Origin of the sequence: Paenibacillus sp. FSL R10-2778 (genome assembly GCF_038593035.1) — a bacterium.
GTDB lineage: Bacteria > Bacillota > Bacilli > Paenibacillales > Paenibacillaceae > Paenibacillus_AQ > Paenibacillus_AQ odorifer.
Map to the genome: position 1 here is coordinate 2,249,053 of NZ_CP151956.1, position 461,373 is coordinate 2,710,425.

A 461,373-nucleotide genomic window follows, 5' to 3' on the forward strand; every position below is an offset into this window, starting at 1 on the left:
ATGGCGACGGTAAAATACGCAGAGAAAACCTGGACATTAAGCATGCAGAACTATGGAAAATGGTCCCTTTAATCGAAATGTTGGCATATTGCGTTTAGAAAAGACGTACACATCAAATGAAGCGAGGCGTTAACCTGACTCTGGCTGTTATAGCTGTTTATGGGATAACGTTTTGTTTTATCCATTATTCGAAACCGGTTTCAAATGTGCGAGCGCGCCGCGCAATGAAATCAGTAGGAGGAAAAGACGATGTTACGAAAAGGAAAAATGTTAAGTCTATTTCTGCTGTTCACCCTCTTAATTGCTTGGGTACCTACAGGGAGTTCAAGCGCGGCATCAAGCTGGAATCTGGCATGGAGCGATGAATTTGATGGGAATTCTCTGAACACTAATAATTGGTCGGCGGAAATAGGTACGGGTAGCGGGGGTTGGGGAAACAATGAGCTTCAGTATTATACCAGTCGTCCGCAGAACCTGCAGGTAACGGGTGGGAATTTAGTGATTACTGCACAAAAGGAGTCGTACGGGGGGATGAATTATACCTCTGCACGGATCAAAACACAGGGACTCAAAAGCTTCACCTACGGAAAAATCGAAGCTAGAATCAAATTGCCTTCAGGACAGGGACTCTGGCCAGCATTTTGGATGCTTGGGGCGAATATTGATTCAGTGGGTTGGCCGAAATCTGGGGAAACGGACATTATGGAGCGTGTGAACAATAATGCTTTTGTTAACGGGACGGTACATTGGGATGCCAATGGGCATGCCGAGTACGGTCAGGTGTCTGGTAACCTCGATTTCTCACAGTACCATGTGTACAGCGTGGAATGGGATGCGAATTATATAAGATGGTTTGTAGACGGCAACCCATTTAATGCTTTTTATATTGAGAACGGAACCGGAAATACGGAGGAGTTCCAGAAACCTTTCTTCATCCTGCTAAACCTTGCCGTGGGTGGAAATTGGCCGGGAAGTCCAAATGCTTCAACTGCTTTCCCAGCTCAAATGCTGGTTGATTACGTACGTGTGTATCAGGCTGCGCCTACCTCAAGCATCGTTAGTGGTGGGATTTACACTTTAGCTGACAAGGCTAGTGGCAAGGTTCTGGACGTAGTGGATGTATCCACAGCAAGCGGGGCGAAAATGCAGCAATGGACCAATTACACTGCCAATAATCAGAAATTTAAAGTGGAGAGTACAGGCGACGGTTATTACAAGCTTACGGCAGTGCATAGTGGAAAAGTGTTGGATGTGCCGAACTCATCAACCGCGAGCGGTGTACAGCTGCAGCAATGGGATGACAATGGTACCAACGCTCAGCGATGGAGCATTATTGATGTTGGAGGGGGCTATTATAAGCTTATTTCAAAAGTGAGCGGATTAGCCATGGATGTATCCGGAGCATCAACAGCCGATGGTGCAGCAGTTCAGCAGTGGACGGATAACGGGAGTGATGCTCAGAAATGGTTTTTTACAAAAGTGAACTAAAGAAATGCCGCCCCATATCAAATGGGGCTTTTTCTAATCGGTCTAATCGGTCTAATTTGTTTTAAATCGGCTAAAAGAATAGGGGTTAAGTTCAACTGAACAATTTTTATTTTCTGCTTGTTTCTTTTTCGGGTGAGGTGTGGTTTTAAAGGGCTGCTTTTCCGTTTTCTTCGTCTGATTTTGGCTCTGGTGATTCTCCAAGGGGTTAGCTTTAGGAATTGCTGATATAGGGATGAACCCGCGGAATCTTTATTCCAGCATTTATCATCTCCGGCAAAATGGATGATTTTGTTAGTGAAATCATGGTCCGGAATGTTTGTGTTGAACGAATTAAAACGGATATCAAGGGGGAGGTAATTCCCACCAAAAACTGCATTCAGAACATCCTGATCTGGCATGGTGACATCAGGAAAGGTACGTAGGAAGGTTAGCATTTCTTCGTACCAGTTGGTATTCTGGCGGATATTATGCAAAGAAAATAAAATCACTCCGGAATTAAAATAAAGATCAGGATTTAATCCCTTAGCGCTCACAATATGAGCAACCTCTCTAATTCCCTGGTCCCAAATTGCGGCCAAATACTTGTCATTCAGTTCAACCTGCCATAATTCAGTAATGTCCATATTTACTAATACATCGCAGTCCAGATAGATGATTTTGTCCACGGGTATTAGTGCAGGAAGAAGCAATCGATACATACATGCCTGCGTCCATACATTAATGGAGTTAACATTGGCTAGCACCTGAGTTAGATCATCGGGCATAGTGATTGAATAAAAGCTAAGGGTATGATTATGTTTTGTAGTTAATGCGCTAAGCCTGCGCTTATTAGTTTCACTTAAAGAAACATCATGTAAAATATGAATATGAATTGGGGAACTCGTATGATGAAAAATTGACGCTAGAACGACTCCGGCATGTTCAGCATATTTCCCATCCTTATCTTGAAAAGCCAAGGCGATATCGATCATTTGATTTATCCTCTCTTCACGTTTGTGTACGAATGTACCACAGTATACGTTCGCCTTGATCAGAGGACAGAGACATTAAACCCAGAATATTCACCCAATTTGATGTGAACACCAAAAAACCAAGTGCTGAATCTCAGCAACTTGGTCGGCTAAGGACTTCAATCTTTATTTTCGCAGCTTAATTTGATCTACGTGATGATTGTTGTCCTTATGCATTATAAGATCCGCACGATTTCGAGTGGGCAGAATATTTTGCTGCAAATTAACGTAGTTTATTTCTTTCCAGATCCGCTTTGAGATTTCAATAGATTCCTCTAGAGACAGCTGTGCATATTTTTTGAAATAAGATTGTTCATCTTGGAAGGCAGTATCTCTGAGTTTAATAAACCGATCAATGTACCATGTCTCGATATCGTTCACATCGGCATCCACATAAATAGAAAAATCAAAGAAATCAGATACAAAATAGTTAGGCATATTATGATTATTTGTAATCGCAGTCTGAAGAACATTTAAGCCCTCAACAATTAGAATATCCGGATTCTCAATCGTAATATATTCATCTGGCACAATATCATAAGTTAAGTGAGAGTATACAGGGCTTTGGACCCGCGGCACCCCAGACTTCACATCCGTTAAAAAAGAAATTAAACTACGCGTGTCGTAGCTTTCAGGAAAGCCCTTTTTCGTCATTATACCGCGCTTTTCCAGCTCTGCGTTGGGATGTAGAAACCCATCAGTCGTAACTAAATCCACTTTTGGATGGGAAGGTAATTGTGAGAGGAGTTTTTGTAGGAGTCTGGCCGTAGTGCTTTTACCAACAGCGACACTTCCCGCGATACCTATGATAAATGGACCTTTTTTTAGATCATTGTTTAGAAAGTGATTTATAGACTCATTAAATTTATGAGCAGATAGAAGTTGCAGATTTAGTAAATTGGACAGAGGAAGATAGACTTCGTTAACATCCTCGCTGGAGATTTTTTCATTAATACTTTGGACTTCCATAAGTTCTTCTTCTGATAATTGGATAGCGGTGAAATCGCTTAGTTTTTTCCAATCCTCACGTAAATAAAGTGTATATGCTGAATTATTCACCATTAAATTTTCCACATCCCTGAAGTTTTTAGAGATTTCTTATGCACTTAGGTATTATAACCGTTCATACAGCTTCATTCCATTCATTGTAATCGACATTATTATGGACATTAAGGAGATTGCATTTCAGTAAATGGGAAAATCAATTAAAATATAGAATATTAGGAAAAATGGGGTGGGGCAATGGGAGTTTTTCGAAAGGTTGAATTATTGAAGGATTACACACGCACGGAAACGTTCCAAAAAGAGTCAGAGGGAAGGAAAATAGTTATAAGTATTTATTATCCGGATACAGAGGGTGTATTAAATAAAAACGCATCTGCAATGAAATATATGGAGCTTTTCGGGCCCTGTCAACAACAGGCGAGAGAGCTTCTACAAGATATTGGCATGAACATGGAAATCATAAATACATTATCTACCTCAATCAGCGATCGGACCTTTCAAAGCAAATCCAAACGCTCCTATCCAGTCATCATCTACTCACCTGCATTAGGTTTAGATAGAGATATGTATATTTATAATATAGAAGCGCTGGCCAAGCAAGGTTTCATAGTGGTAACGGTCAGTGCTGCGTACGAAGCTATGTTTACTGTTTGCCCTAGTGGAGAATTTATTAATCAATCCGAAGCTATGAGGCAAATAAAAGCTGCGGATTATACCGATTTACATAACTTAATTTCCATTCGAAAAAAAGATATTCAATACGTTCTGGATCACCTGTCCACGCTTAATTCTATGGATAAAGATGTGAAGGGCTTATTTGATATGAATAAGATTGGTATTATCGGCCATTCCATCGGCGGTGCTACTGCATTAGATTTAACTATGGAAGACGATAGAATTAAAGCTGCTATTTTATTAGATGCAAGCATGCACTTATATATTGAGAATGAAGAGAAGAACAATACTGTGCCGCTTCTTGTATTAAGGCAAAAGGCCTCCACCTTAGAATCCTTAAGTAATATATTACAGGAGAAACTGGCAAATGATTTCATCAAAGGACAAGAGGCGCTTTTTCAGAATTGGAACGGATATAAATCTTTTCTGAAAATACGAAAGGCTACACATATGTCATTTAGCGATCTGCCCCTTTATGAGGAAGGAGAGAATTTAAAACAAAGAACCAGTGAAATTCATACTTGCCTAAATGAGCTTATAAGTAAGTTCCTTTTGGAGCATCTTTTAGATCAGGGGCAAGGTTATTCGGCATTAATTAGTAGGGTTCATAAAGATTTTTGTGAGATCCATGGTAGTGGAGAAGAAATTCTGTGAATTAGCAATAAACTCTCCTTTGTTTATACCGATAAACATATATAAGGGGGGGAATTATGAATGCATTCTGCTCAGTCTAATGAGAAAATATGTAATCATATTGAAAAATACATAGGTGTTATTGATAATGTTTTTAAAGAAATTATTTCAGGTGTTCTGTCGATAGATATTCTAATTCTTGATCCGACGCCTGAGCGGAACTTCTATACTTTAATTACTTCTGGAATGAGCGAATTACCGATGACGGTGCCAGAAGGTGCAGAAGAATATCAATATGCTGAATTAATGATTTGTCTCCCTCCAACCTGGAAGCTGTCGGATGAGGCTTTTAAGGATGAACGGAATTATTGGCCGATTCGAGCCCTGAAAACAATGGCTAGGTTTCCGCATGAATATAATACATGGCTTTATATGGGGCATACGCTTGTGAACGGTAATCCCGCCCAGCCTTATAGTGAGGATACAGGATTTCAAGGGATGTTCGTTTGGGTTCCAGATGTAAAAGATAAAGCCGGTTTCTTTAATTTAGAAATGACCCATGAGAAAGTGGTGCACTTTTATACGTTAATTCCGCTCTATGGGGAGGAGTTAGATTATAAAATCAAGCATAGCGAGGAAGAGTTACTACACAAGTTAAATAAGATTGGGGTTACGGATGTTTTGGATCCTTCCCGTAAAAATAGTTGTAAGAAGTTATGGGGACTCTTTTAAATACAAGAAAAAACGGATGAGAGCCGTTTTTTTATTTTTTGATTCCAAAAGCAATCCAGCGACCATCCACATCTTCGATCACAAATTCCTTGTTATTATAATCGGTGTTTGATAAAGAACGAACAATATGAACACCGGCGGCTTCGAACTCCTTCTCCAACTCTTGTTGCTGCTTCGTAATAAAATAGGCATCGTATCCATAACCGTACAACTCTCGATTGGGAATGACCTTTTGTCCATGGGATTGCGTAAGGATAATCTCTGTATCGTCACGATACAAACAAAGATGTGGTTCTTGTGTATCTAAATAGGGTACAGCTTTAAAACCTAAGTACTGGCTGTAGAAGGCAGCGGTTTGCTCAATATTCAACGTAGGGAAAATACTATGTGATTGTAAGAGCTTTTTGTCCACGAGTGAGGTCATCCTTTCAAAGAAAAAATAGATATCCATATATTACCTTAAGATAGAAGTTTCAACAATACACGGAGTTTCCATTTAGCAGAAGATTATTCACGGTTGACATCATCGCTATTCTATAATAATATACATGCATGAGCATGCATTTATAAATATTTTATATAAGATGAACTTAGAAACTCATGTTCACTGGAAGCATTGATCATACTATACTTAGTTTTTTATAAGAGGAGAGATATCATGAAGGACTTATTCACCCCGTATGAATTGAAGGATTTGAAGCTGAAGAACCGCGTGGTTATGCCTCCAATGTGTCAGTATTCAGTGTCTAACAAAGACGGAATTGCTACGGATTGGCATTATAATCATTACGTAAGCCGCGCTGTTGGCGGAACTGGATTAATTATTATTGAAATGACGGACGTGGAGCCTGATGGCCGGATTACTGATTTTGATCTTGGTATTTGGTCTGATGAGCAAATTCCTGCACTGGCTAGAATCGTTGAAGCTTGTCATTCTTATGGCGCTAAAGTAGGTATTCAAATTGCACACGCCGGACGTAAAGCAGAAGATGCAGCAGTTCCTGTATCCTCCTCTAACGTTCCTTTTGATGCTGACTCCAAAACACCACGTGCCTTAACAACTGGAGAAGTGAAAGCTATGGTTGAGAAATTCCGGTTGGGCGTGAAGCGGGCGATACAAGCGGGATTTGATGTTATCGAGCTTCATGGAGCGCATGGTTACCTTATTCATCAGTTCCATTCCCCTCTAACCAATCAAAGAACAGATGAATATGGCAAGGATTTAACACGGTTTGGTACAGAAGTCATTCGCGCAGCAAAAAGTGAAATGCCGGAAGGAATGCCATTGATTATGCGCATCTCCGCTCAAGAATATGTTGAGGGCGGGTACGGTATCAAAGAAAGCTTGGAATTTAGTAAAGCTTACAAAGAAGCAGGCGCAGATATTTTCCATATCAGTGCAGGTGGTGAAGGTCCTATCGCAGCTGCCGGGAAACCAGGGACGCATGCAGCTTATCAGGTTCCTTTGGCCAGAGAAATCAAATATGGCTTGAATGTTCCGGTTATTGCGGTTGGCAGATTGGATGAGCCTGTACTTGCTAATGCCGTGATTGGGAATGAGGAAGCTGATCTTGTTGCCGTGGGCCGGGGCATGTTGAGAAATCCATACTGGACGCTGGAAGCAGGGGTCGAGCTTCAGAAAGATGCGGGTATTCCCAGACAATATTCTTTCGGGTTTCCAAGAATTAATGGGTAAAGACTAATTTAAATAGTGTGAAGTCTAAACAAAATAATTGTAAAGTGTGGAGGGGCCGGCTTCTTGGAGAAACGGTCTCTCCTCTTTTTTAAAATAAAATAAAGTATAAGTATCGAACCTATACTTTATGTATGGTTGTGGATTGTAGTACTATTATATAGAAGGAAAAAATCATGAAAAGCCATACACCCGGGAGATGAATAATAAAATGGGCGACATTCTTAACAATGAACTTATAACGAGTTGGTTGACGTTAACGCATATAAAAATGAATGTGACGAATGAATTGGAAGCTAATCTACAAGCCAAACATGGCTTATCCTTAAAAGAATTTTATTTGCTGTTATTTTTGTCGGAAGCGCCGGAGAAGAAACTGAAATTGCAGAAACTCGAAGCTATGGTGGGTTTAAGCCAGAGTGCAGTTTCCCGACTGGTTAGTCGGTTTGAGGCCAAAGGCTGTGGCGCTTTAGAAAGAAAAGCGTGTGATGCTGATCGCAGAAGTATCTATACTGCCTTGACTGCCATTGGCGAAGACAAGCTCCTCCGTGCACAAGATACCTTTCAAGAGACCCTGCTTGCAGCTTTTCCAGAAAAAGATGTGAAAGAGCTTTTGGATCAAATGCTTCGCATGAAGCAACAGTCATGAATTCACAATAAAACCTCTGTTTTGGTAAATGGACCGAATCTCCATTTCCCATACAGAGGTTTTTTAGTGTGGGGCGCTATTTACATCCTACCTGTTCATTCTACTGTTGCTGGGAAAGCCGGTAATAATTATAGTCTTCATGTTCAATTGTAATCTCGTCAAGAAGCTCGAAACCACATTTTTGAATGACTCTATTAGATGGGATATTGTGTTTCAGAGCAATGGCGTTTAATACATCGGTAGAGCTATTATCAAACAAATACTTAATTAATCCCTTGGCAGCTTGAGTAGTGTAGCCTTTACCGCGATGATCCTTGGATATGGCATACATAATCTCTCTGTTAGGAACGGACAATTCATCCTTAATTCCTGTACAACACCAACCAATAAACTCACCGGACTCTTTTAAAATAATGCCTAAACGAAGACGAAGCTCTCCGATATCTCCGCCCGCTGAGATCGCTTGAAGAAACTGCTGGTTCTCTTTTATTTCATAGTTTATTAACCAGTCCAACCGTTGTTCTTTAGGAACATTCCAATCTGGCAAGAATTCAATAATTTCAGGCTGTAGAGTAAGCGCATGAAACTCCTCTAAATCCTCCACGCTATACTCCCGCAGAAAAATATCTTTACAATCAATCGTAAATAAATCACTAGAATTGGCCTCTTCATTCACAACCTCGCTCAACTTTCACCACTCCTTTATTAACTAACAGATATTTTACCATGAAACAATTGATTGATTTGGTAATATTTGATTATAAAAAATGTTTTCTTTTATTTCACATAAATATTAATTGGTTAATATATTAATTGACTATAAAATATGTTATTATGTTTCGTATAAACGGCAATGAACTAATATTGTTAGGTTTTTAAGATTTCTACTATAAAGATAACAGGTGATCTTCTATGAAAAATGACAACGGTAACAAATTTATTAATGGTAGTCTAATTGCGCATTATAAGTTTGATAATCCAGAGGATGTAGGTCAAGATTTCTCGGGGAACGGCAATGATGGAACCGCTTCAGGTACGAAGCTGCCGGCTATTAAATCCGTAGCAGGTAGACAAGCTGTTTCGCTTGCTGGGGGAGAACATGGCACATCCTATATTTCATTACCTAACGATCTGCTTAAAGAGGTCAGTGACCATACAGGAATTACGATTTCGACCTGGATGTATGTAAGCAAAGCTTCAAGCTTATGGGAAAGAATTTTTGATTTTGGTAAAGGTGAAACAGGACCTTATCTTTTTGTAACCCGCAATTTGCGGGGCACTTGTTTTGCAGGGGAAGACTTAATTGCAGATCCAGGGAAATCCTTTGCGACTGATGAATGGGTACACGTTTCCTTTGCAGTTACAGGCACAAAAGGTGGAACACTAAGCAGTGCAGGACCTGTGATGTATGTAAATGGTGAAGTAGTTGCGGATGGCATGATCAGCCAAACCTCTAGTGGCACATATGCTAAGCTGCGCACATGGTTTGCTACTTTTGAAGATCAACTGAATTATAGCAATAATACAATCGGGAAATCCCAGTACGCGGCAGATGTTGATTTTGGCGGCTATATTTCGGACTTCCGTGTATATAAAGCAGGCTTAACTCAAGATGAAGTGATTGAAATTATGTGCGAATCTTTGACGGATGAAGATATCGTTAAGCTTGCAAAAGATAAATACTTAACCTTCCCAAGCTCGATTATTACCAAAGATATCGAATTGCCAGCTTCGCTGATGGGCGGGAAAGTTGACGTATCTTGGGTATCCAGCGATACCAAAGTCATTTCTAATGAAGGCGTTGTGAATAAAGGAGTTCAATCTGCTCAAGGCGTAACACTTACAGCACATTTGAAAAAGGGAGCTAGTACAGTAGAAAAGAGCTTCACTGTGTCTGTGCTTCCGGAAGATTTGCCACCTTACACCTTAACGATTGACGGCAATCAGGAGATTTTGGATGTTAGCCAAATTCTATATGGTTTATTCTATGAGGACATTAACAATGCAGCAGACGGTGGGATCTATGCAGAGCTAGTGCAGAATCGCTCCTTCGAATCTTTTGCTTTTGACAGCTATTCGCATGTATGTGGTGTACATGGTGCTTCCACCGGAAGAAATTATACACCTCTTCACGCATGGTCTGGGGATACAGACCAAATGACTGTCCATAATACAGGCGGATTAAACGATTTCTTCGGCATCGATGATAAAGATATGAATGCGCATTATGTGACGGTAGCGGATGGCGCGACGATTAATAATAGAGGTTTTGCCGATTCCAATCAGCACTGCTCGATGTTTATTCAGGAAGATGCCAAGTACAACTTCACGATTTGGGCGAAGGCAGAAGCAGCGGGCACAATTACCTTGCAATTGCTCGACAAAGACGGTAAAGCCATCAGCGATACTGCAGTTGTTGAAGTAAACGGTGACGGCAGCTGGAAGAAGTATGGTGTCGATTCAAAGCTTGTATTAACAGGATCTGAAACTGTGCTTGGTCAGCTGGCTTTAACCTTTAACGGTGAGATCTCCATTGATATGGTTTCCTTAATTCCTGATGACGTTTGGGGCGCTGGTGAAGAGGAACGTTCTGCTACAGCTCATGCTAACTATAAAGGAAATTCAAACTATAGATTGCGAAAAGACTTAGTGAATGCACTCGTTGATCTTCATCCTACCTTCCTGCGTTTCCCTGGGGGTTGTATTTCTGAAGGTTCTCACATTTGGGAGAACGTGTACGATTGGAAAGAGTCCGTCAACGATATCGAATTGCGCAAAGAGAACTATAACGTATGGGGCTACATGATGACCATGGGTCTTGGATATATGGAGTATTTCCAATTAGCCGAGGATTTGAACGCAACACCACTTCCGGTTATGGCCTGCGGCGTACTCTGTCAAGCTCGTTCGGATTATGCGAATCCAGCTGGCGGTGCGTTAAGAGATTATTATGTGAAGAACTTTACGGATCTGATTGATTTTGCGATTAGCATGGATTTTGACAATAATGAGTGGGCTGCATTGCGTAAAAAGATGGGCCATGAAGCAGCGTTTGATCTGCGTTATTTGGGTGTGGGGAATGAAAACTGGGGTACAGAGTTTTTCGCCAACTTCGAATATTTTAAAACAGTGATTGATGAGTATATGGTGAAGAACTATCCTGATCATGAATTGACTATTCTCTCTACCGTGGGTGCACAGGCAGATGATGATGCTTACCAGCAAGGTTGGAAATTCCTAAGCGGAAATTTACAGGGCTCGGAAAAAATCAGCTTTACGGATGGTACATCGAGCATCGAAGAGACTGTTACCTGGTACGAAAAACAAAAGAACTACATGGATACCATTGCGGATGAGCATTACTACCGTTCCAATGAATATTTGTTAGAGAATGCTGATCGTTACAACTACTATTACAGAGCCTATAAGGAAGACGGCAGCTTGGATGAGGCTGAAACTTCAAAGGTTTTTGTGGGCGAATATGCTTCCACAGATAAAAACACATTGGCAGGAGCTGTTGCTGAGGCGGCGATTATGTCCAGCTTCGAGAATAACTCTGATGTGATTAGATTGGCGGCAACGGCACCGTTGTTCAACAAGGTTCTGACAGATGGCACCTATAGATGGACACCGGATTGCATCTGGTTCGATGATGAAACCGTATGGTACACACCGAACTATTATGTTCAGCAGCTGTATGCTAAATACCTGGGAACCAAAGTGGTTGGCACCTCATTTTCGACTTATCGCAACGGGGAGAAGGTAGACCTCATTCCTCATGGAGGAATTGAAGTGGCTGCCGGGAAATCAGCTGTGATCGTGAAACGGGTGAAAGTGACTTCGAATGTAGATGGCAGTGTATGGTTGGATCAAGATTTCACGCAGCCGCTGGATGAAGCTTGGAAAGTGATTCCTGGCTCTGCCGGATATACGATTGATCCTTCCAAAGGTCTGGTATTGAAAGCGCAGAATGGCGGATTGAATGGATTGAATGGATTGAATGGATTGAATGGATTGTATATCCTTAATGACGCGTGGACTAATTATAAAGTAGAGGTTGTAGCTGAAAAAGCTTCTGGCGAAGATGGCTTCTATGTAGGCGCAGGTCTGACAGAAATCTCACCGGAAAATAAAGATGTTATCGAATATGCAATTGGCTATAATGGCGATGCCACAGGAGTCAAGGTGTACAAGCAAGGGATTGAGGCTTATACTCTCGGCGATTATTCCTCTAGTACCGCTGCTGGCAACCTTAGAGCCAGTTGCTATGAAGAGCTTTCGGATCATACGGAATATACCATCACCGTTAATTATGGCGGAGCAGATGGCAAACATTTGATTTGCTCTTATACAGATGGCAAGGTAACAAGCAAAGTACTGGATTATAAGCTTGAGGCTTATAACAGAGAGGTATACAATTCTGTAACTAAAGATGATAAGCATCTTTATGTGAAGCTTGTAAATGCGGATGGTGTAGAAAAAGCAACGAAGCTTGATCTAAAAGGCTTAAAAGTAGCTGCTACGGGTAAACGGATTACCTTAACCGGAGACGCCTCGCTGGTTCACACACCTAATGTGAACAGAAAAAATGATGAGAAGGTTACACCAGTTGAAACGGAAATCGTAATTGATAAAGACACGGCAATTGTGAAGCTAGCTGCCAATTCCGTGAATGTGATTGTTCTGGATCTGATTTAATAGAAAATATGCTGTTCAACACGCGCCGATCTTTTTGTTCGGCGCGTGTTGTTGTTTAACAAGCCTCTAAATCGGTTGATGATTATATAGAGAGAACTGTCCACTTGCTTGATGAATCTCAGAATCTATCTTACACTGGTGAAAGTACATCACCCGACTGACCCTCCAGTCTGCGATCCTTCCAGATGTTTTTTCCACAGCTGCCTTCATTACTCCAGAATACAGTGCATACCCCCTAGCCCCTAAAAAGGAGAACGATAAAATGATGAAATCATTCAAAACGGACTGGAAAGCAAATCTGAAAAATCCTCAAACGATTATGGCCTTGTTTACTTATCGTTATGGAAATTGGGTGTATTATCGAGTGAAGAATGGCATCGTGCGAAAACCTTTGTGGCTTTTGTACCGGATAATGGATGTGCTTTTTGTCCGTATTCTTGCGAATGGCGAGCTTCACGCTCAAGCTCAAATTGGTGACGCGCTTCATTTACCGCATGGTTTAAATGGGATTATCATTAGTCCTAAAGCGGTGCTTGGAAGCCATGCTACTATTTTTCATCAAGTGACTATTGGCGGGAGAAATAACTTAGGAGAGCCAGTGATTGGAGACAGAGCTTTTATTGGAGTAGGCTCCAAGATTCTTGGACCGGTTGTCATTGGTAACGATGTTAATATCGGGGCCATGTCTGTCGTGGTAAAGGATGTGCCGGATAACGCTTCGGCTGTAGGTATTCCTGCTAAAAATATATTGCGGAGTGAACCGAAACCAGAGAATACAAGATAAAGACGTTAGGTTCTAGTACATAGGGTACGCGTGCGCTTTATTTTAATATCTTACAGGGTATAATTAAAGCATCCAAGTAATCTTGTAATAACCTTCTAGAGATCGGAGTAATGAAATGAAATATAGCAATTTAGAAGAGTGTGTTAATGATTTAGAGAAACACGGACATTTAGTTCGTATTCAGGAAGAAGTGGACCCTTATCTAGAGATGGCGGCGATTCACCTAAAGGTTTATGAGGCTGGTGGACCTGCATTATTATTTGAAAATGTAAAAGGCTCGAAGTTTCGGGCCGTATCTAACCTTTTTGGAACGATAGAGCGCAGTAAGTTTATCTTTCGGCGTACTTGGGACTCCACACATAACGTAATTGCCCTTCGCAACGATCCCGTAAAAGCACTCAAAAATCCATTTAAATATGTTGGTACCGGATTATCCGCGAGAAAAGCATTGCCGATTAAAAAGCCAGGGGGTCTGCCAAGCGGTTTTCAGGAAATTAGTATCTCTGATCTTCCGCTAATCACACATTGGCCGGGAGATGGTGGTGCTTTTGTAACTTTGCCGCAGGTGTATTCAGAAGATCCGGACAAGCCGGGCATTATGAATTCCAATCTGGGAATGTACCGTGTGCAGCTGACTGGAAATGAGTATGAATTAAATAAAGAAGTGGGCATTCATTATCAAATTCATCGCGGCATTGGCGTACATCAGGAAAAAGCGAACCGCCAAGGACAACCGCTTAAAGTGAGTTGTTTTATCGGTGGACCACCCGCTCACTCTTTATCGGCGGTTATGCCTTTGCCTGAGGGAATGAGTGAGATGATCGTTGCAGGATTACTTTCAGGACGCCATTTCAGCTATAGCTATGTGGATGGTTATTGTATAAGCAATGATGCGGACTTTGTAATAACAGGTGAAATTCACCCTGGTGAGACGAAGCCGGAGGGGCCTTTTGGCGACCATTTAGGCTATTATAGCTTGGTTCACCCTTTCCCAGTAATGAGAGTACATAAAGTGTACGCCAGAAAAAATGCAATCTTTCCATTTACGGTTGTCGGCCGGCCGCCACAAGAGGATACCGCGTTTGGTGAGTTAATTCACGAGCTGACAGGTGGGGCTATCCGCCAAGAAATTCCGGGCGTCAAAGAAGTTCATGCAGTCGATGCTGCGGGTGTTCATCCCCTGCTGTTCGCCATTGGCAGTGAACGTTATACGCCTTATCAGCAAGTAAAGCAGCCAGCGGAAATTCTGACCATTGCTAACCGGATTTTAGGGACGGGTCAGCTTAGTTTAGCTAAGTTTTTGTTTATTACAGCAGAAGAGAATCAGCCTATCAGCACACATAATATCGAGGATTTCTTGACGTATATCTTAGAGCGGATTAATCTTCATAGAGATATTCATTTCTATACCAATACCACGATTGATACACTTGATTATTCCGGCACAGGATTAAACAGCGGAAGTAAAGTGATCTTCGCAGCAGTAGGGGATAAGAAAAGAGAGCTATGTACAGAGGTGCCAGGCCTGCTGAAAGAATTACAGGGATTTGAACATGCACGAATGGTGATGCCTGGTCTTGTTGCCCTTCAAGGCGCTAAATTCACAAGCTACGCTGAAGCAGCACTGGAAATGAACAAGCTTAGTGAAGCTATTCAGGAGCAAGGGTCACTTCCTTCTTGCCCAATGATTATTTTGTGTGATGATAGCGAGTTTTTGAGTGAAAAGATCGACAATTTCCTATGGGCGACGTTCACCCGCAGTAATCCATCTCATGATATCTATGGAGTGAACAGTTCTACTGAGTATAAACATTGGTCCTGTGATAACGTGATTATTGATGCTCGGGTAAAACCCCATCAAGCCCCGCCACTGATCCCAGACCCAACCGTTCAGAAGCATATCGAACGATTATTTGCGTCAGGTGGCAGTTTAAGCAGAGTCAAGATATAGAGAAACATTCATAGGCCTTCTTGGGAATCCAAGGAGGCCTATTTGCTGTTTGTGAAATGATTTTGCTCATATGAAATAAAAAAGAAATAGGGGTATTATGGGGTGTATGGTATATATTTACTATTAATATTGGGGAAGTGTTGTTCTGATGGAAATTATGGAAACCGAACGTTTATGGATTAGAAGGTTCTCAGCAGAGGATTGGAAAGACCTTCATGAATATTTGTCGCAAGAAAGTGTTGTGAAATATGAGCCCTATTCCGTGTTTAATGCAGATGAATCTCGCACTGAGGCACTCAGACGGTCATCGGACCGTGCTTTTTGGGCAGTCTGTCTTAAATCTACGACAAAAATGATCGGCAACTTATATTTTCAAGCGAGCGAACCAAAGGTTTTTGGCGTTTGGGAATTTGGATATGTTTTTAACCCTGATTTTCAGGGAAGCGGGTATGCTACAGAGGCTTGTAATCAATTGTTAAACTATGGCTTTGATAATCTGAAAATGAGACGTGTGATTGCGAACTGTGATCCCGAAAATACACGCTCATGGAAACTGCTTGAACGATTGAAGCTTCGTCGAGAAGGACATTTTTTGCAGACGGGTTATTTTAAATACGATAGTAATGGAGAGCCAATCTGGCATGATACTTATTCCTATGGATTGCTCAGAAGCGAATGGTTAAGGATGACGGAATAGCAAAACTGTTGTCGTGATCTCAAAAGCGGGTGTCCCCTCACTGATTCTTCTGTCCTAACTTCTTCCCAAATCGTAGGTTTTTATAACTATAGGCGAAGAAATTGAACGGTTTAGTGTATGATAAAATCTGTTTTTTAAATGTTCAGAGTGACACTTAGGTGGTAGTATCGTGTTGGATATGAGTGAAACTGGAATCATCTACCATCCAGCTGCCTGAGCAAAGAGGAGGGGATACGCGCACGAAGTGAACTTATATTTGAAGAACGAATGACAACGAAGCTTATTGTAAGCGTTTACTACAACGGGGCTAGATGCGTACTAAGTTCTTTTAATCATAAGAAAGCGGGTGAAGCACAGAAGATGAAGAGGAATAAGCTTGGAAATAAAATATTTATGGTGTTATTGTCGTGGATCTTCATTTGTTCATCAATACTTCCATCTACAACATTTGGGGTGCAACAGGCCAGTGCAGCTTCAGGTCCAATAACCTTGCAATATGATTTTGGAACAGCAACAAGTCCTGTTATAAGTGGTTATACAGGCGTGCATGAATCTAAGTTATATACGAATGAGCTAGGGTATGGTTTAGATCAGGCGGTTGCTTCAAGGAATCGTTCGGGTGGAGACGATATGACCAACGATTTTGTATTGGGACTGTCCTATTCTTTTTTGGTGGATCTTCCTAATGGGGATTACGATGTGACTGTATACTCAGGAGATTTACTAGCAGGTACAAGTACAACCAAAACTACGATTACTTTGGAAGGTAGCACGGCTGGGTCGATAAGCAGCAAGCAAGCTGTAAATCAAGCTACCTACCGGACGACTGTTCAAGATGGTCAACTGACCGTCGGCATTACGGGTACAGGGGTTGGCGGATATTTAAATGGACTAATTATTCAGCAGATTGTACCAGGTCCATTGAAAGCCCCTGAGGGATTAGTGGTTCATAATATCACTCCCACTGAGGTATCTCTAGGGTGGAGCAGCGTGACAGAAGCAGTCTATTACAATATTTATCGAACGGTTCTTCCTAGTGGAACCCTTCAAGCCATAGGTCAAGCTGCTGCTAACAGCTACGTGGATTCAGATGTAAATGAAGGCAGTGGTTACATTTACAATGTGTCAGCTGTAAATGGAAAGGGTGAGGAATCTGCTTTGAGCGCATCTGTGACCGTAGACAAAATTCCGGGGGGAGAGGTTCCCGCAGCACCAACCGGTCTTTCAATTGTCAGTGTCGGTGTAAGTTCTGTTCAACTGAATTGGAACAGTGTGGCTGGAGCTAGCCGCTATACGATCTTAAGGTCTGATTCAGCAGATGGAACATTCCATGAGATTGGCCAGTCAGAGAAGACGACATTTACGGATGCCTCAGCGGACACCTCAAAACGGCAATATTATGGGGTGAAGGCAGCCAATGACCAAGGCGAATCAGAGCTATCTGACAAGGTGGAAAGCGCCGTGTATACGCCTCCTGGAACTTTGCCAGAAGGAGATGTTTATTCCTTTGATTTTGGTCCGGGTGCTGTGGCTGAAGGTTATCTTAAGGTAGATGCAGGGGTATCTTATTCCTCTGAGGTTAAATATGGATTTACAGATATATCGAAAGTAACTGGGGTAGACCGAGGAACCTCAGATCCTTTGCGATCAGATTTTGTGGTCCCTAAGGATGCAACTTTTAATGTAGATTTACCGAATGGCGATTATACAGTGTCACTTATCGCTGGTGACAGCGCCGGAGAAACAGAGATTGGCATCAAAGTCGAATCCATTCAAAAAGTTCAACAGACGAGCAAAACAGCAGGCCAGTATTTGGAAATGAGCTTTGACATCGCTTTGGTGGATGGACAAATGAACTTGGTGTTCTCTGGCACTAAGCCAAATATCAATGCACTGGTGATTACTAAGCAGCCAGACCGTCCTGCTAATGAATTGCCAACGGTTTATATTGCGGGTGATTCAACCGTGCAGACTTATGATCCTTATTGGATACCACAAGCAGGCTGGGGACAAATGATTCCTGATTTCTTTAGTGAGGAAGTAACGTTTAAGAATCACGCTATCGGAGGCCGCAGCTCTAAGTCATTTATTGTCGAGGGAAGGCTGGATGAAGTACTGCGTAAGATCCAACCGGGTGACTATTTCCTGATCCAGTTTGGTCATAATGACGCAACGATTAGCGTTCCAGACCGATATGCTTCTCCAGCCGATTACAAAGTTTATTTAAAAACATATGTCAATGGAGCTAGGCAAAGAGGAGCAACTCCGATTCTGGTGACCCCCATGGGCCGCAGAGATTATAATGCCGCGAGCGAAAAATTTAATGTGAGCTTTCCAGAATATGTGCAGGCTATGAAAGAAGTAGCAAGTGAACTTGATGTTGATTTGGTCGATCTTAGCGCACTCAGTGTAGCTTATTACAATTCTATCGGTTTTGCAGCTACACGCTCTGTATTCCTTCACCTCGATGCAGGGATATATGGTGCTTTCCCAAATGGCTCGACAGACGATACTCACTTTCAAGAATACGGAGCCATTCAAATGGCCCGTCTGCTGGCCAAAGGAATAGGGGAATTAAATATTCCACTCTCCAGCTTTGTGCAGGACATCAAACAGCCGGAAACGGTGCCTGTGAAGCCTGAAGGTCTTGTAGCTGGGAGTATCAGTAATGCAGGTGCAGTACTGAAATGGAATAAAGTAGAAGGTACAGATATCTATAAAATCTATCGTAAGCTAGCGGCAGAAGCCGAATCTGCTTATACCTTAGCGGGAACTTCAACTGTCCCTTCATTGACATTAAGCGGGTTGGTTGAAGGTCAAAGCTACTCGGTAAGAGTGACTGCAGTGAACGGGCTAGGAGAGTCTGAGCCTTCAGATGAAGTGAAGCTGACTACGAAATCCGCTCAGTATCGTTATGATTTTGGACCTGTTGGTTCACCCGTTGCTGCGGGTTATACGGAAGTGAATGTGAATGTCCTGTATACCCCAGAACGTGGATATGGTTTGACCTCGAGTGCAGGGATGATTGATCGGGATCGGGGAAATGCGACGGACGATCTGCGCAGAGATTTTGTGATTTATTTTGGAGGATCGTATGAATTCAAAGTTGATTTACCCAATGGTTATTACTCTGTTAAGACCTATACAGGAGATTGGATTGGATCTGCCAAGACGAATGTAGCCATTGAAGGCAAAGATTACGGAACAGTCTCCTCAGGTAAGGAAAATATTGCTGAGAAGCTGTATAACCAGATTGCTGTCAAAGACGGGCAGATGAATCTTGTCTTTAGTGGCACAACCGCTCATCTCAATGGGCTGGAGATCACACCGTTATTATTAGCCCCAACGAATCTGAAACTGGGTAGCCTGGATTTAAACAGTGAGCCTATCACTGCTAATCTTTCTTGGGATAGTATGGAGGGTGCGCTGAAATACCGTGTATATCGTCAGGCTACGGTTGCGAATAGTGCAGAGCTGCTGGGCGAAACAACAGAGCCGCTCTACACAGATACCACTGCGGATATTGGTATGGAATATATCTATACGGTAACTTCGGTCGACAGCACGGGACTGGAATCTGTAGGCTCCAATGCGCTAAAAGTGTCTATGATTGACCCCTCCGTAGCAAAAGCAGCCGTACCTAGTGGTCTAGCGGTACAATCTACGAACAAAAATGATGTGACCTTTACTTGGAATGAGGTACCGGATGCACGGATGTTCAACATTTATCGTGCGAAATCCGCAGACAGTGAGTTCATCCTGATCGGCAAATCATTCGAAGCTTCGTACACAGACACGACCGTTCTGACTACCATTCCTTACTATTACAAAGTAGCCTCGGTAAATGCAGGCGGCATCTCTGATCTATCCGCTACGTTGGAAACCTCAGCGGTGACAACATTATACCGGAAGATGGAGGCGCTGGATCGTGCGCCTGTAGCGGTTAAGACAGATGAGGGTGTTTATATCAGCTGGCGGATGTTAGGTCTGGATCCGGAAACGATAGGATTCAATCTGTATCGTGGCGATAAGAAACTTAATGATTCGTTGATTACTCAAAACACGAACTATCTCGATACTAAAGGCACGGAGGATGCCAAATATAGAATCACATCAGTAATCAATGGAGTCGAGAAATCTGCTTCGGAACCATTCAGCGTATGGCAGAAGCAATATCTATCGATCCCTTTGCAAAAGCCAGCAGATGATTACACCAAGGATGGTCAACCGTATACGTATAGTGCGGGAGATGCAAGTGTAGGTGATTTGGACGGTGATGGTGTATATGAAATCATCATGCTGTGGTCACCTTCGAACAGCAAGGATAACTCTCAAGCTGGGTATACTGGACTTGTCTATATGGACGCTTATAAATTAGATGGAACTCGCTTATGGCGGATTAATTTAGGGCCTAATATTCGTGCCGGCGCACACTATTCTCCATTCCTGGTATATGATCTGGATAGTGATGGACGTGCCGAAATTATGATCAAGACGGCAGATGGCACAGTGGACGGTCAAGGAAAAGTCATCGGCAATGCCAGTGCAGACTATCGTAACAGTTCGGGTTATGTGCTGCTGGGCAATGAATATTTAACGGTGTTCGAAGGGGCAACAGGCCGGGCATTGGATACCGTTGATTATGATCCGCCACGTGGAGATGTTGGCGCTTGGGGGGATACCTATGGTAACCGTGTAGACCGCTTTTTGGCAGCTGTAGCTTATTTAGACGGCGAGCAGCCAAGCGTGATTTTTAGCCGCGGTTATTATACTAGAACCGTACTTGCAGCTTACAATTATCGCGAGGGCAAGCTCGAGAAAGTATGGCGTTTCGATTCTAATGATGAAGGATATGGAGACTACGTTGGTCAAGGAAACCACAATCTTTCTGTAGGCGATGTGGACGGCGACGGCAAGGACGAAATAACCTTCGGCGCGATGGCAATCGACGATGACGGATTGCCGCTGTATAATACAAAGCTTGGCCATGGTGATGCAATTCATTTCGGAGACCTTGATCCTACCAGACCCGGGCTGGAAGTCTTTGATGTTCATGAGCATACCGATTCGAAGTATGGGATTGAAATGCGTGATGCAGCTACAGGAGAAATATTATGGGGTGTATTCACGGGGATTGATACTGGACGGGGAATGTCAGCAGATATTGATCCGCGATATGCTGGCGAAGAGGTATGGGCTGCAACGATCACCAATGAGGAGCATATACCTGTTACGGGCCTATACAGTGCGCAAGGGGAACTAATCACTAAAAAACTGCCTTCCTCCACGAATTTTGGTATTTGGTGGGATAGTGATCTTTTACGTGAATTACTGGATGCGAATCGAGTGGATAAGTGGGACTATACCAACCAGACAACGGTTAACTTATTGACGGCTGTAGGTGCTTCTTCAAATAATGGCACCAAGGCGAATCCAAGCTTGCAGGCAGATCTGTTCGGGGATTGGCGTGAAGAAGTGATCTGGCGGGCAACGGACAGTTCTGAACTACGGATCTACACAACAACGGATATGACAGATTATCGTATTCGCACATTGATGCATGATCCGATCTACCGCCTGGCAGTAGCTTGGCAAAATGTAGGCTATAATCAACCTCCGCACCCTGGATTCTTTCTTGGTGAAGGGATGGAACAACCAGCGGCTCCAAAAATTCAATATGTAGGCTCACCGGGAGAAACTGAAGATACTACACCACCTACGATTTCTGGTTTACCTTCTGCTCAAATGAGTGAAACGGATGTATTGAAGGTGCAGGTCGTAGCGGAAGATCCAGAGTCTGGCATTCGCAGTCTGGATATTACCTTTGATGGTAAACCTGTCGTTTATGGAGATGAGATTCCACTCACAGGGCTTGCGGGAGCGCATACGTTCATCGCAACAGCCATTAATAACGCTGGACTTTCGACGACAGAACAAGTGATTGTGTTCGTAAGTGGACCTCAGAAGGCTACAGGTGTTCCGGGGCAATGGGTTCTATCCAATAATAATGGGCAGGATACAGGACTTTTGGACGGGGATTACCAAATCACAATGAATATGTGGTGGGGCAATAATGGTACGGTCTACAAGCTATATGAGAACGGTGCCTTAATCGACACGCAAACCTTACGTGATGATTCCCCAGCTGCACAGACTGCAGTGACTAATATTACCGGAAAAGAAAACGGAACCTACACCTATACGGCTGAGCTGACCAATTCTTTTGGCACAACGGTGTCTGCTGCTCATGTGGTTATCGTGAAGGATGCTGCACCAGCTAAGCCGGTGTTGTCCAATGACAACTGGGATGGCGATGGAGAGTATAAAGTGACTATGAATTTATGGTGGGGGATGAACGGCAAAGAGTATCGCTTGTATGAGAACGGAATACTGATCGATACTCAGACTTTAACAGCGGACACCCCAAACGCACAAACGGCTTCTACTTCTATTACTAACCGTTCTCCAGGCGTCTATGAATACCGGGCTGAGCTGTTGAATGATCAAGGGGTAAATGAGAGTGCGATCATGAAAGTTACGGTAAAATAACTGAATATTTGTTGAAAAAGCGCCTAAGTCGGTAATATCCGGCTAGGCGCTTTTTTTAGATTATCTAAGATTTAAAGGATTCTGCAAGACTAATTCTCCTATCAGCCTCATATGAATCTAAACAACGAATGATAGGGGGGATTGTAAATATGGATTTGACGCATATGATCTCAAAGCTTGTGGTAGTTATACATGTTATAGCATCCATAGTGGGAATTGGACCAGCTTTTGTGCTGCCAATACTGACAAGCTCAGCCAAGACAGGCAGTCAGCTTCGTTTTGTATTTGGTCTTATGAAGAAAATAAACAGATTCCCTAAGACAGGTGGGATCACCCTGATCGTTACAGGTATTTTGTTAATGATCATAGATAAAATGGGCTTGTCGGTGTTGTGGTTAAATCTGTCGTTATTATTTTTTATCGTGATCGAAGTGATTATTATTGGAATGGTTGAGCCCCGATTGAAAAAGCTAACCCAGCTCGTAATGAGCAGCGAAGGGGAAGAAATTCCTGATGGTTATACTACCGCTATGAACAAGATCGCTCCGCTAGAAGCGGCGGTTCATGTACTTACTATCGTCATTATTATATTAATGGTAGTAAAGCCGGTATAAGATCATAACGCCTATTCTCAATGATCTCTTCATAATCGCGGATGAGTCCATCAAAAATATTCTCCCAAGAGCGGCCGAGTGCCAGCTGTCGGCCTTCATGCCCCATAGCAGCTAGCTTTTGGGGATGCTCTACACAAGCACAAATCTCACGAATAAAAGCATCCGGGCAGCGGGGCTCGACAATCATTCCTGTGCGGCCGGGTGTGACCAGATCCTTCGCCCCACCTTCATTTACTGCGAGGACAGGCAGTCCCGAGGCCATAGCCTCAAGGACAACATTACCGAAGGTTTCCGTACTGGAAGGGAAGACGAATAGATCTGCTGAGGCATATAATTGGGCAAGCTCGTCACCATGTTTATAGCCTGTAAACGTGACATTATGCGGCGCCTGTGCCCGCATTTCCGGCAGAAGGGGACCGTCTCCAACGACCAGCCAATGAACCTGAGATTGCATAGATTCGGGCAATTGCTGCATGGCGAGAGCAAGCGTCTGTATATCTTTTTCAGGGGCGATTCTTCCCACATATAGAAGCAGTAACGGTGCGGTAATTCCGTAGCGCTCACGGACCTCATGGCTGCGTTTTTTGGGGGTATACTGCTGGCAGTCGATGCCTCTGGACCATAGCTTCAGGCGATGAAAGCCTTGAGCTTGGAGGGAATCGAGGGTTTCGTAGGATGGTGCAAAGGTGGCATCACAGGAGCGGTGAAACCACTTCATGTATTTCCAATAGAGCGGAGCGATTTTTTTCATCCGGTAATATTCAAGATAGCGGTCAAAATGGGTATGATAGGAGGCGACATGGGGCAGATCATGTTTGCGCGCATAACGAAGGCCGCAGAGACCGATATTGAACGGAGTTGCCATATGAAGCAGATCGGGACGAAAAGCTTTCAGCTCTGATTGGATAGAGGACATATTGGGCAGTGCGAGTCTACATTCAGGGTATAAGAAAAAGGGGATGCTGGTAATGGGACGTATGGGATCGGCATAACTGTCTTCAGGAGCAGATTTTGGTGAGAAAAGCAGATGTTCAATACCGCGCTCTTTCAAATGGGTGGTTAATCGTTGAAGCGTACGTGAAACTCCGTTGGTTTGCGGAAGAAATGTGTCCGTGAATAAAGCAAGACGCATGGAACCCCTCCCAGGTACTCTTGATGCCCTGATCATAACAGGCGATTATTTGATGGAGGTCAAACGGATGTTAAACAGAATATAAAAATCCACTGCACCAGGTAAGATAAAGAGGTGTGCAGTGGATTTATTAGTTTTAATGGGATGAAGCCCTACAAGGATTCGTATATCTGTTGTAAAAAAGTAATGCTTTCTCCTAAATGTGACTCAGGAGTGCTTTCCAGGATTCCTTGAATATGAGGACGTTCATATTTCATATAACGAAGGATCGGCTCAAACTCTAGCCACCCTTGACCTACAGGGACTATTTTTATGGCTCCTTCTTGGACGATAAAGTCTTTTAAATGAATGACAGCAATTCGATTTCCTAGAAGCTTCAAAGCCTCCGTAATAATAGCTTCTTGATGCAAGTAATTTGTAGGCGACATTAGATTTGCGCAATCCAATATGACCTGAAGATTGTTAGAAGGGACTTCATCCAGAAGTCGGCGGGTTAAGGGCGCGGTGTACAGCGGATGATGAAGGCCTGCTTCGATTCCTACCGTCACACCAAAACGTTCGGCCTCCGCCACCATGGCCTTAACTGATGCCACCACCTCTTGGAAGGCTTCTTCTGTAAAATTATCTGTGGTATACCCAAGTCCCACACTTCCGGTTTCCGTACCTACCAGACTAGCGCCGAAATCCCGGGCCAAGCGCAGATGGGTATTAAACGCGGATAACGCTTGCGCCCGTTTGTGAGGATCGGTGTCTACAATATTTACATAGCAGCCCAGAACCGCAATCTGAATACCTGCCTGTCTAAAGGCATTGCCATAATAGCTGGCTGTTCCAGGGCTTATAGCCGTCAGGCTAGGGGCACTATCAGGAAAAGATTTCTTAAGTGCGAACTGGATATGAGTGAAATGATAGGACTTAATCTTCTCAATTAACTCTTGCAATGGAACTTGTGTGAAATCATGTGCTCGAACACCTAGTTGAAGGGGAATGCTCATATGACCGATCGCTCCTATTAGTATTGTTGTTTGTGAGGTGCTAATTTGTCCCAGTCAAAGGTAACACCAGTGCCCGTTACTTCTGGCGCAACTGCCATCCCATTGTCTTTATTAATCACTAGCGGACGTGTAGTGTATTGATCGATAGGGAAGCTATGCATTTCGAGATAACCTGCATTTGGCATAGCTGCTAACAAACTAACGTGCAATTCCTGCATCCCATGTGTGGAAACAGAAAGGTTATAGGCTTGTGTTAAGTGAGCTACCTTTAACCAGCCCGTTATCCCGCCTATATTGGAAGCATCAGGTTGAGGAAAATCAACATGACCATATTGCAGCATGTGATGGAATTCGGTTAATGTGCGCAAGTTCTCTCCGCCTGCAACGGCCATTCCTGTTTCTTCAGCAATCCGTGCATAGCCGGCATAATCCTCCGGAATCGTTGGTTCTTCTAGGAAGAGAATGTCGTATTTCAAAAATTCACGTGCGGCTTTTATCGCTTTTTCCACACTCCAGCTCATATTGGCATCGACCATAAAGGCTACATCCGGGCCGACCAATTGGCGTACCGCAGCCACTCGTTCCACATCTTCAGCTAATGTTTTTTGGCCTAGTTTAATTTTGACAGCCTGGAGGCCCATATCTAAGTATTTTTGATTGTTGCGCAGGAGCTTTTCTAATGGGAAGTTTAAATCAATCGCTCCACCATAACATTTTACCTCATTGCTTGCGCCACCCAGAAGTTTGTAGAGAGGTTCATCTGCTTTCTTTGCACGTAAATCCCATAACGCAATGTCACATGCCGCAATGGCGAAGCTAGCCAAGCCCCCGCGAGCAACATAATGTATTCCCCAGTTCATCTGCTCCCAGATACTTTCCACACAGCTGGCGTCTTTGCCAACTAAGATATGTGTTAATTCATTAGCAATTAGTGAGCAGATCGCTTTGCCGCCAAATCCGCCAGTATAGGTATAACCTACACCTTCACGACCGTCATCCGTTCTAATTTTGACAATGGGAACTTCAAAATGAGTATGCAAGCCATGTTTAGCATCCTCCATGATTTCTGGCAAAGGGATACGATAGTACTCCGTAATAACTTCTTTAATTAGAGACATCTTGGATCACTCCTTATAAAAGTTGTTGTAAGTTTGATAGAGATGAGGCTGTATTTTGTTTAAGAGCTTGAACCACAAGTTTAGCAATTTGCCGGGCACCTTCATCTGAGAAATGAGTATCATCCGTAACCCCATTTGGGTAATTGGGATGTGTTTTCGCTGGCAAATGCATGAATAACTTCTTGGATTCCTCTTCGCCTAATGAACGATAGAGCGCTTGCGAGGCTGCGAAAATATCAAGTAGCGGAGTGTGCGTTTCTTCAGCCACTTGTCTCATTACCTCGGGATAAGCACCTACAGCAAACGGGTCCAGCTCTCCATCGGCGTTAAAGCGGCGGCGACTTACAGAGGTTAACAGAACCGGAGTCCCCCCTAGCTGCCTAGCAGCATCTATATATTGAATGAGATTATGGCGATATTCGGTTTCAGGATCGGTGTAACGTAATGGATCATCTTTTTTCTCATCGTTATGTCCAAATTGAATAAACAGGTAGTCGCCGGGTTGGAAGTCTTTTCTGATAGCATCGAGGCGGCCGTCTGTTATGAACGATTTGGTGCTTCGACCATTAATTGCACGATTCTGGATTTGAATAGAAGTCCGAAAATAACTTTGCAGGTATTCTCCCCAGCCGGTCATAGGTTTTTCTCCAGCGCCTTTAATGGCCGCAGTGGAATCGCCTGCAATAAATAGTTGTTGTCTCATAAGGTCTTCTTCTCCTTTAACGTATTGGCGTTCCCTTAACCAATTCTCAGCAAGGGAAAGCCATTGCTGGCAATGAGGGTGTTCTTTAGCAAGCCCTAAACCATGCCGCCCTTCTTCAAAGATATGTAATTCAAAAGGAATTCCCTGATTAGACAGGGCAGAGGCGAACAACAGACTATTCTCCACGGGAACGCTGGCATCGTTCGCTGTTGTCCAGATAAAGGTTGGAGGTGTGAGTGAATCCACCTGGGCTTCTGAGGAAAAGGAGTCAAGCTCCGCTTGTGATGGGTCGTCTCCAAGAAAATGTAGCCGGCTTCCCTTGTGCGAATGGGGCTCTTGGAAAGTGATTACAGGGTAACCTAATAGAAGAAGGTTTGGTTTCTCTGCTCTAGTGGTAGAAAAGATAGAAGCTAAGTGTCCTCCTGCCGAGAATCCAATCATCCCTACTTTGTCTGAGATCACATTCCAAGCTTTGGGTGCTTCCCTAATCCATTTGAGAGCTTCCTCAACATCATTTAACAAAGAAGAGACGTTGAAATCTCCGACCTGATAATCTAGTACACCTGCATGAATACCTAGACTGTTTAGCCATTGAGCCACAGGTTCTCCTTCATGTTTGGCTAAGTGCTGATAACCTCCACCAGGCAATACCAATATAAAAGGACGGGGGTGATCCGTCTCGAGCGGATAGAGGGTGAGTAGTGAGGTTTCCTGAGAAATCGTATCTTGTTCTACACGGTTAGTATTTAGACGAAAGTTCAACATTGCGTTCAAATTCCTCCCTAAATGGTTATATGCACACGTTAACATATTTTCCGAAAAAAAGAGAGACTCTTTTTTTTTTAGATTCGGCCTTGAACGATTATTTTGTGATTTTTACATAGATTCGTCAAATGTTGGTTTGGATTTAGCGCCTGTATTGTTATCCCGGTACTGTCCAGGGGTCATCCCTTCCTGTTTACGGAAAGATCGAATGAAATTCTGAGAATTGTTGTATCTTAATTTGGCTGCGATATCTTTGATCGGCATATCGGTTTCCTGCAGCCATTTTTTCGCCATTTTAAATCGGTACATCGTTAAATATTCGCTGAAATAGTATTGGGTCTCCTTACGGAAGACACTGCTGATATAGTTGGCGTTGTAATGCAGCCGTGAAGCGCATTCTTCCAAGGTTAGATCCGTATCATATTCATGTTGGATCAGATCAATGATTTTCTCAGAGATGTTTTGGTATTGGGCATTTTGCCTGCTGATAAAAATTTTGATCATCGGGTAGATGACCATGCTCCAGAACCAATCCTCAATCTCAGCCACGGTATGAAGGTCATGTAATTCCTCAAAAATAGAGCCATTAGCATGATAGATCTGATTTAAGCTAATGCCCGATTCCTGCATCATAATGAGCAAGTTATTGAGTAAGCGGGTCAACGGGATTTGATATTCCTGTGGTGAAAGCTCAAGGGCAAAGATAGATTTAAAAAGCAAATGAATCAGTTCCTTGGCTTTATCCGTTTCAGCCAGCTTGATCGCATCCATTAGATCGTTTTCTTTATGCGTAGGGTAGTTCAAGTTCAGATAATGTTTGCCGGAGTTAATGTTCTCATATTGAATAATAACGCCTTTGCCAAGCTTAATGCGATGCTTCAGTGCTTCAAGACCTTCTCTGTAGGCGATGGCTAGTTTATCGAAGGCGTTGAAGGGCAGGCTCAGCCCAATACTCACCTGCACCTTTAGATAATTATTTATTTCTTGCTGCAGCTTCTCCGTTAACGAATACAGTGTCTTATGAAAAGATTGGGTATCGCAATCTGGACTGCCCAATAATACGACTACCGCATGGTCCATGATCACTGGAGCCAGCCGTTGTTCAGGACAGATTAACTCTTCGATCATATTGTGGGCAGCGAACAATAAGAGGCTGAGATCTTTTTTCTCATAGCTGGAATCCTCGGCATAATCAATAGACAACGTAATTACTGCCATGGTTTTCCATTCTTCAAGCTGGGTTTGGTAACCGAATTGCCCTAATTCTTCGAGTAAATCACGTTTCTTAACATTGCCGTGGAAGGCATTGATCAGAAAAAACGTACGAACCTGCTGAAAGTGTTGCCGGACTTCTTTTTCCAGCTGTGATTTGGATTGGAACAAAGAATGAACTTGTTCTCCTATAATCTGAAATTCATTGCGATGTCTCGATTTAATATCCGGTTTGCGTTGGCCCATCTGATTAAGCAGTCTTTCGATAGGGGTGTACATACGCCTGGAGCCGATCCAGGCCAGAAGAATGGAGAATAAGAGCATAAAGGTACACACGATTATCGTAAACATACCAATTTTATTGGACTCCTTCGTCAAGCTTTCCATGGAAGTAACCGATAGATAAACCCAGCCATTTAACTGAGAACGCATGAAAGTGACGGAGTAATTCTTTTTGTTGATCACAGTCTTGAACTGTCCGGATTGTTTAGAAGGATCAGAGATTAAAGGGACTTCCTTAAATCCGCCTTGCTCTTTAGGTTTTCCGATTAAGCTGGTATCCGGATGGAGCAGGAAGCGGCCAGCTTGATCCAGAACGATAATGTCATCGAGTGGCTGCACATCTGAATTAATGAAATCCTGAAGACTGCAGACCGGAATATTAGCTAGGGCAAGACCATATTTTTGCAGCTTATTGGTGGGAAGCTTTTTGATAAGACTGATGCTGTAATTGCAGCCAGTGACGTTAATGCTCTCCTCGCTATAAAATAAGGACGATGGATTCAAAATCCATGAAGTATCGTCAGCTATATTCATTAGATTAGAGAGTTGCGCGTGGTTTTTGTATTCATTCAGACGGTAGACGCCTGAATTTTTGATCATCCAGTTCTGCTGCTGATTGAGCAGGATGACATCCTCAAGTTTCGTATCGAAGGATTGCATATTGCGGATTTCGTTTCTTAAATCATTATATAAAATGAAATCGGTTTCATTTAAAGGGTTATTTAGTGCTTTTTTTAATACACTAGAGTTGATCACTTGGTTTAATGTTTGATTGACAGTTGTTAACTTATGTTCTACATTTGAGGTGATTTGTAATATAAGTTCCATTTTACTGTTGTTTACGTTCTTTTGGATCTCATTAGATGATGTGAAATAGGAAAAAGAACCGATGAATATCACCGGCAACGTGCTAATTACAAAGGCAAAAATCGTTAATTTACTTAAAAAGCTTAATGGTCTCACGGGACTCAGCACCTTTACTTATGTAGAAGTAGACACTTGTTCTTAGTGTATGAAACCTGGTGGAAAATAACAATAATCATCTCGTTCTGCAATAATCATTAACCCTAATTATGACTACAAAATGGAAAATCTTCAAGCTGTAGGGTGAAAATCCTTACAATACCTTAGGAGGCTGTAGAAATGTTTAGACAATTTATGTGTAGAAGGGCAACGTTTTGTTGCTGCTTATTTTTCATGCTTGTTTTCCCTATGTTAAGCGCTTGCAGTGATGGAAAGTCCGCTGGTTCCACACTGCAAGAAGCTCGCCCGAGCATCTCCATCTTGGCACCCCTTCATTTTCCACAGCAGCCTTCAAAAAATATTATGGCTGAGATTGAAAGATTAACAGGGGTGGAGCTTGATATCACGTGGGTGCCTGAGGGTGTTTATACCGATAAAATGAACACAGCGTTGACCACTAATTCCTTGGGAAAAGTCACCTTTGTGAAGTTCTCAGACTATAATCTGGTGAAAAACGCCATCCGTTCTGAAGCATTTTGGGAGATCGGCCCATATCTTCAGGAGTTCCCCAATCTTAAAGCACTGGACCCCGCTATTCTTAAGCAGACAGCTGTTGATGGTAAGATCTACGGCCTGTATACAGAACGCCCTTCCTCCAGACAGGGTGTCATAATACGTAAGGATTGGCTGGACACTCTTCATTTAAGCAATCCACAGACCTTAGATGACCTATATGAAGTAATGAGGCAATTTACATATAACGATCCGGATCAGAATGGCAAACAAGATACCCTTGGATTAGTCGATCGTAATGATCTTGTTTATGGTGTATTTAAGACACTAAGCTCTTATTTTGGCACACCAAATAATTGGAAGCTAGAGAATCATCAATTTGTTCCGGAATTCGTAACAACGGAGTATATGAACACAATGAATTTTATGAAGAAATTATATGATGAAAAAATCATAAATCAGGACTTTGCTCTTACCAGTAAAGAGGTTCAACGCGATAAATTCATTAACGGTATCGCTGGTGTGTTTATTGGCAGCATGACTGATGTGCAGCGGTTGTCAATTGAAGCTCAAGCATACAATCCAAAGGCTGAACTTACGCTGATCAATCGTATCGAGGGGCCTGATGGATATAAAGTGTGGTCTATCCCCAATTACAACGGACTGTATCTCTTTTCCAAAAAGTCCATTGCCACAGAGGAGGAGCTTCGGCAGGTGCTTGGATTTTTTGATCGGACCATGGATAAAGATGTAGCCAATATAATGATGTATGGCTTTGAGGGACGGCATTACAAGCTTGAAGGCGGCAAAATTATCCTTCCCGAGGAAACCTCACAACTGCGGGTACAGGAAGTGAATCCGCTATATGCTTTAATGATCGCGGATATTAGTAATAAAAACATTATGGAAGTGGCTCAGAAGGAGCAATTAACCTCTCTAGCAGATCAGTTGAGTAAAGATAATGAATCTTTTCTGGTTGATGACCCGACAGTTTCTCTGAGCTCATCTACTTTTGATGAGAAGAATATGGAGTTATCTTCAATCATTGTGGATGCTACATATAACTATATATTAGGTAACATTACCGTCGAGGGATTCCAGCAAGAGGTTGAGAAATGGAGAGCTCGTGGAGGCAATCTTATTATTAAGGAATATGCTGAGGCTGAGTTTGGGACAGAAAAGTAAATAGGTTAAAAAGGTTTTAATCCACTGCGGATAATGCGGTGGATTTTTTTTGTGCTGCGATATCCCGATAATCATTTGCTCAGATCCCTTTCAGAACGCGCCGTTATGGGGAAATGATTGTTTTCGTAACCTTGCCGACGATGTAACGTGGAACTCGTAACCAATACAAATTATGGAGGTCAAAATGGTATGAAGAAGAAATCCTTCACCATGTTGTTAACAGCACTGTTAACATTCAGCACATTGTTAGCTGGATGCGGTGGTAACAACAATAACAAAGAAGAAGCAGCAGCCCCAACTACAAGTGCAGAGAACACTACGAAGGTGGAAGAGACTGAAGCACCTAAAGAGGAACCTACAGAAATCAAAATCATGCTTCCATTGAATACATCAGAGACTCCGCCTGATACGATTAAGAATGAACTTGAGAAATTGACCAACACGAAGCTGACTTATCAATTTTTTCCGGCTGATACTTATGAAGAAAAACTGAATTCATCTTTTGCAACGGGTTCATTGCCGCAAGTAACATATTTGAAGAATCAGACAACCTTCATTCAGATGAAAGAAGCGATAAAAGACGGGCAATTCTGGGAAATCGGTCCACTATTAAGCGAATTTCCGAATTTGAGCAAATTGAAACCAGAAATTCTTAATAACACGAAAGTAGATGACAAGCTTTATACCCTATATATCGGGCGTCCACTTGCACGCCAAGGGATCATTTACCGCAAAGACTGGGCAGATAAATTAGGACTTGCTGCACCAGCTAATGTAGATGAATTATTTGAAATGGCTAAAGCCTTCACAGAACAAGATCCAGACGGTAATGGAAAGAAAGATACTACCGGTATTATTGACCGTAATGAGTTGACCTATGGAGCTTTCAAAACTGTTTCGTCTTGGTTCGGAACACCGAATACCTGGGGTGAGAAGGATGGCAAATTAGCGCCTGAATTTACCTTCGATGAATATTTCGACACAATGGATTTTTTCAAAAAAGCTCGTGATGGCGGATACATTAATCAAGATTTCGCTGCCACCAGTAAAACGGATGCAGTAAATATGTTTAAGGCTGGAAAGGGTGGACTCTATATTGGGGGCTCCATGCAAGATATTGATTCCCTCAATAAAGATACTATTAAGAATAACCCTGACGCTGTTTTGGATGCGCATAGTATGGTTGCAAGTCCAGATGGAAAATATGCTCAATGGATGATTCCAGGCTATAACAATGTTGTCTTGTTCCCGAAATCTGCTGTCAAGGATGAGGCAGAGCTGAAGAAGATTCTTGCTTTCTTTGATCAAATGATGACCCCAGAAGTAGCTAATTTGATGTATTGGGGAATTGAAGGTACTCACTATACCGTTGAAGACGGTAAAGCGAAAGCTACTGACGACAAAGAATTGATTGAACGTGAAGTAAAGGGATATAAGGACAGTGTTATCGGCGAAGCTGAAACCAATGGAATGTACGAGAACTATAACACGCTGCCAGGAAGAATTCATGCAGATCAATTGGTTCTTGAGAATGTCAAAGTTGGTGTAGCGGATCCAACAGCTGCTATGGATTCGGCTACCTATACAGAAAAAGGCGTAGAGCTTCAACAGATTATTACAGATGCAACCTATAAATATATTTATGGTCAGATTGACAAGGCTGGATTTGAGAAGGAAGTAGAGAACTGGAAGAGCCGTGGTGGAGATAAGATTATTGAAGAATACAACGCGTTATACAAAAAATAGTAACCCGTACTCGAATAGTTAAGCGACAAATTGTAGCTGAAAAGGTTGTTGATCTTGTTTCAACAACCTTTTCTATTCCTCACTGGGTTCAGAAATATCGTGTTTGAATAAAGAAGGAGAAAGGAAGAATATCATGCAGGAAGTCACCGCACAGCCCAGCTCAGCTCCTCAAATGAATCCTAAGCCTGAAATTTATAAAAGCAGCAGCGAACTGAAAAAGCGGCTGTGGAGAAATAAATGGCTCTACGTCATGCTAACTCCGGGAGTACTGTATTTTTTGATTTTTAAATATCTTCCAATGTACGGATTAATTATCTCATTTCAGGATTACAAACCCTATCAAGGGATCAACGGTAGTGACTGGGTAGGGATGAAGCATTTCAGCAGGTTGTTCACAGAGCCGGATTTCTTAAATATATTAGTGAACACACTTATTCTTTTCGGATTAAATATTCTTATCTATTTCCCGATGCCGATTATTCTTGCCCTGATGTTAAATGAACTTCAAGGCAGCTTTTTCAAAAGAACCTTTCAGACGATCTTCTATTTGCCCCATTTTCTGTCATTGGTTATCATCGTCTCCATTTCTTATGTAATGGTCACGATGGATGGAGGGATTATCAACGAGCTGCTTGTCTATTTTGGCTTTGAACCAATCAATTTCCTGCTTAATCCAGGGTGGTTCAGGCCCATGTATATTATTCAGGTGATTTGGAGAGAAGCAGGTTGGGGAACGATTATTTATCTAGCTTCCATAGCTGCGATTGACCCAGGGCTTTATGAAGCATCGCGTATGGACGGAGCTGGAAGACTTAGACAAGTCTGGCATATCACTCTTCCAGCGATTAGAGGCGTAATTATTACATTATTTATTCTGAAAATTGGTTCCGTTCTTGATCTTGGATTTGAACATGTATATCTGCTACTTAACTCCATGAATCGAGAAGTTGCGGAAATTATCGATACGTATGTATATACTGCTGGTTTGAGACAGGGGCAGTTTAGTTACAGTACAGCTATTGGATTCTTTAAATCGATTGTAGGCTTTGTAATGGTGATGATGGTGAATAAATTATCCAAGAAAATGGGAGAAGAAGGCGTTTATTGATATTTTGTGGGAGGAATCGAAATGGTAGAAGATAAAACAATCAGTGGTAGAATCTTTTCTGCTATAAACTTTACGCTGCTTGCGATCATTGCTTTAATTACTGTGCTTCCCCTTGTTCACGTTGTAGCAGGCTCTTTCACAACGAGTGCAGAACTAGCTTCTAGCAAATTTGTACTGATTCCAAAGGTATGGAGTCTGGAAGCGTACAAGTTCATCTTTTCGACGAATACAATATTTAAAGCCATGGGTGTTTCCATTGGTGTCACGGCAATTGGTTCTATTTTTAGTTTGTTTATAACTTCTTTGATGGCCTACGCTCTTACCAGAAAAGATCTGGATGGTCGTAAAGTGGTTAACTTCATGGTTGTGTTCACCATGCTTTTTCATGGTGGGATGATTCCAACGTTCCTCGTGGTGAAGGAATTAGGACTAATTGACACGTACGCCTCACTGATTCTACCGTCAGCGATTAGTGCCTTTAATATGATCATTTTGAGAAACTTTTTCCAAAATATACCTGAAGGTTTGGAGGAATCGGCCAAAATTGATGGTTGTAATGATTTTGGAATATTATTTCGGATTGTATTGCCACTATCCTTACCTGCGTTAGCGACGATCGGATTGTTCTATGCGGTAACGTATTGGAATACCTACATGAATGCGATTCTGTATTTGAATGATAGTGCGAAATGGCCAATACAGGTTCTGCTCAGACAAATTGTCGTCCTTGCCAGCGGTATGGATCACAGCGCTACACTGGATGCTGCTGTTCCACCGCCAGATCAATCAATTAAAATGGCTGTTATCGTTGTAGCTACCTTACCAATAGTTTGTGTGTATCCGTTCCTGCAAAAGCATTTTGCCAAAGGTGCCATGTTGGGTTCTATGAAGGGCTAGCAAGAAAGAGAGAGACTATACTTAGGGGAGGAGCTTCGAGATGACTGTACAGATACCTACAACGCCGATAGAGTGGGCAAAAAAAGCTTGCGATTCACTAATGGATACTTACAGGGCGGGAGAGCTTCCCCCCGCGCATCGATGGCACTATCATCAGGGTGTATTTCTGTGTGGCATGGAGCTTTTGTGGAATGCTTATCAAGAAGACCGTTATATCAACTATATTCAGGAATATGTAGATGATTTGGTGGATGAATACGGGAACTTTTATTTTGCACGTGATGAGCTGGATGCGGTTCAAGCAGGACAGCTACTATTCACTCTTTATGAACGGACAGGCAAACTAAAGTATCGTATTGCAGCAGAGAAGCTAAGGAATTTACTGCTCACACTAAATAAAACCTCTGAGGGCGGGTATTGGCACAAGGATAAGTACGCCAACCAAATGTGGTTGGATGGACTTTATATGGCAGGCGTATTCTCCTTGAAATATGCTAATGTTTACGATGAACCAAGCTTGCGTGAAACGGTCCTTCATCAGGAAATGTTAATGCGCAAGCATATGAAGGATGAGACAACGGGTTTGTTATACCATGCCTGGGATGAGAGCCGGCGGATGCCTTGGTCGAATCCGGAGACGGGTTGTTCACCGGAGTTCTGGAGCCGATCATTAGGATGGTATGGTCTCGCCTTATCGCAATTTCTGGATCTGTTACCTTCCCATGATTCAGCCCGGACAGAGCTTTCTACTACGCTGAGAGATTTTGTGGATGCACTTATTCGTTACCAAGATCAAAAAAGTGGACTTTGGTATCAAGTCGTAGATAAGGGACATGAGCCAGATAATTGGCTGGAGACTTCAGGGTCATGTTTGTTCGTCTATACGATTGCCAAAGCCGTGAAGCATGGCGTTGTAAGTGATGTGACTATCGCTACAGCTGCCGCTAAAAAAGGATATGAAGGGTTAACCAAAGTAATCCAGTGGGATGAGCATAACCGATTAGTTCTGCCGGACATTTGTATCGGTACCTCAGCTGGAGATTACGAGAGTTACGTGACTCGGCCTAAGGTTAAAAATGATCTGCATGGTGTGGGCGCATTGGTGATGGCTTGTGTTGAAATACAGTCAATGCTTCAAGAGTGAATCGCTCCGTATCCTTACTAAACAATGACTTGATTCTCTGAGATTTCAGAGAATCAAGTCGTATTATTTTATGTGCAAAGAATCCTTAAATCGGCTGAACCTATTTTTAGTTTTTGAGCTCTTAAATTTATAAATATTTTGGGGGTTGGGATGAAGAAATCACAGTGGGCAATTCAAACGGCAGACTCTATTATGGCGCGGACACCGAAGCTTTATGAAGATAAAGGCTACAAAGGAAGCTGGACCTACGATTATGGCGTGGTATTGAACGGTTTTGAATGGCTTTGGAAGCAGACCGGTGATTCGAAGTATCTGCAGTTCATTCAAGATAATATGGACTACTTTATTCAGGAAGATGGCAGTGTCAAGGGCTACCACCTGGAGGAGTATAATATCGATCATATTAACAACGGAAAATTATTATTGACTCTATATAAAGAAACGAAGCAGGAAAAATATAAAAAAGCGGCTGCTTTACTTAGAAAGCAACTTGAGACCCATCCGCGAACCTCGGAAGGTGCTTTTTGGCATAAAAATATATATCCCTATCAGATTTGGTTAGATGGACTTTATATGGGCGCTCCTTTTTATTTAGCCTACTTGCTAGCTTTTGAAGAAGGGCAGGGACTTGAGGATGTAACCAAACAATTTATCTTGTGTGAGAAGCATACGAAAGATCCGGTAACAGGTCTGCTATATCATGCATGGGATGAGCAGCGTATTCAACCTTGGTGCGACCCTGAAACAGGACTTTCGCCTAACTTTTGGGCCCGTTCACTTGGCTGGTATCTCATGGCTTTAGTTGATGTTCTGGCATTGCTGCCTAATGAGCACTCAGATTATCCCGAGCTGGTACGAATACTAAATGATACCTTAACTGCGGTGAAGACATATCAGGATAAGGAATCCGGGGTCTGGTATCAAGTGATGAATCTAGGGGAACGCAAAGGAAATTATCTTGAGGCCTCTGCTTCAAGTATGATCGTGTATGCCATGGCTAAAGGTATCCGATTAGGCGTGTTAAACGCTGGATGGTACGAAACATTAGATCTGGCTCAACAAGGACTTATCTCGGAGTTTGTACTAGAAACCAAAGAAGAATGGGTCAATTTAAATAAGAATTGCCAAGTAGCCGGATTAGGTGGAGTGGACCAACGTGACGGTACTTTCGCTTATTACATTAGCGAGCCTATTGTCACTAACGACCAAAAAGGTGTGGGTGCTTTCCTACAGGCTTGTGTGGAATATGAACAATTAAGAGGCTGGATCTGATATAGAACAGGGGGGATATGAATGTTGATCTACAATATTGAGGATTTTGGAGCGCTTAAGAATAGTAAAAAGTTAGCGACGGAAGCGATAACGCGTGCGATTGAAGCGGCAAATAAAGCCGGTGGAGGAACCGTTTATGTACCGGCTGGGACGTTCTTAACCGGTGCAATTCATATGAAAAGCAATATCGAATTGAATTTAAATCCTGGTGCCATTCTTTCATTCAGTACGAACCCGGAGGATTACCCTGCAGTGGAATGCAGATGGGAAGGGGTGAAGCAGCAGGTTCATTCACCTTGTATTTATGGAAGAGAGTTAGTTAATGTATCGATCACTGGCAGCGGAATGATTAACGGAAATGGTGAACTCTGGTGGGATAAGTTTCGGAACCGCCGGGAAGAGCTTCAGTATCCCCGGCCGACTCTAATCGGCTTGGACAGCTGTCAGCGGGTAACCCTTAAAGATATCGCGCTGGTCAATTCTCCAAGCTGGACCGTTAATCCGATAGGCTGTTACAATGTGACTATTGATAATATTTCCATTCTGAACCCGGCGGACTCTCCGAATACAGATGGCATTAATCCAGAGTCTTGCACCAATGTGCGAATTAGCAATTGCAATATTGATGTCGGTGATGACTGCATTGCGATCAAGGCAGGAACTGAGGATACCAAAGAACGAGTTCCTTGTGAGAATATCACGATCACCAACTGCACTATGGTACATGGACACGGGGGTGTCGTACTCGGTAGTGAAATGAGTGGAGATATTCGTAATGTCACGATTAGTAATTGTGTGTTTAAACAAACCGATCGTGGAATCCGGATGAAATCAAGACGGGGACGCGGGGGAACGATTGAAGATATTCGGATCAGCAATATTGTAATGGAGGACGTTATTTGTCCGTTTACTCTAAATCTATATTATTTCTGTGGACCACGCGGGAAAGAAAAATATGTGTGGGATAAAAATCCTTATCCGATTACAGAGGAAACGCCGTGTTTTAGACGCATTCATTTTGCCAATATTACCGCACGTAATGTTCATGCCGCAGCGGGTTTCTTATACGGGCTTGCTGAGCAGTATGTATCCGAGATTACGTTTACCAATGTGGACATCTCCATGGCGACGAATGCAATTCCCGGCCATCCAGACATGATGACAGGGATCGAAAACATGAATAATCGCGGGTTTTTCCTCGGGAATGCAAGAGATGTTCAATTTCATCAGGTGACGATTGAGAACCATGAAGGGCCTGCTTTTTACATTGAAAATGGAGAAGCTGTAGAGATCATAAATTGTCGATCAAAAAACACGAAGAAGCCGGAAAAATTAGTAGAACAAGCTACAGTATCACCTGAAGCACAGAATGTCTGTCCATAAGAGAAAGTCATCAATTTATTGAAAGGAAAAGAATCCACTATGCTTGTTGTAGGAAAAGAATCTTTTTGCGCTTATCACACGATTCAAGAGGCGGTAGATTCACTAGAGCAGGGGCCATCCGGTCAAGCGGATACGCTTTATATTTTGTCAGGGGTCTATAAAGAGGCAGTGCGGATTTATCGTTCTAATCTTACGATCATAGGGATTGGCTACGTGGAGATTGTTATGAATCGTTACGCGAAAGAGCGTGATGAAGCGGGCGAAGAAATCAATACATTCTCTACACCAACGTTATTTCTGGGCGGGAGCCATCTGGTCTTGGAAAATCTGGTGATTACCAATAATGCAGGGCAGGGTGAAAATATCGGGCAGGCGGTAGCCGTGTATGCTAATTGTGATCAAACCGTATTTAGAAATTGCACCTTAAAAGGGCATCAGGATACGTTATTCACGGGACCTTTGCCACCTGCACCCAAAGAGCGATCTACGTTTGGAGGTATACCACTGAGAGAACACCATGCCCAATATCGGCAGTTGTATCAGCATTGCTATATAGAGGGAACAGTGGACTTTATATTTGGTGGGGCTACAGCATATTTTGACAGATGTGAAATTCGCAGCTTGTGTCATAGTGAGAATCAAGCAGGTTATATCACGGCAGCCTCCACACCCGAGGGACAATCGTATGGTTATATTTTTAAAAATTGCTTTTTAACAGCGGCCCCTGATATTGCTCCGGTGTTTCTGGGCCGTCCTTGGCGTGAGTATGCTAAAACCGTATTTGTAGATTGCCAGTTGGGGGCACATATACATCCACTTGGCTGGGATAACTGGGACAACACCGCTAATGAACAAACCGTTAGTTATCAGGAATATGGCGTGAAGGATGCAATTCCCCTGAGTAAGCAACGTGTGTCTTGGGCAGATTGTTTTGAAGATGGGGACGAGGCGCTGGATAAAGAGTTTGTTTTTGCTGGCACGGATTTTTGGAAATAGATACTTTAATTAACGAGTACACAAGTAAAAAAACGGTAGTCTAGACAGAAGCATAAAGTCTTAGACTGCCGTTTTATTTAAATGTTGTATCACTTTATTTTTAATATGATCTTTCCTTTAGCTCTGCCCGATTCGGAACACTCCATCGCTTTCTGCGCCTCTACAAAAGGAAACACTTGATCAATAACAGGTTTTATTTGTCCGGATTCAATAAGCTCTGAAATGATTTCTAATTGACTGCCACTTGGTTTCATGAACAGAAAGCTGTATTTAACCTTGTACTTTGCCTCTAATTTGCTCAGCTTCCGGGTAATCAAGCGAAAAATATTAGTTTTTATGAACCCCGCGCCATACTCTTTTCCGAAGCGTGCATTAGGCAACCCTGAAACCGATACAATTTGTCCTCCTTGTTTGACTGTTTTAAAAGCTTTTTCTAATGTTTCACCGCCAATAGTATCGAATACTCCATCATAATTTTGTAAAATCTTATCAAATGCTTCGGTTTTATAATTGATAATTTGATCGGCTCCAAGTGACTTGACCAATTCTGCTCCAGCATCGCTTGTAGTAGTAGCCACGTATATCCCCATCGCTTTGGCAAGTTGGATAGCAAAGGTGCCAACACCGCCCGCTCCCGCTTGAATCAATACCTTTTGTCCTGCCGTTAGCTGTAATATATCATGTAATGCTTGATAAGAAGTAAGCCCGACTAATGGGATGGATGCAGCTTCCTCAAAGGAAAGATTGTGAGGTTTGAGCGCTATATCCTCTTCATGTACGGAGATATATTCTGCGAAGGTTCCGATTCTATCTATTCTGGGCCGTCCGTAAATCTCATCACCTATCTTGAATTTCTTAACATTCTTTCCTACTTGGATGACAATCCCTGAAAAATCATTTCCTAAAACTAGGGGCATGTTGTATTTCAACAGCGTACGTACTTTGCCATCCCGCACTTTGAAATCGATAGGATTAATACTTGCTGCGTGGATCTCTGCCAATACATCGTAATCACCCACTGCGGGTGTTGGGATGTCGGCTAGTTGAAGAGGGTAATTCCCGTATTTTTTTATGATCATTGCTTTCATCCTAAAAACTCCAATTCATTAATTATTCATTTTTGCTGATCCAGAAAAATAACTCATCTCAACAGGGGAGATGTTTTTTGATTTCGATTTGTCCTCGCTTTTATCTGAGCAGTCTCGGCGATATTTCCCTTGTTCCAGCTTCATATCAATAAAATCGACAACCTGCTGCAGCGACGAGATTTGGCTGACGATGTTTTCTCGATGGTTTCTTAAATGCTCTACCAGTTCAGGATAATCCGCGGGATCAGCGTCGGCGGAGACCGCCAAAAATGGCTGCATTTCCTGCAAGGGCATGCCTGTTTTTTTGAGGCAGGATAGCAGCAGGATTGTCTCTATGTCTTCCTGCCGGTAAACGCGGTGCCCGTTGTCCTTCCGGTCCGCCCGGGGAAGCAGCGCGATCTTTTCGTAATAGCGGATTGTATCCTCGGATATTCCGGTTTGCACGGCGGTTTCTTTTATCGTAAACGTTTGCTCTGCCTTCATACTGTACCTCCTGGAGATTGCTTTGTGTGTGCATTATACAACTTGGAGCTGACTCCAAGTCAAGACCTTATCTCTGGGACAAAATCTTTTTATTACGCCTTGACTTGGAGTCGACTCCAATTAATAAAATGTGCGTTATAAGAAGAAGATATCCCGAATTCAGGAGGAGATTTACAATGAGCACACAGCAACGTGAAAATATCGCATTGATTACAGGCGCTAACGCCGGGATTGGATTGGAATTAACTCGAAAACTGCTAGCGGAGGATTGGCAGGTGGTTGCTTTGAACCGTTCCGGTTTTCCAGCCGATGATGAGAACATCCAAAAAGCCATCAAAAACGGCTGGCTTCGTATTTATAAAACAACCGATCTCGCGGATTTTCCCAGCTTGAGAGGGACACTGGAAGAGATCAAAGGCAAGGAGCAGCGGATCGATATTTTGTTCAACAATGCCGGCGGGAGCTTCCCTGAACTGAGCTATTCGACACAGGGGCGCGAAAAGCACTATGAGTTGATGACCATTGTGCCGTATATTATTTTAATGGAATTGAAGGATAGCCTACAAAAAGGACCGTTAAAAACGGTGATCAACACCTCATCCTCCGCGCTTAAGTTTACGAAAGAGTTTACGATTGAAATCCTGGAGCGTCCCACCACCTTCCGCAAGCTGCTTGGTCCTTACGCCACCTCAAAGCTGGCATTATCGTTATGGACACAGGCCGCTGCGCCGCAGCTTGCTAACGAGGGCATCATGATTCGCAGTGTTGATCCGGGTAGCAATAACACGCTGCGAAAAGGAAAAAATTCTGGACTGCCTCTAATAGTTAAACCGTTGATGAAGCTGTTTTTCTCTCCGCCTACCCACGGCGCCGACCAATTGTATGAGGGTGCTCTGGGAGAACACCGTGGGGAGACGGGGGTATTTCTTCGGAAAGGTCAGGTTGCGGATTTGAAATTTAAGGATCAAGCCCGGAATGTTTTGGAAAGGATAAATGATATTTACGAAAATGAGTATCTTCGTTGTTAATCAGATCTTTAGTTGTCTCTAATTATTTTTTGTAATTCCTCCAAACGTATGAGATAATAGAGTTTTTCCGTTGATTCTATTTTTCATGGCATGGTAGAGATGCCTGATCAAATATTGGAGGTAGGCTTGTTGGCGAAACAGTATCCTTTTGAATATGATCGGACCAAACCTTTTATGGAGCAAGTAGGGGAATGGGTCGGAGATGTATTCTATGAAATTCTTCCTGAGGCTGGATTTGAAGTACGTGATGAACAGATATATATGGCCTTTCAGGTAGAGCGGGCTTTTGCCGAGAAAAAGACGATTTTTGCTGAGGCAGGGGTCGGAACAGGCAAGACATTAGTGTATTTGTTGTATAGCATTTGTTACGCGCGTTATATGGGCAAACCTGCGATTATTGCATGTGCGGACGAGTCCTTGATTGAGCAGCTTGTGAAACCGGAAGGCGATATCGCCAAGCTTGCGAAGCATCTGAACATGAATATTGATGCCAGACTAGCGAAATCTCCGGATAAATATATGTGTCTGAAAAAGCTGGATCAGGCTCGGAACCATGATGATGAAAGCTTACCACTGGAGAGCTTGTACAGTACATTACCTGATTTTGTACATTCACATGCACCGATGCAGCAATTCCATGCTTATGGAGACCGCAGAGATTACCCTGATCTGAATGACGAACAATGGAACAAGATTAACTGGGATACGTTTCAGGACTGCTTTACTTGCGATATGCGTCACCGCTGCGGGCAGACCTTGTCCCGTGATCATTACCGGAAATCAAGTGATCTGATCATTTGTTCCCACGATTATTACATGGAGCATATTTGGACCTATGAAGCGCGTAAGCGGGAAGGGCAAATCCCTTTGCTTCCGGATCACTGTGCGGTTGTATTCGATGAAGGACATTTATTAGAATCAGCGGCCATGAAGGCGCTTGGCTATAAGATGAAGCATGTCGTCTTTGAAGAATTGATTTCTCGCCTGCTGCAGAATGAAATCCGTGAAACGCTGGCGGTTCTGATTGATGAAGCGATCATGCAAAGTGAGCAAATGTTCAAAGCGATTCGCCGTCAATGCCGAAACATACCGGGATCAGATCGGAAAAGCATTGCGCTGAATGCTTCATTGATTCGTGAGGTACACCGGATGCGGAGTGTAATTGCTGCTATCGAAGAAGAATTAGTATTCGAGAGCGGACTCTACACGATTGATGAATACCAACTGCGAATTGTGGAGGAACGTTTGGAGACCATAGAGATCGCTTTGCGATTGTTTGAGGATTCAGGGGCTCTAATCTGCTGGGCGACAGAAGAAAGCGATGGTCTAACGCTGTCGGTCATGCCACGAAATGTCAAAGAGGTACTTCAAGACAGCCTGTTCACGCAAAAAATGCCAATCGTATTCTCATCGGCTACATTGTCTGTGGATAAATCATTCCAATACTTGAAGGACAGTCTTGGGATACAAGATTTTTTATCCTTCTCTGTAGACTCACCTTATGACTATGAGCACCAGATGAATGTCTATGTGCCAGAGCTTCAGAGTGGGGATTTTGCTGAGAAAATGGAAATTTCCCTGAAGCTTATTCAGCGGACTGAAGGTAGAGCGCTGCTACTGTTCCGTACTCGTGAAGAGCTTCTGCAATTCAAGCAGCTTAACTCATTACGACCGGAAAGCAGTTCATATTCATTTTTATATGAAGGGGATCAAGAAATCAGCTATTTGATTTCGGCGTTCCAACGGGATGAGCATAGCGTGTTATGTGCGGTCACCTTATGGGAGGGGCTGGACATCCCTGGACCTTCATTATCTAATGTGATCATATGGTCGCTGCCGTATCCTCCGCTTGATCCAGTGTTTATGGCAAAACGGGCGGAAACCTCCACTCCCTTTGAAGATGTGGATTTGCCTTACATGCTGTTAAGACTCAAACAAGGGATGGGGCGGCTGATTCGAACCGGTACAGATCAGGGAATTGTAACTGTACTTGCGGAAGAGGAAGGGCAACATCCGGTACACGAATATATAACTTCTGTACTTCCAAAAGGGACTCGACTACAGAAGCTGGAAGCTTAAATATCACTAACGATTATAATTGCTCCTTTGGTGAGGCAGATGCTACGGCATTTATGTTTCACTCGAAGGAGCTTTTTTGTCTAAAATTAAGCATAAGTATTCCTAATCTTACGGATAGGATATTGGTATTTAACTTCCGGGCGGTGTCGTATTATTGTTGAGTCATGGGATGTATTTATACAGCATCATCTAGAGATTCATCAAGGAGTGTATACGACATGGGTCAATCAGAAGGTTTGTATCAACCAGATCACAACAAAAAGGTTGGGTTTGCATTAGGGATAGGGCTAACCTTAGTTATCGCATTATTGGCGAAATTTTTAGCGGGTTTTCCATTCCTATCTATTATGGGGCAATTGGTCATTGCCATCTTAATCGGGATTATTTGGCGAGCTACGATAGGGGTGCCAAATAGCATCACACATGGCACCGATTTTTCCAGTAAAAAACTGCTTCGTCTTGGGATTATCTTGCTCGGTATGCGGCTTAATCTAAAGGATATCGTTGCGGCAGGACCTCGGGTATTTCTTTTGGCAGTCATCGTCATTATATTTGCGATCTCCGTTGTATACGGACTGGCTCGACTGTTCAAAGTAGATAAGCGCCTCAGTATCTTAACTGCCTGCGGAACTGCGATTTGCGGTGCGGCAGCTGTGGTTGCCATCGCTCCACAGATAAAAGCCAAAGATGACGAAACTGCTATTGGTGCAGCTATAGTAGCTATATTAGGCACAATATTTACACTGCTGTACACATTTTTATATCCTTTTCTCGGCTTATCAGATTTAGGTTATGGGGTATTCTCAGGAGCGACTTTACATGAAATTGCTCACGTTATCGCGGCTGCGGATGCTGGTGGAAATGCTGCCGTTGATATGGCGGTCATCGTTAAATTGACCCGGGTGGCTTTACTTGTGCCGGTGGCTATTTTAATTGGGATTTGGTCCAATCGTGAAGAAAGAAAAGTGCAAGGTGGAGCGGCTAAAGCTTCGTGGAAAAGCATTCCAATCCCTTGGTTTATTCTAGGATTTTTAGTTGTCAGTGGTGTGAATTCGTTAGGAATCGTCTCCGCATCAGTAGCCAATGGGATCGTTACGATTGCTTATATGTTAATAGCTATGGCGATGGCAGGGCTTGGATTAAACGTTGATTTGGCGGCATTTAGACGGCTTGGAATGAAGTCTTTTGCAGCGGGACTTATAGGTTCGGTCATGTTATCTTTAGTTGGATTTATGTTAGTTCACTTACTTGCGCTAGCGTAGTTAGCATGTACACCCTGAGTATGAAATGAGTTACTTCATATCCAAACAGCATCCTTCTCTTTATCATTTAGTGTGGTAGGGTATGCATGAAATGAATGGAGGGACTTCAAGTGAAGTATTGCATAGGTGAATTTGCTTCCATTCTCGGGGTAACTGCGGATACGCTGAGATTATACGAGAAACATGATATTGTTAGGCCTACAAAAGATAACAGCAATAATTATAGATATTTTAATGATTTAGATGCAAGGGATCTGTTAATGAGCAGATGGTATCGCAGTATGGAAATTCCATTGCCCGAAGTGGCACTTCTGATGAAGGATTCCTCTATTGAGCAAGTTATGGGATTGATGCAGCAGTCTCAGCAGAGTTTAGAAGAAGAGATTAAGCAAAAGACGATGCTGCTAAACAAGATGAATGAAATTCATAAAGAGCTTAAGGAAATAGAGTCCTCATTATATATATGTAAACTTAAACAACTGCCAGGCATGTACAGGCTTAAGCAAACGGATAAAAATGCATTATTAAAAAATGATATCGTAAAAAGCCTCGTCAACACTTGGATGGATAGGCTTCCTTATGCGTTTTATTCTTTTAAGATTGAGGACGCGGGGGTGTTATCCGGTGATAATAACTTTGACTATAGCTGGGGGCTTACCTTACCCGAGGAGGAAGTGCAGAAATTTGCAATGGATATCGATGAATATGTAGAGTACATTAGCCCGAGTACTTGTATCTCTGCTATCATGTTATCTACGGATGGACATTATATCACGAAGAAATCTTTGCAGTTTATGATAGATTACATCGAAGCAAATGGTTATACCGTAGCGGGTGATGTGGTGGGTAAATTAATGCTTACTGAAAAAATAGAAGGCAATAACCGCTCATATTTGGAAGTGAATATTCCAATTGTATAAGTTTATTTTTATAAACACCTGCTCTAAGAGCGGGTGTTTTTTCTTTTTGGACAAGAATTGGACATTGACCTTGGTGCTGCACCAATGTTTATACTTCGGTATATAGCTTGGCAACGTTCGGTAGATATGTATAGATATTAATGTGAAAAATATCACGTTCTTGGCGAGCTATAAGATATTAGATACTGGGGGAGAAGAGAATGCGCAACAGAAATTTCACCAAGAAAATGCTCATGTTAACTTTTTGTATGGTGCTGATCGTTTCCATGCTGAGCGGATGCAAAGGAAATGGGGAGTCGGCAAATTCGTCATCATCATCTTTTAAAGCCGGTACATTCGCAGGGGAAGCGGAAGGCAAAGAGGGCGTGATTAAAGTAGAAGTCACTATGGATGAGCCAGATAAAATTAAAGATATTAAGATCGTAAGCCAGTCAGAAACGGGTGGGCTAGGCGATAATGCACTTGAAAAAATAAAAGATCAAATTCTGGAAGGACAAACCTTGGCAGTAGATGCTGTTAGTGGTGCGAGTCTTTCCAGTGAAGCAATGCTCGCGGCAGTTGAAGATGCCGTAACCAAAGGTGGAGGAAATCTGGAAGTCCTTAAAGCCGGTGGCGTGCAAAAAGCAGGTGAAGGTAAAACGGAAAAGCTTGAATCAGACGTAGTGGTAGTAGGTGCCGGTGCATCTGGTGTGTCCGCAGCGGTAACCGCTGCTGATAAAGGGGCCAAGGTTATTATTATCGAAAAAACAGGAGTTATCGGGGGAGCAAGTAATCTATCCTGGGCCGGTAAGTTCTATAATTCTTCCGCAGCTACTGACAATAATCTTAAAGTAAATGTGGAAAAAGAAATTGCCGATTGGATTGTCAACAATCACTGGAGAGTTGACGCTGCAGCGATTAGACAATACGTAACGAAATCCGGCGAAACTTATGATTGGTTAGCAGAAAAAGGGTATAAAACCAGCTTCCTAAACTTCTTCGGAGAGCAGCTGCATGTACTGCCAGCTTATGAAACCCGGGAAGAGACCCTTCGGAAAATGTTGGCTGAATCGGTTGAACAAAAGGGTGGACAAGTGATCACCGAAACCACTGCCAAAAAGCTGATTACCAATGAAGCAGGAGAAGTTACAGGTATTGTGGCTGAGAAATCGGACGGGACTACTCTTGAAATCACAGCAAAAAGTGTCGTAATGGCAACAGGTGGTTATGCTGCAAATTCGGAAATGGTTAAAGAAGCTTTTGGTTTTGAAGGGGTTAACGGAGGACTAGGTCAGAATGTTGGGGAAGGTCTGAAAATGGCTTGGGAAGCAGGAGCCAAGGTTCCTGATAACTTCGGTGGACAAATGCTGCACCAAACATTAGCCAGAGCAACACAAGGACTAAAAGCACAATATGAGCCTTTTGAAGCAAGTTATCCGCTGATGTTGACGTATCTGCCTAACTTCATGAATGTCGGTTCTTCCGGAGCACGTTTCAGAGATGAAGCAGCTACATTAACATCGGTCGCAGCAGCTAATACGAGTGCATTTAATGGTGCTTATCATATGGTTATCGTATCAAAATCTCAATTGGCTGCTCTTCAGTCCAAGGGGATGAAAGGTGTTAACGCACCCAGCCTGCCAGGAATGCCACCAGAATTTTATGCCGAATTTGCAGATCAATTCACGTTAGAGAATCCATGGGTAAATGCAGAAAAAGTCTTTGATTCTATGGTAGAAAACGGAGATGGCTTCAAAGGAAATACAATCGAAGAATTAGCAACAAATGCAGGTATGGATGTAGATGTGTTTGTAGAAAATTACAATAGTTATAAAGAAGCTACAAAAACTGGTGTGGATACTGAATTTGGTAAAGCTGCTGATTATTTAGAGCCAATGGGCGAAGAAGGACCGTATTATGCCATCGTCGCTGAAATCAACAACTTGGGTTCTGTAGGTGGCTTGCTGGTAAACACTCAGTTCCAAGTGCTAAATGATAAACGTACACCAGTAAAAGGATTGTTTGCTGTAGGGCTTGAATCGGAAGGCGTATTATTCAACGATACCTATGTGGGCAATGGGGTTGGTATTGGTTATTCCTTTACTTCAGGTCGTCTAGGTGGAGAGAGCGCGGCAAACAGTGCTTTGAAAGCTAATTAACGACAATTTCCCGGAAAATAATTCAATCTTTTTAAAGCCGCAGAGTAGACAGCTCTGCGGCTTTTTTTTGCTGGAGATTAGAGCCAATCTTCTTTTAGCAAAGATTTAAGAAGCTCTACATTTGTTACTCCCAGCTTGGCAGCGATCTGCTGCTCTAATTCAATTTTGGTGATCATCATTCTGTTATTGCATTCTATACCCTTCGGAGTGAGGACAATATTTTTGTCACGCTGATTTCCTTCGACTTCAACGGCTTGGACATAACCACGGGATAACATGCCTTGAATGCTTTTATGCGTGCCCTGTCTTGAAATATGAATTATTCTACTGATTTCTGAGATCGATAACATTTCTCGGGCCTCAAGAACTGCAAGAATGTGGGATTCGGTCTTATTGATTTGATCCGGGTCTTTGTCTGTCACTATTTTACGTAAAGCTAGATGCTTCTCACTGAGTAAATCAATCAGGTTCATTTTTTGCAGCTGCTTATTCATTAGAACACTCCTAAATGATGGCTCGTTTATCCCAGTATAAGTCATTTGCGATTATTGTCAACTTGGTTGACTTGATTTGAGAATTTGTGTTATTGTAATCCAAGTTGACAATATAGAGATAAAAGGAGCTTGAAGATGGGAAGAAACAAAAAAGAAGCATTTTTATTTACGTTCATCATGTGTTTTTTGATGGTACTGGGGATGAGTATTTACAATGTAGCACTAATGGAGGGTTGGTCAGGCACGTTAGTTAAGGGTGTGATCGTCGGCTACTTGCCTGCATTTATAGTTGCACTCATTCTAGATGTATTTGTTGTAGGCAAGGTTGCGAAGGGGATCGCGCATAAGCTGGTTAAAGAGAATGAGCCGATGATCAAAAAAATCATGTTCATATCCTTTTTTATGGTGACCGGAATGGTATTGTTCATGTCCTTCTATGGCGCAGTTCTCCATGTTGGATTTTCTGCTGAACTACCAAGAGCTTATCTGTCTGCCATAGGTAAAAATTTTATTTTTGCACTTCCACTGCAAATCATTTTAGTTGGGCCGCTTACACGATTTATTTTTGTGAAAATTACTCCAGCTGTGTCTGCGTAGGGAATAAATCAATAGAAGCAATATCAATATACAACAAAACGCTCTCCGTCTGCCCGAATAAGCAGAAGAGAGCGTTTTTTTTAGATGAGAAACGTTTATCTATGGCTCGCTCGTTTACGCAAGCGCGTGAACTCTCTTTTTTACAGGTTCGAGTAGATTTAGGGCATACTCATTTCCGCTACCTTTGGGACTATCGTTGCGGATATGCTCCTCCAGACATAATCTGGAATTGTGATCCGCTTGATAATCAGGATGATTATCAAGATATCCCATTAGGGCTTGCCATGAGCCGTAGATATCATCAGTGCTTTCTGTCAGAGCATAGAGGCCGCCGTCGAGCCGCATTTCCTTTAGATGAGCTGGTATCTTCACATTTTCCGGAATTGAGGCACAGAATCCATATCCGTAAGGTTTATTCTCACCACTTGGGTGCGGGTTCGTATTGCCGCCAAACAGCCGTGCAGTGCCTAATAGTTGACTAGCTTCCAGCCATTCATTAACTGGGATCATAGCTTCATCTTCTGGTGAGGTACTAACCGCAACATTGTAGGCAAATCTCATAGCTGGAAGAGTAACGAATCTTACATGAATAGGGGTAGAGTGATTAATAGTTGGCATAGATATAACCTCCTCAGTTTCAGTCATACCATCCGATGGACTGCATGACTTTTCGTTTAGTTCAGATAATAATTGATTTGTAATGGGTTCCTCGAGATGGGCGGATATCCACTGTAAAAAGAGATGGATTTCACCTTCTCTATTTGTTAGTTCTGTTTTTTGATTGTGAATAGAAGCCGCTTGCTGGCTGAGCGCTTCGTACATGGACTGAACGGACATATTTTTAAGCACGGTTCCAATATCCTTGATGCTAATATCCAGCTTTCTTAATAATGAGGTAACCCGAATGGCGAGTATTGCTTTCTCATCATAAATCCGCCAGCCAGAGCTGCTATCCCGCTTACTTTCAAACAATCCTTGAGCTTCCCAGTGACGCAGAGTCCGACTCGTCAGCCCGAATTGCGCAGAAAGCTTATCAATGGTAACAAATCCGCTCATAGACAACTCCCATTTCATAGTTTGATAAGGCGCCTTATGTGGATTATTTTAGCATTTAACGTTACGTCAATTGCAAGGAGAATTAATGATTGGGTATTCGAGATAATTTACATTTCTCATACAAAACATTGTCCAGTATTTAACGTCCAGCTTCTACAATCAAGATATTGGTAGAATGTACCTATTGCAATATGAGGCTTTATACGGAGGATGATATTGTTGAAAGCTAGGTCTATGCATCTAACTATGAAATGGAAGTTGATTTTGAGTTTTTCCGCCGTTGTTCTTTTCTTTTTGGGAGTAGCGTTTTATCAAAACCATAAAATCAGCCAAGTGGAGATTTCTATGGAAACGCAAAAAGCTGAGATGGAAAAACGAATTACCGTGTCTATAATTACGCAACTGCTGCAGGAAATGAATGCGGTAGAATCTTCGTTAGCGGGTTCGAGTGATTTGGAATTCGTCCAACCTTTTAAGGACAAGCAAACAAAGCTGACTAAAGAGTTGGCGACGGTGAATTTTGCGGCAGATTCGCCGGCATTTAAAGAGTTAGAACAATTACATAGTCAGATTGGGGAATATACGGGATATTTTGACGAATTGGTAAAGACCATAGAAGACGAGCAGCTTGATCCCATGAGTGTGCTGGAACAAATCGATGAATTACATACGAAGGCTACAGCGTTGAGTGAAGTCATGCTAGTGACTAATGAAAAGTTGTATACGGCAGCAGCAGAAAATGCAGAAAAAGCACAGGATTATTCTTTTGATCTGCTTAATCTGACCACCTCTATCGTTGCTTACGCAGCTGTGCTAGTGTTTATTTTCACATTAGTGATTGCGGTTATGCTCATACGTTCCTTCCTGAATCCTATTCATAAACTGCAAGTGGCTCTGCGAAAAATTGCCGAAGGAGATTTGCGTCAGCAGATTAATTCACCTTACAACGATGAGTTGGGCAGTTTGAGTCATCATTTTGATCATATGGTGGAGCGGGTCCGGGAAATGCTTCAGCATACCCAGTCAGTAGCCTCTTCGCTGGCAACTTATTCGCATTCTTTTCAAGAATCTTCATCTATAACGGCGCATACGAATCAAGATATCGTAAGCACTATACAGGAAATCTCGGTAGGCGCAGAACAGCAGGCAGGACAATCTGAGCAGAGCGCTGGCCTGATTCAGGAGCTGGAACGTGAAGTGAATGAGATCACGGAGTATACCGAGGTTATGCTGGCTACCAGTCAAACGGCTAATCACAATACTCGCAAAGGATCTGAATCCGTCATCGCCCTCCGGGAGGTGTCTGAGCATTCGCGAGAATCTGTTAATAAAGTATATCTGGCTTTAACCAAACTGAGTGATCAATCAAAGGACATCTCGCGCATCACTAAATCCATAACAGATATTTCTAATCAGACCAATATCCTCTCACTTAACGCAGCAATTGAAGCAGCCCGGGCAGGTGCCTACGGAAAAGGGTTCGCTGTCATCGCTGATGAAGTAAGACAATTATCTGTGCAGACCAAAGAGTCCTCCGTACATATCAGTCAGATTATTAGCGAGCTGCAATCCGGGATGGATGAATTTCAGCAATATATGCTGGTGACCAAAGGAAATCTTGAGGAACAGGATCATAAAGTGGCCGAAACGTTGTCCTCTTTTGTAGCGATTGATCAATCTATTGTGGAGATTAGTAAACAGATTGGGCAAATTCACGACAAAGTGGATATGACTCAGACTATGAACCGTAGACTCGCAGAGTCTGTGCATGCCGTCGCGGCCATCGCCGAGGAAACTGCGGCAGGGGTGCAAGAGGTGAACGCCTCCAGCGTACAGCAGGATCATGCTATCCGTGATATAGCCCGTCAAGCCATTGAGATTAATGAAATTTCGCAGAATTTATTTAAAGAAATCAACATTTTTAAGATTGATTCGGATGGGGACGATGGGGTCAGATATGAAGGTGACAGGGATACAAAGCATGCTGGTAATCCAGAAGCCGGGGACACATTAGGAGACGCATTAGGAGATGATACATTAGGTGCTGGTGATCCTCCAGATGATAGCGGTACTCCAAATGATGGTGGTACACCAAATGTAGACGGTTCTAAAGAGGGGTCTTATCTGACAATCTCTGCTTAGCTCAGCGGGAAATGGCATTCGTAGCGTAAGGTGGAATAGAGAGTAGAGAATAGAGAATAGAGAAGGGAGAAGGGAGAAGGGAGAAGGGAGAAGGGAGAAGGGAGAAGGGAGAAGGGAGAAGGGAGAAGGGAGAAGGGAGAAGGGAGAAGGGAGAAGGGAGAAGAGAGCAGGGAGTAGAGAGTAGTGAGTAGGGAGTAGGGAGTAGGGAGTAGAGTTTATAGAATAGAGTTTAGAGATGAGAGGCTAAAGTTTAGCGTTTAGTGAGGTTCTACCTGCCGTTTTGATTTTAAGTGTATTTTATACAACTAAAAAAGTTTGTATTTAGCTTGATTAGGGTTTAGTTGTATTTAGTGCAGTTATTTCGAGGTGAAATGACGATAATGGTGGTTTAGTGGGGATATAATTGCATGAAATACAACTAAAACCAGATGGGAGTACACATACCTGAAAATAGTTGTATAGAGTGCAATTAACTCAACGCATAATTGTGTTTGGTTACATGAAGAAGCTGGCTCATTCGTGGGAGTGTCCACGAATGAGCCAGCTTTTTATCGTAGTAACATAGTTAGTAATTAGTCCTCGTACGTTTGATTTAGGGAGCTAACTAACTCTGGGAGCCAGTCGCTTAGAGTGAGAAACTTGTATCCCTCCGATTGAGCTTTAGCTGTATCCATAAACCAGGATTGTGTGATCCCGAATGGAGAATTATGCGCATCCGCTGTTTCGCTTTGAATGACGGCTTGTTTTCCGGTCTCTTTTTCAATCAGCGAGATAAGGTCTTTAATACTAACGGTACCGTCTGAGCAAGCGTTGAGAGGACCCGTCACCATCGAGTTGCCGAGCCAATATAGAAAATCAGCAGCTTCGTCCGAACGGATAAAACAGATATTTGCATCTGGATTCGGAATCCCGATGGGCAGTTCGTTACGTACATGTTCAATATGAAAATGGAGTCTTCGTGTATAATCGTCAGTTCCCAGAACAATGGGAAAGCGGACAGCGGCTACCGGGAACGTAGCTTGTTGGATAAGGACAGCTTCCGCGAGTCTTTTCCCCTCCTGATAGGTGAAATCCTTTCGTCCTCCATAACGAATTGGGTACGTTTCAGGATCGAATATCTCTTCTGTCAGCGCTTGCTCACTGAAATCATAGACAGATAAACTTGAAGTCAGTATGTAACGCGTGGTTTTGCCGTCAAAAATACGGCGCGCCTGATCCGCTTCATCAGGTGAAAAACAAATATTATCGTAAACCACATCCCAACTCGTATCACCTAATGCTTGAGCGAAGGCCTCCGGTTGAGACCGATCTACCTGTATCCGGTGAACGAGATCGCCAAAAGGATCGCTTGTTTCCCCGCGCGTTAATATGGTGACTTCGTTCTTAGAATCCTCAAGCAGACGCTCGACCAAACGTTTCCCAAAAAAGCGTGTGCCGCCTAAAATAAGAATCTTCCTCATCAACCTCACTCCTTGATTGCTATTAATGGTTATTAAAACGACTGTTTATTGGTTTATATAAAGCTTCTGACTCATTGTAGATAAGCGGCGGGATCAGCCAGATCAGCAGCAATGTATTGAGTTTTGAGTGATACGAATTGGACTAAAGAGAAAGAGTTAGTTTGATTGTACTTCGTGCAATAGAATTCGTATTAGAGTGGAGAAAATTTGATCCTATTGCACTCTATACAATCAATGGATGAGCAAGTGGCATTAAACTAACTTTTCACCAGAATCTATTGCAGAGAGTGCAGCAGATTCAATTTTTGCGGCCAGGACGGCGGATTCTGTTGCACAATATGCAACGTTTGAAGCTAGTTACCACAAACAGCCCAAATGTTAATTACACATTAAGCGCACTAATCACAATCATATCTGTTCGTTTTTAACGTAATGAGACACTTAGCTGCCCGAAATCCAGCTTAACGAAAAACTACGCCACCATACACATTCCTGGCGTGGTATAGTTCCAGCTGTTTGAACTGAATCCACCAGCTTGGAAGGTCTGGAAGCCTTGTAAGCTTTGGCTCGATACCGCCATTACAGGTTCCTGGCTTTCGTCCGCAAATACAAGCTCGATCAGCTCGGCAATTTCCCCATGTTCATACGCGGCTGCAAGGCGGCTCAAGACGATCTGCATGGCTGTGTCCTGTGGTAAGGAAGGACCATCGGCCTGAAGCAGCTCTTGTCTTACGAGAGGGAGGGCTTGCCGGGCTCGGTGCAGAGCGGCTTTTATTGCCCCTTCTGTGGTATCGAGAATCTCGGCAGCTTCCATTGCAGAGTGTCCCAACACATCTCGAAGCAGGAACACCGCCTGCTGCAGCGGAGATAGATACTCCTGTACTGCTTGAAAAGCAGCTTCAATCTCAAATGAACCATACTCCGCAGAGGCCTCAGTGGGGGACTGATCCAGCTCCAACACTCGTGACAAGGTGGCTTTTCGCCGCATGATATCAATCCATGTGTTTCGGGCAATCCGAAAAAGCAATGCCTCAGGATTTGGGTGATTTGTAGAACGGGTATGATGAGTAGAATTTGTAGGAATCGTAGAATGCATTGCAGATTTTGCAGACGGTGCAGTCTTAGATGGCGTTACAGCCTTTGCAGCCGTAGAAACCATATAGTTCATTTGATTAGTTTGATTAGTTTCAAGTTTTTCATTAGCTCCATTAGCTCCATTAGCTTCATTAGCTCCATTAGCCTCATTAGCTTTATCATTTTCAATGGTTTCTTTATTTTGTTTAACTTCACTCATTGGAGTGTTCCCATTATTTGCGCTCGTTGGGTTTGATGGCTTCATATAACCAAGGGCCTTGACCCATGTATCCTGAGCTAAATCATCGGCATCCCACGGGGATTGTGTCAATGCAAGACAATATCGCTTCAGAGCTATCTGCAAAGACCTGGTGTTACTTTCATCCGGCGCATCTCCGGTGCTAAGCTTCTCAAGGATGATCACTCTGCATAACTCCTTTTCCAGTAAGGTGATTTCGATTACTTCTAATAATAAACGAATGAGCAGGAAATTAAGATACGCAATTTTAAAAAATAAAAATTCTCACGCCTAACGTATCCTATCCCCATACTAATCCGTTTACAGGGTAGATTTCAAAACTCTAAAACAGATGGAGGTCGAATACGGATGGCGTACGTTCCTTATGTAGTCGAACAAACGAATCAAGGTGAAAGATCTTACGATATTTATTCGCGGCTGTTGAAGGACCGGATAGTGTTCGTAGGTGCGGAAATTGAGGATCAGCTGGCTAACAGTATTGTTGCCCAGTTATTGTTTTTATCAGCAGAAGATCCGGATAAAGATATACACATGTATATTAATTGTCCAGGTGGCTCTATCACCGCAGGCTTCAGTATTTATGACACGATGCAGCTTATTAAGCCGCCGGTCAATACCATTTGTACAGGAATGGCGGCTTCCTTTGGTTCTTTGTTGTTATTGGCTGGGGCCAAAGGGAAACGTTATGCCCTGCCGAATAGTGAGATTATGATTCACCAGCCGCATGGTGGGGCGCAGGGGCAAGCTAGTGACATTGCGATCAGTGCCAAACGTATTTTGAAGGCAAGGGAAGTGCTTGTGCAAATTACAGCGGACCGAACTGGGCAGACGGTAGAGAAGGTACTGCAAGATATGGATCGAGATTATTTCATGTCAGCCGATGAGGCGGTTGAATACGGAATTATCGATAAGGTCATCACAAATCTCTAAGACGAAGGAGTGAAGAAGGCTATGCTGGAGGTTTTGCAGGGAAAAGAGGTAACAATCTATTTTGTGGATGGCTCCAACGCTACAAAAGGAGTGCTGGAAACGGTAAGTGAAAAGTTCGTCAAATACCGGACGGATTTTGAAGAGTTTTATATTCCAATCAGCTCGATCTGTTCTATCTCTCTAGATACCAAAACGCGTGAACGAGCCAAAGTAGGGTTCACACAATAACATCAACAACAACATCTGTATAAAAAAGGGTTAGGAGCTCCACAGCTCCTAACCCGTACTTTCCCGAATAGCCAAATAATGAGCCACATTTGCATGATGCGGCACAACGGTCTCCCCTTTAATCAGCTTGATTAAAGTTCGGGTGGCGGTCATCCCAATCTCCGTTCCTGAGTATTCAACCGAGGAAAGCTTAGGTCGAACGATAGAGGCAATGAAGCTGTTATCAAATCCGAACACGGCAACATCAGCTGGCACCCGTAGACCGTTATCGGTTAAATGATTCATGGCTCCAACTGCCATCCAATCTGTAGAGCAAAACACCGCAGTAGGTAACTCCCCGCTATCCATAATTCGGCGCATGGCGTCGCTCCCATCTTCGACGGCCATCGCACTTTCTACTACCCATTCTTTCCTTAAGGTTATGCCTGCATCCATAAGGGCTTGTAGATAGCCTTTATACCGATCCCCGCCCACTGCATTATCTCCCGAGCCACGAATCATAGCGATTTTGCGATGACCTTTTTGAATCAGATAAGTAACAGCTTCATAAGAGGCAGTTATATTGTCCAGATGAACGGAAGGAATCGTATCCACCTGCGATTGTTGCCCGACAAGCACGCAAGGTGTATTTGAGCTGCGGATGATCTCCAAATGTTCATGGTTTGGAATAGAACCCACAAATATATTTCCTTCTGTCCCCATCCGCTGGAACATCTTCAAATAATGTTGTTCACTTTCTGCACTGCCGTCCGTTAATCCGACCATAATGTCGTATCCATACAAATCCGCGAGATCGCGAATGCCAACATTGAAGTCATCCAGTACAGTGTTGCTATTCTGCGGAATGATCACACCGATCAGCTGTGTATTAGCTCTGTCCGTTTCAAGGCCGATGACATTCGAACGGTAGTTGGTTTGTTTAATAGCTTCCAGTACTCGTTTGCGGACATCATCGTTAACTGGTTTGCTGTTATTGATTACCCTGGACACCGTAGAGATCGAAACGTTCGCCAATTGGGCTATATCTTTTATCTTTACCTTCAAGAAGATCACCATAACTTTCCATATGATTCACTTGGTGTTTCAACTCTCGCAAGCATATCACGGATAGCTTCAAGAATCCAAAAGATTGTTGTTGACCTAGGAAATAAAAGGTCCTATAATGATCGCTGTAGGAAAATTATTTCCTTGAAAAAAGCTTGTTTTGCACGATAAAGTTGAATTTTTGCTAAAAAAAATAACTGAATTATTAATTCTAATGAATTTCGGGAAAATATTTTCCTGTGAAGGGTATATGAATACGAAGGAGCTGCATGCATTGAACAGAACATGGTGGAAAGAAGCCACAGCGTATCAAATTTACCCACGGAGCTTTATGGACAGTAATGGTGATGGTGTAGGCGATCTGCAAGGAGTCATTTCTAAACTTGATTATTTGCAGGAGCTTGGCATCAATGTCATTTGGATCTGTCCTATTTATAAATCCCCAAATGATGATAATGGTTATGATATTTCGGATTATCAGGATATTATGGCGGAGTTCGGCAGCATGGCCGACTTTGATCAGCTGCTGCACGAGGTTCATGCACGAGGCATGAAGCTGATTCTGGATCTAGTGATTAATCATACTTCGGACGAACATCCATGGTTTGTTGAAGCACGTTCAAGCAAGGATAATCCGAAGCGGGATTATTATATTTGGAGTGATCCTAAGGACGGGAAGGAGCCGAATAACTGGGAGAGTATTTTCAGCGGTTCAATTTGGGAGCTTGATCCCGCCACAGAGCAATATTTTATGCATGTATTTTCCAAAAGACAGCCAGACCTCAACTGGGAGAATCCAGAGGTGCGCCGTGAATTGTATAGCATGGTCAACTGGTGGCTGGACAAAGGAATCGACGGCTTCCGGGTGGATGCCATTTCACATATTAAAAAAATCACCGGACATCCCGATCTGCCGAATCCACAGAATCTTCCGTATGTTCCGTCTGGCGATGGGCACATGAACCGTGAAGGGATTCACGATTTCTTGCAGGAGCTCAAGCAGGAGACGTTTGACCGATATGACATCATGACGGTTGGCGAAGCGAGTGGTGTAAATGTTGATCAGGCGGAGTCATGGGTGGGTGAAGAGCAAGGCAAATTTAATATGATTTTTCAATTCGAGCATTTAGCTCTTTGGAATAAGAGTGTGACAGGTGGATTGGATGTTCTGCAGCTAAAATCAGCGCTCTCCCGTTGGCAAAAAGGTCTTGAGGGCAGAGGCTGGAACGCATTGTTCATCGAAAATCACGACCAGCCGCGTTCAGTTTCTACTTGGGGAAATGATGGCCAGTATTGGAAAGAGTCAGCTAAATCGTTGGCTACGATGTATTTCCTGATGCAGGGAACACCATTTATTTATCAAGGTCAAGAAATTGGGATGACCAATGTAAGATTTGAATCAATGGATGATTACGATGATGTGGCGATGAAGAACTTGTATCGTTTGGAGACTGAAGCCGGTAAATCACATGAGGAAGTCATGGAGGTAATCTGGAAGAACGGTCGGGACAACTCTAGAACACCAATGCAATGGAGCGACTCTGAAAACGCTGGTTTCAGCAGTGGCAAACCATGGATGAAGGTGAATCCGAATTATACGGAAATCAATGTGGAGCGGGCGAAGCAGGACCCTTATTCCATCTATCATCATTACAAAAGGCTTATCGCTCTTCGGGCTGCTAATCCCGTTACTGTTTACGGGACTTATGATCTCATTTTGCCTGAAGATGAACGTATTTATGCTTATACGCGGACGCTTGGAAATGAAAAACTGCTGGTCATGTCTAACCTGACAGCAGAGGAAGCGCTGTTTGACCTTCCATTTGATTTGGAGTTTGATACTAGTGAATTGCTCTTGCATAACTATGAGGTTGATCCTGCGGAGCCGATTGAGACTGTCGCATTACGGCCTTACGAGTCCCGTGTGTATATGCTGGTTAACGCACCTGTAGAGCAAGAGGGTAGCAGTGAACTTGTACCTGCACAAGAGTTAAGTGAAGCTTCTTTTCCAGAAACCGTTTAATATATTCATTGTAATTCAAAGCGTCCGGTTATCCGGGCGCTTTTTTTGTTGCGGTAGTGTAGGGCTCTTGCACAAAATGAATGCGCTTACTTAGGCGAGTCGTATAAAAATATTATTTTTTCTATTATTTTTGTTCCCAAAATTAATAGAATACTATATTATGTTATGAATACAGATTCATATAAGTGTATATTCATTCAATTTGGGGTGAAAGTAGACAAAATTATAGGAGGTAAAAAATGTCCAAGAGAATACTATCTTTATTACTAGCTTTTACACTTATGATGTCGGGTCTGCTTCCAGCTGCATATGCAGGTGAAGTTGCAACCGAAATTAACCCGCAGGCAGTTGTTGCTCCGGTTTCTACGGAGAACACAGCTGATCCAGCGGTGCTTTCTTCAGAACAAACTACGGTAGCGACTGCTGTCTATGAACAAATAGCGGCGACAGTTTCCACAGAAGTATACAAAGCTTCTATGACGGAAGCTAGAACATTAGAATTGACTTTAGATCTTCCTGATGGGGCATCGCCTCAAGATATCATCTGGAATTTTGGCAGAACGGCGGAAGAGATGAAGCCGCTGGCAGAGTGGAAGAAATGGAATAAAGATGCGAAAGATTATTCAGGTAATCCTTTCGTAACAGTGACCTATGAGCCGATCTCAGGTTCAAAAGTAAAGGCTTTAATTCATTTTGATTTGCTGTACGGAGAGAATCTCTCACTAACGGGTATACGTGCAGAGTACGTCAAACGAGTGGGAATTTATAATCTAATCGGGACATTACCTGCTGGAGATGTGCTGGTAGAGCAGCAAGTCAAACTAAATCCATATGAAACCTATCATACATATGATGAGATTAAACCGGCGATCGATAGGATTACTGCTGACAGCAATAATAAATATGATCGATATGTAGAGTATCAGCAAATTGGGACCTCAACTCAAGGTCGTGCCATTCATTTCTCTATTGTTGCTAAGGATAAGTCCTCAGTAGATCAATATTTGAACGAGACCTTACCGCTTATGATGAATGATCCTGAAGCCCTGCAAAAGAAAATTAACGACGGGGAACTGCAGGATTATAAGGTACCTATCTGGTTGAATAACATTCATGCCGATGAAGCCAATGGTGTCGATGTAATCATTAAGTTTTTGGATACGCTGATGACACAGCAAATTGTCACTTATGATACCACTGATGAGAATGGAAATCCGAAAAAGGTAGTTCTGAACATCGACGAAGCGCTTGACCATGTGATTTTCCTGCTTGATTATGTAGAGAATCCTGACGGTCGCGCGTTAAACACGCGTCAAACTTCAACACTGCTTGATCCAAATCGGGACAACTCTTACCAGACCCAGCCTGAGACACAAGCGGTAACTGCACAAATTGCTAAGTGGACGCCGCTTACCTTTTTGGACATGCATGGATTTGTAAGTGGCTTCTTGATTGAGCCTTGCACACCACCTCATGATCCTAACATTGAATATGATCTTGTAATGCCAAGTATGCTTGTGCAAGCAAATGCCATGGGGAAGGCGGGAATTGCTAATACTAAATATGATTCCTACCATATCCCTTATGAAGAATACGAAAAAACACAACAGGATCCGAACTATAAAGGAACGAATGCAACAGGTTGGGATGATGCTTCACCAGCCTACACAGCTGTATATGCCATGCATCAAGGAGCACTTGGGCATACGATTGAAGTGCCTGAATTGAATGAAGATTCACTGGATGCCTTTTATTATGCGGCTTTGGGGGCAACCGATTATGTGATCAACAACAAGCAGGAACTGTTCCTGAATCAATTGGAAATCTTCAAACGGGGTATCCAAAATGAGAATACTAATGCTGCTGTTAAAGATTATCTAATCAATGCACAGAATGAGTCCATTGGACGTCCAGGGGTAGATGAGAATACGAATTTCTTCCCTGAGTATTACATTCTTCCGGTTGCAAAAGATTTGCAAAAAAATGATCTGGAAACCTACAAAATGGTTCAGTACCTACTGCGTAACAATGTGAAAGTAGAACGGACAACAGCCAGTGTAACTGTAGATTCTGTAGTCTATCCGGCTGGAACCTATGTGGTGAATATGCATCAAGCCAAAAGAGGTTATGCGAATCTTGTCTTGTATGATGGACTAGATGTCTCGGATTTTAATGAGATGTATTCAGATACGGTACAGAATTTCTCGGCTATGCGTGGTTTTGACCGATATATTAGCCGTTCTGTTGGAGCATTCACTGGGAAAACAGAACAGGTTAGCAGTGTAACGATCCCTAGTACGAATCTGGATCAATCTCCGTTCGAGCAAAATTATGTGATTAAAAACAGCAACAATGATGCGATAAAAGCTGTGAATGAGCTGCTAGCCAACCATAAGGCAGTGACACTGCTGGAGAATGGGGGGACGGGTTACGAGAAGGGAAGTTTCCTTGTTTCCAGATCCAACCTTAGAACGGTATCGTCTAAATATCTGCTGGATATTGTGCCGTTTAGTGCTTCAGAGAACAGAACGGGTAAATTGCTTAAGGCTCCTAAGGTAGCTATTGCAGGAGCGACTGCATTTATGCTGAAGGATCTTGGATTTAACGTAACTACGGATACAGTGGCAGCAGATGTTCTAATCAATTCGGGAACGAATCTGATTGCTACAGGTAAACCATTTATCGGTTATGGAAGAACGATGCTGAAAACTGTTAAAGGGCTTAAGGTCCTCCCTGGGCTGGACTATTCAACTCCGGTCAATAAGGATGGCAAAGAAGATGCTCATGAGGGATTGTTTAAGGCTGAGGTCTCTCAGGACAATGTAATTACAGCGCCTTATGCCGATAGCGAATACCTCTACACGGTTTCCGCGGCTTATATTACAAAAGTGCCTGAAGGCGCAGAGATCTTGGCGAAATACGGATCAGGCGCTGACTTTTTCAAAGCAGGCTGGTGGCCGAATAACGAGGCTGCACAAGACCAAGTATTGGCGCTTACTTACAATACAGACAACATTCATGTGACGTTATTTGCGAATGATCTGATGAATAAATATCATCCGCAAAATCAATTCAGATTGCTTGCCAATTCAATCTATGCTGCTGCTCCAGCGGCGACCGAAGAGGATGGTATGGATAACGGGGTGAATGAACAAGAGCCAACAATACCTTCGACACCGTGGCAGCCATCTGTAACATCAACACCTGCACCGACCGTGCAGCCGTCTGCAACACCAACGCCAGCTCCAACTCCAACTGTGCAGCCGTCTGCGACACCAGCCCCAATAGGTTCTAACTTCACGGATCTAGGTAAGGTGGCGTGGGCAGCATCGGCGATTAAAGAGCTGGCGGCAAAAGGGATTCTGCAAGGGGTGAGCGATAATACCTTTGCTCCGCTTAAAGAGGTGACGCGTGCCGAGTTTATTACCATGATCGTGCGAGCTTTTGATCTGCTTGATGTGAAATCATCCGCTGCCTTCAGTGACGTGAAAGCTTCTGACTGGTCTTACGGATACATTGCATCCGGGGTCAAGAACGGATTGATTAACGGTGTAGGCAATGGAAAGTTTGATCCTAACCGTGCGATTACACGCGAGGAAATGGCAATCATTGTATCCAATACACTTAAGAAATTTAAAGGCAAGTCGGTAAGTGATACAAATGCCGCTTTGGCTAACTTTAAAGATCAGGCAACAATCGCTGCTTACGGTAAAGAAGCGGTGGCATTACTAACTCAGGAAGGTATTGTGCAAGGTCTGACTGCGGAGACCTTCGGTCCTAAAAACATTGCCAACCGTGCTCAAGCAGCAGTGATTATCGATAGGATGTTGAAGCTTAATTAAGTTTTAGATTCTTATAAAAAAAACAAAAATGCCCCTCAGCTATTTGGCTGAGGGGCATTCTTTTTATAGTTACTTTGCATCATCCGTAGAGGGTAAATCCGGCAGTTGTTGAATGTAGCTGTTTGACATATTTAGAAGCCGCTGAACGGCGTCAAATTGTTCTTTTGTCGAACCGCCCTCTGTTTCAGAGCCATCGATTAGATTAAAGTTGTCTCCATCGTCGTAATCGACACCAGTTAAATACATGCTTGTGTCATTAATGAAAGAGCCGGTAGGCAAAAAGTGTCTGACAGGCAGCATGTTGGTCTGTTGGTTCATCAGGTCTTCTCCGAAATGGAGCTGGTCTTTCATTGAAATCCCTAACAGGTTAGCTACAGTTGGCATAATGTCGATTTGGCCGCCAGTTTGGCTGTACACGGCAGGTTCACCTACACCAGGGGCATGAACGATGAAAGGAACATTGAACATATCGGTATAACCATATTCGTGGCCGACCATTTCTTCCATTAACGATTTCTCGTTGCCATCAAGGGAGTATAGCGATACACCCTGATGGTCACCGTAAAAGACAATGACGCTATCATCCCATAGACCACTGGACTTTAATTGATCCAGGAATTGTCCCATTGCATAATCTGCGTAATTTTGAGCTAGAATATAGTTGCCAACTAGGGTGCCTTCATACCGTTTAGGCAGTGTCATTTTATTTTTCAACTCTGGCATTTTATAAGGGTGATGAGCACTCATAGAAATGACCATCGCGTAAAAAGGATCATCTTTAGCATCCATTTTGACTAATTCAGGAACAGTCTTGGCATAGAGTACCTCATCTGAAGCACCGAATGCGATATGATCATCATCCCCATAGAACGCTTGATCATAATACTTATCAAAGTCTAGAACTTTGTATAGGGTTTTGCGGTTCCAGAATTCTACGCTATTGGTGTGAAAGGTTGCTGTGTTATATCCATTAGCTTTCATCAACTTAGGCAGGCTCGGAAGCGCCTTATCCATATAATTGGATGAAGTGGCTACCTCGTGGTGGGGAACGTACAACGAAGTATTCACTACAAATTCAGCATCCGAAGTTGTTCCTTGCCCGGCATTAGTATAGAAGTTATTGAAATAATGTTCGCTTTTCAAAAGCTTATTTAGATTGGGTGTTACTTCCTGCCCGTCAATGCTCAGGCCCAGCAAAAAGTTCTGAAAAGATTCCATTTGTACCACGATTAGATTTTTACCTTGAGCTGCCGCCCAGTACTTCGGTGAGACAGGCTCTGTAATCCCTTTGGTCTCGTTAATGGATGGTTGCGTGATTTCTTTGCTGTCGATTATTTCTTCTGTTTCCCTTGTATCGGCAAAAATAGTATAGACCTCGTAATTTAGAATCCCCATACTCTCCGCTTTTTTGTTCTCGTTCATACTGGCATGATTTGGCCAAATATTAAAGACACAGACCGCCAAAGAAACACTGATGATTCCAAACAAAGCGGTCCGGTTCATGCGGCGGTTCATACCTCTTTCTTTCCAGATCGCAATATATTTCGGACGGAACATAAAAAACATGAAAACTACAATATCCACAAAAATGAACAAGTAGTAAGGGTCCAGCAATGAGTATGTGCTTTCTCCCACCTTAGTTACTTTATCTGCTTGTTCCAAGGCATGATAAGTAGCAATTACACCGTAATATTTGTAATACATTAGCACGGCAAAATATATGACTGAAATCAATAGGTTGGCTATCATGTAATACAGAAACTTTCGTTTGGAAGCCATCCATTCTATGAGTCCAAATACGATAAAGAAAAATGGGATCTCTGTCAGCAGCATGCTCCAGTTAGGACCGTCGCTAAAAACTACGAACCAGGCCACTGCGCATTTTAGCAGCAGGACGAAGCTAAAGACTAGGAAGGGTTTGTTTTTTATATCAAAATCTTTTTTCACTCGTTATCATCCTCTCTGATGCAATTACACCAAGGTCCTGCATATACCTGTATTTCATGGAAATCCGTTGCAATATGCCGAAGCTTATTATGCTCTCGAAGTTAACAAGTGTCAAAAGGTGGACGAGAGCCCTAGAGCGAAGCAACAGGCGATTTATGCCGCATAAGCAGGTAAAATCAACGCCAATCCCAAACTACAGGGTCCTATGCGTATAAAATGATTTTAATAATTTCCAGTATCCCGCAACTTTGTATAATATTCCTCAGTCTAAATATAGAGGAGTGATTAGAGAGGCGGGAATCAGATGACTAAGCGGCAGTTTGTAACGATGGTAACGATTTGTTTTTTTGTACTCTTAAACTCTGGATGTAATCAAGGGGAGAACTCCATAGTTGTGGAACCTGCTGCCTCTATAGCTTCAACGTCTGTACCACAGGTAACGCCAACATCTGCTCAAGTAACTATGATTTCCGAAGACTTTTTGCAAACACTGGATTATAAAGTTCAGAGCCATCCGGAGGCATTTGCAGTTGAGGTACCGCAGAACTGGGAGGTTAAGCTGGGGGAGTATCCAGTGGGACTTTACTGGCAATTAGCGAATGAGTTCTCTAAAGATGCAGGATTGGATTTGACACTGCTGAAGGGGACCACGGTAGAGGTGCAGCGGTATTCCTTAGTCGATGGTTTACCTGGTTCTGGCGAACAAAAAGAATTTTCTTATCCCTCCAACCTCGTTTTGCTTGTACAATCAGGGAATACCGTTGGTGCGTGGCTGGAATTTAATATTCAAAGTATCGGCCCGTCGATTAAGAAGCGTAGCTTGACCGACATTACAGGACTTACATTTGAGGAGTGGACGGAGAGAGAAGGTTTGTTTGCTGAGGAAGGTGAGAATGGTGACTTAGCCTCATTAGGCCATTTCGAACTTCTGGATGCTTTCTTTCAGGCTATTCAGGATGGTAATCATACCCGTGCCCGCGCATGTTTGAATCCTAATGCCTTACTCACTGCATTGACGGTTAACCGTCAAACGCATCAACTCTATAACCCGGATTTTGGTGGTGAAAATGCTCTCAGTGAAAGTATTGTTGAGACTAAACCTACCTCTTATAAAGTGATGGATTATGATACTGGCTTAGAAATTAAAGACATCGGTGATCGCACAACGTTAAATATTGTGGTCGATCTGTATATGAAATCACTAAATCCCGTCTTCAATACCCCAGATGGCCGGGAGACTCGCTTCGCAGTGTTGACCAAACACGCTAACGGCTGGAAGATTGGAGGTTTTGGAACGGGACCGTGAGTTGTTGCGTTATCTTTATTTTTAATAAAAGGAGTGATCTCAAGTGTTTAAACAAAGCTTGATGTCAAAAGTGCAGGTAAGTCGGATTTGTAGAGTTGTTGTCGGGACTGTTCTTTGCCTGACTATAGTCTCACCCTTAGTGGCAGCAGCAGATAATGTTGTGAATTCACCTGAAGAAAAGAAATTATTGTCTGGCATCACCCAACTGGACGCTGGTGACAGAAGTGCGTATGCCGTCACTGCGGATGGAACAGCCTGGGCGTGGGGTGGTGGGTACGGCTCTATTGGTAATGGGGCGACCACACCAGCGTATACTCCCGTCAAAATGCATATCGATCATGTAAAGCAAATCTCAGGTGGTTATCGCCATAACTTGATGTTGAAGGACGATGGTACAGTGTGGGCGGTAGGGGGGAACGAGCATGGACAACTTGGCATTGGAACACAGTCTTCTAAGATTCTTGTAGAGCCTGTTCAAGTGCAAGGGCTAACAGATGTGAAAGCTGTTTCTGCGGGGGGCACCTTTAGCTTAGCTCTTCTTAAAGATGGAACGGTCTGGGCGTGGGGAGGCAATGAACAAGGAGAACTCGGTGACGATTCGCGGAAAAACAAGCTAACCCCGGTGCAGGTGAAGGGACTACCCACCGTCCTGTCTATAGCAGCGGGATCGAATAATTCAGTGGCTCTTGGTAACGGCGGAGAGGTATGGGTGTGGGGATCACAGCAACCACTGGGAACTCAGAAGGGCGTAATCTTAAAGCCTACGCTTATTAAAGGAAGCGGAGAATATAGAGCGGTTGATATGGATGGAGCCTATGGACTTTATGGGGCGGCATTGAGATGGGATGGTACAGTATGGATTTGGAATAATTACATAGATCCATATCTGGGAGAAGCTCTAAAGCCTGTTCAGGTTCCAGGACTTACAGACGTCATTTCGCTGACAACAGATTCCGCAGTGAAGGCGGATGGGACCGTGTGGCAGTGGACGGTTGGCGATAAGAACAAGATTAATGTTACACAGTCTAAAGGCATCCAGAATGCAGTTTCCATTACTAAAGGGAGCAGAAATCATTATGTACTCTTAAAAGATGGTCATGTCCTTGCCTGGGGGGCAAATGAATTTGGACAGACGGGTCTGGGGGTCAGAGAGATCGAGGTGAGTACGCCTCAGCTGGTGAAGAAATCTATTCAAGTGTTGTTGAATGGGAATGAAATGGAACTGACTATGCCGCCGTTACTAATCAATAATTCGACATATGTTCCTTTAAGAGGAGTCTTCGAGCAGATGGGAGTTAATGTTCGTTGGGATGTTCCATCGAGAGCTGTGGTTGCTGTGAAGGGATCTACAACGCTGATCTTGAATTCGGTAACTGGACAAACGACTGTTAATGGAAAGATTATCGCAACAGATCAAAAACCGGTCTTCATTAATGATAGCGTTTATGTACCCCTCAGATTGATAAGTGAAATGTTGGGGGCGCAGGTAGAATGGGATGCAGATGCTTATGCCGTTCGAATAAATTCCAATAAATAAGTTGACTAAATATTAGAAGCTTTAGGCTGAACTCTCCTTCAGGGGAGCTCAGCTTTTTTGCGTGGAAGGCAGAAGATTTAGGGGGATATGCAATGACCGTAAACAAAGCGTACGCGATTTTGAAGAATGTGTGCGGGAATCTTTTCGAGGATTCTTTATACGGATGATGATGAATATTGGAAAAATGGGACAACTTATAATTATCCCAATGATCGTTCAATTATGGGCGCGAAACGGATGGGCATAGCAACAACGATTAATATTGGGACAAAAAAGGGTAAGAGTATATTACGGCCTCTTTGTATTTGCTGCAGTGCTGTTGATTGGAATGTGTGGAAACCGAACTTCTTTAGGCGGAGTTGAAAGGGTGGTGAGATTTTTCATTGATTTTAAAATAAATCGTATGAAGTATAACCCTCTTGTGATAGAATAATCTAGTTGCCCTAGTTTTTGAAAATCCACTCTGTTCCAGCAAAACACCTGACCTATAAACGTGGATAATCGAGGAAATATGAGCATTTAAGAGTATTAACAAGATTTCTTAGAGATTTTACACAAAACACATCATTTTTTGTCGATTTTTATTGATTTATTCAAAAATATTATGTATAATCAGCCTTGTTGATTTTGCAAATGGAATTTTAGGAGGTTTTTATTTTGGGAAAAGCGTTAATTATTGGCGCTGGCGGCGTAGCAAGTGTTGTTGTTCATAAATGCTGCCAGAACCCGGATGTATTTGAAGAGATCTGCATTGCTAGCAGAACTGTCGCGAAATGTGACGCTCTGAAAGATAAATTAGCCGGAGGCCGCACGAAGATTTCTACTGCTCAGCTCGATGCAGATAACACGGACGAAGTCATTGAACTGATCAAGAGCTTTGAGCCGGATGTCGTTATTAATGTCGCTCTCCCATATCAGGACCTGACGATCATGGATGCGTGCCTGGCAACAGGAGTGCACTATGTGGATACTGCCAATTATGAACCACAAGATACAGCGAAATTCGAATATTCCTGGCAGTGGGCTTACAAAGAAAGATTTGAGAAAGCTGGCCTTACCGCTTTGCTCGGCAGTGGATTTGACCCAGGAGTAACTGGCGTATTCACGGCTTACGCGCAAAAGCACTATTTTGATGAGATCCATACCATTGATATTGTAGACGCCAACGCTGGCGATCATGGATATCCATTCGCTACAAACTTTAATCCTGAAATCAATATTCGTGAAATTACAGCTAATGGCCGTTATTTCGAGAATGGCGAGTGGATTGAAACTGCACCACTTTCTGAGAAGAAAGTTTATGATCTTCCGGAAATTGGACCTAAAGATATTTATCTTTTGTACCATGAAGAGCTGGAATCCTTGGCTGTTAACATCAAGGGCGTGAAGAAGATCCGTTTCTGGATGACTTTCTCGCAGAACTACCTGACTCACTTGAAAGTGCTTGAAAATGTGGGTATGACTTCTATCGAGCCTATCATGTACGAAGGTAAAGAGATCGTTCCTTTGCAATTCTTGAAGGCAATGCTGCCTGACCCAGCTTCCCTGGGACCAAGAACAAAAGGTAAAACTAACATTGGATGTATCATCCAAGGTACTAAAGACGGTAAGCCAAAAACTTATTATGTATACAACGTTTGCGATCATGAAGAATGTTATGCAGAGGTTGGCTCCCAAGCCATTTCCTATACTACAGGCGTTCCTGCAATGATCGGAGCAATGTTAATTATAAAAGGAATCTGGAAGAAACCAGGCGTGTACAACGTAGAAGAGTTCGATCCAGATCCATTCATGGAAGCTTTGAATAAACATGGTCTGCCTTGGCAAGAAGATTTCTCGCCAACGCTGCTAGACTAAGGCGCGATTGATGGATATTGATATCAGCGTTGTCCCGTCACCATGTTACCTTGTAGATGAAAGATTGCTTACCCGCAATCTTGAGATTATGAATTCTGTACAAGAACGTACAGGAGCTAAGATTTTGCTCGCGCAAAAAGGCTTTTCTATGCACTCCTTGTATCCGCTAGTTGGCAAGTACTTGCATGGCGTAACTTCCAGCTCCTTATTCGAAGCCAGACTTGGCTATGAAAAAATGGGCAAAGAGGTTCATGTCTACGCACCAGCTTATGTGGACAGTGAATTCGATGAGCTTCTTGAATACTCCGATCACATTGTGTTCAATTCTTTTGACCAGTGGAATCGATTCAAGGATCGTGTGAAAAATGCACCGAAGCACATCAGCTGCGGCATTCGAGTGAATCCGGAGTATTCCGAGATCGAAGTTCCGCTGTATGATCCATGCTACAATTATTCCAGAATGGGAGTAACTCTCCCTAACTTTAGACCTGAAGAGCTTGAGGGGATTGATGGATTACACTTCCATACCATGTGCGAACAAAATTCTGACACACTGGAGCGTACGCTCAAGGTAGTCGAAGAGAAGTTCGGACCTTATCTCAAAGGGATGAAATGGCTTAATTTTGGTGGCGGTCATCATATTACACGTCCCGATTATGATCTGGAGACCCTTGTCCGCTGCATTTTGCATATGAAAGAGACTTACGGTGTGGAAATCTATCTGGAGCCAGGTGAGGCCGTTGCGCTTAATACTGGATATTTGGTAGCTACCGTTCTGGATGTTATGCATAACGGAATGGACATTGCGATTCTCGATACTTCGGCTGAATGCCACATGCCAGATGTACTGGCTATGCCATACCGTCCGAACATTATCGATGCTGGACAACCTGGGGAATATCCTTATACGTACAGATTAGGTGGAATGACTTGCCTAGCCGGAGATGTGATTGGAGATTATTCCTTCAAGGAGCCTTTGAAATACGGCGATAGACTCGTATTCCTAGATATGGCGCATTATTCTATGGTGAAGAACCATATGTTTAACGGCGTGAATCTGCCAGCTATCGTCAGCTACAATGACGAAGAAGGAATTAAAGTAATCAAACAGTTTGCTTTCGAAGATTTCAGCGGACGTTTATCTTAATAGAATGATCTAAAAAGGTGTCCCTTCAGGGACACCTTTTTTGCTATGGTTCCAGTCCTTTGAATGCGCGATTACATCTAGGAAAAGAGAAGTGATGCTAAGGACCGTATAGCAGCTATTGGTATTTATTAGCTTATTTAGCTAAGGTTATGGACAGGATAGCTCTTATTGGCCGGATAGTGACTATTATTAGTGCGCATTTGGTAGAATTGCTGCAACTGAGTCCGATTGTATGCTGATACAGCCGATTTTTCGGAAATAGAGTCTCCTCGGTCCGATTCATGTTCGTGGGGATGGGGGGGAAGATAGATATCGAACCGTTTTTTCATAGGGATTCTTCTCTTGTTATTGGGTTTATCTTACAGTTGGATACTTGTATTACTGGAAAAGTTTCTTCATAATTAGCCGCTCACAAGTAAGGTCTCATGTGATACAATAATTTAGTCTGTTTTTAAAAATAGTTATTGAAGGGTCCGTATCTGAGGAGGAAGTCAGCATCAATGAAACATGCACCGTTTATTGCAGTGGAAGGCCCGATCGGGGCTGGAAAAACAACATTAGCTTCGATGCTTGCAGAGGAATTAAACTTACCGATTATTAAGGAGATTGTTGATGAAAATCCGTTTCTGGCTAAATTTTATCAGAACATGGATGACTGGAGCTTTCAACTGGAGATGTTTTTTCTCTGTAATCGGTACAAGCAGCTTGAAGATACAGTAACTCAATACATAGATAAAGGTAAACCGGTGATCTCGGATTATCATATTTATAAGAACCTTATCTTTGGGGAACGAACGCTGAAGGGAACGAAACGAGAAAAGTATCGAGAAATCTATCATGTGCTGACGGATGACCTGCCGAAGCCAAATATTATTCTCTATATAAAAGCGGATCTCGATACCTTGTTAAAAAGAATTGCCAAACGCGGACGCCCTTTTGAAGGGGATATGGATACTGCGTATTTGCAGCAATTGATAGAAGATTATGATGATGCGATGGCCTCTCTAGCGATTCAAGAGCCGTCTACCGTTATTATTACCATAGATGGAAATGCAGTCGATTTCGTGGAGAACCCAGAACACTTCGTCGAAATTGCCTCTCACCTAAAGGAGCTAATGAAATGAATCCATATAACATCCCAGATAACGCCATAATTACCGTGGCAGGAACCGTGGGGGTGGGGAAATCCACTTTAACAGGTGCTTTGGCTAAAAGGTTGAATTTTCAAACCTCGCTGGAGCAAGTTGATCATAATCCTTATCTTGAAAAATTCTATCATGATTTTGAGAGATGGAGTTTTCATCTACAGATTTATTTCCTAGCCGAACGTTTTAAAGAACAGAAGAAAATGTTCGAAATGGGCGGTGGTTTTGTTCAAGATCGCTCGATTTATGAGGACACTGGTATTTTTGCTAAAATGCATGCGGATCAAGGCACGATGTCTAAGACAGACTATGAAACCTATACAAGCTTGTATGAAGCTATGGTTATGACACCCTATTTCCCGCACCCTGATGTACTGATTTATATTGAAGGCAGTCTTCCTTCTATTTTAGCGCGAATTAATGAACGTGGCCGTGAAATGGAAATTCAAACGGACGTGTCCTACTGGGAGCATATGCATGGCAGATATTCGAAATGGATCAATGAGTTTACAGCTTGCCCAGTGCTCCGACTGAACATTGATGATTATGACGTGAATGATTCGGCATCAATGGCGGATATTCTTACGAAGGTAGGCAACACCATTCGTAAGCCTGTTGATACAATATAATAGTTGATGATTAGCAGCTCCCGTGGTTTGGGGGTTGTTTTTTTATATGCTCATAAAAAAAGACCCAAATCTATGATTTGGGCTAATAGGGAAGTGTCAGTTGTCCTAATCATAAAATACGAAAAGTAAATTAAAATGGTGTGGACATTGTAATGTGCTTAAGGGCCACCTCCTATTTTATTAGCCTTTTTTTATAAAAATAGGTTCCAGTCTAATAGAAACTAGTTATTGGTCCATGTCTAAAATTAATAAGATGCGTACACTGAACTATCTTTATAGGGAGGTGTACGCATTGAGTTGTCCAGACGATAAAAAGTGTCATAAGAAAAAAGTCGCCACTGTATTTCCTTCGAAAAGAAAAAGAAAAGAACATCGCCGAAAGGTTATTAAGAAGATTGTAAAAGTAACCTGTCCTCCACCAGAAGTGAATGTTACTACTCCCACAGTCGTTGGTGCTACAGGACCGCAAGGGCCACAAGGAGCACAAGGACTCCAAGGAATACAAGGGGCCCAAGGCATTCCCGGAGCTCAAGGAGTACGAGGACTCCAAGGAGCTGAAGGACCTCAAGGACCTGCAGGCGGCCCTCCGGGACCCCAAGGACCTCAAGGTGAACCCGGGCCAGCGGGAGCGATTGGTCCTCAGGGTGTAGCGGGCCCCGTTGGTCCTCAGGGTGCGCAAGGCGTTCCGGGTGCCCAAGGAGTTGTAGGTCCTCAGGGATCGCAAGGTTTACCGGGTCCTGCAGGAGCTATAGGACCACAAGGTTTTGTAGGAGCAACCGGAGCGCCGGGAGCACCGGGAGCACCGGGAGCACCGGGAGCACCGGGAGCGCCGGGAGCGCCGGGAGTAGCTGGAGCAACAGGAGCACCGGGAGCGGCCGGAGCACCGGGAGCAGCAGGAGCACCGGGAGCAGCAGGAGCAACGGGAGCAACCGGGGCACCGGGAGCAGCAGGAGCACCGGGAGCAGCAGGAGCCGCGGGAGCAACCGGAGCACCGGGAGCAGCAGGAGCAACGGGCGCAACCGGGGCAACAGGGGCAACAGGAGGCGTATTAGGTTTTGCTGATTTTTTTGCCCTAATGCCTCCTGATAATGCAGCAACTGTAGCACCGGGCACAGACGTAAGTTTTCCTCAAAACGGACCTACTAGCGGGACGACAATTGCACGAACAGGTCCTAGTTCGTTTAATTTAGCGGCAATAGGGACTTATCAGGTTTTGTTTCAGGTTAGTGTAACCGAAGCGGGACAACTCATCTTGACTCTTAATGGTGCGGATCTTGCCTATACTGTTGTTGGACGTGCAACAGGTACATCGCAAATCGTAGAAATGGCTATAGTGCAAACAACGGTCATTAACACCATCCTGACCGTTCGCAATCCTGCTGGTAACTCTACTGCACTTACTATTACTCCTCTCGCTGGAGGAACAAGATCTGTTTCAGCACATCTCGTTATTACACAATTAGCGTAACAAGGTGTATTTCGTATAGATAAGTTGGTCACCTTAATATTAGTGATTTTACTTATGATTATTGTAAAGAGGAGGACGAACGAAGGTCTTCCTCTTTACTCAGAGTATTTACTGGCTTTCAAAAAAGCAGCAATCGAACAAGTTCATTTTTTAATCAAGGTGATGCTAACATTCTATTGTTTTTCTATCGCCTAACGACTTGAAATTAATCATCTATTTATGTGAATTCTTTTGATTCTATCTTAAGATGCTATATCGGTTTCCTCATGATACAATAAAAGATAAGTTTATAAGGATGAGGTGACTTTAGTTGAAGTATGATTTCGATCGCGTAATTGACCGCCGTAATACTAGCTCTTACAAATGGGACCAATCCGAGAAGTTATTCGGTGAGAAGGATATTATGCCGCTTTGGGTGGCAGACATGGATTTTGAAAGTCCTCCCGCAGTGAAGGAAGCCATTCTGCGCCGCGCAGAACAAGGAGTTTACGGTTATAGTGTACCTAGTGATACTTATAAAGAAGCCATCACGTCATGGTTTAAAAGACGGCATGATTGGCAGATCAAACCGGAGTGGATTTCAGATTCTCCCGGAATTGTAACTTCCTTAAGTCTCTCTGTTGAACTGTTTACTGAGCCTGGGGACGAGGTTATTTTACAATCGCCAGTTTATTATCCCTTCTATGATGTCATTCAGATGAATGACCGGAAGGTTGCCAAAAATCCGCTTATCGTCCGTAATGGGCGCTTTGAGATGGATTATGAGCAGTTAGAAGGGCTGATGTTGGGGGGCGCGAAGCTGCTGCTGTTATGCAGTCCGCATAATCCAGGCGGTAGAGTATGGGAAAGAGAAGAGCTGTTGAAGCTCGGTGAACTGTGCTTGCGTCACGGAGTGACAGTAATCTCTGATGAGATCCATTGTGATTTGGCGCTTCCAGGGTATGAGCATATTCCTTTTGCATCCTTGTCTGAGGAAATTGCCAATATTACGTTAACTACACTTGCCGCGACCAAAACCTTCAATCTTCCGGGACTTCAATCCTCTTTTATCGTGTCCTCGAATCCGGAATTGAAACGTAAATTCGATCAAAAAATGAAAGCCTTGAGCTTACATATGGCTAGTTTCTTTGCGCAAGGAGCGGTACAAGCCGCTTACAATGACGGAGAAGAATGGCTGGATGAGCTGTTACAATATGTATCAGATAATGTGGATTATACGGTCAGCTATTTGGCGGAGCATTTACCACAGGTTCATGTGATGCAGCCGCAAGGAACCTACCTGCTCTGGGTGGATTGCCGCGAACTGAACTTGGAAATAGACGGTCTGAAGCAGCTGATGTACAAAGAAGCTAAAGTTGCGTTTAATGAAGGTTCTGTTTTCGGAACAGAAGGCAAAGGCCATCTGCGGATTAATCTGGCTTGTCCGAGATCCACGTTAGTTGAGGCATTGGAACGCTTTTGTAAGGCAGCCGCAGCTTATACAACGAAATAAACGGTGATTACTGAAGCTTGATGATTCCGCTAATGGGATCGTTAAGCTTCTTTATTTTGCAATAGGGTAAAAAGAATAATAAAATGGAGTCCATTACGACATGCAGGAGGACTGCAAATGAAATGGGTAGCTCAGCTTCCGTATTATAAGATACAACGGGAAATTAGGGATGGAGAACAACGAAGTGTTGCTTCCAATCGGCTAATGTATCTGTATCAAGATAGAATTGTAACTCGTCATCGGGAATTCCCGCTAAAAGATATTTTCGATATGTCTTATCGCTCAATGGGGGATATGGGTGGTATGTTCTATCTCCACACGAGTAAGGGCGTGTATGCTTATTTGATAGAGTGTGATCCTGAGCGGTTTATTGATGCTTTTAAAGAACAGGAATTGAATAAAAATTGAGCGATCCTCGTTGGCCGTGATATGATAGTTTTTATGAAAAAACATAATGGGAGAGAACATAAATGAGCAAAACACGAATTATTATTGATGCAGATACAGGTATTGACGATGCACTGGCGATTCTATATGCCTTACGTGCTCCAAACGTAATTGTAGAAGGAATTACAACCGTTTTTGGAAATATTGAGGTCGAAAAGGCGGCGGACAATTCACTGCGGCTAATTGAGCTTGCTAAGCCCGGTTATGAGATTCCTGTAGCGATCGGAGCATCCAAGGCACTTGTTCGTGAACACTCAGGCTACGCCACTCATGTGCATGGTGAGAACGGTATTGGCAATGTGGAAATTGCTCCATCCAGCCAGCGTCCCATTAGCGAAACTGCATCTGAGTTTATTGTTCGGATGGCTAATGAGAATCCCGGAGAGATTGTATTAGTCACACTGGCACATTTAACCAACCTTTCAATGGCGCTTGATATAGACCCTGGTATTAAGAATACTTTGAAAAAAGTAGTGGTGATGGGCGGTACGATCTTCAATCCCGGCAATAGAACACCGGTTGCGGAAGCGAATATTGCTGGGGATCCGGAAGCTGCTGATCATGTATTTACATCTGGGCTTCCTGTTATGATGGTGGGTCTAGACGTTACGCTTAAGACGCGGATTACACAAGAGCATATCGATTTATTAAACCGTTTTGGACGTGAAGAAAATAAAGCGATCATTTCGTTTATGGAACAATCGCTTACTCATTATTTTAATTTCTATCGTGAAGCGAACTTTTTGATCAACAGCGCACCGCTGCATGATCCACTCGCACTTATGGTTGCGCTGCAACCAGATCTAGTAACCTACAAAGAGATGAATGTTCGTGTGGAGCATAAAGGTGAGTTTACATCGGGAATGGTCGTAGCGGACTTGCGGGCTCAGCCAAAAGTGGGTAAACCCATACAAGTTGCAGTGGATGTAGATGTTGAACGAGCAGTGGGAACCTTTTTGAGCGTGTTTATGTAATTTTGCCGACCTCTTCTAATATGACAAATAATTTCGAAGCTCAAAGATGACAATCTATTAATTTTACAATTGGATAATCTTTGGTAAAATGGTAGAGGACATATAAGAGTTTACAAGATTAGACTGCATATCATAGAAGAGGGAGACTTAACATTCATGAATAAGCGAATCGGTAAATTAGTATTATGTATGGCTATTTCGCTAGGAGGCACCACGGCGTTATTCCAAAATACCACACAGGCAGCCACAGCTGGTGGAGTTAGTATTGTGCTGGATGGTTATCCACTACCCTTTCCAGTAGAACCTGTTGTGATGAGCGGAACAACGATGGTGCCATTCCGAGCTATATCTGAAGCTTTGGGAATTAATGTCGAGTGGAATCAAGCGCAGAAGAAAATTACGGCTACCAAAACAGATACTGCAGGGATCAAAGTCGTAACCCTGACCCTTGGCAGCAAAAATGCAGGTGTTAACGGCGCGGTTGTGAAGTTAGGAGTTGCTCCGCAAACGATCCGGGATACAACGATGATTCCCCTTAGCTTCTTTGGCCAGCAGTTTGGTGCGGGTGTAGCTTGGAATCAATCCACGAAGACCGTATCTATTACTTCGCCGAAGACTGAGCTGTACACTCTTGGTTTCTATGCGCTGAGTTCTTATAGTGAGATTTCCTTACTTCCTAATTTTGATGCTGTGGCCTTCGGTTGGAGTGGGATTGATAAAAGCGGGCAATTCACCACAACGGGGACTGATTTCAAATGGCCTCAGGCGGCTGGTGACGTAACACCAGAATCAATTGTCACGAATGCAGCGGCAGGTGGAACAGCTCCTTATCTGATGGTCTTCTCTGGAGATACCGCATCAGAATTAACTAAGAACCTGGAAGATAAGCAGCTTCAAGAACAGACGATTACTGGAATCGTAGATCTTGCAACGCAAAAAGGATTCCAAGGCATTACCCTGGATCTGGAGGGCCTAGGTCTAACAGGTGATAAGGCGAAGGTGCAAGCGGATTACAATGCTTTTGTGAAAAACCTATCACAAAAAGCACATGCAGCAGGACTTAAACTTACCGTTATTCTTCATCCATTAAATAGTTCTTATAAAGGTTATGATTACAAAACTTTAGGAACACTTGCAGATGATTTGGTCATTATGGCGTACGATTATTTACAAGAGAAAAAAGTTCCAGAGCCGATGAGTTTAGTTGATGAAGGCATCCGGCTTGCGCTTCAGCAAGTGAGTAAGGATAAGCTGATCCTCGGGATCTCTGTGTATAGCGAAAACGAATCTTCAGTGAATTCGAAGGTAGGACTTGCTAAACGTTATGGCCTTAAAGGAATTGCAATCTGGCGTTTAGGTCTGATCGGACAGCCTGTCTGGAACGAGATGGGGAAGTCAGTAGAGTAAGCAGCAACGATCAAAAAGAGTGGTACCGCGAAGGTTAAACCTATCGCCTCTTTGGAGGCGATAGGTTTTTTCTGTTCTCTATAGAATAAATACTATTGAAGGTGGGTGTTTTATCTACCTAAGGTTTTTTTATGGGCAGAATGCAACTGTTTAGAGAGAATATCAGACGAGAGTGTTGAACAATTGGACTGCTATGCCGCTGCTTGCGAGTATCTTTTAATACCAAAGTATGAAGAACGTTATTTAGATACAGAGGTTACACTCAACGATATAACTATGCACATGCAAAATCTCAAGAAAAAATGGATAAATGGATGGCGTGGATAATTAGCCTCCGTAACTGGCAGCCGATTGCTGTCTTCATAAGCGTTTAACGCCAATCTTTCGAGTGTTGGAGGTGAACACAACTGAGGGCATAAAGAGACCAAAAATACGAAACCAGTCCGAAGTTCGGAGCAGGTGTTGTGTTTTATCGTTCATTAAGCAGTAGCACAGAAAAATTGTAAGTTCTTTATTGGCCTCTGCATCTGCAGAGGGCTTTTCTATTGATCGGATCAATTCCATTAATCGCAATACTCAAGTCATTTAACTAACGAATCATATTCATGAGGAACAAACATATCACCAAATTTCTTTCTCATCATTATTTGAGTTTGTAATGCTTGTTCATAATTAGAACCCGTAGCAATGAAAGCCAAATTCTTCTCTTTAACATCTATCCAGTTAGTAGATGGCCAAATATTGATGTTTTCAAATTTATCATCAAACCACATTAGAGCGTATTGATTTATTTCGTATGGTGCGGAGGAGTCTAGATAAAATAGAGTACTCATATTTATGCCTTTATTTCTTTTAGTGATATATACAGTGACCTCTTGATCTTTTGTGAAGTCATAGGCATCTATTGAGACATTTCCAACAAATTTCTTTTGACCAAATATTGGTTTATATAGTGTCCCATTAACCTTAATTATGGTACTTTTAGCTGAAGCAGAGTTGTTAAGGGTGAACACGACGGCAGTACGTTCTACGTTAACCTTTTTCGGGAAATTGTAGTTATATAAAAACAAAGCAACACCTATTAGCACTAAAAATAGTACAACTGAAATTAAGGTTATAGGTTTCTTTAATCTCATAATTCCCCTCCAAATTAAAATAGTTGAGATTTACGTCAAAAACGCTTTGACGCAAATCTCAACTTCAAATAATTGAAATCTATTACAATAAATAACCCATACCCATAGGCATAGCAGGGGTAATAGTTTGAACGGTTTTACCATCAATCCCGGTAAGAGTAATTTTTGTTATGAAAGAAGTTGCAGTAGGCCCGCTGAGATAATAATTTATTGCGGCAGAAGAATCTCTATGATACAGGGCAGTATAACTAAATTGTTTCGATGATCCCTGATTTATTGTTGCATTTGTTGTGGCACCAGTTGTTGAAGCATAGCTAAACGTAGGAATAGAATATGCACTAGCGCCGCTAACTGTACTAGTAATTAATGCTAAACTTTGATAAGAATCAGACTTGCTAGCTTCTTTTATAAACATAAAATCTACTGATTCGTACCAGTTCCAAGTATAACTCGCCGAAATATTTTTGACTGTAGTTGTTTTACTAAAGTTAGAATCAGAAATAAAGTTCTTTACCGCGTCATATATAGTTATGGTAGCACCTACATAACTATTAAATGAACCAAGAGTAGTTGTCGCAGCTGACACCAAAAGATTGGAAACCCCCGCTTGCAACGAATTTGAGTTTGAAAGAAACGTTACTCCCGTATTTTTGAGTGCAGAATTTTGAGCATTAGATTCTGCCGTTACATGTTGAACTTCATATGTAACCCCATTTTTGACCCAGTTAGACCGGAAACTAGACCAAACAATGTTTGTGCTCGCCGGTAAATCAACAAATGGTTGTATTTGTGAGCTGTCTGTTCCTAAGGATTTTTTTTGTGCTATTACAACTTGTGCTTCCTCTGGAGTTAAAAAATCTACCCCCAAAGATTCTAGTTCCTTCCCTAGCTTTTCATATTCTATTTCGTAGCCAGCCTTATGTTCTCCCAGTAGATCCGCTCTTTCTTGATAAATCTTACTAATCTGTGCTTCGACATCGTTGTTGTTGCTACTTGAAGCGCTTACAACACCTGTTGATCCAAGAAGTAAAGAACTAATCAGTACTAATGAGGCAATTTTTCGGAATATCATCATAATCCTCCTTTTTTACCAAAAATACTATATTTTGGCTCTTTATTAGTATATAAGATCTTATGAAAATCTGTCAATGATTAACATAATCGAATGAAGGAGAGATTCAGGAATGCGCTTCGAGAGTACCGTTCTTTCTTCATATAGAAGCTCCTTTAATTTAAAATGGTCTATATAATCCAGAGTGAAAGTAATGTAAAATTACCAATTGATACGGTAATAACAAAGGAAACTGGAGAAAAATCCGGTTGGAAGAACGGATATTTCCGTAGTCACGATCGTTAGCTGTTATAGCTGGCAATTCGAATGTTATAAAACTCACATTAACCTAAGCCATAAACCTATATAATCTCTAAGGTTGAACTTTTGAACTAAATTCATTATTTTTCAGGAGGACTTTAGAGTATGAGATATAAAGCATTAGAGCTCGACAAACCGCTTACTTATGAGCTGGAAGGGTTAGAAATAGGGGTAACTTCGAACTGTAATTTCCGCTGCGATTATTGCTGTGCATATAATAGAAATGATGGACAAAGCATCAAAGCAAAAGAGGTCATCCGCATTCTGGACGAACTTCCAGGCCTTAAAAGAGTACGCTTATCAGGTGGAGAAGTGACGCTGAAATTCGATGACTGTGTGGAAATTGTAACCTACTGCGCATCCAGAGGGATTCAGACACAGTTAAATTCCAACGGCAGTCTTTTAAATGCTGAACGAATTGGCCAATTGGTCTCCGCAGGATTAACGACTATACATATTTCCTTCAATTTTACTACTGCGGAAGCTTTCTCAAAATATTATAATATTCATCCAAGCATCTATGAAAAAATAAGAGAAAATATTACCCTATTCGCTGCAACAAGTGTGGATACCGTACTGGAGACGCTGCTGTTCAGTGAAACCCAGGATAATATGAAGGAGATCAGCGATCATGTCTACGCAATGGGCGTGCGCACACATGAAATTCAGAACAGTATTATCATGGATCATACGGGTTGGAAGTCTATAGCTGCACGGGAACAATTAAAGAATGCAGTGAGCGAGCTGATCGCACGGAAGAAAGAAGATACGATTCTGTATTTCACCTGTATGGACCGCTTTATGGACGCCCTTGGGTTCGAAGAGCAGCCGGGTGTGTATTTTCCTCACTGTATTGAGGGGAAGAAGCAGCTTCATCTGCATGGAAATGGCGACATTTTGATTTCAGAGCTTTGCCATCCGGTGATTATCGGCAACATTTATCAAGGAACTTCACTAAAAGATTTATACAATAATATGCCAGCGCCATTGGCACAGTTTTTGGATAAGCAACCCTGCCCAGCACTGGATGCATTGTTTCCACAAGGCATAGAAGTTTAACACTCTATATAGATTAATTCGAGGGACCAATTTAAGAATTGGTTCCTATTTTTTTATGGTAGACTTAATAAAAAACAAAGATAAGGGATGTATGAGCTTCATACATAAGGTGTACTGCCAAGTGTTTGCTAATATAAGAAATGGACTCATCAAATCTAATGTTGTTCTAGAAAAGATTATGCCGTTATTAACACCCACGGCCATCGTGGTCGGCGTACTTAACGAAAGCAGACTGCTGCCGTTCACAGGTCTCGTGCCCTGGATTTTTGCTGTAATGACGCTGATCGGTAGCTTGAAGTCCAACCTAAAGGATCTGTTGGGGGTACTTCTGAAACCTCAGAAGCTGATTATTCTAATGGTAATTTTACATATTGTAATGCCGCTGATCGGCTGGCTTGCAGCCATGGCTTTTTTTCCGGGAGATCCATATACAGTAACTGGTTATGTATTGTTGTTCGCGATTCCTACAGGTGTTGTAAGTGTGGTATGGGTGTCGATGTACGGAGGGAATATTGCGCTGACATTGGCGCTTATTCTGATTGATACGCTCTTGTCGCCCATTGTTGTCCCGGGTACCTTATATTTGCTGATGGGAGCGAGTGTTGAAATTCAGCTAGGCGATATGATGAAAGGGCTGCTATGGATGGTAGTCATTCCTTCTGTAGTTGGGATGCTGCTGAATCAATGGACAAAAGGGAAAGTAAATACGGTATGTGGTCCGCCGCTTGCTCCGTTTGTTAAAGTCGGATTGTTTGTAGTTGTTTCTATTAATGGGGCCAGCATTGCCCGTTATCTGAAACATCCGGATGGCAAATTAGCGATCATTATTGGAGTGACCTTCATAACCGTTGTGCTTGGCTATGTGATCGGAGCTTTGGTGTCACGCCGTTTCCGCTTTAGTTATGAAGATTCCGTTGCGGTGCAGTTTAATTCGGGTATGCGGAATTTAAGTGCAGGAGCTGTATTAGCGGTGAAATATTTTCCTCCTGCTGTCGCGCTTCCAGTAATTTCGGGGATGTTATTCCAACAAATACTCGCTGCGATGTCTGGTCTATTTTTACGTAGTAGAACTAAACGACTGTTAAGTGAGGGTGCATTAATGCAAGCGAATACGGTCTCTCAGCTAGAACCACCTAGTTCTTCTAGGACAGATGACAGGCCTTGTTAACCATCTTGTGAAGGATATATGACCTAAAAGCTGTGATATTTTATTCATTTACATGAAAATTTTCGACATTTTATGATATATTTCTTATTTTTGCGCGATTTATATTCACTATTCAACTTTGCCACCCGATAGTAATTGTATTATTTACAATTTCATTGTTCGCAAATGAACAAGCAGTCGGAAGGATGAAAAGAATATGAAGATTCGCCTAAAGTTATCACTTGTTATGATAGGTGTGACCCTTTTATGTATTTCTGTAATGGGGATATTTACGTATTTGAAATCAACTCAGGCGATTGTGAATCTTACTGAGAATTCTATGAAGCAGGTCAATACGAACAAAGCTCAGACTATATCAGCCATGATAGCAAAAGAGCGGAGAAGCACAGAGCTTATTGCGAGCCGTTCGGAAATTGTTGATCTACTGCTGCAAGCTGGGAATGGTGGAGTTAACAAAGGAGATAAGCTTCAGAATGAGGTGAACGCCAGTCTACAAAGCATTGTGGAGGAAGCAGGAAACCTTGAGCACATTCTAGTCAGTGATATGAAAGGTATTAGTGTGGCTGACAGTGATACTAAGCTTATAGGGACAGATTTTAGTGAAAGAGATTATACGAAAAGAGTAATGGAGACGGCTGAGCCTGTGATCAGTGAAACGCTGAAATCAAAATCTACAGGAGCTTATGTAGTGGCTTTTGTACAGCCCGTAAAGAGTAATGGAAAGATGATTGGATTTATTGCATCAGCTGTTTCCGCAGATAGTATCATTAAGTATTTGGCCGATACCAAAGTGGTAAACACGACGAGCTCTTACGCTTATTTACTGGATGAGAACGGCAATAAATTATATTATCCGGATAAAACACAAATTGGTCAGCCTATTGAGAATACGCAGATCGCAGCTGTTATGGAGCGTGTGAAATCTGGTGAGAAGGTAGCGGATGGCCTGCTCAATAATACATATAATGGTGTGGAAAAAAAATCAACCTATACAGTTTTATCTGAGACGCACTGGTTGCTTGTATTAACCGCAGACCTCGATGAAATCGTGAAACCTGTCACTGATATGAGAAATTTCAACTTATTTCTTGGTGTGGGAAGTTTGATTATTGCCTTGCTGATTGCTCTTTATTTTGCTAAAAAAATCTCTTCTCCGATTGTTAAACTAACGGACATGATTAATAAAACGGCAGAATTGAATTTGACGCATGACTCAGAGTATGAGTATTTGACTAAAAACAAAGATGAGACAGGGACGATCGCCAAAGCGATGTTCAGCACCCGGGCTACACTTCGTGAGATGGCTGGAAGTTTAATTACGATCTCGTCCAAAGTGCTTGAAAATGCAGAAACGCTGGAGAAGCTGTCTATAGATGTGCGGGAAAATGCCCACGATAATTCAGCGACTACGCAGCAGCTATCGGCAGGTATGGAAGAGACCGCAGCCTCCACAGAGGAAATGACAGCAGCAATTACTGAAATTGATAACAATGTATCCGGGATCACCAATAATGTGAAGGAAGGCGCTGCCGTTTCTAGACAAATTAGTGAGCGGGCGCTGACTCTTCAGGATGAGGCAACAGAATCTACGACGAATGCTAAACAAATTTATGAATCCGTGCGAATCGATATGGAAAAAGCGATTGAGCAGTCGAGCGCGATTGCAGAGATTAATGTACTGACGGATACGATTCTATCCATTGCCAGTCAGACCAATCTGCTGGCCCTGAATGCAGCTATAGAAGCGGCAAGAGCGGGGGAGGCAGGTAAAGGTTTTGCGGTTGTAGCTGGTGAGATTCGGAAGTTGGCTGAGAAGTCGTCTAAGATTGCGGCCGGAATTCAAGGTGTGGTAACAGGTGTATATTCCTCTGTTGAATCCATGAAGGAGAATTCTGAGGCATTACTTTCTTTTATTGACCAGAATGTCCTAGCAGATTATGAACGATTAACTGAGGTAAGTCAGCAATACAACAGTGATGCTGCTACTGTAAATACGCTGTTAAAACAATTCGAGAGCGCAGCCGATCATTTGAGTATGGCCATATCGAGTATTAATATTGCCGTTAATGAGGTAGCTGCTACAGTAAACGAAGGAGCTATAGGGATTCAGGATATCGCGGTGAAAACGGCGGATATCGTGGAAAAAACATTCCTAGAGGTTACTATGGCCGATGAAAATACTCAAAGTGCCAAAGAGCTTCAGGGGTTAGTAGATAAGTTTAAGATCTAGGGGTTTGAAATGAATTAAGGGAATCCTTATCTCTTTTTCATAAAATATTAAGCTTGCAGGGTTATAGTACATGTATAACCTCCCTTATATATAGACTTTACCCCGCCGGTCGCCGGCGGGGTCTTTTTTTATGCGGATCTTTTTAGAAGAATATAAGGCAACAGTTTATCCAGTAATAAGGTAGATGGCTTCATCTAATGGAACTATAACTTCTGTTTGTTCCTTCATATCCTTCAGACGCACCTTATCCGCACTGGATTCACTCTCGCCGATCAGAATAACGTAACGTATTTTTTGTGATGAGGCTGTGGCGAGTTGCTTTTTAAGTTTTCTTTTACCGGATACCAGACTGGTCCGGATAGAACAGGCACGGAGCTCGGCGGCTGCAATTAAAGCCTGTGGGAGCGTCTCGCCAACCGGAATGACCATAACCTCTGCTGTCTTGCGCTCTTGGATAGGACGTTCTGCAAGGAGCGCCATGATAGACTCCATACCAAAAGATAAGCCAACCGTCGGATATTGAATATCCTCTCTGCCCACTAGCTGTCCGATGATAGCGTCATATCTGCCTCCACCACCCAAGCTTGAGGTAAAGGAACCGGATGCATCAAAGATCTCGTAGACGGTTCCAGTGTAGAAAGAAAGCCCGCGGGATAAGAAGGGATCGAAACGGCAAGTCTGCTGCAGCTGAATGTCTTGGAGCAGCTTTTGCAGGACAAGAACCTCCATTGCTCCCGGTTGTCCGGTAAGACTATATTTTTCGCATAACTGCTCAAAGCTTGGATTGTCCATTTCAATAAGCTCTAGAATAGCAGCGATGGTTGCAGATTCGATTTCCTTGCTGATCAATTCATTTTTCACGCCGACGAGGTTGATTTTTTCTAATTTATCCAAGGTTAGCATAACGGACAGTTGGTCCTCGGCAGGTACACCAATCGATTCCAGGATCTCACCGAGAAAACGTCTGTTGTTCCATTTTAGGATGATCGGGATGTCCAGCTTGCGAAAAGCTTCTGTGGCCAGCTGCATCAATTCAGCTTCCGCCTCAGGTCCTGAAATACCAACAACATCAACATCGCATTGCAGAAATTCACGCAGGCGCCCACGTTTCACGGGACCATCACGGAATACTTTTCCGATCTCATAACGCTTGAAGGGAAACACTATTCCAGGATTTAAGGCGATCACTTTGGCAAAAGGGATGGTCAGATCATATCGTAAGCCCAGCTTGCGGTTTCCTTGATCGGTGAGTTGGTACATCTCCTTGAGAATTTCATCCCCACCTGCATATTTCGAGGTTAATAACTCCAGTTCATTTAATAATGTGGTGTCCATGGATTCAAAATCATAGAGTTCGAACAAATCCTGCAGCGTATTTTGAATGTTCTTTCTGAGCGCCTGCTCTTTTCCGAAGTAATCATAAGTTCCTTTAATGTTTTGCATCGTTAGTAGCTCCTTTGAATTGGCATAGTTTAGAAATAAAAAAACGCGCAGGACCTCATGGTCCTGCGCGTGATCTATGCCGCAGGGAGGCCAACGCGAGTAGCGTTAGCCTCCCTGAGAATTTCAGGGTTGCTAACGCTGTTTGTGATAATAATGAAGTTGATTCAGCATGATTGTTATGGTGTTCATCAGAATCAATTCCCTTCGACATTTTGATTACTGCCGATTATAGCGGATCATTTGGAGCCGTGCAAGTAAGAATTTGTTATAACAAAGATTTTTAGTAGGCGAATGGACAGGCAATCAGCTATAATAGGGCTTCGATATTTCATAGGTGAGGGGAGCTTGTTGACGATGAATCAACCTTTAATAATAGCCCGGGCGGAAGAATTTGTGAAAGAACAACTAGGACAAGATACTACGGGGCATGACTGGTGGCACACCCATCGGGTCCGCAGCACGGCATGTGAAATTGCTGAGATCGAGCGTGCGGATGTTTTTATCTGTACGATGGCAGCCTTGCTGCATGATGTTGCAGACGAGAAGCTTAATCCGTCAAAAGAAGCAGGTCTGCTTAAAGTCCACACTTGGCTTACGGCAAACCTTACAGAGGAGGAGCAAATTCGTCATATCATGCTGATCGTTGAAACGATGTCTTTTAGTGGTGGTGGAGGAGAACCTATGCAGACTCTGGAAGGTCAAGTGGTGCAGGATGCAGATCGACTAGATGCACTTGGCGCGATTGGCATTGCCAGAACCTTTATTTTCTCAGGCGCAAAGGGACGTCCGGCTTATGATCCGGAAGTTTCTCCACGCGAGGAGTCGCTGCAGAAGGAATACAGGGATTATAGCAAAGGGACGGCTGTGAATCATTTTTATGAGAAGCTGTTGAAACTAAAATTCTTAATGAATACGGCTTATGGACGCAAGTTAGCGGAAGAACGGCATGATTTCATGTTGAATTTTCTGGACCAGTTCTATAAGGAATGGAATCAAGGACGCCAATAACTGTTATAATGATAAGTATGCACAAGATGGAAGGATCGCGGAGTCTCCGCTTTAACCAGAACAATCGGCATAGAAGAGGTTGAATGAATGAGTGAATTGCAATTTAGAGATTATGAATTAAACGAAGAGATAGTTAAAGCACTGGATGTTCTGAAATTTATGACACCTACGGAGGTTCAGAGCAAGGTAATTCCTGTGGCTTTGCAGCAAAAGGATCTGATTGTGAAATCGCAAACAGGCAGTGGCAAGACGGGAGCTTATGGTATTCCGCTTTGCGATCTGGTGGATTGGGTGGAGAATAAGCCGCAGGCTTTGATTCTTACGCCAACTCGGGAGCTTGCGATGCAGGTGAAAGAGGATATTACGAACATCGGACGTTTTAAACGGATTAAAGCAGTTGCTCTCTTCGGCAAGCAGCCCTTTGCCCCTCAAAAGATAGAGCTTACGCAAAAAACACATGTTGTCGTAGGTACGCCTGGACGCGTATTTGACCATATTGAAAGAGGCACACTTCCGCTAAATCGAATCAAATATTTGATCATCGATGAAGCTGACGAAATGCTGAGCATGGGCTTTATTGAGCAGATCGAGAAGATCATTAAGCAGCTGCCCAAAGAGCGAGTAACGATGTTATTCTCAGCTACCTTACCCGAAGTCATTAAGAATTTGTGCCTAAAATATATGAGCGATCCAACAGATATCGAGATTCAGGCAAGTGGAATTACGACGGCTACGATTGAACATGCATTGATTGAAGTGAGACAAGCTGCCAAATTCTCTTTGCTAAGCGATATCATTACGGTGGAGAATCCGGATAGCTGTATTATTTTTTGCCGTACGCAAGAGCAGGTGAATGCTGTATTCAGAGGACTGGCGGATCTGGAATATCCTTGTGATAAGATCCACGGGGGTATGGAGCAGGATGAGCGCTTTGAGGTCATGAATGCTTTTAAAAGAGGGCAATTCCGCTATTTAATCGCTACCGATGTGGCGGCTAGAGGGATTGATATCGAGAATATCACCCATGTGATTAATTACGATATTCCACTGGAAAAAGAAAGCTACGTGCATCGTACGGGCAGAACCGCGCGTGCAGGCAAGACAGGTAAAGCGATCACTTTTGTCACTCCGAATGAGCAGAAGTGGGTAACTGAAATCGAAAGCTATATTGGCTTCAGCATTCCGCATATGAAAGCTCCTTCGGACGACGCAGTGGCCTACGCAAAGGAAGCGTTCGAGCAGAAGATCAATAAGCAGCCTGTCCGCAAGAAGGACAAAAGCGAAAGCTTAAACAAAGAGATTATGAAGCTATACTTCAACGGCGGCAAGAAAAAGAAGCTAAGAGCCGTGGATTTTGTCGGCACAATAGCAAAGCTTGAAGGTATGTCCGCCGAAGATATCGGGATTATCTCGATTCAGGACAATGTGACCTACGTGGATATTTTGAACGGTAAAGGCGCAATGGTGCTGCAAGCGATGAGAGAGACCACCGTGAAGGGCAAGCAGCTGAAGGTTCATATTGCTAAAAAATAAATCAAGGATGACAGCTTATTGCTAAGCTCCTTGCAAATATGCCGCTACTGATGCGGTTTATATGAAGAGGGAGTCGTGTTCACCACACGGCTCTCTTTTTATTTGTTGTTGTATCTCAGTATCTCCATTTTTTCATTGTAAAATTATAGAAAATAGAATATAACTTGTGAGAGGTGATAGATTGAAAGGTGAATTAAGAAGCACAAGGATGAAAGTACTCCTACAAGTCACCATTGTTGTTTTCTTGCATTTAATTATTATCTACCTTTTGGGAATGAAAACGGGGAAGTTGGAAGTAGAAGTAGTAAAACAAATGTTTATAATGTATGCAGCCCCAATAATTCTCCTGAATGTGTCTTGCAAGATAGCTTTAAAGACGGAAAAGCTTAGGTACAACATTTCTTGGTTAGTTATTAGTATTGTTCCTAGCATGAGAATTCTATTTTATTTAAAAGAATTACAAGGAAAAGAGTCAAGTGGTTCAGGGGTTGTTGGTTTAAGTTTTTTTGATATTAAGCCTGACTTTGATCAGATAAGTCTTATCTATTTTTTTCCTATAATATATTTAGGTATTCAACTAGTTTTGATTTTTTTACTACTGATCATGATAGTAACGAAAGAAAAATCAATAGCTGACTAGCATAATGTTCTTGTACATACCAGGAATGCCGAAATGAACGGTAAAAATCCCGTACAATGCGCTGATCCTGCTGGAAACGTCCAAATGAACGGTAAAAATCCCGTACAATGCGTTGAACCAGCTGGAAATGCCGAATTGTACGGTAAAAATCCCGTACAATGCGCTGAACCAGCTGGAAATGCCGAATTGTACGGTAGAAATCCCGTACAATGCGCTGATCCAGCTGGAAATGCCGAATTGTACGGTAAAAATCCCGTACAATGCGCTGAACCAGCTGGAAATGCCGAATTGTACGGTAGAAATCCCGTACAATGCGTTGATCCCGCTGGAAACGCCGAAATGTACGGTAAAATTTCCGTACATTCAGTCAGCATGTTATGTAACCCAAGAGACAACACCATAATGGTGTCGTCTCTTGGGTTTTTTCGGCGCTAAATGGAGCTGATAACGCAGATCCGTTCAGCTTAAGTAAAATAAGATCGAAAATAATTTATTTTCATTCCATAAATGGAAACAAATGTGATATTATGGCGATATAGAGCCCATACTTCACGGATGACCTGCCTAGCTTGGTTCCTCCTGAGGATAGGCTCTGATTTTTTTTATGAGAAAGGTGGTGTGGCCCGAGCGGTATCGGGGAACAGGAAGAAACGAAGCCATAAGGTTCGAACCTAATTCAGAAGGGAGAATCGAAGCGATGAAAAAAAGAACTTTTTTGAAAGCGCTTAATTTTGTTTTGGTTTTATGTTTGCTTGTACCTGTGTATTGGGCTGCACCCGCACATGCGGAGAACACGCTTATTCAGCAAAGCGATTTTGAAGATGGCACTGTTCAGGGCTGGAGTGGACGTGGGGAAGTTGAGGTGCTTACAGCCAAAACAGATGCGGCACGCAGCGGCACATATGGCCTGGAGGTAAGCGGCCGAACAAAAACGTGGCATGGACCTTCACTGGATGTGACTAGCCAGCTGGAAGTGGGACAAACTTATGTGTTTATTGGATGGGTGAAGCTGCCTGCCGGATCATCTAACGCGAATATCTATATGTCATTGCAGCGGACATTACCTTCTACCATTCATTATGACAATTTGACCTTTGGTGCAGTGACAGCGAACGGTTGGGTGAAGCTGCAGGCGCAGTACAAGCTATTGGAGCCGGCAGATCAGCTTTCTATTTATTTTGAAGTGCCGGGTAGCGCGACAACTTCTTTTTATTTGGATGATTTTCGATTGGAAAAGCTACCGGATCTCGGTCCAATTGTCATCGAAGATGCGATTCCTTCGCTAAAGGATGTGTTTGCAAACAAATTTCTGATCGGCTCGGCGTTTACGAATAGTGAGCTGCTGACAGCTCCGGATCGGCAATTGTTAGCCAAGCATTTTGATAGTGTAACGCCAGGAAATGTTCTGAAATGGGACAGCACGGAGCCGCAGGAAGGTGTGTTTAATTTCGCTGAAGCTGATACGGCAGTAGCTTTTGCCACCGCAAATGGACAGCAGGTACGTGGGCATACCCTGGTTTGGCATTCGCAGACACCGGATTGGGTATTCCGTGACGCCAGTGGTAATTTGGTCTCCAAAACGGTGTTATATGAACGGATGAAGAGTCATATTAAGACTGTTATGGAACGTTATAAAGGTGAAATCTATGCTTGGGATGTCGTTAATGAAGTGATTGATACTTCGCAATCGGATGGCATGCGCCGCAGCCTGTGGTACCAGATCGCGGGTGAAGAGTATATTGAGAAGGCATTCCAGTTCGCTCATGAAGCTGATCCTAACGCAAAACTGTTCATTAATGACTACAATACGCATGAGCCAGCCAAAAGCCAAGCACTATACAATCTAATCGTACGACTTCAGGCTAAAGGGGTTCCTATTGACGGAGTAGGGCATCAAACACATATCAGCTTGTATTATCCTTCGCTCTCTGAAATCGAGAATTCGATTATCAAATTCAAGGCTTTAGGGCTGGAAACTCATATTACTGAGCTGGATATTAGTGTGTATTCTGATAATTCTCAAGCTTATGAGACCTTCCCTGATAATTTGAAGCAGCGCCAAGCGGCTTTATACAAATCATTATTTGAAATCTTCCTGCGGCACACGGATACGGTCACGAATGTCACTCTCTGGGGGAAGGATGACAGTAATACTTGGCTGCGTACCTATCCGGTAGCCCGTAACAATTGGCCTTTATTGTTCGATGAGCGCCTTCAGTCCAAGCCAGCTTATTGGTCTGTATTGGAGACAGTGGCAGCTCCCGTAGTTCCAGCAGCTCCTGCTAACTTGAATGCAGCTGCAGGCAATGGGCTCGTGAATCTTAGCTGGAGCACCTCGGCGGGCGCGACTTCCTATACGGTGAAACGGTCACTTACGAGTGGTGGCCCTTATACCACTCTGACTACGGCTACCGGGACGAGCTATAGCGATGCGGCGGTTAGCAACGGAACGACTTATTATTATGTTGTGAATGCTGTCAATAGTGCGGGTACGAGCAGCAATTCTGTACAAGCGATGGCTACACCGCAAGGATCGGGGCCTGTCGAACCGGTCACCGGGCTTGCAGTGGCGTATCGGACAGCGGATACTAACCCAAATGACAACCAGATGAAGCCCTATTTTAATATTAAAAATAACGGCACAACTGCAGTCGATCTTAGCGAGCTGAGCATCCGTTACTGGTATACGATCGATGGAGACAAGCCGCAATCCTTTTTCTGTGATTATGCCCAGATCGGCAACAGCAAGGTAGCAGGCAGCTTTGTAAAGCTGGACACGCCCCGAACGGGAGCAGATTACTATTTGGAAGTGAAATTCAACGCAGGTGCGGGCATGCTTGTCGCTGGAGGAACTTCCGGGGATATTCAGACCCGGATACACAAGACAGATTGGAGCAATTTTAACGAGGCCAATGATTATTCGTTTAATTCACTTCAGACCGCTTATGCGGCTTGGAACAAGGTGACCCTTTATCGGAACGGAGTGCTGGTATGGGGAACAGAGCCGCAATAGCGAAAGTAGGAGAACTGAGCTTTAATTGTGCCGTTTTTAATTTTTAGGGAAAACCTCCCTGAAAATAGCTAATTTTTGCTGGTTACTTAGCTTTTCAGGGAAATCCTCCCTAAATATCGCCTGAATTCCACTATTATGAGCAAATTGGGGTGAATTTGCGGGAGGTTTTCCCTGATTGCAAGGATTAGAGCAATAAACCAAAGAAAATCAGGGAGGAATTCCTTAATCAAGCATCACGTTTGCTGCAAATAGAGGAGTTACGCGAAAAAGCAAGCCTAGTCGCCAAAAACATGGTGACTAGGCTTGCTTCATTTTTGCCCAGCTGTGGCAAAATACTTTTTAAAAGTTATATTGCGCCTGATGCAGACGGCTATAAATTCCACCAGCATGGACTAGTTCTTCATGTCTGCCTTGTTCAGCGATTCCTTCTTCATTCACGACCATAATCCGGTCGGCATTTTTGATCGTCGTCAAACGGTGAGCGATGACGAGTGTGGTTCTGCCTACGGACAGATCAGCCAGGGATTGCTGAATTGCGGCTTCGGTCTCTGTGTCCAGCGCGGAAGTAGCTTCATCCAGAATCAGAATCGGCGGATTCTTGAGGAACATGCGAGCGATAGCCAGGCGCTGCTTTTGTCCACCGGACAGCTTCACACCGCGCTCCCCGATGACTGTCTCCATTCCATCTGGCAGATTCTGAATGAGCTCCTCCAGATGAGCACGTCGCGCAGCTTCCCAGATTTCAGGTAGCTTTGCATCCAGTTTCCCATAGGCGATATTCTCGCGAATTGTCCCGGAGAACAGGAAAACATCCTGCTGCACGATCCCGATTTGTTTGCGCAGCGATTCCAGCTTCATGTCACGGATATCGATGCCATCAATCGTGATGGCCCCGGCTGTGACATCATAGAAGCGCGGAAGCAGGCTGCAGATTGTTGTTTTGCCTGCGCCGGACGGCCCAACAAAGGCAATGGTTTCGCCAGCCTTTACGTTAAGGCTTATATTTTGCAGAACCGGACGATTCTCTTCGTATCCAAAAGATACATCCTGGAATGTAATATCACCGCGCAAAGCGTTGATCTCCACGGCATCCGGTTTGTCACTGATGTCAGGTTCCGTGTCAATGATCTCCAGATAACGTCTGAAGCCGGCAATTCCTTTAGGATAACTTTCGATCACGGCATTGATTTTCTCGATAGGGCGGAAGAAGATATTCGACAACAAGATAAACGCCACAAATTCACCGATTTGCAGCTCGCCATTGATAAAGAACCATGCGCCGCAGATCATCACCAGGATAGTAATGAGGCGGGTCATCATATAGCTGACGGACAAGCTTCTAGCCATGATTTTATAAGCCATAAGTTTTGTTTTGCGGAACATTTGATTATCTACTGCGAATAGCTCTTGTTCATGCTGCTCATTGGCAAAAGATTGCACGACCCGAATCCCGCCGACATTATCTTCGATACGGGCATTGAAACTGCCTACATTTCCAAATAGCTGGCGATAAGTTGAAGTCATATTGCGGCCGAAGTAGATGATTACCCAAGCCATAATTGGAACGATAATAAAAGTAATAATCGCCAGCTTCAGATTAATATCAGCCATTAGGAGAAAGGCTCCGACAAGGGTCATGATTGCAATAAATACATCCTCAGGACCGTGATGCGCCACTTCGCCGATATCATTTAAGTCATTGGTGATTCTTCCGATTAGATGGCCTGTTTTATTATTATCAAAGAATCGGAACGAGAGTTTCTGAATATGGTCAAACATTTTTTTGCGCATATCAGTTTCGATATTTATGCCCAGCATATGACCCCAGTAGGTGACAATATACTGCATCACCGTATTTAAGGCGTAAATCGCCAGCAGCGCAACACAAGCGATAAGAATAAGCGGCCAATCTTGACCAGGAAGCAAATCATCAATAAATTTATTGACGGCTACCGGAAAAGCCAGTTCTAGCAGTCCCGCAAAAACAGCGCAGGAGAAATCCAATATAAATAGTTTTCTATACGGACGATAGTAGGAAAAAAACCTTCGAAGCATTCTGTTCACTCTTTTCTGTGGTTTAAATATGAGTTCAAATGAAATTGATTCTCAACTACCCGATGATATGGATACTAAAGATGGTCAGCGGTTTTGTCAATAATTCGGGTATAAAATTACTTAAGGGTTGTAACTTCTAATAGAATAGTAGATGATGGTTCATAGTGTTTAAAATATTTCAAATCCTTGACAAGCTCTGTGCTTGGCCGGGGTTATTTGTTTGTAATTTAGGAGGATACACGATGAAAGCTTCACAAAGCGAAGGACACATTCAGAATAATAGCTTAATGGACAGCAAATATGATCGCTGGCTGCTTGTGCTGGGAATTATTTTTATCGCTGCAGCGCTGCGGGCTCCATTTACTTCTGTGGGTCCATTAATACAATTGATTCAGGATGACCTCGGCTTATCCAATACTCTAGCAGGAGCTATTACTACTTTACCATTATTGGCTTTTGCCATCTTGTCCCCGTTTGCTCCAAAGCTGGCCCGCCGTTTTGGTTTAGCTAATGTGTTATTAGTTGCCATGGTCATGCTGGCTATGGGAATTCTAATTCGCTCGGGATCTGGAGCAGGTCTGTTGTTCACAGGTACTGCTATACTTGGATTATCCATTGCCGTGTGTAATGTACTGCTTCCAGGTCTTATTAAGGGGAAGTTTCCTCACAAAATCGGGTTAATGACAGGTATCTATACAGTTTCTATGAATTTATGCGCAGCCATTGCCTCAGGAATTAGTGTACCGCTGGCAACAAATGCTGGATTCGGTTGGAGAGGGACCTTGGCCATCTGGTTTATGATCGCAGCTCTAGCAACAGTGTTCTGGATTCCGCAAATGCGAAAGCTTAATCAAGGAACCGGCTCTAAGAGTGCAGCCTCTAGCAAAAATATGTGGCGTTCATCTCTTGCTTGGAAAGTCACGATCTTTATGGGTTTACAGTCACTGCTTTATTACGTCTTTATTGCCTGGTTTTCGGTTCTCCTCGGTGAACGGGGAATGTCGTCGAGTAATGCGGGTTGGTTTCTCTCGCTCATGCAATTGGCACAGCTACCCTTTACTTTCTTCGTACCGCTGTGGGCAGGCCGGATGAAGAACCAACGTATTCTAGTTATAATCACTGCTGTTCTTTATTTCATCGCATTAGGTGGCATCTGGCAAGGCAGCGGCGCTTTAATGGCTGTCTGGGCGGTATGCTTTGGTATTGCCGGAGGATTTGCCTTCGGTCTTGCGATGATGTTCTTCAGTCTAAGAACAAGAAGCACGCAAGAAGCGGCGGAGCTGTCAGGAATGGCCCAATCTGTGGGTTATGTACTGGCAGCAATGGGACCGGCATTATTCGGCTGGCTGCATGATGTAACGAACAGCTGGACGGTGCCATTGATTTTACTGCTGGGTGCAAGTGTGCTGTTGATGGTTGTGGGACTTGGCGCTGGCAGTGATCGGTACGTTGGAGATAGAAAATAGGATCCCGTGTAAAAAGAGTGTGCTAGCGCGTGTTAAGCGCCAGTGCACTCTTTTTTTGACTATTGAACATGAGAAGTATTTCTTATCTATTCTAGCTTCGTTTGTAAGCAACAATCCGGATTCTGCGATAATCCATTACCCAGCGGCCGTCCTGATATAGCTTGGATTTCAATTTCTGTTCCATAGAAGAGAGAACTTCTGCGCGTTCGGTGGGTGTGAGCACACTTAAGATTCCATCGGCAAAAGTATTCAGCCACCGCTGAAATCCTTGCTCCAAGCCTTCCAGTGGTGTTGGCCGGTCAAAACAAAGGGCGAGGTCCACGGTCAGTCCGTGCTTCTCTAGTAGAGTTGCATACTCGCCAACGCTTGGGAAGTACCAGGGCAAATGCAGCTTATGACTACAGCCAATGGCTGCAAAAGCTTGTGGAAGGCCAGCGACGATGGAAGCAATATTGCCCAGTCCACCGAACTCGGCCACGAAACGGCCGCCTACCCGCAGGCTGGCAACAATGGACGCCGCCGCTCCGTTTGCGTCTGTTAGCCAGTGAAGGGCAGCGTTGCTGAACACAGCATCGACTGGCTGTTCTGCGACATAAGTTTGCCCATCAGCTAAGACAAAGCTTAGATGGGGATGTTTGTCACGGGCTGTCTGAATCATTTCGGCAGAGGCATCAATACCTGTCACAGTGGCACCCCTAGCAGCAATGGCTGCCGCCAAATCCCCGGTTCCACAGCCCCAATCGATAATCTGTTCGCCTGGCTGTGGGTGAAGCAGCTCAATCAATGATTCTCCAAACTGAGACACAAAGGCCATATCAGTATCATAGGTTTGGGTATTCCACTGCTGGTTCATAAGTATTCATCCTTTCTATTGATCGATTATTCCGACATCTCCGTCATAGCGCCTTACTTTATCTATGTTGTACCATAGGAGGCTTTATAATAGAAATATATAAACTGAATAATATTGATTGGTTGTGCCTATGAGTTTATATGAAGCCTATTTCAAAAACACAAAAACCTTGCGTTTTAAGTGCAGAGGGAGTATAGTATTATGTACAGGCGGTTTTGGTCGCCAGTTACATAATATGCGGTCATGGCGGAATTGGCAGACGCGCTGGCTTCAGGTGCCAGTGGTAGCAATATCGTGGAGGTTCGAGTCCTCTTGACCGCATCCTATCAACAAAAACAGGTTTCTGATTTACCTATTCAGGTAGATTGGAAACCTGTTTTTTTTATGTTGTTCGCGGCCACGCTTCGTTCCTATCGGCGCATGAAGTGAAGGTAACCGGCGAAAATAGTTACCGTATTTCAGCAAAAAATATCATTGTGGCAACAGGCTCGAGGATTTCCAAGGTGAATATCCCAGGAGTTGATCTGCCATTTGTAATGAACAGTACTGAAGCGCTCGCCTGCGAAGAGTTACCAAAGGTAATAACTATCATCGGTGGCGGGGTTATCGGCATGGAATTCGCCTTCATTTACCGTAACCTAGGAGTTGAAGTTCATGTTGTAGAATTTATGGACCGTCTGCTAACGATGCTGGACAGTGATATTTCGGTAGAAATTATGTGTTTAGCTCAGCGGGCTGGGATTCATATTCATACCAACTCCAAAGTTTCCAAAATCCAACGTGCGGATGATGGTCAGGCGATTGTAACCTATGAGAATAGTGAGGGTGAGCATCTGCTAGTTAGTGAAAAAGTATTGGTCGCTATTGGACGCGAGCCTAACCTAGAGGGTCTGGATATCGAAAAAGCAGGTATTCAACTAAATGAACGTGGTAAAGGTATTGCCGTTGATAAACAAATGCGTACGAATGTAGAAAATGTGTATGCGATTGGCGATGTAACTAACATTATTCAGCTTGCTCATGTTGCTTCACATCAGGGCATTACGGCTGTAAACACCTTACTCGGTGAATCCCAAGATATGCATTATTCCGCGGTACCGAATGTAATTTTCACCTCTCCAGAGATTGCCAGCGTCGGGCTGTTGGAAGATGAATGTAAGGAGAATGGGCTGGACTATCGTGTGAGTAAGGTATCTTTTGCAAGTAACGGAAAAGCATTGACAATGAATGAACCGGAAGGTTTTATCAAATTAATCAAAGATAATGGCTCCGGACAGATTGTGGGAGGGTCTATCATTGGTCCCGATGCGTCTTCTCTGATTAGTAGTCTTACACTTGCGATTGCCAATGGGCTTACGGAACAACAGATTACACAGACAATCTTTGCCCATCCAACTACTGGGGAAGTAATTCATGAAGCTGCATTCGGTTTAGGAATTGGAGCGTTGCATCAAGGATAAGTTGTTCTAAGTATCTCGGGAGATGGATCCTGCTGCAGCCTAAATAAATGAACTATGTGATCACTTGAAAAGTATGTTCAGCTTCCTTAATATATTTTGCTATAATAAATTAGAAAAGAGTTGATTATTTTAAGATAAAACAGTTGGGATTGGTTGGTGTAAACATTGTTTAATTTAGATGACTGTATGGCCTTTATTGCAAACCGTAGTGCAAAAATATTCGCGGAAGCCTTGGAAAAGGAATTTCGGCCGTATAATATGACCCGGAGCCAATGGATTGCGATGTATTACATCTATACCAGTGAATCCATAACCCAGAGAGAATTAGCAGATAAAATGTCTATAAAAGAGCCCAGCGTAGTCAGGCTGCTTCAAAAATTGGAATCTGAGGGTTTCTTGCATCGCTCTGGCACCCATGCGGATAAGCGAGTCAAGCAGTTGGAATTGTCAGATAAGGGAGTACAGATCTATCTCGATTTACTGCCAGTTGCCGAAAAGTTTAAAGATGATACGATCACCAATATTTCTGAACAGGATCTTCAAACGTTTAAAAATGTACTAGGTGTCATGGTTGAAAATGCCTCAAAAGAGAGACCATAAAAACTATGCAGAACAAAATAAAGAATAGGTCAGGTTGGGTATGTTCTTTTTTTACATATCTTATCTGGCCTATTTTTTTGTATAGACTTTTGTAGTTTTAGAATCTGTGCGAACAGTGTCTGCTAACGGACCGTATGGCCGCTATTATTGATTTTTGGCACATTTTACAGAGGTTTCGGACTGCATAGCGCTTATTGCTAAGGAATCGTGTGAAAAGCGAGTGTTTGGAGACGAATAGCTGCATCTGAGTCCGAACGTAAGCTGAAACACGCTATTTTTCGGAAATAGCGGCATCTCAGTCCGATACTTCATAATGAGAAAGGAATAGGTGCCACGGTGGGAGTATCTAGCTGCTGAGTAGCCCCCCCAACAAATCCGTCCTAGCTAAGTGCTAGGCGTTTTTTTGTTGCGCTCATAATCGCTGCGATGAAAAAAATGGGTGTTTTTGTATTGACAATTATATCGGCTTCCGCAATAATGGTATTACGGAAGCCGATATATCGACAACAGTAATAGAATGGGGATGAAATGATGCCTGAAAGCACAGAAAGAGGCGCATTAACTGAAGCTGTATTTTATATCTTATTGTCTCTATATACAGCAATGCACGGATACGCAATTATGCAGAATGTGAAGGACTTAAGTAACGGTCGGGTTGATCTGGGCGCGGGCACTTTATACGGAGCACTTAACACTTTACTGGAAAAAGGCTGGATAAAAGCAGTGGAAGGGGAGCAAGGTTCTCGTAGAAAAGAATACGAAATTACCGGCTTAGGAAAGTCAGTGATTCAGGGAGAGATCATCCGTCTGGAAGAATTGATAGCCAATGGTAAGAGAATAGCTGGAGGTGAGTCCAAATGAAACATGTGGTTCGCAAGCTGATTTGGGATTATGAGAAGGAAGAAAAGTGGCTTAATGAAATGTCTGCGAAGGGGATGGCTCTATCAGAATTATCTTGGTGCAAATATGTGTTTACAGAGACCCCCAATAATGAGTACACGTATAGAATTGAGCTTTTAGATAACTTGCCGGATCATCCGGATAGCATCAAATATATCAAGTTTTTAGAGGAAAACGGTATAGATTGTGTGAGTACTTACATGCGCTGGGTTTACCTTAGAAAGAAGTCAGTGGAAGGTCCGTTTGATATTTACACAGATCTGGAATCCAGAATAAAACACTATAAGCGAATCAACAGGTTATGGAAATCTGTAATGTGGTTAGAGTTGATTTTAGGCCTATTTAATGTGATGATTGGTGTAATAAATTATTCTTTTTCATCACAGAATCTCAGTATGGTAAACGTAATAATGGGCGGTATGTTGATTTTTTTAGGTCTTGTTTTTTTAATTATTGGTGCACCTATCCGTAAGAAAATTAAGAAGCTTCAGCTGGAAAATTTGATAATAGAATAGGACTTTAGAGTTGTAACATGCACACACGGCAAGTTTCCTTTTCAGAGGGAGACTTGCTGTTTATTTTTTGCGGAGTTTTACTGCGAAATTTACCAGTCTATCATTTAGGACTCAACTATCAAGCTTATTTACCGAAAAAAAGGTATACTGAAATTATTACAAGTTTGTTAATATAGTCCCCCATTTTCAAAAGAGGAGGCTTACAGGTGTCTGATTTTCTTTTTAAACAGCTATACTTACGGTCTTCTATCGGGATTGCGGTAGTCTCTCCGAAGGACGGGACGTTATTACAATCGAATCCTGCGCTATGCCAAATGTTTGGTTATGCAGAAGAAGATCTTTTGAATATAAATTATCTGGATCTTGTGTATCCGGAAGATAAAACTAATAACGATCATTCCGTTATCCTGAACGATTTGCTAGCTGAGCCTGGGACTGCATTGGAGAAAGAACGGCGGTTCTTGCGTAAGGATGGAGAAATCATCTGGGTAGCCCAACATATATTTTTAATCTATCAGGAGAATTCCAGTGAACCCTATGTCCTGATTTCTGAGTTAACAGATATCACTGACCGAAAACTTGCTGAACAAAAGATTCATGAAGATGAGCAGTTATATAATTTGATTACGAAAAATACACCGGATATGATTTCTTTTGGCGATCCTGACGGGACACTGCACTACGTATCTCCCTCAGTGGAGCTGCTGTTAGGTTATTCTGCACAAGAAATGATAGGTACTAAAAGACCCGAGTATTATCACGTAGATGATGCTCTAGAGATGATTGAACAAGGTAAGATATATTCCGATACGGACGTATTTACTCGTAGAGCCCGTCATAAAGATGGACATTATTTGTGGATCGAGAGTTCTTCCCAAGTGGTACGTGATGAGCAGGGGAACGTTAAACAGATATTAACCATTGGTCGCGATATTACTCAGCGCAAGAAATACGAGGATATGCTGGCTAAAGCGCAACACCTTGCGAAGATGGGGTCCTGGGAATGGGACATGACAAAATCACGGCTGACGGTTTCCAGAGAAATGCGTAATATTTTTGGCTTTTTGGAAGATGAGAGCAATCATTCTTATTTTGATTACAGACGTGTTTTTGCTTGCATTGATCCTGACGATTTCATCAGACTTGAACGGTTAGTACATCAATCCATGGAGAATGGGACTAATGGCGAAGTAACGGTCCGTATTCATAGTGCGGATGGAGAGCTGAAATATCTGGATGCGCACTGGGAAGTGATTACGGATGAAGAAGGAAGACTGCTGCAGATCAGCGGGATAGCCCAGGATGTCACCGAACGTCAACGAATGGAAGAACAACTGCGGGAAAGTGAGCAGAACTATCGTCTGATCTCAGAAAATTCTATGGACTTCATTTCACGTAATGCAGCGGACGGGAGCTTTACCTATCTGTATGCCTCACCCATCTGCCAGACTATGTTTGGCTATGCACCAGAAGAAATGTGCGGAACTAGAGGGATTGATTACATACATCCGGAGGACAGAATCAAATTAACTTCATATCTCAGCAATTGTATGGAGGGGAAGAAGCTTGAGCCTGTTATTCTCCGGTTTATTTGCAAAGACGGAACCTGTATTTGGACAGAAACGACACTGCGGTATATTTACTCTGAGACCTGCGGGAATCAAGAGCTTGTCTGTGTAACCCGCGATATTGGGGAACGTACGCGTCATTTTGAAGAAATACAGAAATTAAGTAACGAATATGCGCTGATCTTGAATTCGGTCTCTGAGGGCATATTTGGGATGAACCTTGAAGGCAACACGATGTTCATTAATCCAGCAGCCATTACTATGTTGGGTTTCGATCCTACTGAGTGGGGAAACAGCAAATTTCATGCGATTCACCAAACCTGGCTGGATAACGAGTCTTTTACAGGAATTCAGAAGACGCTGCTTCCTTCGCGCTCCAATAATCTCACTATTGAAGATAGGGAGGGTGTGTTTTGGAGGCAGGATGGTTCAAGCTTTTTAGTCAGATATCGAATGACCCCACTGTTTGATGGTGGTGAACGGATTGGGGCGGTTGTCGTCTTTCGTGATATCACGGAGGAGAAGGAGATTGTGCGGGCGAAGGAGTCTGCCGAGGAAGCGGACCGGGCAAAATCGGAGTTCCTAGCGATCATGAGCCATGAGCTGCGTACGCCTATGAACGGTATTATTGGGATGGCTGATCTTTTATCGGGGACGGAGCTGGATGAAGAGCAAAGCTACTACACACAGATCATTAACAAAAGCGGAGAGGCATTGCTTCATATTCTGAATGAAGTGCTGGATTTCAGCAAAATTGAAGCAGGCATGATGACGCTTGAACTGCAAATGGTGGATTTACATGAAGTGATACAGAACGTTTGTGAACTGTTTTATCCGAAGGTTAAGGAAAAAGGGCTTTTACTTACTAGCGAGTTATCTCCTGAGCTTCCAGCCGTCATCATGACTGATGGGGCGAGATTGCGTCAAATTCTCGTAAATCTGGTTGGGAACGCAGTGAAATTTACGGAGACAGGTGAAATCAGTATCTCTGTTATGCTAGAAGCCTCAGAGGCATCCGGAAATCTTATCGTGAAATTTGTCGTAAAAGATACTGGGTTGGGGATTCCAGTTTCCAGCCAAGGTCTATTATTTCAATCCTTCTCGCAATTGCATCCGTCGATCAATCGTAAATATGGCGGTACAGGGCTTGGACTTGCCATTAGTAAAAAGCTGGCCGAGCTTCTTGGCGGATCTATCGGTGTAAATAGCTGTGAGGATGAAGGCTCGGAGTTTTATTTTACAGTGGAGGTCTCTCTACCCAAAGAGGAATGGGATCAGAAATTGACCGTCAACGCCTCAACAGATTTGGTCAGAAATGATAAATCCACTGTTAAAGAGTTAACTACCGGTGAATATGGACCGATGTCCATTCTTATTGCTGAAGATCATCCTGTGAATCAGCAGCTTATGCAGGCGTATCTGAAAAAGAGGGGATATGTTCCTGACATCGCCTTAAATGGTGAGGAAGCAGTTCGGGCTGTGCTTTCCAATCATTATGATCTGGTATTTATGGATATTCAGATGCCTATTATGGATGGAATAGAAGCAACGGGAATCATACGTGAGAAGCTAGGGCTGAATCCAATCATCATTGCGGCTACAGCCTTTGCCAGAGATGAAGATAAGATGATGTGTCTTAGTGCTGGAATGCAGGATTTCATTTCTAAACCCATCTCGATAAAAGAGCTCGACCGGGTATTAAGAGAGTGGTCTGCCCAAATTCGTTTAGGTGAGCATCATTGACAAATAGGGTTATGATTAATATATTGATATTAATCGTAATCATTACGTATATTATTTGTCATGAAAGGATTCTTATCTTGCTAACAATGAAGCGCGGGGATATTTTAATTATTGTGATAGCCTTGTTAGCTGCGGGCTTGATTTATGGCATGAAGTGGTGGGACAGCAGCAATGAGCAGTATCAGCAAGGGGATTTGAAAGCTATAATTACGGTGGACGGTAAAGAATACAAAACCGTTTCTTTGACTAAAGAAGAACAAATTATAGATATTCAAACGAAATTCGGCCACAATACGCTAAAGGTGTTTGATTATGGAATCCAAATGACCTATTCTGATGCTCCCTTAAGAATTGCTTTGGAAATGGGGTTCATCTCAAGACCCAAACAGCAAATTATCTGTATTCCAGCTCGTATTATGGTAGAAGTATTTAATCCTAATAAGTCTGAGAATGATGAGGATGAGCTAGATGCGATTATTTAGTAATCTTAGTTGAGCCTTCTAGCTCCTTCCATGCGGTGATAGAGTCAGGACTGGTGTAGATGTAAGGTGTTACGGGTTGTTTGATAGGTGTAATAGACTCTGCACTAATTTGCATAATTTCTTGACCTTTATAGGGAACAACTTGAAGCTTGCCCCGAACCTCTATCCAGGTATCGGTAGGCAGGCTTTTTAGCTTGCCGGAATCCACTAATATCCCAAAAGGTGTAGCATCGGCAGTACAGCATTGGACCAGAAATCTACCTATGGCAAAAGAATTCTCTGAATGTTCACCTTGATCACGATATAAAAAGCCGGAAATAGTAATTTCTTTGCCTGCAAATTGTTGTTTGTACAGCTCAAGCGCACCTAAAGTTTCGGAGAAAATCGCCGAATAAACTGGGACCACAGGTTGTGCATAAAGGATCTTGGCCAGCTCAGTAAGCTCTTCATGGTAAGGATCAATGGACTCGAATCTCGCGGAATTTTTAGCTTCAGTGGGCAAGGAGGATAGGGAGATTCCTTTTTTAGCAGCAGCCATACTTCCCAATGCGCGATCAGGAAGAAGAAATCCGAGCAGCAGTGGAAAAAGGAATAATCCATATAGCGCTGTACTTTTGAAAAAAGAATGTGGGAGCCGATGCTCGCAGTCACAGAGAACACTACCTTTGCCAAATAAAGCCTGTATGGTCAGACTGAGCGCCATAAGTGTCAGCGGGATTGGGCATAATTGAACCCAGCGTGCCAGTTTAGGAGCTACATAATAATGCAAAGCGTCCTGCTGTACCAGATGCCCGATATAGAGGGAGAAAGCGAGCAGAATGACCGCCCTTAACAAATAGTGAAACCGGATGCTACGAGAGTCATTCATGCTCTATCCTCCTACCCATGTTGTAAGCAACAGCTTACCACCTCTATGAATTACAGCCACAAGGACATGAATACCGCCCCAACAAACACGCTTGCGAAGATCAGAAAGAACAAATAAAGAGCGAATTTGGTCTTAAACAGTGAGAGCAACATCAATGAATTTTTGAAATCCAGCATGGGTCCGAATACCATAAAAGCGAGCAGAGCCCCAGATGGAAAAGAATGTACGAAGGTGGAAGCTACAAAGGCATCTGAGGTAGAGCAGAGCGAGAGCACAAATGCCAGTCCCATCATGAAGAAATATGACCCCAGCGGTTTAGCTCCGATCGCGGCCAGACTGTCTTGAACCATAAATGTCTGAATACCAGCGGTTAACAAGCAGCCGATAATTAAATATTTCCCCATCTCAAAAAACTCATCTGAGGTATGGACGAAAACAGCGGCTATTTTTCCCCCGCGAGAATTATTGTGATGAGCTTCCCCCGTTTCACGCTGAACATTTAGGCGGATGGGAGATTTTTTGACCGTTGCGTAGATTATCAAGCCTATGAGACAGGCTACAACAAACGCCAGACCCATACGGGCATAGGCCAGCTCCGAGTGGCTGCGAAATGCTGTCATGGTCGCCCCATAGACGACAGGATTTAGGATCGGTCCGGACAAAATAAACACGATAGCCACGTAAACAGGCATACCTTTATGGATAAGCCGGCGGACGAGCGGGATCATTCCACATTCGCAGACCGGAAAAATAATTCCGAGCAGACATGCGAACAGAATAGCCGGAAGAGGTCGCCGCGGAATCCACCGGGAAATCATTTCATCCGGGATAAAGACGCGAAGCAGTGAAGATAACAATGCTCCTGCTAATACAAACGGCAAGGCTTCCAGCAATATGCCGATAAAAGCGGTTTTGAAGGTGTCGATGTACGCATTATCCAACAGTTCCAGATGATTCGGCAGCCATACAAAACCAATGATAATCAGAAAAGAGATCGGGAGGAGCAACGGCAGTATTTTTAATGGTGAAAAGGTAGTCAAAACTCGAATAAGGCGGACCACCGATCTGCCAGCTGTTCTTCATCTATATTCATCCCGATGAACACCACATATGGCATACCAGGATAACGAGAGGCTTCCCAGGTAGTACGCATCCCCGCATATTGAACAAGCTGAACCGGCTCCTGTTCGGACAAAAGAATATGCCCCTTGGCACGTAACAGGTTGTCACCCCATTCTTGAAAGAAGGCCTCTAGGCGTTCTTTAGAAGGCATTGTTGTCCTTACCTGCGGAATGGTTAACGTGATGGCTGTTACCTGCGAGAAAGAAGCATGCTGCTCCTCATGCAGCTCTTTTACAGCGGTTCCCCCATGCTCTGAATGCATTTGTTTCAGTGATGCTCCTTTGAAGGTTTGAGGCGCTCGCTGCGGAGCCGGAGCTATGATTTTACGTGGGATAATTCCTGACAATATCGGAGACAGGTTGATTTCACTGTAATGGGTGTACACAATTTCAGCCTCCGTATTTTGTTTACGAACTCCCTTTTCAATTCGCCATAAGGTTTCCGGTTCTACGAGATCACTTTTATTAACGACAATAAGATCAGCTGTGGAAAGCTGCTTACGCAGGGTCCGAACGAGCTGTTTGTCAGAGGAGAGTCTGCTGTTATATTCCAGAGCATTTTCCGCATCTAACAGAGTGATGGTATAGTGCAGCTCCACCAGATCCTGTAGAGGAGTTTCCTGCAACGTTTTGGCGATTTCTTCAGGATCGGCGACGCCGCTCAACTCCATATAAATGGCATCTGGACGTCCTCTCAGCAGCACCATCAGGCTATCTGCCAAATCCTCTTTACGGCTACAACATACGCATCCGTCCAGCAGTTTAGTTACAGCTGTACCGGTATGCTCCTGCAAAATATACCCGTCCACATCTCGTTTGCCCAGTTCATTCATTACTACTCCTGGATTCAGCCCTCTTACCTTGCTCTCTTTCAGCAGGGACAACAGCAGAGTTGTCTTCCCGCTCCCCAGAAACCCGCTCAAAATAATTACTGGTATCTTCATGATCTCCACTCCTGCCTGATTCTCTAGGAATTACAAGAATCATATTTTTTATAATTCCATCTATACGTAATTTGTCCACCAGAAAGACCACAAAATTAAGAGAGTTGAAATTTTTACAAGATCATAGTTGACAGATTGTGAATAAACCGTGTACGATGTGTTAATCGTAATTATTACGATTTAATCAAAAGGAGATGGAAACGATGAGAGTAATCATAACTCTGGCATGTACGGAGACAGGAGATCGCAACTATACCACTACCAAGAATAAACGAAATCATCCAGGGCGTATGGAAATGAAAAAATATTGTCCACGCCTTAAGAGAGTAACCTTACATCGCGAAACCCGTTAAGGGCGGATGTTTTTAATCTTGATTTTATAAACGATAGGAGTGATATAGTTGAAAAAGCTCCCTGTTACCGTGCTCAGTGGATATTTGGGCTCTGGGAAAACAACATTGTTGAATCATATTCTGCACAACCGTGACGGTCTTAAAGTAGCTGTTATTGTAAATGACATGAGTGAAGTGAATGTGGATGCGAATCTGGTGAAGTCCGGAAATACGCTTTCCAGGACTGAAGAGAAATTGGTTGAGATGTCCAATGGTTGCATCTGTTGTACACTTCGTGATGATTTGATTGTCGAAGTACAAAAACTGGCTGCGGAAGGGCGATTTGATTACATCCTGATTGAATCCTCAGGCATTAGCGAACCTGTGCCAGTAGCACAGACCTTTACCTATGCCAATCCCGAGTTGGATATTGATCTGACTTCGCTTGCTCAATTAGACACGATGGTGACTGTTGTGGATGCTGGGCGTTTCTGGCATGACTTCTCCTCAGGTGATAGTCTGATGGACCGCAACCAAACGGCTGGAGAAGGGGATTTCCGCGATATTGTGGATCTGCTTATTGATCAGATCGAAACTTGTGATGTCTTGCTGCTTAATAAGTGCGATCTGTTGAAAGAAGATGAACTCAATAAGCTTGAAGCTGTGCTGCGTAAGCTTCAGCCGTCTGCTAAGCTGATCCGTACAATTAACGGTGTAGTAGATCCAAAGGAAATTCTAAATACCGGATTGTTTGATTTTGAGAAAACAAGCTTATCCTCTGGTTGGATCGCGGAGCTGAATAAAGAGACCCATACCCCTGAGACGGAGGAATACGGGATTTCTTCTTTCGTCTATCGCCGGAGAACACCGTTCCACCCGCAAAGATTAAGTTTTTTCTTTAGCAACTGGCCGGAAGAGGTCGTTCGGGCAAAAGGGGTGGCATGGGTAGCGGCAAAAGGTGATCTTGCAGCTACTGTAAGTCAGGCAGGACCTTCCATTCAGTTCGGACCTGCTGGTTACTGGTTGGCTACAATGCCTAAGGATCAGCAGCTGGAGGTGCTGGAAAGCGAACCTGAGCTGCGGGCAAAATGGGACGAGCAGTGGGGCGATAGAATAAATGAAATCGTATTTATCGGTGTAAATATAGATCAGGCACAACTCGAAGCCAGATTGGACAGATGTCTGCTGACAGCGGAGGAGCTGAAGCAGGATTGGACAAAGTTCAACAATCCACTTCCGTGGCCTATTGAAGAACTCCTTGCGGCTGCTGAGGAATAGATACTTAGTAAATTAACGTTGGAAATCCGGAATCCAGAAGGTGGGATTCCGGATTTTTGTTGTATTCGAAAAAGGACTAATAGTTATTATTACGATTAATTTTCAGTTTTGGGTTTACAAATCGTAATGATTACGATATTATCAAATTTGTTAAATCGTAAAACTTACGATTTAATCTGGTTGGACATAATATCAGTCAGAAGGGAGGCGAGGCATGATGATCCTATCATCCATGCGGAATGTAGTGTTCGGGTATGGGGATGAACCTGTTCTTGATGATATCTCATTAGATATTCATACCGGACAGTTTATTGGTATAACGGGACCCAATGGTGCTGCTAAAACCACCCTGCTGAAGCTAATGCTCGGCCTGCTTCGTCCATGGAGTGGAACGGTTCAGTTGAATAAAGAGTTATCAGATAACGGAAAGATGGTTATCGGCTACGTTCCACAGCAGGTAGCTTCTTTTAACGCAGGGTTCCCAAGTAAGGTGATCGAACTGGTTCGCTCGGGTTGTTATCCAAGGCTTGGATTATTTAGACGCTTTACACCTGAGCAGGACGAGATCGTCGAGCGAAGTTTAAAGCAGGTGGAGATGTGGCATTTGCGAGACCGGAAGATAGGAGAACTGTCAGGCGGCCAGAAGCAGCGGATTTGCATCGCTCGAGCATTGGCACAACAGCCGCAGATATTGGTTCTTGACGAACCAACTACGGGAATGGATCTGGACAGTCGTATTGGGTTCTATAAGCTGATGCGCCATGATGTCAGTGAACACGGCCGGACCGTAATCATGGTGACGCATGGCCTGGAAGAGACCAGCTCCTATCTGGATACGTTGATCAGCCTGGAACGAAAGGAGAATGAGGGTTGGCAATGTTTAGTTACGAATTCATGCAACGTGCATTTTGGGCCGGTGGATTAATTGGCATTATCGGTCCGCTACTCGGGGTATATCTCATGCTTCGCCGTCAGGTCCTAATGGCGGATACCCTCTCTCATGTTTCGCTTGCAGGAGTAGCACTAGGCTCAATACTACAGCTTAATCCGGCACTAAGTGGCTTCATGGTAGCGATTCTCGGTGGTATTGTCATCGAACAGCTTCGACGGTCTTATCGTACATATAGCGAGCTTCCGGTAGCGATTATTATGACCTCTGGATTAGCATTGGCAGTTGTACTTATGAGCTTAAAGCAGAATTTAAGTAAAAGCTTCAGTTCCTATCTGTTTGGTTCCATCGTTGCGGTCAGCGATACTCAACTAAAGATTATCGCTGTGGTTGCTGTAATCGGTCTGATCTATTTTATTGTGTTACGCAGATCCTTATATAATCTGACCTTTGATGAAGAGACCGCTAGTATCAGTGGAGTTCATGTGGGCTGGTTATCATTTTCGTTTGCTGTACTAACTGGAATGACAGTCGCTGCTGCGATGCCAGTTGTTGGAGTGCTGTTAGTCTCAGCGCTTATTGTTTTGCCAGCTTCGATTGCTTTGCGTATAGCGTCTGGTTTTACGACAGCTATATTGATCTCAATCGGCGTAGGATTACTCGGCGTTTTTAGTGGCCTAAGTGCCTCGTATTACATCAATACACCGCCTGGTGGGACGATTGCTCTTATACTGCTATCGTTCTTATTAATCGCAATTTTGGTACAGAAGCTGATCCGACTAAGAAATCGTCGGCGAATTCATAAAACTATTTCCAGTAAAGGAGTTACACCTCTCAATGAAATTTAGAATCCATCATTTAGCCATTTTGTCCCTGTCCGCGTTACTTATTGCCGCCGGTTGCGGTAATAATGCTGTTAATTCTTCTACTACTACGAATGCTTCTGGAGCCGCAGAAGCTACAGCCCTTCCGGAGTCATCTAAATTAAATATTAAAGTCAGTTTCTATCCTATTTACGAGTTTACCAAAAATGTGGCAGGAGATCTGGCGGACGTGGAAGCACTCATACCAGCAGGAATCGAACCCCATGATTGGGAACCGACAGCAAAAGATATGGCAGAAATCTCAGATGCGGATATGCTGATCTATAATGGCGCAGGAATGGAAGGTTGGGTAGATCAGGTGCTGGAAAGTGTATCTGGCACTCCGTTAATTACTGTAGAAGCGAGCAAGGGTCTGGACATCATGGAAGGCACGGAAGAGGAAGAGGAAGAGGCTGACCACCACCATGAAGAAGGGGAGCATGTTCATGAAGAAGGAGAACATGCTCATGAAGAAGGGGAGCATGCTCATGAAGAGCATTCGCATGAAGAGCATTCGCATGATCACGGTGGATTAGATCCGCATGTGTGGCTCAATCCTACATTAGCCATTCAAGAAGTGCGTAACATTGAAGCAGCTTTAGCTGCTGCCGCACCTGAACATGCCGAGGATTTTAAGACAAATGCAGATGCTTATGTAGCTAAGCTGGAGCAACTGGATCAAGAATTTAAGGACGGTCTTAAGGATACTAAACGCAAGGATTTTATTACTCAGCATGCGGCTTTTGGATACCTTGCCAAGCAGTATGGATTAACTCAGGTCCCGATTGCCGGACTATCTCCGGAGCAGGAGCCTTCTGCCGCAAATATGAGTAAGATTGTGGAGTTTGCGAAAGAGCATAAAGTGAAGACGATTTTCTTCGAGACACTTGTATCCTCCAGTGTGGCAGACACAATAGCAAAAGAGATTGGTGCCAAAGCAGCCGTTCTAAACCCAATTGAAGGATTAACAGAGGAAGATCGCAGTCAAAACCTGGATTATTTAGGAATCATGCGTCAGAACCTGGAAGCCTTGAAGAGTGCATTGAACGAGTAGATTTAAAGGATGGAAGGAGAACGAACATGGCCAAGAAATCTAAAGTTGTGAAAGAATTGAAGAGACAAGCACTAGTCGCCAAATACGCTGTTAAAAGAAAAGAACTAAAGGAACAGGGGGACTATATGGCTTTGCAAAAGCTGCCACGTGATTCCTCCGCAACTCGTCAAAAAAATAGATGCCAAGTGTCGGGCAGACCTCGAGGCTATTTGCGGAAATTTAATGTTTCCCGAATTGTATTCCGCGAATTGGCGCATAAAGGTCAGATTCCGGGCATTACCAAGTCGAGTTGGTAAATGAGAACGGCTAATTCTCCGTAGTTTAGAGGATTGGCCGTTTTTGCTGTTCATCCATCATGGGCTTTAGAAAATTCGGCTATGCTTAGAATAGGAAAATGATTTATCATAGAAGGAATATATTTCTATTTAAGATGGAGGTGATGCAAATGAGCTATACCGATACTTTTATTCGTGTAGCAGAAGACTGTCCTGAGGAAATAGGAGTTCCTCCGATGTCTTGCCGAACGCTCCCGCCTGCACATGTGATTCAATATGAACTGTTAATCAATGAGCCCTACAAATACAATCATGAAGAACTTCTGTACGAGGTTCATGTGCGCCATAAACAAATTCCACAGGAAGAACGTTTGGCCCGTAAGGAAGAAATATGGAACGAACTATTTTCCAAAAATCATCCTTGTCTAAGGGCTTCACTGTTGCCGAAGCGTTTTGGTTGGGGTGTTCATTATAACGGTGAGGGGAAAATAGCTCTCTATGGCAAAGAGTCTCCCGAATATGACTATTTCACCTGCCAAGGGGAGGGAGCTGTGAAATTACTGCCTGCGATGCGTAACAAACGTGCTTCAAAAGGAGCGGATTAAGCTGTATAAATTCATAGAAGAAATCACACTTAATACTTGGCCGGCGGAGCAAAGTGTTCTCCTGCAGGGCTGGATTCTACGTTCGGCAGCTGGTTATACAAAAAGGGCCAATTCGGTCAATCCATTATACGGTGCTGACAGCTCTCAGGTTGAACTCACAGAACAAATCAAGCTTGCGGAACGGTATTATGAGCATGCTGGACTACAGTCCGTGTTCAAAATAACTCCCTACATCCAGCCGCCAAAGCTTGATGAGATTCTTGCAGAGCGTGGCTATACAATTGCCGAGCCTTCATCTGTAAGGCTTCTTGATCTGGGGGACTTAGCGAGCCCTGATCTGCGTTATACGGTACAGATACAGGAAAGCTTGACTGAAGAGTGGCTGCACACCTTCAGTGAGCTTACCGGCTTGTCTGAAAAGAACCGGGAAACCTTAACTAGAATGTTGTCTGCATCACATTTGCAGCAGGGTTATGTCCTGTTGTTTAATCATGGTGTTCCTGTCACTTGCGGTCTTGGTGTGATTCAGAACGGGTACTTGGGTCTGTATGATATTGTCACTTCCCCTGCTCATCGTAGAAAGGGAATGGCGGAACAACTGCTGCTAGCGTTGCTTAATTGGGGTAGAGCAAAGGGAGCAACGACTTCCTTTCTGCAAGTTGTGCAAGCGAATACGGGGGCTTCAGCCTTGTATGACAAGCTGGGTTTTAAGGAGATCTATCAGTATTGGTATAGAGTGAAAAACTAGCTGAGGAGGGGATGCGGTGAGAAAATTAGGATTGAATCTCCTGATCATTATTGTGTACTGTTTTCCATTTGTCTATTTCGCGATGGATAAAGATTTCAATAATGGTTCAATGGTTGGTTATTTAATGATGATCGTCATAACATCACTAATAGCTTTTTTGGGAAAATGGTCTAATAATATAATGGCTATAGTCATTGGGAATATCGCTTCTGCATTTGTCTCTTATTATTTTATTAGCAACTTGTCAGGGGAAGGCGGTTGGGACGGGACGTTTTTCAAACCACTTGGACCTACAGGATCGTTTATATTTTTTAGTATGCTAAACCTGATCCCTCAGTTCCTTGCGATGAAATTAGCGAATAAATTTAAAAAGAAGGTCTAATCTATGTCCGAATACTGGAGTCTAAGATTTGCTCAGGAAGGAATGATCTGGGGGAGTGAACCTAGTCCTACAGCTCAGGCAGCAAGGGATATATTCCGGCAACATAACGTGAAATCAGTTTTAGTCCCGGGTGCGGGATACGGAAGAAATACGAAGGTGTTCTCAGATGAGTTTAAGACCTTAGGCATTGAGTTGAGCGAGGACGCGTTAAAGATGGCGGCAGAATGGGATCCCAAGAGCCATTTTATCTCAGGTTCCGTATTAGATCCTATTTCTGAAGTACAGGTTGATGCTGTCTACTGCTATGACGTATTGCATTTATTTCTCGAAGAGGATCGCCGCAGGCTCGTAGCTAATTGTCTGGAACAGCTGCGGCCGGATGGCTTGCTCTATTTTACCAGTTTTTCCGATGAGGATGCGAACAACGGCTGTGGAACACTTTTGGAACCGGGAACCTACGAATACAAAGAGGGAAAATACGCCCATTTTTTTAGTGAAGAAGATTTAAGACAACATTTTGCAGGTACGAAAATAATTACGACCGGCTCATGTGTGGAGACTTTATGTGGGCCGCTTGGAAAAAAACATCAATACATACTGAGATATATCGTCGCACGTAAATCTGCACTAAGCAAGTAATTTAGGGAGGAACTCCCTATAATTTCGTTGAATATCCGTAGAATCGGCTATATCAAATGAATTATAGGGACTTTTTCCCTAGACCTCTGTGCGCTGATCAGGAGTACCTTTTTTACACAAATTTACCTTGACCCGGTAGCGCCATTTCTTTGAAATTTTTGCACAAATGAGCAAGCTGAGTAGACAGCTCCTCACCTTCCATGGGTACTCCATGTCCCGAAAGAACAAGATGTGGATTCAGCAAGGCAAGGGTACGGACCGATTTCTCAGCAGCTTCCCAGTCTGTCGTGAAATAAGAGGGTGGGCCATGCACCACCTGATGCTGCGTAGCCACTGCAAATACGGATTCCTGTTTGACCGTAAGGAATGTATCACCTGCGATCAGCACTCTATCCTCAGGCCTGAACAGGGAGATATGTCCGGGACTATGTCCAGGGGTATGGATCCATTCCCAGCCCTTCGCACCAGGGACAGTCCTGTCTTCCGGCAAGGGATGAACGGCTGAACCAAGGTCAATGCCATGATGTGAAAACAATGGCGATATCATGCTCATAAGCCCGCCGCCTACGGCTGGATCGGCTGGAGGGTAGTCTTCTTTACCTGTCAGAAAAGGTAGTTCTAGCGGATGAGCATATACAGGCACATTCCATTCCTCAACAAGCCTTTTTACACCCCCAATATGGTCGAAATGCCCATGCGTCAGGATAATTGCCACCGGAGGTTTATCATAATGCTCCGTAGCAAAATCAATAATATTGCCTGTATATGAGCTAAGACCAGTATCTACAAGAACCCAATCCGAAGAGGGCTGGCCAATTAATGCGACATTTACAAACATAGTGCGAAGTCCAATGACACCAGGGGCCACTTTCCAAGTATCGGTATAGCCCTTTGACAGAATTCCGTTAAGTTTCATCTTGCGCCTCCTGACCCGTTCTTTAGTACTACACAATATATTTACACACAGTAGTATGACCTCTTTTTAAGAAAAAAAGGTATGGCAAATAACCCTTCTCATGATTTCTTGAAGAAGGGCTGTGTTAGACGTGTTTTGTGAGAGGATTGTATTAGAGCGTTCCGCAGTCTGCAAATAGAATATGGCGTGGAATCCGAAAGAAAGCTTCGGCTTTTTCCTGCAGAGCAGGGGTCGGCAGATGGCTGTTGTGGAGCCATTTTCGAAATGTTCCAGGATGGACGCCTATCCAGATACTTACATCCGTTACTGAGAAATCGTAAACCATACAAAGTCCGGTCAGGATAACATTGCTGCGCGGTGAACTGGTAATACTTCTTTTCATAAAACGTGAAGGTGTAGGCTGACATACAATGGGGCTTTGACGAATCAATGCTTCATTGAACAGAATGTGGGGTGGGTACCCCAATAGGCGGCAGGTCTTGTCAATGTTATTGTTGGAAGGGATACGACCTTCGTATACCCAAGCGCTTACACTGCGTGAGGATATACCAAGCTCTTCTGCGAGTCGTGACAGCTTGATATCCTTAGCCATCAATACAGCAAGCAGCACACGGTTTCTAATCTGGCTGCGCTTTGGACGGCGAAATCTTTTGACTCGAACGCCTTGTCCAAGGTATTTGCGATTGATCAGAGACCACGCCTGGATATTATGAGTTTCTTGTTGGTTATTAGGCATAATTCCTCCGATTTTTTAAAAATATACTACAACACTTTCTGGTATATCGGCAATGGTTAATGCTGCTATTTCTGACAACACCGTTTAAGTTTCTTTCAGAACAGCTACGCTTATGATATATTTTTAATATCTAATTACAATATTACATTAGGGAGCGATATAGAATGATCAAACATATTGTGTTTTTCAAATTAAAAGATCGGTCCGAAGAAAGCGTAGCGGCAACGGTAGCAGTACTGCGTAATATGGAAGGCAAGATCCCGCAGCTCCTCTCCATCGAGGTGGGTGCTGACATCATTCATTCCGATCGTTCCTTTGATATTGCTCTAGTCACAGAAGTGGCTTCTCTAGAGGATTTACAGGCGTATCAGGTTCATCCGGCGCATAAAGAAGTTATTGCTCACATTAATGAAGTCAAAGAGCTCTCGATTGCTGTAGATTACGAAATTTAAGCTGCTGCTTGAATATAGTATCATCATTTTATACCGGAAGCGGTGACAGGAATGCGTGAGCTTGAGTATCCAATGGAAGCGTTAACTTATTTAGTCGTTTTTCTCGGAGCATGTTTCGTAATGTTCTTCTGGCTGAAACGCCGTGGCAAACGCGGTAAGTAGAGATTAGGACGGTTCTCTAACAATTATAGACATGGGGGTATTGCTGTGTATTATGTCAACCGCAATCAAATCGAAACCATTCTTGCTCAAATCCCTGATATTACCGCTGGTCTTCGGACTGTAGCAGCTTCCTGGGATGGTACAACATTAACCGGACTAATACAGGAACGCTGCCTCCATCTGGCAATAGAGGTTGTAACAGACGTTGGTAGCTGTCTCATTGACGGGTTTATTATGCGTGATGCTGGAAGTTATGAGGATATAATTTCTATTATTCATGAAGAGAAAGTGCTAGGTCAAAGTGTGATTTATGAGAGATTGATAGAATTAGTTGCTCTGCGTAAGCCACTCGTTCAGGATTATTATGCTTGGGAGAGAGGAGATCTGCATCCACTTACCCCCATTCTTTCGGAAGTACTTGAGCAGTTTGCCGTTGAGGTACGGAAATATTTGGACCAGGAGCTTGGAGCCAGTGTACCGCTATAATAGCATAGGATAGAATCACATAGAATAGGCGATAGCCGTGAAAGAGAGGGGTTCCTTTATGATGAAGATGGGGCAGGAAAACGGATCGACAAGACAAATGATTATGACGCTCCTGAAGACGAAAGGAACACTGACCATCGGCGCGCTGGCAGAAGAATTGGGAATTACAGAGATGGGTGTCCGTCGTCATGTGCTTCAGCTGGAGCAAGAAGGGCTTGCAAAGACAAAAGTGGTCCGGCAAGCGATGGGGCGGCCTTTACATATGTACTCATTAACGGAGAGAGCCGAAGAATATTTCCCAAAAAGTTATCACAACTTGGCTTTGGAGCTTTTGCGTGAATTGGATTACGGCAGTGGACTGGATGCTGTTAATACATTATTTGAAGGACGCCGCCGCCGAATGCTCGCTCAGTATGCTCCGATGATGGAACGGCGGAATTTGGAAGAACGCGTCGCCGAGTTATCTTCCATCCAAAATGCCGGTGGATATATGGCAGAATGGAACCGCGAAGAGGATGGCTCATATGTCATAAGGGAGTACAATTGCCCGATTCGCCAAGTGGCTACCCAGTATCGTAAGGCATGCCAATGTGAGCATAGTCTTTTCGAAGAACTGCTGGATGCTAAGGTCACACGTAATGAATGTATGGCAGAGGGCGGCCATTGCTGCCGCTACGCTATCGTACCCAAAAATGTTACAGACAAAACTTCTGAAAAGTTATAATAATTAGTCACAAGACAATCCCCTGCTGCTTATGATATAGCAGATATAGGCATTAGCCCGGTAGAGCGGGGAGCAATGAATTTAAAGGAGAGATGAAACGATGAAAAAGGACACCAAAGGCTTATTATGGGGCGCTTTAGTCGGCAGTGTGGTTGGATCGGTAACAGCATTGCTGTTCGCACCTAAACCAGGTAAAGAGCTGCGCAAGGATATTGCTGAAGGAACTGCCGCTGGTATTGAGAAGGTTCAAGAAATTGCCGTTCAAGCCGGAGACAAGAGCATTGAGATTTATGACAAAGCAAAAGATTCGATTGGGCATGTAGTGCATGAAGTTCGGGAATGGAGCAAATCATGTGCGAATGCTGTTGATGAAGAAGAAAAAATCACAGTAACTGTAAGCGGTATTGCTACAGAAGAAGCTGTAGAAGCAGTTGACGCTGTAGAAGCAGTTGAAGAGGCTGCTGCCACTTTGGAAGTGGAAACTGAGTGGGCTGAGGACACTATAAGTGAAGATGTAAGCGAAGAAGTTAGCCTTGAAGAAGTCGTTCAAGATGACAAGGTTGATAAAGAAATCCTATAATGGGACCGTGGTTTAAATCCTCTGTTTCAGTGGTAAAAGAGTACTCATTCTCTTATAATAGAGCCGCTTCTTCGCATTGGGCGGAGGGTGGCTTTTTTAATTAGTTTGCACCCGCTTGTTAAATGATGGAAGAAGACTAGTCTTGAACTAAGAGGGCAAAAGGAGTAATATCTGCAATTGGGGCTGAAAGCCAGGTACATTTTGTTTTCACCTTACATAAGCTACACAAAACAAGTAGAAGGAAGCGGTGTGTTCGTGCAGCAAGCTATAGCAATATTAGACTCAGGTGTGGGAGGGTTAACAGTTGTCAAAGAAGTGATGAGGCAACTCCCGCGGGAGAAGATCATCTATTTCGGAGATACTGCCCGAGCTCCGTACGGACCCCGTTCGACCGAGGAAGTACAACTGTTTACTGAACAAATTGTAGATTATTTGATCCAGTTTAATCCTAAAATGATCGTTATCGCTTGTAATACCGCAACAGCTGCGGCACTCGATTATATCTCAGCGAAGGTCTCCATCCCTGTAATTGGGGTGATTCATCCCGGAGCCCGCGCAGCAATTAGCGCAACCAAAAGCGGACATGTCGGCGTGATCGGTACGGTAGGAACCATCAACAGCGGAGCTTATACTAACGCATTAAAGCAGTTGTCCCCTTTTGTTGAGGTTGTAAGTCAAGCCTGTCCAGCGCTTGTCCCACTTGTCGAGCAAGGCAAGTTCCGCTCAGAGAAAAGTTACGATATCGTAGAAGAGGCACTAGAAGGCATTAAAGACACTAACATCGATACTTTAATTTTAGGATGCACTCATTATCCATTTCTTGTAGAACCCATTGGTGAGACTATGGGATCAGGAGTCAAGCTGATCAGTTCTGCAGATGAGACCGCTCGTGAGATCAGCACAATTTTATATGACAAAGGCAAGCTGTCCATCGGCGATGAAAGTCCAATTCATCAGTTCTTCTGCAGCGGTGATGCTGAGATGTTTCAAAGCATCGCGCGAGACTGGCTTGGAGAACAAATTAGACGTACTCCAGTAGTGTGGCAAGTATCCACGTTATAAGCAGGAGCAATGTTGAATTGAATAGGGACAAACTCCATGGGAGTGTAAAAAGAAAAACAGACTGGGAAAGCACATTTCCCAGTCTGTTTTTTTGAAATATAAGCATTTATACGCTGCGGATCTGTAATATCCTTATTTTCATGAGAAATGGTTGCCATCTATAAAGGGCGATGACGTTGTTTTTTCTTGTGATTCAATTCTCCTTCATGCCGGGTAGTGGCGCTTGCATACAATAGAGTTAAGTGCTGTATGCCGCTGTTTTTGTATTGCTGTATCAGCAATTTAAGGCCGAGAGGATGAGACCTAATGCGACAATATATTGCAAACAGGGGAGATACCGTAAGCCGAATTGCCGCTCTACATGGATTAACTCCTGAGCATGTTATTCAAGGTAATCCATGGGTTGGGAGGCAGTCTTATTTATACCCAGGCCAGGTTTTATTTCTGCCATCTTCGCCGCGTAAAAGGTATGCTGTGCAGGAAGGGGACACTCCAGAACGGATAACCTCATTATTTAATGTGAATTTAGAGGATTTGGAAAAGCTTAATCCTGGTGTGACCTCAGGGCGCTGCTGTACACCTGGAAAAATACTTGTCATTCCACCCCCGATTCCAGACCGCGTGGTATTTCTGCGCGGGGAGTACGGTCCGGCTGATGTTGAGAGTGACATTGACAGCTTGCTTGTCCAATACCCCTTTATACAAGCAGCCACAATAGGCACGAGCGTACTCGGCAAGCCACTCCATGTACTCAAGATCGGGAACGGCACTCGTCATCTGCATGTTAACGCCGCTTTGCATGCCAATGAATGGCTGACTTCGCCATGCTTGATGTCCTTCATAGAGGAGTATGCAGCAGCTTATGCTGAAGGCTTGGAATGGAATGGACATAACCCTGAGGTTTGGTTCCAAAACTGGACATTATGGGTCGTGCCTATGGCTAATCCAGATGGTGTGGAGCTGGTTCAGGAAGGGGTTTTGCCTGACCATCCGTTTTATGATGACCTCATGAGATGGAATGGTGGACGAAGCAGCTTCCGGCATTGGAAAGCTAACATCCGCGGTGTGGATCTTGGGGATCAATTTCCCGCTCATTGGGAAGAGGAGCGGGAACGTCGGGGAGTAAGGCAGCCCTCACCGCGGGATTACAGCGGCCCTGAGCCGTTGAGTGAGCCTGAAGCAGCTGCTCTGGCAGCCCTGGCTGAGGAAGCGCCTGGCGAAGCTGCAGTGTCTCTGCATAGCCAAGGAGGAGAGATTTATTGGAACTACCGGGGGTATGAGCCTCCCGAGAGCCGTGAATTAGCCGCACAGCTGGCAGTTGCGAGCAGCTACCGGGCAGTGGAGCTGACGGGAAGTGATGCCGGATATAAGGATTGGTTTATTCAGACCTTCCGCAAACCTGGATTTACTGTGGAGCTTGGGATTGGCAAAAATCCGCTGCCACTAGCAGATTTTGAAGATATGGCCCTGGAAACAGGACTTATATTAGCAACGCTCCTTTCCAATGTGAAATAATTATGAAACATTTGCAGTAAACTTGCGTAAAATAAACCATAGGGTATGGCCGCTGTCGTCACTACACGTTATCCGCGGCTGTATCCTTTTTACTTGGGAGGAGGGTCACCATGAAACTGAAAAAAATACTGTCACTAAAACAATGGTCCCATATCTTCAGTAGCTCTTGGCAATACATCCGCTCCCCTAAAGTAGCAATGGGGGACAAGCTGTTATTTACAATTCCAGTACTGCTCTATTGGGTCTTGCCGGACTTCATGCCATTTATTCCGATCGATGATATTGGAGTGACCATGCTGCTAATGGGCTGGTTCGTGTCACGAATGAGCCGGAAATATCCTACCCTTCAGCAGGGTGAATAAGATAGCACCGCACATTTTCGACAAGAACTTCAGAGCTAATTAGCCAATATAGTTGCTTTTAGATGTCATTTACCTTTAAAATAAGTAATTGAGTATTTAATTTTCGGACTAGGAGATGGAATATAGATGAAGGTCAAAATTACCCGCAATGCGGCTAAAGTGATAAAGAAACAAATGGAGCTTGAAGGAAACAGTGAGTTGAAGCTGCGCGTAGCAATTACACATGCACACGGTGATCATGCTCACTACGGACTGGACTTGGACACGCCTAAAGAGAACGATGTTGTAGTATCGACAGATAAAGAAATCGATGTTATTCTTGATCCGAGCCAACCACTCCTTGATGGCGTGGTCGTTGATTATTTGTATCTTCCACAAGAAGGTTTTGTCATTACGAATCCCTCTAAAGGTAATCACGGCGATCACTAAACATTCGCCTGTAAATTTCGAACACAAAGAAGGGTTGCTCCATGGCTAACGAAATACAAGTGTGCGATGAATGTAATTTCATGAAGTTGAAAAGTATTATCCCTAAGCTGCAAAAAATGGCACCTGATGCCGAGATCAAGGTCGGCTGCAAGTCGTACTGCGGTCCATGTGGCAAACGGGCTTTTGTTTATGTGAATGGTCGTTATGTGAGTGCTCCAACGGAGGATGAAGTGTTGAAGAAAGCGGAAGCTTTTATCAAACAGCCCTCCGTTCAGAAATAATACTGAGTTCTTATCAACTAAGATAATAGGGTCGATCCCTCTTTATTCTCAGAATAAGTAAAAGTAAACAGAGCAGCGATTCTCCTGTTAATTTGGAGGATCGCTGCTCTGCGTTTTCTGGCCATTGACGGCTTACTTCAATCGTGTCCATCATCCCATCATTTCTCCGTCTCATCATCTCATCGTCCCACCATCTCACCGTCTCATCGAGCCCACCATCCCATCATTCCACCATCCCACAGGCGTTACGGACTCAGATGACGTTATTTGCCTGTTTTTAGCCTTTAAAGCAAGATTTCGGACCCCAGTGACGCTATTCCCTAAAAAGAGGCTCATATCGGCGTTTTCTAGGCTAATAGCTGCTCTGGAGTCCGTTAGCATTCCAAATCTCGGATAATGCTGCGTTTAGGGTCAGCTGTGTCCGTTAGTGAGATACTTTACGTATTTAAGTCGGAAAACCAAACGTGCTTCCAACAACGATCAAGTGGTAAATGTCCAACATAGAGAGGATATCGCAGCAGCCGTTTTCGATAGTTTTTTTGGATAGTCTCTTCGTTTACCCGGATGTAAGCTTAAGGTGCAGATTGTGTGTTCTTGAGCTTCTTGATTCCATCATATTTCATGATATCGTCGGAGATCTGTAGCCGGAGCTTACTGGTCTCATACCCGATGCTGCACTCCCCTACGTCAACGGCTTCGCGGCTTTCGAGACTATAACAGGTTCCGCTGGCAAATTGCCCATTTTCGCTGGGGAGATAAGACAGCTTTGCATCGGCATAGGCGCCGGATCGCAGCGTTACAAGACGCTCATGCCCGCTAAACAGATTATTACCCATGAGATAATAAGGATCACGTGAGATCCCCAGCAAATGGAGCAAGGAAGGTGTAAGATCCAATTGACCAGCTGGAGCTGAATCAAGGACAGAGGCGTTAGAGCCTGGCAGATGAATGAGCAAGGGAACCTGATGCAATATTTGCTGCATATCGAGTGCGTTAAGGCTTTTGCCGAGAAATTGTTCGTAATAAGAGGTCTCCTGGATCGAATTATCATGATCTCCATAGAAAGCAACAATGGTATTATCCCACAGCCCACGCTGCTTCATCTCTTTGACCATTTCCCCTAAAGCTTCATCCGTATAGTGAATAGCCTGCAAATAATCTCCGAAGATCGTGCCCTTGAACTCTCCAGTATCAAGCCCTTGTTTATCTGCAGGGAGAGAATAAGGATGATGGCTGGATAGTGTAGTCAAAAATGAATAAAAAGGCTGCTGTATCGTTTCTGAAGTGTTCATAATATCGAGGGATTGCCGCAAAAAGGATTTGTCACCCAGAGACCAGCCTAGAGGTTCGTCTATTGTATAGTCTTTTTTGTTATAAAAATGGTCATAACCCATCGCGTTATACATAATCTGCCGATTCCAGAAGCTGCCTTCATACGCATGAAAAGCATTGGTACTGTAGCCCTTTGATTTCAAAATAGCAGGTAGCGTGTCAAACTGATGATCCGGGTAACGGACAAATACCGAGCCGGAGACCAGCGGGTACTGGGAAGCGTTGGACGTGAAATCCGCATCGGAAGTTCGGCCTTGTGAGGTCTGATGGTAGTAGTTGCTGAAATAGGTGTTTTCTTTGATTAGAGCGTTCAGATTAGGCGTGATCTCCTGGCCGGATATTGAGCGTCCAACTACAAAGTTCATAAAAGCTTCAGCTTGAATAACAACGATGTTGCTTCCGCTGTATTTTCCAAAGCTGTCATTATTGGCATTTTGCTCAGTGTTTTGTTTATTGAACCAGAGCTGCATTGAGGTGGCTTCTTCTTGCGAAAGCTCGGGCTGCGGACCTAGATGATCTTTAGCATATAAGTAAATATCATAACCGTGAAAACCGATTAGTCCGGTTACGTTATACATCGCCAGACTCCACCAGTTGCCAGTGAATAGATCTTTAGCCCAGGTAGTAGCGTAGGTGTGTATAGGTCCAAAGGTTAGCACGCAACCTAGCGCCAGAGCAACGATGCCATTCACGCTTCTTTTCAGCGTTCTTCTCAGGCGTGAAGAGCGGCGGGAATAACCGGTTTGAGAATAAGAGTGAAATTGCCCAGAACGGCGAGGGGCGGCATTAGACAAGTATGTATGGGTTTTCCGGTGGTAGAACCCTATTCCGATTCCATAGGCAATAAGCAGAAGCCAGTCAGCGAACAAATAAAGATCGGAAGGACGCAGTAGAGCGAAGATACTTCCACCAAGAGCATCCATCTGTCCAGCCTGAAACAATACGGGTACCGTGATAAAATCCTGAAAATAACGATAGTAGACGATATCCGAATAAATAAGCAGTGTCAGAAGCAAGTTTATACTTAACAACGCTATCGTCTGTCCCCGGCGGGGAAGCCACAGGGTCCAAAAAGACAATAACATGACTGAACCTACAGCAATCCATTTGTCCTGCCGGTTCATATCTATATTGGGAGCATGCAGCCCACTATGCAGAAATAATAACTTGGCCAGCATGATGCCAAGAAAAAGGAGATAACCGATATATCGGGAGCGAATCACAGCAACTACTGTACTTGTTACGGTTGTGCTGCTCCGATTTGATGGAAAGCCAGACATTATAAAACCTCCTAACACAGAAAATAAATAAAACCAGAATAAACAACGTTGTTGTCTTTTTTAGATGATAAACGTTTCTCGTAGAAATATATGAGCGTAAAGTTATAGGCGCTAAACTAAAACAGTCTTATACTCGGAGAAAAACGGACATCCTCCTCATACGAGGTAGATGTCCGTTCTGCATTCAAAACAATGGTGATCCTAATTATTTCGGATTTCTAGGTGGAAGTGGACCCAAGTATTGATAATATTGACACTCGATACGTCCGTTATACAGTTTGCGGCGTTTGTCTGCCTTACGACCGTAAAATTGTTCGAATTCCTTGTAAGGGCTGATCGCAAAAAATGACCATGTTGGCAGATATATCATCATTTCACCAAACTGGCGGGTCAGCTTTTCCACTTCTTTGTCATTACTGATTCGTTCCCCATAGGGAGGGTTGGTAATGATACAACCATATTCTCCTTCAGGTCTTGCTTTGGCGGCAGCCATCACTTTGAAGGTGATTTCTCCGGACAGTCCAGCACTCTTGGCGGCAGCTTCAGCAATTTCGATCGCTTCTGGATCAATGTCCGTACCTGTTAATTGCAAAGGATAATCGTCGCGCACCGCATCGAAAGCTTCTTCGCGCGCCTCTTCCCAAAGATGTTTGGGGATGACTGGCCAATGTTCAGATGGAAATGAGCGGCGTAGTCCTGGAGCAATATTCCAAGCGATCATGGCAGCTTCAATTAACAGTGTTCCCGAACCACAACATGGATCGAACAGGGGCCGATGGCCATTCCAGCGGCTAAGCTGGATTAGTGCAGCAGCCATTGTTTCCTTCAGTGGAGCCTCTGTTGCATGTCTGCGGTAACCCCGTTTGTGAAGCGCGGGTCCTGTGGTATCTAATGTGATCAAAGCGATGTCATTTAATAAAATCACTTCGATCACATATCGAGGACCGTTCTCCGGGAACCAGTCTGTATGATACGAAAGCTTCAGCTTCTCAACAATAGCTTTTTTGACAATCCCTTGGCAAGCGGGTACACTCGTTAGTTGTGATTTATGGGACCGTCCTTCAACCGGGAATTCTCCATTCTCTGGAATCCAATCTTCCCAAGGCAAGGCTTTAACCCCTTCGAATAACTCGTCAAAGGTTTTAGCAGGGAATTGGCCCATTTTAACCAATACGCGGTCAGATGTACGCAGCCACAAGTTACAGCGACAGATATCGATGTAATCACCGCTGAATAATACTCGTCCGTTCTCGACCTTGGTCTCATAACCCAGTTCGTTTAATTCGCGCGCTACCACAGCTTCTAAACCCATAGGGGCAGTAGCGATTAATTGTAATTTGCTCAAATACTCTCAACTCCGTTTAACTTGTAGATAAATACAAAAAGCCAGTACAATAAGAAGAGACGACATTGTCGTCCTTTAAAGCATCCATACAAGTATAGGGGAATGTGGGACACTTCACAATGCCCGGCATTCCATAAATCATAAAATGTTCCCCGTCATCCCTTACTATGAGCAAACGGGGGATCCTCAAAGGAGAATCTTTATGCTTACGCAAGAAGAATACAGTGAACAACTTTATACAGAGGACGAAATTCTGCTTCGAGTAAAAGAAGCAATCGTTCAAGCAGGCATGCCGCCGGTGTCTGTCGAGCCGGGGTACGGAAGACTGCTCACCATGCTAGTTAGACTGTCTCGCTCAAAGCGTATTTTGGAAATTGGCGCACTTGGCGGTTACAGCGGAATTTGCTTGTCCCGCGGTTTCTCTGAAAGTGGCACACTGACTTCGCTAGAGCTGAGAGCCGACTATGCCGAGCTTGCCCGCCGTAATTTAGAGCTGGCAGGCTTCGGGGATACTACGGAGTATAGAATAGGACCCGCAATGGACAGCCTGAAGGCACTGGAAGCAGAGGGCGCTAGGTTCGATTTCTTTTTCATTGACGCAGATAAGTTGAACTACACTAACTACTTGGAATATGCCATCAAGCTGGCCAATCCAGGAGCGATCATTGCGGGTGATAATATTTTTCTCCGTGGACGTACCTTAAATACAGATAGAAATGGTCCTGCCATCCTGGCTGTGCGCCACTTCAATGAGATGATCGCCACGGATGAACGTCTTATCAGTACATGTCTGCCTGCCTATGATGGACTGGCACTAGCGATGGTCAAATAGCTGATTAGCGAAATAACCGCGGTGTTGTTACTTTGTACAGCTTCAATCGAACCCAAATCGTATTAACCAGCAGCAAGCAGCCGGATATAATGAAAAGCCCCTCAATTCCGATGTAACCTGATAGAAAGCCGCCCAAGATAGCTCCCAGCATATTGCCTAGTGCCAATGTACTGCTGTTGAAGCCGAATGCGCGGCTTTCTTTTCCGTCAGGGGTATAGGAGCGGATAAGCGCATTAACGCTGGGCAACAGTCCGCCCATGAAGACTCCCATGAGGAAACGGACAATTATCAGCTGCCAGACGCTAGTTACGAATGCCTGCGGAATTAGGAAGAGTGAAGCGCCAATTAACGCATAGGTCAGAATACGATGTGCGCCGACTTTGTCACTTAGCTTCCCAAGCAAGGGCGAAGCCAGCATATTGGAGATCCCTGTAACCGCACTGACCATCCCGGCCAAGAAGGCTATATTCTCAGCGGGTCCATTTAATTTTTCTACATAAAGTGGCAACAAGGCCATAGGACTAATCATTGCAAATTGCAGCAGAAAGGTTACACCGAATAGAGCTGGAAGCTGAGGGATTTTGATTAATTCCTTCAAGCCTGCGAGTACAGAAACCTGTGGCTCTTGTGCGGCTTCGGCGCGGTCGAATTTTTCTTTAACAAGAAATAATGCCAGCAGAGAGGCGATAAAGAGCAAGGCTCCAACGACATAAAAAATCGGCCGAAATCCGATTAAATCGGCAAGTAAGCCACCAATCAGTGGCCCTAGAATTGTCCCTGCAACAGATCCTGATTGCATCAATCCCATGGAGAAGCCCATACGTTCTTTGGGGGTAGTACCTGACACCAGTGCGATGGAGGCGGGATTGAAGCCAGAGATTGTACCGTTTAAGAGACGGAGCAGGAGCAGCTGTAAAGGGGATTGTGCGAAGCCCATTAATACCATGACAATAGCCATGCCAAAGCTGGAACGCAGCAACATGATTTTACGTCCATATTTGTCTGCAAGCTTGCCCCATAATGGCTGGAATATGAAAGAGGTTAAGAAGTTTGCGGCAAAAATAAGTCCCGCCCAGATTCCAATTTCATGTTCACCCTGGACACCAAGATCCTTCGCAAGGTACAAGGTCAGGAAGGGTGTAATCATTGTCATTCCAGCATTCACCAAAAATTGCCCGAACCAAAGCACTAAGAGGTTGACCTTCCAGGTCTCCCATTTCTTCATAGTGCTTTCACATCCTTTCAAAGAATTTCAGAGAATATATGATTCACGGAAAAAATGCCATTTTATCAGTATATCATTTTTTGCAGCTTCATGTGTGCAACACATGTCATAGTAATGTCATAGGATTGTCATTCCAAACTCTTCGTATTAGTTGTTACAAGCTTTTAAAAAGGGCATAATAGTAGATATGCCGATTAAAAAAATCTAATAAAATATAATGGAGATCTTATCATGACCTACAATGACACTTTTATCCGCGCCTGCAGAAAGCAGGACACGGAGCACGTTCCCGTATGGTACATGCGGCAGGCCGGCCGTTATGATCCCGAGTACCGTAAAATTAAGGAAAAGTATTCGTTGCTTGAAATCTGCAAGCAGCCTGAGCTGGCGGCAGAAGTAACCATGATGCCCGTTCGCAAGCTGGGTGTGGATGCGGCCATTTTGTATTCCGACATTATGAATCCAGTTGCTTCAATCGGAGTGAAATTCGATATCGTTAAGGATATCGGTCCAGTGATTGAGAATCCGATCCGTAGTGCAGCTGATGTGGAGAGACTAAAACCCATTGATGTGGAGGGTGATCTGAGCCACATTTTGGAAACGATTGCTATTCTGGATAAGGAACTGGACGTTCCTTTGATCACTTTTGCAGGCGCGCCGTTTACAATTGCCAGCTATTTGATCGAAGGTAGACCTTCCAAAGGATATATCCGTACGAAAGAGCTAATGTACAGTGAACCCCGTGTCTGGGAAATGCTGATGGACAAGCTGGGCGATATGATTATCACTTACCTCCGAAGTCATGTGCGGAGTGGAGGAAAAGCCTTCCAATTGTTCGACAGTTGGGTTGGTGCGCTTGCTCCACGCGATTTTGAAACGTACGTGCTGCCGACGGTTTCTCGTATTTTTTCCGAATTATCTGATCTTGATGTACCTAAAATATACTTTCCTGGCGTAAGCTCTGGAGAATTGCTGCCAAGCCTAACGAAGCTTCAAGCAGACGTAATCGGGCTGGATTGGCGAGTTAGCTTGACTGAAGGCCGACGCAGAATAGGCAATAAATTTGCGATTCAAGGAAATCTTGATCCATATTTGCTTACAGCTCCGATGGACCTCTTGAAAGAACGCGCGAAAGCACTGATCGATGAAGGTGTGCTTGAGCCAGGTTATATCTTCAATCTGGGCCATGGATTATTCCCGGAGGCCTCATTAGACAAACTTAGAGAATTGACGGAGTATATTCACGCTTATTCTCAGGAAGTATTACAAGAAACGGCTAAGCAGCGTTCGTAAAAATATAAGAATTTATATGTTCCACGCTATTAAATTGTAAAGGGGACGGAATCCGTGACAGTAAAAATAGGTGTTCTCGTCATGTCGTATGGCACTCCTAAGAGCCTAGAAGATGTTAAAGCTTATTACACGCATATTAGACGGGGGAATCCGCCAACAGCGGAGCAGCTTAAAGAGTTAACCGACCGTTATGAAGCAATCGTCGGGGGGGTATTCCCACTGCGGGAGAATACAGACCGGCAAGTAGAAGCTTTACAAGCAGCATTAAATGCGGATAAAGCGGGAGCAGATGTTGAATTTGTCTGCTATCAAGGCTTGAAGCATGCCAGTCCCTTTATTGAGGACGGCGTGGAGGCTATGGCGAAGGATGGCATTACTCAAGCAGTGGGTATTGTTTTGGCGCCACACTATTCCAGTATGAGTGTAGGGAGCTACATCAAGCGTGCGCAGGAAAAGGCTGATGCATGCAAGATTGACATGGGTTTTGTAGAGAGTTACCATATGCATCCTGAATTGATCGATGTGTTAAGCCAAAGAGTGTCGGCGAAGCTGGATCAATATATTGAAGCAGGCGCGACCAGTGATGAGATTCGCGTATTATTCAGCGCTCATAGTCTTCCAGAACGTATTCTGGCTATGGGTGATCCATATCGGGATCAGCTGCTGGAAACTTCGCAGGCAATTGCAGCTCAAGCAGGCGTAACCAACTGGCAGTTTACTTGGCAAAGTGCTGGCCGCACAGCTGAACCGTGGCTTGGTCCAGATATTCTGGACACGCTGCAACAGCTTAGTAAAGAACAGGTGGAATACGTATTGGTGGCCCCTATCGGATTCGTATCCGATCATTTAGAGGTACTGTACGATCTCGATATTGAGGCAACAGCCGTAGCTGCAGAGCTTGATATGCGTCTTATGCGGATTGACTCACTGAATAGTGATCCCGCATATATGTCTGTATTGAGCGATGTAATTCGTAAACGACTGGAGCAGATGAAGGCCGCTCAATCATGATTGGCCCCACAAGAAAAATTGTTATCATAGGCGGAGGGCTGAGCGGACTCAGCGCCGCCTTTTATATTCGTAAATTTTATAAAGAAGCGGGTATTAAGCCTGATATTGTCTTGCTTGAGAAAGAGAAAAACCTCGGTGGAAAGATTGAAACCTTACATCGCGATGGTTTTGTGATTGAAAAGGGACCGGATTCATTTCTGGCGGAAAGGGCGGAGATGTGCGAGCTGGCTAAGGAATTGGAATTGGATCACGAGCTGGTATCCACTAACCCTCTTGCTAAGAAGCGATATATCTTGCAGCGGGACAAGCTTAATCCTCTGCCAACCGGTCTTGTACTCGGTATCCCTACCGAACTGAAACCTTTTTTATCAAGTGGGTTAGTTTCGATTGGGGGCAAAATACGTGCGATGATGGATTTTATTCTTCCTCCGCGGCGTAATGATGAAGACGAATCGCTTGGTGAGCTTATTGAGCGCCGTCTAGGGTCTGAAGTGCTGGAGAACTTAACCGAGCCGCTCCTCTCTGGCATGTACGCCGGAGATATACAAAAAATTAGCCTGCATGCTACTTTTCCGCAATTTGGACAATTAGAACAACAGTATGGCAGCCTTATTCGTGGAATGCGCACAGGGCGAAAGAATAAAAAGGCACAGAAAGGTACTACACAGAGTACCTTCTTGACGTTCCGCAAAGGGCTGCAAAGTCTCGTGCATAGTCTGATTTATGAGCTGCATGATGTAGAACAACGGACGGAATCTAACGTAGTTTCTATTCAGGCTGTTGGGAGTCCTTCTATTTATGAGGTAGAGCTGGAGAATGGCGAACGGTTGCTTGCGGATGATGTATATATCACTACGCCTAATTTTACGGCTGCTGACTTACTTCGTCCCCATATGGAGGTTACGGCGCTGGAAGCGGTGGATTATGTTTCAGTAGCGAATCTAGTCATGGCTTTTAACAAAAAGGATATTGTTAACGAATATGATGGATCAGGTTTTTTTGTGCCTCGTAAAGAAGGGCGGAATATTACTGCCTGCACATGGACATCTACGAAATGGCCGCATACGGCTCCTGATGATAAGGTGCTTTTGCGCTGTTATGTGGGTCGTTCTGGTGATGAACAGAATGTTCAGCTGCCTGATGAGGCTTTGACGGAGCTTGTGCTTAAAGATTTGCGAGAGATCATGGGCATTACTGCGAATCCAATATTTACGGAAATCACCCGCTTAGAGCATTCCATGCCGCAGTATCCTATAGGACATCTTGATAATATTACCGAATTCCGCAAAGAATTAGCGGCTTCGCTTCCTGGTGTGTATGTCATTGGCGCCGGATTTAATGGCATAGCAATGCCGGATTGCATCAAGCAGTCCAAGCTTATTGCGGAAAGCGTTGCTAAACAGCTAATGAATGAAATGTGAGTACGATGACTAAATAAAACAGTGAAGCGAAGCATGAGGCGCTTCACTGTTTTTCTTTAGTTAGTAAAATTTTCTATTTTTATCGACTCTCTTATTTGTAGGGTGCTGTGATAGATATGCTATAATAAAAACAATTTGAGAGTAGAGGAGATCACAGAAACCATGTATCCGCCGCGATCGCGTTCTAGACAAAAGAACAAACATAAGAGCAAACGCAAGCGCAGAACGGCCTGGGCTTGGATCAATGCAGGTCTTCTTTTGATGATTACCGTGTTATTGACTTATAGCTTTACGAATGACCCTGACAAGAAAAGCGCCTCACCGCCTCCGGTAGCAGAAGCGACAGCTACGCCTATACCAGAGAGTAGTGATCAGCCTCAGACAGCACCTCCGGTGGTTGCAGTTGCAACGCCTGAAGCTACAGAGACGCCAAGCCCTTCTCCTACGGCAACTCCAGAGCCAACGCCTACACCGCAGAAGGAGCCCGAAGAGATCATTGAAACACAAGCTCCTGAAGCGACAGCGACCCCTGCGAAGGATGAGGACAGCTCGGAAGCAGCAAATAATGATGTAGTGTCTGGTCTGCCGTCAGATGATAACGCGTCTGGTAAGACGGTAACTTTGAATTTTGGTGGAGATGTTATATTTTCCGGGAAAGCTGGAGAACTGCTGGAGAAGAAAGGTTATGATTATTCGTATGCCGCATTGGAGGGTCTGTTCAAGAAAGATGATCTTACGATCTTGAATCTGGAAACTCCAGTGACCACAGGTGGCGTAAGTGCCACTAATAAGCAATTTGTATTCAAAGGATCACCACTCGCTCTGGATGCGCTTAAGACAGCGGGTGTGGACGCAGTAAATATGGCGAATAATCACACGCTTGATCAAGGAGAGCAAGGCTTGCGGGATACCCTTAACCACCTTGCTGAAAGAGGAATTCCTTATGTGGGTGCGGGGCTTAACAGTAAAGAAGCATATTCGGCGCAATATTTTGAACGTAAGGGCATTAAGATCGCTTTGCTGGGATTCACCCGGGTGATTCCTGCGTCGGATTGGATGGCAGGGAAAAATAAGCCGGGACTTGCCTCCGTATACGATAGTGCAGAAGGACTGAAGGCTATTGCTGCCGCCAAAAAGAAAGCCGATTTGGTGGTCGTAGTGGTCCATTGGGGTAAAGAACGGGTAGAACAATATGATAAAACGCAACAGTCGCTGGGCCATAGCTTTATCGATGCAGGAGCCGATCTTGTCATTGGCGGCCATCCACATGTGCTGCAAGGCGTGGAGCCATACAAGGGCAAATGGATTGCCTACAGCACCGGGAATTTTATTTTTACGAGATCTACAGTGCCTGCCACTTGGGAAACTGCGGTTTTTCAGGCGGAATGTAGTGTAAAAGGTCAATGCTCCTTAAAGCTGAAGCCTATGAAAGCCGAGCTAGCACAGCCTGTGCCGATGAACGAAGTGGATGGAAAGCTTTTGTTAAAAAGAGTAGAAGCTCTATCCGCAGGACGGGTAAAGATCGGTAGCGACGGTAAAGTCACTCAAGTTACCAAATAGGGTTCCTGGGAGGTCCTTATGATGAACAATTTGTGTGTAGCCCATCGAGGGTTTTCCGGTAAAGCTCCAGAGAATACATTGGCAGCCATTCGGATGGCGATTGCCATGCCCTATGTGCACTGGATGGAAATTGATGTCCAGCTCTCCAAAGACGGCGTTCCTGTTGTCATTCATGATTATACGTTAGACCGGACGACCAATGGTCATGGCAAGGTGAAGAACATGGACTGGGAATATATCCGGCGTCTGGATGCGGGGAGCTGGAAAGGGCGTTCTTTTCAGGGCGAGCGGGTGCCTTCTTTGGAAGAGGTGCTGTCACTAGCCTCCGGAAGATTGCATCTGAATATTGAACTGAAAACAGTGGGAGATATGTATCCTGGCATTGAGAAGACGGTGACGGATCTTATTTCTGCAAAAGGTATGCGGGACGACGTGATCTTGACCTCTTTTGATACTGGAGCATTAAAAAAAGTCAAGGAAATTGATCCCCGTTTTCGCACCGGATTGATCTTTGATTCCAGATTTGGCAATCCTGCACGCAGGCTGCATGAACTGGATTGCTCTTTACTTTCGATTAGCTTCTCGCGGCTGAATCCTAGACTGGCTAAGCTTTTGTCCGAGCGTGGGGTGGAAATTATGGCTTGGACTGTGAACAAAGCGAAAGAGATGCGTCGCTTAGCCGACATGCATTCTGATATAATGATCTGTACAAACCGCCCGGATATATGGGGCGACACCTTTCTGAAGGTATAAATAATCCAATTCGATGGGAAAGAGAGCTGACTGTTTATGTGCGCTGCTGTTAATAATCTATATTGTGTTGGACGCAACTACAAGCTACACGCGGAGGAATTGGGTAACAATGTGCCCGTGGAGCCGCTCATCTTCATGAAGCCCTCACATGCGGCTGTTTCCCTCGATAAAGCAGTAATTAAGCTGCCAAAGGATGCGGGTCAGATTCATTATGAAGGTGAACTTGTACTGCGTATTGCACGTGATTATACACCAGGCATGAGCGTGGAGGATCTGGTAGATGTAATGGCACTGGGACTGGATTTCACGCTGCGTGATGTGCATAATGATCTACAGAAGAAAGGTTTGCCGTGGACGCCAGCTAAAGGCTTTAAAAATGCCGCACCACTCACCCCTTACATAGCGTTTCCAGATAAGGAAGAGCTGGAGGGAACTGATTTTACAGTGGTGAAAAATGGGGTGGAAGTACAACGCGGCAATGTTAAAAACATGATTTTTTCACTTCAAAAAATTGTTGATTTTATCGCCGAGCGCTACGGGCTAGGGAAAGACGATGTGATATTTACAGGTACTCCGGCAGGCGTGGGTCCTACTGTAGCTGGCGACGCTTTCGAGCTGTACTGGGGCGACAAGCTGATGGGGACTTGCCTGATCGGTTAATAGATCTGTTGGAGATGAATCTATGCAGTGGGTTATTGGCGCTTTAGGCGCTTTGATTGTTGCGGGAGCGGCATATTGGAAGCAGTCTTTAAGTCTCTCTGGCATGATTGCCGCGGTAGTGATGGGCACTATTTATTTTGGTGCCGGAAATGCTTTTTGGTTTGGGATATTGCTGATTTTCTTCATCACTTCAAGCCTGCTGTCCAAACTTCATCATGATAATAAAGCAGAATTAGAGCTGACGTATGCTAAGACGGGCCGCCGCGATGCCGGGCAGGTCTTTGCTAACGGTGGACTTGGCATGGTTCTGGTTTTTCTGAATGCGATCTTCCCGAATGAGCTATGGGGGTTCCTATTTATTGGTGTAATGGCTACAGTAACCTCGGATACATGGGCTACGGAGATCGGAACACTGAGCAAGAAACCGCCTCGTTCTGTCCTTACGGGTAAAGTTCTTCCTGCCGGAGCTTCGGGCGGTGTATCCAGCTTGGGTACGCTGGCGGCAGCAGCAGGAGGCGCACTCATCGGTGCGTCAGCTTGGCTGCTGCGTATGATATCCGGCATGCCGGATCACTCTTTCGTGCTGCTTACCCTAGCAGGACTTGCCGGAGGATTAGTCGGCGCCTTTGCCGACTCTATCCTTGGTGCAACCGTGCAGCAGATGAACCGCTGTACCGTATGCGGCCGCGAAGTGGAAGGCTCACAGCATTGTGGGGCTCCAGCTGTACACGCAAGAGGCTGGAAGTGGATGAGCAATGACGCAGTCAATGCCATCAGCTCTATCCTAGGAGGTGCGGCAGCCTTACTGCTGAGCATGATCATTTAGCATTTGAATTTAAGCTTTGAACGGCACAGTTTGGGGAGGGACCGATGAGTAGCGCATCCAATCAAAAACATACTGCTATTCTGGATGCCGCATACGAGCTCTTCGGTTCAGGTGGATTTTACGAAACGAAGATGTCGGAAGTGGCGGAGCAAGCCGGGATAGCAAAGGGCACCGTTTATTTATACTTCAAGAGCAAGGAAGATTTATTCATGGCAGTGACGCGCCGCGATTGTGAGGGGTTTCTCCTGCAATTACAGGAAAGGCTGAAGGCTAGTGATACTTTGGCCAGTAAACTGTCGATCATTGCTAAACATCACTTGAATTATTATTATGAACGCAAGCGGCATACGAAGCTCTTTTTCCGTGCTCCTAACAATAATCCTGAATTAGTGGCGTATATGACTCAATTTATGGAGCAATACATGCAAGATGTGGTCAAGGTATTATTAGAAGGTGGAGCATCCGAGCCTGAGCTTATGGCACAGTCCTACATAGGGATGCTGGATCGTTTGAAGATGGATATTTTATTTGATCCGTCTTTTACGGAGGAGGACGCGTATAAACGCGCTGATTTCGCTGCTGGTCTTTTTATTAGAGGGGCCATGATCACCTGAATTTTGGATAGGATGATAGACCGGATAAATAGCATTGGTTAGATGCGGGCCGGTTTTATGAAAATATAAGGCAAGCGAGGAAATAGCATGAATATTATGACCGTGGAACATCTTTCCAAGAGTTATGGCGAGAAAGTACTCTTTAGCGACGCTTCATTTGGTATGGACGATCGGGATAAAATTGGCTTGATCGGTGTGAATGGAACGGGTAAATCAACCTTTTTACGGATTATTGCCGGTCTGGATACTCCGGATGGTGGACAAATTGCCATCGGGAATAATGTAAGAGTACAATATTTGGCGCAGAATCCTCCTTATGATCCTATGAATACAGTTTTGCAGCAAGTGTTCGCCGGGGATGATCCAGACCTTGCTACCATGCGTGAGTATATGGAGACTATGTCCCAGCTTGAACAGCAGCCTGGTAATGCTGAACTGGAAGGAAAACTAGTAAAGATTGGGCAGGCGATCGACGCTGCGGGAACATGGCATTTGGAGAGTGAAGCCAAAAGCGTGCTTACCAAGCTAGGCATCTTAAAGTTTGATGCGTTAATGGACACACTTTCTGGTGGACAACGTAAACGTGTGGCTCTGGCAGCTGCACTGATTACCCCCTCTGAACTGCTGATTCTTGATGAGCCTACCAATCATATTGATACGGATTCCGTGGCTTGGTTGGAGCAATATTTGCAGAAACGGCGCGGCGCTCTTTTGATGGTGACGCATGATCGTTACTTCCTGGAGCGTGTGGCTAGTGTCATGCTAGAGCTGGATGGTGGCCAGCTTTATCGTTATGAAGCTAACTATTCACGGTTTCTAGAGCTTAAAGCCGATCGAGAAGAACGAGAAGCCTCTGCCGAACAGAAGCGTAAGAATCTGTTGCGTACAGAGCTGGCTTGGATTCGTCGCGGTGCCAAAGCCCGTTCAACAAAACAGAAGGCAAGAATCGACCGCTTCGAGAAGCTGAAAGAGAGTACGGGAAGCAGCTCGAACGGTTCATTGGATATCTCTGTGGCTTCTACACGTTTAGGTCGCAAGATCATTGAAATTAATGACCTGTCGAAAGCGTTGGATGGTCGTCAGCTAATCAAAGATCTCAGCTATATCGCTGTACCCCAGGATAGAGTGGGCATCGTCGGCCCGAACGGCAGCGGCAAATCAACACTCTTAAATATGATTGCAGGTCAGCTGCAACCCGATAAAGGTGAAGTTCAGCTTGGCGCTACGGTTAAGCTTGGTTACTTTACACAAGAGCATCAGGATATGGATGACAGTATGCGTGCCATTGAATACGTGAAGGAAGAAGCAGAAGTGATACGGACAGCAGACGGCAGTGTGATTACGGCTGGTCAAATGCTGGAACGCTTCTTGTTCCCTCCTGCGATGCAATGGACACCGATCTCCAAGCTGTCCGGGGGCGAAAAAAGACGCTTGTATCTGCTTCGTGTATTGATGGGAGCTCCTAACGTATTGCTTTTGGATGAACCTACGAACGATTTGGATATCGGCACATTGGCTGTTTTGGAAGATTATCTGGATGAATTTCCGGGTGTCGTCTTTACCGTATCCCATGACCGTTATTTCTTGGACCGTACGATAGATAAGCTGATTGCTTTTGAAAATGGCGATATCCGGATTCACGTTGGCGATTATACGGAATATGAAGAATGGCTGGCCAAAAATGTACCGTCACGCATTGGAGAACCGAACAAAGAAGGAAGCTCAAAGCAAAAAGAGGCCGCGGACACTGCCAGCAACCCTGCAGCTTCAACGGCTCCCAAAACAAAACTCAAATTCAGCTTCAAGGAACAGCGTGAATATGAGGGCATTGATGAGCAAATTGAGCTTGCAGAGCAACGTTTGACGGATATTAGTGTACAGATGGAGGCGGCTTTTGCTGACTCTGGAAGGCTGCAGGAGCTAGTAGAGGAGCAACGCCTAGCCGAAGCAGAGCTGGAGCGTCTTATGGAACGCTGGACCTATCTGAACGAGCTTGCGGAGAAAATCGCTGGTAAGGCTTAAACCCGTTGGATGGCTTTGAATGAAAATAGGGGAGGGCTCTGTGTGGAAGATAAACTTAAAGCTGCTGTAGCCCTACGCAACGCTGGTAAAGCGGAAGAAGCCAAAATGATGCTGTTTGAGCTATATGAGCAGAATGCTGGGGACGCTGAACTTTTATATCAATTGGCCTGGACGCATGATGTGCTGGGTTTGGAGCGGGTGGCAGTACCCTTTTATGAGAAAAGCTTGGCGTTAGGATTACCTTCTGAGCAGAGAGTTGGCGCTCTATTGGGACTGGGCAGCACCTACCGGACACTCGGAGAATACGAGAAGTCAAAAGGTCTTCTGATGCAGGCTGTTCAGGAGTACCCGGAGAATAAGGAATTTCCGGCGTTCCTAGCCATGACCTTGCACAATCTTGGAGAGCATAGTCAAGCGATGGAGCTGCTGCTTAAGCTGTTGGCAGAAACCTCTGCGGATGAAGGGATAAGAAGTTACAGTAAGGCCATTTCTTATTATTCAGATAAGCTGGAGCAAGTCTGGGATTGAGGCCGGCTTTTAAATCACAGTGATTCTTACAAATCACTACCCGGACACAGCTGACCTTAAACGCAGCATTATAACCCATTTGGAATGTTAACGGACACCACAGTCGCTATTGACACTAAAAGCACCCAATACGTTCCTTTTTTGCGTGAATAACGTCGCTTGGGTCCGAAAGAATGCTCCAAAGGCTAATAATTTGCGAATAACGCCTTCTGGGTCCGTAAGCACCAGCCGAAAGTGATGACCACCGGAAATTCCGGCAGTGTCTGTTGAAGAACAAGTGAACCACCAATAAACAAAAAAAAGAGTAGGGTCCTCCACTAATTGGAGAATTCTACTCTTTTATTTTTCTACTTATTTATTTCGTTCCGTCCACAGCAATCATTTGTACTACAGACCGAGAATCGCCGGGTACAATGATTTCCTTCGCATTCATCTGGGAAGAGCCATCTCCGTCCAAGAAGATGCCCTCCGGACCCTTAGCAGGAACTGTCTGGAGGATCGCTGAGCGGAACTCTGCCGCTGTTGAGAGCGTTGGGGTAACAATCAGCCAGAGCTTTCCTGTGTTGTCATACACCATGCCTGAGCGCAGGCGTTTCTCATCAGCGTAAGGAAGATGCTCTTCAGCTACTGCCGCTTCCCATAAGTCTTCGTGCCCCAGATTCATACTAATGCCACCTTGCGCAAAATAATGCTGGCGATCAGTAATCTTCAATTCTTCTCCAGAAGAGACAACCTGTACGGAGAAGCTACTTGTGGCACCATCCCAGACAAGGGTTCCACGTGCATATTTAGCATTGAACCAGCCAGACCCATAACCTTTCTGAGCTCCGTTGACTGGAGTATCATTCATGATAGCCATGGATAAAAGCGCATCTTGATAGAAAAAACCACCGTTAATCCCATATGCATTAACTTGCCGTAAAGGGACACCCGCGGCCTTGAGCTTAATATCTTCAGGTGAAAGTGACATCATATAGAGCTGAACGTTATCTGTACTCACTGTTTCCAAAAAGCTATAGGCGTGAGGAAGACCTTTAAAGGGATCTTCCTTGTGATTTCTAAATACTAGAAACAACGATAGCGCTAACCCCACTATCAATAACATCAGAAGTGAGACGATAAGTCCCTGTCTGCGCCTCCAGAGCTGGTTCAGCTTGCCAGAGCTACCCTCAGTTTGTCCCCACATAAGCAGCAAGAAGCTTAGCAGTGTTCACTACAGCTTGCTTATGCGTACGTTCCATGGAGTGGGAGGCATGTACACCTGGGCCAATCAATGCTGCACGGATATTGTTTCCGCCTCTGAGCGCTGCGGAAGCATCGGAGCCGTACATAGGATAAATATCAACGGCATAAGGAATTGCGAGTGCTTCTGCCAGTTCAATCAAACGGCCTGTCATAACATAATCGTAAGGGCCGGAAGAGTCTTTTGCACAGATGGATACATCGGTTTCTTTACAGCTGAGATCATCACCCATGGCGCCCATATCGACGGCAATCATTTCATTGATTTCACCAGGAATCCAAGCTGTACCATGTCCCACTTCCTCGTAGTTAGAGATGAGGAAAGAAAGGTTGTGGAGAGGTTTCCAGCCTTCACGTTTAATACTTTCCAGCAATCCGAGAAGGGCAGCCACGCTTGCTTTGTCATCTAAATGACGGGATTTAATGTAGCCGCTAGGCGTAATCACTGCACGTGCATCGAAAGAAATGAAATCTCCGACGGAAATGCCAAGCTTGAGTACGTCTTCTTTAGAAGATACCAGCTCATCAATACGTACTTCCATGTTCTCCTCTGATCGTTTAAAGTCACGGGCGTCTGGATATACGTGAACAGATGGATGACTGGTTAAGATGGTTCCTGTATAAGTTTTGCCGCTACGGGTATGGATCGTGCAGTATTCATTCTCAATGCTGTGCATGGCGAAGCCACCTACAGAGGTCAGACGCAGTGTACCATTAGCTTTAATCGAGCGGACCATGGCACCAAGTGTATCCACGTGAGCGCTGATGCCAATAGTACGAGAGGGATCTAAGCCAGGGACGTTAAGAATTACGCCGCCTTTTTCATTCCAGCTTAAAGGTACGTTCAGCGCAGCTGCTTCTTCAGCAACTAGTGTCATTACCTGTGCGGTGAAACCGCTTGGGCTGGGGGTGTCGAGTAATTTTTTTAGGATGGAAAGTATGTAGTCTTCATTAGGTTGAATGGTAATCATTAGTTAAGCCCTCCTGTTAAGCCATCATTGTCTGTGTTAAAAGAATCCAGTGAAGTGTCGGCATCACGAAGCTTGGTAAGCTCAGCAGTTAAGCTTTTAATTTGCTTTTGTAGTTTGTATTGACGAAAAATGCCGTAAGAGCCCACGATGATTCCGCCAATTAACGCGCAGCCAAGAATAACGAGTATAAGTGGTATATTAACCACATCAAAACCGAAATTGACTTGAACGGGATCAACGTTAATGACTGCGAATATGGCGGTTAGCAGCGCGAAGATTAGACCCGCAATTAGTGACCATTGAATTCTCATTGAATTCTTCCTCCTCAGGGGGATATAACAATATAAAATCCCCTGCCCAGATAGGGCAAGGGATTAATGTAATACTAAGCTCTCTGCCTTATTTGGTCAACTGTTCCATTTGCTCGATAACACTTTCGAACACACTCATCGCTTCGCGAATCGGCTCAGGAGACGACATGTCAACGCCTGCTTTTGACAAAATATTGATGGAGTAATCACTGCCACCGCTCTTCAGGAAGCCGAGGTAACGATCTACCGCCGGTTTACCTTCTTCAAGGATTTGTTTGGCAAAGCTAGTCGCTGCCGAGAAGCCTGTTGCATATTTGTAAACATAGAAGCTGTTATAGAAATGCGGAATTCGTGCCCATTCCATCTCGATATCCTGATCCACAACCATTTCTTTGCCGTAGTATTTGACATTCAGGTCGTAGTAGATACTTGAAAGATCTTGAGGGGTAAGCGAATCGCCCTCTTCAACACGCTGATGAATGATCTTTTCGAATTCTGCGAACATTGTTTGCCGGAAAATCGTTGTCCGGAACTGATCGGCATAGTAGGTGAGCAGATACATTTTTTCCTTAGGATCTGTAGACTTTTTGAGTAGATAATCCATAAGCAAAGCTTCATTGGTAGTCGAAGCAACCTCTGCAAGGAAAATAGTATACTGTGCATCCCGATAGTTCAGAGCGTTGTCTGAAAAATAAGAGTGTAGAGCATGACCCATCTCATGTGCCAGAGTAAACATACTGTTCAGATTATCGTTATGGTTCAGCAGGACGTATGGGTGTGTGCCATAAGGGCCCCAGCTGTATGCTCCAGAGCGTTTATTCTCGTTCTCATAGACATCAATCCAGCCATTGTCGTAGCCTTTTTGCAGCACATTCAGATAATCTTCACCCAGCGGTTTGAGGCCTTCTTTGGTAATTTTCTTCGCTTCTTCGTACGTGATATCCAGCTTATATTCATCTACTAGTGGTGCAAATAGGTCATACATATGTAACTCATCCACACCAAGCAGCTTTTGACGCAACTTCATGTAACGGTGCATTAAAGGAAGACTTTCATGAATCGTATCAATCAGGTTGGTGTATACCTCTTTTGGAATGTTATCACCGTAGAGAGACATTTCCATTACAGATGGATACTTGCGGACGTGTGAGAAAAAGACGTTTTTGTTCACATTGGCGCTAAGCGTTGCTGCGATGGTGTTTTTTTGCTTACGATAGGTGTCATAGACTGCTTTAAAAGCATTTCTGCGAACCTCGCGATCGGAGCTTTCCAAGAACTTGATATAGTTGCCGTGAGTCAGCTCGACCTCTTTGCCATCTTCATCTTTAATCTTAGGGAATTTCAGATCTGCGTTGTTCAGCATACTAAAAATATTCTGAGGCGCTTGTGCTAGGTTTCCAACTTGGGCAAGCAGAGCTTCCTCAGCCTTGGACAATACATGCGCTTTCTCACGTTTCATCTCTTTTAAAGTGAAGGTGTAAGCGGACAGTTCAGGATCAGCAATAAATTGATCCAGCTTCTCAATAGGCAGTGCCAAGATTTCTGGGGTTACAAAAGAAAAGGCTTCGCCTGCTTCGATCCCAAGCTTCTTCGCTTTGGAGGACAAAGCTTGATATTCAGGATTAGCAGTGTCTTCATCCTGACGCATATGAGCATAGACAAAGAGTCGCTCAGTGGAGACGGACAGCTTGTCATCCAGCTCAAAACATTGTTTCACAGCTTCTGCGGAATCAAGTTTACCTTGGAAATCAGCAGCTTTTTTGATCAGTGATTTAGCTTCAGCATATTCTGCATCCCAATCCTTCTGAGAGGCAAATATATCTTCAAGCTTCCAACGATTCTCAGCAGGTACTTCACTTCTCTTCAATAATTGTTCCATAGAAACCCTCCTAGAATGATGAGATGTAGTAGGCATAATCTCCCTCGGCAATACTGTGGATGATATTTCACCCGGTAGCAAGCTGAGCACAAGTAGAAGAGGGATGGACTTGAGTGTAATAGGCATGACGTCCTCCTCTTTGAAAAGTAGAGTCAGCTTATTATGTCCTGCTAAGTCCTGATTATTAATATTTAGTCTTCTTTATATGGTAGTTATGCCAACAAGCTATAAATAACAAAGATGAAAGCAAACAGAATCATTACGACCGCAGCCATGGCCATGCCCCGCTTTAGTTTCGGCGGGACACGATCCTTGGTCATAATTAATACTGCGCCTAGACAGAGGACTAGGACAACATAAATCGTGAGATTTTCGTTATTCATTTCCTGTTATACCTGTTTGAAAGCTGCAATGATGTTTTTGTACTCTTCTTCATTGTCTTTATAAGATTCTTTGTTGAAGCGGTTATTCACCCATTGCATCATCGCTGGACGACTCAGGAAGGTATGTGTTTCTTCTCCCCATTGATCGGAAATTTCGCGGAGTACAATGTAGCGGCCTTGAACTTCTACCGTCATCATATTCCATTTGTCTGTTTTGTATATTTCATGTTTTTTGATCATTATCATTACCACCCTGGCGATTTTTGGCTTTTGGCTCAATGATAACGCACTGGAGAAGGGAAAAGCAAATTAAATCATATATTAAGGGTTGGGTTTGATTGATTTGAACAGAAGATTGCAGTATACTATAGTTATACGCCATATATGGCGGTTATTTTTAGGAGGTTGTTCAATTGAAAGGTACAGTAAAATGGTTTAACGCAGAAAAAGGTTATGGTTTTCTTCAAGTAGAAGGCGGCGAAGATGTATTCGTACACTTCTCAGCAATTCAAGGTGAAGGATTCAAGACTTTGGACGAAGGTCAAGAAGTAGAATTCGACATCACTGATGGTAGTCGCGGACCGCAAGCTGAAAACGTAGTAAAATTATAAGAAACAGCAGGACAGCTAAGCTGTCTGCTACAAATATATAATTTACTTGGCAAGCCCTTGCAAGAGTGGTTACCAACTTACAGAACACAGTTCTTTCGGGAACTGTGTTTTTTTACGCCCGCTATAGAAGTTATCCAAAATGAAAAAGGTCGTTGCACTCCAGTGAAGGGGAGTGCAACGACCTTTTTGTATTATGGAATAACAGCAACCCTAATTACAGGGAGGCTTTTTTGTTCTTTTTTCTGAAATAATTGATCGGCTCCAGATTAGATTTCAATAAATGCTGTCCCAGAAACCCTGCAAAAGCAAGTAAGCTGAAACCCGTAGCCACTATATAAAAAATATAACGCCCCGCCTCTTGATAAATAATGCCGCCAAAGGTACCGCTAAGCAGCCCAGAGGCACTTGACCAAACGACGGTGAAAATGGCAAGACCTGTTGCCCGCAGGCGATCCGGGATAATCCGGGTGATATAACGGACAGATGTTACATAAAAAACACCAAATGATATACTGTGCATGGCTTGAATGGCAATCATTGAGCCTGGATGATCCGCCAGGGACATCAAAAGAAAACGCAGAGCATACATCAGACTCCCCAAGGCCAGCAAGGGCAATTCTTTGAATTTGTCGCCGTATCTGCTGAGGATAAATAATACAGGGATTTCACTAAGAGCTGACGCGAGCAATGCCCAGCCAATGATTTCCTCACCTGCGCCTAGTTGTTTTAGACTGATCGTCAGAAAGGCTTCGTTCATTCTATGGCCTAACGCGAGTACAAACACACAGCCGAAGAACCACAGCACCTCTTTTTGCAACAATATATCTTTAAGTCCATTTTTGCTATTATCAGCTTCAGCTGTGTCCTTATCTTGATTCGTTGTTTCTATAACAGCAGGTCTTTTAACATCCTTAAGACCTAGGGTAATTAAAAGTGCAGCAATAATGATGATGATACATAGGGTCAAGCTCCAAGTAGAGCCCAATGCTCTTAATGCATAGCCAACGGTTAGAGCAAAGAAAGAATAGCCTAAGGAGCCAAAAACGCGAATGGTAATGAAGTTCCGTCCGTGTCTTTCGGCAACTTTGATAGCCATTGTATCGGCAAGCGGAAAAACTGGGTAATAGAAGAAGTAGAAGAAGGACAAAATAAGCATGACAGATGAAAATTCGGCCGCTCTGGCTAATAGAAGACCAGTTACTAATTGACCCGCAAGTAGTATGAACATGATCTTTCGAACGGTGCCTAACTTATCGCTTATCATACTCCAGAATAGATTGGATAGGATGGAGATAAGGGGACCGAGGGAATACAAGTAGCCTATCTGAGAACTGCTAAACCCTAAATGTGTGTAGAATAAAGGAAAGTAGGATACTACAAGGACGCTGGTACCATATATGGTAAAAAGAAAGGAACGCAGCCAGTTTTGATCACTGTAAAGGCTGCCGGTCCGTTTTGAAAACATGGATTGCACTCCTCCGAAATTGAAATATGCCTAGTATAGCATAAAGCAATGGGGAGATGTTTTTAAAAACTGCTGTATTTCTGAATCTTTCATGATTTTACGAAAGTGATTTTGTTGTTTGTACAAATACGCCTGATCATATTATAATAAGTGGTGATTTGGATAAGGAGACAACAATGTGGAGGCACTGTCATTGAGTGAATTAGAGCAAGGCCGTTACCTTAGCCCGCGTGGTCCACTGGGACTTATGAACAGGGTCTATAAGTACGTGCTGCCGGAAGTGAGAGAATGTCTCCATTTCTGGCGCCAAGATGCGAACGGGATTCCCGATCCCGAGCTCCGGAAGCAAGCACTTGCCAGCATTGAAACTAAAGAGTTTCATTGCATAGGCGGTGGTATTTATGCCGCCGGCAATTTATCGATGAAACATATACTGATTCCGCTAATTGTTGCTTATCAAACTATCAGTGATTATCTGGACAACTTATGTGATCGCAGTACTTCGCTTGATCCTGCAGATTTCAGGCTGCTGCATCAATCTATGCTGGATGCTATTGATCCAAATGCTGAGCCAGGTAATTATTATGCGCTTCGAAGTGAACAGAATGACGGCGGATATTTGTACAGGCTGGTTCGTAAATGCCAAGAAATGATTTCTTTGTTGCCAGGTTATTCCGCTGCTGCAGCGGAGATTCGAGAACTGGCTGTGCTCTATACAGATTTACAAGTGTATAAGCACATCCGCCCGGAACTCAGGGAAACAGCCCTGAAGGAGTGGTGGGAGGAACAGGGCAGTCGAGCGCCGCATCTGCAATGGAATGAGTTTTCGGCTGCAACGGGATCAACGCTAGGTGTATTTATGTTATTTCTATCCGCATGTGATCCGAAGCTGAACCAAGCTTCTGCGGCTTCGATTCGAGCCGCGTATTTTCCGCATGTATGTGGTCTGCACATTATGTTGGATTATCTGATTGATCAGGAAGAGGACCGAGCAGGCGGTGATCTTAATTTCTGCAATTATTATGATGACACGGATACCATGCTGAGTCGGATCGCTGCAATGGTTGAGTGGGCCCGTAAGGATGTTCGTAATCTTCCAGAGTCTTCGATGCATCGTATGGTGATTGAGGGATTGCTGGCACTTTATTTATCTGATCCGAAAGTTAGCGAACAGCGGGAAGTTCGCTCTGTATCTAAAAGCCTGATGAAAGGCAGTCCGCTTACAAGACTGTTCTTCTTCGCTAACAGCCGTTGGATACGCAAACGCTTTTTGTAACCATGTCGCGAAGTTATTTTTATAAGAAGTATCAGACTTCGCACAATTTTAAGGAGGAACAACAGAATGTCTAAAATTCAAAAAATCGCAGTATTGACTAGTGGTGGAGATTCACAGGGAATGAACGCCGCTGTTCGTGCGGTTGTAAGAAGCGCACTTTATTTCGGTATTGAGGTATTTGGGGTGCAACGTGGTTATCAAGGTCTGCTGAATCGCGATATTTTCCCAATGGATCTTCGCAGTGTAGGGGATATTATTCAACGTGGCGGTACTGTTCTGCAGTCTGCAAGATGTCTGGAGTTCACGAAACCGGAAGGCCAACAAAAAGGCGCGGATATCCTTAATGAACTGGGTATCGATGGTCTAGTAGTTATCGGTGGAGATGGTTCTTATAAAGGAGCTAACAAATTAAGTAAACTCGGTATCAAGACTATGGCTTTGCCAGGTACGATTGATAACGATATCTCCTTCACAGACTACACTATCGGTTTTGATACAGCGGTTGGCGTTGTTGTAGACGCTATTAACAAGTTGCGTGACACTATGTCCTCCCATGAACGTTCTTCCATTGTAGAGGTTATGGGACGCCACTGTGGCGATATCGCGCTGCATGCTGGACTGGCTTCCGGAGCAGAAACAATTCTTGTGCCGGAAATGCCGTATGATTTGAATGAAGTTGCTGACCGGATGCGCGATAACTTTATCAGAGGTAAACGTCACAGTATCGTAATTGTTGCCGAAGGCGTTGGCAAAGGTGAAGATGTGGCTCAAGCTCTGAAAGACCGTCATGCTTCTCTGGACGCACGTGTTACTGTACTCGGACATATCCAACGTGGTGGAACACCAACTCCTGGAGACCGGAATTTGGCTAGCCGTCTTGGCGATTTTGCCGTACGTAAGCTAATCGAAGGTGAATCCGACAAGGCTTGTGGTATCATCAAAGGTGAATTAACCCTTACGGATATTGATCTCGTTGTGAATACGAAAAAGGGCTTTGACCTGGAGCTGTACGAGCTGGCTTCCCGTCTTTCCCAATAATTAGCGACCCTATATATAAAAAGGAACAGCTGCGAGATGCGCACTGTTCCTTTTTTGTGTAATATGGATCGTTAACTCTGTGGTTGTTCCTGTGTGTATTGTGCGGCATAACGCCGTTGAACTTTGATAAGCCGAGACAATAGCAGGGTCGCACCGATGGCAAGACCGGTAATAAGACCAATCCAGTAGCCGAATGCTCCTAGATCTGTATAAGTTGCAAGTACATAACCTGTAGGTAAGCCAATTACCCAATAGGCAATAAAACAAATGATAAAGGCTGGGTTAACATCCTTATATCCGCGAAGCGCCCCTTGAGTAGGTGTAGCAATTGCATCTGAGATTTGAAAAAAGATTGCATAGATCAGGAAATGCTGAATCAACGAGATGACATCGGGTTCATCTGAATATAGACCAGCTACATGATTTCCGGCAAACAAGAGTAATAAAGCTGTGGCCAGCGAAAGGATTGCCGCCAGCCCGATACCCATTATGGCATATTGGCGTGCATCCTTTTGTCTGCCAGCCCCGGTCTCGAAGCCGACGAGGATGGTAAGGCTGATGCAAATACTGAGCGGAATCATATAGAGTGTTGTTGCAAAATTGATTGCTGCCTGATGCGCGGCAATTGTTACGGTGTCAAATCGGCTCATTAACAAGGTTACAGCGGAAAAGACAGCCGTTTCGAAAAAAATCGAGAAACCGATGGGTACTCCGATTTTGAGCAAATCTTTAATGCTGTTTAACGATATGAAGTAGAAATTACGGAATAATCTGAGATTTACAAATGCCTGAGAACGATATATGAACAGTAGAGCAACGGCAAATATAACCCAATAGGTAATGGCTGAAGCTACGCCTGCACCAACACCCCCGAGACGAGGAAATCCGAAGTTCCCGAAGATGAGCAAATAGTTCAAACCTACATTTACAGGCAAAGCTATTAGTGTAATACACATGGATACGCGTGTTTGTCCTAAAGCGTCTATACAGCTACGAAGTACCGTATATCCAAACAGGGGGATAATTCCGAACGAAATAGCACTGAGGAAGCGGAAAGCAACATCTCTTACACCAGGCTCCAAGTTCATAAAATTAAGAATAGGTGACAAGGCAAAGCTGCCAATAAGCAAGACGATGACCGAAACAATCAGTGACAGCCAAATACCTTGTGTGACTTGAAAGGCAACATCCTTATCCTTTTTGCTCCCGATGAGCTGTGAAACAATAGGTGTGATCCCCATAAGAATACCGCTGAGACCGGTTTGGATTGGAATCCAAAGACTAGTTCCTATCGCAACTCCTGCCAGATCGACGGTTCCGAATTTACCGGACATATTAGTATCAAAGAAGGTGATCGCGGATAAAGCTATTTGTGTAACAAGGATTGGGAATAAAATATGAAAAAATTGTCCTGCCTTTTGTTTTAAAGAGGTGGTCTGTATCATAATTCTGTGCCTCATTCTTTATGATTTTTCAAGGAATAGGTTACATAGTTCAATAAGTTTCCGTTAAAAGACCCGGCAGACGCCGGGTCTTTAGCATACGTATATCAGATCAGCTATAAATAATAAGGGCTGTATTCATTGTTTTTCGTAATCAACATCGGCTGTATAGCGATTATTGGCGTTCCAGAGAAGGAACTCATCCACATTCTCATCTTTTAAAGCGCGGATTTGATCTTCCACCTGTTTTTTACCATATTTCACATAATGACCACTTCCGAGCCAGCTTGCTGTAAAGTCTTGAATCCAAGGCCGAATAACGGGTTTGTAGCTGCCCAGTGGATCAAGCTTCTTATGTGTATCAACCATGGAACCTTTGATTGTAGCGTAAGGATCTAAGTCGGGCTCTTTCACGCCGAACCATCCCGTTGAATAGTGGCTTGGATAAACCATTGGACTGATAACATCCACATTCTTGGATATTTTAACAAAGTCTTGGCCGATACCCTCAGCAGGGGCAGATGCGGCATATCCAAAAATATCTACGGACACACGGACACCAAGTGGAGCTAGCTCTGCTTTGGCATATTTAACAAAATTAGATACAATTTCTACGCGTGAATCACTGGTTTTAGTGTATTTAAGGGTTTCAGCACGTTTTTCGAATCCTTCCGGAAAACGAACATAGTCGAACTGAATTTCTTTGAAGCCGAGCTTGACAGCTTCCTTGGCGATATCCACATTGTATTTCCAAACATCTTCATTATAAGGATTAACAAAGCTGTCGCCGCCTTTATTCTTCCATACAGTGCCATCAGAATTAACAAAAGACATCTGCGGGTTCTTCTTGGCAAGAATGGAATCTTTAAAAACAACAATCCGGGCGATAGGATAAACATCATGTTTCTTCAAACGTTCCATTAACTTGCTGATATCTCCAATAAAAGGCTGAGGGTTACCAAGCTTCTGAAGGTCGGCATTATCGGTCTTATACGTGATATAACCCGCATCGTCCTTAATGTCTATAACCATTGAGTTAAGTTCGGTTTGGTCAAGCAATGTAAGCAGCTTTTCCATTCGTTCCCCACCAGCACTGTAGGCGGTAACATAAATGCCTTTTACTTTGGGTGCGTCTGGCTGTGGATCGGTGTGTAACATACTTTCTGAGTTTGTTGCTTCAGGTGAAGCGCTTGGAGCTGGAGTTGCTACATTCGAATTGTTGTTTTGTTGTGCAATGATGGGGGGATTCATGGCGGACTTCAAAGCGATCGCCACTTCAGCGTCATGTTGGTTCTGTTGTACGCCTACGCTTCCCAAGGCCATCATCAGTAGAGCCCAGGTGATGTTCATTCGTTTTTCTCTCCCTTTATGTACTTTCCCCTAAATTATATAGGAACGGTTGCTCCCAAAAAGAACAGTGTTGTAACAATATTAGCTCAGATTGGGAATGAAAAACCGCCTTTGTTGTTTATAAACGAGATGTATGGATTCGAAACGGTATGAAAAAAGTAAATGCCGCCTTAAATCGGCAACAGGGCCGAACCCAAGGCGGCAACTATCAAGACTTCTCTTGCGGCTTGCTCATTGAAGATACGCAGAATTCTGATGTTCACAGATGCTGTAATGGATAATATCCATGGCATCTGCAGGTTCCAGAATACTTAGCCCGTCTCGCAGAACGATTACTGAATTTAATTCGTCCTGTTTGAGAAACGGCATCATATCAGGATACCACCTCATGACGATTGCTGACAGTTTTACCGTTTCCATTTCCACAAAAATCACCCTTTCCCTTTTCGATAGTTCTGAATTGATTCAGTGTTCATCGGAAAACGAAGTGCTTTGGAAAAAAGAGGGGTAAATCTCAATCTTTATGAAATTGTTAGGGTTCTGCGTGTGTATAATATATCATAATTCTGAGTTTGGTGCATTTTCCAATACTAGGAATTTTTATTTCCTCATTTTGTCTTTCCGGAAGGAACCCATAACACCCACTGTTTCAACAATATTTACAAAAGCTTGCGGATCTGTCGTGCGGATGATACGTTGCAGCTCTGCAAGTTCGTAGCGGGTTGTTACCGTCATTAGCATGTCCTTTTCAACGTGAGAATAAGCGCCTTCTGTTTTAATCTTTGTGACACCTCGTTGAAGGCCTATTAGATGTTGCAGTAATTCATCTGTACGGTTTGTTACAATATATACGGTTACCTTTAAGTGGCTGATATGAATCATATCCAACACTTTACCTGTTACATATATAGATACCATTGATGAAAGTGCTAAATTCCAGTTCTTGTCAAGATAAGCGGCCGCCAGGATAACTAGTCCATTTAAACTTACAACTACATTACCGACCGGGAAATCACGGTATTTAGTGATAATTGAACCCAAGATGTCAAAACCTCCGGAAGAACCTCCTGCACGAAAGGAGATACCGCAGCCAATCCCAACGAGAACTCCGCCAAATACAGAGGACAGCAGCATATCTGTAGCCACCAGATGCTCAGGAATCACCGTTAAGAACCAGGTTGTAAACACAACGGACAACATGCTCATAATAATAAATCTCCGGCCTAACTGGAACCAGCCAGCAGCCAGCAGAGGAATATTAAAGAGCAAGTATAGGAGGCTTATGTTTAATGGAGTGAAATAACCCACTAACATGGAAAGCCCAGATACACCACCACTTAGTAAACGGTGTGGAATTAAGAATAGATTAAATCCACTGGCGATCAGTGCTGCCCCTAAAAAAACAACCAAACAATTCAAAATCTGTCTTAACAAGTAAATCCACCCTTATATATATATTTAAAAAAATAAAACATGAAAGCAATGAAAAGAAAGGAACCCACTGGTATTCTCACATGTGTTTGTGATATAATGTATAGGATATTCTTGAGTAGAACGTTACAATGGTATTTTTGCATTGCATCGGATGTAAAGCTACAGTTGCTCAGGTACAACAAGGTACCTGATGATTAGGGAGGCTTTTCGTCCCAAAAGCGCTATATCATGCAGAAAATAGAGCATGATTGGACAGCCTATAAATGTGTTTACCGCTACTTAAGAATACAGACAAGCATGTGGAATGTCCACTGTATAGAAGGAGCATGAATAATTTGAAAACATTCGCAGAATTTGGCTTGGAGCCAAAAGTGCTACAAGCAATCACAGAGTTAGGATTTGAGGAGGCAACACCGATACAGGAACAGTCGATCCCATTAGCATTGACTGGGTCGGATCTGATCGGTCAAGCTCAGACTGGTACAGGTAAGACTGCTGCTTTTGGTATCCCCCTCATTTCGAAGATTAACCGTGAAGACGAAAAAATCTTGGCCCTTATTATGGCACCAACTCGTGAGTTGGCCATCCAAGTGTCAGAAGAAATTGGCAAGCTAAGCCGTTTCAAAGGTCTTCGCTCGTTGGCGATTTATGGCGGACAGGATATTGGACGTCAAATCCGTGGATTGAAAAAGAAACCACAAATCATTATTGGTACACCTGGTCGTTTGCTCGATCACATCAACCGTAAAACGATCCGTTTGGATGATGTTCAAACCGTTGTATTGGATGAAGCAGATGAAATGCTGGATATGGGCTTTATGGAAGATATTCAGACTATCTTGAAGCTCGTTCCTGTAGAACGTCAAACCATGTTGTTCTCTGCTACAATGCCACCAAACATTCAACGCCTAGCTCAACAATTTCTTAACAACCCGCAACATGTCTCCGTTATTCCGAAACAAATCAGTGCCCCACTGATTGATCAGGCTTATGTGGAAGTGCCTGAGCGTCAAAAGTTTGAAGCTCTTAGTCGTTTGATTGATATGGAATCACCTGAATTAGCTATCGTATTCGGACGTACTAAGCGCCGGGTTGATGAGCTTGCTGAAGCTTTGCAAAAACGCGGATATTCTGCTGATGGATTGCATGGTGACTTGTCACAGAACCAACGTGATGCTGTAATGCGTAAATTCCGTGATGGCAGCATTGACGTGCTGGTAGCTACTGACGTAGCGGCACGTGGTCTGGACGTATCCGGCGTAACTCACGTAATTAACTTTGACTTGCCACAAGATCCTGAAAGCTATGTACACCGTATTGGTCGTACAGGACGCGCAGGTAAAGAAGGTACGGCTTGGTCATTTGTTACTCCACGCGAAATTGATCACCTGCATTTGATCGAACGTGTTACTCGTCACCGGATTACTCGTAAACCTTTGCCAACAATGGCTGAAGCTATTGAAGGTAAACAACGCGTTACTGCTGAGCGTTTGCTTGAAGTGGTAGAAAGCGGAGAGTTGAACGAGTACAAAGGAATTTCTATTCAATTGCTTGAGCAATATGATTCCGTACAATTGTTGTCCGCAGCTATGAAGCTTCTCACTGGCGACAAGAAGGATTCTGCAATTGAATTGACTCCTGAAGATCCAATTCGTGCTAAACGTCGTGGTGGCAAAAACGATATCCGCAGTGGCCGTAAACCTAATGGTGGTTATGGCGGAAACCGTGGTACTTCCGGTGGCAGCGGTAGCGGTGGCGGATACCGTGGTAACCGTGATAATAACGGTGGCGGTAGTCGTGGTGGCTATAGCAGCGGTGGCAGCAACTACGGTAGCGGCAGTGGCGGCTATGGCGGTGGCTATAAAGGCAACCGTGATGGCGCACCAGCTCGTGACGGTGGTGCAAACCGCAGCGCAGAGCGTAAACCATACACTCGTCCAAGCAGCACGAGCACTCGTCCTGCAAAACGTGAAGATTTCGATAATTAATACTTCGTCAAGATACCAAAGAAGACGAGATGCCGCATTGCGGTTCTCGTCTTCTTTTTGCTGAAATATAAGGATGTTTGGTGAATAGTTGTGTCCTTAGTAGGGCGCGAATTTGTTTTGTGAGATATTAGTATCCGAATGTACGAGTGATGATAACGAGCAAGATAAACAATACGAGGATCGTGCCTGTAGAAGTCCAACCGCCGAAGCCAACAGGTGTAGACATGAGATAACCTCCTTTAGAATGTGGGGATTTTGGTATTTCTTATGGTTACAATCCTAATATATGGACTATAAAGGCTTTACGTATAGACGATAGTCTATAATTCAGAAAGTTGGGCTATGGAAATGAGGAGGTCAAATGAGGTATAGTTAAGATATGTAGTATGTAAGAGACAGAGGAGGAAGGGAATTGGAGTTTAAAGGAGCAATGGGCGGCTTATACCGCGTCACAGAATGGATTTCACGTATCGCAGGAAGTAATATCTTATGGGCACTATGTTCCGCCCCGTTTTTGTTTTTTGGTGTTTTAAAGATGATTATGTTAGGGACAGGCGCAGGTGGAGCGAACGAGCAAATTACATTGAACTGGGCAATGGGGATTCTAGCGCCCTTTACGGTGTTTCCAGCTTCAGCCGCTTTATTTACTGTAGTACGTAAGTGGGTAATGGGGAATACGGATGTAGGAACTTTTCGTACATTTTTTCAGGGGTATAAAGAGAACTATGTAAAAAGCATGCTCGGAGGAGTTATCTATACATTGATGTTCGTTGTTATGTACGTTGATGTAACAGTTTACATGACACAAATGCCTAACTTCAGAATTGTTGGTATTTTGATGTTGGTGCTGATGATACTTTTGTCGGTATCCATGTTTAACTTCTTTTCCATTGTGGTTCACTACCAAATGGGCTTCAAGCAAGTGATGACCAATTCTATATTGCTGACTATAGCACGCCCAATTCGTGTGTTCTCTACATTGATTGCAGCCGCGGTTCTTGTTTATATCGGTCTTAGATATCCGGCTCTGTATTTCATTTGTATTCCAACGTTGATTGCAATGGCGGCCTTCTTTAACTTCTACGCTACTTATAATAAGCTACAGCTGCAAGTAGAAAAGAAGAAACTGAAAGAGCAGGAAGAAGCAGAAGCAGCAGCATTGAACAATCGGGCGGATGAATACGACGACGATGACGATGACGATGACTACGAGGATGAAATTGATGAAAAGGACACCAAACGCATTTAACAAAATGCTGAATTAAGCGTTGGATATTTCCAGGTAATTAATTCCTGTGTAAAAATAAAGCGCATACAGGTTTACTTTTTCGTTAAAACGCAATATAATAATAACAAATCCTGCGATGTACGTTACGGTTACTCGTTGTTTTGAACCAATGATAATGTCTTGGGAGATCTACACGAAGCGCAGCTGAACCGCCCTGTCTATATGACTTGGGGAATTCAAAAACGTTTTCTGCGATCACCCACCTGCTCTAGCAGGTTCAGAAGACACTGTAGCCGGACGGCATAAGCGGGTTTTCTCTTGTTTAAGCCAAGGCGCCCTGTTTCCCGTGAATAATGGGAGCGGGCGCTTTTTTGTATGTCTGGAATAAAGGGAAAGTGAGTTATACCCTTTTGTTCCTGAGACAAGAGTGTTACACTTAGAATAATGAACTTGGGATTTGTAGAGGGGGAAGAATTTTGTCGTTAAAAAGAACCTTGGTTGGCTTATTCCGCAGTCATGATGGAACAAGCGACCGCGCCAAAGATCCGACATTAAAAACGCGTTATTACAATCTAACTAAAGACAAAGCATGGGAAGAAGTTTCATCAACTTTAAAGAAAGTTCCTGGATTTAAGGTGCTTCACGAAGTGGAGTCTGTAGGTGAGATTACTCTTGAGAAAAGAACGGCATTTGGCCGTACGCTGGACATTACGGTATCGGTGCTAAATACGACGCCTGTTCGTTGTGGTGTAGATATGTATTCTGCATCTAGAGGTTCACTTGGTGATCTCGGGGCGAATTACCGTGTAATTCAACGCTTGTATGCATCTTTGGACAAAAAATTAGGAAAATACAAAGCAGACTGATTTTTAGAGGCCCGTCAAACCCTTCTTGCTTAGGGGTAGTATGAATGCGTTTACGTAAACGGTGAGCTGCTCAGTGTGTTATCGATAAATCTTTCTATTACAAAAAAAGCGGGAGAAGGATGGACCTTCTGCCGCTTTTTTAACAGAGATAATTAAGTATTGTTGGAATAACCGCTACTGATTAAAGAATTAGAGCAGCTTCTTCACAGCAGCAATAGCGTCTTCATAGTTAGGGTGCTCGGTCATTTCACTCAAATATTCAACATATACGATCTTGTCGTTCTTATCCAGAACAAAGATGGAGCGCATATCTAAGCGGAATTCTTTAATCAGCACACCATAGGCTTGTCCGAATGAGGTTGCTTTGTGATCGGATAGAGTAATAACTCGATCGATGCCGGCAGCACCGCACCAACGAGCTTGGGCAAACGGCAGGTCCGTGCTTACAGTTAGAATTACCACATCGTCACCAAGCTCTGCGGCTTCACTGTTGAACCGGCGGGTCTGTGCGTCACATACCCCGGTATCAAGAGAAGGGACAACACTGATTAGCTTGATTTTACCGGCATAATCACTTAGAGACACGTCTTCCAGAAGATTCTTGCTCAGAACAAAATCGGGTGCAGGATCACCAGCTGTTAGCTTAGGTCCTACGAGAGTGATGGGGTTGCCTTTAAAAGTAGCTACGCCTGTTTTTTCTTGCGTCATATCCTTGTTTTCCTCCTCGAATTATAATATTGGATTCTTACTGCCACAATAAATTATAATCTTAATAGCAGGAAGATGTCCAACCGGACAAGATATATATGTAAAGGGATGGGTGTTATGATATTTATTCGATACGAAAATTGGAAAAGTTATGTCCGGTATTATCCGGTAACCTGTCTGCTCATATTGGCCAATGTGATCATGTTTATCCTGACGGTAATTAACGGAGGATCAACAAATATTCAAACGCTTATTGATTTTGGTGCTATAGTTGATGTGAGTCCGTACAAAGAGGAACTGTGGCGCTATCTGGCCGCTATTTTTTTACATAATGGGTTTTCCCATCTGTTCTTTAATTGCTTCGCTCTCCTGGTGTTTGCACCGCCTCTGGAGCGATTGCTGGGCTGGTGGCGTTATGCGCTGCTCTATGTGGCGGGAGGCTTTCTGGCAAATCTGCTTACAATTGCGATTAGTGCCCGCTCAGTAGTAGAGGTTGGTACGGTTTCGGTTGGTGCTTCTGGAGCAATCTACGCCATTTATGGTGCATTTTTATACATTGCCGTTATTCAACGGGCGATGATGGATGAGGGCTCGCGTAAGACTTTATACGGATTGCTAATGATCGGGATCATTATGTCGTTTGCTACACCGAATGTGAATTGGGTTGCACATCTCGGAGGTTTGGTTTCTGGCTTTTTCGTATATGGGCTAATTATTCGTATATTCAAAAAAAGCCTAAGACAGGGGCGATGATGGAGTGGAGCTAAGACAGCTGCAATATTTTTTAAAGGTAGCTCAAAAAGAACACGTAACAAGAGCGGCAGAAGAGCTTCATGTAGCGCAGTCTGCGGTAAGTCGTCAGATTCATCAGCTGGAGCAAGAGCTTGGGGTTGATCTATTCATGCAAAAAGGGCGCAATCTGCAGCTTACCCCTGTTGGGCAGCTCTTTTGCAAAAAGGTTGAGAGTATCCTTAAGGAGTTGGAGCATTCAGTAAATGAGGTGCATGAATTTCTGGATCCCGAGCGTGGTGAGATTCGGATTGGATTCCCGCATAGCCTTGGCACACATCTAATCCCGACTATCGTTGCAGATTTTCGTAAGTATTATCCTCATGTCAAATTTCGTTTTAAACAAGGATCTTACCCTTCTTTGATAAAAGACGTATTGTCTGGAGAAGTGGATTTAACTTTCATTTCGCCTTTTCCGGAGAATGATGAGCATGTTTCGGGGGATATTGTAATGACTGAAGAGTTGTTTGCGATTCTTCCTCAGAATCACCGGTTGGCAGGAGAATCTGAAATTCGGTTGGAACAGCTGCAAAAAGAGAAGTTTGTTCTATTCAGCCAAGGCTATTCGTTAAGACCTATCGTTTGGCAAGCTTGCTTGCAGGCGGGATTCCAACCGCAGATTGCTTTTGAAGGCGGAGAGACCGATACCATTCGTGGTTTGGTGGCCGCAGGGATGGGTGTGAGCCTGCTTCCGGAGATGGCGTTCTATCAGACGAATCCGCTTCAACCAGCCCAGGTGAAGGTTGTGGAGCCTGCGGTGACGAGAACGGTTGGCTTGATCTACCGTACAGATAGTAAATTACCGCTGGTGGCACGTTCCTTTCGGACTTTTTTAATCTCCTACTTTAAAGCTAGGCAAAATAATACCCCGGTCGGCTCTTAGCCTTCCGGGGTTTTTGTTGTTTAGAGGTATGCGATATTAGTCGCGGTTGCCTAAAAAGACGGTGATCAAGCGAAGCAATTCAAGCAAGGATACTAGAGCGGCAGCAACATAAGTTAATGCAGCGGCGTTGAGAACCTTTGCTACTCCGCGTTCTTCTTCGTTGCGGATGAAACCTTGTTCTACCATGACCTGACGAGCCCGGTTACTGGCGTTGAATTCTACAGGCAGCGTTACGAGCTGGAATGCAACAGCTGCTGAGAAGAAAATGATACCCAAGCCTATAAGATTAAAGTAACCGAAGATGAAACCTGCCATCAGCATGAAAGGCGCGATGCCTGATGCGAAATTAACTACCGGGAACATCCGGTGACGAAGTGTCAACATAGGATAACTTACTTTATGCTGAATCGCGTGGCCTACTTCGTGACAAGCGACAGAAATTGCAGAGATGGAACTTTCATAATACACAGGCTCTGATAAGCGTACAACTCTGTGGATGGGGTCATAATGGTCTGAGAGTGTGCCTCTTACAGGTTCAATCGGAACATCGTGTAAGCCATTAGCATCGAGCATACGTCTCGCGGCTTCATATCCAGTCAGGCCGTTCGAATTAGCTACCTTTGACCACTTGCTAAAGGTTCCTTTGACTCTAAACTGTGCCCACAATGAGAAAAGAAAAGCAATAATTACTAATAGGTACATAAACATAGATGCATTCCTCCACTGTATTGTAAATATGGTATTTACATTGGCGGTCCTTGCGTAAGCAATAGCCGGATCGCTTCCATGCAGGCTAATCCCTGAGGGAGCAGATTTGAAAGTACGCGACTGGCCTGTCCTGGCTTCAAACCACTAATAAGAGGTTCAAGGGCTTTTACTTCCCGTTCTAGCCGCTGCATTTGCTGCTCTAACTCAACTAATTTATCAGAGACGTCAGTTTCTGGTGTTGCCTCGTTCCATTTGCCTAGCATAGATTTGATTTCTTCCAATGAATACTTGTCATGCTTTAATTGAGTAATACGTTCTAAAGCAGCCAAGGTTTCATGGCTGTATAGCCGATAATTTTTGGTGCTTCTAGATTCCGGGGAGATTAATCCCAGTTTCGTGTAATAATCAATAGTTCGTTCACTAATGTGAGCAGCCTTAGCTAATTCTCCAATTCGATACAAAATCATATCCCCATTTAATCTCGCCTCACTAATTGAATACGACTGCCGATAAGTGGCGGTCATCTCCTAAATTGATGGTTTCTTATGCTATCTGTAATGATAACAAACTGGAAACCATACAGTCAAACGTCATACTTTCATAAAGTATATGCAGTAAAGAAGGGTTAATTCATGAACGGTGATCTGTAGTTTCTATACAATACACTCAAACTCATAGGGATATCAAATTTGAAGAATGATTGGGTTGAAAACTATAAGTTACCCCAATACATAACATTAAATGTTATGTATTTTGTGATTTTGATAAAAGAAGCGTTCAATTATCAGGTAATATAAATGAGGTTGTGCGCGTAGTTATTTTAATGAAAATGCAGCTAGAATCAGGTCTTTAGGACCTCTAGTCCATTAGTACTGTGAAAATTTCGTGTGCTCAAATAAAATAAAATAAAAACATTCCCAAAATAGTCTTGTCAATTTACCTGACTTCTGATTATAATGACATTAAGAGTTTCACGCTTTGTTAGAAAATATAACATTGGGGAGTGGGGTAAAAATGAAAAAGAAATGGTTGATGATGTTACTGGCCATGATTACACTGATGATTTATCCGGTAAGTGCTTTTGCAGCGGACGGTCCGACGAACGTAGACTTACAAGTCGGATTGGACACAGCGTTTACCTTCCTGGCATTCATTTTAGTATTCTTTATGCAAGCAGGGTTTGCAATGCTCGAAGCGGGTTCGGTTCGGATGAAGAATGCAGGGCACGTAGCAGGTAAGACAGTACTTACCCTGGCTATCGCAAGTCTTTGCTTCTGGGCTATCGGCTTTGGACTTGGTTTCGGTAACGGCAATGGCTTCTTCGGTACTACAGGCTTCTTGTACGGAGGAGATTCAACCGCAGCTTCTTTTGAATCACTTGCATTTTCTGATGTTACTTTAAATGTTAAATTCTTATTCCAAATGGCCTTTGCAGCAGTTTCCTTGGCTATCGTATCTGGTGGTATGGCAGAACGTGCGAAGCTAAGTGTGTATATCATTTTCGGAATTTTGTTCTCCGTCGTAATTTATCCAGTTGTAGCACACTGGGTATGGGGCGGTGGCTGGTTGGCTGAGCTGGGTATGCAAGATTATGCAGGTTCCACGGTTGTCCATCTTACAGGTGCAACGGCAGCAGTGGTAGCAACCATATTGCTTAAGCCTCGGCTTGGTAAGTTTAATAAAGAAGGTAAACCCGTGATCATTCCAGGTCATAACCAAGTATTTACTGTACTCGGTGTTATTATCCTCTGGTTTGGTTGGTTCGGATTCAATCCAGGTAGTGCTTTGTCCCCAATGGGCGGTTTCTTCGGTCACGTAGCCCTAACAACGAACATCGCAGCAGCAGCAGGTGGTTTGGCAGCATTGATTGCTTCTTGGTTGTACTTTGGTAAATCTGATATTCCAGCAATGCTGAATGGTGTTCTGGCTGCATTAGTTGCAATCACAGGAGCGTGTGCTTTCGTTGATCCATGGGCAGCAATCATTATTGGTTTTGTAGCTGGCGCTTTTACATTCATGACTTCCCAATGGCTGGAACGTGCAGGGCTTGATGATCCAATCTATGCTTTCTCGGTGCATGGTATTGCGGGGATGTGGGGTGCAGTTTCAACGGGACTGTTCGCTGTACCTGAGCTTATCACTAAAGGCGGCTTGGTAGGTGAAGCTGGGTTGTTCTACGGTGGCGGTTTCCATCAACTAGGCGTTCAAGTGCTTGGTGTGGTTGGAACATTTGTTTTCGTAGCCGTTCTTTCTTTCATCATCTTGTATGTAATGAAGGTAACTATCGGACTTCGTGTTACAGAAGAAGAAGAATTGATGGGCCTGGATATCAGTGAACATGGTACTTACGGATACCCTGAGCAAATGAAATTGATCGCAGATTCGGAATCCAAAACCCTTAAACAATAACATTTCAACTCGGACAGGGAGGCGGACCGTGTGGCATCGATGGAGTTAACAGATGAGTATAATGAAGAAAGCTTTAGGACCATCGTATTGGCCGGTTCGTCAGAGGAGCTTAGGGAGAGGCGTGTTGCCTGTCAAAAAGTACTTCTCGAACAGTTGAATGTTATTCCTATAGAGGAATGGATGTTCCGTGTGAATACTATGCATGATCTTATTGCCCAAACCGCAGTACTCATATGTGAGGCGCAGATGAAAGAGGCGGGCTATGGCCCGCCTCCCTGTGCTTATTCCTTTATTGTGTTTGGCAGCAGTGGGAGGCAGGAGGCAACGCTTTGGAGCGATCAGGATAATGGCCTGATAGTCGAAGGAGAGCCTGATGGGGAAAAAAATCGCTATTTCGAATTTTTCGGAACTTTGTTATCCGATATGCTTGAAGAAGTAGGATATGAGAAATGTGCGGGGAAGGTAATGTGCTCCCAAGTCATGTGGCGTAAGACATTATCTGAATGGATAGAGCAGCTTGATAGCTGGAGAACTCAGTTGGAATGGGAGCCGATCCGGTATCTTATTATCTCTTCTGATATGCGTCATGTCGCAGGAAGCGTGAAGTTATCAGCGAAGTGGCAAGAAGCTTTCTATGAAGGCTTTGCGGAAAATGAGCAGCTGTCTAATGCTGTTCTTCGCAATACAGTACGCCACAAAGCGACTTTGAATTTACTGGGACAGGTGTTAACAGAACGGTTTGGTGATTATGCAGGCGGATTTGATGTTAAGTATGGGGTCTATATTCCGTTAGTGAACATTGTTAGACGGTTGTCATTACTACATGGCATTAGAGCTGGCTCGACATTAGAGCGGATTGAAGCGCTTGATAGGCTTGGGAAATATCAACATTTAGAGGATATCCGCAGAGCTTTCTTATTAGCAATGCGGTTGCGAGTGAACACGCCATATAGTGTTCAGGATGGATTGTTAATCAGCAGTGATTATGTAGCTGAGAGTGAATTGAAGAATAAGCAGCTGCTGTCTGAGCTGCGTGAAAGCCTGCTGCTTGTCAGACGCCTTCATCGGGCGCTGCAGCGTCAGCTCCGCTCAGCGGAAAGGTGGCGGTCATGAGGGAGCCGAACAAAAGCGGAGGATTCTGGAGTAATCTAAGACAAGGTGGAATGCCCTCGGCAATTGCTTCGATGAGAGGTGGAGAAACTGCACAACAGACTGCGCAGCAAATGGCCTTTATTAGATCTTTGATGCGAGAGAAACGGCGGCCTGAGGTGCTGCATACCCCATTGTCTGAATTAGAGACAGTGATCTTTGATCTAGAGACTACAGGCTTTTCCCATCAGCATGGGGATGAGATTATGTCTTTCGGAGCCGTCAAGGTCATTGGAGAGCAGATTAAAGAAGAGGAATGCTTTTATACACTGGTGAACTGTCAGACGGCTATTCCGGAGGATATTACAAGGCTGACTGGGATTACGGAAGAAATGACACAATCCGCTCCCTCCTTAATGGATGGCCTTCATAATTTTATGTCCTTTGTAGGTCAGAATGTGCTGGTGGCACATGCAAGCTCACATGATAAGGCTTTTCTTAATGCTGCTTTATGGAAAACCTCTAAAGTTCAGCTAACACACCGTGTGCTGGACACGATGATGTTAGCGCGATGGCTTGAGCCACAGCGAAGTAATTATTCGCTGGATGAGCTGCTATATGTGCATGAAATTCCGATTCATGGCCGTCATCATGCATTGGAAGACGCAAAGATGACAGCACAGCTGTGGGTGATCTACCTGCGGGAAATTTCGGAGCGCGGCCAAGTGGATACCTTGGGTGATCTTTATGCTTATTTAAGTAGAACGTGAAGCGGGGCTTGAGATAAACCGCGGAACAAATTACCGCCGCGGTCATCAGGCAAACGCTCAATATAAAATCCGTTCAGAATGGGATTGCCGCTATCTTTGGTGTTGGGAGAACCTATAAGATAAAGCGCAAACTCAGCTCCTAGTGCTGTTAGTCCTTTATAATCGGCAACTGAAGGGATAGGTGCTGAATGTGGGTGGGAATGAAATAGACCGATGATAGTTGGTTCATTGTACAGTACATTAATCCACTCTTCAGGGTGGGGAGTAAAAGTGTGCAGCGGGTCTGGCGCTACGTTGCGCAAGGGTACGTAAGTATCTATGAGCATGCCACCCGCTGCGGCAGCACCCAGCAGGACTCCGCATGCTTCATGCGGATAACAGGACAGCAGGTGCTTCCCCAGTGCTTGCTGTACGGAATATTTCAGTCTAATAGGCTGGACATTTCCCTGGAATGCTGCCATTTGTTCACCCCTCTCTCTTCATTAGGGTTTCGTCGCAGACGAAACCCTCTTTTTTATTATAAAAGTATATATTATTGTGTAAAAAATGGATGGTTTGAAATTTAACCTATTGAGGGTACAATAGTAGAAAACTATTCCAATCGTAAAGGAACAGATGACTATGAAAGCAAGTAATAAATTAAATATAACAGTATTACTCATAGTTGTATGTGTTGCTGTGTTTGCGGTGTGGTATAATCGTGAGCCAAAAGCAGAAGCTGTGCTTGCGCAGCAAAATGAGCTGCCGATGAAGAGTGGACCTAAGGCTGGACTGCGTGCACCTTCGTTTTCACTTCAGGGAACAGATGGGACTACCTATGTAGTTGATGGCCCCAGAGATAAAGCGGTAATCCTTAATTTCTGGGCTTCATGGTGTTATCCCTGCCAGCAGGAAGCTCCTGAACTTAATACCATGGCCACTAAGTATAAGGATGTTCTAGATATTTACGGTATTAATGTGAGCAGTCAGGATTATAAACCCAATGCTGAACGTTTTATCAAGAAATACGGTCTTGTGTTTCCGGTTATGTTTGATGTAAAAGATGAGGTGTACAGCAAATATAATGGAGCTGTTTTTCCCACCAATGTGCTTATTGATAAGAATGGAGTGATCTCTGAGATTATTTTAGGTATTCTTAGCCCTGAAGAGTTGGAGGAGAAAATAATCAAGCTTACCGAATCATGAAGCAGGCTGTCCCATGTGGAGACAGATCTGCTTTTTTCTCCAAACAGCAAAAATCTATAGATCAGCGATTCTTCTTTTTGGAGGATCGCTGATCTGCGTTTTTGGTCAGCCGCGATTTGCTTTAGTTGACCCCAAGCATTAATTTCACTATACAGTGGAGCAGAAATGGCTGGAACCCCGAAGTAAGCCTCGTTAGAACAATTGGGAAATTTCTCCCTATTATTTCGAGATCTCGGGTCATTCAACGAATAATTTAGGAAAATATCCCTCTAATCTAGCTGTTTTGGTGGGAAATAATGAAATCACCCTGATTTTTAGGGAGGAATTCCCTGTTTCTGTTCATTTATAGCGAATATCGGCTATTTTCAGGGAGTTTTTCCCTAATTATTCTACCGCACCCGCACCCGAACTCACACCCCGCGCATCCCGCACCGCACACTGCCCACCGGCCATAGTCTATGGGCTAAAGTAATAGTCCGTTATATAGCCTATTTAATAAAAAAGAAGCTGCCCTAAAAGTAGAATTCTACTTTTGGGAAGCTTCTTTTTTGTCTTACAAAATTCTATAAGTGATCAATTAATGATTGACCAGGCCTCTAGGTTCACTGCTGGTCGTCTTCTCATTCTCCAAAGAGAGCTCATTGAGAAGCGCGTAGCGCATACTGTCAACAAGTGCCTCCCAGCTGGCTTCAATTACGTTACTGGAGACACCAACCGTACTCCAGGTGTCTGTGAAGTTCTTGGATTCAATCAATACCCTTACCTTCGCTGCAGTCTGATCCTGTTCATCTATTACACGGACTTTATAGTCGGATAGATGCATTTCCTTTAATTGTGGGAAATAGGTCTGTAATGCTTTACGAAGCGCGTTATCGAGTGCGTTGACTGGACCGTTACCTTCAGCAGCGGTATAAAGATTCTCACTGCCAACTTTCAGCTTCACGAACGCTTCAGATACTACTGGATGTTCTGCGGTTTTCTCAACTAACATCTTGAAGGATTCAAAGGTAAAGGTTTCATTCATCTCGCCGGTAGCTTCCCGAAGGAGTAGCTCCAGTGAGGCATCGGCACCTTCAAACTGATAGCCTTGATGTTCCATCGTTTTGATTTTCTCGATCACCCGGCGAGCCTGCTCGCTGCTTGGATCCAGATTTAAACCCATGTCCTGCGCTTTGGAAAGTACATTGCTCTGTCCGGCAAGTTCGGAGACCAGCACACGCTGCTTGTTCCCGACAAGCTCAGGAGCGATATGCTCATAGGTCCGTGAATCACGCATGATGGCGGAGACATGGATTCCACCTTTGTGTGCGAAAGCTGCATTTCCGACATAAGGCTGATTTACCGGCAGATTAACATTGGCAACTTCACTAATGTAGCGGGCAGTGTTGGTAAGCTGTGACAATGAATCGCCTGGAATACAGTGATAACCCATTTTGATCTGTAGTGTAGGAATAATAGAACATAGGTTGGCGTTGCCACACCGTTCACCGTAACCATTAATGGTACCTTGTACTTGCCGTGCTCCAGCTCCGATGGCGCTAAGTGCATTGGCAACCGCTAGCTCACAGTCATTGTGAGTGTGAATTCCGAGATTGGCTCCGGGCAATTGTTGATTTAGAGCGGTAACAATCTCATGAATTTCGTAAGGTAAGGTCCCACCGTTGGTATCGCACATTACAAGCCAATCTGCTCCGGCTTCCCGGGCTTTGGACAGAACAGCTGCTGCATATTCAGGATTATTCTTGTATCCGTCGAAGAAATGCTCGGCATCAAAAATCACTTCAAGGCCTTGGCGTTTCAAGTAGGATATGGAGTCGCCGATCATGGCGAGATTCTCCTCAAGCGTAGTCTGTAATGCAGTGTGTACATGGAAATCCCAAGATTTTCCGACGAGTGTAGCAGCAGGAACCCCTGCGTCAATCATACGTTTTAAATTGTCATCGTTTTCGGCCAAGGAATTCTTCCGCCGAGTGCTGCCGAACGCTGTAATTTTGGCGTTCAGATGAAGCTCCTTGACTCTTTTGAAAAATTCAATGTCTTTATTGTTGCTTCCCGGGATGCCACCTTCAATATAGTGCACACCCAGATCATCGAGTTTCTTGGCAATCTTCAGCTTGTCGTCAGCCGACAGACTGATGCCTTCACCTTGGGTGCCGTCGCGTAATGTAGTATCGAAGATGGAGATGGACTTAGACATGAGAGTCCTCCTTATAGGGAAATGAATTTATATATTATAGCATTTTTACGCGGGAATGTAACAAAGAACTTTACAGCCTCTTAAGTTGACCTAACCGCAGCGGAGAGTTATTCTAAATTGGACAATAGAAAACCTGAGGATAAGAAGGTAGATATTGTGCAGAATGTTGATCAGTATTATCCAACGAGTGGCAGGGTTATCCTGCATGTTGATATGAATGCTTTTTACTGCTCTGTGCATGAGGCAGAGGACCCTGACCAATATAGAGGCAAAGCTACTGCGGTTGCGGGTAGTGTTGAATTGCGGAAAGGGATCATAGTGACTTGTTCCTACGTCGCCCGCAGAATGGGGATTTCGACGGGAATGCAGGTTCAGAAGGCGCTTCGTATTTGTCCATCGCTTATCGTTATTAAACCGGACTTCCATTTATACCGCAAATATTCTAATGCTTTTATGCAGATTGCATATAGCTATACTCCGTTACTGGAAGCAGTGTCCATCGATGAATGTTACCTTGATATAACTGGCTCCAGACAATTCGGTACACCCATGGAAATAGCGGAGACGATTCAGCGCCGTATAATGGAAGAATTGGGCTTGCCATGCTCAGTGGGGATCGCTCCCAATAAGCTGCTTGCGAAGATGGCTTCCGATTTAAAAAAGCCAAACGGTATTTCAGTGCTGCGGCTGCGGGATGTGCCTAAGATTTTATGGGACAAGCCTTGTAACGAAATGTTCGGCATTGGTGGAAAAACAGCAGAAAAGCTCCGCAAACTGGGCATTTACAGTATTGGTCAATTAGCAGCGGCTGATGAAAATATGCTGGTTGAGAATTTCGGAGTTATGGGCTCATGGCTAAAGCGTGCTGGCAACGGTATTGATCATGGGATCGTTAATCCTGAGCGGGAGCAGAGTAAGTCGATTGGACACACCACAACATTGCCGCGGGATGTCATAGGTCTTGCTGAGGTACGACCGATTTTGTTGAATTTAAGTGATCAGGTAGCCCGGCGCTTGCGTAAGCAAGGACTTGTTGCCTCAGGGGTGCAGCTGACCATTCGGACACCCGATATGAAGACCATAACCCGTTCGCGTCAGCTAGAGGCTCCTTCGGAGAGTGGGGAGGATATCTACAAGTCCGTCTGCGATCTATATGTTCGTCATTGGAATGGGGAGAAGCCTGTGCGGCTGCTGGGTGTGACCCTGCAGGGCTTGATTGCTAAAGAGGATTCTGCCATTCAGCTTGATTTGTTCGATTACGAACGTCAGCCTAAGAAAGAGTCTCTTAACAAGACTATGGACATGCTACGTAATAAATTCGGTGAAAATGCAGTGTTGACCGCCGGGATGTTAAGCGATTCTCACTCTGCAAGGCTCCGCAATCATAAAGAACGTGGCACTTCGTTGCAAAAGGATAATCTTCTATCTGTCGAGTCTGATAAAGAGTAACAAGAACATTCTATGACATGTCAAAATAGATGCCGTAGAATGCGTCAGAAATGCAAACGTATTGAAAATCGATTGAAATTGTATTCTTTTTATATTAATATGAGAAAATATAAGACGCTGGTACAACAGCGCTGTATTGTTCAACGGGAGGCAGAGATAAAATGGCTAAGTACACTTGGGTCGAAAAAGACACTTGTATCGCTTGCGGTGCATGTGGCGCAACGGCTCCTGATATTTTTGATTACGATGACGAAGGTTTGGCAGAAGTTATTTATGAAAATGACGGAAACCACGGCATCACAGCGATTCCGGATGATTTGTTTGATGATCTCCAGGATTCTTGTGATGGATGCCCAACCGACTCTATTAAAATTGCGGATGAGCCTTTTAACAAAGAGGGCTAATTAGCCGGGATTTTGTAACTTCTAGCACAACATAAAGACATCTCTCGCGAACTTTTGTTCAGCTAGGGATGTCTTTTTTGCGATGTCTGACCGATATTAATGTAGGAAGGAATTATAAAATTTCGGAGGTTCCGATGAAAAATTCTCAGCACCTCAAAGCATATGTACAGATGCATCCAGACAATAAGATGGCATGGTACTTGCTGGGTAAGGAATACTATAAGAACGGTCAACAGGGGAAAGCTAACTATTGCTTCAATCAGGCTGGAGAAGTATATGAAGCTTTCGAGCATAGTAAGGTGCCTGCGGAAACGCTACGGGAATATGAGGAAGGGCTGCTTCAGGCAAGCCGCCAGCGGGACCGAAGGCAGCAAAGATTCCGCTACATTATGCTTGGGCTGATGCTTCTATTACTGGTTATGGTGCCATCGGCTGTGGCTCCGGGTCTAGATATTGCGGGAGATCAGGATACGGTCCAAGACACGGTTACTTCTGAAGTTAAAGATCCGCTTGATCAAAAAGATGTTGAGAAGGAACCCGTTCTAGAGGCACGAAAAATGATGTATACAGCGCAAGAGAGTGGAGCTTCGGCTTCGTCAGGGAAGCTGATGGCAACTATGCTAATGCGCGAGGAACCGTTTCAAGCTGCTATTTTGGGCATGGAGCGGGAAGGGAAGTGGCTGCTGTGGAAAGAGAAGCTTCCGCTTAATTCCACACTGCAGAAGAATGGGAACGGACGGTTGGTATACCAATCCTATGATCCAGCGGCATGTGCATGCGAACCGCCAGAGCAAGGGGAACTTGCGGTGGATGCAGCTAAGTGGCAGGGGGATCAAGAGGAGCTAGCTACATTATGGAGTGCAATGAGGTCTTATCAGAATCATAAAGGCAAGCTTCCGGCTTCTTTGGCGGAATTGACCAGACCTTTTCCGGAAAATTGGATTGGCGGGACGACACCAGTTATGAAACGTGAGTTCAAATCTCTTAAGGAAATAGCAACTGCTAAGGCACTGGGTACACCGGAAGTTGCGGGTGAGCCTCCAAGCTCAACTGCTGAGGCGGGAATGGGCATACCGACGGCGTTAAGCGAGAGTGGAAGTAGTGGAAAGGGCGTTCCTTTTTTTGACCAGCCGCTTAGAGTGATTGTGGATAAACAAAAACACCGCTTGGCAGTAGTCAGCGGCTCTGTTATTCTACGAAATTATGAGGTAGGGCTTGGGGGAGACAAGACTCCGGAAGGCAATTTCATCATTACAGATAAAGTGGTCAATCCAAACGGTCATGATAATGGGGAGTTCGGAAGCCGCGGACTACAACTTTCAGATAGTAATTATGCTATTCATGGCACCAATGAGCCAGAAAGTGTCGGCAAGGATGAATCCCTTGGCTGTGTTCGGATGAGTCGAGAAGATGTGGAAGAACTATTCGCTATGATTCCAAAAGGAACAAAAGTGGTGATTAGTAAAGGGGTTCTGCCTGACAAGCAGCTGCTGCCGGCGAAACGCTTCAACCCTGCTGCTCCGTATGATCAGACCAACCCCCACAAAGTATACCACTGGCTGAATTAGTTCCCGGCAACTATAAACAGAACGATGATGAGAAGAATTAGTAAAGTTAAACTTACGCCGATCCACATTAGCGCTTTACGATTAACTTCTTCTTTCTTTTGCTGCAAAGTTGGTGGTTTACGTTTAGTTGACATCCAGCATACCTTCTTTCTCTCTTAATCGCTGATTACCCCTATATTGTAATGCGTTTACAAGAAAATTACTATACTTTGGGTTAAGCTCTCTGCACACTTACAGGGTAAAATGCTTTTCTTTTGTTCAAGAAAAGGCTAAAATTAAGAAGAAACCTACAGAATCGGGTAGACACGTGGATTAGTGAAGTACCCCTTAAGGAGCGAGAACGGTGTTGTATCGTAATTTTGGTAAACCAATTTTCTTTAAGCTGGACCCTGAGAAGGCTCACCATCTCGTCATAGGTGGATTGGATAAATCATCATCAGTTCCAGGGGGAAGCGCGGCATTGCGTTTGATGTATGGCGTTCCTGAAACGGCAGATTTAGCAGTTGATCTGTTTGGAATACATTTTCCGACTCCAGTTGGACTGGCAGCAGGCTTGGATAAGAATGCCGAGGCCGTTTCTGGATTCTCTTCGATCGGATTCGGATTTATGGAAGTGGGGACGGTTACCCCTAAGGGACAACCGGGAAATGATAGCCCGCGTTTGTTCCGTCTTCCCTCTGATGAAGCTCTGATCAATCGTATGGGCTTTAATAACGAAGGGGCTGACGCTATGGCAGAGCGTCTAAAAAAATTAAAAAATCGCAGAGTTCCAATAGCAGTAAATATTGGACGGAATAAAATAACTAGTAATGAAGCGGCTCATGAAGATTATCGTCAGTGTATCCGTACGCTTTATCCGTACGGTGATTTTTTTGTGGTCAATATCAGCTCACCAAATACACCGGGGCTGCGCAGTCTCCAGCATGGCAGCGAATTAGCGTTCCTGCTGGCACAAGTAAAGGAAGAAATGGAGATTCAGCGTAAAGCCACAGGCCTGAATAAGAGCTTGTTGGTTAAGATTGCTCCAGATGTAAGTGACTCTGAGTTGGAGTATATGGTTCAATCACTGACAGAAGCTGGTATGGATGGTATTATTGCTACGAATACTACATTGAACCGGGATGGACTTAGTCATGAAAAGGCTAATGAGACAGGTGGATTAAGCGGTAAGCCACTTCGTGACCGGTCAACGGAAATCATTCGTAGGATTTATCGCCAGACTGAAGGGAAGATGCCGATCATAGGTTCAGGGGGCATATTCACCAGTCAGGATGCGTATGACAAGATAAGAGCAGGCGCAAGTCTGGTCGAAATTTATACAGCACTCATCTACGAAGGACCGGAGGTTAACCGCAGGCTGCATGCCGGATTACGGCAGCTCTTACGGCGGGACGGATTCAGTCATATCTCTGAAGCAGTGGGTGCTGATCATCACTGATTGAAGGAGTCGAAAGGACAGGAGGACGAAGGCGATGGACGGCAGGGACTGGGGAACTTTTTTGCTTCCATATGAACAGACTGTGGAAGAATTGAAAGTTAAATTCAAAACAATGCGTTCGGAGTTGAAGAAAAGAGAGGAATACACGCCGATTGAATTCGTAACTGGTCGTGTAAAGCGGCTGTCAAGCATTTTGGAGAAGGCTAAGCGCCTGAATGTGAAGATGGAGGATCTGGAGACAGGCATTGAAGATATAGCCGGGATCCGGATTATGTGCCAGTTTGTGGAGGATATCCGCAGAGTGGCCGAATATATCCGGGCTCGTAAGGATCTTGAAGTCCTGTATGAGAAGGATTACATCACCAATTATAAAGAGAGCGGGTATCGCAGCTTTCATATGATTATTAAATATCCTGTGCAGACAGCTCTGGGACAAAAAATAGTGCTCGCAGAGATCCAAATTCGTACACTAGCTATGAATTTCTGGGCAACCATAGAGCACTCTCTGAATTATAAATATCGGGAAAGCTTGCCGGATGAAATGCGAGTGCGCCTGAAAACCGCAGCTGAAGCAGCCTCCATCTTGGACAGCGAAATGTCCAGTATTCGTGATGAAATCCTGGAAGCGCAAAAGACCTTCGAGGAAAACTCGAATATGACGACTCAAATTCTCAAATCTATTCATCAATTGTATTTCTATCATTTGGTGAATGAGGCTATAGATACTCAGGCTCGATTTAACGAAATATGGCAGGCTCAGGACATGGAAGCGATGAAGGAGCTTCTGGATCATGTACGGGGACTTCTCTCCGCAGCTAAAAAGGATAGTTTGCCGGATGGCTTATGATCCGTTGTACTTGGCGTATCTAGTGTACTTTAATCGTGACCGGGATTATTTCGAATGTCACGAGGTGCTCGAAGAGCTATGGCTTGCCAAGCAACGCGACCCATTGTACAAAGCACTTCTCCAAGTAGCTGTTGGGTTGTACCATTGCCGTAATAATAATATGCGTGGTGCAACGATTATGCTAAGCGGGGCTGCTGCCAAGCTGGAAGAATATTCAGCAGTGACACTCGGCATTAATTTGGCTAAGCTAGTGGTGGAAGTGAAGGATTATGTTCGCCGCATGGAGTCGTGTGAGCAGCAGCCATTTTCTTATTATGATCTGACTATAGAAATCATTGATCAAGGTCTAGCGGATGAAGTGAACTCTGCGGCTGAGGTGATCACACCGAATAATCCTCAACGACGAGGTCCTCAAAGACCGACCTCTTCTCATCGTAAATAATGATCCTCTATAAATGAGTATTGCCAAAGGAACACCCGTAAGGGTGTTCCTTGAATCTTTAAACACCTAAATTTTAGCAGTACTATCAGGAGGACGGCATCATGGCGGCACAACTGCCCAGTTCTTTCAGCGAGCGTATGATGGACTTGCTGGGAACGGATTATAATCAATTTGCGGATTCGTACAAGGAGACCCCTAACGGAGGCGTTCGTGTTAATACCTTGAAAATTTCAGTGGAGAAATTGCAAGCTCTTTCCACTTTAGAGCTGGAACCCATTCCGTGGTGTCCAACCGGATTCTATACAGAGGATGGGGCCAGACCAGGTAAACATCCACATTATCACGCGGGATTGTATTACATTCAAGAGCCAAGCGCTATGGCACCTGTGGAACTGCTTGATGTACAGCCAGGAGATCGTGTCCTTGATTTATGCGCTGCACCTGGGGGCAAATCCACACAGATTTCTGCCAAGCTCTCAGGAGAAGGCTTGTTGGTTACCAATGATCTTCATCCAGAACGCACGAAAGCCTTAGCCAAAAATCTAGAGCTATATGGGGTGCGCAACGGTATCGTACTAAACGAAAGTCCAGATCATATTGCAGCGGCATTCCCGCTTTATTTTGACAAAATCTTGATTGATGCTCCTTGCTCAGGTGAAGGGATGTTCCGTAAAGATGAAGACATGGTGAAGCAGTGGGATTCAGGTACACCTGCCAAATATGCTGCCATGCAGCGGGATATTTTACGTTCTGCTGCAACAGCGTTGGCACCGGGAGGTACACTTGTCTATTCAACCTGTACATTTGCTACAGAAGAAAATGAAGAAATTATATCGGAGTTTATTTCTGAACATCCACAGTTTTCGGTGATTACAGTTGGAGGCACTGGCTCATTTGCTCCTGGTTTTGGAGAACTATCAGGGACAGCAAGACTATGGCCGCATAAAGTAAAAGGTGAAGGACATTTCATGGCTGTGCTGCAGCATGTGGGGCCAAAGGTATCTGCAGAGGAACGTGATCAAGCCGAAGTTAAGTTGAGTGCAGTTACACGGAATACGAATAAAAAAGGCACTGCTCATATTAAATCCGCAAACAAACCAGAAGCCAGACGAGGGAAAGAAGGTAAGTTCTCTAATAAATCTGCTGCTGGCGCTGAACGTGGCCGTCAAGGTTCAGGAGAAGAGCAAGCCTTGGCTGCATATGGAGATTTTATAAAAGACCAGCTTGGCTGGGAGCCAAAAGGGTATCCGATTTTCTTCGGTGATCATCTGTACATCTCCCCACTACCTAAGGAAAGATTAAATGGATTAAAGGCGATTCGTCCAGGATGGTATGTAGGACATGTCCGTAACGGCAGATTTATCCCAGGACATCCAATGGCTACCGCGTTACACCCTGAAGAGAGCTGCCGAAGTGTCTCACTTTCCAGTACGAGTAATGAAGCTATTTCCTATCTTAAAGGAGAGACATTGTTGATTAGTCAAGAACGTCTCTCTATTAAAATAGGAACTACCCAAAAAGGATACGTACTGGTCTGCATAGATGGTTATAGTGCAGGCTGGGGGAAGTGGCAGGACGGTGTGCTCAAGAATGAATATCCCGCAGGCTGGAGGTGGATGTAAGAATGAGCCTATCAGGGAAAACTGCAAAAAAGCAGCGTTTAGATAAAGTATTGTCCCATATGGGGGTAGGATCACGCAGCGATATTCGTAAACAAGCCAAGCAAGGTTTAATTACCGTGAATGGTGCAGTCGTCAAGGATAGTGGATTTCATGTAGACCCGTATCACGATAAAATTGTGGTTGGCGGCGAGCTTGTTACCTATCGTGAATTTATTTATCTTATGATGAATAAGCCACCGGGAGTCCTGTCGGCAACAGAGGACAAGCGGGATCGGACCGTTCTGGATCTTTTAAAGCAGGAATATGTACAGTTTGAACCTTTTCCTGTAGGAAGGTTAGATAAGGACACAGTAGGGCTGCTTCTGCTCACCAATGATGGAAAGCTTGCTCACGAGCTACTATCGCCACGCAAGCATGTCCCTAAGACGTATGAAGCTACAGTTGAGGGAGACGTAGATGCAGACGATGTAGCGGCTTTTGCGGCAGGTGTCGAGCTGGAAGATGGATATGTTACTTTACCTGCACAGCTAACTATATTGGGAAGAGAACGCGGCAGTAAAGTAATCTCACATATTTCGCTGATCATCACAGAAGGAAAGTTTCACCAGGTGAAGCGAATGTTCCAAGCTGTCGGCAAAAAAGTCACTTTTCTGAAACGAGTATCTATGGGAGAATTGAAGCTGGACGAAAGCCTGCCACTGGGAGCTAGTCGTGAACTTACGCTAGAGGAACTGGCACTCTTAAGTACAGAAGCATTAGAACAATAATATAGAGAAAAAATGGTATGTAAATTGAATTTGGAAACTTGGGATAAGGGAATGGAGTGGCGGAGGGGAAATTTGGAACTGTAAAAGCGATAGCGGCCGCCTTTGTTTCCGGATTTCAACCACTAGTAAACGGTATAAATCAAGAAATCTGGAAACAACAGCGACTGAAACTTAACTCAAATAGCCAGGTTCAATATATATAGAAAAAGAAAGACAAGGATGGTGGGAGTATGAGATACAAACTGATTGCACTAGATGTAGATGGTACACTGTTGAATGATGATCACCACTTGAGCACTGAGAATAAAGAAGCCATTGCTGAGGTTACGCGTCTTGGCGGGCAGATCGTGTTATGTACCGGCCGCAGTCCGCAGAACTCGATTCCTTTTATGGAGGAAATGGGGCTGTCTGGTTATGTGCTGGGTCATAATGGAGCTGCTACGGTTCGTGTGAAAGATCGGGAAGTGCTGCATCAATACGGTATGGATGCTCGTGGTCTTGACCCTTATATTGATTATTGTAGAAAGCATGATATTCATTATGATGTGAATACGGCTTTTGATATGTATGTAGATAATGTAGAAAACCTGACCAAAGAAGCCAATTATATGTATGAACACTTCCGTATCGTGCCGGCTACACTGCCAGCATGGGAAGATTTCCGTGAACCGGTTGTTAAGTTTACTGTATTTACACAACCAGAAATCCTTGACGAAGCTGAACGTGAATGGCGTACTTGGACCCATGAGTACAATATTTTGCGCAGTGGTGAATTTTTCGTTGACTTGATGCATCCGGAAGCCTCCAAGGGCAACGCCTTAAAGAATCTGGCTGTGAAGCTGGGAATTCCGCAAGAGGAAGTTCTTTCGATCGGTAATTATTTTAATGATATTTCTATGCTTACATACGCGGGTATGGGCGTTGCGATGGATAATTCTCCGGTTGAGGTCAAAGCGGCAGCGAATGCTGTCACGGGGTCTAACAACGAGCATGGTGTGCGAGATGCGCTGGTTAAATATTGTTTATCTTAATAATGGAAAGCATAAAGCGGACTTGAGTCCGTTCTATGCTTTTTTTGTTGTGAAGGAAATAAAAGAGATACCTAAACAGAAATGATTTTATCCATAAATAACCCGCCCTTAGGATTAACTAGAAAGGGCGGGACATAGATTAACTTCCTGCATTAAAGTTTAATTTCCTCGTTCCGGCTAGGATCGCTATATTTATAGATACCAGGGTTCAGTTCGATTTTTTCGTCGAAAGGGATATCTTTGTAGCTATCAATATTAGTTCCTGTAGATATCATGCCCTTAGGTGTAATTTCAGGCACCACTTCTTTGCCATTAATCCGTAACGTAGTTTGGTTAACGCTTTTGAAGCCAGAAGATTTGGATGTTGATTCGACAATCAAATTTTCGCCCTCAGTATAGTAAGTGAATTCAATTTTTAACCCATCGACATCAAGTGAAGTGAACTGCTTTTCTTCTTTAGGTTTGTTTATAGTGATCCAATTCTTAGTAGTATCACGTTTCTCAATGACAGCATCCTTTAATATAAGTTTCATTGGAACATCGGACCAGTCGTTATACCATTCCGGAGATTCGAATTGAAATAAATGCTGGTAGCTTTCGGAATGATCTCCTTTCAAATTCCAACCCCCAGTGATTGTTTGATCACCTATAACCAACTGAGCGGTATTATAGTGGACAATTCCTTTTTTAAGCGAATCATTTTCATCTATTAGAATTTGGATATCCAAAGGGGTAACCACTAGCTGATCTAAGGTTATGCCGGTCTTTTCTTGAAATTCAGGACTGTTATACAGTTTCTTAGTGTAAATCGCCTCACTTGCTTTTTGTCCATCTGCTTTAAAATCGAACTTCCACGTACCTGAAAATCGTTTCGCTTCTTCAATGTAACTAAAATGAAGACTAGCTTCCTTCCAATCTGATTCAGTTATATTGAAAACCTGTTCAATAAATAAATCCGATCCTTCGTTAGGCATGATGGTTGGAATTGCTTCATTCTTTTGACCACCAGTACTAACTACCAAATGTGGATTACCCCGTCCTAAGTCAGATGGTGATGCAGCGACTTTGTAACGGATAATGGTTTGATTGGAAACATATCGAACGGATTCGATTTGAATGCTTGGATATTGCTTAACTCCAGTATTGATAGTATCCCCTGCTTGATGATTAGATTGTAAGGGAATATTCCGATCACTGTAAAAAATGAGATTCCGTGCTTCAAACCTGTAGTCCTTTTTATCATCCTTTAATGTATCAGGTGTCTCATATACTCCAATGAGTTTCTGGCTTTCAGGATCGTATTCTAAATAACCGTATACCTTTGCCTTGGCACCGGATTCACTAGTCATGATGTTTTCCTCTGTAGCAAATCCAGTATATTTGGATAGATCAGATTTAGTATCAAGTGATAACAGCATTTTCATTTTTTCTCCATCAGTTACAACACCGTTCAAATTCATTGTTACTCCTGAACTGGAAGTTTGAAGATTATACTGTTGACCGATGCCGTTATTTAATGCATTGCTCACACTTCGACCACCAATTTTATCCCAATTAATCGTCATACTAGCGAATACAGGAATGGCTACAAGTAAGAGGCAAGAGAAGACAATACTGATAGGAATAACCTTTTTATTAGACCTAGGAGTATTCTGGGAGGCATGCAGATTTCTTTGACGTGTATAAGCTTCTTGTTCTATGGCAGTCCACATCAAATCATAATCCGGTCGGGGAATATGTTTATCTTTTTCAATAAAGAGACTCATTACTATTCAGCTCCTTTAGTTGGGTTCCACCCATTCTATTTAGTATTTTAAGTCCCTTGTTCAGTCTGGATTTTACAGTTCCTTCGGGTATGCTCATAACTTTAGAGATCTCGGGTACAGTCAATTCGTTTATAAAACGAAGGACTACTACCATTCTGATTTTGTCAGGAAGCTGACTGTATAACCCTTGTAATTCTTTTTTAGTTTCCTGTCGATCCAAACGTTTTTCTACAGGGTTTGATTCCTCAAACCTGGATAGTAAATAATTACGTACTTCTTTCATCCACCCCGTCTTACGCCTTTTGATCACACTGTTGCACTCATTCGAAGCAATTCGTAAAATCCAAGCTTTCAAGTTTCTTACCTTCGACTTATCCGCTAAGATAACTTTTACAAATACCTCTTGGGAAATATCCTCCGCATCTGCCTGATTTTTCATTAAGTAGTAACAAAAATAATATACTTGTTCTTTATAGAGCTCGAAAATTTCCCGGTCACTCATTTTGCTGCACCCCCTGTCTTTACTGTTCTCATTAATAAGACTTATAAGCGTATGTAATCGTTCATTTTTCATTTTGATTGTAGTATTTCTTCTGAGTATCATAGCGAATTCGAATGGAAGATAAGTCGTTTACAGGTAATTATAACCATGATAAAATTAGCGGTGGGACATGCGTCCGTAATCTATTAAAACTAATTGAATGTCCGCGTTAAAGGTAAAATCATCGAAAGATGATGACACAAAGCCATGGGTCTAAAACCTTTCGACAGAAGGAAATGATCGCCAGGCCGCCATAGGGATGTCTTATGAAGCATAAAGGATAGCTCTAAGAATATGTAGTCTATTTTGAGCTCTTTTATTATTTCGACCTATACGGCGTTACATTATCGCAAGGGGCCGAAAGGGGAAGTACATGAACAGTTTTTTCAAAACAATAGGTACTAGTTTGGCAGTAGGTGCTTTATTGCTGTCCGGAACGATCGGATGGATGTCTAATCCAGGAGTAGTGTCAGCAGCTACCTCAACAGTAGTAACCGCGGATCAGATGATCAGCAAAGTAACGGCAGCCTCCAAAGCAATAAAGAATTTCCATCTGGATGTGACCAAAAAACAGGATATTCAAAGCGGCGGGGTGCGTATCAGCAACACCAACACTCTGAAGCTGGATATCAACCGTCTGCCGAATTTTGCCGCAGCAGGCACTGTCGCTAGTAGTCTTTTAGAAACATCGTACAGTCTATATGCCAATGACAAGGAGTTTTACTATCTTGTAGACGGAAGTGAACTGATCGATGAATCTGAAGATGAAGGTTACGACGATGACGGGGAGCCAATCGATCCTGATGCACAATATTGGCTTGGACTGGAGAAAACGGAATGGGATGCCTTTTACTCTAAAGGCCAATACGATCCTGTTTCCATGCTTGATTCGGTCAAAAGTTATAAAAAATCCATGAAAGTCAGCACTGCTGGCGCACAAACAGTCTTACAATTCACGGTAACCGATCCGACAGCAGCTAAGGGGATAATCAAACTCTATGACCAGGAGAACCTCTGGGATGGAGAGACAGTTCAACCCAAAAGCGTAACGTGGAAATTATTCGTCAATACTAAGACCTGGCAAACGGAAAAGCTGACAGTCGATCTGAGTTATGTGCTGGTAAGTGATGGAGCCAAAGATACATACACCACGAAAATCGAAGCTAAATATTCCAAAAATAATAAAGGTGCAGCCATTGTAAAACCGGCCGAACTAGAATAATAAGGACGATTCATAACGAGCGAAAAGCGCTGTTCAGCGGAACAGCGCTTTTTGTTGTATCCAACAGCAGTTCTTTATTAGTTGACAAGAATAAATCATTGCTGTAATTTATATGTATGCGCATGTATATAATAATTTATCTAAATATAATTTAATGAAAGTTGGGAAAAAGATGATAGCACTAGACACAGCATTAACTTTTCGCAGAGGGCTGACATTAAAAAACCGAGTGGTTATGGCTCCAATGACCACTCGAATGAGCTTTTATGACGGTGTAGTAACACAAGATGAATTGAAATACTATTCGCTAAGAACGGGCGAAGTAGGTGCGGTCATCACTGCGGCAGCAAATGTACAAGAGGGTGGAAAAGGATGGGAAGGTGAACTTAGTGTTTCCTCCGATGAATTTATTCCTAGCCTCAGCCGATTAGCATCTACTATTAAACGAAATGGAACAAAGGCTATTTTACAGCTATTCCATGCAGGAAGAATGACAGATTCAAAAATATTGCGTGGCGTACAACCCGTCTCCTCCAGCGCCATTGCTGCCGAACGCCCGAATGCAGAAATTCCAAGAGCATTAACAGAAGATGAAATTTTCGGTGTAATTGAGGATTTTAAAAAAGCGACTCAACGTGCTATTCAAGCTGGATTTGACGGGGTAGAAATTCATGGAGCAAACACATATTTAATCCAACAATTCTTCTCTCCACACTCCAACCGTCGTGAAGATCAATGGGGCGGAAGCTTAGAAAAAAGATTTAATTTCATTAACCAATTAGTGGATGCAGTTATTGCTGTTGTTGACAATTCAAAGGTTAAGGATTTTATTGTCGGTTATCGTTTTTCTCCAGAAGAATATGAAGAGCCTGGAATTAAAATCACCGATACCTTTTATCTCATTGATAAATTAGCTGATAAAAAGCTGGATTATCTGCATATTTCATTAGGGGACTTCAAGAAAGTATCTGCATCAGAAGATTTTAAAGAAAAATCAATCCTGCAATATGTGCATGAGAAAATCAAAGGCCGTATACCTTTAATTGGGGTAGGAGATATCCGTACCAAACAGGACGCAGAGGACACGTTGACAAATGCTGAATTAGTAGCAGTAGGACGCTCTCTTATCATTGATCCTCATTGGACAAGTAAAGTACTGGAGGGTAAAGAAGATCTCATCAGAAGAGTACTTGCTGATCAAGATAGAGAAGAACTTGTAGTAGAGAATGGTATTCTAGAATTCCTTAAATTAATGATGCCTGATCGTTTACGCTAAACCCAAACACAGTTTTGAGGTCTAAATCTATAACGTTCCGCGGTAAATTCCGCGGAACGTTATTTTTCTGTAACGACTCTATTCCCTCTTTAAGATTGTTGTCGTATGTTTCAACATTCGATTCATGAGATTTCGCCGTTCTGTTTTTATGTCGGTGTCGCTTCTCTTTAATGCGTCGCGGATGGGGATGATCTCTGTAATTTTCCTGCCGCTTTTTATTCTTCGATCTACACAAGTCGGGATGTAACCTACGTTAGTTATACTCGTGTGTCCTTTTTCATCCTTCTTTATTTTAAGCGTAAGAATGATACCGCTTTGTGTATAAGGAATATTCATTAGTTTAGTCGAAACAAAATTCCCCAATGAGTAAATAACGAATTGTTTTTTTCCACGAAGCGCTAACGGTTGAAGAACATGTGGGTGAGACCCCAGTATGATGTCGGCGCCATTTTTAAAGAAGAGATTGACCAGCTCTTTTTGCCTCTTGTTTGGAGTGTAACGATATTCGCTTCCGAAATGCAGATAAAGCAAGACTAGATCGACTTTCTTTTTTAAATCTCGAATCTCCCGAATAATCTTGGGCGTAGATATCCGGTTAACCAGCCATGGCTTACTCACTGGTACAGGAATTCGGTTGGTTCCTGCTGTGTAGGAGAGGATGCCAATCGTAATTCCTTTGACGTTTTTAATAAGCGTTCTCTTGGATTCTTCTAATGATTTAGCTGTTCCCGTGTGGTCGATTCCATTACGGTCCAGAACTCGTAACGTCCGAACCAGACCCGGGGCACCATAATCCATGCAATGATTGTTGGCCGTTACTAATACGTCGAATCCGGCTTCCTTAAGTGCAGGGGCCAGTTCGTCTGGACATTTGAATATCGGACCGCCTGATCGGGGACTTTTCCGGCATTCGGGGCCGCTTCCAGCAAAGGTGGTTTCGAGATTGCCAATCGTCAAATCAGCCTGTTTCAGATAAGGAGCTACTTTTGCAAACAGGGGGTTGAACGAATAGGTTCCGTCAGGCTGTTTAGCATCCGAAATAATATAACGTTTGACCATTAGATCTCCCACAGCAGCTATTTGTATTTCAGTCATGGATATCCACCTTTTTATTATTTTCATTAGGATATGGCATAAAGTTGTTATGGGTTATTCTTTCTTTAAGGCAAAGTGCAAACATTTGTGTGGCTTTTTATTTAAAATGTGACTCAACGCATAATCACTTTATTTAGATCGTCTAAATTTAAGGTATTCATTTTTTTCAAACTTTTATAATTTGATTCAAATCCTCTTTTTTGTTTGGCAGCCATAATAAAATAAGGTTGTTGATAAACATTATCAATCAAACATTGGAGGTTAAAGAAATGAGTACACAATTCAAAAAAATCGCCGAGGATACTTACTGGATAGGCAAAATCGATAACCGCCAGGTTCCATTTCACCGCCTGATTCTGGCAAAAGGAACTACCTATAATTCTTATTTATTAAAAACAGGTAAGCCAACTGTCATTGATACCGTAGATATGGAATTCGGACGTGAATATGCCGAGTGTCTGGGTGAAATGATTGATCTTCTAGATATCCATTACATTGTAATTAATCATACAGAGCCTGATCACTCTGGTGGACTGGCAGCTCTCGCTGCCAAGGCTGCAAATGCCACGATCGTATGCACCGAGATTGCTGTTCCCGAATTGCAGGAAATGTACAAGCTTCATAGCCGGAACTTCCTGGTGGTTAAAGACGGAGATAAGCTGGATATTGGCGGGAAAACGCTGCTGTTTAAAGAAACACCGTATCTCCATACCGCAGAAACGATGATCACCTATTGTATCGAAGATCAAATCTTATTTCCTTGTGATATTTTCAGCACGCATGTTGCGGTGGAGAATCTATTCAGCGATGAAGCCGGGTTTGATATTACGGAAGATTTCGAGGGCTATTACGCAGCAATTATTCATCCTCACAGAAGATATGTAAGAACCCTGCTAGAGGCTGTTAAGGATCTTGAGATCCGGATGATCGCTCCTTCCCATGGATTTGTGATCCGGAAGGACATACGTAAATATATCGGGATGTACGCCACATTGAGCCGTGAAACAACGCAAGGAAAAAAGGCAACCATCGTATATACCACCATCAAAAACAGTACCAAGAAGATGGCCAAAATCATACAGGATTGCTTGCAGGAAAATAATATAGAGACAGAGGTCTGGGATGCAGATAAAAGTAGTGCCACTGATATTCTGAACAGTATAACGTCAGCGGACGCGGTCTTTATTGGCAGCTCCACTAAATACGCGGACATGATTGGGAACCTGGAGAACATTCTGAAAGAATTGCACAATATGAATCTGGAAGGTAAACTTGCTGCAGCCTTTGGCTCCTACGGCTGGAGTGGTGAAGCCATTGAAGTCATTCAGGATTATCTGAATGGAACAAACATGACGGTGCAAAGCACATCTGAGGTTATTAAAACCACGGGGATGACACATGTAGAGTTCCCTGTACGAATCAGATTTTCCCCGAAAGAGCCTGAGAAAGTTCAAAAAATTAAAAATGCGGCTGAATTTGTTTCGGATTTGCTGCTGAGTTCATTTTAGGGAGGAGGAACATAGGATGACAAAACATTACGTTATTGTTGGCGGAGGAGTAGCCGCCGTCCATGCCGCCAAAGCCATCCGTGATCAAGACGCAGAATCGGAAATTTCGATCCTCGGGGAGGAAAGTCTACTGCCCTATAACCGGATTAAGCTGACCAAAGGGCTGTTTACCGACCTGCACAGTGAGAAGGTGCTGATTAAAAAGGAAAAATGGTACCGCGATAACCGTATCTCCGTAAAAACCTCGACCCGAATCCGTTCTGTCCACCCGGACCGGCAAATAGTTGTGACAGAAGATGGGCAGAGTGTTTCTTATCATAAGCTTTTATTGTGTATGGGAGCGAAGAATCGTGCACTCTCCCTTGAGGGCTTCGCCCTGAACAATGTTCATACCCTCCGGGATATGAACGACGCGGACAGATTGAAAGAAAACCTGCAGGATGGCAGCTATGTAGCCGTAATCGGTGGGGGAGTGCAGGGAATCGAAACCGCTTGGGCGCTGCATGAAGCTGGATATCAGGTAACGGTGATCGAAGCTTTTCACCGGTTGATGGGCAGACAGCTTGATGAGAAATCCTCACAGCTCCTTAAAGAGAACCTTGAACAAGCAGGTGTGAAGGTTATTCTTCGAGCTGATGTAGCGTCTATAACAGGAACTGAGTATGTTACCGGAATTACGCTGCACGACCAATCTCATTTTTCCTGTGACCATGTAGTCTACTCTATTGGTATTGTACCGAATACGGAACTGGTAAGTGGCTCGAATATTCAAGTCCGGCAGGGCATTATCGTAAATGAACAAATGCAAACAAATGATCCGCATGTGTATGCAGCCGGAGATGTGGCTGAAATTAACGGGCATGTGGAAGGACTGTGGGGCGGAGCGATTGAGCAGGGCCGGATTGCCGGCAGTAATATGGTTGCCAATCTGACTGCGTATCGTAGAGCTGTTCCGGTTACCTTGTTTACCGCCTTTGGTATCTCTTTATTTTCGATAGGCAACGTGGATGAACAGTATTGCGATACGGCGGTAAGCGGAGATGACAATGGGGCGTATACGCGTATCTATGTGAAAGATAACACAATGATCGGTGCGATATCCTGGCAAGGTGCAGCTGCTTCTCTTGGGTATAAAACCGCTGTAGAGTTTGGCATCTCCCTTGAGGGGATCGATGTTAACGGGAGTAGCATCGAGGAGATTATGGCTGAAGTACAAACCAGGTTGAACTAAACTATTAACTTTTTAGGAGATGATAAAGATGAAAAAATACATTTGTCTACCCTGTGGTTATATCTATGATCCGGCATTAGGCGATCCCGATGAGGATGTTGTTGCAGGCACTGCATTTGAAGATTTGCCTGAAGATTGGGTCTGTCCGGTATGCGGTGAAGATACCAGTCATTTTGCGCCGGTTGAAGATAAAAAAACTTCTGTATCCTAAAGGAAAGTAGGAGTTGTACAAAAAAATGAACAACAGGGGGGACAGTTATGAAGGAGTATTCTTGCCAATACGCTGCTGAACCTTGTACCCGCAAGGTGCCTATTTTTGCTGCGTTAAGCGATGACGATCTCTCCCGGATCAGCGCTATGATCAAGCATCGTAAGTTTACTAAAGGTCAACCTTTAATTCTGGAAGGGGCGCCGTCAGATACGCTGTACATTATTCAGCGAGGGCATGTTAAATTATCCAAAACAACTCCTGAGGGCAAGGAACAAATTTTGCACATCTTGACGAATGGAGACTTTTTCGGAGAACTGAGCATTTTTAACAGCGATGAGCTGAGTAACTTCAGTACTTATGCTCTGAAAGACACTAACATTTGCATGCTGACTCGAACGGATATGGAGCAGCTGATGAGGGATAATCCGGATATTTCGCTCAGACTACTGAAGAGTGTGACCAAAAGACTAGCCCATACGGAAAATCTGGCGCAAAGCCTGGCGACCAAAGATCCCGAAATACGAATTGCTTATATGATCATGGAACTCAGCGACAAATATGGTAAGCAGCGTGGCACTCATATTCATATTGACCTTCCGTTGTCTCGTGAAGAGCTGGCCAGTTATGTTGGGGTCACCCGCGAAACTATTAGCAGAAAATTCTCAAGGTTTGAAGATTCAGGTCTTATTGAGCTAATCGGAAACAAGCAAATGCTCATTATAGATCCAGCCGGTTTGGAGAGTTATATGGGGTATTAAGAGGATTACGGTGTATTGACCGATCTGTATGACACCGTGGGTGCAGAACATACGCTATATGGGGCCAGACTCCGATACTTGTCGTTCCCAAAGGATTTCAGTATGATGAATACTATATAAACTTGTCCCTATGGGCTCGATTAATCGGAAGATGGCGAGGAAACCCAATGCAGAAAAGGAATAGCAGAAAATTTTTCCGTATCAGGCTAGAGGAAATGATTCAAACCTTGCGACATGAAATTCATTCGGGAAGTATAGCGATCGGCAGTTATCTTCCTTCAGAAAGCGACTTAGAGGTGCGCTTCGGACTTAGCAACGCTTCTGTGCGCAACGGGCTTAAGGTGCTGGTGGATGAAGGCTTAATTGAGAAAATTCCGCGTGTTGGCAATCGGGTAATTCCTCCGGTAGAGGAAGGCAGAACGACGATCAAGTTCGGATATGTGAACACCATCCCCAAGCTTGTAGAGATGCAAGAGCTACTGAATGAGTTCGGCAAACGCTATCCGCATATCGACGTTCAGCCGCTCGAGTTGTCTTCAGGAAACTACTCGACATCTTTGAAGGAATATTTGCAGTCGGAAATCATGGATGTCGTACTGATGAATAATAACAATTATCAGGATTTTTTGGAGCAAGGCTGTACGGAGCTGCTGGAGCCGATGGAGGAACAGCCGGACACGTATCGTTTTCTTACCGACCCGTTCCGGTATGGTGACCGTAATCGCGTTCGCCCCTTCATTTATTCTCCAGTCGTGCTTTGTTATAATAAACAGCACTTTAAGGAAGCCGGCGTATCACCACCAGACAGTAGCTGGACCTGGGACGATTTGTTCGCTAATGGTCGAAAGGTAGCTGAAGGTCATGACTGGTATGGTTTTTATTTTTATTTGCCTTCTCGTAACCGGTGGCCGTTGTTCCTGCTTCAGAGCGGTACGACGTTTGCGGCAGAGCAGGATGACGAAGGCAAATTCCGGTTCAGTGGCTCAAAGCTACTCGACAGTTTAGGAACCATTCGTAAGCTGATAGGCATGAAAGATGTATTTCCAGCCGTATTGTCCGAGAGCGATGCGGATGCGGAAGCCTTGTTCTTGCAAGGTAAAGTGTCCATGATTATGACGACCTATTACTTCTTGAATCAATTGCGTCAATCCGATTTGGCATTCGATATTGCTCCATTGCCGCGGCTGCAAAATGCTGATACGCTGCTGATTATAAATGGACTGGCGGTTAACAGCAAATCACAGAACAAGGATGCATCCATGCTGCTCGTTGATTTTCTCACCTCACACGAGGCGCAACTGATCATTAGGCGCAAGACGCTGAATATTGCAGCCAACCGTTTGGTGATGGATTGGGAAGGTGAGGAAGTGGGTTATCGTCCGGCCCGTTTTCAGCTTTATCGTGAGATCTTCCCTACCTATCGTCTGGTTACAGAGCTGGGTTTAAGCAACCTCCAGTTGAAAGAGATTCAACGTGATATCATGATGTTTGTTTCAGGTCTACTGGACAACGACGAGTTATGCCGCAGACTTGAGGAAATATTGAATGCGGTAAATCAGGAGACTCAGCACTCTTGAGGACTGAAAGTTTATGTGAAAATCCCGGCACAGGTTCAATTCTGAATCTGTGCTTTTTGTTATGTTGAAGTATTTGTTTGTTGCACAAGAATTGACTCATATATGACTCATAATAAACATAAAAACTTGTTGACTATGCTTTTGTTGTTATTATATGATGCAATAGAAGTCAGATATGAGTTAACGCGAACTCGATTTTATTAAGGTGGTGTAGCTGCAAAGATGGAAAAGGAAGGCGTTTATTTTCACAATGTTTCGGAGCTGGTTCATAAACCCTATCAATCTGGATTGCATCTCCAGCGTTTTCCGCAGCATGTGCGCAATGGCTTGTCAGAGAAAGGAAGAACCAAAGCTATACAATCGAACGGCTGTGAATTGCGGTTTGTCACCGAATCCAAGCATGTTAGGGTCACTGTCGGATCGAATGATAGTAACGGCCGCGTTGTGGTATGCAGAGGGGATTTTTTTCATTCTCAGCATTTTCTGCAGGCGGGTACGGTAACCACTCTGCACTTGGAGGAGCCGGAACGTTTTACAGAGGTATCAAGTAAGCGGCTGAATCAGTCTGGATTTTCCTCTAACGTATGGCGTTTGCATTTTGATCGTTTCGGAGCTGTTTTCTACGATGTGGATGCTTTTGGTTGTGAAGTACGTGCGCCTAGACCGGAAGAGGTACCGAAGCTTACGATGCTCGCCTATGGATCTTCCATCAGCCAGAGCGCGGGATCCACGCATCATTTCAATGGTTACTTACAGCAGACAGGGCGCAGACTTGGTGTGGATGTGCTAAATCTTGCGCTTAGCGGATCTTGTTATTGCGAGGACGTAGTTGCCGATCATCTGGCTGAACGTGAGGATTGGGATTTTCTGTTTCTGGAACTTGGTGTCAATATGCGTGCTGTAGTGTCTCCCGAGGAATTCAAGCGTAGAGTGTCTTACATGCTGGACCGGGTTATCAAAAATCATCCTGACAAACCTGTGTTCGTTACTACGATTTATCCGAATCGTGCAACGTATTTTCTTGATACAGGCCATCTTCTTTATGTCCAAGAGACGGTTTTTAACGAAGTGCTGCTTCGTTACTGTGAGAGCAATAAACATCCACAACTACATCTGCTGGATGGCGCATCAGTCATGCGCGATCTAACCTCGCTGACCTCCGATCTTATTCATCCTTCCGATTATGGACACACGCTAATGAGCGAGCATTTAGCCAAGCTGTTGCGGCCCATGATCGAACCCCTCCGAACTTCTAGTCATTCTACCGAAGTGTCCCCAATTTTATAATAGGGAGTTGATGGAAATGAAGCGTTGGATGCTTACCATGTTGGGAGTTTCATTATTAGCCGTCTCTATGAATGGATGTTCCTCTTCTAATAAGGGGGGAGAAGAGCAAGCGGGGGAGAGTCCAGAAAAAACCACTGCCTTCTCCATATCGTTCCGGAGCGGAAACATTTCGTATGCAGACAATCATCCGAATATCAATGATGACAAATGGGTCAAAAAGCTGGAGGAACTTACAAATACAGATCTTAACATCCGTTTGATGCAGCAGAAAAATTTTGATTCGCAAATGATTCAAATGTTCGCGATCAACGACATTCCGGATGTCGTGCAAGCAAGCTCTGGGCTGACGAACCCTCAGTTGGCAGGTTCCGTGGAGGCCGGAGTATTCATGCCCCTAAATGAATTGCTTGAGCAGTATGGGCAGGATCTTCTCAAGAAAGTCCCGAAGGAGGCATGGGAGAAGGAGACCGATGCGAAAGGTAATATCTATGCGATTCCGGAATGGCTGTCCAATCCGTCACGCCGGGCAACTTGGATTCGTGCGGATCTTTTGGAACAAACAGGGCTGCCAGAGCCTAAAACAGTAGATGACTTCCTGAATGTCATGCGTGCTTTTAAGAAGCTGGGTGTGGAGAATCCTTATATGGGCCGGGAGGACTTTGTATATTCGGATATGTTCTTCGGATCTTACGATACCTTTGCTAATTTCTTTATGAAACAAGGGGATCAAATTGTCCCGAAATTTATGAATATCGAAAATATGCAAAAGACGATCCAAACGTACAAGACAATGTTCGACGAAGGACTGATCAACAAGGAATTCGTCACAATTAATCCCACGAAATTTAAGAACGATATTCTTGCAGGCAAGGCGGGCATCTGGAACATGAATGCGAACCTGTTGATCCAATGGGATCAGCAGCTAAGAGAACAGGTGCCTACTGGTAAAATGAAGCTGATCGCCTCGCCCACAGGGCCAGACGGTAAGGGGGGACTTCGTCTTGTCGGTACGGTGCCGCGAGCGTATTTAATTAACAAGAATGCGAAAGACCCTGCCGGGATCGTCAAGTTTTTCAACTGGATGGTTAGTGACGAAGCGGAGAAGTTTTTTACCTTCGGAATTGAAGGGGAAAACTACACTGTAGAGAACGGAAATATTAACTATAACAGACCGAAAACAGCTGATGAAGTTGATGAAGAAACGTTCCGTCAAATCCTGCTGTGGTTCGTACAGGATACTACCTACAATAAAGGTGCGCTTAGTCTCACACCCGAAGGAAAAGATTTGATGAAGCTCTACGACACAGTACTTGCGAATGAGGGACGCGACGGGATTCAATTTGAACCGCAAGTAAAAGGCTATCAGAAAAACCCGGACATCACCCCAGGTGGAGATAAATTGCCACCAGTTATATTGACGCATGTGATCAATATGGTATACGGAAAAAAGCCGATTTCCGACTATCCGAAGGTGGTGGAGGAATGGCTGCAGAAAGGGGGAAGTGACGTCGTCAAGGAAGCAACAGAACGTTATAACAATAACGACGGTGTGATTTTGTCCCGACATTAATAAGCTGCATCTCACAAGAGGTTTGAACTCCATAATGCTTGTGATTACCTATACCATGTCAGGGAGGAATTTATTTGAGAAACGGACTAAATAGGAAAGCTTTTCGAGTGGGCATTAGAGTACTGTTGTCTTTGGCTTTGTTATATTCGCCTTTGAAAATGCAAGCGCTTACCGAAGTTTATGCAGACGGAATAACGGATGACTATGTTACGCTCTACGAGGAAAACTTCGATGACCCTGACAATTTTGGATCTACCGGTGGTATTGCCATTCCGGGGCCTTGGCTGCAGGAAGGCGAAGGAAACAGTATGGCTAAAACTTCGGTTTCGTCCACGGCCCCGTCCGTACCGAATCTGGTGAAAATCGATGGCAAGGATGCATTGGCGCTGCCAGTGAATTCGACGGGGTACCACAATCTTCAATTGAGTTATTATACACGGGCATCCTCCTACATCGGAGGAAGCGTCATCGTAGAATGGTCAAGTGACGGAGGGATAAATTGGACAACGTTGGAGGAATTTAAGCTGCCCCCAGGAACGCTGGAACAAAAGAACAGTGAGCCGAACCAACTCAAAGTCCAAAACTTGGGCAGCGGAGCTGACAACAACCCGAACGTCAAAATCCGGGTTCGTGTGGGGGAGCTTATGAGCGCGAATATGTATATCGATAGTGTCGCCCTCAAAGCTCAAACGATTCCCGGAATACCACCCGCAGAGACACCGGTGCCAATCCCTACACCGGCTGAACCTAAGCCGTTTGTGGTTCCTGAAGGCGTTAAGCTGTATGAAGATGTGCTGATTGGGAATGCTGGAACGCGGCCGATTTATACTTCGATTGCCGTACCCAAGATCCTGCCTCAAGCACCCGTGCCAGTGATGGTATACATTCATGGCGGAGGTTGGAATCACGGAGACCGGAAGCAAGCCCTTGCCAGTATCTGCAACTATGTAACCAAGCGAGGATATATCGGAGTATCGCTGGATTACCGCTTAACCCCGGAAGCGCCATTCCCGGCGCAAATTCAGGATGTGAAGCTTGCTATTCGTTACTTGCGCGCGCATGCGGCAGAATACCATCTGGACCCGAGCCGGATCGGTGTATGGGGTTCGTCGTCAGGGGGGCATCTGGCCTCACTGCTTGGTACGACTGGGAACATTAAGTCAGGCGAGACAATCACATTGGATACAGGACATACCGTAAATGTTCCGGATTTGGCTGGGAATGGCGGTTGGCAGCAATATTCTGATCAAGTGCAAGCCGTTGTCGATCTCTACGGTCCAGCGGATTTTACAACAAACTTCGCTAATAGCTATAAATCAGTGAAAGCGCTTTTAGGCGGGAACGACGCGTTCTCTGTGCCAGACCAGGCAAGGTTGGCCATGCCTGGCACTTATGCGTCACCGGACGATCCGCCTTTTTTCATCCGCCATGGGGATGTGGATGCAACGATCCCATACACGGACAGCATTACGTTCTCCAATCAATTGAAGGATGCAGGCGTGAAAGTGGTCGATGTAAAAATTGTACCTAAACAAGGTCACGGTTTTATAGGTGAAGCGGCTGAGCAAGCAAGCGCCGAGGCTTGGGCTTTTATGGATCAATATGTAAAGAATCGAATGGCAACAACACCTGATGATGAGGTTGTATACCGCGATCTAGCCAGTCTGGCACCGAGCGACGATGCAGTTATCGACAGCAGCAAGCCCACTGTAAACTTCAATAGCGCGACGGGCAGCAGCAATGGATTGTTCAGTATTTCTTCTGGCGCCGAGAACAAGAAATATGTGTATTTTAAATTTGATGTCTCTTTATATAGCAATCCTGCAAACAGGTACATTTTTAATGTTGCTGCCAAAAAGGGTTCATCCAATGCGGACCTCGAACTTTCGTTATTCGGCCTAAAGGATACAAATTGGACTGAATCGGAGCTGACTTGGAGCAATGCGCCTGTCACGGATCTGACCATTGCTTCGTTAAGTGGGAAATTTACCGTAACGGCAGACAAATCAGGAGCTCCACAGGTTTACAGCATCGATGTGTCCGAGTTTGTCAGAGAAAGATTGTCCGCATCGGGCGGTAATATCGCTTTTCTGCTTGGTGATGCGGCAAGCACTGGAATTTCCCTCAATGTCTATTCGAAAGAAGCTAATGGCAACAGCAACCCCCGTCCACAGCTTGTTGTTCAAGAAGCGGTTACACCTTCAAGCGACCATGAGAAACCTTCCTGGCCGGATGGAAGTTTTCTGAAAGCAGTCAATATAGGTACAGAGTTCATTCAACTTTCATGGCCGGCCGCCAGCGATAATCAAGGTATCGGCTCCTATCGCGTATACCGGGATAACACCCTGTTATCCAATGTTACCGGTGCAACGTACACAGCCGTTGGGCTTAGCCCTAGCACGGCGTACAGCTTTAAGGTTGAAGCGGTGGATCAGTCGGGCAATACATCCGTACCGCTTTCTTTTACGCGGTCAACGCTTACAGAACCCATCATTCCTTACGCGATTGCAAACGTGACAGCCAGCGACAGCGATGGCAATATCGCAACGAATACCATCGATAATAACTTGTTCACCCGTTGGTCCGCCGCAGGTAACAGCCCGTGGGTCCAATACGATTTAGGCGAACGGAAGCAGATCAGTTATTTAGGTATTGCCGTTTATAAAGGTGACACGCGTACGGCTCAATTGAGTATCGAAACTTCAAATGACGGTTTGGCTTGGACTACCATATGGACTGGTGCAAGCATGTACAGAACCATAGAGATGCAACCTTTTGATCTTCCTGACACAGAAGCCAGATATGTGCGGATCGTGGGTCTTGGAAATTCTGATGGCAGCGCGTTTACAAGTTTATCGGAGGTAAACATCTATGCGCCGTTCGCAAATGGCGATACACCTGTAGCCAGCATCCCGAACTACACGCCTAATCCCCCCCGGGAACCGATCCCATTCACAGCTCCCGGATTAACCGAACCTGAGGGTACGGTGCATCCGGTTCATTCCTCACCTACTACCACTGGGCGCATCTTGAACGTGCTGGACTATAATGCTGATCTCGCCGATAACGACACAGATGACGGTATTGCTATTCAAGCTGCCATAAACAGTGCTGAGCCCGGCGATGAGGTCTATTTGCCGTCTGGGGTTTATAATTTGAACTCAACATTGGATACTCTTATCAATTTGAAGCTCAAGTCAGGAGTAAACCTTCGCGGTGAGGATCAATCAACAACCATCCTCATGACATCTCTCAATAAGGTAAAAAACAGCGCCCTGATGAAAGTATCCGGACAGCATGATCTGTCCATATCTAATCTCACATTGACTTCTACCTGGAACGGTGTCTACACGACGGACCATAAAGTGAACAACCCGGACGCCGGTGGTCCCGACAGCATGATTATCATCGCAAATTTTGGTGAGGTTCCGTCATACAACATCACGGTTGATGGGGTTACTGTAGAGAAGTATTCACGTATGGGTGTGCGTATCGACAACAGCCGTGATATTGTCGTACGCCGCAGCACGTTCCGAAATGCGACAGATGTAGGTCCGGGCGGTGCTGGCTATGGTGTGTCGATTCAAGGCATGGCCAAACAGGATCGCAACGGGTATGAGAACGACACGGTTTGGAATGTTGTGGAGGACTCCCATTTCGAAGGCCCTTATTTGCGGCATGGGGCGCTGATCCAATTTGTTGCCCATAACAATGTCCTGCGAAACAATCAGTTTATGAATACAAAGCTGGATGCCATCGATCTGCACGGAGAACTCGAATATTTGAACGAGATATACGGCAATGTGATTATTGACATTCCCTACGGCGCGGCGATCGGACTGGGAAACACCGGGGGTACAGCACCCAGCAATCACAGTAAGTCAGGACCGCGTAACTATATCCATGACAATACGATTCGTAATACAAGAGAAGGAATCAATGTAACTATGGGCACCCCGGATACAGTCATTGAGCGAAATGTGATTGAGAATACAACGCATATAGAGAACGCCAAGGGCATTCAGATTTTGAACGGGCCAGGTACTATCATTAAGGAGAATATCATTCGCAACAACACCGCGTCGAATTATTGGGCTGTATCCCTTGAGCATGATCCCGGCGACAGCAAAGCAAATGATATCGGAGCGGGCGACCCGCAGGACGTTCAATTGATCGCAAATTCGCTGATTGGCAATACGAACGGTATTCGACTTCTTGCTGGAAAAGGGATCATCCTGCAGGGGAATCTTATTAACAGTATAAGTTGCAATTATTTCAAAAATGATCATGTAGTAGTAGAGGGTTGGCCGTCACCGATTATACCCTAAAGAAAACACAAGCTCACTCATAGAAACTCCATATTGCAAGCGCTTTATTGTAGGTAGAATGAGGTTAGATTCATTCACTATTTAAGGAAATGGAGGAAAGCCGATGCCACATATTGAGATTAGGATGTACGAAGGCCGAACGAGTGAGCAGAAGGAGGAGATAGTCACCGTATTCACGCGGGAGTTATCCCGAATTATTGAACGGGAGGAACGATTTATTACCGTCGAATTTCAAGAAATTCCCCTGGATGAGAATGCTCCGGCGAACCTGCTGAAAACAGGACCTATAGGAAACGGTTATGAAAGCTAAGGTAACTGGGGTTGACCTTATTAACTACAAAGCCGACACGAAAAGGTCCTTGCTTTTAAACATGTGGAAATTCAGAGCACTCTATGTGATTGCGATTCCCGGGATCTTGTATTTTATTATTTTCAAGTACTTGCCGTTGGCTGGTTCAGTTATTGCGTTTCAGAACTACAATATTTTTAAAGGCTTTACAGGCAGTGAATGGGTGGGACTTGAGCACTTTAGGACGATGTTCCAATACCAGGATTTCGGAAGAATCTTGAGCAATACAATTCTGCTAGGCTTGTATGATCTTATATTCGCCTTTCCGGCTCCAATATTGCTTGCGCTTCTGCTGAATGAAATTCGGCTTGTGTTTTACAAACGGTTTTTGCAAACGGTGGTTTATATGCCCCATTTCCTATCTTGGGTAATTGTCAGCGGTATCGCCTTGGGTATCCTCTCCCCAGGAACAGGGATTGTGAATCAGGCTTTACAAGCTTTCGGCTTTGAACCGATTTATTTTCTTGGTGAAAATTCATACATTCGCACGATTTTGATCAGTTCCGGTATCTGGAGGGATTCCGGGTACGGTACGATCATTTATCTGGCCGCGTTGGCAGGAATAAACCCAGATCTTTATGAGGCTGCTGAAGTAGACGGAGCCGGGCGCTGGAAACAAACCTTAGCCATTACACTGCCGTCTCTTATACCGACGATTATGATTTTGTTCCTTCTCCATATCGGGAGATTTCTTGATCTTGGCTTCGAGCGGGTATGGGTATTCCTGAACGCGCTTAATACCGGGAACGGGGAGATTCTGGACACTTATATCTATAAGGCGGGGCTGCTGTCTCAGCAATACAGCTATACAACAGCAGTGGGGCTATTCAAGTCGGTAGTTGGACTCATTCTGGTGCTCATCGGCAACATTTTGAGCAAAAAAACAACCGGTGAATCGCTGTATTAATCGCTCTTTATGGAGGTAGGGATGATGAGAGTACGCTATACTCGCGGCCAGAATCTATTTAATGTGTTCAATCTTTTGTTTCTGACCGCTCTCGCTTTGGCTATGTTTCTGCCGTTTCTGAATGTGATTGCCCAGTCCTTTAGCAGCTCTGAAGCAATTATTAATGGCAGGGTAGGCTTGCTGCCAAAGGAATTTACCGCGATCAATTATCAGTACGTTTTCAGCGATCATTCCATTTGGCGGGCGTTCGGTGTTTCCGTCTATATTACGGTACTGGGCACCGCCATTAATCTGATTGCGACAGCTTCTCTCGCTTATCCGGTGTCGCGGCCGGAATTCGTAGGACGTAAATACATCGTGATGATGGTATTGTTCACTATGGTATTCAGTGCCCCTCTTATTCCAAACTTTATCCTGATCAAAAATTTGGGGCTTATGAACTCCTTATGGGCACTTATGATTCCGGGGGCTATCAGCGCATTTAACTTTTTCGTGATGAGAAGCTTCTTTATGCAGCTGCCTCAGGAGCTGATAGATTCCTCCAGAATCGATGGGTGTGGCGAGCTGCGGATCATAGTCAATATGGTACTGCCGTTGTCCAAACCGGTAATGGCCTCATTGGGGATTTTTTACGCCGTCGGGCACTGGAATACGTACATGAGCGCTCTGTATTATATCAACAAGCCGTCATTATGGCCTCTGCAGGTGATGTTGAAGAAGCTCTTCGAGACGGACGATATCAGTATTGATCCGGCTTCCTCAGTTTATAGCTCTTTGGCCCACACCTCACCTGAGGGCATCAAAATGGCTGTTATCATTGTCGCTACTATTCCGATTATCATGATTTATCCGTTTCTTCAACGCCATTTCGTTAAAGGAATGATGGTCGGATCCGTCAAATCCTGATCTATCATAGTGTGGTAGAATAGGAACGCGTTAAGCGAGACGAATCGGAAGGTGGTATCCATGGATGAGATGTGTATTAATCGTAGACGACGAGCCCATGATTCGAAAGGGACTTTCTATCATGATCCAGCAATGCGGCGAGCATCCGTATAACATTAAGCTGGCCCAGAATGGCGAGGAGGCCATCCAGCTCATTATGGAGGAGCAGCCGGATTTTCTTTTTACAGATATCCGTATGCCCAAGGTAGACGGACTGGAGCTGTGCCGGCGGCTGTCGGAGATGGAGACGGATATTCAGACTGTTGTCATCTCGGGTTATGGGGATTTTGAATACGCCCGCCAATGCGTGTCCTATGGAGTGAAAGAATATCTCCTGAAACCCGTGAGCAAAGGGAACCTTCAAAATGTGATCGCCAAACTGGAAGCGCATAGAGAGAAGTTAGAGAGTTTTGTCTCTGTCGCTAAGCTCGATGAATGGGTCGTGCGTATGGATGATGCCATCTGGACCTTGGATAAAGAAAGGCTGTACCTTGTACTGAAGGAATGGGAAACTGACTTCCTCCAGCGTAAGATGAGCCGGATTCAGCAAAAAGAGCTTCTGGAAGAGGGCTATGCTTTACTCGTGAAGAAGCTGCTTGTCAATTCAGTTACACCCGGTAAAAGCGTGTTAGACTTGTCCGCAGCAGCTGGACCTGAGCAGTTATTTCACTGCTTCGCAGAAGCGTCAGCAGCTATATTGGAAGAGCTTCGTAGAAAGCGCAAGGGTAAAGCGAAGGATCCGATAGAGGAAGCTAAAGCATTTATTGAAAAGCATCTCGCCCAGGAAGTATCGCTGGAAGAAGTGGCGGAAGTGCTTGGGCTAAATGCCTCTTATTTCAGCCAGATGTTTAAGCACTCAACAGGAGAGACCTTTGTACATTACCGCATAAAACGCAGGATGGAGAAGGCCAAAAGATTACTTGCCGATGCAAGCTATCGGATCACCGATATTTCCTATGAAGTCGGGTATGCAGACCATCCTCATTTTACGAAGACGTTCAAAAAGTTCACCGGGCTGGCTCCTTCTGAGTACCGCAACCAGCTGGGGATCGATTGATGAGAAAGAGTCTGTCGAACAAGCTGTTTGCCTCCTTTCTGACCGTCATTCTTCTATCCTTGTCCATGGTTGGATTTATCTCTTATTTTCAGGCTTCGGCTGAGCTGGATAAGTCTTCTGAGAAGTCCATTGCTCAAGTCATCAGAAGTGCGTCTTATCAAACGGATCTGTATTTGCAAAATTATGAAAAGGCTAGCGATTCCATCCTGTCCTACAATCAAGTCAAGGAGTTCTTGGATATGGACCCGGAGGATAGCTTCTCCTACTATCAATATACGAATGACATTCAGAAGTATTTGTTTCGTTCTTTGTTTATTCTGTATCCCCAGATTAATCTGATGTACGTCATCGGTGAACACGGCAAGGCCATTAGCGATGATAACTCCTATCAGGCACATAGCCTGCAGTTTCATCCTCAGGAACGCTACCGTTTCTTAAGCGAACATACGCCGGAGAGCGGCCGCATCACCATTCTCAACACGAATGTGATGAATGAAGGGGATAAGAACATTATTACGATGGTCCGCCGAATCAGAGGGGTCTCTTCCTATCGTCCCAAAGGTATAGTCGCCATTGAATTTAAGGCTGAGGATCTGGCCCGTATATGGGAACCTCTTGATCTGGGACAGGGCGGGTCCTATTTTATCATGGACGAATTCGGCAAGCTCCTTTACCGGGCGGAAGGGAATAATAATCACCCTGGTTTATCTGCTGAGCACATTCAGAACGTATTTCAACACCCAAATGACTCTGTGGTGGAAAAAGTAGACGGGAAAGAGTATTTGTTCGTGTCGAGAAAATCCGAATATTCCAAATGGCAGCTTGTAGTATCCATACCCGTTGGTGAGCTGCGCAAGCCTATTTCTACCATTCGTACGACCACGCTGGTGGTGGGAGTTCTCACGCTTGTCGGCACACTGCTCCTTGCAGCCTGGTTCGGACGATCCATCACGAAGCCCATCCTGATTCTTAAGGAGGGCATGAGGGAGACGGAAAAAGGCAAGTGGCGCAGGCTTGAGATGAACGGCCGTCAGGATGAACTGGGGGGATTGATGCGCAGCTACAATCTCATGGTGACCCGGCTGTCCGAAATGATTGAGCGGGTATACGAAGCGGAGCTTACCACCCAGAAGGAGGCTCTGGAGCGTCATCAAGCTGAATTCCAGGCACTCCAGCTGCAGATTAATCCGCACTATCTATATAACACATTAGAGACTATCAAATGTTATGCGGTCGTTCAGGATTCGGACGAAATCACAGAAATAGTGGAGGCCATGGCATTCATGCTTCGCTACTCCATCCAAACTAATCTGGAGGAAATTACGATTGCCAATGAGCTTAATCATGTACTGAGCTACATGACGATTCTCAAGCACCGGATCGGCAGGGAGTTCGAAATTGACGTAGTGATTCCGCCGACGCTGCTACTGGCTAAGATGGTCAGGCTTACACTTCAGCCCTTGATCGAAAACATTTTTCAGCATGCGTTTCCCGAGGGAATTGAAGACAAGCACTATATTAGAATCGACGCCAGAAAAGAGGGAGATCGTTTTCTAGTTCTTGTAGAGGATAACGGCGCAGGGATGTCCCGCGAACGGCTTGATAAGCTTCGTGAGAAGCTGAATCTGAATCAGCTGGCGGATACGGAAGGAGACTCCCTCTATCATAGAGGTGGAATCGGGCTCATGAACGTGCACCGGAGAATTCAAATGGTGTTCGGTGAACAATACGGATTAAGTGTCGAAAGCGTGGAGAATGAGGGAACCCGGTTGATCTTATCCATGCCTGCGGAGTGAGGAAAAAGATGTTTTCAGAAATAATTACTATTAGGAGGAAATAGGCAATGAAAATTGATTTGACTGGTAAAATTGCGCTTGTTACAGGGTCTAATGCAGGGATAGGCCGACAAATCTTGGAGACTTTGGCTGCTTCCGGCGCCAAAGTGGCGGTAAACTATTTGTTCGGTTCTGCGGAGGAGACGGTGGACGCGATCCGTCAGGCCGGAGGAGAAGCTTATGCTTTTCAGGCAGACGCAACAAGTCCTGGTCAACTGGACAATATGGTGAAGGAAATAGAGGAGCATTTCGGCGGAACCATCGATATTCTCGTCAACAATGCAGGCGGCATGATCAATCGGGTTCCCAATACTGAAATGAACGAAGAGCATTACAACAAGGTGATGGACGTCAATTTTAAATCATGCGTGTTTGCCTGCAAAGCCGTATCCGCAGGGATGATTGCCAAGAAAAGCGGTAAAATCATCAATGTATCTTCCCTTGCGGCCCATGACGGCGGCGGACCGGGGGCTTCCATTTATGCAGCGGGCAAAGCTGCGGTATGGTCTTATACCAAGGGACTTGCCAAAGAGCTGAGTCCTTACGGGATTAATGTAAACGCTATCTCTCCCGGATTTATCGGTCAGACCGCTTTCCATGCTACCTTTACTGCGGATGCGGCAAGACAGGCAACGATTGCGAAGATTCCGCTGGGCCGGGAAGGTGCTCCACAGGATGTGAGCAATGTGGCACTCTTCCTTGCTTCAGAGCTGTCGGATTATCTGACAGGCGAAATTATTGAAATTAACGGAGGCTTGTTCATGCGATGATGAACCTTAAGGAGAAAGCAGATACTTTTTCCTGGGTTGGTCTTGAGGTGGATAAATTGAAAATGGAGCTGGATCCCTTCCGGAGAGAAGAGATTCTGCTCCCGACAGAACCTGGTGGCTGGTGGCACCAATATGTATGTCCCCAGCATCATACTGAGCTAATCTTCGATGTTATGGAGCAAGATGCGGTTGTCTTTTCTTGCCCGAAGGGCTGCAAGCTGGAAGGTGAACCCTACCGGGGAGCATGGCTGGTATACCGGCATCAGGCAATGGCGCGATACGCCCTGCAATCTGCCGTGGTATTCGCCGCAGACGGAGAAGAATTCTACAGCAGCTTAGCCCGGAAGATTCTTGTCGGTTATGCGGAGCAGTTTCCTTTGTATCCGGTTCATCCCGATGCTCAACCCTGGATGCTTAGTGGCCGTGCTTTTCATCAGGCGCTGACAGAGGCTATCTGGTCCACTACGCTTATTCGGGCCTATCTGCTGCTTGTGGATCATGGAGTAACGTTCACTGGGGAGGAAGAGGTAAAGCTGCAAGTGTTCTTCACGATGCTGGAGGAGAGTATGGAGCAATACCGCCACATCCTCATTTACGAGAAGAAGAATGCAGAGAACAACTATACCGCATGGCTGAATGCCAGTCTGGCTTGTGTATATGCCGCTAAAGGTACCAGAGAAAAGCTTGCTTCTTTGCTGGAGGGAGAAGGCGGATTCTATCATCATCTGTCCATTGGCGTGAAGCCAGATGGTTTTGAATTTGAAGGCAGCACGTACTACCATATTTTTGTATTGCGGGCTTATCTCATAGCAGCCGAGATGTACGGGCGCTTCGGGGTTGACCTCTATGATGCCAAAGGAGAACAGGGACAATCCATCCGTGGCATGTTTCAGTTGCTGGCAGAGCTTAGCGGCGATAACGGGGAGCTTCCAGCCGTGCATGATGGTCCTTATGCGCGCGTTCCTTTCGCCCGAGAAATTGCTGAAGTATTTGAAATAGGTATTGCGGTTTACAAAGACCCGAGTCTCCAGCCAATACTGGCGAATGCTTATAGATATCTATACGGGCAGGAATTAAGGACTGGTCTGGAGGCAGTGCTGTATGGAGCAGGTGAGAGTAAGGAACTTCAGACCAGTTACAGGGTGAGAGACTCTGTCCTACTGCCGGATTCCGGATTCGCCGTGCTCCGCCATCCGGGCAATCCGCTGTCCGTGCTGGCGGATTTCGGAGAGCATGGCGGATCACATGGACATTTCGACAAGCTTCATATCACGATTATGCACCGATGGGGAGAGGTTGCTCCCGAGCTGGGTATGGTTCCTTATGGATCTGTTTTGCGCAAGGAATGGTATTCCGAAACTGCGAGCCATAACACGGTCACCATCGGAGGTCGTTCCCAAGCTCCACATACCGGAAGCTGCTGTCAATTTCGCCAGGAAGGCAACGCTACGTACTTATGGATTCGTTCAGACGGCGCCTATGAAGGAGCTGTTCTAGAGCGGCATCTTGTATTGGCCGACGGTTGGCTGCTGGATTGGTTTCATGTTGAGCAAGTAACGGAGCGGAGTCAGGAAGTAGACTTATGGTTTCATCCGACGGGACATTTGCTGTTACCGTTCGACCCTCACCGTGTCCAGAAGGATTCTCCGGCAGTCCTTGGACTGAAAGCGGGTTATGGCTCAGTAGAAGTACTGTCCGCAATGAAAAATGAGACGGACTGTCCGTTAAATACGGAGTGGAATATCCGTTATGATGGAGTGAGCACCTGCAGGGAGTATGAAGTATCCACGAGTACTCTACTGGCGCCCGGCTCCACTATGTATGAAATCCGCACACCGGGTAATGCCGAAGACCCGAGTAGATTGCTACGAGGCATTATGCTTCGGCACAAAGGCCCGTCGGTTGATTTTATTACGGTTTATCGGGACGGTCACGAACCTGCTGTACTGAAGCTAGTGAGTCAGGTGGGCGAACCGCCCCAAATCCAAATAGCAACAACTGGGCAAGCAGTGGTGTATTGCCTTGACCCTAAAGCGGGACTGATTCAGGAAAAGTCCCGGAATACGGAGGAGTAGAGATGTTAGAACCTTTATTTCAACCTACCAGCGGCGTACTCGACCTGTCGTATGGGCCAGATGAACATATAGATGTTGGAGAGAATCCTCCGCGGTTTACTTGGATGCCTGCTTGTCTGGAAGAGAGCATGTATGAGCTGCAGATCTCCTCAAAAGCTGAATTTGAGTCTGAAGATACGTTGACCTACAGTAGAATTCCCTATAATTTGTTTACCCCGGATAAGCCGTTGGCGCCCGGCTCGTATTATTGGCGATACAGTCTTATCGGGGAGAATGATATCCGTTCCGAGTGGAGTAAAGTAAGAGCTTTTGTGGTGGAGGATGAATTGCCGCTAACGCCACTGCCTTCCCGTACAGAACGATATTCAGCTGCATCCGCCAACCATCCGCGGCTTTGGCTTCAAGCGGAACAGCTACCGTCTTACCGGGAAGTTGTCCGCCAAGACCCGATTTCAACTGGCTGGGAAGACTTCCTGAAGCATTCCGTTCTACCCTGGACAAAGCGCGAGCTTATTCCCGAGCCTGCACCGTATCCAGATAATAAGCGTGTCGCCACACTTTGGCGGCAGATGTATATGGACTGCCAGGAAGTCTTCTATGCTATCCGGCATCTTGCTATAGCTGGAGTTGTGTTGGAGGACGAGGCGCTTATCGCCAAAGCTAAAGAGTGGCTGCTTCATGCTGCAAGCTGGAACACAGATGGTACCACCAGCCGGGATTACAACGATGAATGCTCCTTTCGCATAGCCGGAGCGTTGGCATGGGGCTATGATTGGCTTCACGGCTCTCTGACGGAAGAAGAACGCCTTAAGGTAAGGCAGGCGCTACTGCGAAGAACCGGGCAGATCGCATTCCATGTCATCGAACGCTCCCGCATCCATCAAGTTCCTTATGACAGCCATGCGATCCGCTCTTTATCCTCTGTTCTCGTACCCTGTTGTATTTCCATGTTGGGTGAGGAGGAGAAGGCGCAGGAATGGCTTGATTATACGCTGGAGTACTTCTCCGCCATGTATACCCCATGGGGTGGCAAAGACGGCGGGTGGGCCGAAGGTCCGATGTATTGGACCACTCAGATGGCATTCGTTACGGAGGCGCTCAATCTAATTCGCAAATACATGGCAATCAATTTCTATGACCGTCCTTTCTTTCGCAAAACAGGTGACTTCCCGCTCTATTGCTTCAGTCCGGATACCATGAGGGCCAGCTTCGGCGATCAATCGTCACTGGGAGATCCGGTCAATCTCAAAACGGGCTTCAATATCCGTCAATTCGCGGGTTTAACCGGGAATGGCCAGTACCAATGGTATTTTGAGCAAACTAAGGAACTGAACCCTGACACCCAGATGATCTTCTATAACTACGGCTGGTGGGATTTCCGGTTCGATGAGATGGTTTATCGCACAGATTATCCGCAGATTTCTTCAGAGCCACCGGTGGCTGCAGAACCTTTGAAGTGGTTTCAGGATGTGGGATGGGTGGCCATGCATCATCGGATGGAGGATCCGCAGGAACATATCATGCTGTTGACCAAGAGCAGCCGTTACGGCTCTGTGAGCCATAGCCATGGGGATCAAAACGCCTTCCTGCTGCATGCCTTCGGCGAGCCCTTGGCTATTGAAAGCGGCTATTACGTTGCATTCAACAGTACGATGCATATGCAGTGGCGCAGGCAGACCCGCTCCAAGAACGCAATTCTTATTGACGGCAAAGGCCAATATGCTGGCACGGACAAGTCGAAGAACATGGCAGCCTACGGCAAGGTGTTGAAGGCGTATAGTACGCCCGGAATCAACTACACGCAAATGGATGCCACCGAAGCCTACCGCGAGAATGTACCCTATATCAAGCGGTATGTGCGGGAAATATTTTTCTTTGATAGCGCTTACTTCGTTATCACAGACAGTGTCGAGCTGGAACGTCCGGGAAAATTGGATTGGCTGTTTCATACGCTGTATCCCATGAAGCTGAAGGATCAATCTTTTAAAGTACATGGTAAAAAAGCTCAGTTGGAGGGCAGATTTGTCTATAGTTCCTCGGGAGAAATGACACTTAGCCAAAGCAATCAATTTACAGATGTAGATCCGAAAGAATGGGAAGGGCTGCCCGAGCATTGGCATTTGACTGCCTCTACTCAAGAGGCTGTAAGCCATCGGATCGTCACTCTTCTGATTCCCCAAAAAGCAGGAAGCCGGGATTACGTATCGTACTTTATGGACGATCAGGACCATGGGGTTCATGTCTACTTTACGAATCAGGGAATTACCCACCGGGTTGAGATCCCAAAAGCTTATTAGTCTTAAGATATCTTCATTTTACGTATACACCCCATTGTACAAGGAGAGGGTTATATTATGAAAAAATGGATTGGCATCTGTCTGGCTATCGTAATGGGTGCTACCGTTATTGCAGGTTGCTCGAGCAAGGACAAAGAAGAGACTGCCGGAGGCGCATCAAATACGCCGCAGAAAACTGAATTCTCGATCTCGATGCGGACGCTGGCTTTTAACTATGTTGAGAAATCACCCGACTTGAATAAGGACAAATGGGTGAAAAAGCTGGAGGAGATGACAAACACAGACTTGGATATTGTGTTGGTTCCTCATAAAGAGTTCGAGCAGAAAATGGTGCAGATGTTCGCTACTAATGATATACCGGATGTCGTTCAAGGTTCGGGCGGCGTAAATGGCAAGGAGATGGCTGGTTCTGTTGAAGCTGGTGTGTTCATGCCCTTGGATGATCTGCTGCAGCAAAACGGCCAGAACCTTTTGAAAGTAATCCCAAAGGAAGCTTGGGAGAACGTCACCTATCAAGGAAAAATTTATGCAATACCGGAGTTTCTGTCCAATCCCTCCCGCCGGGCGACTTGGATTCGCAAGGACCTGCTGGATCAAACCGGCTTGCAGGTTCCAAAAACGGTCGATGAGTACTTGACTGTGTTGCGTGCCTTCAAAAAGCTGGGGATAGAGAACCCGTACATGGGCCGTCAAGACTTCAAATATGCGGATGCTTTCTTTGGCGCTTATGATGTTTTTCCGTATCTGACTATGTTCGAGGAAGTAAACGGCCAGGTTCAGCCGAAGTTTATGGATAGCGAAAATATGATGAAGGCGTTACAAACCTACAACACCATGTATACAGAGGGTTTGATCAACAAGGAATTTGCCACCATTAACCCGACCAACTACAAAAATGCGATTCTCTCAGGCAAAGCGGGCATGTGGACGATGAATGCCAACGAGCTTCTGCAGTGGGAGCAGCAACTGAAGGCTACGACGCCATCCGCCAAGCTGGAGATTATCCCTTCGCCAGTGGGACCTGATGGAAAAGGAGGCTCCTACTTGTACGGCTCCGCCACGCGCACCTATTTTATTAAGGAAGGTACGAAGAATGCTGCGGATATTGTGAAATTTTTTGACTGGATGCTGAGCGAAGAGGCAGAAACCTTCTTTACCTTTGGGATTAAGGACGAAACCTATAAGGAAGAGAACGGCAAAATCGTATACACTTCTCCTGCGGATTCCGCCGCTATAGATGAGGAGCGCTACCGCCAGTCATTCCTCTGGATGGTGCAGGATACTACTTATAATAAGGGTGTCCTTAACATGACAGAAGAAGGCAGAAGCTTGATCAATGTATACGATACTATTCTGGCTAACGAAGGCCGTGACGGAATTCAGTTCGACCCGCGGCTAGATGCCTTGGTGAAGAATCCAGACATTGCACCTAACTCGGACACGGCTCCTCCGGTACTGCTGACGCACATGGTAAAGATGGTATATGGCAAGGAACCTATCAGCGACTGGCCGAAGGTTGTGGAAGAGTGGCTTTCTAAGGGCGGCAACGATGTCATCAAGGAAGCTACGGAAAAATATAATAACAAAGCTGGCGTCACCATGCCTCGCAGATAAACTTATTCTCCAGGGGAGTTGGAATTCAATTAAGGGCTGCCGAGAGGTAGCCTTTTTAGTTAGGGCCAGTTTACTTTAATGTAATATCCAAAGTATGGATTATATGGTAAGTTAAATGGAGACATTCTAATTCTAATGAACTATATAAAAAGAAATGGAGTGATTTCATGAAGATGCGGAATTCAAAAATTTTATATTATCTTGTCTGGATCATAGTGGGGGCGCTCTTATTACATTATGGAAACTCGCTAATTAGCCATTACACTGAAGAGGCACAAAAGAACTATCAATTAGAAAATACTGTATGGATCACGGCTATTGTTCCGTTTGTCTATGGGATCTATCTGGCGTTATTAGAAGGATTACCTAAAGCTTTTGTTGTTAATTGGCTTCTGTTGTTTATTGTGTTTCTTCCAAGTTTTCTTCTGCTTATGTATCCAACTTTAGTAATGTATTTTAACATTTCGAATATGGAGATATTCAAATTCGCAACCATACATGATGGAATAGTATTTGGTCTAGTTAGTGGAATGGCACTAGTTAAATCTCTAACGACAAACCGTTAACGAGATTACAGCATTGCTGTTACAGAATTATTGGAGCAGTATAAAATAGTTATATGTAAAATCACCCTTTCAATTATTTGGGTTTTATTGCAAGATATTTATGCATCATGTATTTTTTGAATAATAAGGGGGAGTGCGAATAATGTTATCATCCACAGAGCTTAGCAAGCTGAACGAAGTGAATTACAGGGAGGACCGTTTAGAGGTAGTTAATCATTTTTATGAGGATCTCTGTGATAAAAAAGTAGTCGATGGTTATATTTATTCTCTTAGTCGTTACGGGAAAATCTTTGCTAGTGCTGCCGGAGGTCGTTTCAGTTACGAAGAAGAAAGCACCCAGGAAATGAAAACGGATACAATTTTTCGTGTTGCTTCAATTACGAAGCTATTTACGGCGACAGCGATTTGGCAGCTTGCGGATGATGGTAAGATTTTTATGGGGCAGCCTGTGAGTTCTATTCTTCCAGAGTTTGATGCCGATCCTTTTAAGCCGATTACCATTGCACATTTACTGACTCATACCTCTGGCATCGCTCCCGATCCTGGCACTATAAGTGATACTTACTATAAAAGTGCATGGTGGTATATTTTTGAATCAGAGCTTGGAAAAGAAAACTGGATTAAAGCCGGTCTATCTAAAGGGATTCATTTTCCGGTAGGGACTCAATGGATGTATTCATCGTTTGGATACGCGATCTTGGGTGCAATTATCGAGAAAATAACGGGTGTTTTTGCAGAAAAATACATAATGGACCACATTGTAAAACCGTTAGGCATGAAAGATACCTTCTTTGATATACCAGCAGAAAAAGCTGGTAGGATCGCCATTCGTTCGGAAAGGGCTAAGGAATATCTTCAGAAGCTGCAAAACGGGGAAATTACGGATGCGGGACAAAGGTCTGAGGAAGAAATCAACGTTCCCGAAACTGGTGGTGGGTTATATTCCACAGTTGCTGATCTGCAAAAGTTCGGAATTATGCTGCTTAATCAAGGGCAATACGAAGGGAGTCATATCTTAAGCCGTATGGCGGTACAAAGAATGACCAAGCGGTTTAATTCTGAGAAAATCCCAAACTATGCATGGGGAGATGCAGGAGTGGATCGACCATACGGACTGGGACCAGACCTTCGCTATAATGTGAGTACTTCTTACTCTGAAGGCACTTTTTTTCACGAAGGGGCTGGGGCGTGTGCCTTATTCGTTGACCCGGTTGAAAAGCTGATTGCCGTTTGGTATCTTCCTTTTCACAAAGGGGTATGGGACGGTAGAGCGGTATTTGGCACTCACAATGTGATCTGGTCCGGACTCGAATAAGAAAAAGACTTTTTTTATGTGATATCTATAGATAGGCAGGATGTGACTTATGTTTGAGATGATAAAGCACCGCTTTCGCATTATGAGGGCGGTTGCTTTTGTTACTTATAAGGAATGGAGTGCGTACAGGACGCATTCGATGGTTTCTATTTTTGTAGGCCCAGTGTACTTTTTAGTGCAGTATTATATATGGAGCGCTGTTTATAGCGGGGAATCTTATATCAACGGGATGTCACTCTCCCAAATGCTTTCCTATTTTTGTGCTACGATGTTGATCAACTATTTGACGATGGATTTTGCCGATTGGAATTTACAAATGCTTATTCGCACCGGGAAATTCATTACGTTTTCGTTAAGACCGCTAAATCATATGTTCTTTGCTTTGTCTCAGAAGGCAGGGCATAGGGTACTTGGGCTTTTATTTGAATTTTTACCCTGCTTTATGATCTTTTTCTTTATTTTTCATATTGATGTCTTACCCGCAAATTTACTATACGCGATTCTTTCGATAGCTATGGCGTTTATGATGAATTTTTTCATTCATTATAGTATTGGAATGGTCGCCTTTTGGATGGTGCAATCCTCTAGTATTCGTAATTTTTTTAATCTTTGCGAAGGGATATTTTCAGGATCGCTGATTCCATTAGTATTTTTCCCAAAATCCTTACAAATGGCGTCCTTTTTCTTACCCTTTCAATATACGGCCTTTCTTCCTGCAATGGTCTATACAGGTAGCTATACTTTAGCGGATATAACCTTACCTATTCCTCAAGTGTTATTGCTGCAGCTCATAGCGGTAATTATTGCCGGAGTTGTCTGCCGGGTGCTGTATGCGGTGTCGCTTAAGCATTTTACGGGGGTGGGCGCATGAAACGTATGTATCAAATATATAAAACCTGCATGAAGGCGAATATTGCTTCTGCTATCACTTATCGTGTTAATTTTATTCTTAATAGTCTTATCATGCTCATAGGGAATGTGCTGTTTCCTCTAGTAACGGTATTCATTTATAATTCGAATGCTTCATTTGCAGGTTGGACCTTTAAAGAGGCGCTGTTGATTCAATCCGTTTTTATTCTGTCTACGGCTTGTGCCGGGATTTTTTTTAACGGAATTATGTGGAATACGATGTCTCATGTTGTAGAAGGGACTTTGGAAGTGGTATTAATTAAACCGACCTCGAGCCTTTTTCTGCTGTTGGCCAGATCTTTTGAGTTCGAAAGTATCGGGCTTTTAGGCGGAGGAGTAATCATGTTCGTATACGCACTTAGCGGAATCGATGGGATGACCATCGGCTCTTGGTTATTGTTCCTGTTGTTGTTTGGCGCAGGGCTGCTTGTTATGTTCGGCGTGGCGCTTATTGTGGCAGCGATTTCCTTCAAATGGGTAGCGAATTCCCGCTTGCCGGAGATGTTTGAGAGCATTAAGTCTTTTGGACGTTATCCAGGGACGATTTTTCCTAAAGCAGTCGTAGCCGTGAGTTCTTTTCTGTTTCCGGTTTCCATGATTGCTTACTTTCCAGCATCTACACTGATTGGCCGATGGGAACCCTATTTTTTTATAGCGATTATCCCTTGTGTGTTATTTGCTGCCTTCGGAATTTGGCTCTATACATACATGCTTCGCAGTTACAAAAGCGCCGGAGGATAAAAGATTAGTTTAGCTCTAAGAAGGAGAATTTCACTTGGACATTATTACCGTCAAGAACTTAACCAAGCAATATGAAACCTATCACCGTGGACAAGATGCAAAAAGTGTATTTAAAAGTCTGTTTCACCGTGAAAAATCGATCATTACCTCTGTAGAAGATCTTTCGTTCAGTGTTGGAAAAGGAGAAATCATTGGCATTCTGGGTCCAAACGGTGCGGGGAAATCTACGACTATTAAAATGCTGACAGGCGTCCTTTATCCTACCTCGGGCGAAATAAATGTTCTAGGGTACAACCCTCATAAGCAGAAAAATCAATATGTAAAACAAATAGGGGTATTGTTCGGACAGAAATCGCAGTTAATATGGGACATACCCCCTTTGGATAGCTTTTATATGAACAAGGAAATCTATGATATTCCTACGAACGACTTTCGTACAAGACTAGACCGATTTGTAAACATGTTTGAGATTGGCGATATTATCACTAAACCCACACGCACCCTTTCCCTGGGAGAACGAATGAAATGCGAGTTTATTATGGCGATGCTTCATTCACCACCTGTGGTTTTTTTGGATGAGCCGACGATCGGGCTGGATGTGATAGCTAAACAAAGAATCAGAGAATTCATTAAGCAAATGAATCAGGAAGGCACCACATTTATTCTGACAACACATGACTTGGAAGATGTAGAGCGTTTGGTTCAAAGAGTACTTATAATTCATCAAGGGAAAAAAGTATATGACGACAAGTTTTCTGAACTTCGACTGCATCTGGGCGCCAAAAAAGTAGTTAGGCTTTCAGCCGCCACAACTATTGGAGATATTGATCTGCCTGGGACTCTGATATCGGAAAGAATATCGGATTACGAAGTGGAGCTGCTGATCGATACCGAGCAATGTAAAATGGGCGAGTTTCTGCATATTCTTAGCGAAAAGGTAGAGATCCTTGATATATCTATTAAGGAGATTCCCATTGAAAAAATCATCAGCTCCATTTATGAGATGGATACGGGAGAGCATATTCAAGCTTGAGAACGGATCATCTGCAGATTTAGATCGAGCATGGACCATAACTTTTCAGTGATCTCTTTTGCAGAGCAAGGATTACTATGAGTAAACCACCATTCAATTACTCCGACAGTCGCCGAACTCAAAAATTGCACAGATATATCTTTACTCAGCTCATCCAGGTTAAAATTGTTTTCTAAAAATTGTACCTTAATCTGCTCATTTATCATTTCTTGTAATTGGTTTCTAAAGGAGAGTAAAGCTTTGTTTCTTAATAAAGTCTTATAAAAGAGAGCATTCTCCTCCAATTGTTCCAGCGTGCGGAGCAATGACGCCTTCGAGGGATTAGGTTCGGTTTCATCCTCCACTGCGGAGCAGCTTTCGATTAGTTGCCGGAGCTGAGCCTCCAGACATTTATCCATCAGATCGTATTTATCCGCATAATGGGAATAAATCGTTCCGCGGTTTACATCAGCGCGCTCTGCGATTTCGTTGATCGTTATTTTTTCAAAATCTTTTTCAGCCATCAGTTGAATTAATGCATTCATGATGGCTGTTTGGTTTTTTTTAATTCTTCTGTCCATGGTAAGACTCCCTTTTTATTAAACAATGTATTGTATTCTGTTGAAAAATCAACAAAATCGATCAAACTAACGATTGAACCCTACCGGAGATGTGATAATCTGATTTTATCGAACAGTTGATCAAAATTCAACAAATGTCTAAAAAGGGATAGAGGAGTTAAATATGAGAGTTTTAGTTTTTGGAGCGGGAGTATTAGGCAGCTATCTTGCACATGTTCTAGTGCGTGGGGGAAATGATGTCACCATGCTTGCCAGAGGAAAGCGAGCAGAGCAATTGACGAAAGACGGACTTGTGCTTCGCCATTATTTTCAAATTAAAAACACTGTGGATACAGTAAAGGTCATCTCTACGCTTCGATCCGATGATCTCTATGATCTTATTTTTGTTGTTATGAAATATAATGATTTTCCATCTGTGTTACCTATTCTAGCTGAGAATCAGAGTCAGAATATAATTCTTGTGGGGAACAATGGCGATGCTCCTGGCATGCAAAAGGATCTACAGGAAATGATCAATGTGAGGAAAAATATACTCTTCGGATTTCAGCTTAGTGCAGGAATTCGGGAAACGAGCGGTCGCGTTATCAAAATACACGCAGGAGGGCAAATGGTACTTGGCAGTTTAGACGGTGAGATTCCAATAAAGCCTGTACTGGATGATGCGTTTAAAAATGTTAAGTATAAGCTAACTTATCATGAGGATATGGATGCTTGGCTCAAAAGTCATATCGTGCCTATAGTGGCTTTGAACTCCCTTAGTTATCTGCATGACGGGGATTTGAAAAAGGTATCCAAAGATAAGAAGCTATTAAAACAAGCCATTTCAGTAATGGATGAGGGGTTTCAAATCATGGAGCAATTAGGTTATACTGTCACTCCAGCAGGGCAAGTTAACTTTGTTCGAAAGCACAAGCAGGCTGTATATTATGGTCTGACAATAATTCATAAATTACCGTTTATGAAATTAGTGGACGGTTCTTTCAGCGAAATAGCAGCTTTGTTTGATTCTTTTGATATTTTGAAGCAACAAGCAAACATCGCAACGTCCAATTGGGATCAACTTAAAAAACAAGCGTTTTCGAAGTTTAATGCAAATGTATAACAATCTTGTTCAGGAGGTATACAATCGATGGCTATATATTTTATAAGGCATGGAATAGATGAAGATGGCTTTCGTGGGGGTTGGAGTCAACGTGGACTTGTAGTAGAGGGATATAGACAAGCCGAACGTCTTGGATATTATCTTAAGGAAAATCAATCTAACTTTAACATAACCCGTATTCTTTGTAGTGATTTGCAACGTGCGTTAGATACAGCAAATGAGATCGCCAGAGAGCTTAATTTGCCTTTTGAAAGCAGCCAGTATTGGAGAGAAACGAACAATGGTGTAATCGCTGGAATGCCCCATGAAATCGCAAATGAACGATACCCGGGTCTTTATTTCTCGGCTTTAAGAATGGATGAAAGATTTCCAGGAGGAGAAAGTCCTCAGGAATTTTTTACGCGAATAAGTTCAAGTTTCTCAAAACTATGTAATGAACTGGAGAGTACTGATCCAAATGAAAATGTAATTATGGTCACTCATGGTGGCGTAATTAATGTTATATACCATATTTTAAAAGGGCTAACGTGGACGAATAAGAATGCTCATTTCCCGACTTCATATACTAGTATTCATAAAATAGAGTATCAAGCAGATAAGTGGGCAGTTACAGCAGAAAATCTAACGGAACATATATCAAGGGATCAGGCTGCTGGTAAGGCCAATTGATTGGGAGGTACAAATATGGGTTTATTGAATGCGCTGATTGAGCAAGCCAAGAATCCTAGAGGGTTCGTAGGAAATATCATGATCAAAATCATGAATCAGGCACATACCAGCATCACAACATGGGGGCTTAGAAAAATAGAAATTAAGAGTGGCGCTCCTATCCTGGACATAGGCTGTGGTGGCGGTCAAACTATACATACGTTAGCAAAACAAAATAAACAACATGAAATTTACGGCATAGATTACTCACAACAAGCTGTAGAGACATCTATTCAAAAAAACAAGAAGGCTGTTGCCGCTGGTAGGGTGAGGATTAGTCAGGGAGATGTGTCGGCGTTACCGTACAACGATGGATTTTTTGGGACGATCACAGCGATTCAGACGCATTATTTCTGGCCGGACCTCGAACAAGATATAAGTGAAGCATTTAGGGTGCTGATAGCAGGCGGTACATTTGTTATTATTTCTGAGATCTATAAAATCAATTATCATATGAAGCAATTCACTAAGAACGAAGAGATGGAGCAGTTATTACGGAAATCGGGCTTTCAGACGGTAAATATTCACGAGAATAACAAATGGAGATGTTATGTCGGAAAGAAATAAAGCGGCCGCACCGCCCCAAAAAAGGACGACACAGCCGCTTCGTTTCACCAGCTAATTAAGCCGGGAAGGTTTTAAACAAACAACGAACGGGAAATGATGACCAGCAAGATGAAAAGTACCAAAATCGCTCCGGTCGAAGTGAAAGCTCCTCCTTGAAATTCACCCATGATTTATTCCTCCTCAACTTATGTCTTCTTCTCAATTGCTGTGACTGGTGTCGCAGCTTTCTGAGATAATGACATCATATGCCGAAGAGGGCCTGTTGCACTGGTCTATGGCCTATTGCTCGTCAATATGGGCTTTTAGGATACGTAATCCTTTAGGGAGATGATTTTTAAGCTGGCCTAAACTCGCCTTGCCCCAACTAATTGGCAAACCATCTAAAGTTACAAGTGTCCATCCATGTAATTCGCTGGGGACAGGCAGGCTTTCACCGCGGAGCCAAGCATGTATTTCCGGGCCCTCACTGCTGAGATCAAAGCTTCGTGATGCTTGTAGGGGCTGAAGTGCCATAGCTAATGCATGAGCAGGTTCAATCCGATTTTTCTTCAAATGGGCAATATGTAGTCCAGCTCGTGGAATACGCAGTCCGTCCAGCAGCCCGGTATGGAGGTTGCCATTAAAGGACTCTGGCAGCAAATAAAGAGATTCGCCGAAGAGCAGGGGTACACCTTGGCATGAAAGACCAGGCAGTTCTACCGCAGCCCAGTCTTGAAAAAGCTGGTAGGCATCACGTATAGAAGAATTAGTTTTTGGGTTGTTTTTGCTTCGGCGTTTTTTGGCGTTGCGGTTGGCATCGTCATTCACGGATACAGTGTCAATTTGCTTACGCAGGAGTGCAACAAAGTGACCTTCGCCCTTTTCTAAATGCGGCCAAAGGCGTTTGCAGGTGAGTAGTTCCATATCGGGGTAACTAGCCGTCAATCGAGCAATGGTTTCTTCATTCTCTTGACGGTTAAAGGTGCAGGTAGAGTAAGCTAAAGTACCCCCTGGTTTAAGCATAATGTAGGCGTCTTGCAGGATATCCCATTGTCTCGCTGCGCACATAACTACATGAGCAGGAGACCATTCTTGAATGGCTTTTGGATCTTTTCGGAACATGCCTTCTCCAGAACAAGGAGCATCCAGCATAATTCGGTCAAAAGCTTGCGGGAAACGCGCAGATAGCTGTTCTGGTGTTGCACAGGTTACGAGGGTATTCTTAATGCCCAGACGTTCAACGTTCTCTGCTAGAATTTTTGCGCGTTCCGGATGGATTTCATTAGAGATTAAGAGGCCTTGTCCCTGCATTAAACCAGCGATATGCGTAGTTTTACCTCCAGGGGCTGCTGCAAGATCGAGGACGGTTTCACCGGGTTCAGGTGCCAGCAGTTCAGCTGCGGACATTGCGGAAGGCTCCTGAATATAATATAGTCCAGCGGCATGGTAAGGATGTCTGCCTGGTCGAGCGGGCTCATCATAATAAAACCCGCCCTGGCACCATGGGATAGGTTTCAAATTAAATTGTGGGACTGTACGGTCCACCGCAACTTGGCCTATGGCTGAGGTGCTTTTTAGCGGATTAAAGCGCAGTCCTTGAGTTCGTGGCGCTGAATAACTTTCTAGAAAAGCATCTGCCTCTTGCCCCAGCATTTCTTTAATAGATGCGGTGTAAGAGGCAGGCAGCTGTTCTTCCTTCATAGATCATTCTCCTTTTTCTTAGTTGCTGTTTCATGTTTATACCGATAAAATCAAGGTATGGGGAACGTAATCGTACCTGAAATTCTACATATATTCAACTATATCATAATTGCCAAGTCTTACAGTACACAGGGCAATTGTAAAGGGGATGTACCATATGAATTTGCTGCAAGCGCTCTTCTTCCCGCCGGAGCAACCCGGTGGTGTATCATCTATGATCCCTTATCTTCAGGAAAGATTCCGTTCAAGCCGTTGGGAGATGGATTTGTTTTGGCTGCCTAAGCGGATTCGCAATAAGGGGCATGAGGAAGTAATATTCGAGACGTTTGATTGGACGCAGTATGGAGAAAGTCCGATCGTTCAGAAATATATTCAGACCTATCGTGATTATTTATGGTGGACAAAACTGCGGATGAGTAAGCCTTATGATCTTATTCATTCTCATCATCCGATTGCTGGCTTAGCGATGAAAAAAGTGTTCCCTGATACTCCGTTAATTCATACCCTGCATTCCAGTTACGAGCGGGAATTGATTCTAAATGGAGCGATTTCCGAGGATGGCTTGGAGCATCGTTTTCTAGTCTCACTTTATCGTGAACTTGAGCATGTTAGTGATCGATTAATGACGGTGTCGCGATCTTTTGCAGAGTATGTGGCCCCTTATATTATTGATCCTTCTAATATAGGTGTTATACCGAATGGTTTTGATGAAAAAAGATTTAAGCCTGTTCCGCATGATAACGCTATTCCGCAGCTAGTGACCGTGACACGTCTGGTTCCGGCCAAAGGAATAGATATATTACTCAACGCTTGCGCGGAGCTTAAAAATCGCGGCCATGAGTATGTACTGCATATTATTGGCGACGGTCCTTCACGTGCAGATCTGGAAAAGATGGCCCAACATTTAGGGATCTATAATGAAACGATCTTTTACGGATATACGCTGCACCCTGAAGAATTCATGCCATTCTTTGATATTTTCGTATTGCCCTCTCGGGCGGAGGCGTTCGGTTCAGTGTTTGCGGAAGCGGCACTTAGCTGCCTGGCTTTAGTGGGGACAAATGTGGGCGGAATACCGGAGCAGATTGAAGATGGTGTGAATGGTTTATTGGTCAGTCCTGACGATGAGATTGCTCTTGCTGACGCATTAGAGAAGGTGATATCTGATCCGGCTTATCGTTATGAGCTTTCACGTTCCGCATGGGATAAAGCCAAAAGCCTATATTCGTTGACACGAGTTGCTAATGAACTTAAAAAAACCTATTTACAGTATCCTTCAGGAACGAAAGGGTGAGCACCTATGATTCCATTTCGCTTTCTGCATACTGCTGATTTACATCTGGATAGCCGTTTTGCCGGGCTGGCGCATATTTCGCCAGCCATTCGTGCTTATTTACGTGAGTCTACCTTTGCCGCCCTCGGGCGGCTTGTCCGCGTTGCGATCCAAGAGAATGTTGATTTTATTGTCATTAGTGGAGATGTGTATGATGTTTCAGATGCATCATTACAGGGACAGCTGCGATTTCAGGAAGCGCTCAAAGAACTCGGTGAGCACGGGATTCACGTGTTCCTGATTCATGGCAACCACGATCCGCTTGACGGACTGCGTCTGACAACGGAAATGCCAAAGCATGTTACCGTATTTGGCGGAGAGAAGCCAGATCACGCTACAGCTTGCCGCCGTATAGATGGCCAAGAAGTTGCCATCGTTAGTGGAATCTCTTATCCAACGGCGAAAGTGACGAACAACACAGCTGTAACCTTTTCTCGTAAACCTGGCAGCCGCCTGTTTCATATTGCGATGCTGCATGGCAATGTAGACGGTGATTTGCTGCATGAGACCTATTCTCCTTGCAGTCGCAGGGACCTTATCGAACGGGGGTTTGATTATTGGGCGCTTGGACATATTCATAAACGTAGTGTACTGCATGAGAAGCCTGTGATTGTATATCCAGGCAATATACAAGGGCGCAGCATTAAGGAAACCGGAGCTAAAGGTTGTTATATTGTGGATGTAGATGAGGCTGGAAGATCCACTCTGCAATTTCATGAACTGGATTTCGTCCGCTGGCAGGTTAGAGACTTATCTATAGAAGGATTAAGCAATGAAGCAGAATGGATACAGAAAGTGGAGCAGGTTATTGAAGACATCCGCGCGGAGCTCCCGGAGCTCATGTCGGTGGTCAGATTTCGTCTGATTGGGCGAGGGGACGTACATAAAGTATTGGCTGAAAAAGGGGCAGCAGAGGATTTGCTGTCTGAACTCCAGCGCCGTGAGGCGATTAGGGCTGAGCGTAAAGATTACAAAGGGCTTGTCTGGACGGAAGGGTTCGCTATAGAGTCCGGTTTAGCTATTGATCGCCAACGCTTATTGGAAGAGGATAGTTTTCTTGGAGAAATGCTGCGCATTGCAGAGCATACGGAACATTCCCCGGAAGCGCTCGAAGAACTATTAAATAGTGCGCTTAAACCGCTATTGGAGAATCAGGAGCTGCGAAAGCTGTTGTCTATGACTAGTCAAGAAGAGAAGTTGAGCTGGCTACGTGGTTCAGCAGAGCAGGGAATCACGATGCTTGGCGGGATGGATGATACTGTTGAAGCGGCGGAAAGTCTTTCGTATCAACAAGCCGGAGGGCAAAACGATGAGAATTGAACATTTGCATATCAATGGCTTCGGGCGTCTTCACAATCGAGAGATTCATTTAACGCAGGGAGTGACCGTACTTTATGGGCGTAATGAAGCAGGAAAAAGTACGACACTGCAATTCATACGCTCTATGCTGTTTGGAATTCCAAGCCGTGGAAATCCCTTGGAAAGGTATGAACCTATGCAAGGCGGATTGCATGGGGGAACCTTGAAGATACGTGACAGTAATGATGGTTTGTGGACCATTCGCCGTTTTGCTTCAGGTGCTGAGGGATCAGGAAGAAATGAAAAGCTGAACATTACAGTAAATCATCCAAATGAAACGACTCAAGAGCTGGGACAAGCTGAAATGGAACGACATTTACTTGGGGGGATCTCTAGGAGTATGTTCCAGCAATTGTTCGCAGTTTCACTGGACGAGCTGCAGGAGCTTGCTGCCCTTCAATCTGAGGAGATGAGCAGCTTTCTTTTTCATGCAGGTATGGGCGGTGGCGGTGCAATCATGCGTGCGGAACGCCGTTTGGTGCAGGAAGCTGAGAAGCTGTACAAACCTCGTGGCAAGCTGCAAGAAGCAGCAAAAGTTGTGCAAGCCATAGAAAAGCTTGAGCGACAAATGGTTGAGAGCCGTTCTTATCTTCCGCGATATAACGATAATATAGTAGCATTGAGGGTAACGGAGTCGGAGCTAGATGAATTGGAGCAACAGCGCAAGCTCACTGGAGAGCAGCTAGTGATGTTTCGAAAAGCACAGGAAGTCCGTGAGCTGTGGTTAAAGTGGAGCGAGGCTCAGCTAGAGCTGCAAGGATTGCCATTGATTTCAGCCTTTCCTGAAGAAGGAGCAACTCGCTTTCAGGCGTTTGAAGGAGAAATTCGGAATGCACAGGGATCAGTAGTACGTTATGAACGTCTTCTAAGCGAGCTTACTATTGAACTGGCAAAGAACCCTCCAGATGAAGTATTAGCAGCGCAGGGGCCTGTTTTAGAGCGGCTGGACCGGCATCGGAGCAGTTACGAGAACCGTAGAACGGAAAGACAGCGGCTTGAGGGAGAATTAACGGCGCTGAATGAGCATTTGCGGCGAATTCTGCGCGGCATTGATGTGAGCTGGGGCCCTGCAGAGCTGACTTCGTTCTCTGGGACAGCGGCGGATCGTGAAGCTGCACGGAAGTTTGCGGCGGCGTTCGCTAGTTATGACCGCCGCATGGAGGCGGAGGGTGCAACGCGGCAGTCGTTGCGCTCCCGTTTGGCCGCTGCCTCAGCGTCGCTCCAAGCAGCAGAACGGGCGCTGGCGCGTGAGCACGCTACCGGCGCGGAAGCTTTTGCGCAGCTGGCTCCGCGCAGCGCCCGTGAAGTGCTGCAGCTGTGGGACGAGCTGCAGCAGGCGGCCGAACGCTGGCGCGAAGCGCAGCTCAGCGAAGGGCCAGCGCGCGGCGCCGGAAGTGACGGCCTTGGCGCGAAGCGCATGGCCGCGCTCTACCGGCGCCTGCTGTGGGCTGGGGCAGCACTAACCGTGCTGCTGCCCGCAGCGCTGTGGCTGACCGGTGCTCCGCCGGCCAGCGCCGTGCTTGCGATCGGCCTGCTGGGCGCGGCCGATCTGGCCCTTTGGGCCGGCTTGCGCGGAGCGCGCCGGCCGGAAGCGTCCCCGCCAGAGCATGGCGGGGACGTCAGCGCAGCCGCAGCCGAGATGCTGCGGCTGCGGGGGCAGCTGCTCTCCGGGGCGGAGCCGGAGAGCGTTGTGCCGGGGCGGCGGACGGCCGCCCCGGGGTCCAGCCCTGACGCAGGCGGGCTGGAGGCCTCCATGAGGGAGCTTCGCAGGCTCATGGAGGCTTGGTCAGCTTGGCGGCAGCGCATCGAACGCTATGCCGCCGAGCGTGATGCCTGCCGCACGGAGCTGGAGACGCTGGCAGGCCAAGAGAAGCTGCTCGCTGAAGAAATGCACCGGGCGGAGGCGGCATTCACGGAAACTGCTGAGCAATATGAAGAATGGCTTCGCCAACGCAGGTTGCCTGAAGGATTATCTCCTGAAGGGCTGCCGGATATTTTTGCTATGGTTGAACAAGGGAATGAGCTGCTGCGCCAAGAGAATAAACTCTCCTTACGATTGAAGGAGCTGGAAGCAGAATGTAACGTGTTTGAGGAGGAGCTGCTCGCTCTTATTTATGAGTCGGGTGCTGATCTTGGCGACGAGTCTGGTGTAGCGGCAGCTGGCTTTGAAATAGATCCGCAAGAGGGGAAACGAGTATCTGCATTAACCTTACTAAGCTGGCTGGAACTGCGAAAAAGAGCATGGGATGATCTGAAAAAGGACTTGATTCGCCGGGAAACTATGCAGTCAAGATTGCAGGATGTGGATGAAGAACTCAAGGAGAGCCACAGGATATTAGGTGAGCTGAGAGAACAGCGTGAGCTTCTGATACAGGAAGGCGGGGCGACTGGTGGAGAGGATTTCTTACGCAGGTCAGCAGCTGTGCAGCGGCGCAGTGATCTGAATAAATCGATTCGCCAGTGGGAGCTTGCTATGTTCGGTGGTTGGGAGGAAGAACGGGTTACTGCTCTGCTGGAATTATTAAATCATCATGATGCGGAAGCATTGCAGCTGGAGCGGTCATTGGCTGAAGAGTTAATGGAACGGCAGGAAGAGGGTTGGAACAGCCTGCTGGAGCAACGAGGTAAGCTGCTTCAGGAAAGGGAGTATTTGAAGGAGCGCTGCGTGGAGGATTCTGTTATTCAGCAACTGGAAGAGCAGAGAGCAGCCTTGCGGATCGTGGCTGATAAATACGCAGTGGCAGCGATAACTGCCGAACTAATCGGGCGAACTCGCCGTGTGTATGAGCAGGAGAAGCAGCCACAGGTATTACTGCTTGCCTCAGATTATTTCTCCAAGCTGACAGAAGGGGAATATAAAAGGGTTGTTATGACACTAGGGCATAAAGAGCTGAAAGCTGAACACAAGAATGGGAGATTACTAGACAGCGGACTGCTCAGCCGAGGGACGGCAGAACAGCTGTATCTTGCCATCCGGCTGGCATTGGCAGAGACCATGTCACGGCAAATATCGCTGCCGCTGTTATTCGATGATCTCTTCGTTAACTTTGATGAGTCTCGTCTTCATGCTGCACTTGGACTTCTTGGAGAACTGTCGATCTCCCGCCAGATTGTGATGATGACCTGTCACAAGCATGTGGCGGAAGCGGCAGCACGTATGATTCCTACAGCAGCGGTTATTTCCGTGTAGTTCGGGTGATTGGTTTTACGGATACGATACTGTTCCCCTTCTCCTTTGAGTTCGATGAAGTATTACTACCTGGTGGAGAGGACCATGGTGTTCGTAGCAGTTTGACAGCCCAGACCAGTGATAAACCTCCGAAGATTGGGTAGAACACGGAGAGCAGTGAACTAAAGCCGAACTGGCTCAGTAAATAGCAGATCAACATCAGTAGTGGTGTAATCAATGCGGTTGATAGGGGAAGCCGTTGCTTAAGCTGTACAGCTACTCCATAAATATCGGCGACAAAAGTGCTGAAGATCTCCAAAAAGATCAGCAGCAGATATATAGTTTGCACTACAGTACCCAACCGGACGGCGATGCTGCCCATCGGAATTTCAAACTTGAGAATCCCTGGCATCTGTGAGCTCATTGCGAAATGTGCGGCAATCAACATAAAACCAATCCCGGTACCCCCAATAATACCGCCCCATACAAGGGATTTTTCTTCCTCTGTGTGACGAGCCATAGGGACTAAAACAGCTTGTGCCATCCCTAAATTAAAGGCGGTGTAGAGCAGCGGTGACATCCATGCCCCAAAGAGAGAGCGATCGTTATCAAGGAACAGGAACCGTCCAGCTCCCGGAATTTGAAAAGTATTAAAAATAATGATAAGTGACAGAGTAAGCATTAAAGGAACTACAATACTGTTCATTTGCAGAATACCGGAAATTCCTCGTTTTAGCAGAAAGTATGAACCAAGCAATGTGATAATTAGTCCAGTCTGATAATGAAGTCCGAGATGCTCCTGAAAAATAGCGCCGGCCCCTGCAAGCATAATACTGTTCACTCCGATCAGGACGACCATCGTGAACAAACTGATGGTGCTTCCGACCTGTTCCCCGAAGAGGTGACGGTTAAAGTCCTCATAGGATTCCGCTTCTATTCGCCGAGCAATGACCATCATTTTTGTACCCAGCCATATGAACAATATAGTTGAGAGCAGGATGGTCAGGACTGCCCAGTGCCCGTAACGTGTGAAGAATTTTAATATTTCCTGCCCGGTGGCGAATCCGGCTCCTACAATGGTGCCAATATAAGTGAAAGCGATCTGTAATGTTCGGACATGTGATTTCATGGCTCCCCTCCTAATAGTTTTACGAAGCTAAAGAAAAATCATAATGAGTGCTATGCAGGATAACCTTGTGTACTCTGTATAGTACAGGTTATGATGAGGATCAGTAGGACATGACTTCCGTCGTAATTGCTTTATGATCAGTGATTAATTTGTACGGAATGTCTGCGATTATAAAGGGTATTGGAGGTTCAAAGTCATGGAAGTGTTGAAACAGCGGATTTTGGAAGAAGGTGTCGTCGTTTCGGATGAGGTGCTGAAGCTGGATGCACTGCTAAATCATCAGGTTGATCCACAGCTTACGATGGAAATGGGACGGGAGTTTGCCGGGAGGTTTGCGGACTCAGGAATTACACGTATTGTGACCGTAGAATCCTCGGGCATTGCCGTGGCATTTGCCACCGCGTATGAATTAAAGGTGCCGCTAGTTTTTGCACGCCGCAAAAAAACACTGTTAGCTGATCCGGATGCGCTTTGCGAAAGAGTTCCGTCTTTTACAAAAGGTATTGTTACAGATATTATGCTGTCTCGCCAGTTCATCTCTCCAGAGGATAAAATCCTCTTTATTGATGATATTATTGCCAATGGTGATGCAGCGCGTGGATTGATTAAGATCATTCAACGTTCTGGCGCTGAGCTAGTTGGTCTTGGTGTTGTAGTAGAAAAAAGCTTTCAGGCAGGGGCTCGGACGATCAGAGAGCAAGGCATTCGTCTGGAGTCACTCGTAAGAATTACCTCTCTAAATGGAGGCACCATCGAATTTGGGGAATAGCCTAATTGGTAATAAGAACAGGCCTATTTTTTAAACAACTGCTTTTCACCCTATGGATTTTCCTTTATAATAAAAATTAGACATAGGGAGGAGGCGTCACAATGGGGAAAGAACCGGTGACTGAACAATTTTTTATTGATAAATTAACCGAGGCCAAGGATCATTTCGAGCGTGCGCTGGATTGCAAACACACGGAATTCGACGATCTGTATCCCTATATGATTGAACATCCTCAGTTTTTTTGGTACAAACGCTATGTAGCCTGGTCAGAGCTTCTGACAATCAAAGGTTTGTGCGAAGAGTTATCCTTCCCGTGGAGGGAGAAATTCACAACTAACCAAGTGGAGTATCTGGAGCAACGTGTGATGTCCGCTAAAGTTCTTGACTTCTGGTTTGAGAAGAATGAAGCGCTGATATAAGAATGCTTTAGTAGACATGCAAGTCGTTAATTGCCTACATGAGACCCAGATGATTTATCATTTGGGTCTTTTTTCTGAGACTAAATAGGACAAGCTATGACAGGAGGGATTAATGATGATTAGCGATGAGCAATTGGATGCCTACCGGATTTCCGGTGAGAAAATTCGTGTAGTGCGTGATGGCTTGGAAAGTAACGATGTAAAAGGGATAGTTCTTGCTTGGGATGATTCTCAGGTGATGATACGTCGTCAGAATAGACGAGTAGTGAAGCTGGATCGCAATTATATATTCCAGCCATTTAGTGAACCAAGACAAGATCCGGATAATATATAATCTTCACAGTAATAATTTTCGCAGTAATCATCTTCATAATACAAAACAGCTCCTCGCCCTACTGGGCGGGAGCTGTTTCTGTAATATCATTTGGGATTATATAGTTAGAGCTAGTTCAGACGCATTCTCTTCTCTGGAGAGTATGGAGAGTTCTGTGGACAGTCCAAGATACGCGCGCATGCGCAGCATCATTTCTCTACGGAAGCCTGGCCATAATATATTCATCTCTCCTTGAAATCCTCTGCAGGAATATAAGGCTTCGACTCCTCGCTGATCTTGGCGAACGGTAGTAATCTTCAAATCATGGGAGCTCAGCTCGCGCGTAACCTCTTGAAGCATTAGTGACGTCTTCTTAGTGGCACCAGATACGAGCTCCATATATAGCTGAGGGGTCTTAAACAGGCCGCTTCTACTGATTACACGGCAGTCACGTTCGAAAACTTTATGAATAAACGTTAGCAGCAAATAGCTTCTGACCAGGGACAGTTCTTCTTTAGTTACTTCTTCATCAATAATGGATGTGTTTAGCTTTGTAGTCGCCATTATAAATCACCTCATTTATATTATGCGAACTTTTGTTCTCATTATACCTTATATTCGGCAACAAAAGCAATAATTATCCATAAATTAATGAATGATAAGAAAACGACGAAAATATATTGACGTTGAATTCTCAGCGTGGTATGATCTATCTTGTGACCGCAATAAGCGAGTCATTATAATACGCGGTCATGGCGGAATTGGCAGACGCGCTGGCTTCAGGTGCCAGTGGTAGCAATATCGTGGAGGTTCGAGTCCTCTTGACCGCATAGCTAAAAGGATTATAGAACTGCTCTAGTAGCAGGTTTATAATCCTTTTTTTATGTTTTTCAGCAGACGGTAGTGCGAAAGAGGGAGGTATCCTTAAGAACCATCACCTGAGGCTAACGGACCCAGATGAAGCTATTTGCTCATTTATCGCCTTTTGAGCGTAGTATCGGACCCCAGTGCAGCTATTGCATGGAAAAAGGATCACAATTGGCGTTTTTTATGCCAATAGCGACTGTAGGGTCCGATAGGAATTCAAATGTGCTTTAAAGCTGGGAATAAGGTCAATGGGGTCCGACAAGAATTCAAAGTGCTCTAATGCTACAAATAAGGTCAGTTGGCCCGATAGAATCCAAATGTACTCTAAAGCTGCGAACAAGGTTAGTTAGTCCGATAGGAATCCAAGTTTGCTCTAAAGCCACGAATAAGATTAGCTGGGTCCGATAGAAAACCAAATGTGCTCTAAGCCACGAATAAGGTCAGCGGGTCCGATAGAATCCAAATGTGCTCTAAGCTGCGAATAAGGTCCGCGGAGTCCGATAGCGTCTTTCCACGCGCAGATTGGGGAAATACTAATTAGTGTTTTGCTTCTACGTTACTGCCCTGTGTAGTCATCATCATCACCTGATGCTAACGGACCCGGATGAAGCTATTTGCTCATTTATCACCTTTTGAGCGTAGTATCGGACCCCAGTGCAGCTATTGCATGGAAAAAGGATCACAATTGGCGTTTTTTATGCCAATAGCGACTGTGGGGTCCGATAGGAATCCAAATGTGCTCTAAAGCCACGAATAAGATCAGCTGGGTCCGATAGAAAACCAAATGTGCTCTAAAGCCACGAATAAGATCAGCGGAGTCCTATAGCGTCTTTCCACGCGCAGATTGGGGAAAGACTAATTAGTGTTTTGCTTCTACGTTACTCGCCCCGCGGAGTCATCATCATCACCTGAGGCTAAAGGACTCAGATGAAGCTATTTGCGCATTTATCACCTTTTGAGTGTAGCATCGGACCCCAGTGCAGCTATTACATGGAAAAAGGAACGAATAAGGCATTTTTTATGCCAATAGCGACTGTGGGGTCCGATAGGAATCCAAATGTGCTCTAAAGCCACAAATAAGATCAGCTGGGTCCGATAGCACCATCGCACGCGCAACTATGCTCGAATCCAATAAAGTTTGTTGTCTAGATCAAAGTCTAAGACACGAAAGAAAACAGGTGCACCCGGCTTGGCTTTTGGGACACACCTGTTTTTTTACAGGATAATGAATTACACTGTTGCTCTACGCAGCATCAAAAACGATAAAAGAGCGTACACAACTGTCAAAGGCATGGACCACAAAGCAAGTTCAAATGCGGTATATCCAGCAAACCAGTTGAAGAGGTCTACCCACCACTGATTATAGGTCATTAATAATACACCGAGACTGCACAGGATAAACATAGCCCCTGAGAAAATGAACAAACCGCTTCGGCCAAATCTCCGGAAGATACTGGATATCATTAGCCCCAGAAAAAACATATTAAGAAAGAGCACAAAATACATCCACAGCTGTTCTATGGCATTACCATCATTTAAAAAGGGCAAATGAAAATAATGTAGTTCCAAACCCCAGCCACCCGTGAGCTTGCTTTCAATGATTGCGAGCAGGTAGAGGAGAATTGAGTAGGTGGCGCTAGTTATAATAGCCATTAAGGAAGTGCCTATGAAATAATCCGTTCTGCGTTGGCTTAAGCCCAGAGCAAAAGGGAAGGTCTGCACCAAAATGAGTATACCGGTGATTAACATATAAATGAAGATGGAGACGAGACCGCCGGTATAGATTGGTTCTTGGATGAAAGAAGCGACGATGACATTTACCAAGAAGCTGGATAACAAGATTACCCAAGGCATATACAACCATAACCACTTATCTCTGAAATGCATTTTTATCATGCCTGCCGTAGGATTCATTACACGGTCACATCCTTTCCTAGAGATTTTTTATTTGTGAGATGAACGATTAATTGCTGTAAAGATACAGGTGAGATTTCTAAGCCTAACTTTTCAGCATGTACTTGATCTTTCGGGTTGAAACCGATAATGGTGGCCGTAAGCAATCCGCCAAAAGACTCGCGGGAAATGACTTGTTTGCCGGCGATAAAATCTTCGATCTTCGCTGTCGCGCCGATTACCGTAACAGCTTGCCCGCGAAGGGCTTCAGCATCTTCGTTAATAATTAGCTTGCCGTTGTCGATGACGATAACATGCTCTAAAAGCTGACTTACCTCATCGATCAAATGGGTGGACAAAACAACTGTGCGTGGATTTTCAGCATAATCTTCAATTAGGCGATCGTAAAACAGGCTTCTAGCTACAGCATCAAGTCCTAAATAGGGTTCGTCAAAAATGGTAAGCGGAGCACGGCTGGCTAGACCTACTACAATTCCTACAGCCGAGAGCATACCTCGGGATAGCTTTTTTATTCTTCTTTTTAATGGCAGATTGAAATCCTTGATTAAAGAGTGAGCATATTCCCGATCAAAGTTTGGAAAAAATAATTCGGATACCTCCAGTACATCGATGATTCGGTACGTGTCCGGATACCTTTGGCTTTCCTTAATGAAGCAAATCTGCCTGAGAACCCGGTTATTCTCGTACGGATGTTCACCAAATACGTTCAGGACACCACTTGTGGGGAAAAGCTGAGCTGTGATCATATGCATTATTGTGGTTTTTCCTGCACCGTTTCTGCCGAGAAGCCCGTATATCTTGTTTTTCTCCAAAGAAAAACTGAGTTCATGGATGGCAGTGACATTTCCGTATGACTTAGTCAATCCTTTGATTTCAACAACTTCATTCATGACTTGTTGTCTCCCCTCTGAATCATAATTGTTAATTGATCCAACGTAATTCCTAATTTTTCAGCTTCACGGATCATGGTTACTACATACTGTTCATAAAATTGTTCTTTTCTCTTCTCCATCAATACTGCACGCGCTCCAGAAGCTACAAACATACCGATTCCTCGTTTTTTGTACAATATCCCTTGATCCACAAGCAAATTCACACCTTTCGCAGCCGTAGCCGGATTGATCTGGTAGAAAACAGCAAACTGATTTGTCGAAGGAACTTGTGACTCCTCCAGCAGTGTTTCTTCGATGATGTCATTTTCTATTCGTTCGGCGATCTGCATAAAAATCGGTCGTGTATCATCCATTAAGTTTCCCATGTATTCACCGCCAACTTCATTGGTTAGTTAGTTATGTAATTAACCATATATGCAACGAAGTTAATTGTCAATATTTTTAATTATTTTGGGCTGTATCCACATAAATAAAGGCTGCCCAGAATGCTCTGGATAGCCTTTTATTTGCATTACATAAATGCTATGATTTTGTCCTTGGTAAAAAAGAAGGGGGAGTTCAGCTATGAATGATTATGGTCCGGATCTGTTCAAAGATACTGCAAGCTATTACACCAGATATCGCCCGCTATATCCGTCCTCACTGATTCGATATCTGGTGGATAAATTCTCACTTCATGGAGAAGGCCGGTTGCTGGACTTAGGCTGTGGTACTGGGCAGTTAGCGCTAAGGTTCACGGATTGGTTCGAAGAAATCATTGGCGTAGATACTGAACTAGAGATGCTAGATGAAGCAAAGCTGTTATCACAGTACAACAGGGTTGAGAATGTTAGCTGGCAACAGGGGAGAGCGGAAGAACTATCCAATGACTGGGGTTCCTTTCGTCTCATCATGATGGCTAAGGCGTTTCACTGGATGGACCGAGAATCCATACTTGAAGTTCTCTATCATAGTTTAGATGATAACGGTGGTATTGCTGTAATTGATACTTTTAATGAACAACAAGAACCGTTACCATGGCAACAAAAGGTAGAGGAAGTAGTGAAACGCTGGTTGGGTGACGAAAGAATAGCCGGAAAAAGTACATATAAACATCCCCAAGAAAGACATGAGGATGTTGTAAAGCGATCCAGTTTTAAAGACGTTAAAAGACAGGTATTACCGAGTTATTCCATCACTTGGACTGTTGATTCGATACTAGGAAATTTGTATTCTACGTCTTATGCTTCTAAGCGATTATTTAGAGATAACTTAGAACGTTTTGAAGATGATATGAAATCAGCTTTATTAGAAATAGAACCTACAGGTGTATTTACAGAGGACTTGTCGGTTTCCGTCATTACTGCCTTTAAAAAAGAAGCGGATTTACGATAAAAACCGCGCATTGATCTCACCGCATCCTGCTGTGTTAGGACTTAGTTTAAGGCGATACGTGTTCTTTTTTAGTATGGATTTTACTTGCTTAGGCGTAAGAGAAGGGTTCTTCTGGAGTAATTGCGCGATCACACCCGAGACGATAGGTGTTGAGACACTGGTACCGGACAGCACAAAGTAATCTTTAGCTATCCGCAAATAAGGAAGCTCGCGATCCAGCTTGGATCGTGGAGCACGAAGGGAGATGATCGTCTCGCCTGGAGCAACGAGATCTGGTTTCTTCCTTCCTCCCGGTGCGGGTCCGCGACTGGAGAACCAAGTGATTCGGTCGTCCGCTTGTGTGAGCGTGCGACGGTCATCCACTGCACCGACAGTAATTGCTGAAGGACTAATCCCTGGAGATTCGATCGTACTGCGTCCCGGGCCGCTGTTTCCAGCAGCTATTACAACGTTAAGTCCGGCTTTAATTGCTTTTTCTACAGCTTGGCAGAGTGGATCATCTGAACAAGGAAGATTCACCTTACCCCCGAATGACATCGAAAGAATACGAAGATTAAGTCTTCTCCGATTCGCAATACACCATTCAATTCCTTTAATGATTGTGGAGTCATATCCATCGCCATTTTTATCTAGTACTTTGACACCTACTATCCCTGCCTCTGGAGCAGGGCTTTTGTATTTTCCTTTACTCATCCATCCGTTGCCTGCTGCATCCCCTGCGATATGAGTTCCATGGCCGTTATCGTCATAGGGCTGTTTTCTATGATTGATAAAATCTTTAAAAGCAACTATACGGTTAACAGGGCGAAACAGGTCAGGGTGCCGATACACCCCTGTATCAAGAATAGCAATGTTGATGCCTTTTCCGGTAAGCCCCTTTTTCTTTTGGGCGGTTGTAGAACCAATGGATGGTGTCGCTATATTAAGGGATGTTTTTTTGACTTGATCCAAATAAATTTTTTCGATTCCATCCCAGCGGCACATCCGGTTCAGGCAGTTCTTTGAAACTTTGGATGATATCGAATTGAGCAGGTGAAGATGATATCTGATCGGAAGGTCGTGGGATTTTAAATGCTTTTGTAAAGACTGTAGCTGGGCTGTAGTTATTTTTTGTTTGAATTTAATGATAACTGGAATGGTATTCGCTTTATGCCCTGGAAGATAGGAACGTTGAACTCTTTTTCTCAAGGAATGGTGCATTTTCGAATGATATTGCTCTAGCCATTTTTGACCGTTCATTAGTAATGAATCACCTCTTGAAGGTATTATATGCACTGCAGAGCTAGTGGACACGAAACTATGAAACTAGGGTTTAACATATTTTCAGATTTGTAGGTGAAAGAGAGGTCAAACCTTACGATTCTTGCATTTACTAACGTATCCTAAAAAGAAAGTGGTGAAGTAAATGGCAATTATTAAAAAAACAGTTAACAAGAAAGCAGTTATGGCTAGCAAAGTTCTCGCGGCTAAAAAAGCGAAAGCAGCTCCTACAAGAAAGAAACGTAGAATTAGACAGACTCTGGATAGATTTATTGTTGTTGCTATTGGTACAAATGCAACGGGTACACCTAAAGATACTACGGGGTGGACAGCTTCATTGAGAGCTGGAACTACAACGGTTACTGCTGATTTTGACGAATTTGGTGTAGTTAGATTTCCAACAATTAGCACCTTAACATCGGTACCTTATCTTCTCACTTTAAGAGATGAGAGTGGAGCTACTATAAGAAGTTTTAACGTTCCCGCAGACCGCGAATTTTTTGTGGCTAGATTCTAGTTTGGACAAGCCAGGTCAAGTAAACAGCATGCGTCGATTTTATATCGATGCGTGCTGTTTTTTTATTTTTCTAACTTTGATTCAAGTGAGTGATTTGTTACAGACAAACAGAATGGGGGGATGCCATACTTTCAGCATCATAATTTTGGGAATATAGTACAAAAATGGACAATATATAAGGCGGTGAGAGGTTTCGTGAAAGAAAAAGGGAATATATCAGGTATTCAATATTTTTTATTAGGAATGCTTGTATTTTTAATGTTAGGAATGGATATGTTCATCATGGGATTAGATCAATGGTTATGGGGGGATTTGTTTAATATAGACGACTTTTTTGTCAGCCCTTGGTACGTACTAGTTGTTCATTGGAGCATAGTTACCCTATTGTGGGCAGTAGGAGCTATGATATTTCTACTTTGGTTCAGGAAGAGGAAGTTGATTGAACAGGTTATATCTTTTCATTGGAGCTCTAAGGTCATTCCTTTGTTATTTGTAGCTTTTTTATCAAGTTTTTTGTTCGCAGTGCTAGAATTTTGGATTAATGGGGAGAGCATTCCACAGATTTATAGAGAATATGAAAACTTCAAGTTAGAACATGGTTTTATGGGCATATGGGTTGCCTTGGTTCAAAACATATATTACATTGTGGAAGCTGTACTAGTTGTACTATTGGTTGCGCTAATGCAGCGTGCAGGAGAAGTATGGTTTAAGAATCCTTCTCTTCCTTATGGGGGAATAGGTTTAATGCTGACTTGGGGATTAGGTCATTTGACGCATGGTCTGCAAAGCGGCTTGTATATTACTGCTTTTTCTTTGGTATTTGGCTGGCTGTTTGTGAAAGCAGGCAAGCAGTGGTGGCCAAGTTTTCTGTTTATCTGGCTTGTATTTGTTTTATAATATTTAGTTTAACGGGGGGGACACCATTGTACAATTCAGAGAAGAGAACAATTACTACGGAAAGATTGATTTTAAGACCTTTTGCATTGTCTGATGCACAGCGTGTCAGTGAGCTCTGCAATAATTATAATGTTTACAAAAGTACATTAACTCTACCTCATCCATACCCTATTGATTGTGCATTATCATGGATTGAAACACATGAAGTTGAGTTCAATAATGATAATTCATATGAATTCGCTATTACTGATAAAAATACAAACGAACTGTATGGTGCTATAGGTTTGAGAAATAACCGGACACACAGAAATGGCGAGCTTGGATATTGGATAGGCGAGGAACACTGGGGTAATGGATATGCTACAGAAGCAACAAAAGCGGTCATTAATTTTGCTTTTACAGAAAAACATTATCACAAAGTGTACGCCAGATTCTTTGCTTCAAATCCTGGTTCGGGACGAGTTATGCAAAAATCTGGCATGCTGAAAGAAGGCGTTTTGTTACAGCATATTTATAAAGAGAATGAGTTTGTAGACCTTATTCATTATGGGATATTAAATACGGGAGTTACTAACTAACGCTTGGATTTCATACACCACTATTTGAAGTCACGCCCATAGGGCGTGGCTTTTTTATTAGAAATGCTAGTTGGCTTCAACGGACAATAATGAAATTCCTTCTTATTTAAAATTAAAATAAAATTCTTGACACTTCTCATTGATAACGATTATCATAGGAATCGATGAGTGAAAATGAAAATCATTATCACTACATGAAATGTATAAATATACATATTTGGAGGGATAGATTTTGAAAAAAATATTAGTGCTACTGGTTATTGCAGCGCTTACGGCAATGACTGCATGTTCGTCTACAAATACAGCGGACAATCCAAAAAATGAAGCGGTAACGAATACAACCTCTAATGAATCGAAAGAAGCAAATGCAGCAAAAACAACAGAAGTAGCAAATACAGCGGAAGCTGCCGGCAAGGTGTACAGTCTGGAGAATGATGGTGTGGATGAAGCGTTGTTCAACGAAGCGTTAAGCCAATTCCCAGCCAAAGTACCGGAGCGTATTGTAACAACTTCTGTACCGTTAACAGAAATGCTTTATTTGCTCGGCATAACACCGGTAGGTGTACCAACTTCAACGAATCCAATCCCTGCTGATTTCGAAACAATTGATCGTATTGGATCACCCATGGCGCCGGATCTGGAGGTAGTAACCAAACTCGAACCGGACTTGCTGCTGGGAGCGGAATCTCTTCGCAGCACATTGGACAAATCGCTAGAAGGAATCGACCTACAAAAAGCATATTTGAGAACAGAATCATTCGAGGATCTAAAGCTTAGTCTCAAAGTATTAGGCACTTATTTTAATAAAAAAGATGAAATGAATGCTGCTTTAACTAAGATTTTGAACAAAGAAAATGAGCTGAGTCAATTAGCCGAAGGCAAAGAACTGCCAAGCGTGCTGCTAGTAATCGGAACCGCAGATTCTTTTATGGTTATGAGTGAGAAATCTTATTTAGGTAGCTTGGTTAAAAAGCTTGGTGCTGATAACATCGCAACTTCTGTATTGCAAGTTACTGACACTTACTCACCTATCAATATGGAGAACATTGTAGCCGCTGATCCAGACATCATTCTCGTACTCGCTTCAGGCGATCACGGAGCGACTGAGGATAAGTTCAAAAAAGAAATAGAGAAAAATGAAACTTGGACAAAGCTTTCGGCTTATGCAAATAACAAAATCAACATTCTAGATTACAGCGTATTCGGTGTCACTTCTATTATTAACGCGGAGACAGCCTTAACCGAAATTGCAAAATACTTCTATGAATAATTAAAGGAGACAGCAAGTGATAAATACATCTCGTAGCAGAATTATTGTTATTGTAACGTTAGCACTTGCGCTCGTTGCCGCTATAATTGCGATTGGACTAGGCTCAGTATACATTCCTATACCAGACATCCTAAGCACGATCTTTGGTTCAGCGGCAAAAGCGGTGAATGCGACCATTATATGGGATATTCGTTTGCCGCGTGTATTACTGGCGATGATCATTGGGGCAAATATCGCGGTTTCGGGTGCTCTTCTGCAAGCCGTGATGGGCAACCCACTTGCTGATCCAGGATTGACCGGTGTAACGAGTGGAGCGGCTGCATGTGTGCTTGTCATTATGCTTGCAGCTCCACAATATACGGAGTTCATTCCAATTGCGGCTTTTGTGGGTGGACTAATTGCTGCAGGGATTGTATATGCATTAGCGTGGAGAAGAACCGGTATTTCGCCCATCACTATTATTTTATCAGGAGTTGCTGTGAATGCTCTTTGCGGGGGATTAATAGGACTCCTGACCATCATGTACAGCGACAGACTTCCGGCAGCGGTCCAATGGTTAAACGGCAGTCTGGCTGCTAAAGGGAACAATGCCTTGATGATGGTTTTCCCGTATGCCATAGCAGGCTGGATATTATCCTTTTTCGCGATCCGCAAGGCGAATATTATACGTTTAGGGGATCAGGTAGCTTCGAATTTAGGTGAAAATGTGGACCGAATTCGTATTCTACTTTCCTTGCTGGCAGTATTTCTAGCGGCTATCTCTGTAGCGGCTATTGGGATGATTGGCTTTGTAGGGCTTGTTGTGCCACATATGGCTCGATTGTTGGTGGGTTCAGACTATAAATTTCTTTTGCCGATGAGTATGGGACTTGGTGCATTGGTATTGTTGATAGCAGATACAGGTGGACGTACCCTATTTGCACCTTTAGATATTCCTGCGGGTATCCTTATGGCGGTGATCGGTGGACCTTATTTTCTATACCTGATGAGAAAGAAGGCGTTCTAACATGTTTACTGTCGATTCTATTTCGATTCGGTATGAGCAGAAAAACATTATTAACAACTTCTCTTTTTCCGTAAAAAAGGGTGAAATCGTCTCGATTATAGGACCAAACGGCTCAGGTAAATCTACATTGCTTAAGGCGGTATCACGGCTAATTCCATATCATACGGGTGCAGTCACACTCGAGGGTACGGATCTAAAGTCTATGACTGCCAAACAAGTCGCTCGAAAAATGTGTATGCTGAGCCAGAAGAACCAAGCACCTAATGATATGACTGTGATCGATCTCGTCTCCTATGGTAGGTATCCACATAAAAAATGGTTCGAAAAATTAAATCATGAGGATATGGACATTGTCGACTGGGCACTGGAGAAGACACATTTAAAGGATTATAAGGATCGAGCCGTTTCCTCGTTATCCGGTGGTGAATCACAGCGTGCTTGGATTGCTATGGCCTTGGCGCAGCGTCCTTTGGTTATGTTGCTTGACGAACCGACCACTTACTTGGATATTTCGCATCAGCATGAAGTTCTTGAGTTAGTACGTGAGCTAAATCAAGACATGGGAATGACTGTCGTGATGGTGTTGCATGACCTCAATCAAGCCTCTACCTATAGTGATAGTATTGTTGTGGTGCAGGCGGGTGAAAAAGCGATGTATGGGACACCAAATGAAGTTATGACCACCGGAATGATCCGGGATATATACCGAATGGATGCCGAAGTTCAATATGTTCCTACAGAGACGAAACCTCGTATTCATTTGCTAAGTACCGTTCGCTAGATTCGTGGCTAGATTACATAACCTATTAATGGAGGGATTTTATAATGAAGAAGCCTGTAGATGTTGAAAAAAATAAAGAAAACTATTTGCAATTTATTGCGAATCGTAAAAATCTGATTTTGAGCTTGATTGATGACGAAGGAAAACCTTTTATCAGCTATGCTCCTTTTGTTAAGCATGAAGGCAAGCTGTATATCTACATTAGTAAGATCGCCGAGCATTACAGATATATGGAAAATAACGATTTTGTAGATGCGCTTCTAATTGCAGATGAGTCTGCGACGAATAATAAATTTGCAACGGAACGTGTGCGGTGGAATTGCACATCAAGCAATATCGGGAATGACGGGCATGAGGAGATCTTTGAATTGTTTAATGCTGATCATGGGGCGGCAATGGTGAATTTGCTGCGTGGATTGGATTTTTCATTGTTTGAATTGACCCCTCTCCAAGGGCGGTATGTTGTTGGTTTTGGCTTGGCCTTTGACATCGACGTTGATGCGAACCTGTTCAACCATGTGGTGATCGACAAGAAAAAAGACGAAGAAGCCACTGTACAAGGGAGCCAATAATCTATGACTTTCACTTCAGTGTTGCCAATCTGGCAAGCGGTGCAAACGCGATTTCATAAAATGGTGAAGGCTTTGCCGGAAGAAGATCTTAACCTTAAGCTAGGGAACTCTACGATTGGGGGATTAATTCAGCATAATGCAGAAGTTGAGTTTATGTTCGCAGAGTCGTTTTTTGGAAGACCTAATCCTCAAAGCGACAAGGCGGCATATTCTACATTGAATGAACTCGTTGATCTGCTGACTGTTTCCAATGAGAATCTAACTGCTGCGATGCAGGAGCTTCCGGAAGAAGCATGGCATGTGAGTGTGGAGTCGGCTTTTGGCACATCTACACCGCTTGAAGCGATAGGCAGACTTATGTATCATACAGGCATTCATGCCGGACAGATTTCGCTTATTAAGAAAAATGCAGTTCGAAGTGAAGTATAGTGAATTGGGAAATGATTGATGAGAAAACGGCAGAAATGTCGTTTTTTTTGTGCGTAAATAAGGAGTTTTTAAAAAGGAGTTTGGGTAGTTGTTGACGTTCTTTTGATGTCCCTTTGATGTCCTTTTGATGTCCTCTGCAGCCTCTGTTTGGTATAATATAGGGAATTCTAAGGGGGCACTGATTATGACAGAGTACTTGCGAGGCCAAATTGCCAAAATGGCGAATGTGAATATGGAGACGTTAAGGTATTATGAAGAGCTCGGATTAATTAGCACTCCCTTACGTTCGGAAGCTGGTTATCGTCTTTATTCGGATGAGGTGCTTAGCCGACTTGTTTTTATACATAATGCTAAATTGTGTGGTTTCACTTTAAAGGAAATTAAGAAGGCACTCACTAAATCTGAAAGCAGCGGCATTAGTATAGCTGATTTTGTAACTGTTGTGGATAAGAAAATGGATCGAGTTCGTGGCGAAATTGCAAAACAGGAAATAAAACTAACAGCCCTCGCAGATTTGAGGAAAAATTTGTTAGCCACAGATAAACATCCAGGCGTACAGTCCACGCTCGAAATCCTAAAAATGGATTCTTAACTTGACCTTGTAGTCTCCTACAGACTTTACAATCTGAGTTGAAAAGAATTGTAGGAGGGATTTACGAGATGGAAAAGACAAGTACAGAGCAGCTTGCAGCGATCAAAGATTATTTGCGACAAAGCAACCGATTGGATAGCAAGTCTATCGGTCAAATACGGCAGGAGATGGATGCGACGGCTGCGAACATGCCCAGTCCTACGGATGTTATCGTCGAGCGGGTCATGATTGGACCCTTAACCGGAGAGTGGATTATTCCTGTGAATTCTGCTCTACTCGCTGATGAAGTGATCCTTTATTTCCACGGTGGGGGTTTTATTTCGGGGACTTGTGAATTTTATCGGGATCTGGTTACACGAATTGCAAAATCTAGTGGCACGAAGATCCTGATCATTGAATATCGCTTGGCACCAGAGTTTACTTATCCGGCTGCTAATGAAGATTGTATAGACGCTTATCTGTGGCTGCTCGCGAATGGATATTCTGCCGGGAATGTCGTGCTTGGAGGGGATTCTGTTGGAGCCAGCCTTGCGCTGATGACGTTGATTACTATACGGGATGCGGGTGGGGAATTGCCGGCGGGTGCTTTTTTAATCTCGCCGCATACAGATCTCGTCCATTTGGATGGTGAATCGTATCTGAGTCGAGCGGAGTTTGATCCAACAGGCAGCTTAGACGGAAATAAACGAATAATTGATGTTTATCTAGGTGCTCGGATAGAACTAGCTCCTATATTATCTCCCTTAAGGTTGGATTTGCAGGGATTACCTGATTTACTTGTTCAAGTAGGCGACCACGAGGTATTGTTAAGTGATGCAACGAGGTTGGCTGAACGAGCACAAGCTGCGGATGTTCATGTAGAACTGGAAATATGGGAGAACATGTGGAGTGTCTTTCACTTTTTAGCTTATATGCTGCCAGAGGCGCAGCAAGCGATTGCGAATGTCGGTAAGTTTGTTAGGATGAGGTTAGATCGGATTGAGCAAAAAAGCAGCTGATATTACCCGCCTTCTTGAGAGATCAAGGAGGTTTTTTGGTGAAATCGTTAGGTTGGCAGAAGGCGGATTGCTAGATGTTGGGCTTCTTCATCGTAACGGACCGTATTGCAGCTATTTGCTCAATTTAGCGTGTTTGGCTAACTTTTCGGACTGCATAGCTCTTATTAGCACATTAGAATGCCGAAAAGGTGGGGATTTGGGTGAATAGCCGCATTGGAGTCCGATAGCATGGCGAATTACGGTGATTTCTGAAAATAAGGGCTCCTCAGTCCGAATTCATGTAGTACGGGGGCTACGGAAAATAAGATACTAAACTGGGACCTAAGTTTAATAATTGGGTGCGAGTATATACTGATAATGATTTAACGAATGACAAAGTGGTAATATTGTCAGTTCGTTTTTGAACATAATATGCTATGATAATTACCACCAGAGATAGAGCGAGGGGAATACATATGTCGAATGATCTTCCATTATCAAAAGAAAACATTTTGGACGCGGCTGAACAAGTGCTCCGGCGTTTTGGCCCGGACAAGACTTCTGTTGTAGATGTAGCGAAGGTGCTTAAAGTAAGTCATGGTACGTTGTATAGACATTTTTCCAGTAAATCTGCTTTGCGAGAAGCCGTAACCGAAAGATGGTTGCAGTATAATATTTCAGAGCCTTTAAAGAATATTTCAGAGCATTTTGATGGGAATGCCAAAGAGCAGCTCCGATTATGGATGGATACGTTGATTCGTAGTAAACGCACCTATGCTGTGGATGATGCCGAAATGTTTGCTATGTACGCAGCTGTAACTTTAGAAGCGGTGGATATGATTACCCTACACGTAGATCAATTAATTGGGCAAATCGCAGGCATTATTGAACAAGGCATACAATCCAAAGAGTATAGAGTGGTTGAACCAGTGGTAACGGCTAGAGCAATTTTTAATGCTACTTCGCGGTATCATCATCCAGCACATGCTATAGAGTGGCAGTCGGCTACGATTGATCAGGATTTCGCCTCCGTTTGGGATTTGATCCTTTCCGGAATTTGTTTGTAACATCTACTTAAAACCTTCTGATATTCAGGAGGTTTTTTTGTGTCTTAAAGAGGTATAAATCCCGTAGATTAGGCTGAATTGAGCGACTTGCAGCAGATAAACGGTATAAATCCCGTAGTTTAGTCTGAATTGTGCGAGTTGCAGCAAATGAACGGTATAAATCCCGTAGATCAGGCTGAGTGGAGCGACTTGCAGCAAATGAACGGTATAAATCCCGTAGATTTGATTGAATTGAGCGACTAGCAGCAGATGAACGGTATAAATCCAGTTGATTAGTCTGAATTGAGCAACTAGGGGCGAATGAACGGTATAAATCCCGTAGTTTAGTCTGAATTGTGCGAGTTGCAGCAAATGAACGGTATAAATCCCGTAGATCAGGCTGAGTGGAGCGACTTGCAGCAAATGAACGGTATAAATCCCGTAGATTTGATTGAATTGAGCGACTAGCAGCAGATAAACGGTATAAATCCCGTAGATTAGGCTGAATTGAGCGACTTGCGGCGAATGAACGGTATAAATCCCGTAGATATGATTGAATTGTGAGCGACTAGCGGCGAATGAACGGTATAAATCCCGTAGATTAGTCTGAATTGAGCAACTAGGGGCGAATGAACGGTATAAATCCCGTAATTAGGCTGAATCGAGTAACTGTTGTGAAATATGTGAAAAAATAAATTCAAATGACAAATATTAAAAAATGTCACTTGTAATTTGTAATTGATCGATTTATAATCAGACCAACAAGAAGGACAAAGTGATAGGAGGAGTAATTATGAATCAGAATTTAGCTGGAAAAGTAGCATTAGTAACAGGTGCATCGAGAGGCATGGGCCGGGAGATTGCGGAGAACTTGGCACAACAGGGTACGAAGGTGGTCGTTAACTATTCGAGTAACCCCGGCAAAGCCGAGGAAGTCGTAACCGGTATTAAACAAAAGGGTGGAGAGGCCGTCGCTATTCGGGCAGACATCAGCCAGGTGGCAGAACTTGAACAATTATTCCAAACCACACTAGAAGCCTATGGACAACTCGACATTCTCGTCAACAACGCCGGGATTATGATTACGAAGCCGATACTAAATATGACGGAAGAAGATTTCGACAAGCAGTTTGCGATAAATGTAAAAGGCACCTTTTTTGCTTGCCAGCAAGCAGCTAAATATATGAATGATAACGGACGGATTATCAATTTTTCAACTTCCGTTACGGGTCAAATGTTCCCGACCTACAGCGTCTATGCAGGAACTAAGGGAGCAGTGGAACAAATCACTCGTCAGCTGGCCAAAGAATTTGGACGAAAAGGAATCACTATCAATGCTGTTTCACCTGGACCTGTGAATACGGAGTTATTTACCGTAGGGAAATCAGCGGAAGAGATTGCGACCGTGGGGAATATGAATTCCTTTGGACGTTTAGGTGAGCCTGAGGATATCTCAAGCATTGTGTTGTTCTTAGCCAGTAAAGAATCACAGTGGGTTACAGGGCAAACGATCCGTGTGAATGGTGGATTCATTTAAGCTGGTGGTTAAAGGGATCTTTTTAATAGCTGAATGTGGTTAATCCTTCTAATATGAATGTAAATAAAAGGAGGAGTGAACCATGACGCAGATCATCTGCTCACCGACTAAATATATACAAGGACATGGTGAAATTCGTAAGCTGGGAGATTATTGTTTGCAGCTTGGAGCGACAAGAGCTTATGCCATTATTGATCCTTATATTTTCTCTGTGTACAAAAATGAGATCACATACAGTTTTGAAATGAACGAAATGCCACTAGTGATGTGTGAATTCAAGGGCGAGTGTAGCCGTAATCAGGTTAATGAGATAGTTGCAGCACTTGGCTTGAAGGATGCGGAAGTCATTATAGGAATTGGTGGTGGCAAGACTTTAGATACGGCAAAAGCAGTAAGCCACATGAGTAACCTCCCGGTAGTTATTGTACCCACAGTGGCTTCAACGGATGCACCTTGCAGTGCTTTATCAGTGTTGTATACGGATGAGGGAGACTTTGACTGTTATCTTCCACTAAAAAGAAATCCCGATCTGGTTATCGTAGACGTCGATATCATTGCTAAAGCTCCTGCAAGATTGCTTGTTGCCGGAATGGGTGATGCTTTGTCCACTTTTTACGAAGCAAGAGCTTGTCGAGAATCTGGGGCTATTACACACGCAGGTGGGACTAGCACAATTGCAGCCCTTTCATTAGCTCGTGCCTGTCTGGATACCCTTCTTGCAGAGGGTGAAACGGCATTAAAAGATATTAAGCAAGGCATCACCTCTCCTGCGGTGGAACATATCATTGAAGCCAATATTTACTTGAGTGGCATTGGGTTTGAAAGTGGAGGACTTGCTGCGGCGCATGCGATTCATAATGGATTGACGCTGCATGAGGAATGCAGGAATACTCTTCATGGTGAAAAGGTTGCTTTTGCTACGATCGTTCAGCTTGTACTGGAGAAAGCACCATATGAAGAGATTGATCAGGTGATTGGTTTCTGCAAAAAAATCGGTCTTCCCGTTACTCTCAACGATCTTGGAATTACTAGTAAGGATATTGATCCATTGGTGATGGTGGCGGAAGCTAGCTGTTCTGAGGATAGCCCCGTCTGGAATATGCCCTTTGAAGTTCAAGCTGTGGATGTGCTGGAAGCAATTCTTGCCGCAGACGCGCGGGGACAATAGAAAAAGCCCTATTGTAAATTATTGCGAACCCTCCCCGTACATATTTAACCTTCGTGAACCAAACAATGAGAACAATTGTTTAAGACGAAGGAGGCGTTCCTCTTGATGAAGGACAGTCGAAAGTTTAATCGTTATTTACTAATTTGGATTGCTGTTGCTGCTTTAATGGTTACTTTAATCGCTCCCATGGCACCGTCTGTTTCAGCTGCCGAGTCCAGAGACAACCCTACAAACACACCAAGTGAAGAGAAGACATCTCAACGTAATAAGGTCGTAATTATTATTGACGATTTCGGCAATGGCATGAAGGGGACGGATGAAATGTTTTCGTTGCCAATAAAGCTTACTGTGGCGGTTATGCCCTTTTTGCCTACATCTGTGAAGGATGCCACACGCGCGCATGAACGCGGAGATGATGTTCTGGTCCATTTGCCGATGGAGCCCCGCCAAGGGAATCCTAAATGGCTTGGACCCGGAGCTATACTGGCTAAGATGTCTGATGAGGAAGTGCGTCAAAAGGTGGAGGCAGCGCTCGATAATGTGCCCTATGCTATCGGTATAAACAACCACATGGGCTCTAAAATTACTGGGGACGAACGGATTATGGGTGTGATCTTATCCGTATGCAAAGAGCGGGGATTGTTTTTTGTGGACAGTAAAACCAACTACCGTTCTGTTGCTGGCAATATGGCTTATCGAATGGGGCTGCCGCGCGTAGAGAACCATATCTTTTTGGATGATACACACACAGCTAATCATGTGCTGAAACAAATGGGTCTAGTAAATAATCTGGCGAAGGATCAACGATTCTGCGTAACCATTGGTCATGTTGGTGTATATGGAAAAGAAACCGCCGCAGGCATCCGCAGCGGTGTGGAGCAAATAAAAGATGATGTTGAATTTATAGGCATTTCTGATCTCGTTAAAAACGAAATGAAATGGAACTCGAATCCTACACTTCCATAAGATAAGCTACTATGCCGCCAGCAATTGCTTCAGCAATTTCTTGTTGCCCTTTAGGGGTGCACAGCTTTTCGCGATCTGTCGGACTGCTTACAAAACCCGCCTCAACAATTACGGTTGTGGCGGTTATTTTGTTGAGTAAATAAAAAGGTTTACCTGGTCTTGTCTCAGCCTGGATATTATAGAGACTGTTTAATTGTTGCTGAATGGTCTGGGCAAGAATAAAGCTGCGGCCTTCTTGGCGATATAATACAAGTGGTCCATGCTTGGATGGTGAAGTTGCCCAGTTAACATGGATGCTGACCACTACAGTAGCTGGTAATGTCTCAGCCAGCTCTTTACGCTGAGCGAGGTCGCGCAGATGCCGGGATTTACTGCGCAGCCAGCGGTTCTCATCGCTTGGGGCGTAATCTCCATTACGATTTAAGGCAACGTCAAATCCATCGCTGCGCAGCAGCAGAAATAATCGGCGTGAGATATCTAATGTAATATCCTTCTCAAGAATGTTGCCGTAGGAAGTTCCTCCGTCGATCCCCCCATGTCCTGCATCAATTAAGATCATCCGGTGGCCGTGGCTTAAGAGATGCTGACGTTCATCATTCACTACGGGTTTGGATGGAGTTGCAGTAGCATATGCACTCCCCATAAACAGCATTAGAAGTCCAACTGTGGTTAAAGTAATACGCAAGCCGCATATTGCAGCTGCTGTCTTGGAATAAGCTTTATTTCTCCCAATGTTCAAATGAACTCCTCCTTGCATGTGAATAACCTCGTGCCCTAGATTCTTTGTTATATTGTGCTTTAATAGGTAAACCTATTCGAACAATTCGAGACAAGAGTTTAGATATATGCTCGGTGGTGCACACTAAGAGCATGGAACGACGCTGGCTATCTTAATTCACTTACAATGTAGGAGGTGTTACAAATGGCTTCCGGCGGCGATGAGCTTGTAAAGTATATCACTGAGAAGGTAGTTGTTTATATCGAGGATCCGCGTGCCATTCATGCTCGTAGAGCGGCTACAAAGCAGCCGTGGTCACAGAAATGGTTCGGTATGCTTCCGCTTGGTTGGTCGATCTGGCGAAGCAAATGGAGCCACAGTGACAAGGATTGAATTTCACAAATAACAAATAACAAATAACCTTCCAGTGCCTTGTTGAGGGTGGCAGCGGAAGGTTATTTGTTATGTTTAGTTATAGATATTTCTGTCGGGCAGCTTGTGCAGTGTTCCTATAGCCTGCAAGGCAGTGAGTGGCAAATACCGTCTTCCTTCTGGCCCTGATGCTGCGTAAACGGTAGGCATGTTGTTTATTGCTTTTGTTTTATTCGAAGCAGGCAACCAGTTTTGATAACCTGTAATCATAAAAGGTGCCCCTACGATATCATTTCGGCCAGCGGCTTGATAAGCAATACTTTCCTTGGGACGAATCAGTGTGGCGATATTGTCACCGCCTACAGCAAGCAGTTTTGGGGAGGTCAACCACATGATATCTTTATAAGGATCATCTGTTCCCCCGCTTTGATAGGCCGAAAGCGGAGACAAATCAGTAGTTAGGTTAGTGATTACATCCGTTTCTGTCTGCTGTCCTTTAAGCACTTCTTCCGCTTTACTTAGCGTCCACGGTAAAACTTGCGGCACGGAAGCATTGATAAATATTGTCTTATTGTCAATGACGATTTTCCATACGGGTAGAAGTGGTGCATATAAGGCTGTGAGTTTTATTTTTCCTGTATAAGATGAAGGTATAAGTCCTTCCTGCACCAAAAATTGGCGCAGTTCTAATAAACTATAGGGGAGTCCGTAAGTGCCAGCTCCATATTCGCTAAGCATATAACCACCTTGATCCGTAGCGGAAATGATCATGTAGCCGATCCGCTGTTCACCTTTCATAACGTTGACAAGCCAGCTATGAGTACCTGGACCCAGAGGATAATATTCTATTCCTGCGTCCTTCCAGGCTGTAAATGGAGCTTCTGCTGCGAGCTTGTTCAGTGTACTCTTGGCAAATTCTTGGACCGTACCGGGTGAAGGTAAGATATCCATCTGCAGTACAGGTATCAAATCCTGTGTGACTGAATCAACTACACTTACTCTGGAAGCGGCAAGCGCAGAAGAGGAACCGGAGCTCGTTGCGATGAGTCCGATGCATAGAAGCAGGAGGAAGCAGCTTTGACCTGCAAGAAGCAGCCTCCGCCGTACACTTATTTTCATGGCGTCGTTCACCTTTCTTTGTTATGAAATATCAGAAAGTAAAAAGCTTCCTTTTTATTGTAGAGGACAAGCTATAAAAAGGCTGTTGCTTGCTGTCGCGCCGGAAGGCGGAAGTTCTCTTGTTTTTTTGCCTGCTTTTAGCGAGTAGGGTCGCATTCTATAGGCTCCGCAGATGAAACAGTCCATAGGTCACCGCAGAAACTGCGATTTGCGGCTCATATTGCCAAATGGTCTCTTGTCGACGCCGATTATACTGCTCTTGAGTCGCTAGGCGTTTTTCTTCGTCAGGCTCCTTCAGCAGCTCTCCATAATAGACATCAATGATGTCCAGTTCAACCCTTAGCCGCTCACGTGCCTGTTCTGCCCAAGTGTAGTCCAGTTCGGCTAACTGAGCGGTAAGATGAGTTTCCAATAAGTCGGTAGCAGCTGCTACTGTCATTTCATAAGGCTGGATATGCACATTTTCCGGCAAGCGTGGCATCATCTCTTTTGTGGAAACTTTTGCATTAAAGTCATCAATGATGGTTCCCTTTGTTAGGGAGATGCCAAGATAATGGAGTTCTTCACGTTTCAAATCGCAGCTCATCTCCACTTTATAGCAGACACTAAGCCATGGCTCGTAAGCGGCAGAGAACAGCGTGTTTCGCTGCCTGCTGCCCGGGTCCTCAAATAAGTAAAGGCATTTCCCTTCGTCCCGAGCGGCGTTCCAAATCTGTTGCAATCGCTTGCTTCCGTAAATAATATCCTCTCTGCGGATCATTCCTGGCCCAATTCGTGGGAGTGCCGGCACAATTCCGAAGTAGCGGGCTAGGATACTTTCCTCCGGGTCAGTAGATGGAGCATTCACTGTTTCTGAGCCCGGGGAGGCGGATTCGAGTAAGTCAGCGCTGGCCTCTGCATCGTTTGTTCCGCCTGTAGTTAGGCTTCCGGTGACAACTTGATTCAAAATGCCAGCACTACGATTTGCAATAGGGGGAACCTCTACTGCAGCTTGACTGTCGTATTTTTCCGGATCAAAAACAAAGGTGAAAGAAAGGGTCTCAGGATCTACACCTGTGCGCTCCACGAATCCCCAATAATACGGCCGGTCGGTGAGCATTTTGTCAGCTCTAGGTGATAATTTCACAGTTACGTGAAGGGGCGAAGCCTCAATGATGGAGCATTCAGTGGCATCAAGATAGTCCATCACATGCTTGCGTACTTCCTGTGCGGTGAGGGTCATGTCGCAGTCCCACTTTCTTTTTTAATACCCTGTGTCAATTCACTGAGGGATTCACCAATATGGTCCAGCTCATGCCGCAATTCTTCGTCGGAGCGGGATTCGAGCATGATTTTGTATAAACTTTTCTCCAGCGATTCCTTCTTTTCAAAACGTTCCAGGATTACATCCAGCCCGCCAATCACCATTTCAAACATATTGATTTTTTCATGCAGCAGATGCAGGATATGTTCTTCAATCGTGCCTTGCGTAGACAAGTTGTAGATCACTACGTCATTTTCTTGCCCTAACCGATGGACACGGCCGATACGTTGCTCCACGCGCATGGGATTCCAGGGCAGATCAAAGTTGATCATATGGTGGCAAAATTGCAGGTTAATTCCTTCACCACCGGCTTCCGTTGCAATCATAACTTGGGCCCGGCCGCGGAAAAGATCCATCATCCAATCTTTTTTTCCACGGTTCATTCCGCCGGAATAAGAGACACACATCAGCCCATGTTCACGGAAATACTGTAGTAAATACTCTTGAGTTGCTCGATATTCCGTGAAAACGATGACCTTTTCATTCATTTCTTGAATGAGGGCTAAGGTTGTTTCAGCTTTAGTGTTTGTTTTAACGGTACGGAGGGTCTGTAGCAGCTCCATCATCCGGTCTCTTTTTGGGGAATCCGCAGGCAGCTTTTTGATCAAATTAACTAAAGTGATAAAGACGGCATCCCGGCTGCTGCACACCTCACGTTGAAGGGTTACCAGAGAAAGCATGCTGCTAAGATTGCCGCCGGATTCCTGATACTGGTCTTTGACAAAGGAAGTAACACTGTTATACAAATCTTTCTCTTCTTGGGAGAGAACTAAGGGAATATTACGGACTTTTCGTTTCGTGAAATTAACTGGACCTTCACCACGGCGATTGCGGATCATGACCTTCGAAAGCTCGTCCCGCAGTTGACCTTCATTTTTGGGCTGGCGTTTATCAACCACGAAATTCGAGGCAAAATCGCCCTGATTTCCAAGTTGCCCCGGCTTCAGTATAGTGATCAGATTAAAGAGTTCGCCCAGATCATTCTGAACGGGAGTCGCGGTGAGCAGCAGGCAATATTTTTTGCGTAATTGCTGTACAAATAGATAATTGGTCGATTTTTTATTCTTCAGCTTGTGAGCCTCATCAATGATCAACATATCGTATTCATTTTCCAGCAAGATTTCCTTATGAGGATCTCGTTTGGCGGTATCCATCGATGCGACGACTATGGCGTTGCCCCAAGAATAGGCTTTTTTCTGAGCGACAGCAGTGATGCCGAATTTCGCATTCAGCTCACGAACCCATTGCAATACTAGAGAAGCAGGTACGAGAATAAGCACTTTGGAGACAAGACCGCGTACGAGATATTCTTTGAGCACCAGTCCTGCTTCAATGGTCTTGCCCAGTCCAACCTCATCTGCAAGAATCGCGCGGCCTGACATTTCGAACAGAACCTTATGCGCTGTATCCAGCTGATGGGGAAGAGGGGACAAGCCGGATAAATGCTTCATACATTGCAGCTCATCGAAGCTCGTTACTAGACCTGTTTCCTCTCCTTGTACGGCAAGCTTAGATAAACGGTAGTCTCCCCATGGGCCGCCCTTTTCCAATTTGAGCTCCAGATCTTGCAACCAATTCCGGTCAAAAGAAAGAGGAACAGGCAGTATCGGCGCGGGTGTTCCCCCTTGCTGGGGTAGAGAATTACGGAATAATTGCGTCATAATGCAGCCTCCTCAAGCTCGGATTTATATCACCATTCGTAAGAGTAGTATGCTCGTAAACGAGAGAATTCATAACCTCCTATTTTTCACGATAGCCTTTAAAAAAGAGAGCAAGAGCGAGAAAAAGCAGCAACGTTTGCGATAATTCGGCAACTTGACTCTATTTTCGAATAAGACCTTCGATACAATATGTGGTATAGTTTAAAAGCTGACGCACACAATATATTGTGACAAAAGCTTGAAAATGTATTTTTTATAGAGTGCTTAGCTGGTATTTGTTATTGACAAGATGAGCTTCCTACATACACCTGTTAAGCAGTGGAGGATGGTAAGGGAGTTTTTGTTGTGGGCCCATACCTTGGACCGGAAACTAATATCTACTACACATGCGGGAGGTTTTTTTATTGAGTAAAGTGGAACGTAAGCAACGCCTTGAAGGGCTAAGTGAAAAAATATTTTTGGATCGTTATGCTTGGAAGGATGCAGACAGCAACAATGCTAAAGTAGGCGATGTTGTATTGGTGCTGACCAAAGATGATCCGAAGTTTCCAACTAAGGAAGTCGGAGAAATTGTGGAGCGCAGTGGTCGAATCGTAACTGTAAAGACGCGCAGTGGCGAACTTGTGAAATCGGATGTTGAAAAGTTGACCCTTAATATAGAAAAAACTCCTGAGGAAATGTGGGACCGTCTATCCACAGCGATGGCTTCTGTAGAGAAGACACCTGAGCTTCAAGCAGAATGGGCGGGCAAATTCCGTTCAATCCTGGATGATTGGAAGCTTGTGCCGGGTGGACGTATTGCGGCTGGTGCAGGTGCTAGTGAAGAATTAACATTGTTCAACTGTTATGTAATCCCTTCTCCAAAAGACAGCCGTGGCGGCATCATGCAGACATTGTCTGAAATGACGGAGATTATGGCCCGTGGTGGCGGTGTAGGCATTAACCTGTCTTCATTGCGTCCTCGTCGTGCGATTGTTAGAGGGGTTAATGGTTCATCCAGTGGTTCCGTTTCTTGGGGCGGTTTGTTTAGTTATACTACGGGGCTTATTGAGCAAGGCGGCAGCCGTCGTGGTGCGCTCATGCTGATGATTAATGACTGGCATCCCGATGTTGAGGACTTCATTACTGTGAAGCAAACGATGGGCCAAGTCACTAATGCTAACCTTTCGGTATGTGTGAGCAATGGTTTTATGAAGGCTGTAAAAGAAGATCTGGACTGGGATCTCGTATTCCCGGATACAACCGATCCTGAATATAACGAAATATGGGATGGCGATCTCGACAAGTGGAAAGCTGCCGGCAAAAACGTTATCCATTATCGCACCGTAAAAGCGCGTGACGTGTGGCGTACGATCATTGAATCGGCATGGAAATCCGCTGAGCCAGGCGTCGTGTTCATGGAATACTATAACCAGATGTCTAACAGCTGGTATTTCAACCCGATTATTTGTACAAATCCTTGTGGAGAGCAAGGCCTGCCAGGCTGGGGAGTCTGCAATCTGTCTGCGGTGAACCTGTCCAAGTTCTACGATGAGAAAAATCATGATGTAGATTGGGAAGATCTTGCGACTACAACCCGTTATTCAGTCCGTTTTCTGGACAATGTAATTGATAAAACACCTTATCATTTCCCGGAAAATGAAGCGAATCAGAAAAAGGAACGCCGCGTGGGTCTCGGAACCATGGGATTGGCGGAGCTGATGATTAAATTGAACATCCGTTACGGCAGCCCGGAATCGTTGGAGTTTCTGGACAAGCTATACGGCTTTATGGCTCGTGAAGCCTACCTTGCTTCGGCAGAAATTGCTGGAGAGAAGGGTTCCTTCCTAGCTTTTGATACTGAGAAATATCTAATGAGCGGCTTTATGAAAAATATAGTCGAAGCGTATCCAGAGGTTGGCGAAGCGATTCGTGAACATGGTATGCGTAACGTTACAGTTATTACACAAGCACCTACAGGTAGTACAGGTACAATGGTAGGTACTTCTACGGGAATTGAGCCTTATTTTGCCTTCAAATATTTCCGTCAAAGTCGTCTTGGCTATGATGAACAGTTTGTTCCAATCGCTCAAGAGTGGCTGGAGGCTCATCCGGGTGAAGAGCTGCCTGACTACTTTGTAACTTCGATGGATCTGTCAGCTAAAGATCATATTCGTGCGCAAGCAGCGATCCAACGCTGGGTAGATAGCTCTATTTCCAAAACAGCGAACTGCCCGTCTGACTTTACGGTTGAGGAGACGGCTGAGCTATATGAAATGGCCTTTGATCTAGGTTGTAAGGGTGTTACGATCTACCGCGATGGAAGTCGTGACGTTCAAGTTCTGGAAACCACGAAGAAGGAAGACAAAAAAGAAGCCGCTCCGGTTGCGGCAGAAGAAGCTACAACTACTGTAGAAGCGAGTACAAGTGTTGTAGCAGCAAGTCCAGCGCCTCAAGTGACTACAAAAGAGGCGGATAAACAATACAAAAAACGTCCGCAGGTTCTGCGCGGCGCTACCTATAAAATCAACACACCATTTGGGATGGCATATATTACGATCAATGACCTTGATGGAATACCGGCTGAAATCTTCCTGAATGTAGGTAAAGCAGGTTCTGACGTATTTGCTATGGCAGAAGCATTAGGCCGCGTCTGCTCCTTGTTCCTCCGTTACGGAGATCATGGTGAGAAAGTGGAGCTGTTGATTAAACATCTGAAAGGCATTGGCGGATCAGGTGCTATCGGCTTCGGCGCGAACCGTGTTGAATCCATTGCTGACGCTGTAGCTAAGGCACTGGAATCACATGTGCTGAACAATGCTCATGATGATCATGTACCTGCTCCGATTGCGGCAACTTTGGAGCTGGAGGATTTCAATGAAGCATTAAATGCGGAGTTGAAATCGAGCGTTCCGTCAGCTACGGAAGATGGACATGGTGGTCATCATGGACATAACCATGCCACGGCTTCCCGTGACCTTTGCCCATCCTGCGGCAGCGCCTCGCTGATTAATATTGAGGGCTGTAAGACTTGTGGCAATTGCGGGTATAGTCGTTGCGGGTAAACTAGAACTGTGACTAGCATAGCTACTAAAAGCAAGCGATCATCGAGAGGAAGTGTTAACCTTTTATCTCAATGGATCGCTTGTTTTTTTTATTATTGATGATGTTCATTGAGAGGTTTTAACTAAATGAGTTTTAGATACTATAGAACTACATACAGACTATGATAAAGAATTTATTGAATTTAGGGTAAGAAATGCTTTGGAAATGATAAAGGTAGCATTTAAAGAAAAAGATAAGGTTGGAATTGCGATTTGGTAAGTAACAACGTATTTACGCGGTGTGTCTGCTCTGTGAACTCTGTGTTCTGACTAAGCTTTTTAACACAAAACACGCGTACTTGTCTAACACAGGTACGCGTGTTTTTGTTATTCCACTACGAGAGGAATTATTTTTACATATCTAAATTCTTGAATGCATAAGGCAATAAATCCTTTAAACTCAGCTCTAAGATCTCTTTTTTCTCATTGGTTAAATAGACAGGCATGTCGGGCAAACAGAATTCCGATAATACTTGTCTGCAGATACTGCATGGCGGCAGAAAATCCATTGTGTCACCTGCTACAGCTATAGCCTGAAAATCACCTTTAGTATAGCCCTTTGTAATAGCCGTGAAGATTGCTGTTCTCTCTGCACAATTAGTAGCGCCAAAAGATACATTTTCTACGTTTACTCCATTAATAACATTTCCATCTTTAAGCAATAAGGCTGCTCCAACTGGAAATTTAGAATAAGGGGCATAAGCAGCTTTCTTTGTGTTACGTGCGCTTTCCATTAATTCTTCTTTATTCATAATACTCACCCTTTTTAAATAAGAATGAACCTTTCGGTCCCCTTATCGCCAACTTTAAGGTTGGCAGGACTTCTAATATTATAGTCACACCAAACGGTTGTCAACATGTACTACTCGATAAGCATCATTAGGGAATCATAGCTTTAAAATATAACTAGATATAGTAAATAGAAGTTACACATATTAAGCCTGCCATGGTAACCTTATCTTAAAAGCGACGAGTAGAGGGGTTTTATAATTTGGGAGCGGCAGAGAATACATTTAAACAAAAAATATTGAGCAAAAAACCGGGTATTATAACATATGGGATGACACCACCGAAGGCAAGCCACGCACCAGAAAAGGTCTCGGAAATCGCCCGGAAACAGGTTGAGAGACTTAAAAACCTTGATTTAGATGCGTTAATTCTGTACGACGTTCAGGAAGAAGTAGACAGAGTGGATCATGAAAGACCTTATCCCTATTTACCAACGATTGATCCGGCTGTCTATGGTGATAAATATCTAAGACAGGTGGAGGTCCCGAAAATAATTTACCGGTGCGTCGGTAATGATACTAGAGCTCAGTTCGAGGATTGGGTTAAAGCTGACGAAAATGAAGATAGATTTTCCGTGTATGTGGGCGCTTCGTCAAGTAAACAAGAGGTGAAATTGAATTTACCAGAGGCTTATAAGCTAAGTAAACAGCTAAATAACAATTTAACTTTTGGCGGAGTTGTCATTCCGGAAAGACATATAAAAAAGAATGATGAGCATATACGGGTTGTCGAAAAGACCAACAATGGGTGCAACTTTTTTATTACACAGGCAACTTATAATGTAGAGGCATCAAAGAATTTATTGTCTGATTTATATTATTACTATACAAATAACGGTTTTGAGATGGTTCCTATTTTATTTAATCTTGCACCATGCGGTACCGCGAAAACATTACAATTTATGAAGTGGTTAGGGATCAGTATCCCGGGATGGTTAGAAAACGAGTTGAAATACTCGAATGATATTTTGGATAAATCAATCCAGCTATCGCAAAAAATCTTTGAAGAATTACTAGATTTCGGGCTGGAGAAGGGAATTCCTATTGGTTGCAGTATTGAAAGTGTTTCAACAAGTAAGTTGGAGATTGAAGCGTCCGTACAGCTTGTTAAAGATGTGAAGGCTATTTTGGATAAGAAGCTGCCGAGTCATGAATCCAACATAACGCAATCAATCATGTAACATATTGCAAAGAACTAGGAAGTAGCGGATGGATTTTGCTAAGCCACCCTACTGCTCAGGATTACCTTATAATGTTGGGCTATAAGCTGCTTCCGGTACACGATCGGAGGCAGCTTTTTTAGCTATATGCTTACAGATTCGCGAGTTTAATGATAGGTATCTTTTATAAATTGAATAAAACGTGCTGTTGCGGTACTAAATAGATTGTTCTTTTTCCAAGCTAATACATGACCTGTCGTACGTTCAGGTTCAAATGGAACAAAACAAGTTTGCTCGCTTTCTCGGATGGTATATGAACCACTCACACAAATGGCATACCCAAGCTTTTGTTCTACCAGCAGCATGGCATTTGTCAGCAGATTGTGTGAGGCAAAGATACATAAGCTGCCATTTTCAACTCCAAGCCAGCTCGTAATTTCATTTTGTACAAGAGTACGGCGGGGGAGGATTAGAGGTAAAGAAAGAATATCCTCAATTCCAATAGAGATTTTCTGGGCTAGAGGGTCATCCCGTCGCATCAGAATTCCCCACTTTTCCTGATAAGGCAGACGAATGTAGTCATATTTGGCGGCTTCAATGGGTTCCAATAATATACCTATATCAATATTTCCCCGGTCTAGCTTTTCTCGAATATCATCACCATCCGCACTATATATTTCATATTGTACTTTCGGATGCCGATTGGAGAACTCTTCTAGTAACTTTGGTAATGCCCTGGATACAGAGGATTCAACACAACCTATCGAAACTACTCCGCCAACTAGCTCTTTTTGCTCTGCCAGATCCCGTTCTGTTTTATCCAATAGCGCAACAATTTCTTTTGCCCGCTGCTGAAAGAGAAGTCCACTATCTGTTAATGTAATCTGTCTTTTTCCCCGAATAAACAAGCCGGTTCCCAATTCTTCTTCTAGATCCATAAGCTGTCTACTTAATGTTGGCTGGGTAATGTGGAGAATTTCTGCTGCTTTTGTTATATTACCAACCTTAGCCACGGTTAAAAAATATCTGAGAACACGCACATCCATTATTTTTAACATCCTTTCAAATTACAGCTGATATATTAGCATTGTCATATATATATGCATTTTAGGCATGGTACGTAATCCAACATAGGTATTAGATATTTATCGCTTTTGAATTTACCATAGATTTAATACCAATACAAAACGGAGCTAATCCTATGAGTAAACTGGAAAGTGCGATTACGAAACCAAGATTATTTTCAGACAAAGAACTAATGAAATTATTCCTGCCATTAATTATTGAACAATTATTAGAAGCATTGGTAGGGTTGGTGAATTCTATCATGGTAGCTTCTGTTGGAGAATCAGCAGTATCGGGTGTATCTTTAGTTGAAATGGTCATGTTACTGTTGATTAGCTTATTTGCAGCATTAGCTACTGGAGGAACGGTAATTGTCGGTCAATATCTTGGAAAAAAGCAAGCGCATCAGGCTAGAGAAGCAGCGAATCAATTAGTTTGGTTTACGGGTGCAGCTGGGTTAGTGATTATGATATTGATTTATTTGCTGAAGGGTTTTATTTTAAATGGGCTTTTTGGAACGATTACAGAAGAGGTATATGGGCATGCCAATACTTATTTATTAATTGTTGGGGCTTCCGTTCCTTTCTTGGCTCTATATAATGCAGGTGCAGCCGTATTCAGAACGATGGGAAACTCCAAGCTGCCTATGCAAATTATGTTGGTTGTGAATCTTGTGAATATAGCAGGGAATGCGCTATTGGTTTATGGTTTTGACATGGGGACAGCCGGCATCGCGATTCCAACTTTAATTTCCAGAACGGGCGCTGCTATTTGTATTCTTGTGTTAATCTCTAACCCTAAGAATCTCCTCTATCTGAAAAAGACCTTGCGGCATAAATTTGATACTAAGATGATCAAACAGATTATGAGAATTGGTGTCCCTTATGGGCTGGAAAATGGCATGTTTTATATTGGAAGGTTATTGATATTGAGTTTGGTGTCCACATTTGGAACGGCGGCAATAGCAGCAAATTCAGTAGGAAGTACTATTGCTTCCTTGCAGGCATTACCTGGGATGGCGATTGGTTTAGGGTTGTCTGTTGTTATTTCTCGATGTGTGGGGGCTGGGGATTATGCTCAAGCTAGATATTATACGAGAAGGATTATTGGTTTTATTTATATAGCACAGGTAGTCAGTTCTATTGTGAGTTTAGCTTTATTTCCAAGCATATTGAGCATCTATCATTTTTCAGCAGAAGCGGAACTCTGGGCAACAAAGATTGTGTGGAGTCATGCGATCGTTATGATGTTGATCTGGCCTTTTGGAAATACGCTGCCCACGGTTTTTCGAGCTGCTGGAGACGCCAAATTTCCTTTGGTCATCAGTATGATTACTATGATTTGTTGTAGAATTATGTTTGCTTATATATTGGTATATTGGCTGCATATGGATATGTTTGCAACGTGGATCGCAGTTTATTGCGACTGGCTGATCAAAGGGGTTCTGTTTATTTGGCGGTACGTTAGAGGGAAATGGACAAAATTCCATGCGATACAATAAGGATAACCCCGATGTAGATTACATCGGGGTTATCATCTCTCTAGGTCAACTCACTAAGCATTATAGCCGAAGCCAAGTATAGTAAAAGACTTGTCCTGATCTTCCGGCACCATTCTGATTTCTACCTGATGCTCCCCGCTAACCTCATTTTGATAAAGAATTACCGGATTGCAATGTGTCCAGTTATTCTCATGTGGATCAGCGGTGACTACAAGACAACCATCGACGTAAATGTTCGCCTTGCCGAATTCGCTGCTGCCAGAATCCTTGTATACGAGGATAAGATTTTTGCTTGTTATCGTCAGCTTGAAGCTGTGTTCCCCAGAAGACGCTGAATGCATCCAATTATGAGGGAATTCCGGAGTTCCAAAAGGATTGGCATCCATTTCTACCCGCTGCAAATCGGTATCGATCCTCGAAAATCCGCCCACCTCGATCCTGCCTGCGTCAATATGGCTTTTGCGGTCCAGCAGAAGGGTTCCCGCAAAATCATTCCCGATGACCGGATGTTGATCCAATAGGAGATCATCTTCGTCCATTAGCGTTTTGTGGGTTTCGGAGAATAAATAAGCCAGACAATCAGCCATCACCCGGTGACCATCATTAGTAGGATGATAGATATCATAGAAAAATTGCCGTTTTGAGAGGATGTTCCCCTCATTTTTGCTTAGGCGGAACTGCCCGGATACCGCATCTTTTACACTAACCATAGGAAGATTATAACGCCGGCCAATGGGGGAGAGCCGTTCCTGCAGGTTCCAGTCATTCATAAACACGCTGAACAGGAGAACTACAGCCGGTCTATTATCGGCGGAAAGTATTTTTAGGCATAAGCTTTCAAAACAGTTGCCTTTCGTTTCATCACCTTCGTCGTTTACCGCAAATTCTACCACCACGATATCAGGTGTTACAGAACCTTCCCGGAGAATATCCCTTTCATAACGGATGACCCCAAGCTCGGATGGTGTTCCACCTACCCCAGCCTTCACAAAATGGATGTTCTCGCCACCATTCGTACCGAATAATTCCTTAAATCTCAGATACGATTGGTAGGCATAACATTCTGTATGGATCGGTTTAGCGCCTGCTCCCTGAGTAATGGAACCCCCAATATAAGCAATCGTGACATCCTCACCTTTTATAGCCTTATGGATGGCCGTTTTTAATCTTTTATTATTGCCCGGATGAAGCAAGGATTGGGTAATGATCTCCCGGTATTCGTTAGAATCAAACGCTACAGGCGGTTCAATGATTAGCTCTGGTACAGAATAACCGTCATGCAAATAAAAAATTATACTCGCGATGGCCAGTTCGCCTTCATGTTTAAATTCAAAAGCGAATTTGCCGAGCACTGCATCCTCTTCAGACCATTCCAAATCCTCTAATTTCAAGAGGACTTCTGAACCGTCGGAGGGACAGGGCACACGTATGCTGCTGCCTGTTTCGTATTTGCTGGTTTTGCCCCAGTTCTGCAATAGAAAAGAGATGGGCTCGTTCTGCTCATGATCCCTTCTCACAGACACTCCGATACTATGGACTAATTTGCGGAATCCAACGCAGTTTCCTAGCAGCTCCAGTATTGTCTCATCAGTGACGCCGCCAATATATCTGGCTTTGTCGATTAGATAGTTACCTTCCAGATAAACTTCCTGTGAAGGTGGACCTTCGGCCCGGGCTGTCGCCTCAATCGCTGTTTCGTAGAGCACAAAAAAACCGTTCCTGCGTTCAGCCGGGTCCTTGGGCGCCTTTGGACCTTCAATCTTGCCACCTGTAATGACCCCGTTATTGTTTTTCATATTGATCATCCTCGCTTTTTGTATAAGCTTTTCTTGTTATGGATGCGTTTGCAAAAAACATGCTTTTGTTAGAAGGAATACCTGTTAACAGTAACACCAAATATCCAGATCGTTCAACCGATAAACAAAGTTTCATTTAATAATTACAAAAAGTTGCTAGTTTACACATGGATGTTGAAATCGCTTACTTATATAATGTGCCTAGTCATACGAAAATAGGATGCTTAAGGGGAGAATTATCATGCCTACGAAGGAATTGCACCTTGTGAAGCAGGGCAGTGCTGCCAAGATTTACGTGGACCCCAAGGGGAAAGATTATGAGGGATTACGCCGGGTGGCACAGTCTTTTGCAGCAGATGTTAAACAGGTAACAGAGGTAGAACCTGAGATATATACACAATTGAACAAATTGGATGGAACAGTCATAATCGCTGGATCGATAGGCAGCAATGATTTTATCGATGATTTAATCGCGGAGGGAACCGTTGATGTATCGGCCATCCAAAATAAAAGAGAATGTTATAAAATTCAGGTGGTTGAACAACCCACAGCGGGAGTGGACAAGGCGCTCGTCATTGTAGGAAGTGATAAACGAGGGACGATTTACGGGTTGTATTCGCTCTCCGAAAAGATTGGAGTTAGTCCTTGGGTGTACTGGGCGGATATTGTGCCGGAGAAGAAGCCGGCATTGTCCATTCCTGATAACCAGCTTCATGTGATCTCCAAGGAGCCTTCGGTTAAATATAGAGGTATTTTTTTGAATGACGACTGGCCGTCTTTAGGTTCTTGGGTAACTCAAAGATTTGGTGACTTTAATGAAGATTTCTATGACAAGGTATTTGAACTCATTCTTCGCTTGAAGGGGAATTATTTATGGCCGGCGATGTGGAGCGCCGAATTTAGCCTGAATGGTAAAAGCAGCCCGATTGCCAACGCCAAGCATGCACAAGAATACGGAATTATTATGGGGACCTCCCATCATGAACCCTTATTCCGGGCAGGCAGTGAATGGCAGAAGGTATACAGCCAATACGGAACAAGTAACCTATGGGATTTCGCCCGTAATAAACAGGCGATTACAGATTTCTGGGAAGACGGAATCAAGCGCAATCAGGACTTTGATAACTTGATTACTCTAGGCATGCGGGGGGAAAGTGACTCTGCGCTGGAGGGCTCCGACCAGGAGAATATTGATCTGCTGAAGGACATTATACTTACGCAAAAAGAACTATTGAAGAAATACAATCTTGAACATGCGCCGCAAATTTTGGCCGTTTATAAGGAAGTTGAGAAGTACTGGTATGGCACTGCCGGGGTGGAAGGGTTGAAGGACTGGGATGTTCTGAATGACGTTACGATCCTGCTTGCTGACGATAACTTTGGCAATCTCCGCAAAATCCCGACGAAAAACGAACGTAACCGCAGCGCAGGATGGGGGATGTATTATCATTTTGACTACCATGGTGGTCCGCATTCCTATGAATGGTTAAATACGACCCCGCTTGAAAAAGTCTGGGAGCAAATGTGTATGGCATTTGACTATGGCATCCGTGAGGTATGGATTGTGAACGTCGGAGATTTGAAGCCTATGGAATTGCCCATTTCCTACTTTCTGGATTTGGCCTACGATTTTGAGGCTTGGGGGACAGGTGCAATCAATCGGACTGTGGAATACACCAACCGTTGGGTAGAGCAGCAATTCGGATATGCGCTGGAACAAGAGACATGTCTGGGAATCGCACAATTGTTAGGGGATTATACCCGGATGAACGGTCGGCGCAAGCCTGAAATTATTTATCCGTCCACCTTCAGTCCTATCCATTACAATGAGGCGCACAGAGTTCTGGAGCAAGCGGTGATGATCGAGAAGGCTGCCGGCAAATACGATGAGCTAATCCCGGAACAACTAAAGGATGCTTACTTCCAGCTCGTATATTTCCCTGCTGTTGCCTCGGCCAATGTGGTCAAAATGCAAATTTATGCTGGACTGAACCATCTATACGCTGAACGAAATAGTATGTTGGCAAATACTTACGCTGCTCTGACCCGCGAAACCATCGAACGGGATAAGTATCTGGAGCTGGTTTATAATAGCGGAATTTCGGATGGAAAATGGCAGGGAATGATGAGTTCCCCTCATGTAGGGTATATACATTGGAATGCAGAAGGGTGGAAATATCCGGATGTAAACACCTTGACGCCCGCCAGAGGTTCTTTAATGATTGTCGATGTGGAAGGAACGGAACAAGCGTATATTTCCGGCACAGCTAATCTTCCGGTATTTACAAATCTCCAAAAAGAAAACTATCGCATCACAATCAGTAACGGTGGAGAAGCGGGTTTTGAATATCAGGTGCGGAGCAGCGTAGATTGGATCAAGCTTGAGAAAATACGCGGCTGGATTGAGGCAGGGGAGACGCTTCAGGTTTCCGTAGATTGGGAGAAGGTCAAAGAAGAATCGACGGGCGAAATTACGATCTCCGGTGCCGGGAATATAGTTAAGGTGAAGGCAGCCGTGGATTGGATAGACCTTCCGGATGTGCCACCGATGACATTCATCGAGACCCATAATATCGTGTCCATTGAAGCGGAGCATACCATAACTCGTGTTTCGAAATCAGGGGTGGTATGGAAGACCATTGACAGCTATGGACGTTCTTTATCCTCGGTTAAAATGTTTCCGGATGCTGTATCTTTTGAACAACCGGAGGATGCACCTTGTCTGGAATATCGGATTCTAGTGCAGCAGGACACCGATTATAGCTTAACCGCGTATATTGCGCCGACAAACAATCTGTCACAAACTAGCGGGTTAAAATATGCGATAGGTTTCGATGATCAGGGACCCGTGATTAAGGATGCTTTACCAACGAACTTTGAAGGCGGCAATCATGATAATGAACCATGGTGCCGCGCGGTTATGGACAATATTCATGCTGTGACCACCTGCCATGCTTTAACGAAGGGTCTTCATACCCTCCGCTTTTACGGATTGGATGCGGGTCTGGTTCTGCAAAAGCTTGTATTGTCCGCTGCCCAGCTTCCTTATTCCTATTTAGGGCCGGAGGAGAGCTTTTATACTAGCGGGACGGCGTCCATTCTTAGTTAGGTTGAATTAAAAGGGCGAACAACTAGGTTGTTGCTTCGAATCCTCCGTTATTTCAGGGCAGATGACGGAGGATAACCTTTTATATTTTTGAAAACGTTGCTGAAGTAGGCGACATCTTGATAACCACAGTGCGCTGCCACTTCGGACACATTAAAACCACCTGCCGATAGAATCATCTCAGCATTGTTCACGCGCACCTTGTTTATAAATTCTTTATAGGTGGAGCCAGTGTTCTGCTTAAACAGCTTACCAAGATATACGGGATTTAGGGCAACCCAATCTGCCAGCTCCTTGATCGTAACTTCCTCCGAATAATGATCCATGATATAGGTCATCACTTTTTGGATTCTTAGATCTATCAGAGGTGTTTCTTGATGGTGGGCGATACTTAATAAGCGGTACACAATCAGTTGAAAGATGGCCCGGGCCTTCATTTTGTAGAAAGGTTGTTTGCCCATCCAGATATGTGAGAATTCTTTAATATCCTCTAGAATCTCTTTAGTTCTCCAATTCCTAGTTACAGTCTCAAAAGGGAGCTGCACATGATTGTCCTCACCCTCCCAGAAGAAATTGAAGGCAAAAGAACGCATGGGTGCCTCCTTGAAAGTCTGAGCTTCCCGAATGCTGCCAGAAGGGGCATAGAGCATATCCCCGGCTTCAACCGTGAATTTCTCTCCATTAATAAAATAGTCAGATTTTCCTTCTACGATGAAGGTAAGATCATGGAAATCAATTTTACTCCTCGTAATCTCCCAATCCGGGAAGGATCGGCGATCAACGAACAAAAAAACACGGGGAACAAGATTTTCGTATTTGGTAATGTCCATTTCTACCACCCCTCTTTACTTATAAATAGATCCGCGCTAATGCCGATTGGTATATTATACAAAAATGAAACCGATTTAGAAATGGGATTGTAAATTGACTTTGCGCAATCAGAAGAATACAATAGTTTTATGACTATCGAACAATATTCCTTAAAAGATGATGATAAGCGAGTGAAGATTTTAAAGCATTAGCAGAAGTGAAACGAATTGAAATGATTCGTTATCTTCATCTCCATAAGGAGAACAATACATGTAGGTCCATTGGTGAATCTATGGGAATGGACAAATCCAATGTGTCGTACCATCTGAAGATTTTGTATGAAGCTGATTTAGTAAGTGTCACACGTATGGGGCAGAATAAGATTAGCCAGCTTCGAGAGGATACGTTTAGCGAATTATTACCGGGTTTCTTGGACAGTTTATAATATGTCCGGAAACCTATAATTTTTTCTTGATAGTTTGATAGTTTTATAACTATTTGATAATCATGTACAGGGTTTGGTTAATAGTTATAGGTAGCAGCAAAAATAAATATTAATGGAGTAGTGATCTATGAATCAGTTGAAAAATAAACAGGTCCTGTTAATTTCACGTCCTGTAGGCATGCCAACCCAGCAAAATTTCGAGTTCAAAGATATTCCTGTAGTTGAAGCAAAAGAAGGACAAGTTGTTGTACGTACGTTGTATTTGTCAGTGGATCCTTATATGCGCGGAAGAATGAATGATTCTAAATCGTATATTCCTCCGTATCAGCTTAATGAAGTCATCGCTGGAGGACTTGTGGGAGAGATCGTAGAATCCAAATCGGAGTTATTCAAAGCTGGAGATAAAGTCATCGGTATGCTGGGCTGGCAGTTATATAATACTGTAGATGCTAAAGCAGTAACCAAAATCGATGATTCGATTGCACCTGTATCGGCTTACTTAAGTGTTCTAGGTTTAACAGGGCTCACTGCATATTTCGGTTTACTTGATATCGGGCAGCCGAAAGAAGGAGAGACTGTCGTAGTGTCTGGAGCAGCGGGTTCAGTGGGGATGTTTGTTGGACAGATTGCCAAAATCAAGGGCGCTCGTGTCGTTGGGATCGCAGGTAGCGATGATAAATGCGACTATTTGAAAAAAGAACTTGGCTTTGATGCAACCATTAATTATAAAACAACGGAAAATTTAGACCAGGCTTTGGAAGAAGCATGTCCAAATGGTGTTGATGTTTATTTTGACAACGTGGGTGGATCGATTTCAGATGCTGTGATGAGCTTGCTTAATGATTATGCACGTATTCCCCTATGTGGCGCTATTTCTTCCTATAATAGTACAGATGGAGATATGGGTCCACGTATTCAGAGCAGATTGATCAAAACCCGCTCCCTTATCAAAGGATTCGTTCTTAGTGATTACGCAGCCCGCCAGTCAGAAGGCCTTCAAGAGCTTGGAAAATGGCTAACAGAAGGTAAATTAAAATATGAAGAAACAGTTGTTGAAGGATTCGATAATGTGGTTGAAGCATTCCTGCAATTGTTCCAAGGTGCGAACCTCGGGAAGATGCTTGTTAAGGTGAGCGACTCCGAATTCTAAAACAACACAAACAGCTCTGGTAGAGATTTTTATATATCAGGGCTGTTTGTATTATTACCAATCAAATCCGTTCAGACCATACCCTGTTTGGACTTCATGCATTTAAGATTGTATGTGCGGCCATAGGCTTTTGCATATTTGACGATTCGCTCAATCATGCTGGTGTCATTCAGTTTGGTAAACGGGCACGGATCGGGGGCAGTATTTACTTCCAAGATCCATGGTTTAAGGCGTCGATCCAAAGCAATATCCACACCGATTTCCTGCAGGCCGGGATAGGCTGTGCTCAGCTGTCTGGCGGAGTTCACTCCGATTTGTTGCATGGACCGGATCAACGCGCTACTATTCTCTACGTTTGTGTAGGATTCTAATAATGCCTCTACCGGATAAATCGTTCCCCCTTGGCTCCCATTCGTAACCACTTTGCGAGGATGAGCTACGCGACCCGCAATGCCTGTAGCTTCCCACCCACCCTTAAGATTTCTTTGCACCATAACCCGGATATCAAATGGCCTTCCCTCATAAACCAAAAGCCAAATCCCTTTTTGCACCAAATAGGACTTTCCTTGGGTCTCGCTAGAGATTGCCCGATAAGCCATCTCGTAATCAGAAAATGTATGTTTATGCGTACCGGACTGATAGCTGTAGGCTGGTCGTTTTTTGGAGGAATGATCTTGCGATCTTTCAATCCGGATTACACCCTGTCCCAAAGATCCACAGCAGGGCTTAATGTACACCATTTTATGTTTTTGCAACATCTCATAGAGTACGTTTTTATTCATTTTTTTCGTTACCGGGATGTACTTCCTTAGCTCTTGTTTTCTAAGCAGTACCCTTGTTTTCGTCAGCTTATTGGATATCCGCCGTATTGGCTCCTTCATTTTGTTCCTCCGTTCTATATATCTATAGGCTATATTACGGGAATACGCAGTTTTTGCTTGGGCAACCACAGAATAATAGAACACATGCAAAGAATTCTACATATGAATATTGGAGGCATTTATTAAACTTGGGCTGCAGCATGCGGTCAACGGGAGGCGGCTATGATGCTGCTCGGGAAATTGCAGAATAAGGTGCAAGAAGTAATGGACGAATACCCTTGGTACAAGGGGCTGATCGATGGGGAGAAAACGAATTATAACCTGCAGAACTTACCTCTTATGTCTTCGAAAATACTTGAAACCTTCTATTATAACCAACCCATCGATCCTTCTTGGACTATTTATAGGACGTCTGGTACAAGCTCAGGCCGTAGAAAAGCAATCCTTTACTCTGAGGAAGATGACAAACACTATGTGGATATTAAAACGAAGCTATTCGGCGAGCTTATTGCGGGAAGCGGATGTAACAGAGCGTTGGCGGATATGGGCACTGGACATGCAGCAAACACTGCGCTGACCATTTTTGAAAGGTTAGGATTGGAGAAAAGTTCAATACCCTTTGAACTGCCAATCGAACAGCATATTGAACAGCTTAAAGCTTTTAAACCTGACTTGCTCTATACGATGCCGTCCATCCTTGACCATATCGTATATGCTGCCGGAAACCCGCGTGAATTCGGAATTCGCAAGATTATTTTGGTAGGGGAAATTGCTCCGCCTGAGTGGCAGCGGAATATGGCTGGCTTGTTTGGTATTGATCCTAGAGATATCATCGATACTTACGGCTCCATTGAAATCGGTACGATCGCTTATTACTCCCATGATCACGGCAGGTACATTTTTGCCGACGGAATTTTTGCGGAAGGAATCGGGGTTCAGGAGTTAGACGAAGAAGTAAGGCCGCTTCGGAACAATGAAAGTATTCTGGTGCTTACCTCAACTGTCCGCAAGATGCTGCCAGCCCTTCGTTTTGTTACTTATGACGTCGTAAGGGATTTTAGGCCTGTGATGATAGACGGGGTTGAACAACAAAGCTTTGAGTCCATTGTAAAAAGAGTGGGTCAAGAACTGAAGCACGGTGAGAAGATCAGCCTGTACGATATTGAGCAGGTCGTATACCGTCATATTGAAGATGCAATCATTCGGGTCAAGGTAAAAAACAATGCGCTCTCTATTTATATCAAGAGTAAATCTGTGAAGCCCTCTATTATTCCGGTAATTAAAGAGGAAATCAGGGAGTGTGTTCCGGAAATCGGGATGATGATTCGCAACCATCTGCTTGATGATATTGAGATCATTATAGTAGCTAAAGGGGAGTCGCTGGCCAACGGGCAGGTCAAGAACAAGAAGTTGTATTATCAGAAGGACAAAGCTAAGGTGGACATAAATATCCAAGGCGGTATCTTGTCGACTATCGGAAAAACGCCATTAATCAAGCTGAATAATTTGTTCCAGAACAGTGAGTTCGAAGTCTACGCAAAAATGGAACTGCTAAATCCGGGAGGAAGTGCGAAAGACCGTCCAGCTCTGCGGATGATCCATGAGGCATGGAAGGAAGGGAAAATCGGGCCGGGAACTACTATTATTGAGTCAAGTTCGGGAAATATGGCGATTAGCTTGGCGATGATTTGCCAATATTTAGGGCTGCGGTTTATTAGCGTGGTTGATCCAAGAACTACCACAACAAATCTGCAGATTCTGAAAACATTAACTGCAAAAATTGACTTTGTTAGCGATCCCGACCTCGAGACCGGTGAATATCTGCCTGCTAGACTGAATCGAGTGCAGCGACTCTTGGAGGAAATACCGGGCAGCTACTGGCCGAATCAATATGCAAACGCAAATAACTATTTGTCCCACTACCATACGACCATGAAAGAAATCGTGACTGAGCTTGGCGAAGTAGATTATTTGTTTTGCAGCGTAAGTACATGCGGCACGATTCGAGGTCTCGCGGAATATGTAAGGGATCATGGTCTGAAGACTAAGATTGTTGCCGTCGATGCGGAGGGAAGTACTATTTTTGGTGGCAACAAAGAGAAACGGCGGTTCCCGGGACTGGGTGCTGGCATCGTACCCCCTTTCTGCAGAACGGATTTAATCGACCGTATCGTGCATGTCTCAGACTTGGATATCGTAAAAGGATGCCGAGCACTCGCTCAGAATGAATCGATTCTGGCCGGTGCATCCTCAGGGGCTAACCTTGCCGCTGTTAGGCGTATGGAGCAAGAATTGGCTCCAGGATCTGTCTGTGCGGTGATCCTGCATGACAAAGGGGAGCGTTACCTCGATACGGTATACTCTGACCCATGGATTCAGAATGAATTTGGGCAGGAGTTCTCGGCTGACGGTGGAGATGTCCTTGCTTAACGAACGGCAAAAGGAGGTTGTGGAATGCTGTATTTAAACGATCGGGACATCCGGGAGGTGGGACTTGATTGGCCTTCTCTCGTGGAATCGATAGAAACTACGGTGCGCATACTTGATTCTGGAGATTATGCGCAGCCCGTAAAACCTTATCTAAGGTATAAAAATCCTCAAAATCGTATTATTGCAATGCCCGCATACGTAGGGGGGAATGTGAACGCAGCAGGGATCAAATGGATTTCCAGCTTCCCGGATAATATCCAGGTTGGTCTTCCCCGCGCGCATAGCATCATTGTCTTGAATGATCCCATTACGGGCGAGCCTATATCCGTCCTAAGCTCTCCGCTCCCCAGCATCGTAAGGACAGCTTCCATCAGTGGACTGATGATTGGCTACTTTTTGCAGGCACGTTCACTTGAACGGATTCATCTTGGCATTATCGGCTGGGGACCAATCGGGCAATATCATTTTCAAATGGTTATGGCATTGTACGGAGATCGAGTTGAACGTGTCCGCATCTTTGATATAAGGGAAGTAGATTTGTCAGACATCTCATCTATATATAAGGATAGGATAGAAGTGGAGGAGACGTGGGCGGACGTTTATCGAAAGTCCAATATCTTTATCACCTGTACCGTATCCAATCATAGATATATCGATATGCTTCCGGCGGAAGGTAGTCTTCTACTGAATATTTCACTGCGTGATTATAAGCCTGAGGCATTAGCTTCGGTGAAGGCCATAATCGTCGACGACTGGGATGAGGTGTGCCGCGAGAATACTGACATACAGCAGCTCCATCTGAAACATGGGTTAACTCGTGCCGATACCCGAATGATTACCGATGTCGTCTCGCGCCATTGCCTGAATGAACTCAGAGCAGATGAGCCGATTTTCTTTTGTCCGATGGGGATGGCGGTTTTTGATATCGCAACAGCGGTATACTTCGTGAAGAAGGCTAGAGAAAAAGGGATCGGGACTGAGCTACAGTAAGGTGGTAGGCATACGTTCGCTATGGGATTTTTTATAGATTTTTCTGATGTAACTAGACTATGATCCGTCACTTTTAAGGGTGGATTGCTGTCTAGTTTTTTTATTGTCTTGTTAACGTTCCATTCATAATACTCTGATAATCTCTATAAGTGTTAGGCGGATGATCATCCACCCCAATAAATGATGACTCGGAGGATAATAATGTTGACACCTATGAAAAAAAGGCTGATCGCTGGTCTGACCCTATTAGCTGTGATTAGTGCCGGCTTTGGCGCAAGCTTGGTATTTCCCGGGAAACAGGCCTCGGCTGAGAACCAAACGGGTCAAACCGCGCTGCCGGCAGCGCAAATTGAAGCATTTGCCAATCTCGATGATACCGCGGGACTGACTAGCTTCGTTGATGGAATTATGGAAAAAGATATGAACCGGCTGCAAATTCCGGGAGCGGTTATCTCCATTGTAAAAGACGGCAAGATTATTTTAGCCAAAGGTTATGGCAGTTCCAATCTGGAAGAAGCGGCACCGGTTAATCCGACAACCAGCATGTTTCGAATCGCTTCAACAACAAAGCTGTTCACCTGGACAGCGGTGATGCAAATGGTCGAACAAGGTAAGATAGATCTGGACACTGATATTAACACCTACCTGAAATCAGTGAAGATCCCTGCTACTTATCCTGAGCCGACCACGATGCGCCATTTGATGACACATACAGCGGGGTTTGAAGAGGGTGGAGTGGGTTATCAAATCACTACCGACCCTGCCAAATTGCCGGGATCAATCTCGGAAACACTCAATAAGCATATGCTGGCACGGGTAAGACCCCCCGGAGAGATGAGTTCTTATTCGAACTTCGGGGCTACCCTCGCGGGTCTGATTGTGGAGGAAGTCAGCGGTGTTCCTTACAATGACTATATACAAAAGTATATTTTCGATCCGCTCGACATGAAATATTCGACGGTGGTAGAGCCTTTGCCGGAGTCATTCATACCCAATCAAGTTGTAGGGTACACGAGTGAGAACGGCAGCTTTATTCCTGGCACACCTACCTTCGAGGGCGGCTTTCGTCCTGCCGGCTCGGGTACAGTATCAGCAGTAGACATGGCGCACTTTATGATTGCCCATCTGCAGAACGGGAAATATGGTGACCAGCAGATTCTTAGAACGGAGACTGCAGAACTAATGCATTCAACGGCGTACCAATTCGATAAACGTATGCCGGGAGTAGATCTGGGGTTCTCTGAGAAACGCATCAATGGTCTTAGACTAATCACTCATGGTGGTTCCGACCCCATGTTTAATACAGAGTTTTATCTTGTGCCTGCCAAGCATGTAGGTATCTTTGTTTCCTATAACGGCGGTCAGGGCGGTGATTCCGCGGCAGGCCTAGTCCATGCCTTTTTTGAGCGCTATTATCCCGATCCTGAAGCGAAGCAGCCTGAATTCTCCATTTCTGCAGAATCTGTTCAGAAATATGCGGGAACCTATCAATTCACACGCCGTAACCACAGTGATATTGATAAATTTTTCAATTTTTTTGCCCAGCTAAATGTTAAGGTAAAGGATAATAAGCTATCTTTGGGAAGTGGTAGTGAACAACAGTTGTATAGAGAAATCGGTCCGAATCTGTTCCAGCTCGAGGGAGGCACCGAACAAATTGGCTTCCGCACAAATGATACCGGTAAGGTTACACATATGCTCTTAGGTATGGCACCGGAAATGCCACTGGAGCGTACGCCACTCTTGAATCAGAATAAGTTTTGGCTTATCGTACTTGGCGGCTCGGGGTTGATTTTCATCACTGCATTGCTTGGACTAATCTTCTCCAGACGCAAGATCAAGGTGATGACGCCTCCGGAAAAGTGGGCCATCCGCTTATCTGCGGGAACTGCTGGGTGGGCGCTGCTATCTTTCGTTACGATATTTATGGTGGTTATGTCCATGGATACGATGCAGAAGTTCAGCGGTATCAGTCTTTCGCTTTCTCTCAGTTTAGTTATGCCAATCCTTTTGGTTGGACTGACTTTAGCTTTGCTAATCTCGGCTATACTGGTTTGGAAGAATAAATACTGGACAGCTTTCAAGCGTGTGCATTATACACTAGTGGCACTTTCGGCTGTAGTGATGACTCTGTTTTTCTACTATTGGAACCTGTTGGGTTGGCAGTTCGGATAACTTCGTTTCTTGTCAAGAATATATCATATATAATGTAAGCTTAAGAGAGGAGGACAATCGTGGCTACTATACTTATTGCTGATGATGATGATAACATCCGAAAGCTAATGTCTTTGTTTTTGCGAAAAGAAGGTTTTGACCTCAAAGAAGCCAGGGATGGCACCAAAGCGCTGTCCATTATAGAGAACTCGCGAGTCGATCTCGTCATCCTAGATATTATGATGCCAGGATTGGATGGTTGGGATCTGTGCAGAGAAATCAGGCGCTCTGATGCCAACATTCCCCTCCTCATGGTGACGGCTAAAGGAGAATCTGCACATAAAGTGAAAGGTTTTCAACTCGGCACGGATGACTATTTGACCAAACCGTTTGATCCGCTTGAACTGGTGATGCGAGTAAAAGCTTTGCTTAAACGCTCGCTGGTTGTTTCTTCCCAGTCTGTGCAGTTGGGCAATGTGGTGCTTAACCGCCGCACTTTCCAGGTTACGCGTGATGAAGAACCGGTAACGATTCCTTTGAAGGAATTTGAGCTACTGTTTCTGCTGGCTAGTCACCCTAGGCAAATCTTCACAAGAGAACAGTTGATTTCTCAAATCTGGGGATTGAACTATGAAGGAGACGGCCGGACTGTAGATGTGCATATAAGCCGGTTGAGGGAGAAATTCTGCGGTAACGACGAGCAATTTCAAATCGAAACGGCCCGCGGCCTAGGATACCGGCTGATCCCTGCGCTATGATCAAGACATTGTATGTACGCGTCGTTCTCACGTTTTTAGGCATCATTATCTTTAGTCTGATCTGTTCCTTTTTCATTGGTTTGTATGTCTTTCAGAAACAAATAAGTAACGAGGGACAGAATGAAATGATCACAGTGGGGAAGGAGATCATTCACCGTTATGATGACGCCAAGCCTGAGGATACAGACGAGTTCTTGAATAGTATGGTTAAGGTATCTGCATACCCTATCCACTTGTATAATCATTCCGTGGAATATACCTTTTATGGGCTCAAGGATAGTCCGGCCGTCACTATCACCCCCGAGGCTGTGAAACAAGTGCTGCAAGGAAAACTCTATCGTTCCTCCGCAAAAGATAAGGATACCTTTATCGGGATGCCCTTTATGTTTAACGGGGAGTGGCAAGCAATGTTCTTGCAGTATTCTGCCGAGAACGAAAATATCGTCAATCGGATGCTGCTCTTTGTGCTTTTACTCGTGCTTTTACTGGGTAGTCTATGCATTCTTATTGCCGCCAGATATTTGGTGGAGCCGATCAAAGCTTTGACGAATGCGACAAGAAGGCTGGCCAAGGGTGATTTCGAGGTAGAGCTTAAAGTAAACCGAGTAGACGAAATAGGGGAACTGACACAAAGCTATGTGGAGATGGCCGGGGAGCTGAAGCAGCTGGAACAGATGAGGCAGGATTTCGTATCCAACGTTTCTCATGAAATTCAGACACCGCTTACGTCTATTTCCGGCTTTGCCAAGGCATTGCAGAACAATGATCTAATCGTGGAAGAGGAACGTTCTGAATATCTTGATATCATCATTGCAGAGAGTGAACGTCTGTCGAGGTTAAGTGATAATTTGCTGAAGCTCGCTTCCCTGGATTCTGAACATCATCCTTTTAATGCAGGTTCCTTCAATCTTGACGAGCAGATTAGAACCATCGTTGTGACCTGTGAGCCACAATGGTCAGCCAAAGGCATCGTTATCGATCTTGAGCTGCCGGAAGCTGTCAAAATTAAGGGTGATGAAGATCAGCTGAAGCAAGTATGGATGAATTTGCTGAGCAACAGCATCAAGTTCACACCTGAAGGCGGGAACATCCGCATTAGTATAGATGACAGTGCAGCAGATGTATCGGTCACCATCAGTGATAACGGGATCGGGATTTCCCCGGAAGAGTTCAACGCCGTATTCCAAAGATTTTATAAAATAGACAAGTCACGGAATGGAAACAACAATGGCAATGGCTTGGGACTTGCAATCGTTAAAAAAATTGTCTCCCTGCATCAGGGAAACATAGAAGTGGACGGTGCGGTTGGAGCGGGAACGACGATTATCGTCAGGTTGCCCCATAAGTGAAATTAAGGGTTTGTCTGATTCTTGGATTGCCGTACGCCAAACATAATGAAATCCTTGAATTGCCGGTCCATAACCCGATCTTCCTCCGTAACCACACCCCCCCGCTGATGAGTAATAATGACGGCTTTTTGTAAATACATGAAATACAGGTGGGTGGACTTGTGCAGAATGTCCAGCCACTTATTTTTTTCCTCCGGAGCGACTGATATGGACTCAAGGAGAATTAACCGTGAATACCAGCCTTCCATAGCCTGCTTAAAGTCAGGAAGTTCCGCGGGATTTTTGGAAAGCGTGCTGTAGTAAACTCCAAAAATGGCATCATAGTAGATCAGGGCTTCCTGCTGATCTCTTAATGCCAGATATTTATCGAGAATGTTCTCCAATGACTGTACAGGGTGTTCAAAATCAAAATCAAACAGCAGCTGTCCAAACATCCGCTCCAGATTAAGGACATAGATTTGAGCGGCTAACTCTTCCTTGTCTTTATAATGATGATACAAAGTACGCCGGGAGATGCCGGCTTGTTCCGCAATCTGTGCCATATCCGTGCGCTCAATACCTTGAGCACAGAATAAGCTAAGCGCTGTATCCTTAATGATCTCCCTTGTCATTTGCATTTGCTTTTCCCGCAAATTCATTGATTTTCTCTCCTGTCTTGTTGCAACTCTTCCGCTGCTTCTAGCACTATTTCTGAGCTGGCTTCGAATTCATTAGGAATTTGCTGCCCACTGAATAGGGGTTCTGCCGGTTGATCGCATCACCTAACCAATTCAGAAGCTTCACACCATCCTGTTCAGCCTGAAAGAAGGTCTCTCTGGTGGCAAAAGTGTGCGGAGTTGTACCCGTCTTAGCGTTCAGTCCATAGTCGGTGAGATAGTAATAATAATTAGGTAAAGTGGCTGCCAAAGAAGAAACAGATTGCCGCATTTCCTGTGACCACTCATTAATGATGCTTTGATCTCTTGGCCCCTTGTAATCGTTGATGTTGTTCTGAAAGTGGATTAGAATCTCGTCAAATACCGAGTAGGATTGCAATATTATCGCATTCGCAGGAAGTAGATGGCCGTTCGCTTTAAAAGCTGCCCCGATGATATCCGCTTCAGGGGCATATCCGAAGTTCTTCACGAAGTCTGCCTGCCATTCCTGCTTCACAACATTTGGCCACTTGTCTGATTTCAAGAAGGAACTGTCTGAATATTGGAAAATCTCGGAGTTCTTGTAATGAGAGGCGATCTCGGGAGCCCAAAAAGCGGACCCGAAGCCACCAGCACTTTCGCCAGCAATCAGTAGTTTGCCGGGTTTATCCACGTTGGCATATATCCAATCGAGGCTGCTTCGCACATTATTGCTGCCGTTATAACGCATAGTAAAGGGGCTGCCGTCATCTTTTTTATATTCAACTGTGCGGTTGCCGATATGGAAGTCACCGGTTGAATAGGGAAGGTAGACCACATTCCAGCCATGAAAAGGATTGGCAGGGTTATCCGTATCCATCATGCCTCTCAGCAATGTCAACATATAGAAGGGGATGTTCTGGAAATAGTTTCCTGTATCTCCACCTTTAATAAAGTTCATAAGCTTGATGGGGTGTGCGGCACTTTGGGCATCCCAGCTGGCTCCGCCACCGGAAAAAAAGATGATCCAGTTATTATTTTCACCCTTTTTATTCCACAAAAAATACTCTGATCCATCACTTGATATGACATTTCCATCTAGCGTGACTTTATTCCACTTGTAAGGCTTCGCTTCCGCAATTACGGGGGTGGTAGTCGCCGGTCTTTTGATTACAAAAGCGCTGATTGCAAACATGGCAATCAAAACAAGGCTGAATAATCCAATACCTGTGAATATTGTGATTTTCCTCATTTTCCTCATTTTTCTCATATCCATCTCTCCCTTACTCGGAGTATACGTCAAGATCACTCATTACACAAGGTGTATACCTAAAATCATAAAACAATCGTGAGAAAATATATAAAGAGGTGTCCTCGCAGCCTTTGATCCATGGCTACAGGGACACCTCGATTGTGTATGTTACTTTATTAATTTTGCTGCTTCGATTTCAAATGTTTTTAGTTCGTAAGGTTCAAGTATAAAAGTAATGACAGGTTCAGTGTGGACTTCCCCTTCAGGACGCTCCATTAGATTACACTCTTGCCACGAAATAATATTCAAGTCGCTAGTCATATCAATTTGCTGGCGGCTTCCGGAATAGTCGTGCACACGTACGATTAATTTTTGACCATCCTCAGACTTCTTGATCGCAGAAACCATAACCTTTTGAGTAGAAAGGCGAATAAGCGACTTGGTTGCTACTTCTGCTTGACCCATGGTGCTCCGTAGAGGGTTGTTGACGGACCAAGCTTGACGGACGGTGTCACCCTGTAGCCAATCCCCAGTATGAGGCAGGATAGAATAGGTGAAAGTATGTTCGCCTTGATCCGCTTCAGGGTCAGGGTGCGTTGCCGATTTGATTAAGGATAGACGCATCACATTATCCTTGATGTCATAACCGTATTTGCAGTCGTTCAGCAAGCTAACGCCATAACCACGATCTGATAAATCTGCCCACTGATGCCCCACAGTCTCGAATCTAGCGTAATCCCAGCTAGTGTTCCAATGTGTTGGACGCGTAACATTACCGAACTGGATATCATAAGTGGCTTCGGTAGCTCGTATCGCAACAGGGAAAGCTACTTTCATTAGCTGTTGTCGCTCATGCCAGTCTACCTTTGTCACGAAATCGATACGACGATGGTGTGCATGTAAGATCATTTGCTGCTTAATCGTGGAATCCATATAACTCCATGTGAATTGTACAACACATCGCAGTGAACCCTTTTCTATGACTTCAATGCTGCGGCAGTCGGTGACTTCACGTTTCTTTTGCTGATAGTAGATGTCAATGTCCCAAGCTTCATGGGCTAGGGGTTTATCTTCAAACACTTGGAACACGTTACCGTGACTTCCGTTTGCTAATACTTGTCTTTGTTCATTTATATCATAGATGGATACTAATTGACCTTGTTCGTTCCACTCAATTTCGAAGTGAGGCGTTGAGATTCCTGATTCATTTAGCTTGAATGGAGCGCTTAGTGACTTAGAATTCACATCTTCTACGAAGGAGATCGTTGTGTATCCAAGAGAAGGAATGTTAGATACTTCAACGATCCAGCGGTCACCTTCACGCTGAGCTTGTAGTTGTTTTCCTTCTGAGCTTATCCAATGTCCTGTTTCCATCCCGGCTTCAACAGTAATTTCTACGAGTTCTGTCAGCTCCCAAGCAGCATTGTTCCAGATCGTATATTTACCGGCTTCATTTCCGCTCACAAGTGCCTTACTGGATTGCTCCCAGACAGACTGACCTATTGCTTCTGCTTGTGTATACTCAATTGTACTGTCTTCATACACTTCACGAATCGAAGAGCCCGGAATAATATCATGGAATTGGTTGCGCAAAATAATTCTCCAGCCCTCGTCTAAATCGGTCTGACGATAGTTAGACCAGTCACCTGTCATCACACTTTGCAGTGTATTTAGCCATTCCGCCTCACGGTATAGCAGTTCAAGCTTACGGTTCATCCGCTTATTGTAGGCTTGGCTTGTGTAGGTGCCGCGGTGATATTCTAAGTAAAGCTCGCCATCCCATACATGGACATAACGATCTGTATTTGCAACAGTTTCTTGCAGGGTACGGAAGTAGTCTCCCGCTGTTCCTGTTTCAATCTTCGGCAGACCGGGAAGATCGTTTAACCGACGGCGCATCTCTAGCATTTCACGGTTCACACCCCCGCCACCATCGCCATATCCGTAAGAAAGTAACAGATTGCGATTTACTTCTTTATCCCGGTAAGTATCCCAAATTCCTTTTACAGTCTTAGGAATAATCCGGCCATTATAAGTGTAGAACCAAGAATCTTCTTCGGACCAAGGCTCTGGTGTTGTAATAAAGTGTGTTAACACCTCTGTGCCATCAATCCCACGCCATTGAAAGGTATCATGGGGCATCCGGTTATATTGATTCCAGCTAATTTTTGTGGTCATGAAGGTATTAATTCCTGATTTTTTTAGAATTTGTGGCAAGGACCAGCTGTAGCCAAATACGTCTGGCAGCCATAAATAGTCACATTCAACCCCAAATTCATTACGTAAGAAGCGAGTTCCATAGAGTAATTGACGGACTAGAGACTCCCCTGAGGTCAAGTTGCAATCTGCCTCAAGCCACATACCTCCGCCAGCTTCCCAGCGTCCTTCAGCCACACGTTCACGAATATTTTCATAGATTTCTGGATAGTCATTTTTGATATATTCATAGAGTTGCGGCTGAGTCTGTAAAAAGGTATAGTCCGGGAACATTTCCATCAGACGTAGTACGGTTGAGAAGGAACGCGCACATTTCTCACGGGTGTGTTTCAATTGCCACAACCAAGCTACATCAATATGGGTATGGCCAATACAGGTAACTGTGACGGGTGAGGACTTCTCCATTTTGTTAATTTCATCACGCAAATAATTGCGGGCTTCCCCGATCGAAGCGTAGAAGTTGTCTGAACCTGGACGAGACCAGTCGATCAGAAGAAAGGAGCGGTCTACTGCACTCATAAGTTGTGTATATTCTGGTGTTTTGGCATCGAGTACGTTCAGCGTCTCAACTACAGCAAGCGCGGTAAAATAGAAATCATCCGTTGGTTCATCCAGCCAACAAATTTCAGCCATGCGAATCCCATGTGTCTGATCCTTTTTTGGGCCGCCACCTTCGAGTCCCGACCATAACCGGAAGGTCAGTGGAAGCTGAGTGCCTGCCGTTTCATTTGGCAAGAACACTTCGGTATGATTGGAATCCACACCTTGATAGGGTTTGCCGTTGAAAAAGAATAAGGATTCAAATCCGGAGTTATTTCCAGCACCCGTCTCGCCAAAATCAAATCGACCCAGTACTCTACGGCCTGCCCAAGTAGCGGGTACTTCTATATTTGTCGTTAGCCATAAATACAAATCGCGGCCTTTCCAAGTATCTCCAACTCGTAGCTTAGACCATTCTCCATCCACGGGCGGTTCGGCTGCAATTTCACCTTGTTCGTCAATCATAGAGTTGAAAAAAGGAATGTGTATACGATCCCGGTAACGATATTCGGAAATTTCGTTTAGTTGGGAGTTGAGTTTGCGTTTGGTTAGAAACATGAGTAATAGCCCCTCCAATATGTTGATGGGGGACGAGGAAATTAAGATCTATTTGGGTTATTATAGGTTTGTTTGGGGGGTAGAAATCAACTATAGACGATTTTGTGTGAGTTGTAAACTCTTGGTGGAGAGAAAAGTTGGAGCGCTAGAATATATAAATTAAAAAATGCATGCGCTTCCATTGCAGAAAAAGAAGTGTGATGTTAAGCTTCTAATCCTAAAGGTGATATTCAGAAAGAAGGTGGCTTTGTTGAATGTAAAGAAATTTTATCAAAACCATTTGCAGAAAAAACTGTTCAATAAAATTTTAGCTATATACTCTTCGATCATCATAATTACGTTAATTGCCTCATCCATTACCGTATATAAATACTATGAACAGACGATCACTCGCCAACATGTAGATGCCAATCGGGAGGTGCTGGATTATGTAAGTTTGTATATGAATCAGCAGTACGAAAGCATCCAGGTAGCCATCCAGCAAATTTATAGCGATGCCTCTGTTAGTGAGGATTTGTCCTACTTTTTGCAAAATGATTATGGGGATTATCTTAAATACCGTTTAGATCAATATGCAGACATAGGGAGCTCCGTTCCTCATACGTTCGATACTTATTTCAAAACCTATTTGAATCAGAAAAACGGGATTTATGACGTTATTTTATACAGTACAGAGAAAGAATTTTATTATTTATATAAAAATAATACCCGGCAATTCTACTTGAGCGACATGGACGGTTCTAAGCAAAAGTTATCCTTACCGAAGAATGGCTGGGTCTCGCATGAAACCAAATTAGTGCTTAAGGAAATAAGAGAAGACAATAACAATTTGTATACAATGACTAGGGAAATTAAAGATCCGATTACACTGAAAACGATCGGGATGCTCATAGTAGATTTTGACGCAGAACTTATTTCAAAATGGCTTGGCACAAAAGTTGCAGAAAATAATGGTCAATTGTTGGTCTTAACCCCAAGCGGTGACGTTATATATGATTCATTGGGAAGGTATATGGGACAGCGATATCCACATCTCGATGCGCTTCATGCGGATGGTTGGACAACACTGGATGGGATCTCCAAGGTTAACTTAAATACAACGAATAGCTCAGGTCTTATTATGGCAGGGATCATTCAGAAGTCACAGGTCAACAACGAAATGAAAACGGTTCGAACTTGGATTATCGGGATTACCACAGCGCTTATTATTACTGCAATGTCTTTTACATACGGAATTATTTTACGTTTTTCTAAAAAAGTGAAGATCATTATCAAATCTATGAAGCGCTTACAGGAAGGTGATTTAAGCACACGTATTCACCTAAATCGAGAAGATGAATTGCAGCTAATTGCCAACAACTTTAACTATATGTGTGAAAGGTTAGAACTCTATATTAATAAAGTGTACATTTCGGAGCTTACGCAGAAAAATGCAGAGCTAGTTGCACTTCAATCGCAGATTAATCCACACTTTTTATATAACACACTTGAGGCGATTAGGATGCGGGCAATTACGCAAGGAGCGAAGGATGTAGGTCAGATGATTTACATTTTATCGACATTATTTCGAACGATGATTAAGAAAAGCATGGTCGTTACAATATCTGATGAGATTGAATACTGCAATTTGTATCTGGAGCTGTTTCAGATTAGACATAAAGATAGGCTCCAAATCATATCACAAATAAGTCCAGTTGCCATGAATTGTTCTATCGTTAAATTGCTCATCCAACCGGTCATTGAAAATTATATTGTTCACGGATTTAGACCTGACCGTTTTGGCAATCTCATCCGTATTGAAGTTACTGAATCTGGCGGGGAAATTCTAATTGCTATAAGTGATAATGGGAATGGAATTACTGCCAGCAAGCTGACAGAGCTACAGCAAATGCTTCAAGTCAGTATGAGAATGGATGAACCTCCTTCTTCGGTAGGCCTATGTAATGTGAATGAACGAATTAAACTTTATTATGGGACTGAATATGGTTTAACGATCGCTAGTGAAGTAAATAAAGGAACAATAGTCATCATGAATATACCAGTAGTAAGGGAGAGTACTAATAATGCACAATATACTTATCGTGGATGATGAACCTCTTATTCTTGAAGGATTACGTTCAGTGATTGAATGGGAAAAATATGGATTGAGAATCGCGGGACAAGCGTCTAATGGGGAAGAAGCTTTAGAATTTCTACGCAATCATAATGAAGGGATCGACATATTAATTACTGATATTACGATGCCAAAACTTACGGGACTTGAACTGATTCAGCAAATAAAGGTTTTTGATTCAAAAATGAGGTTTATAATCTTGAGCGGGTATGAGCAATTTGAGTATTTAAAAGCTGGAATGAGTCTAGGCATTGAAAATTATATTCTCAAACCCATTAATATACATGAGTTGGAATCAACCATTGAACAAATTGTTGAAGTGCTGAATCAAGAGGATGTTGAACAATTTCATGCTAAAGAGGATTGGCAAGTTCTACGCAATAATATTCTAAACCGCTGGGTAACTGGCAATATAGGCCGGCAGGAGCTACAGCACCGTTCAAAAGTCTTAAATATCTCACTGGACTGTTCATTTTTTACGGTGGCTGCGATTCGGCTTATCACCGAACAGGATGACGATGAGGGCCAGGATAAACTCCATAGGAATCAGCTTATGGATGAATGTTATCGTATCGCTGTGAAGTCATTAGAGCAACTTGGAACCGTTATTGTATTTATAGATATGGAAGGTGATCTTGTTCTTATTATTGCTGAGCGGGCTGAAGCTGAGAACAAAGAAGAGCTTTATTGTGTACTGGAGCAAGTGCAATGTGAGATTATGCATGAGTTAGAAAAGTCTGTCTGGATAACGATAGGAAGTAAGGAGCATGCTTTTCAGGAAGTCCCAAATAGTTATAAAAAGGCGAAGAGTTTATATGTTGATCATCTTATGCTACCGGGTTACCCGATTATAGATGTGGAACAACTATCAAAGATGGTTCTGCATGAGGAGAAGCTCGAAATTGATTATGAGGAATTCACCAAATTATTATTATCTGGAGACCGGGAGGCTACGAACCAATTTATCGCAGAAACGTTCGAAAAGCTGTTTGGCTGTGGCATGATTACCCGCATTGATAATTACAACGTAGCGATTGAGTTAATGTTGATTGCTAAGAAAATGGAGAAAAACTCTAATTTTAGTGCCGTGTTTAATCCATTGCTGCGCATACATACTATTGAGCAATTGGTGCACCATGTGCAGGAAAGTGTGAAAGAAACACTGGACCAATTATCATTAGTAAATGATGAGCTCAGTCCGAATATGAGATATATGGTTGATCAAGTAAGCAAACACTATAGAGAAGAGCTATCCCTGAAAACGCTCAGTCAGCGAATGGAAATGCATCCTAATTATTTGGGCCAGCTATTTCAGAAGGAAATGGGCCGTAGTTTCTCTGATTATGTTAATCAATTTCGAATTGAAAAGGCAAGACAATTGCTGCTTCAAACTACGTTACTAACCAACGAAATTGCAGCTGAAGTAGGATATCCGGATCCAGCATATTTCTATCGCCAATTTAAAAAATCAGTAGGTGTATCGCCGACAGAGCTTCGGAATATGTACAAAAAAGCAAAATCCTAAAATAAAGGAAATGTTCCTGAGTATCACGTTCAAGTACGGGCTTCATGGACGTTGATAACGAGAATGTTTCCTTTTTTTTGCTCAAATTTAAGGGGAAATAGACTTTTTAAATGTCCCTTCTGCTGTGGATCTTTAATTTTTACATCTGATTCTGGAGTTTTTCAACTTTATGAAACCGCTCTTATAGCGCAGAATTAAGGGTAGTTAAAGGGGCGAGGGAAAAAGATCGAAGGGATATATAGGGGTTGTTTGGGGATAGAGAGAAGGGGGATGTGGAATAATGCCTGCATTTTTCAAAAGTTTAATTAAGGATAAAGTACTCTGGTTTATGGTATTACCAGGGACATTATGGTTCCTGATCTTTTGCTACTTACCGATGTTTGGAACAGTAATTGCATTCAAGGATTTCAAGATTCATCGGGATGGATTCTTTGCAAGCGTTTTAAACAGTAAGTGGGTTGGCCTTGAAAATTTCAACTTTTTGTTCTCGACGGAGGACGCCTATATCATTACAAGAAATACGATTCTTTATAACTTGGCGTTGATCTCTCTCGGTTTAGTTCTTGCGGTGGGTATTGCGATCACCTTAAATGAACTTGTGAACAAACGGATGGCTAAAGTTTATCAAACGGCGATGTTTATGCCTTACTTCCTTTCTTGGGTCATTATTAGTTTCTTTACCTTCAGCTTTCTGAGTGTAGATAAAGGAATATTGAATCAAGTGGTTGTTTACTTCGGAGGCGATCCTATTTCCTGGTATGGGGATACTCGCTTTTGGCCATATATCCTAATTTTCATGGGGATTTGGAAATCAATTGGTTATTCAAGTGTTGTTTACTTAGCGGCTATAGCGGGTATCGACAAGTCCTACTATGAAGCAGCTATGATTGATGGGGCCAGCAAATGGCAGCAGATTAAGTTTATTACACTTCCTTTGCTTAAACCTTTAATGGTAACGCTAACGATTTTAGCGATTGGTGGTATTTTTAGATCGGACTTCGGTTTATTCTATCAAATCCCTCGGGATTCAGGTGTTCTATACTCCGTAACGAATGTTATCGATACTTATATTTATCGCAGCATGAGTACGACAGGTAATCTAGGGATGAGTACAGCAGCGGGTCTATATCAATCGATTGTTGGATTTATCATGGTGCTTGTAACGAATTCTATTGTGAAAAAGATCAGCAAAGAGAATGCGATATTCTAGAAAGGAGTTAGTGACGTTATGGCAGTATTCAAACGTAAGCCAAAAGAAATTGACAACAACGCCATTACTCCTTTATGGAATGTGGTACTCAATATTATAATTGGCATCTTCGCTTTTACTTGTGTGTTTCCGTTCTTGTTTGTCATAGCCATTTCTTTTACAGATGAGAAAGTACTTGCTCTAAATGGGTTTAGCTTGTTACCCGAAAAATATAGTTTAGCAGCTTATCAGTTTGTTTTTAACACAGGTGATCAATTGCTTCGTTCCTTTGGAGTTACTTTGATGGTTACTGTACTAGGTACGCTCATTAGTTTATTTTTAATAACAACTTATGCGTATGTTCTCTCTCGAAGATCATTTCGCTATCGTAATTATTTCAGCTTCTTCGCCTTCTTCACGATGTTATTCTCAGGCGGAATGGTTCCCAACTATATCGTGGCTACGCAGTTTTTACATTTGTACAACACGATATGGGCTTTGATATTGCCCATCGCGATGAATGCATTCTTTATTCTAGTAATGCGGACCTTCTTCCAGACTAGCGTACCTGATGCACTCATTGAGGCTGCCAAAATTGATGGGTCTGGTGAGTTTCGGACCTTCCTGCAAATTGTACTTCCAATCTCTTTACCGGGGATTGCAACGATTGGATTGTTCTGTACGCTGGGCTATTGGAATGATTGGTTTAATGCCCTGCTGTATATAGATGATGCGAGTCTTGTTCCACTCCAAGCGATGCTGATGCGAATTCAGAATAATATGGAGTTTGTCATTCAGAACAGTATGCAGATGGGATCAAGCTTTGAGATTGCTGCAACCTTGCCAACAGAAACCGTTCGTATGGCGATGGTTGTACTGGCGACCTTGCCTATAGCACTAGCGTATCCGTTCTTCCAAAAGTATTTTGTACAAGGCTTAACCGTGGGCTCTTTAAAGGAGTAACACTACTAAGATGTATTTATTCGAATCGCTAGGACAGGAATCGATATAAATAAAGCGTTCATTAATCTAAAGGGGGAAAATAGAAATGAAAATGAAAAAAGGCTTAACACTCGCTCTTGCAGGGACAATGCTTTTTTCTGGCCTTCTAGCTGGATGTGGTTCGAATAATAATACAAATGCTGCTAAAGAAACAAACAATTCAGCGGCAGCAGGGAATTCAGCAGGGAACACATCAGAATTAAAGCCATATGAGTTGAAGATGTATTTAATTGGTGGACCTCAAAAGGATTTGGATCTTGTCTTAAAAGAAGTTAATAAATATACCCAAGAAAAAATTAACGCGACGTTGAACATTACGATGTTCGATTGGGGCGATTACGATAAGAAGATGCAAGTCATCACCGCTTCTGGTGAGCCTTATGATATTGCCTTTACCTCTTCTTGGACAAATGATTTCCGCCGTAACGCAGCTAATGGTACTTTCCTGGGTCTGAATGATCTGTTAGATAAGTATGGTAAGGAAACGAAAGAAGTTTTGGACCCTCGTTTCTTAGAAGGAACTAAGATTAAAGGTGAGATCTATGGTGTTCCTGTAAATAAGGAGCTTGGACAGCAATGGGTATGGCGCTTCAATAAGAAATATGTTGATAAATACAACATGGACATTTCCAATATCCGTACATTGGATGATCTAGAGCCACTTCTTAAAACGATTAAAGAGAACGAGCCGGCTGATATTACACCGCTAGCTGTTCCTAAAGGCTTTAAACCATTTATGCCATTTGACTATGTACTAGGTGATGAGCTACCTATCGGGGTCTATATGGATTCCACAGATGGCAAGGTTGTTAATATTCTGGAGACACCTGAACTTGCAACATCGTTAGATACGATGCGTAGACTTTACACAGCAGGTTACTTACGCCCAGACGTTGCAACACTTGAAGGTATTGATAACATTAAGACCGGTAAATGGTTTGCCGATCGCGAAATTACACAGCCTTATGCAGAAAAAGGTTGGTCTCGTTCAGCAGGTTATGAAATTGTAACTTCGCCTATGCATGAGCCTTATGTATATACACAGTCCGCCGCAGGTTCGATGCACGCGATTTCCGTAACCTCAGGTGATCCTGAGCGCGCGATGATGTTCTTGAATCTTTTGAATACAGATAAGTACTTACGCAATTTGCTCAACTATGGTATTGAAGGAACACATTATAAGAAAATCTCTGACAATGTCATTGAAGATCTGCCAGCTATGCAAGATAGCTATGCAATGCCAGGCTTCACACTTGGGAACATGTTACTGACTTATCTGCATGCTGATGACCCTGCTGATAAATGGGATGCTTTCAAGAAGTTTAATGATTCTTCAAAAGAAGCCCCTACCTTCGGTTTTGCATTTGATCCTACACCTGTAAAAACAGAAGTAGCGGCTATCAACAACGTAACTAAAGAATTTATGCCAGCGCTATACACAGGTTCTGTTGATCCTAAAACATATCTGCCAAAAGCAGCGAAGAAATATAAAGAAGCTGGACTTGATAAAGTCATTGCAGAAGTTCAAAAGCAACTTGATGAGTGGAACCAGACAAAGAAATAAGCTATGAACGTAACACGCCTAAGATTAATCACTAAAGGTAACACAAATAGGATTAGTGGAGACGGGCAGCTATGCTGCCCGTCTCTCTATCTATCCCCATTTATTATGAAGGAGTGAGAATATGGAACAATTCCGACTTCCCACCATCTCTATGCCGAAGCTGCCGCTTCCTCAAGCGGTTCAAGAAGTATTGAACGAAGCAGAGGAGAAGTTAGCTCATCGGCCAAAGCTGTTGCAGCTTTTTAAGAACTGTTTTCCCAATACGCTTGAGACAACGACTAAGCTTATGGATGATGGGACAACGTTTGTAATTACAGGAGATATCCCAGCTTCTTGGTTGCGAGACTCTGTGGAGCAGGTTATGCACTACGTGCCCTTTGCTAAAAAAGATCCCGATCTTCAGCGGATTATTGGCGGGTTAATTAAACGTCATATCGAGTATATTCATATCGATCCGTACGCCAATGCGTTTAATGAGACAGCGAATGATTGGCATTGGAGCACTAGCGATATTACGGAAATGTCCCCCTGGGTGTGGGAGCGTAAATTCGAGATCGATTCTCTTTGTTTTTCCATGCGTCTGGCTTATGCCTATTGGAAAGAAACCGGAAAGGCTGATATATTCGACGCCGGATTTAAGGCAGCAATGTTCAAAATATTCAACCTGTTCAAAACTGAACAACGCCATAGTGAATTATCTCCATACCGCTTTACGCGTAACAATGGGATTCCTGAAGATACACTGCGTAATAACGGTCTAGGTATGCCTGTTAATTACACGGGTATGGTCTGGTCCGGATTCCGCTCGAGTGATGATGCATGCCACTTTCATTACAACATCCCGGGGAATATGTTCGCTGTTGTTGCATTACGTCATATGCAGGAATTCGCTGAATGGGTATTCCGTGATCTTGAATTTCTGGAACAGCTTAAAGCATTAGAAGCTGAGATTGATCACGGAATTCAATTGTATGGTATTTATCGTCATCCGAAATTCGGTCCAATCTACGCCTACGAGACCGATGGTTATGGCAACTACTGCTTGATGGATGATGCGGGAACACCAGGACTCCTGTCGATTCCTTATCTCGGCTATGTTACCGCAGAGGATGAAATTTATCAGAATACGAGACGATTTGCTCTGAGCAAGGAGAATCCTTTTTATTTTGAAGGAACCGCAGCGAAGGGAATCGGTAGTCCGCATACTCCCAAAGACTACATCTGGCATATGGCATTATCGATGCAAGGTTTGACGGCTTCAACTAAGGAAGAAAAGCTGGAGATGCTTGCGATGTTAGAAGCTACAGATGCGGATACTGGCTTTATGCATGAGGGATTCCATGTTGATGATCCGAATACGTTCACTAGAAAATGGTTCGCCTGGTCCAATAGCCTGTTCTCCCAACTTGTCTATAAAACGATGAAGGAAGGACTACTATGACCAGCTCGAGCAGACCTGTAATCATATTCTATGATTCTGATTTTCCAATTTCCAGTCCCATTCCTAGCGATGCGATTACATCCATGAGTGAGTTCGGATCTATTGTAAATGAGAATCAGCTTGCACAAACGCTGCACGAAACGAAAGGCGGCTGTTTCATCAATCTGCATGCACCCTATTTCCCGAAAGCGGCCTGGATAGCCATTCTTGAATACCTGCAAAGAGGTGGCGGGTTGATTAGCATTGGAGGCGCACCCTTCAAACAACCTGTTCGTTGGGAAAATAGCCGATGGCATGTCGAAGCGGAGCAGACTTCCTATCATCAGGAGCTGTATATTCATGAGGCACTTCGTGTTGAATGCTCACGCAACCATTCATTGCTTGCCTTGGATGTCATTCCTCTGCTTAAGGGTCAAGAATCTCTTTTTCTAACGAGTGCAGACACATGGAACCTCGTGCCACATACGACAAAGACGAGTGATTTACCACATCAAATGGGCTCGGCAGGTCCGATGAGCACACGGATTTACCCGCTCTTAAAGGGAATTACGTCCGAGGGTCGAGAAACCGCTGCCCCAGTGGTTCTTTGGGAGAATACGATTGGTTTATATGCAGGTTCACGCTGGCTGTTCGTAAATACACCTGCAACAGCTTCTTTTTGGGAGCAAAAAGGTCCTTCCGCGATATCCAATTGGGCGCGTTTCTGCAGCAAGGGTGTTACGGAAATGTGGGTTAAGCCCAATTACGCGTCTTATGAATCAGGAGAACGTGCTTCCCTAACCCTTCAGATTCAGCAGCTTGAAAGAGTGAGACCTTCTATGCGAAATGAAGATACATGGAATTTCACAATTTATGTAGAGCATGAATCAGATACCTCTTTGAAGTGGTCTCAGAGTTTGGAAATGAAGGCGAATGCTGAACTAAACATGGTGCGTCTGCCCATTCCTCTGGAGATAAGTAGGGGCCTCTACCATATTGTCTGTGAAGCAGAAGCCAGTGATGGTGAGGTTCGTATTCTGCGCCAAGGGTTCTGGGGTCATGCTCCTGAGCTGCTGGCAGCAGGCCATCCGGTAACGAGCGGCAGAGATTATTTTATAAAAGATGGGCGTCCGCTACCAGTGGTCGGCATGACTTATATGGCGAGTGATGTGGCGCGGAAATTTCTTTTTCTGCCGAACGCCGGAGTTTGGGATCGTGATATGGGCCAGATGCGGAAGGCCGGGATTAACTGGATCCGTACAGGGATCTGGACAGCTTATCGCAATGTGATGCAAGACGATGGACATGTCTCGGAAGAAGTATTGCGGGCGATCGACGCCTTCATCATGACGGCGAAAAAGCATGATCTTCAGGTGACTTTCACGTTTTTCTCCTTCACACCGGAAACGTGGGGAGGGGTGAATCCTTATCTGGACCCACAAAGTGTGGAAGCTCAGAAGCGGTTCATTCGGTCTATTGTATCTCGTCATAAAGATTCTTCGAATGTAGACTGGGATCTTATTAATGAACCGTCGATGTTTGATCCGGACCGTATTTTCTCGGACGGCCCGAGTTCATGCCATGATCGCTTTGAGCGACAAGCTTTTAGGGAATGGCTACAAGAAAGACATGGTGTAATCGAAGTGTTGCAGGAACGCTGGAATATGACGCCCGCACAGCTTCCGGACTTTGCTTCGGCAGGGCTGCCTGAAGCAAAAGAGATGAACTTCGACGTACAAGATATGCACAGTGCTAAGAGGGGGACACGCTGGTTGGATTATTGTTTGTTCTCTATGGAAATGCATAACCGTTGGGTGAAGCAATTATACGATACCATTAAGGAGCAATGTCCAGCTCAGATGGTTACGGTTGGCCAGGATGAGGGACTAGGAGCGCAGCGTCCTTCGCCGTTTTTCTATGAGGAAGCGGTAGATTACACTACTGTGCACTCCTGGTGGTTTAACGACTATTTGATATGGGATGGCATTTTTGCCAAAACCCCCAATAAGCCAAACCTAATTCAGGAGACTGGCGTCATGTATGTAGAAACTCCAGATGGCCGAGCCAAACGTTCAGAACAAGAGCTGCGGAATTTGCTGGAACGTAAGTATGCTTACGCTTTTGGAACGGCAGGTGCGGGAGCTATTCACTGGATCTGGAATACGAATTTCTATATGGATAATGCGAATGAGTCCCATATCGGAGCGCTGAGAGCGGATGGAACCGAGAAGCCTGAGGCAGACGTATCTTATGATTTCGGGAAGTTTATAGAAGGTATCCGTGATATATTTGGTAATCGGAAATTGGAAGAGATTGCGGTGGTGTTCCCTTATTCGAATGATTTCTCTAATCGAAAGTTGGCTTTTGCGTCTACAACAGAGCTTACCCGCATTCTGTCTTATGAGCTCAAGATGTCTTTTCGGGGGGCTTCTGAATACCACCTAGATGATTTGGAGAAGAACCCTGCGAAGCTGATTATACTGCCAAGCGCGCATAACTTCGCTGATGCAGCGATGGAACGGTTGTTACATATCGTTGAAGAGACAGGAGCGGTATTGCTTGCCACTGGACCGTTAGGCATTGATGCCTACTGGCGTTCTTCGGATCGGTTGAGTGATATTCTTGGCAAACGTGAATTGCGTAATGTGCGCCGCGAAGAAGTGCTTATGCTTCAAGGTCAAGTACTGCCTGTCTCTTTCGGCCACCGCCGGATAGCTGAGGTGACGAAGGAAACGATCATTCAAAAAAATGGTGGAAGTTCTACTATAGACACTGTCGTGAACCTTCCGCTGGGCAAGGGTCGACTCCTATGGAGTCCACTGCCAGTTGAATTGAGTGAGCGTAGGGATACTACGGCTGCACTTTACCGCTACGCGGTTAATGCTGCTTTTGTGGAACGTGATTTTGAATGGATTAGTGGTGGGGACTTAGCGGGTATCTACGGACGAAAACTGAGCTTTGCTACGGGTGCACTTTTTACCTTCGTGTCGGAATATGCCCAAGATGCAAAGATCGAGGTGAAGGATTCAGCCACTGGCCGAACTTATTCGTTCGTGTTGGAACAGGAACGTTCTGTTCTCTTTGCTACGGATAGTAAAGGAGATTTGCTTGGTGTTTATCGCCCGCAGGAAGTCGAGATTCATGTCAATTATCCACATCTTCTACATTAAGCATCTTGGTAGATAGAACGCATTGCATATAAGGAGGTCTTCACTTTGGAAAGTTCAAAACAATCTATTAGCCCTCAGACAGCCCATATCATTTCCCATACACACTGGGACCGGGAATGGTATCTTCCCTATGAGAAGCATCATGTACGCTTAGTGAAACTGGTTGATGAATTACTGAACCGGTTGGATGAGGATAACGAATTTAAGAGTTTCTATCTGGATGGACAGACGATTATTCTGGAAGATTATCTTCAGGTACGTCCAGAAAATCAAGAGCGGCTACAGAAATATATTACGGAAGGTCGCCTTCTAATAGGACCTTGGTATATTTTGCAGGATGCGTTCCTTACTAGTGGGGAGGCCAATGTTCGTAATATGCAGATTGGCCATCAGGATTCGAAGCGTTACGGGGAACCCTCCAAAATCGGTTATTTTCCGGACACCTTTGGTCTAGTCGGCCAGACTCCACAATTAATGCTGCAATCCGGCATCAATAATGCCTTTTTTGGAAGAGGTGTGAAGCCCACTGGATTCAATAATACGGTGTCGGATGGAGGTTACGAATCCTCATTCTCGGAGCTGATTTGGGAGGGCCCTGATGGATCAAAAGTGCTCGGCATCCTATTTGCCAATTGGTATTCTAACGGAAACGAAGTGCCTGTAAATGAAGCAGAAGCCAAAGTGTTCTGGGAGAAAAAGCTGGCAGATGCGCGGAAGTTTGCCTCTACAGGTGAGCTGCTGTTCATGAATGGTTGTGATCATCAGCCGGCTCAACTGGATTTGCCAGAGGCTATCGAAACTGCGAAGCGGTTGTATCCAGATATGGAGTTCATTCATTCGAACTTTCCTGATTACCTTAAGGCCGTAGAGGGTGTAATGGATCGCAGCAATCTGTCGACTGTAAAGGGCGAACTGCGGAGCCAGCATACCGATGGATGGGGTACGTTAGTGAATACCGCGTCTGCTCGTGTCTATTTGAAACAGAGGAATCAGGAAGGGCAAATCTTGCTTGAAAAGTTGGCCGAGCCACTTGCTTCGTTCGCACATTTACTGGGCAAAGAGTACCCCCATCATATGTTCACCTATGCATGGAAGACATTAATGCAGAATCATCCGCATGATAGTATTTGTGGATGCAGCGTGGATGAGGTACACCGTGAGATGGTCACCCGTTTTGACAAAAGCCGTCATGTGGCAGAGACCATTGTTGAGGATAGTAAACGAGTGATTGCAGAAGCTGTGGATACGTCCGGGTTTACCACATATGGTGAAGACGTGCTTCCATTAGTAGCGATGAATATGACGGGTTGGAGTCGCACGGGTACTGTGAGCGTAGAACTTGATGTGGCGCGTCTATATTTGCGAGAAGGATTCTCTCTGGAAGAAACGGCTAGCCGTATGACTGGAATTGACTTGCACGGTCGTGTGTTAGTAGACGATCAAGGGAATAACATTGCCTCCCAGCTGGAGGACTTGGGTCTTCAGTTTGGTTATGATTTGCCAGATGATAAGTTCCGTCAGCCGTATATGTGCCGCCGGGTAAGACTTACCTTTGAAGCCGTAGAAGTTCCTGCGCTAGGTCTTCGATCATATGCTTGGGTTCGCCGAGCAGATGCAAAACTGCCAATAGCCGCTGAATCTTTGTTATATGGAGATCGGGTGCTGGAAAATGACGTTATCAAGGTAGTCATTAATGATGATGGTTCGTTTATGCTAAGTGACAAAACTAGTGGAGTGACCTATAACGATCTTGGCGTATATGAAAACACCGGGGATATCGGCAATGAATATATGTACAAACAGCCAGAGGCCGAACAAGCTTTGACGACTAAAGGACTGAAGGCTAACATTTGTGTACTGGAAAATACATCGTTTCGCGCCGCTATAGAAATTAACCATAACTGGGAGATTCCAGCCTCGGCAGATGATAAGCTGGATGAGGAGCAGCGTGCACTGGTTTACTATCCGGAGCGCAAAGCTCAGCGCAGTAGTGACACAGTCATTCTGGAACTTCGTACTGTAATCACCTTGGAGCGGGGCGGAAAGGGATTGCATATCGAAACGACAATAGATAACCAGGCCAAAGATCACCGGATTCGTATACTGTTTCCAACAGATTTGAACGCTGCCACGCATCGTGTAGATTCGATGTTCGAGGTTGCTGAGCGGAATATTGAACCAGCCACAGAATGGAAGAATCCGAGTAACACGCAACATCAGCAAGCCTTTGTTGATATTAGTGATGGGAAAGCGGGTCTAACCGTCGCTAATTTTGGATTAAATGAATATGAAGTGCTGCGAGATGGGCGTAACACTATTGCGATTACGCTGCTACGTTCTGTTGGCGAACTTGGTGACTGGGGGCTATTCCCAACTCCAGAAGCGCAGTGTCTGGGAGAGCAAGTTGTTCGTATGGAGCTTATCCCGCACACAGGTGAGGGTATAACTTCTGGTGCTTATGCTGAAGCTTACCAATTCCAGGTTCCGTGGATTGTATGTCAGACAGATGTACATGCAGGTGTGGTTGCGCCGGTGTATACTCCATTCGATTGGGAGAGTAAGGAACTCGCATTTTCTTCACTAAAAATGAACGAGCAGACTGGAGATATACTGATGCGTTGGTACAACATGAGTCAGCAGAACACCAACCTGGCCTTCCATTCGTCTATTCCACAGCAGTATTTCTATAAAACGACGATTCTAGAAGAGGAGAGCCACCCAGTTTCTAGGGATGAGAAAGGTAGCTTTGACTTACTGATCGGTCCATGCGAAATTGTAACGATTGGTATTAGAAAATAAATGAAAAAGGACGGTGTCCAGAGAGTCGTATGACTTTTGGATATCGTCCTTTTTTGTATAAATACGTATCTTAGGAAGAAGATTTGCCGCGCGCAGTGGATCCAAGATGATCAATCTGCTCTTCCAGAACTGCACTTGCTTGGCCTAAAAACTGCGAAATAAGGGCGAGCTCTTCATCCGTATAAGAAGCTGCGAGCTTAACCATGGCGGTATGGAGCGGTTGGTACGTATTAATGACATCATCTTTATTCTCATATAATGGCACAATAATCACTTTACGGCGGTCATTCGGGTCATTTTGTCTGCGGACATAGCCATTTTTTTCGAGCCGGTCTATTAATGCCGTAACACTGCCTGTGGTCAGACCGGTTAATTTAGACAGTTCTCCAGCAGTGATAGGACCTTTCTCCCGTAGAATATCTATAGATAAGAAATCATTATTGTATAACCCAAGTGAGGCGGCTACATTTTGTTGGTACAATACCGTTCGGTTTCCCAAACTGCGCATAAGCAAGGTGAATTGTTCCTGCTCTGGTGTAGGTTGTTCGTGGCTTGACAAAAGATAACGCTCCTTTTAAAATAATTATATCTTGATAGTCAAGATATTAGATTATAAAGTTATTCGAAAATTTTGTGATTTATCAAATACATTCTATCGAAATTAGAAATGTTTTGCAAAATAATTGCAATCCAACAGCTTTGGGGAACCATATGGATAGAAGATATAACTACGAACCAGTAGGTTGAGTTGAGAGGGGAATAGATGTGAAAGAGACTATTGTTATTAAAGGTGCAAGAGAGAATAATCTGAAAAATGTCTCGCTCACGATTCCTAAGTATAAGCTAGTTGTCCTGACAGGACCTTCGGGATCAGGGAAATCGACGTTAGCTATGGATACACTTCAGCGGGAATGCCAAAGACAGTATTTGGATTCCATGGGCATGACGTCAGATACGATCAGCAAACCAAAGGTGGAGTCTATTATTGGACTGTCTCCGTCCATTAGTGTTGGACAACATGTCACCAATCGTAATCCCCGCTCGACAGTTGGGACAGTCACCGACATCTATACGTTTGTCCGGTTTATCTTTTCCAGATTAGGCGAGCGGGTTTGCCCTTCCTGTAGTGGCAGCATTCCACCTTCTTTTGAAGCGAGGGGATTGCTGATCGAGGAAGACGAGGAAATGCATGGTCAAACGATGGGTTGTCCGCATTGCGGAGCTGAGCTTGAGAAGCTGGGCATGTCCCACTTTTCTTTTAATAAGCCGGAGGGAGCTTGTGAAGCCTGCGGTGGTGTTGGATCTGTGGCAACTATAAATGAAGCGGCGGTGTTTAATCCAGCGCTTAGTATGCGTGAGGGTGGGGTGGCCTCGCTGAATGGTGTTCATCGTGATATACAGATGCGTATATTAGTGGCTGCTGGCAAGCATTTTGGCTTTGAGTTTGATCCGGATCAGCCCTTAAAAGATTACGGCGAAATTCAGCGCGACTTGTTATATTACGGAGTGGAAAGTGAGGCGTTTAAGCGCCATTTTCCCAATGTTAAGCCGATTCAAGGCACCAAATTTGAAGGCGTCATTCCTGGTTTGTGGAGGCGATACAAGGAGAAGGAAGGAGAAGCTGGTACACAGGAAAAAGACGGCGGATTTTTTCATGAGCAGCAATGCCCAGAATGCCTTGGCGCTCGCCTAAAAAAAGAAGTTCGTCTCGTTCGGGTAGCTGGCGCATCGATTACGGAGGTATCGGATTGGCCATTAAGCGATGTTTACGAGTGGACTAAAGGCTTGGAGGCGGCTTTGCCAACCGAGGGACTTCATCTGCTTGAACCCATCCTTCACGATATGCCTACCCGACTAAAACGGATTATCGATGTTGGTCTTGGTTATCTTTCCATGAACCGTCAGACGGTCTCCCTCTCTGGTGGAGAGGCACAGCGGCTGCGCCTTGCCTCATTGCTGGGGTCAGGTCTGACTGGAGTGTTATACATTCTAGATGAACCGACGACCGGGCTTCATCCGCGGGATACTGTTGGCCTCATTCGTGTGCTTCAGGAGCTGCGCGATTTGGGTAATACGGTGCTCGTTATCGAGCATGATATTGAGATGATGCGCGCTGCCGATCATATTATTGATATGGGTCCGGGTGCTGGTCTGGACGGAGGGCAAGTTGTTGGCGAGGGCAGCATTGAGGATTTGATGGCAAGCGAGACTTCTGTTACGGGAGCCTATCTTAGAGAAGAGCGTAATAAGACTGCTGCATACGTTCGCCGGAAAGGTGACGGAAAACAAATCACCATCCGACAGGCACAGTACCGGAATATTGATATCCCGGAGGTTTCATTTCCTCTAGATTGTCTAGTTTCTGTAACTGGGGTTTCGGGTTCAGGCAAGTCGACACTAGTCTTTGATATTCTTGCGCAAGGCAGTGCGAAAGAACATGAGCAAATAGGCTGTGCGGAGATTGCGGGCTTAGATCAGGTTGGAAATATAGTGATCTTTGACCAATCGCCCATGGGTAGAATGTTGCGTTCTAATGTAGCGACATATACAGATGTATTCACACATCTGCGCCAGCTGTTTGCTGCATTGCCGGAGGCGAAAAAAAGAAAACTGACTTCCAAGCATTTTTCCTTCAACACACCGGGTGGACGCTGCGAAACCTGTCAGGGTCTTGGGGTGCTGACTGTAGACATGAATTTCTTACCCGATCTGGAGGTTAAATGCCACGCATGCAAGGGGAGAAGATTTACGGATGAGGTTCTCCAGATGAAATATGATGGATATTCCATCTCGGATCTGCTGGACATGTCCGTACAGGAAAGCTTGCCGATTCTTAAGTCGGAAGCCAAAATGGCGGGGATTATCGAGACATTGTGTGAGGTGGGTCTCGGTTACCTTAAATGGGGACAATCTGTCAAAACCTTATCCGGTGGTGAAGGGCAACGGATTAGACTGGCTAAAGAGCTGAGCAAACCTTCCAAAAACCATACGCTATATCTGCTTGACGAACCAACAACAGGCCTTCATCCGTCAGACATCAAGCAGCTCCATACCTTATTGAGCAAATTGGTTGATACGGGAAATACTGTCGTAGTTGTGGAGCACAGCTTAGAGCTGATTCGGGAGTCCGACTGGGTGATTGACATTGGCCCTGAAGGTGGCGTTGTGGGCGGTAAGCTTGTAGCTGAAGGTACACCGGAGCAGGTTGCTGAAGTGCGGGAATCCTACACAGGGATGTTCCTGAAACGGATTCTGGCTGAAGGGCTGTAACTTAATAAAAGAGGTGCCCAAAGCCATGAAAATGGCTGGGGCACCTCTCTTTTTTTGAACTTAAAGCAAACCTCTGCTCTCAACTCTAAACTTCGTCTGAACGTCTGAACCAATCTCATTCGCGCGTACTTAGCACTTTCGGAATAAGAGATGAATTATACGTACGTAGCACATTAGGATTAACAGATGAATTTACACGTATGTAGCACTGTAGGATTAGCAGATGATCAAGAGTCGATGGTGTTTGATCCGCAGATGATTAGGATACGGTAGCATCAGACAGCGAAAGACTATGCTTCGGCGGTTTCGGACTCAGCAGACCAGCGAATGACCATACTTCGGCGTATCGGACTCAGCAGACCAGCGAATGATCATTCTTCGGCGTATCGGACTCAGCAGACGTTATAAGCAGGAAAATCCGCCAATTGGAGTATTATCGGACCGCATAGCTCCTAATGGCGGATAAATCACCGTATAAGAGCCTGATTCTAAGAAATAGCTGCGCTGGAGTCCGATGAGTTGCTGAAAAGGCGATAAATTAGTAAATAGCGTCATTGGAGTCCGAAAGCCTCAGCAGGAGATCATGGTAGCAGTAGCAGTAGCAGTAGTAGTAGTAGTAGTAGTAGTAGTAGTAGTAGTAGTAGTAGTAGTAGTAGCGGTAGACCCAGCGAAAGACTATGCTTCGGCGGTATCGGACTCAGGAGTCCAGCGAAAGACTATGCTTCAGCGGTATCGGACTCAGCAGACCTTATAAGCAGGAAAATCCGCCATTTGGAGTATTATCGGACCGCATAGCTCCTATTGGCCAAAAAAACGCCTTATAAGAGCCAGTTTCTAAGGAATAGCTGCACTGGGGTCCGATGGATTGCTGAAAAGGCGATAAATTAGTAAATAGCGTCATTGGAGTCCGAAAGCCTCAGTAGGAGATCATGGTAGCAGTAGCAGTAGATCCAGCAAATGATCATACTTCGGTGGTATCGGATTCAGCAGATCAGCGAATGATCATTCTTCGGCGTATTGGACTCAGAAGTAGAGCGAATGATCATACTTCGGCGGTATCGGACTCAGCGGACCTTAAATGCAGGAAAATCCGCCATTTGGAGTATTATCGGACCGCATAGCTCCTAATGGCGGAAAAATCACCGTATAAGAGCCCATTTCTAAGGAATAGCTGCGCTGGAGTCCGATGAGTTGCAGAAAAGGCGATAAATTAGTAAATAGCGTCATTGGAGTCCGAAAGCCTCAGCAGGAGATCATGCATCTAGCGCAGCTTAATAATCTAGCAGACGTCCATTATCATGCCATTGCCCGTACATTTTATTTTCTTTAGTGTTTGCTATGAATTTGTCTAATTTAATCTTAAATAAATCTGGCTGATGTTTATTGCTTTGGATCGTGTCGATCCGAACTCTTTTATAAAGGGCTGGAAAGGCTGTGAAATTCTCATATACTTGACTGTCCTCTTTTAGCCTTTGCTCTATAATCTTATCTACTATAAAAGAATCAGGGTTCATATCAGGAAGTACCCGTTTTCCTTCAGCACTCATTAACCCCAGCTTTTCGAGGCGGCGGACACGCTCTTTATTCAATTCAGTCCAAGAGCTTCTTTTGCTTCGGGGAGAGAGTCTTTGCGCCAGCTCCGTTTCCGAAATTTTCTTTTTCACTCCATCGATCCATCCAAAACACAAACATTCCTCAACTACGTCCAAATATAGCAACGTTTCTGGGTTTGACGTCATACTAACGAGAACCCAACAAGATTTTTCAGTCTTAGAATTCTCCTGCAGCCAAACTCTTAAATCTTCTCTCGTTTTTACTGTAATTAGATTTTTAATCTCCATAATTAAAATACAATTTCCTTTCTAGGTATGGAGTGGAGCGTCTTGCCCATCCGAGATTAAATTGCTTTTGCAGGAACCTGATACCAAAAAAGAGCATAGTCATTCATGGTGGAAGCATGGCCTAACTGCCGTAACATAGTAGATACATTGCCTCTATGATAAGTCCCGTGATTGGCGACTTGCAACACAATTTCTGATAGGCGTGTTTGGCGGATTCCGGCGAATGGATTGTCAAGCAGAATGGTTTGCTCCAAATCGGATTGATTGTGTAACCATGCTTTGTATTGTTCCGATAGCTGGGCAAAGATATTTACGTATTCATCCACAGAATCTAGAATGCTCAAATTTAGCGGGATACTTTGTTGAAAAGCCTCTGGCATGGCAGTGCCTGTTAATACAAGATACCACATCGTATCAACCGCATAGATATGGCTAAGGGCATGAGCGATGGTGGGAAATGAGCTGTTCACTTCTTGACTTAGCACAGAAGGCGGGAGTTCCTTGATTCTCCCCAGGATAGTTTGGTTTGCCCATGTGTGGTATTTAAACATTTCTACTGGATAATTTGTCATTCGTACATTCTCCTTTTGAATGGTCATGGATTTGTTTTTTGTTACTGTAGTTAATATAAAAGAAGAAGTATGACATCAGACTGTCATACTTCTTCATAAAGTTTGAGTGTGTTTTGAAGCTGCTCTTTTAAAATACCTCGCAATGCAGGGGGTTCGAGGACTTCGGCGCCGCTGCCAAAACTCAGCAGAATGGACCAAAGCCAACGTGCTTCCAATGGCTTATACACAGGAATTCGCATCGTCATGCTTTTATCGGAATGAAATTCCTTGTCGACTTGATGAAACTGATCCAAAGCTTCTGCCAAAGCCTCAGGGCCTACCCGGATCACTATTTCCTCCACCTGATCTGCCCTGTTTGAACAGCCAGCCTCTTTGGGTACCTCATGTTGCGAATGAAAGGTATCCTGCGTCAGGAACAAATTCAGCATCCGGGAAAGTCGGAACTCCCTATAGTCCTGCCGAGCCCGGCAATAACCATAGATGTACCAGTTGCTATATTTAAAATGAAGCTTTACTGGTTCCATTTCACGGGTTGTACGTTCATTTTTTACACTGATGTAATCAAAACGGACAACATTTCGTTCCGATATAGCCGCACGTAAAAGAGGAAGTGCGTCAGGATCCGTACGCCGGGTTTCAAGATCCACCGCGAGACTAGAGGTCTGTGGCTCCGTTCCAATCGTTTGCAGCCGTTCAATGGTTCCTTGCGTATGCTCATCTTCAAACACGGAAGAAAGACTGTTAAGTACAGTAATCAGAGAAGTGACATCATACGAACGGAGCAGGCTTTTATCCATTTTATATCCGTCCATGATGCCATATCCACCTTTAGTACCCTGATACGATACGACCGGGATGCCAGCGGCACAAATCACATCGATATCTCTATAGATCGTTCGCTGGGAAACCTGAAACTCTTCAGCCAGCTTGGAGGCAGATAAAACTTCGTGGTTCAATAGTTTGTAGATCATAGAAATCAATCGTTCCAATTTCATGTGTGCATTCCCACCCATTAGTCCATTTCGTGTTACAGCGTGATTATATCATAGAATTTTTCGGGCAAATTTTGGGCGGGAGGAGCTTTGTTGTTGGCGATGAAGAAATATCCTATGACAGAGTCGATTAAATCTATTTACAGATTAAATCCGCAGGCTCGCCTGATAAATCATTAACAGAAATAATAGCATCGTTTTTTTTCACAGGTGGTGTCCAATATTGCTCATTCCCAGGCAGGTCATCGAACCATTCGGCGTCCTTTGGACAATCTAGAATCATAAATTTTCCGTATTCCTGATCTCTGGATTGATGGTATTTGAGATAGGCTTTTCCGTTATCAATGGCGAGAATTTCTATTTTTCCTGAGGTGTGGCTCATGGATAAGCGTACTCTTTTGCCAAGTCCTGAGGTTCTGGCTTTGGCTTCTTCTACAATTTGATAGACTTGCTCGAGCGGTAATACGAAATCCCGGTTTCCGGCTACGGGCCGGTTCACAAAGAAGTAGTAGGGTGTAACGCCAGCCCATGAAAGCCGGTCCAGTAGTTCCCCTAAAATAACGGGATCATCGTTGATGCCTTTGAGGATGGGGGTCTGATTTACGACAATTGCCCCTGCGTTGTGGAGAGCTTTAAATGCTTTTTTGGCTTCAGGTGTGATTTCACGAGGATGATTGATGTGCGCCATAACATAGATTCGTTTGTCTTCGGTAGAGTAAGTACGAATCAGCTCCAGCAGCTCTTCGTCTTCAGAGATCCGCATCGGATTAAATACGGGAATTTTGGAACCCAGTCTAATGATCTTAACATGCTCAATGCTTCTTAGATTTTCAATAATGGATCTTAGCTTCGGTGTGGAGAGAATTAAACTGTCCCCGCCCGTAAGAAGTACGTTGTTAATCTCCGGATTATTTGCGATATACTCCAAGCCCGGAGAGACATCAGCCATCGCCTCTTTCACGTCATTTCGGAACAGACGCTTACGGAAACAGTAGCGGCAATAAGCCCCGCAGACCTCGGATACAATCAGTAGTGCAGTGGTTCTATACTTGTGCTGACAACCAGGTACCACATAATTCGTGTCCTCATCGGAGGCGTCCCAGCGCCCATACTCCAGCAGTTCACCTTCGTTAGGAATAACCAGCTTACGGATGGGATCATTTGGATCATCCCAGTTAATCAAAGACAGATAGTAGTCATTTACACGAAAAACAAATTTGTCCGTAATTTCTTTCAGATTCTCTTTTTCCAGCTCAGACAACATAGCTATTTTGTTAATATCCGTGAAGTACTTTACCTTTTGCACGTACATCTCTCCTTTGTCTCGTAGTGTGAGAAATGAGGGAGCCTTAGTGTCAAAGGCCAATCTACTGCCAGCAGGGTCCAAAAAAGCACAAAAAGAGACCCTTAGCAAGGGTCTCTGGTTATGTAAATAACATGAAAAGCAGACCCATCCACTGCTGACGAGGTTAGCTGACGGACTCGGGTAAGATGGTACCCTACATTCTAATGCTCAATGATTCGCCCCAATTAACTGGTTCCCCCGCTTTTCAACTGTAAAAGTTGGAAATTAAGCGTAGATAAAGTATACCCTATCAAGTTTTGAAAAGTCAAAAGAGAATCCTAGATTCACTTTCAATTGCTAGCGCTACTTCCGCCGAGTAGTTTAGGCAACAGCGTTAGCAGCTTCTCCCGGGTTAACGCATCACTAGAGTTCCATTTGCTTCCGTCGAGCAGATAAACATGTCCCTGACGTACTGCCGGGAGATTGTTCCAAAGTGAACTGTCTAGTAGCCGTTCCATCGCAGCTCGCGAGTCTTTGCGTTCCGGAATGAACATGAAGATATGATCTCCGGCGTAGGCAGGCAGTCGCGTTGGATCAACTTCGGCGAACCCTAACTCTTCGTCCAATATGGCCTGGATCTCTTCGGTCGGTTGTAAACCACATGGGGCATAAAGCGCAGTGGAGAATCCGGACATTCCCATAGCATACAGATGATCTCCATGATCATAGACCAAAGCAGAGGCGGTTTCTCCAACTTGGAGGGTTGTCGTGTAAAGCTGCTGCCACATGGCAGCGTTTTTGATTGTGAATGACTCCAGCCATGCTTCGGCTTCGCGCTGTTTACCTAGCCAACTGCCTAATGTCCGCATTCGGTTGTCGAGAGGCGCAAATGAATCAAAGGTGAGTGTCGGAGCGATACCAGAAACTGCTCTGTAGGCTCTTTCATCACTATTTGCCAAAATGATCAAATCTGGGTTTAGGGAAGCGGTCAACTGCGGGTCCAGTGGAAACCCGACGTTGGCGAGCTTCTTAAGCCGATGTTTATAGACGCTGTTCCGGGCGAATACTTCATCTCCACCGATAGGCTTTACGCCTAACGCGAGAAGGTCGCCAAGTGTTTCGCCATGATAGACAATACGTTTCGCTCGCTCTGGAATCTCCACCTCATGACCCGTCCAATCCTTGACGGTAAGCTTACGACCTTTCTGATGTGCATATTGTCCGGGTGTAACTCCGGTTTTTTGCCGAAAGCGGCGGCTGAAATAGTATTCGTCCGAGAAGCCGACCAGTCTGGCGATTTCCCGCAGTGGTTCAGTCGATTCCTGCAGGAATCGTTTGGAATGATTAATGCGCAGATCCGTCAGGTATTCAAGCGGCTTTTTACCCGTAAGCTGCTGAAAGATCGGTGTATATTGCCAGATTGATATTCCCGCCAGTTCAGCTAACTGCTTCACGGTGATACTCTCTGTATAATGCTCCTGAATGAATGTTATGGTCTTTTCTACGGATTCCGTAGGACTTGGCAGGTGTTTGGAAGGGTAATTATGCTCAAAAAGTAGCAGCAGCAATTCTTGGAATTTTAATTGTCGCTTGAATTGTTGTACATCATCGGTGTTATTCCTGTTCATGAGCAGGTCTTCGACTAGTCTGATTACCTTGGTGAACGGGTGCACAATTAACTCCCGTCTGCCGGAAAGCAGCTCTCCAGAATATCGTTTAGGAAGCTTGGTTGTATAAATTGCTGTAAAGGTGATGAGGTAATAATACAACGTCAGCTCCTGGTTGTCCGTACTATAGGAGATTCCAGGAGATAGTAGATAACATTTATCCGTACTTAGTATCACGCTTTGATCATCGAGGTTCAATTGTCCGTTCCCTCCAGTAAATATGAGAAGGGTATAGTCCTGGGTTGTACGCGTTATAGAGCTTGAATCGGCAGCTTGAATCATCAGTTCGGCCTCGTTTAGCTGAAATAGCAGAGAGTGGAGTGGGGGGCAGGACGATGATGTATGCAGCATGGGTTCAGCCTCCGTTCATTTTGTGAGAATGATTATCAATGAATTCATTGTATATAAAAAAAAGAAGCATATCAACAGCTGTTGACATGCTTCTTGCAGTTTTTTATCAGCCTTGTGTTAAACTCTTCATCACAGAAGGTTATTTCATATTCAATAGCTGTGGAATTTCGCCAAGCAGCCATTCTCTTGTTGTCGCATCACTTGAAGTCTTCATGATGTCTTGTGTATAGACATATCCGTTCTTGACGGCAGGAAGGCTCTTCCAGATAGGGCTCTTTAATAGATTCTCTGTGGATTGTTTTGCTTCTTCTGCCACTGGAGTCAAGAGGAATATCCGGTCTCCGGCATATTCTTTCAGGACTTCCATGGATACTTCCTGGAACCCTTTACCTTCATCAAGGATCGTCTGAATAGCTGGAGTTGCCTTGAAGCCATTCTCCCCATAGAGTACCTGGGAAAGTCCGGTTGCTGCCATTATAAACAGTCTGTCTCCTGGATAATAAGTGAAGACCGCAGCCGTTTCGCCCTCTTTCATGCCTGCGGATTTCAATTGCTTCCACATGTTCTCTTCAGCGGTTTTATACTGCGCAAGCCATGCTTCTGCTTCAGCCGTTTTACCAACAATTCCACCAATGTCCAGCATACGTTCCTGGAGTGGGGCAAAGGTATCAAATATTATAGTGGGTGCAATTTTGGAGAGCTGTTCAAAATCAGCTTCATCTGTGCCCGCATAGATGATCAGGTCAGGCTGAAGCTCCAATGTTTTTTCCAGATTGATAGGGAAGCCTACATCCTCCACACCTTGTAATTGATCTTCAAAAACCTGGCCTTCACCCATAGAAAGAGGATAACCTACCGCCTGCACACCAAGTGCGAGCAAATCGCCATAAGTTTCTCCAGAATAGATAATTCGCTGCGGATTCACCGGAATCTCTACAGTATGCCCTATGTAATCTGTATAGGAGCGGGTAGTCGCTGCTGCTTCATCTGTACTGCTATCTGAGGGTTCTGCTGAAGGTACCGCGGTTGCAGCGGAAGAGTTCCCGGTTGCGTTCACCGTACTATTGGCAGAGGATTGTTCCTTTGAGTTTCCGCACGCCAGTAGCAATGTACTCAGCAAAAATAGTACACATACCACAGCGAAGGACTGTCGTACCTTGTTCATATCTTATTGCCTCCCTATTATGTGTAACGACCACCAATAATGATAATCATTCTCGATTAAAATATATCATAAATTAAAGCCTCTTTTTACTCAATGGACAAAAAATAACCCCGTAATTTGATTTGTACAATCAAGTAAAAAGGATGTGTTTAAAATTATTTTGAATTATTTTTAGCTGCTTGGAAAAATACTCTAAATAACAGCAATCGAGAGAAAGAGAGGGAGCTTGTCTTCATAATAAACTTGGCAAAGGAATCCCTTGAAGCACATAGGATTGTGGTGTTTTTTTGAATCTGATTACTGTTATGTATTAAGATGTTCAGGTGATGCAAAAATCCAGGTTTGTCCACATTGATTGTAATCGTTATCATTACGTGGCATGTTATCTACCGTGCTTGACGTCAATAGAAGGGCTTTGTTATGGTTTTTATAGTCAAACGCAAGCCGAAATAGCTTTTTGTAGAATATGCAGAAGGTTTTGCGTAAGATATTCTAACCAAACATAATACGAGGGAGATGGTTGATTGTGATCAAAGGAATTATTTTTGATTTTGACGGAACGATTATCGACACGGAGACTGCTTGGTACACCGCATTTAACGAGGCTTATGCAGAATATGGAGTGGATCTGACGCTTGAACAATATTCCACCTGCATCGGCACGAGCTTGAACAGTTTTAATCCTTATGAATATTTAATGACTGATCTTAAGCTAGCGATTGACAAAGAAGAGTTCAGTAAGGCTGTTAAACAGAGACACAGCAAACTTATGGAGCTTGAAACAATACGACCAGGCATTCAGCATTATCTTGATTCCGCCAAAGCAGCTGGACTGCGCATAGGGCTGGCCTCAAGTTCTTCACTGGAATGGGTGGAAAAATATCTGAATCAATTGGGTATTCGCGAGTATTTCGAATGTGTTCGGACTGCCGACCATGTGGCAAAAGTGAAACCAGATCCGGAGCTATATAACCAAACGTTAGCTTGTCTTGGAATCACAGCTGATGAGGCGGTTGCTATCGAGGATTCACCGAATGGATCTAAGGCAGCGGCAGCAGCTGGCATCCGTTGCATTGTGACGCCTAACGAAATTACTAATTTTCTTGAATTCGATAAGCAGCACCATAAAATTGATAATCTAAGTCTTCTTGAATTTGATCATGTAGTTACTCAACGTTGCTTCGTATAGAGAAACCGAGAAACTAAGTTCAAATTAAAGGGGGATACCAAATTGAGAGCCGTACATTTTGGAGCAGGCAATATTGGCAGAGGTTTTATTGGGCCTATGTTGTCGGACTCCGGTTACAATGTTTGTTTCATCGGAAGAAATAAGAGTAAAATTGCCCAATTGCAAAAACGTGGGCAATATCCTGTCACCCTAGCTAACAAGAACAGGGACAGCTTTATCGTTGATAATGTTACAGCAATCAATCTGAATGATACTGAGGACGTTACTAGAGCTATAGCAGAAGCTGAAATTGTGACAACTGCCGTCGGAATATCCGCTTTAAAAGATATTGCTGAGACCATTGCGCAGGGCATCGAACGAAGGCTTGAAAATAGCAGAAATCTCAACCCTCTTCATATCATTGCCTGTGAGAATGGGATTGGAAGCAGTCAGAAGTTGAAAAAATCAGTTTATCGGCATATGAAGCAATCCTTCAAGGAACTTGCTGACCGCAATGTCGCTTTTCCCAATGCGATGGTGGACCGGATTGTACCTATGCAGAAAAATACAGATTCACTTGAAATCCTCGTTGAACCCTTCAGTGAGTGGGTTATTCCCCGCAGTGGAATGATTGGTAATTACAATGAAATTAAAGGCGTCCATTATGTGGATTCGCTGGCGCCATACCTCGAACGGAAGCTATATACTGTGAATACAGGTCATTGCAGTGCAGCCTATTTTGGATACCTGGAAGGTTATACTAGCATTCAAGAAGCGATGTCTGATCCCGAAATCAGAGTTCGTGTTCACGGGGTGCTTAAGGAAACAGGGGCCTTATTGGTGCATTTATATGGCTTCAAGCCCATAGAACATGACCGGTATATAGAAAAGATGATGGAACGATTCACTAACCCCAACTTTAACGATAAAATTACACGTGTCGCCCGCTCCCCGCTTCGCAAGCTTTCACCTAATGATCGGCTCGTAAAACCGGCAATGCTTGCTCATGAACTTGGTTTTGAGACTTCACATTTAGTCTCAGCTATTGCTTCTGCACTTTATTTTGATCATGAAAAAGATCCAGAAGCCTTACAGCTTCAAGCGGACATCCGAAACCACGGGCTAAGTGAAGTCATTGCTGCACAACTAAAAATCCCCACGGAGCATCCGCTTCATGGTCGCATTATTTTGGAGTCCAACAAATTACGCGCGAGATATCCTCATAGGACTAGAATGAAGACAATAAGCGTCAGGGTACCCTACTTTTAATATAAAACGATGGTTATAAACCTATAAAAGAGTGTTCTCTGCTGGATGGGCAAGAACACTCTTTTTATAGGTTACGAAGTTCTGTAAGTGTCCCTAATCCAATTCAATCCGCAGAACAACCGGAGTCTCACTGCGAACCGAGGTCGTTTTTATAACCAAGGCTTCATCGGTTCTTTCCCATGCAGGTTGTTCCTCAAAACCTAAGATTTTGATCTGTTTAATCATCCCATGGAAGTGAGCAGAGTTTTCTTTAAGGGATTTGATTTGCACTATACCGTTGTTTGGATAGACAAGAACACTAGCGTAAAGATAACTGCCTTTTACCGTAAAGCGGATATCTTCATTAGTGAAAATTTTCGTGATCCCATCTGTAAACTGACCTTCAACGATCTCTGTAGGGCCTTCCCCGAAGGTGCGCCAGTAGGTCGTATCATAGATTGCTTCACCATTCACCTTTAGCCATTCTCCGATGCCAAGCAGAATCTCCTGATCCTGAGCTGGAATGCTGCCGTCCGCTTTAGGGCCTATATTCAGCAGCAAGTTGCCGTTTTTGCTTACGATATCTACTAAATCTCTGATAATTTCTACGGCAGATTTATAATCATTTTCCGGTGTATAACACCATGAATTTTTAGCTACTGCCGTATCCGTTTGCCAGAAATAAGGTTTAAGCCCGGAGAAATGACCTCTCTCAATATCTGGGATCGCTGAGCCAAACATGAAGGCATCATGCTTATAATTGATTGCAACCGGAGTTCCCCATTCCTCTCCCTTATTGTAATAGTAAGCGGCGAACTTTTTGAGATAGGGTTTGAAGGCAGCTGTATGAATCCACCAGTCAAAGTAAAAGATTTTCGGCTGATAATTGTCTACCAGCTCGCAGCAGCGAATCAACCAATCCTCCAGAAATTCTTGATTAGGTGGGGAGCCGAATAAATCGTGATGATCGGGTTCGGGCATAGATGGCCAATAGAAATCTCCACATACAAGCGGTTCATGGATATCGGAATCAAATTCCTTGCCATGAGACAGGAAGAACCAGTGCTCAGCTCTATGGGAAGATACACAAAACTCTAATCCCTGCTGCTCAAAAGCGTCTTTCATTTCCCCGACTAAATCCCGCTTAGGACCCATCTCATATGTGTTATAGTGAGAATAAGCGCTCTTATACATTTGAAAGCCGTCATGGTGCTCTGCAACAGGCATCACGTATTTGGCACCAGATAATTTGAAGAGATTGGCCCATTCCTCAGCATTGAAATGCTCAGCCTTGAACAAGGGGATGAAGTCTTTATAACCAAAGGTTTTATGCTCGCCATAGGTAGCAAGATGATGTTCATATTCCCGCGAACCCTGGATATACATATTTCGGGGATACCACTCATTGGCGAAAGCCGGAATAGAATAAAGGCCCCAATGAATGAAAATACCAAACTTAGCGTTCTCATACCACGTAGGCACTTGAAATTGACTTAGTGAATCCCAATCGGCTTTGAATCTTCCAGTTGCGATCGTATCTTCGATTACTTTTAAATATTTGCTTTTATCCACCATTTTGCAATCATCCTTTCAAACGTTTATTTCTTCTTCATTCTAGTGATTAGATGTGGGAATCAAAATGTAGGACATTAACTTTTAGATGTACAAAACTAACCTGATAAGGCGGAGTAAGGGATGGATAACCATGTTTTGCTTACAAATTATTTATCCAATTTAAAGGTTGATTTAATTATGGCTGATTACAATCTTTGTGGCCGTGACTGGAAAGATCTTGACTACACACCTGACTATAGTAAATTTTATTTTATTTGCGATGGGGAGGGTTGGTTAAAGATTGGAGATCGAGAATATTATCCGAAGCCTGGTCAGCTTTTTTTGATGCCTGAGGGAGTTAAGCAATCTTATTCTTGCATAAGTGATCAACCCTTTGAGAAGTATTGGTGCCATTTCAGCGCAAAAGTCGGAGACATTAATCTATTCAAAATGTTAGAGTTAAGTCATGTATGCAGAGAAGTAGATCCTCATGTAATCCAAAAGATTTTCAGCAGCCTAACGAGTCATATGAAATCTGATGCGGTGTATGCTCATTTATTAGCCAAAAGTAAGTTAATGGAGTTATTCTCTTATTTTATTATGAACATAGATGTAGATGATATCACCTTTAAGAATCTGAGCTCGATCGAAAAATTAACGAAAGTATTAACGTACATAGACGCTCATATCGAGCGAAATATCACCATACACGAGCTTGCCGAGATTGCGTACATGCATCCCAACTATTTTATCCGGCTATTTAAACAGCAAATCGGAGTTCCACCCATTCAGTATATCACCCGAAAAAAGATAACTAAGGCCAAGGAGCTATTGAGGGGGACGCAAAGTTCTGTCGGTGAGATTGCCCATGATCTTGGTTTTAGCGATCTCTATTATTTCTCCAAACAGTTCAAAAAAAATGTAGGTTTAAGCCCTTCGGAATTCAGACAAGGAACAGTAGCTGTGAAATAAATAGAAGAAGGCCGTCCTGTGTGGTAGAAACCAACCAGAGACGGCCTTTTTTATAAGTGGAAGAGATTAGAGCAGTGAGACAGTGAAACGGAAGATGTACGGGCGATTAGCCGGCAGAGTGAACTCTTCGTGAGTTGGTGCGCCCCAGCTGTCGTCCCCGCCAACACCCATTTGCTTGTAGTTAACTCTTAGTACGCTTTTGTTCGAAACTGGCAATTTATAGACGTGGTCATGGGCTTCCAGTTCTTCAGGCTTCCAAGGCAGGGCATTAACTTCGATAGGCGTTGCACTTTCAAAATAGAACCCTGATCCATCGTTGCCCTCTGTAATTGAAGCGAATCTGACATCAGTCTTGTTGCCGCACTCTTGAGGTTTGAGATAAGGTGTGAATTGATCACTGACCTTACCAGTGTAACGTCCAAGTGGGGCACCGCTTTGTCTATCCCAATAGTTCTCATGAGGTCCGCGGCCGTACCATGACAGGGTATCAAGACTTCCATCTAGAACGAACATCATTCCGAACTCAGGGATTTCTGGCAGAACGCTGCTGCCCGGACTCAATTCTTGCGTGATCTCTAAAGTCCCGTCAGCACGAATCACATACTGGACCCGAAGCGTGGAATCCGGACTTGTAGCCAGAAGGTAGCTGGCAGAGACGAAACAGAGAGAGCCTTCGGTTCTAAATGTAAAGCTGATTAAGTGTTGTTTATGCGATGCCTGCTTCCATACTGCACACCGCTGTGGCAATTTATTACCACAATCATTATCAGTGACTGCTCTCCAGAAGTTAGCTCTTACAGGTTCAAGCAGACGTTCTTTGCCTGAGGAACGATAAGAGTTCAGAGCACCCGTAGTGGTACTAAAGCTCAGTTCGAAATTATCACCTTGTACATTCAAAACATTCTCAAGCTCGCTGACACGCAGTGGTTCTGCGATTGTCTTTGAGGTATTGGTTACAAAACGGGGTGACAGAATGAACTGTTCCCAAGCGATTTCGTGATTGGCTTCTGCCCATATAGTTGCTGAAGGCTGAATAAAGGAAAGATTCAGAACTGCTTCATGATTGCCACGCAGTGAATCCAGCTCGTAAGGAACTTTGCATGAAATGTTCTCACCTGGTGCACATGAGATCTTCAGCAAGCCTTCTTGCGCAGTTACTCCGTCTAAACGAACCTCCCATTTGAGATCATATTCCTTTAAGTTGGTAAATAAGAAGGAATTGCGAATCTGGAAGAGTCCTTCTAGGATATTTTCAGCCGTTACTTTAATATTCTGATAACATTTTTTGACCTCAAAGAGCTTAGGAGTAACCGTACGATCAGCAAAAAGCAATCCGTTGCCACTAAAGTTGCCGTCATGAGGCGATTCACCAAAGTCCCCGCCATAAGCGAGATATTCAATTCCTTCGGAGGTGTGGGTCCGAATGGCTTGATCTACCCAATCCCAAATGAATGCACCTTGAACAATATCATATTTGTCGAACAAGTCACAGTATAAGTGCAGCCCACCGCATGAATTGCCCATGGCATGACTGTATTCGCAGAGGATATAAGGCTTCTTCGGATTATTAAGCGCATATTTTTCAACATCCTGCGGTTTAATGTACATAGTAGATTCTATGTCACTTGCTGCTTCCGATTCTCTACAGTGAAAGATTCCCTCATAATGAACCGGCCGCGAAGGATCGATTTCTCTCAGGTAGTCGTGCATAGCGATAAAATTGTCGCCTCCGAAAGATTCATTGCCGAGAGACCAAATGATGACTGAAGGGTGGTTTTTATCCCTTTGCATCATGGAGTTACAGCGGTCAATGACATTGGCCCGCCATTCCGGTTTGCTTCCAGGGACATTCCCGTCATTCAACCCTTCTTGGCTGTATGCCCAGGTGCCGTGAGTTTCCAGATTAGTTTCGTCAATCACATATAATCCGTATTCATCACATAACTCGTACCAGACAGACTGATTCGGGTAATGGGAGGTTCGAACAGCATTAATATTATGTGTTTTCATTAATTGGATGTCGCGCAGCATATCTTCTTTGGCTAAAGCACGACCTGTGTCGCAAGAGAATTCGTGGCGATTGACACCTTTGAGTACGATTCTTTTGCCATTGATCTTCATAAGTCCGTCATTAATCTCGAACTTGCGGAATCCAACCTTACAGCTGACCGTTTCTTGTGTATGCCCGTTGCCGTCATTTATAGACAGAACTAAGGTATAAAGATAAGGGGTTTCAGCACTCCATTTAAAAGGCTGCTCAACCGGGGCAGAAAGCTTGAGTTGTTGAACGCCTTCTTGCTCAAAGGAACCCGTAGCGGAGATAGGAGTCTCCCAAACAGGCTGGCCCTCTTTATTGTAAAGCTGCATTTGCAGTGTATATGGGCTTTGCTCGTTAAAGTAATTTTCCACCTTGATATCTACATTTAAATCCGCATGTACGAAGTTTTCATCCAGATCTGTGTGGACGAAATAATCAGCAATATGAACGGAAGGAGCCGAATAAAGATAGACTTCCCGAAAAATACCGCTCAGGCGCCAGAAATCCTGATCCTCTAGCCAGCTGGCATCACACCAACGATAAACCTCGACAGCTAGTTTGTTGTCCCCTGCCACTAAATATGGGGTGATATCGAATTCTGATGGAGTAAATGTATCTTCACAGTACCCGACAAGTTCACCGTTTACCCAGACGTAGAAAGCGGATTCAACACCCTGAAAGCTTAGGTACACCGGTTGACCGTTCCAAGACTCAGGTACAGTAAAGGTTCGTAGATAAGAGCCTACTGGATTATATTTTGTTGGGGCAAAGGGGGCTTTAAGCTCTGGCTCGGATTCCGCCCAAGGATACCGGAGATTTGTATATTGTGGGTAGTCGTAACCTTGGAACTGCCAGTGGGACGGTACAGGAATTGTATCCCAAGTACTGCAATCAAAATCGGTTTTATAGAAATCCACAATTCGTTGATCCGGTGTTTCGGAAAAAGCGAATTTCCAAAGCCCATTGAGGGTTTGGTAGAAAGGTGAGGTTTCTTTATCGTTAGTTAGCGCTTGGGATAAGCTACGGTAAGGGATCATGGAGGCATGTGCATCCAATCGATTCAATTCAAAAGTCTCTGGGTTGTTATTCCATTCCGGATAACCGTTAGCAGGTGGCTGGTAGACAAACTTTGCTCGCATGAGTTGATCTCCTTTATAATCATTGTAATGTTATTATATTCATATTATAAGTTGAAGTAATGTTAGGATAAATAAAAGAATTTTAGTCCCAGATAACAAAATATGAAACGAGGACTTTTTATGGAGAGCAAAATTATTTTTTGCCAAACAGAAGATGTAATCATGCTGCCGCTTTATGCTACAACCCTTGGATTTTGGGAGCATCAGCCAGAAACTATACGTCCTGCAGGTTTTCCAGACTATCAAATACATCAGATTCACGAAGGTAGGGGAGAGCTTATCATTCATGAGAACCGATATCTCGTGGGTCCAGGAGATGTGTTCTTTTTGTTCCCGGACATTCCTCATTCGTATGCCCCTATCAGTGGGAAGGAATGGAAGGTATCATGGGTCTCGTTCAATGGCAGAGAGGTTGGTCAAATGCTGCTCTATGCGGGCATCCGCGAGTCTGGTCCTGCTAGATTAAAAGAAGATCAATGGCTCAATCCTCTAAAGCAAATCCTTATGCTGCCAGATAGCAATGAGCTGGAGACTAATTTGGCACGATCTAAACATCTTTATGCATTGCTTCTGGATTTAAAAAGAAAGCTAGTATCGCCTCTGAATGAGGCACATGAATTGGAGCGAATTAAGCCGGTGCTGCGTTATATTGAGAGCAATCTGCATAGGACGCTTCCTTTAAAGGAGCTGGCGGAGATTATTTCTGTATCGCCACAGTATTTATGCAGACTTTTTCAAAAAACAATTCATGATCGACCTGTAACCTATATCAATAAGCAACGTATCAATTTGAGTAAACAGCTTATGTTTAATGGACGCGATAAAAAAATGTATGAAATTGCCCAGCTAGTGGGTTTTGATAATGCTAGTTACTTTTGTTTGGTGTTTAAAAGATTGACAGGGATGAGTCCTGAGCAATTTAAGCAGCTGCATGGTTTGGATTAGATAAACGCTTACTTGTTACCGTCTAGCACAACATGATATAGTTTACTTGAGTTCCTGCGATGTTTTTTTTGCGGCTTAGCCCATACTTTTACTGCCACAAGAATTCAATACATAGAACCAAATTAACGATCTGAAATGACGAAAAGCATCAGGAAGGAGACATCATTTTGAATGAGAAGCTAAAGCAAGCCTATGAGCGTTTGAACTTGCCTGAAGACGTTACCCGGGAGGAATTGAACAAAAGGTTAGATATGCATTTGAAACGCCGTCGATCGAATTCGACTGAAGATGAGGTTGCAGCTTATGAAGAGGAATTCCGCGCTTACAAAACCATCCTAGATGGCTTGGATCAGAAGGAGATTCAGGAAGCAGAGGACAAGCGGCTGGAGAAGTGGGGAGCCATGTCCGGCGTAGCACGTAAATCGGAGAATTTCTTTCGACTCTACAAAACGCACACTATTATTTCTATTATCGTGCTGCTGGTAGTTATCTTTGGGGGGAAAGCGCTCTATGATCAATGGCAGGAAAGAAAATATGAAGCTACGCTCCCACCGGTAGATGTTCGAATCATGTTCCTAGGCAACTATGAATCTCAGGACTCGTCAGGTAAGAATGAAGAGCTAAAACAAGAAATTATCAAACGTTACCCGGCTTGGAAGAGAGTGGAGGCAGAAATCGTTTATCTACCCTCAACAGGTGGGACGGACGGTGGAGCCTTGGATATGAGCTATATGCAGCGGGCTATGGCGATGCTGGCAGCCGATCATCCGGATATCCTGATTATGGATGATGCTACTTTTGAATGGATTGGCCAGCAGTCGGGACTGCAAAATCTGGAGTCGTTTATTAAATCCGCAGGACTTCCTCTTGATGATAACCGTCTGAAACGTATGACTAACCCGGAGAGTGGTCAAGAGCTGATTACTGGCATAGATATCACAGATACGGATTTTGCTACAGAACTCCCTATCCATTCAAACCAGATGATCGTCGGAACGTTAGGACAAGATGACAGTAAGACTAAATCAACTGATTTTGTTGAGTTTTTACTTAAACAGATCACTAATCAATAAATTAATAGGGCCGATGTTGTATGGATGTTCATACGACATCGGCTTTTTTATGATCTGTAGAGCTTACGGTACGCGATGGGTGTCTGGCCGACTATTTTTTTGAATATAGCGTTAAAGGAGTCGATGTCACGGTAACCAACTAGCTCGGCAATCATATTAATTTTATGTCCAGAAGTACGCAGCAATTCACAGCTTTTATGCATTCGCAGATTCTTCAAGTAGGTCCCAAAGGACTGGCCAGTATGCTTGTGGAACATGCGCTGAAGATGCCTGCTGCTCCACTGTGAAATACGGGCTAATTCGGCAAGTGTAATCTTTTCCGACAGATTATGCTCTAGGTATTGAATGACTTGCGTGAAGTCTGCCATATCCATCGTAGATTTGTCATCTTCTCCGTATTTTTGCCTGTACACTGCTATGATTAATTGACTTAAGAGGGTGTAAAGCATTGTTTTGGAGCCCATACCGGATACCGACATTTCATGATATAAATTCAGCATTAAGCGCTCAATAGAGCCATCTCGATCTGAGACGGAAAAGTAAGATGAGCTGCTACTCCCAAGAGTGGCTAGGTGCTCCCGGATAGATGGCTCTTGAAGGACGATATTTAATTGCTCCACCATTTGCATATCAAAAAGGCAGTTATAGACGATCAGGCGATTCCCTAAAGTATCAGAAGATGCTGGACGGAACACATGGGGGGCACCTACAGGAATCACGAACAGCATTCCTTTTCTAACGGGAAAGATCTCATTTTCAAGGTGATGAAAACCTCTTCCTTCAGCTACATAGCAATACTCAATAAATTCATGAGCATGAAAAGGGGCATGGAAGTTCTCTGAATAGCGGTTAACGAGCAGATGCAGATCGTTTTGAAAAAAGATTTCATTTTTGAACAACTCGGTGGTTCGTTGCATATTGAATTGCCCCTTCCAGATTCATGGCATGATTGCAGGGATATGATGTCCTTTTTACCGGGTGATGAAAGTGGTAACCCAGCTATAATTATAGGGCAAAGACTAATTTGTCGCTATAGAAGGAGGTTTTATCTATATGTTCGCAATCACTAAGCTTCGTTGTGAGTACAAAGAAAATCCGCTGGGAATTGATGTGATCAGACCCAGAATCAGTTGGCAGTTAGTTTCAGATGACAGGGACTGCATGCAGTCTGCTTATCAAATTCAAGTGGCGGAGAATATGCTTTTTCAAGGCAAGCTATGGGATACAGAGGCAGTAAAGTCTTCTCAATCGATCCATGTTGAGCTTGAAGGTCTGCTGCTGGAAGCTCGCACGCGTTATTATTATCGGGTTCGGGCATGGAATCAGAATGCAATAGACTCGGGTTGGTCTGAGGTTGCTTTTTTTGAAACCGGACTATTAGATGCAGGGAATTGGCAGGCGGAGTGGATCAGCGCTCCTACAGCCTCTTTTTCACAAGATTCTGAGATTTGCCCACAGCTTCGTACATTCGTGGATGTAAAAGGTCCAGTGGAAAGTGCAAGGATTTATGCTACTGCTTTGGGCTTGTATGAACTGCAGCTGAACGGAAGTCGGGTGGGAGATCATTATTTTACTCCAGGCTGGACCAGTTACAGTAAGCGGCTGCAATATCAAACTTATGATGTCACAAAGCTTCTGCATGAAGGTGCGAATGCGTTAGGCGCACTGTTGGGCAATGGCTGGTACAGAGGGTATTTGGGCTGGGATAATCGAAAGGAGATTTATGGATCAAAGACTTCACTTCTGCTGGAGCTTCATATCCGGTACGCAGACGGTTCAAATGAGCTTATTAGCTCAGATCAGAATTGGCAGGCTGCAAAAAGCGCAATTATGATGTCTGAAATTTATAAGGGTGAAACCTATGATGCTCGGCTGGAGTTGGATATCACTGATCCTTCATCAGAAGGTTGGCATCCAGTGGACATTATTAATTATTCCAAAGCGATCATCGTTGCCCAGGAAAATGTGCCAGTGACACAAGTTGAAACCTTGAAGCCGATTGCACTGCTGACTACCCCGCAGGGAGATAGAGTGCTGGACATGGGCCAGAACATGGTAGGGTGGTTAAAATTTAATGTAAAAGGTCAATCTGGTCAGATGGTAGAACTTCAGCATGCTGAAATATTAGACCGGGACGGAAATTTCTACACGGAGAATATGCGTAAAGCGAAACAGTGCATCCGCTATACTCTGAAAGGCGGGGAGCAAGAGACGTATGAACCACACTTCACTTTCCAAGGTTTTCGGTATGTGAAGCTTAGTGGGTTCTCAGCAGATCTTCAACTAGAGGATTTCACAGGAATTGTGGTGCACTCCAATATGGAACGTACGGGTGATTTTCAGTGCTCAGATCCACTTGTGAATCAACTGCATCACAATATCCTGTGGGGGCAAAAAGGGAATTTCCTCGATGTGCCCACTGATTGTCCACAGCGTGATGAGCGGCTCGGCTGGACGGGGGATGCTCAGATGTTTGTCCGAACAGCCTCCTATTTGATGAATACGGCACCTTTCTTTACGAAATGGTTACGGGATTTGAAGGCAGACCAAACCCCTGAGGGCGGCATTCCGTTTTTTATTCCAGAGCTGAGAGCAGCGCCTCCTGGCGACGGAGATACTAACCATTCTTCTGCAGCCTGGGGGGATGCAGCTACGATCTGTCCATGGACAATCTATGAAATGTACGGCGACAAAAGGCTGCTTGCAGAGCAATACGAGAGCATGAAGCAATGGATTTCATATATCTATGCACAGGGAAGTAACCCTTATCTGTGGAATACTGGCTTTCATTTCGGCGATTGGCTAGCGCTTGATTCCAAGCCAGACAGCTATGTGGGAGCTACAGATCGGGATTATGTCGCCACCGCTTTTTATGCCTATTCCGTTTCTCTTACTTTAAAAGCGGCAATAGCCTTAGAAAAATCGGAGGACGTGGACTATTATAGTGAGTTGCACGCCAATATTATAAAAGCATTCAGTGATGAGTTCATAACACCTGCGGGAAGGTTGTCCGTCTCTACCCAGACTGCACAGATATTAGCCCTACGTTTCGATCTTATAGAAGGGGGCGCCAAAGAACGTGCAATTCAGAAGCTCACTGAGCTGATTGCTGAAGCTAAGGATCATCTGACTACTGGATTCGTGGGCACACCATATCTGAATCCTGTGCTCAGCGAGATTGGAAATAATGAACTCGCGTATAAGCTTCTTTTTCAAAAGGATTATCCATCCTGGCTGTATCAGGTGACGAAAGGTGCGACTACGATTTGGGAACATTGGGATGGGATTAAGGATGACGGCAGCTTCTGGAGTGCAGATATGAATTCCTTCAATCATTATGCCTATGGCGCAATAGGTGAATGGTTGTATCGTTACGTTGCAGGAATCGGAACAGATGAGTTGGAGCCTGGTTTCAAAATCGTTCATATCAAGCCACAGCCAGGCCCCGGTCTGGATTACGCAGAAGCTAGTCTTGAAACCATGTACGGAAAAGTGGAGTCAGCGTGGCGGCGATCAGAGGATAATGGAATGATGATTCACGTTACGATTCCTGCCAATACCAACGGTATTGTCGTTCTGCCTGGAGCCAATCAACTAGGGTTATTAGAAAATGAAGTTCCTGTGGAGCAGTCCAGAGGCGTGCACAGCATCAGCTTGGTCGATAACGGAGTGAGACTTCAATTAGGTTCGGGCAGCTATCAATTTACGTATTCTTTATAACCTTTACTAGGGCTTCCTAGTGTGAACTGACATCGAGGGATATTCGGTGTCAGTTTTTCGTTTTTGAATTGACGAATATAGAGAGGAGTTATTATAATGATTTATATTGATATGAACTAAGTAACATAAATATAAATCAAATTGGAATTCACAAGGAGGAAGACAAAAGAATGAAGACAGAAGGAAAATTGAAGATACATACGCAGAAGCGGGGGGCGGAGTTAGGCGATCTATTCGGTATTTTCTTCGAGGATTTGAATCATGCGGCCGATGGTGGGCTTTACGCTGAGCTAGTTCAGAACCGATCTTTTGAATTCGACCCGATTGACCGGGCAGATTATCATGCGCTGATGGCTTGGGAGCCTGTAGAACGTGGAGATGGAAAGGTAAATATCTCTGTAGAAGACAGCAAGCCCTTAAATGATCGTAACCAACATTATGTTGCCATCGATATTGTGGCTGAAGGTGACGGCGTTGGCCTGATGAATCTAGGCTTTAACAGTGGTATTCCGGTAAAAGAAGGCGAGAATTATAACTTCTCGGTGTATGCCCGCCGGGAGACAAGCTTTGATGTGCCGCTTACCGTAAACATCGAAAGCACAGATGGCATCATTCTTGGTGAAGTGGAAATACCCGTAAGCAGCTCCGAATGGACCCGATATGAAGCCGTTATTACAGCTAATAGCACGGACACAAGCAGTCGTCTTGTAATCGTTACCAAAGGTAACGGGAAGGTATATCTGGATATGGTTTCCCTGTTTCCTGAGAAGACCTTTAAGAATAGACCCGGAGGCATGCGTGAAGATATTTCGCTGCTGCTCGCTGATTTAAAACCTAAATTTATGCGGTTCCCAGGAGGATGTCTGGTGCATGACGGTTCCTTGGATCCAGATGACAGAGACTCCATGTACAGATGGAAGAATACGATTGGAAATGTTGCACAAAGACCGGCAAGACGCAATAACTGGTCATATAATCAGACGCTTGGGTTAGGTTATTATGAATATTTTCAGTTCTGTGAGGATATTGGAGCTAAGCCGATCCCCGTTCTTCCGGGCGGCTACGACCCGCATCATAAACGGATGGTACCGCTGGATGAATTAACGCCTTGGATTGAGGATGCTTTGGATTTAATTGAATTCGCCAAGGGGGATTCTTCCACGAAGTGGGGAGGCATTCGTGCAGAACTGGGTCACCCTGAGCCTTTTGGGCTGGAGTATGTCGGCATTGGGAATGAAGAGGTAGGTGCACCCTTTTTCGAGAGATATCCTTACTTTCATCAAGCCATCAAAGCAAAATATCCGGAAATCAAGGTCATTAATTCTAGCGGTCCGTTCTCTGCCGGCCAGGAATATGAACGGGGCTGGACGTCGGCAAAAGAGAATAAGTCTGACCTCGTAGACGAGCATTATTACTGTACACCTGAATGGTTCCTGGCTAATCATCATCGTTATGATGACTTCAAAGCCGATGAGCCAAAGGTATTCCTCGGTGAATATGCTTCATGGGGCAATACCTATTACAATGCATTGGTGGAAGCAGCATTTATGACAGGTCTGCAAAATAATGCGCATGCCGTTGGCTTAGCTTGTTATGCTCCAATGCTCTGCAATGTGGATTATATTAACTGGAAGCCGGATATGATCTGGTTCAATAATCATGAAGTGTACGGAACGGCAAACTATTATGTGCAAAAGCTATTTATGAACCATCAGGGAGATCATTTGCTGAAGATGGAAGCAGATGGCTTCACGGCACCGAAGGAAAGCAGAAAGGAAGCGATCACTGGAGCCGTCAGTTTCGGTGTGGATGCCTCTGCTGCTCGTTTCTCCGAGATCACCTTAGTCAACAATCTTACGGGAGAAGTGAAGACGTATTCTGACTTATCAGAGGAAGTTTCAAATCTGCCTGACCCTGCTCAGAACAAAACGGCTAATCGGACACTAGAGCTTGGTGAGACAGAGTGGGAAAACTATACTTTGCATTTTAAGGCTACACGAACTGCAGGAAATAAAGGGTTTATCTTTTATTTTGGTAAAGCGGATGATCAGAATCATTTGTACTGGGAGCTAGGTGGCTGGCAGAATCAGGATTCGATTGTGGCCTCAATTATCAACGGAAGAAATTCTGTTCTGACGCATGCTATGTTTACGGTTGAAACAGATGTAGAATACGATCTTAAGCTAGAAGTAGTGGGCAGACAGATCCGTACCTTTATTAACGGAGAACTGGTGAATGAGACAGAAGATAAACTTCCGGTCATCGAACCGCTGTATTACACGGCAAGTGTGGAAGATTTAACGGGGGATATTATCCTCAAGACAGTAAACGTACAAGAGAACAGTGTTTCTGCTGAGGTTCTACTGGAATCTTTGGCAAAAGAAGCACTGACCATCGAAGTCTATGAAATGTCGGGACACCCGCTTGAGGACGAAAATAACTTCGAGAATAAGCAGCAGGTCTCTCCGAAACAAACCAGCTTTAAGACAGAAGGAAGCAGCTTTAGTTATGAGTTTCCGAAGCAATCCGTGACAATTTTCAGAATAAAATAACGAAGAAGCCCCCATGAATCTATGGCTTATTAAAGATTCATGGGGGCATTTCTATGACTATTACAAGTTAACTTAGCCGTTCACCCGCAGACGAATCACATTCCAGGAAGCTTTTGCGAGAAGGGCCTTTACATGTCCACTCTCAACAACGGCTTTGCCTTGGCTAGGCATCACGTTATGTGGATTGGATTTGGTGTTTACAGCTTTAATATCTTCATGTTCCAGTACAATATGCTCAATGATGTTTACGGAACTGAAGCTACGCAGATCCACGTCGAGCTCTAGTCCTTCGGATAAATGGCGGTTTACAGCGAAGACGGTTACTTCATTCAGCTCCTCGTTGTATACACTAATGGCTTCCAAGTAAGGCACATCAGTGAAATCTTTGGAATCGTATTTAGGGCTGGAAATCAGCGGGTGAAGTACGGTTCCACGACCATAAAGGGAAGCATGCAGGTACGGATAATAAGTAGTCTGCAGCCAAAGCGGTCCGCCATTTTCAGTCATAATTGGGGCGATTACATTGATCAGCTGCGCTAAGCAGGCCATTTTCACACGATCAGCATGCTTCAATAATGAAATAAGACAGCAGCCCACAACAAGTGCATCTTCAAGTGTGTACACATCTTCGAATTCTGGCGGTGCGATCTGCCAATGTTGTTCGGCACGGCTGCTGCCTTGTGATTTCCATACATTCCATTCATCGAGCGACAGATTAATTTTCTTTTTGCTCTTTTTCTTCGCTTGAACATAATCACAGGTGGCAGCCACACTGCTGATGAAATGATCCAAATCCATGGAGCGGGCTAGGAAATTTGGCGTATCGTCATTGTTGTTATTGTAGTACGTATGCAGTGATAAATAATCTACATTATCATAAGAAAGATCAAGCACGGTAGCTTCCCACTCGGCAAAAGTGTCCATGCCGCTGCCGGAGCTGCCACAAGCCACAAGCTCAAGCGTTGGATCGACCCAGCGCATAGCTTTTGCAGTTTCGTTCGCTAACCGGCCATATTCGACCGCGGTTTTAGCTCCAATCTGCCACGGACCATCCATTTCATTTCCGAGGCACCAGGTCTTAAAAGCGTGAGGCTCTTTATACCCATGAGAGATCCGCAGGTCACTGTAGTAGGAGCCGGAAGGATGATTGCAGTACTCTACTAGATTTCTAGCTGCATCGATACCGCGTGTTCCAAGGTTAACTGCCATCATAACTTCGCTGCCTACGAGCTTAGCCCAATCTGCAAATTCGTTGGTACCCACTTGATTGGTTTCTGTGGTCCACCAAGCTAGTTCAAGAGATTGCTTGCGTTCATGCTTGGGTCCAACCCCATCTTCCCAATTGTAACCGGATACAAAGTTTCCTCCAGGATAACGGATGATAGGAACGTTTAGGGCACGAATAGCTTCGATGGCATCGTTCCGAAAACCATTCTGATCCGCAGTAGGGTGACCCGGGTCATAAATGCCACCGTAAACTGCTCTTCCTAAATGTTCGATAAATGAGCCGTAGATCCGCGGGTCTACTTCAGCTAGTCTGAAATCTTTGTCAATAATCATTGTCGATTTAATCGGCATGAGTGTACAGCTCCCTCTAGTTGAATTAATGTTTTCACTAATTAAGTAATTGTTTTATGATTACATGATACTGATTTTAGCTTATAATAAGCAATGAATTAATTTAGGATTCGTTAAAATACTAATTCAATAAGCATAGGAGACGTTGAAATGTACTTAACCACAGATTCTGAATCCTTGCAGGTGTATGAAGCGCTGGCAAGTGAAGTTAGGCTGCGAATTATTGAAATTCTGGACCGCAGAGAGATGCACATCAAAGAGCTGGCAGCGGAGCTCTATCTTAGTAGTGCAATTGTCAGTACTCATGTAGCAAAGCTGCAAAAAGCAGGCCTGATCAGTTCTAAAATGAGACGAGTAAATGGAGGGACCTATAAATATTGTTCTTTGTCTGCGAATTATCTGCAGATTAAATTATCGGGCTCCCGCGGAGTTGCCAGAAAGGTGGTTGAAGTGTCTATCCCTGTAGGGCAATATACCGATATCCAGGCTTTACCTACCTGCGGGATTGCTACTACTGAGAAGCTGATCGGCTATTATGATGATCCACGTTATTTTCTGGACCCGGAACGGGTGAATGCCGGCATTGTATGGTTTGCGAAAGGTTCTATCGAGTACAAGATTCCAAATTATCTATTTCAAGATCAAGTGGTGCAGGAGATTGAGATTTCGCTGGAAATAGGTTCCGAAGCTCCACATGTAAATGAGAAGTGGCCGTCGGATATTGGCTTTATGATGAATGGACAGGATTTAGGAAAATGGACCAGTCCGGGCGACTTTGGCCTCACTAGAGGACGATTAAATCCCATTTGGTGGCGTTCGGATGTTAACCAATATGGTTTGCTGAAGGTTCTGCGGATTAATGCAGGTGGAACCTTTGTGGATGGGCAGCAAATCTCAGATATTACCTTGGAGGATGTACGAGTAGAGCAGGATCAGTGGACCTTTCGTTTAACGGCAGAGAATAGCGGACGGAGAAGAGGCGGACTAACCATATATGGCCGTGGATTTGGGAATTACGAGCAAGACATTATGTTTAGAGTGTATTATGAATGATTTCGAGTTTGCAGAAGAGGTGTTTTATAAGATTCTGTAGAAAATTTAAGCTTGTGTACCAATTATTACCTCTGATAAAATAAAAATAAAAAATATATTGTAATGAAAACGTTTTTATGTTAATTTAAATCTATAAAAACGTTTTTATTCGTAAAGGAAGATTGAATCATTATGGAAAAGGTAACGATCAAAGATGTTGCCAGAGAGGCTGGAGTCTCCATTTCTACGGTTTCCAACGCGCTAAATGACGTAGATGTATTGAACCCGGAGACGAAATCACATGTTCTTAAGGTTGCGAAGCGATTAAATTATGTTCCTAACCTGAACGGTAAGCTCCTTAGGAATGGGAAAACCAAAATGCTGGGTTTTTTCACAACAAGTGTGTCGGGTCCATACTTCTATAAGCTTGTTGAGTCCATGTCGCGTGAATGTGACCGGCTAGGTTACGGGCTGAATGTATTTGTTACCAAGGACAAACAAGTGATTATGAGCAATATTCTAGGCCGGCGAGTGGATGGTGTCATTATTTACGAGGAGCTGAGAATAGACGAAGAAGAAATTGCCGCAATGGTGAAAGACAAGATCAAGGCTGTATTTCTGGATCGGCCGCTTAAGAACGACACGATGGGAAGCGTGATATTTGATTCTTTTGAAGCGGGGTTTGAAGCGACCAAATATTTAATCAGTCTAGGGCATAAAAAGATTGCTTACATATCTGGTGTGGATGAGATGTACGACAGTGTTCAGCGGAGAGAAGGATACTTAGCTGCTTTGCGTCAGTATCAGCTACCCACGCATGAAGAGTATATTATACAAGGATATTTTGAAGAAGAAAGCACCTACAACGCTATAAAATCTTTTCTTCACTATAGTCCTGATAAAATACCTGATGCCTTCTTAGCAGGGAACGACTTGAGTGCGATTGGATGTATTCAAGCTTTGAAATCGCATGGATACGAAGTTCCGATAGATGTTAGTGTTATGGGGTTTGATGATATTGATATTGCGCAATATTTCTCACCGCCTTTAACTACTGTAAGAAATCAAATTGCTAGACAGGGTATTTTGGCTATTAATCACCTCGTTCGTATGATTCAGAAGAAGGAACAGGGCGAGATGATGAAATTGGCGGGTGAATTAGTTGTAAGAGGTTCTAGTCAAGTAAAGATTGGTCGGTAAGAACACATATATGTAATGGGTTCAAGATTTCACCCGATCATTTTTTATAATTTTGTTGTTTTGGGAGGGTTTTTTTTTCAAAAAAATAAAAACGTTTTTATTGTTTGGGGATCATGATTTGGAGGGGAGAAGAAAAAGTGGATAAATTAGCCGTAGTGCCAACAAACGGAAAGAATCCAATGAGCGGGAAAAAGCCTATGGGGCAGAGGGTCAAAGAATTTGTAATTGATTACAAGAGACAATGGGAAATTCAATCCATGGTCATCCCGGGAATTATTTTTATGATTATCTTTTGTTTTATTCCGATTTACGGATTGACGATTGCTTTTAAAAGTTACACCGTAATTGATACGCTCGATTCTGCACCTTGGGTAGGGCTCGATAATTTCAGAATTATTTTATCTGATAAATATTTTTGGGACGCTGTAGTCAATACATTAGGGATCAGCTTTCTGAAATTAGCCATAGGGTTTGTTATTCCTATTATTTTATCCGTTATGATTTACGAATTAAGTGGTGGACGCTTTAAAAAGATAGTGCAAACCATCTCTTATTTACCACACTTTTTGTCCTGGATCGTTCTCGGCGGGATGCTGATTGCCTGGTTTTCCTCATCCGGTATGTTTAATGAGATTATGCTCAGTTTGGGACTGATTTCGAAACCGGTAAATATTTTGCTTGATGCGAATAAATACTGGTGGATTGCAACGTTATCCGATATTTGGAAAGAGGCTGGTTGGGGAACGATTCTCTACTTAGCCATTATGTCGAAAATTGATCCTACTTATTATGAGGCTGCCAAAATAGATGGCGCAAGCCGTATGAGACAAATTTGGAATATCACGCTTCCTAACATGAAACCGATTATCAGTTTAAATCTGATTCTCACTGTAAGCGGTTTATTAGGATCAAATCTGGACCAAACCCTGGTATTGATGAATTCTCAGAACCGCGTTAAGGCGGAGGTCATTAATTCTTATGTGTATCGTATGGGTATGACGCAAGGTGACTTCTCTTATGCTACTGCTGTTGGTTTAGGTGTCTCCATCGTTTCAGTCATCCTACTGATTAGCGCCAACAAAGTATCCAGTAAATTAAATGATAATCAATCAGTTCTGTAGAAGGAGGCATTTCTGTGAATCGTACGGTGGCTAAAGAAGATCTCGATAGTCGAATCTTTAATACCTTAAATATTATTTTGCTCTGTATTTGTACAATCATTATTGTCGTTCCTTTATGGAATGTAGTCATATCCTCTTTAAGTTCGGGCAAGGCGCTTGCGGAAGGCGGATTCATATTTTGGTCTCCAGAGTTCTCTTTGGAAAATTATCGTGCTGTATTTCAAGATGAGACCATCGGTTTAGCATTCGTAGTATCGCTTGCCAAAACATTCATTGGTGTCATTACCCACGTATTCTTTTGTGCCATGATCGGTTATGGCTTGAGTAAGAAATACATACGTGGACGTAAGCTGTATGTTGCCATGGGTGTAATCACTATGTTTTTCTCTGGTGGAATGATCCCTACGTATTTATTGATTAAATCATTAGGCCTCTTAAACAGCTTCTGGGTTTATATTATCCCGGCCTTGTTCAGTTATTATGATGTAGTTATTCTAATGAACTTCTTCAGAAATGTACCGGATTCACTTGAAGAGTCAGCCAAAATTGATGGTGCAGGTGACTGGCGCATTTTCCTGAAAATCTTTATCCCTCTTTCCATGCCGGCTATGGCCACCATTGCGTTATTTAACGGGGTTGGGCAGTGGAACGACTTTATGACTACCAAGTTATATATTACCGATCAATCGCTCTACCCGCTGCAGATGAAGCTCTATGAAATCATTGTTCAGTCGCAAACACAATCCATGCAAAATGTTGGTGGATCTGCGATTATCGAAACTACGACTAAAGGGGTTCAACTAGCAACAATTGTCATTACAACTTTGCCGATTGTTGTGATGTATCCAATATTACAGAGGTACTTTATCTCAGGCATGATGATGGGGGCGGTGAAGGAATAGTAAGTAAATCTCCAAGTAGTGAATGCTTACAAAACATTTTAGGGGGAAACAAAAGATGAACAAAGCATTTGGGAAAAAAGGACTCAAACTTTGTACGGCACTTATGGCTGTTGTATTAGTATTTACAGGTTGTGGATCGAAAGGTAATTCTGACAGCTCCAGTAAAGAGTTAAGCTCCATTGAAGGCCGTTATACTATAGATCCGGAAACACCGGCATGGAAGCTGGATACAAAAAAAGAGACAACAGATCTGACTTGGTACGTGAATGCAGACTGGTGGAATACTGATTTCGGAAAAGACCTTGTCACCAAGAAAATTAAAGAGGATTTAAACATCAACATTAAATTCATTACAGGCGATGACACTAAGCTGAATACGATTTTTGCCGGCGGTGAAATGCCAGACCTGTTGACTATTTTTGATTCCAACTCTCCAGTCGTACAAAAAGCTGCTACCTGGGCATTGCCTTTAAATGATCTGGCAGATAAATATGATCCGTATTTCAATAAAGTTGCAGAAAAAGATACGATGAACTGGTTCCAGTTAGCTGATGGCAAGACCTATGGATACCCTAACTATTCCAATACGCAAAACGATTATGATAGCGGTAACATCCCTGCTAAAACAGCCTTTGTCATCCGTAAGGATGTTTACGAAGCCATTGGAAAACCAAGCTTTGGAACTCCTGAGGAATTCAAGAGCGTTATGCAACAAATCAAAAAACAATTCCCGGACATGATTCCTTTTGGTTTTAACTCCATTGGTTCAGGCACTGGTTCTTTGGGAGATGTATTGGAGGATTTCATCGGAGTGCCGATGGAAACTGAAAATGGCGAGTTCTACAACCGTAACCTAGATGAGGATTACTTGACTTGGTTGAAAACGTTAAATGAAGTCTACAGAAATGGTGATATCAGTGATGACAGCTTTGCTGATGACGGTACTGCCTTTGAAGAAAAAGTGAAATCCGGTAAATATGCAACAATACTTTTGGATGGAACCCCTCAACAAAGTGGTAACCTGCAAATCTTCATGACAGAAAATCCAGGCAAGGAATATATCGCTATTGATGGCCCACAAAGTACTGTTGGACATGAACCAACGTTGAATCAATCCGGAATTACAGGTTGGATGATTAGCTATGTTACTAAAAAGGCTAAGGATCCTGCAAAAGCGATTCAAATTTACACTTATTTGCTCAGCGACGAAGGACAAAAGCTCATGAACTACGGTATTGAAGGAGAGACCTATAAAGTTAACGACAGCGGTAAAATTGAATTCTTGCCTGAAATCAAAGACCTGCAATTAAATAATGCCGATAAATTCAAAAAAGATTACCGGATGGGCGAATTTATGTTCTTTGGACATGACCGTGATAAAGCGCTGAGTAATGACGCATTCGCAGATTCCATTAAACAAATGCAAGAGTGGGGCAAAGGAAAGCTAAAACCACACTTTATTCTTGAAAATATTAACCCGGCTCAAGGAACGCCTGAAGCTCGCAGTCTTACTGCAATTGATACTACTTGGAACACTACGCTTGTAAGTATGATCCGCGCTAAAGACGATGCTACATTCGACAGCACCTTAGCTGCTTACAAAACATTTTTGAATGATAACAACTGGGATAAGATTGTAGAAGTTCGTTCTGAAAAAATGAAAAACAACAAAGAAAAATTAGGTCTTAAATAAGTTAGATAATAGAATGTGGCCCCTTCACTGGGGCCTCTTCATAGAAAGATGGAGGGAAACAACATGCCAGAGCTTAAAATTTATCAATCCACCGGGGAGAATACATTATTTGTAGAGCAAAGTCTGCAACAATTAACTCCAATTGCTGACGCAGAGGCGACCACTACTGTAACTATTGACGAGAATCAAACCTTTCAGGAAATGGATGGCTTTGGAGCATCCTTTACGGATTCATCCGCTTATTTGATTAATCAAGTCCTGGACAACGAACAGAAAAAGGAAGTCATGAGCAAGCTTTTTGACGCACAAGATGGAATTGGTTTGTCCGTATTAAGAAATCCAATGGGGGCATCGGATTATGCTAGAGATATTTATAGCTATGACGATAGACCTGCACTGGAAACGGATACGGAATTAACCCACTTCTCTATCGCACATGATGAAGCAGACATTATCCCTTTGTTGCAACAAGCTCTGGAAATTAACCCTGAGATCAAACTGATGGCTTCTCCATGGAGTGCACCAGGTTGGATGAAGACTAGCGGATCGATGATTGCTGGAGAACTTAAACAAGAATATTATCAGGCTTATGCCGATTATTTTGTTCGATATATTCAAGCTTTTGAAGGGCACGGATTGCCAACTTATGCTGTAACACCACAGAACGAGCCTTTATTTGAACCCAAACACTACCCTAGTATGTTAATGTTGCCTGAGGCGCAAAAAGATTTCATTAAAAACTACCTGAAGCCTAGCTTTGTTAAGCATAACATCGCTACAAAAATTCTCTGCTACGACCACAACTGGGATCGTCCAGATTATCCGTTAACCGTGCTCGATTATGCAAAAGATGAAGTAGATGGTGTAGCTTGGCACTGGTATGGTGGCAATGCGTCAGCGCAATCAGAGGTTCTGAAAGCTTTTGCTGATAAAGAAGTGCATTTTACAGAAGGTTCTGGTGGAGAATGGATTCCTCCGTTTGAACAAGCCTTCTCCAATGTAATGAGAACAGGGATTGATATTCTTAGAAATCATAGTAAATCCTTTGTGTTATGGAATATGGCCTTAGATGAAAAGAACGGCCCAACCGTACCGGGTTTTGGCAAAAGTACTTGTCGTGGTGTTGTGACAGTCAACCAAGAGACCAAGGAGCTTACGTATACGCTCGACTATTATGCGCTGGCCCATTTCAGTAAATTTATTCGTCCGAAGGCTGTGCGTATTGACGCCTCCACCAATCAAGAAGTGATTCGTTCCGTAGCTTTTAAGAATACAGATAACTCTATTGCAGTTGTTCTGTTCAACGATAGTGAAAAGGCTGAGAATGTGGCTTTGAACTTGCCGGGAGCGGATGAATTATCTTTCCGTTTGGCATCAAAAAGTGCTTTATCCATTCTGATAAAATAATTAGAGGACGTAGCTCAGAAGCACTCGAATCTTGATTCGGGTGCTTTTTTTATGAAAATAATCGTATAAAAAATCAATGTTCGGTAAGCATAGTTTTGAATTTACGGATTTTCAATAATAGTAAATAAAAATGGCAGTCCAAAGCTGAAGTTCAGCGTCTGGACTGCCATTTATTTTTTGTGTAATTGGATTGCGAGTTCTAACGTTCTAAACGGTAACCACCGTGAAATACAGGACCCACATATTCATTAAACGCAAATCCATTACGAATGGCTGCGGAGACAAAATCTTTAGCTTTTGCAACAGCTTCATGAACCGTTAAGCCATTAGCTAGACCGCCTGTAATTGCTGCGGCAAAAGTACATCCAGCTCCATGATTGTGAGCGGGTTCGATTTTGGCTGTTTGGAATACAGTGTACTCAGAACCGTCGAAGAAGATATCAATCGCTTGATCGCCGCCGAGTGCTTTGCCGCCTTTAACCACGACATTACGTGCACCGAGCTTATGAATCAGACGGGCAGCTTCTTTCATTTCCTCAAGGGTAGTAAGTTTGCCAAGACCTGAAAGAACACCTGCTTCAAACAAGTTTGGGGTGACCACAGTTGCTAGTGGTAGCAATAAGTCACGAATAGCCTCAGCGCTGTCAGGGTTCAAGACTTCATCTTCACCCTTGCACACCATAACTGGATCAATAACTACATTAGTCTGAAGATTTTCTTTGATCGCTTGCTCTGCAACGCGCACAATTTCAACACTTCCAAGCATACCTGTCTTCATGGCATTAACCGGGCCACCAGCGAAAATAGTTTTTAACTGCTCAGCAACAATGGAGGCATCAATTGGATAAACATTATGGTGCCAGCCGTTGTCCGGGTCCATAGTAACGATAGTGGTCAAGGCACTAAAGCCGTAGGTACCATACTCTTCAAATGTTTTTAGATCCGCTTGGATGCCTGCGCCACCACTGGAGTCGCTGCCTGCAATAGTTAGAGTTTTAATAATTTGAGTCATGGTTACGTCCCCTTTATATATGTCTGAATTTATAAACAACGCATTGCATTGATTATAACAAAAAATAGCACCTACGTCTTTCTAAAAGCAAGAGCAAGGTTGAAAATACCTTCCTCTAAAAATTCCCACCCTTAGTCCAGCTTCTCTGCGTTTGGGTCAGCAATGAAGAGCGGTCCATGATTATCTGTAAAGAACTTCATGAGGGTCTCCACTACTTCCTGCTGTGGGGATGTTTGAGCTTGATGTATTCCGATACTGCGGAATAAATAACCCCATTCTCCCTTATCGTAATAGGCAGCACCCTCATCCTGATAACCATTCGCGTCTGCTTGAAGCGTATATCTGACCGTTCTTGCTTCAGCTCCGGCAGTACCTAAAATATGCTGTTCGCTAAACTTAAGTGGATTATTAATGGTAAATCCCAGCGCGTCAGCCCATTCGGCTTTTTCCGGGAAATAGGCTCCGATTGCAGTGATGGCACAGCCTGTGCAAGTCCAAGCCGTATCTGAATAGTTCATGTTTTGTTCCGGATGGTTCGGATCCTGAAAGGTAACTCCATAAGAACCGTTAGCGCCGACAACCGCGGTAGCCTGCCATCCGGCAGGAGCGAGTAGAAGATAACCTCCACCGATATCAGGACGGTAGACCAGCGTTGCTTCTACTTGGTTTTTCATGTCTTGAGATAAAGAAAAGGTCATTTCAGGTATGGGGGGGATTTCTGTATTTACATATTCGTCACCACTATCAATATTTAGCTGCGCGAGCGTAGTGTGCAGTGGAATGATGACCTGCCCATTATCGGGATCACTGCTAGGAAATTCGAGCATTTCTTGTGTGGAGCTGGGTTTGTTATCTGCTTCATTATTAGTTTGTGCGTTGGTGGATGTGGGTGGTGTGGTAGGTGTACCCCAGTCGAGCCCTTTATATCCAATCAGCAGCACTAGTACAATTACGACGCACAATATTGAAGTTAAGATCCAGCCGTTTCTAACACCTCTTCGTTTGGATTTCATATATGTTGTACCTCCTTTGATCTTACTTATATAGACCTAAGAATGGAGTGGAAAGTTTCTTACATAACCTTTATATTTCTGAAGTTCTTCATGATCGGGCGGGATAGAGAGGGAGTCCGTTTCTTAAACCCTGCATATCAATATAGAAAGAATTTCAAACAAAGCGTGTAGGAGGGCGAGTATGGTTACGATTAGTTTATGTATGATAGTACGAAATGAAGAAAAAAGCTTGCATAGATGTTTGTCTACCATTGCAAGTCTCGTAGATGAAATTGTTATCGTGGATACAGGCTCGACGGATAAAACGAAAGAGATTGCGTTGTCCTTCGGAGCTGTAATTTATGATTTTGAATGGATTGATAATTTTAGTGCCGCACGTAATTTTGCCTTTAGCAAAGCTACTCAGGAGTACATTTTGTGGCTTGATGCGGATGATTATATAAAGGAAGAGGATCAGATTCTTTTTAAAAAACTAAAAGAAATCCTGCCAGGACATATTCACAGTGTGAACATGCAATATAATCTGGCTTTTGACGAAGCGGGAAATGTCACAGCTAGTTTACGCCGCAACAGGCTGGTTCGGCGCAGCTGCAACTTTCAATGGATCGGGCCTGTTCATGAGTATTTAGAGGTAAGTGGTCCTTCTTTTAGTAGTGATGTCTGCATCACACATGAGAAAGATAAGGAATACACAGATCGTAATTTACGGATTTATCAAAAACGTGTTGCACTGGGTGAAGTATTTTCGCCGAGAGACCAGTATTATTATGCGAATGAATTAAGGGATCATGCTATTAATGAAGAGGCTTGCAAATACTATGAGATTTTCTTAGCGGGTGGGCAGGGCTGGATTGAAGATAATTTCCAGGCTTGCCTAAAGCTTGCCGAATGCCGGGAACGGCTGGGGGATAAAGACGGTGCATTTGAAGCGTTATGTAAAACCTTGCAGTATGATAAACCACGGTCAGAGTTCTGTTGCCGACTGGGGGCACTTCTGCTGGAAAAAGGCCAGTTGCATCCAGCCGCATACTGGTATGAGCTAGCGATTCAGCTACCGCGGGATAACGATTCGATGGGGATGAAGAATGGAATCTTTTATACCTGGCTGCCGCATCTTCAACTGGCACTTTGTTATGATCGTCTCGGCCAATACGAGAAGGCGAATCATCACAATGAAACGGCGTTGAGTTTTTATCCATCCCATCCTAGTATGTTATACAATCGCACCTATTTCAAAAATCTGCTTGGCGATAAATATGTAGCGCTCCAGGTTTAATTTAGTAAAAGAGATGCCCCAGCCGTTCTGATTATGACTGCTGGGGCATTAATGCGTTTTTTGGAGCTTGCAAGATTACTGGCAGTGGGGAACCTTCCCGTGATCCCCGGCAAGCTTCGCTGATTGGGTCCAGATTTCCGCGTAGGAAGTAGTTATCGGACCCAGCTGACCTTAAAAGCTGCTATATGGCACATTTGGAATTCTAACGGACCGCATAGTCGCTATTGACCTGAAACACACTCGATTTGGAGCAATATCTCAGGAATAGTTGCACTGGAGTCCGAAACTGTGCTCAAAAGGCGATAAATGAGCAAATAGCGTCATCTGAGTCCGGAAGCATCAGAAGGGAGAGAGTGAAGCGGATAGTTACTGGCGGAGTTGTGCTGTTCCCTTGATCCCCGTCAAGCTTCGCTGATTAGCTCCAAATTTCCGCGTACGAAGTAGCTATCGGACTCAGCCGACCTTAAACGCTGCTATATGGCACATTTGGAATTCTAACGGACCGCATAGTCGCTATTGACCAGAAACACACTCGATTTGGAGCAATATCTCAGGAATAGCTGCACTGGAGTCCGAAACTGTGCTCAAAAGGCGATAAATGAGCAAATAGCGTCATCTGGGTCCGAAAGCACCTGGGGCGAATGGTTACTGGATGTAAGAGTAAGGTCAGGGGTGTAAGATTCCCGGTAGCGAAGGAGTAAAGGCATTGCGGATGATTACTGTGTGTAAGAGTAAGCTCGGCGTAAATGACTCCGGCAGTGTAGGAGTACAGGCGTGGCGTATGATTACTGGGCGCAAGAGTAAGCTCGTAGGTGGATCATTATCAGCAGCGTAGGAGTAAAGGTAGACAGTAATTAATATTCAGAAGATATCCCAAAGAGGGTAACCCAGCATCCATGAACTAGATGCCGGGTTACCCTCTTTTAGTAAGCTGGATTGTATTGTTGTTCCTTTTTATAATCGTTTGGAGGGAGACCTACTTCTTGTTTGAAAAGCTTGGAGAAATAGGAGTAGTTGCTATAGCCGACTTTGTTCGCGACGGTATATACAGACATATTTGTGGTTTCTAATAGATGTTTCGCAGCAGCGATTCGGACGTGGATGACGTAGCTTCCTAATGAAACCCCAGTTTCTCGTTTGAATATCCTCGCCAGGTAATCAGGATTGAGATAAACAATTTCAGCCAAATCATTTCGGGTCAGATCATCGCCGTAATGTGAATGAATGTATTGTTTGATTTCTTCTGCGACGGACTTAGGCTGGGCAGCAAAGTCACGATATTTCATGGCTGTAGTGACAAGGTATTTAAGATATTCTTCCATATCCTCGATTGAATCCAAAGAGTGCATAGATAATTTATCATTAGTTTTGCCAGAGTATAATTTGTGCGATCGTATCCCTTTCAGATTGAGAAATGAATAGACTAGCTGAACTACATCTAAACGGAACAAGCTAAGGACAGAGGTCTCAAGTGTTCTATTGTTAAGCATGACCTTTAAATATTGTGTAACTTCTTCAAGAAAAGCAGTGAATTTATTCTGGTTCAGCAGCTCTTCCAAATAGGCAAGATCCGGTGGTGTATAGCCCGGTTTATTTTGCTGCAGATAAGCCTCCACCAAAAAGGTCTGATTTCTGCATCTCGTAATTTCTTCATCCATAGTCAGGGATTGTTTTAGAACATTCCCTACATTACTCAGTTTATCGTATAAGCCAATATTGCAGCAGACATCACATTTTAAATAAGGATTCGCCTTTTGAATAAAAGAAGAACATAATGCTTCAAGCCGTTGCGTGTCTGGTGCCTGGTTCCATTTTAAAATGGCGATCCAGTTATAATCTCTATATTCCAGAATGCTTTCGATGGTAAAACAAGGGTGCTGAAACAATTCGTACAATACATTTAGCAGGGCAAAATCAAACAGATCCTTTTCTTCTTTTCCCATGCTGCCATTGTAAGGGAATAAGTTAAATATCAAAGGCTGTAGAGTATCGCTCATTTGATAGGAGAGGTTTTGTTCTTCAATGGCATGTGTGATGTCTGCCAACTTAATCGGAAATGATGTACTGCCACTGACTAGCTTCCGCCAAAAATGCTCAAGAATCTTCGCCTGATTTTTTTGCCAAAAGTAACCGCCCTGAATGGCTTTTTCGTTTTTTTGCTGCTCTTTTGCTTGGGTGACCGCCTTTTGGATGATCAACATCAGCTTGTCAAATTCAATGGGTTTGAGGAAATATTCAAAGCTCTGCAATTCGATTGCTTTCTGCGCATAGTTGAAATCTGCATAATTGGTAAGAAGAATAGTCTGAATACTATAATTTCCCTCGCGAATCCATGCCAGTAATTCCAGTCCGCTGCCCTGCGGCATTTCAATATCTGAAATCAGAATTTGAACAGAATGCTTTTCTATTATTTCACGTGCTTGAGCGACATTATTAGCCGTATAAACGGTATCAATGTGGAGTGATTCCCAATCTATTTTCTTTTGCAATGCGGCAATAACATAAAAGTCATCATCAACAAGCAGTACATTCATAGTTTGCTCTCCATTCATTTAGATTTATCAGGAAGTTTCGGAAGATATAAGATTACACTAGCGCCGCCGCCCTCCAAATTGGAGAAGGTGACGGTTGCTCTTTTTAAATATAGGTACTCTAGTCTTTTAAGCGTATTCATAATGCCGATTTGCGTACCTTTACTTTGATCCAAGGGCTCTCCAAGATTAAGTTTCTCTAACACCTGAGGTGGAAAACCGGGACCGGTATCGGTGAGCTGGATAACGAGTATTTCTTCTTCCTGCTCCATCTGTAATCGTTGTACTGTAAGTCTGATCTCGGCTTCATGTTCGCGTGAAATCGCATATTTAATTGAATTTTCGATAAAGGTTTGCAGCACTAACGGTGGAATTTCCACACTGCCTGCCTGATCCTCTTGTTCGATGTAATAAATAAATGCGTCCTGATAACGTTGCTTTTGAATCTCCAAGTAGGTTCGGACATGCTCGATTTCATCCTCTAACCGGACAAAATTCTCGCCATTCTGAAAAATGTAACGGAAATACTTAGAGGTAGACAACGTCATATTTTCAATTTCTTTATACATATGAATTTGCGCCATGCTATAGATGCTAGTCAGACAGTTTAAGAAAAAGTGTGGTTTAATCTGTAGCTTCATATAGTCCAGCTGTATTCTTTGTTTCTCCAGTTCCTGCTCGTACATAGCGATTTTAAAGGTTTTGATTTGTTCAACCAAGCCTTTAAACTGAGTGTTTGCCTGTTCCAGCTCTATAATCTCACTGCTTTTGAAATCTGCGGGTTGCCCAGACTCATTAATGAAAGCAAGGTTATCGGAGAAGCTTTGAATCGGACCTAACACTCTTTTTTTGAAAAAGAGCAGAACAATGCATAACGTGGAGGTCACAATGAAGAACAATAACATAATAAGCAGCTGGGCAATCATGATTTTTTCGAATATGCCATATTTAATGACCATTTTGGTGCTGAAGGTGGTGTCTGAGAATGCGCTGTTGATGGTTGTACGCGATTGGAAAAGATTAGCGAATCCCCCATTTTCCGTTATTAACGTACCGCTATTGGAGATCGGACTGGTTAAAGGCTGTTCATTCTCATCTACTAGAGAAACATAACCATTGGCGCCAAGATTAATTTGGCGTAGCGGCCGGATCAGATTATCTGCGGAGATCAGTCCAATTAAATAACGATTGTAATAGGGCACGATATTAATTACATAATAATGGTTGTTCACAAGAATAGGCGTCCATTTGGAATAAAACTTCTCATACATCTCCTTATCATCAATATAAGAAATAATCTTCTTTTTCAGCTCCCTGTAATCCGTATAGGTTACGCTGATCGGTGCACAATTCAAAAAATAGGTCTCATTTTTCAAATAGTAGAAGAAGTTATACTCATGCCCGTAGTTTTTTTGCAGCTCGGTAAAGCGTTTGAACAGATTATCATTTGCTTTTAAGAACTCGATACTGTTGACCCCGTAAGTATTCATCGTTAGTAAGCTCTCATCGTTCCCAAGCGTCCAGCCCATATAGTGATTAATGTAGGCAAAATCATGATTAATACGATTGATGTAAAGTGCCGCAGTATCCTGCAAATTTCGAGTGGACTGCTGCTTAACGATGGAAATGGAAGCGATGCTGATTCCTAAATCCAGAATAAGGACTGTGAATGAAACCAACATCATGACTTTTATATAATGGCGAATGGGGTAGGTTTTGTGTTTCGCTGTTTTTTTGATCATAAAGTCATTATAAAACCTCTGCGTGAAAAAAACATAAGAACTCGCTATCGATTCCCCTCAAAGTCCGGATAGCACATACAGAAGTCGGGATACTGTTATTAAATCTCCCCAAGTAGAGCATTTAGCTTTTGTATTTTTTGTAAGCGAATTCAAAGGTCTGGATAACCGTCTTAATGTGTCCGGAATACGAAAAAATAAGAAGTTATTATAAAGCTATTCAGATGCATTTTGATAAATTGAAATGGGGGATTAAGAGATGAGTCAACACAGTAAGAAAAAAACTGCAAAGAAATGGACTGTGGGTCTGCTGGCGGCTGCGATGGTATTTGGAATTGCTGGCTGCGGCGGTAACAACGGGAATAATGCAGCGACAAATGAAACGAGCAGCTATAACAAAGAAGGTCTGCCGATTGTGAATGAGCCTGTGACACTTAAAGTGCTGACTGTCCGTTGGGGGAGTATGGGGGACACCTTTACGCAAAACCAATGGCTGAAGGATCTGGAGAAAAATACGAATGTCAAAATCGATTGGCAAGTAATGTCCTCCAATGACTGGGGTGAGCAGAAGTCCATTATGCTGGCAAGTGGCACGCTTCCGGATATCGTTTTGGGAGATCAAACCTTTGGGGATGCCGATATCGTAAATAATCTGAGCTTTTTCCGGCCGCTTGATGATTATATTGAGCAAAATATGCCTAATCTCAAAGCAGCTATGGAAGAAACCCCAGAAATGAAAAAAATCAGCACATTTCCTGACGGGAAAATCTACTCCCTGCCAACAAGACTTCCTGCACGTCCAAAAAGCTCACGTCAGCCTGTGATTAACAAGACCTGGCTGGACAAATTGGGCTTGAAGGTGCCTGAAACGATTGATGAGCTTTATAACGTGCTCAAAGCTTTTAAAGAACAAGATCCGAATGGGAATGGAAAACAAGATGAGATTCCTTTTATTGAAATTGGTAATGACTTGATTAGTCCTTTCGGAATTGCCGATTTGAATAACAATAATATGATCATCAAGGACGGAAAAGCGATATATTTTCCTGTTTCAGAAGAGTTCAAAGAAGGTCTCAAATGGGAAAATAAATTGTATGCGGAAGGCTTGCTAGATAAAGAGGTATTCACTCAGGACGACACGATGAGATCGGCTAAGTTCCAGAATCCGGATGCTCCAATTGTAGGCTTTACGTACCAGTGGACTCCAGACGCCGTGTTTGGAAAATGGAGCGATCAATATGTGACGATTCCACCGATTGCCGGACCAGATGGTAAACGTTATACGATCGGGAATCCGATTGGGATGAATCTTAACCGTAATGAGCTGCTGATCACTACATCCTGCAAATATCCTGAGGTTGCTGCACGTTGGGCAGATCAGTTCTACACTGACGAAGCGAGCATTCAGAATTTCTGGGGTGCGATTGGAACGGTTATTAAGAAAAACGATGATAGCACTTATACGTTGATGGATCCACCAGCTGGAACCAGCGCAGATGCTTGGTATTGGGATCAATCGCTACGTGATTTTGGACCGAAATATGTGAGCCCATCCTTTGAATCGAAAATTGTCCTGAACCCTGAAAGTGGAGATGGACTGAAGCTGCAGCTGGATAAGCTGGGCAGTGAATATGTAACCACACCTTTCCCTAACGTAATGTACACTTCTGAGGAGTTCGAGGAGCTGCCAACCTTGACTACGGATATCGACAGCTATGTGAATACTATGCGGGCGCAATTTATTAGCAAAGGCGGAATTGACGAGGGCTGGGATGCTTATGTGAGCAAGCTTAATAAAATGGGACTTGAAAAGTTAGTTAAGATTCGCACGGATGCTTACAGCCGTTATATGAACGTGAAATAACCTATTCGTCTTTCGAAAAAGGTGCTGCCCTGCAGGATAGCTGTGGGGTAGCATTCTCTATTTTAAATAAGGAGGGGATGTCATGAAATCTGGTCCACTTCATTTCGGGCGGAAATTCGGACAAATCAAACAAAATTGGGGTCTCTATCTATTGCTTTTTCCTGCTGTAGTTCTGACGTTATTATTCGCGTACAAGCCAATGTACGGGGTGCTGATTGCTTTCAAGGATTATAGCCCGGCGTTGGGAATTGGAGGCAGCCCTTGGGCTGGATTCAAGTACTTCGAGAAATTTTTTCATTCCTATCAATTTTCATCAACGATTAAAAACACATTGATCATCAGTGTGTACAGTCTGATTACCTTTCCGATTCCAATTATACTGGCGCTGATGGTTAACCAGATGAGACCTAACCGGTTCAGACGTTTTTTCCAGACGGTGTCCTATATGCCGCACTTTATCTCCACAGTAGTAATGGTGGGTTTAATGATGATTTTGTTCTCACCTAGCACCGGACTGCTGGGCAATATATATAGTCTTTTTGGAAAAGAGGCTCCTGATCTGATTGGCTCTGCTGGATTATTCAGCAGTGTATATGTTTGGTCGGATGTGTGGCAGCATGTCGGCTGGGACAGCATTATCTTTATCGCTGCGCTCTCCGCAGTTGATCCTAGCTTGTACGAGGCGGCAACCGTAGACGGAGCAAGCCGGATGCATAAAATTCGTTATATTGATATTCCGATGCTGATGCCAACAGCGATAACCTTGCTTATTTTGCGGGTCGGTGGATTGCTTGGGGTTGGGTTTGAAAAAGTGTACTTAATGCAAAATGACTTGAACATCACTTCGAGCGAAATTCTTTCTACTTATGTCTACAAAATTGGCTTGCTCAGCAGTCAATACAGCTTTTCCTCGGCGATCAACCTGTTCAACACCGTTATTAATTTTATTTTATTGATCATGGTCAATCAGATTTCTAAAAAACTAAGCGAAAATAGCTTGTGGTAGAAGGGAGGAGTATTGAAATGGGAGGTTTAGAGACAGTTACTAAAGGGAATATGGGGAAAATAAAGAAGAATCGTTCTTCGGATACTATAATGGAAATAGTGATGTATGTTATATCAGCAATTTTTCTAGTTATCTTAATTTATCCGCTATATTTTATCGTCATTGCTTCGTTCAGTGATCCTTCCGCGGTGGCGGGGGGGCAGGTTTGGTTATTTCCTAAAGGGTTCACCTTCGATGGTTACAAAGAGCTGCTGCGTCATGAAAATATTTGGATCGGTTACTGGAATACCATCATGTATACGGTGGTAGGGACGGCAATCGGTTTAATTGTAAATATTTCTGCGGCCTATGCGTTGTCCAGAAAGGATCTTGTGGGGCGAAAATATCTTTCCCTGTTTTTCATCTTTACGATGTTTTTTAATGGGGGGTTAATTCCGACTTTTCTAACGATCCGTGATTTCCATCTGTACGACACATTTCTGGTGATGGTACTGCCTTTCTCCGTTGGGGTGTTTAACATTATCGTTGCCCGCACCTTTTTTCAGTCGAGTATTCCGGGAGATTTATGGGAAGCTGCACAGATCGATGGTTGTGGAAATCTTCGATATTTTGTACAGATCGTTTTGCCACTATCGAAGGCGATTATTGCCGTGCTGGGTCTATGGATCGCCGTTGGTTACTGGAATTCATATTTTAATGCCTTGATCTATTTGAAAAATCCTAATATGTATCCCTTGCAGCTGATTCTGCGAAATATTCTGATCACCAATCAGATGCAATCGGGGATGGGAACCGGGGAAGCTGCGCAAATCGCACTACGACTCGCCAATATGATGCGGTATTCTGTTATTATCGTGGCAACGGTTCCGATTATGTGTGTGTACCCCTTTGTACAAAAATACTTTAACCAAGGGGTAATGATCGGCGCAGTGAAGGAATAGTACATTCGGCTATTCTACTAACATTCATTCGTAAGGAGCAAGAACGTTATGAAAAAGCAACAAAAAAACAGGATATATAGAACAATCACCGTCATTCTTTTAGTGACAACGTTGCTTGCTAGCCTTACTGCCTGTAAAGGGAGCAATGGGGTTAATTCTGTTGAACCTGAGCCGGGCGGATTTAACAAAGAAGGATTGCCGATAGTGGATAAGCCTGTGACGCTGAAAGTACTCACTGTCCGGTGGGTAAGCATGGGAGATTCTTTTACCGAGAATCAATGGCTCAAGGATTTGGAGAAGAACACGAATGTCAAAATCGAGTGGCAGGTGATGTCCTCCAATGATTGGAGTGAACGGAAGTCTATTATGCTGGCCAGCGGCACACTTCCAGATATCATTTTAGGGAGTCAGACCTTTGGAGATGCGGATATCGTCAATAATTTAAGCTTATTTCGGCCGCTAGATGATTATATTGAGCAAAACATGCCTAATCTCAAAGCAGCTATGGAAGAAACACCGGAAATGAAAAAAATCAGCACCTTTCCTGACGGGAAAATCTACTCGCTGCCTGCAAGATTACCCTCACGTCCTAAAAGCTCACGTCAGCCTGTGATTAATAAAACCTGGCTGGACAAATTGGGTTTGAAGGTACCGGATACGATAGACGATCTTTATAACGTGCTAAAAGCATTCAAAGAACAAGATCCGAATGGAAACGGAAAACAGGATGAGATTCCTTTTATCGAATTAAGTAATGATCTAATCAGTCCTTTCGGAATTGCAGATTTGAATAATAACTTCATGGTGGTCAAGGACGGAAATGCGGTTTATTACCCGATTTCAGAGGAGTACAAAGAAGGGCTCAAATGGGAGAGCAAATTGTTTAAAGACGGATTACTTGATAAAGAAGTATTCACTCAAGACGAAACGATGAGATCGGCAAAGTTTCTAAATCCGGATGCCCCAATCGTAGGCTTCTCTTATCAGTGGACGCCAGACGCTATGTTTGGCAAATGGAGTGATCAATATGTGACCATTCCGCCAATTGCTGGACCAGACGGGAAGCGCTACACCGTTGGGAACCCGTATGGGATGAATCTGGAACGCAATGAGCTGTTGATCACCACATCCTGCAAGTATCCAGAAATTGCTGCACGCTGGGCGGATCAGTTCTATACCAATGAAGCCAGCATTCAGAATTTCTGGGGTGCCATTGGAACGGTGATTAAGAAAAATGACAACGGTACGTATACATTGATGGACCCTCCAACCGGCACCAGTGCGGATGCTTGGTATTGGGAACAGTCACTCCGGGATTTTGGGCCGAAATATGTAAGCCCAGCTTTTGAAAAGACCATCTTTCTAAATCCTAAAACCGGAGATGGACTGAAGCTACAACTCGATAAGCTGGGAAGTGACTATACAACACCACCTTTCCCCAACGTAATGTACACTGCAGAAGAGTTTCAGGAGCTGCCGACCTTGACCACCGATATTGATAGTTACGTCAATACAATGCGTGCTCAATTTATAATCTCAGGTGTTATTGACGAGCAGTGGGATGACTATGTGAAGCAGCTACGGGGGATGGGCCTCGAAAAGATGGTGAAAATTCGGACAGATGCTTTCAGCCGTTATATGGGCGTTGAATAACAAGAAATGAGGTTTTTACTTGATGGGAAATATAATGAAAGAGCCAACCCCTTTGGCGGCCCAATTAAAGCTGCATTCTGAACCAGGCAGTAATGCTGACGCGATTATTCAGGGGGAGTGCTATCGGTTCACTGTCTTAACTCCGGAGCTTATCCGGATGGAATATAGTGAGGAAGGTTTTTTCGAAGATCGGGCGTCGCAGACCGTTGTGAATCGCAATTTCCCGGTTCCAGAGTTCCGCGTAATGGATCTGGGGAATAAACTTGAGTTGATTACGGAGCGCCTGCATTTAACTTATGACAAGCAGCCTTTCTCCCGGCATGGTCTCAGTGTTCGGGTGAGAAACGAAGCGGGTCACCTAATGAGTGTCTGGAATTATGGAGATACAGTCCAAGATTTGGGAGGAACAGCACGTACACTGGATAATGCAGATGGTGCCATTCCGCTGGAGTACGGACTACTTTCACGTGCGGGGTATACGTTAGTTGATGATAGCACCTCCCTAGTACTGGAAGAGGATGGACGGGTCGAGCTACGGGCGTTGGCTGGCCTCGATGTTTATTTTTTTGGATACGGTCATGATTATTTGCACTGCTTGAAGGATTTCTATCACCTTTGCGGTCGTACGCCCCTATTGCCACGTTATGCCCTTGGCAACTGGTGGAGCCGTTATTACCGATATTCAGAAGAAGAATACAAAGCGTTAATGGAGCGGTTTGAGCTCGAGCGAATTCCGTTTTCCGTCGCTGTTATAGATATGGATTGGCATCTCGTCGATATTGATCCGCAGTATGGCAGTGGCTGGACGGGTTATACCTGGAACCGGGAACTGTTTCCGGAGCCTCAAAGATTTTTGGCATGGCTGCATGAAAAAGGTCTTCGAGTAACGCTCAACGTACATCCAGCAGACGGTGTACGGGCGTTTGAAGATCCTTATCTGGCCATTGCTGCGGAGATGGGGATGGACCCGGAAAAAGGGGATGCTGTGGAATTTGATATTACGGACCCGGATTTTTTACAGGCATACTTTAAGTTTCTGCATCATCCGCTAGAGGATGAAGGTGTGGACTTCTGGTGGATTGATTGGCAGCAGGGTGGAGTGACTAAAGTACCGGGACTAGATCCGCTTTGGATGCTGAACCATTATCACTATCTGGATAGCGGCCGGCGAGGCAACCGGCAGATTACTTTTTCCCGTTATGCAGGTCTTGGCAGCCATCGTTATCCTGTGGGCTTCTCTGGAGATACCATTGTCACTTGGGAGTCGCTGGATTTCCAGCCATACTTCACAGCCAACGCCGCCAACGTGGGATATGGTTGGTGGAGCCATGATATCGGGGGCCATATGAATGGTTATTTAGACGATGAGTTGGCAATGCGCTGGGTGCAATTCGGTGTTTTTTCACCTATTCTGCGGTTACATAGTTCTGCTAGTGCCTTTAACAGCAAGGAGCCATGGCGATTCAATAAGATTGCGGAAGATGTGATGAAGGATTGCCTGCGCTTGCGGCATAGTTTACTTCCCTATCTGTACACCATGAATCGCTATGCCAGCCGCGATAGTCTTCCGTTAATCCGACCGATGTATTATCATCATGCGTTGTCGAATGAAGCCTATGAAGTGCCCAATGAATATTATTTCGGAACGGAACTTATTGCCTGTCCGATTACACAGCCGGTCAACCCAAAGGTAGGCGTTGCCGAATTTAAGGCTTGGTTACCTGAAGGGATTTGGATAGATTTTTTTAACGGAAGAGTGTACGACGGTGGCAGAAAGCTTTCTCTTTATCGCAATCTTGAGAATATCCCTGTATTAGCTAAAGCGGGTGCTATTGTGCCCATGGCAGATCTGACGCAATTTACCTCTTCAGTGGATAATCCGAAGCATATGGAGGTCCGTGTATTTGCGGGAGGAAGGGGTCATTTTCATCTCTGGGAGGATGAGGGCGATACTGCGGAGGATCAGGATGATCAATGGTGTGATACAGAAATGATCCTGGAAATGGGGGATAGAGCCAGCTTCAAGATTCTCTCTGCTAAGGGAAATACAAAGGTTGTGCCTGAGCGGAGATCGTGGAAGCTGTCCTTTGTTGGTTTTGCTGATACGAAGGTACAGGTATTCGCTGGCGGCACAGAAATCGAAGCAAACATGGACTATGATGAGGCTACACATACGCTTACGATCATGATTTCGGATCAAGCGGTAGAGCATTCATTGGAGGTAACGTTCACAGATGCCCGGATTGTGGTGAATTCCGTAGATGATGAGGTGTTCAGCCTTCTGAACCGTGCGCAAATTCTATTCCAATTGAAAGAGCAAATTTACCATGTAGTCAAAGCAGCAGTAACGCCGATGGCAGCCCTGGCTTCTCTTGCCTCGTTGGATCTTGAACATACACTGTATGGAGCGTTATGCGAAATACTGTCGGCAAGACTTTAAGCACTATTTCATTTAATTTAATAAAAAAGGAGGTTCTCTCTGTGCGCTGGCATAAAGAGAACCTCTTTATTATTAGGAAAGAACCGCTGCTACTTAATTAGCAGGGTTTGAATGGCATGAGCCGGAATCATGTTCTCAGCCAGTTCGTCATGGAAGCGCAGGGTGAATGGAAGCTCTTGCTCTGTGCGGTTCATAACGATAACAGCAATAGTGCCATCAGGGTTGCGGAAAGCTGTTGTTTCAAGCTTATCTGTATATTTGGAGAAACCAATGCGTTTAGCACCCGGACGAATATATTTACTGAAGTGCCCGATGTAATAGAAAGAGCTCTCAAAAGTAATTTCATCGTTTTTGGTATCTCCGATAATTGGAGCGTCACAGTAATTTCCTACATGATTAGGTCCACCTTGCTCATCCAAGACAATGTTCCAGTCTGTCCAGCTCGACATCCAGTTGTTCAGATTGCCAATGATATCATGTCCGTAACGTTCACCGGTATTCCATGAGCCGAGATGAACGCCACCTTCTTGGCAGCCTTCGCTGAAGAACAGCTTTTTATCTGGGAAACGATCATGTACAGCAGAGAGGGCTTCGAAGTGATCACCGGAATACCAATGGAAGCAGATTCCCCATATGTATTTGGACGCTGCTTGATCTTCAAAAGCAACCTTAGCACGGTCATATACCCGTTCTTTGTTATGATCCCAGATCATAACTTTTACATGGCCCAAGCCCGCTTGTTCCAGAGCAGGTCCCAAGTAGTCACGCACAAAATCCTTTTCTTCTTCAGCGGTATACAGGCAGGAATCCCATCTTTGTACAGCTTTGGCTTCATTCTGAACACTGACAGCCCAGATATCAATTCCTTCTGCAGCGTACGCCTCAATATATTTAACGAACATGTTAGCCCAAGCCTCACGATATTCAGGCTTAAGAGCTCCGCCTCCGTTCATTTGCCCGTTTGTCTTCATGAACGCTGGAGGACTCCATGGGGAAGAGAACAGACGAAAATCTTCACCTACTGCTGCGGCAGCATTTTTTATGAGGGGGATAATTGATTCGTGATCTCTGGAAATATCGAATGAACGTAGCTCCGCATCGCCTTCCTTTACATAAGCATAGTTGCCCAGTGAGAAGTCGCAGCTTTGGATGTGTGAGCGGCAAAGGGTGTATCCGATGCCGTGCTCAGGATGAAAATAAGCGTCAATGATTTCTTTTTGTTTAGCTTCACTAAGTTTAGCGATAGTAACGGCAGAGGACTCCGTAAGGGCTCCACCAAAGCCTTCAATTTCTTGATACTCCAGATCATCATAGATATTGATTAGCTCTGATTCGACTCCTGACGTATCGGGAAGGAAAATCAGAGGGTCCTTTTCTGTTAAACGATCCGTGGTTTCTTTAGCGGTTTGAATGACGCGAATAGTTTTACTCATAATGGTTGATAACCTCCTACATATGAATTCTGTCTTTATTATAGAAGGAGATTCACTGCACTTTGAAGAAACTATATGGCTAAGAACCTCAACAATCTGGTCATTGATTACTATGGAAAGAGGAGAAAATGCGATGGAAACAAACAGCATTCAAATTAGTTTGTGTGGATTTATCCGCCATACTCAGCCTTTTCGGCAACTATATCGCAGTGGGTTGGATACCTATATCATCAGGCTGCAAGCCGAAGGGGAATGTGAAGTCCTCATTGATGGAGAAATGACTACCGTAGTACCTGGGGATCTACTATTATTTAAGCCCTATGATATATATGATCTGAGAATCGGTGAAAAGAAAAGTCCTCTGGGACATAGTGTGGACTATTTTGTAATGTGTACAGGGGAATGGGTGGACCACTGGTGGAACGTGCGTGAGCGACCCAAAAAGGTAAGAATTGCGGATGATGGTAAGCTGCAAAGTATATGGCAACAGCTTGATCTGGAGAATAGAAGACTAGACGGGGGTAGCCCTGAAATACTTGAAGCGCTATTTAAAGCTTTATGTTTGCTGTTAGATCGGGCTATGGAAGAGGCACCTGCATCATCTTCGGCTTCACTTCTACACGGACTTAAGATGAAGAGTTATGTGGAGGAGCATGCTACTTCAGAGATCAGACTAAAGGACGTAGCCGCTCATGCTGGAATTAGTGTGACAAGGGCAGTGCATGTATTCAAAATCCAATTCGGTTATTCTATTATGCAATATGCGGGGCAAATCCGGCTTGCGATGGCACTGAGATTAATGGACAATACCAATTACACCTTAGAGCGTATAGCAGAGGAGACGGGGTTTGGAAGTTATACCTATTTTCACAGGGTGTTTCGGGAGCGTTATGGTGTCTCGCCAGGTATTTATCGAAAGAGAGAGTAGAAGGTTTAGCAGTAAAAAGAAGCTGCCCCATAAATCACAGAATAGGGCTTAGGGGCAACTCCTCGATTAGACGTTAATTATAGTAAGGCCAGCCAGCTGAATCCCATTCGAGATCACTGATTAACAATTTGGGTGCACCATTCTCGGCGACACTGTAAGCATGGCGGACGATAACGTTGGTTCCGTATATATCCTGTCCACCAGGACCCGCCCAAAAACTGTTGCCGCTATCGATGACCGTAGCCCCGCCATTTTTCATATCAGTACCGTCCTTTGCATAGAAAGGACCCAGTACGCTGGTTGAGCGTCCCACTGCAATTTTATAGGTGCTGTTTACGCCTGAGCAGCATTGGCCAATGGATACGAATAGATAATAATATCCGGTATTTGGATTGTAAACCATGCTGGAGCCTTCAATCCCCCCGGATTTAGTGGCAATGCGATAGGAGTTGCCCGTTGGCTTCATGGTTGTTTTGTTGATGGAGGTAATGTAAATCCCGTTGCTCCAGGAACCGAAGGTCATCCATAGGTTTCCGTTAGCATCTGCCGTAATGTTAGGATCAATGGCGTTATAATTGGAGGCGTCATTTGACGAGATAACGACACCTTGGTCCGTCCATTTTCCCCCGGAGATCGATTTAGTAGTTACTAAACCAATAGCAGACACTCTTGAGCCGAATGTGGAGATAGAATAATAGAGGTAATAGGTACCGTTATAGTAGAAAATTTCTGGAGCCCATACATCTAGCCCTTCTTGATTGGGAACATAAGAGCTCCACCAGGAGGGTTTCGAGTTATAAATCGGGAGGGAGCGAATATAGTTCGTTCCATCGTTTGAAAACATCACTTGGAGACCTGATCCCGTGCTGAATACCCAATGTGTGTTTCCCTCTTTGATATATGAAGGGTCGTGTACGTTGGTATCTCCAGTCAGATTCCAGGTTGCTGCATAAGCTTGCGATCCTGCTGAAAAAACAGTTGTAAAAAGCATTAAAAAAGACAACAATAACAACCGATAACCTTGCCTACCTTTTTTCGCCATATTCCTTCTCCTTTTAGTTTAGATTTCCCTAAAGTGTTTCATTATTTTGCGATTGATAACGCTTACATAATATCTTGTATTATTTCTCTAGTCAATGATTCTTTTGGATCAATAAAAAAGCAAATCTCGGCCATCGGAGACTTGCTTTTTTATATTTTTATAATAAATCTGTGATCGCTTGTTCAAATAATCTGACACTATTTTCCCAAGTCCATTTGCGCGAATATCTTTCCCCCTGCTCCGCTAATTTAGTTCTTAAGTTGGGATCACGTATTAAGCGGATGACATCTTCACCGAGCCGGTTCTCATATCGATAAGAGAGCAAACAGTTTTTCTTGTGATGGGCGTATTCCATATTCCCGCCCGAATATACACAGACTAACGCTGCTCCACAACGCATGGCCTCAAGTCCCGGTAAAGAGCCTGTATCAAAAATACTTGAGCTAACAAAAATATCCGCACCGTTATAGTGATAGCAGAGCTCCTCATCATTTGCTGGCGTAAAGAACCGATATTTTCCAGTAGCTTTCATTCTTTGGAGAATTTCTGAGGTGTTGAACTCGTCAGGCGGACTGATGAAGTTAATATTTACATCGGGATATTGGCTTTTTACGTAATCCAGCTGTTCTATAAGATAATCTTGCTCACGGTGCCAGGAGAAACCTCGTTCTGTTTTTCTTAATATAGCTGTTATGTTTAAAGGCTCTTGAAGACTGTGACGGATATTCATATTTTTAAAAGAGGAGCTAATGCCAATGGGTACGATACTGCCGGTGATACCATGATTTAAACGGATCAGTTCCTGCTGCCAACGTGATAAAACGATTAGATGCTCAGTGATGTGATAGGAGGGGAAGGAGCGTCCGTTATCCGGTAAAAAAGGTGGCTCATAACATAAAGATAAACGTACATGAACCCCTTTTCCTTGTTGGCTTGCTGCTTGGGCGATGGGGACAGTTGTAAAATAATTAGAAACAATGACGTCTCCGGGAGGAAAGTCATGCTCGTGAATATTCATATGTGAGGAGCGGATTACGTTTGCGCGCACATCATAAGAAATAGCGCCATCCACAGGCAAAAGGAGATTGACCTGATGACCCAAGTCTGTCAGCCCATTGGTGAGCTCTACTAGCATACGTTGTGCTCCGCCATGAGATAAGGTCAGAATAGGGAATGTGAATTGCATTGATAATCCCGTCCCTTCCAAGTTAGAGCTATAATATGAAAAAATATGATTCAATCGTTCCTTTTTTTATTTTATTCAGCTCCTATAGAAAAGTACCATTTATCAAGCTTATAAACAAAAGGAGAAGGAAGAGGGGTTAGTATGAGTGAAATCATTATCGAATGTATGAGAAGGCTCAATCAATCCTTGGGGTATGTGGAGCAAGCTGTAAATAAGCTAACGACCGAAGAGATCTGGTTTCGTCCAAAGTCAAAAATGAATGCCATTGGTAACCTATGCCTGCATATTGCGGGCAGCGAATATCAGCATCTGGTCAGCGGAATCGGCAATAAGCCAATAGAAAGAGATAGACCTAATGAATTTTTGACCAGAGGCGGTTATTCATCACAGGAATTATTGCAGTATATGCTAAAGGTCAGGGAAGAAAGCCGTTCGGTGGTGGGCAATTTGACGAAGGCTGATCTAGAACGGGAGGTCACCATTAGTTTCCCTGAGGGGGCTGGAATGGAGAATTATACTTGGAGTATTCAAAAGATTATGATCGGAGCGGCAGAGCATTATTCCTATCATACAGGTCAAATCGTATATGCCTCTAAATTGCTGCAGAAAGAGGATGATCATCTGCTCAATAACTGGAAGCATTATTTTTGAGCATAGATAAAGCTGGGGATAGATGCGCAGCTGCTGCTAACACCTATCCTCAGAAATGGATTTTTATTATGTTATAGGTGCAAGCTTCTTCAGTAAAGCAACGGTTTCATTAACCTCCAGATCCTTGATATCTTCTAATGACACATCGATCATTGGCTTATATTCTTGGAGTTTGCGCAGGAAAGCCTCGGTATGGAATACTCCGCTGCCTGCTTTTCCGTGGTATGCTTTTTCACCATCTTGATAGATATCTTTTAAATGCGCCAGAATGATACGGTCGCCGAATAATCTGAAGGAATCATCGACAATTTGATCCTGCAAATGCGCAGCCGTGCCAATAAAATTACAAGGGTCCAATACAACACCTATACAGCTTGATGGGACTTCATCTAAGATGCGGCGCATCTTGTCTGGTGTAGAAAGTGTATGTGTGCAGACCCCTTCTAGTCCTAGAAAAACGCCCCATTTTTCAGCTTCCTCTGCAAGTTCTTCTACAGTTGCCCTTAACGTATCCCAGCCGATAGCTTCGTAATGGATCGGATCTTGTGCTTGAAAAGTAGTCAGCGCACCTGTTTCTGTTGCCACCATAGGTGCGCCGAATTGGCGTGCATAACGAAGATGCTCTTTAAAACGATTGATCTCAGCTCTCCGGATGACAGGATCCGGATGAACAGGGTTGATGTAACAGCCCAAAACACCGATACGTATTCCTGCTTTGTCAAATTGTTCGCCAATATAGCTGGCAAGACCTGGACTTAGTTTACCGGTAGAAGTGTCGATGTCCTGAATGGCTTTGGATAATGCAAGCTGAACAAAATCGATATCATAATTCTGAAGGGTTGCAGTTAACGACTTGAGCGGCAAGCAGCCAAATGTGTGGGCCAGAGTTCCGTATCTGATGAGTAACCTCTCCTTTAATAGAGTAAGTATGAGTAATAACCTTCATAATAGTAACGCTTTCATAAGGATGCAAGTGATTTATCATTATCGCGGGTCAGGAAATTGATGATTTCAGTGTTGACTCTATCCGGTTGCTCATGATTAATGCCGTGTCCCGCACGGGGGATCACTTGGTAATGAAACTTTCCATCCTCTAAAATATCTATGAAATCCTTTGATTGTTTTAACGCGTGTTCTCCTACTAAAAAATAGAGCTTATCTCTGACGGCAACTGCGGCGTTTTTATCGTATTTTTGAAGCTTATGAACAAACATAGCTTGCTGATTATGAGCTCGCATTAAAAGGATTAGATGAGCAGCTACTTCTGGGTGATTGTCAAATAAAGGGGAGTCAGGCGCACTTAACTTCTTCAGCACTTTCAGTAAATTGCGATCCGTGGGAATCAGAATCTCTGGGAACATCATCATTAGCGTTTGCAGCATGGCTTTGATGGGTGTGGTGACCATTCCGCCTTCCAAACAAATCACACGGTTCACTTTGTCCGGTTGCTTGGTTGCATAATTAAAAGCAATATAGGCGCCATTTGACACCCCTGCAATATTAAAGATGTCAATGCTCAGATGTTTGGCTATTTCATTAATCCATTCCACCTGCTCAAACTTTTGTTTATTAAAGTGCGCATTAGGAATGCTTTTTCCGGGTCCGCCCAGAGTATCAATAGCAACGCAGTAAAAATGCCGCGATAATTCCTCGATGTTAAGGAGCCACATGACCACCGAGTTATCACCAACGCCATGAAACAGAAATAAAGGGGGATTACTCTTTTGCCCGGTAAGGATACAATGCGTCAGCCCATATGTGGTTGGGAGATCGAGCTCTTCAAGAGGAATAGGCCACTGATCAACTAGCTGTTGGTAGGATTGCCACACTCGTTCTTGCGCCTTGGCATTCTTAAAGCTATTTACCATCACAAACCTCCTTAGTGAAAATACAACATCTGTATCTTATTCCAATAAGTATACTACGAGAGTGGGGAAGGAGGAGCGCGCAATAGGAACATTCCTGTGAAAAGAAGGGTTCAGACCAGATAAGTGTATTTCATACAACTAAATTGCTACTTTACTCTCACTACGGTGAAATAGATGTACTTCGTACAACTATTTCTCTCGTATTTAGCTGATTCAGCTAAATTGGGCGAATTTAATTGCACAAAGTACACTTAACACATTAGGCGTGAGCATTGAAGTTCATTTTAGTTGTAGAATGTGCAATTAAATAATGCATGCCGGTCTCTTTTGCGGTAAATTTTGATAGGGAAGTTATTAATAACGTTCTAGGTGGGGATGATTATGCTCGTTGAGCTAAAGGAAGCTAGTGTTTCAGATGGACGCGATATTTTTGAGCTGATTGTGGAGATAGGTCCGGGGGAGAATGGATTCGTCAATAACGGATTTGATCTGGCTTACAGTCAATTTCCTGATTTCATCCGGGATCGGATAGCACTTTCACAAGGTGATAATCTTCCGCCACAGTATGTAGCACAAACCAACTACTGGTTACTGATTGACACTTATCCTGTTGGTGTCGGAAAACTAAGACATTCCTTAAATGATCAATTGAGGAAGTCCGGTGGACACATCGGTTATAGTATCAGACCCAGTGAAAGAGGAAAGGGTTATGGTACGATTTTTTTGGCAGAGCTGTTAAATAAAGCTGCGGACATGGGGATTGATAAGGTCATGCTGACTTGTGAGCCGGACAATATATCTTCGAGAAAGGTTATTGAAGCGAACAAAGGAATACTACATGGCATTGAGAATGAAAAATGTAACTACTGGATCACCCTTTAAGCTGGTGTGAAAAATAGGGGAGGAGTTGCCAAGAGGCAGCTCTTTTTTGTTATTCGCGATGTTATTGTAGTTCATCCAATGGAGATTCGTCTAAAATGTGAAAAAAAATTAAAATTTTGATGAAAGCGCTCTATTCAAACACAAACAAATAGTTTAAAATCAAAACAAACAAAAATAAACAAAAAAACAAACATTCAAAAACGGAGGTATTCACAAATGGTACAAAACTTATGGGATTCATCTCAGAAAACGAAATTAAACGGGGGATTGGATGCACTAGTGTTCCGCTCTAATCTGCTGGGCGAAGATCGCAGAGTCTGTAACTTTGGCGGAGGGAATACCTCCAGCAAAACGATAGAATTGGATTTTCGCGGGCGTGAGGTAGAAGTAATGTGGGTAAAGGGCAGCGGCTCTGACCTTGCTACGATGAAAGCAGGCAACTTTACCGGACTAAGGCTTCAGGATATTGCCCCGTTATTTGAACGTGATGAAATGCCAGATGAAGAGATGGTAGCTTATCTCGCAAATTGTATGATTGATCCTAAACATCCGCGTGCTTCTATCGAAACGTTACTGCATGCATTTTTACCTTTCAAGCATGTGGATCATACGCATCCAGATGCCATTATCAGTTTATGCTGCGCTCATAACGGTAAGAAAATTGCCCGTGAGATTTATGGGGATCGTTTCGTATGGGTGCCATACATCCGTCCAGGCTTCACTTTATCCAAAATGATTGCCGAAGGTGTGCTCGCAAACCCTAAAGCTGAATTAGTGCTGATGGAGAAACACGGTCTCGTGACTTGGGGGGATACACCTGAATCTTGTTATGCCAAAACAATCTCCATAATTAACGAAGCGGAAAGTTATATTGAAGAAAGAATTGAAGATCAGAACCTATTTGGCGGCCGCAAATCGGAAGCACTTCCGGAAGCAGAGCGGCGGGATGTAGCGGCGGCAGTGATGCCACTGATCAGAGGCGCGGTCAGCGATGAGCGTAAAATGATTTTGACCTTCGACGATGCGGAGGATGTGCTGCGTTTTGTAGGAGGGGCTGACTCGGAGAAGTTATCCGGTGTAGGCGCAGCTTGTCCAGATCATTTGGTACATACCAAAATGAAGCCGCTTTTTGTTGCGTGGGAGCCAAATACCAATGATATCGATGGCTTGAAGGCGAAGCTGAGCGAAGCGATTAGCGCTTATAAGGAGCAGTACAAAGCGTACTTCGACCGTAATAAACATGAAGGCGATGTAATGTTCGAGGCTGCGCCACGTGTGATCCTGATCCCTGGCGTGGGCATGATCAACACAGGTAAAAGCTGGAGCAATTCTAAGATCAGCGGAGCCTTGTATCACCGGGCGATTGCTGTTATGCGCGGAGCTACTGCGCTGGGAGATTTCGTCTCTCTTAGTGAGAATGAATCGTACAATGTGGAATATTGGCCCTTGGAATTATATAAATTATCCTTGGCTCCGGCAGAAGCGGAGTTCTCCCGTAAAGTTGCCTTTATTACAGGTGGTGCCGGGGGAATTGGGAGTGAGACGGCTCGTCGTTTAGTATCAGAAGGAGCGCATGTTGTATTGGCAGATCTCAATCTGGAGGGGGCACAAAAAGTAGCGGAAGAGATTAATGCTAAGTATGGTGAAAATCGTGCATTCGCCGTTAAAATGGACGTAACTCAGGAAGAGCAGGTAACTGCAGCTTATGCGGAGACAGCCCTTTTTTATGGCGGGGTCGATATTATTGTTAATAATGCTGGGCTTGCAACCTCCAGTCCGTTTGATGAGACTTCATTGAAAGAGTGGAATTTGAATATTTCTGTGCTGGGCACAGGATATTTTCTCGTTGCACGCGAAGCTTTTAAAGTGATGAAGGAGCAAAAAATCGGAGGCAGCATGGTATTCATCGGCTCCAAAAATTCTATTTTTGCAGGTAAAAGCGTCTCGGCTTACAGTTCTGCCAAGGCGCTCGAAGCCCATCTGGCCCGCTGCATAGCAGCTGAAGGTGGAGAGTTTGGCATCCGTGCCAATACGATTCTGCCCGATGCAATTCTACAAGGATCAGCCATCTGGAATTCGAACTGGCGTAATGAACGGGCGGCTGCTTACGGGATTGAGCCGGATCAATTAGAGGAGCATTACCGTAAACGCACGACGCTGCTAGTTAATATTTATCCACGTGATATTGCCGAAGGCGTTGCTTTTTTTGCTTCTTCCAAGTCAGAGAAAACTACGGGTTGTATGCTGACAATCGACGGTGGAGTGCCAGCAGCTTTTACTAGATAAGAAGTAGCTTGAATATAGATAGGGATAACGGAGGGAAATCATGCTGATTGCAGACAGATATGAACGAATCGTAGAACTAGTGAATGAACGCGGCAGCATCCGTGTCTCAGAATTGAGTACATTATGCCAAGTGACGGAAGAAACCATTCGCCGCGATCTGGATCGATTGGAAAAAGCGGGGCGGCTACTGCGTTCGCATGGCGGAGCAGTTAGCCTGCGTGACCGGCAACCGGAGACTCCTTATGCCGAACGAGAAATCATGAATGCAGCGGAGAAACAGCGGATTGCCCGTGAGGCGGTAATGATGATTAAGCCGGGCGATCGGATTTTACTGGATGCCAGTACAACGGCTTGGTATATGGCTTCGCATTTGCCGGATATGCCGCTCACTGTGTTGACCAATTCTACTAGAGTGGCAGCAGAGTTAAGCGGGAAGGAGCGGATCGAGGTCTTTTCTACAGGCGGGCAACTGAGCCGCAGATCAATGTCCTATGTGGGTCATTTAGCAGAACGTTCGCTTGAATTGTATCACGTGGATAAAATGTTTTTTTCCTGCAAAGGATTTCATCTCGAACGTGGCGCTAGTGAATCAAATGAGCTGCAAGCTATGGTGAAACGAAAGATGATTTCTATAGCGGAGCAAGTGATCTTATTATGCGATTCCAGTAAATTCGGAATTCAAGCGTTCACACATTTTGCGGCTCCTAGTGATGTGGATGTTCTAATAACGGATTACAGCCCTGTTGAAGAACAAATGAAGCAGTTGCAGAAGCTGAACATCGCAATAACGACGGTGTAGTAAATAGTTGTGCAGGAGGTGAAGGCATGAAGGTATCGATGTTTATAACTTGCGTCAGCGATGCCGTGTTCCCGAAGGTCGGGGAAGCCATGGCTCGTCTGCTGGCCAGATATGGCGTACAGCTGGAGTTCCCGGAGGTGCAGACCTGCTGCGGACAGCCTGCGTACAACAGTGGATATTGGAATGAAGCGCGGCAAGCTGCACTTACGATTCTGCAGGCCTTCGATGACAGTGATTTTGTCATTGCACCTTCCGGATCCTGTACGGGGATGCTTCATCATTACCCTAAGCTGTTTCAGGATGATCCGGTTAATCTGGTCAAGGCGCAGAATTTGCAACGTAAATCCTATGAATTCAGCCAGTTTATGGTGCAGGTGCTTGGCGTAACTGATCTAGGAGCAGTGTTTCCGCATAAGGTTACCTATCATCCTTCCTGTCATGGCACAAGGATTCTAGGGATTCGCGACGAACCTATGCAGCTTATGCAAAATGTGAAGGCGATGGAGCTGGTACCACTGCCTTTTGCTGAGGACTGCTGTGGGTTTGGTGGAACCTTTGCCGTGAAAATGTCTGATATCTCCGGGGCGATGGTCACTGAGAAATCAGATCATGTGCTGGAGACGGAAGCAGAAATCCTAACGGGTCTGGATATGGGTTGTCTGATGAATATTGCCGGGAATCTGCGTTACCGCCGCGAACCCGTTCGAGTTATGCATTTAGCAGAACTGCTATATGAGGGGGTGACTGATAAATGAGCCAAGCCACCACCAATTCCACGGCGAGTTCAGAGAATGGAAAGCCAGCAACAGTAAAAGAGCGTGCAGACTTGGCACTGAATAATGACTTTTTACGCAAGGCTGTTCGTTTTACCACGGAGAGACTGCGTGATGGAAAACAAAAAGCGGCTAACGATCATGGCCACTGGGAAGAGTGGCGTGAACGTGGGCGGCAAATCCGTCTACACACGATCGCCCATCTTGATTACTATTTGAACCTTTTTGCAGACAAGGCAAGAGCAAACGGCACACATATTCATTTTGCAGCAACGGGTGAAGAGGCTGTGAAGATTGCCCTTGAAATCGCGCAGCGAAAACAGGCAGCTTCTGTGGTCAAATCCAAATCAATGGTTACTGAGGAGCTGCATTTAAATAAGGCGCTGGAATCCATTGGTGTGGAGACCATAGAGACGGATCTGGGGGAGTATATTATCCAGCTTGCCGGGGAAACCCCGTCACATATCATTATTCCGGCGATTCATAAGAACCGCTACCAGATTGCCGAGCTGTTGTCCAAAGAGGCAGGGGAGGAGCTTTTGCCTGAAACTACTATCCTTGCTGGATTTGTACGGCGAAAGCTGAGAGAGAAGTTCCTTGATGCGGATATCGGAATGACTGGCTGTAACTTTGCTATTGCAGAGACGGGTTCGATGGTGCTGTTCGAGAATGAAGGCAACGCCCGTATGGTCACCACTTTACCGAAAACACAAATTACCCTGATGGGGATGGAGCGGATTATTCCTTCGTGGAGTGATCTTGAAGTGATGGCTACATTGTTGCCTCGTTCGGCAACAGGGCAGAAGTTAACGGTATATATGTCGGGTATTTCTGGTCCCCGCAGAACCAACGATGGTGATGGGCCGGAAGAGCAGCATATTATTATTCTTGATAATGGCCGATCTGAGCAGCTAGGCGATCCTGAGTTTCAGGAGCTGCTGAATTGCATCCGCTGTGGAGCTTGTCTGAATGCTTGTCCTGTCTACCGTCATATTGGCGGTCATGCATATGGGGGAACGTATAGCGGACCTATAGGAGCGGTGTTGACCCCGGCGCTGAATAAAAATGTAGATCAATGGGATGACATCGCCTCAGCCTCTAGCCTGTGCGGAGCATGTTATGAAGCCTGTCCGGTCAAAATTCCTCTGCATGATATGCTCATCTATTTACGGCGGCGGAAGGTTGAACGTGGTTATGGGGATAAGGCAGAAGGTCTCGGCATGAAGGGTTTTGGGGCGATTATGGCGAAGTCACAGCGATTTAGTAATGTGATGAAGGTAGGTAGAATCGGGCAAAAGCTGCTCGTGCGAGACGGAGGAATTCCGTCGAAACTGGGGCCGCTGAAAGGCTGGAACAATTATCGGATCGCCCCGAAGCTGGCAGATCAATCCTTCCGTGAGAGCTGGAAGGGGCTGCAACAGGAGCTAGACAAGAACAGTCGCGAAATGGACCCGGCGATACAGAAGCGAATGGAAGATTTACTAGCGAAGCGGAAGCGGGAAGAGCTGGAAGGAGAGGCCGGGCATGACTGAAGAGACGCACAGTAACTGGTTGGAACGTATGGAGCAGGATTCACGTGAAAAGCAGCAGGGATTCATGAATGATATCGCTCGCCGCCTGAAGCGGCCGAGAATTACTGAAGCTCCCGCACACCCTTTTCGCGGCGCACCGCAGTACTGGCAGCAATTCAAGTGGAGTCCGGAGGAAAGGATTGAACAATTTACGGCGAATTTTCAAAGCGCCGGTGGCCATGTATTTCGTGTGCAGGATATGGATGAAGCCAAGGCTTTTATCGTCAGCAAAGCGGATGAGATGCTCGCACGGTATATTCTCCGGCAAAATGTCACCGAGCTAGCAGCACTTCGACTAGAGGAGGAACTCACAGATACACGGGTGTCTGTCTGGAATACGGATGATCAGGAGGCATGGAAAGCTAGGGCAGCCGAGGCTGATATTGGAATTGTGATTGCGGATTATGCAGTTGCCTATACAGGCTCCATTACTGTGCTGTCCTCTGAGGATAAAGGCCGTTCAGTCAGCTTATTGCCTACCGCATTAATTGCCATCGTTCCATTGGAGCGGCTGAAGACTCGTCTCGGTGAGGTGCTTATTGATTTTGATGAAGCTGGGCCGTCGGGGCTGCCGGCGGGCATTCATTTTATCTCCGGACCTAGCCGTTCAGCGGATATTGAGAATGATCTGACGATAGGCGTGCATGGTCCAGGAATCGTATTCGCTTTGCTAGTAGGCTGATAGGAGATAAGGAGTGTTGTATAGGGATGAATACACAAGCTCATAATCAAATGCAGAAGCATATTGCTGTTGATATCGGAGCCTCTAGTGGGAGAGTGGTCTGTGGAACCTTGCAGCAGCCGGGAGGAACCCTGTCTATAGAAGAAATTCATCGCTTCAGTAATGGATTCGCTGAACAAAATGGTAATCTTTATTGGGATATAGATTATTTAGTTGCTGAAATCGTCAAAGGCTTACAGCACGCCAAGGTTAGAGGGATCGAGCGCTGCACCGTGGGCATCGATACTTGGGGTGTCGATTATGTACTTCTCGATCAGGAGGGAGCGCGGATCCATGAGGTTTTTTCTTATCGTGACTCCCGAACGGATGGAGCGATAGAGAGGCTGCATCGTAACATCTCAACTGAAAGCGTTTACGGAAAAGTGGGGATACAATATCTCCCGATTAATACGTTGTATCAGCTGTTTGTGCATGATCAGGCGGAGCTGGAAGCTGCACATTCCATCCTCCTGGTTCCTGATTATCTTTATTATCGGCTTACGGGTCGCAAGATTAGTGAAGTGACGATAGGTTCCACCTCTGGGATGCTGAATCTTCACACTCGTGATTACGATGAGGATCTTCTGTCGGTGCTTGGTCTTTCAAAAGAGCAATTCCCTCCCTTAACAGAACCTGGGGAACCCGTTGGGAGGTTGACGGAAGACTTGGCGGCTCGCGGCGATCTTCCAGATTGCAAGTTCATAGCAGTAGCCTCTCATGATACAGCATCAGCTGTACTAGGGGTTCCGGCAAACAGCGAGAAATGGGGATTTCTCAGTAGTGGTACTTGGTCACTCATCGGGGTGGAACGGAGTTCAGCCATCACTAGTCCAGAGGCTATGTTACGCAACTATACGAATGAATGGGGAGCCTACGGATCATTCCGGTTTCTTAAAAACATTATGGGCATGTGGTTGATTCAAAAGGTTCGTGAGGAGTACGGCGGACAATACAGCTTCGGCGAGCTGGTAGAGCTGGCAGCACAAGAAATCCCTTTTAGATCGATCATTTATTGCAATGATGAACGGTTCATGAATCCACAGAGCATGATTGACGAGATCCGCAGCTATTGTGTGGAAGCAGGACAGTTGGTCCCTCAAACACCTGGGGAAATGGCTCGATGTGTATTTGATAGTCTTGCTTTATCATATTATTTCTACATTCAGGATCTCCAGCAATTGACGGGTGACAACTTAGAGAGGTTGCATATCGTTGGCGGAGGTGCGAATAACGGCCTGTTGTGTCAGATTACGGCAGATCTGTTGGAGATGGAAATTCACGCCGGACCAACGGAATCTACGGCATTAGGCAATCTGGTGGTGCAGATGATCAGCACGGGTGCTGTAACTGATCTTCAAGAGGCGAGAGAAATTATAAGTCGTTCATTCCAAGTAACATCTTATATACCGAAGGGGATGGACCCCACGACCAAAAAAGCGGCTTTGGCACAGTTCGCCCGGCTGCAGGTCGTTAATTAGTAGCTTCGTTTTGCGGAACGCGAGCTAAGAAGAGGCAAAAATGCCTCATCTAAAACACACTAAGTTAAAAATCAGGAGGCTCAAACATGGAGCAGAGTAAAGAGAGCTTACAGAGCATTCAGAACAGCTACAATGAAGCGAAAAAGCTTTACGCACAGCATGGGATCGAAGTAGATAAGGTGTTGGAGCAGCTAGCGGAAATTAAGATTTCTTTGCATTGTTGGCAAGGTGATGATGTGAAGGGTTTTTTGAATAAGGAAAAAGAACTGAGCGGCGGGATCGCAGTCACCGGAAGTTACCCGGGGCGGGCCGGGAATCCGGAGGAGCTGCGCCGGGATTTGGAACAGGCTCTAGCACTCATCCCAGGGCAACATAAAATAAATTTACATGCTATTTATGCGGATACAGAAGAGACTGTAGATCTCGACGCGTTAGAGCCTAAGCATTTTGAGCGCTGGGTGAGCTGGGCCAAAGAGCAGGGACTCGGATTGGATTTCAATCCTACCTGTTTTTCTCATGAAAAAGCAAATGATGGCTTCACATTGAGTCACCCAGATCCTGAGATCCGCAACTTCTGGATCGCTCATTGCAAGGCCTCACGTCGAATCGCCGAGTCCTTTGGTCAAGCATTAGGTCAGCCTTGTGTCACTAATTTTTGGGTTCCAGATGGTTATAAAGATACGCCGATCGACCGCTTGTCACCAAGGGTACGGCTTCAGCAGTCACTCGATGAAATCTTCAGCGAGGAAATCGATCAGCAATATAACATTGATGCTGTAGAAAGTAAGCTGTTTGGTATTGGTTCGGAAAGTTACGTGGTTGGCTCACATGAATTCTATATGGGTTATGCGCTAAGCCGGGGTAAGGCGGTGTGCTTCGATGCTGGGCATTTCCATCCAACCGAGACGATTTCGAATAAGCTGTCTTCCTGGCTGCTGTTTGGGGATCAATTACTGCTGCATGTTAGCCGTCCAGTACGCTGGGATAGTGATCATGTGGTAACTATGGACGATGAGCTGCTCGAGATTGCCCGTGAACTGGTTCGTGGTCAGTTTCTGGACAGAACGCATATTGGATTAGATTTTTTTGACGGAAGCATCAATCATGTTGCTGCTTGGGTGATCGGAACACGAAATACATTAAAAGCTTTGCTTCGTGCTATGCTGGAGCCAATCGAGCAATTGAAGCAAATTGAGCTGGATGGAGATTACACTTCAAGACTTGCCTTGGTCGAGGAATTTAAATCGTATCCGTTTGGAGCCATTTGGGATTATTATTGTGCGAAGAATGGCGTACCGGTCCGGGAAAGCTGGCTAAATGAAGTGAAACAGTATGAGGCTGAGGTTTTATCGAAAAGATAGAGGTAGAAGTAGAAGCAGAACGAGCTTTAACAATATAAGTAGATAAAAGATAGGCGGTTACCGGCAGGTAGCCGCCTTTTTATGTTTATGAATCGTACATGATTTGAATTCAGCTCTGATCTCTGCTATGTTTTATCCAAAAGAGAGCGAGGCGCAAACTATGAAACAATATGGACCGAACCCGAATACGCTCTATCCCAATGAACAAATTAAAAGTATCTGCTATATAAAAAATGCGATTACAAGAGACAATATCATTGTTGGCGATTATACCTATTATGATGATATAAACGGTGCAGAGAAGTTTGAGGAACGTGTGACTCATCATTATGATTTTATTGGCGATAAGCTTATTATTGGAAAATTCTGCGCGATTGCCAAAGGCATTGAATTTGTCATGAATGGCGCCAACCACCGGATGAATTCGGTTTCGACCTATCCGTTTAACATCATGGCCCATGGCTGGGAACAGGCGGTCCCGGATTTAAAAGATCTGCCGCTAAAAGGTGATACAGTCATCGGAAACGACGTTTGGATTGGACAAAATGTTACGGTTATGCCAGGTGTGCATATTGGAAACGGAGCAGTTATCGCAGCCAATTCTACAGTTGTAAAGGATATCCCGGCGTATAGTGTAGCTGGAGGAAATCCCTGCAAAGTGATTAGACAACGTTTTGATGATGAAATGATCGAATATCTTGAAGCGCTGAAGTGGTGGGATTGGGATGCTGAGCGAATCTTTAAGAATCTTGAAGTGTTATGCAGCAGCGATTTAACGAAAATCAAAGCGATCAATTAATCGTAAGTAGGTTCAGGATACGGACTTTAGTTTATCTTAAAGATATAAACCTCAATTGAGGGAATACTTTAGGTATAGGTATGTACGTCATATGAACCTTTCGGAGGGAACCGGCAATGAAGAAAGATAAGGTCAAGAATAGCATGGAGCTCACTGCAGAGGAATTTCCATATAGCAAAGAAAATGAGGAAATGGTAACGAAAAATTTTTGGACGAAAACTAAAAAGTTTGCAGGCAAAATTCCATTTACTAAAGATGCTATCGCGATGTATTATTGTGCCGTCGACGCTAAAACACCTTTATGGGCGAAAGGAATTGCTTTCGGTGCATTGGCTTATTTTATTTCTCCTATAGATGCTATACCCGATGCGATTCTAGGCCTTGGATTTACAGATGATGCAGCGATTATCGCAGCAGGCATTAAAGCGATATCCGGTCAGGTAACCAACGAACATAAGGAAAAAGCTGCAGCGTTTTTTAATGGGGAAAAATAAAAGGTGCAGCATTGAGCTACACCGTAATATCTGTACCTTCAGGACAGCTTTCTGCGGAAAGCTGTTTTGTTTTGTACACCTCGCCCCAATCTTTCATGAGTTTAATAATAGGAATCAGTGTCTTGCCGAATTCAGTTAAAGAGTATTCGACTTTTGGGGGAACCTGATGGTAGACCTCACGGTGTACAACCCCATCCTCTTCCAACTCTCTTAGTTGCAGGGTCAGCATACGTTGGGTAATACCCGGGCAGATCCGGCGGAATTCGTTAAAACGTTTCGTGCCATCAATCAAGTGATAGATGAGAATTCCTTTCCATTTGCCTCCTATAACGTCCAGTGTAAATTCCACAGGGCAAGCTTCTTTGTTGCTTTCCGGGAAATTTCCGAAGCCACCTTTTCGGTCACGCATAGCTGTTCAACTCCCATGGTATCATTTTGTATACTACATAACATTATTGTGCGTACTTTTAAAGAAGTGATATATACACTAATATTAAGCATGTGATCGGCAAACAGTCAAATGCTCGTCGATGCTAACCAAGTAAAGGGAGTGTTACTCATGGATACTTTATCGTTAAACAAGAATGAAATCCTGTCTGCATATCAGTTCAGACATGCAACTAAAGAATTCGATAGCCATAAAAAAATTAGTGAATCGGACTTTCAATTTATTCTGGAAACTGGACGATTGTCACCAAGTTCATTCGGATTCGAGCCTTGGCGTTTTGTGGTAGTACAAAGTCCGGAAGTACGTGAAAAATTACGTCCTTATGCCTGGGGCGCACAAAAGCAATTGGCAACCGCAAGCCATTTTGTGCTTATTCTCTCACGTCTTCCTAAAGATATGGCTGCTGACTCCGATTATATTAAAGGGATCATGGAGAATGTGCAGGAGTTGCCTCCGCAAGGAATGGAAGGAAAACGTAAAGTTTTTGATAAGTTCTTGAAGGTTGATTTCGGACTGATGGAGAATGAGCGGGCAATGTTCGAATGGAGCTGCCGGCAGACTTATCTGGCGCTTGGGAATATGCTGACTTCAGCTGCGTTAATCGGGATCGACTCCTGCCCAATGGAAGGTTTTGATAAAGCTAAGGTTGAGCAGATTCTGGAAGAAGAAGGGATTTTGGACGCTGAGCATTTTGGAATCTCCTGTATGGCAGCTTTCGGATATCGCCTGAACGAACCACGTGGTAAGACGCGTCAAGGTGCAGAGCAAGTGATTCAGTGGGTTTAACGAAATTGAATCTTAATCTTTGAGCCTGTAAAGTCTCTGTATTCTGGGGATTTTGCAGGTTTTTTTGCGATATTTCTTATAAGATTCAAAAAGTAATTGAAAGTTTCATGAAAACTCTGATACCCTTATGAAGGTGACTCCATATTAGCGCTATCGCTTTAACTTAATAATGAAGGGATCCTGCATCATGAAAATCATTCGCATTATTATCCAAGTGTTCCTGCTATATTTGTTCTACTTGGCTGGGGACTATCTGCAAAAGCAACTGCATCTCCCCGTTTCCGGGAGTATCGTAGGATTACTGTTACTTTTTGTTCTATTGCTATTCAGGGTCGTGCCTGTGAAGTGGATTGAAGAGGGTGCTACAACGATATTAGCTTACCTTCCGTTATTTTTTATTCCAGCGACAGCTGGGATCGTGAATCATATGGATATCTTTAGTGGTAGAGGTTTACTATTAATCCTAATCCTTATCGTTAGCAGTGTTCTCACGATTGCCGCAGCTGCACATTCTAGCCAATGGCTTACTAGCGTAAACAACAAGCTGAAAGCGGGATGGAGCGGCAAGAGACTAAGCGAAAAGGGGAAGGAAATATAATGTTTTTTATCGCAACAGGTATTGTACTGCTTAACGTAGCTATTTATTTGATGATGTCAGTAGTATATAGACGATTTCGTATTCCTGTACTTATTCCCGCGCTTACAGCAACAGTGATTGTTGTAACTTTACTACTATATTTTCATATTCCGTATGATACATATATGATAGGCGGCAAATGGATTAATCAGCTGCTCGGTCCTGCTGTAGTATCGTTAGCCTACCCATTATATAAACAACGTAATGTGTTGATTGAGAATCTCCCGGCAATTCTGGGCGGAGCCATTGTAGGTCTGCTTATAGGGATGTTTAGTGGACTGCTTTTGGCGGCAGGTCTAGGCTTCTCTAAATTATATGTTTTATCTTTATTACCTAAATCGATCACTACACCTGTAGCGATACAGATCTCGAACAGCTTAGGTGGGGACTCTTCTTTAACCTCTGTATTTGTTATGATTGCTGGATTTACAGGTGCGATTGGCGGACCTTTTATCATCAAACTGTTTAGAATTCGTAGTGAGGTTGGAATCGGAATTGGTCTAGGAACCGCTTCACATGCTCTAGGAACAGCAAAGGCCTTGGAATATGGTGAACAATCCGTTTCGATGAGCTCGGTTGCGATGACTGTTTGCGCCGTAGTTGGCTCTTGTATCGGCCCACTTGTAGCGTGGATGATGTACCCTTAAATTATTCTTTTAATTGGACTATGTTTGCAAAACACTCCATCGGGTAACTATAACTAAGGAACAAAAAAAGCAAAGCACCTGAGGAGGATTTCACATGTCCGATCACACACAAGATGAAGCGGAAATCCGCAACAAGGAAAATAAAGAAGGCGATTCATTAGCTGAAATTAAGAAGATGGAGAACGGTGTAGACATCGAGCCAGAGGCAGATGAGTGGGTAGCCAAACCCGCTGAATCCTCACACCCAGATCCGCTTCCCGATAATTTGGAGTAAATGATTCGGAAGACAGGCTGTCCTTTAGGGGACAGTCTGTTTTTGTTGATGATATACTTAAGTATTGTATAATAAATAAAAGTACAACCTCATCAGAGTGTTTTCTCCAAGTTCGTCTTAGCTTTTCGCAAATTTCACAGATCTTTGCCAACAGGGAGGAAATGGAATGCGTAGTCGGAATGAGAACAGCCGTTACCGGCAAAAACGTGGTGAGGCTCTAGCAGGAAACTTTGAGAAAAAGTACGGTTCAAACTTTGGCGTACGCAGTGAGCTTAAGATGGATGCACTGAAGAAACCAAACGACGATCAGTTGCTGACGACACCTCATGAAGAAGAGCATAAATAATTAGAAGGTAACAAGTGGGAGACTTTTACTCCTGGAATTCTGGAATAGAGGCATAACCTTTTGGGTTATGTCTTTTTTTGTGCGCATATTTCCAGAACGATCAAGACATAATAGGGCCGGATGGACAACTAAGAAAATAATGACAACGGGAGGCGAGATTAGGTCATGATTATTCCTATATTTTCGTTAAGTGGAGATATAGCAGTTACTGTGGTGGGCCAATACTTTTTTTATTTTATGGTCTATTCCTTTTTAGGTTGGGTATTGGAAGGGACCTATAATCTATACAGTAATGGAAGCTTTCGCAAAGAAGGATTTCTAAAAGGTCCATTTAAGCCGATGTACGGCTTTGCTCCACTATTGCTATTGATTGCTCGAGATTTGACGCTGCCACTTCCGCTTTTCCTATTTCTTGCGCTAATCATTCCTTCTGCTGTAGAATTTATAAGCGGTTGGCTGTTAAAAACGGTATTCCATAAGCAATGGTGGGATTACTCAGGAATGTCTTATCAACTGCAAGGGCATGTTTGCCTGCGTTTTTCTCTATATTGGTGGGGGCTTTCAGTAGCTAGTGTCTATGTAATTCAGCCGCTTATGGAGCTTTTATATTCGGGTGTTCAGCCTATTTGGAAATTCGTGCTTCCGATCGTGGGGTTCTACTTTATGGCGGATTTATTATGGACCTGCTGGAGCCGGTATCGGATGGAGAAAACCCCTCAATATCAGAAATAATGGTTTTCTATATGTGTACTACGAGTCTTCTTTTGTGTATCAAGCACAAACATTTCGTGGACAGGCATTTCGATATTGCATATCCGTTTCTAGTCATAAATAATATAGCAATATATTAAATACTAGACGGACTGGTGGCGATAACGATGACAGGGAAGATTCTAGTGAGCGCATGTCTGTTAGGGCATAAAGTACGTTATGATAATGGCGATGTTCCGTGTCTCGATGCCCGATTCCTAAAGTGGTATGAGGAAGGGCGTTTTGTCCATATTTGTCCAGAGGTAGTGGGAGGTTTGCCAACCCCTCGTCCTGACGCACAGCGGCAAGGGGATCGGGTAGTGACGGGGGCAGGCGTCGATGTTACGGAGCCATTTATGAAGGGGGCTCAAGCCACACTAAAGCTGGCTAGGGAACATCAGGTTGCATTAGCTATTTTAAAACAAGACAGTCCTTCATGCGGAAGCCTGTATATTTATGATGGAACCTTTAAAGATACGAAAGCACCGGGAGAGGGCACCACTACGGAGCTGTTGAGGAAAAATGGGTTTAAAGTATTTGGCGAAGATCAGCTGGATGAAGTCGAGCAGGAACTCGCACGTATGGACGGGCAGGGCATTCTTTAAGTAATAAATAGGCTGCAGGATACATAGTGTGTATAAGGGGAACGAAGCAGTGTCCTTGGGAGAGGAAATGCCGTCCGATGAGCCATCCTTCATTTGGGATAGGAGGCGGACGCAGATGAGTATTGATCAGCTCATTGCTTTGCTCGTTCTTGTCATTATGATCGTACAGCTTGCTGGCACAAAAGGTAAACACTAAGACTCACCTCATTGTAACTGCTTCCGGAGCTCAGCATTTTTTGAGTTCGGAAGCTTTTTTTTGTCCACGGCTATGCATATTGTGAAATCTAAAGGATTCCTTCATAGTGATGTCTAATATACATATAGTGGGTTTTTGGGAAGTCCAAGGAAAGAATTTAGGGGGAACTATGAAATTTAGAACATGGATAATCATTGTGCAGTTATTTATGATTGCTGTGCTTGTAGGCGTATTGGCGGCCGATCTAGGTGAGACAGGCTCAGATGAGTCTAAACATGATGATATTTTAATACATTTTGATCAAAAAGATTTAAACAGGATGAAAGAAACCGTTCAAAGGTTTAGTGAAGGTAAAGGGGATAACCTGATGTTGATTGAGCCAACCACGGATAGTGGACGGTTAATTCATGATTTCTATTCTAATGGTAAAGAGCTTCATTGGGTAAAGGATGATACAAGAGATGCATGGAGTAGTAGTCCTGGGAAGATCGAATATGTATGCCAAACGATTGAACTAATAGAGACAGGTGAGCGGTTTAATGTCGAGTTATCTCAATGTAATGTTCAGCCAGACGGTGAGAAAATAAACGTGATCAGCTTTTTAAAAGAAAGATTATAAACCCATTTACGGAGAGGATGGATGATCAATATGCCGATGTCTGAGTACTATCAAGGGATTCGTGGGAAAGTGGGCTCAGAATTATTAATGATGCCTTCCGTAGCTGCAGTAGTAAGAAATAAAGAGGATGAGATTCTGTTCATCCGCAAGCCAGGAGAATCTTTGTGGGGATTGCCTGCGGGAGCGATTGAGCCAGGGGAGCGTCCCGGAAGAACCTTACGCAGAGAGGTATATGAAGAGACAGGGTTGATGGTTCATCCTACGTCGATTTTAGGTGTTTTTGGTGGAGCGAAATATAGATACGAATATAGTAATGGCGATCAGGTAGAATATACGGTTATTGTATTTGAGTGCTCTATTATCAGAGGAACGCTTAGAGCTATAGATGGGGAGATCGAAGAATTTAAATTTTTCAAAGAGAACGAGCTGCCAGAGATTGCAATTCTTTATCCTAGAGAGATTTTTATAAAAGACCGAGAGAAGACTGCAACGATATTTGAGTGACTGAGAGGAGTGCCTCATGAAGACATACATTTATATGGTTAGACATGCAGTGTCACCTTTTGTATTAGGGAACGAGCGGGAACGGGGATTATCCGAAAAAGGACACGCAGACGCTTATAGAATCAAAGAGCTTTTGGCGGAGGAGAAAATTACATATTTTGTATCCAGCCCATATAGACGAGCCGTAGAGACAATTAAATATTTGGCAGAAGCTTCGAACCAAGAGATTGAACTGTATGAAGAACTCAGAGAACGAGCAATCGGAAGTGTCGAGATTGAAATCAGTGAAGATGATTTTCTTCAGGGCATTCGGACATCGTTCAACGACAAGCAATATAAAATGCCGGATGGAGAGAGTACCCAGGAAGCACAAGAGCGTGCAATTCCTGTTATCAAGCAATTAATTCAACAGCATAAAGGCGGAAAAATCGCATTAGGTACGCACGGGAATATCATGACCATTATCCTGAATTACTTCGATAAGAAGTATGGATATGAGTTCTTTGAACAGACGTCCAAGCCGGATATTTATAAGCTGGAATTTGAAGAATTGGAGTTTACCCATGTGGAGCGGCTGTGGGACTCCGAAGTGCTTAACAAATGAAATATTTTATAAAGCTGAATGCACTAAGCGTACTTTATGCCTTTATGTTGTTTGTTGTAATAGAGCTGCCATTGAATATTTATCGAATCAGCAGAATTTCCGGCTTGGAGCTGGGAAAAGTAGATACCTTGCTGTTTATCTTCAAGCTTGTTTTATTTTTATTATCTTCTATAGTATTTATTTGGCTTACAAAAAAATATTTGAGCGGAAAAAAATCCATGTATTTCACTACGATCCTATGGTTTCCCTATTTGATTCTGTTCATTAGTTTATTCGCAACCTGGTTCCCAATTACAGAACCTGCAGATAAACCTGCACCGGTAACAGGACTGATCATAATAGGGGCCGTGTTTATTTATCCGTTTTATATCGCAATGATTAGTATTATCGCAAGCATCAATTTTAAGTCAGAAGCTGGATAGAGGTTGGAAATGAGGATCAATGATCTGAAAGAAAGACTTTTTTATATTTGTATCTGCCTCGTTGTTATTGTATTGGGGTTAAGCACTAGAGTATTCACGGATCAGCTGCCTTTGTTTGTATCTAGACATTTCGGAGATGCGCTTTGGGGCAGTATGGTTTATTTTATGTTTCGGGTTCTACTGGTAAATCAAAAGCTAAGGCTCGCCTTTGTATGGAGTTTGGTGTTTAGCTTCGGCATAGAATTTAGCCAGCTGTATCAAGCGGAGTGGATCAACAGCATCCGTTCTACAGTATTGGGTGGTCTAATTCTCGGAAAAGGATTCCTGTGGATCGACCTTGTTAGATATTTAGTGGGCATTGCCCTTTGTTATGGATTGGATCAATACTTTCACCAAAAGGTGCACCGAAATAATAAATAGTGTTTATTGGAGAGGAACCTTTAAATGGTAAATAGTTTGATTGTGGTATGCTTGCTTACGATGATTATTCACACGGCAGAAACCTTATCGTATTCGGTACGATACGCCGGAGTGAAGCTGAACAAGATAGCCATTGCGTTATCTCTCACAGGCATTATTGTTCTCGTCTCAAGAACTGCAAATATGATCCAAGCTCCACTGACGGCTAAATTCGTAGATTATGCCAAAATACATTCAGATTTTCCACTTCTTAATTACTTGAGAATTATATTATTGGCTTCTTCATTAGGGACTTTAATTGCCATTGCTGTGTTCCCTACCTTTGTAGGCTTGTTTGGGAGAATCATCTCTAAGCTTGAAATCGAAGGTTCTATCCCAAAACTGCTTACCAGTGTGACGATCGGGCAACTAAAGAACACCAGAAAATACATAAGAAAACCAAAAGTGAATCTATATAACTTCAGATACCTGGGGATTCCTAAACGTTTTATTGTGATGAATGTTTTTGTGACAGCCTTTTACACCGTAGGTGTCATATCATCTTTGTACGCTGCTCATCTAATGCCTCAATATAGCACGACTGCTTCTCAAGCTTCCGGACTGATTAACGGTATGGCGACTATTCTGCTGACCATATTTATCGACCCACAGCTTGGTCTTATTACCCATAAGGCTACTGAAAATGTAGAATACCGTGATCAGCTAGGAAAAATATATGTGGTATTGATGGGTTCACGATTTGTAGGCACTATATTTGCTCAGCTCCTAATTGTGCCTGCAGCCCAATTAATTAGTATGTTAGTGAAGCTGATTTGAGCCGGTGGGGGCGAATCATAATCATTAGGGAAGTTTAGATTCTGCTGCTCGTAGTGCTAGCGAAGTCTTCTGTTCCCAGCTGTAAATATTCTGCTGCATGGAATGAATTCGTTTCATTTGCTCATAGGATGATTTCAATTCTGTGGCGGCTCTAACTGCATCTCCTTGCTTAACAGCTGCTTTATATTGTTTGTCAGCTTCCGCGCGTACTTTCTGCGTGGCAGCGAGATTCTTACTCTCGGCAGTTATTTGTTTCTTTAAAGCAGTGATGGGTGCCAACGCATCTTTGACGGGTTTAAGCTTAGCAGCGGTTTGCTTGCGAGCGGCTGCCAAAGCGGTTGTCTTTGTCTTAATTTCGGCTCGGGCGAGGGTTACAGCAGCCTTTAGTTTATTACGCTTCAGATCCAGCAATGTGACTGTTTTCAAGTCTTTAGCTTTCTTGGCTGCGGTAGACTGTTTACTGAGTGTGCTGTATTGTTCCAGAAGGGGAGCATGTTTCTTCTGAACTGAGCTGGCTTCTGAAGATAAGCGGCTTAACAGTGCTTGATCTGTTGACTGTATGACGGTACGAATAGATTTCAGAGCGTCATTATTCTGTTTGCGTAACTTCTGAATTTTTGAGTTATCTGTCTTGAGGGTGGCTTGAAGCGCGGTATAATTATCATGAAGACTGTTAATGTCATCCAGCGCGGAATCCCAGCCAGTAGCAGCAGACACAAGTGTGAGGTTACAGGTTAAGAAAGCTGCTACCAGCACTAATTGAGCCACCCATTTTAAATCCCTAATTCTGAAAATGTTCGTTCTACATCTGACGGTGTTTTTTGGCTTAAACATTCCTCTCAGCTCCTTAATGAATTAGTTAATATACGCAAAAAAGCACCTCCAAGATAGGCATTGACGCCTGTCTTGCGAGGTGCTTCTCCCGCACAGAAATATAAAAGATGCTCTTACTATAACTTGAAATTAATGGATAGTCAATGAACAATAGAACATTTGTTTGCTTGTTTTTATAATTGTGAAATACAAAGGGGAGTAAATATGAGTTCACATCTAGAGTATGGGCACGATCGAGTGGCTCTGATTACCGGAACCTCCAGTGGATTTGGACTGCTGACAGCGCTCAAATTAGCTGGACAGGGGTTTAAGGTGATAGCAACCATGCGTGATTTAAGCCGTAAAGGCGAGCTGGTGCAGCAGGCAGAGCAGGCAGGAATTTTAAAGCAGCTTCATTTAATGACCATGGATGTAACTGACAGCGATTCTATAGAGACAGCAATATCTTCAGTACACGAAACATTTGAAAGAATTGATGTTCTAGTCAATAATGCAGGTTTTGCCATTGGCGGTTTCATAGAAGAAATATCTATGGAGGAATGGCGGCGGCAAATGGAGACGAACTTTTTTGGATTAGTGGCTGTGACAACAGCTGTGCTGCCCATTATGCGAGAACAGCAGAGCGGCACGATTATTAATGTGGGAAGTGTAAGTGGATTATCCGGATTTCCAGGTTATGCGCCTTATGCAGCTTCTAAATTTGCTGTTGAAGGCTTCAGCGAAAGCCTGCGTCATGAAATGTCCCCTTATGGAATAAGGGTGGTATTAATTGAACCGGGCTCCTTCCGTACACCGATATGGGGAAAAGGCATGGAGCAAATTCGACGTAAGGAGGATTCTCCGTATAAAGCGCGTCTTGACGCTGTGCTACGATATTCCAAACATACTGCTGAGACAGCGCCTGACCCTAGTCAAGTGGCTAATCTTATCGGTCGTATTACCGAAATGAAAACACCACGGCTACGTTATCCTATCGGCAAAGGTACGCGAATCTTAATTTTAGGCAAAACGCTGCTTCCATGGAAGTGGCTGGAGAGAATTATTGCGAAAGAATTGAGGTGATAGGATGGAGTCATCCATAAATTTAACAATCATTAAACTAATAGGTTATGTGTCCAGTTTGATGACCGTTTTTTTATGGTTAATTTTTATATTCATCAATCCTTATGCTGAGATTACGAATCGCTCCACTCTTGTGATTAGTATAATCATGTTGTTATTACCGGCGGGGTTATTAGCAATAGGTGTCTTTTTAAACAGAAGTCGGCTAATGCTGCTTGCATTTATCTGGAGTTTTCCCTACAGTTTATATATGTTATTAACACCCGGAATCTTTAGGTTGTTCGGGATTACGAGCCTAATGTATTTACTTTGTTTTGTGTTATTTAGAATGAACAAGATTAGATATTGAACAAGGATAGAGGTGTGCCGATGCTAGAATCGTCCGGAATCCATATCTGCTTCAACGCAGATGGCCGTGAAATAGAAATCCTCGATGTTACTCCATTTGGCAAAGATAAATTTCGAATTGAAGAGACACCGATTTTTAATCCGGCTGTTACAATGGGAGATATTATACAGGTGAAGGAAGAAAATGGAGTCTATTATTACCAAGAGACTGTTCAGAAATCTCCTTTTAAAAGATACGCTTGGCTGCTTAGTAAAGAAGCTGTTGATTCAACGGCCATTGCAGCTTTTAAACATAGAATTATAGAGAATGAAGGCAAATGTGAGTTGATCTTTGGCGGTTTGTTCGTCATTCATATTCCTAAGAATACTTCAATTGATGTTGATGGGGAAATGAATCGAATTATTGAGCGGTTCGAGATTTAAATACTAAGAAAAAAATGCTGCGTCATGAAATGCAAGGAAACTTGCACATGATGACCGCAGCATGGAGAATAGAAGAAACGCTTTTTATTTTATTTCTTCCATAAACGTCTTGAAATTTTCAGCGATTTCTTTTGATTTGGTATGGTGCAGATAATGTCCTGCATCAAGTTTTACCAATTTTCCTTGTACGGAATTTTTGACTTGCTCTTCATGCAATGATATCCAATCTTTTAAGAGAGTATCATCCCCTTGAACAAAGAGCAAAAGGGGGAGATCCTTTGGAAAAGTTGAATTTAGAGCCCCTTTATAATTAGAAGACATATTTTCCACTTCATTTAAGTTAGTGTAATTATAAGTGTTTCTAAGCGTAAGCAATCTCAATTGTTCTTTAGTTTCATCATCAAACGGCAATTCAGCATAGGGATTTCCACTTGATTTAAATAACAATCTGCCCAAGCCTGATTTTCTAAGTAGTTTTAATTTTCCTGTTGGTACTTTAACACCTATTCTGTCTTCCGTTGCAATACTGTTATCAATCCCGACAAATGCACTCACTTCGTTTGGATATTTGTTCACATAATTCAAACTGTACATACCGGAAATAGAGTGTGCCATTAGAATATAACGGTCAATATTAAGCTGCTTTACAGCTTCATGAATTTCACTCACAATGTTTTCTGTGGTTCGCTCTTTTTCAGTTCTATCACTTAATCCATAACCGAAAGGCTCAATCACAACAACTTTGTAAAATGGTGATAGTTCATCTATTAGCAGCTTAAAATCAAGTCCCGGTGCCACCGTTCCATAACCAGGTAAGAGCACAACAGTCTCTTCACCTTTTCCTTGAATCAAAACATTCATATTTTTACCATCGACGCTTACAGACTGACCATAGGGTTTTATTTTAGCTTGGTCCGATTTATTGAGGAAAATATTAGCGACAAAAACAGTCACTAGAAAAAGTACTATTGCAGTAGCTAAAGCCCCTAAGGAAATAAGTATAATTTTCAGCGGTTTATTCATCCTTTTTTTTATAACCTCTTCTTCTGGTTTCAATCGCATCTTCTCCTGTTCTAATCGCTTTATTCTAGCTACCTTCATGAGTTGCTAAAGAAAGCTTACCCGATGAAGATGAACTATACATGACGACAATATGAACTGAATATGAACCAGCTAAAAAAGTTTGACTCTATAATATGAATGTGAGGTGAGCAATGATGTTGAAATTTATGAAGCAATGGTTGCCGAGTATTGTGATCGCAGTGGTTATTTCTTTGTTTGTTAGAACCTATGTTGCTGAAGCCATGAGAGTTCCAACGGGCTCTATGATCCCAACGATTCAAATCAATGATCGCTTAATTGTTGAGAAAATGTTATGGATGACCACACTGGAGCATGGAGATATTGTTGTATTTACGCCACCTGTAGCTGGTGATGAGAATAAAAGATATGTAAAAAGGCTAATGGGGCTGCCTGGAGATACCTTGGAAATTAAAGATGGCGCACTTTACCGAAACGGAGCGAAGGTTAACGAACCTTACCTCAATGAACAGATGGATTACACTTTTGGACCGGTTACGGTACCCGCCGATCATTATTTTTTTCTCGGAGATAACCGGAATATAAGCTATGATGCTCATCTGTGGGATACTCCATTTGTGTCGAAGGATAAGTTGATTGGGAAAGTAATCGCTGAATTTAGCAATCCCTTCTAGGTAGTGTGTAAGACGGATAAATGTAAGGCTTAATCTCTAAAAAAAGATTTAGGGGTGCTGAAGTCGCGGGGGTCTTTTGAACTAACCGAGTGCTTTAATGAGTCTTTAACCATATTGTTACTTTGGAAGAATTTAGCTATCCTTAAGGTAAAATATACCTACATATAGTAAGGGGTGCTGAATTTTGAAAGCTCATGTCACAGATCTCAAACATGGCGATTGTCTAATCACAGATACATTCAATAGTGTTGGCCTACACGTGCTTCCGAAGGGGACAGTGGTCTACGGAGAAGAAATCACCATCCTGATGAGGCATCAGATTGATTATGTCGATATTGAACCACGCATGATGATGCTGGATAATGAAGAAATGAATGTGGCACAAGGGATAGATGGTAATTTTGATCAAGCCATCCAAAACTATGAATCTATATTTCTGGAAGCACTCAGCAAGGGTAGCTTTACGCAGTCGGATGTTGATAATACGCTGCAGCCATTGCTGGAGAAATTGGATGAACAAAAGGATGTCGTTTCTTTATTATTGCTGCTGGAACGTGATGATATCAGTACATACAATCATTCATTGCAGGTCGGACTGTTATCGTTTTACATAGCGACTTGGTTAGGTCATACAAAAGCCGAAAGATTTGAGATTAGTAGAGCCGGTTATTTGCACGATATCGGAAAAAGCCAGATTGCTCCACATATCTTAAATAAGACGGATAACTTAACTCCCGAAGAATCAGAAGAACTAAAACGTCATACTACGTATGGATACGACATTATCCTTAAATCGATGAATGACGAAAAGACCGCACTAGTGGCGCTTCAGCATCATGAATTCGAGGATGGTACAGGTTATCCTAACAATCTCCGTAAACAGGACTTGCATCCGTATACGCAGATTGTTGCTGTTGCAAATACTTATGTAGGCATGACCTTAGGAAGAGCGAATCAACCAAAACAAGGCCTGATTAACGTTCTGCGCAAGGTACATGAGCTTGGATTTGGCAAGCTGAATGGAAATGCGGTACAAGCTCTGATCGGACATTTATTGCCGAATTTTGTGGGTAAGAGCGTTCAGCTTAGCAATGGTGAGCAAGGTACGATTATTATGAATAATCCGTTGGATATTTTCAAACCTCTGGTAAAAATAAATGAGACTACGTTCAGAGACTTATCTAAAGAGCGTAATTTGACTGTTGAAGAGGTATTTATTTAACGAATATTTTTGTGGCGATAAATAGGAGGCTATCTCCCTGATCCGTAAAATCAGGGGATAGCTTTTTTGTGTTATAATCGAAATTGGGTTAAAAACCCTTCAATATGGAATAGGAGAGTGCTTATCGTGATTATCAAATTCATTCGTTTACGTTAATTTGAGGTGCAATTCAATGATGACATCATCCATTTTTTTGAAAATGTATTGAGTCTTATTTAACTGTGCATTCATTGATAAAATTCGAATGAAATGAGGAATGAACAATGAGCGAAAAAATAGTAAAAGTAAACGGAATTGATATATGTTCGGATAGTTTTGGAAATCCTAGCAATCCTGCGATATTGCTGATTATGGGTGCCACCTGTTCTATGGTTTATTGGGATGAAGAGTTCTGTCAGCGATTAGCAGATACCGGACGTTACGTTATTCGTTATGATAACCGGGATGTCGGACGTTCCGTTGTTTATGAGCCTGGGAGTTCCAATTATACCGTGATGGACATGGCAAATGATGCTGCTGGGTTACTAGACGCCTATAATATAGAACAGGCAAATATCGTTGGAATGTCCTTAGGCGGAATGATTGCGCAAGTCCTTGCTGCACGTCATCCGCAAAAAGTTCTAACCTTAACCTTGATCGCATCAAGTTTTTTCGAATCTGACGATAATGATCGGAACTTGCCTCCTATGGATGAGCGGATCCTCGCATTCCATGCAGATGGAGCAACACTGGATTGGTCTAATGAGGAAGAGGTAGCCAATTATTTGGTTTCAGGTTCCGGCATACTCTGTGGTTCAAAACATAAATTCGATGAGAAAAGAGCGTATAAACAAGTAAGGCTGGAAATAAAACGTGCCAACAACTTGCTTAGCATGTTTAATCATTCTCTTCTTACAGGGGATGACGGCTACGAGGGCAAGGCAAAAAATATCATGGTTCCTACCTTGGTTATCCACGGCACAGAAGACACGGTGCTTCCTATAGAGCATGGCTTGGCGCTTGCGGCGGAAATTCCTAATGCGTCGCTTCTAACCCTGGAAGGAACGGGCCACGAAGTCCACCCGGATGATTGGGAAACAATAATCAAAGCCATTTCGAATCATACTTTAGGCGGTAAAGCTTAACAGGGCTTAAAGAGTAAAATAAACAAGGGCTACAATTCGGTCTTGCCGATTGTAGTCCTATTTTTTCTAGGATTACTTCGTCCCTAGGAATTAAATCGCTTCACTAATTTTTCTTTATGTGCAGTAAAAGCCTCTTCTAAAGTGATGCCATATAAGTCAGCTAACAATGCGATATTTCCGAGAACATCCCCGATTTCCTCAATCAAGTCGTTTTTCAGTTGCTCTGGAGTACGAGTCGATTCATCCGGTCGATCTCTGCCGATTTCATAGGAGCGTACAGCTCGTGCGACTTCACCTGTCTCTTCCATTAAGAATCCGACTCTTATAAAAGGACCATAAGTAGTCCAGCCTCGTTCTCCATAAAAATGATTAATCCATTTCTGCACATCGTTAATTTCCATATTATGTAGCACTCCTTAATCTTTCACATGATTTATACTCCAACATATAGTATATTAGATAGCGGACATTATCAATATATAGTTTGGAGATGAGATTTTGAAATCAATATGTGTTTTCGCAGGATCGAATTTAGGGGTGCATGAGGATTATAAAGCTAAAGCTGTTGAACTTGGTAACTACATGGCTATGCATAATTATCGTTTAATTTACGGTGGTTCAAAAATCGGATTAATGGGTGAGGTCGCTAATGCTGTTTTGAATGGTGGAGGCGAGGTAATCGGGGTAATGCCTAGAGGATTATTTAATGGGGAAATGGTACATAGAGAGTTAACGCAGTTGATAGAGGTAGAGGATATGCATGGCCGTAAAGCAAAAATGGGAGAGCTGGCAGATGGCTTTATTGCTTTACCTGGAGGGTTTGGAACGTATGAGGAGCTCTTTGAGGTTTTGTGCTGGTCACAAATTGGCATACACAAGAAGCCGGTAGGGGTTCTAAATATCAGGAATTATTTTGATCCTCTGATGAATCTGATACATAACAGTATCCAAGAAGGCTTCTCTAATTCTTCGCATCTAAGTCTGCTAAACGTATCCAACGAGCCGTTGGAACTCTTGACTCTTTTGAAGGAGTATGTTCCGCAAACGCTTGAGCAAAAGTGGAAACAGCTCAACTGAATAATGAAACTTTCAGTTTAATGATCGGGTACTCGGTCGGGTACACTGTGTTCCCGGACGTAAATCAACCGAAATCAGGCATTAGTTTCTGCATGACCTTTACCGCTCGGACTCAGCTGACCTTATTTCTCCATTTCGAACGTTTTAGGCGAGCTATCGGACTATATTGCAGCTATTTACTCATAACCACACCGATTCTGCACTGTTACATGGTGATAAGAGCTATACGGTCCGATACTTCTGTGAAAATGTCCAAAAAGCGCAAATAGCTGCAATACGGTCCGTAACATATTGAGGGGCTTTAGCTAGTTTGGTTATTTGGGTTACTTTAGTTGCTTGGGCATCATGGGTTTGGTTCTTAGGTTTATCTCCGTTTGAGCAGGGTTTCGGACTCCAGTGACGTTATTTCTTATGAAGAGGTTCATATTTTGTGTTTTTTTTCCAATAGCGATTATGGAGTCCGATAGCATCCCGATTATGGGATTATACTGTGTATAAGGTCAACTGGGTCCTATAGCGACTTCGCAAGTGGATTCGCGGCGCAAAAGGTACGTAATCAAACGAAGTGTGAGGTTTGGATTATGGCTACATTACCGCTGAATTTGAAATTCACTAGTGGATTGGCTATGATAAATATAGAGAAACGCTACAAGAGGAGAAATGAGATAATGACCCCCGAGAATCAAATCGAACAATTTAAGAAGCTTAAGCACGATATCACTCGTTTCATGTTAATTTATAAATTTGCATTGGATGAGATGGAAACGAAGATTGAGATCCTAAAACAGGAGTTTCAGTCTCTGCATGATTACAGCCCCATTGAACATACCAAATCGCGTATTAAGTCTCCAGAAAGTATCATGAACAAGATGCTGCGCAAAAATGGTGAATTATCGCTGGATTCAGTGAAAAATTGTATTAAAGACATCGCTGGTCTGCGGATCACCTGTTCTTTTATCTCTGATATCTATCATGTTAGTGAGATGCTTCAGAAGCAGGATGATCTAACGGTCCTTGAGGTAAAGGATTATATTAAGAACCCTAAACCTAACGGATATCAGAGTCTTCACTTGCTGATTCAAGTCCCTGTTTTTATGTCCGATCGCCAGGAGCTTGTCTGTGTAGAAGTTCAAATTCGTACCATTGCTATGGATTTCTGGGCAAGCCTCGAACATAAAATCTTTTATAAATATAATAAATCAGTACCTGAGAGTATGACTCGTGAACTGAAAAATGCGGCGGATGCCGCTCATGCCCTTGATCTGCAAATGGAGCGTCTGCACCGGGATATAAAGGAAATTAAAGACGATGATGAAGATGATCTTAGCTCCTTCGAGGAAGAGCTTCGCCGTATAGTGGTTCATAATAAGCAGTTCACACTTCCAGCTAACTTTATTAAACTGCTTGACGACAAATAAGCTGTTTTGTCCGCCTAGAGTTATCCGTTTCCTTTCGGGTGACTCTAGGTTTTTTTCTTGTATACATCATTGCCATAGATAACTAGAATAGAGTATTCTCAACTAGAAGAGAATGGTTACTTCAGCTTCATCATTTTTACATAAAAGGAGAATGAAGATGAGCGAGCGTACACTTCGCACCATTACTGTGAATCAAATCGGATATCCGCTGGATGGACAAAAGATCGCAGTATTTACAGGTACTGAGCATGATTTTCAGGTAGTTGATGTTGATAGTGGGACTATTGTGTTCAAAGGTAGTTCAGATGCTGGAAGATTTGATAAAGCCAGTGGAGTAACTTTGCACACAGGTGATTTCTCGGAGGTCAATACTGAGGGAAGATATCGGATTGAGCAGGGCGAGGGTCTAGCTTCGGCATCCTTTTCAATCTCAGATCAGCCTTATCATGAGCTTCAACAGGGCTTGCTGAAAGCTTTTTATTATTATCGCTGTGGTGTTGAGTTGACTGAAGAATATGCTGGAGATTGGAAGCACAAGGCGTGCCATACCGCAAAAGGGATTGTATATGGGCAACCGGATCTTCAACTAGACTGTTCGGGTGGCTGGCATGATGCAGGTGATTATGGAAAATATAGCGGTCCCGGAGCGAAAGCTATCGCGGATATGCTGCTTGCCTATGAATTATATCCCTCGGATTTTGTAAGCGCTATCCCATTGCCTGAAAGTGATGGATCTACGCCAGATGTGCTGCTGGAATGCAAGGTGGAGCTCGATTGGTTGTTTAAAATGCAAGATTCCGCAACAGGTGGTGTATACCATAAATTGACTACGTTAAGCTTTCCTGGTCTGGATGTTATGCCTGAGGACGATACAGCAGACCTGTACTTCTCACCAATATCTGCTACTGCAACTGGGGATTTTGCTGGTGTTATGGCTATGGCTGCAAGAGTGTACAAGCCTTTTGATGCTGCTTATGCGCGGAAATGTCTGGATGCTGCGGGGGCAGCATGGGAATGGCTTGTACAGCATCCAGATGTACCCGGTTTTACGAATCCGCCTGAGATTAGCACTGGAGAATACGGGGATGGAGTCGATAAGGACGAGCAGTATTGGGCAGCGGCGGAGCTGTATCGTACGACAGGGAAAGAGGAATATCATCAAGCTGTTCTGCAGCTAGTGCAGCTGACTTTTCCAAAATACAGTTTAGGCTGGGGTGATATGGGGGGCTATGGCACTATTGCTTATCTGTTAAATGGTGAGGAGCAAGCAGACCGTGCTTTATATGCCTCGTTAAAAGAAGGGCTTGTTGCTGAGGCACAACGATTAGCGGAACAGAGTCGTGAGGAGGGCTATAGGATCTCCTTAAAAGAGGAGGACTATATCTGGGGCAGCAATATGCTAGTAATGAACAATGCAATGCTGCTGCTTGCGGCTGAATATTTTAGTGGAGACTCCAGTTTTGCGGACTGTGCCTTAGATCATCTACATTATCTGATGGGGCGTAACGTTCTGGATATCAGCTATGTTACCGGGTTTGGGGATCATGCCGTGATGAATCCGCATCATCGCCCTTCTGTAGGTGACCATGTGGCTGATCCGGTGCCGGGATTGGTGTCAGGGGGGCCAGATCGTGGGCTGCATGATGAATATGTAGTTGAGCATTTACAAGGAAAACCAGCTGCGCAGTGCTTTGTCGATCATGAGCTTAGCTATTCTACGAATGAAGTGACGATCTATTGGAATTCACCTGCGGTGTTTGTTGTGGCCCGGTTTAATCAATAAAAAGCAATAGTTCGAATAGGGAAAGACGTCCTGAAACTGGATGTCTTTCTCTTTTTTATAGCTGAAATGCTATAATACTAGACGGTATGCTATTTTAGCGGATGGTATTAGGAGGTAGGGGATTGAGTAGTATTTTTGAGATTCAGAGACTTGCAAAACTTAACTGGAAAAGTAACGACCAAACTTCGAAATATCTTTTCTCGGAGATCTCCGCAGACATAGCTGAATCGGACCGCATCGCATTGATTGGTGCCTCTGGCCAAGGGAAAAGTACACTCCTTAGAATCTTAGCTCTCTTGGATGCTCCGAATGAGGGAGATATGTTGGTAAAGGGGACTTCATATAAAAGTATGGATGCGAGATTATGGAGGATGAAAATAGGGTTTGTAGCACAACAAGCGGTCATGCTGTCTGGCAGTGTGGAGGATAATTTAAGAACTGTCAGCAGACTGCATGACAAACCTTATGATCTTAAACTAGCGCAGCGACTAATTGGGCAATTGGGGCTGGAGCATTTGGATTTAAGCAAAAAAGCGGCAGATTGTTCGGGTGGTGAAAAGCAGCGGATTTCTTTAATTCGATCCTTGCTGCTCCGACCTACGGTATTATTGCTCGATGAAATCACCGCTTCGCTCGATGTCAACAGCACTCAAATGGTTGAAAAGCTACTAGAGGATTGGCATAAGGAAGAAGGCACTTCGATGATTTGGGTCACTCATGATCTTAAGCAGGCGAGCAGAATAAGCACAACTACATGGTTTATGGGAAAAGGCAGGTTGGAACAGCATGTGAGCGAGTCTTTTTTTGCTGAATCTGCGGAAGAATTGGCTAAAAGGTTCGTTCGGCCTTCGGAAGGAGCGTCGTTGTTATGAGTTATACAGCACTAAGTTTCACGCTTCTGTTTGTATTAGGGACAATGTTGGTCTCCGTGTGGCAAAAGCTCGGACTGGAAAAAGATATCATTGTAGGCACAGTGCGGTCGGCCATTCAATTGCTTGCGGTGGGGTATGTGCTGCAATTTATTTTTAAATCGGATCAGGTCATTTATGTAATTGTGATAATACTCTTTATGATCAGTGTAGCCGCATGGAATGCAGCCAAAAGAGGCAAAGGCTTGCGCGGATTAGTCTGGAGAATTGGACTGGCGATTGCTACTATGGAACTGCTCATGATGGGCATTCTGCTCAGCTTACATATCATTGAGGCTACGCCACAATATATCATTCCGATTAGCGGCATGACCATTGGCAGTGCTATGGTGGTTTCAGGGTTGTTCATTAACCATATCAAGCATGAAATTCAGCAGAGCAAAGGGGAGATTGAAACGTTGTTGTCTCTTGGCGCAACGATCCCACAGGCGATCCAGGAAGTTAGAAAAAGATCTGTAAAATTCAGCATGATTCCTACCATCGACGGTATGAAGACGGTTGGGCTTGTTCAACTCCCTGGAATGATGACCGGAATGATCATCGCGGGCGCTGATCCTGTAGTAGCTGTTCGTTATCAGATATTAATTGTGTTCTCGTTCACTGCCTCTGCTGCCATAACGAGTATGCTGCTCAGTGTACTGAGCTACCGACTCTTTTTCACGCCGGATCTAAGGCTCAAGCAAATAGTGGAGCAAGGCTAAGCCTATTTCTCACAAGCGATTCCGTCTTTGTCACGGTCGCTTTTTTTATTGGCATTATAGAGTTCTTTCGATACGTAGGGTTTGTATTTCGTTTTGCCGCCTTTGTTCTTGGTTGAGCTGGAAATGGCAACTCCACCTTTGTAATCTTTGTTTAGCTCCGTGCAGTTTTTGTAGGTTTTGACCTTGGATTCAGCGCTTGCTGTATTCAGGGTAGCGACGGATAGAGTGAGTAGCAGACCTGCTACTAGACAAATGTTTAAGATTTTTTTCATGGGAACACTCCTATAAAAATCTAATGGAATTAATGATTGTGTAGTATCGTTGTATTTTATATTACCAGTTTAATTCATTGAGGTATACATTATTGGTGGATTTGGAAACTGTGTACATATTTATGAGTGAAGTGGGGGAATAATTAGATTCAATTCACATGTAGTGAACAGGCTACGAATGAGGTGATTCTAATTAGCAAAATGAAAATGGCGACTGCCCTAATTGCGGGATTGTTGCTTCTGCCGGGAATGGCTATGGGTGCATCAGCCCCCGTTACTATGACTCACGTTAATGGAGAACTGCTATCGGCTATGCCCAAGCCAGCTCCGGAGTCTAGGCGCATTATATTACCTTCTGCAATTCAAGCGTCAGAGCTATACGGGTTCGGATTACAGCATCGGAATGCCTCGATTCAGTATTCGATCTTCTCTAAAGATTTCAAAAAGATTATGTATCCGCGGTTTGTTGAACTAAACTGGGTGACGGGTGTCTCAAGTCCTTGGATCACGAACTACGAGGTCACTAAAGAAACGATAATTAACAAGAATTCAGAGGTCATAGAAATGCGTCTGGATACTGCGACTTCAAGTGGAGCAGCACCTTCTATACTTTTGACAATTTCACTTGTGCAAGAGAAGAATAGCTGGGTGATTACCGGAGTGACATCGGACCCCGAGCTGCCGCGTGGCGGATTGCCTAGGAAGTAGGTTGGTTATGGATAGGAAAAAGAGCAAACGTAGTAGGGGGTTCCCATACGCTTGCTCTTTTTTTAATTCGAAAGCACAATCGTTTAGTCCACGTGGTCTGTTTCTCCAAATGATCAGTGACAATGTTCAACCCAGGGTGGCAATGCCAACTCAGCGTCATAAATCATCAGCTTACGTTGGTGATTACTTAAGAGCACAGATCGTTACGGACCGTATTGCAGCTATTTTTGCTGCACTGCACGATCGTTACGGACCGTATTGCAGCTATTTTTGCTGCACTACACAATCGTTACGGACCGTATTGCAGCTATTTTTGCTGCACTACACGATCGTTACGGACCGTATTGCAGCTATTTTGGCATTATGGTCGTTCTGGCGAGAGTTTCGGACTGTATGGCTCTTATTCCCCTAAAATCACGCATTATAGGAGTACATTTGGGCGAATAGCTGCATCTGAGTCCGATAGCATGGCTAAATCGCTGAAATTATGAAAATAAGAGCTCCTCGGTCCGATCATCGCCAAACTCTAGTGTATTTAAAGTCGCAATGTTCAGCTCAGAGTGACAATGCCAGCTCAAAGTGGCAAGGCTAACTCAGCGTGACAATGCCAGATCAAAGTAGCAAGGTTATCTCAGAGTGACAGTGCAGCTCAAAGTGGCAAGGTTAACTCAGCGTCACAAATCATCAGAGACAATGTTCAGCCCAGGGTGACAATGCCAGCTCGCGTCGCAAATCATCAGCCTACGTTGCTGATCACTTAAGAGACAGCGCTTCAGACATCGTTACGGACCGTATTGCAGCTATTTTGGCATTATGGTCGTTCTGGCGAGAGTTTCGGACTGTATGGCTCTTATTCCCCTAAAATCACGCATTATAGGAGTACATTTGGGCGAATAGCTGCATCTGAGTCCGATAGCATGGCTAAATCGCTGAAATTATGAAAATAAGAGCTCCTCGGTCCGATCATCGCCAAACTCTAGTGTATTTAAAGTCGCAATGTTCAGCTCAGAGTGACAATGCCAGCTCAAAGTGGCAAGGCTAACTCAGCGTGGTAATGTTCAGCTCAGAGTGGCAAGGCCAGCTCAAAGTCGCAATGTCCAGCTCAGAGTGACAATGCCAACTCAGAGTCACATAGCTCAGCCCAGCGTCACCAGTCTAGCTTGCTCACAAAGCGCAGCTCGAGCCGCCAGCTCAGCTCACATCGCATAGCCCAACTCACATCGCATAGCCCGGCCCAGCGTCATCAGCTCAGCTCACATCGCATAGCCCAACTCACATTACACAGCTCAGCACCAAAAACCCCAGCTCAAGCCACAACAGCTACCTAGATTATCCAGCTGTTAAGCGACTAATCTCTTCCCGCCTTCACCATTAATTCCGCCAGCATTTTGGGTTCGGTTCGAACGGTGGTCATGTGATCTCCTTTGCCCTCGATGAAGCGGAAGATGCCTAAATGACTGGATTGTGTAGGGTGGAATCCGTATGGACCTTGCGGTATAGCGGTGTCCTCCGTTAGATAAAGGTAACTTTTAGGGATCTGGAGACTGTAAAATTTCTTGAGATCAAGCTTTTCGAAAAGTGGACTTGCTGGCTCAGGAGGAGCTTGTTTGTTAAAAGCTTGCGCTTCCGCAAGACTGGCGGTGTTGACGAATGTATCCCGGAAAAGAGGGAAAGGGAGCGTTATGGTGTTATTGCCGGAAGTATCTCTCAGCTGTTCAAAGTACTTCAGCGAATCAGCTGGAAATTGGTCCGCCACACTTTGCCCATCCAGCGGTAAGAAGGCGTCGAAGAATACCAGACGTTTGATTCGATCCGGTACTTCCTGAGAGACGGTTTGGATCACCGAACCACCAAAGCTATGTCCGAGCAGAATGATATCCTTTAAGTCTTTTTGCTTGATATAGTCGACAACAGACTGTGTGATTTGCGCATGCGTTACATTATTGTTTTTGTCCCCGCCATGTCCGGCATATTCCGGAGTATAGACGGTGTGTCCTAAGCTGCGAAGTGCGGCGGCCGTTTGATCCCAAAAACCAGCAGTAGCCCAAGACCCATGAACTAGAACGAATGTAAGAGGCGCTTGTTTCGCTGCTGTTTTGTTATTGGCGGCCTCAACTGTGGAGCTAAGATTCATAGGCTGGAAACCCATAATTGTAAAGACAGTGATACATAACGCTAACACTATTTTTGTGCGAATCGATTTCATACTGTGCCTCCTATGTGGGGTGAGAGTGTAATACTTAGAGGATGCCCCGTTTAGAAAAGAAAGATGAATTTTTATCAGGAGTAGTGAATCTCCGCACCTAGGCATAGGCAAACGCATATCTTGTGTTTAGGGAAAGCAAAAATTTATAGCAACAGAAAGGTAGGAAAAAAAGTGACTTCATACATGGACTATACGTCCCCCAATACAGAGTTTACTTTTGATGTGAACACTAATACACTTTTTAAAAAAGATGCCAACAACTTCATTAACTTGCTGTCGGTTAAACAATTGAATACGCTCGAGAACATATCACTGCTGGATATTTTTCTTAGCAAATCAAATGTGGTTGAACCTCATTATCATCAAAATGCTGCAGAGCTTGTGTATTGTATCTGCGGTTCAGCGGTAGTGTCTTTAATCAATCCGTTCACAAATGAACTTCTGCATTTTCCGATTTGTCCGGGTCAAGTGGCAAATGTGCCGCAAGGCTGGTGGCATTATGAGATAGCTACTGTCGATAATACACATCTGCTCGCGATTTTTGACGCACCTATTCCTGAGGTTATCTTAGGTTCGGATATTCTTAGCAAAACCCCGGCAAATGTATTAGCCCATACTTACTGCTTAAATGAAGCTAAGGTAAAAGAAGCTTTAGCTCCAATCAAGCCTGGAACCTTCATCGGCCCTCCTGCTGACTGCTGCGAAGAAGATAAAGTAATGGGCAGCAGCAATATGGCCCCTAACATGGCTCCAAATATGCAAGCCAATGTTAAACCAAATATGCATCCTAATATGCAGCCAAATATGAATCCTTACGCTCATATGCAGGCGCAACCCATCCCGATATCTTCACAAATGCCTCCAGCTACACAAGCCTTTAATTATCAGCCTTACCCGATGCAAGGGTACTACACGCAGGGTTATGATCAGCATTATCGCCAACAACCCTATGTACAGCAGCAGCCGCATTACCAATATCCGAATAACCAAGAGTAAACTAAACAAACCTCCCGGAACTCTAGATTCCGGGAGGTTTCGTAATTAAACCTAGGATAAACGGACAAGTACTCTTCCTCTAAGGTTTCCTTGTAGAATATCTTCCAATGCTTGCGGTAGCTCGTTTAACGTGACTTCACGATCCACGAGGTTCTCCAGCAGACTTGGCTTCAGATCGCTCGCCATCCGTTTCCAAGCCTGCTGGCGAAGGTCTGCAGGACATTCCACAGAATCTATACCGAGAAGGTTAACACCCCGAAGAATAAACGGAAGTACTGTAGTTGGAACTGAAGTGCCTCCGGTTAAGCCACTTGCAGCTACAGAACCTCTGTAGGTGATTTTACTCAGAACTGCGGCAAGGGTGTCACCACCCACCGAATCTACTGCGCCTTGCCATAATTGTTTGTCCAAGGGTTTGCTGGCGCCGCCAATGACCTCTTCACGTGAGATTACGTCTTCGGCTCCTATACCTCTAAGGTAATCGGCAGCTTCGGCGTTACCTGTGCTTGCCACTACGCTATACCCTTTTGCGCCAAGCATGGCAATAGCAGATCCACCTACACCGCCGGTAGCGCCTGTTACAAGTACTTTGCCTTTGTCCGGGGAAACGTCATGATCTTCCAGGGCTAGTATGGACAAGGCGGCTGTCAGTCCTGCAGTACCGTAGATCATAGCTTCTTTAAGCGTCAGGCCTTCTGGAAGGGGAGTGATCCAACCTGCGGGAATACGAGCGTATTCGCTAAAGCCACCAAAGTGTGATACGCCAACACCATATCCTGTCGCAATGACTTGCTGCCCTTTATGAAACCGCTCGTCTGTGGAAGATACCACAATACCGGATAAATCTATCCCTGGAATAAAGGGATATGTTCTTAGAATTTTACCGTTTGGAATACTGGCTAAACCGTCTTTATAGTTTACACTGGAGTATGCAACCTTAATTACAACCTCTCCAGCTGGCAGATCCTCTAGGGTAACCGGTTTAACAGCTACGGAGAAGGATGATTCTGTTTTGTCGACAACTAACGCTTGAAATGATTCTGTCATAAGTGTGAGCTCCTTCAACTACGTTATAGGTAAGACATGTATATAATATTTATTCTGCCCGGTCAACTTGTGATTGTCTATGATATAGCGCAATTGTTTATTAAGGTTCCGTTAAATCGCGTGATAGAGGAAAAATTTAAGGGTTACAGTCTTAGTGGGTATCACATTAGTCTCACTTGGTTTTAATGGATATTCTTTTTATAACAAGCCACCAAAAGAGACTAACCCAACTACCAAGGAGCTAGTTCAAACTATGGGTGTGATTTCAATCCAATCTAACTCTGAGAGCGGAGTGCAGGGTGAGAGTGTGGAGGAACTGAAAAAAATTATTTATAAGTTACCGCAAGTGGAGAAAAAATTAGCTTTTATAAAGGGCGTTATCACAGAAGGGAATACGGTTTATCTGGATCTGGATGAGGTGGAATGGTTCGGTGGAGCGGCGGCAGAAATTGCAGCTAAAGAAGATGGTGTAATAGAACCCGAATCATTGCCTAATGGATTCTATATCCGAAATGCAAGCGAAGAAATCAAGCGGTTTAAGCTGGAGACTGATGTAACTATAGCTGAACTAAACGGGGCGAGACATCAGCAAGGGGACTATACGAGTTTTATTAGCGAAGAGCTAATGGATAGATTATTCCATCTGACATTTGTAGAAGGTAAGGTTGTTTTGCTAGAAGAGCAGTACAGACCTTAGTGAAGGAGAACAACTAGAAAGGGCCAGTGGAGAAAAGAAATCGGCAGGATGCTCTACAACATGCAGAAAAGGTAATGAAGAGTAGAAGAGCTTACGGTTTGTTTATGCTTACATACACTTAAGATTATGATGAATTTTATTTTTATGGGAAAAATGGCTCTGTGCCCGTAGCTGTCATACCTGATGTATTTGGGTCGGGTGCGGATGGGGATACTGTAAGAAGAAAAATTTTTCGTTGATCTAGTTAATAGGCGGAAGATATGTTTAAATGGGAAAGTATAGTATTTTTTAAATAATAGGATTGAAGAAAGAGAGGCTAATTCATGTCGATTGCGACTACAATGATTATCAGGCTCGAAATTCGGAAATCGGTTGCATCTTTTGGCGATGTTGCTTCAGGAATTGCCGCAGCTGGCGGAGATATTGTTGCTATTGACGTGATACGTGCAGGGAAGGATGTCACTACCCGAGATATAACAGTGAATGTGCAAGACGCAGCTAATGGAGATATTATCTCAATATTATCGAAGATGCCGGGAATTAAAATAATCAACGTGTCGGATCGGACATTTCTGGCTCATCTTGGCGGAAAAATCGAAATCACACCTAAAATGCCGATTAAAAATCGGGAAGATTTATCCTTAGTGTATACGCCGGGTGTAGCCCGGGTATGTACGGCGATTGCCGAAGATCCCAGAAAAGCTTATTCTCTGACGATGAAAAGAAATACAGTTGCAGTCGTTTCGGACGGCACTGCTGTGCTTGGACTAGGGGATATCGGGCCGGAAGCCGCTATGCCTGTCATGGAAGGTAAGGCGATGCTGTTTAAGCAATTGGCGAACATTGATGCTTTTCCGCTGTGCTTAAATACCAAAGATCCGGATGAAATTATCAATATCGTAAAAGCAGTTTCTCCTGGCTTTGGAGGGATAAACTTAGAGGATATAAGTTCACCACGCTGCTTTGAAATCGAACGCCGGCTTGCGGAAGAACTGGACATTCCGGTATTTCATGATGATCAGCATGGAACATCCGTGGTGGCTTTTGCAGGACTTTTGAATGCGCTTAAAGTTGTAAATAAATCTATTGAAAATGCACGGATTGTTGTTGTGGGTATTGGGGCGGCTGGGGTGTCCATATGTAATCTGCTGCTGGCAGCGGGTGCGCGTTATATTTATGCGGTTGATCGTGAAGGCGTTCTCAGAAAAGATCTCCAGTATGATAATCCGGAATGGCAGAAGCTTGCTGCCGCAACCAATCCTGAGGGAATTGAGGGTGGAATAACGGAGGTTATACGAGGGGCAGATGTCTTTATTGGGGTGTCCCGTGGGGGAATTCTAACCGTGGATCATCTCAAAAGCATGGCCAGTGATAACATCGTTTTTGCGATGGCTAATCCTACACCGGAGATTGAACCGGATTTGGCAGAACCTTTTGTTCGCGTTCTAGCGACAGGCAGAAGTGATTATCCGAACCAGATCAACAATGTGTTATGTTTTCCGGGTATTTTCCGTGGCGCACTTGATTGCCGGGCTAGAACTGTGAATCTGGAAATGAAGCTGGCTGCGGCAAAAGCCATTGCATCAGTCGTTCATCCGGATGAACTCAATGAGCAATATATCATCCCGAGTATTTTTAACGAAAAAGTAGTTGAGCAGGTGCGCCTGGCAGTAATCCAAGCGGCTATATCCACGGATGCAGCACGCCGGATTCCTAAAGACGTAGCAGCTATAACGGAATAAGATTTATACGATAAATGGACTGCTTTGCTTACTTAGAGAGCAGTCTATTTGTTTTTATACTTGGAGGAAAATTGCCCGAATTGCAACTTTAAATCCACTTAAAGGTGAGGGAAGGTATGAGAAGAATTCATATTATGGGAGCCTCAGGCGTAGGAACGAGTACATTAGGTTACGAATTAGCTAAAGTGTTGCCACATGTCCAGTTAGACAGTGACGACTATTTTTGGGAGCATAAATTCACTAAGCAGCGTGAGGTCAATGCGCGATTAGCGAAACTTACAAGCGATTTGACCCATAAGGAGCCTTGGATTTTAAGCGGTGCGGTATGTGGCTGGGGAGATGGCCTTCGACCATTATTCGATTTGGTTATTTTTCTAGGACTTCCACCGGAAATTCGTTTAGATAGATTAAGAGCCAGAGAGTACGAGAGATATGGTGATCATATTTTGCCTGGAGGAAGTAAATACGAAGCATATCAGACCTTTATGGAGTGGGCGGCATTATATGATGTTGCTGGAGTTGAAGTCAGGAGCAAAGTGCTGCATGAGGAATGGATGTCCGCACTGGAATGTCCTATTTTACGAATAGAGGAAGATTTATCGGTTGGAGAGCGCGTTGAGATCGTGCTGAGATATTTACAAATGGTATAGGAGGAACTTTTGGTCGGCGGAATTTATTCAACAGGATACAGAAGAATTCAGCAATAATGTTGAGGGAGTCAAAGGTGAGTTGAAGTCCGTACATTCTGGGATTGGTGCGTTTGAGCGAGAGGATTCTATCATCAAAGTGGTAGTAGAGTGGGATGGACAGAAAGACGAATTCGAGTTGAAGGAAGTTTGGAATTATGGGCATTACTCTTTATGAAGGTATTAATACAGCAGTTGGTCCAAAGAGGTTATAATGGAAAGCGAATATCTCATCCACGGAATGGCGGACTGTATGTGTATGAGCAGGGCTGTTAATTTAAAAGAAAGCAGGATGAACAATCATGGTTGTTATTAAAGAAATAGAAATGGAATCTCTTCCTGAACTGGGGAATTTATATCAAGAGCTGATGAATAAACCGTCTGACCTTAATAGGCTTGAAGAAGTATTTAAAGGGGTCAAGGCGGATAACCGCTACATCCTGTTGGGTGCTTTTGTAGAAGGAGAGTTACTAGGGTCTTTGATGGGGATCGTGTGTCAGGACTTAGTGGGGGACTGCAAACCGTTTATGGTGATTGAGAATGTGGTGGTTTCAGCGCGGGCACGCCGTCAAGGCGTTGGCAAAAAACTTATGAACGCCATTGAACAAGCGGCCCGGGAAAGAGACTGCTATTATATCATTTTAGTCTCCGGTGAGCAGCGGAAGGAAGCGCATGTGTTCTATGAATCGTTAGGTTATAGAGATGAAAAGGTGGAGGGATACCGAAAACATTTAAGCTCCCATTAAAAAGTACACAACTTTCTAGGAGGTTTTTAACCTGCAAACATTTTTTCAATATAACTGGATGGTCCGTGAACAATGGTATGAGTGGTGTGGAGATATTTCTGAGGAGGAGTTGCTCGCAACACGTATAGGTGGTGTAGGCAGTATTCTTAAGACGCTTTTTCACATTGTTGATGTGGAGTGGAGCTGGATTCAAGTATTGCAAGGAAAGCCGGATTTCCAAGAGGATTTTGAGCGGTACAAGACTTTGCAGCAAGTACGAGAATTGGATGCAAAATTCCACACAGAGGTGGAACCCTTTGTAACGGCTTGGCATGAGGGGCTGGAGCAGAGGATTTTTGAGGATCATCTTCCGGATGGCAGGATCGTGACTGATGCCTGGGGTGAGGTAATGCGCCATGTGATTGCTCATGAGATTCATCATGTCGGGCAATTATCGGTCTGGGCTAGAGAGATCGGAAAACCGCCGGTTTCAGCTAATCTGATTGGCAAAGGGCTGATAAACAGCCTACCTGGCAAAGCATAGACAAGCTATTCAGCGTATATTCAGATTCATATTTTACAATCTCCTTGAACTGCGAAAACATAAATCTGTACTTCAAGGAGGATTACACATGGTGAAGAAGAAAAATTTGCTGAGAAAGTTCATGGCAGCTACACTAAGTCTTGCTATCGTCTCAACGGCGTTTGGTGTTGCTGGAAACACGCCCGTAGTTAGTGCGGCGGATGCAGGTGTAACGAAAGCGTATGAATCCCTGTTCGCGGGTGACAGAATCATTGATGTTAAAGTAACGATTGATGATGCGGATTGGAAAAGTATATTAGCAAGTCCCCTCGAAAAAGAATACAAAAAAGTTAAGGTTGAAGTTGACGGGAATGTTGTTGAAAATGTTGGATTTTCTACTAAAGGGAATCTGACGTTAAAATCGGTAGCCAGTATGACAGACTCGGATAGATACAGCTTCCGGCTGAAATTTGATAAATATGATAAGAAGCAAACGTTACTTGGTCTTGATAAAATGGTACTGAACAACAATTACTCAGACCCTTCGTATATTCGTGAATATTTACATTACGAAGCGCTTCGTTCTGTAGGTGTGGATGCACCTTTGACTGTGTTCACCAACCTGTATATCAACGGAGAATTATATGGTTTTTATGTAGGTGTGGAAGCGATAGATGATAGCTATCTAGAACGTACCTATGGAGAAAATTATGACGATGGTGTTCTGTATGATACAGAAGAAAAAAGTTATCTGCAGTACAAAGAAGGCAGTGACTACGAAACAATAACTTATGATACAGGTAAGGAAGATGATAAAGCTTCGTTGAAGAACTTCATCAAGGTGCTGAATGAGATGCCTGCCGGTGAGAAGGGTTCTATTGAAAGTGTGCTAGATGTGGATTCGGCACTGAAGTATATTGCCGCTAATGCTGTATTGGGTAATTATGACAGCTATAACGGGGATAAAGGTCATAATTATATGTTGTACGGGGATGCATCCGGTAAATTTAGTGTACTTCCATGGGATATGAACATGTCCTTTAACGGGTATTCTGGTGGCGGAGGCGGCAGAACAGGTACAACAGACACAACAGCTGCTGCGGGCACAACTTCTACATCGGCAACAACCCTTGCAGCCAATACCAACGCAGTAACTGCATCAATTGATAATCCAACGCTTGGGATAAGTTTAGATCAGGTCCCAATGATTGCTAATCTGTTGGAAGTGCCTGAATATAAGACTAAATACCTGAAATATGTATCTGAGCTGGTTGATTATTTGGAAGGAATTCAGAGCAGAATTACTGAATTGGCTACCTTGATCAAACCTTACGTTCAAGCAGACCCAACCAAATTTTATACCATGGAACAATTTGAAAGTAATGTTACTTACTCAGCAACAGGTGAAATGGGTGGTAGTGGAGGAATGACTCCGCCAGCTGGGATGGAAGGCATGACTCCTCCTGAAGGGATGGAGAGTATGACACCACCGGATGGAACGACACCGCCAGCACGTCCTGATAATACAGCGACTGCGACTGATGGCAATCCTACACCTCCAACAGGTAACGCTGGAGGCGGTGGACAAGGTATGGGCACAATGGCTGCAGGTTCGATTATGACCTTTGCGCTGAACAGACTCGCTAATCTGCAAGGCCAGCTAGGACTTAACGTCACACCTCTTCCCTCTGTAACTACAACACCATCAACAACGAATCCGAACACGACGGGCACTAAGGGAATATCCGTACTTTTAAACGGAACAGCGGTCAGCTTTGCAGATCAGCTTCCTGTGAATAAGGATGGCCGGGTGCTGGTGCCAGTGAATGCAATCTTTAATGCTCTGGGTGCTACAGTAACCATGGATCAAACGACTAAGAAAATCACCGCAGTAAAAGACAATACAACGATCGTAATGGCCATTGGCAGCAAGACTGCTTACATCAATGGCAAAGCACTCACACTCGACGTTCCTCCGCAAATTATCGGAAACCGGACACTGGTTCCGGTAAGATTTATTTCCGAGGGATTGAACATGGATGTGAAGTGGGATGCAGGGACTTCTACAGTTACAGCTACGACTAAAACAGCAGCTTTATAATTAGCTTTATCGCAAATGCGGAAATCCGGGGCAAGCTCTGGATTTCCGCATTTTTTACTTCAAGCAGATCAATTCGTGCTGCTAGAGAGCAGTGGCGGAAACCAGACATGACGAAGATCAACCCAACCCTGGCTATTGAAGCTAACTCCACGGACAGAAGGGAGATAAGCAGTCTGAGTAGGTTTTTCATACAAAATATGTAGGTGGTGCTCTTCAATCAGACGGTTCTCGATGATACTGAAACTTTCCGCTCGGGCCACCGGATTAGGTTCGCGCGCGATGGTATATAACCAGCCTTCAATATCCGCTCTAGTATGCGGTTCAATATGCTTAGAGAGTGTGAGGTATAGATCAAACAAACGAAGTTGTTCATCCTCGTCACGGAATAATGAGAAAACAATCAGGTCTGATTCCAGCCGAATCGGACCTTTAAATTCCTCTGGAGACACGGAAATGACATTGCATTTATAACCTTGTTGCTCTAGTCTAGTGGCAATAAAATCAGCATCGCCAGCATATTGTGGAATCGTAGAGATTTGCAACGTGATTTCTTGATCTATTATCGCTTCTTGCTCGATGGACGCTGAATCGTCTTTTAAACAGGAGACTATTTTTGCCCGAAGCAGGGGATCGCTTAGCGGTCCCTTTTTTTGCGTATTGCAGGTGACGAATTTCCGAATGGAAGACTCCGAATGAATTCGGCTCCAGGTCGAAGAACTGGCGGATGAGGGATTCTGAATCACGTGAAAAGCAGAACCCGTATCAGAGGATGACGTTTCGGTATCCCACGGGACATAAAGGATTTCAACCCGATCTAAATGAGCCCGTCCTTGAAAATAATAAGGAAAAACCTCCAGCACACAAGTGTCCTCGGTCATATCCACAACCTTAAAGGGACCAGTCCCCACGGGTCTACGGCCAAAGCTCTGCTCATCCATTCCTTCTAAATCACGCGGTACAATTGCGGCTCTGCTCGTACACAAAAATGGCAGAAATAGTTCATTAGGCTGCTTAAGCGTAATTTGAACGGTAGATGGATTTAATGCGGTGACCCGCTGGATTTCTTTGAAAATATAGCTATAGAGTGTCCGTTTAGAGGTTTGCATCAACCGTCCCAGGGAATAGACTACATCCTTGGCTGTCAGCACTTTTCCATGATGGAATAACACCTCTTTGCGTAGAAAAAAAGTCCAGAGCGTCCGGCTCTCATCGACTTCCCAGGCGTGAGCCAGACAGGGAACAATTTTGTCCCGTTCACCACTTCGTTTCACTAACCCGTCGAAAACATGGCTGGAAACAAATGACTCTGCCAGCAGATTCATATAGAGCGGATCGAAGGTATGGAGCTGCTGGGTAATAGGCAGCCGGAGAGTATCAATTTGTTTGTCACTACGAATTTCAGAATGATGCCCAAAATAGGTCAGCAGCCAACCCTGCAGTGTATCCTGCAGTGAGGTGGAGCTGGCATGGGTTTTGATGCCTTCTATAGCGTTGTGGACATCTTTGCGGCTAATCGCCTGCATCATGGATTGAAGGGCTATTTCTTCGGAGGGAACAAGAAATTGCAGCAAAGAGCGGCTTCCCCGTCCACGCTTAGGCGTCCATTTGATCCATTCCTGCAACATCATTTTATTCACAATATGCATGGCATTGCGGTGTGTACAGCCGAAAATCAATGCCAACTCATCCATCGTCACTGAGATTTCTGTGGCTCCCCCAAAATGAGATTGCAGCTTTAAAAATTGGCTATGCAGCTTCATTGTTTTGGTTCCTTTCGGAAAATAGGAAATTATAAATAAATTATTTCTCTTTTTTTTCTTATTTTATCACGTAAAATAAGGATGAGAAAGTAAGAAAATGGGGGTAATTACCATGACCGAGGAAATGGAAACGGAAACGGGACTTAGGCTTAATCGATCGCTTGCTGCTTTGCTTGCCGCGTTCTTACTGGCAATAGTTCATCAGTATTTATTTTATGGAAAGCTGGCGGGCCTATCGTATCCAATCTTTGTATGTCTGTTCTATGCGTTCATGCTTTATTATGCCAAGGCTAAAATCCGCAAGCTTAACAAATTCAGTTACTTCTGGTTTGGAGCGATTTTTCTACTTTCATTAACCTATTTATTCTTTCATAATTTTTTCTTCTTTGGGCTGAACCTGCTGGTGATCCCGGTGTTGATTTTATTACATATGACTTATTTGCTTAGTGATAAACGGCCGGCTTGGAGCCGGCTTGGATTAGTGGGGAACACGCTGGAGCATGTGCTTCCACAGAATTTCCGCCATTGGAGCACTGTGTTTACGATCATTAAAAGGTCTGGCGGCAGTAAAATGAAGGACGAGCGTAAGCAGGTCATGGGGAAAGTGCTGATAGGACTTGCGATCTCTTTTCCAATATTGCTGGTTGTGGTGACTCTGCTGTCCTCAGCGGACGGAGTGTTTCATCATGTACTGCTGGCGCTGCCGAATGTGCTGGATCGGATTTCATTTGGGGAAGGTTTTGTGCGGGTGCTGTGGATTATCCTGCTGGGCATGGGCTTGTTCGGCTTAGTGTGGGGGTATGTGGATTCGAAAATCTATGACTGGAATATGCAGCCTAAGGAATATGGTCCAGTGCTGGCGCCTGTAAGCTTTAAAATGGATCCGATAATTATGACGACGATTCTTATAGCCATTAACACGGTATATGTATTGTTTGTTTTCGTACAGTTTTCTTACTTGTTTGGAGCATGGGAAGGGATTTTACCAGAGGGCAGCTCATATGCTGATTACGCACGTAGTGGATTTTTTGAGCTGATTATGGTGGCTGCGATTAATTTCGTGATTTTGCTGCTGGCTTTGGTATCGGAAGGAAAAAGAAGTGGGGGGCTGCAAAAATTCATTAATGTCCTGCTCTACATTCTGGTTGGTTGCTCGACAGTTATGTTATATTCCGCCTATACCCGTCTGACTCTATATGAAGAGGTGTACGGCTATACCACGACTCGGTTTTTAGTGCATGCATTTATGATATTTATGGGCTTATTGTTGGTGGTTGCAGCCTTACGGATAGCTGTTCAGCGTGTGCCATTGGCGAAATGTTATATTGTGCTGGGCTTGATCTCCTACGTCGTCATGAACTATATCGGGATGGATGTTATTATCGCTAATAAAAATATGGATCGCTATGCGGCAAGTGGTAAATTGGACGCCAATTATTTGGTCCGTTTATCTCCGGAGGTCATCCCTTCTCTGATAAAGTTTAGTGAACAGGAAGATGGGATGCTGGATGATTTTTTAAAGAATGAATGGAGAGAACTCAATAAGCGTGAGCAGGCATGGCAGTCGTTTAATTTCCCGCAATATCTGGCGCAGCGTGAGCTGGCTGAATATTTTGCACAGTAAAGGTAAGAAGAAGGTGTGAGGTCAGTGAGGAAGAAGCCATTTAAAAGAGGCTGGTCATTTATCATTATTTTTATTACGGTAGGTTTAAGTTACGGGATCTATCATATCTACTTATACAATGCGCCCAAACAAAATCATTACTCGCGTGTTTCCAGCACCCATCTTGAACAGGAAAGTCTGGGCGGCATTCAGCTGCTTCAAAGCCTTGATTCAATCGCTAGGGAACCTAAGCCAAATAATGATATAGAGCGGTATCAGTATTATGATCTGGGTCACGAGACAACAATAGCCACAGCACGTGGTGATGATAAGATCATTCTAATCAGCGTCTATTCCGATCATACGATGAGTACGGCAAGAGATATTCATATTGGAGCTTCAGCAGACGAAGTGATCAAGGCTTATGGCACTTCTTATTATAAAAGAGGGGAGCAAGGGGCTGAGATTATCGGATACGTGGATAAAATCAACCATCGGAGTATTGAATTTTGGCTGCAGGATCAGAAGGTAGATATGATTCGTTATTGTGTGGATTCTGTTGTAATGTAAAGTGTCATAGGAAAACCTTATTAAAAAGGACATATGTCCTTTTTTTGTGGGGTATTCTAAATTACACTGGAGCAAACAATAGAGGGGGCACTACATGCAGACGATAAATGACCGTGAGGCTGTCCGTGCCTTGGCAGTGAAGAACGGTCTGGACGGAATATTTAGCCCGCTGGTAACGCATAAAATGGAGTTGAGACGTTACGCGGATGAAGAAAAGCTGTGTCTGGTTGGCGATCAATTGGATGGGATGTTCATATTGGTTGAGGGCAAGCTCAAAATTCAGACCTTGCTGCCAAATGGCAAATCTATGCTGGTGCGGTTTACAAATCCGATATCTGTGATTGGGGATGTAGAGCTCCTTCACCGGTTCCCTGTTAAGAACCAAGTGGAGTCTGTGGGTGAGAGCTTGATTCTTTTTGCAGGGAGAAGACTACTCCTGAGAGAGCTTGAGGAAAATACAGCGTTGTTACGTTTTCTCGTCGGAGAACTTAGTCACAAATTGCATACGCTCGGTCAAGCCTCCGCACTTAACCTGTTGTATCCTGTGGAGAATCGATTTGCCAGTTATTTAATGTCTTTGTTCGCAGATAAAAATGGTGACCGGCGGGTGGAGGAGATTCGGACCTCAAGTCTTATTGAGACAGCAGAATTGCTTGGCACAAGCTATCGGCATCTTAATCGAATCGTACGGCGTTTTATTGATGAAGGAATCATTACACGAAATCGTGGACGCTTAAGTGTACTGGATGAATCGAAGCTGGCAGAGCTGGCTAACGGAAATTTATACGAATAAAAAGATCTCAAGAGACTATTAGTTCCTGCCTCGGCCGGAAATAGGGGTCTTTTTGTTTTTTTAAGCAAACATTCAGTTCAAATTCAGAGAGGCTTAAGGGAGAGCTAGTAGGATAAAAGTACCAAATAGATCTACATACATATAGAGATGAGGAAAACCGATGGTGAAAAGTATCCGTGGGAAAATAGTCTTAGGATTTACTGCTGTGATTATAGTCTTTCTAGTGGCGATAGCCGGAAACACATTGTTTCAGGGGAAGGTTACCCAATTGACAGATCAGGTTAATCGTAACTGGGACAAGCTGTCACTTGTTCAAGGCTTAACGGATAAGATTCGTACCGCAGATGAGCTGGGTGCTCGTTATGTGATGAGCAACACAGATGATGAGCGGAATTCATATCTGGCGCAGTATGAAGAAATGCTCCCATTGATTGAAAATGCTATTACAGAGCTGGAGAATGCCCGGTTAAGTGAAGCTGAGTTAAAGGGTGTAACTGAGCTGAAGAGCAAATGGAATGATTATTTGATCGTTCTGAAGGAAGCTTTTGCCTTAGCTAAGGAAGGAAATTTCCCGGAAGCACAGAAGAAATTCACGGACCTGTCATTAGACGCTATGATTGAATCTCAGATTGTGTTTCAGAACATGCTCATGGAGGAAATAGAGAATGGACAAAGCCTGGCAAATTCGCATCGTAATAACGCTTTGATTACTAGCTTTGGTGTGACCGGATTGTCGGTAGTGCTCGCGGTGGTCCTTGCGCTGCTAATTTCTGGACGGATTATTAAACCGCTTCGTGATGTGAACACTCAGTTGAAGGAAATTGCAGATGGGGATGCCGATCTTACGCGCAAGTTAAGTGTTCGTTCTAAAGATGAGATTGGTGAACTGGCGTTTAACTTTAATAAAATGACAGATAATCTGGGCACGATGATTGAACAGGTGAAGTTATCAGCAAATAGTCTCGCGAGTTCCTCTACAAAGCTTAGGTCAGATAGTGGAGTGACGGCAGGCGCCACAGAACGAATATCGGATATTATGGGTGAAGTCGCTTCTGGAACAGCCAGACAGATGAATGATTTGCAGACCAATACAATTACAATCTCAGAAATATCACTAGGAATCGGTCAAATTGCTGCCAGTGTCCAGGACATCTCGGAAGCCTCCCATCGCTCTGCGGCATTTGCCATTACAGGAGATGAATCCCTTCAGGCCGCTGGGCAGCAAATGGAATCGATTAATCACTCCATACAATCTTTATCACAGCAGGTCCAAGGTTTTGTGAATCGATCTCAGGAGATTGGCAGTATTGTAGGAGTCATAAAAGGAATCGCTTCGCAGACGAATATGCTGGCCCTAAATGCGACGATTGAGGCAGCTCGTGCTGGTGAGCAAGGTAGAGGTTTTGCTGTGGTTGCCGATCAGGTCCGTAAGCTGGCAGAGCAGTCCGCGGAATCCGCCAATCAAATTGCAGAAATGGCGACTGGGATCCAAAGTGAAGCAGATGATGCCATGAAGGTGATGATGAGCAGCATGCGTGAAGTAAAGGGAGGTACGGAGATTATCGAGGAAGCGGGACGTTCCTTCGGTGAGATTCGATTATCTATAGATTCACTTGCTGAACAGGTTCAGGAAGTATCTGGAGCCGTGGAGGAGATTACGGCGGCTGCGGATGAGATTGTAGAGTCAATTCGTAACGTTACGCAAATCTCGGAAACAACCGCTGCGAGTACTCAGCATGTGTCAGCAGCCTCACAAGAGCAAATGGCTTCGGTCGAACAAATTGCATCCTCTGCAAGTGAATTAAGTACAATGGCGCATGGACTGCAAGGGTTGGTAGCTAGATTTAATGTATAACATGAAGCGTCGGAGAGTTAAGGGGCAATATAGTCCCCTTGGCCTCTCCGGGGCTTTTTTTGTTGAACGTAATATCCCACATACAAAGCATAGAAATCGCCATCGACGGCCATCTACCTATAACTTATATTATTAGCGTTATTAGTTAGCTTGTATCCGTAATCCATCATTTCAAATGTAGGAGGCGAATGTCTATAAAACTACTGTTTTGAAAGCGCATCCTTTCTGCTGTGTAGCTCCACAAAATTTTGGAAGGTGGTTATTCAATGATAGCAGCTTCTAAAAGATTTACCGGGAAGACGGCAGTACTTTATTGTTTGATTGTTATATTATTTGTAGGTCAGTTAGGATTATATCCCTCGGTGAGTTTAGCCGCGGGGAATTTAGCCCAAGGGAAGACTATTACTTCAAGCTCCTTCGGTGATGTATACGTAGCAGCCAATGCTAATGACGGCAGCCAAGGAACGTATTGGGAGAGCGCAAGCGGTGTTTTTCCGCAATGGGTTAAAGTGGATTTAGGGGCAGCAAGCAGCGTGAATCAGGTTGTGCTAAAGCTGCCTACGAATTGGGAAACAAGAACTCAAACGTTAGCGGTGCAAGGGAGTACAGATGATGCAGCTTACAATAACTTAGTAGATTCCGCCAATTATACATTTAATCCAACGAGTGATTCCAATACAGTGACCATCAGCTTTACAGCTGCGAATGTCAGATATGTTAAACTGAATTTCACATCCAATACAGTCTGGCCAGCAGCACAGTTAGCGGAATTTGAGGTTCATGGTAATACAACTACAACTCCATCCTCAGGATATGAAGCGGAGAATGCCGCATTATCCGGTGGTGCCAAGGTTAACACGGATCATACAGGTTATACAGGTACAGGATTTATTGATGGTTACCTAAATCAAGGTGCTGCGACTACATTTAGCGTTAATGTGGCTTCTGCTGGTAACTATGATGCTACATTAAGATTTTCAAATGCATCAGGCAGTACAAAAACCATTAGTGTTTATGTGAATGGAACTAAAATTAAACAAACCTCACTTGCGAATCTGGCCAATTGGAATACTTGGTCAACAAAGATTGAGACGCTGGCTCTGAATGCTGGGGCTAACACGATTACTTATAAGTACGATGCAGGAGACACTGGAAATGTGAATCTAGATAATTTGAACGTCACTCCAGCTTCTGCGACAACACCTACGCCAACGCCGACGGCAACTCCGACACCAACAGCAACACCTACCCCAACTCCAACGGTAACACCGACAGTAACACCTACGCCAACACCGACAGTATCACCTACACCAACGCCAACGGTAACACCGACCCCGACACCAACAGTTACATCAACGCCTGGGGCGGGTTCCAATCTGGCTTTGAACAAAAGCATCAACGCTTCCTCTTCCGTCTTTACCTTTGTTCCTACAAATGCGAATGACGGTGATGTAACTACTTACTGGGAAGGAGCAGGAGGAAGTTATCCCAATACATTATCTGTAAACCTGGGTAGTAATGCCGATATTACATCCATTGTCCTCAAACTGAATCCATCATCGGCCTGGTCCACACGTACTCAGACTGTTCAAGTGCTTGGGCATACTCAGAATACAACAGCCTTTACTAGTCTTGTGCCAGCAACCGTGTATACTTTTAATCCGGCAACTGGCAATACGGTCACTATTCCGGTAACGGCCACGGCTAGTGAAGTACAGTTGAAGATTACCACCAATACTGGTTCAACCGCTGGACAAATCGCTGAATTCCAAGTGATGGGTGCACCAGCTGCTAATCCGGATTTGGCGATAACCGGTCTTACATGGTCACCTTCAGCTCCAGTAGAGACCAATGCCATTACTTTAAATGCAACGGTAAAAAACCTTGGAACGTTAGCTTCCATAGCGACTAATGTGAATTTCTACTTGGGCAGCACACTTGTAGGCACTAGCCCAGTGGGGGCATTAGCGGCTGGCGCATCTACGAACGTCACTTTAAATATGGGCGCAAAGGATGCTGCTACCTATACTTTAACTGCAAAGGTTGACGAGAATAATACGGTTATTGAATTGAACGAAGGCAATAACAGCTTCACTAGCCCAAATTCTCTTATTATAGCTCCCGTATCCAGTTCTGATCTAGTAGCTTCCCCTGTTAGCTGGACACCAAGCAATCCAGCAGGCGGCAATGTGGTCAGCTTCTCGGTGGCAATCAAGAATCAAGGGACAGCAGCATCCGCAGGGGGTGCGCATAACATAACCTTGAAGGTTCTGGATGCTACTACGAATGCTGTACTCCAAACCTTAACTGGAACCTATAACGGCGTGATTGGCAGTGGAGTAACAGCGCCTCCTGTTAGTCTTGGCACTTGGACAGCAGCTAATGGCAAATATACTGTGAAGACGGAAATTGCCGTAGACACTAATGAGCTGCCAGTTAAACAGGCCAATAATATTCAAACACAGTCTCTTTTTGTAGGTCGTGGAGCCAATATGCCTTACGACATGTATGAGGCTGAGGAGGGTGTGATTGGTGGCGGGGCTGTGAAGCTTACTGCTAATCGGACCATTGGAGATCTTGCGGGTGAGGCTTCAGGCAGAAGAGCAGTCACACTGAATACTACAGGCAGTTATGTAGAATTCACTACTAAGGCTGACACTAATACACTGGTCACCCGCTTCTCCATTCCAGATTCGGCGAGTGGAGACGGTACGAATGCTACACTGAACATCTATGTGAACGGAGTTTATACCAAGGCGATTAATCTGACCTCTAAATATGCATGGCTGTACGGTTCAGAGATAAGTCCCGGCAATTCACCAAGCGCGGGTTCTCCGCGGCATATTTATGATGAAGCTAACATTATGTTCGACAGCACGATTCCGAAAGGTAGTACGATTCGACTGCAAAAGGATGTGGCAAATACCTCGCAGTATGCCATTGATTTCATCAGTCTGGAGCAGGTATCACCGATTACCAATCCAGATCCGGCCAAATATACGGTCCCAGCCGGCTTTACACATCAGGATGTGCAAAATGCGCTAGATAAAGTACGCATGGATACGACCGGAAATCTCGTAGGTGTGTATTTACCAGCCGGTAACTATCAGACCTCCAGTAAATTTCAGGTCTATGGAAAAGCAGTGAAGATCATTGGTGCGGGCCCATGGTATACGAGATTTTACGCTCCAACGAATCAGGAGAATACGGATATCGGTTTCCGGGCAAGCGATACCGCTAACGGCTCTACTTTTGCGAATTTTGCTTACTTTGGGAACTACACATCACGTATTGATGGCCCGGGTAAAGTATTTGATTTCTCCAATGTGGCAAATATTACGATCGATAACATCTGGACCGAACATCAGGTGTGTATGTATTGGGGAGCTAATACGGATTACATGGTGATCAAAAACTCCCGTATCCGCAACACCTTCGCTGACGGCATCAATATGACGAATGGCAGCACGAATAATCTCGTGTCCAATATTGAGGCACGGGCAACAGGGGATGATAGCTTTGCATTGTTTTCGGCTATTGATTCCGGTGGTGCAGATATGAAGGATAATATTTATGAGAATCTCACTTCAATCTTGACCTGGCGGGCAGCAGGTGTAGCCGTCTATGGCGGATATGCCAATACCTTCCGCAACATTTATATTGCTGACACGCTTTGCTATTCTGGAATTACGATCAGCTCACTTGACTTCGGGTATCCAATGAACGGCTTTGGCGCTTCACCGACAACGAATTTTGAGAATATTTCCATTGTTCGTGCAGGTGGACATTTCTGGGGGGCACAGACCTTCCCGGCAATCTGGGTATTCTCAGCCTCTAAGGTATTCCAAGGCATTCGTGTCAGTGATGTGGATATCATTGATCCAACCTATCATGGCATCATGTTCCAGACCAACTATGTCGGCTCCACGCCGCAATTCCCAGTGACAGATACCCTCTTCACGAATGTCACAATTTCCGGTGCGCAAAAGAGTGGAGATGCTTTTGACAGCAAATCCGGAGTGGGTATCTGGGTAAATGAAGCGGCTGAGGCTGGGCAAGGTCCTGCCAGAGGGTCAGCCACCTTTAACAATCTGAAGATTACCAACACGGTAACGAATATTAAAAATAATACGTCTACTTTTACGATTAACGTTAATCCTTAAAAATAAATGCTGCCAGTACTGAACAGCCGTCTCCCGCTTTCGTGGGGGGCGGTTGTTTTCAGGTTGCAGAAAGTAAGGTTCTGAATCGACAGGAGGTGCTGCTCACGTTACAATAATGGAAGGTACAGAAATGAAGGAGGCTCTAAAATGACATCCTTAGTGGTTAACAATATAACAGAGCTGATTGGGAATACACCGGTTGTAAGATTAAATCGGCTGACTAGCCCCCAAGATGCAGAACTATACGTGAAGCTGGAGCTTTTTAATCCAAGTGGCAGTGTAAAAGACCGGGCAGCTTATAATCTAATCCTGCAAGCCGAGCTAGCAGGTTTGCTGAAGCCGGGCGGAACGATTATTGAGCCGACTAGTGGAAATACAGGGATAGGCTTAGCGATGAATGCCGCGGCAAAAGGGTATAAAGCGATTCTTGTCATGCCTGATAATATGACCAAGGAACGAATCAATATTCTAAAGGCTTATGGTGCGGATGTTGTGCTGACGCCCGCAGCAGAACGGATGCCGGGAGCTATAGCAAAAGCGATTGAGCTGGGAAAAGAAGTGGAGAACAGTTTTATTCCACAGCAATTCGAGAACAAAGCCAACCCGGATATTCACCGGACAACGACCGCTCTGGAAATCCTGGAGCAAATGGAAGGTAAGCTGGATGTGTTTGTTGCTTCATCAGGAACTGGGGGCACGATAACTGGAACCGGTGAGGTTTTGCGTGAGCATCTACCTGATATCCGGGTTCTTGTGGTTGAGCCGCAAGGCTCGCCCGTATTATCTGGAGGAAAGCCAGGACCACATAAGCTGGTAGGAACGAGTCCGGGCTTTGTGCCCTCCATTTTGAATACGCAGGTCTACGATGACATCGTTCAGGTCGCGGATGAGGCTGCCTTGGAGACGGTAAGAACGCTGGCTGCAAAAGAAGGAATTCTGCTGGGTCCATCCGGTGGTGCCACTGTATGGGCGGCGTTGCAGGAAGCGCGTCGTCTTGGGGCTGGCAAACGCGTGCTTTGCATTGCACCTGACACAGGGGAACGATATCTTAGTATGGGAATATTTTAGTTTCGTCTGGAGGAATGGGAATGAATAAGCTCAGTGTGAGTTTCCTTATTGTTCTACTGCTGGCGGGCTGCTCAGGCTCTAACAATCCAAACCCTTCTCCAAGTGCAGAGCCAACACCAACGGCAAGTATGCAGCAGCCAGCAGCTTATCTGGAAGCTGGAAAGCTGAAGGCGAATTTTGGTTTTGCAGATGAGTCTGGCAAGAGCATCTTAGTCACCGGGCAGGAAAAAGGGCTGGATGCGCAAATGCAACAATTGAATGAGGCAATCGGCGATCATGGACAAGTGCTAAAAGTGAAATTGAATAAATGGCAGGAGGGTACGGAGAACAGTAATGGCCGGGAGATGGCTCACAATTTTGTGAATCTGCCAGGGTATCTTTATACGGTTGAAGCGGGGAATGCGACCCCTGATGAGACCTATTACCTGACGGATCAGGCAGAGTTTAATGCGAATGCGCTAATCTCTGTTAAGCCTACGGAGGTTAAGCAAGCCTCGCTAAATGTTGCAGAAAGTGTGCGGCAGAATATTGTTTCTGCGAAAAATCGTGAAGTAGAGCACATTTGGAAACTTGCTGACCTGTCTGGTGATCGGCAGCTGTATCTCGTTCAATTCATTAGGCAGGATCAGGAGATGTTATTTAGTCTCGTGCTGGAAGATAAGGCCGGGCTTACCTTTATGGATTATCCGGCTGTCATTCAAGGCGATGAATTTTCCGTCTGGAGAGTGGATGATGGCGGGGAAGTGATACCTGAGATGTTCTCTATTCTTTTTGCGGCGGAAACTGCTGAAGGTCCATTACTCGGTATGGAGTGGTGGGGAGCGGAAGGCGTAAACACATTTTTCCTGAAAAAAGAGGGAAATGTTTTTAAAGAAATGGACATTCAATACGGACGCTACACATCACCACTATAACTGGGATGCAGATACATCGAAGGATGTATCTTTTTTTTTGCTACAATATAAGAAAGTATAAATTTTCACTATATATTGCTTATAATATTATGAAGGATAGCATTATTTTTTTAAAATACTTAAATTTGTAACAATAAGAACTTTAAATAGCCCGATCGAGTCATGTAGCAGAATTGTGACGGTGATATTGTTAATCATAAGATGTACGGGAGGGGACAGCAACGTATAACCGAATCAAGTATATGATCCTGTTACTGCCAACGCTAATGGTAGGGATCTGGGAGGTCGTGCGCCATCAGTTTCTAATGCCTTATATCTCGATGGATCTGGGGAATTATTTGACACCTGTCCTCGTATTTTTGTTCACTCTTGTATTGCTCGTCCCTTTGTTTTCGCTGATGGAGCGGAATCAGCGGGAGCTGGAGCAGGAACGTGCGCTCAAAGAGGCAATGAAAGCCCGGGAAGGGCTAGCTAAGGAACTGCATGATGGAATGGCGCAATCTTTATTTCTTTTATCTGTCAAAATAGATCGTTTGGAAGCAAGCCGCAGGAATGGGGAAGTCAGCGAAGAAAATGTGGATCAGATCAAAAAGACCGTCCACGAGGTGAACCGTTATGTTCGACAGGCGATCGCCAATCTGAAGGTACCAGTGTCTGAGCAGCACTCTTTTTCATTGGAACAGTCGGTTAAAGATCAGCTTGCTCAAATGGCTAACGAGATTATGATTGAGGTTTCCTTGGATTGGAGTCTACAGGATGAAGCCCTCTCTCCTTCGGAAAAAGCAGAGCTGCTATCTTGTATCCGAGAGGCTATTATTAATGTGCGTAAGCATACAAGAGCGGCGAAGGTTTCTATCACAGGTGCAGGCACTGAGAAAAACTGGAGCGTGGCGATTGTCGACAATGGCGAAGGATTTCAGCATGATCCCTTTGAGGTGAACGGAAGTTACGGCCTTCAGATCATGAAGGAACGTGTCGAAGGAATGGGATGGAAGCTTCAGGTGAGCTCCGGCAATACGGGGACAAATGTGGAAATTACGAAAGGAGGGGGAAGTTTATGAGCCGGTACCGGGTTTTGGTTGTGGATGATCATGCGCATGCGCGTGAGGCGATGTGTGAGATTTTGTCCATGGATGATAGTTTTGAGGTCATTGGTGTAGTGGAGAGTGGTCCTGAGGCGATCGCGTTCACGGCCCAGTGGATGCCTGATCTTATTCTTATCGACATTCAGATGCCGGAGATGGACGGGCTGGAGACTACTCGCCGGATCAAGCAGGAATATCCCTATGTCAAAATCGTTATCGTTACGGTATCGGACGAAATTTCCCACCTCCTCGAAGCATTGAAGCAAGGCGCACAAGGGTACTTACTCAAGAATCTGGCACCTTCCACCTGGATTGAATATTTGCAAGCCATTGTGAATGAAGAAGCACCGCTAAGCCGGGAGCTGGCTTTTCAAATCTTGAAAGAATTTACCGTTCCTTCAGTAACGGACGAAGGAGAGTCATTGACGGCAAGGGAGAAGGAGATTTTAAGCTGTGTGTCTTCCGGATCGACGAATAAAGAGATTGCCATAAGCCTGTCGATTTCGGAGCATACCGTAAAAAACCATCTGAAAAACATCCTTCAGAAGCTTCAACTCCAAAATCGTACGCAGCTAACGCGTTATGCTCTGGAGCAGGGGCTTGCTTCACGTAAACGTGATTTTCCGCGGTAAATATGAGGATAGAGATGAAAGTGAAAAATGATAAAATTACTTAAAGAAAGAGGCACTCTAACTATGAACAGATTATCTCGCAAAATAATGACACTCTTCGCACCAGCCGCTGCAACACTTCTGTTGTTCGCAGCCGTGGCTAGCGCGCACGTAACCGTAGCACCAGCACAATCCAGTACCGGAGCATGGGAGACTTACACACTTAAAGTTCCTTCAGAAAAAGATGTGGCGACTGTACAAGTCGATCTACGAATCCCGGCGGGTGCCGAGTTCAAGCAATATGAGGCTACACCGGGCTGGGATGTTACCATTGAGGGGAACAAAGTTAGCTGGATAGCTAATGGAGAAGGAATTAAAGCAGGGCAATTCCAACGTTTCTATTTCACAGCAAAGAATCCTGATACTGCAGGCGACATTGCTTGGGATGCTTATCAGCATTATACCGATGGCAGCTTGGTGCAGTGGTCTGGTGAGGCAGGAACAGAAAGTCCGCATTCTATTACTTCGATTGTGCAAGCCTCCGGTGGGGATGAACATTCTCATGGTTCCAGTGACAATGGCATGAGCATGGAAGAACATAATGCCATCATGGAAAGCGAGAACAACTCCACCAGTGTCAACCCAATGGTCTATATCGCATTAGGGATCTCTTTACTAGCCTTTTTAATAGCAACCATAAGTATATTGCGCGGGCGAAAAGAGTAAGCGGGAACTAGTTGTGATACAAGAATATAGTGTTCATGCAAGAAGCCTCCGTCGTTTATTGGCGGAGGCTTCTTGCATGAATTAATTGGTGATGAGGATACTTTTTACTTATCTACAGCCGTTTGCGTTTGTAAAAGGTTACGAAAGCAGCGGTTAGTATTAGGAGAAGGATGGCGACGCCAGTTGTGATGGCTTCACTCGTGCTGCCTTTTTGCTGCATAGTACCAGCACCACCAAAGTCGCCACCGCCCATACCACCAGGCATACCGCCACCAAAGCCACCGCCGCCCATGCCGCCACCACCAGGACCATTTCCGCCGCCTTCAGGGAAAGCGGGTCCGCCCATAGCACCAGGCTCACCACCCGCGCCGCCGTCAAATCCACCTTGAGCAGCTTGGCCATTAGTGTTGGCCTGTCCCTCTTGAGCAGCTTGGCCGTTAGTGTTGGCCTGTCCACCCTGAGCAGTTTGCCCTGTTTGTGTAGTCTGCCCACCCGCAGCTGCTTGTGAGTTACTGCCAGGCCCCTCGCCGCCATTAGGGATAGCCGGTCCGCCCATGGCACCAGGTTCACCACCTGCACCGCCTTGGGCAGTCTGTCCACCCGTAGCCGCTTGCCCTTCGGTATTTGGTGCAGCTGCATTTGCGCCAGCATTACCAGTAGCGCCAACCGCACCTGTGGCCTGCCCAGCACCCGCAGCGCCTTGAGCTGCGCCATTTTTAGCGCCGCCACCAAAGCCACCGCCGCCCATGCCACCACCACTTCCTGATCCGTCACCGGAGGAAGGAATGGTACCGTCGAGTTGCTGCTGGATACTTGTGGCCATGTTCGACATGAAGGTCTCAACAGCCTTTATCCCATTTTCATACTGTTCGAAAGTGTAGAAGGCGGATGGATCCGCTTTGACATAGCTGGAAATCATCGTGTTCAGCTCATCCATCCGAGCCTGGAACGTATCGTCCGCTAGATAGCCAGTAATCATCTCACTAACAATCTCATGATATTTCGTTTTGTATTCATCATTAGCGAGCAGTTTCGCAATCAGTGGTCGTTCTGCCAACGCACCTTGGGTAGGCTCGTCAATTAACACATCTGCGCTTCCCATGCCGCCAAAAGCCATATTGTAATCCCACGGCAGAATCGAGAAGACCCCATCGTCTTCATATAAGTAATAATTCTGCTTATTTCCACCTAAATAACTGTCCATATTACCCGTGACCGCATTTAGAGCGATATACTTCAGCGATTCCTCTACGTCGATGTATTTTTCATAATCGGTGCCGTTGTTTAGCTCATTCAGCATGTCGACAAGAATATCATCGTTGGACTTATCGGATTTCATTTCTAGTCCAGTATAGAGGGATGGATCATCGCCCAGCCAAGTCAAATCACTGCCCTGACCGGTCATTACACCTTTATAAAGTGCACCATAAGTGTTGCCGAAATTGCGTTCCAGATAAGCATCACTGATCTGTTCTACTGCAAGATAGAAACCCTTCAGTTCATCATTTACATACACATTGACGAAGGAATATTTCGGCGTCGGGAGACCGACACTTTCAGCGAGCTCATAGGTCAGAAATTCACGCATATAAGAAGCATCGCTGTAATTATTATTCAGGTTGATCTTAGTAATGCCGAATAAATTCTGATTAACATACTCATCAAAAGAAATTTTGAAGCTGTAGCGGTCAGAGTCTGTCATCTGTACTACGCTTCTGAGACTGAGATTTCCTTTGGTCCGTACAGCTACATTATCGTATTTCATACCGTTGTACTCGACGGAAGCCATTTTATATTCTTCAGCACTGGCATTATCCAGCATATCCTGAAAATCGTCCGGGTCCAAGGTGATTTTGACATCCACGACCTTATCTTTTGGAAAGACCTGCTCGTCTAGCTTTTTCTCATCGCTCGAAATGACCTTGTCCTGAGCATCAGACGTTGGATTATTTATTGCAGACGGACTTGCATTCTGACACCCGGCTACGGCGATGACCAGCAGCAGGCAGCAAAAACTCAGCAGGATTGACTTACCTCTGGTTTTCATCTGGGGCACCGCCTTTCATCTCGTTGTAATTAAGATACATAGTCACCGCTATAGCTGATCAAGAGTGCATTTTTGACCCCTTTTAGGTCTGAGACTGTGTTGACAAAGCCGCCTACTTTATCATCCAGACGAAGCTCCAGCGTCAATTCAATATTGTTTGCGGAGACTGTTTTTTGCTTCACATTGTAGCGTTTTACGGATTTGGTGATATGGCTGTGTACTTCACGTTCACTTTCATCACTGTCGCAGTTAATGACCAGTAAGTATGGCGTTTCGATAGAAGAGTGTTTGATGAACAGGAACAAAATGAGGCCGATAATGATCGAACCGATAATAGCCAAGGTGAAAAATCCTGCTCCAGTTACAATCCCTGCTACAGCTGCCCAGAACAAGAAGATCAGATCAGTTGGATCTTTGATTGGTGTTCTGAAACGTACGATGGACAATGCGCCGACCATACCGAGGGACAGCACAAGGTTAGAGTTAATCGCGATAATGACAGTAGCTGTAATCATGGTCATGCCCATGAGTGAGACGTTAAAGCTTTTGGAATATAAAACGCCGCTAAAGACACGTTTGTAGAGCAGGTAAATGAAGTATCCGATCAGAAAAGCTACGCCCAAGGTAATCAGCATCTTGGAGATACTAATATCAGATACAAAATTGTCGATCACCGAGTTTTTAATAATGTCTGAAAAATTATTTGTAGTATCTGTAGTCGTTGTTGTAGCTGCTAGCGGTGCTAGTGATGCATTCATAATCAATAATCCTCCCAAGTGTTAGTTTTTAAGAATTTGCGGCAGATCACGTATTTCGAAGCGGACTGCCTATTCAGTCCCTCCAGCTGCAACGCGATTTTAATGTACTCCGGAATATACTCATCGAATTTCACTTCGAAAATTATGAAGTTCTCATCAATCGCCCGAATCGGATGCAAATCCTTATCGAAAATATCCGTAGAGTGCAGGCCCGTACGTAGTTCTTTATCGAACGTTATTCGCACATTTCCGTTGTGGCAAACATAAGGCTCGCGAACATAATCCACGATGACCTTGGGTCGCAGCAGGTTATGGCGCATCTGATCGTATAACTCCATGAACAGCGGACTGTCCGGGACGTTCAGCACTTCGTAGTTGCCCGCCATAATCTCGTCGTACATTTGCCGGGTTAGTGGTTCTTTGATTTTGGCGATATAATCGTCCATTTTAATTTTTTTCTCAAAGTGAATGATGTTGTCTTGAATGTTGTAAATGCGAATCCGGTATTTGGCCCGCTCTCGGAGACCGCCGAGCTTGTCTGCAAGTGCCGTGTTGTTGATATCGTCAAAATACAAACTCCGAATGTGGTATTCTCCACTCTCATTAGCGTGTTGATCTTTATCAATCAAGCTTTGCAATCGCTGGCGCAATATAAGGTATTGATGATAGTTAATGAAAAATTTAAGTTCATGCCGGAATTGAAGCTTCTTATTCATTTTCACACCTCGTTTCTCTCTCTATCTCTGGCTAACCTTCCTGCTTGACTAATTCTAGGAGACAGACCTTATGCTTAACTTAAAATAGACTGAATGTTTGCTGAATGTTTTACACTGCGTTAACAAAAGTCTGTATAAAGATTCGTGTGCAAATTTGACTTCTGACTTTGCAGGGGGCTATCTTATTTAGAAGGCTAGAGAGAAATTTTCATAAGGAGGTACCGTGATGAGAGACTATAAATTTGCCATAATCCTAGGAGTGCTTGTGATTGTGGTTATTTTAGTGGCTTATGGGTTGGAACGATCGAAAAGCGGAAGTAATGCAAATTCACCAGCACCGTATGATCTCGTGACTACCTTTAAGGGAGATGCGAGCACAAGCCGCGCGTTTACTTGGTATACAAGTGATTCGAGTGCAGCAGGCATTCTGGAGATTGTAAAGGGACAAGTGTCCTCTTTTGCAAATACGGATGTACAAAGGGTAAATGCGAAAAGTAGTTCCATCAAAACAGACAATGGCACCAAAGGTGTTCATAAAGTGGAAGCTACGGGTCTTGAACCCGGGACGTTATATACTTATAGAGTGGGTAGTGGCGTTGAAGGAGAATGGAGTCCGGCAGCGGAATTTACAACGGAAGAAGATGGACTGGACAGTGTGTCTTTTATCAACGTAACGGATTCTCAAGGGGAAACGGCAGAGGATTTTAAGCTGTGGGGAAATACGCTGAACAAGGCTTTTCAGACATTTCCTGAAGCTGAATTTATTGTGCATAACGGCGATTTGACGGAGAATCCAGAGGATTCGGCAGGCTGGGATGATTTTTTTGGCAATGTGCAGGGCTGGATTTCGGGGATTCCGTTAATGCCGGTAACAGGCAATCATGATGAGGTGGATGAGGATGCAACATATTATACTTCACACTTCAACCTGCCGGATAATGGGGCAAAGGGTTCAATTGCAGGCACCTCGTATTCCTTCGATTATGGACCTGTGCATGTAACGGTACTGAATACAGAGAGCAATCTAAAAAAGCAAACGGAGTGGCTAAAGGAAGATCTGAAGAACACAGACAAGAAGTGGAAAATCGTTGCGATGCACCGTCCGGCTTACGGGGGGAACTCCTATAAGAAAGTTGAAGATTGGACGGATATTTTTGATACGTATGAGGTTGATTTAGTGCTGCAGGGTCATAATCATGAATACTCCAGATCCTACCCGTTACGTGGCGGGAAAATAGTTTCAGAAGGTGAGATTTCCAAAGGTGCTAAACGAGGGACAGTCTATGTGGTGACCAACGCTTCTGGAGGGAAATTTAACGAGAAAAAAGAAGATCAGTTCTATCATGCGGTGCATTTTCAGAACAATAAGCAAATGTTTGCGGGCATTAACGTTACCGGGGATACATTAACCTATCAGGCCTATGATGTGGATGGAAAGCTGCTGGATGAGTTTGTGTTGACACATTGAGCTAAGGGAATTGGATAATATTATTTAAATACCTTCTCTGCTGTAAAGGCGGGGGAGGTGTTTTTTTGATTTGTATTAAAACACTAAATTCAGCGCAACAACTGTGCATTTTAAGCCGTTTTTTCACATGTCTACCTTTTCCGTCATATAAGCTGTTAACTTTATAATGATAAAATAGATTTAGTTATATTTGGATTTCATTTGAAGTGAAGGGGAAGTAATATGTTTATCAGAAAAATGGTTTTTATCGGTATCATTTGTATGTTAGGTTTGACAGGTTGTGCAACGAACACTAAATCAGGTGCTGAAGGAGAGGGAGATAAGCGTGCAGAGGAGCTGCTCAGCATGTCTCGGAGTGAACTGGCTAAGCAGGAGAGCTATACTATAGAAATGGAGAAACAAGAAGAAACATCCAGCAAATCGGAAAAAAGTGAAGATAAACATTGGTCGAGCGCTGTTTCATTTCATGTCGACTATGTTAGAAATCCTTATACCGTATATCTAAAATCGGAGACTGCGGAAGGAAAGGAACGAGAAGAATACATATCGGATACTGAATATCATACAAAGGTAATGGATGATTTATTTATTAAGCAGGACGATTATATTCCAGCGAAAGAAAAACAAATCGCACAAAGATTTATTGACCCGTATGATTATATAGACATGTACCGGATAGATTCTCAGGGGATCGTTGTTTCTGAGGAGGAACAAGAATACATACTTTCGATAGAGATATCGTCTCATGATGCGAGTAAGGAAACGATGAAATTGATGAAGCAGAATTTGACAGACAAGATTAAACTAAGATATACGCTGGATAAAACTACACTTTTGCCGCATAAAGTGGAGGCAGAAATATTCACTTCATTGAAATCAGAAAACTTAAATTCAGAATCAGTGCTCACGTTGCAAACAACTATCAGCAATTTTAATGGTATAAAAGAGATTGTTATGCCTGTAGATACTAGTGAAGAATAGTTATATCAGAAGCCTCTGGGATTTATTCCGGAGGTTTTCTTTATCAGCAGAATTATTTTTAATCAAAATTTAGTGAAATTGTATCCTGAAGTGTGAAAATGGTACGATTTTTAGAGACAATCTTCTGCAAAATATAACCATTTTCTCTCGATAATGAAAAACCTTACCATTATAATGAAAGCGTTATCAGAAAATGGAGTCTAAGTTCTGAAGGTATGGATTAAGGGGGAGGGAGGAGCAGGGATATAGAGTAAGAAGAAGGCATAAACAAACCAATTATATCGTAGGAGGCGTAAAACGTGATTCGTAACCGTATCCGGAAAACAGGACTTTTGGTCCTGCTTGGCGCGATGGTAGGCTCTTTATTCTCTGCATTCCCAGCTACTACCCATGCTGCCTCAAGTGAACCTTACACCTGGAAAAGCGTTGTAACCGGAGCTGGCGGGGGCTTTGTACCCGGAATTATTTTTAATCAAACTGAACCGAATCTGATTTATGCCAGAACAGATATTGGCGGGGCCTATCGCTGGAATCAAGCTACATCTAGCTGGACATCAATTAGTGACTCGGTAGGCTGGGTGGATTGGAACAAGAATGGTGTTGATGCTCTGGCTACAGACCCAATTGATCCTAATAAAGTCTACATGGCAACGGGTACGTATACTAATCATTGGGATAATAATGGCCAGATTATGCGCTCTAATGACCGGGGGAACACCTGGCAAACTACTCCACTGCCTTTTAAAGTAGGTGGCAATATGCCTGGCCGTTCCGCTGGTGAACGTCTAGTCATCGACCCCAATAAGAACAACATTCTCTATTTTGGAGCTAGAAGTGGTAATGGTCTCTGGAAGAGTATTGATTCGGGTGTAACTTGGTCAAAGGTAACCTCTTTTCCAAACGTAGGAACGTATATTCAGAATCCGACACTTGATTATGGGAATGATCTTGTCGGATTGTCTTGGATCACTTTCGATAAGAGCACAGGTACACTTGGCAACGCTACTCAAACGATATATGTCGGTGTGGCCGATATGGCTAGCAGCGTATATCGGAGTACAGATGGTGGAGTAACCTGGACAGCTCTGGCTGGACAACCTACGGGGTTCTTGCCACATCACGGCGAGCTGTCATCCACAGGTGATCTCTATATTACTTATAGTAATGGTGTAGGTCCCTATGATGGCAGTAAGGGTGAAGTTTGGAAATACAACAAAACTAGTGGGGCTTGGACCAATATCAGTCCTACGACCGGTGAAGATAACTGGTATGGCTTTGGTGGATTGGCGCTGGATGCTCAGCACCCTAACACATTGATGGTATCCAGCTTAAACGCTTGGTGGCCTGATGAAGTTATTTTCCGCAGTACCAATGGTGGGGCTACTTGGAGTCGCATTTGGGATTGGGGCAATTATCCAGAACGGACTTATAAGTTCAGCATGGACATCACCGCTGCTCCATGGCTCGATCATGGAACTACTTCAACATCCCTGGATCCTTCACCGAAGCTAGGCTGGATGATGGGTGATTTGGAAATTGATCCATTTAACTCGAATCGAATGATGTACGGCACTGGAGCAACAATTTATGGCTCGAACAATTTGACCTCATGGGATACCGGAGGCAAGGTAAATATCTCTGTCATGGCAAAAGGTGTGGAGGAAACTGCAGTGCTGGGGCTAATTAGCCCGCCAACGGGAACCTCCCATTTGATCACTGCACTTGGTGACGTTTCCGGTTTCCGTCATGAGGATTTGTCGGTAGCGCCGACTAAATTCCAGACCAGTCCTTCATGGGCAACGACGATGAGTATTGACTATGCTGAACTGAGTCCGTCCTATATGGTGCGGGTAGGCAGTGCAGATAAAGAAAAAACGCCAAGTATGAAGTCCATTGGTATCTCTAACGATGGTGGAGTGAATTGGTACATGCCAAACTCCGAGCCTTCCAATGGAACCAAAACAACGGTGGGCCATGGACAAGTAGCTGTCTCTGCAAGTGGTAATTCCATTCTGTGGAGCACCTCAGATATCGGGGTGTATTATTCCAAAACCTCAGGCAATTCTTGGACAGCAAGTGCAGGATTACCGGCAGGCGCGAAGATAGCGTCTGATCGCGTGAATCCTAACAAATACTATGGATTTTATGCAGGAACCTTCTATGTAAGTGTGGATGGTGGAGCTACATTTACTGCCACCGCAGCTTCGGGCTTCCCGACCAATAATGTGGCTGGATTACAGCCGAATGAAGCCCAAATCAGTATGAAGGCAGTTCCAGGTATTGAAGGTGACATCTGGTTCGCCGGAGGGAATACGGTTGAGAATAAATATGGTCTATGGCACTCCACTAATTCAGGTGCGAGCTTCACGAAGTTAACGAATGTAGAAGAAGCTGATCTTATTGGATATGGGAAGGCTGCTCCGGGCCAAACTTATATGGCATTGTACACCGTAGCTAAGATTGATGGTGTACGGGGCGTATTCCGTTCCGATGATGTTGGCGCAACCTGGGTTCGTATTAATGACGATGCTCACCAATACGCTAAGATCAATATGGCGATTACTGGGGATCCAAGAATCTATGGACGTGTATATCTCGGTACGAATGGCCGAGGCACCTTGTATGCTGATCCTGTAACTCCACCAGCTACAGGCTCGACCATTACGCCAATAACTGCAAGCTTTGATAAGAAGACAGCGAATCAGGCAGACGTTGCAGTAACTATGACGTTGAACGGAAATACGCTGAGTGCGATCAAGAACGGAACGGCAACCCTCGTAGCAGGAACGGATTATACGGTAAGTGGATCAACAGTGACGATTAAAAAAGCGTATTTAGCGACGCAAGCGGTAGGAACGACAACGCTGACGTTCAGCTTTAGCGCTGGAGCTACACAATCCTTGGCGGTAGCGGTAACGGATACTACAACACCAGTATCCAACTCCACGATAACGCCAACAAGCGCGGGATTTGATAAGAAAACAGCGAATCAGGCGGACGTTGCAGTAACTATGACGTTGAACGGAAATACGCTGAGTGCGATCAAGAACGGAACGGCAACCCTCGTAGCAGGAACGGATTATACGGTAAGTGGATCAACAGTGACGATTAAAAAAGCGTATTTAGCGACGCAAGCGGTAGGAACGACAACGCTGACGTTCAGCTTTAGCGCTGGAGCTACACAATCCTTGGCGGTAGCGGTAACGGATACTACAACACCAGTATCCAACTCCACGATAACGCCAACAAGCGCGGGATTTGATAAGAAAACAGCGAATCAGGCGGACGTCGCAGTAACTATGACGTTGAACGGAAATACGCTGAGTGCGATCAAGAACGGAACGGCAACCCTCGTAGCAGGAACGGATTATACGGTAAGTGGATCAACAGTGACGATTAAAAAAGCGTATTTAGCGACGCAAGCGGTAGGAACGACAACGCTGACCTTTGAGTTTAGTGCCGGAGCGGCACAATCCTTGGTTGTCACCATCTCAGATACGTCAGTAGCTCCTACAGCAGCACTGAAAGTGCAGATGTATAACGGTACAGTGACTGCTTCCGGAAATACGCTAAATCCAAAGTTTAAGCTGGTGAACACAAGTACAAGTGCCGTTGCACTTTCTGATGTGAAATTAAGATATTATTACACAATTGACGGTGAGAAGGCACAAAGCTTCTTCTGCGATTGGTCACAGGCTGGAAGCGCGAATGTAACGGGCACGTTTGTGAAGCTGCCAACGGCTAAAGCGGATGCGGATTATTATCTGGAGCTTGGATTCTCGAGTGCAGCAGGTTCACTTGCTGCGGGTGCAAGCATCGATATCCAAGTGCGAGTAGCTAAAGAGGATTGGTCAAATTACACTCAAACCGGAGATTACTCCTTTAATGCGGTTGATACCAATTTTGTAGACTGGACAAAAGCGCCCGCCTACATCTCAGGTAATCTGATCTGGGGTAGTGAACCTAACTAAGAATCTTCACCAATAGTTATGCTGAAGAGGCTGTCCTAAAAGTAGAGAATTCTACTTTTGAGGCAGCTTCTTACTTTAACCCTTCGGCTATAGGTGGCATGTACGCTATGTGCTACGTTCTATAAGTCATGTGATATGTGATATGTCGGATGCATTTATGGTTCCTATAGTGTTGGCTATATAGTAATTAGGGAAAACCTCCCTGAAAATAGCCGATATTTGCTTTAAATCAACGAAATCAGGGAATTATTCCCTGAAAATCAGGCGAAGTCGTTAGTTTCCAGCAAATTAGCCAATAATTAGGGAGAAATTCCCCAATTATGCTATCAACGCTTCACTTCCTCCTGTACGGTACGCAAAAACCAGCTAATGATATTTAAAAGTAGTTCTGACATACCATTTGCTGTTTTGGCTGTTACAATGTTTGTCCGCTATCTATGGTAATGATCTGTCCAGTCATTGCTTCCTGTTCTAGCGCAGCGCAGACGAACTGGGCGATATTCTCGGCGGTTGAAATATGCTGAAGCAGCAGATTAGGGGCTAGTTTATGCATTTGTTCTTCTCGTCCAGACCACCATCTAGTAGCAACGGCTCCCGGTGCTACACAGTTAACTCTAATATGGGGAGCCAGCGCGTGTGCCAGCGATTTGGTAAGACCGTGGACAGCCGCTTTGGAGACGGCATAAGGAAGGGATGAGCCTAAGCCTGTCTGTCCAGCGATGCTGCCGAGATTGAGGATGGCTCCTGAATTTTTTTGGTTCATATACGGTGCGACCGCTCTGGCGCAGAAAAACATTCCTTTCACATTTACATCATATAACTCATCCCATACTTCCTCTGTTGCCTTTTCCAGATCTCCGAGAGCAATATGTTTAGTTATACTGGCGTTATTCACTAGCAGATCTATTGTCCCGAAATGCTGAATAATCGAATCGGCCATACTTCGCACTTCCTGATCTTTAGACACATTCGCTTGTATTGCTATAGCCTGCCCTCCTTGATTCAGAATCGTCTTTACGGTTTCATTGGCTTCATCCTCAGATCTAGAATAGTTCACTACGACGTGGGCTCCGCGTTTGGATAACTCCAAGCTTACAGCTTTGCCAATTCCAGTCCCTCCACCGGTTACTAATGCGACTTTATTGTTGAGATCCACCCTCAATCACTCCTTATGTTGGCGTATGTTGTTGTTATAAAGTATTCTATAGAGAAAAGTGGATTTCGTATAATTGAATATAATGAAGGTTTGGTTCAATTAATTTGAATTGAATAGGGGAGGGCACTAGGATGGATCTGAAAACAATAAAAACCTTTCAAACGATCGTAACTTCCGGAAGCTTTAATCGCGCAGCAGAAGAATTGAACTATGCCCAATCTACAGTTACGATGCAGATGCAAAGGCTTGAAACTGATCTGGGATGTCAATTGCTTGAGCGGGGGAAGCAAATCAGCTTAACAGAAGCAGGCAGATTGTTTTATGATGAGAGCTTACATATCGTTAAAGATATGGAACGACTAGAGAGCCGTTTGGCTGATTTAAAAATAGGGGAAGCTGGCAACGTGCGATTAGGGGTAACGGACCCGACGGCGAGCTATCGTTTGCCGCAGCTTTTAAGTAGGTTTATGGTGCAATTTCCTAAAGTGAAAGTCTCCGTGGATATTGCGGGAACCGCCGCACTTAGTGAACTACTCCTGCGTGGTGAAATTGATTTGGCAGTGTGTTCGGCACCAGAGCTCGGTAAGGAGCTGTATTTTGAACCCTTATTTGCGGAGGAATTCTTGTTACTTTTGCCAGAAGAGCATCCGCTAGCATCCAAGGAACGTATCACCCCAGAGGATCTACAGAGTCATCGCTTACTGATTACGGCAGCGAATTGTCCTTATCGTAAAAAATTAGAAAGTGTGCTGCAGGAATCAGGCGGGCCGCCACTAGATACAATGGAGATTGGGAGCATGACAGCGCTGAAATATTTTGTGGGAAGTGGTTTAGGCGTGGCACTTGTTCCTGAGATTGTGCTGAATCCAGCCCCAGCAGGAACTATAGTACGGAAGCTGGAGGGGAAGGTTATTGATATGACCTGTGGGATCCTATGTAAACTTTCAGATTATCCGCTTAAGCAAGCGAGCTCCAGATTGAATCATTTTTTAAAACAGGAACTAACCGTGACAAGGATATTTTGAATTTTAAACGAATTGTTAAGAAATAGAAAAAATAGAAAGGGCGGTGTTTGATGTTTTTTAGGAGGAAATTCAGTTTCTGGCTTTCGATTATAAGTATCATCATCTGTCTGAGTGACTATCTGGGGGTGGGGATCGCGAATATTATTCTTGTACGTTTGAACCCTATTATAGATACACTGATCTTTACAGAACCTTTTGAAAGCTTCATGGTTGATGTAAATAATCCGAGATGGGGAACCAATAGTGCGTTAATCAGCGTCAGATTCCCAACTTATATTATTCATTTTGGAACGTTTTTGATTTTGGGTATTCTAATGGATTACCTTATTCGTATATTAAAACAGAAGTAGAAGTGTAGATGAGCCTAGAAGAGGAAAGGTGAGCTGAGATGAGCGGAGCAAAGGGAAAACTAGATTTGGAGAGAATTGTTTTTATTGGCAGAACCTATGAGGAATATATACGTATGTTTGATTTGCTGGAATCAGATCTTATCGGCCAGAGCATTCTGGATTGTCCTGCGGGTGCTTGCTCTTTTACAGCAATAGCGAATCAGTTGGGTGGTGAAGTAACGGATGCTGATATTGCTTACTATTACTCTGAAGTTGAGCTGGCAGACAAAGGGGCTCAAGATATTGCGCATGCGATGTCCGGAATGGAAAAAGTACAGGATAATTTCGTTTGGAACTACTTTAAATCAATCGAGGGACTGACCGAAGCGAGGAACGCAGCGTTAACCGCCAGCACTAAGGATCGAAGACAAACCCCGCAGCGATATGTTCCTGTGATACTTCCGGATCTGCCATTTGCGGATGAAGCATTTGATCTGACATTATCTGCTCACTTTCTATTTATTTACAGCGATCGGCTGGACTATGAATTTCATCTGGAGACTGTTAAGGAACTCATGCGGGTAACGAGAGGCGAGCTTCGAATCTTTCCACTAGTCGACCTCTCTTGTAAAAGGTATAAGCATTTAGACCGCCTTATTGATGATTTGGTGAGGCAAGGATTTACTGCAGAGGAACTAGAGGTTCCTTATGAATTTCAAAAAGGTGCAAAGCAGATGTTGAAGATTAGAAGAGCAGAATTGTTCCTCTGAAATATAAAAAAACGAGGGTGCCTCAAGCCATGATGACTTTGGGAGCACCCTCGTTTTTTGTATAAATATCTATAAAGCTTACGCTACAGTTTCTTTCCGTTCTGCTACAAAACAAGCTATGCCTAATACCAGACCAAGGCCCACTAGAACCGCACCGACCCAAGGAAGCGAAGTGATCGCTAGATGAGAAATAACCCAACCGCCAATAAAGGCACCCGCTGCGTTACCGAGATTCCCGGCGGAGTGGCTGGTCGTTGAAGCAAGTGCAGGGGCTGCCTGAGCCAGACTCATAATCCGTATTTGCAGACCTGGCATGACCGCAAAGGACACCATACCCCAGAAAAATATTGTGATTACCGCAGCTATTGGGCTATGCATCGTGAAGGAAAAGATCGTTAGAATCATACTGACTGCAAAATAAAGTCCCACGATAGAAGGCATCAGCTTCCAATCCGCAAGCTTTCCGCCAACGATGTTCCCGATGGTCACCCCACAGCCGAATAAGACTAGAATCCAAGTCACACTATGTTCAGCAAAACCGGTCACTTCTTCAAGCAGTGGAGTAATATATGTGAACACGGTGAACAAGCTGGCGTTCCCTAATGCTCCGATCAATAAGAATAGCAGCAGCTTTGGATTAGCCAGCGCAGCAATCTGCTGGATAACACTCGCTGGTTTCTCTTGTTTAAGCTTTGGAATAAAAATGAGGATGCCGATCAGCGCGGCGACTCCCATGACAGCAATCGCTGCAAATGAGGCCCGCCAGCCCATACTTTGTCCAATAAATGTTCCTAGAGGAACTCCGACAATATTGGCTATCGTTAAACCTGCCATCATAATAGATACGGCTCCGGCCCGCTTATTGGGTTGTACAAGATTGGATGCAATGACTGCGCCAACCCCAAAAAAAGTACCATGAGTTAAAGCTGTAATTATACGAGCTACCATGAGAACGGTATAGTTTGGTGCAAACACAGAGATTCCGTTGCCCAGTATAAAAAGAATCATGAGAAGACATAACAGTTTCTTTTGCGGAATGCGCTGCGTGAGAATGGTCAGGATGGGTGCGCCAACGGCCACTCCAAGTGCGTACATTGTAATGAGTTGGCCAGCAGTCGAAATACTAACCTGTAAATCGTTGGCCACATTTGGTAAAATACCCATAATAACAAACTCAGTCATACCAATTGCAAAAGCGCCTACCGTAAGAGAGAGTATAGAGATGGGAAAGGGCTCTTTCCCTGCTCGTTCTTTGCGTGATTGTGCCTTGTTGAGGTTTGGAATTGCGTTCATGATGCCGATGTTCAACCTTTCTTCTGCCTGTAATGAAGCTCCACCTTGGTTAAGATGATAGATCCGACATGTAAGTATTGCTTTTCTATTATTTAGTTTTCTGAAAATATTTTCAAGATAAATATTTTTTCAGATAGTTTTCATTTTTATAGATCATTGAAGGGATGGTTATTTATGAATGATGAAGGCCAAGTCCAAGTGCTTGAATTGCCGGAAATGAAGCGAGAATTTAATAGCAGTTTGCAGAGTAATGATCGTGGATTGGTTATAGAAATCTATCAATTTGCGAACCCTTTCTGGCCCGATGAGACTGAATTGTTCCTTCCTTTGCGATGAGAAAAAATTATAAGCAGGCAGCTTTAATAGCGCTTCAGAACTTTGACCTGGATTGGACGCAGATTCGTTTTAACCAGCTATCGGATACCTGTACCTTTGTTATCGAAACTAATAAAGAGGGAACTTTTTTACTGCGCCTTCATTCGGGGAGATCTAAAGAGGAAATTAACTCCGAAATCGCGTGGCTGGAGCTTTTGAAGAGCAAAATTGATGTCCCCCTGCCAAAAGGTGTTCATGATCGCACGGGTGCTGTAACGTTCAGAGTGGAACAGGGAAATGGAGAAGGTGTTTATGCCTCTTTAATGCGCTGGGTTGAAGGGGAACGTGCGAATGAAAATCTTACCGAAGAACAAATTTACAAAGAAGGCGTTCTATTAGCCAAGCTACATAAGGCGGCACAGGAGCTGGAGTTACCCCCTGGCTTTAATCGTCCTGTTTGGGATGAACATAGCTTTCGAAAAGCAATGCTTCGTTTAAAGCTGCATTATCATTGTTTTCTTACGGATGATGAGTTTGTGCTGTATCAGTCGGCAGCTGAGAAATTATTCAACTGGTTAAGCAAGCAGCATAAAAATAAGAACAGAAGGTCTTATGGCGTTATTCATGGAGATTTACATCAAGGCAACATCATATTTAAAGAGGGTGAGCCTCGGCCGATTGATTTTGGGAGATGTGGTTGGGGGTATTATCTTTATGACGTAGCACATACCCTTCTTGGACTGTATCCATTGCAAAGAGAAGGGGTCATTAAGGGGTACGAAAGTATCGCCAAGCTTGATGGGGAGTGGGTTCAGACTTTAGAGAATTTTACGGTCATGGTTATGATCGAAAATTATTGCCATCACGCATCCGATCCGAGGGAAACCGAGGGTCTAAAAGCAGAACAGCCGTATGCGTTAGCGATCTTGAGAAATTATCTTAAGGGAGAACCCTTTCTTTTTAACAGGGTTGAGATTTAACGTATAGAAACAGGGTCTCTTTGGGGAATTTATATAAAGTTCCCTAAGGAGGCTATTGTGATGAAAAAAAGCTGGATTGCTCCCCTTCTTGTCGCAGTGATGCTCGTTCTGACGCCACAACCTTGCTCCGCAAATAGGTTAATTCAACCTCAGTCTGTAACACCTTCCAGGTCTGATTCGGGACTTCAACTGCCAGATCAAGATTCTCTCGAACTTAAGTTTCAAGACATGCTAATGTTATTTCTTTTACCCCATATTGAGAAAAAGATTGCAGATATTTATTCGCCGCTTTTGCGAGAATCGCCAATGGTTTATCCTTACTTTGTGGATGTGACTGAGGTGAAGCGGACCAATGGTTTCCGTGGGTTTGATTTCTTGATTACACTTAACGTATATCCTACAGTTGGTCCACATATTTCAGTTGGAGAAGATACCATGACTTTTAGGATCTCTCCTGGTCCTAAGGTGAAGCTTGAATCGTTCAAGCATCTAAAAGACCCCAAAAAGTCAGACTTCCCACCAAATTATCAGAACATCCTGAGATAGTGTAGTTTCAGTAAGGCGCGTGGGTGGAAGAGTAGATATTAATATGTGCCGAACGTTGAGTTATGAGGCGAGCTATTTTTACATGAGTAGGGAGTTCTGAGGTAATGGTGATGGGAGTTGTAGGGAAAGGAGTCTTTGGGAGAGGGTTTATGAGAGGGGATGAAGGTTGGGTTAGTGGCGTGATGAGGGTGAGTGAGAGGTGAGGAAGGTTGGGCTAGTGGCATGATGAGGTGAGTGAGAGGGTATGAAGGTTGGGTTAGTGGCATGATGAGGGTGAGTGAGAGGGGAGGAAGGTTGGGTTAGTGGCATGATGAGGGAGAGTGAGAGGGGAGGAAGATTTGGCTAGTGGCGGGATGAGGTGAGGGAGAGGGGAGGAAGATTGGGTTAGTGGCATGATGAGGGTGTTTGCGTGTGCGTCTATGCTTGTGTCCGCGAGCGGGCAAACGGGATAGTTGCAGTTTATACACTTATTTGCAGGAGATAAGAAGCTTAGTCACTTTTAGTTGCATTTGGTGCAGTTAAAAGAAGTCTTTTCACACTTATTTGTTAATATCGTTGAATTTAGTTGCAGAGAATACACTTATTTCGCTCGGGCAGCACAATGTATTGTTTATAGTTGTATAAAGTGCAATTAACTCATACATTCCCAAACGATTTTAAGCAAAATAAAAAATCCATGGGTTAACGTTGCAATACCCAACTCATACCCAACTCATGCCCACCGCACCGCACCGCACCGCACCGCACCGCACACTCCGATCTTTGGGGTGTTTTTTTGTGTTTAGAATTGTGGTGGATTAATGGCGATTATGGTATTATGAAATTAGTAGATATATTGATTTAAGTTACTAAATTCAAATATGGAGGTGTGAGGGATTGGGTGATCATAAATTCGAGGGCGAACAAAAGGGGAGCAGTATTAGCGGAGTTAAAGATAAAGTCACTAGCGATAGCTCAAGTAACAACGAGGATAAAGTCAAAGTAGGTGTAGCCACTAAAGACGGGCAGTTGGGGTTTCTTTTTACAAGGGGAGGTCTTCGGGAAGGTGCAGGTAGAAAAAGCACTGGTGTAACCAAAAAGGTATCTTTGACATTATCTGAGGACATTTGGCAGGAGATAGAGCAGGCTTGCGCGGATCAGAACACATCTCGCTCCCAAGTATTTCGGAACATCATTGAGGCGCATTTTGTAAAGGAATCTAAGGAGAGTTAGGTGAAGTCTTTGCTAATCCATGTATCAAAAGATTCACTTACTACCGCATTACAGGCAGCATTAAAAGCCATATCCGCGAATAGTTCCTCACGTGTTCTATCAGGAATACTTATTCAAGCGCAAACTCAGGGTTTGATATTAACAGCCAGCAATATAAGGATGACCATTGAATATAAGCTCCCTGTGAAAATGGATTCGGTGGTTGTGCACAACACAGGTGAGATCGTCGTTCCGGCGCGTTATTTTTATGAGATCATTCGTAAGCTTGATCCTGGACTAATTAGGCTGGAAATCGAAGAGTCATTGATTTTAAATATTCAATCAGGGAGCACTCAATTTCGTTTATGTGGAACGGATGTGGCAGAGTTTCCAAGAATCCAATACATAGACCATCCATACATTCAAAGGATAAGCATGAAGAACACTCTCCTGAAGCAAATATTTAAAAGAGTGGTTTTTGCGGTCTCTTCATCGGAAACCAGACCTGTGCTCACAGGAGTTTTGCTTCAAATAGATAAGCAAAATATTCGTGTAGTCGCCACTGATGGCATCCGCTTCGCCCAGCATGTTGTTGAAAGCGTAGAAGATTACGGAGCAATTCCTTTAGATGTTGTAATCCCGGGCAGCACCCTGGAGGATCTTTTAAAAATATTAAACGATGATGCAGACAGCAGCACCGATTTAGAAATAGGCCCCAAGCAAATCAGATTTATTTCTAATGGATTGAGGGTTCAGTCTGCTCTTTTAGAAGGAACTTATCCCTCTGTCAATAATTTAATCCCAAAAGCGTACCTCTCCGAAGTGATTGTTAAGAAAGACCGTTTGTTACATGTGGTTGAACGTATTTCTATATTGGCTGGCGAGAGTGTTATGCTCAGCGTACTTCCTTCTAACACGTTAAGTTTAGTGTCCAAGACTGCAGAAATTGGGGATGTAAAAGAAGAGATTCCTTTAGAGTATCTGGAAGGTGATCATTTTCGAGTAGCCTTTAACGGAAAATATTTCAGGGACATCCTTCGGGCGATCGATAGTGAGACGCTTAGAATCAGGTTCGCGGGAAAAGAAAGGCCGCTGGTGATCCTGCCTGTGGACGCATCTTCGTCCACACTTTTTTTAATTACTCCTGTGAGGACGCATGATTGAGGATTTGTTAATGTACAGTATTTGAGTAGTTATGGGTGAATAGCTGCCTGAGTCCGAACAGTTGCTGAAAAGAACGCCACCTGCCAAATTTGATCCTAGACGTGCTGCCCATTGCTTAAACTAGCTGTCTTGTGCTCAACCTATCTACTCATTGCGGTATTAGCTATCTATAGCTCAACCTATCTACACCGTGCGGAATTAGCTACCTATGGCTCAACCTATCTACTCCGTGCACGAAATTAGTTACCTATTACTCAACCTAGCCGTCTACGTCCCAAACTTAGCCGCCTACATCTCGAAACCAACTACCTTTTGCTCGATTGAGATCGTAGCGGACCGTATTGCAGCTATTTCAGCATATGGGTTCATTTTGCGAAAGTTTCGGACTGTATAGCTCTTATTGCCCATGATTTGTGCAGAAAAGGAGTGCATCTGAGCGAATAGCTGCAACTGAGTCCGATAGTGTGGCAAAATGAGCGGAATTATGGAAATAAGAGCAACTGAGTCCGAATTAGCCAAAACCCATCTCAACTTCACAGCTTTCCCAGACGGGAATGAGGTATATTTGATCTGGGAGGGGATGGAATGCATAATGCAAAGACGGCCATATTTTATTTCTCAGGTACGGGCAATACGGAGATTATTGCTAAGCAATTTGCTGAAAGGCTGAGAAGTAAAGGGCAAGACGTAGATTTGTTTAGAGTGGAAGATATTTTTAAAGGCACTCGTTCTGTAGAATATGAAGCCTATGATCTTATAGGTATTGGTCATCCGGTTCTAGGCTTTGGCGCCTCCGGTTTTGTTGAACGTTTTGCAGAACAGCTGCCTGATTGTAATGGAACCCCGGCATTTGTATTCAAAACGGCATCCTCTCCACACTATATCAATAACGGTGCTTCGAATACGGTGCTTCGTTCTTTGCGTGGGAAGGGATATAATCCCTTTCACAATTCGATTTTGGCGATGCCATGTAATTTTTATATTAAATATGATGACAGGTTGAATAAGCAGTTGTATCAAGCTGCACAGCGTAAGGTGGAATTGTTTGCAGAGGAAATCGTAAAGCGGACACCGCGAAATCTGCCGATTCACCCTGTGTTGGAGCGGGTTCTGAGAACAGTATATTATTGTGAGGAACACCAAGGGGGAAAATACTTCGCCAAAGGATTGCGTACAACGGACGCTTGCACACTATGCTTAAAATGTGTCAGAAACTGTCCAACATCCAATATTAGTAGCGGCGTAGAAGGAATTGTTTTCAATCAAAATTGTTTATTATGTATGCGTTGTGTTTATTCTTGTCCTCAGAAGGCAATCCAAGCGACACGACTTAAGGCTAGCGTAGTAGATCCCTATACTGGAGGTCCGAAGCTTCATAAACTAATGAAGGATTCTGCGAATGATGGACGGTTTGTTACTCCCAAATCCAAGGGCTACTACAAGCATTTTATTAAGTATTTGGAGGAATGACATATGAATCTGTTTCGGATGGGATCGAAGCCACTGGGGATTGAGCGGATCACCACATTTTTGGAGGATAATTATGTGAGTATCGGCTACCCCGGAATAGGGGATCTGGAGAATCTAAGCACAGAGGAACTTCGTGATCGATTGATTGGCACATACCAATATAGTGAGTTGGAGCTTACGCAACATCTGCAAGCCCTTCAGCTATTTGTACATACGATGCAAGATGGAGATTATGTGCTGGTGGCCGATGGAGATTGGGTACATCTCGGGGACCTCGGAGATTATTTTTACAACGAGTTTACTGATAATGTTGACGAGGGTACATGCCATCGGCGTGGTGTGACGTGGTTGAAAAGTGTGCCGATTTCTGAACTAAACACAGGCGTGCGGGAGTTATTTAACCAAAGTGCACCGGTTGTACAATATAAGGGTCCCAAACCAAGTGCTCGCTTGGATCTGTGGATTACAGGTGTTTCTGCTAATGAACAAGAAATGAATAGTCCGCTGGAATTGGATGAGGAGACACTCTCTAAGGCGCTTAATATTTTGAAAGATGCTTTGATTTGTGATGACTCCGAACGACGGGAAAGAGCAGCGATAGCCATTTTACAATATGCGAAGTAGAGCCCCTCTTGTATATCGGGCGTACGGTTCATTATCTTCATGATGAGTTCCAATTAAAAAACGTTCCACCCGCTACTTGCCTCGGATGGAACGTTTTGCTGTATCTATAATCAGATGAATTCAACGAATTCGTTGACTGGCTTACGGTAGCCGCGGGGTCTGATTTTATGTTTTTTGTCTTTGCCGATCGTGATCAGCATAACAGGTACCATATGATCCGGCAGATTTAAGGTGGATTGGATAGCATCAGCATCGAAGCCGATCATCGGGCAGGTATCCCAGCCTTTATCTTTGGCGATCAGCATAAAGTGCATGGCAGAGAGAGAGGCATTACGTATTGCTTCATCTCTTTGAAAAGCATCCTTATCAATGTAAGCATTGTTAATCATCTCTATTTGCTCATCATATTCCTCTTGTGACATCGCTCCTAAAGCTTTAAGCCCGCCATAGATTTCTGGAGCCTGCTGATAAGCATGCTTATCTCCTAGCACTACAATAACTGCTGAAGCAGTATGGATTTTATATTGGCCGTAAGCTGCTTCGCGAATTTCTTCTTTTAAGCTCTCGTTAGATATCACTTTGTAATTTGTATGCTGTAGATTATAGGCCGATGGTGCCAATCTGGCATAAGAGAACATTTCCTCTAATTCATTCTGAGGGATGATAACCCCTTCCACAAAATTCATAGCGGATCTGCGTGACTGAATCAAGTCTGTAAAAGCGCTCATAAGTATTCCTCCGTTGTGTATGTATTCGGTTGTAAAATATCAATACCTGATATTTGTAAATGAACTAACTAAATGTTACTAACTCAAAATAACACAGCCTAAAAAATTCGTCAATGATAAAATTTATTGAAGTTAATCTTGAATACCCTGTTGTCAAAAAATAGGACATAAATTAGGATATTAGGATATGTAGAAACACAGTGGATGAAAGGGTGGATAAATTGATTAATAGTAGAGAACAATTGATGATAGATTTGCAAAGAATCGAAGAGAATGACTACGAGCTTAGAAGTGGAGAGGACATAAAGGATTATGTGAAGTTGATGCTTGAGCATATAGGAGATCCCGAGCCTGTACTGCGTGATGAATTGATTTATTCCACATTCTACAAATGGATTAATGAGAAACATTGGTTTAATGATGCGGAGCTTCGTGAACTGCTGTGGATACTTCTTGACGAGCAGCATCTTTTTTATCACATTGGGAATAAAGAAGATCTGACGGTGTATACAAGAACATTTTCTGTATTGGTTGTTGCTCTTATTCTCCAGCGGCATAGGGAAATGGCTATATTGGATAGCTCTGAATTTATAAAGGTGAAGCAGGGTTTGATTCGTTATTATGAGGAAGAACGGGACTTAAAAGGTTATATGGAAAAAGAAGGCTGGGCACACGCAGCAGCCCATGGCGCAGACGCCTTGGATGAGCTGGTTTTATGCTCGGAGAGTGATGCCGAGGTGCGGGAAGAGGTTCTGACAGTTATTCAAAAGATGCTTTATAACGATCAATACATATTCAGGGAGGAAGAAGATGAACGGATTGCTACTATTATAGTTACAATCATCGATCATCATTTACTTCCACAGCAGTCTATAACCGATTGGATTCTCAACTTGGCGCAATGTGGCAGTTGGCCTAGAAGCCACAGCCAGTACGTTAATCGAATAAATACAAAGAACTTCCTGCGTTCTCTTTATTTCAGGTTACTTCTAACAGAGAAGAATATGGACATTGTGGAGGTTTTATTGAAAACTGAGAAGAATTTGAATGAATTTGTACATTAATTCACTCAAACGGTTTTAATTAACACTAGTAATTTAAATAATTTATTATAATGTAATAAAAATCACAAATTTTTATGGAAATTCAAAAACTTTGTGACATTTATAACTTGATAAGTGCTATAATAGAAATATGGCGTTAAAAGTTCTTATGTTTTTCATTACTATTAAGCAGCAAAGCTTATTGCAGAGGAGATTTGGATATGTCAGAATCAATCACTCAAACACAACCTGAACAAGAATCACCAAAAGTAGCTGTTAGCAAGGAACAAATGGATGTTCTAGAACAGCTCTTGAAACCAGAAGTTCAGGAATCATTAACAGTCTTGGTGGAACAGCTGCCAAAATTAACTGAGCTTGTTGGCGTGCTTACAAAGTCCTATGACTTTGTGCAAACTGTCGCAGCGGATGATGTCTTGAAAAGTGATACGGTAAGTGCAATTAAAGAACTTGCTGAACCTGTAGTGCATTCCGCGAAGAATATGGCAGCTACAGTGATCGAAGCAAAAGATCGTGCGAATGAAAGTAACGAAGTTATTGGTCTTTTTGGTCTTATGAAGTTGTTGAAAGATCCGCAAGCGCAAAAGCTTTTCCGTTTCGTAAATGCATACCTTCAAGTTGCTGGAGAACGCAGTAAGCAGAAATAATCATTTTCATATCTTATACGTAAGGGACGGAGGAAACATCATGTCTAAACATATTGTCATTCTAGGAGCAGGTTATGGTGGTCTACTAAGCGCCTTAACCGTACGCAAATATCTCAAAAAAGATGAAGCTAAAATTACTGTAGTTAATCAGTATCCTACCCACCAAATCATTACAGAATTGCATCGTCTTGCAGCAGGTAGTGTTGCAGAGGGTGCTGTAGCTATGCCTCTAACTAAGCTTTTCGCAGGGAAAGATATTGACCTGAAAATCGCGAAGGTTAATTCATTTTCTGTGGAGAACAAACAAATTGTTCTTTCTGATGGTGTGACACTTACTTATGATGCGCTTGTTGTAGGTCTTGGCAGCACTACAGCTTATTTTGGCATTCCAGGGCTTGAACAATACAGTATGGTATTGAAATCAGCTGCAGATGCTAACAAAATTCATCAACATATTGAAGATCGTATTCGTGAATATGCGAAATCGAAAAATGAAGCAGATGCAAACATCCTGATCGGTGGCGGCGGCTTAACAGGTGTTGAGCTTGTTGGTGAAATCGCGGATGTATTGCCTACACTTACTAAAAAATATGGCGTTGATCCTAAAGAAATTAAGCTTATGCTCGTTGAAGCAGGTCCTAAAATCCTTCCAGTATTGCCAGATGCATTAATCGAACGTGCTGTAGCAAGCTTGGAAAAACGTGGTGTTCAATTCCTGACAGGTCTTCCTGTTACGAATGTAGAAGGCAATGCGATTGACTTGAAAGACGGTCAAAAAATTATTGCTAACACATTTGTATGGACTGGTGGCGTACAAGGAAATCCACTCATCGGCGAATCGGGTCTTGAAGTTAACCGAGGTCGTGCAACGGTGAATGAATTCTTGCAATCCACTTCCCACAAAGATGTATTCGTTGCTGGTGACAGCGCGGTGGTCTTTGCAGAAGATGGACGTCCTTACCCTCCAACTGCGCAAATTGCTTGGCAAATGGGTGAATTGATCGGATACAATCTGTATGCCTTCTTGAAAAATAAATCGTTTGAAAGCTTTAGCCCAATCAACTCTGGTACACTTGCTAGCTTAGGCCGTAAAGACGGTGTTGCCATCGTTGGTGCAAGTTCTACTCCGTTAAAAGGCTTGCCTGCAACTCTAATGAAGGAAGCAAGTAATATCCGTTACTTGTCCCACATTAAAGGATTGTTCAGCCTAGCTTACTAATATAGTTTAACCCTAAACCCTGCTCAAATCTGAGCGGGGTTTTTGTTATTGTTTTTTTAGTGAAATGTTTGCATTATTGATGTTTCACAGTAGGCTGTATTCATTGTATTTGATATAATAGATTGGGTTATATTAACAGAGGTAGTTAGAGGAGGATTTCATTTATGATATTCCAACAAAACGATGTCATTCTGTTTCAAGGGGACAGCATAACAGACTGGGGGCGTAATCATGAAGACGCTTCATCACTTGGAGTAGGTTATGCAATGATGGTCGCCGCTCGACTGGGGCATTTATATCCAGAGAAGAATCTTACTTTTTTTAACCGTGGTATTGGTGGCAACCGTATTGTTGATTTACAGGGACGGTGGGATAAGGATTGCCTGGATTTGAAGCCGACGTGGGTGTCCATTTATATTGGAATTAACGACACTTGGCGGCGTTTTGATTCTGGTGAAGAAACCACTCCCGAGCAGTTTGAAGCTTCATATCGGGACCTGATCGAACGCACTCGGAAATCTTTGGATGCTAAATTAGTGCTTATAGAGCCTTTTGTTTTGCCTGTACCGGAAGATCGTAGAACTTGGCGTCAGGATCTTGATCCTAAGATTCATATTGTCCGCGAGCTGGCACGTGAATATGGGGCGCCGCTGGTTCCGCTAGATGGACTTTTTGCAGCGGCTTCCGTAAAAGCAGAACCGGCTTACTGGGCATATGATGGAGTACATCCTACTCCTGCAGGTCATGCACTTATTGCGGATGCTTGGCTCAAAACGATGGGAGCAATCTAATCAATTGCCATTTTAAGACTAGAACCACGCTTTAATAAGCAGGTTGTAGTCTTTTTTTAATCGCGTGTTCATAAAGTCGTTTTTATATATTTATAGACACTGTTATAATTGGAATATGCTTATGTATTGGAGGCGATTCGCATTAGGCGGTTAATATGGATAGCACCTTTGTTATTGGTCGTAGTGTTAAGCGGATGTAAAAGTGATTTGGGCTTCATCAATGCCAGATGGATCGAAGGCGTGTCGTTGACACCCGTGGCAACGAGTGATCAGAAACAAGCGGATCGTCCTTTGCACTCAGAGAGCTTAACGCTAAAGGATTCTGTTTTGATCAAGACACTTGCGGAGGCTATGAACAAGAGTAAGAAATTTTCTGATGATCTGGATTGGGGTCCGGAATTTGAAATGAAGCTTGTTTATGGGGACGGCTATTCGGAAGATTATTACATAGCGCTTGGAGATCAACTTGGACATGAAGGGATGTTTACTACAGCAGAGAACAGCAGTCAGGGCTACACAATTCCTGTAAAAAACTCTGACCAGTTAAGAAAGCTCATTTATGGAACAATCGATACGGAGAACATTGAACAGGCAGACCCTGTGGAGACTTCTGTCGAGGTAACAGGTCCAGTAACCCTATCACATAATGAACTGTCTCCGGTCACAGGGAGAGCGGGATTTTTAAATCTGCAACTGCTAGAGGGGACATATAGCGAAGATTGGACTACACCGAGTCCGTTAGCTGGAAGAAACTGGAGTGGCCGATTTAGGCTAGTAGTGACTGACGAGCATGGAAAAACACTGAGTAGCTATCCGTTAAATGATCAATTTGCCCAGACCTTTAATGATTTTTTCCAGCTTCAGTTTGAGGATTATAATGGAGATGGTGATCCCGATTTTACGATCGGACAATATGGAACGAGTAACGGTTATTTCTACAAGCTTTTTACACTCAGAAGAAATAACGTGATAGAAGAACTGCCTATTAAACCTGAAAATCAGCTGTTTATCAGCAGTCCTGAGCGGTATTCCATAAAGCTGGATAAAGTTGATGAGCATAGCTTCAAGAGAAGTTACTACGATAACGCAGCAGGCAAACAAGTGGAAGATACTTTTCAGTGGGTAGGGAGTGCATTTCAGAGGCTCGACAAATGATTAATTCATGAAGTGAGAGGAATGTGTGTTGGATGACAAGTGATACGGTACAAGATTTAGAAGGGTTAAAAGCTATTGGAAAAGTGGTGGGCCACACCATCGCCGAGATGAAAAAGAAAGTAACCCCTGGGATGACGACTGCGGAGTTAGATCTTATTGGAGCTGAGATTCTGGAAAGCTTCGGAGCATCCTCAGCCCCGAAGATAACTTATAATTTCCCGGGCAGCACCTGCATCAGTGTGAACGAAGAGGTTGCTCATGGTATTCCGGGTCCGAGAGTGATTAATGCTGGCGATTTGATCAACATTGATGTCTCTGCTGAGCTGAATGGGTATTATGGGGATGCTGGCGTTTCTTTTCAATTGCCGCCCTATAACGATGATATTCTGCGTTTATGCCGGAGTACAGAGGAAACCATGATGAGTGTGATCAATCATCTGCGGGCAGGAATGAAGGTTAACGAGATCGGCAGAATGATGGAACTTGAAGCTCGCAAACGCGGTTATAGAGTGGTGCGTAATCTGTGCAGCCATGGAATTGGCAAATCACTGCATGAGAAGCCTTTTGAAATTCTACCCTTCTATAATCCAAGAGTGACCACGGTGCTAAAGGAAGGACAAGTAATTACAATAGAGCCCTTCCTCTCGACTGGAGCGGACTATGTGGAGCAGCAATCGGATGGCTGGACGCTAAGTGTTGTAGATAACGGTCGGGTAGCGCAGTTTGAACATACGATTATCGTGACTAAAGGTGAGCCTATTATTCTGACTAAGGCATAAAGAGTAGTGTGCGAACAGACCTTATTATTTATAGGTTGTGCCCCGCATACGCGATGCAAGGAATCGTTCGAATCTGAAGATAACTATCGGAGGGACCAGAGATGGCTGAGCAAAAGATGATTGAAGTGCCGTTTCAGCAATGGATAAACGATAAGGAGCTGTGGGTACAGCTTAGTGATTTGATGATGCAGGAGAGTAAACTCCCAGGACCACGAGTGAATTTGGAGCTCTCAGACCATTTTGCCAAACAATTCGCTCATCCTAATCTAACAGATACAGGCTGGAAGCTGCTCGTCTCTTGGACTGACATTACTGAAGCTGAAGCTGGGGTGAATGATCCCCGTGAGTTTCTGCCGTTTTGTGCAGTTAGGGCGTTGGGTGCTTATTACAGTTACGCTGGAGAAGAACAGCAAGTAGTGATTCAAAACAGCTTTAAGACAGCTATGAATGATTCGCGATGGAGGGTGCGTGAAGCGTCTGCTATGGCGCTGCAAATTATAGGGGAGGATGATTTCACCCTGCTCAGGCAGCTAATTGACATGTGGGAGAAAGGTGCGAACAGGCTTGAACAGCGGGCTTTTGTAGCAGCATTAGCGCATCCTCCTCTTTTAAAAAAGAAAGAAAATACGCTATATTGTCTTCAGTTGGCTGCCCGAATCATGGAGAGTATAGATGGTGGGGGAGCGCAACATGAGGACGCTGAGCATTTTCGCGTATTATCTAAGGGACTTGAATACAGCTTGAGTGTATTTGTGGCGAATGAGCCTGAAGAAGGCTTTGTTATGCTGGAGAGATTTGCAAAGAGCCGAGATGCCCGAATCCTTAAGATTGTGAAGAGTAATCTTGGCAAATCGCGTCTGAGTAAAAAATATGCTGCCCAGGTGGCTGAGATCCTAAAGGAATTCGATAAGATAAGATAGGAAAAGACACTTAGGATACGAGTGCCATTTGGCAGTTGTATTTAATCATTTTTTTTGTTTTTACTTATATTAGAATTAACAATTAAAGAAACAAAGAGAATTAATATAATCAAAGAAAACCACTCTATGGATTGTTCGAATATTAAACTGTACATTATATTAATAAATTCAAAGACAGCTATTATTATTATAAATATGTCCCAACGATCTTTTTTCATTAAAATGCACCAACCTATCTATATTTAATCATTTCAAAAGTATTACTCTATTTACTGTAAAAGTAAATAGAGTTCTTGAATTCTTGATGTTGGATTCAATAATATGTGTCATATTGAGGAATAATCTATATGGAGGATATTGATAGATTATAAGTTGTTCTTATCCTCAAAAGTTTGACAAATGCATGAAATGTAACTATTATAGTTGCATCTGAAGGATGTTTTGCAGCAAGGCAGAAGGAGAGATTTCCATGAATATTAGCACCCGATTTGCGGTAGCCATTCATATATTAACGTTGATTGAGAGCAATAAAGAAGGCAAAAGCACATCGGAGTGGATAGCTGGTAGCGTAAACACAAACCCTGTAGTTATCCGTCGGCTTACGAGTATGCTGCAAAAAGCAGGACTAGTAAATGCCCGCCCCGGAGTCGCAGGCGCCTCGCTTACACGTAGCGCATCCGAGATTACGCTGCTGCAGATTTATAAGGCAGTTAATGCGGTGGAAGAGGACTCGTTGTTTTCTGTCCATGAGCATCCTAATCCCGATTGTCCTGTTGGTAAGAATATAGCCAGTGCAATTGTACCTGTGTTCTCACTCGCCCAAAAAGCAATGGAGAATGTCCTCCAGGAGGTTACATTGGAACAGATTGCGAATGAAATGCCTGAACTTTGATTCCTCCATATCACAGCTTAGAAGGAAGGCCAGAACATGTGAAAACGTGATTCTGGTCTTTTTTTTGCTTAATTAGGTTTATGGGCAAAGAAGGGAAGTAAGAGCGAATATAGAATCTGTATTTAGAAGCCGGATTAAAGATAATATGCATACATACATTGAGGGAGAGCTAAAGAATGTTAAAGAAATTACTGCCTATACTACTAATTATAGTAATGATTACCGGCTGTAATGAATCAAGGGATACCACTAAATACGAGGATGCGAATTTTGGAATCACCTTCAACTATCCGGATCATTGGGTTGTAACTGAGCAGCATGGAGCGCCATTATGGTTAATAGTCTCCACGACTGAGTTTAAAGCTGCTGAGGGACTTAAAGGTCCGGGAGTAATGCTCTTTGGATTTAAGCCTAAGGACATGGAGCTTGTCAACAAATGGCTCGAGGATGGCCGAACGGATTACAACAACGGGGCGGATCTGACAAAAAGTAAAACTAATTTAGGCGGGTTAGAGTTCATAAAGTACGAAACTGAAGTATTCGAAGAGGAAGGGAGTAAAGGGAAATTTATTTATTACGTTATTGAGAAACCGGAAATGTCATTTATGGTGCAGTTCCCTTATAGTGTGGATGAAGTACATAAAGAAGATATGAAGAGGATAGAGGATATTTTACAATCCATAAAGTTTACAAAAGATTAAGTGTGACTAGAACGAGGTAGCTGAAATGGTGAAATGTACGGTATAAATGCCGTTAAAATGTGCTGAAGTGACTGGAATGATGAAATGTACGGTATAAATGCCGTTGAAATGTGCTGAAGTGGCTGAAATGGTGAAATGTACGGTATAAATACCGTTGAAATGTGCTGAAGTGGCTGAAATCATCCAAAGTAGCAAAAAGAGAAGCAAAAATGCCCTATAAACGAGCAACAGTCGATGGATGAGCGAAAAGAAAGGCAAAAATGCCCTATAAACGAGCAACAGTCGATGGATGAGCGAAAAGAAAGGTAAAAATGCCCTATAAATGAGCAACAGCCGCTGATGCAGTACAATTAGTTTTAGGATAAGTAACTTTTTTAAAGATCAATATATACGGAGGTTCTACAGTGGAGCAAATTGCAATAATCTCAGACATTCATGGAAATATACCGGCCCTTACGGCCGTTTTAGATGACATCCAGCAGCGGGGAATCAGCAGGGTGTTTTGTTTAGGCGATATTGTTGGAAAAGGACCGAACTCAGATCTTGCACTTGATATCATAAAAAAGAATTGTGAAATCAGTGTTATGGGGAACTGGGATGATTTAATGAATCAGGATGTTGATTTTGAGATGGCTCGGTGGTGCCGCGGGTTGATAGGTCAAGAGCGCCTAGCTTATTTAAGCACGTTGCCGTTTTCGATTGAGTTTATGATGAGTGGTAAATTTGTACGGTTATTTCATGCTTCGCCACGAAGCCTGTATGAACGTGTTCAACCTTGGGATGATTATGAAAAGCGATTATCTTTGTTTGGTTATTCTGATCTCTGCCAGGAGAAACGACAAGCGGATATCGTAGGTTACGGGGATATTCATAATGCTTTTATTCAACATTTAGAAGGCAAGACTTTATTTAACGTAGGCAGTGTGGGGAATCCGCTTGATCTAACCCAGGCATCTTATGTGATTATGGAGGGAGAATACATGGGAGTGTCAGCGGCTCCTTTGAATATGCAATTTGTAAGAGTGCCTTATGACATCGAGTTAGCCGTTCAACAGGCCGTTGAGGCAGATATGCCAGCTGCAGAGCCCTATATTCGTGAGCTTAGAACCGCGCAGTACAGGGGAAGTGTCCGGGGGTAATAAAGGAAGGGGTAATACAGGATACAAAAAGTCAAACTGCAATCCTAATCCAACCCTGATCCAAGCCATCAAAAAGTAATGGAGGGAACAAATTGAAGCTTAGTCACGTATTTGAGCAATTCCCTACTTTGGAATCCGAGCAATTATTACTGAAAAAGATTGAAGTCAGCAACCTTAATGAGGTATTTGGGATATATAGCAATGATCAAGTGTTTGAGTACTGTGGAATTATTCCGAAACATAATAAAGATACAGTCAAGAATATGATCGGTCATTTCGAACGTGATTTTACCAAAGGGGTAAGAGTGAAATGGGGGATTTTCCTCAAAAATAACCCTTACATACTGCTAGGTATCATCGAAGTTATGGATTTTAATCAAAAGGTGGATATGGTGACGATCGGTTACTTTTTGGCGGAACCTTATTGGGGAAAAGGGATTGCAGCTCAGGCCATTCAGTTAGTGGTGAAATATTTATTTGAGACTGCAGAAGTCAATCGAATTCAAGCTGAGGTTATGCCCTTTAATGAACGATCGAAGCGGGTGCTTTTGAAAAATGGCTTTACGAAAGAAGGCACGTTAAGGCAGGCGCATGTATGGTCAGGTAAAGGGCTGGTGGATCTGGAGATCTACAGCATTTTGGCAGAGGAATATTTTGCAAGCATCGGTAAGCCAAGAGTGAGCAATAGGATGTAATCCTAGTGAAAGAAGGGGAAATCATGGGCACTATCGTAGTGATTGGCGGGGGAGAGTTAATCGAGCTTGAAACGCTGGAAATTGATCGTAAAGTTGTGCAGCTAACTCAAAAGGCTAAGCCGAAGGCGTTATTTATTCCAACAGCCAGTAGTGATGCGCCGGGATATTGTGATACTTTTAGCAAAGTATATGGCGATATACTTGGATGTGAAACAAGTCACTTATTGCTTGTGAGCCAAACTTACACTCATGATGAGATTACAGATTTAATTACAGCTGCTGATTTGATTTATGTTGGTGGAGGCAATACCCGAAAGATGCTGGAGATTTGGAAAAATACAGGGGTAGATACGCTTTTGAAAGAAGCTTATTCCTCTGGAACCGTATTGGCCGGGCTTAGCGCAGGTTCCATCTGTTGGTTTGAATATGGGCATAGTGACTCTGAGGCGTTCGACGATCAGGGGGAATGGCAGTATATCAAGCTTGAAGCCATGGGGATTCTGCCGGGCATTCATTGTCCGCATTATAATGAGGATATTCGGGTTGAAGATTTTACACGCATGGTTAAAGGTGGAGGTTTGCCTGGAATCGCGGTGGATAACAATTGTGCAATCATCTATAAAGATAAGGAATATAAAGTGATGTCGACCAGAGAAGAAGCTAAAGCCTACCGTGTGATTGACTCCGAGCAAGGTGTTGTCGTAACGGAAATAGAAGAACATCCAAGCTACAGACCTCTTTATGAACTGTATAGTGCGTTATGATTATTTTTGAAAAGCAAGAGATCAGACTGAGAACACTTGAGCTAAACGATGCCGCATTACTTGTAAAATGGCTCTCAGACCCCGTTGTACTGGAGTTCTATGAAGGTCGTGATCGCCCGCATGATTTGGAGCTGGTGAAGGAGCATTTTTACGACGAGCAAGCCGAAGTTACGCAGTGTATTGTGCAATACAAGGAGCGGGATATAGGTTATCTCCAGTTCTATCTTATAGATGATGAAGAATTAGAGGTGTACGGCTACGTGGGATTCGAAGGTCAAATCTTTGGGATGGACCAGTTTATTGGCGAGCCTGATTTATGGAATCAAGGAATGGGTTCGCGACTCATTAAAGAAACGGTTAATTATCTTATCGAAGCAAAACAGGCGGATAAAATTGTCATGGACCCGCAAGCCTGGAATAAAAGAGCCCTTAGAGTATACGAGAAGATTGGCTTTGTGAAGAAGAAATACCTTGAACAGCACGAACAACATGAAGGAGAGCTAAGAGATTGTTGGTTGATTGAATACACGAAGCAGGCGAGACAATAAATATCTTTTTAACAATCGGATAAGGAAGGTGCACTTATTAAACTACTGTTTGTCTGCAGCCAGAATCGCTGGCGGAGTCTAACTGCGGAGAAGATCTTTCAAGGAATTGATGGTCATGAAGTGAGATCAGCAGGGACTGAAGATCATGCCAGAATTAAAATTTCTGAAGGGCATTTGGGTTGGGCGGATGTGATTTTTGTGATGGAGAAGAAACATGTTCGAAGAATTCAAGATAAATTTAGAGACTGTGTAAGGGGCAAAAAAATAATTTGCCTGAACATAGCTGATGACTATAAGTATATGGATGAAGATTTGATCGGCCTTTTGGAATCCAGTGTATCCGAATATTTACTGGAATGGAGCAACAAAAATGAGAATTAGAGCAGAAACTGTGGCAGACTATAATGGAGTATTTCATGTGAATGTTAAGGCTTTTAGTGATCGGGAAGATGAAACAATTCGCGGTACCGGAGAATGTCTTTATGGTCTGTGAGCTGAAGGAAGGCGTACTGCAGAGGATTAAGGGAGAGTTGAAATACCCGGAAACCTTTTTTTGAATTACTTATTATATGTTCCTGTGAATCATGTTTGGCTGTGAACCAGTCGACATGATTTTTTTATAGGTAATTGACAAACATATAGAAGGTAACTATACTAAAGATAGTTAATTTGTAACTAAAACAGTTACAGCATGATTGGGAGGAATTTATAATGACGACTAAAACAATACTTCAACCAGACACTCAGATCGGTCTGGTGCAGATTAGAGTAAGCAATTTGGAGCGTTCGCTCACCTTTTATCAGAATGTTGTGGGGTTAAGCGTTTTGCGGCAGACTGGCCGCGAAGTTGAAATGACCGCTGACGGTCAGAATGTGTTATTGATTTTGCGGGAGATTGAAAATGCGCGGGTGATCCGCCCTAATTCTGTGGCTGGGTTGTATCATTTCGCTATCCTTGTTCCAGATCGTCCTAGCCTTGGATTGGTTGTGCGCAATTTGATCTCTTCGGGGATTGAAGTGGGGCAGGGGGATCATCTGGTCAGTGAAGCGTTGTATATTCAGGATCCAGATAATAATGGGATTGAAATCTATCGAGATCGTCCTAAGAGTGAATGGAAATATAATGCGGAAGGGCATGTAATGATGTCCACTGATCCAGTGGATGTAGATGGACTATTGGCAGCTTCTGAAGGTTTATCATGGAACGGGCTGCCAGCGGGAACAGTGATTGGGCATGTACACTTTCATGTGGGGAATTTAAATAAGGCGAAAGCCTTCTACGTCGATTTGCTTGGTTTTGAACTAACAGCTAATTATGGAAGTGCTGCTATGTTTATCTCTGCTGGTGGCTATCATCACCATATCGGGCTGAATGTTTGGGCTGGACAGGGCGCACCTGCGGCTCCAGCTGATACTGTGGGGATTGATTATTTTACCTTAATTCTTACGAATGAAGAGGAACGCAACGCTGTGGTGGAGCGAGTACGGCAGGCTGGTTACGCAGTTACAGAAGTGAATGGAGATCCTACATTCCAAGATCCTTGGAACATTGGAATCAGACTTGTTTTAGAGAGATAATTATATATCCATTTTCGTCCATTTATTTTATAATATTGGAAATAGGTGGGCGGAAGGGTGAAGTTTGTTGGAAGCATTCAAAATGGCGTATATCATTCTTTGTCATAAGAATCCGGAGCAGATCAATTTGCTAATTGATAGTTTAACTAACGAGTCCGTAGAGTTTTTCCTGCATGTCGATCAGAAAAGTAATATTGAAGCTGACATTATTCATCGTAACGATATTCATTTTGTGGAAAAGCCTATTGATGTGCAGTGGGGGCATTACAGCCAGATTGAATGCATTTTGAAGTGCTTTTTGCTGATCAAAGAACATGGGGATTTCAATTATATTCACATTCTAAGCGGTCAGGATCTGCCTCTGGCTTCGAATGAAGTGATTCTAGATTTCTTTAAGGGGAATGAAGGTAAGGAATTTGTGAAGTATTTGCAGCTGCCTAATGCTGCGGAAACTTGGGGATGTTACGAGCGGGTCTCAGTTTATTATCCTAGATTCCTCATCTCAAGGACCCGGCGTATGACAGCGATCCGAATGAGGTACATTAAACTAATTATGAGCGTTCCGTTTCTGCAAAGAAGATTAAGCGCTCTGCCGAACGGTTTATATAAAGGCTCAAACTGGATGTCTATTACAGGTGGATGTATGGAATACATCTTGGATTTTACAAAAAGCTCTCCGGAATACGTCAGATTTTTTAGGAACACTTTATGTGGAGATGAAATCTTTTTCCATACGATAATTTTGAATAGTGTTTATAAGATGCATGTGCTGAATGAAATTAAGCGGTATACAGATTGGGAAACAGGACCGGATTATCCTAGAACGCTAACGATTGAAGACTATGATCGGATCACTCAACGGGGCACGGAATGCTTTTGGGGGAGAAAATTTGATCTCGATATCGATAGAACCATCGTTCAGGAGCTCCTTGATATAAATATTAAAGCGAAAACATCGTAAACTCAGGAGGACAATCATATGAAAATCGCAGTTGTTGGAGCAAGTGGAAAAGCTGGAAGCCGAATTACGCAGGAAGCGTTGGATAGAGGTCATGAAGTTACAGCGATTGTGCGGGATGCATCTAAAGTAACAAATAGTAAAGCGAATGTCATTGAAAAGGATGTATTTGCACTTACCGTTGAAGATTTGCAGGGGTTCGATGTGGTTGTGAATGCTTTTGGTGCGCCGTTTGGACAAGAACATCTGCATGTGGATGCCGGGAATGTGCTTATTGAAGCGTTGAAGGCTTCGCCCGATACAAGATTAATTGTAGTTGGGGGTGCAGGAAGTCTTTATGTAGATGAAGCCAAAACGCTTAAAGTAGTGGATACGAATGACTTTCCTGACTTTATTAAGCCAACAGCGACGAATCAAGCCAAGAATCTGGAGATTCTGCAAGGGACAGATGCACTCTCTTGGACCTTTGTTAGCCCATCTGCTAATTTTGCCATCGGCACAAGAACGGGTTCTTATGTAAAAGGTAAGGATAATCTTCTGGTGAACTCCAAAGGCGAGAGTTATGTCAGCTACGAAGATTATGCCGTTGCTATTGTCGATGAAATCGAACAGCCGCAGCATATTCGTGAACGGTTTACGGTGGGTTCAGAGTCTTAAGTGATAATGAAAAATAACGATTATATATGAAAAAAGAAGGCAGAGCCGGATTTTAGGCTCTGTCTTCTTTTGTATCATTACAGCTTTCCTTTTCCTTCTGCTAGTTCAGCAATACGTCTGTTTGCATCTCCGCGGTAGAGTCCGCCATGATAACAAATGACCGTATCGATCTCATACTCAGAGAACTTGTTCAGAGAGGCCAAAGCCAGCTCCATGTCAGGGGTGGCGGAAGGAGTGGGACCCTGTAGCTCGCCATTCTGAACGGTCAAGGCATCGGCGGCAATAAGTGTACGGCTATCATGATGGTAAAGACTGAGATGCCCTGGGCTGTGGCCTGGGGTATGGATCACCGTAATTCCACCGGCAAAAGGTAACTTTTCTCCATCCACAAGCGTTTGATCCACTTTTCCTTTAGGAGGATGGGCTAATACAGAGAGGAAGGTACGCTGCCATTCCTCAGGTACATGAGCTGGGATCATAGCCGCTGCCGCCGCTAAAGCTTCAGGAGTGTGCTTAAGGAGCATTCGCTCTCCTTGAATATAAGGCTGCTCAATTTCATGAGCCAGAACTGTAAGCTCTAGATCTTCATCAGCCAATAGGGCAGGGAGGCAACCGATATGGTCTAAATCCTGATGCGTGATAATAAGGATACGGAGCTTCTCCCAAGGCACATGTGCTTCTTTTAGAGCCTCTTTGAAAGTAGAGAGTAGACCCGGGAATCCGGTATCGACGAGTACGGCGGTATGTTCATCCCAGAGTAGCGTGGGGTAAATCGTGTCTTTTCCACCCATAACCTGCGCTGTAATCTCGAGCATTTCTATTCCTTGAGCAATGTACATTATATCCCTCCGTGATTGATAATAAGAGCGACGCCGTGAGGCTAATGCATATATTACTCAAAACTGAAAATAAAAACAATAGATAAGTATTTAATTATAACACAAATAAATATTTATGTCAATATGTATCTGATGGAATTTTTGTGGAATTTGTAGGGGATTTTAATGTTAAGAATCTTTTGCTAGATTTTGCCCTTGCCTAAAGCTTTGCGATATAATAATCAAATATAAAAAAGGGAGTTGATGTGGTTTGGAGACATTTCTGGTTGTACTCGTCCTACTTGGGCTTATCGCAATATCCAACATCATAAACCGATTCATTCCCTTCGTGCCGATACCCTTAATACAAATTGGCTTGGGTGTAGTGGTCGTACTATTGCCTTTGGGAATACATATGTCACTGGAGCCAGAGTTGTTTTTCGTGTTATTTATTGCTCCGCTTTTGTTCAATGACGGAAAGCGAACACCGAGAAATGAGTTATGGAACCTGCGGGCTCCAATCTTAATGCTGGCACTAGGCTTGGTATTTGCTACAGTGCTTATCGCTGGATATTCCATTAACTGGATGATCCCCACCATTCCACTCACAGCTGCTTTTGCGCTGGCAGCGATCTTATCGCCGACAGATGCTGTGGCGGTAAGCGCAATCGCTGGGAGAGTACATCTTCCCAAGAGTATTCATCGTATTCTAGAGGGCGAATCATTGATGAATGATGCCTCTGGCCTTGTTGCGTTTAACTTCGCTATTGCAGCAGCTGTTACAGGCATATTTTCTTTGCCGAAAGCCTCCATTAGCTTTGTGATTATCGCTTTAGGTGGGCTAATTGTCGGAGCAATACTCGCGTTCCTCCTGATTCGGTTCAGTGTATTTATCCGCAGACTGGGGATGGAGGACATCACAGTACATGTGCTGCTGCAAATCCTGACTCCTTTCATTGTGTATCTGATTAGTGAAGAAATAGGGGTATCCGGCATTTTAGCTGTGGTTGCAGCAGGGATAATTCATGCGGTCGAGAAGGATCGTGCAGTTTCGCCACAGTATAAGCTACAGCTGGTATCCGCCAGTACATGGTCTGTGCTGCTCTACATCTTGAATGGCTTGGTCTTCCTTATTCTCGGATTGTCGATTCCAGATGTTATTGAAGTGATCTACCGGGATACAGCGGTGGACAATCTTATGGTGATTGGTTATGTATTAGCGATAACGTTACTGCTTTTTGTGCTGCGTTTTATATGGGTATATGTATTTTCCCTGGCTGGCGCCGGCCTGCAAAAAATGGAAAAATCGTCTATTAAGTCCATGCTAATCCTGACTATTTCAGGAGTGCGAGGCGCGGTTACTTTAGCCGGTGCCTTTTCGATTCCTTTTGTGTTAGGAGATGGCTCACCTTTTCCTGAACGTGATCTAATTATCTTTATCGCTGCGGGTGTGATTCTGATGTCGCTGCTGATCGCTAGTATCTTTTTACCAATTCTCGCAGGTAAAGAAGAGCCGGTTGCCGAACCAGGGGACACTGAGGTTGAACAGGCGGCCAAATCTAAGGTCGTTGCTGCCGGGATAACGCTGCTTCAAAGTATGATGACGGAGGAGAGCAAGGATTCCGCACAGCCAGCTTTGAGTGAATTCAGAGAAAAGGTTTATAGTCTGAACCGCGAGGATCAAGCGAACGATCCGGCATTTGAGGAACTCCGTCGGCTTGGGGTTGAAGCAAGGATAGTGGGCTTGCATGCTGAACGCAAAGAGCTGACCCGATTGCTTACTAACAATGAGATTCCTGCCTCAGTGGCTCAGAAAATGGAAGAATTCTTGGATCATAGTGAAGTTTTCTTAGCCAGAAGTCTCAACTCTCAAATTAGATTATCCCTTACAGAGATTAGAAGGCTATTTGCGGGGATGTTCTCAGGACAAAACGAACGGGAAGCTAGCCAACAAATGCTGCAACAGGCTGAATGTGCAAGAAAAGCTAAGATTTCTATGTCCCGCGCAGCAATAGCTGCTGTTAATGCAAGTATGAATGAGAACAACCGAAAAGCAGTAGAGAAGGTTGCATGCAGTTATGAGCAACTAATCGCACGCTTCGAGCAGGGTCAAGGCTGGACAAAGGATGGTCTTGTTGATGATCAAAAGCTTGAATTGAAACTGAAAGCTATTCAGGAGCAACGGGATAAGGTGCAGCAAATGTATCAGGATGGAACCATTAACCGCAAGCTAGCCGGTAAATTACGCAAGTTCGTCGATCATTTGGAAACATCCATTTGGGAGGATTAGCTGTGTTGAACAAAGTAGTGGGAGAAAGTTTGTTATTCACTGAAATTCGCGAAGAGCATCTGTCGGATGTACTCGATATTTATAACTATTATGTGCTGAACACTACGGTTTCTTTTCATACCGAGCCTTTAAGTTTGGACGAAATGCGGCAATCAGTGATGAATGATGATCCGCGGTTCAAATCATACGTTATATTATCCTGGGATAATGTTATTCAGGGCTATGTTCTGATTGCTAGACATAAGAGTAAGCCGGCTTATGATAGCTCTGGGGAGATCAGTGTGTATTTGAAACCTGCTTGTGTGGGTAAAAGAATAGGACAGCATGCCTTACGCTTTATTGAAAAGAGAGCTGCCGAACTGGATTTCCATGTGTTAGTAGCTACCGTTTGCGCAGAGAATGAACGCAGTCGCCAGCTTTTCTCAAAGAATGGATATGAACAATGTGCCTACTTCAAGGAGATTGGCTGTAAATTTGGTCGAAGACTGGATATCGCCAGCTATCAGAAAATCTTAGGGGGAACTTAAAGATGAAACTTGCGGAAGCATTAGTGAACCGAAGTGATCTTACCCGTAAAATCGCGCAGCTAAAGCAGCGGCTCGATCGGGTCGTTAAGGTGCAGGAGGGGGAAGATCCGGCAGAGCAGCCGGAGGCTCTTTTGCATGAGCTAGAAATAGCTGTTAACGAGCAGACGATTTTGATTCGAGCGATTAATCGAACGAATTCATCTGTTGCCTTCAATGAGAATTGGAGTATTGCCGATGCCCTAGCCGAACGGGATAAAATGCTTCAGCTGCGGAAGCTGTTTAGCGATTTGCTTGAGCAAGCTTCGATCACTCAGGATCGGTACAGCCGCTCTGAGGTTCGCTTCCAGAGAACGGTGGATGTCGCTCAGATTCAGAAGCGGATTGATGAACTGTCTAAGTCTTATCGCGAGTTGGATTTTAAAATTCAGGAGAAAAACTGGACGGTAGCCTTAAGCACACCATAAAAAGCTTTATCACAGCAGAAGGTAACTGATCTTTATAAAGGCGAGCGCAACCCGCCAACAGGGAAAGTTGGACAAATTGACAGATGCCGGGCCATATCTGACCAATCATAACTTAGCCCCGTACTGTAACAACTGTAAAGAGTACCTATTAATGTAACTACCAAGCGCTGATTTATGTAAGAACGGTGAGGGTGGGGACGGGGATATTTTTGCTGTGGTTAGGCTTTTACATAACATGAACTGGCTCTATTAGGATAGGTATATTCGTCATAGATAATGTGAAATAATGTCGAATAAAGTTGAAAAAAGATGAATGAAATTTGCATTATCGGCCTGTTTTGCCTATCTTATCGCTCGTTATCTTGTATAATTTACGAATACGCACGAGGACTTCCTAAACCGCTGGTCTATTCGTAAGTTGATTGTACAGGATGAGAGAGTGATTCATTGGCCGAGAAGGTTTAGTGGCCCTTGTCTCTTCAAACATTCTACTATTCCTTTCATGAAAGAGAGAAGTGACAAGTGACCATGAAATCAATTGCCTGGGTAACCGACAGTACATGTACAATCGATCCTGAATTCGCCAAGAACAACCATGTGTATATTGTTCCTTTACGTCTGATTATTAACAACGAGTGTTATAAAGAAAATATAGATATTACGATCGATGAGTTCTATGAGAAAATGCGTCAGCATGATCAAGTAGGCAGCTCACAGCCGCCAATCGGTGAGTTTATCGAGTTATACGAACGGTTGAAGGAAGAATATGATGAGATTATCGCGGTGCATCTTTCGACAGGGCTTAGCGGAACATACAATGCTTCCATGCAAGGTGCTGAAATAGCGGAAGCTAATGTTATTGGAATTGATTCCAAGGTTGGCGCTTATCCGATTCGGGAAATGATTACGCGAGGTATTCATTGGCACAAGATGGGCTTTACTGGCCTAGAGATTAAAGAAAAGATAGAGAATATCATTCAAAATATGTCCTTCTACTTAATTCCTGCAAGCTTGTCCCAGCTTCACCGTAGTGGGCGTGTTTCTGGTACACAGGTAATTCTTAGTCAATTACTACGGATAAATTTGCTGCTGCGTTTTGACGAGGGCAAGGTCATTGTTGTGGAAAAAATCCGCACGATGAAGAAGACGAAGCAGGCGCTGTTAGATATCTTTAAACAGGATGCTGGACTTGTTAGCGATGTGTGCATCATGCATTCCAATAATTTAGAAATGGCGCTGAAGCTAGAAGAAGACATCAAAGAGATGGCGCCTGATTTACGTACGGAGATTATGACTTACATTCCTGCCGTGGCTGTTCATGCGGGTGAAGGTACCGTGGGACTTTCTTGGATTAAAAATAACCGGATCAATAGTATTTATTCGGAGGTTGAACCTGTAGCAGTACTTGTGTAGATAGGATAGTAAACAAAGAAATCGCTTCTTGGAAGAGGGACGGATGATCCTCATTATACCAAGAGACGATTTCTTTTTTTTGAATCTATGAGATGACGTTGTAAGAAGGTTATGCTTTGCTTGCACGACGGCGGAACATTTGTCCGATAACTTCACTCAGCACCAGTCCAGCCGCAATTGCGCCAGAGAGCATTAATGCCCGAACAGCGATTTCTACAGCCAGATTATAGTTTTCTTCCACAAATCTACGCATAGCATCGTAAGCAAGACCACCCGGAACAAGTGGGATAATACCGCCTACACTAAAAATAATAACCGGCATTTTGAAGGATCGGGCAAACAGCTGGCTGACGATGCCCACCACTACAGTAGCCGCAAACGTAGCAACAACAGGCCCACACTCTACATCAAGGATCACATACACCATCCAGCCTACCATTCCAGCAAAACCACACTGCAGTAGAGCGCGCTTAGGCGCATTAAATAAAATACAGAAGGTTGCCGCGGCGATAAAACTGGTTATAAGTTGCAAAATCATGAAGGGCTAACCTCTTTCACATGGAAAATTAAAATAGTGATAGTACAAGCCCAATGCCTGTACCGATCGCAAAAGCAGTTAGAAAGGCATCTGCTCCTTTGGATATGCCTGAGACCAGATGACCAGCCATCAGATCACGAACGGCATTAGTAATGAGTAGACCGGGTACTAGAGGCATCACGGAGCCGATGATGATTTTGTCCATTTCTTGACCTATGCCCAGCTTTACAGAATAGAAGGCCAGAAGTCCGATCAGGAAGGAAGCAGAGAACTCTGCAAAAAATCTAGTCTGCACAAGACGATGCAGGTAGATAACCGCAGCAAAACCTAACCCGGAAATCGGCAATGCGGGGAGAGCATCCCACAAGCTGCCCTTAAACATAACGGTGAAGCAAGCGCCGGTAAGTGCCGCTGCTATGATTTGCAGCCATACCGGATATGCATGTGCGGCATCATCGACCTCTCCTAATCGTGTCCGAGCTTCCTCGGCTGTAATCTGACGCTCGTTCAGACGCCGCGAGATATCATTAACCTCTGAGACTTTCTGCAGATCTGTTGTCCGTTCGGCGATCCGATATAACTTAACGGGCTCCGTTCTATTGGTGGTGAACATAATAACGGTTGGCGTCACATAACTATGTGCCCCTGGAAAACCGAGAGAAGCAGCCATACGTGTCATGGTATCTTCTACTCTGTAGGTTTCTGCACCGTTTTGCAGCATGATCTTGCCAGCAAGAAGACAGAGATCAACGATTTCATAATAGGTAATGTTAGTGTTGCTCGTGCTTTCCAACTTCTCCGGTCCTCCCCTGGAATGTTACATATCTATGTGTATATACTTATGATTGTCGTTTCATTGTGTGAAAATAACAACCTCAATATAGCATTATAAACGATATGGGATATATTTTAATATAGTTTCAGAAATAAAATGTATAAAGATGCACTGTTTATTTATAGTGCCCGCCAATCTTTCCGGATCTGTCCTTAAGTTGTCCGGCATCTGTGAACGATGCAGCGCGTCCAATGATCGATTCCCCGTATTTATTCTTCAGCGCATCAGTGGCCCGTTCGAGCTCACGGTAGCGGGGGCGCGACTCAAATAAGGTTAGCTGATATTGGCTTTCGTCAGACAGATTGGACAGGCTTAGATGAATTCGGCGCACAGGCTGACCTTCCCAATGCTGTTTGAAAAGAGCGAGGGCGGCCTCGTATACCAGCTGGGTCGCATTCGTAGGATCGCTCATCGTAGTCTGTCTGGAGAAGCCGCTGGGGTCATCAAAGCTGGCGCCTTGGCAGCCAACAGACACGACTGCACCATGCACCTTCAGTTTGCGACTGCGCCTGCACACCAGCTCTGAGAGCTCCAAAATGATGGTCTTGATCTCTTGCAGTGTATAGTAATCCCGTGGCAGTGTCATTTGGTGCCCGACGCTCTTGGGTGCAACTTCATAGGTAGCGGGACTTACAGGGCTATCGTCGATGCCATTGGCAATTCGCCAATATAGCTCGGCATCGATATCGCATTTTTTATGGAATTTCTCCCGCATGCGCCATTTCAGCTCGCTTAGCGGCATCTGTGCCAAATGGCCAATCGTTGTGAGACCCATGCTTTGGAAGTGCGCGGACATGCGGCGGCCTACCATAAACAACTCACTAATGGGCAGCGGCCAAAGTACATCTGGAAGCTCTTCCTGAGTGAGGGTAAATAGACCCTCCGGGTTCTTCTTGGCCCACAGGTCGCAAGCCATTTTGGCGGTAACCTTGGAATAACCTATACCGATACGTGCGCGCACACCTGTATTTCTGCGGATTAAGTCCTGAATGGTCGTAGCGATCTGTCTTGGGCTTCCGAATAAGCTGAGGCTGCCGGTGATATCAATAAACTGCTCATCGATGGAATAAGGTTCTACGAGGTCACTGAATTTGCGTAGAATGTCCGTGATTTGGGAGGAAACATCGATATATTGCTGCATATGTGGTCTGACGACGATTACTTCGGGGCACTTCGCGAGTGCTTCCTTCAAGGTCTCGGCGGTAGTAATGCCAAAAGATTTGGCTAACGGACAAGCGGCAAGCACAATCCCGCTTCGTCTAGCCGGATCTCCGGCGACAATAAGCGGTTTGTTGCTGTATTGCGGATTAGAGGCCTTCTCCACGGAGGCGTAAAAGCTCTGACAATCGGATAACAAAATAACACGCTCTTTATTCATAGATTCACACTCTCCAGGTGAGGTAGAGATAGGGTAGATGATTTTTCTTATTATTATAATACGAACATATGATCGTGTATATTCATATTTTTTCCCATTTCTCTTCAGTCTCCAAGGTACAGAGACCTGTGGCCACACCCCCAGCGATAATCGTGAGGATGGAGTGGAAGAAGGTTTCTTTGGAAATCAGGAGTCCTCCCGCGCCGATAATTATAAAATCTGTCAAAAAAATGATGAGTCCAAGGTTAAGCGGGAGATACCTTTTGATATATTGAGCAAGCAGATCCGTTCCGCCTGTACTGGCTTTGAACCGCAGCATAAGCCCAAGACCCGTTCCCATTAAAAAACCGCCAATAATGGCGCTGGAAATGGAGCCGAACTCAAAATAATACAGAAAGTGGTACTGCAAAGGACCGAGAAGCTCAATCAGAAATGATGAGGTCAATAAACCTAATACACTATTGAAAAAGATATCGCGTTCCTTCAGCCAGGCTAACAGGAAAATCGGAAAGCTGCAGAGAAGGACAGCTATACCGATTTTGGCATCGGATAAATAATTGATGATGAGGGCTATTCCTATTATTCCCCCATCTAGGATTTTATATGGGACTAGAAAAAAATTAGTTGCTGCTGCAATGAGCAAGCTTCCGATCAGGATGATCGCGTATCTCAATAATGACTGCATATTTAACATCTCCACATTAAAGGCATGTCTTATAAATATGCTTGTCACTTCCAAAAAAATGCATTGAAGCAAAAAAACTGATTTCGGGCCTAATCATGCGGACCCAGGAGCCGCTATTAGGTAGATTCAGGGCATTTTATCGAGCTAACGGACCCAATTGCAGCTATTCCCACAAATGTGGTCCAATCGCGAGCAAATTATGGGCAATAAGAGCTATGCAGTCCGAAATTTCCGAAAAATGGGCCGAAAATCATAAATAGGTGCAATAGGGTCCGCAACGTTCAATAGATTTGAGTAACTCCTACCCATAAATCACAAGCGAGATCCCGCCCCCAAACAGGTGCAATCCGGTTCGTTGCGCTCAACAGACGTTAAGTTACTCTCACCAATACATTATGCGAGATCCCACCCACAAATAGGTGCAGTGCGGTCCGTTAGCTCAACAGACATTAGAGTAACTCACCGCCCAGCCTCCATGCGGACCCAGGAGCCCCTATTAGGCAGATACAAAGTATTTTTTCGAGCTAACGGACCCAGTTGCAGCTATTCCCACAAATGTGGTCCGATTGCGAGCAAATTATGAGCAATAAGAGCTATACAGTCCGAAACTGCCGCAAAATGGGCCCAAAATCACAAATAGGTGCAATAGGGTCCGATAGGATCAAGATCGAGCAAAAGGTAGCTGATTTCGAGACGTAGACAGCTAGGTTATGCAACAGGTAACAAATTCTGCGCACGGAGTAGATAGGTTGAGCTATAGGTAGCTAATTCCGCACGGTATAGATAGGTTGAGTAACAGGTAACTAATTTCGCACGGAGTAGATAGGTTGAGCTATAGGTAGCTAATTCCGCACAGTGTAGCTAGGTTGAGCCCCAGACAGCTAGTTTAAACAATGGCTAGCACGTTTAGGAGCAAATTTGGCAGGCGGCGTTCTTTTCAGCAACTGTTCGGACTCAGTTACTCTTATTTCCATGATTCCGCTCGTTTTGTCACACTATCGGACTCAGTTGCAGCTATTCGCTCAAATGTGCTCCTTTTCTGTGCAAATCAAGGGTAATAAGAGCTATACAGTCCGAAACCTTCGCAAAATGAACCCATATGCTGAAATAGCTGCAATACGGTCCGATACGATACGATCAAGTTCTAGCAAAAGGTAGCAGATTTCGAGACGTAGGCGGCTAGTTTGAACAACAGGTAACTAATTTTTCGCAGAGTAGCTAGGTTGAGTCCCAGACAGCTAGTTTAAACAATGGCTAGCACGTTTAGGAGCAAATTTGGCAGGCGGCGGCGTTCTTTTCAGCAACTGTTCGGACTCAGTTGCTCTTATTTCCATGATTTCGCTCGTTTTATCACACTATCGACTCAGTTGCAGCTATTCCCACAAATGTAGTCCGATTCCGAGCAAATTATGAGCAATAAGAGCTATGCAGTCCGAAACCTTCGCAAAATGAACCCATATGCTGAAATAGCTGCAATACGGTCCGATACGATCAAGTTCTAGCAAAAGGTAGCAGGTATCGAGACGTAGGCGGCTAGTTTGAGCAACAGGTAACTAATTTCTCGCACGGAGTAGCTAGGTTGAGCCATAGGTAAATAATTCCGCACGGAGTAGCTAGGTTAAGGCATAGGTAGCTAATTACGCACAAGGAGTAGCTAGGTTAAGCCATAGGTAGCTATTCCGCACAGTGTAGCTAGGTTGAGCCCCAGACAGCTAGTTTAAACAATGGGCAGCACGATTAGGATCAAATTCGGCAGGCGGTGTTCTTTTTAGCAACTGTTCGGACTCAGTTGCAGCTATTCCCACAAATGTAGTCCGATTCCGAGCAAATTATGAGCAATAAGAGCTATGCAGTCCGAAACTGCTGCAAAATGGATCGAAAATCACAAATAGCTACAATCCGGTCCGCAACGGGGAATGCTATGAATGGATGATTAAGCAGACGCGTCTCCGGGGGATACAGAGAGTAGTGTGATGGCTATGCGGTGAGTTACTTGCTGATAAGCTTTGGAGGGTCGAGCCGCATAATCAGCGTTGATCTATGGTAAGTATGAGTGCGCCACGACTAGGAAGGTAAACTGGTAAAATTATTGCAAGAAGCAAGAAGCAAGAAGCAAGGAGCAAGGAGCAAGGAGCAAGGTGCAAGGAGCAAGAAGTAAGAGCAGCAGAAGGATTTAGGACGGATCACGGGTACACAAGAAATGTGCCAAGCGGAGTACTGCTCCATCATAATAGTTACTTAAGTTTCTCCGAGCTAGAGGAGCATCTCGCATCTCGCATCTCGCGTCCCATTAATCCAAAGCTGATCACGTAAGCCAGCAGCAAGAAAGGCAGCAGCACACAAGAAAGCTACAGCAGCGCATCGCTTAACAACGAGAATAGCACGCCTCCAATTATGAGACATGCTGTTTTTGCCGTTATCGGGAATACCGCTTGCGGAAGCGAAGCGGAGAGATTCCGATCTGCTGAGTAAAGCGACGCGAGAAGTAGGCGGTGCTCTCGAAACCGATACGTTCTGCGATCGCAGCTATAGGCATCTCTGTCTTAAGCAGAAGCAGCTTGGCCTGTTCCAAACGGTAATCCGTTAAATACTCCATCGGAGTCAGTCCATATACGCGTTTCATGCAGCGGGCAAGGTAGTTATAATGAAAATGCAGCGCATCCGCCAGAGAAGCATTGGAGAGAGGCTCCGCATAATGATTGCGGATATAAGTCTCTGTCTTCTCGGCGATCTCTACCGCATGACTTTCTGAAGTATCATGCTGCGCCAGATCCATCATCCGCAGCATTTCTTCAAAAATCCTTTGCTGCTCCCAAACTGCACTGGAACGTCTTCCAGTGGACAGCTGTAAAAGCTTCTCCGCTTGTCCACTCCGTTTAAAGGGATCAGGAAGGGGACCAAACTGCGGGATGCGAATGGTATATGGATGAGTAAGAAACTGCCGGAAATGTGTCTCTCGGTTGATATACACGGGCTCGCCATCAGAGCTTGACCAATCTGCGAGGGTATGAAAATGAATCCATATAAACGAAGTCAGCTCCTCGCAAGTCTTAACGGAATAATGATAGCGGTCAGGCATCAGAAGCAGCGTATGCCCAGCCGCAACCTCCCATTGATTATGATCTTCACCAATAAATAGGCAACCTTGCTCTACAATAATCAGATCAAATAAGCCGATATGGCTTCTATTTGGATGCTGCTCTCCGGGTTGATATACAGTGTGATTGCATTCCAGAAAATATGGAAAAGGCGGCGCTGCGAAATGTACATAGGAAGGACTCACTGTGTTCTACCTCTCTTTTTATCGTAGTCCGAGCTCAAATTGTCCTTGGAAATAGGAGTGTGAAATAGTACAAAAAAGGGGTTGCTTCTGATTATATTTTTTATCTATTGTACGCTCTATAATTGTAATTAGCGAGTATAAAATAAGGCTAAGGGGAAGATGATGATGAATAAAACGATCCAGGATCAGCAAGTTGTAAAAGATCAATCCGTTAGCATTAAAGATGATTTCTGGGGAAGTTATATAAAGCTGGTACAAGATGTTGTAATCCCGTATCAATATGAGGCATTGCACGACAAAGCAGCGGGAGCTGAGCCCAGTCATGCCATTGCTAACTTTGAGATTGCTGCGGGCCGGAAGACCGGTGAATTTTACGGCTGGGTATTTCAAGACAGTGATGTAGCCAAGTGGCTGGAGGCCGTAGGTTATTCCTTAAGCATCAAACGTGACCCTGAGCTGGAGCGTCAAGCGGATGAAGTGATTGACCTCGTTGGAGAAGCGCAGCAGGAAGACGGGTACTTAAATACTTATTTTACGATAAAAGAACCCGGCAAACGCTGGACTAATCTGAACGATTGCCACGAGCTGTACTGTGCTGGGCATTTCATTGAGGCAGCCGTTTCTTATTACGAGGCTACAGGCAAAAGAAAACTGCTCGACATCATGTGCCGAATGGTTGATCATATCGATTCTGTGTTTGGTCCGGAAGAAGGCAAAATGCGGGGATATGATGGCCATCAGGAGATTGAGCTTGCGCTCGTGAAGCTGTATCGGCTCACAGGTGAGGAGCGGTATTTGAAGCTCAGCAGCTTTTTTATTAATGAGCGAGGTCAACAGCCGAATTTCTTAAAGCAACAATGGGATAATCTGGGGAGTATCAATTTTTTCACAGGTCAGAAGGAGAATTTAGATTTAAAATATTACCAAAGTCATCTTCCGGTAAGAGAACAGGAAGTGGCTGTAGGACACGCTGTGCGTGCGGTTTATATGTATACTGCTATGGCTGATCTAGCTGCACTTACGGGAGATGATACTCTTCGCGAAGCATGCGAGAGACTGTGGAATAACATCACTACTAAGCAAATGTACATTACTGGCGGGATCGGATCTACGCATCGGGGTGAAGCTTTCACCTTCGATTATGATCTGCCTAACGATTCGGTGTACGCAGAGACTTGTGCATCTATTGGGTTGATCTTTTTTGCACAGCGAATGCTGAGAATATCGCCGGATGCACGTTATGCCAACGTGATGGAGCGGGCGCTTTATAACAATGTGTTGGGTTCAATGGCACAGGATGGTAAGCACTATTTTTATGTAAATCCACTGGAAGTATGGCCTAAGGCATGCAGCTGCAACCCAGATAAACACCATGTGAAGTCCGAGCGCCAAGGCTGGTTTGGCTGCGCTTGCTGTCCTCCGAATGTGGCGCGTCTGCTGACTTCGCTGAATCAATATATCTATACGATCCATGGTGATACGCTCTATACGAATTTGTATATTGGCAGTGAGCTGACAACAAAGCTGGGTGGAACAGATGTTGCGATTCAGCAAGAGAGTAACTATCCATGGGAAGGTACAGTCTCCTTGAAGATTAATCCCGCAGCGGAAGCAGAGTTTGGGATTGCCTTACGGATTCCATCTTGGAGCCAAGGAATGGAGATCAGAGTCAACGGTGAAGCAATGAATACTGCTGAGAACA

405 protein-coding genes, 2 tRNA genes, 1 other RNA gene and 2 riboswitches (2 of these 410 cut by a window edge) are annotated in these 461,373 nt (G+C 43.9%); of the genes, 293 read left to right on the plus strand and 115 right to left on the minus strand.

What is annotated here, in order from left to right; genetic code table 11:
- A protein-coding gene (locus tag NST40_RS09785; RefSeq protein WP_076219168.1) for a hypothetical protein crosses the window boundary here: on the plus strand, positions 1-72 show its end. It extends 627 nt beyond the left edge of the window; the window shows 72 of its 699 coding nt (coding positions 628-699); its start codon lies off the left edge, out of view; it ends in the stop codon at positions 70-72.
- Between the two features lie 177 nt (positions 73-249).
- Complete coding sequence (locus NST40_RS09790) at positions 250-1,488, plus strand: RICIN domain-containing protein (RefSeq protein WP_036679228.1); 1,239 nt, start codon at positions 250-252, stop codon at positions 1,486-1,488.
- Positions 1,489-1,505: 17 nt separating this feature from the next.
- Here NST40_RS09790 and NST40_RS09795 read toward each other — a convergent pair whose 3' ends face one another.
- The gene (locus tag NST40_RS09795; RefSeq protein ID WP_076124952.1) at positions 1,506-2,459 is read right to left on the minus strand and encodes a glycosyltransferase family 8 protein; all 954 of its coding nucleotides are present in this window, start codon (positions 2,457-2,459) and stop codon (positions 1,506-1,508) included.
- 165 nt (positions 2,460-2,624) lie between these two features.
- Positions 2,625-3,560 carry a type I pantothenate kinase gene (coaA, locus tag NST40_RS09800; RefSeq protein ID WP_076124954.1) on the minus strand — a complete coding sequence of 312 codons (936 nt, stop codon included), beginning with the start codon at positions 3,558-3,560 and terminating at the stop codon, positions 2,625-2,627.
- Between the two features lie 180 nt (positions 3,561-3,740).
- Here coaA and NST40_RS09805 point away from each other — a divergent pair, with 180 nt between their 5' ends.
- Positions 3,741-4,832 (plus strand): hypothetical protein, encoded by a 1,092-nt coding sequence (locus tag NST40_RS09805; protein WP_342410630.1) that lies wholly within the window; start codon positions 3,741-3,743, stop codon positions 4,830-4,832.
- A gap of 60 nt (positions 4,833-4,892) precedes the next feature.
- On the plus strand, positions 4,893-5,543 hold the full coding sequence (locus NST40_RS09810; protein ID WP_076184305.1) for a suppressor of fused domain protein: 651 nt from the start codon (positions 4,893-4,895) through the stop codon (positions 5,541-5,543).
- 31 nt (positions 5,544-5,574) lie between these two features.
- On the opposite strand, the gene NST40_RS09815 is transcribed toward NST40_RS09810, so the two are convergent.
- Positions 5,575-5,955, minus strand: coding sequence for a VOC family protein (locus NST40_RS09815; RefSeq protein ID WP_076191215.1), 381 nt, complete (start codon positions 5,953-5,955; stop codon positions 5,575-5,577).
- A gap of 246 nt (positions 5,956-6,201) precedes the next feature.
- Between NST40_RS09815 and NST40_RS09820 the strand changes: the two genes are divergently transcribed.
- Positions 6,202-7,239 (plus strand): NADH:flavin oxidoreductase/NADH oxidase, encoded by a 1,038-nt coding sequence (locus NST40_RS09820; RefSeq protein WP_342410631.1) that lies wholly within the window; start codon positions 6,202-6,204, stop codon positions 7,237-7,239.
- Positions 7,240-7,447: 208 nt separating this feature from the next.
- Complete coding sequence (locus tag NST40_RS09825; RefSeq protein WP_342410632.1) at positions 7,448-7,885, plus strand: helix-turn-helix domain-containing protein; 438 nt, start codon at positions 7,448-7,450, stop codon at positions 7,883-7,885.
- A gap of 100 nt (positions 7,886-7,985) precedes the next feature.
- Here NST40_RS09825 and NST40_RS09830 read toward each other — a convergent pair whose 3' ends face one another.
- The gene (locus NST40_RS09830) at positions 7,986-8,573 is read right to left on the minus strand and encodes a GNAT family N-acetyltransferase (RefSeq protein ID WP_342410633.1); all 588 of its coding nucleotides are present in this window, start codon (positions 8,571-8,573) and stop codon (positions 7,986-7,988) included.
- Between the two features lie 224 nt (positions 8,574-8,797).
- On the opposite strand from NST40_RS09830, the gene NST40_RS09835 reads away from it, so the two are divergent.
- From NST40_RS09835 to NST40_RS09860, 6 genes are all read left to right on the plus strand, one after another.
- On the plus strand, positions 8,798-12,583 hold the full coding sequence (locus NST40_RS09835) for an alpha-L-arabinofuranosidase C-terminal domain-containing protein (protein ID WP_342410634.1): 3,786 nt from the start codon (positions 8,798-8,800) through the stop codon (positions 12,581-12,583).
- 262 nt (positions 12,584-12,845) lie between these two features.
- The gene (locus NST40_RS09840; RefSeq protein WP_036679239.1) at positions 12,846-13,367 is read left to right on the plus strand and encodes a serine acetyltransferase; all 522 of its coding nucleotides are present in this window, start codon (positions 12,846-12,848) and stop codon (positions 13,365-13,367) included.
- 115 nt (positions 13,368-13,482) lie between these two features.
- Positions 13,483-15,318, plus strand: coding sequence for a UbiD family decarboxylase (locus NST40_RS09845; protein WP_076276402.1), 1,836 nt, complete (start codon positions 13,483-13,485; stop codon positions 15,316-15,318).
- Between the two features lie 148 nt (positions 15,319-15,466).
- A complete protein-coding gene (locus tag NST40_RS09850) occupies positions 15,467-16,015 on the plus strand; it encodes a GNAT family protein (RefSeq protein ID WP_179087504.1) in 549 nt (182 codons plus the stop codon).
- A 360-nt stretch (positions 16,016-16,375) separates the two neighbouring features.
- Positions 16,376-22,564, plus strand: a complete 6,189-nt coding sequence (locus tag NST40_RS09855; RefSeq protein ID WP_342410635.1) for an SGNH/GDSL hydrolase family protein — start codon at positions 16,376-16,378, stop codon at positions 22,562-22,564.
- Positions 22,565-22,713: 149 nt separating this feature from the next.
- The gene (locus tag NST40_RS09860) at positions 22,714-23,178 is read left to right on the plus strand and encodes a DUF2269 family protein (protein ID WP_248549305.1); all 465 of its coding nucleotides are present in this window, start codon (positions 22,714-22,716) and stop codon (positions 23,176-23,178) included.
- On the opposite strand, the gene NST40_RS09865 is transcribed toward NST40_RS09860, so the two are convergent.
- From NST40_RS09865 to NST40_RS09885, 5 genes are all read right to left on the minus strand, one after another.
- Positions 23,150-24,310 (minus strand): glycosyltransferase family 1 protein, encoded by a 1,161-nt coding sequence (locus NST40_RS09865; protein WP_342410636.1) that lies wholly within the window; start codon positions 24,308-24,310, stop codon positions 23,150-23,152. The genes NST40_RS09860 and NST40_RS09865 overlap by 29 nt on opposite strands.
- 152 nt (positions 24,311-24,462) lie before the next feature.
- Positions 24,463-25,305, minus strand: a complete 843-nt coding sequence (locus NST40_RS09870) for a sugar phosphate isomerase/epimerase (protein ID WP_342410637.1) — start codon at positions 25,303-25,305, stop codon at positions 24,463-24,465.
- Between the two features lie 17 nt (positions 25,306-25,322).
- Positions 25,323-26,423, minus strand: a complete 1,101-nt coding sequence (locus tag NST40_RS09875; RefSeq protein ID WP_076124972.1) for a mandelate racemase/muconate lactonizing enzyme family protein — start codon at positions 26,421-26,423, stop codon at positions 25,323-25,325.
- Between the two features lie 13 nt (positions 26,424-26,436).
- The gene (locus NST40_RS09880) at positions 26,437-27,891 is read right to left on the minus strand and encodes a GDSL-type esterase/lipase family protein (protein WP_342410639.1); all 1,455 of its coding nucleotides are present in this window, start codon (positions 27,889-27,891) and stop codon (positions 26,437-26,439) included.
- Positions 27,892-28,002: 111 nt separating this feature from the next.
- Complete coding sequence (locus NST40_RS09885) at positions 28,003-30,348, minus strand: helix-turn-helix domain-containing protein (protein ID WP_076218529.1); 2,346 nt, start codon at positions 30,346-30,348, stop codon at positions 28,003-28,005.
- Between the two features lie 180 nt (positions 30,349-30,528).
- Here NST40_RS09885 and NST40_RS09890 point away from each other — a divergent pair, with 180 nt between their 5' ends.
- The 8 genes from NST40_RS09890 (at position 30,529) to NST40_RS09925 (ending at position 40,592) form a co-directional block, all read left to right on the plus strand.
- Positions 30,529-32,046: an extracellular solute-binding protein gene (locus NST40_RS09890; RefSeq protein ID WP_341001955.1), complete on the plus strand. Its 1,518-nt coding sequence runs from the start codon at positions 30,529-30,531 to the stop codon at positions 32,044-32,046.
- A gap of 189 nt (positions 32,047-32,235) precedes the next feature.
- Complete coding sequence (locus NST40_RS09895) at positions 32,236-33,792, plus strand: extracellular solute-binding protein (RefSeq protein WP_076191234.1); 1,557 nt, start codon at positions 32,236-32,238, stop codon at positions 33,790-33,792.
- A 133-nt stretch (positions 33,793-33,925) separates the two neighbouring features.
- Entirely contained in the window at positions 33,926-34,900 is a 975-nt protein-coding gene (locus NST40_RS09900) for a sugar ABC transporter permease (protein WP_036679252.1), read from the plus strand.
- Between the two features lie 21 nt (positions 34,901-34,921).
- Positions 34,922-35,797, plus strand: coding sequence for a carbohydrate ABC transporter permease (locus NST40_RS09905; protein ID WP_036679255.1), 876 nt, complete (start codon positions 34,922-34,924; stop codon positions 35,795-35,797).
- Between the two features lie 40 nt (positions 35,798-35,837).
- Positions 35,838-36,941, plus strand: coding sequence for a glycoside hydrolase family 88 protein (locus NST40_RS09910; protein ID WP_076124980.1), 1,104 nt, complete (start codon positions 35,838-35,840; stop codon positions 36,939-36,941).
- 150 nt (positions 36,942-37,091) lie between these two features.
- Positions 37,092-38,213, plus strand: coding sequence for a glycoside hydrolase family 88 protein (locus tag NST40_RS09915; RefSeq protein ID WP_341001956.1), 1,122 nt, complete (start codon positions 37,092-37,094; stop codon positions 38,211-38,213).
- Between the two features lie 21 nt (positions 38,214-38,234).
- Positions 38,235-39,596 (plus strand): glycoside hydrolase family 28 protein, encoded by a 1,362-nt coding sequence (locus tag NST40_RS09920; protein WP_076124983.1) that lies wholly within the window; start codon positions 38,235-38,237, stop codon positions 39,594-39,596.
- Between the two features lie 39 nt (positions 39,597-39,635).
- Positions 39,636-40,592: a pectinesterase family protein gene (locus tag NST40_RS09925; protein ID WP_076276395.1), complete on the plus strand. Its 957-nt coding sequence runs from the start codon at positions 39,636-39,638 to the stop codon at positions 40,590-40,592.
- An 89-nt stretch (positions 40,593-40,681) separates the two neighbouring features.
- On the opposite strand, the gene NST40_RS09930 is transcribed toward NST40_RS09925, so the two are convergent.
- Both NST40_RS09930 and NST40_RS09935 read right to left on the minus strand, forming a co-directional pair.
- Positions 40,682-41,680 (minus strand): NADP-dependent oxidoreductase, encoded by a 999-nt coding sequence (locus NST40_RS09930; protein WP_342410641.1) that lies wholly within the window; start codon positions 41,678-41,680, stop codon positions 40,682-40,684.
- A gap of 18 nt (positions 41,681-41,698) precedes the next feature.
- Positions 41,699-42,163 carry a MerR family transcriptional regulator gene (locus tag NST40_RS09935; protein ID WP_076276393.1) on the minus strand — a complete coding sequence of 155 codons (465 nt, stop codon included), beginning with the start codon at positions 42,161-42,163 and terminating at the stop codon, positions 41,699-41,701.
- Positions 42,164-42,339: 176 nt separating this feature from the next.
- On the opposite strand from NST40_RS09935, the gene NST40_RS09940 reads away from it, so the two are divergent.
- From NST40_RS09940 to NST40_RS09960, 5 genes are all read left to right on the plus strand, one after another.
- The gene (locus tag NST40_RS09940; protein ID WP_342410642.1) at positions 42,340-43,191 is read left to right on the plus strand and encodes an SDR family NAD(P)-dependent oxidoreductase; all 852 of its coding nucleotides are present in this window, start codon (positions 42,340-42,342) and stop codon (positions 43,189-43,191) included.
- Between the two features lie 99 nt (positions 43,192-43,290).
- Complete coding sequence (locus NST40_RS09945; RefSeq protein WP_076184363.1) at positions 43,291-45,270, plus strand: ATP-dependent DNA helicase; 1,980 nt, start codon at positions 43,291-43,293, stop codon at positions 45,268-45,270.
- A 218-nt stretch (positions 45,271-45,488) separates the two neighbouring features.
- Positions 45,489-46,532 carry a YeiH family protein gene (locus tag NST40_RS09950; protein ID WP_076184311.1) on the plus strand — a complete coding sequence of 348 codons (1,044 nt, stop codon included), beginning with the start codon at positions 45,489-45,491 and terminating at the stop codon, positions 46,530-46,532.
- A 110-nt stretch (positions 46,533-46,642) separates the two neighbouring features.
- A complete protein-coding gene (locus NST40_RS09955) occupies positions 46,643-47,452 on the plus strand; it encodes a MerR family transcriptional regulator (protein ID WP_076276391.1) in 810 nt (269 codons plus the stop codon).
- A gap of 200 nt (positions 47,453-47,652) precedes the next feature.
- Entirely contained in the window at positions 47,653-49,590 is a 1,938-nt protein-coding gene (locus NST40_RS09960; protein ID WP_076276390.1) for an FAD-dependent oxidoreductase, read from the plus strand.
- A 77-nt stretch (positions 49,591-49,667) separates the two neighbouring features.
- Here NST40_RS09960 and NST40_RS09965 read toward each other — a convergent pair whose 3' ends face one another.
- The gene (locus tag NST40_RS09965) at positions 49,668-50,084 is read right to left on the minus strand and encodes a helix-turn-helix domain-containing protein (protein WP_076184313.1); all 417 of its coding nucleotides are present in this window, start codon (positions 50,082-50,084) and stop codon (positions 49,668-49,670) included.
- Between the two features lie 135 nt (positions 50,085-50,219).
- Between NST40_RS09965 and NST40_RS09970 the strand changes: the two genes are divergently transcribed.
- Positions 50,220-50,681 (plus strand): DUF2798 domain-containing protein, encoded by a 462-nt coding sequence (locus tag NST40_RS09970; protein WP_076276389.1) that lies wholly within the window; start codon positions 50,220-50,222, stop codon positions 50,679-50,681.
- 114 nt (positions 50,682-50,795) lie between these two features.
- On the opposite strand, the gene NST40_RS09975 is transcribed toward NST40_RS09970, so the two are convergent.
- Positions 50,796-51,737, minus strand: a complete 942-nt coding sequence (locus tag NST40_RS09975) for a MerR family transcriptional regulator (protein ID WP_076276388.1) — start codon at positions 51,735-51,737, stop codon at positions 50,796-50,798.
- A 345-nt stretch (positions 51,738-52,082) separates the two neighbouring features.
- Between NST40_RS09975 and NST40_RS09980 the strand changes: the two genes are divergently transcribed.
- The gene (locus NST40_RS09980; protein WP_342410643.1) at positions 52,083-53,879 is read left to right on the plus strand and encodes a methyl-accepting chemotaxis protein; all 1,797 of its coding nucleotides are present in this window, start codon (positions 52,083-52,085) and stop codon (positions 53,877-53,879) included.
- A 572-nt stretch (positions 53,880-54,451) separates the two neighbouring features.
- Here the strand turns inward: NST40_RS09980 and NST40_RS09985 are convergent.
- Positions 54,452-55,339, minus strand: coding sequence for an NAD-dependent epimerase/dehydratase family protein (locus tag NST40_RS09985; protein WP_342410644.1), 888 nt, complete (start codon positions 55,337-55,339; stop codon positions 54,452-54,454).
- A gap of 472 nt (positions 55,340-55,811) precedes the next feature.
- Entirely contained in the window at positions 55,812-56,837 is a 1,026-nt protein-coding gene (locus NST40_RS09990) for a sigma factor-like helix-turn-helix DNA-binding protein (protein ID WP_342410645.1), read from the minus strand.
- Positions 56,838-57,020: 183 nt separating this feature from the next.
- On the opposite strand from NST40_RS09990, the gene clpP reads away from it, so the two are divergent.
- Together clpP and NST40_RS10000 are read left to right on the plus strand one after the other, a co-directional pair.
- The gene (gene clpP, locus NST40_RS09995) at positions 57,021-57,602 is read left to right on the plus strand and encodes an ATP-dependent Clp endopeptidase proteolytic subunit ClpP (RefSeq protein ID WP_036679301.1); all 582 of its coding nucleotides are present in this window, start codon (positions 57,021-57,023) and stop codon (positions 57,600-57,602) included.
- Positions 57,603-57,623: 21 nt separating this feature from the next.
- Positions 57,624-57,830 (plus strand): hypothetical protein, encoded by a 207-nt coding sequence (locus tag NST40_RS10000; RefSeq protein WP_076125006.1) that lies wholly within the window; start codon positions 57,624-57,626, stop codon positions 57,828-57,830.
- A 48-nt stretch (positions 57,831-57,878) separates the two neighbouring features.
- Here NST40_RS10000 and NST40_RS10005 read toward each other — a convergent pair whose 3' ends face one another.
- Positions 57,879-58,874, minus strand: a complete 996-nt coding sequence (locus tag NST40_RS10005; protein WP_254848908.1) for a LacI family DNA-binding transcriptional regulator — start codon at positions 58,872-58,874, stop codon at positions 57,879-57,881.
- Between the two features lie 274 nt (positions 58,875-59,148).
- Here NST40_RS10005 and NST40_RS10010 point away from each other — a divergent pair, with 274 nt between their 5' ends.
- Positions 59,149-60,897 (plus strand): alpha-glucosidase, encoded by a 1,749-nt coding sequence (locus NST40_RS10010; protein ID WP_340975531.1) that lies wholly within the window; start codon positions 59,149-59,151, stop codon positions 60,895-60,897.
- A gap of 239 nt (positions 60,898-61,136) precedes the next feature.
- Positions 61,137-64,739 carry an S-layer homology domain-containing protein gene (locus tag NST40_RS10015; protein WP_342410647.1) on the plus strand — a complete coding sequence of 1,201 codons (3,603 nt, stop codon included), beginning with the start codon at positions 61,137-61,139 and terminating at the stop codon, positions 64,737-64,739.
- A 69-nt stretch (positions 64,740-64,808) separates the two neighbouring features.
- On the opposite strand, the gene NST40_RS10020 is transcribed toward NST40_RS10015, so the two are convergent.
- Positions 64,809-66,686, minus strand: a complete 1,878-nt coding sequence (locus NST40_RS10020) for an LTA synthase family protein (RefSeq protein WP_076276382.1) — start codon at positions 66,684-66,686, stop codon at positions 64,809-64,811.
- 304 nt (positions 66,687-66,990) lie between these two features.
- Here NST40_RS10020 and NST40_RS10025 point away from each other — a divergent pair, with 304 nt between their 5' ends.
- The 11 genes from NST40_RS10025 (at position 66,991) to NST40_RS10075 (ending at position 80,095) form a co-directional block, all read left to right on the plus strand.
- Positions 66,991-67,992, plus strand: a complete 1,002-nt coding sequence (locus NST40_RS10025) for a DUF4830 domain-containing protein (protein ID WP_342410648.1) — start codon at positions 66,991-66,993, stop codon at positions 67,990-67,992.
- Positions 67,993-68,035: 43 nt separating this feature from the next.
- Positions 68,036-69,529 (plus strand): stalk domain-containing protein, encoded by a 1,494-nt coding sequence (locus tag NST40_RS10030; RefSeq protein ID WP_341001972.1) that lies wholly within the window; start codon positions 68,036-68,038, stop codon positions 69,527-69,529.
- Positions 69,530-70,186: 657 nt separating this feature from the next.
- The gene (locus NST40_RS10035) at positions 70,187-71,386 is read left to right on the plus strand and encodes a saccharopine dehydrogenase family protein (RefSeq protein ID WP_036679313.1); all 1,200 of its coding nucleotides are present in this window, start codon (positions 70,187-70,189) and stop codon (positions 71,384-71,386) included.
- A gap of 10 nt (positions 71,387-71,396) precedes the next feature.
- Positions 71,397-72,533 carry a carboxynorspermidine decarboxylase gene (gene nspC, locus NST40_RS10040; protein ID WP_076125019.1) on the plus strand — a complete coding sequence of 379 codons (1,137 nt, stop codon included), beginning with the start codon at positions 71,397-71,399 and terminating at the stop codon, positions 72,531-72,533.
- 500 nt (positions 72,534-73,033) lie between these two features.
- Entirely contained in the window at positions 73,034-73,657 is a 624-nt protein-coding gene (locus NST40_RS10045; RefSeq protein ID WP_076276379.1) for a deoxynucleoside kinase, read from the plus strand.
- Positions 73,654-74,307, plus strand: coding sequence for a deoxynucleoside kinase (locus NST40_RS10050; RefSeq protein WP_076125023.1), 654 nt, complete (start codon positions 73,654-73,656; stop codon positions 74,305-74,307). Before NST40_RS10045 ends, NST40_RS10050 begins: the two co-directional genes overlap by 4 nt.
- 283 nt (positions 74,308-74,590) lie before the next feature.
- Positions 74,591-75,775, plus strand: coding sequence for a collagen-like protein (locus NST40_RS10055; RefSeq protein ID WP_305954099.1), 1,185 nt, complete (start codon positions 74,591-74,593; stop codon positions 75,773-75,775).
- 310 nt (positions 75,776-76,085) lie between these two features.
- Positions 76,086-77,267: a MalY/PatB family protein gene (locus tag NST40_RS10060; RefSeq protein WP_076125027.1), complete on the plus strand. Its 1,182-nt coding sequence runs from the start codon at positions 76,086-76,088 to the stop codon at positions 77,265-77,267.
- Between the two features lie 117 nt (positions 77,268-77,384).
- Complete coding sequence (locus tag NST40_RS10065; protein WP_076276378.1) at positions 77,385-77,675, plus strand: hypothetical protein; 291 nt, start codon at positions 77,385-77,387, stop codon at positions 77,673-77,675.
- Between the two features lie 62 nt (positions 77,676-77,737).
- Positions 77,738-78,688 (plus strand): nucleoside hydrolase, encoded by a 951-nt coding sequence (locus NST40_RS10070; protein ID WP_076276377.1) that lies wholly within the window; start codon positions 77,738-77,740, stop codon positions 78,686-78,688.
- A 189-nt stretch (positions 78,689-78,877) separates the two neighbouring features.
- Positions 78,878-80,095, plus strand: a complete 1,218-nt coding sequence (locus NST40_RS10075) for a stalk domain-containing protein (RefSeq protein WP_256718966.1) — start codon at positions 78,878-78,880, stop codon at positions 80,093-80,095.
- A gap of 581 nt (positions 80,096-80,676) precedes the next feature.
- Here NST40_RS10075 and NST40_RS10080 read toward each other — a convergent pair.
- A complete protein-coding gene (locus NST40_RS10080) occupies positions 80,677-81,231 on the minus strand; it encodes a hypothetical protein (protein WP_076276375.1) in 555 nt (184 codons plus the stop codon).
- 82 nt (positions 81,232-81,313) lie between these two features.
- Positions 81,314-82,306: a hypothetical protein gene (locus NST40_RS10085; protein WP_339247713.1), complete on the minus strand. Its 993-nt coding sequence runs from the start codon at positions 82,304-82,306 to the stop codon at positions 81,314-81,316.
- Between the two features lie 402 nt (positions 82,307-82,708).
- Here NST40_RS10085 and NST40_RS10090 point away from each other — a divergent pair, with 402 nt between their 5' ends.
- From NST40_RS10090 to NST40_RS10100, 3 genes are all read left to right on the plus strand, one after another.
- The gene (locus NST40_RS10090) at positions 82,709-83,662 is read left to right on the plus strand and encodes a radical SAM protein (RefSeq protein ID WP_038569765.1); all 954 of its coding nucleotides are present in this window, start codon (positions 82,709-82,711) and stop codon (positions 83,660-83,662) included.
- A gap of 121 nt (positions 83,663-83,783) precedes the next feature.
- Positions 83,784-84,830, plus strand: coding sequence for a bile acid:sodium symporter family protein (locus tag NST40_RS10095; protein ID WP_076276373.1), 1,047 nt, complete (start codon positions 83,784-83,786; stop codon positions 84,828-84,830).
- A gap of 196 nt (positions 84,831-85,026) precedes the next feature.
- Complete coding sequence (locus tag NST40_RS10100; protein ID WP_342410649.1) at positions 85,027-87,060, plus strand: methyl-accepting chemotaxis protein; 2,034 nt, start codon at positions 85,027-85,029, stop codon at positions 87,058-87,060.
- A 165-nt stretch (positions 87,061-87,225) separates the two neighbouring features.
- Here the strand turns inward: NST40_RS10100 and NST40_RS10105 are convergent, their stop codons facing one another.
- Positions 87,226-88,503: a histidine--tRNA ligase gene (locus tag NST40_RS10105; RefSeq protein ID WP_342410650.1), complete on the minus strand. Its 1,278-nt coding sequence runs from the start codon at positions 88,501-88,503 to the stop codon at positions 87,226-87,228.
- 354 nt (positions 88,504-88,857) lie between these two features.
- Here NST40_RS10105 and NST40_RS10110 point away from each other — a divergent pair, with 354 nt between their 5' ends.
- The 3 genes from NST40_RS10110 (at position 88,858) to NST40_RS10120 (ending at position 91,684) form a co-directional block, all read left to right on the plus strand.
- Complete coding sequence (locus NST40_RS10110; protein WP_076276371.1) at positions 88,858-89,511, plus strand: HD domain-containing protein; 654 nt, start codon at positions 88,858-88,860, stop codon at positions 89,509-89,511.
- 87 nt (positions 89,512-89,598) lie between these two features.
- A complete protein-coding gene (locus tag NST40_RS10115; RefSeq protein WP_076276370.1) occupies positions 89,599-91,044 on the plus strand; it encodes a DEAD/DEAH box helicase in 1,446 nt (481 codons plus the stop codon).
- A 181-nt stretch (positions 91,045-91,225) separates the two neighbouring features.
- The gene (locus NST40_RS10120; protein ID WP_076219371.1) at positions 91,226-91,684 is read left to right on the plus strand and encodes a hypothetical protein; all 459 of its coding nucleotides are present in this window, start codon (positions 91,226-91,228) and stop codon (positions 91,682-91,684) included.
- On the opposite strand, the gene NST40_RS10125 is transcribed toward NST40_RS10120, so the two are convergent.
- Positions 91,670-92,047, minus strand: a complete 378-nt coding sequence (locus NST40_RS10125; RefSeq protein ID WP_342410651.1) for a hypothetical protein — start codon at positions 92,045-92,047, stop codon at positions 91,670-91,672. The two genes, NST40_RS10120 and NST40_RS10125, sit on opposite strands and share 15 nt — an antisense overlap.
- Before the next feature lie 334 nt (positions 92,048-92,381).
- Between NST40_RS10125 and NST40_RS10130 the strand changes: the two genes are divergently transcribed.
- Positions 92,382-94,697 carry an endo-1,4-beta-xylanase gene (locus tag NST40_RS10130; RefSeq protein ID WP_076276367.1) on the plus strand — a complete coding sequence of 772 codons (2,316 nt, stop codon included), beginning with the start codon at positions 92,382-92,384 and terminating at the stop codon, positions 94,695-94,697.
- 339 nt (positions 94,698-95,036) lie between these two features.
- On the opposite strand, the gene NST40_RS10135 is transcribed toward NST40_RS10130, so the two are convergent.
- Complete coding sequence (locus tag NST40_RS10135; RefSeq protein ID WP_076125049.1) at positions 95,037-96,752, minus strand: ABC transporter ATP-binding protein; 1,716 nt, start codon at positions 96,750-96,752, stop codon at positions 95,037-95,039.
- A gap of 287 nt (positions 96,753-97,039) precedes the next feature.
- Here NST40_RS10135 and NST40_RS10140 point away from each other — a divergent pair, with 287 nt between their 5' ends.
- Positions 97,040-98,218 (plus strand): MFS transporter, encoded by a 1,179-nt coding sequence (locus tag NST40_RS10140; protein ID WP_248549329.1) that lies wholly within the window; start codon positions 97,040-97,042, stop codon positions 98,216-98,218.
- 91 nt (positions 98,219-98,309) lie between these two features.
- Here NST40_RS10140 and NST40_RS10145 read toward each other — a convergent pair whose 3' ends face one another.
- Positions 98,310-99,071: a methyltransferase domain-containing protein gene (locus NST40_RS10145; RefSeq protein WP_076276366.1), complete on the minus strand. Its 762-nt coding sequence runs from the start codon at positions 99,069-99,071 to the stop codon at positions 98,310-98,312.
- A 237-nt stretch (positions 99,072-99,308) separates the two neighbouring features.
- Between NST40_RS10145 and NST40_RS10150 the strand changes: the two genes are divergently transcribed.
- The 7 genes from NST40_RS10150 to NST40_RS10180 all read left to right on the plus strand — a co-directional run bounded on the left by NST40_RS10150 (position 99,309) and on the right by NST40_RS10180 (position 106,339).
- A tRNA-Leu gene (locus tag NST40_RS10150) sits at positions 99,309-99,392 on the plus strand.
- A gap of 44 nt (positions 99,393-99,436) precedes the next feature.
- Positions 99,437-100,531, plus strand: a complete 1,095-nt coding sequence (locus NST40_RS10155; RefSeq protein WP_342410652.1) for an FAD-dependent oxidoreductase — start codon at positions 99,437-99,439, stop codon at positions 100,529-100,531.
- Positions 100,532-100,696: 165 nt separating this feature from the next.
- Positions 100,697-101,131, plus strand: a complete 435-nt coding sequence (locus NST40_RS10160) for a MarR family transcriptional regulator (RefSeq protein WP_076133667.1) — start codon at positions 100,697-100,699, stop codon at positions 101,129-101,131.
- Between the two features lie 531 nt (positions 101,132-101,662).
- Complete coding sequence (locus tag NST40_RS10165) at positions 101,663-101,992, plus strand: helix-turn-helix transcriptional regulator (RefSeq protein ID WP_076133666.1); 330 nt, start codon at positions 101,663-101,665, stop codon at positions 101,990-101,992.
- Positions 101,989-102,546, plus strand: a complete 558-nt coding sequence (locus tag NST40_RS10170) for a DUF2812 domain-containing protein (protein ID WP_076276364.1) — start codon at positions 101,989-101,991, stop codon at positions 102,544-102,546. The genes NST40_RS10165 and NST40_RS10170 overlap by 4 nt, the downstream gene beginning before the upstream one ends.
- A gap of 206 nt (positions 102,547-102,752) precedes the next feature.
- Complete coding sequence (locus NST40_RS10175) at positions 102,753-105,857, plus strand: PAS domain-containing hybrid sensor histidine kinase/response regulator (RefSeq protein WP_076276363.1); 3,105 nt, start codon at positions 102,753-102,755, stop codon at positions 105,855-105,857.
- Positions 105,858-105,943: 86 nt separating this feature from the next.
- Positions 105,944-106,339, plus strand: coding sequence for a NusG domain II-containing protein (locus NST40_RS10180; protein WP_036679457.1), 396 nt, complete (start codon positions 105,944-105,946; stop codon positions 106,337-106,339).
- On the opposite strand, the gene NST40_RS10185 is transcribed toward NST40_RS10180, so the two are convergent.
- From NST40_RS10185 to NST40_RS10195, 3 genes are read right to left on the minus strand one after another with little or no spacing between them, the layout of a single operon-like run.
- The gene (locus tag NST40_RS10185) at positions 106,332-107,207 is read right to left on the minus strand and encodes a TIGR03943 family protein (RefSeq protein WP_076219883.1); all 876 of its coding nucleotides are present in this window, start codon (positions 107,205-107,207) and stop codon (positions 106,332-106,334) included. The genes NST40_RS10180 and NST40_RS10185 overlap by 8 nt on opposite strands.
- 50 nt (positions 107,208-107,257) lie before the next feature.
- The gene (locus NST40_RS10190; RefSeq protein ID WP_076276362.1) at positions 107,258-108,247 is read right to left on the minus strand and encodes a permease; all 990 of its coding nucleotides are present in this window, start codon (positions 108,245-108,247) and stop codon (positions 107,258-107,260) included.
- A complete protein-coding gene (locus tag NST40_RS10195; protein WP_076276361.1) occupies positions 108,244-109,272 on the minus strand; it encodes a GTP-binding protein in 1,029 nt (342 codons plus the stop codon). The genes NST40_RS10190 and NST40_RS10195 overlap by 4 nt, the downstream gene beginning before the upstream one ends.
- Before the next feature lie 203 nt (positions 109,273-109,475).
- Between NST40_RS10195 and rpmG the strand changes: the two genes are divergently transcribed.
- The 10 genes from rpmG (at position 109,476) to NST40_RS10245 (ending at position 116,337) form a co-directional block, all read left to right on the plus strand.
- Positions 109,476-109,625 (plus strand): 50S ribosomal protein L33, encoded by a 150-nt coding sequence (gene rpmG, locus NST40_RS10200; RefSeq protein WP_076098468.1) that lies wholly within the window; start codon positions 109,476-109,478, stop codon positions 109,623-109,625.
- A 48-nt stretch (positions 109,626-109,673) separates the two neighbouring features.
- A complete protein-coding gene (locus tag NST40_RS10205) occupies positions 109,674-110,882 on the plus strand; it encodes a GTP-binding protein (protein WP_076276360.1) in 1,209 nt (402 codons plus the stop codon).
- A gap of 217 nt (positions 110,883-111,099) precedes the next feature.
- Positions 111,100-111,807 (plus strand): metal ABC transporter ATP-binding protein, encoded by a 708-nt coding sequence (locus NST40_RS10210; RefSeq protein WP_076125071.1) that lies wholly within the window; start codon positions 111,100-111,102, stop codon positions 111,805-111,807.
- Positions 111,753-112,619 carry a metal ABC transporter permease gene (locus tag NST40_RS10215; RefSeq protein WP_076125073.1) on the plus strand — a complete coding sequence of 289 codons (867 nt, stop codon included), beginning with the start codon at positions 111,753-111,755 and terminating at the stop codon, positions 112,617-112,619. The genes NST40_RS10210 and NST40_RS10215 overlap by 55 nt, the downstream gene beginning before the upstream one ends.
- Entirely contained in the window at positions 112,609-113,688 is a 1,080-nt protein-coding gene (locus NST40_RS10220; RefSeq protein ID WP_076276359.1) for a metal ABC transporter substrate-binding protein, read from the plus strand. Before NST40_RS10215 ends, NST40_RS10220 begins: the two co-directional genes overlap by 11 nt.
- 26 nt (positions 113,689-113,714) lie before the next feature.
- Positions 113,715-113,984, plus strand: a complete 270-nt coding sequence (gene rpsN, locus NST40_RS10225; protein WP_038569786.1) for a 30S ribosomal protein S14 — start codon at positions 113,715-113,717, stop codon at positions 113,982-113,984.
- A 149-nt stretch (positions 113,985-114,133) separates the two neighbouring features.
- Entirely contained in the window at positions 114,134-114,568 is a 435-nt protein-coding gene (locus tag NST40_RS10230; protein WP_081387435.1) for a DUF6157 family protein, read from the plus strand.
- A complete protein-coding gene (locus NST40_RS10235) occupies positions 114,546-115,316 on the plus strand; it encodes a GNAT family N-acetyltransferase (RefSeq protein WP_081387434.1) in 771 nt (256 codons plus the stop codon). The genes NST40_RS10230 and NST40_RS10235 overlap by 23 nt, the downstream gene beginning before the upstream one ends.
- Before the next feature lie 16 nt (positions 115,317-115,332).
- Positions 115,333-115,698, plus strand: coding sequence for a hypothetical protein (locus NST40_RS10240; protein ID WP_076219387.1), 366 nt, complete (start codon positions 115,333-115,335; stop codon positions 115,696-115,698).
- 3 nt (positions 115,699-115,701) lie between these two features.
- The gene (locus NST40_RS10245) at positions 115,702-116,337 is read left to right on the plus strand and encodes a class I SAM-dependent methyltransferase (RefSeq protein WP_076219388.1); all 636 of its coding nucleotides are present in this window, start codon (positions 115,702-115,704) and stop codon (positions 116,335-116,337) included.
- A 112-nt stretch (positions 116,338-116,449) separates the two neighbouring features.
- Here the strand turns inward: NST40_RS10245 and NST40_RS10250 are convergent, their stop codons facing one another.
- Together NST40_RS10250 and NST40_RS10255 are read right to left on the minus strand one after the other, a co-directional pair.
- The gene (locus NST40_RS10250) at positions 116,450-117,253 is read right to left on the minus strand and encodes an MBL fold metallo-hydrolase (protein WP_076125083.1); all 804 of its coding nucleotides are present in this window, start codon (positions 117,251-117,253) and stop codon (positions 116,450-116,452) included.
- Between the two features lie 151 nt (positions 117,254-117,404).
- Positions 117,405-117,989, minus strand: a complete 585-nt coding sequence (locus tag NST40_RS10255) for a helix-turn-helix transcriptional regulator (RefSeq protein WP_036679391.1) — start codon at positions 117,987-117,989, stop codon at positions 117,405-117,407.
- Between the two features lie 164 nt (positions 117,990-118,153).
- Between NST40_RS10255 and NST40_RS10260 the strand changes: the two genes are divergently transcribed.
- The 9 genes from NST40_RS10260 (at position 118,154) to NST40_RS10300 (ending at position 124,042) form a co-directional block, all read left to right on the plus strand.
- Positions 118,154-118,441, plus strand: coding sequence for a Dabb family protein (locus NST40_RS10260; RefSeq protein WP_036689213.1), 288 nt, complete (start codon positions 118,154-118,156; stop codon positions 118,439-118,441).
- A 207-nt stretch (positions 118,442-118,648) separates the two neighbouring features.
- Entirely contained in the window at positions 118,649-119,089 is a 441-nt protein-coding gene (locus tag NST40_RS10265; RefSeq protein WP_076125085.1) for a HepT-like ribonuclease domain-containing protein, read from the plus strand.
- Positions 119,090-119,147: 58 nt separating this feature from the next.
- On the plus strand, positions 119,148-119,813 hold the full coding sequence (locus NST40_RS10270; RefSeq protein WP_038569796.1) for a metalloregulator ArsR/SmtB family transcription factor: 666 nt from the start codon (positions 119,148-119,150) through the stop codon (positions 119,811-119,813).
- Positions 119,814-119,913: 100 nt separating this feature from the next.
- Complete coding sequence (locus NST40_RS10275) at positions 119,914-120,393, plus strand: YtxH domain-containing protein (RefSeq protein WP_076276356.1); 480 nt, start codon at positions 119,914-119,916, stop codon at positions 120,391-120,393.
- 255 nt (positions 120,394-120,648) lie between these two features.
- Complete coding sequence (racE, locus tag NST40_RS10280) at positions 120,649-121,455, plus strand: glutamate racemase (protein WP_036689641.1); 807 nt, start codon at positions 120,649-120,651, stop codon at positions 121,453-121,455.
- Positions 121,456-121,761: 306 nt separating this feature from the next.
- On the plus strand, positions 121,762-122,970 hold the full coding sequence (locus NST40_RS10285; protein ID WP_076219389.1) for a M14 family metallopeptidase: 1,209 nt from the start codon (positions 121,762-121,764) through the stop codon (positions 122,968-122,970).
- Positions 122,971-123,080: 110 nt separating this feature from the next.
- Positions 123,081-123,332 carry a hypothetical protein gene (locus tag NST40_RS10290; protein ID WP_076219390.1) on the plus strand — a complete coding sequence of 84 codons (252 nt, stop codon included), beginning with the start codon at positions 123,081-123,083 and terminating at the stop codon, positions 123,330-123,332.
- 126 nt (positions 123,333-123,458) lie between these two features.
- On the plus strand, positions 123,459-123,761 hold the full coding sequence (locus NST40_RS10295) for a heme biosynthesis protein HemY (RefSeq protein ID WP_036689223.1): 303 nt from the start codon (positions 123,459-123,461) through the stop codon (positions 123,759-123,761).
- Positions 123,762-123,802: 41 nt separating this feature from the next.
- On the plus strand, positions 123,803-124,042 hold the full coding sequence (locus tag NST40_RS10300) for a DUF1450 domain-containing protein (RefSeq protein ID WP_036689224.1): 240 nt from the start codon (positions 123,803-123,805) through the stop codon (positions 124,040-124,042).
- A 13-nt stretch (positions 124,043-124,055) separates the two neighbouring features.
- Here the strand turns inward: NST40_RS10300 and NST40_RS10305 are convergent, their stop codons facing one another.
- The 3 genes from NST40_RS10305 to NST40_RS10315 form a co-directional block, all read right to left on the minus strand.
- On the minus strand, positions 124,056-124,220 hold the full coding sequence (locus NST40_RS10305; protein WP_179086991.1) for a hypothetical protein: 165 nt from the start codon (positions 124,218-124,220) through the stop codon (positions 124,056-124,058).
- A 394-nt stretch (positions 124,221-124,614) separates the two neighbouring features.
- The gene (locus tag NST40_RS10310; protein ID WP_076276355.1) at positions 124,615-126,654 is read right to left on the minus strand and encodes an LTA synthase family protein; all 2,040 of its coding nucleotides are present in this window, start codon (positions 126,652-126,654) and stop codon (positions 124,615-124,617) included.
- Positions 126,655-126,859: 205 nt separating this feature from the next.
- Entirely contained in the window at positions 126,860-127,999 is a 1,140-nt protein-coding gene (locus NST40_RS10315) for a class I SAM-dependent RNA methyltransferase (protein WP_036689227.1), read from the minus strand.
- A gap of 202 nt (positions 128,000-128,201) precedes the next feature.
- Here NST40_RS10315 and NST40_RS10320 point away from each other — a divergent pair, with 202 nt between their 5' ends.
- A complete protein-coding gene (locus tag NST40_RS10320) occupies positions 128,202-128,831 on the plus strand; it encodes an O-methyltransferase (RefSeq protein WP_076191324.1) in 630 nt (209 codons plus the stop codon).
- Between the two features lie 4 nt (positions 128,832-128,835).
- On the opposite strand, the gene NST40_RS10325 is transcribed toward NST40_RS10320, so the two are convergent.
- Positions 128,836-130,056 (minus strand): MFS transporter, encoded by a 1,221-nt coding sequence (locus NST40_RS10325; protein WP_038569803.1) that lies wholly within the window; start codon positions 130,054-130,056, stop codon positions 128,836-128,838.
- 231 nt (positions 130,057-130,287) lie between these two features.
- Between NST40_RS10325 and hemE the strand changes: the two genes are divergently transcribed.
- From hemE to NST40_RS10375, 10 genes are all read left to right on the plus strand, one after another.
- Positions 130,288-131,349: a uroporphyrinogen decarboxylase gene (gene hemE, locus NST40_RS10330; protein ID WP_076125097.1), complete on the plus strand. Its 1,062-nt coding sequence runs from the start codon at positions 130,288-130,290 to the stop codon at positions 131,347-131,349.
- A 54-nt stretch (positions 131,350-131,403) separates the two neighbouring features.
- Positions 131,404-132,360 (plus strand): ferrochelatase, encoded by a 957-nt coding sequence (hemH, locus tag NST40_RS10335; protein ID WP_076276354.1) that lies wholly within the window; start codon positions 131,404-131,406, stop codon positions 132,358-132,360.
- A complete protein-coding gene (gene hemG / locus NST40_RS10340; RefSeq protein ID WP_076276353.1) occupies positions 132,357-133,781 on the plus strand; it encodes a protoporphyrinogen oxidase in 1,425 nt (474 codons plus the stop codon). The genes hemH and hemG overlap by 4 nt, the downstream gene beginning before the upstream one ends.
- 162 nt (positions 133,782-133,943) lie before the next feature.
- A complete protein-coding gene (locus tag NST40_RS10345) occupies positions 133,944-135,341 on the plus strand; it encodes a CapA family protein (protein ID WP_076276352.1) in 1,398 nt (465 codons plus the stop codon).
- Positions 135,342-135,359: 18 nt separating this feature from the next.
- Complete coding sequence (locus tag NST40_RS10350; protein WP_256718962.1) at positions 135,360-136,094, plus strand: glycerophosphodiester phosphodiesterase family protein; 735 nt, start codon at positions 135,360-135,362, stop codon at positions 136,092-136,094.
- 36 nt (positions 136,095-136,130) lie between these two features.
- Positions 136,131-136,754 carry a fumarylacetoacetate hydrolase family protein gene (locus NST40_RS10355; RefSeq protein WP_036689251.1) on the plus strand — a complete coding sequence of 208 codons (624 nt, stop codon included), beginning with the start codon at positions 136,131-136,133 and terminating at the stop codon, positions 136,752-136,754.
- 22 nt (positions 136,755-136,776) lie between these two features.
- Positions 136,777-137,580 (plus strand): DUF92 domain-containing protein, encoded by an 804-nt coding sequence (locus NST40_RS10360; protein ID WP_076184351.1) that lies wholly within the window; start codon positions 136,777-136,779, stop codon positions 137,578-137,580.
- Between the two features lie 44 nt (positions 137,581-137,624).
- Complete coding sequence (locus NST40_RS10365) at positions 137,625-138,194, plus strand: TetR/AcrR family transcriptional regulator (protein ID WP_076218388.1); 570 nt, start codon at positions 137,625-137,627, stop codon at positions 138,192-138,194.
- A gap of 87 nt (positions 138,195-138,281) precedes the next feature.
- The gene (locus NST40_RS10370; protein WP_036689259.1) at positions 138,282-140,216 is read left to right on the plus strand and encodes an ABC-F family ATP-binding cassette domain-containing protein; all 1,935 of its coding nucleotides are present in this window, start codon (positions 138,282-138,284) and stop codon (positions 140,214-140,216) included.
- A gap of 42 nt (positions 140,217-140,258) precedes the next feature.
- The gene (locus NST40_RS10375) at positions 140,259-140,744 is read left to right on the plus strand and encodes a tetratricopeptide repeat protein (RefSeq protein WP_256718961.1); all 486 of its coding nucleotides are present in this window, start codon (positions 140,259-140,261) and stop codon (positions 140,742-140,744) included.
- A gap of 355 nt (positions 140,745-141,099) precedes the next feature.
- Here the strand turns inward: NST40_RS10375 and NST40_RS10380 are convergent, their stop codons facing one another.
- The 6 genes from NST40_RS10380 to NST40_RS10405 all read right to left on the minus strand — a co-directional run bounded on the left by NST40_RS10380 (position 141,100) and on the right by NST40_RS10405 (position 145,770).
- Positions 141,100-141,819: a hypothetical protein gene (locus NST40_RS10380; RefSeq protein WP_342410653.1), complete on the minus strand. Its 720-nt coding sequence runs from the start codon at positions 141,817-141,819 to the stop codon at positions 141,100-141,102.
- Positions 141,820-141,913: 94 nt separating this feature from the next.
- Positions 141,914-142,954: a M42 family metallopeptidase gene (locus NST40_RS10385; RefSeq protein WP_076184364.1), complete on the minus strand. Its 1,041-nt coding sequence runs from the start codon at positions 142,952-142,954 to the stop codon at positions 141,914-141,916.
- Between the two features lie 2 nt (positions 142,955-142,956).
- On the minus strand, positions 142,957-143,268 hold the full coding sequence (locus NST40_RS10390) for a lipopolysaccharide assembly protein LapA domain-containing protein (protein ID WP_042126298.1): 312 nt from the start codon (positions 143,266-143,268) through the stop codon (positions 142,957-142,959).
- A gap of 88 nt (positions 143,269-143,356) precedes the next feature.
- The gene (pepF, locus tag NST40_RS10395) at positions 143,357-145,147 is read right to left on the minus strand and encodes an oligoendopeptidase F (RefSeq protein ID WP_076125113.1); all 1,791 of its coding nucleotides are present in this window, start codon (positions 145,145-145,147) and stop codon (positions 143,357-143,359) included.
- Positions 145,148-145,359: 212 nt separating this feature from the next.
- On the minus strand, positions 145,360-145,530 hold the full coding sequence (locus NST40_RS10400) for a hypothetical protein (RefSeq protein WP_036689267.1): 171 nt from the start codon (positions 145,528-145,530) through the stop codon (positions 145,360-145,362).
- Positions 145,531-145,536: 6 nt separating this feature from the next.
- Positions 145,537-145,770 (minus strand): hypothetical protein, encoded by a 234-nt coding sequence (locus NST40_RS10405; protein WP_036689271.1) that lies wholly within the window; start codon positions 145,768-145,770, stop codon positions 145,537-145,539.
- A 173-nt stretch (positions 145,771-145,943) separates the two neighbouring features.
- Between NST40_RS10405 and NST40_RS10410 the strand changes: the two genes are divergently transcribed.
- A complete protein-coding gene (locus tag NST40_RS10410) occupies positions 145,944-146,141 on the plus strand; it encodes a cold shock domain-containing protein (protein ID WP_036689272.1) in 198 nt (65 codons plus the stop codon).
- A gap of 214 nt (positions 146,142-146,355) precedes the next feature.
- On the opposite strand, the gene NST40_RS10415 is transcribed toward NST40_RS10410, so the two are convergent.
- Positions 146,356-147,606, minus strand: coding sequence for an MFS transporter (locus NST40_RS10415; protein WP_076125115.1), 1,251 nt, complete (start codon positions 147,604-147,606; stop codon positions 146,356-146,358).
- 193 nt (positions 147,607-147,799) lie between these two features.
- On the opposite strand from NST40_RS10415, the gene NST40_RS10420 reads away from it, so the two are divergent.
- Together NST40_RS10420 and pfkA are read left to right on the plus strand one after the other, a co-directional pair.
- Positions 147,800-148,882, plus strand: coding sequence for a tetraprenyl-beta-curcumene synthase family protein (locus NST40_RS10420; protein WP_036689648.1), 1,083 nt, complete (start codon positions 147,800-147,802; stop codon positions 148,880-148,882).
- A 66-nt stretch (positions 148,883-148,948) separates the two neighbouring features.
- Positions 148,949-149,920, plus strand: coding sequence for a 6-phosphofructokinase (gene pfkA / locus NST40_RS10425; RefSeq protein WP_036689277.1), 972 nt, complete (start codon positions 148,949-148,951; stop codon positions 149,918-149,920).
- A gap of 71 nt (positions 149,921-149,991) precedes the next feature.
- On the opposite strand, the gene NST40_RS10430 is transcribed toward pfkA, so the two are convergent.
- The 4 genes from NST40_RS10430 to NST40_RS10445 form a co-directional block, all read right to left on the minus strand.
- Positions 149,992-151,365 (minus strand): MATE family efflux transporter, encoded by a 1,374-nt coding sequence (locus NST40_RS10430; protein WP_342410655.1) that lies wholly within the window; start codon positions 151,363-151,365, stop codon positions 149,992-149,994.
- 135 nt (positions 151,366-151,500) lie between these two features.
- A complete protein-coding gene (locus NST40_RS10435; protein WP_076125118.1) occupies positions 151,501-152,712 on the minus strand; it encodes a putative glycoside hydrolase in 1,212 nt (403 codons plus the stop codon).
- Positions 152,713-152,943: 231 nt separating this feature from the next.
- The gene (locus NST40_RS10440) at positions 152,944-153,132 is read right to left on the minus strand and encodes a hypothetical protein (RefSeq protein WP_036689649.1); all 189 of its coding nucleotides are present in this window, start codon (positions 153,130-153,132) and stop codon (positions 152,944-152,946) included.
- Positions 153,133-153,312: 180 nt separating this feature from the next.
- Complete coding sequence (locus NST40_RS10445) at positions 153,313-154,146, minus strand: YitT family protein (RefSeq protein ID WP_076276348.1); 834 nt, start codon at positions 154,144-154,146, stop codon at positions 153,313-153,315.
- A 335-nt stretch (positions 154,147-154,481) separates the two neighbouring features.
- Here NST40_RS10445 and NST40_RS10450 point away from each other — a divergent pair, with 335 nt between their 5' ends.
- Positions 154,482-156,134, plus strand: coding sequence for a DEAD/DEAH box helicase (locus tag NST40_RS10450; protein WP_036689288.1), 1,653 nt, complete (start codon positions 154,482-154,484; stop codon positions 156,132-156,134).
- Positions 156,135-156,261: 127 nt separating this feature from the next.
- On the opposite strand, the gene NST40_RS10455 is transcribed toward NST40_RS10450, so the two are convergent.
- Positions 156,262-156,360 carry a hypothetical protein gene (locus NST40_RS10455; protein ID WP_036689290.1) on the minus strand — a complete coding sequence of 33 codons (99 nt, stop codon included), beginning with the start codon at positions 156,358-156,360 and terminating at the stop codon, positions 156,262-156,264.
- A 186-nt stretch (positions 156,361-156,546) separates the two neighbouring features.
- Between NST40_RS10455 and NST40_RS10460 the strand changes: the two genes are divergently transcribed.
- The 3 genes from NST40_RS10460 to NST40_RS10470 all read left to right on the plus strand — a co-directional run bounded on the left by NST40_RS10460 (position 156,547) and on the right by NST40_RS10470 (position 158,228).
- The gene (locus NST40_RS10460) at positions 156,547-157,383 is read left to right on the plus strand and encodes a DUF624 domain-containing protein (protein WP_076125120.1); all 837 of its coding nucleotides are present in this window, start codon (positions 156,547-156,549) and stop codon (positions 157,381-157,383) included.
- Positions 157,384-157,487: 104 nt separating this feature from the next.
- A non-coding RNA gene (gene ssrS, locus NST40_RS10465) (6S RNA) lies at positions 157,488-157,679 on the plus strand.
- A gap of 159 nt (positions 157,680-157,838) precedes the next feature.
- A complete protein-coding gene (locus NST40_RS10470) occupies positions 157,839-158,228 on the plus strand; it encodes a DUF1499 domain-containing protein (protein WP_036689295.1) in 390 nt (129 codons plus the stop codon).
- A gap of 189 nt (positions 158,229-158,417) precedes the next feature.
- On the opposite strand, the gene tpx is transcribed toward NST40_RS10470, so the two are convergent.
- Complete coding sequence (tpx, locus tag NST40_RS10475) at positions 158,418-158,936, minus strand: thiol peroxidase (protein ID WP_076125122.1); 519 nt, start codon at positions 158,934-158,936, stop codon at positions 158,418-158,420.
- A gap of 117 nt (positions 158,937-159,053) precedes the next feature.
- On the opposite strand from tpx, the gene NST40_RS10480 reads away from it, so the two are divergent.
- Both NST40_RS10480 and NST40_RS10485 read left to right on the plus strand, forming a co-directional pair.
- Positions 159,054-159,689 carry a rhomboid family intramembrane serine protease gene (locus NST40_RS10480; protein ID WP_076125160.1) on the plus strand — a complete coding sequence of 212 codons (636 nt, stop codon included), beginning with the start codon at positions 159,054-159,056 and terminating at the stop codon, positions 159,687-159,689.
- A 4-nt stretch (positions 159,690-159,693) separates the two neighbouring features.
- Complete coding sequence (locus NST40_RS10485; RefSeq protein WP_076125124.1) at positions 159,694-160,608, plus strand: LysR family transcriptional regulator; 915 nt, start codon at positions 159,694-159,696, stop codon at positions 160,606-160,608.
- 36 nt (positions 160,609-160,644) lie between these two features.
- Here NST40_RS10485 and NST40_RS10490 read toward each other — a convergent pair whose 3' ends face one another.
- Both NST40_RS10490 and NST40_RS10495 read right to left on the minus strand, forming a co-directional pair.
- Complete coding sequence (locus tag NST40_RS10490) at positions 160,645-161,316, minus strand: zinc metallopeptidase (RefSeq protein WP_076125126.1); 672 nt, start codon at positions 161,314-161,316, stop codon at positions 160,645-160,647.
- Positions 161,317-161,351: 35 nt separating this feature from the next.
- Positions 161,352-161,783: a MerR family transcriptional regulator gene (locus NST40_RS10495; protein WP_036689305.1), complete on the minus strand. Its 432-nt coding sequence runs from the start codon at positions 161,781-161,783 to the stop codon at positions 161,352-161,354.
- A gap of 547 nt (positions 161,784-162,330) precedes the next feature.
- Between NST40_RS10495 and NST40_RS10500 the strand changes: the two genes are divergently transcribed.
- The 3 genes from NST40_RS10500 to NST40_RS10510 are packed head-to-tail and all read left to right on the plus strand — an operon-like array spanning position 162,331 to position 165,584.
- Positions 162,331-163,725, plus strand: a complete 1,395-nt coding sequence (locus NST40_RS10500; protein ID WP_036689307.1) for an ammonium transporter — start codon at positions 162,331-162,333, stop codon at positions 163,723-163,725.
- Between the two features lie 39 nt (positions 163,726-163,764).
- Complete coding sequence (locus tag NST40_RS10505; protein ID WP_076184365.1) at positions 163,765-164,838, plus strand: DUF294 nucleotidyltransferase-like domain-containing protein; 1,074 nt, start codon at positions 163,765-163,767, stop codon at positions 164,836-164,838.
- Positions 164,835-165,584, plus strand: coding sequence for an exonuclease domain-containing protein (locus NST40_RS10510; protein WP_076191346.1), 750 nt, complete (start codon positions 164,835-164,837; stop codon positions 165,582-165,584). The genes NST40_RS10505 and NST40_RS10510 overlap by 4 nt, the downstream gene beginning before the upstream one ends.
- Here the strand turns inward: NST40_RS10510 and NST40_RS10515 are convergent.
- Positions 165,566-166,045, minus strand: a complete 480-nt coding sequence (locus tag NST40_RS10515) for a M67 family metallopeptidase (RefSeq protein WP_076191348.1) — start codon at positions 166,043-166,045, stop codon at positions 165,566-165,568. The genes NST40_RS10510 and NST40_RS10515 overlap by 19 nt on opposite strands.
- 160 nt (positions 166,046-166,205) lie before the next feature.
- Here NST40_RS10515 and NST40_RS10520 point away from each other — a divergent pair, with 160 nt between their 5' ends.
- Positions 166,206-166,769: a TlpA disulfide reductase family protein gene (locus NST40_RS10520; RefSeq protein WP_342410656.1), complete on the plus strand. Its 564-nt coding sequence runs from the start codon at positions 166,206-166,208 to the stop codon at positions 166,767-166,769.
- Positions 166,770-167,346: 577 nt separating this feature from the next.
- Here the strand turns inward: NST40_RS10520 and cimA are convergent.
- Positions 167,347-168,966, minus strand: a complete 1,620-nt coding sequence (gene cimA, locus NST40_RS10525) for a citramalate synthase (RefSeq protein ID WP_076191352.1) — start codon at positions 168,964-168,966, stop codon at positions 167,347-167,349.
- 156 nt (positions 168,967-169,122) lie between these two features.
- On the opposite strand from cimA, the gene NST40_RS10530 reads away from it, so the two are divergent.
- The 3 genes from NST40_RS10530 to NST40_RS10540 all read left to right on the plus strand — a co-directional run bounded on the left by NST40_RS10530 (position 169,123) and on the right by NST40_RS10540 (position 172,387).
- Complete coding sequence (locus NST40_RS10530) at positions 169,123-170,415, plus strand: DNA polymerase IV (RefSeq protein ID WP_076130151.1); 1,293 nt, start codon at positions 169,123-169,125, stop codon at positions 170,413-170,415.
- 161 nt (positions 170,416-170,576) lie between these two features.
- Entirely contained in the window at positions 170,577-170,819 is a 243-nt protein-coding gene (locus NST40_RS10535) for a ferredoxin (RefSeq protein ID WP_036689316.1), read from the plus strand.
- 134 nt (positions 170,820-170,953) lie between these two features.
- A complete protein-coding gene (locus tag NST40_RS10540; RefSeq protein WP_342410657.1) occupies positions 170,954-172,387 on the plus strand; it encodes a L,D-transpeptidase in 1,434 nt (477 codons plus the stop codon).
- Here NST40_RS10540 and NST40_RS10545 read toward each other — a convergent pair.
- Positions 172,384-172,521 carry a hypothetical protein gene (locus NST40_RS10545; protein WP_167348489.1) on the minus strand — a complete coding sequence of 46 codons (138 nt, stop codon included), beginning with the start codon at positions 172,519-172,521 and terminating at the stop codon, positions 172,384-172,386. The genes NST40_RS10540 and NST40_RS10545 overlap by 4 nt on opposite strands.
- 209 nt (positions 172,522-172,730) lie before the next feature.
- Here NST40_RS10545 and NST40_RS10550 point away from each other — a divergent pair, with 209 nt between their 5' ends.
- The 6 genes from NST40_RS10550 (at position 172,731) to NST40_RS10575 (ending at position 178,534) form a co-directional block, all read left to right on the plus strand.
- Complete coding sequence (locus tag NST40_RS10550; RefSeq protein ID WP_076130115.1) at positions 172,731-173,825, plus strand: quinone-dependent dihydroorotate dehydrogenase; 1,095 nt, start codon at positions 172,731-172,733, stop codon at positions 173,823-173,825.
- A 34-nt stretch (positions 173,826-173,859) separates the two neighbouring features.
- Positions 173,860-174,672, plus strand: a complete 813-nt coding sequence (locus NST40_RS10555) for a GTP pyrophosphokinase family protein (RefSeq protein ID WP_036689325.1) — start codon at positions 173,860-173,862, stop codon at positions 174,670-174,672.
- Entirely contained in the window at positions 174,662-175,114 is a 453-nt protein-coding gene (locus NST40_RS10560; RefSeq protein ID WP_076130116.1) for a DUF309 domain-containing protein, read from the plus strand. Before NST40_RS10555 ends, NST40_RS10560 begins: the two co-directional genes overlap by 11 nt.
- Positions 175,115-175,215: 101 nt before the next feature.
- On the plus strand, positions 175,216-176,736 hold the full coding sequence (locus NST40_RS10565; protein ID WP_339281916.1) for an RsmB/NOP family class I SAM-dependent RNA methyltransferase: 1,521 nt from the start codon (positions 175,216-175,218) through the stop codon (positions 176,734-176,736).
- A gap of 2 nt (positions 176,737-176,738) precedes the next feature.
- Positions 176,739-177,503: a pseudouridine synthase gene (locus NST40_RS10570; RefSeq protein WP_076186699.1), complete on the plus strand. Its 765-nt coding sequence runs from the start codon at positions 176,739-176,741 to the stop codon at positions 177,501-177,503.
- Between the two features lie 230 nt (positions 177,504-177,733).
- Positions 177,734-178,534 carry a Cof-type HAD-IIB family hydrolase gene (locus tag NST40_RS10575; protein WP_036689337.1) on the plus strand — a complete coding sequence of 267 codons (801 nt, stop codon included), beginning with the start codon at positions 177,734-177,736 and terminating at the stop codon, positions 178,532-178,534.
- A gap of 152 nt (positions 178,535-178,686) precedes the next feature.
- Here the strand turns inward: NST40_RS10575 and NST40_RS10580 are convergent, their stop codons facing one another.
- The gene (locus tag NST40_RS10580) at positions 178,687-180,300 is read right to left on the minus strand and encodes a DUF4179 domain-containing protein (RefSeq protein WP_342410658.1); all 1,614 of its coding nucleotides are present in this window, start codon (positions 180,298-180,300) and stop codon (positions 178,687-178,689) included.
- Positions 180,284-180,802: an RNA polymerase sigma factor gene (locus NST40_RS10585; RefSeq protein ID WP_342410659.1), complete on the minus strand. Its 519-nt coding sequence runs from the start codon at positions 180,800-180,802 to the stop codon at positions 180,284-180,286. The genes NST40_RS10580 and NST40_RS10585 overlap by 17 nt, the downstream gene beginning before the upstream one ends.
- Before the next feature lie 203 nt (positions 180,803-181,005).
- A riboswitch (cyclic di-GMP riboswitch) is annotated at positions 181,006-181,097 on the plus strand.
- A gap of 117 nt (positions 181,098-181,214) precedes the next feature.
- Between NST40_RS10585 and NST40_RS10590 the strand changes: the two genes are divergently transcribed.
- Positions 181,215-182,063 (plus strand): DUF6612 family protein, encoded by an 849-nt coding sequence (locus tag NST40_RS10590; RefSeq protein ID WP_076186691.1) that lies wholly within the window; start codon positions 181,215-181,217, stop codon positions 182,061-182,063.
- Between the two features lie 112 nt (positions 182,064-182,175).
- Positions 182,176-183,339 carry an NADH-dependent flavin oxidoreductase gene (locus NST40_RS10595; protein WP_342410660.1) on the plus strand — a complete coding sequence of 388 codons (1,164 nt, stop codon included), beginning with the start codon at positions 182,176-182,178 and terminating at the stop codon, positions 183,337-183,339.
- Positions 183,340-183,417: 78 nt separating this feature from the next.
- On the opposite strand, the gene NST40_RS10600 is transcribed toward NST40_RS10595, so the two are convergent.
- Positions 183,418-184,434, minus strand: a complete 1,017-nt coding sequence (locus NST40_RS10600; RefSeq protein ID WP_342410661.1) for a CapA family protein — start codon at positions 184,432-184,434, stop codon at positions 183,418-183,420.
- 269 nt (positions 184,435-184,703) lie between these two features.
- On the opposite strand from NST40_RS10600, the gene NST40_RS10605 reads away from it, so the two are divergent.
- The 22 genes from NST40_RS10605 (at position 184,704) to NST40_RS10710 (ending at position 213,317) form a co-directional block, all read left to right on the plus strand.
- Positions 184,704-185,942, plus strand: a complete 1,239-nt coding sequence (locus NST40_RS10605) for an FprA family A-type flavoprotein (RefSeq protein ID WP_036689344.1) — start codon at positions 184,704-184,706, stop codon at positions 185,940-185,942.
- Between the two features lie 16 nt (positions 185,943-185,958).
- The gene (locus NST40_RS10610) at positions 185,959-187,173 is read left to right on the plus strand and encodes an FAD-dependent oxidoreductase (protein ID WP_342410663.1); all 1,215 of its coding nucleotides are present in this window, start codon (positions 185,959-185,961) and stop codon (positions 187,171-187,173) included.
- 28 nt (positions 187,174-187,201) lie between these two features.
- The gene (gene rd, locus NST40_RS10615; RefSeq protein WP_076130123.1) at positions 187,202-187,384 is read left to right on the plus strand and encodes a rubredoxin; all 183 of its coding nucleotides are present in this window, start codon (positions 187,202-187,204) and stop codon (positions 187,382-187,384) included.
- A 47-nt stretch (positions 187,385-187,431) separates the two neighbouring features.
- Entirely contained in the window at positions 187,432-188,142 is a 711-nt protein-coding gene (locus NST40_RS10620; protein WP_342410664.1) for a Crp/Fnr family transcriptional regulator, read from the plus strand.
- Positions 188,143-188,309: 167 nt separating this feature from the next.
- Positions 188,310-189,719, plus strand: a complete 1,410-nt coding sequence (locus NST40_RS10625) for an extracellular solute-binding protein (RefSeq protein WP_076277945.1) — start codon at positions 188,310-188,312, stop codon at positions 189,717-189,719.
- 222 nt (positions 189,720-189,941) lie between these two features.
- The gene (locus tag NST40_RS10630; protein WP_341001999.1) at positions 189,942-191,006 is read left to right on the plus strand and encodes a GDSL-type esterase/lipase family protein; all 1,065 of its coding nucleotides are present in this window, start codon (positions 189,942-189,944) and stop codon (positions 191,004-191,006) included.
- A 16-nt stretch (positions 191,007-191,022) separates the two neighbouring features.
- Positions 191,023-192,576 carry an extracellular solute-binding protein gene (locus NST40_RS10635; RefSeq protein ID WP_076277943.1) on the plus strand — a complete coding sequence of 518 codons (1,554 nt, stop codon included), beginning with the start codon at positions 191,023-191,025 and terminating at the stop codon, positions 192,574-192,576.
- A gap of 74 nt (positions 192,577-192,650) precedes the next feature.
- Positions 192,651-196,904 carry an alpha/beta hydrolase fold domain-containing protein gene (locus tag NST40_RS10640; protein WP_076277942.1) on the plus strand — a complete coding sequence of 1,418 codons (4,254 nt, stop codon included), beginning with the start codon at positions 192,651-192,653 and terminating at the stop codon, positions 196,902-196,904.
- 103 nt (positions 196,905-197,007) lie between these two features.
- Positions 197,008-197,214 (plus strand): tautomerase family protein, encoded by a 207-nt coding sequence (locus tag NST40_RS10645; RefSeq protein WP_076130129.1) that lies wholly within the window; start codon positions 197,008-197,010, stop codon positions 197,212-197,214.
- Positions 197,204-198,160, plus strand: coding sequence for an ABC transporter permease subunit (locus NST40_RS10650; protein WP_076277941.1), 957 nt, complete (start codon positions 197,204-197,206; stop codon positions 198,158-198,160). The genes NST40_RS10645 and NST40_RS10650 overlap by 11 nt, the downstream gene beginning before the upstream one ends.
- A 21-nt stretch (positions 198,161-198,181) precedes the next feature.
- Positions 198,182-199,066 (plus strand): carbohydrate ABC transporter permease, encoded by an 885-nt coding sequence (locus NST40_RS10655; RefSeq protein ID WP_139329962.1) that lies wholly within the window; start codon positions 198,182-198,184, stop codon positions 199,064-199,066.
- 64 nt (positions 199,067-199,130) lie between these two features.
- Entirely contained in the window at positions 199,131-200,162 is a 1,032-nt protein-coding gene (locus tag NST40_RS10660; RefSeq protein ID WP_076186675.1) for a response regulator, read from the plus strand.
- Entirely contained in the window at positions 200,162-201,958 is a 1,797-nt protein-coding gene (locus NST40_RS10665; protein ID WP_076130133.1) for a sensor histidine kinase, read from the plus strand. Before NST40_RS10660 ends, NST40_RS10665 begins: the two co-directional genes overlap by 1 nt.
- A gap of 47 nt (positions 201,959-202,005) precedes the next feature.
- Positions 202,006-202,767, plus strand: coding sequence for a glucose 1-dehydrogenase (locus tag NST40_RS10670; protein ID WP_076218080.1), 762 nt, complete (start codon positions 202,006-202,008; stop codon positions 202,765-202,767).
- Positions 202,764-204,842, plus strand: coding sequence for a heparinase II/III family protein (locus NST40_RS10675; protein ID WP_076277940.1), 2,079 nt, complete (start codon positions 202,764-202,766; stop codon positions 204,840-204,842). Before NST40_RS10670 ends, NST40_RS10675 begins: the two co-directional genes overlap by 4 nt.
- A 2-nt stretch (positions 204,843-204,844) precedes the next feature.
- Entirely contained in the window at positions 204,845-207,139 is a 2,295-nt protein-coding gene (locus tag NST40_RS10680; protein WP_076277939.1) for a DUF4962 domain-containing protein, read from the plus strand.
- 57 nt (positions 207,140-207,196) lie between these two features.
- Entirely contained in the window at positions 207,197-208,753 is a 1,557-nt protein-coding gene (locus NST40_RS10685; RefSeq protein ID WP_076277938.1) for an extracellular solute-binding protein, read from the plus strand.
- Positions 208,754-208,920: 167 nt separating this feature from the next.
- Entirely contained in the window at positions 208,921-209,319 is a 399-nt protein-coding gene (locus NST40_RS10690; protein ID WP_076218084.1) for a hypothetical protein, read from the plus strand.
- Positions 209,320-209,461: 142 nt separating this feature from the next.
- On the plus strand, positions 209,462-210,634 hold the full coding sequence (locus NST40_RS10695; protein WP_076277937.1) for a serine hydrolase domain-containing protein: 1,173 nt from the start codon (positions 209,462-209,464) through the stop codon (positions 210,632-210,634).
- Positions 210,635-210,683: 49 nt separating this feature from the next.
- Positions 210,684-211,505 carry an ABC-2 family transporter protein gene (locus NST40_RS10700; protein ID WP_076191374.1) on the plus strand — a complete coding sequence of 274 codons (822 nt, stop codon included), beginning with the start codon at positions 210,684-210,686 and terminating at the stop codon, positions 211,503-211,505.
- Positions 211,502-212,284, plus strand: a complete 783-nt coding sequence (locus NST40_RS10705) for an ABC-2 family transporter protein (protein ID WP_036689373.1) — start codon at positions 211,502-211,504, stop codon at positions 212,282-212,284. The genes NST40_RS10700 and NST40_RS10705 overlap by 4 nt, the downstream gene beginning before the upstream one ends.
- A gap of 34 nt (positions 212,285-212,318) precedes the next feature.
- Positions 212,319-213,317, plus strand: a complete 999-nt coding sequence (locus NST40_RS10710) for an ATP-binding cassette domain-containing protein (RefSeq protein ID WP_248549246.1) — start codon at positions 212,319-212,321, stop codon at positions 213,315-213,317.
- Here the strand turns inward: NST40_RS10710 and NST40_RS10715 are convergent.
- Positions 213,308-213,877 carry a TetR/AcrR family transcriptional regulator gene (locus tag NST40_RS10715; protein WP_076186653.1) on the minus strand — a complete coding sequence of 190 codons (570 nt, stop codon included), beginning with the start codon at positions 213,875-213,877 and terminating at the stop codon, positions 213,308-213,310. The two genes, NST40_RS10710 and NST40_RS10715, sit on opposite strands and share 10 nt — an antisense overlap.
- A 163-nt stretch (positions 213,878-214,040) precedes the next feature.
- On the opposite strand from NST40_RS10715, the gene NST40_RS10720 reads away from it, so the two are divergent.
- Genes NST40_RS10720 through NST40_RS10730 form a run of 3 tightly spaced genes read left to right on the plus strand, consistent with a single transcriptional unit; the run spans position 214,041 to position 216,254 of the window.
- Positions 214,041-214,979 carry a 2-dehydropantoate 2-reductase N-terminal domain-containing protein gene (locus NST40_RS10720; RefSeq protein WP_342410665.1) on the plus strand — a complete coding sequence of 313 codons (939 nt, stop codon included), beginning with the start codon at positions 214,041-214,043 and terminating at the stop codon, positions 214,977-214,979.
- Between the two features lie 27 nt (positions 214,980-215,006).
- The gene (locus NST40_RS10725; RefSeq protein WP_076277936.1) at positions 215,007-215,648 is read left to right on the plus strand and encodes a histidine phosphatase family protein; all 642 of its coding nucleotides are present in this window, start codon (positions 215,007-215,009) and stop codon (positions 215,646-215,648) included.
- 15 nt (positions 215,649-215,663) lie between these two features.
- Positions 215,664-216,254 (plus strand): class I SAM-dependent methyltransferase, encoded by a 591-nt coding sequence (locus tag NST40_RS10730; RefSeq protein WP_076277935.1) that lies wholly within the window; start codon positions 215,664-215,666, stop codon positions 216,252-216,254.
- A 71-nt stretch (positions 216,255-216,325) separates the two neighbouring features.
- Here the strand turns inward: NST40_RS10730 and NST40_RS10735 are convergent, their stop codons facing one another.
- Both NST40_RS10735 and NST40_RS10740 read right to left on the minus strand, forming a co-directional pair.
- Positions 216,326-216,421: a sporulation protein YjcZ gene (locus tag NST40_RS10735; protein WP_081383126.1), complete on the minus strand. Its 96-nt coding sequence runs from the start codon at positions 216,419-216,421 to the stop codon at positions 216,326-216,328.
- A 112-nt stretch (positions 216,422-216,533) separates the two neighbouring features.
- A complete protein-coding gene (locus NST40_RS10740) occupies positions 216,534-217,934 on the minus strand; it encodes an RsmB/NOP family class I SAM-dependent RNA methyltransferase (protein ID WP_076277934.1) in 1,401 nt (466 codons plus the stop codon).
- 157 nt (positions 217,935-218,091) lie between these two features.
- Here NST40_RS10740 and NST40_RS10745 point away from each other — a divergent pair, with 157 nt between their 5' ends.
- From NST40_RS10745 to NST40_RS10755, 3 genes are read left to right on the plus strand one after another with little or no spacing between them, the layout of a single operon-like run.
- Positions 218,092-219,228, plus strand: coding sequence for a glycosyltransferase family 4 protein (locus NST40_RS10745; protein ID WP_076191391.1), 1,137 nt, complete (start codon positions 218,092-218,094; stop codon positions 219,226-219,228).
- 6 nt (positions 219,229-219,234) lie between these two features.
- Positions 219,235-220,587 carry a DNA repair exonuclease gene (locus NST40_RS10750; RefSeq protein WP_076218090.1) on the plus strand — a complete coding sequence of 451 codons (1,353 nt, stop codon included), beginning with the start codon at positions 219,235-219,237 and terminating at the stop codon, positions 220,585-220,587.
- The gene (locus NST40_RS10755) at positions 220,577-223,816 is read left to right on the plus strand and encodes an AAA family ATPase (RefSeq protein WP_076277933.1); all 3,240 of its coding nucleotides are present in this window, start codon (positions 220,577-220,579) and stop codon (positions 223,814-223,816) included. Before NST40_RS10750 ends, NST40_RS10755 begins: the two co-directional genes overlap by 11 nt.
- Here the strand turns inward: NST40_RS10755 and NST40_RS10760 are convergent.
- Positions 223,803-224,924, minus strand: a complete 1,122-nt coding sequence (locus tag NST40_RS10760; protein WP_076220631.1) for a hypothetical protein — start codon at positions 224,922-224,924, stop codon at positions 223,803-223,805. The genes NST40_RS10755 and NST40_RS10760 overlap by 14 nt on opposite strands.
- A 196-nt stretch (positions 224,925-225,120) precedes the next feature.
- On the opposite strand from NST40_RS10760, the gene NST40_RS10765 reads away from it, so the two are divergent.
- From NST40_RS10765 to NST40_RS10775, 3 genes are all read left to right on the plus strand, one after another.
- A complete protein-coding gene (locus tag NST40_RS10765; protein WP_038569895.1) occupies positions 225,121-225,693 on the plus strand; it encodes a xanthine phosphoribosyltransferase in 573 nt (190 codons plus the stop codon).
- Between the two features lie 101 nt (positions 225,694-225,794).
- Positions 225,795-226,112: a hypothetical protein gene (locus NST40_RS10770; RefSeq protein ID WP_036689410.1), complete on the plus strand. Its 318-nt coding sequence runs from the start codon at positions 225,795-225,797 to the stop codon at positions 226,110-226,112.
- Positions 226,113-226,227: 115 nt separating this feature from the next.
- Positions 226,228-226,446: a hypothetical protein gene (locus NST40_RS10775; RefSeq protein WP_076186635.1), complete on the plus strand. Its 219-nt coding sequence runs from the start codon at positions 226,228-226,230 to the stop codon at positions 226,444-226,446.
- Positions 226,447-226,542: 96 nt separating this feature from the next.
- On the opposite strand, the gene NST40_RS10780 is transcribed toward NST40_RS10775, so the two are convergent.
- A complete protein-coding gene (locus NST40_RS10780) occupies positions 226,543-226,989 on the minus strand; it encodes a hypothetical protein (protein ID WP_051491615.1) in 447 nt (148 codons plus the stop codon).
- 182 nt (positions 226,990-227,171) lie between these two features.
- On the opposite strand from NST40_RS10780, the gene NST40_RS10785 reads away from it, so the two are divergent.
- Positions 227,172-227,255 (plus strand) — tRNA-Leu (locus tag NST40_RS10785).
- Between the two features lie 1,267 nt (positions 227,256-228,522).
- Here the strand turns inward: NST40_RS10785 and NST40_RS10790 are convergent.
- From NST40_RS10790 to NST40_RS10800, 3 genes are read right to left on the minus strand one after another with little or no spacing between them, the layout of a single operon-like run.
- Positions 228,523-229,206 (minus strand): hypothetical protein, encoded by a 684-nt coding sequence (locus NST40_RS10790; RefSeq protein ID WP_076277473.1) that lies wholly within the window; start codon positions 229,204-229,206, stop codon positions 228,523-228,525.
- On the minus strand, positions 229,206-230,096 hold the full coding sequence (locus NST40_RS10795) for an ABC transporter ATP-binding protein (RefSeq protein ID WP_076277472.1): 891 nt from the start codon (positions 230,094-230,096) through the stop codon (positions 229,206-229,208). The genes NST40_RS10790 and NST40_RS10795 overlap by 1 nt, the downstream gene beginning before the upstream one ends.
- Positions 230,093-230,464: a GntR family transcriptional regulator gene (locus tag NST40_RS10800; RefSeq protein WP_036689422.1), complete on the minus strand. Its 372-nt coding sequence runs from the start codon at positions 230,462-230,464 to the stop codon at positions 230,093-230,095. The genes NST40_RS10795 and NST40_RS10800 overlap by 4 nt, the downstream gene beginning before the upstream one ends.
- A gap of 199 nt (positions 230,465-230,663) precedes the next feature.
- On the opposite strand from NST40_RS10800, the gene NST40_RS10805 reads away from it, so the two are divergent.
- Positions 230,664-231,473, plus strand: coding sequence for a class I SAM-dependent methyltransferase (locus NST40_RS10805; RefSeq protein ID WP_076277471.1), 810 nt, complete (start codon positions 230,664-230,666; stop codon positions 231,471-231,473).
- Here the strand turns inward: NST40_RS10805 and NST40_RS10810 are convergent.
- A complete protein-coding gene (locus NST40_RS10810) occupies positions 231,465-232,712 on the minus strand; it encodes a S8 family peptidase (RefSeq protein ID WP_076219468.1) in 1,248 nt (415 codons plus the stop codon). The two genes, NST40_RS10805 and NST40_RS10810, sit on opposite strands and share 9 nt — an antisense overlap.
- A gap of 166 nt (positions 232,713-232,878) precedes the next feature.
- Between NST40_RS10810 and NST40_RS10815 the strand changes: the two genes are divergently transcribed.
- The 11 genes from NST40_RS10815 (at position 232,879) to NST40_RS10865 (ending at position 241,419) form a co-directional block, all read left to right on the plus strand.
- On the plus strand, positions 232,879-233,250 hold the full coding sequence (locus tag NST40_RS10815) for a hypothetical protein (protein WP_076277470.1): 372 nt from the start codon (positions 232,879-232,881) through the stop codon (positions 233,248-233,250).
- Positions 233,251-233,445: 195 nt separating this feature from the next.
- Positions 233,446-234,147, plus strand: a complete 702-nt coding sequence (locus NST40_RS10820; RefSeq protein WP_143761942.1) for a hypothetical protein — start codon at positions 233,446-233,448, stop codon at positions 234,145-234,147.
- A gap of 26 nt (positions 234,148-234,173) precedes the next feature.
- On the plus strand, positions 234,174-234,725 hold the full coding sequence (locus NST40_RS10825) for a GNAT family N-acetyltransferase (RefSeq protein WP_076277468.1): 552 nt from the start codon (positions 234,174-234,176) through the stop codon (positions 234,723-234,725).
- 232 nt (positions 234,726-234,957) lie between these two features.
- A complete protein-coding gene (locus NST40_RS10830; RefSeq protein WP_081387583.1) occupies positions 234,958-235,995 on the plus strand; it encodes an ABC transporter substrate-binding protein in 1,038 nt (345 codons plus the stop codon).
- A gap of 16 nt (positions 235,996-236,011) precedes the next feature.
- On the plus strand, positions 236,012-237,001 hold the full coding sequence (locus NST40_RS10835; RefSeq protein ID WP_051491618.1) for an iron ABC transporter permease: 990 nt from the start codon (positions 236,012-236,014) through the stop codon (positions 236,999-237,001).
- A 1-nt stretch (position 237,002) separates the two neighbouring features.
- On the plus strand, positions 237,003-237,782 hold the full coding sequence (locus tag NST40_RS10840) for an ABC transporter ATP-binding protein (protein ID WP_076277467.1): 780 nt from the start codon (positions 237,003-237,005) through the stop codon (positions 237,780-237,782).
- 44 nt (positions 237,783-237,826) lie between these two features.
- Complete coding sequence (locus NST40_RS10845; RefSeq protein WP_076277466.1) at positions 237,827-238,354, plus strand: pyridoxamine 5'-phosphate oxidase family protein; 528 nt, start codon at positions 237,827-237,829, stop codon at positions 238,352-238,354.
- A 3-nt stretch (positions 238,355-238,357) separates the two neighbouring features.
- Positions 238,358-238,783, plus strand: a complete 426-nt coding sequence (locus NST40_RS10850; RefSeq protein ID WP_076277465.1) for a DinB family protein — start codon at positions 238,358-238,360, stop codon at positions 238,781-238,783.
- A 184-nt stretch (positions 238,784-238,967) separates the two neighbouring features.
- A complete protein-coding gene (locus tag NST40_RS10855) occupies positions 238,968-239,375 on the plus strand; it encodes a MerR family transcriptional regulator (protein WP_076186455.1) in 408 nt (135 codons plus the stop codon).
- 68 nt (positions 239,376-239,443) lie between these two features.
- Positions 239,444-240,373: an alpha/beta hydrolase gene (locus tag NST40_RS10860; protein ID WP_076277464.1), complete on the plus strand. Its 930-nt coding sequence runs from the start codon at positions 239,444-239,446 to the stop codon at positions 240,371-240,373.
- 455 nt (positions 240,374-240,828) lie between these two features.
- A complete protein-coding gene (locus tag NST40_RS10865) occupies positions 240,829-241,419 on the plus strand; it encodes a TetR family transcriptional regulator (RefSeq protein WP_076277463.1) in 591 nt (196 codons plus the stop codon).
- Between the two features lie 24 nt (positions 241,420-241,443).
- Here the strand turns inward: NST40_RS10865 and NST40_RS10870 are convergent, their stop codons facing one another.
- Positions 241,444-241,821, minus strand: a complete 378-nt coding sequence (locus tag NST40_RS10870) for a hypothetical protein (RefSeq protein ID WP_342410666.1) — start codon at positions 241,819-241,821, stop codon at positions 241,444-241,446.
- A 370-nt stretch (positions 241,822-242,191) separates the two neighbouring features.
- Between NST40_RS10870 and NST40_RS10875 the strand changes: the two genes are divergently transcribed.
- The 3 genes from NST40_RS10875 to NST40_RS10885 all read left to right on the plus strand — a co-directional run bounded on the left by NST40_RS10875 (position 242,192) and on the right by NST40_RS10885 (position 245,069).
- Complete coding sequence (locus tag NST40_RS10875; RefSeq protein ID WP_076277462.1) at positions 242,192-242,935, plus strand: SDR family oxidoreductase; 744 nt, start codon at positions 242,192-242,194, stop codon at positions 242,933-242,935.
- Positions 242,936-243,017: 82 nt separating this feature from the next.
- Positions 243,018-244,103 carry a glycerol dehydrogenase gene (locus NST40_RS10880; RefSeq protein WP_076277461.1) on the plus strand — a complete coding sequence of 362 codons (1,086 nt, stop codon included), beginning with the start codon at positions 243,018-243,020 and terminating at the stop codon, positions 244,101-244,103.
- 105 nt (positions 244,104-244,208) lie between these two features.
- Positions 244,209-245,069 (plus strand): divergent polysaccharide deacetylase family protein, encoded by an 861-nt coding sequence (locus NST40_RS10885; RefSeq protein ID WP_081387580.1) that lies wholly within the window; start codon positions 244,209-244,211, stop codon positions 245,067-245,069.
- On the opposite strand, the gene NST40_RS10890 is transcribed toward NST40_RS10885, so the two are convergent.
- Positions 245,056-245,808, minus strand: a complete 753-nt coding sequence (locus tag NST40_RS10890) for an N-acetylmuramoyl-L-alanine amidase (protein WP_256719064.1) — start codon at positions 245,806-245,808, stop codon at positions 245,056-245,058. The genes NST40_RS10885 and NST40_RS10890 overlap by 14 nt on opposite strands.
- Before the next feature lie 183 nt (positions 245,809-245,991).
- Between NST40_RS10890 and NST40_RS10895 the strand changes: the two genes are divergently transcribed.
- Positions 245,992-246,180, plus strand: a complete 189-nt coding sequence (locus NST40_RS10895) for a YqzE family protein (protein WP_036689445.1) — start codon at positions 245,992-245,994, stop codon at positions 246,178-246,180.
- 75 nt (positions 246,181-246,255) lie between these two features.
- On the opposite strand, the gene NST40_RS10900 is transcribed toward NST40_RS10895, so the two are convergent.
- The 3 genes from NST40_RS10900 to NST40_RS10910 form a co-directional block, all read right to left on the minus strand.
- Positions 246,256-247,278 (minus strand): hypothetical protein, encoded by a 1,023-nt coding sequence (locus tag NST40_RS10900; RefSeq protein ID WP_076220063.1) that lies wholly within the window; start codon positions 247,276-247,278, stop codon positions 246,256-246,258.
- Between the two features lie 157 nt (positions 247,279-247,435).
- A complete protein-coding gene (locus NST40_RS10905; RefSeq protein ID WP_076277460.1) occupies positions 247,436-248,500 on the minus strand; it encodes a YqhG family protein in 1,065 nt (354 codons plus the stop codon).
- Positions 248,497-250,242 carry an SNF2-related protein gene (locus tag NST40_RS10910; RefSeq protein WP_076129985.1) on the minus strand — a complete coding sequence of 582 codons (1,746 nt, stop codon included), beginning with the start codon at positions 250,240-250,242 and terminating at the stop codon, positions 248,497-248,499. The genes NST40_RS10905 and NST40_RS10910 overlap by 4 nt, the downstream gene beginning before the upstream one ends.
- Before the next feature lie 386 nt (positions 250,243-250,628).
- On the opposite strand from NST40_RS10910, the gene NST40_RS10915 reads away from it, so the two are divergent.
- On the plus strand, positions 250,629-253,286 hold the full coding sequence (locus tag NST40_RS10915; RefSeq protein ID WP_076277459.1) for an adenosylcobalamin-dependent ribonucleoside-diphosphate reductase: 2,658 nt from the start codon (positions 250,629-250,631) through the stop codon (positions 253,284-253,286).
- A gap of 392 nt (positions 253,287-253,678) precedes the next feature.
- Here the strand turns inward: NST40_RS10915 and NST40_RS10920 are convergent, their stop codons facing one another.
- Positions 253,679-254,077, minus strand: coding sequence for a cytidine deaminase (locus NST40_RS10920; RefSeq protein ID WP_076186474.1), 399 nt, complete (start codon positions 254,075-254,077; stop codon positions 253,679-253,681).
- Positions 254,078-254,316: 239 nt separating this feature from the next.
- On the opposite strand from NST40_RS10920, the gene NST40_RS10925 reads away from it, so the two are divergent.
- A complete protein-coding gene (locus tag NST40_RS10925; RefSeq protein ID WP_256719063.1) occupies positions 254,317-255,294 on the plus strand; it encodes a methylenetetrahydrofolate reductase in 978 nt (325 codons plus the stop codon).
- 146 nt (positions 255,295-255,440) lie between these two features.
- Here the strand turns inward: NST40_RS10925 and NST40_RS10930 are convergent, their stop codons facing one another.
- Complete coding sequence (locus NST40_RS10930; RefSeq protein ID WP_076218957.1) at positions 255,441-256,319, minus strand: LysR family transcriptional regulator; 879 nt, start codon at positions 256,317-256,319, stop codon at positions 255,441-255,443.
- Positions 256,320-256,474: 155 nt separating this feature from the next.
- Between NST40_RS10930 and NST40_RS10935 the strand changes: the two genes are divergently transcribed.
- A complete protein-coding gene (locus NST40_RS10935) occupies positions 256,475-257,839 on the plus strand; it encodes an MATE family efflux transporter (protein ID WP_076277458.1) in 1,365 nt (454 codons plus the stop codon).
- 53 nt (positions 257,840-257,892) lie between these two features.
- On the opposite strand, the gene NST40_RS10940 is transcribed toward NST40_RS10935, so the two are convergent.
- Entirely contained in the window at positions 257,893-259,635 is a 1,743-nt protein-coding gene (locus NST40_RS10940; protein ID WP_076277457.1) for an SGNH/GDSL hydrolase family protein, read from the minus strand.
- A gap of 241 nt (positions 259,636-259,876) precedes the next feature.
- Here NST40_RS10940 and NST40_RS10945 point away from each other — a divergent pair, with 241 nt between their 5' ends.
- A complete protein-coding gene (locus NST40_RS10945) occupies positions 259,877-262,744 on the plus strand; it encodes a glycosyl hydrolase 115 family protein (RefSeq protein ID WP_341002031.1) in 2,868 nt (955 codons plus the stop codon).
- A 47-nt stretch (positions 262,745-262,791) separates the two neighbouring features.
- Here NST40_RS10945 and NST40_RS10950 read toward each other — a convergent pair whose 3' ends face one another.
- A complete protein-coding gene (locus NST40_RS10950) occupies positions 262,792-263,571 on the minus strand; it encodes a helix-turn-helix domain-containing protein (RefSeq protein WP_076218961.1) in 780 nt (259 codons plus the stop codon).
- Between the two features lie 212 nt (positions 263,572-263,783).
- On the opposite strand from NST40_RS10950, the gene NST40_RS10955 reads away from it, so the two are divergent.
- Together NST40_RS10955 and NST40_RS10960 are read left to right on the plus strand one after the other, a co-directional pair.
- Positions 263,784-263,996 (plus strand): helix-turn-helix domain-containing protein, encoded by a 213-nt coding sequence (locus NST40_RS10955; RefSeq protein ID WP_342410894.1) that lies wholly within the window; start codon positions 263,784-263,786, stop codon positions 263,994-263,996.
- A gap of 127 nt (positions 263,997-264,123) precedes the next feature.
- Entirely contained in the window at positions 264,124-265,146 is a 1,023-nt protein-coding gene (locus tag NST40_RS10960; RefSeq protein WP_076218963.1) for an NADP-dependent oxidoreductase, read from the plus strand.
- Positions 265,147-265,217: 71 nt separating this feature from the next.
- On the opposite strand, the gene NST40_RS10965 is transcribed toward NST40_RS10960, so the two are convergent.
- Positions 265,218-266,027, minus strand: coding sequence for a YheC/YheD family protein (locus NST40_RS10965; protein WP_076129991.1), 810 nt, complete (start codon positions 266,025-266,027; stop codon positions 265,218-265,220).
- 162 nt (positions 266,028-266,189) lie between these two features.
- On the opposite strand from NST40_RS10965, the gene sbnA reads away from it, so the two are divergent.
- From sbnA to NST40_RS10990, 5 genes are all read left to right on the plus strand, one after another.
- Positions 266,190-268,397 (plus strand): 2,3-diaminopropionate biosynthesis protein SbnA, encoded by a 2,208-nt coding sequence (gene sbnA, locus NST40_RS10970; RefSeq protein ID WP_342410667.1) that lies wholly within the window; start codon positions 266,190-266,192, stop codon positions 268,395-268,397.
- Between the two features lie 24 nt (positions 268,398-268,421).
- Positions 268,422-269,387 carry a 2,3-diaminopropionate biosynthesis protein SbnB gene (locus tag NST40_RS10975; protein ID WP_076277452.1) on the plus strand — a complete coding sequence of 322 codons (966 nt, stop codon included), beginning with the start codon at positions 268,422-268,424 and terminating at the stop codon, positions 269,385-269,387.
- Positions 269,388-269,588: 201 nt separating this feature from the next.
- On the plus strand, positions 269,589-271,562 hold the full coding sequence (locus tag NST40_RS10980; protein WP_342410668.1) for a serine hydrolase domain-containing protein: 1,974 nt from the start codon (positions 269,589-269,591) through the stop codon (positions 271,560-271,562).
- Between the two features lie 59 nt (positions 271,563-271,621).
- Positions 271,622-272,299, plus strand: a complete 678-nt coding sequence (locus tag NST40_RS10985; protein WP_076100805.1) for a response regulator transcription factor — start codon at positions 271,622-271,624, stop codon at positions 272,297-272,299.
- Positions 272,296-273,648, plus strand: coding sequence for a HAMP domain-containing sensor histidine kinase (locus NST40_RS10990; protein ID WP_341002036.1), 1,353 nt, complete (start codon positions 272,296-272,298; stop codon positions 273,646-273,648). The genes NST40_RS10985 and NST40_RS10990 overlap by 4 nt, the downstream gene beginning before the upstream one ends.
- Before the next feature lie 2 nt (positions 273,649-273,650).
- On the opposite strand, the gene NST40_RS10995 is transcribed toward NST40_RS10990, so the two are convergent.
- From NST40_RS10995 to NST40_RS11005, 3 genes are all read right to left on the minus strand, one after another.
- Entirely contained in the window at positions 273,651-274,286 is a 636-nt protein-coding gene (locus NST40_RS10995; RefSeq protein WP_076129994.1) for a TetR/AcrR family transcriptional regulator, read from the minus strand.
- Positions 274,287-274,332: 46 nt separating this feature from the next.
- Positions 274,333-275,532 carry a pectin acetylesterase-family hydrolase gene (locus NST40_RS11000; RefSeq protein ID WP_341002038.1) on the minus strand — a complete coding sequence of 400 codons (1,200 nt, stop codon included), beginning with the start codon at positions 275,530-275,532 and terminating at the stop codon, positions 274,333-274,335.
- 150 nt (positions 275,533-275,682) lie between these two features.
- On the minus strand, positions 275,683-278,829 hold the full coding sequence (locus tag NST40_RS11005) for an alpha-mannosidase (RefSeq protein ID WP_341002040.1): 3,147 nt from the start codon (positions 278,827-278,829) through the stop codon (positions 275,683-275,685).
- A 250-nt stretch (positions 278,830-279,079) separates the two neighbouring features.
- On the opposite strand from NST40_RS11005, the gene NST40_RS11010 reads away from it, so the two are divergent.
- From NST40_RS11010 to NST40_RS11045, 8 genes are all read left to right on the plus strand, one after another.
- Positions 279,080-280,918 carry a sensor histidine kinase gene (locus tag NST40_RS11010; RefSeq protein ID WP_179087034.1) on the plus strand — a complete coding sequence of 613 codons (1,839 nt, stop codon included), beginning with the start codon at positions 279,080-279,082 and terminating at the stop codon, positions 280,916-280,918.
- On the plus strand, positions 280,893-282,467 hold the full coding sequence (locus tag NST40_RS11015) for a response regulator transcription factor (protein WP_076195203.1): 1,575 nt from the start codon (positions 280,893-280,895) through the stop codon (positions 282,465-282,467). The genes NST40_RS11010 and NST40_RS11015 overlap by 26 nt, the downstream gene beginning before the upstream one ends.
- Before the next feature lie 280 nt (positions 282,468-282,747).
- On the plus strand, positions 282,748-283,677 hold the full coding sequence (locus NST40_RS11020; protein ID WP_076129998.1) for an ABC transporter permease subunit: 930 nt from the start codon (positions 282,748-282,750) through the stop codon (positions 283,675-283,677).
- A gap of 18 nt (positions 283,678-283,695) precedes the next feature.
- On the plus strand, positions 283,696-284,619 hold the full coding sequence (locus NST40_RS11025; RefSeq protein ID WP_038569957.1) for a carbohydrate ABC transporter permease: 924 nt from the start codon (positions 283,696-283,698) through the stop codon (positions 284,617-284,619).
- Positions 284,620-284,704: 85 nt separating this feature from the next.
- The gene (locus tag NST40_RS11030) at positions 284,705-286,222 is read left to right on the plus strand and encodes an ABC transporter substrate-binding protein (RefSeq protein ID WP_342410669.1); all 1,518 of its coding nucleotides are present in this window, start codon (positions 284,705-284,707) and stop codon (positions 286,220-286,222) included.
- 121 nt (positions 286,223-286,343) lie between these two features.
- On the plus strand, positions 286,344-287,663 hold the full coding sequence (locus NST40_RS11035; RefSeq protein ID WP_076277447.1) for a glycoside hydrolase family 125 protein: 1,320 nt from the start codon (positions 286,344-286,346) through the stop codon (positions 287,661-287,663).
- Positions 287,660-290,812, plus strand: coding sequence for a beta-galactosidase (locus tag NST40_RS11040; protein ID WP_076277446.1), 3,153 nt, complete (start codon positions 287,660-287,662; stop codon positions 290,810-290,812). The genes NST40_RS11035 and NST40_RS11040 overlap by 4 nt, the downstream gene beginning before the upstream one ends.
- Positions 290,813-290,857: 45 nt before the next feature.
- Positions 290,858-293,611, plus strand: coding sequence for an alpha-mannosidase (locus NST40_RS11045; RefSeq protein ID WP_342410670.1), 2,754 nt, complete (start codon positions 290,858-290,860; stop codon positions 293,609-293,611).
- A 70-nt stretch (positions 293,612-293,681) separates the two neighbouring features.
- Here the strand turns inward: NST40_RS11045 and NST40_RS11050 are convergent, their stop codons facing one another.
- A complete protein-coding gene (locus tag NST40_RS11050; protein ID WP_076277474.1) occupies positions 293,682-294,119 on the minus strand; it encodes a MarR family transcriptional regulator in 438 nt (145 codons plus the stop codon).
- 257 nt (positions 294,120-294,376) lie between these two features.
- Between NST40_RS11050 and uvrA the strand changes: the two genes are divergently transcribed.
- The 3 genes from uvrA (at position 294,377) to NST40_RS11065 (ending at position 298,002) form a co-directional block, all read left to right on the plus strand.
- The gene (uvrA, locus tag NST40_RS11055; protein ID WP_076277445.1) at positions 294,377-296,881 is read left to right on the plus strand and encodes an excinuclease ABC subunit UvrA; all 2,505 of its coding nucleotides are present in this window, start codon (positions 294,377-294,379) and stop codon (positions 296,879-296,881) included.
- Between the two features lie 583 nt (positions 296,882-297,464).
- On the plus strand, positions 297,465-297,635 hold the full coding sequence (locus NST40_RS11060; protein WP_342410671.1) for a hypothetical protein: 171 nt from the start codon (positions 297,465-297,467) through the stop codon (positions 297,633-297,635).
- A gap of 175 nt (positions 297,636-297,810) precedes the next feature.
- Positions 297,811-298,002 (plus strand): hypothetical protein, encoded by a 192-nt coding sequence (locus tag NST40_RS11065; RefSeq protein WP_342410672.1) that lies wholly within the window; start codon positions 297,811-297,813, stop codon positions 298,000-298,002.
- 150 nt (positions 298,003-298,152) lie between these two features.
- Here the strand turns inward: NST40_RS11065 and NST40_RS11070 are convergent, their stop codons facing one another.
- The 6 genes from NST40_RS11070 to NST40_RS11095 all read right to left on the minus strand — a co-directional run bounded on the left by NST40_RS11070 (position 298,153) and on the right by NST40_RS11095 (position 304,754).
- Positions 298,153-298,722: a YdeI/OmpD-associated family protein gene (locus tag NST40_RS11070; RefSeq protein ID WP_076277443.1), complete on the minus strand. Its 570-nt coding sequence runs from the start codon at positions 298,720-298,722 to the stop codon at positions 298,153-298,155.
- A 56-nt stretch (positions 298,723-298,778) separates the two neighbouring features.
- Positions 298,779-299,294, minus strand: a complete 516-nt coding sequence (locus tag NST40_RS11075; protein ID WP_076130596.1) for a DinB family protein — start codon at positions 299,292-299,294, stop codon at positions 298,779-298,781.
- A gap of 83 nt (positions 299,295-299,377) precedes the next feature.
- The gene (locus NST40_RS11080; protein WP_076219801.1) at positions 299,378-300,289 is read right to left on the minus strand and encodes a YafY family protein; all 912 of its coding nucleotides are present in this window, start codon (positions 300,287-300,289) and stop codon (positions 299,378-299,380) included.
- A 133-nt stretch (positions 300,290-300,422) separates the two neighbouring features.
- Positions 300,423-301,592 (minus strand): KamA family radical SAM protein, encoded by a 1,170-nt coding sequence (locus tag NST40_RS11085; protein ID WP_076130594.1) that lies wholly within the window; start codon positions 301,590-301,592, stop codon positions 300,423-300,425.
- A 139-nt stretch (positions 301,593-301,731) separates the two neighbouring features.
- A riboswitch (cyclic di-AMP (ydaO/yuaA leader) is annotated at positions 301,732-301,873 on the minus strand.
- A 48-nt stretch (positions 301,874-301,921) separates the two neighbouring features.
- Entirely contained in the window at positions 301,922-303,589 is a 1,668-nt protein-coding gene (locus tag NST40_RS11090; protein ID WP_342410673.1) for an AraC family transcriptional regulator, read from the minus strand.
- A gap of 139 nt (positions 303,590-303,728) precedes the next feature.
- The gene (locus tag NST40_RS11095) at positions 303,729-304,754 is read right to left on the minus strand and encodes an ABC transporter substrate-binding protein (RefSeq protein ID WP_076219799.1); all 1,026 of its coding nucleotides are present in this window, start codon (positions 304,752-304,754) and stop codon (positions 303,729-303,731) included.
- A 526-nt stretch (positions 304,755-305,280) separates the two neighbouring features.
- Here NST40_RS11095 and NST40_RS11100 point away from each other — a divergent pair.
- Together NST40_RS11100 and NST40_RS11105 are read left to right on the plus strand one after the other, a co-directional pair.
- Positions 305,281-305,943, plus strand: coding sequence for an HAD family hydrolase (locus tag NST40_RS11100; RefSeq protein ID WP_036689719.1), 663 nt, complete (start codon positions 305,281-305,283; stop codon positions 305,941-305,943).
- A 42-nt stretch (positions 305,944-305,985) separates the two neighbouring features.
- Positions 305,986-307,191, plus strand: a complete 1,206-nt coding sequence (locus NST40_RS11105; protein WP_342410674.1) for a mannitol-1-phosphate 5-dehydrogenase — start codon at positions 305,986-305,988, stop codon at positions 307,189-307,191.
- 93 nt (positions 307,192-307,284) lie between these two features.
- On the opposite strand, the gene NST40_RS11110 is transcribed toward NST40_RS11105, so the two are convergent.
- Positions 307,285-308,745 carry an alpha-L-fucosidase gene (locus tag NST40_RS11110; RefSeq protein ID WP_342410675.1) on the minus strand — a complete coding sequence of 487 codons (1,461 nt, stop codon included), beginning with the start codon at positions 308,743-308,745 and terminating at the stop codon, positions 307,285-307,287.
- A gap of 120 nt (positions 308,746-308,865) precedes the next feature.
- On the opposite strand from NST40_RS11110, the gene NST40_RS11115 reads away from it, so the two are divergent.
- Entirely contained in the window at positions 308,866-309,696 is an 831-nt protein-coding gene (locus NST40_RS11115; RefSeq protein ID WP_341144144.1) for an AraC family transcriptional regulator, read from the plus strand.
- A 66-nt stretch (positions 309,697-309,762) separates the two neighbouring features.
- On the opposite strand, the gene NST40_RS11120 is transcribed toward NST40_RS11115, so the two are convergent.
- Entirely contained in the window at positions 309,763-312,873 is a 3,111-nt protein-coding gene (locus tag NST40_RS11120; protein ID WP_076277438.1) for a glycoside hydrolase family 2 TIM barrel-domain containing protein, read from the minus strand.
- A gap of 120 nt (positions 312,874-312,993) precedes the next feature.
- Here NST40_RS11120 and NST40_RS11125 point away from each other — a divergent pair, with 120 nt between their 5' ends.
- Both NST40_RS11125 and NST40_RS11130 read left to right on the plus strand, forming a co-directional pair.
- Positions 312,994-313,818: an AraC family transcriptional regulator gene (locus NST40_RS11125; protein WP_076277437.1), complete on the plus strand. Its 825-nt coding sequence runs from the start codon at positions 312,994-312,996 to the stop codon at positions 313,816-313,818.
- Positions 313,819-313,985: 167 nt separating this feature from the next.
- Positions 313,986-314,891: a hypothetical protein gene (locus tag NST40_RS11130; protein ID WP_076130585.1), complete on the plus strand. Its 906-nt coding sequence runs from the start codon at positions 313,986-313,988 to the stop codon at positions 314,889-314,891.
- A gap of 47 nt (positions 314,892-314,938) precedes the next feature.
- On the opposite strand, the gene NST40_RS11135 is transcribed toward NST40_RS11130, so the two are convergent.
- Positions 314,939-315,808: an AraC family transcriptional regulator gene (locus tag NST40_RS11135; protein WP_076220183.1), complete on the minus strand. Its 870-nt coding sequence runs from the start codon at positions 315,806-315,808 to the stop codon at positions 314,939-314,941.
- Between the two features lie 136 nt (positions 315,809-315,944).
- On the opposite strand from NST40_RS11135, the gene NST40_RS11140 reads away from it, so the two are divergent.
- Together NST40_RS11140 and NST40_RS11145 are read left to right on the plus strand one after the other, a co-directional pair.
- Complete coding sequence (locus tag NST40_RS11140) at positions 315,945-318,611, plus strand: family 78 glycoside hydrolase catalytic domain (RefSeq protein WP_076277436.1); 2,667 nt, start codon at positions 315,945-315,947, stop codon at positions 318,609-318,611.
- 170 nt (positions 318,612-318,781) lie between these two features.
- Positions 318,782-321,163 carry an alpha-L-arabinofuranosidase C-terminal domain-containing protein gene (locus NST40_RS11145; protein ID WP_076277435.1) on the plus strand — a complete coding sequence of 794 codons (2,382 nt, stop codon included), beginning with the start codon at positions 318,782-318,784 and terminating at the stop codon, positions 321,161-321,163.
- 72 nt (positions 321,164-321,235) lie between these two features.
- Here the strand turns inward: NST40_RS11145 and NST40_RS11150 are convergent, their stop codons facing one another.
- On the minus strand, positions 321,236-322,741 hold the full coding sequence (locus NST40_RS11150; RefSeq protein WP_076187265.1) for an alpha-N-arabinofuranosidase: 1,506 nt from the start codon (positions 322,739-322,741) through the stop codon (positions 321,236-321,238).
- Between the two features lie 150 nt (positions 322,742-322,891).
- Here NST40_RS11150 and NST40_RS11155 point away from each other — a divergent pair, with 150 nt between their 5' ends.
- From NST40_RS11155 to NST40_RS11180, 6 genes are all read left to right on the plus strand, one after another.
- On the plus strand, positions 322,892-323,794 hold the full coding sequence (locus NST40_RS11155) for an ArsR family transcriptional regulator (RefSeq protein ID WP_076219818.1): 903 nt from the start codon (positions 322,892-322,894) through the stop codon (positions 323,792-323,794).
- A 171-nt stretch (positions 323,795-323,965) separates the two neighbouring features.
- Positions 323,966-324,973, plus strand: a complete 1,008-nt coding sequence (locus NST40_RS11160) for a LacI family DNA-binding transcriptional regulator (protein ID WP_076277434.1) — start codon at positions 323,966-323,968, stop codon at positions 324,971-324,973.
- Positions 324,974-325,152: 179 nt separating this feature from the next.
- Positions 325,153-326,094 carry an ABC transporter permease subunit gene (locus NST40_RS11165; protein WP_036689816.1) on the plus strand — a complete coding sequence of 314 codons (942 nt, stop codon included), beginning with the start codon at positions 325,153-325,155 and terminating at the stop codon, positions 326,092-326,094.
- Positions 326,095-326,108: 14 nt separating this feature from the next.
- On the plus strand, positions 326,109-326,996 hold the full coding sequence (locus tag NST40_RS11170) for a carbohydrate ABC transporter permease (protein WP_036689738.1): 888 nt from the start codon (positions 326,109-326,111) through the stop codon (positions 326,994-326,996).
- Between the two features lie 55 nt (positions 326,997-327,051).
- On the plus strand, positions 327,052-328,689 hold the full coding sequence (locus NST40_RS11175) for a sugar ABC transporter substrate-binding protein (RefSeq protein WP_038569996.1): 1,638 nt from the start codon (positions 327,052-327,054) through the stop codon (positions 328,687-328,689).
- Positions 328,690-328,752: 63 nt separating this feature from the next.
- Positions 328,753-330,096, plus strand: a complete 1,344-nt coding sequence (locus tag NST40_RS11180) for a glycoside hydrolase family 30 beta sandwich domain-containing protein (protein ID WP_076277433.1) — start codon at positions 328,753-328,755, stop codon at positions 330,094-330,096.
- Positions 330,097-330,295: 199 nt separating this feature from the next.
- Here the strand turns inward: NST40_RS11180 and thiD are convergent, their stop codons facing one another.
- Positions 330,296-331,108, minus strand: a complete 813-nt coding sequence (thiD, locus tag NST40_RS11185) for a bifunctional hydroxymethylpyrimidine kinase/phosphomethylpyrimidine kinase (RefSeq protein ID WP_038570000.1) — start codon at positions 331,106-331,108, stop codon at positions 330,296-330,298.
- Between the two features lie 131 nt (positions 331,109-331,239).
- Entirely contained in the window at positions 331,240-332,121 is an 882-nt protein-coding gene (locus NST40_RS11190) for a DUF4850 domain-containing protein (protein ID WP_076219817.1), read from the minus strand.
- A 181-nt stretch (positions 332,122-332,302) separates the two neighbouring features.
- On the opposite strand from NST40_RS11190, the gene NST40_RS11195 reads away from it, so the two are divergent.
- Together NST40_RS11195 and NST40_RS11200 are read left to right on the plus strand one after the other, a co-directional pair.
- Complete coding sequence (locus NST40_RS11195; protein ID WP_076277432.1) at positions 332,303-333,397, plus strand: glycosyltransferase family 2 protein; 1,095 nt, start codon at positions 332,303-332,305, stop codon at positions 333,395-333,397.
- Positions 333,398-334,103: 706 nt separating this feature from the next.
- On the plus strand, positions 334,104-334,232 hold the full coding sequence (locus tag NST40_RS11200; RefSeq protein WP_256715861.1) for a hypothetical protein: 129 nt from the start codon (positions 334,104-334,106) through the stop codon (positions 334,230-334,232).
- A gap of 88 nt (positions 334,233-334,320) precedes the next feature.
- Here the strand turns inward: NST40_RS11200 and NST40_RS11205 are convergent, their stop codons facing one another.
- Together NST40_RS11205 and NST40_RS11210 are read right to left on the minus strand one after the other, a co-directional pair.
- Positions 334,321-335,931 (minus strand): helix-turn-helix domain-containing protein, encoded by a 1,611-nt coding sequence (locus NST40_RS11205; protein WP_076193819.1) that lies wholly within the window; start codon positions 335,929-335,931, stop codon positions 334,321-334,323.
- A 14-nt stretch (positions 335,932-335,945) separates the two neighbouring features.
- Positions 335,946-337,670 (minus strand): histidine kinase, encoded by a 1,725-nt coding sequence (locus NST40_RS11210; RefSeq protein ID WP_341002058.1) that lies wholly within the window; start codon positions 337,668-337,670, stop codon positions 335,946-335,948.
- 256 nt (positions 337,671-337,926) lie between these two features.
- Between NST40_RS11210 and NST40_RS11215 the strand changes: the two genes are divergently transcribed.
- The 5 genes from NST40_RS11215 (at position 337,927) to NST40_RS11235 (ending at position 345,571) form a co-directional block, all read left to right on the plus strand.
- Positions 337,927-339,531 (plus strand): extracellular solute-binding protein, encoded by a 1,605-nt coding sequence (locus NST40_RS11215; RefSeq protein ID WP_341002059.1) that lies wholly within the window; start codon positions 337,927-337,929, stop codon positions 339,529-339,531.
- Between the two features lie 82 nt (positions 339,532-339,613).
- Positions 339,614-340,537: an ABC transporter permease subunit gene (locus NST40_RS11220; protein WP_036689753.1), complete on the plus strand. Its 924-nt coding sequence runs from the start codon at positions 339,614-339,616 to the stop codon at positions 340,535-340,537.
- 17 nt (positions 340,538-340,554) lie between these two features.
- A complete protein-coding gene (locus NST40_RS11225; protein WP_081387666.1) occupies positions 340,555-341,478 on the plus strand; it encodes a carbohydrate ABC transporter permease in 924 nt (307 codons plus the stop codon).
- A 48-nt stretch (positions 341,479-341,526) separates the two neighbouring features.
- On the plus strand, positions 341,527-343,131 hold the full coding sequence (locus tag NST40_RS11230) for an extracellular solute-binding protein (protein WP_076193823.1): 1,605 nt from the start codon (positions 341,527-341,529) through the stop codon (positions 343,129-343,131).
- A 22-nt stretch (positions 343,132-343,153) separates the two neighbouring features.
- Entirely contained in the window at positions 343,154-345,571 is a 2,418-nt protein-coding gene (locus NST40_RS11235; RefSeq protein WP_342410679.1) for a TIM-barrel domain-containing protein, read from the plus strand.
- 89 nt (positions 345,572-345,660) lie between these two features.
- Here NST40_RS11235 and NST40_RS11240 read toward each other — a convergent pair whose 3' ends face one another.
- Complete coding sequence (locus NST40_RS11240) at positions 345,661-347,004, minus strand: glycoside hydrolase family 30 protein (protein ID WP_076277952.1); 1,344 nt, start codon at positions 347,002-347,004, stop codon at positions 345,661-345,663.
- Between the two features lie 133 nt (positions 347,005-347,137).
- On the opposite strand from NST40_RS11240, the gene NST40_RS11245 reads away from it, so the two are divergent.
- Positions 347,138-347,932 (plus strand): helix-turn-helix domain-containing protein, encoded by a 795-nt coding sequence (locus NST40_RS11245; RefSeq protein ID WP_342410680.1) that lies wholly within the window; start codon positions 347,138-347,140, stop codon positions 347,930-347,932.
- A gap of 73 nt (positions 347,933-348,005) precedes the next feature.
- Here the strand turns inward: NST40_RS11245 and NST40_RS11250 are convergent, their stop codons facing one another.
- A complete protein-coding gene (locus NST40_RS11250; protein WP_076130361.1) occupies positions 348,006-348,974 on the minus strand; it encodes a glycoside hydrolase family 43 protein in 969 nt (322 codons plus the stop codon).
- Positions 348,975-349,131: 157 nt separating this feature from the next.
- Entirely contained in the window at positions 349,132-350,160 is a 1,029-nt protein-coding gene (locus tag NST40_RS11255) for a glycosyltransferase family 4 protein (RefSeq protein WP_342410681.1), read from the minus strand.
- Positions 350,161-350,301: 141 nt separating this feature from the next.
- Here NST40_RS11255 and NST40_RS11260 point away from each other — a divergent pair, with 141 nt between their 5' ends.
- A complete protein-coding gene (locus tag NST40_RS11260; RefSeq protein ID WP_342410682.1) occupies positions 350,302-350,811 on the plus strand; it encodes a DinB family protein in 510 nt (169 codons plus the stop codon).
- 66 nt (positions 350,812-350,877) lie between these two features.
- Here the strand turns inward: NST40_RS11260 and NST40_RS11265 are convergent, their stop codons facing one another.
- Positions 350,878-351,675: a sugar phosphate isomerase/epimerase family protein gene (locus tag NST40_RS11265; protein ID WP_256719099.1), complete on the minus strand. Its 798-nt coding sequence runs from the start codon at positions 351,673-351,675 to the stop codon at positions 350,878-350,880.
- Positions 351,676-351,770: 95 nt separating this feature from the next.
- A complete protein-coding gene (locus NST40_RS11270) occupies positions 351,771-352,679 on the minus strand; it encodes an alpha/beta hydrolase (RefSeq protein ID WP_342410683.1) in 909 nt (302 codons plus the stop codon).
- A 381-nt stretch (positions 352,680-353,060) separates the two neighbouring features.
- On the opposite strand from NST40_RS11270, the gene NST40_RS11275 reads away from it, so the two are divergent.
- The 10 genes from NST40_RS11275 (at position 353,061) to NST40_RS11320 (ending at position 363,843) form a co-directional block, all read left to right on the plus strand.
- Complete coding sequence (locus NST40_RS11275) at positions 353,061-353,561, plus strand: GNAT family N-acetyltransferase (protein WP_342410684.1); 501 nt, start codon at positions 353,061-353,063, stop codon at positions 353,559-353,561.
- Positions 353,562-353,777: 216 nt separating this feature from the next.
- On the plus strand, positions 353,778-355,847 hold the full coding sequence (locus NST40_RS11280) for a bifunctional aldolase/short-chain dehydrogenase (protein ID WP_342410685.1): 2,070 nt from the start codon (positions 353,778-353,780) through the stop codon (positions 355,845-355,847).
- A 40-nt stretch (positions 355,848-355,887) separates the two neighbouring features.
- The gene (locus tag NST40_RS11285; RefSeq protein ID WP_036689767.1) at positions 355,888-356,646 is read left to right on the plus strand and encodes a DeoR/GlpR family DNA-binding transcription regulator; all 759 of its coding nucleotides are present in this window, start codon (positions 355,888-355,890) and stop codon (positions 356,644-356,646) included.
- Positions 356,647-356,672: 26 nt separating this feature from the next.
- Positions 356,673-357,401: a (Fe-S)-binding protein gene (locus NST40_RS11290; protein WP_036689769.1), complete on the plus strand. Its 729-nt coding sequence runs from the start codon at positions 356,673-356,675 to the stop codon at positions 357,399-357,401.
- On the plus strand, positions 357,398-358,951 hold the full coding sequence (locus NST40_RS11295) for a LutB/LldF family L-lactate oxidation iron-sulfur protein (RefSeq protein ID WP_076277958.1): 1,554 nt from the start codon (positions 357,398-357,400) through the stop codon (positions 358,949-358,951). Before NST40_RS11290 ends, NST40_RS11295 begins: the two co-directional genes overlap by 4 nt.
- Positions 358,944-359,672 carry a lactate utilization protein gene (locus NST40_RS11300; RefSeq protein WP_076277959.1) on the plus strand — a complete coding sequence of 243 codons (729 nt, stop codon included), beginning with the start codon at positions 358,944-358,946 and terminating at the stop codon, positions 359,670-359,672. The genes NST40_RS11295 and NST40_RS11300 overlap by 8 nt, the downstream gene beginning before the upstream one ends.
- 26 nt (positions 359,673-359,698) lie before the next feature.
- Entirely contained in the window at positions 359,699-361,189 is a 1,491-nt protein-coding gene (gene rhaB / locus NST40_RS11305; RefSeq protein WP_256719100.1) for a rhamnulokinase, read from the plus strand.
- Positions 361,190-361,275: 86 nt separating this feature from the next.
- Positions 361,276-362,550, plus strand: a complete 1,275-nt coding sequence (gene rhaA, locus NST40_RS11310) for an L-rhamnose isomerase (protein WP_076218752.1) — start codon at positions 361,276-361,278, stop codon at positions 362,548-362,550.
- Positions 362,551-362,710: 160 nt separating this feature from the next.
- Entirely contained in the window at positions 362,711-363,349 is a 639-nt protein-coding gene (locus tag NST40_RS11315; protein ID WP_076130349.1) for a Vat family streptogramin A O-acetyltransferase, read from the plus strand.
- A 116-nt stretch (positions 363,350-363,465) separates the two neighbouring features.
- On the plus strand, positions 363,466-363,843 hold the full coding sequence (locus NST40_RS11320) for a YkvA family protein (RefSeq protein WP_081387669.1): 378 nt from the start codon (positions 363,466-363,468) through the stop codon (positions 363,841-363,843).
- Positions 363,844-363,859: 16 nt separating this feature from the next.
- Here NST40_RS11320 and NST40_RS11325 read toward each other — a convergent pair whose 3' ends face one another.
- A complete protein-coding gene (locus tag NST40_RS11325) occupies positions 363,860-364,252 on the minus strand; it encodes a helix-turn-helix domain-containing protein (RefSeq protein ID WP_076130348.1) in 393 nt (130 codons plus the stop codon).
- Between the two features lie 150 nt (positions 364,253-364,402).
- Here NST40_RS11325 and NST40_RS11330 point away from each other — a divergent pair, with 150 nt between their 5' ends.
- The 14 genes from NST40_RS11330 to NST40_RS11395 all read left to right on the plus strand — a co-directional run bounded on the left by NST40_RS11330 (position 364,403) and on the right by NST40_RS11395 (position 371,917).
- Positions 364,403-365,077 (plus strand): NAD(P)H-dependent oxidoreductase, encoded by a 675-nt coding sequence (locus tag NST40_RS11330; RefSeq protein WP_076130347.1) that lies wholly within the window; start codon positions 364,403-364,405, stop codon positions 365,075-365,077.
- A gap of 187 nt (positions 365,078-365,264) precedes the next feature.
- Positions 365,265-365,675 carry a CidA/LrgA family holin-like protein gene (locus tag NST40_RS11335; RefSeq protein ID WP_036689778.1) on the plus strand — a complete coding sequence of 137 codons (411 nt, stop codon included), beginning with the start codon at positions 365,265-365,267 and terminating at the stop codon, positions 365,673-365,675.
- Positions 365,675-366,361: an LrgB family protein gene (locus tag NST40_RS11340; RefSeq protein ID WP_076130346.1), complete on the plus strand. Its 687-nt coding sequence runs from the start codon at positions 365,675-365,677 to the stop codon at positions 366,359-366,361. Before NST40_RS11335 ends, NST40_RS11340 begins: the two co-directional genes overlap by 1 nt.
- Before the next feature lie 94 nt (positions 366,362-366,455).
- Positions 366,456-366,635, plus strand: coding sequence for a hypothetical protein (locus NST40_RS11345; protein ID WP_036689781.1), 180 nt, complete (start codon positions 366,456-366,458; stop codon positions 366,633-366,635).
- Between the two features lie 166 nt (positions 366,636-366,801).
- Positions 366,802-366,981, plus strand: a complete 180-nt coding sequence (locus tag NST40_RS11350) for a hypothetical protein (protein WP_076218748.1) — start codon at positions 366,802-366,804, stop codon at positions 366,979-366,981.
- A gap of 165 nt (positions 366,982-367,146) precedes the next feature.
- Positions 367,147-367,713, plus strand: coding sequence for a putative ABC transporter permease (locus NST40_RS11355; protein WP_076218747.1), 567 nt, complete (start codon positions 367,147-367,149; stop codon positions 367,711-367,713).
- Between the two features lie 146 nt (positions 367,714-367,859).
- Positions 367,860-368,336: a DUF523 domain-containing protein gene (locus tag NST40_RS11360; RefSeq protein ID WP_076186997.1), complete on the plus strand. Its 477-nt coding sequence runs from the start codon at positions 367,860-367,862 to the stop codon at positions 368,334-368,336.
- 49 nt (positions 368,337-368,385) lie between these two features.
- Positions 368,386-368,532: a hypothetical protein gene (locus tag NST40_RS11365; RefSeq protein ID WP_155288116.1), complete on the plus strand. Its 147-nt coding sequence runs from the start codon at positions 368,386-368,388 to the stop codon at positions 368,530-368,532.
- A gap of 169 nt (positions 368,533-368,701) precedes the next feature.
- Positions 368,702-369,151, plus strand: a complete 450-nt coding sequence (locus NST40_RS11370) for a DUF4362 domain-containing protein (RefSeq protein ID WP_076218745.1) — start codon at positions 368,702-368,704, stop codon at positions 369,149-369,151.
- 30 nt (positions 369,152-369,181) lie between these two features.
- On the plus strand, positions 369,182-369,655 hold the full coding sequence (locus NST40_RS11375) for an NUDIX domain-containing protein (protein WP_076130372.1): 474 nt from the start codon (positions 369,182-369,184) through the stop codon (positions 369,653-369,655).
- 16 nt (positions 369,656-369,671) lie between these two features.
- A complete protein-coding gene (locus NST40_RS11380; protein WP_076277962.1) occupies positions 369,672-370,259 on the plus strand; it encodes a histidine phosphatase family protein in 588 nt (195 codons plus the stop codon).
- Entirely contained in the window at positions 370,256-370,681 is a 426-nt protein-coding gene (locus tag NST40_RS11385; RefSeq protein WP_076277963.1) for a hypothetical protein, read from the plus strand. The genes NST40_RS11380 and NST40_RS11385 overlap by 4 nt, the downstream gene beginning before the upstream one ends.
- A gap of 9 nt (positions 370,682-370,690) precedes the next feature.
- Positions 370,691-371,101 (plus strand): DUF2809 domain-containing protein, encoded by a 411-nt coding sequence (locus tag NST40_RS11390; protein ID WP_076218742.1) that lies wholly within the window; start codon positions 370,691-370,693, stop codon positions 371,099-371,101.
- Positions 371,102-371,125: 24 nt separating this feature from the next.
- Positions 371,126-371,917, plus strand: a complete 792-nt coding sequence (locus NST40_RS11395) for a lipid II flippase Amj family protein (protein ID WP_036689792.1) — start codon at positions 371,126-371,128, stop codon at positions 371,915-371,917.
- 24 nt (positions 371,918-371,941) lie between these two features.
- Here NST40_RS11395 and NST40_RS11400 read toward each other — a convergent pair whose 3' ends face one another.
- A complete protein-coding gene (locus tag NST40_RS11400) occupies positions 371,942-372,751 on the minus strand; it encodes a hypothetical protein (protein WP_143761986.1) in 810 nt (269 codons plus the stop codon).
- A 204-nt stretch (positions 372,752-372,955) separates the two neighbouring features.
- Here NST40_RS11400 and NST40_RS11405 point away from each other — a divergent pair, with 204 nt between their 5' ends.
- Together NST40_RS11405 and NST40_RS11410 are read left to right on the plus strand one after the other, a co-directional pair.
- A complete protein-coding gene (locus tag NST40_RS11405; RefSeq protein ID WP_342410688.1) occupies positions 372,956-373,813 on the plus strand; it encodes an SDR family oxidoreductase in 858 nt (285 codons plus the stop codon).
- A 369-nt stretch (positions 373,814-374,182) separates the two neighbouring features.
- Entirely contained in the window at positions 374,183-374,584 is a 402-nt protein-coding gene (locus tag NST40_RS11410; protein ID WP_076130337.1) for a DUF4265 domain-containing protein, read from the plus strand.
- A gap of 84 nt (positions 374,585-374,668) precedes the next feature.
- Here NST40_RS11410 and NST40_RS11415 read toward each other — a convergent pair whose 3' ends face one another.
- Complete coding sequence (locus tag NST40_RS11415) at positions 374,669-375,646, minus strand: alpha/beta hydrolase (RefSeq protein WP_076277965.1); 978 nt, start codon at positions 375,644-375,646, stop codon at positions 374,669-374,671.
- 152 nt (positions 375,647-375,798) lie between these two features.
- On the opposite strand from NST40_RS11415, the gene lepB reads away from it, so the two are divergent.
- From lepB to NST40_RS11430, 3 genes are all read left to right on the plus strand, one after another.
- Positions 375,799-376,299 (plus strand): signal peptidase I, encoded by a 501-nt coding sequence (gene lepB / locus NST40_RS11420; protein ID WP_076277966.1) that lies wholly within the window; start codon positions 375,799-375,801, stop codon positions 376,297-376,299.
- A 184-nt stretch (positions 376,300-376,483) separates the two neighbouring features.
- The gene (locus NST40_RS11425; RefSeq protein ID WP_076218739.1) at positions 376,484-377,521 is read left to right on the plus strand and encodes an HD domain-containing phosphohydrolase; all 1,038 of its coding nucleotides are present in this window, start codon (positions 376,484-376,486) and stop codon (positions 377,519-377,521) included.
- Between the two features lie 263 nt (positions 377,522-377,784).
- Positions 377,785-378,645, plus strand: coding sequence for an alpha/beta hydrolase (locus NST40_RS11430; protein ID WP_076277967.1), 861 nt, complete (start codon positions 377,785-377,787; stop codon positions 378,643-378,645).
- A gap of 83 nt (positions 378,646-378,728) precedes the next feature.
- Here the strand turns inward: NST40_RS11430 and NST40_RS11435 are convergent, their stop codons facing one another.
- A complete protein-coding gene (locus NST40_RS11435; protein ID WP_076130332.1) occupies positions 378,729-379,046 on the minus strand; it encodes a MazG-like family protein in 318 nt (105 codons plus the stop codon).
- Between the two features lie 97 nt (positions 379,047-379,143).
- On the opposite strand from NST40_RS11435, the gene NST40_RS11440 reads away from it, so the two are divergent.
- The 5 genes from NST40_RS11440 (at position 379,144) to fetB (ending at position 384,553) form a co-directional block, all read left to right on the plus strand.
- The gene (locus NST40_RS11440) at positions 379,144-379,722 is read left to right on the plus strand and encodes a TIGR00730 family Rossman fold protein (RefSeq protein WP_076193859.1); all 579 of its coding nucleotides are present in this window, start codon (positions 379,144-379,146) and stop codon (positions 379,720-379,722) included.
- Between the two features lie 668 nt (positions 379,723-380,390).
- Positions 380,391-381,140 (plus strand): GTP pyrophosphokinase family protein, encoded by a 750-nt coding sequence (locus tag NST40_RS11445; RefSeq protein ID WP_076130330.1) that lies wholly within the window; start codon positions 380,391-380,393, stop codon positions 381,138-381,140.
- Between the two features lie 157 nt (positions 381,141-381,297).
- A complete protein-coding gene (locus NST40_RS11450; RefSeq protein WP_342410689.1) occupies positions 381,298-382,923 on the plus strand; it encodes a glycoside hydrolase family 9 protein in 1,626 nt (541 codons plus the stop codon).
- A 122-nt stretch (positions 382,924-383,045) separates the two neighbouring features.
- On the plus strand, positions 383,046-383,795 hold the full coding sequence (locus NST40_RS11455) for an ATP-binding cassette domain-containing protein (RefSeq protein ID WP_342410690.1): 750 nt from the start codon (positions 383,046-383,048) through the stop codon (positions 383,793-383,795).
- Complete coding sequence (fetB, locus tag NST40_RS11460; protein ID WP_076193865.1) at positions 383,792-384,553, plus strand: iron export ABC transporter permease subunit FetB; 762 nt, start codon at positions 383,792-383,794, stop codon at positions 384,551-384,553. The genes NST40_RS11455 and fetB overlap by 4 nt, the downstream gene beginning before the upstream one ends.
- 2 nt (positions 384,554-384,555) lie before the next feature.
- Here the strand turns inward: fetB and NST40_RS11465 are convergent, their stop codons facing one another.
- Positions 384,556-384,825: an excalibur calcium-binding domain-containing protein gene (locus NST40_RS11465; protein ID WP_076218737.1), complete on the minus strand. Its 270-nt coding sequence runs from the start codon at positions 384,823-384,825 to the stop codon at positions 384,556-384,558.
- Positions 384,826-385,026: 201 nt separating this feature from the next.
- Here NST40_RS11465 and NST40_RS11470 point away from each other — a divergent pair, with 201 nt between their 5' ends.
- Both NST40_RS11470 and NST40_RS11475 read left to right on the plus strand, forming a co-directional pair.
- Entirely contained in the window at positions 385,027-385,533 is a 507-nt protein-coding gene (locus tag NST40_RS11470) for a hypothetical protein (protein ID WP_076218736.1), read from the plus strand.
- A 7-nt stretch (positions 385,534-385,540) separates the two neighbouring features.
- Complete coding sequence (locus NST40_RS11475; protein WP_341002150.1) at positions 385,541-385,945, plus strand: hypothetical protein; 405 nt, start codon at positions 385,541-385,543, stop codon at positions 385,943-385,945.
- A gap of 936 nt (positions 385,946-386,881) precedes the next feature.
- Here NST40_RS11475 and NST40_RS11480 read toward each other — a convergent pair.
- Positions 386,882-387,739 carry an alpha/beta hydrolase gene (locus tag NST40_RS11480; RefSeq protein WP_081387693.1) on the minus strand — a complete coding sequence of 286 codons (858 nt, stop codon included), beginning with the start codon at positions 387,737-387,739 and terminating at the stop codon, positions 386,882-386,884.
- Positions 387,740-387,910: 171 nt separating this feature from the next.
- Here NST40_RS11480 and NST40_RS11485 point away from each other — a divergent pair, with 171 nt between their 5' ends.
- Positions 387,911-388,735: a cupin domain-containing protein gene (locus NST40_RS11485; protein ID WP_081387333.1), complete on the plus strand. Its 825-nt coding sequence runs from the start codon at positions 387,911-387,913 to the stop codon at positions 388,733-388,735.
- 51 nt (positions 388,736-388,786) lie between these two features.
- On the opposite strand, the gene NST40_RS11490 is transcribed toward NST40_RS11485, so the two are convergent.
- Positions 388,787-389,782, minus strand: coding sequence for an acryloyl-CoA reductase (locus NST40_RS11490; protein WP_076219444.1), 996 nt, complete (start codon positions 389,780-389,782; stop codon positions 388,787-388,789).
- A gap of 154 nt (positions 389,783-389,936) precedes the next feature.
- Between NST40_RS11490 and NST40_RS11495 the strand changes: the two genes are divergently transcribed.
- The 7 genes from NST40_RS11495 (at position 389,937) to NST40_RS11525 (ending at position 396,256) form a co-directional block, all read left to right on the plus strand.
- Entirely contained in the window at positions 389,937-390,479 is a 543-nt protein-coding gene (locus NST40_RS11495; protein WP_143761998.1) for a hypothetical protein, read from the plus strand.
- A gap of 323 nt (positions 390,480-390,802) precedes the next feature.
- Positions 390,803-392,221: an NAD-dependent malic enzyme gene (locus NST40_RS11500; RefSeq protein WP_076130640.1), complete on the plus strand. Its 1,419-nt coding sequence runs from the start codon at positions 390,803-390,805 to the stop codon at positions 392,219-392,221.
- A 116-nt stretch (positions 392,222-392,337) separates the two neighbouring features.
- On the plus strand, positions 392,338-392,871 hold the full coding sequence (locus NST40_RS11505) for an AAA family ATPase (protein ID WP_076219442.1): 534 nt from the start codon (positions 392,338-392,340) through the stop codon (positions 392,869-392,871).
- 79 nt (positions 392,872-392,950) lie between these two features.
- Positions 392,951-393,085, plus strand: a complete 135-nt coding sequence (locus tag NST40_RS11510; RefSeq protein ID WP_256715869.1) for a hypothetical protein — start codon at positions 392,951-392,953, stop codon at positions 393,083-393,085.
- Positions 393,086-393,209: 124 nt separating this feature from the next.
- Positions 393,210-393,653 (plus strand): GNAT family N-acetyltransferase, encoded by a 444-nt coding sequence (locus NST40_RS11515; protein ID WP_076219441.1) that lies wholly within the window; start codon positions 393,210-393,212, stop codon positions 393,651-393,653.
- A 31-nt stretch (positions 393,654-393,684) separates the two neighbouring features.
- Entirely contained in the window at positions 393,685-394,176 is a 492-nt protein-coding gene (locus NST40_RS11520) for a DinB family protein (protein ID WP_076219440.1), read from the plus strand.
- Positions 394,177-394,264: 88 nt separating this feature from the next.
- On the plus strand, positions 394,265-396,256 hold the full coding sequence (locus NST40_RS11525; RefSeq protein WP_342410691.1) for a CotH kinase family protein: 1,992 nt from the start codon (positions 394,265-394,267) through the stop codon (positions 396,254-396,256).
- Between the two features lie 68 nt (positions 396,257-396,324).
- On the opposite strand, the gene NST40_RS11530 is transcribed toward NST40_RS11525, so the two are convergent.
- Positions 396,325-398,016 (minus strand): ABC transporter substrate-binding protein, encoded by a 1,692-nt coding sequence (locus tag NST40_RS11530; RefSeq protein WP_341002154.1) that lies wholly within the window; start codon positions 398,014-398,016, stop codon positions 396,325-396,327.
- 112 nt (positions 398,017-398,128) lie between these two features.
- On the opposite strand from NST40_RS11530, the gene NST40_RS11535 reads away from it, so the two are divergent.
- The 10 genes from NST40_RS11535 to NST40_RS11580 all read left to right on the plus strand — a co-directional run bounded on the left by NST40_RS11535 (position 398,129) and on the right by NST40_RS11580 (position 411,404).
- Positions 398,129-399,640, plus strand: coding sequence for a DUF4173 domain-containing protein (locus NST40_RS11535; RefSeq protein ID WP_076278099.1), 1,512 nt, complete (start codon positions 398,129-398,131; stop codon positions 399,638-399,640).
- A 24-nt stretch (positions 399,641-399,664) separates the two neighbouring features.
- Entirely contained in the window at positions 399,665-400,189 is a 525-nt protein-coding gene (locus NST40_RS11540) for a hypothetical protein (protein WP_076130648.1), read from the plus strand.
- Between the two features lie 94 nt (positions 400,190-400,283).
- A complete protein-coding gene (locus tag NST40_RS11545) occupies positions 400,284-400,982 on the plus strand; it encodes a cyclic nucleotide-binding domain-containing protein (RefSeq protein WP_036683474.1) in 699 nt (232 codons plus the stop codon).
- A gap of 160 nt (positions 400,983-401,142) precedes the next feature.
- Positions 401,143-402,837 carry a methyl-accepting chemotaxis protein gene (locus NST40_RS11550; protein ID WP_342410693.1) on the plus strand — a complete coding sequence of 565 codons (1,695 nt, stop codon included), beginning with the start codon at positions 401,143-401,145 and terminating at the stop codon, positions 402,835-402,837.
- 266 nt (positions 402,838-403,103) lie between these two features.
- Positions 403,104-407,000 (plus strand): discoidin domain-containing protein, encoded by a 3,897-nt coding sequence (locus NST40_RS11555; RefSeq protein ID WP_342410694.1) that lies wholly within the window; start codon positions 403,104-403,106, stop codon positions 406,998-407,000.
- A 147-nt stretch (positions 407,001-407,147) separates the two neighbouring features.
- Entirely contained in the window at positions 407,148-408,068 is a 921-nt protein-coding gene (gene cysK / locus NST40_RS11560) for a cysteine synthase A (RefSeq protein WP_076278102.1), read from the plus strand.
- 20 nt (positions 408,069-408,088) lie between these two features.
- Positions 408,089-408,982: a hypothetical protein gene (locus NST40_RS11565; RefSeq protein ID WP_076278103.1), complete on the plus strand. Its 894-nt coding sequence runs from the start codon at positions 408,089-408,091 to the stop codon at positions 408,980-408,982.
- A 287-nt stretch (positions 408,983-409,269) separates the two neighbouring features.
- Positions 409,270-410,043, plus strand: coding sequence for a histidine kinase (locus NST40_RS11570; RefSeq protein WP_254857126.1), 774 nt, complete (start codon positions 409,270-409,272; stop codon positions 410,041-410,043).
- Positions 410,040-410,699: a response regulator transcription factor gene (locus NST40_RS11575; protein WP_038570057.1), complete on the plus strand. Its 660-nt coding sequence runs from the start codon at positions 410,040-410,042 to the stop codon at positions 410,697-410,699. Before NST40_RS11570 ends, NST40_RS11575 begins: the two co-directional genes overlap by 4 nt.
- Before the next feature lie 63 nt (positions 410,700-410,762).
- Positions 410,763-411,404: a DUF1775 domain-containing protein gene (locus NST40_RS11580; RefSeq protein WP_342410696.1), complete on the plus strand. Its 642-nt coding sequence runs from the start codon at positions 410,763-410,765 to the stop codon at positions 411,402-411,404.
- A 112-nt stretch (positions 411,405-411,516) separates the two neighbouring features.
- Here NST40_RS11580 and NST40_RS11585 read toward each other — a convergent pair whose 3' ends face one another.
- The 3 genes from NST40_RS11585 to NST40_RS11595 are packed head-to-tail and all read right to left on the minus strand — an operon-like array spanning position 411,517 to position 414,925.
- Complete coding sequence (locus NST40_RS11585) at positions 411,517-413,451, minus strand: CotH kinase family protein (RefSeq protein WP_076280874.1); 1,935 nt, start codon at positions 413,449-413,451, stop codon at positions 411,517-411,519.
- Positions 413,452-413,480: 29 nt separating this feature from the next.
- Complete coding sequence (locus NST40_RS11590; protein WP_036683492.1) at positions 413,481-414,209, minus strand: DUF4956 domain-containing protein; 729 nt, start codon at positions 414,207-414,209, stop codon at positions 413,481-413,483.
- 2 nt (positions 414,210-414,211) lie between these two features.
- Entirely contained in the window at positions 414,212-414,925 is a 714-nt protein-coding gene (locus NST40_RS11595) for a polyphosphate polymerase domain-containing protein (RefSeq protein ID WP_036683495.1), read from the minus strand.
- A gap of 226 nt (positions 414,926-415,151) precedes the next feature.
- Between NST40_RS11595 and NST40_RS11600 the strand changes: the two genes are divergently transcribed.
- The 3 genes from NST40_RS11600 (at position 415,152) to NST40_RS11610 (ending at position 421,345) form a co-directional block, all read left to right on the plus strand.
- Entirely contained in the window at positions 415,152-416,393 is a 1,242-nt protein-coding gene (locus NST40_RS11600) for a metallophosphoesterase family protein (protein WP_342410697.1), read from the plus strand.
- A gap of 222 nt (positions 416,394-416,615) precedes the next feature.
- Positions 416,616-417,374, plus strand: a complete 759-nt coding sequence (locus NST40_RS11605) for a DUF6612 family protein (protein WP_076278106.1) — start codon at positions 416,616-416,618, stop codon at positions 417,372-417,374.
- A gap of 350 nt (positions 417,375-417,724) precedes the next feature.
- A complete protein-coding gene (locus NST40_RS11610; RefSeq protein ID WP_342410895.1) occupies positions 417,725-421,345 on the plus strand; it encodes a X2-like carbohydrate binding domain-containing protein in 3,621 nt (1,206 codons plus the stop codon).
- A 415-nt stretch (positions 421,346-421,760) separates the two neighbouring features.
- On the opposite strand, the gene NST40_RS11615 is transcribed toward NST40_RS11610, so the two are convergent.
- A complete protein-coding gene (locus tag NST40_RS11615) occupies positions 421,761-422,501 on the minus strand; it encodes an SDR family NAD(P)-dependent oxidoreductase (RefSeq protein ID WP_342410698.1) in 741 nt (246 codons plus the stop codon).
- Between the two features lie 131 nt (positions 422,502-422,632).
- Between NST40_RS11615 and NST40_RS11620 the strand changes: the two genes are divergently transcribed.
- Genes NST40_RS11620 through NST40_RS11630 form a run of 3 tightly spaced genes read left to right on the plus strand, consistent with a single transcriptional unit; the run spans position 422,633 to position 424,625 of the window.
- The gene (locus tag NST40_RS11620; protein ID WP_342410699.1) at positions 422,633-423,526 is read left to right on the plus strand and encodes a LysR family transcriptional regulator; all 894 of its coding nucleotides are present in this window, start codon (positions 422,633-422,635) and stop codon (positions 423,524-423,526) included.
- Positions 423,527-423,576: 50 nt separating this feature from the next.
- On the plus strand, positions 423,577-423,876 hold the full coding sequence (locus NST40_RS11625; RefSeq protein WP_076129917.1) for a hypothetical protein: 300 nt from the start codon (positions 423,577-423,579) through the stop codon (positions 423,874-423,876).
- 38 nt (positions 423,877-423,914) lie between these two features.
- Positions 423,915-424,625, plus strand: coding sequence for an SAM-dependent methyltransferase (locus NST40_RS11630; RefSeq protein WP_342410700.1), 711 nt, complete (start codon positions 423,915-423,917; stop codon positions 424,623-424,625).
- Positions 424,626-424,703: 78 nt separating this feature from the next.
- Here NST40_RS11630 and NST40_RS11635 read toward each other — a convergent pair whose 3' ends face one another.
- On the minus strand, positions 424,704-425,918 hold the full coding sequence (locus NST40_RS11635; protein WP_076129958.1) for an MFS transporter: 1,215 nt from the start codon (positions 425,916-425,918) through the stop codon (positions 424,704-424,706).
- 174 nt (positions 425,919-426,092) lie between these two features.
- Between NST40_RS11635 and NST40_RS11640 the strand changes: the two genes are divergently transcribed.
- The 7 genes from NST40_RS11640 to NST40_RS11670 all read left to right on the plus strand — a co-directional run bounded on the left by NST40_RS11640 (position 426,093) and on the right by NST40_RS11670 (position 432,208).
- Entirely contained in the window at positions 426,093-426,254 is a 162-nt protein-coding gene (locus NST40_RS11640; protein WP_341002169.1) for a hypothetical protein, read from the plus strand.
- Positions 426,251-427,213 (plus strand): phosphotransferase, encoded by a 963-nt coding sequence (locus NST40_RS11645; RefSeq protein WP_342410701.1) that lies wholly within the window; start codon positions 426,251-426,253, stop codon positions 427,211-427,213. Before NST40_RS11640 ends, NST40_RS11645 begins: the two co-directional genes overlap by 4 nt.
- Before the next feature lie 60 nt (positions 427,214-427,273).
- Positions 427,274-427,759, plus strand: a complete 486-nt coding sequence (locus NST40_RS11650; protein ID WP_341002173.1) for a DUF3888 domain-containing protein — start codon at positions 427,274-427,276, stop codon at positions 427,757-427,759.
- 876 nt (positions 427,760-428,635) lie between these two features.
- Entirely contained in the window at positions 428,636-428,971 is a 336-nt protein-coding gene (locus NST40_RS11655; RefSeq protein WP_256719107.1) for a hypothetical protein, read from the plus strand.
- On the plus strand, positions 428,972-430,114 hold the full coding sequence (gene dnaN, locus NST40_RS11660; RefSeq protein WP_076278070.1) for a DNA polymerase III subunit beta: 1,143 nt from the start codon (positions 428,972-428,974) through the stop codon (positions 430,112-430,114).
- A gap of 585 nt (positions 430,115-430,699) precedes the next feature.
- Positions 430,700-431,584, plus strand: coding sequence for an EFR1 family ferrodoxin (locus NST40_RS11665; protein WP_076278068.1), 885 nt, complete (start codon positions 430,700-430,702; stop codon positions 431,582-431,584).
- Positions 431,585-431,587: 3 nt separating this feature from the next.
- Entirely contained in the window at positions 431,588-432,208 is a 621-nt protein-coding gene (locus NST40_RS11670) for a hypothetical protein (protein WP_076309153.1), read from the plus strand.
- Between the two features lie 110 nt (positions 432,209-432,318).
- On the opposite strand, the gene NST40_RS11675 is transcribed toward NST40_RS11670, so the two are convergent.
- Positions 432,319-432,936, minus strand: coding sequence for a nitroreductase family protein (locus tag NST40_RS11675; protein WP_076129923.1), 618 nt, complete (start codon positions 432,934-432,936; stop codon positions 432,319-432,321).
- 221 nt (positions 432,937-433,157) lie between these two features.
- Here NST40_RS11675 and NST40_RS11680 point away from each other — a divergent pair, with 221 nt between their 5' ends.
- The 18 genes from NST40_RS11680 to NST40_RS11765 all read left to right on the plus strand — a co-directional run bounded on the left by NST40_RS11680 (position 433,158) and on the right by NST40_RS11765 (position 447,440).
- A complete protein-coding gene (locus tag NST40_RS11680; RefSeq protein WP_076309950.1) occupies positions 433,158-434,000 on the plus strand; it encodes a DUF2785 domain-containing protein in 843 nt (280 codons plus the stop codon).
- A 200-nt stretch (positions 434,001-434,200) separates the two neighbouring features.
- The gene (locus NST40_RS11685) at positions 434,201-434,644 is read left to right on the plus strand and encodes a DUF1641 domain-containing protein (RefSeq protein ID WP_036685888.1); all 444 of its coding nucleotides are present in this window, start codon (positions 434,201-434,203) and stop codon (positions 434,642-434,644) included.
- Between the two features lie 40 nt (positions 434,645-434,684).
- Entirely contained in the window at positions 434,685-435,863 is a 1,179-nt protein-coding gene (locus NST40_RS11690) for an NAD(P)/FAD-dependent oxidoreductase (protein WP_036685891.1), read from the plus strand.
- Between the two features lie 164 nt (positions 435,864-436,027).
- Positions 436,028-436,654 carry an SGNH/GDSL hydrolase family protein gene (locus tag NST40_RS11695; protein WP_076278065.1) on the plus strand — a complete coding sequence of 209 codons (627 nt, stop codon included), beginning with the start codon at positions 436,028-436,030 and terminating at the stop codon, positions 436,652-436,654.
- 168 nt (positions 436,655-436,822) lie between these two features.
- Entirely contained in the window at positions 436,823-437,809 is a 987-nt protein-coding gene (locus NST40_RS11700) for a hypothetical protein (protein WP_143761996.1), read from the plus strand.
- A gap of 32 nt (positions 437,810-437,841) precedes the next feature.
- Complete coding sequence (map, locus tag NST40_RS11705) at positions 437,842-438,588, plus strand: type I methionyl aminopeptidase (RefSeq protein ID WP_076278064.1); 747 nt, start codon at positions 437,842-437,844, stop codon at positions 438,586-438,588.
- 101 nt (positions 438,589-438,689) lie between these two features.
- Positions 438,690-439,508 (plus strand): hypothetical protein, encoded by an 819-nt coding sequence (locus tag NST40_RS11710; RefSeq protein WP_076278063.1) that lies wholly within the window; start codon positions 438,690-438,692, stop codon positions 439,506-439,508.
- A 469-nt stretch (positions 439,509-439,977) separates the two neighbouring features.
- A complete protein-coding gene (locus tag NST40_RS11715) occupies positions 439,978-440,400 on the plus strand; it encodes an Rrf2 family transcriptional regulator (protein WP_076278062.1) in 423 nt (140 codons plus the stop codon).
- Between the two features lie 176 nt (positions 440,401-440,576).
- Positions 440,577-441,101, plus strand: coding sequence for a hypothetical protein (locus NST40_RS11720; RefSeq protein WP_076278061.1), 525 nt, complete (start codon positions 440,577-440,579; stop codon positions 441,099-441,101).
- A 404-nt stretch (positions 441,102-441,505) separates the two neighbouring features.
- Positions 441,506-442,240, plus strand: coding sequence for a metallophosphoesterase family protein (locus tag NST40_RS11725; protein WP_076218947.1), 735 nt, complete (start codon positions 441,506-441,508; stop codon positions 442,238-442,240).
- 92 nt (positions 442,241-442,332) lie between these two features.
- Entirely contained in the window at positions 442,333-442,935 is a 603-nt protein-coding gene (locus NST40_RS11730) for a GNAT family protein (RefSeq protein ID WP_051491425.1), read from the plus strand.
- A gap of 5 nt (positions 442,936-442,940) precedes the next feature.
- The gene (locus NST40_RS11735; RefSeq protein WP_143759908.1) at positions 442,941-443,699 is read left to right on the plus strand and encodes a peptidase E; all 759 of its coding nucleotides are present in this window, start codon (positions 442,941-442,943) and stop codon (positions 443,697-443,699) included.
- Positions 443,696-444,247, plus strand: coding sequence for a GNAT family N-acetyltransferase (locus NST40_RS11740; protein ID WP_076218946.1), 552 nt, complete (start codon positions 443,696-443,698; stop codon positions 444,245-444,247). Before NST40_RS11735 ends, NST40_RS11740 begins: the two co-directional genes overlap by 4 nt.
- A gap of 36 nt (positions 444,248-444,283) precedes the next feature.
- Positions 444,284-444,628 carry a protein tyrosine phosphatase gene (locus NST40_RS11745; RefSeq protein WP_076218945.1) on the plus strand — a complete coding sequence of 115 codons (345 nt, stop codon included), beginning with the start codon at positions 444,284-444,286 and terminating at the stop codon, positions 444,626-444,628.
- Complete coding sequence (locus NST40_RS11750) at positions 444,618-444,740, plus strand: hypothetical protein (protein WP_256719106.1); 123 nt, start codon at positions 444,618-444,620, stop codon at positions 444,738-444,740. The genes NST40_RS11745 and NST40_RS11750 overlap by 11 nt, the downstream gene beginning before the upstream one ends.
- 218 nt (positions 444,741-444,958) lie before the next feature.
- On the plus strand, positions 444,959-445,825 hold the full coding sequence (locus NST40_RS11755; RefSeq protein ID WP_076218943.1) for a VOC family protein: 867 nt from the start codon (positions 444,959-444,961) through the stop codon (positions 445,823-445,825).
- Positions 445,826-445,892: 67 nt separating this feature from the next.
- Positions 445,893-446,786 carry a beta-1,6-N-acetylglucosaminyltransferase gene (locus tag NST40_RS11760; RefSeq protein ID WP_143761995.1) on the plus strand — a complete coding sequence of 298 codons (894 nt, stop codon included), beginning with the start codon at positions 445,893-445,895 and terminating at the stop codon, positions 446,784-446,786.
- Between the two features lie 18 nt (positions 446,787-446,804).
- A complete protein-coding gene (locus NST40_RS11765; RefSeq protein ID WP_076278059.1) occupies positions 446,805-447,440 on the plus strand; it encodes an NAD(P)-dependent oxidoreductase in 636 nt (211 codons plus the stop codon).
- A 77-nt stretch (positions 447,441-447,517) separates the two neighbouring features.
- On the opposite strand, the gene NST40_RS11770 is transcribed toward NST40_RS11765, so the two are convergent.
- The gene (locus NST40_RS11770) at positions 447,518-448,279 is read right to left on the minus strand and encodes an MBL fold metallo-hydrolase (protein WP_076278058.1); all 762 of its coding nucleotides are present in this window, start codon (positions 448,277-448,279) and stop codon (positions 447,518-447,520) included.
- A gap of 250 nt (positions 448,280-448,529) precedes the next feature.
- Between NST40_RS11770 and NST40_RS11775 the strand changes: the two genes are divergently transcribed.
- The 4 genes from NST40_RS11775 (at position 448,530) to NST40_RS11790 (ending at position 452,952) form a co-directional block, all read left to right on the plus strand.
- Complete coding sequence (locus tag NST40_RS11775; protein WP_076278057.1) at positions 448,530-450,548, plus strand: Na+/H+ antiporter; 2,019 nt, start codon at positions 448,530-448,532, stop codon at positions 450,546-450,548.
- Between the two features lie 2 nt (positions 450,549-450,550).
- The gene (locus NST40_RS11780; protein WP_254847619.1) at positions 450,551-451,075 is read left to right on the plus strand and encodes a GNAT family N-acetyltransferase; all 525 of its coding nucleotides are present in this window, start codon (positions 450,551-450,553) and stop codon (positions 451,073-451,075) included.
- Positions 451,076-451,077: 2 nt separating this feature from the next.
- Positions 451,078-451,539, plus strand: coding sequence for a DIP1984 family protein (locus NST40_RS11785; RefSeq protein ID WP_076278056.1), 462 nt, complete (start codon positions 451,078-451,080; stop codon positions 451,537-451,539).
- 528 nt (positions 451,540-452,067) lie between these two features.
- A complete protein-coding gene (locus tag NST40_RS11790) occupies positions 452,068-452,952 on the plus strand; it encodes a DegV family protein (protein ID WP_076129966.1) in 885 nt (294 codons plus the stop codon).
- 109 nt (positions 452,953-453,061) lie between these two features.
- Here NST40_RS11790 and NST40_RS11795 read toward each other — a convergent pair whose 3' ends face one another.
- The 5 genes from NST40_RS11795 to NST40_RS11815 form a co-directional block, all read right to left on the minus strand.
- The gene (locus NST40_RS11795; RefSeq protein WP_036685970.1) at positions 453,062-453,490 is read right to left on the minus strand and encodes a threonine/serine exporter family protein; all 429 of its coding nucleotides are present in this window, start codon (positions 453,488-453,490) and stop codon (positions 453,062-453,064) included.
- Between the two features lie 28 nt (positions 453,491-453,518).
- On the minus strand, positions 453,519-454,283 hold the full coding sequence (locus tag NST40_RS11800; protein ID WP_081387687.1) for a threonine/serine exporter family protein: 765 nt from the start codon (positions 454,281-454,283) through the stop codon (positions 453,519-453,521).
- 157 nt (positions 454,284-454,440) lie between these two features.
- The gene (locus tag NST40_RS11805) at positions 454,441-455,703 is read right to left on the minus strand and encodes a DNA polymerase IV (RefSeq protein WP_076189810.1); all 1,263 of its coding nucleotides are present in this window, start codon (positions 455,701-455,703) and stop codon (positions 454,441-454,443) included.
- A gap of 82 nt (positions 455,704-455,785) precedes the next feature.
- Positions 455,786-456,388 carry a YitT family protein gene (locus tag NST40_RS11810; RefSeq protein ID WP_076218939.1) on the minus strand — a complete coding sequence of 201 codons (603 nt, stop codon included), beginning with the start codon at positions 456,386-456,388 and terminating at the stop codon, positions 455,786-455,788.
- A 2,416-nt stretch (positions 456,389-458,804) separates the two neighbouring features.
- Positions 458,805-459,671: an AraC family transcriptional regulator gene (locus tag NST40_RS11815; RefSeq protein ID WP_076277990.1), complete on the minus strand. Its 867-nt coding sequence runs from the start codon at positions 459,669-459,671 to the stop codon at positions 458,805-458,807.
- 162 nt (positions 459,672-459,833) lie between these two features.
- On the opposite strand from NST40_RS11815, the gene NST40_RS11820 reads away from it, so the two are divergent.
- Positions 459,834-461,373 carry the 5' portion of a beta-L-arabinofuranosidase domain-containing protein gene (locus tag NST40_RS11820; RefSeq protein ID WP_342410896.1) on the plus strand. 428 nt of this gene lie beyond the right edge of the window, so the window shows 1,540 of its 1,968 coding nt (coding positions 1-1,540); its start codon is at positions 459,834-459,836; its stop codon lies off the right edge, out of view.

Excerpts from the sequence above, each read along its gene's own strand:
- NST40_RS10605 (WP_036689344.1), top strand. The coding sequence starts at position 184,704 with ATGAGTACACAATTCAAAAAAATCGCCGAGGATACTTACTGGATAGGC.
- NST40_RS10610 (WP_342410663.1), top strand. The coding sequence starts at position 185,959 with ATGACAAAACATTACGTTATTGTTGGCGGAGGAGTAGCCGCCGTCCAT.
- NST40_RS10760 (WP_076220631.1), bottom strand. The coding sequence starts at position 224,924 with ATGAAATCACATGTCCGAACATTACAGATCGCTTTCACTTATATTGGC.
- NST40_RS10930 (WP_076218957.1), bottom strand. The coding sequence starts at position 256,319 with ATGGATGTGCGTGTTCTCAGATATTTTTTAACCGTGGCTAAGGTTGGT.
- NST40_RS11650 (WP_341002173.1), top strand. The coding sequence starts at position 427,274 with ATGAAAAAAAGCTGGATTGCTCCCCTTCTTGTCGCAGTGATGCTCGTT.
- NST40_RS11490 (WP_076219444.1), bottom strand. The coding sequence starts at position 389,782 with ATGACAGAATCATTTCAAGCGTTAGTTGTCGACAAAACAGAATCATCC.
- NST40_RS09985 (WP_342410644.1), bottom strand. The coding sequence starts at position 55,339 with ATGAGGAAGATTCTTATTTTAGGCGGCACACGCTTTTTTGGGAAACGT.
- NST40_RS11575 (WP_038570057.1), top strand. The coding sequence starts at position 410,040 with ATGAGCCGGTACCGGGTTTTGGTTGTGGATGATCATGCGCATGCGCGT.
- NST40_RS10735 (WP_081383126.1), bottom strand. The coding sequence starts at position 216,421 with ATGGGTGAATTTCAAGGAGGAGCTTTCACTTCGACCGGAGCGATTTTG.
- NST40_RS09880 (WP_342410639.1), bottom strand. The coding sequence starts at position 27,891 with ATGTTGAACTTTCGTCTAAATACTAACCGTGTAGAACAAGATACGATT.
- NST40_RS10600 (WP_342410661.1), bottom strand. The coding sequence starts at position 184,434 with ATGACTGAAATACAAATAGCTGCTGTGGGAGATCTAATGGTCAAACGT.
- NST40_RS10440 (WP_036689649.1), bottom strand. The coding sequence starts at position 153,132 with ATGGAAACGGTAAAACTGTCAGCAATCGTCATGAGGTGGTATCCTGAT.
- NST40_RS10535 (WP_036689316.1), top strand. The coding sequence starts at position 170,577 with ATGGCTAAGTACACTTGGGTCGAAAAAGACACTTGTATCGCTTGCGGT.
- rhaA (WP_076218752.1), top strand. The coding sequence starts at position 361,276 with ATGGAGCAGAGTAAAGAGAGCTTACAGAGCATTCAGAACAGCTACAAT.
- clpP (WP_036679301.1), top strand. The coding sequence starts at position 57,021 with ATGGCGTACGTTCCTTATGTAGTCGAACAAACGAATCAAGGTGAAAGA.
- NST40_RS11355 (WP_076218747.1), top strand. The coding sequence starts at position 367,147 with ATGATTATTCCTATATTTTCGTTAAGTGGAGATATAGCAGTTACTGTG.
- NST40_RS10705 (WP_036689373.1), top strand. The coding sequence starts at position 211,502 with ATGAAACGTATGTATCAAATATATAAAACCTGCATGAAGGCGAATATT.
- NST40_RS11620 (WP_342410699.1), top strand. The coding sequence starts at position 422,633 with ATGGATCTGAAAACAATAAAAACCTTTCAAACGATCGTAACTTCCGGA.
- NST40_RS10725 (WP_076277936.1), top strand. The coding sequence starts at position 215,007 with ATGGCTATATATTTTATAAGGCATGGAATAGATGAAGATGGCTTTCGT.
- NST40_RS10855 (WP_076186455.1), top strand. The coding sequence starts at position 238,968 with ATGACAGAGTACTTGCGAGGCCAAATTGCCAAAATGGCGAATGTGAAT.
- NST40_RS11330 (WP_076130347.1), top strand. The coding sequence starts at position 364,403 with ATGGATACTTTATCGTTAAACAAGAATGAAATCCTGTCTGCATATCAG.
- NST40_RS10910 (WP_076129985.1), bottom strand. The coding sequence starts at position 250,242 with ATGACGCAATTATTCCGTAATTCTCTACCCCAGCAAGGGGGAACACCC.
- NST40_RS09870 (WP_342410637.1), bottom strand. The coding sequence starts at position 25,305 with ATGAGCATTCCCCTTCAACTAGGTGTTCGAGCACATGATTTCACACAA.
- NST40_RS11285 (WP_036689767.1), top strand. The coding sequence starts at position 355,888 with ATGCTGATTGCAGACAGATATGAACGAATCGTAGAACTAGTGAATGAA.
- NST40_RS11050 (WP_076277474.1), bottom strand. The coding sequence starts at position 294,119 with ATGCGCAGTTTGGGAAACCGAACGGTATTGTACCAACAAAATGTAGCC.
- NST40_RS11000 (WP_341002038.1), bottom strand. The coding sequence starts at position 275,532 with ATGAGAAAAATGAGGAAAATGAGGAAAATCACAATATTCACAGGTATT.
- NST40_RS10645 (WP_076130129.1), top strand. The coding sequence starts at position 197,008 with ATGCCACATATTGAGATTAGGATGTACGAAGGCCGAACGAGTGAGCAG.
- NST40_RS11585 (WP_076280874.1), bottom strand. The coding sequence starts at position 413,451 with ATGAAAACCAGAGGTAAGTCAATCCTGCTGAGTTTTTGCTGCCTGCTG.
- NST40_RS09845 (WP_076276402.1), top strand. The coding sequence starts at position 13,483 with ATGAAATATAGCAATTTAGAAGAGTGTGTTAATGATTTAGAGAAACAC.
- NST40_RS11215 (WP_341002059.1), top strand. The coding sequence starts at position 337,927 with ATGAGTCAACACAGTAAGAAAAAAACTGCAAAGAAATGGACTGTGGGT.
- NST40_RS10415 (WP_076125115.1), bottom strand. The coding sequence starts at position 147,606 with ATGTTTTCAAAACGGACCGGCAGCCTTTACAGTGATCAAAACTGGCTG.
- NST40_RS10320 (WP_076191324.1), top strand. The coding sequence starts at position 128,202 with ATGCTTACGCAAGAAGAATACAGTGAACAACTTTATACAGAGGACGAA.
- NST40_RS10700 (WP_076191374.1), top strand. The coding sequence starts at position 210,684 with ATGTTTGAGATGATAAAGCACCGCTTTCGCATTATGAGGGCGGTTGCT.
- NST40_RS11695 (WP_076278065.1), top strand. The coding sequence starts at position 436,028 with ATGATATTCCAACAAAACGATGTCATTCTGTTTCAAGGGGACAGCATA.
- NST40_RS11610 (WP_342410895.1), top strand. The coding sequence starts at position 417,725 with ATGGTAGGCTCTTTATTCTCTGCATTCCCAGCTACTACCCATGCTGCC.
- NST40_RS11300 (WP_076277959.1), top strand. The coding sequence starts at position 358,944 with ATGACTGAAGAGACGCACAGTAACTGGTTGGAACGTATGGAGCAGGAT.
- NST40_RS11805 (WP_076189810.1), bottom strand. The coding sequence starts at position 455,703 with ATGAATAAAGAGCGTGTTATTTTGTTATCCGATTGTCAGAGCTTTTAC.
- map (WP_076278064.1), top strand. The coding sequence starts at position 437,842 with ATGACAAGTGATACGGTACAAGATTTAGAAGGGTTAAAAGCTATTGGA.
- NST40_RS09905 (WP_036679255.1), top strand. The coding sequence starts at position 34,922 with ATGGTAGAAGATAAAACAATCAGTGGTAGAATCTTTTCTGCTATAAAC.
- NST40_RS10435 (WP_076125118.1), bottom strand. The coding sequence starts at position 152,712 with ATGAACATCACCTGGGCTCTACTGATGATGGCCTTGGGAAGCGTAGGC.
- NST40_RS11750 (WP_256719106.1), top strand. The coding sequence starts at position 444,618 with ATGAGAATTAGAGCAGAAACTGTGGCAGACTATAATGGAGTATTTCAT.
- NST40_RS10885 (WP_081387580.1), top strand. The coding sequence starts at position 244,209 with ATGAAGGACAGTCGAAAGTTTAATCGTTATTTACTAATTTGGATTGCT.
- NST40_RS09890 (WP_341001955.1), top strand. The coding sequence starts at position 30,529 with ATGTTTAGACAATTTATGTGTAGAAGGGCAACGTTTTGTTGCTGCTTA.
- NST40_RS11415 (WP_076277965.1), bottom strand. The coding sequence starts at position 375,646 with ATGCGATTGAAACCAGAAGAAGAGGTTATAAAAAAAAGGATGAATAAA.
- NST40_RS11040 (WP_076277446.1), top strand. The coding sequence starts at position 287,660 with ATGACCAGCTCGAGCAGACCTGTAATCATATTCTATGATTCTGATTTT.
- NST40_RS10905 (WP_076277460.1), bottom strand. The coding sequence starts at position 248,500 with ATGACCCTCACCGCACAGGAAGTACGCAAGCATGTGATGGACTATCTT.
- NST40_RS10665 (WP_076130133.1), top strand. The coding sequence starts at position 200,162 with ATGAGAAAGAGTCTGTCGAACAAGCTGTTTGCCTCCTTTCTGACCGTC.
- NST40_RS11015 (WP_076195203.1), top strand. The coding sequence starts at position 280,893 with ATGCACAATATACTTATCGTGGATGATGAACCTCTTATTCTTGAAGGA.
- NST40_RS10960 (WP_076218963.1), top strand. The coding sequence starts at position 264,124 with ATGAATCAGTTGAAAAATAAACAGGTCCTGTTAATTTCACGTCCTGTA.
- NST40_RS11600 (WP_342410697.1), top strand. The coding sequence starts at position 415,152 with ATGAGAGACTATAAATTTGCCATAATCCTAGGAGTGCTTGTGATTGTG.
- NST40_RS10100 (WP_342410649.1), top strand. The coding sequence starts at position 85,027 with ATGAAGATTCGCCTAAAGTTATCACTTGTTATGATAGGTGTGACCCTT.
- NST40_RS11165 (WP_036689816.1), top strand. The coding sequence starts at position 325,153 with ATGAGCGGGAAAAAGCCTATGGGGCAGAGGGTCAAAGAATTTGTAATT.
- NST40_RS09980 (WP_342410643.1), top strand. The coding sequence starts at position 52,083 with ATGGAAACGCAAAAAGCTGAGATGGAAAAACGAATTACCGTGTCTATA.
- NST40_RS11020 (WP_076129998.1), top strand. The coding sequence starts at position 282,748 with ATGCCTGCATTTTTCAAAAGTTTAATTAAGGATAAAGTACTCTGGTTT.
- NST40_RS10780 (WP_051491615.1), bottom strand. The coding sequence starts at position 226,989 with ATGGCGACTACAAAGCTAAACACATCCATTATTGATGAAGAAGTAACT.
- NST40_RS11410 (WP_076130337.1), top strand. The coding sequence starts at position 374,183 with ATGCTAGAATCGTCCGGAATCCATATCTGCTTCAACGCAGATGGCCGT.
- NST40_RS11470 (WP_076218736.1), top strand. The coding sequence starts at position 385,027 with ATGAAAATGGCGACTGCCCTAATTGCGGGATTGTTGCTTCTGCCGGGA.
- NST40_RS10455 (WP_036689290.1), bottom strand. The coding sequence starts at position 156,360 with ATGTCTACACCTGTTGGCTTCGGCGGTTGGACTTCTACAGGCACGATC.
- NST40_RS11790 (WP_076129966.1), top strand. The coding sequence starts at position 452,068 with ATGAAATCAATTGCCTGGGTAACCGACAGTACATGTACAATCGATCCT.
- NST40_RS09805 (WP_342410630.1), top strand. The coding sequence starts at position 3,741 with ATGGGAGTTTTTCGAAAGGTTGAATTATTGAAGGATTACACACGCACG.
- NST40_RS11665 (WP_076278068.1), top strand. The coding sequence starts at position 430,700 with ATGCATAATGCAAAGACGGCCATATTTTATTTCTCAGGTACGGGCAAT.
- NST40_RS09915 (WP_341001956.1), top strand. The coding sequence starts at position 37,092 with ATGAAGAAATCACAGTGGGCAATTCAAACGGCAGACTCTATTATGGCG.
- NST40_RS10590 (WP_076186691.1), top strand. The coding sequence starts at position 181,215 with ATGAACAGTTTTTTCAAAACAATAGGTACTAGTTTGGCAGTAGGTGCT.
- NST40_RS10695 (WP_076277937.1), top strand. The coding sequence starts at position 209,462 with ATGTTATCATCCACAGAGCTTAGCAAGCTGAACGAAGTGAATTACAGG.
- NST40_RS09950 (WP_076184311.1), top strand. The coding sequence starts at position 45,489 with ATGGGTCAATCAGAAGGTTTGTATCAACCAGATCACAACAAAAAGGTT.
- NST40_RS11370 (WP_076218745.1), top strand. The coding sequence starts at position 368,702 with ATGAAATTTAGAACATGGATAATCATTGTGCAGTTATTTATGATTGCT.
- NST40_RS10505 (WP_076184365.1), top strand. The coding sequence starts at position 163,765 with ATGGAGTTAACAGATGAGTATAATGAAGAAAGCTTTAGGACCATCGTA.
- NST40_RS11465 (WP_076218737.1), bottom strand. The coding sequence starts at position 384,825 with ATGAAAAAAATCTTAAACATTTGTCTAGTAGCAGGTCTGCTACTCACT.
- NST40_RS10750 (WP_076218090.1), top strand. The coding sequence starts at position 219,235 with ATGATTCCATTTCGCTTTCTGCATACTGCTGATTTACATCTGGATAGC.
- NST40_RS09970 (WP_076276389.1), top strand. The coding sequence starts at position 50,220 with ATGGGAAGAAACAAAAAAGAAGCATTTTTATTTACGTTCATCATGTGT.
- NST40_RS09920 (WP_076124983.1), top strand. The coding sequence starts at position 38,235 with ATGTTGATCTACAATATTGAGGATTTTGGAGCGCTTAAGAATAGTAAA.
- NST40_RS10875 (WP_076277462.1), top strand. The coding sequence starts at position 242,192 with ATGAATCAGAATTTAGCTGGAAAAGTAGCATTAGTAACAGGTGCATCG.
- NST40_RS10070 (WP_076276377.1), top strand. The coding sequence starts at position 77,738 with ATGAGCAAAACACGAATTATTATTGATGCAGATACAGGTATTGACGAT.
- NST40_RS10495 (WP_036689305.1), bottom strand. The coding sequence starts at position 161,783 with ATGATTTTGTATCGAATTGGAGAATTAGCTAAGGCTGCTCACATTAGT.
- NST40_RS10580 (WP_342410658.1), bottom strand. The coding sequence starts at position 180,300 with ATGAGTCTCTTTATTGAAAAAGATAAACATATTCCCCGACCGGATTAT.
- NST40_RS11480 (WP_081387693.1), bottom strand. The coding sequence starts at position 387,739 with ATGAAATCGATTCGCACAAAAATAGTGTTAGCGTTATGTATCACTGTC.
- rd (WP_076130123.1), top strand. The coding sequence starts at position 187,202 with ATGAAAAAATACATTTGTCTACCCTGTGGTTATATCTATGATCCGGCA.
- NST40_RS11095 (WP_076219799.1), bottom strand. The coding sequence starts at position 304,754 with ATGAACAAGGTACGACAGTCCTTCGCTGTGGTATGTGTACTATTTTTG.
- NST40_RS10690 (WP_076218084.1), top strand. The coding sequence starts at position 208,921 with ATGAAGATGCGGAATTCAAAAATTTTATATTATCTTGTCTGGATCATA.
- NST40_RS11400 (WP_143761986.1), bottom strand. The coding sequence starts at position 372,751 with ATGTTTAAGCCAAAAAACACCGTCAGATGTAGAACGAACATTTTCAGA.
- NST40_RS11060 (WP_342410671.1), top strand. The coding sequence starts at position 297,465 with ATGGTAGCAGTAGCAGTAGCAGTAGTAGTAGTAGTAGTAGTAGTAGTA.
- NST40_RS10220 (WP_076276359.1), top strand. The coding sequence starts at position 112,609 with ATGAAATTTAGAATCCATCATTTAGCCATTTTGTCCCTGTCCGCGTTA.
- NST40_RS10290 (WP_076219390.1), top strand. The coding sequence starts at position 123,081 with ATGAAACTGAAAAAAATACTGTCACTAAAACAATGGTCCCATATCTTC.
- NST40_RS10515 (WP_076191348.1), bottom strand. The coding sequence starts at position 166,045 with ATGGCAGCATTCCAGGGAAATGTCCAGCCTATTAGACTGAAATATTCC.
- NST40_RS11795 (WP_036685970.1), bottom strand. The coding sequence starts at position 453,490 with ATGATTTTGCAACTTATAACCAGTTTTATCGCCGCGGCAACCTTCTGT.
- NST40_RS11225 (WP_081387666.1), top strand. The coding sequence starts at position 340,555 with ATGGGAGGTTTAGAGACAGTTACTAAAGGGAATATGGGGAAAATAAAG.
- NST40_RS10065 (WP_076276378.1), top strand. The coding sequence starts at position 77,385 with ATGAAATGGGTAGCTCAGCTTCCGTATTATAAGATACAACGGGAAATT.
- tpx (WP_076125122.1), bottom strand. The coding sequence starts at position 158,936 with ATGACGCAAGAAAAAACAGGCGTAGCTACTTTTAAAGGCAACCCCATC.
- NST40_RS11340 (WP_076130346.1), top strand. The coding sequence starts at position 365,675 with ATGTTTTTTATCGCAACAGGTATTGTACTGCTTAACGTAGCTATTTAT.
- NST40_RS11530 (WP_341002154.1), bottom strand. The coding sequence starts at position 398,016 with ATGAAGCTGCATAGCCAATTTTTAAAGCTGCAATCTCATTTTGGGGGA.
- NST40_RS11295 (WP_076277958.1), top strand. The coding sequence starts at position 357,398 with ATGAGCCAAGCCACCACCAATTCCACGGCGAGTTCAGAGAATGGAAAG.
- NST40_RS11320 (WP_081387669.1), top strand. The coding sequence starts at position 363,466 with ATGAAGAAAGATAAGGTCAAGAATAGCATGGAGCTCACTGCAGAGGAA.
- NST40_RS10670 (WP_076218080.1), top strand. The coding sequence starts at position 202,006 with ATGAAAATTGATTTGACTGGTAAAATTGCGCTTGTTACAGGGTCTAAT.
- NST40_RS10585 (WP_342410659.1), bottom strand. The coding sequence starts at position 180,802 with ATGAGTGACCGGGAAATTTTCGAGCTCTATAAAGAACAAGTATATTAT.
- NST40_RS11625 (WP_076129917.1), top strand. The coding sequence starts at position 423,577 with ATGTTTTTTAGGAGGAAATTCAGTTTCTGGCTTTCGATTATAAGTATC.
- coaA (WP_076124954.1), bottom strand. The coding sequence starts at position 3,560 with ATGGTGAATAATTCAGCATATACACTTTATTTACGTGAGGATTGGAAA.
- NST40_RS11580 (WP_342410696.1), top strand. The coding sequence starts at position 410,763 with ATGAACAGATTATCTCGCAAAATAATGACACTCTTCGCACCAGCCGCT.
- NST40_RS10370 (WP_036689259.1), top strand. The coding sequence starts at position 138,282 with ATGAATATTATGACCGTGGAACATCTTTCCAAGAGTTATGGCGAGAAA.
- NST40_RS10770 (WP_036689410.1), top strand. The coding sequence starts at position 225,795 with ATGGGGAAAGAACCGGTGACTGAACAATTTTTTATTGATAAATTAACC.
- NST40_RS11125 (WP_076277437.1), top strand. The coding sequence starts at position 312,994 with ATGGAGAGCAAAATTATTTTTTGCCAAACAGAAGATGTAATCATGCTG.
- NST40_RS10110 (WP_076276371.1), top strand. The coding sequence starts at position 88,858 with ATGAATCAACCTTTAATAATAGCCCGGGCGGAAGAATTTGTGAAAGAA.
- NST40_RS10185 (WP_076219883.1), bottom strand. The coding sequence starts at position 107,207 with ATGAATGACTCTCGTAGCATCCGGTTTCACTATTTGTTAAGGGCGGTC.
- NST40_RS10275 (WP_076276356.1), top strand. The coding sequence starts at position 119,914 with ATGAAAAAGGACACCAAAGGCTTATTATGGGGCGCTTTAGTCGGCAGT.
- NST40_RS10305 (WP_179086991.1), bottom strand. The coding sequence starts at position 124,220 with ATGATGAGACGGAGAAATGATGGGATGATGGACACGATTGAAGTAAGC.
- NST40_RS10965 (WP_076129991.1), bottom strand. The coding sequence starts at position 266,027 with ATGAAGGAGCCAATACGGCGGATATCCAATAAGCTGACGAAAACAAGG.
- NST40_RS09850 (WP_179087504.1), top strand. The coding sequence starts at position 15,467 with ATGGAAATTATGGAAACCGAACGTTTATGGATTAGAAGGTTCTCAGCA.
- NST40_RS11230 (WP_076193823.1), top strand. The coding sequence starts at position 341,527 with ATGAAAAAGCAACAAAAAAACAGGATATATAGAACAATCACCGTCATT.
- NST40_RS10620 (WP_342410664.1), top strand. The coding sequence starts at position 187,432 with ATGAAGGAGTATTCTTGCCAATACGCTGCTGAACCTTGTACCCGCAAG.
- NST40_RS11715 (WP_076278062.1), top strand. The coding sequence starts at position 439,978 with ATGAATATTAGCACCCGATTTGCGGTAGCCATTCATATATTAACGTTG.
- NST40_RS11380 (WP_076277962.1), top strand. The coding sequence starts at position 369,672 with ATGAAGACATACATTTATATGGTTAGACATGCAGTGTCACCTTTTGTA.
- NST40_RS10080 (WP_076276375.1), bottom strand. The coding sequence starts at position 81,231 with ATGAGATTAAAGAAACCTATAACCTTAATTTCAGTTGTACTATTTTTA.
- NST40_RS11670 (WP_076309153.1), top strand. The coding sequence starts at position 431,588 with ATGAATCTGTTTCGGATGGGATCGAAGCCACTGGGGATTGAGCGGATC.
- NST40_RS10915 (WP_076277459.1), top strand. The coding sequence starts at position 250,629 with ATGCGGGAGGTTTTTTTATTGAGTAAAGTGGAACGTAAGCAACGCCTT.
- NST40_RS10255 (WP_036679391.1), bottom strand. The coding sequence starts at position 117,989 with ATGCCTAATAACCAACAAGAAACTCATAATATCCAGGCGTGGTCTCTG.
- NST40_RS11385 (WP_076277963.1), top strand. The coding sequence starts at position 370,256 with ATGAAATATTTTATAAAGCTGAATGCACTAAGCGTACTTTATGCCTTT.
- NST40_RS11645 (WP_342410701.1), top strand. The coding sequence starts at position 426,251 with ATGAGAAAAAATTATAAGCAGGCAGCTTTAATAGCGCTTCAGAACTTT.
- NST40_RS10795 (WP_076277472.1), bottom strand. The coding sequence starts at position 230,096 with ATGAATGAAGTTGTTGAAATCAAAGGATTGACTAAGTCATACGGAAAT.
- NST40_RS10815 (WP_076277470.1), top strand. The coding sequence starts at position 232,879 with ATGGCAATTATTAAAAAAACAGTTAACAAGAAAGCAGTTATGGCTAGC.
- NST40_RS11430 (WP_076277967.1), top strand. The coding sequence starts at position 377,785 with ATGAGCGAAAAAATAGTAAAAGTAAACGGAATTGATATATGTTCGGAT.
- NST40_RS10045 (WP_076276379.1), top strand. The coding sequence starts at position 73,034 with ATGAAACATGCACCGTTTATTGCAGTGGAAGGCCCGATCGGGGCTGGA.
- NST40_RS10520 (WP_342410656.1), top strand. The coding sequence starts at position 166,206 with ATGAAAGCAAGTAATAAATTAAATATAACAGTATTACTCATAGTTGTA.
- NST40_RS10295 (WP_036689223.1), top strand. The coding sequence starts at position 123,459 with ATGAAGGTCAAAATTACCCGCAATGCGGCTAAAGTGATAAAGAAACAA.
- NST40_RS09825 (WP_342410632.1), top strand. The coding sequence starts at position 7,448 with ATGGGCGACATTCTTAACAATGAACTTATAACGAGTTGGTTGACGTTA.
- NST40_RS10935 (WP_076277458.1), top strand. The coding sequence starts at position 256,475 with ATGAGTAAACTGGAAAGTGCGATTACGAAACCAAGATTATTTTCAGAC.
- NST40_RS10715 (WP_076186653.1), bottom strand. The coding sequence starts at position 213,877 with ATGGACAGAAGAATTAAAAAAAACCAAACAGCCATCATGAATGCATTA.
- NST40_RS11115 (WP_341144144.1), top strand. The coding sequence starts at position 308,866 with ATGGATAACCATGTTTTGCTTACAAATTATTTATCCAATTTAAAGGTT.
- NST40_RS11005 (WP_341002040.1), bottom strand. The coding sequence starts at position 278,829 with ATGTTTCTAACCAAACGCAAACTCAACTCCCAACTAAACGAAATTTCC.
- NST40_RS10655 (WP_139329962.1), top strand. The coding sequence starts at position 198,182 with ATGATGAGAGTACGCTATACTCGCGGCCAGAATCTATTTAATGTGTTC.
- NST40_RS10115 (WP_076276370.1), top strand. The coding sequence starts at position 89,599 with ATGAGTGAATTGCAATTTAGAGATTATGAATTAAACGAAGAGATAGTT.
- sbnA (WP_342410667.1), top strand. The coding sequence starts at position 266,190 with ATGATGCTGCTCGGGAAATTGCAGAATAAGGTGCAAGAAGTAATGGAC.
- NST40_RS11250 (WP_076130361.1), bottom strand. The coding sequence starts at position 348,974 with ATGGCGAAAAAAGGTAGGCAAGGTTATCGGTTGTTATTGTTGTCTTTT.
- NST40_RS11375 (WP_076130372.1), top strand. The coding sequence starts at position 369,182 with ATGCCGATGTCTGAGTACTATCAAGGGATTCGTGGGAAAGTGGGCTCA.
- cimA (WP_076191352.1), bottom strand. The coding sequence starts at position 168,966 with ATGTCTAAGTCCATCTCCATCTTCGATACTACATTACGCGACGGCACC.
- NST40_RS10125 (WP_342410651.1), bottom strand. The coding sequence starts at position 92,047 with ATGTACGGAAATTTTACCGTACATTTCGGCGTTTCCAGCGGGATCAAC.
- NST40_RS10325 (WP_038569803.1), bottom strand. The coding sequence starts at position 130,056 with ATGAAGAAATGGGAGACCTGGAAGGTCAACCTCTTAGTGCTTTGGTTC.
- NST40_RS11235 (WP_342410679.1), top strand. The coding sequence starts at position 343,154 with ATGGGAAATATAATGAAAGAGCCAACCCCTTTGGCGGCCCAATTAAAG.
- NST40_RS11070 (WP_076277443.1), bottom strand. The coding sequence starts at position 298,722 with ATGGAGATTAAAAATCTAATTACAGTAAAAACGAGAGAAGATTTAAGA.
- NST40_RS10165 (WP_076133666.1), top strand. The coding sequence starts at position 101,663 with ATGCCTGAAAGCACAGAAAGAGGCGCATTAACTGAAGCTGTATTTTAT.
- NST40_RS11435 (WP_076130332.1), bottom strand. The coding sequence starts at position 379,046 with ATGGAAATTAACGATGTGCAGAAATGGATTAATCATTTTTATGGAGAA.
- NST40_RS10555 (WP_036689325.1), top strand. The coding sequence starts at position 173,860 with ATGGACGGCAGGGACTGGGGAACTTTTTTGCTTCCATATGAACAGACT.
- NST40_RS11325 (WP_076130348.1), bottom strand. The coding sequence starts at position 364,252 with ATGCGTGACCGAAAAGGTGGCTTCGGAAATTTCCCGGAAAGCAACAAA.
- NST40_RS10300 (WP_036689224.1), top strand. The coding sequence starts at position 123,803 with ATGGCTAACGAAATACAAGTGTGCGATGAATGTAATTTCATGAAGTTG.
- NST40_RS10170 (WP_076276364.1), top strand. The coding sequence starts at position 101,989 with ATGAAACATGTGGTTCGCAAGCTGATTTGGGATTATGAGAAGGAAGAA.
- NST40_RS09810 (WP_076184305.1), top strand. The coding sequence starts at position 4,893 with ATGCATTCTGCTCAGTCTAATGAGAAAATATGTAATCATATTGAAAAA.
- NST40_RS10990 (WP_341002036.1), top strand. The coding sequence starts at position 272,296 with ATGATCAAGACATTGTATGTACGCGTCGTTCTCACGTTTTTAGGCATC.
- NST40_RS09940 (WP_342410642.1), top strand. The coding sequence starts at position 42,340 with ATGAGCACACAGCAACGTGAAAATATCGCATTGATTACAGGCGCTAAC.
- pfkA (WP_036689277.1), top strand. The coding sequence starts at position 148,949 with ATGTCTAAAATTCAAAAAATCGCAGTATTGACTAGTGGTGGAGATTCA.
- lepB (WP_076277966.1), top strand. The coding sequence starts at position 375,799 with ATGATGTTGAAATTTATGAAGCAATGGTTGCCGAGTATTGTGATCGCA.
- NST40_RS10775 (WP_076186635.1), top strand. The coding sequence starts at position 226,228 with ATGATTAGCGATGAGCAATTGGATGCCTACCGGATTTCCGGTGAGAAA.
- NST40_RS10945 (WP_341002031.1), top strand. The coding sequence starts at position 259,877 with ATGCCTACGAAGGAATTGCACCTTGTGAAGCAGGGCAGTGCTGCCAAG.
- NST40_RS10430 (WP_342410655.1), bottom strand. The coding sequence starts at position 151,365 with ATGATACAGACCACCTCTTTAAAACAAAAGGCAGGACAATTTTTTCAT.
- NST40_RS11180 (WP_076277433.1), top strand. The coding sequence starts at position 328,753 with ATGCCAGAGCTTAAAATTTATCAATCCACCGGGGAGAATACATTATTT.
- NST40_RS10560 (WP_076130116.1), top strand. The coding sequence starts at position 174,662 with ATGGCTTATGATCCGTTGTACTTGGCGTATCTAGTGTACTTTAATCGT.
- NST40_RS09960 (WP_076276390.1), top strand. The coding sequence starts at position 47,653 with ATGCGCAACAGAAATTTCACCAAGAAAATGCTCATGTTAACTTTTTGT.
- NST40_RS09910 (WP_076124980.1), top strand. The coding sequence starts at position 35,838 with ATGACTGTACAGATACCTACAACGCCGATAGAGTGGGCAAAAAAAGCT.
- NST40_RS10800 (WP_036689422.1), bottom strand. The coding sequence starts at position 230,464 with ATGGGAAACTTAATGGATGATACACGACCGATTTTTATGCAGATCGCC.
- NST40_RS11275 (WP_342410684.1), top strand. The coding sequence starts at position 353,061 with ATGCTCGTTGAGCTAAAGGAAGCTAGTGTTTCAGATGGACGCGATATT.
- NST40_RS11080 (WP_076219801.1), bottom strand. The coding sequence starts at position 300,289 with ATGAAATTGGAACGATTGATTTCTATGATCTACAAACTATTGAACCAC.
- NST40_RS09820 (WP_342410631.1), top strand. The coding sequence starts at position 6,202 with ATGAAGGACTTATTCACCCCGTATGAATTGAAGGATTTGAAGCTGAAG.
- NST40_RS11270 (WP_342410683.1), bottom strand. The coding sequence starts at position 352,679 with ATGGTAAATAGCTTTAAGAATGCCAAGGCGCAAGAACGAGTGTGGCAA.
- NST40_RS11405 (WP_342410688.1), top strand. The coding sequence starts at position 372,956 with ATGAGTTCACATCTAGAGTATGGGCACGATCGAGTGGCTCTGATTACC.
- NST40_RS10680 (WP_076277939.1), top strand. The coding sequence starts at position 204,845 with ATGTTAGAACCTTTATTTCAACCTACCAGCGGCGTACTCGACCTGTCG.
- NST40_RS10685 (WP_076277938.1), top strand. The coding sequence starts at position 207,197 with ATGAAAAAATGGATTGGCATCTGTCTGGCTATCGTAATGGGTGCTACC.
- NST40_RS11550 (WP_342410693.1), top strand. The coding sequence starts at position 401,143 with ATGGTGAAAAGTATCCGTGGGAAAATAGTCTTAGGATTTACTGCTGTG.
- NST40_RS11160 (WP_076277434.1), top strand. The coding sequence starts at position 323,966 with ATGGAAAAGGTAACGATCAAAGATGTTGCCAGAGAGGCTGGAGTCTCC.
- NST40_RS10245 (WP_076219388.1), top strand. The coding sequence starts at position 115,702 with ATGTCCGAATACTGGAGTCTAAGATTTGCTCAGGAAGGAATGATCTGG.
- NST40_RS11135 (WP_076220183.1), bottom strand. The coding sequence starts at position 315,808 with ATGCAACGAACCACCGAGTTGTTCAAAAATGAAATCTTTTTTCAAAAC.
- NST40_RS10270 (WP_038569796.1), top strand. The coding sequence starts at position 119,148 with ATGATGAAGATGGGGCAGGAAAACGGATCGACAAGACAAATGATTATG.
- NST40_RS11030 (WP_342410669.1), top strand. The coding sequence starts at position 284,705 with ATGAAAATGAAAAAAGGCTTAACACTCGCTCTTGCAGGGACAATGCTT.
- pepF (WP_076125113.1), bottom strand. The coding sequence starts at position 145,147 with ATGGAACAATTATTGAAGAGAAGTGAAGTACCTGCTGAGAATCGTTGG.
- NST40_RS10765 (WP_038569895.1), top strand. The coding sequence starts at position 225,121 with ATGGAAGTGTTGAAACAGCGGATTTTGGAAGAAGGTGTCGTCGTTTCG.
- NST40_RS10635 (WP_076277943.1), top strand. The coding sequence starts at position 191,023 with ATGAAGCGTTGGATGCTTACCATGTTGGGAGTTTCATTATTAGCCGTC.
- NST40_RS10980 (WP_342410668.1), top strand. The coding sequence starts at position 269,589 with ATGTTGACACCTATGAAAAAAAGGCTGATCGCTGGTCTGACCCTATTA.
- NST40_RS10900 (WP_076220063.1), bottom strand. The coding sequence starts at position 247,278 with ATGAAAATAAGTGTACGGCGGAGGCTGCTTCTTGCAGGTCAAAGCTGC.
- NST40_RS10365 (WP_076218388.1), top strand. The coding sequence starts at position 137,625 with ATGAGTAGCGCATCCAATCAAAAACATACTGCTATTCTGGATGCCGCA.
- NST40_RS10490 (WP_076125126.1), bottom strand. The coding sequence starts at position 161,316 with ATGTTTATGTACCTATTAGTAATTATTGCTTTTCTTTTCTCATTGTGG.
- NST40_RS09930 (WP_342410641.1), bottom strand. The coding sequence starts at position 41,680 with ATGAAAGCAATGATCATAAAAAAATACGGGAATTACCCTCTTCAACTA.
- NST40_RS11360 (WP_076186997.1), top strand. The coding sequence starts at position 367,860 with ATGACAGGGAAGATTCTAGTGAGCGCATGTCTGTTAGGGCATAAAGTA.
- NST40_RS10015 (WP_342410647.1), top strand. The coding sequence starts at position 61,137 with ATGTCCAAGAGAATACTATCTTTATTACTAGCTTTTACACTTATGATG.
- NST40_RS11525 (WP_342410691.1), top strand. The coding sequence starts at position 394,265 with ATGGTGAAGAAGAAAAATTTGCTGAGAAAGTTCATGGCAGCTACACTA.
- NST40_RS10880 (WP_076277461.1), top strand. The coding sequence starts at position 243,018 with ATGACGCAGATCATCTGCTCACCGACTAAATATATACAAGGACATGGT.
- NST40_RS11205 (WP_076193819.1), bottom strand. The coding sequence starts at position 335,931 with ATGAATGTACTGCTTGTTGATGATGACTTTTATGTTATTGCCGCATTG.
- NST40_RS09895 (WP_076191234.1), top strand. The coding sequence starts at position 32,236 with ATGAAGAAGAAATCCTTCACCATGTTGTTAACAGCACTGTTAACATTC.
- NST40_RS11605 (WP_076278106.1), top strand. The coding sequence starts at position 416,616 with ATGTTTATCAGAAAAATGGTTTTTATCGGTATCATTTGTATGTTAGGT.
- NST40_RS11565 (WP_076278103.1), top strand. The coding sequence starts at position 408,089 with ATGAATAAGCTCAGTGTGAGTTTCCTTATTGTTCTACTGCTGGCGGGC.
- NST40_RS10180 (WP_036679457.1), top strand. The coding sequence starts at position 105,944 with ATGAAGCGCGGGGATATTTTAATTATTGTGATAGCCTTGTTAGCTGCG.
- NST40_RS09865 (WP_342410636.1), bottom strand. The coding sequence starts at position 24,310 with ATGCGTCTTGCTTTATTCACGGACACATTTCTTCCGCAAACCAACGGA.
- NST40_RS10390 (WP_042126298.1), bottom strand. The coding sequence starts at position 143,268 with ATGAGAATTCAATGGTCACTAATTGCGGGTCTAATCTTCGCGCTGCTA.
- NST40_RS11110 (WP_342410675.1), bottom strand. The coding sequence starts at position 308,745 with ATGGTGGATAAAAGCAAATATTTAAAAGTAATCGAAGATACGATCGCA.
- NST40_RS11065 (WP_342410672.1), top strand. The coding sequence starts at position 297,811 with ATGGTAGCAGTAGCAGTAGATCCAGCAAATGATCATACTTCGGTGGTA.
- NST40_RS11155 (WP_076219818.1), top strand. The coding sequence starts at position 322,892 with ATGTACTTAACCACAGATTCTGAATCCTTGCAGGTGTATGAAGCGCTG.
- NST40_RS10130 (WP_076276367.1), top strand. The coding sequence starts at position 92,382 with ATGAAAAAAAGAACTTTTTTGAAAGCGCTTAATTTTGTTTTGGTTTTA.
- NST40_RS11720 (WP_076278061.1), top strand. The coding sequence starts at position 440,577 with ATGTTAAAGAAATTACTGCCTATACTACTAATTATAGTAATGATTACC.
- fetB (WP_076193865.1), top strand. The coding sequence starts at position 383,792 with ATGAGTTATACAGCACTAAGTTTCACGCTTCTGTTTGTATTAGGGACA.
- NST40_RS10480 (WP_076125160.1), top strand. The coding sequence starts at position 159,054 with ATGATATTTATTCGATACGAAAATTGGAAAAGTTATGTCCGGTATTAT.
- rhaB (WP_256719100.1), top strand. The coding sequence starts at position 359,699 with ATGAATACACAAGCTCATAATCAAATGCAGAAGCATATTGCTGTTGAT.
- NST40_RS10400 (WP_036689267.1), bottom strand. The coding sequence starts at position 145,530 with ATGAATAACGAAAATCTCACGATTTATGTTGTCCTAGTCCTCTGTCTA.
- NST40_RS11140 (WP_076277436.1), top strand. The coding sequence starts at position 315,945 with ATGTTCGCAATCACTAAGCTTCGTTGTGAGTACAAAGAAAATCCGCTG.
- NST40_RS11785 (WP_076278056.1), top strand. The coding sequence starts at position 451,078 with ATGAAACTTGCGGAAGCATTAGTGAACCGAAGTGATCTTACCCGTAAA.
- NST40_RS10310 (WP_076276355.1), bottom strand. The coding sequence starts at position 126,654 with ATGTCTGGCTTTCCATCAAATCGGAGCAGCACAACCGTAACAAGTACA.
- NST40_RS11770 (WP_076278058.1), bottom strand. The coding sequence starts at position 448,279 with ATGTACATTGCTCAAGGAATAGAAATGCTCGAGATTACAGCGCAGGTT.
- hemE (WP_076125097.1), top strand. The coding sequence starts at position 130,288 with ATGACCTACAATGACACTTTTATCCGCGCCTGCAGAAAGCAGGACACG.
- NST40_RS10720 (WP_342410665.1), top strand. The coding sequence starts at position 214,041 with ATGAGAGTTTTAGTTTTTGGAGCGGGAGTATTAGGCAGCTATCTTGCA.
- NST40_RS11515 (WP_076219441.1), top strand. The coding sequence starts at position 393,210 with ATGGTTGTTATTAAAGAAATAGAAATGGAATCTCTTCCTGAACTGGGG.
- NST40_RS11280 (WP_342410685.1), top strand. The coding sequence starts at position 353,778 with ATGGTACAAAACTTATGGGATTCATCTCAGAAAACGAAATTAAACGGG.
- NST40_RS10230 (WP_081387435.1), top strand. The coding sequence starts at position 114,134 with ATGAGCTATACCGATACTTTTATTCGTGTAGCAGAAGACTGTCCTGAG.
- NST40_RS11150 (WP_076187265.1), bottom strand. The coding sequence starts at position 322,741 with ATGCCGATTAAATCGACAATGATTATTGACAAAGATTTCAGACTAGCT.
- NST40_RS11345 (WP_036689781.1), top strand. The coding sequence starts at position 366,456 with ATGTCCGATCACACACAAGATGAAGCGGAAATCCGCAACAAGGAAAAT.
- NST40_RS10650 (WP_076277941.1), top strand. The coding sequence starts at position 197,204 with ATGAAAGCTAAGGTAACTGGGGTTGACCTTATTAACTACAAAGCCGAC.
- NST40_RS10405 (WP_036689271.1), bottom strand. The coding sequence starts at position 145,770 with ATGATCAAAAAACATGAAATATACAAAACAGACAAATGGAATATGATG.
- NST40_RS11120 (WP_076277438.1), bottom strand. The coding sequence starts at position 312,873 with ATGCGAGCAAAGTTTGTCTACCAGCCACCTGCTAACGGTTATCCGGAA.
- NST40_RS09790 (WP_036679228.1), top strand. The coding sequence starts at position 250 with ATGTTACGAAAAGGAAAAATGTTAAGTCTATTTCTGCTGTTCACCCTC.
- NST40_RS10260 (WP_036689213.1), top strand. The coding sequence starts at position 118,154 with ATGATCAAACATATTGTGTTTTTCAAATTAAAAGATCGGTCCGAAGAA.
- NST40_RS10810 (WP_076219468.1), bottom strand. The coding sequence starts at position 232,712 with ATGAACGGTCAAAAATGGCTAGAGCAATATCATTCGAAAATGCACCAT.
- NST40_RS11595 (WP_036683495.1), bottom strand. The coding sequence starts at position 414,925 with ATGAATAAGAAGCTTCAATTCCGGCATGAACTTAAATTTTTCATTAAC.
- NST40_RS11535 (WP_076278099.1), top strand. The coding sequence starts at position 398,129 with ATGACCGAGGAAATGGAAACGGAAACGGGACTTAGGCTTAATCGATCG.
- NST40_RS10595 (WP_342410660.1), top strand. The coding sequence starts at position 182,176 with ATGTATGCGCATGTATATAATAATTTATCTAAATATAATTTAATGAAA.
- NST40_RS10050 (WP_076125023.1), top strand. The coding sequence starts at position 73,654 with ATGAATCCATATAACATCCCAGATAACGCCATAATTACCGTGGCAGGA.
- NST40_RS11685 (WP_036685888.1), top strand. The coding sequence starts at position 434,201 with ATGTCAGAATCAATCACTCAAACACAACCTGAACAAGAATCACCAAAA.
- NST40_RS11635 (WP_076129958.1), bottom strand. The coding sequence starts at position 425,918 with ATGAACGCAATTCCAAACCTCAACAAGGCACAATCACGCAAAGAACGA.
- NST40_RS09795 (WP_076124952.1), bottom strand. The coding sequence starts at position 2,459 with ATGATCGATATCGCCTTGGCTTTTCAAGATAAGGATGGGAAATATGCT.
- NST40_RS10355 (WP_036689251.1), top strand. The coding sequence starts at position 136,131 with ATGTGCGCTGCTGTTAATAATCTATATTGTGTTGGACGCAACTACAAG.
- NST40_RS10075 (WP_256718966.1), top strand. The coding sequence starts at position 78,878 with ATGGCTATTTCGCTAGGAGGCACCACGGCGTTATTCCAAAATACCACA.
- NST40_RS10805 (WP_076277471.1), top strand. The coding sequence starts at position 230,664 with ATGAATGATTATGGTCCGGATCTGTTCAAAGATACTGCAAGCTATTAC.
- NST40_RS10500 (WP_036689307.1), top strand. The coding sequence starts at position 162,331 with ATGAAAAAGAAATGGTTGATGATGTTACTGGCCATGATTACACTGATG.
- NST40_RS10195 (WP_076276361.1), bottom strand. The coding sequence starts at position 109,272 with ATGAAGATACCAGTAATTATTTTGAGCGGGTTTCTGGGGAGCGGGAAG.
- NST40_RS11640 (WP_341002169.1), top strand. The coding sequence starts at position 426,093 with ATGAATGATGAAGGCCAAGTCCAAGTGCTTGAATTGCCGGAAATGAAG.
- NST40_RS10145 (WP_076276366.1), bottom strand. The coding sequence starts at position 99,071 with ATGAACCAGCAGTGGAATACCCAAACCTATGATACTGATATGGCCTTT.
- NST40_RS10860 (WP_076277464.1), top strand. The coding sequence starts at position 239,444 with ATGGAAAAGACAAGTACAGAGCAGCTTGCAGCGATCAAAGATTATTTG.
- NST40_RS10675 (WP_076277940.1), top strand. The coding sequence starts at position 202,764 with ATGATGAACCTTAAGGAGAAAGCAGATACTTTTTCCTGGGTTGGTCTT.
- NST40_RS10845 (WP_076277466.1), top strand. The coding sequence starts at position 237,827 with ATGAAGAAGCCTGTAGATGTTGAAAAAAATAAAGAAAACTATTTGCAA.
- NST40_RS11220 (WP_036689753.1), top strand. The coding sequence starts at position 339,614 with ATGAAATCTGGTCCACTTCATTTCGGGCGGAAATTCGGACAAATCAAA.
- NST40_RS11395 (WP_036689792.1), top strand. The coding sequence starts at position 371,126 with ATGGTAAATAGTTTGATTGTGGTATGCTTGCTTACGATGATTATTCAC.
- NST40_RS11390 (WP_076218742.1), top strand. The coding sequence starts at position 370,691 with ATGAGGATCAATGATCTGAAAGAAAGACTTTTTTATATTTGTATCTGC.
- NST40_RS10745 (WP_076191391.1), top strand. The coding sequence starts at position 218,092 with ATGAATTTGCTGCAAGCGCTCTTCTTCCCGCCGGAGCAACCCGGTGGT.
- NST40_RS11290 (WP_036689769.1), top strand. The coding sequence starts at position 356,673 with ATGAAGGTATCGATGTTTATAACTTGCGTCAGCGATGCCGTGTTCCCG.
- NST40_RS10955 (WP_342410894.1), top strand. The coding sequence starts at position 263,784 with ATGATTCGTTATCTTCATCTCCATAAGGAGAACAATACATGTAGGTCC.
- NST40_RS11690 (WP_036685891.1), top strand. The coding sequence starts at position 434,685 with ATGTCTAAACATATTGTCATTCTAGGAGCAGGTTATGGTGGTCTACTA.
- NST40_RS11350 (WP_076218748.1), top strand. The coding sequence starts at position 366,802 with ATGCGTAGTCGGAATGAGAACAGCCGTTACCGGCAAAAACGTGGTGAG.
- nspC (WP_076125019.1), top strand. The coding sequence starts at position 71,397 with ATGGATATTGATATCAGCGTTGTCCCGTCACCATGTTACCTTGTAGAT.
- NST40_RS10090 (WP_038569765.1), top strand. The coding sequence starts at position 82,709 with ATGAGATATAAAGCATTAGAGCTCGACAAACCGCTTACTTATGAGCTG.
- NST40_RS11675 (WP_076129923.1), bottom strand. The coding sequence starts at position 432,936 with ATGAGCGCTTTTACAGACTTGATTCAGTCACGCAGATCCGCTATGAAT.
- NST40_RS11545 (WP_036683474.1), top strand. The coding sequence starts at position 400,284 with ATGCAGACGATAAATGACCGTGAGGCTGTCCGTGCCTTGGCAGTGAAG.
- NST40_RS10790 (WP_076277473.1), bottom strand. The coding sequence starts at position 229,206 with ATGAATCCTACGGCAGGCATGATAAAAATGCATTTCAGAGATAAGTGG.
- rpmG (WP_076098468.1), top strand. The coding sequence starts at position 109,476 with ATGAGAGTAATCATAACTCTGGCATGTACGGAGACAGGAGATCGCAAC.
- NST40_RS10895 (WP_036689445.1), top strand. The coding sequence starts at position 245,992 with ATGGCTTCCGGCGGCGATGAGCTTGTAAAGTATATCACTGAGAAGGTA.
- NST40_RS10940 (WP_076277457.1), bottom strand. The coding sequence starts at position 259,635 with ATGAAAAACAATAACGGGGTCATTACAGGTGGCAAGATTGAAGGTCCA.
- NST40_RS09860 (WP_248549305.1), top strand. The coding sequence starts at position 22,714 with ATGGATTTGACGCATATGATCTCAAAGCTTGTGGTAGTTATACATGTT.
- NST40_RS09835 (WP_342410634.1), top strand. The coding sequence starts at position 8,798 with ATGAAAAATGACAACGGTAACAAATTTATTAATGGTAGTCTAATTGCG.
- NST40_RS09875 (WP_076124972.1), bottom strand. The coding sequence starts at position 26,423 with ATGTCTCTAATTAAAGAAGTTATTACGGAGTACTATCGTATCCCTTTG.
- thiD (WP_038570000.1), bottom strand. The coding sequence starts at position 331,108 with ATGACTCAAATTATTAAAACTCTAACTATTGCAGGCAGCGACTCCAGT.
- NST40_RS10135 (WP_076125049.1), bottom strand. The coding sequence starts at position 96,752 with ATGCTTCGAAGGTTTTTTTCCTACTATCGTCCGTATAGAAAACTATTT.
- NST40_RS11175 (WP_038569996.1), top strand. The coding sequence starts at position 327,052 with ATGAACAAAGCATTTGGGAAAAAAGGACTCAAACTTTGTACGGCACTT.
- NST40_RS10975 (WP_076277452.1), top strand. The coding sequence starts at position 268,422 with ATGCTGTATTTAAACGATCGGGACATCCGGGAGGTGGGACTTGATTGG.
- NST40_RS09900 (WP_036679252.1), top strand. The coding sequence starts at position 33,926 with ATGCAGGAAGTCACCGCACAGCCCAGCTCAGCTCCTCAAATGAATCCT.
- NST40_RS10920 (WP_076186474.1), bottom strand. The coding sequence starts at position 254,077 with ATGAATAAAGAAGAATTAATGGAAAGCGCACGTAACACAAAGAAAGCT.
- NST40_RS11240 (WP_076277952.1), bottom strand. The coding sequence starts at position 347,004 with ATGAGTAAAACTATTCGCGTCATTCAAACCGCTAAAGAAACCACGGAT.
- NST40_RS11445 (WP_076130330.1), top strand. The coding sequence starts at position 380,391 with ATGACCCCCGAGAATCAAATCGAACAATTTAAGAAGCTTAAGCACGAT.
- NST40_RS11190 (WP_076219817.1), bottom strand. The coding sequence starts at position 332,121 with ATGAAATCCAAACGAAGAGGTGTTAGAAACGGCTGGATCTTAACTTCA.
- NST40_RS10140 (WP_248549329.1), top strand. The coding sequence starts at position 97,040 with ATGGACAGCAAATATGATCGCTGGCTGCTTGTGCTGGGAATTATTTTT.
- NST40_RS10565 (WP_339281916.1), top strand. The coding sequence starts at position 175,216 with ATGGCGGCACAACTGCCCAGTTCTTTCAGCGAGCGTATGATGGACTTG.
- NST40_RS09945 (WP_076184363.1), top strand. The coding sequence starts at position 43,291 with ATGCCTGATCAAATATTGGAGGTAGGCTTGTTGGCGAAACAGTATCCT.
- NST40_RS10540 (WP_342410657.1), top strand. The coding sequence starts at position 170,954 with ATGAAAAATTCTCAGCACCTCAAAGCATATGTACAGATGCATCCAGAC.
- NST40_RS11145 (WP_076277435.1), top strand. The coding sequence starts at position 318,782 with ATGAAGACAGAAGGAAAATTGAAGATACATACGCAGAAGCGGGGGGCG.
- NST40_RS11315 (WP_076130349.1), top strand. The coding sequence starts at position 362,711 with ATGAAACAATATGGACCGAACCCGAATACGCTCTATCCCAATGAACAA.
- NST40_RS11810 (WP_076218939.1), bottom strand. The coding sequence starts at position 456,388 with ATGCAGTCATTATTGAGATACGCGATCATCCTGATCGGAAGCTTGCTC.
- cysK (WP_076278102.1), top strand. The coding sequence starts at position 407,148 with ATGACATCCTTAGTGGTTAACAATATAACAGAGCTGATTGGGAATACA.
- NST40_RS11630 (WP_342410700.1), top strand. The coding sequence starts at position 423,915 with ATGAGCGGAGCAAAGGGAAAACTAGATTTGGAGAGAATTGTTTTTATT.
- NST40_RS11260 (WP_342410682.1), top strand. The coding sequence starts at position 350,302 with ATGAGTGAAATCATTATCGAATGTATGAGAAGGCTCAATCAATCCTTG.
- NST40_RS10575 (WP_036689337.1), top strand. The coding sequence starts at position 177,734 with ATGAGATACAAACTGATTGCACTAGATGTAGATGGTACACTGTTGAAT.
- NST40_RS10210 (WP_076125071.1), top strand. The coding sequence starts at position 111,100 with ATGATCCTATCATCCATGCGGAATGTAGTGTTCGGGTATGGGGATGAA.
- NST40_RS11195 (WP_076277432.1), top strand. The coding sequence starts at position 332,303 with ATGGTTACGATTAGTTTATGTATGATAGTACGAAATGAAGAAAAAAGC.
- NST40_RS10625 (WP_076277945.1), top strand. The coding sequence starts at position 188,310 with ATGCAGAAAAGGAATAGCAGAAAATTTTTCCGTATCAGGCTAGAGGAA.
- NST40_RS10105 (WP_342410650.1), bottom strand. The coding sequence starts at position 88,503 with ATGCAAAACATTAAAGGAACTTATGATTACTTCGGAAAAGAGCAGGCG.
- NST40_RS11335 (WP_036689778.1), top strand. The coding sequence starts at position 365,265 with ATGAAAATCATTCGCATTATTATCCAAGTGTTCCTGCTATATTTGTTC.
- NST40_RS11590 (WP_036683492.1), bottom strand. The coding sequence starts at position 414,209 with ATGAATGCATCACTAGCACCGCTAGCAGCTACAACAACGACTACAGAT.
- NST40_RS10995 (WP_076129994.1), bottom strand. The coding sequence starts at position 274,286 with ATGAATTTGCGGGAAAAGCAAATGCAAATGACAAGGGAGATCATTAAG.
- NST40_RS09935 (WP_076276393.1), bottom strand. The coding sequence starts at position 42,163 with ATGAAGGCAGAGCAAACGTTTACGATAAAAGAAACCGCCGTGCAAACC.
- NST40_RS10660 (WP_076186675.1), top strand. The coding sequence starts at position 199,131 with ATGAGATGTGTATTAATCGTAGACGACGAGCCCATGATTCGAAAGGGA.
- NST40_RS10510 (WP_076191346.1), top strand. The coding sequence starts at position 164,835 with ATGAGGGAGCCGAACAAAAGCGGAGGATTCTGGAGTAATCTAAGACAA.
- NST40_RS11035 (WP_076277447.1), top strand. The coding sequence starts at position 286,344 with ATGGAACAATTCCGACTTCCCACCATCTCTATGCCGAAGCTGCCGCTT.
- NST40_RS10085 (WP_339247713.1), bottom strand. The coding sequence starts at position 82,306 with ATGATGATATTCCGAAAAATTGCCTCATTAGTACTGATTAGTTCTTTA.
- NST40_RS10730 (WP_076277935.1), top strand. The coding sequence starts at position 215,664 with ATGGGTTTATTGAATGCGCTGATTGAGCAAGCCAAGAATCCTAGAGGG.
- NST40_RS10345 (WP_076276352.1), top strand. The coding sequence starts at position 133,944 with ATGTATCCGCCGCGATCGCGTTCTAGACAAAAGAACAAACATAAGAGC.
- NST40_RS11505 (WP_076219442.1), top strand. The coding sequence starts at position 392,338 with ATGAGAAGAATTCATATTATGGGAGCCTCAGGCGTAGGAACGAGTACA.
- NST40_RS11475 (WP_341002150.1), top strand. The coding sequence starts at position 385,541 with ATGGATAGGAAAAAGAGCAAACGTAGTAGGGGGTTCCCATACGCTTGC.
- NST40_RS10570 (WP_076186699.1), top strand. The coding sequence starts at position 176,739 with ATGAGCCTATCAGGGAAAACTGCAAAAAAGCAGCGTTTAGATAAAGTA.
- NST40_RS11025 (WP_038569957.1), top strand. The coding sequence starts at position 283,696 with ATGGCAGTATTCAAACGTAAGCCAAAAGAAATTGACAACAACGCCATT.
- NST40_RS10850 (WP_076277465.1), top strand. The coding sequence starts at position 238,358 with ATGACTTTCACTTCAGTGTTGCCAATCTGGCAAGCGGTGCAAACGCGA.
- NST40_RS11450 (WP_342410689.1), top strand. The coding sequence starts at position 381,298 with ATGAGCGAGCGTACACTTCGCACCATTACTGTGAATCAAATCGGATAT.
- NST40_RS10755 (WP_076277933.1), top strand. The coding sequence starts at position 220,577 with ATGAGAATTGAACATTTGCATATCAATGGCTTCGGGCGTCTTCACAAT.
- NST40_RS09965 (WP_076184313.1), bottom strand. The coding sequence starts at position 50,084 with ATGAATAAGCAGCTGCAAAAAATGAACCTGATTGATTTACTCAGTGAG.
- NST40_RS09855 (WP_342410635.1), top strand. The coding sequence starts at position 16,376 with ATGAAGAGGAATAAGCTTGGAAATAAAATATTTATGGTGTTATTGTCG.
- NST40_RS10350 (WP_256718962.1), top strand. The coding sequence starts at position 135,360 with ATGATGAACAATTTGTGTGTAGCCCATCGAGGGTTTTCCGGTAAAGCT.
- NST40_RS10840 (WP_076277467.1), top strand. The coding sequence starts at position 237,003 with ATGTTTACTGTCGATTCTATTTCGATTCGGTATGAGCAGAAAAACATT.
- NST40_RS11765 (WP_076278059.1), top strand. The coding sequence starts at position 446,805 with ATGAAAATCGCAGTTGTTGGAGCAAGTGGAAAAGCTGGAAGCCGAATT.
- NST40_RS11555 (WP_342410694.1), top strand. The coding sequence starts at position 403,104 with ATGATAGCAGCTTCTAAAAGATTTACCGGGAAGACGGCAGTACTTTAT.
- hemG (WP_076276353.1), top strand. The coding sequence starts at position 132,357 with ATGATTGGCCCCACAAGAAAAATTGTTATCATAGGCGGAGGGCTGAGC.
- NST40_RS09925 (WP_076276395.1), top strand. The coding sequence starts at position 39,636 with ATGCTTGTTGTAGGAAAAGAATCTTTTTGCGCTTATCACACGATTCAA.
- NST40_RS11755 (WP_076218943.1), top strand. The coding sequence starts at position 444,959 with ATGACGACTAAAACAATACTTCAACCAGACACTCAGATCGGTCTGGTG.
- NST40_RS09840 (WP_036679239.1), top strand. The coding sequence starts at position 12,846 with ATGATGAAATCATTCAAAACGGACTGGAAAGCAAATCTGAAAAATCCT.
- NST40_RS10545 (WP_167348489.1), bottom strand. The coding sequence starts at position 172,521 with ATGTCAACTAAACGTAAACCACCAACTTTGCAGCAAAAGAAAGAAGAA.
- NST40_RS11075 (WP_076130596.1), bottom strand. The coding sequence starts at position 299,294 with ATGACAAATTATCCAGTAGAAATGTTTAAATACCACACATGGGCAAAC.
- NST40_RS10740 (WP_076277934.1), bottom strand. The coding sequence starts at position 217,934 with ATGAAGGAAGAACAGCTGCCTGCCTCTTACACCGCATCTATTAAAGAA.
- NST40_RS10000 (WP_076125006.1), top strand. The coding sequence starts at position 57,624 with ATGCTGGAGGTTTTGCAGGGAAAAGAGGTAACAATCTATTTTGTGGAT.
- NST40_RS10285 (WP_076219389.1), top strand. The coding sequence starts at position 121,762 with ATGCGACAATATATTGCAAACAGGGGAGATACCGTAAGCCGAATTGCC.
- NST40_RS10630 (WP_341001999.1), top strand. The coding sequence starts at position 189,942 with ATGGAAAAGGAAGGCGTTTATTTTCACAATGTTTCGGAGCTGGTTCAT.
- NST40_RS11255 (WP_342410681.1), bottom strand. The coding sequence starts at position 350,160 with ATGCAATTCACATTCCCTATTCTGACCTTATCTCATGGCGGAGCACAA.
- NST40_RS11210 (WP_341002058.1), bottom strand. The coding sequence starts at position 337,670 with ATGATCAAAAAAACAGCGAAACACAAAACCTACCCCATTCGCCATTAT.
- NST40_RS10360 (WP_076184351.1), top strand. The coding sequence starts at position 136,777 with ATGCAGTGGGTTATTGGCGCTTTAGGCGCTTTGATTGTTGCGGGAGCG.
- NST40_RS10950 (WP_076218961.1), bottom strand. The coding sequence starts at position 263,571 with ATGGACATTACCAAATACGAAAATCTTGTTCCCCGTGTTTTTTTGTTC.
- NST40_RS11710 (WP_076278063.1), top strand. The coding sequence starts at position 438,690 with ATGGCTGAGCAAAAGATGATTGAAGTGCCGTTTCAGCAATGGATAAAC.
- NST40_RS11245 (WP_342410680.1), top strand. The coding sequence starts at position 347,138 with ATGGAAACAAACAGCATTCAAATTAGTTTGTGTGGATTTATCCGCCAT.
- NST40_RS10025 (WP_342410648.1), top strand. The coding sequence starts at position 66,991 with ATGACTAAGCGGCAGTTTGTAACGATGGTAACGATTTGTTTTTTTGTA.
- rpsN (WP_038569786.1), top strand. The coding sequence starts at position 113,715 with ATGGCCAAGAAATCTAAAGTTGTGAAAGAATTGAAGAGACAAGCACTA.
- NST40_RS09975 (WP_076276388.1), bottom strand. The coding sequence starts at position 51,737 with ATGAGCGGATTTGTTACCATTGATAAGCTTTCTGCGCAATTCGGGCTG.
- NST40_RS11090 (WP_342410673.1), bottom strand. The coding sequence starts at position 303,589 with ATGCTGCATACATCATCGTCCTGCCCCCCACTCCACTCTCTGCTATTT.
- NST40_RS10865 (WP_076277463.1), top strand. The coding sequence starts at position 240,829 with ATGTCGAATGATCTTCCATTATCAAAAGAAAACATTTTGGACGCGGCT.
- NST40_RS11500 (WP_076130640.1), top strand. The coding sequence starts at position 390,803 with ATGTCGATTGCGACTACAATGATTATCAGGCTCGAAATTCGGAAATCG.
- NST40_RS10250 (WP_076125083.1), bottom strand. The coding sequence starts at position 117,253 with ATGAAACTTAACGGAATTCTGTCAAAGGGCTATACCGATACTTGGAAA.
- NST40_RS11740 (WP_076218946.1), top strand. The coding sequence starts at position 443,696 with ATGATTATTTTTGAAAAGCAAGAGATCAGACTGAGAACACTTGAGCTA.